At 55.7% G+C, this 461,373-nt stretch carries 410 protein-coding genes, 3 tRNA genes, 12 pseudogenes, 1 riboswitch and 1 other annotated feature (2 of these 427 running past the window's edge); of the genes and pseudogenes, 193 read left to right on the forward strand and 232 right to left on the reverse strand.

Annotation, left to right across the window (positions count from 1 at the left end):
• The 3 genes in view from MKleb_RS16865 to MKleb_RS16875 are tightly spaced (at most 15 nt apart) and all read left to right on the forward strand, a layout consistent with a single transcriptional unit that may run on beyond the window.
• Positions 1-1,645, forward strand: partial view of a formate C-acetyltransferase gene (locus tag MKleb_RS16865; RefSeq protein WP_217076017.1) — the 3' portion only. Its footprint begins 653 nt before the window's first position; 1,645 of the gene's 2,298 nt are visible here — the last part of the coding sequence; its start codon lies off the left edge, out of view; it ends in the stop codon at positions 1,643-1,645.
• On the forward strand, positions 1,611-2,486 hold the full coding sequence (locus tag MKleb_RS16870) for a [formate-C-acetyltransferase]-activating enzyme (protein ID WP_025106242.1): 876 nt from the start codon (positions 1,611-1,613) through the stop codon (positions 2,484-2,486). Before MKleb_RS16865 ends, MKleb_RS16870 begins: the two co-directional genes overlap by 35 nt.
• A gap of 15 nt (positions 2,487-2,501) precedes the next feature.
• Positions 2,502-2,843: a PTS fructose-like transporter subunit IIB gene (locus MKleb_RS16875; protein ID WP_004849743.1), complete on the forward strand. Its 342-nt coding sequence runs from the start codon at positions 2,502-2,504 to the stop codon at positions 2,841-2,843.
• Between the two features lie 710 nt (positions 2,844-3,553).
• Here MKleb_RS16875 and MKleb_RS16880 read toward each other — a convergent pair.
• Positions 3,554-4,321 carry a phytanoyl-CoA dioxygenase family protein gene (locus tag MKleb_RS16880; protein WP_004849740.1) on the reverse strand — a complete coding sequence of 256 codons (768 nt, stop codon included), beginning with the start codon at positions 4,319-4,321 and terminating at the stop codon, positions 3,554-3,556.
• 252 nt (positions 4,322-4,573) lie between these two features.
• Here MKleb_RS16880 and MKleb_RS16885 point away from each other — a divergent pair, with 252 nt between their 5' ends.
• Positions 4,574-5,407, forward strand: coding sequence for a helix-turn-helix transcriptional regulator (locus MKleb_RS16885; RefSeq protein ID WP_025106241.1), 834 nt, complete (start codon positions 4,574-4,576; stop codon positions 5,405-5,407).
• A gap of 1 nt (position 5,408) precedes the next feature.
• Here MKleb_RS16885 and MKleb_RS16890 read toward each other — a convergent pair whose 3' ends face one another.
• Positions 5,409-6,311: a GGDEF domain-containing protein gene (locus MKleb_RS16890; RefSeq protein WP_025106240.1), complete on the reverse strand. Its 903-nt coding sequence runs from the start codon at positions 6,309-6,311 to the stop codon at positions 5,409-5,411.
• Between the two features lie 1,209 nt (positions 6,312-7,520).
• Between MKleb_RS16890 and MKleb_RS29945 the strand changes: the two are divergent.
• The 4 genes and pseudogenes from MKleb_RS29945 (at position 7,521) to MKleb_RS16905 (ending at position 9,820) form a co-directional block, all read left to right on the forward strand.
• Positions 7,521-7,725 (forward strand): annotated as a pseudogene (locus tag MKleb_RS29945) (hypothetical protein).
• The gene (locus tag MKleb_RS29950; protein WP_239659190.1) at positions 7,683-7,799 is read left to right on the forward strand and encodes a helix-turn-helix domain-containing protein; all 117 of its coding nucleotides are present in this window, start codon (positions 7,683-7,685) and stop codon (positions 7,797-7,799) included. The pseudogene MKleb_RS29945 and the gene MKleb_RS29950 overlap by 43 nt, the downstream one beginning before the upstream one ends.
• A gap of 329 nt (positions 7,800-8,128) precedes the next feature.
• Positions 8,129-8,707, forward strand: a complete 579-nt coding sequence (locus MKleb_RS16900) for a hypothetical protein (RefSeq protein ID WP_025106238.1) — start codon at positions 8,129-8,131, stop codon at positions 8,705-8,707.
• Between the two features lie 48 nt (positions 8,708-8,755).
• Positions 8,756-9,820: a hypothetical protein gene (locus MKleb_RS16905; protein WP_025106237.1), complete on the forward strand. Its 1,065-nt coding sequence runs from the start codon at positions 8,756-8,758 to the stop codon at positions 9,818-9,820.
• Between the two features lie 154 nt (positions 9,821-9,974).
• Here the strand turns inward: MKleb_RS16905 and MKleb_RS16910 are convergent, their stop codons facing one another.
• Positions 9,975-10,373 carry a MerR family transcriptional regulator gene (locus MKleb_RS16910; RefSeq protein ID WP_025106236.1) on the reverse strand — a complete coding sequence of 133 codons (399 nt, stop codon included), beginning with the start codon at positions 10,371-10,373 and terminating at the stop codon, positions 9,975-9,977.
• Between the two features lie 83 nt (positions 10,374-10,456).
• Here MKleb_RS16910 and MKleb_RS16915 point away from each other — a divergent pair, with 83 nt between their 5' ends.
• Positions 10,457-10,936: a DUF2938 family protein gene (locus MKleb_RS16915; protein ID WP_077254595.1), complete on the forward strand. Its 480-nt coding sequence runs from the start codon at positions 10,457-10,459 to the stop codon at positions 10,934-10,936.
• A 70-nt stretch (positions 10,937-11,006) separates the two neighbouring features.
• Here the strand turns inward: MKleb_RS16915 and MKleb_RS16920 are convergent, their stop codons facing one another.
• Positions 11,007-11,321, reverse strand: coding sequence for a chorismate mutase (locus MKleb_RS16920; RefSeq protein ID WP_025106234.1), 315 nt, complete (start codon positions 11,319-11,321; stop codon positions 11,007-11,009).
• Between the two features lie 76 nt (positions 11,322-11,397).
• Positions 11,398-11,934, reverse strand: a complete 537-nt coding sequence (locus tag MKleb_RS16925) for a helix-turn-helix transcriptional regulator (protein ID WP_025106233.1) — start codon at positions 11,932-11,934, stop codon at positions 11,398-11,400.
• A 692-nt stretch (positions 11,935-12,626) separates the two neighbouring features.
• Between MKleb_RS16925 and MKleb_RS16930 the strand changes: the two genes are divergently transcribed.
• Both MKleb_RS16930 and MKleb_RS16935 read left to right on the forward strand, forming a co-directional pair.
• On the forward strand, positions 12,627-13,328 hold the full coding sequence (locus tag MKleb_RS16930) for an oligogalacturonate-specific porin KdgM family protein (protein ID WP_025106232.1): 702 nt from the start codon (positions 12,627-12,629) through the stop codon (positions 13,326-13,328).
• Between the two features lie 68 nt (positions 13,329-13,396).
• Positions 13,397-15,106 (forward strand): pectate lyase, encoded by a 1,710-nt coding sequence (locus MKleb_RS16935; RefSeq protein ID WP_025106231.1) that lies wholly within the window; start codon positions 13,397-13,399, stop codon positions 15,104-15,106.
• A gap of 64 nt (positions 15,107-15,170) precedes the next feature.
• Here MKleb_RS16935 and hpxK read toward each other — a convergent pair whose 3' ends face one another.
• The 7 genes from hpxK to hpxU form a co-directional block, all read right to left on the reverse strand.
• The gene (gene hpxK, locus MKleb_RS16940) at positions 15,171-16,433 is read right to left on the reverse strand and encodes an allantoate amidohydrolase (RefSeq protein WP_025106230.1); all 1,263 of its coding nucleotides are present in this window, start codon (positions 16,431-16,433) and stop codon (positions 15,171-15,173) included.
• Positions 16,430-17,671, reverse strand: a complete 1,242-nt coding sequence (locus tag MKleb_RS16945) for a pyridoxal-phosphate-dependent aminotransferase family protein (RefSeq protein ID WP_014228773.1) — start codon at positions 17,669-17,671, stop codon at positions 16,430-16,432. The genes hpxK and MKleb_RS16945 overlap by 4 nt, the downstream gene beginning before the upstream one ends.
• 10 nt (positions 17,672-17,681) lie before the next feature.
• Positions 17,682-18,422, reverse strand: coding sequence for an amino acid ABC transporter ATP-binding protein (locus MKleb_RS16950; protein WP_025106229.1), 741 nt, complete (start codon positions 18,420-18,422; stop codon positions 17,682-17,684).
• Positions 18,403-19,059: an amino acid ABC transporter permease gene (locus tag MKleb_RS16955; RefSeq protein ID WP_014228771.1), complete on the reverse strand. Its 657-nt coding sequence runs from the start codon at positions 19,057-19,059 to the stop codon at positions 18,403-18,405. The genes MKleb_RS16950 and MKleb_RS16955 overlap by 20 nt, the downstream gene beginning before the upstream one ends.
• Positions 19,059-19,724: an amino acid ABC transporter permease gene (locus tag MKleb_RS16960; RefSeq protein ID WP_014228770.1), complete on the reverse strand. Its 666-nt coding sequence runs from the start codon at positions 19,722-19,724 to the stop codon at positions 19,059-19,061. The genes MKleb_RS16955 and MKleb_RS16960 overlap by 1 nt, the downstream gene beginning before the upstream one ends.
• A 9-nt stretch (positions 19,725-19,733) precedes the next feature.
• Positions 19,734-20,519, reverse strand: coding sequence for a transporter substrate-binding domain-containing protein (locus MKleb_RS16965; protein WP_014838043.1), 786 nt, complete (start codon positions 20,517-20,519; stop codon positions 19,734-19,736).
• A 214-nt stretch (positions 20,520-20,733) separates the two neighbouring features.
• On the reverse strand, positions 20,734-21,573 hold the full coding sequence (gene hpxU / locus MKleb_RS16970) for a MurR/RpiR family transcriptional regulator HpxU (RefSeq protein ID WP_025106228.1): 840 nt from the start codon (positions 21,571-21,573) through the stop codon (positions 20,734-20,736).
• 168 nt (positions 21,574-21,741) lie between these two features.
• On the opposite strand from hpxU, the gene hpxW reads away from it, so the two are divergent.
• From hpxW to hpxZ, 4 genes are read left to right on the forward strand one after another with little or no spacing between them, the layout of a single operon-like run.
• Complete coding sequence (gene hpxW / locus MKleb_RS16975) at positions 21,742-23,325, forward strand: oxamate amidohydrolase (protein ID WP_025106227.1); 1,584 nt, start codon at positions 21,742-21,744, stop codon at positions 23,323-23,325.
• Positions 23,326-23,334: 9 nt separating this feature from the next.
• Positions 23,335-23,523, forward strand: coding sequence for an oxalurate catabolism protein HpxX (gene hpxX, locus MKleb_RS16980; protein WP_004131209.1), 189 nt, complete (start codon positions 23,335-23,337; stop codon positions 23,521-23,523).
• Entirely contained in the window at positions 23,520-24,917 is a 1,398-nt protein-coding gene (locus MKleb_RS16985) for an AtzE family amidohydrolase (protein ID WP_025106226.1), read from the forward strand. The genes hpxX and MKleb_RS16985 overlap by 4 nt, the downstream gene beginning before the upstream one ends.
• The gene (hpxZ, locus tag MKleb_RS16990) at positions 24,914-25,300 is read left to right on the forward strand and encodes an oxalurate catabolism protein HpxZ (protein WP_025106225.1); all 387 of its coding nucleotides are present in this window, start codon (positions 24,914-24,916) and stop codon (positions 25,298-25,300) included. Before MKleb_RS16985 ends, hpxZ begins: the two co-directional genes overlap by 4 nt.
• A 120-nt stretch (positions 25,301-25,420) precedes the next feature.
• On the opposite strand, the gene puuE is transcribed toward hpxZ, so the two are convergent.
• From puuE to MKleb_RS17005, 3 genes and pseudogenes are all read right to left on the reverse strand, one after another.
• Positions 25,421-26,353, reverse strand: a complete 933-nt coding sequence (gene puuE / locus MKleb_RS16995; RefSeq protein WP_025106224.1) for an allantoinase PuuE — start codon at positions 26,351-26,353, stop codon at positions 25,421-25,423.
• Positions 26,241-27,113: pseudogene (locus MKleb_RS17000) on the reverse strand (aspartate/glutamate racemase family protein); the annotation flags it as partial. The pseudogene MKleb_RS17000 and the gene puuE, both read right to left, overlap by 113 nt.
• On the reverse strand, positions 27,113-27,829 hold the full coding sequence (locus tag MKleb_RS17005) for a GntR family transcriptional regulator (RefSeq protein WP_025106223.1): 717 nt from the start codon (positions 27,827-27,829) through the stop codon (positions 27,113-27,115). The pseudogene MKleb_RS17000 and the gene MKleb_RS17005, both read right to left, overlap by 1 nt.
• A 144-nt stretch (positions 27,830-27,973) precedes the next feature.
• Between MKleb_RS17005 and MKleb_RS17010 the strand changes: the two genes are divergently transcribed.
• Positions 27,974-29,461: an NCS1 family nucleobase:cation symporter-1 gene (locus tag MKleb_RS17010; protein ID WP_217076019.1), complete on the forward strand. Its 1,488-nt coding sequence runs from the start codon at positions 27,974-27,976 to the stop codon at positions 29,459-29,461.
• A 109-nt stretch (positions 29,462-29,570) separates the two neighbouring features.
• On the forward strand, positions 29,571-30,890 hold the full coding sequence (gene guaD / locus MKleb_RS17015; RefSeq protein WP_025106222.1) for a guanine deaminase: 1,320 nt from the start codon (positions 29,571-29,573) through the stop codon (positions 30,888-30,890).
• 104 nt (positions 30,891-30,994) lie between these two features.
• On the opposite strand, the gene uraH is transcribed toward guaD, so the two are convergent.
• The 3 genes from uraH to MKleb_RS17030 are packed head-to-tail and all read right to left on the reverse strand — an operon-like array spanning position 30,995 to position 33,178.
• Entirely contained in the window at positions 30,995-31,321 is a 327-nt protein-coding gene (gene uraH, locus MKleb_RS17020; RefSeq protein ID WP_025106221.1) for a hydroxyisourate hydrolase, read from the reverse strand.
• Positions 31,318-31,818, reverse strand: coding sequence for a 2-oxo-4-hydroxy-4-carboxy-5-ureidoimidazoline decarboxylase (gene uraD, locus MKleb_RS17025; protein WP_025106220.1), 501 nt, complete (start codon positions 31,816-31,818; stop codon positions 31,318-31,320). The genes uraH and uraD overlap by 4 nt, the downstream gene beginning before the upstream one ends.
• Positions 31,796-33,178 (reverse strand): nucleobase:cation symporter-2 family protein, encoded by a 1,383-nt coding sequence (locus tag MKleb_RS17030; protein WP_014228757.1) that lies wholly within the window; start codon positions 33,176-33,178, stop codon positions 31,796-31,798. Before MKleb_RS17030 ends, uraD begins: the two co-directional genes overlap by 23 nt.
• 346 nt (positions 33,179-33,524) lie before the next feature.
• On the opposite strand from MKleb_RS17030, the gene hpxO reads away from it, so the two are divergent.
• The gene (gene hpxO / locus MKleb_RS17035) at positions 33,525-34,679 is read left to right on the forward strand and encodes an FAD-dependent urate hydroxylase HpxO (protein ID WP_025106219.1); all 1,155 of its coding nucleotides are present in this window, start codon (positions 33,525-33,527) and stop codon (positions 34,677-34,679) included.
• 877 nt (positions 34,680-35,556) lie between these two features.
• On the opposite strand, the gene hpxR is transcribed toward hpxO, so the two are convergent.
• The gene (hpxR, locus tag MKleb_RS17040) at positions 35,557-36,489 is read right to left on the reverse strand and encodes a LysR family hpxDE operon transcriptional regulator HpxR (RefSeq protein WP_025106218.1); all 933 of its coding nucleotides are present in this window, start codon (positions 36,487-36,489) and stop codon (positions 35,557-35,559) included.
• 125 nt (positions 36,490-36,614) lie between these two features.
• Between hpxR and hpxD the strand changes: the two genes are divergently transcribed.
• Together hpxD and MKleb_RS17050 are read left to right on the forward strand one after the other, a co-directional pair.
• Positions 36,615-37,652 carry a molybdenum cofactor-independent xanthine hydroxylase subunit HpxD gene (gene hpxD / locus MKleb_RS17045; RefSeq protein ID WP_014228754.1) on the forward strand — a complete coding sequence of 346 codons (1,038 nt, stop codon included), beginning with the start codon at positions 36,615-36,617 and terminating at the stop codon, positions 37,650-37,652.
• A 13-nt stretch (positions 37,653-37,665) separates the two neighbouring features.
• On the forward strand, positions 37,666-38,634 hold the full coding sequence (locus MKleb_RS17050) for a PDR/VanB family oxidoreductase (protein ID WP_025106217.1): 969 nt from the start codon (positions 37,666-37,668) through the stop codon (positions 38,632-38,634).
• A gap of 10 nt (positions 38,635-38,644) precedes the next feature.
• On the opposite strand, the gene MKleb_RS17055 is transcribed toward MKleb_RS17050, so the two are convergent.
• The 5 genes from MKleb_RS17055 to leuO all read right to left on the reverse strand — a co-directional run bounded on the left by MKleb_RS17055 (position 38,645) and on the right by leuO (position 44,487).
• Positions 38,645-39,673, reverse strand: a complete 1,029-nt coding sequence (locus tag MKleb_RS17055) for an ABC transporter ATP-binding protein (RefSeq protein WP_025106216.1) — start codon at positions 39,671-39,673, stop codon at positions 38,645-38,647.
• On the reverse strand, positions 39,674-41,248 hold the full coding sequence (locus tag MKleb_RS17060; protein WP_217076021.1) for an ABC transporter permease: 1,575 nt from the start codon (positions 41,246-41,248) through the stop codon (positions 39,674-39,676).
• Between the two features lie 23 nt (positions 41,249-41,271).
• The gene (locus MKleb_RS17065) at positions 41,272-42,288 is read right to left on the reverse strand and encodes an iron ABC transporter substrate-binding protein (RefSeq protein WP_025106214.1); all 1,017 of its coding nucleotides are present in this window, start codon (positions 42,286-42,288) and stop codon (positions 41,272-41,274) included.
• Between the two features lie 261 nt (positions 42,289-42,549).
• The gene (locus tag MKleb_RS17070) at positions 42,550-43,059 is read right to left on the reverse strand and encodes a hypothetical protein (RefSeq protein WP_392388740.1); all 510 of its coding nucleotides are present in this window, start codon (positions 43,057-43,059) and stop codon (positions 42,550-42,552) included.
• A 480-nt stretch (positions 43,060-43,539) separates the two neighbouring features.
• The gene (gene leuO / locus MKleb_RS17075; RefSeq protein ID WP_009653505.1) at positions 43,540-44,487 is read right to left on the reverse strand and encodes a transcriptional regulator LeuO; all 948 of its coding nucleotides are present in this window, start codon (positions 44,485-44,487) and stop codon (positions 43,540-43,542) included.
• Positions 44,488-45,395: 908 nt separating this feature from the next.
• Here leuO and MKleb_RS17080 point away from each other — a divergent pair.
• The 5 genes from MKleb_RS17080 to MKleb_RS17100 all read left to right on the forward strand — a co-directional run bounded on the left by MKleb_RS17080 (position 45,396) and on the right by MKleb_RS17100 (position 49,822).
• Positions 45,396-45,776, forward strand: a complete 381-nt coding sequence (locus MKleb_RS17080) for a hypothetical protein (RefSeq protein WP_014228747.1) — start codon at positions 45,396-45,398, stop codon at positions 45,774-45,776.
• Between the two features lie 46 nt (positions 45,777-45,822).
• The gene (locus MKleb_RS17085; RefSeq protein WP_025106212.1) at positions 45,823-47,847 is read left to right on the forward strand and encodes a protein-disulfide reductase DsbD family protein; all 2,025 of its coding nucleotides are present in this window, start codon (positions 45,823-45,825) and stop codon (positions 47,845-47,847) included.
• A 6-nt stretch (positions 47,848-47,853) separates the two neighbouring features.
• Positions 47,854-48,576: a DsbA family protein gene (locus MKleb_RS17090; protein WP_025106211.1), complete on the forward strand. Its 723-nt coding sequence runs from the start codon at positions 47,854-47,856 to the stop codon at positions 48,574-48,576.
• A gap of 44 nt (positions 48,577-48,620) precedes the next feature.
• A complete protein-coding gene (dsbG, locus tag MKleb_RS17095) occupies positions 48,621-49,379 on the forward strand; it encodes a thiol:disulfide interchange protein DsbG (RefSeq protein WP_025106210.1) in 759 nt (252 codons plus the stop codon).
• Positions 49,380-49,486: 107 nt separating this feature from the next.
• Positions 49,487-49,822, forward strand: a complete 336-nt coding sequence (locus tag MKleb_RS17100) for a gamma-glutamylcyclotransferase family protein (RefSeq protein ID WP_014228743.1) — start codon at positions 49,487-49,489, stop codon at positions 49,820-49,822.
• Positions 49,823-49,865: 43 nt separating this feature from the next.
• Here the strand turns inward: MKleb_RS17100 and MKleb_RS17105 are convergent, their stop codons facing one another.
• The 3 genes from MKleb_RS17105 to MKleb_RS17115 all read right to left on the reverse strand — a co-directional run bounded on the left by MKleb_RS17105 (position 49,866) and on the right by MKleb_RS17115 (position 52,265).
• The gene (locus MKleb_RS17105) at positions 49,866-50,894 is read right to left on the reverse strand and encodes an LLM class flavin-dependent oxidoreductase (RefSeq protein WP_217076023.1); all 1,029 of its coding nucleotides are present in this window, start codon (positions 50,892-50,894) and stop codon (positions 49,866-49,868) included.
• A gap of 192 nt (positions 50,895-51,086) precedes the next feature.
• Positions 51,087-51,464 carry a RidA family protein gene (locus tag MKleb_RS17110; RefSeq protein WP_025106209.1) on the reverse strand — a complete coding sequence of 126 codons (378 nt, stop codon included), beginning with the start codon at positions 51,462-51,464 and terminating at the stop codon, positions 51,087-51,089.
• Between the two features lie 579 nt (positions 51,465-52,043).
• Positions 52,044-52,265 carry a cold shock domain-containing protein gene (locus MKleb_RS17115; RefSeq protein WP_004849645.1) on the reverse strand — a complete coding sequence of 74 codons (222 nt, stop codon included), beginning with the start codon at positions 52,263-52,265 and terminating at the stop codon, positions 52,044-52,046.
• Between the two features lie 664 nt (positions 52,266-52,929).
• Between MKleb_RS17115 and cspA the strand changes: the two genes are divergently transcribed.
• On the forward strand, positions 52,930-53,142 hold the full coding sequence (gene cspA, locus MKleb_RS17120; protein WP_004849644.1) for a transcription antiterminator/RNA stability regulator CspE: 213 nt from the start codon (positions 52,930-52,932) through the stop codon (positions 53,140-53,142).
• 138 nt (positions 53,143-53,280) lie between these two features.
• On the opposite strand, the gene MKleb_RS17125 is transcribed toward cspA, so the two are convergent.
• From MKleb_RS17125 to MKleb_RS17180, 12 genes are all read right to left on the reverse strand, one after another.
• Positions 53,281-54,714 (reverse strand): anion permease, encoded by a 1,434-nt coding sequence (locus MKleb_RS17125; protein WP_025106207.1) that lies wholly within the window; start codon positions 54,712-54,714, stop codon positions 53,281-53,283.
• Between the two features lie 108 nt (positions 54,715-54,822).
• Positions 54,823-57,423 carry a bifunctional aconitate hydratase 2/2-methylisocitrate dehydratase gene (gene acnB, locus MKleb_RS17130; RefSeq protein WP_025106206.1) on the reverse strand — a complete coding sequence of 867 codons (2,601 nt, stop codon included), beginning with the start codon at positions 57,421-57,423 and terminating at the stop codon, positions 54,823-54,825.
• Positions 57,424-57,491: 68 nt separating this feature from the next.
• A complete protein-coding gene (locus MKleb_RS17135) occupies positions 57,492-58,058 on the reverse strand; it encodes an RBBP9/YdeN family alpha/beta hydrolase (protein WP_025106205.1) in 567 nt (188 codons plus the stop codon).
• A 32-nt stretch (positions 58,059-58,090) separates the two neighbouring features.
• Complete coding sequence (gene citG, locus MKleb_RS17140; protein ID WP_025106204.1) at positions 58,091-58,963, reverse strand: triphosphoribosyl-dephospho-CoA synthase CitG; 873 nt, start codon at positions 58,961-58,963, stop codon at positions 58,091-58,093.
• On the reverse strand, positions 58,938-59,486 hold the full coding sequence (gene citX / locus MKleb_RS17145) for a citrate lyase holo-[acyl-carrier protein] synthase (protein ID WP_014228731.1): 549 nt from the start codon (positions 59,484-59,486) through the stop codon (positions 58,938-58,940). The genes citG and citX overlap by 26 nt, the downstream gene beginning before the upstream one ends.
• Positions 59,483-61,003 (reverse strand): citrate lyase subunit alpha, encoded by a 1,521-nt coding sequence (gene citF / locus MKleb_RS17150; RefSeq protein WP_014228730.1) that lies wholly within the window; start codon positions 61,001-61,003, stop codon positions 59,483-59,485. The genes citX and citF overlap by 4 nt, the downstream gene beginning before the upstream one ends.
• 33 nt (positions 61,004-61,036) lie before the next feature.
• A complete protein-coding gene (citE, locus tag MKleb_RS17155; protein WP_014228729.1) occupies positions 61,037-61,912 on the reverse strand; it encodes a citrate (pro-3S)-lyase subunit beta in 876 nt (291 codons plus the stop codon).
• Complete coding sequence (gene citD / locus MKleb_RS17160) at positions 61,912-62,202, reverse strand: citrate lyase acyl carrier protein (protein WP_025106203.1); 291 nt, start codon at positions 62,200-62,202, stop codon at positions 61,912-61,914. Before citD ends, citE begins: the two co-directional genes overlap by 1 nt.
• A 24-nt stretch (positions 62,203-62,226) precedes the next feature.
• Positions 62,227-63,300, reverse strand: a complete 1,074-nt coding sequence (gene citC / locus MKleb_RS17165) for a [citrate (pro-3S)-lyase] ligase (protein WP_025106202.1) — start codon at positions 63,298-63,300, stop codon at positions 62,227-62,229.
• A gap of 21 nt (positions 63,301-63,321) precedes the next feature.
• A complete protein-coding gene (locus tag MKleb_RS17170; protein ID WP_048263141.1) occupies positions 63,322-64,224 on the reverse strand; it encodes a fumarylacetoacetate hydrolase family protein in 903 nt (300 codons plus the stop codon).
• A gap of 79 nt (positions 64,225-64,303) precedes the next feature.
• The gene (locus tag MKleb_RS17175) at positions 64,304-65,542 is read right to left on the reverse strand and encodes an MFS transporter (protein WP_004849622.1); all 1,239 of its coding nucleotides are present in this window, start codon (positions 65,540-65,542) and stop codon (positions 64,304-64,306) included.
• 94 nt (positions 65,543-65,636) lie between these two features.
• Positions 65,637-66,725, reverse strand: a complete 1,089-nt coding sequence (locus MKleb_RS17180; protein ID WP_033836551.1) for a 4-oxalomesaconate tautomerase — start codon at positions 66,723-66,725, stop codon at positions 65,637-65,639.
• A 158-nt stretch (positions 66,726-66,883) separates the two neighbouring features.
• Here MKleb_RS17180 and MKleb_RS17185 point away from each other — a divergent pair, with 158 nt between their 5' ends.
• Complete coding sequence (locus tag MKleb_RS17185) at positions 66,884-67,810, forward strand: LysR family transcriptional regulator (RefSeq protein WP_004131117.1); 927 nt, start codon at positions 66,884-66,886, stop codon at positions 67,808-67,810.
• A gap of 400 nt (positions 67,811-68,210) precedes the next feature.
• Entirely contained in the window at positions 68,211-69,035 is an 825-nt protein-coding gene (locus MKleb_RS17190) for a transporter substrate-binding domain-containing protein (protein ID WP_024359628.1), read from the forward strand.
• Between the two features lie 4 nt (positions 69,036-69,039).
• On the opposite strand, the gene MKleb_RS17195 is transcribed toward MKleb_RS17190, so the two are convergent.
• Positions 69,040-70,449 carry an MmgE/PrpD family protein gene (locus MKleb_RS17195; protein ID WP_217076025.1) on the reverse strand — a complete coding sequence of 470 codons (1,410 nt, stop codon included), beginning with the start codon at positions 70,447-70,449 and terminating at the stop codon, positions 69,040-69,042.
• 142 nt (positions 70,450-70,591) lie between these two features.
• Between MKleb_RS17195 and MKleb_RS17200 the strand changes: the two genes are divergently transcribed.
• The 5 genes from MKleb_RS17200 (at position 70,592) to MKleb_RS17220 (ending at position 74,731) form a co-directional block, all read left to right on the forward strand.
• Positions 70,592-71,263 carry an amino acid ABC transporter permease gene (locus tag MKleb_RS17200; protein WP_025106197.1) on the forward strand — a complete coding sequence of 224 codons (672 nt, stop codon included), beginning with the start codon at positions 70,592-70,594 and terminating at the stop codon, positions 71,261-71,263.
• A 13-nt stretch (positions 71,264-71,276) separates the two neighbouring features.
• Positions 71,277-71,942 (forward strand): amino acid ABC transporter permease, encoded by a 666-nt coding sequence (locus MKleb_RS17205; protein WP_014228720.1) that lies wholly within the window; start codon positions 71,277-71,279, stop codon positions 71,940-71,942.
• A 16-nt stretch (positions 71,943-71,958) separates the two neighbouring features.
• Positions 71,959-72,738: an amino acid ABC transporter ATP-binding protein gene (locus tag MKleb_RS17210; RefSeq protein WP_014228719.1), complete on the forward strand. Its 780-nt coding sequence runs from the start codon at positions 71,959-71,961 to the stop codon at positions 72,736-72,738.
• Between the two features lie 15 nt (positions 72,739-72,753).
• On the forward strand, positions 72,754-73,719 hold the full coding sequence (locus MKleb_RS17215) for an aminotransferase class IV (protein ID WP_025106196.1): 966 nt from the start codon (positions 72,754-72,756) through the stop codon (positions 73,717-73,719).
• 433 nt (positions 73,720-74,152) lie between these two features.
• Positions 74,153-74,731 (forward strand): TetR/AcrR family transcriptional regulator, encoded by a 579-nt coding sequence (locus tag MKleb_RS17220; protein WP_004849617.1) that lies wholly within the window; start codon positions 74,153-74,155, stop codon positions 74,729-74,731.
• Here the strand turns inward: MKleb_RS17220 and MKleb_RS17225 are convergent.
• Entirely contained in the window at positions 74,711-75,802 is a 1,092-nt protein-coding gene (locus tag MKleb_RS17225; protein ID WP_217076026.1) for an iron-containing redox enzyme family protein, read from the reverse strand. The two genes, MKleb_RS17220 and MKleb_RS17225, sit on opposite strands and share 21 nt — an antisense overlap.
• 212 nt (positions 75,803-76,014) lie before the next feature.
• Here MKleb_RS17225 and MKleb_RS17230 point away from each other — a divergent pair, with 212 nt between their 5' ends.
• The 4 genes and pseudogenes from MKleb_RS17230 (at position 76,015) to MKleb_RS17245 (ending at position 79,711) form a co-directional block, all read left to right on the forward strand.
• Positions 76,015-76,917, forward strand: a complete 903-nt coding sequence (locus tag MKleb_RS17230; protein WP_014228716.1) for a DMT family transporter — start codon at positions 76,015-76,017, stop codon at positions 76,915-76,917.
• A gap of 44 nt (positions 76,918-76,961) precedes the next feature.
• The gene (locus tag MKleb_RS17235) at positions 76,962-78,101 is read left to right on the forward strand and encodes an MFS transporter (protein WP_064405568.1); all 1,140 of its coding nucleotides are present in this window, start codon (positions 76,962-76,964) and stop codon (positions 78,099-78,101) included.
• Positions 78,074-79,303: an 8-amino-7-oxononanoate synthase family protein gene (locus MKleb_RS17240; protein ID WP_163586374.1), complete on the forward strand. Its 1,230-nt coding sequence runs from the start codon at positions 78,074-78,076 to the stop codon at positions 79,301-79,303. Before MKleb_RS17235 ends, MKleb_RS17240 begins: the two co-directional genes overlap by 28 nt.
• An 80-nt stretch (positions 79,304-79,383) precedes the next feature.
• Positions 79,384-79,711 (forward strand): annotated as a pseudogene (locus MKleb_RS17245) (aromatic amino acid transport family protein).
• A 191-nt stretch (positions 79,712-79,902) separates the two neighbouring features.
• Here MKleb_RS17245 and MKleb_RS17250 read toward each other — a convergent pair.
• The 5 genes from MKleb_RS17250 to MKleb_RS17270 form a co-directional block, all read right to left on the reverse strand.
• Positions 79,903-82,983 carry an efflux RND transporter permease subunit gene (locus MKleb_RS17250; RefSeq protein WP_047684557.1) on the reverse strand — a complete coding sequence of 1,027 codons (3,081 nt, stop codon included), beginning with the start codon at positions 82,981-82,983 and terminating at the stop codon, positions 79,903-79,905.
• On the reverse strand, positions 82,980-84,089 hold the full coding sequence (locus MKleb_RS17255) for an efflux RND transporter periplasmic adaptor subunit (protein ID WP_025106191.1): 1,110 nt from the start codon (positions 84,087-84,089) through the stop codon (positions 82,980-82,982). The genes MKleb_RS17250 and MKleb_RS17255 overlap by 4 nt, the downstream gene beginning before the upstream one ends.
• A gap of 75 nt (positions 84,090-84,164) precedes the next feature.
• Entirely contained in the window at positions 84,165-84,779 is a 615-nt protein-coding gene (locus MKleb_RS17260; RefSeq protein WP_025106190.1) for a TetR/AcrR family transcriptional regulator, read from the reverse strand.
• Between the two features lie 378 nt (positions 84,780-85,157).
• Positions 85,158-86,165 (reverse strand): NADP-dependent oxidoreductase, encoded by a 1,008-nt coding sequence (locus MKleb_RS17265; protein WP_148849938.1) that lies wholly within the window; start codon positions 86,163-86,165, stop codon positions 85,158-85,160.
• A 166-nt stretch (positions 86,166-86,331) separates the two neighbouring features.
• Positions 86,332-87,156 (reverse strand): oxidoreductase, encoded by an 825-nt coding sequence (locus MKleb_RS17270; protein ID WP_163586373.1) that lies wholly within the window; start codon positions 87,154-87,156, stop codon positions 86,332-86,334.
• Between the two features lie 216 nt (positions 87,157-87,372).
• Here MKleb_RS17270 and MKleb_RS17275 point away from each other — a divergent pair, with 216 nt between their 5' ends.
• Positions 87,373-87,933, forward strand: coding sequence for a TetR/AcrR family transcriptional regulator (locus MKleb_RS17275; RefSeq protein WP_014228707.1), 561 nt, complete (start codon positions 87,373-87,375; stop codon positions 87,931-87,933).
• 42 nt (positions 87,934-87,975) lie between these two features.
• Here the strand turns inward: MKleb_RS17275 and MKleb_RS17280 are convergent, their stop codons facing one another.
• Positions 87,976-88,815 carry an AraC family transcriptional regulator gene (locus tag MKleb_RS17280; RefSeq protein ID WP_025106187.1) on the reverse strand — a complete coding sequence of 280 codons (840 nt, stop codon included), beginning with the start codon at positions 88,813-88,815 and terminating at the stop codon, positions 87,976-87,978.
• On the opposite strand from MKleb_RS17280, the gene MKleb_RS17285 reads away from it, so the two are divergent.
• Positions 88,738-89,019: a hypothetical protein gene (locus MKleb_RS17285; RefSeq protein WP_162557309.1), complete on the forward strand. Its 282-nt coding sequence runs from the start codon at positions 88,738-88,740 to the stop codon at positions 89,017-89,019. The two genes, MKleb_RS17280 and MKleb_RS17285, sit on opposite strands and share 78 nt — an antisense overlap.
• Positions 89,016-90,323, forward strand: a complete 1,308-nt coding sequence (locus MKleb_RS17290) for an alpha-glucosidase/alpha-galactosidase (RefSeq protein ID WP_025106186.1) — start codon at positions 89,016-89,018, stop codon at positions 90,321-90,323. The genes MKleb_RS17285 and MKleb_RS17290 overlap by 4 nt, the downstream gene beginning before the upstream one ends.
• A gap of 184 nt (positions 90,324-90,507) precedes the next feature.
• On the opposite strand, the gene MKleb_RS17295 is transcribed toward MKleb_RS17290, so the two are convergent.
• A complete protein-coding gene (locus MKleb_RS17295; protein WP_004849595.1) occupies positions 90,508-90,870 on the reverse strand; it encodes a RamA family antibiotic efflux transcriptional regulator in 363 nt (120 codons plus the stop codon).
• A 90-nt stretch (positions 90,871-90,960) separates the two neighbouring features.
• The gene (locus tag MKleb_RS17300; RefSeq protein ID WP_025106185.1) at positions 90,961-91,551 is read right to left on the reverse strand and encodes a TetR/AcrR family transcriptional regulator C-terminal domain-containing protein; all 591 of its coding nucleotides are present in this window, start codon (positions 91,549-91,551) and stop codon (positions 90,961-90,963) included.
• A gap of 164 nt (positions 91,552-91,715) precedes the next feature.
• On the opposite strand from MKleb_RS17300, the gene MKleb_RS17305 reads away from it, so the two are divergent.
• Positions 91,716-93,152, forward strand: a complete 1,437-nt coding sequence (locus MKleb_RS17305; protein WP_025106184.1) for a DHA2 family efflux MFS transporter permease subunit — start codon at positions 91,716-91,718, stop codon at positions 93,150-93,152.
• A 164-nt stretch (positions 93,153-93,316) separates the two neighbouring features.
• On the opposite strand, the gene MKleb_RS17310 is transcribed toward MKleb_RS17305, so the two are convergent.
• Together MKleb_RS17310 and MKleb_RS17315 are read right to left on the reverse strand one after the other, a co-directional pair.
• Positions 93,317-94,102, reverse strand: coding sequence for an SDR family oxidoreductase (locus tag MKleb_RS17310; RefSeq protein ID WP_025106183.1), 786 nt, complete (start codon positions 94,100-94,102; stop codon positions 93,317-93,319).
• Between the two features lie 51 nt (positions 94,103-94,153).
• Positions 94,154-95,050 (reverse strand): GntR family transcriptional regulator, encoded by an 897-nt coding sequence (locus tag MKleb_RS17315; RefSeq protein ID WP_014838004.1) that lies wholly within the window; start codon positions 95,048-95,050, stop codon positions 94,154-94,156.
• 190 nt (positions 95,051-95,240) lie between these two features.
• Here MKleb_RS17315 and MKleb_RS17320 point away from each other — a divergent pair, with 190 nt between their 5' ends.
• From MKleb_RS17320 to MKleb_RS17350, 7 genes are read left to right on the forward strand one after another with little or no spacing between them, the layout of a single operon-like run.
• On the forward strand, positions 95,241-96,053 hold the full coding sequence (locus MKleb_RS17320) for an ABC transporter substrate-binding protein (RefSeq protein WP_025106182.1): 813 nt from the start codon (positions 95,241-95,243) through the stop codon (positions 96,051-96,053).
• Positions 96,054-96,081: 28 nt separating this feature from the next.
• Complete coding sequence (locus MKleb_RS17325) at positions 96,082-96,807, forward strand: amino acid ABC transporter permease (RefSeq protein ID WP_025106181.1); 726 nt, start codon at positions 96,082-96,084, stop codon at positions 96,805-96,807.
• The gene (locus MKleb_RS17330; RefSeq protein WP_025106180.1) at positions 96,804-97,544 is read left to right on the forward strand and encodes an amino acid ABC transporter ATP-binding protein; all 741 of its coding nucleotides are present in this window, start codon (positions 96,804-96,806) and stop codon (positions 97,542-97,544) included. The genes MKleb_RS17325 and MKleb_RS17330 overlap by 4 nt, the downstream gene beginning before the upstream one ends.
• Positions 97,545-97,557: 13 nt before the next feature.
• The gene (locus MKleb_RS17335; RefSeq protein ID WP_025106179.1) at positions 97,558-98,733 is read left to right on the forward strand and encodes a M20 family metallopeptidase; all 1,176 of its coding nucleotides are present in this window, start codon (positions 97,558-97,560) and stop codon (positions 98,731-98,733) included.
• Positions 98,730-99,830 carry a mandelate racemase/muconate lactonizing enzyme family protein gene (locus MKleb_RS17340; protein WP_025106178.1) on the forward strand — a complete coding sequence of 367 codons (1,101 nt, stop codon included), beginning with the start codon at positions 98,730-98,732 and terminating at the stop codon, positions 99,828-99,830. Before MKleb_RS17335 ends, MKleb_RS17340 begins: the two co-directional genes overlap by 4 nt.
• A complete protein-coding gene (locus MKleb_RS17345) occupies positions 99,817-100,986 on the forward strand; it encodes a M24 family metallopeptidase (protein WP_014228693.1) in 1,170 nt (389 codons plus the stop codon). The genes MKleb_RS17340 and MKleb_RS17345 overlap by 14 nt, the downstream gene beginning before the upstream one ends.
• A gap of 10 nt (positions 100,987-100,996) precedes the next feature.
• A complete protein-coding gene (locus tag MKleb_RS17350) occupies positions 100,997-101,920 on the forward strand; it encodes a dihydrodipicolinate synthase family protein (protein ID WP_025106177.1) in 924 nt (307 codons plus the stop codon).
• Here the strand turns inward: MKleb_RS17350 and MKleb_RS17355 are convergent.
• Complete coding sequence (locus MKleb_RS17355; RefSeq protein WP_217076027.1) at positions 101,904-103,001, reverse strand: glutamine amidotransferase-related protein; 1,098 nt, start codon at positions 102,999-103,001, stop codon at positions 101,904-101,906. The genes MKleb_RS17350 and MKleb_RS17355 overlap by 17 nt on opposite strands.
• A 68-nt stretch (positions 103,002-103,069) precedes the next feature.
• Here MKleb_RS17355 and MKleb_RS17360 point away from each other — a divergent pair, with 68 nt between their 5' ends.
• From MKleb_RS17360 to MKleb_RS17410, 11 genes are all read left to right on the forward strand, one after another.
• Positions 103,070-104,278 (forward strand): pyridoxal phosphate-dependent aminotransferase, encoded by a 1,209-nt coding sequence (locus MKleb_RS17360; protein WP_014837999.1) that lies wholly within the window; start codon positions 103,070-103,072, stop codon positions 104,276-104,278.
• 324 nt (positions 104,279-104,602) lie between these two features.
• Positions 104,603-105,334, forward strand: coding sequence for a GntR family transcriptional regulator (locus tag MKleb_RS17365; protein WP_014837997.1), 732 nt, complete (start codon positions 104,603-104,605; stop codon positions 105,332-105,334).
• Positions 105,331-105,768 carry a PTS sugar transporter subunit IIA gene (locus tag MKleb_RS17370; RefSeq protein ID WP_014228688.1) on the forward strand — a complete coding sequence of 146 codons (438 nt, stop codon included), beginning with the start codon at positions 105,331-105,333 and terminating at the stop codon, positions 105,766-105,768. Before MKleb_RS17365 ends, MKleb_RS17370 begins: the two co-directional genes overlap by 4 nt.
• Before the next feature lie 3 nt (positions 105,769-105,771).
• Positions 105,772-106,554, forward strand: coding sequence for a PTS mannose/fructose/sorbose/N-acetylgalactosamine transporter subunit IIC (locus MKleb_RS17375; protein ID WP_014228687.1), 783 nt, complete (start codon positions 105,772-105,774; stop codon positions 106,552-106,554).
• Positions 106,547-107,326 carry a PTS system mannose/fructose/sorbose family transporter subunit IID gene (locus tag MKleb_RS17380; protein WP_025106175.1) on the forward strand — a complete coding sequence of 260 codons (780 nt, stop codon included), beginning with the start codon at positions 106,547-106,549 and terminating at the stop codon, positions 107,324-107,326. Before MKleb_RS17375 ends, MKleb_RS17380 begins: the two co-directional genes overlap by 8 nt.
• 27 nt (positions 107,327-107,353) lie before the next feature.
• Complete coding sequence (locus MKleb_RS17385; RefSeq protein ID WP_025106174.1) at positions 107,354-107,845, forward strand: PTS sugar transporter subunit IIB; 492 nt, start codon at positions 107,354-107,356, stop codon at positions 107,843-107,845.
• A 3-nt stretch (positions 107,846-107,848) separates the two neighbouring features.
• The gene (locus MKleb_RS17390) at positions 107,849-108,553 is read left to right on the forward strand and encodes a sugar isomerase domain-containing protein (RefSeq protein WP_024359662.1); all 705 of its coding nucleotides are present in this window, start codon (positions 107,849-107,851) and stop codon (positions 108,551-108,553) included.
• A 9-nt stretch (positions 108,554-108,562) separates the two neighbouring features.
• Positions 108,563-109,729: a glycoside hydrolase family 88 protein gene (locus MKleb_RS17395; RefSeq protein ID WP_217076028.1), complete on the forward strand. Its 1,167-nt coding sequence runs from the start codon at positions 108,563-108,565 to the stop codon at positions 109,727-109,729.
• On the forward strand, positions 109,726-110,484 hold the full coding sequence (locus tag MKleb_RS17400) for an SIS domain-containing protein (RefSeq protein WP_049104718.1): 759 nt from the start codon (positions 109,726-109,728) through the stop codon (positions 110,482-110,484). The genes MKleb_RS17395 and MKleb_RS17400 overlap by 4 nt, the downstream gene beginning before the upstream one ends.
• Before the next feature lie 50 nt (positions 110,485-110,534).
• Positions 110,535-111,947: an OprD family outer membrane porin gene (locus MKleb_RS17405; RefSeq protein WP_025106171.1), complete on the forward strand. Its 1,413-nt coding sequence runs from the start codon at positions 110,535-110,537 to the stop codon at positions 111,945-111,947.
• Between the two features lie 442 nt (positions 111,948-112,389).
• Positions 112,390-113,682 carry an HAD family hydrolase gene (locus MKleb_RS17410; RefSeq protein WP_025106170.1) on the forward strand — a complete coding sequence of 431 codons (1,293 nt, stop codon included), beginning with the start codon at positions 112,390-112,392 and terminating at the stop codon, positions 113,680-113,682.
• A gap of 177 nt (positions 113,683-113,859) precedes the next feature.
• Here MKleb_RS17410 and MKleb_RS17415 read toward each other — a convergent pair.
• Positions 113,860-113,947: transfer RNA gene (locus tag MKleb_RS17415), tRNA-Ser, on the reverse strand.
• Between the two features lie 141 nt (positions 113,948-114,088).
• A complete protein-coding gene (locus MKleb_RS17420; protein ID WP_025106169.1) occupies positions 114,089-115,717 on the reverse strand; it encodes an ABC transporter substrate-binding protein in 1,629 nt (542 codons plus the stop codon).
• A gap of 267 nt (positions 115,718-115,984) precedes the next feature.
• Between MKleb_RS17420 and yccA the strand changes: the two genes are divergently transcribed.
• Together yccA and tusE are read left to right on the forward strand one after the other, a co-directional pair.
• Positions 115,985-116,644, forward strand: coding sequence for an FtsH protease modulator YccA (gene yccA, locus MKleb_RS17425; RefSeq protein ID WP_004100829.1), 660 nt, complete (start codon positions 115,985-115,987; stop codon positions 116,642-116,644).
• Between the two features lie 88 nt (positions 116,645-116,732).
• On the forward strand, positions 116,733-117,062 hold the full coding sequence (gene tusE / locus MKleb_RS17430) for a sulfurtransferase TusE (RefSeq protein ID WP_004849563.1): 330 nt from the start codon (positions 116,733-116,735) through the stop codon (positions 117,060-117,062).
• Here tusE and yccX read toward each other — a convergent pair.
• Genes yccX through MKleb_RS17445 form a run of 3 tightly spaced genes read right to left on the reverse strand, consistent with a single transcriptional unit; the run spans position 117,059 to position 118,749 of the window.
• Positions 117,059-117,340 carry an acylphosphatase gene (yccX, locus tag MKleb_RS17435; RefSeq protein ID WP_004849561.1) on the reverse strand — a complete coding sequence of 94 codons (282 nt, stop codon included), beginning with the start codon at positions 117,338-117,340 and terminating at the stop codon, positions 117,059-117,061. The genes tusE and yccX overlap by 4 nt on opposite strands.
• A 49-nt stretch (positions 117,341-117,389) precedes the next feature.
• Positions 117,390-118,178 (reverse strand): helix-turn-helix transcriptional regulator, encoded by a 789-nt coding sequence (locus MKleb_RS17440; RefSeq protein WP_014837988.1) that lies wholly within the window; start codon positions 118,176-118,178, stop codon positions 117,390-117,392.
• Positions 118,179-118,194: 16 nt separating this feature from the next.
• Positions 118,195-118,749, reverse strand: coding sequence for a YbhB/YbcL family Raf kinase inhibitor-like protein (locus tag MKleb_RS17445; RefSeq protein ID WP_014228676.1), 555 nt, complete (start codon positions 118,747-118,749; stop codon positions 118,195-118,197).
• A 191-nt stretch (positions 118,750-118,940) separates the two neighbouring features.
• On the opposite strand from MKleb_RS17445, the gene rlmI reads away from it, so the two are divergent.
• The 4 genes from rlmI (at position 118,941) to MKleb_RS17465 (ending at position 122,327) form a co-directional block, all read left to right on the forward strand.
• Entirely contained in the window at positions 118,941-120,143 is a 1,203-nt protein-coding gene (gene rlmI / locus MKleb_RS17450; protein WP_009651924.1) for a 23S rRNA (cytosine(1962)-C(5))-methyltransferase RlmI, read from the forward strand.
• Positions 120,144-120,203: 60 nt separating this feature from the next.
• A complete protein-coding gene (hspQ, locus tag MKleb_RS17455; RefSeq protein ID WP_009651933.1) occupies positions 120,204-120,521 on the forward strand; it encodes a heat shock protein HspQ in 318 nt (105 codons plus the stop codon).
• Positions 120,522-120,979: 458 nt separating this feature from the next.
• Positions 120,980-121,579, forward strand: coding sequence for a helix-turn-helix domain-containing protein (locus MKleb_RS17460; protein WP_228740744.1), 600 nt, complete (start codon positions 120,980-120,982; stop codon positions 121,577-121,579).
• A gap of 50 nt (positions 121,580-121,629) precedes the next feature.
• Positions 121,630-122,327 (forward strand): IS1 family transposase gene (locus MKleb_RS17465; protein WP_223274117.1). Its coding sequence is split into 2 segments (ribosomal slippage): positions 121,630-121,879 and positions 121,879-122,327, totalling 699 coding nucleotides; the frame shifts between segments, so codons are not numbered across the junction.
• Between the two features lie 17 nt (positions 122,328-122,344).
• Here the strand turns inward: MKleb_RS17465 and MKleb_RS17470 are convergent.
• The 8 genes and pseudogenes from MKleb_RS17470 to MKleb_RS17505 form a co-directional block, all read right to left on the reverse strand.
• Positions 122,345-122,674: pseudogene (locus tag MKleb_RS17470) on the reverse strand (transporter); the annotation flags it as partial.
• Positions 122,675-122,841: 167 nt separating this feature from the next.
• The gene (locus MKleb_RS17475; RefSeq protein ID WP_228740748.1) at positions 122,842-125,820 is read right to left on the reverse strand and encodes a type I secretion C-terminal target domain-containing protein; all 2,979 of its coding nucleotides are present in this window, start codon (positions 125,818-125,820) and stop codon (positions 122,842-122,844) included.
• Positions 125,801-126,966 (reverse strand): IS3 family transposase gene (locus tag MKleb_RS17480; RefSeq protein ID WP_217076029.1). Its coding sequence is split into 2 segments (ribosomal slippage): positions 125,801-126,711 and positions 126,711-126,966, totalling 1,167 coding nucleotides; the frame shifts between segments, so codons are not numbered across the junction. Before MKleb_RS17480 ends, MKleb_RS17475 begins: the two co-directional genes overlap by 20 nt.
• 67 nt (positions 126,967-127,033) lie before the next feature.
• On the reverse strand, positions 127,034-128,470 hold the full coding sequence (locus tag MKleb_RS17485) for a hypothetical protein (RefSeq protein WP_267460465.1): 1,437 nt from the start codon (positions 128,468-128,470) through the stop codon (positions 127,034-127,036).
• Positions 128,471-128,562: 92 nt separating this feature from the next.
• A protein-coding gene (locus MKleb_RS17490; protein WP_223274117.1) for an IS1 family transposase occupies positions 128,563-129,260 on the reverse strand; the annotation gives its coding sequence in 2 pieces (ribosomal slippage) (positions 128,563-129,011 and positions 129,011-129,260; 699 coding nt in all).
• A 55-nt stretch (positions 129,261-129,315) separates the two neighbouring features.
• Positions 129,316-130,629, reverse strand: a pseudogene (locus MKleb_RS17495) (DotA/TraY family protein); the annotation flags it as partial.
• A gap of 16 nt (positions 130,630-130,645) precedes the next feature.
• On the reverse strand, positions 130,646-131,170 hold the full coding sequence (locus MKleb_RS17500) for a hypothetical protein (RefSeq protein ID WP_217076030.1): 525 nt from the start codon (positions 131,168-131,170) through the stop codon (positions 130,646-130,648).
• 320 nt (positions 131,171-131,490) lie between these two features.
• Positions 131,491-132,255 (reverse strand): hypothetical protein, encoded by a 765-nt coding sequence (locus tag MKleb_RS17505; protein WP_217076031.1) that lies wholly within the window; start codon positions 132,253-132,255, stop codon positions 131,491-131,493.
• Between the two features lie 1,453 nt (positions 132,256-133,708).
• Here MKleb_RS17505 and MKleb_RS17510 point away from each other — a divergent pair.
• Both MKleb_RS17510 and MKleb_RS17515 read left to right on the forward strand, forming a co-directional pair.
• Positions 133,709-134,377: a DNA-binding protein gene (locus MKleb_RS17510; protein WP_217076033.1), complete on the forward strand. Its 669-nt coding sequence runs from the start codon at positions 133,709-133,711 to the stop codon at positions 134,375-134,377.
• A gap of 93 nt (positions 134,378-134,470) precedes the next feature.
• Positions 134,471-134,938 carry a DUF4756 family protein gene (locus MKleb_RS17515; RefSeq protein WP_080893861.1) on the forward strand — a complete coding sequence of 156 codons (468 nt, stop codon included), beginning with the start codon at positions 134,471-134,473 and terminating at the stop codon, positions 134,936-134,938.
• A 48-nt stretch (positions 134,939-134,986) separates the two neighbouring features.
• On the opposite strand, the gene MKleb_RS17520 is transcribed toward MKleb_RS17515, so the two are convergent.
• The 11 genes from MKleb_RS17520 to MKleb_RS17570 form a co-directional block, all read right to left on the reverse strand.
• Positions 134,987-135,223: an H-NS family histone-like protein gene (locus MKleb_RS17520; RefSeq protein ID WP_217076034.1), complete on the reverse strand. Its 237-nt coding sequence runs from the start codon at positions 135,221-135,223 to the stop codon at positions 134,987-134,989.
• Positions 135,224-135,285: 62 nt separating this feature from the next.
• Complete coding sequence (locus MKleb_RS17525) at positions 135,286-135,582, reverse strand: hypothetical protein (RefSeq protein ID WP_000032534.1); 297 nt, start codon at positions 135,580-135,582, stop codon at positions 135,286-135,288.
• Between the two features lie 70 nt (positions 135,583-135,652).
• The gene (locus MKleb_RS17530) at positions 135,653-135,889 is read right to left on the reverse strand and encodes a hypothetical protein (RefSeq protein ID WP_080893859.1); all 237 of its coding nucleotides are present in this window, start codon (positions 135,887-135,889) and stop codon (positions 135,653-135,655) included.
• A 65-nt stretch (positions 135,890-135,954) separates the two neighbouring features.
• The gene (locus MKleb_RS17535; RefSeq protein WP_000030115.1) at positions 135,955-136,272 is read right to left on the reverse strand and encodes a hypothetical protein; all 318 of its coding nucleotides are present in this window, start codon (positions 136,270-136,272) and stop codon (positions 135,955-135,957) included.
• A gap of 139 nt (positions 136,273-136,411) precedes the next feature.
• Positions 136,412-136,630, reverse strand: a complete 219-nt coding sequence (locus tag MKleb_RS17540; RefSeq protein ID WP_080893858.1) for a helix-turn-helix transcriptional regulator — start codon at positions 136,628-136,630, stop codon at positions 136,412-136,414.
• Positions 136,631-136,806: 176 nt separating this feature from the next.
• Positions 136,807-137,667 (reverse strand): DUF6387 family protein, encoded by an 861-nt coding sequence (locus tag MKleb_RS17545; protein WP_217076036.1) that lies wholly within the window; start codon positions 137,665-137,667, stop codon positions 136,807-136,809.
• A gap of 350 nt (positions 137,668-138,017) precedes the next feature.
• Entirely contained in the window at positions 138,018-138,350 is a 333-nt protein-coding gene (locus tag MKleb_RS17550) for a type II toxin-antitoxin system PemK/MazF family toxin (RefSeq protein ID WP_008804165.1), read from the reverse strand.
• The gene (locus MKleb_RS17555; protein WP_109240840.1) at positions 138,351-138,608 is read right to left on the reverse strand and encodes an AbrB/MazE/SpoVT family DNA-binding domain-containing protein; all 258 of its coding nucleotides are present in this window, start codon (positions 138,606-138,608) and stop codon (positions 138,351-138,353) included.
• A 351-nt stretch (positions 138,609-138,959) separates the two neighbouring features.
• Positions 138,960-139,166 (reverse strand): helix-turn-helix domain-containing protein, encoded by a 207-nt coding sequence (locus MKleb_RS17560; RefSeq protein WP_074177945.1) that lies wholly within the window; start codon positions 139,164-139,166, stop codon positions 138,960-138,962.
• Positions 139,167-139,230: 64 nt separating this feature from the next.
• The gene (locus MKleb_RS17565; protein WP_162557623.1) at positions 139,231-139,530 is read right to left on the reverse strand and encodes a hypothetical protein; all 300 of its coding nucleotides are present in this window, start codon (positions 139,528-139,530) and stop codon (positions 139,231-139,233) included.
• 148 nt (positions 139,531-139,678) lie between these two features.
• Positions 139,679-140,593, reverse strand: a complete 915-nt coding sequence (locus MKleb_RS17570) for a LysR family transcriptional regulator (protein ID WP_109240841.1) — start codon at positions 140,591-140,593, stop codon at positions 139,679-139,681.
• Between the two features lie 100 nt (positions 140,594-140,693).
• Between MKleb_RS17570 and MKleb_RS17575 the strand changes: the two genes are divergently transcribed.
• Positions 140,694-141,692, forward strand: coding sequence for an aldo/keto reductase (locus MKleb_RS17575; RefSeq protein ID WP_109240842.1), 999 nt, complete (start codon positions 140,694-140,696; stop codon positions 141,690-141,692).
• A gap of 37 nt (positions 141,693-141,729) precedes the next feature.
• Here MKleb_RS17575 and MKleb_RS17580 read toward each other — a convergent pair whose 3' ends face one another.
• Positions 141,730-142,656, reverse strand: coding sequence for a LysR substrate-binding domain-containing protein (locus tag MKleb_RS17580; RefSeq protein ID WP_025106068.1), 927 nt, complete (start codon positions 142,654-142,656; stop codon positions 141,730-141,732).
• Between the two features lie 179 nt (positions 142,657-142,835).
• Here MKleb_RS17580 and MKleb_RS17585 point away from each other — a divergent pair, with 179 nt between their 5' ends.
• Positions 142,836-143,441, forward strand: coding sequence for a glutathione S-transferase family protein (locus tag MKleb_RS17585; RefSeq protein WP_004852315.1), 606 nt, complete (start codon positions 142,836-142,838; stop codon positions 143,439-143,441).
• A gap of 121 nt (positions 143,442-143,562) precedes the next feature.
• On the opposite strand, the gene ldtA is transcribed toward MKleb_RS17585, so the two are convergent.
• From ldtA to nac, 3 genes are all read right to left on the reverse strand, one after another.
• Positions 143,563-144,504 (reverse strand): L,D-transpeptidase, encoded by a 942-nt coding sequence (ldtA, locus tag MKleb_RS17590; protein WP_025106067.1) that lies wholly within the window; start codon positions 144,502-144,504, stop codon positions 143,563-143,565.
• 78 nt (positions 144,505-144,582) lie between these two features.
• A complete protein-coding gene (cbl, locus tag MKleb_RS17595) occupies positions 144,583-145,533 on the reverse strand; it encodes an HTH-type transcriptional regulator Cbl (RefSeq protein ID WP_014229985.1) in 951 nt (316 codons plus the stop codon).
• Positions 145,534-145,639: 106 nt separating this feature from the next.
• Positions 145,640-146,557, reverse strand: a complete 918-nt coding sequence (nac, locus tag MKleb_RS17600) for a nitrogen assimilation transcriptional regulator NAC (protein ID WP_004852321.1) — start codon at positions 146,555-146,557, stop codon at positions 145,640-145,642.
• Between the two features lie 330 nt (positions 146,558-146,887).
• Between nac and MKleb_RS17605 the strand changes: the two genes are divergently transcribed.
• Positions 146,888-146,963: transfer RNA gene (locus MKleb_RS17605), tRNA-Asn, on the forward strand.
• A 150-nt stretch (positions 146,964-147,113) separates the two neighbouring features.
• Here the strand turns inward: MKleb_RS17605 and MKleb_RS17610 are convergent.
• The gene (locus MKleb_RS17610; protein ID WP_014229986.1) at positions 147,114-147,599 is read right to left on the reverse strand and encodes a hypothetical protein; all 486 of its coding nucleotides are present in this window, start codon (positions 147,597-147,599) and stop codon (positions 147,114-147,116) included.
• Positions 147,583-148,404, reverse strand: coding sequence for a winged helix-turn-helix domain-containing protein (locus tag MKleb_RS17615; protein WP_025106066.1), 822 nt, complete (start codon positions 148,402-148,404; stop codon positions 147,583-147,585). The genes MKleb_RS17610 and MKleb_RS17615 overlap by 17 nt, the downstream gene beginning before the upstream one ends.
• An 803-nt stretch (positions 148,405-149,207) precedes the next feature.
• Here MKleb_RS17615 and MKleb_RS17620 point away from each other — a divergent pair.
• From MKleb_RS17620 to MKleb_RS17660, 9 genes and pseudogenes are all read left to right on the forward strand, one after another.
• Positions 149,208-149,708 carry a helix-turn-helix transcriptional regulator gene (locus MKleb_RS17620; protein ID WP_009653324.1) on the forward strand — a complete coding sequence of 167 codons (501 nt, stop codon included), beginning with the start codon at positions 149,208-149,210 and terminating at the stop codon, positions 149,706-149,708.
• A gap of 39 nt (positions 149,709-149,747) precedes the next feature.
• Positions 149,748-150,287: pseudogene (fimA, locus tag MKleb_RS17625) on the forward strand (type 1 fimbrial major subunit FimA); the annotation flags it as partial.
• A 75-nt stretch (positions 150,288-150,362) separates the two neighbouring features.
• The gene (locus MKleb_RS17630; protein ID WP_014838896.1) at positions 150,363-150,902 is read left to right on the forward strand and encodes a type 1 fimbrial minor subunit FimI; all 540 of its coding nucleotides are present in this window, start codon (positions 150,363-150,365) and stop codon (positions 150,900-150,902) included.
• Positions 150,903-150,948: 46 nt separating this feature from the next.
• Positions 150,949-151,659: a fimbria/pilus periplasmic chaperone gene (locus tag MKleb_RS17635; RefSeq protein ID WP_014229991.1), complete on the forward strand. Its 711-nt coding sequence runs from the start codon at positions 150,949-150,951 to the stop codon at positions 151,657-151,659.
• A 74-nt stretch (positions 151,660-151,733) separates the two neighbouring features.
• Positions 151,734-154,361: a fimbrial biogenesis usher protein gene (locus MKleb_RS17640; RefSeq protein WP_163586146.1), complete on the forward strand. Its 2,628-nt coding sequence runs from the start codon at positions 151,734-151,736 to the stop codon at positions 154,359-154,361.
• Positions 154,362-154,371: 10 nt separating this feature from the next.
• Positions 154,372-154,899, forward strand: coding sequence for a type 1 fimbrial adaptor subunit FimF (locus MKleb_RS17645; RefSeq protein WP_163586155.1), 528 nt, complete (start codon positions 154,372-154,374; stop codon positions 154,897-154,899).
• A gap of 12 nt (positions 154,900-154,911) precedes the next feature.
• On the forward strand, positions 154,912-155,415 hold the full coding sequence (locus tag MKleb_RS17650) for a type 1 fimbrial minor subunit FimG (RefSeq protein WP_025106063.1): 504 nt from the start codon (positions 154,912-154,914) through the stop codon (positions 155,413-155,415).
• A gap of 17 nt (positions 155,416-155,432) precedes the next feature.
• Positions 155,433-156,338 carry a fimbrial protein gene (locus MKleb_RS17655; protein ID WP_163586145.1) on the forward strand — a complete coding sequence of 302 codons (906 nt, stop codon included), beginning with the start codon at positions 155,433-155,435 and terminating at the stop codon, positions 156,336-156,338.
• On the forward strand, positions 156,325-157,860 hold the full coding sequence (locus MKleb_RS17660) for an EAL domain-containing protein (protein WP_196587672.1): 1,536 nt from the start codon (positions 156,325-156,327) through the stop codon (positions 157,858-157,860). Before MKleb_RS17655 ends, MKleb_RS17660 begins: the two co-directional genes overlap by 14 nt.
• Here MKleb_RS17660 and MKleb_RS17665 read toward each other — a convergent pair.
• Positions 157,839-159,167: a 6-phospho-alpha-glucosidase gene (locus tag MKleb_RS17665; RefSeq protein ID WP_032720300.1), complete on the reverse strand. Its 1,329-nt coding sequence runs from the start codon at positions 159,165-159,167 to the stop codon at positions 157,839-157,841. The two genes, MKleb_RS17660 and MKleb_RS17665, sit on opposite strands and share 22 nt — an antisense overlap.
• 11 nt (positions 159,168-159,178) lie before the next feature.
• The gene (locus tag MKleb_RS17670; RefSeq protein WP_163586144.1) at positions 159,179-160,711 is read right to left on the reverse strand and encodes a PTS transporter subunit EIIC; all 1,533 of its coding nucleotides are present in this window, start codon (positions 160,709-160,711) and stop codon (positions 159,179-159,181) included.
• A 259-nt stretch (positions 160,712-160,970) separates the two neighbouring features.
• Here MKleb_RS17670 and MKleb_RS17675 point away from each other — a divergent pair, with 259 nt between their 5' ends.
• A complete protein-coding gene (locus MKleb_RS17675; protein ID WP_047723388.1) occupies positions 160,971-161,669 on the forward strand; it encodes a GntR family transcriptional regulator in 699 nt (232 codons plus the stop codon).
• Positions 161,670-161,761: 92 nt separating this feature from the next.
• On the opposite strand, the gene MKleb_RS17680 is transcribed toward MKleb_RS17675, so the two are convergent.
• The 4 genes from MKleb_RS17680 to MKleb_RS17695 all read right to left on the reverse strand — a co-directional run bounded on the left by MKleb_RS17680 (position 161,762) and on the right by MKleb_RS17695 (position 165,080).
• On the reverse strand, positions 161,762-162,100 hold the full coding sequence (locus tag MKleb_RS17680; RefSeq protein WP_217076759.1) for a DUF1869 domain-containing protein: 339 nt from the start codon (positions 162,098-162,100) through the stop codon (positions 161,762-161,764).
• Positions 162,101-162,108: 8 nt separating this feature from the next.
• A complete protein-coding gene (locus tag MKleb_RS17685) occupies positions 162,109-162,441 on the reverse strand; it encodes a TehB family protein (protein ID WP_004852354.1) in 333 nt (110 codons plus the stop codon).
• Positions 162,442-162,646: 205 nt separating this feature from the next.
• Entirely contained in the window at positions 162,647-164,572 is a 1,926-nt protein-coding gene (locus tag MKleb_RS17690) for a putative bifunctional diguanylate cyclase/phosphodiesterase (RefSeq protein ID WP_025106060.1), read from the reverse strand.
• Positions 164,573-164,582: 10 nt separating this feature from the next.
• Positions 164,583-165,080 carry a putative pterin-binding protein gene (locus MKleb_RS17695; protein ID WP_025106059.1) on the reverse strand — a complete coding sequence of 166 codons (498 nt, stop codon included), beginning with the start codon at positions 165,078-165,080 and terminating at the stop codon, positions 164,583-164,585.
• Positions 165,081-165,383: 303 nt separating this feature from the next.
• On the opposite strand from MKleb_RS17695, the gene shiA reads away from it, so the two are divergent.
• Both shiA and MKleb_RS17705 read left to right on the forward strand, forming a co-directional pair.
• Positions 165,384-166,709 carry a shikimate transporter gene (shiA, locus tag MKleb_RS17700; RefSeq protein WP_025106058.1) on the forward strand — a complete coding sequence of 442 codons (1,326 nt, stop codon included), beginning with the start codon at positions 165,384-165,386 and terminating at the stop codon, positions 166,707-166,709.
• Between the two features lie 18 nt (positions 166,710-166,727).
• Entirely contained in the window at positions 166,728-167,483 is a 756-nt protein-coding gene (locus MKleb_RS17705) for a lipoyl protein ligase domain-containing protein (protein WP_025106057.1), read from the forward strand.
• Here the strand turns inward: MKleb_RS17705 and MKleb_RS17710 are convergent.
• A complete protein-coding gene (locus MKleb_RS17710) occupies positions 167,452-168,369 on the reverse strand; it encodes a LysR family transcriptional regulator (protein WP_025106056.1) in 918 nt (305 codons plus the stop codon). The two genes, MKleb_RS17705 and MKleb_RS17710, sit on opposite strands and share 32 nt — an antisense overlap.
• Before the next feature lie 112 nt (positions 168,370-168,481).
• Here MKleb_RS17710 and MKleb_RS17715 point away from each other — a divergent pair, with 112 nt between their 5' ends.
• Positions 168,482-168,871 (forward strand): tautomerase family protein, encoded by a 390-nt coding sequence (locus MKleb_RS17715; RefSeq protein WP_025106055.1) that lies wholly within the window; start codon positions 168,482-168,484, stop codon positions 168,869-168,871.
• On the opposite strand, the gene MKleb_RS17720 is transcribed toward MKleb_RS17715, so the two are convergent.
• From MKleb_RS17720 to MKleb_RS17745, 6 genes are all read right to left on the reverse strand, one after another.
• A complete protein-coding gene (locus MKleb_RS17720; protein ID WP_025106054.1) occupies positions 168,868-169,872 on the reverse strand; it encodes a LacI family DNA-binding transcriptional regulator in 1,005 nt (334 codons plus the stop codon). The genes MKleb_RS17715 and MKleb_RS17720 overlap by 4 nt on opposite strands.
• Before the next feature lie 123 nt (positions 169,873-169,995).
• Positions 169,996-170,937 carry a sugar phosphate isomerase/epimerase family protein gene (locus MKleb_RS17725; RefSeq protein ID WP_014230007.1) on the reverse strand — a complete coding sequence of 314 codons (942 nt, stop codon included), beginning with the start codon at positions 170,935-170,937 and terminating at the stop codon, positions 169,996-169,998.
• Positions 170,934-171,383: a PTS sugar transporter subunit IIA gene (locus tag MKleb_RS17730; RefSeq protein ID WP_014230008.1), complete on the reverse strand. Its 450-nt coding sequence runs from the start codon at positions 171,381-171,383 to the stop codon at positions 170,934-170,936. The genes MKleb_RS17725 and MKleb_RS17730 overlap by 4 nt, the downstream gene beginning before the upstream one ends.
• A gap of 23 nt (positions 171,384-171,406) precedes the next feature.
• Positions 171,407-172,417, reverse strand: coding sequence for a Gfo/Idh/MocA family protein (locus MKleb_RS17735; protein ID WP_014230009.1), 1,011 nt, complete (start codon positions 172,415-172,417; stop codon positions 171,407-171,409).
• 21 nt (positions 172,418-172,438) lie between these two features.
• The gene (locus tag MKleb_RS17740) at positions 172,439-173,863 is read right to left on the reverse strand and encodes a sugar porter family MFS transporter (RefSeq protein WP_014230010.1); all 1,425 of its coding nucleotides are present in this window, start codon (positions 173,861-173,863) and stop codon (positions 172,439-172,441) included.
• Between the two features lie 380 nt (positions 173,864-174,243).
• Positions 174,244-174,975 (reverse strand): HPP family protein, encoded by a 732-nt coding sequence (locus MKleb_RS17745; RefSeq protein WP_025106053.1) that lies wholly within the window; start codon positions 174,973-174,975, stop codon positions 174,244-174,246.
• Between the two features lie 185 nt (positions 174,976-175,160).
• Here MKleb_RS17745 and MKleb_RS17750 point away from each other — a divergent pair, with 185 nt between their 5' ends.
• Together MKleb_RS17750 and MKleb_RS17755 are read left to right on the forward strand one after the other, a co-directional pair.
• Positions 175,161-176,270 carry an adenosylhomocysteinase gene (locus tag MKleb_RS17750; RefSeq protein WP_025106052.1) on the forward strand — a complete coding sequence of 370 codons (1,110 nt, stop codon included), beginning with the start codon at positions 175,161-175,163 and terminating at the stop codon, positions 176,268-176,270.
• A 247-nt stretch (positions 176,271-176,517) separates the two neighbouring features.
• On the forward strand, positions 176,518-177,498 hold the full coding sequence (locus MKleb_RS17755) for an IS110 family RNA-guided transposase (RefSeq protein ID WP_108703487.1): 981 nt from the start codon (positions 176,518-176,520) through the stop codon (positions 177,496-177,498).
• A gap of 432 nt (positions 177,499-177,930) precedes the next feature.
• Here MKleb_RS17755 and cobS read toward each other — a convergent pair whose 3' ends face one another.
• The 7 genes from cobS to dacD form a co-directional block, all read right to left on the reverse strand.
• Positions 177,931-178,671, reverse strand: coding sequence for an adenosylcobinamide-GDP ribazoletransferase (gene cobS / locus MKleb_RS17760; protein WP_014838908.1), 741 nt, complete (start codon positions 178,669-178,671; stop codon positions 177,931-177,933).
• Between the two features lie 70 nt (positions 178,672-178,741).
• Complete coding sequence (locus MKleb_RS17765) at positions 178,742-178,954, reverse strand: bifunctional adenosylcobinamide kinase/adenosylcobinamide-phosphate guanylyltransferase (RefSeq protein ID WP_004852374.1); 213 nt, start codon at positions 178,952-178,954, stop codon at positions 178,742-178,744.
• 193 nt (positions 178,955-179,147) lie between these two features.
• Complete coding sequence (locus MKleb_RS17770; RefSeq protein WP_004103624.1) at positions 179,148-179,483, reverse strand: DUF496 family protein; 336 nt, start codon at positions 179,481-179,483, stop codon at positions 179,148-179,150.
• 168 nt (positions 179,484-179,651) lie between these two features.
• The gene (locus MKleb_RS17775) at positions 179,652-180,710 is read right to left on the reverse strand and encodes an FUSC family protein (RefSeq protein WP_004103626.1); all 1,059 of its coding nucleotides are present in this window, start codon (positions 180,708-180,710) and stop codon (positions 179,652-179,654) included.
• 98 nt (positions 180,711-180,808) lie between these two features.
• A complete protein-coding gene (sbmC, locus tag MKleb_RS17780) occupies positions 180,809-181,282 on the reverse strand; it encodes a DNA gyrase inhibitor SbmC (protein ID WP_025107721.1) in 474 nt (157 codons plus the stop codon).
• A 126-nt stretch (positions 181,283-181,408) separates the two neighbouring features.
• A complete protein-coding gene (locus MKleb_RS17785) occupies positions 181,409-182,845 on the reverse strand; it encodes a capsule assembly Wzi family protein (RefSeq protein WP_025107722.1) in 1,437 nt (478 codons plus the stop codon).
• Positions 182,846-182,998: 153 nt separating this feature from the next.
• A complete protein-coding gene (dacD, locus tag MKleb_RS17790) occupies positions 182,999-184,165 on the reverse strand; it encodes a serine-type D-Ala-D-Ala carboxypeptidase DacD (protein ID WP_014230017.1) in 1,167 nt (388 codons plus the stop codon).
• Between the two features lie 180 nt (positions 184,166-184,345).
• Between dacD and sbcB the strand changes: the two genes are divergently transcribed.
• Positions 184,346-185,770 carry an exodeoxyribonuclease I gene (gene sbcB, locus MKleb_RS17795; protein ID WP_025107723.1) on the forward strand — a complete coding sequence of 475 codons (1,425 nt, stop codon included), beginning with the start codon at positions 184,346-184,348 and terminating at the stop codon, positions 185,768-185,770.
• Positions 185,771-185,875: 105 nt separating this feature from the next.
• On the opposite strand, the gene fusA is transcribed toward sbcB, so the two are convergent.
• Positions 185,876-187,978, reverse strand: a complete 2,103-nt coding sequence (gene fusA, locus MKleb_RS17800; RefSeq protein WP_217076037.1) for an elongation factor G — start codon at positions 187,976-187,978, stop codon at positions 185,876-185,878.
• A gap of 238 nt (positions 187,979-188,216) precedes the next feature.
• Here fusA and MKleb_RS17805 point away from each other — a divergent pair, with 238 nt between their 5' ends.
• Positions 188,217-188,528: an ArsR/SmtB family transcription factor gene (locus MKleb_RS17805; protein WP_014230020.1), complete on the forward strand. Its 312-nt coding sequence runs from the start codon at positions 188,217-188,219 to the stop codon at positions 188,526-188,528.
• An 18-nt stretch (positions 188,529-188,546) separates the two neighbouring features.
• On the opposite strand, the gene nifJ is transcribed toward MKleb_RS17805, so the two are convergent.
• Complete coding sequence (nifJ, locus tag MKleb_RS17810) at positions 188,547-192,062, reverse strand: pyruvate:ferredoxin (flavodoxin) oxidoreductase (RefSeq protein ID WP_025107725.1); 3,516 nt, start codon at positions 192,060-192,062, stop codon at positions 188,547-188,549.
• A 404-nt stretch (positions 192,063-192,466) separates the two neighbouring features.
• Here nifJ and nifH point away from each other — a divergent pair, with 404 nt between their 5' ends.
• From nifH to nifM, 14 genes are all read left to right on the forward strand, one after another.
• Positions 192,467-193,348, forward strand: a complete 882-nt coding sequence (nifH, locus tag MKleb_RS17815; RefSeq protein WP_004852391.1) for a nitrogenase iron protein — start codon at positions 192,467-192,469, stop codon at positions 193,346-193,348.
• Positions 193,349-193,364: 16 nt separating this feature from the next.
• Positions 193,365-194,813 carry a nitrogenase molybdenum-iron protein alpha chain gene (nifD, locus tag MKleb_RS17820; protein WP_014230022.1) on the forward strand — a complete coding sequence of 483 codons (1,449 nt, stop codon included), beginning with the start codon at positions 193,365-193,367 and terminating at the stop codon, positions 194,811-194,813.
• 55 nt (positions 194,814-194,868) lie between these two features.
• Entirely contained in the window at positions 194,869-196,431 is a 1,563-nt protein-coding gene (gene nifK, locus MKleb_RS17825) for a nitrogenase molybdenum-iron protein subunit beta (RefSeq protein ID WP_217076038.1), read from the forward strand.
• Positions 196,432-196,470: 39 nt separating this feature from the next.
• Positions 196,471-196,689, forward strand: a complete 219-nt coding sequence (nifT, locus tag MKleb_RS17830; RefSeq protein ID WP_163586355.1) for a putative nitrogen fixation protein NifT — start codon at positions 196,471-196,473, stop codon at positions 196,687-196,689.
• Positions 196,690-196,699: 10 nt separating this feature from the next.
• Positions 196,700-197,362, forward strand: coding sequence for a NifB/NifX family molybdenum-iron cluster-binding protein (locus MKleb_RS17835; RefSeq protein WP_025107728.1), 663 nt, complete (start codon positions 196,700-196,702; stop codon positions 197,360-197,362).
• A gap of 321 nt (positions 197,363-197,683) precedes the next feature.
• Entirely contained in the window at positions 197,684-199,057 is a 1,374-nt protein-coding gene (gene nifE / locus MKleb_RS17840; protein WP_025107729.1) for a nitrogenase iron-molybdenum cofactor biosynthesis protein NifE, read from the forward strand.
• A 10-nt stretch (positions 199,058-199,067) separates the two neighbouring features.
• Positions 199,068-200,453, forward strand: coding sequence for a nitrogenase iron-molybdenum cofactor biosynthesis protein NifN (gene nifN / locus MKleb_RS17845; RefSeq protein WP_025107730.1), 1,386 nt, complete (start codon positions 199,068-199,070; stop codon positions 200,451-200,453).
• Positions 200,440-200,910, forward strand: coding sequence for a NifB/NifX family molybdenum-iron cluster-binding protein (locus tag MKleb_RS17850; protein WP_014230028.1), 471 nt, complete (start codon positions 200,440-200,442; stop codon positions 200,908-200,910). The genes nifN and MKleb_RS17850 overlap by 14 nt, the downstream gene beginning before the upstream one ends.
• 194 nt (positions 200,911-201,104) lie before the next feature.
• Positions 201,105-201,929: a Fe-S cluster assembly protein NifU gene (nifU, locus tag MKleb_RS17855; RefSeq protein ID WP_014230029.1), complete on the forward strand. Its 825-nt coding sequence runs from the start codon at positions 201,105-201,107 to the stop codon at positions 201,927-201,929.
• A 30-nt stretch (positions 201,930-201,959) separates the two neighbouring features.
• Positions 201,960-203,162 carry a cysteine desulfurase NifS gene (gene nifS / locus MKleb_RS17860; RefSeq protein WP_025107731.1) on the forward strand — a complete coding sequence of 401 codons (1,203 nt, stop codon included), beginning with the start codon at positions 201,960-201,962 and terminating at the stop codon, positions 203,160-203,162.
• Between the two features lie 14 nt (positions 203,163-203,176).
• Positions 203,177-204,319, forward strand: a complete 1,143-nt coding sequence (gene nifV / locus MKleb_RS17865) for a homocitrate synthase (RefSeq protein ID WP_025107732.1) — start codon at positions 203,177-203,179, stop codon at positions 204,317-204,319.
• Positions 204,319-204,579: a nitrogenase-stabilizing/protective protein NifW gene (locus MKleb_RS17870; protein WP_033837158.1), complete on the forward strand. Its 261-nt coding sequence runs from the start codon at positions 204,319-204,321 to the stop codon at positions 204,577-204,579. The genes nifV and MKleb_RS17870 overlap by 1 nt, the downstream gene beginning before the upstream one ends.
• Entirely contained in the window at positions 204,576-205,022 is a 447-nt protein-coding gene (locus tag MKleb_RS17875; protein ID WP_025107734.1) for a nitrogen fixation protein NifZ, read from the forward strand. Before MKleb_RS17870 ends, MKleb_RS17875 begins: the two co-directional genes overlap by 4 nt.
• Entirely contained in the window at positions 205,019-205,819 is an 801-nt protein-coding gene (gene nifM, locus MKleb_RS17880; RefSeq protein ID WP_014230034.1) for a nitrogen fixation protein NifM, read from the forward strand. The genes MKleb_RS17875 and nifM overlap by 4 nt, the downstream gene beginning before the upstream one ends.
• Before the next feature lie 22 nt (positions 205,820-205,841).
• Here the strand turns inward: nifM and MKleb_RS17885 are convergent, their stop codons facing one another.
• On the reverse strand, positions 205,842-206,372 hold the full coding sequence (locus tag MKleb_RS17885) for a flavodoxin (protein WP_025107735.1): 531 nt from the start codon (positions 206,370-206,372) through the stop codon (positions 205,842-205,844).
• Between the two features lie 321 nt (positions 206,373-206,693).
• Between MKleb_RS17885 and nifL the strand changes: the two genes are divergently transcribed.
• From nifL to MKleb_RS17905, 4 genes are all read left to right on the forward strand, one after another.
• Positions 206,694-208,181: a nitrogen fixation negative regulator NifL gene (gene nifL / locus MKleb_RS17890; RefSeq protein WP_025107736.1), complete on the forward strand. Its 1,488-nt coding sequence runs from the start codon at positions 206,694-206,696 to the stop codon at positions 208,179-208,181.
• Positions 208,178-209,752: a nif-specific transcriptional activator NifA gene (gene nifA / locus MKleb_RS17895; protein WP_025107737.1), complete on the forward strand. Its 1,575-nt coding sequence runs from the start codon at positions 208,178-208,180 to the stop codon at positions 209,750-209,752. Before nifL ends, nifA begins: the two co-directional genes overlap by 4 nt.
• 164 nt (positions 209,753-209,916) lie before the next feature.
• Positions 209,917-211,323, forward strand: coding sequence for a nitrogenase cofactor biosynthesis protein NifB (gene nifB / locus MKleb_RS17900; RefSeq protein ID WP_014230038.1), 1,407 nt, complete (start codon positions 209,917-209,919; stop codon positions 211,321-211,323).
• Complete coding sequence (locus MKleb_RS17905) at positions 211,323-211,826, forward strand: nitrogen fixation protein NifQ (RefSeq protein ID WP_025107738.1); 504 nt, start codon at positions 211,323-211,325, stop codon at positions 211,824-211,826. The genes nifB and MKleb_RS17905 overlap by 1 nt, the downstream gene beginning before the upstream one ends.
• Positions 211,827-211,915: 89 nt before the next feature.
• Here MKleb_RS17905 and MKleb_RS17910 read toward each other — a convergent pair whose 3' ends face one another.
• The 4 genes from MKleb_RS17910 to MKleb_RS17925 form a co-directional block, all read right to left on the reverse strand.
• Positions 211,916-213,274, reverse strand: a complete 1,359-nt coding sequence (locus MKleb_RS17910) for an APC family permease (protein ID WP_014838930.1) — start codon at positions 213,272-213,274, stop codon at positions 211,916-211,918.
• A complete protein-coding gene (gene yoeI / locus MKleb_RS30325) occupies positions 213,264-213,326 on the reverse strand; it encodes a membrane protein YoeI (RefSeq protein ID WP_096335043.1) in 63 nt (20 codons plus the stop codon). The genes MKleb_RS17910 and yoeI overlap by 11 nt, the downstream gene beginning before the upstream one ends.
• A 235-nt stretch (positions 213,327-213,561) precedes the next feature.
• Entirely contained in the window at positions 213,562-214,452 is an 891-nt protein-coding gene (locus MKleb_RS17920) for a LysR family transcriptional regulator (RefSeq protein WP_014230040.1), read from the reverse strand.
• Positions 214,453-214,490: 38 nt separating this feature from the next.
• Positions 214,491-215,315, reverse strand: coding sequence for an SDR family oxidoreductase (locus MKleb_RS17925; RefSeq protein ID WP_004852412.1), 825 nt, complete (start codon positions 215,313-215,315; stop codon positions 214,491-214,493).
• Between the two features lie 175 nt (positions 215,316-215,490).
• Here MKleb_RS17925 and hisL point away from each other — a divergent pair, with 175 nt between their 5' ends.
• From hisL to hisIE, 9 genes are all read left to right on the forward strand, one after another.
• Positions 215,491-215,541, forward strand: coding sequence for a his operon leader peptide (gene hisL, locus MKleb_RS17930; RefSeq protein ID WP_009654477.1), 51 nt, complete (start codon positions 215,491-215,493; stop codon positions 215,539-215,541).
• Positions 215,517-215,639: a sequence feature (His leader region), on the forward strand. Its footprint overlaps the gene before it by 25 nt.
• Before the next feature lie 47 nt (positions 215,640-215,686).
• The gene (gene hisG, locus MKleb_RS17935; protein WP_014230042.1) at positions 215,687-216,586 is read left to right on the forward strand and encodes an ATP phosphoribosyltransferase; all 900 of its coding nucleotides are present in this window, start codon (positions 215,687-215,689) and stop codon (positions 216,584-216,586) included.
• 39 nt (positions 216,587-216,625) lie between these two features.
• The gene (gene hisD / locus MKleb_RS17940; protein ID WP_025107739.1) at positions 216,626-217,930 is read left to right on the forward strand and encodes a histidinol dehydrogenase; all 1,305 of its coding nucleotides are present in this window, start codon (positions 216,626-216,628) and stop codon (positions 217,928-217,930) included.
• A complete protein-coding gene (gene hisC / locus MKleb_RS17945) occupies positions 217,927-218,988 on the forward strand; it encodes a histidinol-phosphate transaminase (RefSeq protein WP_025107740.1) in 1,062 nt (353 codons plus the stop codon). The genes hisD and hisC overlap by 4 nt, the downstream gene beginning before the upstream one ends.
• Positions 218,985-220,052 (forward strand): bifunctional histidinol-phosphatase/imidazoleglycerol-phosphate dehydratase HisB, encoded by a 1,068-nt coding sequence (gene hisB / locus MKleb_RS17950; RefSeq protein WP_025107741.1) that lies wholly within the window; start codon positions 218,985-218,987, stop codon positions 220,050-220,052. Before hisC ends, hisB begins: the two co-directional genes overlap by 4 nt.
• Positions 220,052-220,642, forward strand: coding sequence for an imidazole glycerol phosphate synthase subunit HisH (hisH, locus tag MKleb_RS17955; RefSeq protein WP_014230046.1), 591 nt, complete (start codon positions 220,052-220,054; stop codon positions 220,640-220,642). Before hisB ends, hisH begins: the two co-directional genes overlap by 1 nt.
• A complete protein-coding gene (hisA, locus tag MKleb_RS17960; RefSeq protein ID WP_025107742.1) occupies positions 220,642-221,379 on the forward strand; it encodes a 1-(5-phosphoribosyl)-5-[(5-phosphoribosylamino)methylideneamino]imidazole-4-carboxamide isomerase in 738 nt (245 codons plus the stop codon). Before hisH ends, hisA begins: the two co-directional genes overlap by 1 nt.
• On the forward strand, positions 221,361-222,137 hold the full coding sequence (gene hisF / locus MKleb_RS17965; RefSeq protein WP_014230048.1) for an imidazole glycerol phosphate synthase subunit HisF: 777 nt from the start codon (positions 221,361-221,363) through the stop codon (positions 222,135-222,137). The genes hisA and hisF overlap by 19 nt, the downstream gene beginning before the upstream one ends.
• Positions 222,131-222,730, forward strand: a complete 600-nt coding sequence (gene hisIE, locus MKleb_RS17970) for a bifunctional phosphoribosyl-AMP cyclohydrolase/phosphoribosyl-ATP diphosphatase HisIE (RefSeq protein WP_004122447.1) — start codon at positions 222,131-222,133, stop codon at positions 222,728-222,730. The genes hisF and hisIE overlap by 7 nt, the downstream gene beginning before the upstream one ends.
• An 83-nt stretch (positions 222,731-222,813) precedes the next feature.
• On the opposite strand, the gene MKleb_RS17975 is transcribed toward hisIE, so the two are convergent.
• From MKleb_RS17975 to MKleb_RS18005, 7 genes are all read right to left on the reverse strand, one after another.
• Positions 222,814-224,133 (reverse strand): glycosyltransferase family 2 protein, encoded by a 1,320-nt coding sequence (locus tag MKleb_RS17975; RefSeq protein WP_025107743.1) that lies wholly within the window; start codon positions 224,131-224,133, stop codon positions 222,814-222,816.
• 131 nt (positions 224,134-224,264) lie between these two features.
• Entirely contained in the window at positions 224,265-225,410 is a 1,146-nt protein-coding gene (locus MKleb_RS17980; protein ID WP_025107744.1) for a glycosyltransferase family 4 protein, read from the reverse strand.
• Positions 225,411-226,304 (reverse strand): glycosyltransferase, encoded by an 894-nt coding sequence (locus MKleb_RS17985; protein WP_025107745.1) that lies wholly within the window; start codon positions 226,302-226,304, stop codon positions 225,411-225,413.
• On the reverse strand, positions 226,301-227,455 hold the full coding sequence (glf, locus tag MKleb_RS17990; protein WP_004852435.1) for a UDP-galactopyranose mutase: 1,155 nt from the start codon (positions 227,453-227,455) through the stop codon (positions 226,301-226,303). The genes MKleb_RS17985 and glf overlap by 4 nt, the downstream gene beginning before the upstream one ends.
• A gap of 18 nt (positions 227,456-227,473) precedes the next feature.
• The gene (locus tag MKleb_RS17995; RefSeq protein WP_025107746.1) at positions 227,474-229,366 is read right to left on the reverse strand and encodes a DUF4422 domain-containing protein; all 1,893 of its coding nucleotides are present in this window, start codon (positions 229,364-229,366) and stop codon (positions 227,474-227,476) included.
• A gap of 13 nt (positions 229,367-229,379) precedes the next feature.
• Positions 229,380-230,120, reverse strand: coding sequence for an ABC transporter ATP-binding protein (locus MKleb_RS18000; RefSeq protein ID WP_004852439.1), 741 nt, complete (start codon positions 230,118-230,120; stop codon positions 229,380-229,382).
• Entirely contained in the window at positions 230,120-230,887 is a 768-nt protein-coding gene (locus MKleb_RS18005) for an ABC transporter permease (RefSeq protein WP_004138730.1), read from the reverse strand. Before MKleb_RS18005 ends, MKleb_RS18000 begins: the two co-directional genes overlap by 1 nt.
• A gap of 1,303 nt (positions 230,888-232,190) precedes the next feature.
• Here MKleb_RS18005 and MKleb_RS18010 point away from each other — a divergent pair.
• Positions 232,191-233,195 (forward strand): NAD-dependent epimerase, encoded by a 1,005-nt coding sequence (locus tag MKleb_RS18010; RefSeq protein ID WP_217076039.1) that lies wholly within the window; start codon positions 232,191-232,193, stop codon positions 233,193-233,195.
• Positions 233,196-233,666: 471 nt separating this feature from the next.
• A complete protein-coding gene (locus MKleb_RS18015; RefSeq protein WP_217076040.1) occupies positions 233,667-233,789 on the forward strand; it encodes a small membrane protein in 123 nt (40 codons plus the stop codon).
• A gap of 568 nt (positions 233,790-234,357) precedes the next feature.
• On the opposite strand, the gene ugd is transcribed toward MKleb_RS18015, so the two are convergent.
• From ugd to galF, 22 genes are all read right to left on the reverse strand, one after another.
• Complete coding sequence (gene ugd, locus MKleb_RS18020; RefSeq protein ID WP_217076041.1) at positions 234,358-235,524, reverse strand: UDP-glucose 6-dehydrogenase; 1,167 nt, start codon at positions 235,522-235,524, stop codon at positions 234,358-234,360.
• Between the two features lie 173 nt (positions 235,525-235,697).
• Complete coding sequence (gene rfbC / locus MKleb_RS18025) at positions 235,698-236,252, reverse strand: dTDP-4-dehydrorhamnose 3,5-epimerase (protein WP_014230057.1); 555 nt, start codon at positions 236,250-236,252, stop codon at positions 235,698-235,700.
• A 15-nt stretch (positions 236,253-236,267) separates the two neighbouring features.
• Positions 236,268-237,158, reverse strand: coding sequence for a dTDP-4-dehydrorhamnose reductase (rfbD, locus tag MKleb_RS18030; RefSeq protein ID WP_014230058.1), 891 nt, complete (start codon positions 237,156-237,158; stop codon positions 236,268-236,270).
• A 31-nt stretch (positions 237,159-237,189) separates the two neighbouring features.
• Entirely contained in the window at positions 237,190-238,059 is an 870-nt protein-coding gene (gene rfbA / locus MKleb_RS18035; protein ID WP_004122480.1) for a glucose-1-phosphate thymidylyltransferase RfbA, read from the reverse strand.
• Between the two features lie 13 nt (positions 238,060-238,072).
• Complete coding sequence (gene rfbB / locus MKleb_RS18040) at positions 238,073-239,137, reverse strand: dTDP-glucose 4,6-dehydratase (RefSeq protein WP_025107749.1); 1,065 nt, start codon at positions 239,135-239,137, stop codon at positions 238,073-238,075.
• A 212-nt stretch (positions 239,138-239,349) separates the two neighbouring features.
• Entirely contained in the window at positions 239,350-240,756 is a 1,407-nt protein-coding gene (gene gndA / locus MKleb_RS18045; protein ID WP_025107750.1) for an NADP-dependent phosphogluconate dehydrogenase, read from the reverse strand.
• A 183-nt stretch (positions 240,757-240,939) separates the two neighbouring features.
• Complete coding sequence (locus MKleb_RS18050) at positions 240,940-241,776, reverse strand: hypothetical protein (RefSeq protein WP_217076043.1); 837 nt, start codon at positions 241,774-241,776, stop codon at positions 240,940-240,942.
• A 66-nt stretch (positions 241,777-241,842) separates the two neighbouring features.
• Complete coding sequence (locus tag MKleb_RS18055) at positions 241,843-242,850, reverse strand: glycoside hydrolase family protein (RefSeq protein ID WP_217076045.1); 1,008 nt, start codon at positions 242,848-242,850, stop codon at positions 241,843-241,845.
• Entirely contained in the window at positions 242,834-244,120 is a 1,287-nt protein-coding gene (locus MKleb_RS18060; protein WP_025107751.1) for an oligosaccharide flippase family protein, read from the reverse strand. The genes MKleb_RS18055 and MKleb_RS18060 overlap by 17 nt, the downstream gene beginning before the upstream one ends.
• The gene (locus MKleb_RS18065; protein WP_025107752.1) at positions 244,117-245,037 is read right to left on the reverse strand and encodes a glycosyltransferase family 2 protein; all 921 of its coding nucleotides are present in this window, start codon (positions 245,035-245,037) and stop codon (positions 244,117-244,119) included. The genes MKleb_RS18060 and MKleb_RS18065 overlap by 4 nt, the downstream gene beginning before the upstream one ends.
• A 22-nt stretch (positions 245,038-245,059) precedes the next feature.
• Entirely contained in the window at positions 245,060-246,235 is a 1,176-nt protein-coding gene (locus MKleb_RS18070) for an EpsG family protein (protein WP_025107753.1), read from the reverse strand.
• A 15-nt stretch (positions 246,236-246,250) separates the two neighbouring features.
• Complete coding sequence (locus tag MKleb_RS18075) at positions 246,251-247,363, reverse strand: glycosyltransferase 61 family protein (protein ID WP_025107754.1); 1,113 nt, start codon at positions 247,361-247,363, stop codon at positions 246,251-246,253.
• 1 nt (position 247,364) lies between these two features.
• Positions 247,365-248,159 (reverse strand): glycosyltransferase, encoded by a 795-nt coding sequence (locus MKleb_RS18080; RefSeq protein ID WP_025107755.1) that lies wholly within the window; start codon positions 248,157-248,159, stop codon positions 247,365-247,367.
• Between the two features lie 48 nt (positions 248,160-248,207).
• Complete coding sequence (locus tag MKleb_RS18085) at positions 248,208-249,110, reverse strand: glycosyltransferase family 2 protein (protein ID WP_051586039.1); 903 nt, start codon at positions 249,108-249,110, stop codon at positions 248,208-248,210.
• Positions 249,111-249,130: 20 nt separating this feature from the next.
• Entirely contained in the window at positions 249,131-250,219 is a 1,089-nt protein-coding gene (locus MKleb_RS18090; protein WP_025107757.1) for a glycosyltransferase, read from the reverse strand.
• A gap of 27 nt (positions 250,220-250,246) precedes the next feature.
• Complete coding sequence (wbaP, locus tag MKleb_RS18095) at positions 250,247-251,674, reverse strand: undecaprenyl-phosphate galactose phosphotransferase WbaP (protein WP_217076046.1); 1,428 nt, start codon at positions 251,672-251,674, stop codon at positions 250,247-250,249.
• Positions 251,675-251,784: 110 nt separating this feature from the next.
• Positions 251,785-253,950, reverse strand: coding sequence for a polysaccharide biosynthesis tyrosine autokinase (locus tag MKleb_RS18100; RefSeq protein ID WP_025107759.1), 2,166 nt, complete (start codon positions 253,948-253,950; stop codon positions 251,785-251,787).
• Between the two features lie 17 nt (positions 253,951-253,967).
• Positions 253,968-254,402 carry an arsenate reductase/protein-tyrosine-phosphatase family protein gene (locus MKleb_RS18105; protein WP_025107760.1) on the reverse strand — a complete coding sequence of 145 codons (435 nt, stop codon included), beginning with the start codon at positions 254,400-254,402 and terminating at the stop codon, positions 253,968-253,970.
• Entirely contained in the window at positions 254,402-255,541 is a 1,140-nt protein-coding gene (locus MKleb_RS18110; protein ID WP_025107761.1) for a polysaccharide export protein, read from the reverse strand. Before MKleb_RS18110 ends, MKleb_RS18105 begins: the two co-directional genes overlap by 1 nt.
• 130 nt (positions 255,542-255,671) lie before the next feature.
• On the reverse strand, positions 255,672-257,111 hold the full coding sequence (locus tag MKleb_RS18115) for a capsule assembly Wzi family protein (protein ID WP_025107762.1): 1,440 nt from the start codon (positions 257,109-257,111) through the stop codon (positions 255,672-255,674).
• Between the two features lie 1,001 nt (positions 257,112-258,112).
• Entirely contained in the window at positions 258,113-258,742 is a 630-nt protein-coding gene (locus tag MKleb_RS18120; protein WP_025107763.1) for a phosphatase PAP2 family protein, read from the reverse strand.
• Between the two features lie 474 nt (positions 258,743-259,216).
• Positions 259,217-260,113 carry a UTP--glucose-1-phosphate uridylyltransferase GalF gene (galF, locus tag MKleb_RS18125; protein ID WP_016946203.1) on the reverse strand — a complete coding sequence of 299 codons (897 nt, stop codon included), beginning with the start codon at positions 260,111-260,113 and terminating at the stop codon, positions 259,217-259,219.
• 977 nt (positions 260,114-261,090) lie between these two features.
• Here galF and MKleb_RS18130 point away from each other — a divergent pair.
• Entirely contained in the window at positions 261,091-262,677 is a 1,587-nt protein-coding gene (locus MKleb_RS18130) for a TerC family protein (RefSeq protein WP_025107764.1), read from the forward strand.
• 238 nt (positions 262,678-262,915) lie between these two features.
• On the opposite strand, the gene asmA is transcribed toward MKleb_RS18130, so the two are convergent.
• From asmA to alkA, 4 genes are all read right to left on the reverse strand, one after another.
• Complete coding sequence (asmA, locus tag MKleb_RS18135) at positions 262,916-264,763, reverse strand: outer membrane assembly protein AsmA (RefSeq protein WP_217076047.1); 1,848 nt, start codon at positions 264,761-264,763, stop codon at positions 262,916-262,918.
• A gap of 27 nt (positions 264,764-264,790) precedes the next feature.
• Positions 264,791-265,372 carry a dCTP deaminase gene (gene dcd / locus MKleb_RS18140; RefSeq protein WP_004852489.1) on the reverse strand — a complete coding sequence of 194 codons (582 nt, stop codon included), beginning with the start codon at positions 265,370-265,372 and terminating at the stop codon, positions 264,791-264,793.
• Between the two features lie 90 nt (positions 265,373-265,462).
• Positions 265,463-266,104 carry a uridine kinase gene (udk, locus tag MKleb_RS18145; protein WP_004122537.1) on the reverse strand — a complete coding sequence of 214 codons (642 nt, stop codon included), beginning with the start codon at positions 266,102-266,104 and terminating at the stop codon, positions 265,463-265,465.
• 114 nt (positions 266,105-266,218) lie between these two features.
• Positions 266,219-267,067, reverse strand: a complete 849-nt coding sequence (gene alkA / locus MKleb_RS18150) for a DNA-3-methyladenine glycosylase 2 (protein ID WP_025107766.1) — start codon at positions 267,065-267,067, stop codon at positions 266,219-266,221.
• A gap of 136 nt (positions 267,068-267,203) precedes the next feature.
• On the opposite strand from alkA, the gene yegD reads away from it, so the two are divergent.
• Complete coding sequence (yegD, locus tag MKleb_RS18155) at positions 267,204-268,556, forward strand: molecular chaperone (RefSeq protein ID WP_025107767.1); 1,353 nt, start codon at positions 267,204-267,206, stop codon at positions 268,554-268,556.
• Positions 268,557-268,654: 98 nt separating this feature from the next.
• Here yegD and MKleb_RS18160 read toward each other — a convergent pair whose 3' ends face one another.
• Positions 268,655-269,938, reverse strand: a complete 1,284-nt coding sequence (locus MKleb_RS18160) for a citrate synthase (protein WP_025107768.1) — start codon at positions 269,936-269,938, stop codon at positions 268,655-268,657.
• A gap of 841 nt (positions 269,939-270,779) precedes the next feature.
• On the opposite strand from MKleb_RS18160, the gene MKleb_RS18165 reads away from it, so the two are divergent.
• From MKleb_RS18165 to MKleb_RS18180, 5 genes and pseudogenes are all read left to right on the forward strand, one after another.
• Entirely contained in the window at positions 270,780-272,741 is a 1,962-nt protein-coding gene (locus MKleb_RS18165) for a sensor histidine kinase (RefSeq protein WP_224226562.1), read from the forward strand.
• On the forward strand, positions 272,738-273,436 hold the full coding sequence (locus MKleb_RS18170; protein ID WP_025107770.1) for a response regulator transcription factor: 699 nt from the start codon (positions 272,738-272,740) through the stop codon (positions 273,434-273,436). The genes MKleb_RS18165 and MKleb_RS18170 overlap by 4 nt, the downstream gene beginning before the upstream one ends.
• 366 nt (positions 273,437-273,802) lie before the next feature.
• Positions 273,803-273,877 (forward strand): annotated as a pseudogene (locus MKleb_RS29955) (small membrane protein); the annotation flags it as partial.
• Positions 273,878-273,932: 55 nt separating this feature from the next.
• A protein-coding gene (locus MKleb_RS18175; RefSeq protein WP_223274117.1) for an IS1 family transposase occupies positions 273,933-274,630 on the forward strand; the annotation gives its coding sequence in 2 pieces (ribosomal slippage) (positions 273,933-274,182 and positions 274,182-274,630; 699 coding nt in all).
• A gap of 53 nt (positions 274,631-274,683) precedes the next feature.
• Positions 274,684-274,902: pseudogene (locus MKleb_RS18180) on the forward strand (transcriptional regulator); the annotation flags it as partial.
• Positions 274,903-275,198: 296 nt separating this feature from the next.
• Here MKleb_RS18180 and MKleb_RS18185 read toward each other — a convergent pair.
• The 7 genes from MKleb_RS18185 to MKleb_RS18215 form a co-directional block, all read right to left on the reverse strand.
• Positions 275,199-276,473: a dicarboxylate/amino acid:cation symporter gene (locus MKleb_RS18185; protein WP_004852509.1), complete on the reverse strand. Its 1,275-nt coding sequence runs from the start codon at positions 276,471-276,473 to the stop codon at positions 275,199-275,201.
• 234 nt (positions 276,474-276,707) lie between these two features.
• On the reverse strand, positions 276,708-278,222 hold the full coding sequence (locus MKleb_RS18190) for an ABC transporter substrate-binding protein (RefSeq protein ID WP_025107772.1): 1,515 nt from the start codon (positions 278,220-278,222) through the stop codon (positions 276,708-276,710).
• The gene (locus MKleb_RS18195; RefSeq protein ID WP_014230084.1) at positions 278,203-279,237 is read right to left on the reverse strand and encodes an ABC transporter ATP-binding protein; all 1,035 of its coding nucleotides are present in this window, start codon (positions 279,235-279,237) and stop codon (positions 278,203-278,205) included. The genes MKleb_RS18190 and MKleb_RS18195 overlap by 20 nt, the downstream gene beginning before the upstream one ends.
• Positions 279,237-280,211 (reverse strand): ABC transporter ATP-binding protein, encoded by a 975-nt coding sequence (locus MKleb_RS18200; protein WP_014230085.1) that lies wholly within the window; start codon positions 280,209-280,211, stop codon positions 279,237-279,239. The genes MKleb_RS18195 and MKleb_RS18200 overlap by 1 nt, the downstream gene beginning before the upstream one ends.
• Entirely contained in the window at positions 280,208-281,053 is an 846-nt protein-coding gene (locus MKleb_RS18205) for an ABC transporter permease (protein ID WP_025107773.1), read from the reverse strand. The genes MKleb_RS18200 and MKleb_RS18205 overlap by 4 nt, the downstream gene beginning before the upstream one ends.
• Positions 281,050-281,988: an ABC transporter permease gene (locus MKleb_RS18210; protein WP_004852520.1), complete on the reverse strand. Its 939-nt coding sequence runs from the start codon at positions 281,986-281,988 to the stop codon at positions 281,050-281,052. The genes MKleb_RS18205 and MKleb_RS18210 overlap by 4 nt, the downstream gene beginning before the upstream one ends.
• Positions 281,988-282,887 carry a proline iminopeptidase-family hydrolase gene (locus MKleb_RS18215; protein ID WP_025107775.1) on the reverse strand — a complete coding sequence of 300 codons (900 nt, stop codon included), beginning with the start codon at positions 282,885-282,887 and terminating at the stop codon, positions 281,988-281,990. The genes MKleb_RS18210 and MKleb_RS18215 overlap by 1 nt, the downstream gene beginning before the upstream one ends.
• A 202-nt stretch (positions 282,888-283,089) precedes the next feature.
• Between MKleb_RS18215 and MKleb_RS18220 the strand changes: the two genes are divergently transcribed.
• Both MKleb_RS18220 and MKleb_RS18225 read left to right on the forward strand, forming a co-directional pair.
• Entirely contained in the window at positions 283,090-283,842 is a 753-nt protein-coding gene (locus tag MKleb_RS18220) for a helix-turn-helix transcriptional regulator (RefSeq protein ID WP_025107776.1), read from the forward strand.
• An 84-nt stretch (positions 283,843-283,926) separates the two neighbouring features.
• Positions 283,927-284,823 (forward strand): proline iminopeptidase-family hydrolase, encoded by an 897-nt coding sequence (locus MKleb_RS18225; protein ID WP_025107777.1) that lies wholly within the window; start codon positions 283,927-283,929, stop codon positions 284,821-284,823.
• 7 nt (positions 284,824-284,830) lie between these two features.
• Here MKleb_RS18225 and MKleb_RS18230 read toward each other — a convergent pair whose 3' ends face one another.
• Positions 284,831-285,949: a succinylglutamate desuccinylase/aspartoacylase family protein gene (locus MKleb_RS18230; protein WP_025107778.1), complete on the reverse strand. Its 1,119-nt coding sequence runs from the start codon at positions 285,947-285,949 to the stop codon at positions 284,831-284,833.
• 14 nt (positions 285,950-285,963) lie between these two features.
• Between MKleb_RS18230 and MKleb_RS18235 the strand changes: the two genes are divergently transcribed.
• On the forward strand, positions 285,964-286,419 hold the full coding sequence (locus MKleb_RS18235; protein WP_025107779.1) for an Lrp/AsnC family transcriptional regulator: 456 nt from the start codon (positions 285,964-285,966) through the stop codon (positions 286,417-286,419).
• On the opposite strand, the gene MKleb_RS18240 is transcribed toward MKleb_RS18235, so the two are convergent.
• The 4 genes from MKleb_RS18240 to MKleb_RS18255 all read right to left on the reverse strand — a co-directional run bounded on the left by MKleb_RS18240 (position 286,420) and on the right by MKleb_RS18255 (position 289,462).
• Positions 286,420-287,145, reverse strand: a complete 726-nt coding sequence (locus MKleb_RS18240) for an ABC transporter permease (protein WP_014230092.1) — start codon at positions 287,143-287,145, stop codon at positions 286,420-286,422.
• Positions 287,142-287,834: an ABC transporter permease gene (locus MKleb_RS18245; protein ID WP_016946939.1), complete on the reverse strand. Its 693-nt coding sequence runs from the start codon at positions 287,832-287,834 to the stop codon at positions 287,142-287,144. Before MKleb_RS18245 ends, MKleb_RS18240 begins: the two co-directional genes overlap by 4 nt.
• A gap of 64 nt (positions 287,835-287,898) precedes the next feature.
• The gene (locus tag MKleb_RS18250; protein WP_014838973.1) at positions 287,899-288,672 is read right to left on the reverse strand and encodes an ABC transporter substrate-binding protein; all 774 of its coding nucleotides are present in this window, start codon (positions 288,670-288,672) and stop codon (positions 287,899-287,901) included.
• 28 nt (positions 288,673-288,700) lie between these two features.
• Complete coding sequence (locus tag MKleb_RS18255; RefSeq protein ID WP_025107780.1) at positions 288,701-289,462, reverse strand: dimethylarginine dimethylaminohydrolase family protein; 762 nt, start codon at positions 289,460-289,462, stop codon at positions 288,701-288,703.
• Between the two features lie 383 nt (positions 289,463-289,845).
• Between MKleb_RS18255 and MKleb_RS18260 the strand changes: the two genes are divergently transcribed.
• From MKleb_RS18260 to yegS, 8 genes are all read left to right on the forward strand, one after another.
• A complete protein-coding gene (locus MKleb_RS18260; protein WP_014230096.1) occupies positions 289,846-291,099 on the forward strand; it encodes an MdtA/MuxA family multidrug efflux RND transporter periplasmic adaptor subunit in 1,254 nt (417 codons plus the stop codon).
• Positions 291,099-294,221 carry an MdtB/MuxB family multidrug efflux RND transporter permease subunit gene (locus MKleb_RS18265; protein ID WP_014838976.1) on the forward strand — a complete coding sequence of 1,041 codons (3,123 nt, stop codon included), beginning with the start codon at positions 291,099-291,101 and terminating at the stop codon, positions 294,219-294,221. Before MKleb_RS18260 ends, MKleb_RS18265 begins: the two co-directional genes overlap by 1 nt.
• Positions 294,222-297,299: a multidrug efflux RND transporter permease subunit MdtC gene (gene mdtC / locus MKleb_RS18270; RefSeq protein ID WP_016946935.1), complete on the forward strand. Its 3,078-nt coding sequence runs from the start codon at positions 294,222-294,224 to the stop codon at positions 297,297-297,299. It begins immediately after the preceding gene.
• Position 297,300: 1 nt separating this feature from the next.
• Positions 297,301-298,716 (forward strand): MFS transporter, encoded by a 1,416-nt coding sequence (locus MKleb_RS18275; RefSeq protein WP_014230099.1) that lies wholly within the window; start codon positions 297,301-297,303, stop codon positions 298,714-298,716.
• On the forward strand, positions 298,713-300,248 hold the full coding sequence (gene baeS, locus MKleb_RS18280; protein ID WP_025107781.1) for an envelope stress sensor histidine kinase BaeS: 1,536 nt from the start codon (positions 298,713-298,715) through the stop codon (positions 300,246-300,248). The genes MKleb_RS18275 and baeS overlap by 4 nt, the downstream gene beginning before the upstream one ends.
• Positions 300,245-300,967 (forward strand): envelope stress response regulator BaeR, encoded by a 723-nt coding sequence (gene baeR / locus MKleb_RS18285; protein WP_014230101.1) that lies wholly within the window; start codon positions 300,245-300,247, stop codon positions 300,965-300,967. The genes baeS and baeR overlap by 4 nt, the downstream gene beginning before the upstream one ends.
• 318 nt (positions 300,968-301,285) lie before the next feature.
• Positions 301,286-302,647 (forward strand): prephenate-dependent tRNA uridine(34) hydroxylase TrhP, encoded by a 1,362-nt coding sequence (yegQ, locus tag MKleb_RS18290; protein WP_025107782.1) that lies wholly within the window; start codon positions 301,286-301,288, stop codon positions 302,645-302,647.
• A 244-nt stretch (positions 302,648-302,891) separates the two neighbouring features.
• Complete coding sequence (gene yegS / locus MKleb_RS18295; protein ID WP_217076048.1) at positions 302,892-303,785, forward strand: lipid kinase YegS; 894 nt, start codon at positions 302,892-302,894, stop codon at positions 303,783-303,785.
• Here yegS and MKleb_RS18300 read toward each other — a convergent pair whose 3' ends face one another.
• The 12 genes from MKleb_RS18300 to dalD all read right to left on the reverse strand — a co-directional run bounded on the left by MKleb_RS18300 (position 303,786) and on the right by dalD (position 317,100).
• Entirely contained in the window at positions 303,786-304,256 is a 471-nt protein-coding gene (locus tag MKleb_RS18300) for a hypothetical protein (protein WP_014230103.1), read from the reverse strand.
• Positions 304,243-305,043 (reverse strand): winged helix-turn-helix domain-containing protein, encoded by an 801-nt coding sequence (locus tag MKleb_RS18305; RefSeq protein WP_025107783.1) that lies wholly within the window; start codon positions 305,041-305,043, stop codon positions 304,243-304,245. The genes MKleb_RS18300 and MKleb_RS18305 overlap by 14 nt, the downstream gene beginning before the upstream one ends.
• 416 nt (positions 305,044-305,459) lie before the next feature.
• Positions 305,460-306,233: an ABC transporter ATP-binding protein gene (locus tag MKleb_RS18310; protein WP_025107784.1), complete on the reverse strand. Its 774-nt coding sequence runs from the start codon at positions 306,231-306,233 to the stop codon at positions 305,460-305,462.
• A 10-nt stretch (positions 306,234-306,243) separates the two neighbouring features.
• Complete coding sequence (locus MKleb_RS18315) at positions 306,244-307,098, reverse strand: ABC transporter ATP-binding protein (RefSeq protein WP_217076049.1); 855 nt, start codon at positions 307,096-307,098, stop codon at positions 306,244-306,246.
• The gene (locus MKleb_RS18320; protein WP_217076050.1) at positions 307,070-307,975 is read right to left on the reverse strand and encodes an ABC transporter permease; all 906 of its coding nucleotides are present in this window, start codon (positions 307,973-307,975) and stop codon (positions 307,070-307,072) included. The genes MKleb_RS18315 and MKleb_RS18320 overlap by 29 nt, the downstream gene beginning before the upstream one ends.
• Entirely contained in the window at positions 307,972-309,009 is a 1,038-nt protein-coding gene (locus MKleb_RS18325; RefSeq protein WP_025107787.1) for an ABC transporter permease, read from the reverse strand. Before MKleb_RS18325 ends, MKleb_RS18320 begins: the two co-directional genes overlap by 4 nt.
• The gene (locus tag MKleb_RS18330; protein ID WP_217076051.1) at positions 309,006-310,628 is read right to left on the reverse strand and encodes an ABC transporter substrate-binding protein; all 1,623 of its coding nucleotides are present in this window, start codon (positions 310,626-310,628) and stop codon (positions 309,006-309,008) included. The genes MKleb_RS18325 and MKleb_RS18330 overlap by 4 nt, the downstream gene beginning before the upstream one ends.
• 119 nt (positions 310,629-310,747) lie before the next feature.
• Positions 310,748-311,902, reverse strand: a complete 1,155-nt coding sequence (locus MKleb_RS18335; protein WP_025107789.1) for a mandelate racemase family protein — start codon at positions 311,900-311,902, stop codon at positions 310,748-310,750.
• A gap of 299 nt (positions 311,903-312,201) precedes the next feature.
• Complete coding sequence (locus MKleb_RS18340) at positions 312,202-312,864, reverse strand: HAD family hydrolase (RefSeq protein ID WP_025107790.1); 663 nt, start codon at positions 312,862-312,864, stop codon at positions 312,202-312,204.
• Positions 312,865-312,912: 48 nt separating this feature from the next.
• Entirely contained in the window at positions 312,913-314,190 is a 1,278-nt protein-coding gene (gene dalT, locus MKleb_RS18345; RefSeq protein WP_025107791.1) for a D-arabinitol transporter, read from the reverse strand.
• Between the two features lie 69 nt (positions 314,191-314,259).
• Positions 314,260-315,723 carry a xylulokinase gene (gene xylB / locus MKleb_RS18350; RefSeq protein ID WP_025107792.1) on the reverse strand — a complete coding sequence of 488 codons (1,464 nt, stop codon included), beginning with the start codon at positions 315,721-315,723 and terminating at the stop codon, positions 314,260-314,262.
• Between the two features lie 9 nt (positions 315,724-315,732).
• The gene (gene dalD / locus MKleb_RS18355; protein ID WP_025107793.1) at positions 315,733-317,100 is read right to left on the reverse strand and encodes a D-arabinitol 4-dehydrogenase; all 1,368 of its coding nucleotides are present in this window, start codon (positions 317,098-317,100) and stop codon (positions 315,733-315,735) included.
• Positions 317,101-317,306: 206 nt separating this feature from the next.
• Between dalD and MKleb_RS18360 the strand changes: the two genes are divergently transcribed.
• Positions 317,307-318,248: a sugar-binding transcriptional regulator gene (locus MKleb_RS18360; RefSeq protein WP_014839020.1), complete on the forward strand. Its 942-nt coding sequence runs from the start codon at positions 317,307-317,309 to the stop codon at positions 318,246-318,248.
• A 14-nt stretch (positions 318,249-318,262) separates the two neighbouring features.
• On the opposite strand, the gene MKleb_RS18365 is transcribed toward MKleb_RS18360, so the two are convergent.
• Positions 318,263-319,264 (reverse strand): LacI family DNA-binding transcriptional regulator, encoded by a 1,002-nt coding sequence (locus MKleb_RS18365; RefSeq protein ID WP_025107794.1) that lies wholly within the window; start codon positions 319,262-319,264, stop codon positions 318,263-318,265.
• A 258-nt stretch (positions 319,265-319,522) separates the two neighbouring features.
• Here MKleb_RS18365 and MKleb_RS18370 point away from each other — a divergent pair, with 258 nt between their 5' ends.
• Both MKleb_RS18370 and MKleb_RS18375 read left to right on the forward strand, forming a co-directional pair.
• Positions 319,523-320,272, forward strand: coding sequence for an SDR family oxidoreductase (locus MKleb_RS18370; RefSeq protein WP_025107795.1), 750 nt, complete (start codon positions 319,523-319,525; stop codon positions 320,270-320,272).
• 30 nt (positions 320,273-320,302) lie between these two features.
• Entirely contained in the window at positions 320,303-321,910 is a 1,608-nt protein-coding gene (locus MKleb_RS18375; protein ID WP_025107796.1) for an FGGY-family carbohydrate kinase, read from the forward strand.
• A 94-nt stretch (positions 321,911-322,004) separates the two neighbouring features.
• On the opposite strand, the gene fbaB is transcribed toward MKleb_RS18375, so the two are convergent.
• From fbaB to thiM, 3 genes are all read right to left on the reverse strand, one after another.
• Positions 322,005-323,057, reverse strand: coding sequence for a class I fructose-bisphosphate aldolase (gene fbaB, locus MKleb_RS18380; RefSeq protein ID WP_217076052.1), 1,053 nt, complete (start codon positions 323,055-323,057; stop codon positions 322,005-322,007).
• A 148-nt stretch (positions 323,058-323,205) separates the two neighbouring features.
• Entirely contained in the window at positions 323,206-324,006 is an 801-nt protein-coding gene (gene thiD / locus MKleb_RS18385) for a bifunctional hydroxymethylpyrimidine kinase/phosphomethylpyrimidine kinase (RefSeq protein WP_025107798.1), read from the reverse strand.
• A complete protein-coding gene (gene thiM / locus MKleb_RS18390; protein ID WP_025107799.1) occupies positions 324,003-324,776 on the reverse strand; it encodes a hydroxyethylthiazole kinase in 774 nt (257 codons plus the stop codon). Before thiM ends, thiD begins: the two co-directional genes overlap by 4 nt.
• Before the next feature lie 34 nt (positions 324,777-324,810).
• Positions 324,811-324,907, reverse strand: a riboswitch (TPP riboswitch).
• 232 nt (positions 324,908-325,139) lie between these two features.
• Between thiM and MKleb_RS18395 the strand changes: the two genes are divergently transcribed.
• Entirely contained in the window at positions 325,140-327,116 is a 1,977-nt protein-coding gene (locus tag MKleb_RS18395) for an alkyl/aryl-sulfatase (protein WP_025107800.1), read from the forward strand.
• 57 nt (positions 327,117-327,173) lie between these two features.
• On the opposite strand, the gene MKleb_RS18400 is transcribed toward MKleb_RS18395, so the two are convergent.
• On the reverse strand, positions 327,174-328,088 hold the full coding sequence (locus tag MKleb_RS18400) for a LysR family transcriptional regulator (RefSeq protein ID WP_162557348.1): 915 nt from the start codon (positions 328,086-328,088) through the stop codon (positions 327,174-327,176).
• Between the two features lie 120 nt (positions 328,089-328,208).
• Here MKleb_RS18400 and MKleb_RS18405 point away from each other — a divergent pair, with 120 nt between their 5' ends.
• Together MKleb_RS18405 and MKleb_RS18410 are read left to right on the forward strand one after the other, a co-directional pair.
• Positions 328,209-330,020, forward strand: coding sequence for an adenine deaminase (locus MKleb_RS18405; RefSeq protein ID WP_217076054.1), 1,812 nt, complete (start codon positions 328,209-328,211; stop codon positions 330,018-330,020).
• A 2-nt stretch (positions 330,021-330,022) separates the two neighbouring features.
• Positions 330,023-331,366, forward strand: a complete 1,344-nt coding sequence (locus MKleb_RS18410; protein ID WP_025107802.1) for an NCS2 family permease — start codon at positions 330,023-330,025, stop codon at positions 331,364-331,366.
• Between the two features lie 259 nt (positions 331,367-331,625).
• Here MKleb_RS18410 and MKleb_RS18415 read toward each other — a convergent pair whose 3' ends face one another.
• Positions 331,626-332,546, reverse strand: coding sequence for a LysR family transcriptional regulator (locus tag MKleb_RS18415; RefSeq protein ID WP_014230127.1), 921 nt, complete (start codon positions 332,544-332,546; stop codon positions 331,626-331,628).
• 169 nt (positions 332,547-332,715) lie between these two features.
• Between MKleb_RS18415 and MKleb_RS18420 the strand changes: the two genes are divergently transcribed.
• Positions 332,716-333,033 carry an RcnB family protein gene (locus MKleb_RS18420; protein WP_004852605.1) on the forward strand — a complete coding sequence of 106 codons (318 nt, stop codon included), beginning with the start codon at positions 332,716-332,718 and terminating at the stop codon, positions 333,031-333,033.
• Positions 333,034-333,086: 53 nt separating this feature from the next.
• Here the strand turns inward: MKleb_RS18420 and MKleb_RS18425 are convergent, their stop codons facing one another.
• Together MKleb_RS18425 and apbC are read right to left on the reverse strand one after the other, a co-directional pair.
• Positions 333,087-333,416 carry a hypothetical protein gene (locus MKleb_RS18425; protein ID WP_163586453.1) on the reverse strand — a complete coding sequence of 110 codons (330 nt, stop codon included), beginning with the start codon at positions 333,414-333,416 and terminating at the stop codon, positions 333,087-333,089.
• 348 nt (positions 333,417-333,764) lie between these two features.
• Positions 333,765-334,874 carry an iron-sulfur cluster carrier protein ApbC gene (apbC, locus tag MKleb_RS18430; RefSeq protein ID WP_004103811.1) on the reverse strand — a complete coding sequence of 370 codons (1,110 nt, stop codon included), beginning with the start codon at positions 334,872-334,874 and terminating at the stop codon, positions 333,765-333,767.
• Between the two features lie 151 nt (positions 334,875-335,025).
• Here apbC and metG point away from each other — a divergent pair, with 151 nt between their 5' ends.
• The gene (metG, locus tag MKleb_RS18435; protein ID WP_025107804.1) at positions 335,026-337,059 is read left to right on the forward strand and encodes a methionine--tRNA ligase; all 2,034 of its coding nucleotides are present in this window, start codon (positions 335,026-335,028) and stop codon (positions 337,057-337,059) included.
• A 198-nt stretch (positions 337,060-337,257) separates the two neighbouring features.
• Positions 337,258-337,725, forward strand: coding sequence for a YehR family lipoprotein (locus MKleb_RS18440; protein WP_014230129.1), 468 nt, complete (start codon positions 337,258-337,260; stop codon positions 337,723-337,725).
• Positions 337,726-337,828: 103 nt separating this feature from the next.
• Here the strand turns inward: MKleb_RS18440 and MKleb_RS18445 are convergent, their stop codons facing one another.
• From MKleb_RS18445 to MKleb_RS18455, 3 genes are read right to left on the reverse strand one after another with little or no spacing between them, the layout of a single operon-like run.
• Entirely contained in the window at positions 337,829-338,296 is a 468-nt protein-coding gene (locus MKleb_RS18445; protein WP_004852612.1) for a YehS family protein, read from the reverse strand.
• Positions 338,297-338,349: 53 nt separating this feature from the next.
• The gene (gene btsR, locus MKleb_RS18450) at positions 338,350-339,069 is read right to left on the reverse strand and encodes a two-component system response regulator BtsR (RefSeq protein WP_004852613.1); all 720 of its coding nucleotides are present in this window, start codon (positions 339,067-339,069) and stop codon (positions 338,350-338,352) included.
• Positions 339,063-340,751: a sensor histidine kinase gene (locus MKleb_RS18455; RefSeq protein ID WP_025107805.1), complete on the reverse strand. Its 1,689-nt coding sequence runs from the start codon at positions 340,749-340,751 to the stop codon at positions 339,063-339,065. Before MKleb_RS18455 ends, btsR begins: the two co-directional genes overlap by 7 nt.
• Positions 340,752-340,961: 210 nt before the next feature.
• Between MKleb_RS18455 and MKleb_RS18460 the strand changes: the two genes are divergently transcribed.
• The 5 genes from MKleb_RS18460 to MKleb_RS18480 all read left to right on the forward strand — a co-directional run bounded on the left by MKleb_RS18460 (position 340,962) and on the right by MKleb_RS18480 (position 343,994).
• Positions 340,962-341,741 carry a MerR family transcriptional regulator gene (locus tag MKleb_RS18460; protein ID WP_108703508.1) on the forward strand — a complete coding sequence of 260 codons (780 nt, stop codon included), beginning with the start codon at positions 340,962-340,964 and terminating at the stop codon, positions 341,739-341,741.
• Between the two features lie 187 nt (positions 341,742-341,928).
• The gene (locus MKleb_RS18465; RefSeq protein ID WP_108703487.1) at positions 341,929-342,909 is read left to right on the forward strand and encodes an IS110 family RNA-guided transposase; all 981 of its coding nucleotides are present in this window, start codon (positions 341,929-341,931) and stop codon (positions 342,907-342,909) included.
• A gap of 158 nt (positions 342,910-343,067) precedes the next feature.
• Positions 343,068-343,397 carry a hypothetical protein gene (locus MKleb_RS18470; RefSeq protein ID WP_217076056.1) on the forward strand — a complete coding sequence of 110 codons (330 nt, stop codon included), beginning with the start codon at positions 343,068-343,070 and terminating at the stop codon, positions 343,395-343,397.
• A gap of 40 nt (positions 343,398-343,437) precedes the next feature.
• Positions 343,438-343,806 carry a hypothetical protein gene (locus tag MKleb_RS18475; RefSeq protein ID WP_157835616.1) on the forward strand — a complete coding sequence of 123 codons (369 nt, stop codon included), beginning with the start codon at positions 343,438-343,440 and terminating at the stop codon, positions 343,804-343,806.
• 74 nt (positions 343,807-343,880) lie between these two features.
• Complete coding sequence (locus tag MKleb_RS18480) at positions 343,881-343,994, forward strand: protein YohO (RefSeq protein ID WP_004103838.1); 114 nt, start codon at positions 343,881-343,883, stop codon at positions 343,992-343,994.
• Here the strand turns inward: MKleb_RS18480 and MKleb_RS18485 are convergent.
• From MKleb_RS18485 to bglX, 5 genes are all read right to left on the reverse strand, one after another.
• On the reverse strand, positions 343,969-344,706 hold the full coding sequence (locus MKleb_RS18485) for an ABC transporter permease (RefSeq protein WP_014230132.1): 738 nt from the start codon (positions 344,704-344,706) through the stop codon (positions 343,969-343,971). The two genes, MKleb_RS18480 and MKleb_RS18485, sit on opposite strands and share 26 nt — an antisense overlap.
• Positions 344,690-345,637, reverse strand: coding sequence for an ABC transporter ATP-binding protein (locus MKleb_RS18490; RefSeq protein ID WP_025106766.1), 948 nt, complete (start codon positions 345,635-345,637; stop codon positions 344,690-344,692). The genes MKleb_RS18485 and MKleb_RS18490 overlap by 17 nt, the downstream gene beginning before the upstream one ends.
• On the reverse strand, positions 345,630-346,787 hold the full coding sequence (locus MKleb_RS18495) for an ABC transporter permease (protein WP_025106765.1): 1,158 nt from the start codon (positions 346,785-346,787) through the stop codon (positions 345,630-345,632). The genes MKleb_RS18490 and MKleb_RS18495 overlap by 8 nt, the downstream gene beginning before the upstream one ends.
• A gap of 7 nt (positions 346,788-346,794) precedes the next feature.
• The gene (locus MKleb_RS18500; RefSeq protein WP_025106764.1) at positions 346,795-347,712 is read right to left on the reverse strand and encodes a glycine betaine ABC transporter substrate-binding protein OsmF; all 918 of its coding nucleotides are present in this window, start codon (positions 347,710-347,712) and stop codon (positions 346,795-346,797) included.
• A 166-nt stretch (positions 347,713-347,878) separates the two neighbouring features.
• Positions 347,879-350,176 carry a beta-glucosidase BglX gene (gene bglX / locus MKleb_RS18505; RefSeq protein WP_071846086.1) on the reverse strand — a complete coding sequence of 766 codons (2,298 nt, stop codon included), beginning with the start codon at positions 350,174-350,176 and terminating at the stop codon, positions 347,879-347,881.
• A 194-nt stretch (positions 350,177-350,370) separates the two neighbouring features.
• Between bglX and dld the strand changes: the two genes are divergently transcribed.
• Both dld and MKleb_RS18515 read left to right on the forward strand, forming a co-directional pair.
• Positions 350,371-352,113 carry a D-lactate dehydrogenase gene (gene dld / locus MKleb_RS18510; RefSeq protein ID WP_025106762.1) on the forward strand — a complete coding sequence of 581 codons (1,743 nt, stop codon included), beginning with the start codon at positions 350,371-350,373 and terminating at the stop codon, positions 352,111-352,113.
• A gap of 97 nt (positions 352,114-352,210) precedes the next feature.
• Positions 352,211-352,765: a GNAT family N-acetyltransferase gene (locus tag MKleb_RS18515; RefSeq protein ID WP_004138576.1), complete on the forward strand. Its 555-nt coding sequence runs from the start codon at positions 352,211-352,213 to the stop codon at positions 352,763-352,765.
• 94 nt (positions 352,766-352,859) lie between these two features.
• Here MKleb_RS18515 and pbpG read toward each other — a convergent pair whose 3' ends face one another.
• Both pbpG and MKleb_RS18525 read right to left on the reverse strand, forming a co-directional pair.
• Positions 352,860-353,807, reverse strand: coding sequence for a D-alanyl-D-alanine endopeptidase (pbpG, locus tag MKleb_RS18520; protein WP_014230138.1), 948 nt, complete (start codon positions 353,805-353,807; stop codon positions 352,860-352,862).
• A 176-nt stretch (positions 353,808-353,983) separates the two neighbouring features.
• Entirely contained in the window at positions 353,984-354,571 is a 588-nt protein-coding gene (locus MKleb_RS18525; protein ID WP_004122818.1) for a Yip1 family protein, read from the reverse strand.
• Positions 354,572-354,726: 155 nt separating this feature from the next.
• Here MKleb_RS18525 and MKleb_RS18530 point away from each other — a divergent pair, with 155 nt between their 5' ends.
• Entirely contained in the window at positions 354,727-355,296 is a 570-nt protein-coding gene (locus tag MKleb_RS18530; RefSeq protein WP_014230139.1) for a DedA family protein, read from the forward strand.
• A gap of 106 nt (positions 355,297-355,402) precedes the next feature.
• Here MKleb_RS18530 and mdtQ read toward each other — a convergent pair whose 3' ends face one another.
• Positions 355,403-356,842, reverse strand: coding sequence for a multidrug resistance outer membrane protein MdtQ (gene mdtQ, locus MKleb_RS18535; protein ID WP_025106761.1), 1,440 nt, complete (start codon positions 356,840-356,842; stop codon positions 355,403-355,405).
• A 119-nt stretch (positions 356,843-356,961) separates the two neighbouring features.
• Between mdtQ and MKleb_RS18540 the strand changes: the two genes are divergently transcribed.
• Positions 356,962-357,696 carry a class I SAM-dependent methyltransferase gene (locus tag MKleb_RS18540; RefSeq protein WP_025106760.1) on the forward strand — a complete coding sequence of 245 codons (735 nt, stop codon included), beginning with the start codon at positions 356,962-356,964 and terminating at the stop codon, positions 357,694-357,696.
• Positions 357,697-357,759: 63 nt separating this feature from the next.
• Here the strand turns inward: MKleb_RS18540 and ascB are convergent, their stop codons facing one another.
• From ascB to MKleb_RS18585, 9 genes and pseudogenes are all read right to left on the reverse strand, one after another.
• Complete coding sequence (gene ascB, locus MKleb_RS18545) at positions 357,760-359,154, reverse strand: 6-phospho-beta-glucosidase (RefSeq protein ID WP_014230142.1); 1,395 nt, start codon at positions 359,152-359,154, stop codon at positions 357,760-357,762.
• Positions 359,155-359,171: 17 nt separating this feature from the next.
• A pseudogene (gene bglF / locus MKleb_RS18550) lies at positions 359,172-361,143 on the reverse strand (PTS beta-glucoside transporter subunit IIABC).
• A gap of 53 nt (positions 361,144-361,196) precedes the next feature.
• Positions 361,197-362,030 (reverse strand): transcriptional antiterminator BglG, encoded by an 834-nt coding sequence (bglG, locus tag MKleb_RS18555; RefSeq protein ID WP_014230144.1) that lies wholly within the window; start codon positions 362,028-362,030, stop codon positions 361,197-361,199.
• Positions 362,031-362,182: 152 nt separating this feature from the next.
• Positions 362,183-363,121, reverse strand: coding sequence for a tRNA dihydrouridine(16) synthase DusC (gene dusC, locus MKleb_RS18560; protein ID WP_025106759.1), 939 nt, complete (start codon positions 363,119-363,121; stop codon positions 362,183-362,185).
• A 173-nt stretch (positions 363,122-363,294) separates the two neighbouring features.
• The gene (locus MKleb_RS18565; protein WP_217076058.1) at positions 363,295-364,488 is read right to left on the reverse strand and encodes a 3-hydroxybenzoate 6-monooxygenase; all 1,194 of its coding nucleotides are present in this window, start codon (positions 364,486-364,488) and stop codon (positions 363,295-363,297) included.
• Positions 364,489-364,496: 8 nt separating this feature from the next.
• A complete protein-coding gene (gene maiA, locus MKleb_RS18570; protein WP_025106757.1) occupies positions 364,497-365,141 on the reverse strand; it encodes a maleylacetoacetate isomerase in 645 nt (214 codons plus the stop codon).
• Positions 365,142-365,149: 8 nt separating this feature from the next.
• Entirely contained in the window at positions 365,150-365,848 is a 699-nt protein-coding gene (locus MKleb_RS18575) for a fumarylacetoacetate hydrolase family protein (protein WP_217076060.1), read from the reverse strand.
• A 23-nt stretch (positions 365,849-365,871) separates the two neighbouring features.
• The gene (gene gtdA, locus MKleb_RS18580) at positions 365,872-366,909 is read right to left on the reverse strand and encodes a gentisate 1,2-dioxygenase (RefSeq protein ID WP_025106756.1); all 1,038 of its coding nucleotides are present in this window, start codon (positions 366,907-366,909) and stop codon (positions 365,872-365,874) included.
• An 11-nt stretch (positions 366,910-366,920) separates the two neighbouring features.
• Positions 366,921-368,279 (reverse strand): 3-hydroxybenzoate transporter MhbT, encoded by a 1,359-nt coding sequence (locus MKleb_RS18585; protein ID WP_025106755.1) that lies wholly within the window; start codon positions 368,277-368,279, stop codon positions 366,921-366,923.
• Between the two features lie 126 nt (positions 368,280-368,405).
• Between MKleb_RS18585 and MKleb_RS18590 the strand changes: the two genes are divergently transcribed.
• The 5 genes from MKleb_RS18590 (at position 368,406) to sanA (ending at position 372,388) form a co-directional block, all read left to right on the forward strand.
• Positions 368,406-369,323 (forward strand): LysR family transcriptional regulator, encoded by a 918-nt coding sequence (locus MKleb_RS18590; RefSeq protein ID WP_217076061.1) that lies wholly within the window; start codon positions 368,406-368,408, stop codon positions 369,321-369,323.
• A 121-nt stretch (positions 369,324-369,444) separates the two neighbouring features.
• Positions 369,445-369,843 (forward strand): CidA/LrgA family protein, encoded by a 399-nt coding sequence (locus MKleb_RS18595; RefSeq protein ID WP_014230151.1) that lies wholly within the window; start codon positions 369,445-369,447, stop codon positions 369,841-369,843.
• Complete coding sequence (locus MKleb_RS18600) at positions 369,840-370,535, forward strand: CidB/LrgB family autolysis modulator (RefSeq protein ID WP_025106754.1); 696 nt, start codon at positions 369,840-369,842, stop codon at positions 370,533-370,535. Before MKleb_RS18595 ends, MKleb_RS18600 begins: the two co-directional genes overlap by 4 nt.
• A 127-nt stretch (positions 370,536-370,662) precedes the next feature.
• Positions 370,663-371,547 carry a cytidine deaminase gene (gene cdd / locus MKleb_RS18605; protein WP_014839055.1) on the forward strand — a complete coding sequence of 295 codons (885 nt, stop codon included), beginning with the start codon at positions 370,663-370,665 and terminating at the stop codon, positions 371,545-371,547.
• Between the two features lie 124 nt (positions 371,548-371,671).
• Positions 371,672-372,388: an outer membrane permeability protein SanA gene (gene sanA / locus MKleb_RS18610; RefSeq protein WP_025106753.1), complete on the forward strand. Its 717-nt coding sequence runs from the start codon at positions 371,672-371,674 to the stop codon at positions 372,386-372,388.
• A 191-nt stretch (positions 372,389-372,579) separates the two neighbouring features.
• Here the strand turns inward: sanA and mglC are convergent, their stop codons facing one another.
• The 6 genes and pseudogenes from mglC to folE all read right to left on the reverse strand — a co-directional run bounded on the left by mglC (position 372,580) and on the right by folE (position 377,798).
• Positions 372,580-373,590, reverse strand: a complete 1,011-nt coding sequence (mglC, locus tag MKleb_RS18615; RefSeq protein WP_004852662.1) for a galactose/methyl galactoside ABC transporter permease MglC — start codon at positions 373,588-373,590, stop codon at positions 372,580-372,582.
• A 15-nt stretch (positions 373,591-373,605) separates the two neighbouring features.
• Positions 373,606-375,125: pseudogene (mglA, locus tag MKleb_RS18620) on the reverse strand (galactose/methyl galactoside ABC transporter ATP-binding protein MglA).
• A gap of 119 nt (positions 375,126-375,244) precedes the next feature.
• A pseudogene (locus MKleb_RS18625) lies at positions 375,245-375,340 on the reverse strand (hypothetical protein); the annotation flags it as partial.
• Between the two features lie 16 nt (positions 375,341-375,356).
• A protein-coding gene (locus MKleb_RS18630) for an IS1 family transposase (RefSeq protein WP_223274117.1) occupies positions 375,357-376,054 on the reverse strand; the annotation gives its coding sequence in 2 pieces (ribosomal slippage) (positions 375,357-375,805 and positions 375,805-376,054; 699 coding nt in all).
• A gap of 55 nt (positions 376,055-376,109) precedes the next feature.
• Positions 376,110-377,114 (reverse strand): annotated as a pseudogene (gene yeiB, locus MKleb_RS18635) (DUF418 domain-containing protein YeiB); the annotation flags it as partial.
• Between the two features lie 15 nt (positions 377,115-377,129).
• Positions 377,130-377,798, reverse strand: a complete 669-nt coding sequence (folE, locus tag MKleb_RS18640; protein ID WP_004103895.1) for a GTP cyclohydrolase I FolE — start codon at positions 377,796-377,798, stop codon at positions 377,130-377,132.
• A gap of 368 nt (positions 377,799-378,166) precedes the next feature.
• Between folE and fghA the strand changes: the two genes are divergently transcribed.
• Together fghA and MKleb_RS29965 are read left to right on the forward strand one after the other, a co-directional pair.
• On the forward strand, positions 378,167-379,003 hold the full coding sequence (gene fghA, locus MKleb_RS18645; protein ID WP_064404479.1) for an S-formylglutathione hydrolase: 837 nt from the start codon (positions 378,167-378,169) through the stop codon (positions 379,001-379,003).
• 294 nt (positions 379,004-379,297) lie between these two features.
• On the forward strand, positions 379,298-379,456 hold the full coding sequence (locus tag MKleb_RS29965) for a type I toxin-antitoxin system Hok/Gef family toxin (RefSeq protein WP_025106750.1): 159 nt from the start codon (positions 379,298-379,300) through the stop codon (positions 379,454-379,456).
• A 106-nt stretch (positions 379,457-379,562) separates the two neighbouring features.
• Here MKleb_RS29965 and cirA read toward each other — a convergent pair whose 3' ends face one another.
• The 3 genes from cirA to yieE all read right to left on the reverse strand — a co-directional run bounded on the left by cirA (position 379,563) and on the right by yieE (position 384,335).
• Positions 379,563-381,536 carry a catecholate siderophore receptor CirA gene (gene cirA, locus MKleb_RS18655; RefSeq protein ID WP_014230158.1) on the reverse strand — a complete coding sequence of 658 codons (1,974 nt, stop codon included), beginning with the start codon at positions 381,534-381,536 and terminating at the stop codon, positions 379,563-379,565.
• Positions 381,537-381,839: 303 nt separating this feature from the next.
• The gene (locus tag MKleb_RS18660) at positions 381,840-383,309 is read right to left on the reverse strand and encodes an amino acid permease (protein ID WP_004852681.1); all 1,470 of its coding nucleotides are present in this window, start codon (positions 383,307-383,309) and stop codon (positions 381,840-381,842) included.
• Positions 383,310-383,468: 159 nt separating this feature from the next.
• Positions 383,469-384,335, reverse strand: a complete 867-nt coding sequence (yieE, locus tag MKleb_RS18665; RefSeq protein WP_014839059.1) for a DNA-binding transcriptional regulator YeiE — start codon at positions 384,333-384,335, stop codon at positions 383,469-383,471.
• 173 nt (positions 384,336-384,508) lie between these two features.
• Between yieE and MKleb_RS18670 the strand changes: the two genes are divergently transcribed.
• From MKleb_RS18670 to MKleb_RS18680, 3 genes are all read left to right on the forward strand, one after another.
• The gene (locus MKleb_RS18670; RefSeq protein ID WP_014230161.1) at positions 384,509-385,558 is read left to right on the forward strand and encodes a YeiH family protein; all 1,050 of its coding nucleotides are present in this window, start codon (positions 384,509-384,511) and stop codon (positions 385,556-385,558) included.
• Between the two features lie 96 nt (positions 385,559-385,654).
• Positions 385,655-386,512, forward strand: coding sequence for a deoxyribonuclease IV (gene nfo, locus MKleb_RS18675; protein WP_014230162.1), 858 nt, complete (start codon positions 385,655-385,657; stop codon positions 386,510-386,512).
• 1 nt (position 386,513) lies between these two features.
• The gene (locus tag MKleb_RS18680; RefSeq protein WP_217076062.1) at positions 386,514-387,605 is read left to right on the forward strand and encodes a sugar kinase; all 1,092 of its coding nucleotides are present in this window, start codon (positions 386,514-386,516) and stop codon (positions 387,603-387,605) included.
• A 31-nt stretch (positions 387,606-387,636) separates the two neighbouring features.
• On the opposite strand, the gene MKleb_RS18685 is transcribed toward MKleb_RS18680, so the two are convergent.
• The 6 genes from MKleb_RS18685 to fruB form a co-directional block, all read right to left on the reverse strand.
• Positions 387,637-388,887, reverse strand: a complete 1,251-nt coding sequence (locus tag MKleb_RS18685) for a NupC/NupG family nucleoside CNT transporter (RefSeq protein ID WP_049080624.1) — start codon at positions 388,885-388,887, stop codon at positions 387,637-387,639.
• Positions 388,888-388,982: 95 nt separating this feature from the next.
• Positions 388,983-389,918 (reverse strand): pseudouridine-5'-phosphate glycosidase, encoded by a 936-nt coding sequence (locus MKleb_RS18690; protein WP_004852691.1) that lies wholly within the window; start codon positions 389,916-389,918, stop codon positions 388,983-388,985.
• Positions 389,911-390,846: a pseudouridine kinase gene (locus tag MKleb_RS18695; RefSeq protein WP_025106748.1), complete on the reverse strand. Its 936-nt coding sequence runs from the start codon at positions 390,844-390,846 to the stop codon at positions 389,911-389,913. The genes MKleb_RS18690 and MKleb_RS18695 overlap by 8 nt, the downstream gene beginning before the upstream one ends.
• A gap of 324 nt (positions 390,847-391,170) precedes the next feature.
• The gene (fruA, locus tag MKleb_RS18700) at positions 391,171-392,859 is read right to left on the reverse strand and encodes a PTS fructose transporter subunit IIBC (RefSeq protein ID WP_217076063.1); all 1,689 of its coding nucleotides are present in this window, start codon (positions 392,857-392,859) and stop codon (positions 391,171-391,173) included.
• A 16-nt stretch (positions 392,860-392,875) separates the two neighbouring features.
• The gene (fruK, locus tag MKleb_RS18705) at positions 392,876-393,814 is read right to left on the reverse strand and encodes a 1-phosphofructokinase (RefSeq protein WP_004103928.1); all 939 of its coding nucleotides are present in this window, start codon (positions 393,812-393,814) and stop codon (positions 392,876-392,878) included.
• Complete coding sequence (fruB, locus tag MKleb_RS18710) at positions 393,815-394,945, reverse strand: fused PTS fructose transporter subunit IIA/HPr protein (RefSeq protein WP_025106747.1); 1,131 nt, start codon at positions 394,943-394,945, stop codon at positions 393,815-393,817.
• 331 nt (positions 394,946-395,276) lie between these two features.
• Here fruB and setB point away from each other — a divergent pair, with 331 nt between their 5' ends.
• Entirely contained in the window at positions 395,277-396,458 is a 1,182-nt protein-coding gene (gene setB / locus MKleb_RS18715; protein ID WP_025106746.1) for a sugar efflux transporter SetB, read from the forward strand.
• Between the two features lie 25 nt (positions 396,459-396,483).
• Here setB and MKleb_RS18720 read toward each other — a convergent pair whose 3' ends face one another.
• A complete protein-coding gene (locus MKleb_RS18720; protein ID WP_014230170.1) occupies positions 396,484-396,735 on the reverse strand; it encodes a YkgJ family cysteine cluster protein in 252 nt (83 codons plus the stop codon).
• A gap of 148 nt (positions 396,736-396,883) precedes the next feature.
• Between MKleb_RS18720 and yeiP the strand changes: the two genes are divergently transcribed.
• The 10 genes from yeiP (at position 396,884) to yejF (ending at position 409,394) form a co-directional block, all read left to right on the forward strand.
• Complete coding sequence (gene yeiP, locus MKleb_RS18725; protein ID WP_004122911.1) at positions 396,884-397,456, forward strand: elongation factor P-like protein YeiP; 573 nt, start codon at positions 396,884-396,886, stop codon at positions 397,454-397,456.
• A 282-nt stretch (positions 397,457-397,738) separates the two neighbouring features.
• A complete protein-coding gene (locus tag MKleb_RS18730) occupies positions 397,739-399,205 on the forward strand; it encodes a mannitol dehydrogenase family protein (RefSeq protein ID WP_025106745.1) in 1,467 nt (488 codons plus the stop codon).
• 118 nt (positions 399,206-399,323) lie between these two features.
• Positions 399,324-400,301, forward strand: coding sequence for a CobW family GTP-binding protein (locus tag MKleb_RS18735; protein ID WP_025106744.1), 978 nt, complete (start codon positions 399,324-399,326; stop codon positions 400,299-400,301).
• A 35-nt stretch (positions 400,302-400,336) separates the two neighbouring features.
• Positions 400,337-401,050, forward strand: coding sequence for a phosphatase PAP2 family protein (locus tag MKleb_RS18740; protein ID WP_025106743.1), 714 nt, complete (start codon positions 400,337-400,339; stop codon positions 401,048-401,050).
• Positions 401,051-401,476: 426 nt separating this feature from the next.
• Positions 401,477-402,046 (forward strand): bifunctional murein DD-endopeptidase/murein LD-carboxypeptidase, encoded by a 570-nt coding sequence (mepS, locus tag MKleb_RS18745; RefSeq protein WP_004122922.1) that lies wholly within the window; start codon positions 401,477-401,479, stop codon positions 402,044-402,046.
• 189 nt (positions 402,047-402,235) lie between these two features.
• The gene (locus MKleb_RS18750; protein WP_025106742.1) at positions 402,236-403,798 is read left to right on the forward strand and encodes a cyclic di-GMP phosphodiesterase; all 1,563 of its coding nucleotides are present in this window, start codon (positions 402,236-402,238) and stop codon (positions 403,796-403,798) included.
• 70 nt (positions 403,799-403,868) lie between these two features.
• Positions 403,869-405,674 (forward strand): extracellular solute-binding protein, encoded by a 1,806-nt coding sequence (locus MKleb_RS18755; RefSeq protein WP_025106741.1) that lies wholly within the window; start codon positions 403,869-403,871, stop codon positions 405,672-405,674.
• Between the two features lie 9 nt (positions 405,675-405,683).
• Entirely contained in the window at positions 405,684-406,778 is a 1,095-nt protein-coding gene (locus tag MKleb_RS18760) for a microcin C ABC transporter permease YejB (protein WP_004122930.1), read from the forward strand.
• Entirely contained in the window at positions 406,778-407,803 is a 1,026-nt protein-coding gene (locus MKleb_RS18765; protein WP_004852714.1) for an ABC transporter permease, read from the forward strand. Before MKleb_RS18760 ends, MKleb_RS18765 begins: the two co-directional genes overlap by 1 nt.
• Before the next feature lies 1 nt (position 407,804).
• Entirely contained in the window at positions 407,805-409,394 is a 1,590-nt protein-coding gene (gene yejF / locus MKleb_RS18770) for a microcin C ABC transporter ATP-binding protein YejF (RefSeq protein ID WP_025106740.1), read from the forward strand.
• Positions 409,395-409,397: 3 nt separating this feature from the next.
• Here the strand turns inward: yejF and MKleb_RS18775 are convergent, their stop codons facing one another.
• The 3 genes from MKleb_RS18775 to rsuA form a co-directional block, all read right to left on the reverse strand.
• Positions 409,398-409,742, reverse strand: a complete 345-nt coding sequence (locus tag MKleb_RS18775) for a YejG family protein (protein ID WP_004122937.1) — start codon at positions 409,740-409,742, stop codon at positions 409,398-409,400.
• Positions 409,743-410,072: 330 nt separating this feature from the next.
• A complete protein-coding gene (locus MKleb_RS18780; RefSeq protein WP_014230177.1) occupies positions 410,073-411,269 on the reverse strand; it encodes a Bcr/CflA family multidrug efflux MFS transporter in 1,197 nt (398 codons plus the stop codon).
• Entirely contained in the window at positions 411,266-411,985 is a 720-nt protein-coding gene (gene rsuA, locus MKleb_RS18785; RefSeq protein WP_025106739.1) for a 16S rRNA pseudouridine(516) synthase RsuA, read from the reverse strand. The genes MKleb_RS18780 and rsuA overlap by 4 nt, the downstream gene beginning before the upstream one ends.
• A 148-nt stretch (positions 411,986-412,133) precedes the next feature.
• On the opposite strand from rsuA, the gene MKleb_RS18790 reads away from it, so the two are divergent.
• The gene (locus MKleb_RS18790; protein ID WP_025106738.1) at positions 412,134-413,891 is read left to right on the forward strand and encodes a DEAD/DEAH box helicase; all 1,758 of its coding nucleotides are present in this window, start codon (positions 412,134-412,136) and stop codon (positions 413,889-413,891) included.
• 137 nt (positions 413,892-414,028) lie between these two features.
• Positions 414,029-414,313, forward strand: a complete 285-nt coding sequence (gene rplY / locus MKleb_RS18795) for a 50S ribosomal protein L25 (RefSeq protein WP_004103955.1) — start codon at positions 414,029-414,031, stop codon at positions 414,311-414,313.
• Positions 414,314-414,374: 61 nt separating this feature from the next.
• On the opposite strand, the gene MKleb_RS18800 is transcribed toward rplY, so the two are convergent.
• Positions 414,375-414,968 (reverse strand): NUDIX domain-containing protein, encoded by a 594-nt coding sequence (locus tag MKleb_RS18800; protein ID WP_009654037.1) that lies wholly within the window; start codon positions 414,966-414,968, stop codon positions 414,375-414,377.
• An 80-nt stretch (positions 414,969-415,048) separates the two neighbouring features.
• Between MKleb_RS18800 and MKleb_RS18805 the strand changes: the two genes are divergently transcribed.
• A complete protein-coding gene (locus MKleb_RS18805; RefSeq protein WP_217076064.1) occupies positions 415,049-415,807 on the forward strand; it encodes a DeoR/GlpR family DNA-binding transcription regulator in 759 nt (252 codons plus the stop codon).
• 49 nt (positions 415,808-415,856) lie between these two features.
• Here the strand turns inward: MKleb_RS18805 and yejK are convergent, their stop codons facing one another.
• A complete protein-coding gene (gene yejK, locus MKleb_RS18810) occupies positions 415,857-416,864 on the reverse strand; it encodes a nucleoid-associated protein YejK (protein ID WP_004122954.1) in 1,008 nt (335 codons plus the stop codon).
• A gap of 178 nt (positions 416,865-417,042) precedes the next feature.
• Here yejK and MKleb_RS18815 point away from each other — a divergent pair, with 178 nt between their 5' ends.
• The 5 genes from MKleb_RS18815 (at position 417,043) to eco (ending at position 421,253) form a co-directional block, all read left to right on the forward strand.
• Positions 417,043-417,270, forward strand: coding sequence for a YejL family protein (locus MKleb_RS18815; protein ID WP_004133900.1), 228 nt, complete (start codon positions 417,043-417,045; stop codon positions 417,268-417,270).
• Between the two features lie 19 nt (positions 417,271-417,289).
• Complete coding sequence (yejM, locus tag MKleb_RS18820) at positions 417,290-419,050, forward strand: LPS biosynthesis-modulating metalloenzyme YejM (RefSeq protein ID WP_025106736.1); 1,761 nt, start codon at positions 417,290-417,292, stop codon at positions 419,048-419,050.
• A 77-nt stretch (positions 419,051-419,127) separates the two neighbouring features.
• Positions 419,128-419,204, forward strand: a tRNA-Pro gene (locus MKleb_RS18825).
• A 178-nt stretch (positions 419,205-419,382) separates the two neighbouring features.
• Complete coding sequence (locus MKleb_RS18830; protein ID WP_217076065.1) at positions 419,383-420,489, forward strand: AI-2E family transporter; 1,107 nt, start codon at positions 419,383-419,385, stop codon at positions 420,487-420,489.
• Between the two features lie 272 nt (positions 420,490-420,761).
• Positions 420,762-421,253 carry a serine protease inhibitor ecotin gene (gene eco, locus MKleb_RS18835; RefSeq protein WP_014230206.1) on the forward strand — a complete coding sequence of 164 codons (492 nt, stop codon included), beginning with the start codon at positions 420,762-420,764 and terminating at the stop codon, positions 421,251-421,253.
• Positions 421,254-421,297: 44 nt separating this feature from the next.
• On the opposite strand, the gene mqo is transcribed toward eco, so the two are convergent.
• Positions 421,298-422,932 carry a malate dehydrogenase (quinone) gene (gene mqo, locus MKleb_RS18840; protein WP_217076067.1) on the reverse strand — a complete coding sequence of 545 codons (1,635 nt, stop codon included), beginning with the start codon at positions 422,930-422,932 and terminating at the stop codon, positions 421,298-421,300.
• Positions 422,933-423,211: 279 nt separating this feature from the next.
• On the opposite strand from mqo, the gene MKleb_RS18845 reads away from it, so the two are divergent.
• The gene (locus MKleb_RS18845) at positions 423,212-424,459 is read left to right on the forward strand and encodes a SulP family inorganic anion transporter (RefSeq protein ID WP_014230208.1); all 1,248 of its coding nucleotides are present in this window, start codon (positions 423,212-423,214) and stop codon (positions 424,457-424,459) included.
• Here MKleb_RS18845 and mgtE read toward each other — a convergent pair.
• The 6 genes from mgtE to MKleb_RS18875 all read right to left on the reverse strand — a co-directional run bounded on the left by mgtE (position 424,422) and on the right by MKleb_RS18875 (position 431,789).
• The gene (gene mgtE, locus MKleb_RS18850; RefSeq protein WP_014230209.1) at positions 424,422-425,858 is read right to left on the reverse strand and encodes a magnesium transporter; all 1,437 of its coding nucleotides are present in this window, start codon (positions 425,856-425,858) and stop codon (positions 424,422-424,424) included. The two genes, MKleb_RS18845 and mgtE, sit on opposite strands and share 38 nt — an antisense overlap.
• A 168-nt stretch (positions 425,859-426,026) precedes the next feature.
• Complete coding sequence (locus MKleb_RS18855) at positions 426,027-427,670, reverse strand: multidrug ABC transporter permease/ATP-binding protein (protein WP_025106712.1); 1,644 nt, start codon at positions 427,668-427,670, stop codon at positions 426,027-426,029.
• A gap of 76 nt (positions 427,671-427,746) precedes the next feature.
• A complete protein-coding gene (gene alkB / locus MKleb_RS18860; RefSeq protein ID WP_025106711.1) occupies positions 427,747-428,397 on the reverse strand; it encodes a DNA oxidative demethylase AlkB in 651 nt (216 codons plus the stop codon).
• Complete coding sequence (gene ada / locus MKleb_RS18865; protein WP_025106710.1) at positions 428,397-429,461, reverse strand: bifunctional DNA-binding transcriptional regulator/O6-methylguanine-DNA methyltransferase Ada; 1,065 nt, start codon at positions 429,459-429,461, stop codon at positions 428,397-428,399. Before ada ends, alkB begins: the two co-directional genes overlap by 1 nt.
• A gap of 72 nt (positions 429,462-429,533) precedes the next feature.
• The gene (gene apbE / locus MKleb_RS18870) at positions 429,534-430,586 is read right to left on the reverse strand and encodes an FAD:protein FMN transferase ApbE (protein ID WP_025106709.1); all 1,053 of its coding nucleotides are present in this window, start codon (positions 430,584-430,586) and stop codon (positions 429,534-429,536) included.
• 102 nt (positions 430,587-430,688) lie between these two features.
• The gene (locus tag MKleb_RS18875; protein WP_025106708.1) at positions 430,689-431,789 is read right to left on the reverse strand and encodes a porin OmpC; all 1,101 of its coding nucleotides are present in this window, start codon (positions 431,787-431,789) and stop codon (positions 430,689-430,691) included.
• Positions 431,790-432,560: 771 nt separating this feature from the next.
• Between MKleb_RS18875 and rcsD the strand changes: the two genes are divergently transcribed.
• Positions 432,561-435,221, forward strand: coding sequence for a phosphotransferase RcsD (gene rcsD / locus MKleb_RS18880; RefSeq protein WP_217076069.1), 2,661 nt, complete (start codon positions 432,561-432,563; stop codon positions 435,219-435,221).
• Between the two features lie 16 nt (positions 435,222-435,237).
• A complete protein-coding gene (rcsB, locus tag MKleb_RS18885) occupies positions 435,238-435,888 on the forward strand; it encodes a response regulator transcription factor RcsB (protein ID WP_004103995.1) in 651 nt (216 codons plus the stop codon).
• 44 nt (positions 435,889-435,932) lie between these two features.
• Here rcsB and rcsC read toward each other — a convergent pair whose 3' ends face one another.
• Entirely contained in the window at positions 435,933-438,779 is a 2,847-nt protein-coding gene (gene rcsC / locus MKleb_RS18890; RefSeq protein ID WP_108703513.1) for a two-component system sensor histidine kinase RcsC, read from the reverse strand.
• 130 nt (positions 438,780-438,909) lie between these two features.
• On the reverse strand, positions 438,910-441,543 hold the full coding sequence (gyrA, locus tag MKleb_RS18895; RefSeq protein WP_004852752.1) for a DNA topoisomerase (ATP-hydrolyzing) subunit A: 2,634 nt from the start codon (positions 441,541-441,543) through the stop codon (positions 438,910-438,912).
• A gap of 185 nt (positions 441,544-441,728) precedes the next feature.
• On the opposite strand from gyrA, the gene ubiG reads away from it, so the two are divergent.
• From ubiG to MKleb_RS18925, 6 genes are all read left to right on the forward strand, one after another.
• A complete protein-coding gene (gene ubiG, locus MKleb_RS18900) occupies positions 441,729-442,457 on the forward strand; it encodes a bifunctional 2-polyprenyl-6-hydroxyphenol methylase/3-demethylubiquinol 3-O-methyltransferase UbiG (RefSeq protein WP_014230217.1) in 729 nt (242 codons plus the stop codon).
• Between the two features lie 344 nt (positions 442,458-442,801).
• Positions 442,802-445,087: a class 1a ribonucleoside-diphosphate reductase subunit alpha gene (gene nrdA / locus MKleb_RS18905; protein WP_004852755.1), complete on the forward strand. Its 2,286-nt coding sequence runs from the start codon at positions 442,802-442,804 to the stop codon at positions 445,085-445,087.
• A 103-nt stretch (positions 445,088-445,190) separates the two neighbouring features.
• On the forward strand, positions 445,191-446,321 hold the full coding sequence (nrdB, locus tag MKleb_RS18910; protein WP_004852757.1) for a class Ia ribonucleoside-diphosphate reductase subunit beta: 1,131 nt from the start codon (positions 445,191-445,193) through the stop codon (positions 446,319-446,321).
• On the forward strand, positions 446,321-446,575 hold the full coding sequence (gene yfaE / locus MKleb_RS18915) for a class I ribonucleotide reductase maintenance protein YfaE (RefSeq protein ID WP_004104002.1): 255 nt from the start codon (positions 446,321-446,323) through the stop codon (positions 446,573-446,575). The genes nrdB and yfaE overlap by 1 nt, the downstream gene beginning before the upstream one ends.
• Before the next feature lie 192 nt (positions 446,576-446,767).
• Complete coding sequence (locus tag MKleb_RS18920) at positions 446,768-448,312, forward strand: GMC family oxidoreductase (RefSeq protein ID WP_025106704.1); 1,545 nt, start codon at positions 446,768-446,770, stop codon at positions 448,310-448,312.
• Positions 448,313-448,356: 44 nt separating this feature from the next.
• Entirely contained in the window at positions 448,357-449,313 is a 957-nt protein-coding gene (locus MKleb_RS18925; RefSeq protein WP_025106703.1) for a LysR family transcriptional regulator, read from the forward strand.
• Positions 449,314-449,317: 4 nt separating this feature from the next.
• Here MKleb_RS18925 and glpQ read toward each other — a convergent pair whose 3' ends face one another.
• Both glpQ and glpT read right to left on the reverse strand, forming a co-directional pair.
• Complete coding sequence (glpQ, locus tag MKleb_RS18930; protein ID WP_025106702.1) at positions 449,318-450,385, reverse strand: glycerophosphodiester phosphodiesterase; 1,068 nt, start codon at positions 450,383-450,385, stop codon at positions 449,318-449,320.
• Positions 450,386-450,394: 9 nt separating this feature from the next.
• Positions 450,395-451,741 (reverse strand): glycerol-3-phosphate transporter, encoded by a 1,347-nt coding sequence (gene glpT, locus MKleb_RS18935; RefSeq protein WP_004852762.1) that lies wholly within the window; start codon positions 451,739-451,741, stop codon positions 450,395-450,397.
• 271 nt (positions 451,742-452,012) lie between these two features.
• Here glpT and glpA point away from each other — a divergent pair, with 271 nt between their 5' ends.
• The 3 genes from glpA to glpC are packed head-to-tail and all read left to right on the forward strand — an operon-like array spanning position 452,013 to position 456,059.
• Positions 452,013-453,635 (forward strand): anaerobic glycerol-3-phosphate dehydrogenase subunit A, encoded by a 1,623-nt coding sequence (gene glpA / locus MKleb_RS18940; RefSeq protein WP_025106701.1) that lies wholly within the window; start codon positions 452,013-452,015, stop codon positions 453,633-453,635.
• Positions 453,625-454,884 carry a glycerol-3-phosphate dehydrogenase subunit GlpB gene (gene glpB, locus MKleb_RS18945; RefSeq protein ID WP_025106700.1) on the forward strand — a complete coding sequence of 420 codons (1,260 nt, stop codon included), beginning with the start codon at positions 453,625-453,627 and terminating at the stop codon, positions 454,882-454,884. Before glpA ends, glpB begins: the two co-directional genes overlap by 11 nt.
• Entirely contained in the window at positions 454,881-456,059 is a 1,179-nt protein-coding gene (gene glpC, locus MKleb_RS18950; RefSeq protein ID WP_025106699.1) for an anaerobic glycerol-3-phosphate dehydrogenase subunit GlpC, read from the forward strand. Before glpB ends, glpC begins: the two co-directional genes overlap by 4 nt.
• A 22-nt stretch (positions 456,060-456,081) precedes the next feature.
• On the opposite strand, the gene yfaU is transcribed toward glpC, so the two are convergent.
• The 5 genes from yfaU to MKleb_RS18975 all read right to left on the reverse strand — a co-directional run.
• Positions 456,082-456,885 (reverse strand): 2-keto-3-deoxy-L-rhamnonate aldolase, encoded by an 804-nt coding sequence (gene yfaU / locus MKleb_RS18955; RefSeq protein WP_025106698.1) that lies wholly within the window; start codon positions 456,883-456,885, stop codon positions 456,082-456,084.
• A 14-nt stretch (positions 456,886-456,899) separates the two neighbouring features.
• Positions 456,900-458,189, reverse strand: coding sequence for an MFS transporter (locus MKleb_RS18960; RefSeq protein WP_004852770.1), 1,290 nt, complete (start codon positions 458,187-458,189; stop codon positions 456,900-456,902).
• 52 nt (positions 458,190-458,241) lie between these two features.
• A complete protein-coding gene (rhmD, locus tag MKleb_RS18965; RefSeq protein WP_014839100.1) occupies positions 458,242-459,447 on the reverse strand; it encodes an L-rhamnonate dehydratase in 1,206 nt (401 codons plus the stop codon).
• Between the two features lie 13 nt (positions 459,448-459,460).
• Positions 459,461-460,243 (reverse strand): IclR family transcriptional regulator, encoded by a 783-nt coding sequence (locus MKleb_RS18970; RefSeq protein WP_004852774.1) that lies wholly within the window; start codon positions 460,241-460,243, stop codon positions 459,461-459,463.
• Between the two features lie 204 nt (positions 460,244-460,447).
• Positions 460,448-461,373 carry the 3' portion of a nicotinamide mononucleotide deamidase-related protein YfaY gene (locus tag MKleb_RS18975; protein WP_025106697.1) on the reverse strand. It continues 271 nt past the right edge of the window, so only the last 926 of its 1,197 coding nucleotides appear in the window; the start codon falls outside the window, past its right edge; its stop codon occupies positions 460,448-460,450.

Raw genomic sequence — 461,373 nt, forward strand, 5'->3', positions numbered from 1 at the left:
CGACGGGCAGCGGCGCAAAGAGCTGGAGACCATCGCGGACATCTCCCGCCATAACGCGGTGCACCGCCCGGAAGATTTCTGGCAGGCCTGCCAGCTCTTCTGGTATATGAACATCATTTTGCAGTATGAATCCAACGCCAGCTCCATCTCGCTGGGTCGCTTTGACCAGTACATGCTGCCGTACTATCAGGCTTCGCTGAATCGCGGCCAGGATCCGCAGTTTTTTCAGGAGCTTCTGGAGTCGCTGTGGGTGAAGTGCAACGATATTGTCCTGCTGCGCTCCACCAGCAGCGCGCGCTACTTCGCGGGCTTCCCGACCGGCTATACCGCCCTGCTCGGCGGCCTGACCGAGACTGGCCGCAGCGCGGTCAATATCCTGTCGTTTTTATCCCTCGACGCCTACCAGAACGTTCGCCTGCCGCAGCCGAATCTCGGCGTGCGGGTCAACGAGCTGGTCGATCGCCCTTTCCTGCGCAAAACCGCCGAGACCATTCGCCTCGGCACCGGCATTCCGCAAATCTTCAATGATGAAGTGGTGATCCCGGCGTTTCTCAACCGCGGCGTCTCGCTGGATGACGCGCGGGATTACTCGGTGGTTGGCTGCGTTGAGCTGTCGATCCCGGGGCGCACCTACGGCCTGCACGATATCGCCATGTTCAACCTGCTGAAGGTGATGGAAATCGTGATGCTGGAAAACGAAAGCAACCCTGACATCACCTGGGATGGGCTGATCAACCAGATCCGCGACAAGATTCGCTATTACATTAGGCTGATGGTCGAAGGCAGCAATATTTGCGGTATCGGCCACCGCGACTGGGCGCCGGTTCCCCTGCTCTCTTCCTTTATTGAGGATTGCGTGCAGCACGGCCAGGATATCACCGAAGGCGGCGCGCGCTATAACTTCTCCGGGGTCCAGGGCATCGGCATCGCTAACCTCAGCGACTCGCTGCACGCGCTTAAAGGGATGGTGTTTGAGCAAAAAAGGCTCAGCTTCGCTGAACTGATCGCGGTGCTGAAAGCCAACTTCCAGACGCCGGAAGGGGAAAAAATCCGCGCGCGCCTGATCAACCGCTTCGAGAAATACGGCAACGATATTGACGAAGTGGACAACATCAGCGCCGATCTGCTGCGATTCTACTGCAAAGAGGTAGAGCAGTACCGCAACCCGCGCGGCGGTCGCTTTACGCCGGGCTCCTATACCGTCTCTGCCCACGTGCCGCTCGGCTCGGTCGTCGGCGCCACTCCGGACGGACGCCTGGCCGGAGAGCAGCTGGCGGACGGCGGGCTCTCGCCGATGCTCGGCCAGGACGTGCAGGGGCCGACCGCGGTGCTTAAGTCGGTCAGCAAGCTGGATAACTTTCTGCTCTCCAACGGTACGCTGCTGAACGTCAAATTCACCCCGGCGACCCTTGCCGGCGACGGCGGCCTCAATAAGCTGGCCGACTTCCTGCAGGCATTCACCAGGCTGAAGCTGCAGCATATTCAGTTCAACGTGGTTAACGCCGATACGCTGCGCGAAGCCCAGCAGCGGCCGCAGGATTTTGCCGGCCTGGTGGTGCGCGTTGCGGGCTACAGCGCCTTTTTCGTCGAGCTGTCGCAGGAGATTCAGGATGACATTATCCGCCGCACCGCGCATCAGCTGTGAGGTCCTGGAAACGCGCGCCGATAAGGCGCGCATTTTTAATATCCAGCGCTACTCTTTGAATGATGGTCAGGGGATCCGCACCGTCGTGTTTTTTAAAGGCTGCCCGCATACCTGTCCCTGGTGCGCCAATCCGGAGTCGATCTCGCCGCAAATTCAGACCGTACGCCGGGAGAGCAAGTGCCTGCGCTGCTCCCGCTGCCAGCAGGACGTGGTCGAGTGCCCTTCCGGCGCGTGGCAGCAGATTGGCCGCGACGTCACCCTCGATAATCTGCTTAAAGAGGTGCTGAAGGATGAGGTCTTCTTCCGCGCCTCCGGCGGCGGCGTGACCCTGTCGGGCGGCGAAGTCCTGATGCAGGCCGAATTCGCCGCGCGCCTGCTGCGCCGCCTGCGCGAATGGGGGATCAGAACGGCGATTGAAACGGCGGGCGATACCGCCTACCGCCGCTTTTTTCCGCTGGCGCAGGCCTGCGATGAAGTACTGTTCGATCTAAAAATCATGGATGAAACGCTGGCCCGCGAGCAGCTGCGGATGAATATGCCGCGGGTGCTGGATAACTTTACCCGTCTGGTGGAAGCGCATATTCACGTGATCCCCCGGGTGCCGCTGATTCCGGGATTCACGCTTGATGAAGCGAATTTCCGCCGGATTCTGGCATTTTTGGCCCCCTTTAAGCTGCCGGAAATTCATCTTCTGCCGTTCCATCAGTACGGCGAACCCAAATATCACTTACTGGGAAAAAAATGGTCGATGTCGATGATTAAAGCCCCTGCAGAATCTGAGATTCAGCCATTCAGGACGCTGGCCGAACGGGCCGGTTTTAGCGTGACCGTCGGCGGATAACGCCAGGAGGATGCTATGGATTTCACTATCGTTGCCGTCACGGCCTGCGTCAGCGGCGTCGCTCACACCTATATGGCGGCCGAGCGGCTGGAAAAAGTCGGCCACCAGGAGAAATGGAATATCAAAATAGAAACCCAGGGCGCGCTGGGGGTGGAGAACAAAATAATGGCCGACGATATCGCCCATGCCGATGTCGTTCTGCTGGTGACGGATATTGAAATTGACGATGCCGGACGCTTTAGCGGCATCCGCACCATTAAGACCAGCATCAAAACATTTCTGCTGCAGCCGCAGCAGATTGTCGACGCGGTGAAATGCATTATGAAAAAGCCGGTGGTTTATCTTGAGATCCCGTGAGTACACCGGTGATTTTGTCGCCCGGGCAAGGCGCTTGCGCCGCGGCCCGGGGAAATAGCACCGCGCCCGCTCAGACTTCCCCCGGTCGCGCTGCGCTTACCGGGGCTACAGGTTCACCGCCGTTTGCCGTTTTGTAGCCCGGGCAAGGCGCTTGCGCCGCGGCCCGGGGAAGTAGCACTTCGCCTGCTCAGACTTCCCCCGGTCGCGCTGCGCTTACCGGGGCTACAGGTTCACCGCCGTTTGCCGTTTTGTAGTCCGGGCAAGGCGCTTGCGCCGCGGCCCGGGGAAATAACACTTCGGCCGTTTCCGGTTTCCCCCGGTCGCGCTGCGCTTACCGGGGCTACAGGTTCACCGCCGTTTGCCGTTTTGTAGCCCGGGCAAGGCGCTTGCGCCACGGCCCGGGGAAATAGCACCGCGCCTGCTCAGACTTCCCCCGGTCGCGCTGCGCTTACCGGGGCTACAGGTTCACCGCCGTTTGCCGTTTTGTAGCCCGGGCAAGGCGCTTGCGCCGCGGCCCGGGGAAATAGCACTGCGCCTGCTCAGACTTCCCCCGGTCGCGCTGCGCTTACCGGGGCTACAGGTTCACCGCCGTTTGCCGTTTTGTAGCCCGGGCAAGGCGCTTGCGCCGCGGCCCGGGGAAATAGCACCGCGCCCGCTCAGACTTCCCCCGGTCGCGCTGCGCTTACCGGGGCTACAATTCCATGCGATTTTTACGCCACCCCCAGCAGCCATTTCTGCGCGGGCGTCAGGCGGCTGGCGGTTTCCGGCGTCAGCCAGCGCTGCTGATCCTGCTGCGCGGTATCCGCCCTGTCGATATATAAACCGTGCAGCACGCGCCTTCTGCTGCCGACGCGGTTGCGCGTCCCGCCGTGCCAGGCGTGGGCGTTATAAATCATCACGCTGCCCGCCGGCGCGGCGAACACCACCTCATCAGGATGCGCCAGCTCCGGGTCATCCAGCACCGCTTCCGGCAGCTCCGGACGCAAATGGGTGCCGGGAATAATGCGCGGCGCGCCGTTTTCAGCGCTCAGATCATCGATAGCCCAGATGGTATTCACCAGATGCACTTTCGGAAAATCGTGACGCGGCTTTTTCCAGTCCGCATGCAGCGGCTGATGGCCGCCGTTGAACAACGCTTCCCGCGCGTTCAGGCTGGAGACTTTAAAATCCCCCTGAAAAACATGCCGACAGGCGGAGAGAATCAGCGGATGGGACCAGACCTTTTCCCAAATCGCGCCTTTGTTAATCAGGTTGGCGATGCGGGTTGCCGTCGCTTCCTGGTGGTGCTCGATCGCCAGATTATCGCCCTCTCTCTCGACGATGGCGTCGATAAGCGCGCGCATCGCCGCCAGCCACTCCGCGTCCACCACGTTATGCACGACGGTGTAGCCCAGGGTATCCAGCTCCTGTTTCATTGCCGGGCTCAGCGCAACGTTCGCCCCCAGCGCATCCAGATAAACCGCAGATTGTTGTTCCATATTTATATTCCTTAACTTATCGATAACACAAAACAAACTCTAATCGGCGGCGGGCGGGAATACATGAGGGCAAAACTACGAAAAACTGGACGAGCGTACGCGGCAGGGAAAAGTGTGATGGCCATCAAAATCCAGCTTTTTCCCCCTTCCTGCAGGGCAATCATTAGCCAAGCCGCCTGACACAGAACAAGCCTGCGCAGATAAAATAGATTATAATCAACAGGATAATTGCTCTCTTCTAAGGCATACGGAATGATTGACGATCTGGCGGATATTTTAAATCGTTTAGTAAATCAGAAAGATAATCTGCACGTCAGGTTCCCCGACCCGGATATCTCCGAGCCCGAGCTGGCGTTTAAGGTGCCCTTTCCACGGCTGGAAATTGTGCTTGAGGGCGAGCTTAAGGAGAGCGGGCTGCCGCTGTCGGAGACAATGCTCTCCGCCTCGCAGGTGCTCTACGTTCAGGCGGGTAAATGGACGCTGCCGGAATGGACCGCGCCGGCGTCGACGTTAAGCATTCTGTTTGGTCGCCAGAAGCTCGGGTTTTGCGTTCAGCACTGGGACGGCAAGCAGCTGCGCACGGAAAAGCAGAACGTCGCCCGCCTCGGACCGCGCGTGGGCTCCTACCTGCTGCTGTCGCTCAATGAAATCTGCCTGCAGCCGGACCCGGTTACCGCCAGGCTGGTGGTCGCGGCCCTGTTGAGCCACTGCCTTGAGCAGCTGGTCGGGCTGGAGATGCGCGTCAGCCGCAGCCGCGATCTGTTTCTGGCGGTACAGGATTATCTCGAAGAGCATCTCACCCAGCCGCTGACCCGCGAGTCGGTAGCGAAGCGTTTTCATATTACGCCCAACTACCTGTCGCATATATTCCAGAAATCCGGCTCCGTCGGTTTTAATGAGTTTCTCACCAGCGTCCGCCTGGAAAAGGCGAAAAAGCTGCTGCGCGGCTACGACCTCAAGGTCAAAGAGATCGCCCACAACTGCGGTTTTGTCGACAGCAACTATTTCTGCCGGGTGTTTAAACGCTACACCGAGCGCTCACCTTCCGAATATCGTCGCCACTGCCGCAGCGCGCAGCAGGGATAGTTCACGCGGCCCATTCAACCCGTCCGCGGCCGTTATTTTTCGCCTTATAGAGCGCGTCATCGACCTTTTTAATAAACAGGTTCTGCGGCTCGTCTTTATGGCGCAGACCGACGCCAATGCTGATCGACAGCGGGTTATCGTGGTTGATCAAGATCGCGCGGGCGTTTTGCAAAATCGACTGCGCCAGTTCATCCACTTCCTGCGCCGACAGGCCATCGACAATAATGGCAAACTCTTCTCCGCCAATCCTCGAAGGCAACACCTTATCGCTGGTAAGCTTCGCCAGCTGTTTGCCAAGGGCAAACAGCACTTCGTCCCCCACCAGATGTCCCCAGGTGTCATTAATTTTCTTGAAGTAGTCGATATCCACAATCATCAGCGCCAGCCTGCGCCCCTCCTTCTCGCGGATGGTGTCGATAAAAAAGCGACGGTTGGGCAGCTGGGTCAGCTCATCCTTGAGCGATTGCGAACGCGCGTCGACGTACAGGAGATTGATGCGCTCAATAATTTTGTAGACCCCGACCGCGCTCAGCAGCATGCCGGACAGGCGCAGCAGATCTTCGCAGTAGTACCCCATCCAGCGCGGCTGGTGGAATATTTCGTCCATCAGATCGAAAGTGCCCCCGGCAATCCACAGCAGCAGGCCGTAGCGTACCCAGTTAACCGCCACGTGGTTCATCCGCACCTTGGTCGAACTCCAGAGCATAAACAGCAGAAATAGCAGCGCCAGCAGATCGATATACATCCCTGGATTGGTCAAAATTTCGCGCCACGGCCCCAGCGGCGGCGAGACGAACGCGCACAGGCTCGATACGACGACGATCGCCAGCATTGCCGGAAGAATATGCGTTCGAGAGATAGAGGAAGAGGGTTGAATATGGATGTTTTTTTCGCGTTCGGGCATGGTCAGGTCTCATTACAGCGCGGCTTGCCGGGTTTTTAGCATAACAGCGCAGAGCGTTTGCGCGAACTGTAAAGGTGCGATGCCGGGCGACGGGCGCGGACTTCCACCTATCCCATGCTCTGTATGAGATGAAATTGTTATCGAAGCGGGTTCGCGCAAGCGCGCGAGTCTGGGAGCAGAGGGTTGCATCAGCAGGCGATGGGAGAATATTCATCAAAGCCACGCCGGGGTCAGGGATAAACTTCATAAACCGCAGGAAGCCCATCGTAAAATAAGGGTTTCCGCGCCGTTTTTGCATTTCCATACCAACTGGCTGAATCGGGATTGCCATTATTTATCTGCCACAACTATGCTGATAGTACCCGCCTCATCAGCCGTGTCCTGCCGGTTAAACGCTAAATATAAGGTGTCGTTATGGCCATTGATCCGGAGCTTTTATATATAGAAATCCTGGAGACTATTCTGATGGCGGCGCTGGATCCCCAGTTCTGGAAACCCGCGCTGCAGAAACTATCGTTACTGACAGGACATCAGTACGCGGCATTGCTTTATTATGACAAAGGTAATGCGCATCTCATGACGGATTCATTACTCTTTGATGAAAAAGTCTTTACGGCCTATCGGGATATCTTTCTGGCAATAGATCCTGCCGAAAAAATATTGACGGGGTTACCTGTAGGGCAGATGTACAGGGACAGGGAGTTTTTAGGGGATAAATTTATTGCTAACAGCGCTTATTATAATGAATTTCATCATCCTAATGATTTGAATTATCTGACCAGCGTTAAATTGTGTACCGTCAACGGTTATTCTACGTATTTATCACTGATGACGGCTAATGAAGCCAGCTATCCGCTGGCTGTACAATTTGACCTGTTCCGGCGTCTCATCCCGGCGTTAATTTCCGCCAGCCAGCTTCATGCCAGATTTGAACAACTTCGTGACACGATTAAATATCAGAGTGCCGTTATGGATAACGGTATCTACCCGGTCTGGCTGGTGGATCGCGCCGGGAAAATGCTTTACGCCAGCACCCAGGCCGAACATTACCAGCGCGCAAACCACAAAGCGATCTGGTCTGTCGGCGCTGACACCCTAAGCCTGAATACGGACAGCAAAAAACTGCGGCATGCCATTGAACAGGCCACCCGGACGGAGGCGCGTCCGCGGGCAGGATTATGCTACACCGCCGGACGGTATCCAAAACCGATTCTGGTCATCCCGTCCCCCAGCATTCCCGGTACGGCTTGCATTATCATCCCTGAACCCTTCCTCAGCGGCAGCGCGCTCATGGAACTGTTTAATGTCAAACCCGCCGAAAATGCGGTGGCAGAGCTGCTGCTCAGAGGGATGACTGCGGATGAATGCGCCATGCATCTGGGCGTCGCCATCACCACCGTCAGAACCCATCTGAGTGCGCTTTACCGAAAAACGCATACCCGCAATCAGTCCGAGCTCCTGCTCATTATCAGGGCTATTTATCGCTGATTTATTTTGCTCGCTCATTCATTTGAATGAATGTGGATGCAATGACCACCATTATACTGAACCCTATACGCGGGGCCGCGTATCATTAAACCACGTGGTTTTTGCTTGCTGCCAGCCGGTCCGGAGAGCACGTCAGCACCCGGCTTGCCTGTGGCTTTTCATAAAACCCGCTAAAGAGAGGCGGTGGAGGTCAGAAAAAAGAAATCATCTTATCGGCATAGCAAACGGGAATAAGCGAGTATCCTGTAGTCAGTAGAAATATCCGCGTATATGTCTTTATCTTCGCATGCCACATATAAATAAACTTTATATTGGTGAGGAATATACTTATGTTTTTGCTAAAAAGACACACATCAGCATCGGCAATCGTTTTGTTTTTTCTCTCTGCCGCAGTTCACGCTAATGATGTATCCTGTCAGGCTGAGCAGCCCTGCGGTGATAACATCGACAAATATTTAATTTACCTTGTATTTTTCATCGTTATTTTTGGTACCTTGCTTTCTATTTTAGTCATCCGCAAGTCGCTTCCTGAAGCGTGGTCTTTAGCCGATGCGCTTTCGGAAGACGTTGAATTATCCGCTACCGAAGAGGTTAAAACCACCACGGACGGCACTGATACCGTGACAAAGAAACCGCTTTATGACGTTGCGGGCAAACCGCTTCTGGTCAAAGAGATGAAAGCCAGTTCGAGCCGGCTCATTGCGCTAATCGGCATGCTGGTTATTTTGTTTATGTATATTGGCTTCGGCTCGTTATTGCTACTTGATTTTGGCCACAATAGAAAAATATCCAACCCTGATGCTCTGGGTGAAATCATTAAATTCCTGATAGCCGGAATGACATTATTTGCGCCTTACCTGGTAAATAAAGTTTCTTCTCTCTTTCAGGGCTTAACCTCGAGTAAATAGACCTAAGACACTATCTCAATATTCGTCACCGTCATGAAGGAGAGTTTTATGGATACTAGCAACAAGCGTATATTCATCGCGACTCGCTATCCTGTCAGCACGCAGCATGGTCGTCCACCGATAGCGTTTTTAGAACAGCTAGTCGATACTTTAAATGCTTTACCTGATGAGGTTTTTGCTGAAAATAAGCTTCATGATATCTATGCCGTAATGAAAGGGGCTCTGGGGCCCTACACCAGCCTTTTACACCGTAAAGCCGTCATGTGTGAAGTGCTTCGCGTTCAGGCGGGGTTTGAATCAGACTGGCGCTGGGATGCCGGCGTTGATTCCAAAAACGCTCGTTCACAGGCTCATATCGAAAGCGAAGAAACCGGGGCGTTTCAGGTGTCATTTGACAGTATCGGCAATGGAAAGGCGGAACTCCGTAATTTTGCCAAACAGCATGACATTGATACAGCTGAAAATTTCATTACAAAAATGAAAACAGACCACCCGCTGGCGATAGAGTATTGTGCCCGATTGTTGCGTTTCAGCACCAGCTGGTGCGGTACCATCGTAAACCCCGCGATGGTTATTTCTCACGTGCGACGTGATGCCGTGGAGGAATTCCAGACATTTGTTACGCTACATACGCCTCCTGTGATGTTTGCCGATAGCATCGCGCCGCTGAGCGACAAAGAAAAAATGCGCAACGTAGTCAATATTGCCAAAACGCCGGTTCGTTATGAAAACGTTCAGGCCGTCGCTGCGATTGAGCTTTTCAAATTAGCCCATGAGCAGTGGCCGCATGATGGTTGCGCCCTGAACCTGGCCAACCTGTTACAGGCCGGAGGGATTGCCGTTCCCGATATTACGCAGGCATTAGCGTTGGGCAACTATCTTCGTGATAAACGACAATGGGAAGTCATTTCTGTGGGTGAACAACGGCCCGGCGATGTCGGCTCCACCTGCGGTCCCGCGGCGCACCACGGTTACGATCATATTTATCTGGTTCTGGAATGCGAAGGTAACGACATAATGCTCATTGCCGATAATCAAAAACCAGTCCCTCATCAACGACTAGCCAGTGGAAATGGCAAAACACCCACAACATTCTTTTTGCGGCCAGTCTGATACCACAGGGTCAAACTTACCGCGCGCTGAATCCCACCGCGGCATCGCTTTCGGGATAACGCGGGCCGGGGAGCCCGGACCGGGATGTGCCGTCTCCGGGCCTCCCGGCGTTTCCGGCCTGCGTCGCGAAAAACCGTAGGCTCGCTCATTCTCGTTAGCTGACCAGCCTCAGCCCTCTCGCGACAATCCTTTTAAACTCTTCACAATGCCTATGCTCCGGCTGCGTGCAGCGCGCAGCGTGCTTCAGCCCGCGGCTTAACAGCCGCAGCCTGCGAATGGTGGCGTCAATCTCTTGTGCGCGCTGGTGTAGCTGCGCCCGGTCTATCGCTAACGCTGATGCGGTACCAAACATCGCGGCAAGTTCATCCAGAGAGAACCCTGCCGCCTGCCCCAGCACAATGAGCTGCAGCTTATTGAGCACATTTTCATGATACTGCCTTCGTAAACCATTACGGCCAACAGGCTGAATTAACCCCTTTTTTTCGTAATACCGCAAGGCTGAGGGGGTAACGCCTGAGAGGTCGGCAATTTGTCGGATATCCAGCGCTTTCATCGTTGACTTAAACCTCGCTTTAAGTTGCACACTGGCTACCAGCCTGTCATTGATTGGAAAAGGAGTACACCCTGGATACGATTATTGTTGTTAAAACTGTCATAACGGGTATTGGCGCGACGCTGATTATGGATTTGTGGTCATGGTGTCAAAAAGACCTCCTCAAGATACCGCCGCTGAACTATGCCCTGGTCGGTCGCTGGATATTATGGCTATCCAGAGGAAAGCTTTGCCATCGCACCATCGTCTCAACGCCGGAAATCGCTGGGGAGAGGCTTACCGGCTGGGTATTTCACTACCTGACCGGGATCGTTTTTGCTTTTGTCCCTCTGGTACTGTACGGCGCCGTCTGGCTGGATGCCCCCTCGCTTACGGGAGGCCTGCTGGCAGGCGGGTTAACGTTATTTGCGCCGTTCATAATTCTTCAGCCCGCATTGGGCTTCGGCATTGCGGCGTCGCAAACACCTCGCCCGTGGCTGGCTCGCTTGCTAAGCGTGCTCACACATCTGGCCTGGGGATTCGGGCTCTATATCGCGGCACTGGCTATCAGAGCGTGGGGATAATAGCTTAGCAGCCCGTCGGGGGTCAGAATGAGGCTAACTGACCCTTCACGCCAGGAGAATATCGTGTGGGTCACTCACCCAACACACCGTTACTTTTTTGCCGCTGTAGCTGATTATGTTTCTCAAGCTCATATTCAATGAATGCATCTATCATGGACCGATACACTTTCTCAATAATCACTTCGGGTAACCCTGCGGCAGCCGCCTTTTCGCGAACCCGATCAATAACCTGCTGCACGCGCGCGGGAGCACGAACGGCGGAGTGGTCAGTTTTGAATGCGGCAGCGGCTTTAACGCACTCAGCACGTTGAGCAATCAGGCTAACCAGTTCGCTATCAATCGAATCGATCTGGCTTCTGACATCGGCAAGGGTGGAAAACGTCATCACTTTGAACCTTTAAACTAGTACAATGGCTCAGAATAATATCTCAAATTTCGCCAGATTCCAGCCCTGCGTTTATTCAGAAAGCGCTGGTACGCATAGCCGCATAGAGGGAGCAGAGCTCCTGCAGGCTTTTGGTTCCCATGCGCTTCATCAGCCGGGTACGCTGGACGCTGACCGTGGACGGGCTGACCCCGCGGATACGGGCAATATCATCCAGAGAATGGCCGCGTAAACTGAGCCTCATGATCTGTTGCTCGGCATGGGTAAAATTAAACGTATCGGGCAGATAAGCAACGCTCTGGTTCTGAGCCGATAACAGGCCCATCACTTTTAACGCCTGACGCAGCTCTTCGACCGTCAACCTCTCTGACAAACAGAGCTTTAACAGGCCCGGAAACAGCCGGTTGATGGTCTCAAAATGGCGCTCAGAGGTGATGAAGATGGCGTAGTGCTCCGGCGGATGGCGAAAGAACAAAGTATATATCTCCTGGATATCCATCCCGCAGGTGACATACACGCAGTTGCTTAACCCCGCATCCGCGCCATCGCTCAGCTCCTGCACTATATTCTCTACGCCAGAAATAAATACACGATCCTTTCCATGAATAGTCATCTTGAAGTCCCGAGGTTACCGTCTTTTATTATCCTTCCATATGGATACTTTTCGGAGAGTGTTATGTCGTCAGTCTGGCAGATCAATACCGCCCTCATTTCCGTTTAGCTTTCGTTTAGCTTAAAGGAATCGGCAGTACTGGCTTCGGTTTAACCATTGAAACCATCTAACTACTTTTAAGTTTTAACAAACTGAGCGTTTAAAAATATAGGAATAAGATTACCGTCAATTCATAAAAAATCCTTATATTCGCAAATAAAAACGCAAAATAAACCCAAAGAAACCACTCAACACACTGATTTAAAATAATAATTAATTATTAGGATTATCTTTATAAATGACATAAAAAATATTTACCCTCTGTTTTTAATATTCAGATCTCGATCTCAAAACATCATTTCATTTTGTGTAAAAGTAATTTTCAATATAATTACGGACAGTACTAATTAGTCATCACCAGGGAATAAAGAATAATGTGTGGTGAATCCCCCTAAGCGGCGGGGTCATGCTGAATTGAGGAATGCCCTCATCGACGTTTCGTTTTTATAGACGAATCAGGAAGTCAGCGCCTGATTCACCGGGAGGCACCCGGCACCACACTACCATCTAATAATTTCATTTGTATCGTTCTGCCTGCTTTACGGCAGGTAATTTCTTGTACCTTTGGAAAATAAAAAAAGTAGAGGCACCCTATGTTTCGTTCCTTATTATTAGTCACGATCCCTTTTATCAGTATTGCTGCCCACGCGGTGACATTTGATTATCGTCATGAAACCAATGACAAAGCCGGCAATAATCATAAAGACAGACTGCTGATGTCTCACCGTTTTGCCAATGGCTTTGGCCTGTCGCTGGAAGGGAAATGGAAAGGTTCGCAGGATAAAAATAAAGCCTATGATGAAACCGTGAGTAACGGCACCGAAGTGGTAGCGAGCTATGTGCATAAAATAAATAAAACCTTCCAGATTGAGCCCGGCTTCTCTCTGGATACCAGTTCGTCCTCAAACAACTATCGTCCCTACCTGCGCGGTAAAGCGAATCTGACCGACGATGTCAGCGCCTCATTGCGCTACCGACCTTACTACAAGCGCAATTCAGGCAATATCGGCACGTCTAAAGACACCTCGGAGAACGGCTATAATCTGACCAGCGTTCTTTCCTGGAAATTCCTCAAAGATTATCAGCTCGATTATGAACTGGACTATAAAAAAGCCAATTCCGCCGGGGTTATTTTAGCGGATAACGAAAGCTATGACTGGACCCATGATTTTAAGTTGACCTATAAATTTGATAAAAACTGGTCTCCTTATATGGCCATCGGCAACGTTTCCGGCAGTAAAGCCACCGATGAACGCCAAACGCGTTATCGCGTTGGTGTGAAATACTCTTTCTGATAACTTCCTGTCAGCCAGATAATAAATAAGGGTTTTATTAAACCCTTATTTTCATTAAGAGGATAATAATGAAGATTGCAAAAATCACCCTGGCATTGGGCGCTCTGAGTCTCTTCTCACTGAGTGCTGGCGCCCAGGAGAACGCGCGCCTGAGCAGCGTAAAGCAGTTCGCTGACGTCGTGCTGGATAAAGCGGGAGATCGGTACGGCCATCACTCTCCCCTGCTGGCCAATGGCGTGGATCCTCGCACCGGCAAGCAAATGGAATGGGTCTTTCCGGACGGTAAAGTGACCGTACTGTCGAACTTCTCGGCCCAGCAAAACTTGATGCGGGTGCTGGTAGGGTTAAGCAACCTGACCGGCGAAGCAAAGTATAAGCAGCGGGTCGCGGAGAATATTCGCTACTACTTTGACCACTATCAGGACGCCAGCGGGCTACTGCTGTGGGGAGGCCATCGCTTTGTTGATTTGAAAACGCTGCAGCCTCAAGGCCCGAGCGAAAAGGAGATGGTCCATGAACTTAAGAACGCGTATCCCTATTACGACATGATGTTTGCCGTCGATGACAAGGCCACCGCGCGCTTTATCAAGGCTTTCTGGAACGCTCATGTTTACGACTGGAAAACGCTGGAAACCAGCCGTCACGGGGAGTACGGCAAGCCGATGGGCGCACTCTGGCAAAGTGATTTTGTCCAACAGCCGCCCTTTTTCGCCACCAAGGGCCTGAGCTTTCTCAATGCCGGCAACGACCTTATCTACTCCGCATCGCTGCTCTATCAATACGATGGTGACGCTGGCGCGCTGACGTGGGCGAAGCGTCTGGCCGAACAGTACGTTCTGCCGCGAGATAAGAAGACCGGGCTGGGCGTCTACCAGTTTACCCAACCGCTAAAACGCGCCGACACCACAGATGACAGCGACACGCATTCGAAATACGGCGACCGCGCGCAGCGTCAGTTTGGCCCCGAACTGGGCCCGGACGCGCTGGAGGGCAATATGCTGCTGAAGGGCCGGACCAGCACGCTCTACTCAGAAAATGCGCTGATGCAGCTTGCCCTGGCAAAATCGCTCGGCAAAAACGGTGACGATCTCAAAAAATGGACCCTTGATGGCCTCAAAGCCTTCGCGACCTACGCTTACGATGAGCAGAACAATACCTTCCGCCCGATGCTGGCCAACGGCACGGATCTCTCCGGCTATGTGTTAAAACGCGATGGCTATTATGGGAAAAAAGGCACGGTGCTCAAAGCCTATCCGGCGGGAAATGAATTTCTTCTCTCCTACGCCCGCGCCTGGACGCTTGAACCGGATCGTGCCATCTGGAAAGTCGCCCGCGGCATCGCGAAAGGCCAGGGTTTAGGCGATATCGGTGAACCCGGCGGCGCGAACCGCAGGCTGAATAGCCAAACGGAGAACCATCAGCCGTATGCGATTTTCGCGCTTATCGACCTGTGGCAGGCCACCGGGCAGCAGGACTATTTGACGCTGGCGGATCGCATCGGCGCGAACATCATCAACAAGCAGCGCCTCAACGGCTTTTTTGTCGATGACCCTGAGGCCGAATATGCCAGTATCGATAGTATTGCCCCCTATGCGCTTCTCGCCCTGGAAGCCGCCTTCCGCAACACGCCGGACGCGGTGGCGCCGTTCCTGAACGGCGCGGGATTCACCGAGGGTGCTTATCGGCTGGCTGACGGGACGGTTCGCTACTCCACGCGAGATGACGAGCTGTTCAGGCTCAGACCCGGCGAACAGCTTAAACCGAACGGCAAAAGATAAAACAGGCCCCCACCGTGGTGGGGGTTGCGCTATGCCCGGTTTACCAGAAGCGAAACGATAGCCGCTACTTCCCGGCATCCAACGCCGACACCGCGCGCGAATAGGCCGCTATCGCCAGCGCCACATCGTCGGCGGTGACCGACTCGGCGGGATGATGACTGATGCCGCCTTTGCAGCGCACAAATAGCATCGCTGACGGCCAGCGTTCGGCAATGGCGATGGCATCATGCCCGGCGCCGCTCGGCAGCGTCAACGAACGCCCCTGCACCGCCTGCACCGCCTCGCTCAATACCTGCTGCAATCCGCTATCGCAGGCGGTGGCGGCAATACGGTAAAACTCTTCGGCGCTGAACCGCAGCTGGCGACGAGAAGCAATGGCCTGCGCCTCATTCAGCAGCGTATCCAGCAGCGCATCCAGCGGCTGGTCGTGCGGCCCGCGAATATCCAGGGTCAGCGTAACGTCGCCGGGTATCACGTTAACCGCGCCGGGCGCGCAGCGCAGCGTACCCACCGTGGCGACCCGGTTTCCGCCCTGCTCGCGGGTCAGGGTCTCTACCCGCACCATCCACTCGGCGGCGGCGGCCAGCGCATCTTTCCGATGACTCATCGGCACGGTCCCGGCGTGCCCCGCCTCGCCGGTAAAGCGGCAGTTCAGGCGACGCGCGCCGTTGATCGCCTCGACCACCCCCAGCGCCAGCCCTTCCTGCTCGAGGCACGGCCCCTGCTCGATATGCAGTTCCAGGTAGGCGGCAATCTCCTCCGGGCGGCGGGCGGCAAGATGAATGCGCGCCGGATCCAGCCCCGCCAGCACCATCGCCTGCGCCACGCTGACGCCGTCGGCATCGGTCTGCGCCAGCCAGCTCTCGGGCCAGGTACCGGTTATCCCGCGGCTGCCGAGCAGCGTAATACCGAAGCGCGTCCCCTCTTCATCGCAAAAGCCGACAATCTCGATGGCCTGTTTCAGCCGCCGCCCCTGTTGATGCAGACCGTGCACCACTTCGATCGCCGCCAGGACGCCGAGCATCCCGTCGTAACGCCCGGCGTTGCGCACCGTATCAAGGTGCGACCCGAGCAGGATGGCGGGCGCTCCCTCCTGCTCTCCCTCGTAGCGGCCGCAAATATTGCCGACGCTGTCCTGCCAGACGGTCATTCCGGCCTGGGTCATCCACCGCGCCGCCCGCTGGTTGGCCTCGAGATGCTGTGGGGAGAGATAAACCCGGGTCAGGGCATCCGGCGTTTCGCTGATCGCGGCCAGCTCATCGGCGCGGGCCATCACCCGCGCCGCGGCCTGCTGCATTTCCGCCTGCTGGCGTTGTGCTGGACTCATTGGGCGCTCTCGCTGCGATAGTGATCCCACGCGGCCTGCATCGCCGCGCCCTGAGTGGTGGGGAATTTGAGATAGTTCAGCACCGACTCCAGCGCGCTGAGCGTGGTCATCACGCAGTCTTTACGCGCGTTGTACCCCATGGTGCCGATCCGCCACACTTTGCCGTGCAGCGGGCCGAACGAGGTACCGATTTCAATACCGAAATCTTCCAGCATCAGCTTGCGCGCCTGGTCGCCGTTGATACCCTGCGGGATAACGACGCCAAGCACGTTGTTCATCTTATGTTTCAGGTCGCCGAAGGTCTCCAGCCCCATCGCCTGAATGCCTTTGACCAGCGCGTCGCCGTGCAGCTTATGGCGGGCAATGCCGTTATCCAGCCCCTCCTGGAGGATCAGCCGTGCGCATTCGCGGGCGCCGAACAGCGCGGTAGTGGCCTCGGTATGGTGGTTAAGGCGTTCCGGCCCCCAGTAGTCCATCACCATGCCGAGATCGAAATAGTTGGAGTAGATCATCTCCTCGTCGCCGTCGCGGTGGGCATCGGTGCGGATCCCCTCTTCCACGCATTTGCGGCGGCGAATCGCCTCTTCCATGCGCGCGCTGAGGGTAATCGGCGAGGTGCCGGACGGGCCGCCAAGGCATTTTTGCATCCCAGCCGAGACCGCATCCAGTCCCCAGGCGTCGGTTTCCAGCGGGTTGCCGCCCAGCGAGGCGGTGGCGTCGGTGTAAAACAGGACGTCATAGCGGCGGCAGATATCCCCCAGCTCCGCCAGCGGCTGCAGCATGGTGGTCGAGGTATCGCCCTGCACCGTTAGCAGCAGACGCGGACGAATACGTTTGATGGCATCTTCCACCTGGTCCGGGGTGAACACTTCGCCCCACGGCACTTCAATGGTATGCACTTCTGCCCGGCAGCGGCGGGCGATTTCGCACAGCAGATGGCCGAAGCGGCCAAACACCGGCACCAGCACCTTGTCCCCCGGCCGAATAGCCGAAACCAGGATCGCCTCAATCCCGGCCCTTGAGGTTCCGTCCACCAGCATCGTCCAGCGGTTTTCGGTACGAAATACGCCGCGGTACAGCGCCATCACTTCGTTCATATAGTGGGTCATCGCCGGGTCGTACTGGCCGATCAGCTGGCTCGACATGGCGCGCAGCACGCGCGGGTCGGCGTTAATCGGGCCGGGCCCCATCAGCAGGCGCGACGGCGGATTGAGTTGCGGAAACTGAGTGATATCCATCTTTAAGTCCTTATTGATTGAGGCCGCGCACGGAGGAAATAAACTGCTTCAGTTCGCTGGTCTGCGGGTTGGCGAACAGCGTTTTGCTGTCGCCCTGCTCCCAGACCCGTCCCTGATGCATAAACACGACGCGGTCGCCCACTTCGCGGGCAAAATTCATTTCATGGGTCACGAGAATCAGCGTCATGCCCTCCGCCGCCAGCTGCTCCAGCACCTTAAGCACTTCGCCAACCAGTTCCGGATCCAGCGCCGAGGTGATCTCGTCACAGAGTAAAACTTTTGGCGACATCGCCAGCGCGCGGGCAATCGCCACGCGCTGCTGCTGGCCGCCGGAGAGACTCGACGGGTAGTAATCGAGCCGGTCGCCCAATCCGACCTTTTCCAGCATCCGCTGGGCCAGTTCACGGCACTCGGCGGCGCTCTTCTTCAGCACCCGACGCGGCGCCAGCATCACGTTTTCCAGCGCCGTCATATGCGGAAACAGGTTAAAACTCTGGAACACCATGCCGATAGAGCGGCTGATCTCCCGCGCCTGCGATTCGCGGTCGGTAATGGTCATCCCACCGAGCTTAATGCTGCCTTCCTGATAGCCTTCCAGGCCGTTGATGCAGCGCAGCAGCGTGCTTTTGCCCGACCCGCTGCGGCCGATAATCGAGATCACTTCGCCCATATCGATATCCAGATCGACGCCCTTGAGCACGTGGTTATCGCCGTAGTACTTCTGCATCTGATTAATGGTGATGAGAGGCATTGAATTTGTTCTCCAGATGGCGGCTGTAGCGGGACAGCGGGTAACACAGAATGAAATAGCCCAGCGCCACCAGCGCAAAGACTTTAAACGGCTGATACGTCACGTTGGTCAGCATCGTTCCCGCTTTGGTCAGCTCGACGAAGCCGATAATCGACGCCAGCGCGGTACCCTTGATCACCTGCACGGCAAACCCCACCGTCGGGGCGATGGCGATCCGCAGCGCCTGCGGGGCGACGACCCGATACAGCGTCTGGCCAAAGCTCAGCCCCAGACAGCGCGAGGCTTCCCACTGCCCTTTTGGCAGGGCGCGGATGCTGCCAAACCAGATATCGAGCAAAAAGGCGCTGGTATACAGCGTCAGCGCCAGCGACGCCGCGGTCCACGCCGAAACGTCGATGCCGAACAGCGCCACGCCGAAAAAGGCGAGAAACAGCTGCATCAGCAGCGGCGTCCCCTGAAACAGTTCGACATAGCCGCGGATCAGGCGTTTTACCTGACGCCCGCCGGTCATGCGCAGCAGCAGGAGCGGCAGCGTGACCAGCGCGCCGCCGAGAAACGCCACCAGCGACAGCAGCACCGTCCAGCGCCCGGCCAGCAGCAGATTGCGGACAATGTCCCAATCGGTAAAGGTGGTCATCATGCCTGCACCCCCAGCCATTTACGTCCCGCCGCCATCAGCAGCTGACGCATCGTTATCGACAGCGCTAAATAAATCCCCGTCGTCACCAGATAGACCTCAAAACTGAGGAAGGTGCGCGACTGAATCAGGTTAGCGGCAAAGGTCAGCTCTTCATAAGAGACCTGCGACACCACCGATGAACCGAGCATGACGATGATGCACTGGCTCACCAGCGCCGGATAAATGCGCTGCAGCGCGGGGGGCAGAATGACCTGAATAAAGGTCTGCGTCCGGGTCAGCCCCAGTACGCGCCCCGCTTCCCACTGACCTTTCGGCGTCACCTGAATCCCGGCGCGCACGATCTCGGTACTGTAGGCCCCAAGATTGACCACCATCGCCAGCAGCGCGGCCTCGCCCGCCGTCATCTTCAGCCCCAGATTCGGTAAGCCGAAGACGATAAAAAACAGCTGTACCACAAACGGCGTGTTGCGAATCAGTTCGACATACCCGCCCCAAATCCGGCTGAACCACGTGGGTCGCCCGCTGCGGATGGCGGCGCCGAAGATGCCAATCGTCAGGCCACCTATCGTCGCCAGCACCGTCAGCTGAATGGTCACCCACAGCCCCGCCAGCAGCTCCGGCCAGTGCGGCCAGAGCGCAGAAAAATGAAGTTGCTCCGTCATGCCCGGACCTTACGCGCCGAGGCTGGCAGGCAGCGGCGCTTTCAGCCACTTCTCAGACAAACCGTTCAGGGTGCCGTCTTTTACGCCCTGCTCAATCAGCGCATCCACTTTCGCCTTCAGGGCCGGTTGGTTCTTTTTCAGGCCGATAAAGCACGGCGAATCCTTCAGCATAAAGCTCGGCACCGGGGCCTTGTCAGCGTTCTGCCGGGAGATGGCCGCCACCACCAGGTTGCCGGTGGCCACATACTGCACCTGGCCAGATAAATAGGCCGACAGCGTGGTGTTGTTATCTTCGTAGCGCTTAATCTGCGCCTCTTTCGGCGCCACGCTGGTCAGCACCATATCTTCCACCGCGCCGCGGGTCACGCCCACGCTTTTACCGCTCAGCGCCGCCGGGTCTTTCAGCTCCGCGCCTTTCGGGCCAAACACGCCGAGGAAGAACGGCGCATAGGCGCGGCTAAAGTCGATCACCTTTTCGCGCTCGGCGTTTTTACCGAGGCTGGAAATCACCAGGTCCACCTTATCGGTTTGCAGATAAGGCACGCGGTTGGCGCTGGTCACCGGCACCAGCTGCAGCTTGAGCTTCATCTCTTTGGCGAGATAGCGCGCCATATCGATGTCGTAGCCCTGCGGCTGAAGGTCGGTACCCACCGAGCCAAACGGCGGGAAATCCTGCGGCACCGCAATGCGGATCGTGCCGCGCTTTTCAATATCCTGGAGCTGGTCAGCTTTCGCCGCCGGGAGGTTGGTTAACAGACAAGCGGCCCCGGCCAGTGCGATCAACAGTTTCTTCATGATGTTTACCCGTTACGTTAGCATGAAACAAAAGATTCTTTGAAGTCACTTTTGCAACTAATGTGCCAGATACAGCGCCGCGCATCGGGTTAGCCCGTCGTTTGGCTAAGCGAACGTAAAACAAGGGAAATTGAGGAATTAAGAGGGAACGACCGCGCGTTCCCCCATTATTTTAACGCACCAAAATCATGCAAAGCACCACGCTGGCGCCCCATTATCGTTGCTCCAGCTCGTCCAGCTGCTGATAAAGGGTGGCGATGTCGTGAATGCGCGGGCGGCCTTTATCGAGAATTTCGTGCAGAAAGGCGTTCGACAGCAGATTGATCAGGCTATTGACCGAGGCGTAGCTGTCGTAGGCCGATACGCTATCCAGCGGCGCGCAGAGCCGCCAGCGCGCCAGCGGAAACAGGCCGTGGGCCTGCGGCTCGCACATCAGCAGCGCCGGAATGCCGCTGCTCTGCAGCTGCTGCAGCAGCGGGCGAATAATTCGCGGGCGGCGGCGGAACGCCATCACCACCACCAGATCGTCGGCGGTTAAATCCACCAGCTCTTCGCTTAAGCTTTGTCCCGGCTGCGGCAGCACCAGCACCTGCCCGCGCGCCTGCAGGAGCTGCTGGCGCAGATGCAGCGCCGCCGGATAAGCATTGCGCATGCCGATAATCATGATACGCCGGGCGCTCACCAGCGCCTGAATCGCCTCGGCGAACTGCTGGACATCAAGGGCGTTAACCCACTGGGTCAGGTTGGCCATCTCCTGTTTATAGTGGCGCGCCAGCAGCGTGTTGCCCTGCACCGCATCGCGATTATCGGTCAGCGGCATTCCGCTCTGGCGCAGGGTGCGCAGCTCATCGCGCATATCTTTATATTTTTCATAGCCCAGGCGCTTGAACAGACGGCTGACCGTGGCTTTCGATACGCCGCTCAGCTGCGCCAGCTCGGCGCTGTTGTAGCTAATCAGGTCATCAAAATGATCGAAAATAAAATCCGCCACCCGCTGCTCCTGGGGCGATAATGACGGGTACTGCTCTTTCAGTCGTTCATCAAGCTGTTGCATAAGACCTCTGTAACTTTCGTTTCACCGCACTATACCGTTAACGTCTTTCATAATGCATGCCAGTTCGACAAAAAACGCCCATCGCCAGCAGCAATTGAAACTTTACGTTCAGACATGGAACAGCTTTTGCAACCCTCTGCGGACATTTCGCTTAATTGAGGACACCCCATGCAAAGTCATGTTGCCGCCCGCGGGATGGCGGTTGCGCCCCATCATCTGGCCAGCCAGAGCGCGCTGGCGGTTCTGCGCGGAGGCGGAAGCGCCATCGAAGCGATGGTCGCCGCCGCTGCGACCATCGCCGTAGTTTACCCGCATATGAACGGCCTCGGCGGCGATGGCTTCTGGCTTATCGTGCCCCCCGAGGGCGATCCCATCGCCATTGACGCCAGCGGCGCGGCGGGGTCGCTGGCGACGCCGCAGGCCTACGCCGGCCTCGCGCAGATCCCCCACCGCGGCCCGCAGGCGGCCCTGACCGTGGCGGGCACCGTCAGCGGCTGGGACGAAGCGCTTAAGGTTTCGCGGGAGTTAACCGGGAAATCGCTGCCGCTGACGCGTCTGCTGGAGGATGCCATCGGTTACGCCGCCGGCGGTATCCCGGTGACCGCCTCGCAGGCCAGCGCGACCGCCGATAAATTCAGCGAACTGCGCGACCAGCCCGGCTTCGCCGAAACCTTTCTGGTGGACGGCCAGCCGCCGAAGGCCGGGAGCCGCTTTTTGCAGCCGGCGCTGGCGAACACCCTGCGCCGATTAACCGAAGACGGTTTAGACAGCTTCTATCGCGGGCCGCTGGCGGAGCAGCTGGCTCGCGGTATGGCAAAGTACGGACTGCCCGTCACCCTTAGCGACCTGCGGCAGCATCGCGCTCGCCGCCCCCAGCCGCTCAGGCTGGCGCACCGGCACGGCGAACTGTGGAACCTCGCGCCGCCGACCCAGGGACTGGTTTCGCTGGCGATCCTCGGCATCACCGACAGGCTGGCGATGGCCGATGCCGACGATGCGATGACCGTCCACCGAATTGTGGAGGCGACCAAGCTGGCCTTCGGCCTGCGCGACGCGCATATCACCGATCCCCGCCACCTTGATGTCGATATCCAGAGCCTGCTGACGCCGGCGGCGCTGCAGCCGCTGGCGGAGAATATCGACGACCAGCGGGCGGCCCCGTGGGGCGCGGGCAAAGGCCCGGGCGACACCGTGTGGATGGGGGTTATCGATAAAAGCGGGCTGGCGGTCTCCTTTATACAAAGCCTGTACCACGAGTTCGGCAGCGGCGTGGTGCTGCCGGAAAGCGGCATTGTCTGGCAGAACCGCGGAGCATCGTTCAGCCTCGACCCGCGCCACCTGCTGGCGCTGGCGCCCGGCAAGCAGCCGTTTCACACCCTCAACCCCGCCGCCGCAAGGCTGAACGATGGCCGGGTGATGGTATACGGCTCCATGGGTGGCGACGGCCAGCCGCAAACTCAGGCCGCTATTTTCACCCGCTACGTCATGCAAAACGTGCCGCTACAGGAGAGCATCACCCGGCCGCGCTGGCTGCTGGGGCGCACCTGGGGGCAGACTTCCGACTCGCTCAAGCTGGAGGGCCGCTTCAGCGCCGAAAGCGTTGCCCGCCTGCGTCAGCTGGGACACGACGTTGACGTGCTGGCCGATTTTAGCGAAGCCATGGGCCACGCCGGGGCGATTGTACGCCATCCCAACGGCCTGTTTGAGGGGGCCAGCGATCCGCGCAGCAACGGCTCCGCCGCCGGATATTAGGAGCTGATGATGAACACACCGCACAACGAATGGGACGCTTACCTCACACAAATGGAACAGCTGCTGGCGCTGGAGCTGGACGATGCGCGGCGCGCAGAGCTCAGGGTGCAGTTTAGCCGCATCGCTGCCATGGCCGGGCCGCTGCTGGCCTTTCCCCTCGACGATCGCGTCGAAATCGCCGGAGTCTATAAAGCATGAAGCTACCTGAAATGACGATTCACGAAATCCAGCGCGCGCTGGCCGCCGGCGAGCTCAGCGCCAAAGAGATCGCCCGCCACACCCTGGAGAACATCGCCCGCGTTAACCCGCAGATCAACGCCTGGACCCACGTCAGCGAAAAGCGCATGCTCGCTGAGGCAGAGAATATCGATACCCTGCGGCGGGAAAAAAAGCCCCTGCCCGCGCTGGCAGGCGTTCCCTACGCGGTGAAAAATCTGTTCGATGTCGCCGGCCATACCACCCTTGCCGGGGCGCAGCTGCTGAGCGATCGCCCCGCCGCCGCCGCCGACAGCTGGGCGGTGCGCCAGCTACATAGCGCGGGCGCGCTGCTCTCCGGGATGCTGAATATGGATGCCTACGCCTACGGTTTTACCACCGAGAACAGCCACTACGGGGCGACGCGTAACCCGCACGATCTTTCGCGGATCGCAGGCGGCTCCTCGGGCGGGTCGGCGGCGGCGGTGGCCGCCGGGCTGGTGAATTTCTCGCTGGGCAGCGATACCAACGGCTCCATTCGCGTCCCGGCCTCGCTGTGCGGGATCTTCGGCCTCAAGCCGACCTTTGGCCGGTTATCGCGCTCCGGCAGCCATCCTTTCGTCGCCAGCCTCGACCATATCGGTCCGTTTGCCCGCTGCGTCAGCGACCTTTCGGCGGTCTACGATGCGCTGCAGGGTCGCGATCCGGGCGATGGTTTTCAGGCCGACAAGGCCAGCGAGCGCACGGCGAATCTGCTGTCACGCGGTCTCGAAGGCCTGCGCTGCGCCACCCTCGGCGGTTATTTTACGACATGGTGCGATAACGACGCCCGTGCGGCCGTCGCTCGCGTCGCCGGGGCGCTGGCGGCGCATGAGGCTGTGATTTTCCCGGAGGCGGAGCTGGCCCGCTCGGCGGCGTTTATTCTCAGCGCCGCCGAGGGCGGAAATCAGTACCTGCCCGCGCTGCGTAGCCAGCCCGAACGTTTTGAGCCGAACTCCCGCGAGCGCCTGCTGGCGGGCGCGATGATCCCGTCGGCCTGGTATCTTCAGGCCCAGCGCTTCCGCCGCCACGCGCAGCAGGCGTTTAAAGCCCTGTTCGCCCATGCGGATGTGCTGATTGCCCCGGCCACGCCGTGCAGCGCGACGCTCATCGGCGCGCAGACCATGGAGATTAACGGCCAGCCGCTGCCGATTCGCGCCAGCATGGGGATGCTGACCCAGCCCATCTCCTTCCTTGGCCTGCCGGTGGTCACCGTGCCGCTGCGTACGGCGAACGGTCAGCCGATTGGCCTGCAGCTGATTGCCGCGCCTTTTAATGAACAAGCCTGTCTGCGCGCGGCGCGGGCGCTGGAAGAGATGGGCATTACCGACGCCCGCCCGGTGGAGATAGCAGCATGATGACGCAAGAGCAGATTAATCGCCCGTTGGTTCTCGCCGAGGTGACGGCGGCGTTTTACCGCTATGAGGAAGCGCTGGTGAGCAACGATATCGCGGTGCTGGATGAGCTGTTCTGGCACGATAAGCGCACGGTGCGGCTGGGGGCCGGGGAAAATCTCTACGGTATCGACGAAATCCGCGCCTTTCGCGCCGCCCGCCCGGCAGCGGGTTTGCAGCGCGAGCTGCGGCACACCACCATCACCACCTTCGGCGAGGATTACGCGGTGTGCAGCACCGAATTCACCCGCGAAGGCAGCGAACGCATTGGCCGACAGCAGCAAACCTGGGTGCGCTTCCCCTGCGGCTGGCGCATCGTCGCCGCCCAGGTGAGTTTGATGAGTTAAGCCCCGCGCCTTTCCCGGTATCCCCCGGGTTGCGCTGCGCTTACCCGGGCTACCGGATTGCGGCCGTTTGCAGAGCTGTAGCCCGGGTAAGCCGCTTGCGGCGCGACCCGGGGAACGCCTTTACCCCCGGAACGGATGAACGTCGCGCCAGTGGTCGGCAATCTGCTGACGAGTGCAGACCCAAACCTGGTCGTGCTGCTGCACATAATCGAGGAAACGCTGCAGCGCGCGAAAGCGGCCCGGACGTCCCAGCAGGCGGCAGTGCATACCGATGGACATCATCTTCGGCGCGCTGGCCCCCTCTTCATACAGCACATCAAAGCTGTCTTTCAGATAGGTGTAAAACTGCTCGGCGGTATTGAACCCCTGGGCGGTGGCAAAGCGCATATCGTTGGCGTCGAGGGTATAAGGTACGATCAGGTGCGGCTTACGCGTCCCGTCGCCGCAGGCCACCTCGCTCCAGAACGGCAGATCGTCGCCATAATAGTCGCTGTCGTAATCAAAACCGCCGTGCTCCACCACCAACTGGCGGGTATGGGGACTATCGCGCCCGGTATACCAGCCGGTGGGCGATTTGCCAAACAGATCGGTTAACACCTGCACGGCTTTATGAAGATGCTCCCGCTCCTGCTCGATAGGCATATTCTGGTAGTGGATCCAGCGCCAGCCGTGGCTGACCACGTCATAGTTCGCCGACTTAATCGCCTCGACCACCTCGGGATGACGCGCCAGCGCCATGGCGACGCCAAACACGGTCAGCGGCAGTCCCCGCTGGCTGAACTCATTATGGATGCGCCAGAAACCGGCGCGGCTGCCGTACTCATACAGCGAATCCATCGACATATGCCGGTCAGGATAGCTGGCGGCGCCGATAATATCGGACAGAAACTGCTCAGAACCGGCATCGCCGTGCAGCACGTGGTTTTCCGAGCCCTCTTCGTAGTTCAGAACAAACTGCACGGCGATGCGCGCGTTGTTCGGCCACCGCGCGTGCGGCGGCTGTCCGCCGTAGCCGCGCAGATCGCGCGGGTAATCGTCTGCCAAAAATGCCATCTGCTACCTCTTCATATTAAAAGGGATTTAATGCCTGAAATTTGCCGCTCAACGCCTTGGCTTCCGGAAACCCTAAATCGCCCTGCTTGCTGGTCGACAGGCCTAACGCCACCAGCGACTCAACCATTTTGACCGCCGCGCTGACGCCATCGATCACCGGCACGCGCAGCTCGCGGGTCAGCTCCTGGGCCAGCGTCGCCATCCCGCCGCAGCCCAGCACGATAGCCCCGCAGCCGTCCTCTTTTAGCGCCTGGATACAGCGCGCTCGTACTTTCTCCTGCGCCAGACCGCTGCCGTCCTCCAGCGCCAGCACCGGTAAATCAATGGCGTGCAGGGCGGCGCAGTGGTCATGAAAACCATACTGGTGCAGCAGATGACGGGCGATGATCAGGGTGCGCGGCAGCGTGGTCACGATGGAGAAACGGGTGGCCACCAGCGTCGCCATATGCATCGCCGCTTCGGCAATCCCCACCACCGGCCCCTGCGCCAGCTCGCGCGCCGCCAGCAGCCCGGGGTCGCCAAAACAGGCGATCACGTGCCCGTCTACCCCCTGTTGACGACCGGCTTTGATCTGCTCCAGCACGCCCACGGCGGCGATGGCTTCATCAAAGTGGCCCTCTATCGACGGCACGCCCTCGCGGGGGCAGACCGCCAGAATCTCGGTTCCCGGCGCGGCAGCCGCCCGCGCGGCGGCACCGATGGTTTCCGTCATGGCCAGGCTGGTGTTGGGGTTGATGACTTGTATACAAACAGCGGCCATTACGGCTCCTTATAGCCGGCAAACAGCCGGGCAAAATCGGGCAGGGTCACGCCAGAGCGCTCAAAACAGAGGCTGGCGACAATATGTTCAAAATGGTGGCTTAAGGCGTCGCTCAGGAGCTGGAGCGCCTTGTCGCGCAGCAGCTGGACAAGCTGTTCGTGATCGTCGCAGCGGCAGCCCTGACGCCACGGCGATCCCCACGCCGCGATAACCAAGGATGAACGCTGGCTCAGGCGGGTCACCATCTCGGTGAGCACCTGATTGCCGGAGATCGCCTGCAGCTGGATATGAAACTCGGCCGAATAGCGGATCGCCGCCGGGCCGTCATAGCGTTCATGCGCCTGCTGCTCCTGACGGATAATGGCCTCCAGCGCCGCCAGGTGCGGCGGCTGGCAGCGGGTCAGCACATCCGGCAGGTTGGCCACCTCCAGCAGCGCGCGGGTACGGAAGATCGCCTGCGCCTCTTCGACCGTTGGGCTGGCGACCTGTGCACCACGTTTGGGCGTCAGGGCGACCATTTGCACAGTCGCGAGTCGTTGCAGCACTTTTCTGATCCCGGTGCGGCTTACGCCAAACACCTCCGCCAGCGCCTCCTCCGGCAGTTTGCTCCCCGGCGGCAGCTGATGCTCGACGATCGCGGTCATCAGCGCCTGATAGATGGATTCGTCTTTATCCTGCAGCTCTGGCGCGGCCTGCAGACGATGTTGGTTGCTCATTAACCACTCCGACTTTCACTTTTTGATATCGAATCGTATACATAAAATTTAATTCTTGCATACAAAATTAACTGTTTTGGCCTGATTCCTGCAACAGCCTCGGTAATCCATTTAAACGGGTGTTCATTTACAGGAGCAGGTTTCATGCCAAATCAACAAAATACGCATCAGGTTAAGGCCGCTGATCCCCACGCTGGATACAGCCCACGGCTTTGCAATGAGGATCTGGCGCCGACGCGCGACCAGAACTGGAGCTGGTACAACATCTTTTCTTTCTGGATGTCGGACGTGCACAGCATGGGAGGCTACGTGGTGGCGGCGAGCTTCTTTACCCTTGGTCTTGCGAGCTGGCAGGTGCTGCTGTGCCTGCTGGTGGGGATTTGCATCGTTCAGCTGTGCGCCAACCTGGTGGCGAAGCCCAGCCAGATGGCGGGGGTGCCCTACGCAGTCATTTGTCGTCAGGCGTTTGGCGTCTTTGGGGCCAATATTCCGGCGGTGATCCGCGGGCTTATCGCCTTCGCGTGGTACGGCATTCAGACCTATCTCGCCGCCAACGCGCTGATGCTGGTGCTGTTGAAGTTCTGGCCCTCGCTGTCGACGCTCACCGCTTCCAGCTTCCTTGGCCTGTCGCATCTGGGCTGGCTCTGCTTCGCCACCATGTGGCTGCTGCAGGCGATGGTGTTCTGGCACGGGATGAACGCCATCAAGCGCTTTATCGATATCGCCGGCCCGGCGGTCTACGTGGTAATGCTGGCGCTGGCGGGATGGATTGTATACAAGACCGGTTTTGACGGGATCTCCTTTACCCTCGCCAGCAAATCGCTGAGCGCCGGGGAGCAGACCTGGCAGATGATCACCGCCACCGTGCTGGTGGTCTCCTACTTCTCCGGCCCGCTGCTCAACTTTGGCGATTTCTCGCGCTACGGCAAAAGCATGGGCGAGATCCGCCGCGGCAACCGCTGGGGCCTGCCGTTTAACTTCCTGCTGTTCTCCATCGTGACCGTGGTGATTGTCTCCGGCACGCAGTCGCTGTTTGGCCGCATGATCACCGACCCGATTGAGACCGTGAGCCGCGTGGGTAACGACCTGGCGGTCGCCATTGGCCTGCTGACCATGATCACCGCCACCATCGGGATTAATATCGTGGCCAACTTTGTCTCCCCGGCGTTCGATTTCTCTAACTGCTCGCCGCAGAAAATCAGCTTCCGCACCGGCGGGATGATTGCCGCCGTGGGATCGATTTTGCTGACGCCGTGGAACCTGTTTAACTCGCCGGAGCTGATCCACTACACCCTCGACGTGCTGGGGGCGTTTATCGGCCCGCTGTTCGGTATCCTGATCGTGGACTTTTACATCATTAAGCGCGGCAAGGTTTCCGTTAACGACCTGTTCGACGACACGCCAAAAGGCCAGTACTGGTACCGCAACGGCTTTAACCCGAAAGCGATCGCCGCCCTGGTACCCTCCGTCGCGATTGGTCTGGTCATCAGCTTTATTCCGGCCCTGCACGAAGTGGCTAACTTTAGCTGGTTTATCGGCGTCTTCCTGAGCGGCGCGGCCTATCGCTGGATCGCCCGCGACGAGCGCGTCGGCGCCACCGCCGGCTTCAGCGCCCTCGCCCAGAAAGAGTAACCCGGCTTTCCCGCCGCGGCGTCACGTCGCGGCGGCTCTCCGCCTGCGCAAACTGGCATTAATCTTGCTCAATCAACCTATCCTTTCGCTAACCCACAGGGCAGCTATGATGTTTGACTACCATGCCGCGGTTCGCGGCGCATTTTTCGATATCGCCGGGGTTGCCGAGAGCGCCGACGATATCGCCCGCCAGGCGCGCTATCTGGAGGATGGCGTGTTGTTTCTTCGCGACGGACGCATTCAGGCGCTGCTGCCGTGGCAGGAGGGCGAACGCTTTCTGCACCCGCAGAAGGGCTATCGCGACCTGCGCGGTAAGCTACTGCTGCCGGGGTTTGTCGATGCCCACGTCCACTATCCGCAAACCGAGATGATCGGCGCATTTGGCGAGCAACTGCTGGAATGGCTCACCACTTATACCTTTCCGGTGGAGAGCCAGTTTGCCGATGCCGACTACGCCGCGGAGATCGCGCAGTTTTTTGTCAACCAGCTGCTGAGCCACGGCACCACCACCGCACTGGTTTTTTGTACGCTGCATCCGCAATCGGTGGATGCCCTGTTTAACGAAGCGCTGCGCCTGAATATGCGCCTGCTCGCCGGCAAAGTGATGATGGATCGCCACGCGCCGGACTACCTTAGCGAAAGCGCGGAGCAGAGCTACCGGCAAACCCGCGAACTGATTGAACGCTGGCACCGGCGCGGCCGCCTCGGCTATGCCATTACGCCGCGCTTCGCGCCGACCTCAACGCCGGAGCTGCTGGCCGCGGTGCGGCAGCTGCGGGAAGAGTTTCCCGATACCTGGCTGCACACCCATCTGAGCGAAAACCTCAACGAAGTGGCGTGGGTAAAAAGCCTGTGGCCGGAGCATGAGCACTATCTTGACGTCTACCATCACTATCGGCTGACCGGCGAGCGTAGCGTGTTTGCCCACGGCATTCACCTGGCGGACGCCGAGTGGCAGTGCCTGCACGAGACCGGCTCAGCGCTGGCCTTCTGCCCGACGTCAAACCTGTTTCTCGGCAGCGGGCTGTTTCGTTTACCGGCCTGCTGGCAGAACAAAGTGCGCATGGGCATCGGTAGCGATGTTGGCGCGGGCACCACGTTCAGTATGCTGCGCACCCTCGGCGAGGCGTATAAGGTCAGCCAGCTGCAAAGCTATCGCCTGCGCGCCAGCGAAGCCTTCTACCATGCGACCCTTGGCGGCGCGCGCGCGCTGCGCCTTGACGAGAAGATTGGCAATTTCCAGCCCGGCAAAGAGGCCGATTTTGTGGTTATCGACCCGGCGGTCACGCCGCTGCAAAGGTTGCGCAGCGGGCGCTGCAAAGATATCTATGAACAGCTGTTCGTGCTGATGACCCTGGGCGATGAACGTAATATCAGCGAGACGTGGGTAAACGGCGAGCGCGTGTGGGGGGATGCGGCTGCGCAGTAGTCCCTTTCCCGGAGGCGGCACGTTGTGCCTGTCCGGGCTACCAGACCACAGACAGTGCCGAACTCGTAGCCCGGACAGGCGCGCAGCGCCGCCTCCGGGGAAATTTAGCTGCCGCGATAGGTGGACCAGCCGCCGGGGGCAATTAAAAACGGTAAATGATAGTGCTCGCCGGCCGCTTCGCGGATGACGAAATCAATCTGCGCGCTCAGGTAGAGCGTCTCGCGCCCGCTGGCGGCAAACCACTCGCCGATTTCCGCGCACAACCGGTAACGCCCCGGCGCCAGCGTCCCGGCGCCGAGTTCGCCAATGCGACCGTTATCATCGGTGACGCCGCGGGCAACCAGCGCGCCTTCGCGCTCCAGCGCAATCTTTACGCCCTGCGCCGGTCGGCCGGTGGAAATATCCAGAATATGGGTGCTTAAGGTACTCATTCGCCAATCGCTCCTTCCAGTCTTAATAGGGTGATTTCGCGCAGCTGCGCTAACGCGTCCTCGACTTCTGCGCGCTCGCTGTTTTGCAGGCGACGCGACAGCGCCGCCAGGATTTCATCCCCGCTGCGCCCTTTCGCGCGAATCAAAAAGACCCGGCCAAATCGCGCTTCGTAGCGGGCGTTGCCCTCTTTCAGCGCCTGCGCCAGCGCAGCATCGCGGTCATCAACGCTTCCCTGTTCCTGACGCGAGAGCGCCGCGTGCGCCTGAGACCCGGCGGGCTTTTCGCCGATACGCGGATGGGCGCTTAGCGCCTCGGTCAGCTCCGCTTCGCCCCACGCCGCCATCAGCCGCCGGGAGGCGTTGAGTAAATCAGCGCGGCTGCGCCAGGGCCGGCCGGCGGCCAGCGCCGCAGCCCAGCCGGAGATGGCCACGCAGGGTTCCAGCACGGCGACGGCATGTTCGCCGCTCAGCTGATTAAAGTGATTCAGCGCGATCATCGGTGCTCCTTGTGGCCGCCGCCGCGGCCGGTTTCTCTTCCGGAATAATCAGATTCAGGACAATCGCCACCAGCCCGCCGCTGGTCGCCGCGGAACCGAACAGGTTACCCACGATCGGCGGGAAGTGGGTCAGAAACGCCGGAACCGCTTCAATGCCGAGACCAAAACCGAAGGCCAGGCCAACGATCAGCATATCGCGACGGGTTAGCGGTTTCTGGGTGATAATGCGGATCCCCGCCGCCACAACGCAGCCAAACATCACCATCGTCGCGCCGCCCAGCACCGGCGCCGGGATCTGGCGCAGTATCTCGCCGAACGGCGGAAACAGGCCCAGCAGAATCAAAATCACCCCGATGTAGCGGCCAACGTAGCGGCTGGCGACGCCAGTCATCTGAATCACGCCGTTGTTTTGCGCAAAGGTGGTATTGGGGAACGCGCACAGCATCGCCGCCACCATGCAGCTTATGCCATCGGCAAGAATGCCGCCTTTCAGCCGCGAACGAAAGGCCTCGTCATCTATCGACTGCTGAGAGATCAGGCAATTGGCCGTCAGATCGCCTACCGCCTCAAGAATGCAGACCAGCGACACCAGCGCAATCGGCAGAAAAATCGCGCTGTTAAACTGAAAACCAAACGGGAACAGCTGCGGTAAGCGGAACCAGACATCGCCGACGCCTTTAAGCTGGAACGATCCGCTCAGCGCCGCCGCCGCGCAGCCGACGGCAATCCCCACCACCACCGAAGAGAGACGCAGCCAGCGGTTTTTCGCACAGCTCAGCAGGACGATGGTCCCCAGCGTGCCCGCGCCGAGGGCGATATTGCTCATGCTGGCAAACGCTTTAGCCTGCTCGCCGCCGCACCAGTTAATGACGCTGACTTTAATCAGGCTAATGCCGATCAGCGCAATCACGCTGCCGGTAATCACCGGAGTAAAAATGCGCTTCAGCGGTTCAATAAAGCGGCTGACGAGACAGGGCACCAGCGCGGCAACAACGTTGACGCCAAACAGCATGGCCATAATATCCTGCGGCGTGCCGCCCTGCCCTTTTACCCACATACCGCCGGCAATGGCGACGCCGAGGAACGCAAAGCTGGTCCCCTGCATACAGATCATGCCCGCGCCGATCCCCCACAGGCGGTTGGATTGCAGGAAGGTCCCGATGCCGGAAGCCAGCAGGGACATGCTGATCAAATAGGGCAGCCACTCCCCCAGCCCCAGCGCCGCGCCGATAATCAGCGGCGGCGTAATAATGCCTACCAGCCCGGCGAGTACGTGCTGTAAGGCGCTAAAAAAAGCCGGGAGCGGCGGGATCCGCTGCTCAAGGCCGTACAGTAAGCCGCCGTTTTTTTCATCTGACATGGTCGTTTCATCCCGTTGCGAATAAGCGTGCGGGAACGGGTGCACAAAACAGGCCAAACTCGCTCACATTTGCGCAACATTTAATTTTATTCCGTTTTTTCAATCAGATAACCCATCATTTTTGCCAGGCACCCGGCGTCTGATCTCGGCAAGACAATGAAACATTAGATTCTCAATTACAAATTTAGAAATTATTGATTCATAAAAAGGCAATAAAACCCGCTCTGCGCACCAGCGTTGTGCAACCGCACGGTCGCGGGGAGACCGAATCGGCGAAATCAGCGCCTGCGCCAAAGTGGTACGCAAATTGCTCAAGCCAATAACGACGTATGTAAAGGAGAAGCAAATGAAAGCATTAATTATCGGCGGCGGAATCGGCGGCCTGAGCGCGGCGGTGGCATTAAAAAATGCCGGTATCCACTGCGAAGTCTTTGAAGCGGTGAAAGAAATCAAGCCGGTGGGCGCGGCCATCTCCATCTGGCCTAACGGCGTTAAGTGCATGAAGCATTTAGGCATGGGGGATATTATCGAGAGTTACGGCGGCCCCATGTATTTTCTGGCTTACAAGGATTATCTGCGCGGGGAGACTCTGACGCAGTTCAGCCTCGCGCCGCTGGTGGCGCGCACCGGCGGTCGTCCCTGTCCGGTTTCCCGCGCCGAGCTGCAGCGCGAGATGCTCGACTTCTGGGGGCGCGACGCCGTGCAGTTTGGTAAACGCGTCACCCGCTGCGAAGAAAACGCCGACGGGGTTCGCGTCTGGTTTACCGACGGGTCGATGGCTGAAGGCGATTTTCTGATCGCCGCCGACGGTAGCCATTCGGCGCTGCGCCCGTACGTGCTCGGCTATACCCCTGAGCGCCGCTACGCGGGCTACGTTAACTGGAACGGTCTGGTGGAAATTGATGAGGCGATTGCGCCGGGCAACCAGTGGACCACCTTCGTTGGCGAGGGGAAACGGGTGTCGCTGATGCCGGTCTCCGATGGACGGTTTTACTTTTTCTTTGATGTTCCGCTCCCGGCGGGGCTGGCCGAGGATCGCAGCACCCTGCGCGCGGATCTCAGCCGCTACTTCAGCGGCTGGTCGCCGCAGGTGCAGAAGCTGATCGCCGCCCTCGACCCGCAGACCACCAACCGCATTGAAATCCATGATATCGAGCCGTTTGAACGGCTGGTTCGCGGCAAGGTGGCGCTGCTGGGCGATGCCGGGCACAGCACCACGCCGGATATCGGCCAGGGCGGCTGCGCGGCGCTGGAGGATGCGGTGGTGCTGGGGGATCTGTTCCGCCAGAGCCGGGATATCACCAAGGTATTGCGCCAGTACGAAGCGCAGCGCTGCGACCGGGTCCGCGACCTGGTGCTGAAGGCGCGTAAACGCTGCGATGTGACCCACGGTAAAGATATGGCGCTGACGGAAGCCTGGTATCAGGAGCTGAAATCCGAAACCGGGGAGCGGATTATCAACGGTCTGTGCGAAACCATTCAGGGCGGCCCGCTGGGGTAAAGATGCTGGCATCAGCCCCCTTCCCGGCTCGCGGCGTAAACGCCTTAGCCGGGCTACCGGATCGCAGATGCCGGGGAACCTGTAGCCCGGTCAGCTCGTAGCCCGGCTAAGCGCAGCGCGAGCCGGGAAGAAGCCACGCCGATGCATCACCCCGACGCCGTCCCGGAGGCGGCGCTGCGCGCCTGTCCGGGCTACCGGATCGCAGACGTGGGTGAACCCGTAGCCCCGGTCAGCGCAGCGCCACCGGGTAAGCAGGCCGCAGAGTATTTCAGGCCGGGCCTGTTCCCGGCTCGCGGCGTAAACGCCTTAGCCGGGCTACCGGATCGTAGACGCCGGGGAACCCGTAGCCCCGGTCAGCTCGTAGCCCGGCTAAGCGCAGCGCGAGCCGGGAAGAAGCCACGCCGATGCATCACCCCGGCACCGTCCCGGAGGCGGCGCTGCGCGCCTGTCCGGGCTACCGGATCGCAGATGCCGGGGAACCTGTAGCCCGGTCAGCGCAGCGCCACCGGGTAAGCAGGCCGCAGAGTATTTCAGGCCGGGTCTGTTCCCGGCTCGCGGCGTAAACGCCTTAGCCGGGCTACCGGATCGTAGACGCCGGGCAACCCGTAGCCCCGGTCAGCGCAGCTCGTAGCCCGGCTAAGCGCAGCGCGAGCCGGGAAGAAGCCACGCCGATGCATCACCCCGACACCGTCCCGGAGGCGGCGCTGCGCGCCTGTCCGGGTAAGCAGGTCGCAGAGTATTTCAGGCCGGGTCTGTTCCCGGCTCGCGGCGTAAACGCCTTAGCCGGGCTACCGGATCGCAGACGCGGGGAACCCGTAGCCCGGTCAGCGCAGCGCCACCGGGGAAGCAGGCCGCAGAGTATTTCAGGCCGGGCATATTACGCAGACGGGGGGGAAGCCGCTGTCCCGGCCTGCATCTCCTCCATCACGGCGGTCAGCTTCTGGATCGCCATCTGCGCCGGGCGGGAGAGCTGGCGCGATGGCGCGGTGCACAGGGCCAGGGTGAGCGGTCGCAGCAGCTTGTTGCGCAGCGGGACAAACGCCAGCTGCCCGAGCTTCACCTCTTCCAGCACGTCCAGACGGCTGAGAATAGTCACGCCGCCGCCTTTAAGCACCAGCGATTTAATCAGCCGGATATCGTTGCAGCTGATACTGTTCGCCGGGAAAAAATCATAATGGCGATAGAGCATCGCGACCCGATCGTGGACGATCAGCGGCGCGCCGGGAACAATATGCCGCTCCTCGCTGAGCTCGCCTAGCGACAGCATCGCAGCCTGCGCCTGGGGGTGATCCGGACGCATCACCGCGCCCATCTCCAGTTCAGCAAAGGCCAGTACGCTCAGTCCGGCCTGGCCTTCAGGATCCAGAATCAGGCCGAAATCAAGATCCGCCTGCCGCACCTTCTGGCTGACGGTATGGCTATCCGCGACCTGCAAATTCAGCTCGAGCCACTGCCAGCTGCCGATAATCTCCGCCAGCGCGGCGGCAAAGCTCCCTTCCGCCAGCGCCTGCACCATGCCAAGGCTAACGGTGCCGCGCTTTAGCCCCTGCAGCTCATCAAACTTTTGCCGCGTCAGATGAAACTCCTTTTGCCAGCGCAGCAGATTGTCGTACAGCAGCTCTCCGGCGGTGGTCATGCGCAGCCCTTCCGGCAGGCGTTCGAACAGCGGCGTGCCGAAGGCCTCTTCCGCCTGCAAGATTTGCCGGTTGATGGCCGAGGCGGAAATATGCAGCTTTTCTGCCGCCCGCCGCAGGCTACCGCTGCGGGCGACCTCGGCAAAATAGAGGGCGAAACGTGAAAATGGGCTCATCGGTGACCTGTTCTCTTTTTTGCAACGGCTGGATGAATTCTTACTGATGGATGTCAACACCCTAATATGACAACAATAAACTCACAACAATTAAACAAATGTTTTTGTGAGCAGGAAGAGAAGCCATGAACAGACCACAACCCACCCCACCCGCCCATTGCACCTTTGAGCCGGAGGACTGGCTGCGCCTGGCGAAATGCTGGCACCCGGTCGCCCGCGCCTGCGATATCGGCCCCGCGCCGGTAAAAGCCACCCTGCTTGATGAGCAGCTGGTGATCTATCGTATTAAGGGCCAGGTGGTGGTCGCTCGCGACGTCTGTCCCCACCGCGGCGTGCCGCTGACGCTCGGCTTTCACGATGAAGAAGGGATCGTCTGCCCGTACCACGGCCTGCGCTTCGGCGAAGATGGCCGCTGTAACCGTATCCCGTCCAGCCCCGACCAGCCGGTACCGGCGAAGCTCAACCTCACCAGCTTTGCGGTTGAGGAGCGCTATGGCCTGATCTGGACCTGCCTGGCCTTCGACCCGGAGAACCCGATGCCGCTGCCGGTGATGCCGCACTGGCACGACGACGGCTTTCAGCAAATCAACTGCCCGGCCTTTGAGGTCAACGGCTTTGCGGGACGCCAGGTCGAGGGCTTTCTGGATGTCGCCCATTTCGCCTGGATCCATACCGATACTTTCGCCGACCCGGATAACCAGGTGGTGCCGAACTATAACCCGCAGGAGACGTCGTTTGGTTTTATCGCCGATTACTGGAGTTCGGTCGGCAACTATCCCGCCAGCTCCGAGTTTCGCGCGCCGGAGGGCTTCCAGTGGCTGCGTCATTTCGAGATGCATCTGCCGTTTACCGCCACCCTGACGATTCATTTTCCCGGTGAGGCCAGGCTGGTGATTATGAACGCCGCCTCGCCGGTTTCCTCGCGGATAACCCGGATGTTCGCGCCCATCGCGCGTAATTTCGATCTGCACGTGCCGGTAGAGGATGTTCACGCCTTTAATCTGCGCGTCTTTGAGGAAGATCGCCTGATGGTGGAGACCCAGCGCCCGGAGAGACTGCCGCTGGATTTAACGCTCGAAGCGCATATCCCCGCCGATCGCAGCTCCATCGCCTATCGCCGCGGACTGAAAAAAATGGGCTTCGGCGACTTTTTCCTCGTTTAAGTGGAGAGCCATCATGAGCGATGTAGTAGAGGTTATCGTTGACGGCCTCTGGCGCCAGGGCGGCCAGAACCTCGCCGTCAGGCTGGTGGCGCGGGACGGGCGACCGCTCCCCGCCTGGCAGCCCGGCGCGCATATTGATGTTCATCTGCCGTGCGGCATTATCCGCCAGTATTCGCTGACCGGCCCGGAGGACGCAGACGACGGCTACCTGATCTGCGTGGCGCTGGAGAAAGCGTCACGCGGCGGTTCGCGCTATATCCATCAGCAGCTGCGCCCCGGCCAGACGCTGTTGATTTCTCCCCCGCGCAATCTGTTTCCCTTACGGGCGGCGGAGCGGGTGACGCTGCTGGCCGCCGGTATCGGCATTACGCCGCTGTACGCAATGGCGCTAAGGCTGGAGGCGGAGGGCGTGCCGTTTACGCTGCACTATTACCTGAAAAATCGCGCCCAGGGGGCGTTTGTCCGCGAACTACAGCGGCGATTCCGCGCCGAAAGCGTGGTGATTCACAGCTCTTGCGAAGGAGACAGCGCCCGGCAGCATTTAGCCACCGCGCTGAACAAGACGCATACCGGATATCCGATTTATCTCTGCGGGCCAGAGGGATTTATGGCCGCCGCGCGCCGGGTCGCCATGGAACAGGGCTGGGCGGAAACGCTGATCCATAGCGAAGCCTTTCAGCCTGTCGCGATGCCCGCCGGCGCTGAGGAGGGAGAAACGTTTAGCGTGACGCTTGCGTCCTCGGGAGAGCGGTGGCCGGTGCCCCCGCATAAGACCATCGCCCAGGTGCTCCAGGAGAACGGCGTCGCCGTCCCCCTCTCCTGCGAGATGGGGATTTGCGGCGCCTGCCTGACGCCGGTTATCGAGGGGGTTGTCGACCACCGCGACACCGTGCAGTCGGAGGCGGAGAAATCCGCCGGCGCGCAGCAGATCGCCCTGTGCTGCTCCCGCAGCCGGTCGGCGAATCTGTGCATTGATTTATAGCCCGTCGGCGCTAGCGGGCAAAGACCCGCGCCTCGCCCACCACCTCAATGCGTACCGCCGCCCCCGGCCGCCATAACTGCCGGCTGACGGTTTTGACGATCAGCGGCTCGCCCTGGCCGGGCATCGCCAGGGTTAACGTTGACAGGTGGCCGCTAAAGTCCACATCGCGTACGGTGAGCGGCTGTCCATCCGCCGGAGAGGGGGAAATAACCAGCTGCTCGGGGCGCAGCATGACCCTTCCCTGGCCGACGGCATGCGGATCATCGATTGAAATTTCGCCAATCGCACAGCGCGCCCGCCCGCCGCGAAGCTCGGCGGGCAGCACCAGCGCATCGCCGAGAAATAGCGCGGTCTCTTCATCGACGGGACGGCTGTAGACCTCATACGGCGTGCCGACCTGGGCAAAACGTCCCTGGCGCATCACCGCGACCTGGCTGGCAAAGGAGAGCGCTTCATTCTGATCGTGAGTCACCAGAATCGACGCGACCCCGGCCTGCGCCAGTAAATCGGCGGTGGCTTTGCGCGTGGCCGCGCGCAGCCCGGTATCGAGGGCGGAAAAAGGCTCATCCAGCAGCATCAGCGCGGGCCGCTGCGCCAGCGCGCGCGCCAGGGCTACGCGCTGCTGCTGACCGCCGGAGATTTCGTGCGGCCAGTGGTTCGCCAGTTGACGGTCCAGCGACACCCTCTCCATCAGCGCCGCCACCTGCTGATATGTCTCCTGCCGGCTGCCGTCGAGGCCCCAGGCGATATTGTCCGCGACGTTCAGATGGGGGAACAGCGCGCCCTCCTGCGGCACGTAGCCCACCCCGCGCAGGTGGGCGGGAATAAATGTCCCCTGCGCAAACAGCGTGCGCCCCTGCATAACAATGCGTCCGCTATCCGGCGTTTCGAAACCCGCGAGGATCCGCAGCAGCGTGGTTTTACCGGAGCCGGAGGGGCCAACGATCGCCGTCCGGCTGCCTGCGGCCACCGTCAGATTCAGGTTTTCGAGCACCCGCGTACCGGCAAAAGATTTTGAGATTGAGGAGAGTTCAAGCATTTACAGGCCTGCGATTTTTTTCGACTGGATATAGAGAATGCCGGTCAGCGGCAGCGAAAGCAGAATCATCAGCATCGCGTAAGGCGCGGCGGCGACGTAATCAATTTCGCTGGTTAGCGCCCAGAAGCCGGTCGACAGCGTGCGGGTGCCGAGCGGAGAGAGCAGCAGCGTGGCGGTCAACTCATTGGTGATGCCGAGAAACACCAGCGCCGCCGCTGCCGCCGCGCCCGGCGCCGCCAGCCGCATGGTCACGCTCCACAGCGCCCGGCCGGGGCTGCGGCCCAAACTGCGGGCGACGTTTTCCAGCTCCACGGGGGCCTGCGCGATGCCGGCGCGCAGGTTGACCAGCGCCCGGGGCATAAACATCAGCAGCCAGGCGAGCAGCAGCGTGACCTCGGTCTGATAGATGGGGCGCGCGTAGTGAATGGTGACCGTCACCAGCGCCAGCGCCGTCACGATGCCGGGCAGAGAGCTGGTCATGTAGTTACACCCCTCCAGCAGTCGAATAAGACGCTGCGGATAGCGAACGCCCAGCCAGGCAATGGGAATAGCGCAGGCGGTGGTGAGGAGAGCGCCCACCGCGCCGAGCAGCAGCGTTTGTCGCAGGGAGAGCCAGAGGTCGGCGTTTAACCAGTTCTCCACGCCGCCCAGCCATAGCCAGCGGCAGAGCACCATCAGCGGAACGCCCAGCGCCAGCATCACCAGCGTCAGCAGCGCGAGCTGGAGAGGGATCGTCGCCAGCCGGCCCAGCGGCTGCCGCTGCTGTTCGCGCGCGGCGCCCGAACCGATGCGGGCATAGCGCGCTTTCCCCCGCGACGCCCCTTCCAGCAGCAAAATAGCCAGACAGCAGATCGCCAGCACTCCGGCCAGCATGTTCGCCGCCGGGCCGCTGAAGGTTGACTGGAACTGGTCATAGATGGCGGTGGTAAAGGTATCAAAACGCACCATCGCGAACAGGCCAAACTCCGCCAGCAGATGCAGCGCCACCAGCAGCGCGCCGCCGCATATCGCCAGCCTGAGCTGGGGCAAAACCACGCGGAAATAGATCCGCCACGGCGGCGTACCTAATGAGGCGGCAACATCTTCCAGCGTCGGGTCCAGCCGCCGCAGAACGGCGGCAACCGGCATATAGATAAACGGGTAGTAGGCCAGCAGCGAAAGAAACACCCCGGCAGAGAGGCCGTGCATTGCCGGCACCGCGCTGACCCAGGCGTAGCTTTGCACAAAGGCCGGGATCGCCAGCGGCGCTACCGCCAGCACCGACCAGAGCCGCCGCCCCGCCAGCAGCGTGCGCTCCGTCAGCCAGGCCAGGCCAACGCCCAGCGCAATGCACAGGGGTACCGTCAGCGCGATAAGCCACAGGGTATTGCTTAACAGCTCAGCGACGCGCGGGCGAAAGACCAGCGCCTGGATTGTCTCCCAGCCGGTATCGACCCCTACGGCAATAACAAAACCCGGCGGCAAAAGCGCCAGCAGAGAAAACAGAACGGCTAACGCGATCATCGGAAAAGCAGGACGCCTGCGCTCGGGCAGGCGTTGGGCTTTTTTTCCGAGCGCGAAACTCAGAGAAGACATAGCGTGTTCACTTTAACGGACGATTACAGCAGGCCAGCCTGGGTCATCAAATCAACCACTTTTTTGCTGTTCAGCGAAGACGGCTCAACCTTCGGCGCCTCTAACGCTTTCAGCGGCGTAAGCTTCGGGTTGGACGCGGCGTTGACGCCAACGGCGTATTCAAAGGCGTTATTGGTGCGCAGTTCATCCTGTCCCTGCTTGCCGGTGATCCACTTGATAAAGGCCTGAGCCTGTTCCTGATGTTTGCTGGAGGCCAGCACGCCGCCGCCGGAAATGCTGACAAAGGCGCCCGGATCCTGGTTTTTAAAGTAGTGGAGACGGGTATTTTTGCTGTTCTCGCCGGTTTTCGCCTGATCGACAAAGCGGTAGTAATGATAGATAACGCCGCCATCAATCTGACCGGCATTCACCGCTTTCATCACCGTGCTGTTGCCCTTGTAGGCCACAAAATTGGTTTTCATCGCTTTAAGCCATGCCAGGGTTTCCTGCTCGCCTTTCAGCGCCAGCATGGCGCTGACGATGGCCTGAAAATCCGCGCCGGATGGCGAAGCGGCCCAGCGCCCTTTCCACTGCGGCTGCGCCAGATCCATCAGGGATGTCGGCAGTTGCGCTTCGCTGATTTTCGCCGGGTTATAGACGAATACGGTGCTGCGGGCGGCAATGCCTATCCAGCGACCGTGCTCAGGGCGGTACTGCGGGGCGACCTGCTGAAGGGTCTCGGCCGCCAGCGGCGCAAACAGCTTCGCGTTATCCACCAGCACCATCGCCGGGGAGTTTTCGGTCAGAAAGACATCCGCCGGGGATGCCGTCCCCTCCTGCACCAGCTGATTACCCAGCTCGCTGTCGCCGCCGTTACGCAGCGTCACTTTAATTCCCGTCTCTTTGGTAAAGCCGTCAACCCAGGACTTCACCAGATTTTCATGCTGCGCGTTGTAGACCACAATCCCGTCGCTGCTGGCCGCCGCCAGCGCCTGCGGGGCAATAAACGCGGAAGAAGCCATCAATGCAGCGGAGCAATAAGACACCAGACGAAAACGCATAAACTAATCCTTAATAGAGGTGGGCGAAGAGTCACTGGCCGCCGGCCGGCAAGGATTAAATCACAGAGGAATGTGAATGATAATGCAAACAATTACCATCTAATGAAAAAAGTGAAATGTACTGAGCGCGGGCGGATAAGGGCGAGAAAAATGCTATAAAAAAATAACCGTCGCGGTGAAGATTAAAATAACCTTAAGATGACTTCATTTTTTATTACGGTTCTTTCAAAGCCCCACAGCGGGCGGGTTTTCGCCACTGTATTAGCGAAAACTCCACTGTATGCTCACCACAAAGACGGCGGGAAGAATAATTCCGCTTTCAACGCCGAAATAATTGGTAAAGTTGTACTGAAAACCATGATAAATATAGGGAGAAAAGCCGATGCCGGTGGCGTCTTTAAAATCCTTATAAGAACCATGATCGCCGCAGTGCTCGAAGGCCGAGAAAAAAAACTCGCCAACGTAGCCATAAATTCCCTTAAACACCCAGCCGTTGCCCAACGAGGCCCAGTCGCGGCGAACCCCCAGCGCAATGCAGCGATCGTCAAAGCTGTTTTTCATCGTTCCGGCCAGCAGGCTGTACGGCGAATCTTCGGAGAACCTGCGCTCAACGGAGGCAAACTGGTTGTCAAAACCTTCGGTGTACTGGCCGTGGTTGTTCGACAGATGGTAAATCCAGGAGCCGGTATTAACCGAATACAGGTTGATTTCATCCGCCTGCAGGGCCGTCGATGACATCATCAGGGCGGCGACGGCCACCGCAGGCTTCATCATTTTTCTGCGCATCAACATCATCCCCTGGTTCAGGCGTCGGCCCGGCTGGATAATAAGAGTATATACCCGTCGTCTTTCAAGTTGCTTTTTTGTTGGCTACGTTCGTTCACCCCAGTCACTTACTTGAGTAAATTCCTGGGGATTAATGAGAGGCTCCAGCTCTCACCGGCGGCCAGCCTTCGGCTGGTCAAATTCGTTCCCGACGAATTTGTCTCTCTCTTGCCGCCTCAAAGCAAATCGAAATCCATTGGGTACAGAAACCGCCGGTTGGCTCTGCCGGAGAAATGCGCGATTTTCGGTAAATAGATTTTTTAATGAAATTCTGGCGGGTTAAATTTATTAATACAGCGTATTTTATCCGGTCATCAGTGCCTGATGAACAAGAATAAAGGAGGGATCTTAATTAATTTTCAGGGCGAGAGTTGAGCGTGAATAATAAAATACCTGGCGTCTTACCAGGCATTTCTTCAGGTCTATTTAGCGCTGGCAAATTTTTATTAGCAGCTCCGCCATCCAGCGATGGCTTCTCTCCTGGCCCGCCGTTTCATGCCACGAAAGATAGCAGGTACGGCTGTCCATTTCTAAAGGCAGCGGCAGCAGCTGTAGCGCAAACTGCTCTTCAAACTCTTTCGCCAGCCATTCCGGCGCGATAGCCACCATATTGGTTTGCGACACCACGCTCAACACGCTGACCATCGCGTTACCGTGAAAAGCGACGCAGGCCCGCTGCTCTTCAGAGCTATACCAGGGATAGCTGAAGGAGGCGTAGCGATCCAGCGCGACGGTGGCGTGCTGCTCGCGATAAATATCCTCCTCGCTCAGCGGCGATGCGATACGCGGATGGTTGCGCCTGGCCACCAGCACCATTCGGTCATGGAACAGCGGGATGCTGGTAAATTCCGGATGATTGAATTTGTTGTAATCGAGTACAAATTCCACCTCCTGATAGCGCAGCTGATTTGTCACCTGCTGACTTAGCGAAGATTTAAAGGAAAGAGTGACCCTGGGAGCAATCTCGCTGATTTTGTTAAAAATAAGCGGAGTCAGGTAGTTATCCAGCGGGCTACAGACGCAAAGGTTGTAATTACGTTCGCAGTCCAGCGGGTCGAAAAGCGTATCCGGCAGCTCATTTTGCACCAGCGACAGCGCGCGACGAACTGAGCTAAACAGTTGAAAGGCGCGCTCCGTCGGTTTTATCCCGCGGCCGTTGCGGACGAACAGTTCATCCTTAAACAGCACCTTCAGGCGAGAGACCGCGCTGCTGACCGCCGGCTGAGACATGCCCAGCGTGTGCGCCGCTTTGGTTAAGCTTTGCTCCTGCATAACGGTATCAAAAATGGTTAACAGGTTAAGATCGACTTTCCGCAAGACGGGCTGCCGGACTTTCGGTTCAGAGGTTGCTTTAGATGTTGTATTTTCACTCATGTAGGGAACTCCACCAGCACATTAATCAGCGATTCTGCTTCGTAACACTGAGACCTTTCGCCAAAGGAAAAAAATGGGCAGATAAATCACCATCGGCCCCAGCAGCCATGTGTTATCGGTTTCCAGCAGCACGCTCAAATGTATGAAACTTATTATCAAAATGGTAAACAGTAAAAGAATATGAAACGTATTATGTTTTCTGGAGAAAACGGCATAGCGGTAAAGCATTCTTTTTTCCTTCGTTCACTCCTTGAACAAGGGAGAATACCATATAAAAAGTGATGAAATTTCTGAAAAATACGCGACTAAATCCTAATAAGTAGATTCACATTAAAATTATTCAGATTTGCTTAGGTAAATCTTAAACACTCCAAATTCAGATATTCCTTTGCCGGGGCAGTCGCGATAAAACCAGGCAATCACATTCCGTCGCGAGTAATAGCGAGAGAAGAGAAATTATTTCACAGGCAATAATAACGGCTATGTAGCAATAGCAGGAAAGAGATCTAAAAGGAGTGATAAAAGATGTTCAGAGGTGTGTTCAACAGAAGCGGGAGACTTTATTACCGATACCACGCAGATTCGCTAAGCAAGTGTTGGGCCGCCATCGAGGCCTCGAACCCCGTTCCCTACAACGTACGTCGTTCGCTCTTCCAGATGAGCTAATGGCGGTCAGGCGCTAAGCAGTCACGTCCGGCAGCGGCGTGCCGGTACCGCTTAGCGACGCGAATAGTAGCCGGATGCATCAACGCTGTAAATAATATAAATGTACGAAATACCTGAACGCCCGCCTTTCCGCCGCATACGCCGGCAACGTTATCCATCCAGACAAAACCTTACACGCCAGCCTCTTGTACATTGATAAGGATTGTTTATGATCCTCGGGTTCTGTCTTGTCCTGGTACCCTATGCACAATCGTCGGCTTCCTGGTAAATGGTTTTTGATACTGACCTGCCTGGTCATGGCATTCTGCCTTGTTCAGCGGGCGGCCTATCTGCACCATTTTTTGGCCGATGTCGGCGCCGGCACGCAGGCGATACCCTTCAGCGCGCAGGCCCAGCAGCCGTCTTCTGAGGAGGCTGAGCCAGGCCCCTCGCCCTGTCAGCTGAGCGCTAAATCCCTGCTCTGCGCGCAGCCGCTATTCTTTGATGGCGCCTTACCTGCCGTCATACTCTTCCTCGCCCTGCTTCAGCTGCTCACCGCAGGGCGTCCGGTGGTTTTCCGGGACGATCCCGTCCGGCCGCCCACGCTGCGAATACACCTTAAAAACTGCGTTTTCCGTGAATGAAAAAATCGTTCTTAAACGATTAATTTTTTAATTCACGGAGAAAAAAATGCTGAATATCTTCAGGGGCTTCGTCTTCCTGTTGCTGGCCTGCGCGGGCGTTGCCCACGGGGCGGACACCGGATGGCTGACATCCCCGCAAAACGACCATGCCCGGATCCGCTTCCAGGCGGAAAAAGGAAACGATCGGATCGACGGACTGCTCTCTATTGAGCTGGCCTCCGGCTGGAAAACCTACTGGCGCTCGCCGGGCGAAGGCGGCGTCGCCCCGCAAATCATCTGGAACAACGGGGAACAGGCGCGGTGGTACTGGCCTGCCCCGTCAAGATTCAAGATTTCCGGCCTGACGACCCAGGGCTACCATGACCGGGTCGCGATCCCGATGACGATCGCCGCCGCCCCCGGCGACGTGCTGGAAGGCACGCTTACGCTATCGACCTGCAGCAACGTCTGTCTGCTGACCGACTACCGGCTGCGTCTCGATTTCAATCAGCCCGCGGACGGCGATTTCCGGGGCGCCTTTGCCCGGGCCATGCGCACTGTCCCGGCAGATACCGGCGTGACCAACGATCTTGCCGCGCATCGGGTCGGGAGCCAGCTGGTCATCACCGCCACCGCGACCGGCGAATGGAAAAACCCCGGGATCTATTTTGACCCTATGGACGGGGGAATTGTGGCCGGCGATCCGGACATTCGCGCCGAGGGCAGCCACCTCAAGGTGACGGTACCGGTCACCGACGAATGGGGAGAAATACCCGCCACGCTGGCAGGAAAAGCGCTGTCGTTGGTGCTGACAAATGGTGAAAAAGCGCAGCAGATAAACCTTACGACTGGCGCGGATCTCGCCCCGGCGGCGACGGTTAGTCTCGGGAAAATAGTGCTTTTCGCGCTGCTCGGCGGCTTAATCCTTAACCTGATGCCGTGCGTATTGCCGGTGATGGGCATGAAGCTCAGCGCGGTGCTGCAGGCCGGTTCAGACCGGGGCATGGTCAGGCTGCGTTTTCTGGCCACCAGCGCGGGTATTCTGACCTCGTTTGCTCTGCTGGCGCTGATGGTGACGATACTGAAGCTCACCGGCGCATCGCTGGGCTGGGGGATCCAGTTTCAGAATCCCTGGTTTATCGGCTTAATGGTTGCCGTCACCTTTCTCTTTTCGCTGAACCTTTTCGGGGTAGTCGAGATGCTGCTTCCCTCGGCAGCCGTGAGCCGGATGGCGACCGCCGGCAGCACCGGGATGGCGGGCAGCTTCTGCGAGGGCGTTTTTGCCACCCTGCTGGCAACGCCCTGCTCGGCTCCCTTCCTGGGCACGGCCGTCGCTTTCGCGCTTGCCGCTCCGCTTCAGGAGCTGTGGCTGATTTTTCTGGTGCTCGGGCTGGGGATGGCTGCGCCGTGGCTGTTCGTCGCCCTGTTCCCGCAAACCGCCGCCCTGCTCCCCCGCCCCGGCCGCTGGATGAACACCCTGAAAATGGCGCTTGGCGTCATGATGCTGGCCTCCAGCCTCTGGCTGACGACGCTGCTCGGCCTGCACCTGGGCGAAACGGCGAGCGGCATGCTGACGCTTGCCCTCACCGTGGCGGCCCCGATCGCCTTGTTAGTCGCTCGTCCGCGAGCGACGCCAGCCTTCTGGCTGGTGATTATCGCGCTGGCGGCGTTTGCCGGTTTTCAGGTTCGCGGCCTGCTCGCTGAGGGTGCCATCGTCTCGTCGCCGGAGGCTAACGCTCAGCAAATTCGCTGGCAGCCACTCAGCGAGGCGGCCATCCAGAGCGCGCTGGCGGATGGCAAACGGGTGTTTATCGATATCTCAGCCGACTGGTGCGTCACGTGCAAAGTCAATGAACACCGGGTGTTAAATCAGCCCGCCATCATCAGCGCGTTGGCTGAGCCGGATGTCGTTGCGCTGCGCGGCGACTGGAGCAAGCCCTCTGAGCCGATCGCCCGTTTCCTGCAAAGCCGAAATCGTTACGCCATTCCCTTCAATCAGGTCTACGGTCCAGGCGTGCCGCAAGGAGAGACGCTCCCGCCGCTGCTCGATCAACAAAGCGTCCTGAACGCGCTCACTCATGCCAGAGGTTAATTAACGATGAAAACTACGCTGCTCACTTTTCTTCTTCTCTCGGCGTCGTTGACGGCGTCAGCCTCGTCGCCGCTCACGCCGGCGCAGGAGGCTCGCGTGCAGGCACTGGTCCAGGAGACGCTGCTCAGCCATCCTGAAATTTTGGTCGCCGCGGCCGATAAGCTCGATCGGCAGAATGCCCGGGCGGAACAGGAATCGCTCAAGCAGGTGCTGTCGCAGTACGGCGATTTTCTCTTTCACGACCCCCACTCACCGCGAATCGGCGCGCAAAAGCCGAAGCTGACGCTGGTGGTCTTTACGGATCATAACTGTCCGTATTGTAAAAAGTTTGACCCCTATCTGGAGAAGATTGTGGAAAAATACCCGGATGTTGCGGTGATTTTTAAGTTTCTGCCCTGGCGCTCCGAAAGCTCAATGACCGCGGCCAGGGATGCGCTCACCCTGTGGCGCACGCATCCTGAACAGTTCGCCAAATTTAATGCGATCCTGATGGCAAAAAAGGGGTATCACGACGGCGCCAGCCTTGAGCAGGCGAAAAAAAAGGCGGGCGTCATCGTGGCTAAGCCGGATGCGCAAAGCCTGGAGACGATTCAGAAAAGCTTTTCTGTCGCCGAAAAGCTCGGCATTCAGGGAACGCCGGCCACGCTAATTGGCGATGAGATGCTGTCGGGCTGGATCCCCTGGGAGCAATTTGATGCCACAATCGGCGATGCGCTGAAAAAACAGTAACCCACGTCAGGGGGAGCGTTCCCCCTGCATTGAGAGGCGATATGATGAAATATATTTTCCTGCTGGCGGCCTGGATGATACCGGGCCTGGCGCTTGCGGAGGGGGCGATTCCCCAGATAGTTAAAGACTTTGGTGAACAGCAAGGGATCAAAATTATCAAGGAGATAGACTCCCCCGGCGGCGTAAAAGGCTGGGTCGGTCAGTATCAGGATATGGGGGTGACCCTGTTTTTAACCCCGGACGGAAAGCACGTCATTTCCGGGTATCTTTATGATGATAAAGGGCAAAACCTCAGCGAGGGGTATTTTAAAGAAGCGATCTATACCCCATTAGGCCGCGAAATGTGGAAGAAGCTGAACGATGCCCGGCCGCTCAAGGAGGGCGCGGATTCGGCGGCCCGAAAAGTTATCGTCTTCGCCGATCCGTTCTGCCCTTACTGCAAGACGTTCTGGTCGGCGGCGCAGCCGTGGGTAAAAGCCGGTAAGGTCCAGTTGAATACCCTGCTGGTTGCCTTTCTCAACCCGAATAGCGGCCGATACGCCACGGCAATCCTGAATGCCAAAGATCCGGTAGCCGCCTGGCAAGAGTATGAACTCTCCGGCGGCAAAAAAGTGCCGCGCTTTGACGGCGTGACGCCGCGCGAAACCTTTAATCTTCTTCAGCATAACCAAAAGCTGATGGATGATTTGGGCGCCAGCGCGACGCCGGCCATCTATTACATGAATGAACAGAATGAACTCCAGCAGGTGGTCGGCATGCCCGACAAGAAACAGCTGCTGGAGATGTTCGGACCTGAGCCCTGATGAAGAGCGGGCGTCCTACGGGGCGCCTTGCCAACCCCGGCCAGAGCTCGTATTTTAAGACCTGCTCTGCCCGTCCGGGCCTTCAACGCTTGAGTGATTGAGGAATAATGGAACGTTTATTTGTCTACGGCACGCTGCGTCCGGGCCACTCCAATGCCCATATTATGGACAACATTGGCGGCGAGTGGCTGCCCGGCTATGTGCAGGGTCTGTTTTATGAACGCGGCTGGGGAGCGGCGGCGGATTTTCCGGGGATCGTGCTCGACAACAACGGGCCTCGGGTCGACGGCTATCTGTTCCTGTCCGCGAATCTTAGCGCCCACTGGCCAATGCTGGATGCGTTTGAAGAGGGCTACGACCGCGTTGCCGTTGACGTTACCATGGAAGACGGCCAGCGCGTGACCGCCTGGATCTATCAGCTACAGCCAAAGGTCGCAGCGTAAAACCCTTTCGCCCCGCGCCTGCGGGGCGTCGCTCAGCGCGGGTTTATGCGTCGCGCCAGCCCATTGCCGGCGCAACGTGCTTCAGTATGGACTCAATCACGTGGGCGTTATACTCCACGCCCAGCTGGTTCGGCACCGTCAGCAACAGCGTATCCGCTTCGGCAATCGCCTCGTCCTGCTTCAACTGTTCGACCAGCTTATCCGGCTCGGCGGCGTAGCTGCGGCCAAAAATGGCGCGGGTCTTCTCGTCGAGAAAACCTATCGAATCGCTCTCGTCACGGCCTGAACCGAAATACATCCGGTCGCGATCGTTCATCAGAGCGAAAATGCTGCGGCTGACCGAAACCCGCGGCGTGCGCGTATGGCCCGCTTCTGCCCATGCCTCGCGATAGGCGCGGATCTGCTTCGCCTGCTGGATATGGAACGGCTCACCGGTTTCATCGTCTTTCAGCGTCGAACTTTGCAGGTTCATCCCCAGCGTTGCCGCCCATCTTGCCGTCGTATTCGAACCGGCGCCCCACCAGATTCGCTCGCGCAGCCCTTCAGAATATGGCTCAAGCCGCAGCAGTCCCGGCGGATTGGGGAACATGGGCTGCGGGTTAGGTTTCGCAAACCCCTCTCCGCGCAGCGCGTCCAGCAGCACTTCGGTGTGGCGGCGCGCCATGTCGGACTCGTTTTCGCCCTCGCCGGGAACATAACCAAAATAGCGCCAGCCATCGATCACCTGCTCCGGCGAGCCGCGGCTGATACCCAGCTGTAAACGGCCGCCGGAGATTAAATCCGCTGCGCCCGCATCCTCGGCCATATACAGCGGGTTTTCATAGCGCATATCAATAACGCCGGTGCCGATTTCAATACGTTTGGTTTTCGCCCCGACCGCTGCCAGCAGGGGAAACGGCGAGCTGAGCTGGCGGGCGAAATGATGCACCCTGAAATAGGCGCCATCCGCGCCCAGCTCTTCGGCGGCAACGGCGAGATCGATGGATTGCAGCAGCGCGTCAGCGGCCGAGCGCGTCCCGGACTGCGGCGACGGCGTCCAGTGACCAAATGACAAAAAGCCAATCTTTTTCATGACGTGGGTGTCCTGGGTTGCAGGGAGGTCGTTGGCAGGTGGCGCATAATGAAAAACGTGTCTGCCGCGTTATGCCTCTACTTTACGCATAACCAGGTGAGAATAAATATTGTTTGTTTAACCGAATGCATCAAATAAATTGATTGAGTCTGCCCGGCGGCGCAGACCGCGGCCCGGGCAATAAACAATGGCTCACAGGCCGAATATTGCCTCAATTTCAATTTTGAGATCCGCAGAAAACAGGCGGCTGACTTCTACGAGCGAGCTGGCGGGTAGATGATCGCCGTAGTTCCGGTAAAGCACTTTGCGCAATTCGTCGATTTCATCAAAAGAAGTGATAAAGATCGTGACTTTGATAAGAGAGGAAAAATCGATGCCTTCGGCGCGGGCAACGGTTCGTATCTGCGTAAAAACCTCCTCCGCCTGTGCGCCAATACCGGCCTGCTGCGCACGGGTGCCAAACGCGGTGAGCCCTGAAATATAGAGCGTGTTCCCGTGCTTAACCGAATGAACGTAGGGCGCCTTGACCTCGCCCAGTTCAGGGTAATTTTTTCGTACCATCCGACCCATACACTCCTCCTTATTTAACAAGAAACTGACTTGCCTCACTCGTTCGGCGGTCTTGTCGTCAGCCGCTAAACAGCGGCTGTTAAGGCTAATGGCGCGCGCTTTTCATGGCATCCTGCCTGCCCGGATTGCACGGTTCTTTTGTGCCTGGAAGATAAAATTTTCCGGACGAGTCAGGCTGCGTTCCGCCGGGGCAACCATCGCGTCCCGACGCGGTCGCGCTGCCATCAGAGCCATTGCCCCCATCCGAGTTATTCCCATTCCCGCCGTCGCCGCCATTCCCGCCGTTAGCGGCATAGGCTGAGCATGCGCACAGCATGAAGAAACACACCAAAAAGCGTCTGACCATCACTATCCCCTGTCATCGGATTTAAATACTGACTGAAAGCCGATGAATTGTACGCGCTTCCAGAATCCGTTGAACGCATTTCTGCCGCATCGCCGGATAAGAAAAACCGTACGCAACGCGGCTGTCGTTGCGCTCAGGGACAGGACATGGAATAAGGGAGGAAAATCCTGGGACAGGCCGTCGTGATATCGCCAGCACGGCTTTCGCTATCGCGGGCGTAACGCTATAAATCGTTATTTATCGCACAGTATGACATGGGTGGCGGCAGGGCCTTTGTCATCTCTATGGAGTATGGCATATTCAACTTTCTGGCCTTCAAACAGGGTATTAAAATTATCACCACGCAGCGCCGAGCAATGGACCGAGATATCTTTACCGCCATCGAGAGGTGAAATGAAACCAAATCCCTTCGACTCATTATACCACTTGACCAGACCTTTAATTCTTGAGGACATACTGACTCCAGTTGCGCATCAGGTAATTGACAGAAAACGTGTCGGATTAAACGTATGGACTCAAAAGAAAGGGGGTATCAGCGATAGCGCCTGGTAATGAGAACGGGCCGGTAAAATTTTTAAGTGCATGCGTTTTTTCGGATTAATAATTTCATTAAGGCATGAATACCATTAATAAGCAAATGAAATTTTAGCCGTCCAGATACCCCGATGGGGATTAATAATGAGAAACGGCCTAAATTAATCGCGCTGCGACGGGTGATATGGCTTCACCGCCGGGTGAGCCTGTTCGGAAAAATAAAAAAACATTCTCTGCAGATTCATCCACGTCACCGCAACCAAAAATCGAGTTAACCCAATGAAATAGTGAAAGATATTATCATTACGCCATCAGCAAGTCGCTGGTGAATCACTCCCCCCTCTTCCCGTATCACTCTCCGCCCCGGCAATATCAATTGAAATAAGTCTTGCTATCCGCGGTGAAGTATGTGACTAATGATTGGTCGGTTAAGTACACAGACATAATAAAGCGGTTCAGTAAAGCAGTCCTCATCTTAAGTGTTATCCGTTGATAATTCTTCCTTTTGAGTTTCCTTATCGTTATTAATTAGATTCTGTGCGAAACCTTTTCGCCGTAAGGCTCAGATATGTTGAGGTATTATCAATGTCTAATAAAATGACTGGTTTAGTAAAATGGTTTAATGAGTCGAAAGGCTTTGGTTTCATCACCCCGGACAACGGTAGCAAAGATGTGTTTGTACATTTTTCCGCTATCCAGGGCGGCGGTTTTAAAACCCTGAATGAAGGCCAGAAAGTCGAATTCACCATTGAAGATGGCCAGAAAGGCCCTTCTGCCGGTAACGTCTTCGCCATCTAAGCTGCGCTTTATTCGCTGGCGGTAGATTTCAGCTTCGCTGCCGATGATGGACTCACGCCAGTTAAAAAACCCTGACATCACGTCGGGGTTTTTTCGTTATATCGCGAGCCGCCAGGTAATAAAAAAACAAGGCAGGCCTCAGAGTATTCCGTGCTGAATCAAAAAGCCCCACCACGGAATGCCGACAACCATATGCAGCAGAAACGTTAATAAAGCGATTATGGTCCCGGTTAACCACCAGGATTTAATATCGTTATAACCGGCGGCAAAGATAATCGGCCCGGCGGCACCGCCATAGTGCGTGATACAGCCCCCGTAAGAGTTAGAAAACAGGATGGCGAGCGCCAGCAGCGCAGGCGCCGTTCCGGTAACCAGTCCGACGGTGGCGAAGACGGGAACCATAGCCGCGACGTATGCACCGCCGGAGGCGAATAAATAGCGCACGACGATGCTTAAAAAAACAATAATCACAATGGTCGTGTTACCGGCGCCGAGGAAATCCAGATGCTCGGACATAAAGGCGGCAAGCCATTTAAAAAATCCCTCTTTGCTTAAGGTCGCACTCAGTCCAATAATGCCGCCGTACCAGATTAACGTATTCCAGCCGCCCTTATTTTGCAGCACATCATTCCAGCAAATGACATTCGTGAGCAAAGCGCCAGCCATGGCAATCACCGCAACGGAGGATTCATTCAGCCCCAGATAATGAGAAAATATCCAGCCAGAGAGTGCGGAGATAAAGACCACGATCAGCCCTTTCTCTTTCGAACTGATGGGCCCCAGGTCATTCAGGCCCGCAGTGGCTATTTTTACATTGTCTATTTCTTTTAATTGCGGGCGCACTATTTTGTAGGTGATATAAGGAATGACGGCTAACATCAATAGCCCAAGCGGTACCCCCGCCAGAGCCCACCCTACCCAGCTTATGCGGATATGAAAAATATCGGAAATTAACTGTAACGCTAAGGCATTTCCGGCAAACGCGGTCAAAAACATATAGCTGGTGGTTTTAGTCACCATATAGATATTCACCATCAGATAACGTCCGGCCTGACGCGGACTCTCTTTTGGCGTTGAACCTAACACCAGGGCAATGCTATTGATAATCGGGAATACGACGCCGCCGGCGCGTGCGGTGTTAGAGGGCGTCGCCGGTGACAGCATTAAATCCAACAGCGCCGTGACATACCCCAGCCGCAGGGTTGTCCCACCGAACTTTAAAATAAACCAGTACGCCAGACGTTTCCCTAATCCGGTGGTGACAAAAGCGGCGCTCAAAGTAAACGCGCTAAATACCAGCCATGTCGTTCCCGAGGAAAAACCGCTCAGTACATCCATTGACCTGACGGGGGAGTCATCAAATCGTGCCACCGTTAAGCACGACAAGCCTACCGCCGACAGCATGATAACCGGCTCAGGATAAGGCTTACTCACCAGACCTATAATGGATGCCAGGTAGATACCGGCCAGTATCCAGGCTTCTTTCGTTAATCCCGCGGGGGGTGGAATGATGATTGCTAATATAATAATAAAAATAAGCACCGCTATTTTTATTAGCTTTGACTTCAACATGCTTCACCTCGGCTACAATCCGTGTCATTAAAAGCAGAAGCCTCTTTCTTCTGAAGCTTCCGCTGAACAAGTGAGCTATTCACCGTTATTGCTTAATGCAGTAAAGAATTAGCCAGAGAATGTTTTAATAATATTTTTTCCATCATTCGTTGACTGATACTCTGGCAGCCGATCGAAGTTCAGGTAACGATAAATATCGTCCCTTGTTGCTTTGATTTTATCCATGTGCCAGAAATATTGTTCAACGGTCGGCATTTTCCCTATCATCGCCGCCACGGCGCTCAGCTCCGCCGATGCTAAAAAAACGTTCGCATCGGTGCCCAGACGATTCGGGAAGTTACGAGTCGATGTTGAAACAACGGAACTGCCCTGACGTACCCGCGCCTGGTTCCCCATACACAGTGAACAGCCGGCGGGTTCGATTCTGGCGCCCGTTTTTATAAACTGATTAAAGTAGCCTTCACTGGCAAGCTGACGCGCATCCATTTTCGTCGGCGGAGCCAGCCACAGCCGTACGGGTATCTCGCGGGCGTCGGCAATAATTTTACCGGCGGCGCGGAAATGGCCAATATTCGTCATGCAGGAGCCAATAAAGACCTCATCTATCGGCGTACGCGCGACTTCCGACAGCAGCCGGGCGTCATCCGGATCGTTCGGCGCACAGACGATGGGTTCGGTAATTTCCGTGAGATCGATCTCAATCACCGCGGCATATTCGGCGTTCTCATCGGCCACCAGCAGCGACGGATTCGCCAGCCACGCCTCAATTTCCGCAATTCGCCGCGCCAGCGTGTCGGCATTTTCATAACCCTGATTAATCATCCAGCGTAGCAATGTGGCATTGGAGCGCAGGTATTCCGCCACGTTCTCCTCTTCCAGACGCAGCACGCACGCCGCTGCGGAGCGTTCGGCCGAGGCGTCGGCCAGTTCAAAGGCCTGCTCCGCTTTCAGCATCCCGAGCCCTTCGATTTCCAGGATACGGCCGGAGAAAATATTGATCTTATTTTTTTTCTCCACCGTCAGTAATCCCTGCTTGCGGGCATAGAGCGGAATAGCGTGAACCAGATCGCGCAGGGTTATCCCCTGCTGCATCTCTCCCGTAAAACGGACCAGTACGGACTCCGGCATATCCAGCGGCATAATGCCCGTTGCCGCAGCAAAGGCCACCAGCCCGGAGCCCCCGGGAAAAGAGATGCCAAGCGGGAAACGGGTGTGCGAATCCGCCCCGGTCCCCACGGTATCAGGAATCAGCATACGGTTAAGCCAGGAGTGGATAATGCCATCACCCGGCTTCAGCGCCACGCCGTTTCGGCGGCTGATAAACTCGGGCAGCGTTTCATGCAGCTTCACATCAACCGGCTTGGGATAGGCCGAAGTATGGCAGAAAGACTGCATAACCAAATCAGCGGAAAAATTCAGGCAGGCCAGATCGGTAAGCTCATCGCGCGTCATTCCTCCGGTGGTATCCTGCGAACCGACGGTGGTGACTCGCGGCTCGCAGTACTGTCCTGGTCGGATCCCGGCAACGCCGCAGGCTCTCCCCACTATTTTCTGCGCCAGCGTAAAGCCGGCGGCGGAGGGTGCCGGCGCTTTCGGCCGGCGGAAAACGTCGGAGGGCGCAAGGTTCAGTGATTGCCGCGCTCTGGCCGTCAGGCTGCGGCCAATAATCAGCGGAATGCGCCCTCCGGCGCGCACTTCATCCAGCAGAACGTCCGTTTTCAGGGAAAATGAGGTGACAGGACGCTGGCTGTGGGCTTCGCAAATTTCCCCGCGATACGGATAGAGATCAATCAGCATTCCCGTGGATAGCGCGGAAACATCCATTTCAAGGGGCAGCGCGCCGGAATCTTCCAGGGTATTAAAAAAGATGGGCGCAATATTGCCGCCAAAAACAAAGCCGCCGCTTCGTTTATTCGGCACCCATGGAATATCGTTGCCAAGGTGCCATAAAATAGAGTTAGTGGCCGATTTTCGCGAAGAGCCGGTGCCGACGACATCGCCGACGTAGACCAGCGGATAGCCCTCTTTCTTTAACTGCTCTAGCTGTCGTATCGGCCCGCGGCTTCCCGGTTCATCCGGGCTGACGCCGTCGCGCGGATGACACAACATGGACAAGGCATGCAGAGGAATATCCGGACGTGACCATGCCTCGGGCGCAGGGGACAAATCATCAGTATTGGTTTCCCCCGTCACTTTGAATACTTTCAGCGTGATCTTCTCCGGCAGCGCCGGACGACGTAAAAACCATTCGGCGTCGGCCCATGACTGAATCACTTTTTGCGCCCAGGCATTTCCTTGTTTCGCCTTTTCTTCCACATCCTTAAATTTTTCAAAAATAAGCAGCGTGGCGCTTAATTGTTCCGCTGCGCTGCTGGCCCAGCGGGGATCGTCCAGTAAGTGAATGAGCGGTTGAACATTATAACCGCCCTGCATGGTGCCCAGCAGTTCAATAGCCTGCTGAGGCGCAATAATACTCGCCGGGTTTTCTTCTTTGATCTGCTGATAAAGAAAATCGGCTTTAATCTTCGCCGCCGGATCGACGCCCGGCGGCACGCGATGCGCTAACAGCTGTACAAGGGCATGTTTATCATCGCAGGTCTTGCTGGTCAGTAATGTAATTAATTCTTGCGTTTGCTCAGCGGTTAACGGCTTCGGTGGAATATTTTTTTCAGCGCGTTCGTCCACATGCTTATTATAAGCTTCTAACATATGCTCTCCGTTTCAGATGTTATTTATCTGAAGGTTGTTTATGTAATAGCGATATTCGGTTGGTAAAATTAACTTTTAATAAATTGCGGTAAGCCTTCACAAAATTCTGCTAACTGCTCCAGACCATAATTCCAATCCCCGAATCCGGACTCAGCATTAATATGCCCGGCGTCACCCAGATCGATTAACCGCCCTCCCCAGCATTGCGCCCAGTACTGCGCTCGCTTAAAGGTCATTAACGGATCGTTTCGGCTGGCAAACAGGAGGCTGGGCACCCGCAGCCTCTCGGGAAGTACCGCCTCGTCCAGTTCGAAGAGCGATGGCTCCGCAGGCGCAACCATGACGATACCCGCGATGTTCACCTTTTGCGTCTGAATCAGGCGACATGCGGCGAGCGCCCCAAAGCTGTGGCCGACCAGCACGGCCGGCCGCTGACAGGTAGCCAGCTCCCGACGGATAGCGGATACCCAGGCATCGATATCCGGCTCCAGCCAGTTCCGCTGGCTTATCCGCTTCCAAAAAGGAAAACGACGACTCCAACAGCTTTGCCAGTGATGCTCATCGCTGTCTCGCAGGCCCGGTACCAGAATAATCGTCAACTTCTCGCTGAGCTGTTCCAGACGTTGGGTAGTCATAAAGCCTTCCTCTCCACGTTCAGTACCGCCCGTCAGGCCGGGTAATGGGAAAGTACCCAGCCAACGGCAAGGAGATCCGCGCTGCCGCCAGGGCTAATATTTCTGTCAATCAACGCCTTATCCATGTGTCTCAGCGCTTTTCTGAGCTTTTCACCCGCCAGGTGTTCTATCTTCAGAACGCGTTGCGCATAGCGCTGCACATACTGCAGGCCGCTCAGCCCGCCCCGGGACACCACATTGGTATCGGGGTTGAAGGCCATCAGGGCCAGCAGCATCCTGAGCAGCGCATCCTGCTCAGATAACCCCTCCCGCCGCGCTTTCTGCCACTGCGGCAGCCCGAACTGCCTGACGGTATAAAAGCCGTTCTCAGCCTCACCTCGCGCGCCGCTAAACCCGAAGCGCTGAAAAATATGCTCGCCTTTGGTTTTAGCGAGGCCCTTTCTTTTCAGTTCCTGGCTAACCAGGCCCGCGCACATCGCGCGGGTTTCCTCGCACAGATTGCGCTGGCTAAGCATCTGGTTGCGCTTAACAAGACGCCCAGCGGCGGCGCACAGCAGGCCGAGGGAAAAAATGCCGCCTTTGTGGGTGTTTACTCCCCCCGTGGCGTTAAACATCGCCTGTTCGCAGGCCAGTCCTGTGGGCCTTATCGCCAATAGCGTCTGCGGGGCAGGCAAATCCGCCGTCGCCTTTCCCTGCGCAAAAAAGCGCGGAAACCAGGGCGAGACGGCGCGAATACTGGCCATAAACAGGGCGATGTTCATATCACGATGCGCACCATTGTTCTCGCCATCAACCAGCCCGGGCTTTGGCGTTAATCTCACTTCCCGATACATCGCCTCGGCAGCCAGCCAGGCGATGCTTTCCCGTTGCTCAGCCCGTTCAGCGTTGACCGCGAAAATAGTCATAGGCTAAATCCTCAATCACTTGCGCAAGTTCATTCTGAGAATGACGGCGCATACGGGAACATACGTGGGCAGCCTCATTGCAAATGAAGCATTTGCGCATCGGCTGTCGGATCGCGCTGCGCTTAATTAATCCGGATGTGGGACAAAAAACATCGATATCCCACAGACGCCCGAGAGGATGATGATCTTCAAGATGCGCCGTCACGTGCTTGATCATCCAGGCTGGCGCCGCTACGGACCAGAACGCTTCGGGCCCGGTGGGCTGAAAACGAACGTCGTGTCTGGAAACGCCCCAGCGATGTTTCCGCAGCAGCTGGCTGAACGCGTCCGTCGCCTCCGCCATAACCTGCCGGGCAAGCGGCGTATCTTTTACCTCTCCGGGCCAGACGAGCGTGGTGGATACCATCGGTTGTTCGAAGCGGCGCAGCCACGCCTGTTGTACACTCGCGCGCGCTTCTCTGGCTTTGAGGACTTCCTCAAGGGTGAGAGGGGCGCAGGAAGCGTTTGTTGTTTCGCCGATCATTCTTTCACCTGCCTTACCACGTCAATGACGCTGCCATCGCGATAACGCACGACGCCGACAATGCGCGAGGTAAACTCAATAGGTTTGGGCTCGCCAGAAATCACCAGCGATGTCTGATAAAGCGCTTCGATGTCAACGACCGGCAAACCGGCCGCCGTCAGCCTCTCTTTGACTTCCGGACGGGCAGGATTCACGGCAATGCCGTGGTCGGTGACGAGCACGTCAATGCTCTCTCCCGGCGTTACGCGGGTCGTGACGTGCCTGACGACGGTGGGAATGCGGCTGCGGATCAGGGGCGCGACCACGATAGTTAAATTTGCCGCCGCCGCGACATCGCAATGTCCGCCCGATGCCCCGCGCATCACGCCGTCGGAGCCGGTCAGTACGTTGACGTTAAAATCCGTATCAATTTCCAGGGCGCTTAAGATGACGATGTCTACGCGGTCGCAGCAGGCGGCTTTCGCCGCCGGGTTGGCGTAAACGCTGGTCGAGATTTCAACGTGGTGCGGATTTTTCGCCAGCGACTCCCCCGCCGCGCCATCAAAACTTTGTGTATCCAGCAGCTTAGTAATCAGCCCCTTTTCATGCAGATCGACAATGCTGCCGGTAATGCCGCCTAAGGCAAAGCTGGCGACGATATTGTGTTTCCTCATGCGGGATTCCAGGAATCGCGTACAGGCGGTGGACGCCGCGCCCGATCCCGTTTGCAGAGAAAAGCCATCGCGAAAATAACCGGAATGCTCAATGACGTCCGCAGCAGACCGCGCGATCATCAGCTCTCGCGGATTGCTGGTCACGCGCGCGGCGCCAACGCTGATTTTCGCCGGGTCGCCTACGCTGTCGATTTTGACAATATAATCAACCTGATCCTGAATAATGCTGGCCGGCATATACGGAAACGGCTCAATGCTTTCCGTCAGCAAAACCACCTTGCGGGCATATTTTGCATCGACCATCGCGTAGCCAAGCGAGCCGCATCGGGATTTGCCGCCGCTGCCGCTGGCATTGCCATATTCGTCGCAGCAGGAGACCGCCAGGAACGCGACATCAATATTAATTTCACCCTTTTCAATCAGATTGACCCTGCCGCCGTGCGAGTGGATCTGTACCGGCTCCTCCATCAGGCCGTGTGAAATCGCATCCGCTAATTCACCGCGCATCCCGGAGGTATAGATTTTGCTAATAACGCCGTGTTTAATATGCTCGATCAGCGGCGCGTTGCAGGTCATCAGGGAACTTGACGCCAGCGTCAGCCCTCGCAGGCCTTTTTCCGCCAGCCTGGCCATAACGTAGTTAATCACTTGATCACCCTCGCGGAAGGCGTGATGAAATGAAACGGTCATCCCATCGCGTAAATCGCAGCGCGATAAAACTTCATCCAGCGTGTCAAAAAGTTTGCGCTGATATTTTTGCCGGGTATCCGCAAGATAGGGCGTATGGGTATTTGCGCCGGAAAATACCTCATACTGGTGCTGGGCGCCGGATATATTATGAAGGGCTTCGGTTAATTGATTCATAGTTAAATCCTGTTGCTGGTGACTGAATGGAGATTATTGCCGGATGCCGGAGGCATTTTTACGTTCAATAACCACCCGGGCATGGTTGATGATCGGCGCGTCAATCATTTTGCCGTTCAGTGAAATCACCCCAAGTCCGCTACGCTCCCCTTCTTCGGCCGCGGCAATAACACGCTCCGCGTAATCAACTTCTTCCTGAGTGGGGGCATAGGCATTATGTAAGATCTCTATCTGCCGCGGATTAATAAGCGACTTACCGTTAAAGCCCATACGTTTAATCAAATCCACTTCTTTCAAAAAGCCGGCCTCGTCATTAATATCGGCATAGACCACGTCAAACGCATCAATACCTGCCCCGCGGGCCGCATGTAATACCGCGCAGCGCGCGTAAAACAGCTCGGTACCGTCGCCGCGTTCCGTTTGCATATCCATGACGTAATCAAACGCCGCCAGCGCAATCCCCATCAGGCGTTGAGAGGACCTGGCGATAGCGACGGCATTAATGACCCCCACCGCCGATTCAATCGCCGCCATCAGCTGCGTAGAGCCCACCGGGCGGCCGCAGCTCTCTTCAATACGCACAATTTCACGCTCAAGCTGGTAAATATCTTCCGGCGTATCGGTTTTGGGTAAACGGATAACATCGACGCCGGCGCGCACCGCCGCTTCCAGGTCTTTTAAGCCAAATGGCGTATTCAGCGGATTAATCCTGACAACGGTTTCAATATCTTTATACATAGGATGCTGTAGCGCATGGAACACCAGCAGCCGCGCGCTGTCTTTCTCTTTCAACGAGACCGCATCTTCCAGGTCAAACATGATTGAATCGGGTTTATAAATAAAGGCTGTTGAAAGCATAGCGGCGCTTGAACCCGGTAAAAAAAGCATGCTACGGCGTAATTTTTTCATCATAATTTTTCCCACACAATTTCGCTGCTGGCCGTTCCCCGTAAAATCGCCGCCTGCATTCTGGCGCGGATAACGCAGTCCAGCGCGCCCTTATCCTCAACAATAATTTGCCCCTGCGTAACGTTTAATGCGGAAAGTGTTTCATTGACCACTGCCGTAATCTGCTCACCAAATTGTTTGTACACTTCGCTGTTGATAGTAATATCGAGCCTATCATCGTAGGGGCTGACTTTGACAACCAGGTCGCTGGATTCCAGCGTCCCGGCGATTGCCGCATGTAATATTTTCATATAAATATCCTGAACAATGATATATTAAGCATCAACCATATCCAAATCGGGCTGCTTAGATTGATTCGCTGATAACCATTTATATAAATAAGGTATCGTAGTTGCAGGCACCATACTTTTAACGGTGTGCATATCTTCGTGACTTAACAATTTCCTGACCGCAGAGGCGGAGATGGGAAGATTATTCATATCGGTCATCCGCTGAATCTCATTCACCTTGATACTGGCGGCAGGTATTGTCATCTCATCCTCCAGCCAGTGATGCATTGCGTCATTATATTGCGCGGTCACCTTACAGAAGGGTTCAGTACCAACAAAGCGCTGATTAATATTTAAAGCCGGTGCAATGTAACGGCGGAACATAAGCAAATCGATTGCGGCATACACCTCGTTAATAATTTGTTTTTCTTTGAGAAAGTAACCGGGGAATGTTCCTCGAGAAATAATATATTTTGAGCCAGGATGGACCGTAATATTAGGCAGATGCCGTGACCCCTCCTGAACCATGGCAAACCGTTGCCGAAAGGAAAACGTGGACAGATCTTCCTCAACGACAAAGACATGCAGCCAGTCGCACGCTTTTGCAGCCTGCTCAATCAGATACTGGTGCCCTAACGTAAAGGGATTTGCATTCATCACAATCCCGCCGATATTTCCGGCCATCACCAAATGCTGGCCCCGCAGTTGGCGGCAGTAGCGATGGATGCCAACCGGCGAATTCTCCATCAGCGTCGCCCTGTTATCGAGGGTGACCAAAGGATAAAATCCGCATCCCTGGAACGACCGCACATTATCCGGACACGTCAGGAGAAAAAGCTGATGTTCGCCGTTCTGAACAGCCTGCAGCTCCGCTTCATGAATGATCTTCAGGCCTAGCGCCGTCCCGCGCCACTCTCTGGCAACCGCAATGCATTTTAATGTATTCCCCGCAAGCCCGGCGCAGGCAACCAGCTGCCGCTGGCAGCGCGCGACAACAAATTGCTCAATGTCGCCGTCGATGCCTAATCCATTGTTCTTCAGAAAGAGAATAATTTCGTCTCTGAAGGTACCGTTGCTAGTTTCCACTTTCTCGAATTCTAGCGTTTGGTCGGTGTACATCTTGTTTCTCCTACCCATACCTTAATGAGCGTCAAATAATCTTGTCTGAGCCCGCGGAGACGACGACATCTGCAATTCGTGCTGCGGTTTTGATTCGACAATCGTATTCATGAGATGCCCAATATTTTCAATTACCACCTCGACCCGATCGCCTTCGTGCATAAAGAGTGGGGGCGTTCTTTTTTTACCGACGCCGCCAGGGGAGCCGGTAATAATGACATCGCCGGCGCTGAGCGCCGTAAAAGTACTGATATAGCTAATCAGATCGGCAACTTTATGGATCATACTGCTCGTCGAATCATTCTGAACCATAATGCCGTTCAAATAGGTTTGAATAGACAAGCGGTGGGGATCGGGTATTTCATCAACGGTTGTCAGGCAGGGACCAAACGCGCCGGTCTGCCGCCAGTTTTTCCCGGCGGTAAACCAGGCATGCTGCCAGTCGCGCACCGATCCATCCATATAGCAGCTATAGCCTGCAACATGGCTCAGGGCAGCGTCAGTATCGATATTCATACCCGGTTTGCCAATAATAACGGCCAGCTCACCTTCATAATCAAATTCATTGGATAGCGCGGGTTTTAATATCGGCGTTGCATGACCGGTTTGCGAGTCAGGAAAACGAATAAAGAGGGTCGGCGCATCGCTGGTTTCAGAAAACTCTTTTCTTTTTTCCGCATAGTTCATACCGACGCAGAAAATTTTCCCTGGATTTTCAATGACCGGTAAAAAAGTAATATCAGCCATCATGACATCGACCGGATAATTAACATATTGGCCGGCGATATCAATAGCACCCCACTGCAGTAAGTCCTTCAGCGTACGATATTGATGACCAATCTTGCTACCCAGGTCAATAATGCCTGTATCCGTCAATATTCCATAACTCTTACGACCATGATGAACATAGCTTGCTAATTTCATGATGACACCTTACTAACATTGAATTTCTTTACTCACGCCACTGGAGATGACGTGAGTCATTCACTTCGCCACGAAGGGTTTAAGACTCAACCGGAACCATGGCTTTTGTTTCGCTGGAAGACAAATACGTTGCAACCACCGCCCCCACGGCCAGTAGCGCAATAATGAATCCCGTCATCCCCTGCCAGCCCATAGAGTGGAAAACAAAGCCGTTCACGAAACCAATCACTGAGCCGCCCATGTAGTAGAAGAACAGATACAGCGCGACGGCCTGGCCACGTGCATGCGTTGCATTTTTACTTACCCAGCTTAAGCCAATGGAGTGACAACCAAAGAAACAACCGGTAAAAATGACCGCGCCGATAATAAAGGTGACGACGTTAGACGTTAAAGTCAGCAGCATTCCCAGCGCCATCATCACAAACAGCGCGCGCAGGACTCTCATACTGCCGTATTTTGCGGAAAGTCGTCCCGCCTGAGGGGCGGTGAAAAAGCTTAAGGCAAAGCTAAAGGAGAGCAGGCCCGCATTCGCCGGAGAAATATGAAAGGGTTCGCCTTTCAGGAAGAAAGCCAGGTAGTTATAGAGAGAGGTGAATACCCCAAAGATGATGAAGCTAATCACAAAGGCTAACGCCAGCTTTTTATTTTTAAAGTGAGATGCCGCGCCTTTCACCACGCGAAGAACGTTGAGGTTTTGCGTTGGCTTAAAGTTCTGAGACGCCGGGAGTAAAAAGTAAACCAGCAAAGCCACCAAAATCAGGCTGATCGCAAAACCATAGAAAATGGTATTTATTGAGATATGGTCGATCAGCTGGCTGGCCACAATGCGCCCGGACATCCCTCCCATCGAGTTACCAAAAACGAAGTATCCGGTGACCACCCCCGCCACCACCGGCGCGACCTCCTCGCTGATATAGGCGGTTGCGGCAGCAGCGATACCGCTGAGCGCCAGGCCAATAACCGCACGCAGGGCCACCAGCATCGCCCATGATTCGACCAGAGGACAGAGCATCGTCAGCAGTCCGCCAAGTAGCAGCGAAACGATAATTAATTTTTTTCTGCCGTAATGATCGGACAGCGTTCCGGTGAATAATAAACCGATAGCCAGAAGCGCCGTTTCTGCGGAGAGAATGATACTCACCTGACTCACCGGCACATCATATTCGACGGCGAGAACGGGTAACAGAGGTTGAATAAAAAAGAGTGAGGCTAATTCTGCAAGGCCGGATAGCGCCAGGGCCAGGATGATCCGAATATAATTACTGACCTTGACGGGAGCAGAATTAAGCTGATTATCTTTCGTATGGGTTATAGCCATAAAATCCTCGACATTATTTTTTTAGGTACAGAGTTATGTAGCAACTACACGCGAGAGGACATCAGTATTGCACCGCATTAATGATATAAAATATTTATAATTCCTCCGCTAAAACATATTCCGGGACGCAAACCGTGCCTTCAAATAATTTACGGGAGGTTCTAATCACTGCGGCACGCGTTTTCTCAATATCATCTCCCTCTTTGAGTAAAGATACGGAAATTTTTCCGCTCGGATGTTCAATATTAATAATATTGGTATACGGCGTCCTCGGCTGGTCGGCCACAATGTGATGGGCCACCGATCCTTCAATTATCGTGGCCGTGGATATGCCGATAGAGCCCGTAATAGCCAGTGATTTATGGCAGGTATGAGGCATAAAATAACGAACTCTGATGGTCCCGCCTGCGCCGGGCGCGCTCAGCAGAACCGGTTTAGGGATCACTTTATCGGCGACATCGCCCAGCCCCATTTTCGCACCTGCCTTGCGCCGGATCGTTTCCAGCTTATTCATAAACGCGCGATCGGCATCGAGGTCGGCCGGTGATTCGTCTCCCGTTTTGCCCATCCGCTCTGCCCTAATCAGCACCATCGGCATCGCCATATCAATGCAGGTGACTTCCACATCATCAATCACATCGACGATGTTACCGGTTGGCAGCAGCTTTCCCGTCTTGCATCCGGCGGAGTTAAGGAAAGTCAGGCCAATCGGCGCAGCGCAGCCGGGAACGCCATCAATGTGCGTATCGCCTTCATAGTTGACATAAAAATTCGGCGTTTGTACTTCCGCATCAACCAGCGTACCGGTATTCAGGTTGCGGATCCGCACTGTCGTCACCGGACTTTGCGCCTTAACCAGGCCTTTTTCAATCGCGAAGGGCCCTACGGCACAGAGCATATTACCGCAGTTAGGCGTGGTATCGACGCGGCGCTCGTTGACCATCACCTGAACAAATAAATAGTCGACGTCAGCATCCGGACTGTCCGAGGGGCTAACAATCGCGACTTTACTGGTTTGGGGGCTGCCGCCGCCAATACCATCAATTTCAAGTTCGTGACCCGCGCCCATTAAGCCCAGCAGCACAGCATCGCGTTCTTCAATTTTTGTCGGTAAATCACTGGCCAGAAGCACCGGGCCTTTCGAAGTACCGCCACGCATCAGTACACAAGGAATCTTTAACATTATGTTTCTCGTTTCACGCATTGATAAGAGCAATGTCAGGATTCCACAGACGAATACATAATTCTAATGCCAATAAAACCATCGATTAATACGTTTTGCGTATAAATAGCGGTTAGGTTAGTGTGTTTGCATCGCGATAAAGTCTGGAGTGAAATCTCATGCTGCACGATCTTCAAGGTATACAAGCGTTTGTTAAAATTGCAGAAATTGGATGTTTCACAAGAGCATCACATTTTCTTCACACATCCCAACCGGCGTTAACCCGCCGGATTAAAAAACTTGAAGAGCAGCTGGGAGCTACGCTATTTGAACGGACAACCAGAAACATTAAACTCACGGCTGTAGGCAGAGAGTTTTTACCTAAGGCAAAGAATTTAATAGATTTTTATGAAAGCTCGATCCTGAGTATTAAAGAAATGGCCACCCATCAAAGCGGCGTTGTCACCCTGTCCTGTCTCCCCACCGCGGCGTTCTATTTCCTCCCTTCGGTCATCAGGGACTATAACAATCACTACCCCAATATCCGTATCCGCATCCTCGAGCATAGCGCCAGCGATTGTCTTGAAGCCGTCTTAAACGGTGACGCAGATTTCGGCATAAACATGATAAACATCACACATCCCAATATCGATTTCTCGCCGCTGGTCAATGAACCTTTCGTATTAGCCTGCCGACGGGACCACGAACTGGCGCAGAAATCGCTGATCTTGTGGGAAGACCTGGCCAACTTCAGGCTTATTGGCGTTAGACGTTCAAGCGGTAACCGCTCGCTGATCGATCAAGCGCTGGAGAATATGGACTGGAAGCCCAACTGGTTCTATGAAGTCAGGCATCTGTCGACGTCGCTGGGTATGGTAGAGGCAGGGCTTGGCGTGGCGGTGGTTCCCAGTCTGGCCATGCCGACCGATGAGCATCACATTCTTGTCAGCCGTCCGCTCGTTGAGCCGGTTATTCGCCGCACGCTCGGTCTCGTGCTGCGCAGAGAAACGGCGCTGAGCCCTGCAGCGGAAAAGTTCAGAGAGATGCTATTACAACTCTGGTCACAGGATACAAGCAGCCCGTGGATAGGGAAATTTACCCGGTAGAGCCGCTTTTATCTTCGGCACTCTAGCGCCTGACGCTGCGTGAGGGACGCGGCGATATCATTTTCAGGCCGGGGACGCGCTCGTCTGGCAATTATTGTCGCTCTTTTATAAGCCTGGCTGTCAGAAGTGATATTTTTAACGTCCCGGCAAACTATGACTCCCACCAGATCGGAATTTTTATATTCGGCGACGGAAATAAAGCACCTTAGAACAATAGCGCATTAAGTTATGAATAATATGTGCAACGCGCCGTAATTTAAGCGAAACCGGTTAGGTATCAGCAAATAACATTCGGGCATGAGTTAAACCAAAAAATAATAATGCACTGATAACAAACTCCGTTATCGTGTTCGCGTAATACGTTGTTTTTCAGAAATGACTTTCTCATCAGGGTAAAAATATGCCAACAAAAATTCATAAATTGCTGTTGTCGCTGGCGATCGCCGCCGCGCCTTTTTTCAGCCATGCCGAAGAGTCCACCTGGGATCATATTAAGCAATCGGGCGAACTGCGCATCGGCGTCGCGCAGGGAGAACCGTGGTATTTCAAAGATCCAGCCACCGGTCAGTGGAACGGCATTGGCTATAACGTGGGTAAAGTACTGGCAAAAGATTTAGGCGTAAAACTGGTGCCGGTGGAGACCACCTGGGGAAATGCGGTCGCCGCGCTGCAGGCCGGGCAGATTGATACCATGCTGGTGCTGGACCCCACCGATGAACGCCGCAAAGCCGCCGACTTTTCCGACCAGCCTTTCCTCTGGTATGCGCAGGGGGTCCTGATCCGCGACGGCGTGAAGGCCGAGAGCTGGGAAGATCTCAATCGCCCGGATATTAAGATTGGCGTCACGCTCGGCAGCAGCCCGGACCTGATACTGACCAAAAAATTACCCAAAGTGCAGCTGGTGCGCTTTACCAATATGGATGAAGGCGTCGCAGCCTTCTACGCCGGACGCGTCGACGCCCTCTCGTACGTCCACCCGGCGCTGGCTCTGCAGCAGGCAAAAGTGCACAAAGGCAACCTGATTCTGCCAAAACCGATTATTGCCATCAGCACCGGCGGCGCGCTGCGCAAAGAGAGCGATCCCCGCTTCCGCAACTTTCTGAATGAAGAGTTTGCCAAAATTTACCAGTCGGGACAGAGCAAACAGTTTTATGAAGACGCCCTTAAGCTACGCGGTGTGGATATCAGCAAAGTGCCCTCGGTGATTAAAGAAGAGTGGAAATAAGCGACTACTCTCCTGGCGCGGACAGAAGCGGCGAGATTGCCGCGCCAATGTCCGCGCAGCGTTCCATATCCAGCAGAGCGTCAATCAGCCGCGCTGCCCGCGGCGCGCTGAGGCGTGATGATAGGTTGGCCACGCATTTATCCACGATCCGCTGTTCCGGCAGCGGATTTTCTGCACACCCCGGCGGGAAGTCGATACGCTCTCCGGCGATCGTCCTTCCCTTTACCACAATGTCCACGCGCGCGGCGGGACGGCGATGCTGCAGCATCAGCTGTTCAAAGGTCTCATCGGCGATGATTTCAACCCGGTCAGCGAAGGCAAGGAGTGGCGCCGCGCCGCGCGTCCGATCGCTGCTCCACTGATGACGCGCGATTTTAAACGCCAGGCAGGCTATCGCCAGCGGCAGACTGAACTGCGCATCGGTATTGCTGACGGGACGCGCGTCGGCGAAAAAACGCGCCAGGGTAGAACTACCGTAAACGCGAATCCGCTCAATCGACTCTGGCGACGGAATACGGTCCAGCAGACGCTCAAACGACGCCAGCGCCGTATGCATCCAGCGGCATACCGGATAGTCTTTGAAACTGGCGTGCCTGAGCTGCCAGTGCGTCGCCAGATGCTCCGTCAGCCGTTCTGGCTGAAAACGGTCGGAGCCTGACATCCGCCAGAATCCCTGTTCACCATCGAGTATCTCGCGCGGCCCCACTATCCCCGCGAGGTGTAGCTCCACCGCGCGTACGCCGGCCTCTGTCGCCGGCGCGTTGTAATCCTTAAACGAAACCAGTGGACGCGCCTGCCAGTTGTATTTATGCAACGTGGGCAAAGGGGTTAACGAGGCGGCCAGTCCCAGGCTATTTTCCAGCCCCGCGGCATCGCAACCGCGCAGTAAACCATACGCCACCGCCGCCCCCAGCGATTCGTGCTGGCACACGCCGTACACTTGTTGAAACCGTTCAGGACTCGGCTGCTGAGAGATAATCACGCGGCTGTTGATTTCCCAGGCCGCCACCAGAGAGGTCAGCAACGCCCCGCCGCTGACCGGCCCGCCCTGGCCCACCGCGGCCAGCGCCCCGGCCACCAGCGTGGCGCCGGGATGCCCCATCCCCCGCCCGGCGACTTCAAAACCATCGTCATAATCCAGCGCGTTTATCGCAGCGGCGTTGAGGAACGCGGCGCCGCTGGCGGAGAGCGGAGTTCCACCGTCGAGCACCGCGCTTTTGCCGGTCGCGTACTGGCTACGAATAACCCGCGCGCTTTTCCGCAGCACGCTGTCTTCGCAGCCGGCAACGCCGCAGCCCAGGCTATCAATAAAATGCAGAGCGATCCTGGCTTTCACCGACGCCGATATCGCAGACGGGGTGAGTTCGCCGGCAAAACGCGCCAGCGTAGCGGTTAAGGAATCAGAGTTTGGCATTGCTTTCTCGCGTAAATATTTATAACCAAAAGAGATAATAGCAATGGTTTTTATTATTTAATTATCACATTTCGCTACTGCTAAGATGATGTCGTTCTAAAACCATCACCATCGTTTTGCGTTTTTCAGGGGTTCCAGAACTATGTCGTATCAATGGGATTTTGCCGCCATCTGGCCATATCGCATGCTGTTGCTGGAGGGGCTGTGGGGTACCATTCAGATCGGCGTCACCAGTATTTTATTCGGCATGCTGGCCGGCATTGCGCTGGCGTTGATGAAGGCCTCGCCGCTAACGTTCTTCCGTCTTCCGGCGCTGATACTGATCGGCTTTTATCGTAATACTCCCGCTATCGTCCACTTCTTCTGGATCTACTACGCTCTGCCAGTCGTCAGCCCGCTGACGCTCTCGCCGTTTGCTGCCGCGGTACTGGCGCTCTCCGCCCAGTCGGCCGCGTTTTATGCCGAAGTTTACCGCGGCGGCATCCAGTCGATCGGCGCCGGACAATGGGAAGGCGCGAAGGCGTTGGGCATGTCGCGCGCCACCGCGCTCCGCCGGGTCATTTTCCCTCAGGCGCTGCGCAGAATGATTCCTCCTTTCCTTGAGCGTTCTTTCGAACTGCTCAAATCCACCGCCCTTGCTTCGTCTCTGGCGTACAGCGAGCTGCTGTATCAGGCGATGCAAATCAACAGTCAGACTTACCGGCCCCTGGAAGTGTATTCGCTTATTGCGGTGATGTACTTCACCCTGCTGCTGATTATCAGCCAGGGCAGCCAGCTGCTTGAACGACGCCTTGCCGTCTCCGACTCACGTTAACGAGAGAACAACCATGCATTATCAGTGGGACTTTTCCCTTGTCTGGCAAAACTTGCCGGTACTGCTGAAGGGACTGGGCGTTACGCTGGAGCTATGGCTGCTGGCGGGAATTGTCGGCACGCTGATCGGGCTTGCCGTTGGCGTCGTCCGTGCCCGCGGGCCGCGCTATTTTTATCCCCTTACCAGCGCCTTTGTCGAGGTGTTCCGCAATACGCCGGTGCTTATCCAGCTCATCTGGTTCTACTATGCCTTTCCGGTGCTGGTGGGCATTCAGTTTTCCACTTTTGGCGCCGCCGCGCTGGCGTTAACCCTGTACACCGCCGCCTACAGCACCGAGATTTTTCGCGCCGGGCTACAGTCCATCGAACGCGGGCAGTGGGAAGGGGCAAAAGCCTTAGGCATGCCGCCGGGCGTGATGCTGCGGCGTATTATCCTGCCGCAGGTATTTCGCCGTATGTTGCCAGCCCTGACAAACCGCATGATTGAACTGGCGAAGGTGACCTCCCTCGCCTCGATTCTCACGGTTAACGAACTGATGTATCAGGGCAGGCTGCTAAGCAGTACCTGGTATCGCCCGGTGGAGATTTTCACCGTCGTCGCCCTGCTCTATTTTGTGCTGATCTGGCCCGGAAGTTACCTGGCGGCACGTCTGGAGCGCCGCTACCGTCCACATCCTTAATATGATGAGAAAGGCCATGTCAGAGAAAAAAGTCGTCATGCGGATACGCGCCCTGCACAAACGCTTTGGTGCGCAAAGCGTGTTACAGGGCATCGATTTAGATATCTATGCCGGTGAGAAAATCGCCATCATTGGCGGCAGCGGCTCGGGTAAGAGCACCCTGCTGCGCTGTCTGAACTTTATGGAAATACCCAGCGCTGGCACCGTAGAACTGGACGGCGTTACCCTCGGTAAAATCGACAGCCGCGGTCAGCGGCGCTATAGCGAAAAACAGCTGAGCGATGTTCGCCAGCGCGTGGGGATGGTGTTTCAGCAATTTAATCTCTTCCCGCATCTGACGGTGCTGCAAAATGTCAGCGAAGCCCTGATATCGGTGAAAAAGATGCGTCGCGAAGAGGCGATGCGCATTGCCCACGCGCAGCTGGAAAAAGTGGGGCTCGGCCATAAGCACCAGGCCTGGCCCGGCAGCCTGTCCGGCGGTCAACAGCAGCGCGTCGCTATTGCTCGCGCCCTGGCAATGGCGCCAGAGATAATATTATTCGATGAGCCCACCTCGTCCCTCGACCCTGAACTCGTGGGGGAAGTGCTGCATACCATCCGTGAACTGGCAGATGAGGGGCGGACGCTGCTGCTGGTCACTCATGAGCTGGGCTTTGCCTGGCATTTCGCCGATCGGGTGATTTTTATCGAAAACGGCGTGATTCATGAAATGGGCACCCCGGAAGAGGTGCTGCGCCATCCGCGCCAACCGCGCACCCAGGCCTTCCTTTCCCGTTTCGCTGAACGGGCATTTTAACCGCAAGGAAACATGATGAGTTTAGCTCTCTCCGCTCAAAGCAGTCAGGCGTACCTGCAGGATACGCGCAACGACAATGTGCAGGTGTACGTCAACGGCGAATTCGTTCACCGCGATCGCGCCACGGTTTCCGTTTTCGATTCCGGCTACGTCTGCGGCGACGGGGTCTGGGAGGGGCTGCGGCTGGTGAACGGCAAGCTGATCGCCCTTCAGGCGCATCTCGATCGCCTGTTTGCCGGGGCGGCCGCTATCCAGCTCAATATCGGCCATAGTCGTGAGGAGCTAACCGATATTATGTACAGCACGCTGAAGATCAACGGTATGACGGACGGCGCCTATCTGCGGCTCATGATCACCCGCGGCAAAAAGCGCACGCCAAATCAGGACCCGCGCTTTATCCTCGGCGGCGCCACTATCGTCTGCGTGGCGGAATATAAGGTTGTGGATGAACAGGCCAAACGGCGCGGCCTTGCCCTGTTCACCTCGACCTATCGTACCAGCGCGCCGGATGTTTTCGATTTGCGTCTTAATTCCCACAGCCGCCTGAATTTGATCCAGGCGCTATTGCAGGCGCTGGACGCCGGCGCAGATGAAGCGCTGATGCTGGACCCTCATGGGTTTGTCGCCAGCTGCAATTCCACCAACTTTTTTATCGTACGCCAGGGCGAGCTGTGGACCTCAAACGGCCTGTACTGCTTTAACGGTATTACCCGCCACACTATCTTGTCACTGGCGCGCCAGCAGGGCCTCGGCGTGCAGGAAAGATCCTTTACTCTTGCCGAAGCCTTCACTGCGGACGAAGCTTTTGTCACCGGAACGCTGGCAGGTATTACCCCGGTAAACAGGCTCGACGGCAGGCGCTTCGACCTCAACGAAAATCCGGTGACCCGACGTATCAGCGGCTGGTATCAGGACTATTTACAGCAGGCGGAGTCGCCGCCCGCCGACCATCGCCGGACGAAAAAAAACCCGCAGAGATAGCGCGGGTTGATTCAAATGCAAATCCATTGACTGCAAATAACATCACAATAACCAGGCGTTATTTTATGATGTGCATCACAAAAACATCACCCCCTGTTCGGGGGGGATGCTGACTTCTCCCGGGCCTCTCTTTATCCTCCCCGCGCGCAGCGTGGAGGGCTAAGGGCATAACGTGACGGCCCAGCGCAGCCCTGATTCGCGTAGCGCAAAGATCGCCTGAGGGATTTTTGCTTTTTTTGCAGCCGGATGTAAGAATCGACAACAATTTTTATGGGTCAACGCGTTCACTGATGCCGCTCACCGCAGGGGCTGGGATATCGGCCATCGGGATGACATTGCGCATACGTCGTTGCAGCGTGCCGCCCGCCATATCAAATGAATGACTGCTCGCTACCAGAAACCCTCTGTATTACTTCATTCCACGGGAAACAGTATGAAGCCAAAACAAGCGGAAATTATCCGCCAGTCAATGTCTCTGTTTAACAAAGAGGGATATCAGTCGCCGAGTATTGACCGGATATCGGAGAATGCGGGCATCTCCAAAATGACCTTCTACCGCTACTATGCGGATAAAGAGGCGCTCATTCTTGATATTTTACAGCAGAAAGAGAGTGAGTTTATGCAGGCGCTGCAGGAGATTACCGCCGATAAACCTTCGGGCCGCGAGAAGCTGTTTGCCGTCTTCGAATATTACAATAACTGGTTCACCTGTGAGGATTTCCACGGCTGCATGTTCACCCGCGCCCTGTTTGAATATGGAACCTCGTCTTCCGCTATCCGGGCGACATGCTCACGGTTTAAATCGCGCCTCTACCAGTTTTTCCGCGACATTCTTACCCTGCTGTTAAAACCGGAACCTGCGGAACGGGTGGCGATGATGATGCTCATGCTGATTGACGGCGCCATTGCCGCTCAGCAGGCGGAGTCCTCGGAATGCCGGGAGATCCCTCCCGGAATAACGGCCTGGAGCGCGGCAAAAGCGCTTATTTATTCAGAGGGCGGCACCCTCTGACTCGCGTTCAACAACGGTACGTAACGCCTCCAGCAGACAATCGTAGTAATCGCAGCAGGTCTGAAGACGCAGCGCTGCGCCAACGTAGACCTCCTCCAGCGCAGCCGGGTTTTTATTGCCGATCGGAACGATAACGTTATTCAGCCACCCATCGGCGTGACCGATATCAACCTCGATATGTTCCGCGTAATAATGCACGTCGCGATCCGTAAGGCCAATGCGACGGCACCCGGTCACGAGCTTCTGGTACTGCGGCGGGTCCAGCAGTTCCGTCATCGCCATCACGCCGAGCGATTTGTAGTAATGCTGACGGTTAACGCCGCCCAGCATGAACGCGTTATACCCGGCGAGCCCCTGCCAGTCATACAGATGGGCGAAATGGTTTTCAGGTAGCGCAATATCTCTGCGCTTCAGCAAATCCTTATACAAATTAACGTGCGTAAACTCCTGGCTGCCCTGGCCTATTTCATCCCAAAGGTTCTGGGCAATTTCTGCACGCGTTTCTGGCAGAGAGCCGACCAGCCCCATCGCGACCAGATCGAAAAACAGCAAATTGAGCGCGCTATCGCTTTTGAAGAAATAGTCTATTTGCGTAGCAGAGGCGGAAGAGGAGAGGAAATCAAAGAGGGGATGGTGCGAAGCCGGATGTTTCTGACATAAATGACTGAGTTCCTCAACGATATTCCCGGCGTCAAGCGCGGGTATCGGGAAACTGAAACGTTTTTTTTCCACCCGGAGCCATTCTGATTCGATGTAGCTTCTGATCCCGCAGAGTAATGGATGAAACTGGTTTTTTGCCGCCGCCGATAGCGGCTCCGCCAGCCACGCCTGGTAGAGTTTAAACAGCGCGCTGTGGGCACGTTTTTTCGCTTGCGGATCGTTGGCGGTAAAAGCCTTAGTACAGGTATTTTCGGTCAGGTACCAGGCTCTGTCCGCCAGTAGCGGATTGGCCGTCAGTTTCAGTGAAAGCGCGTTGCTGTGAAGAAGCTGGTCAATCATGTCATCCAGAGAGAGCCTGGCCATTGCGGAATGTTGTTCGTTCCCGGTGAAACCATTTTCTGTCTTACGCATTGATTTATCCCTGTTTAATGCATGGTTTGTATACGTTATCGTACAGACAAATATGCTGCAATCAGATTTTTTGCACACAGGTAACTAATTTTTAAACACATGATTTAAAATAAAAAAATAATAAAATCCCCCAATAACCATAAAATTTAATTGATATATTAAAAAAATAAAGTTACCATTTAGTACAGTTCTAAGCGATGCAAGGAATGAGCATGCCTTACCTGTTACTCACGCTGGCGGCCCTGTTTTGGGGAGGGAATTATGTCGTAGGGCATATTCTCGTTCAGGGCGCGGATCCGATTCTCATGACCGAAGCGAGATGGGCGTTGACCGCACTACTGCTGGTATTGCTGTATCAGCGTCAAATCCGCGACAGTCGGCCGTTGTTCCGCCAGAATGGCGCAACGCTGCTGGTTCTAACGCTGTGTGGACAGGTGAGCTTTCCCTTAACCCTCTATATTGGTCTGCAGTCGACGTCTGCGCTGAACGCGGCGATTTACATGTCTGCGACCCCCTGTATGGTGCTGATGATTAATCGCCTGATCTTCCATGACCGGGTATCGGCGCGGAACTGGTGGGGCGTGATCTTTAGTACCGCAGGGGTGCTGCTGCTCCTGCTGCATGGCAACCTGAGCAACGCAGAGGGGCTAAAAGGGTTTAGCCAGGGCGATCTGTGGGCAATGGGCTCGGCGCTAAGCTGGGCAGTATACTGCTCGCTGTTGCGTAACAAAGATCGTCGTATCCCCGCCAATGCTTTCGTCGCCGTCAGTTCGCTTCTTGGCGCCCTTATTCTGCTTCCGGTGGTGATTTTCTGGCTGTGGCTGCACCCCGCCACCTCATTCGCCGCCTACCACGATATCGCTTTCCTTACTGGACTGGCGTATCTGGTGATTTTCCCCTCATGGCTGGCCTACCTGTTCTGGAATAAAGGCATCGCGGCTATTGGCGCGACTCGCGGTGAGATTTATACCCATATTATTCCGCTTTCCGGCGGCATATTAAGCATTGTGTTTTTACATACCCAGCCGCATCTCTATCATTTACTGAGCTCGCTGTTAATTTTGACCGGAATCGCGATTTGCTCATTCGCTAAAAAAGCAGCGGCGTATTCATAAATAATAATCTAACGTTTTAACCCATATTCACCGAAGAGTTTAATATGCTCAGGATATACTTATACCTTATTCTCGCCGCATCGGTTTCCGCGCTGGCGACAGATATGATCGTGCCCGCGCTGCCCCTATTACAAAAAGCGTTTAATACCGATTATTCGGCTATTCAGTTAACCATTAGTGGTTTTCTGGTGATATACGCGGCGAGCCAGTTATTATCAGGATTTCTTGGCGAAAAGTTGGGTAAATTACGCGTACTGACGGCCAGCTTTTTGCTTTTCCTCGCGGGCAGCCTCCTCTGTTTTATGTCCGATAGTTTAATGATGCTGTTGGCCGGCAGGGCATTACAGGCCCTGGGCGCCGGCGCCGGGCCGGTCCTGTCTAAAGCTATCGCTAAAGAGACGTTCTCCCCGCTAACGCTCAAGCGCGCGCTTTCCGATATTTCTTCCGCCAGCGCGGTGGTTCCTCTTATTGCGCCGCTGGCCGGCGCCGCACTCCTCGGCTATCTGAGCTGGAATTGGATATTCCTGGTTATGGCCCTGTTTAGCGTCGTCACCCTTGTGCTCTCTCCGCGTCGCCTTGAGCAGCATGATGCGGTCGCGGCGCCCTCCTCTTCCGGGTTTATCACCCCGGCATTTATTCAGGGAACGCTGCTGGTTTCGCTGATTCTGAGTTCGCTGTTTTGCTATATCTCGCTGTCGCCGGCCATTTTTATGCAGCAGCTGGGGCTAAGCACCATGCACTACTCGTTGCTCTTTTCTGCTTCCGTATTATTTTTTATTATTGGCAATCAGATCGCCAAATTCGAGCGAATAATTAACCCGTGGATTTTATTTATCCTGAATGCGCTGGCGGTTACCCCATTTATTATCGGCAGCCACTCACTACTATTATGTATCGCCGGATCGATGGTTTTTAACCTCACCCTTGGCGCCTATTACCCGAGCGCGAATTTTATCGCGCTGCAAATCAAAGGCAGCAAAACAGGTATTGCGGCGTCCGTCACCGGATTTATTCAAACGGTGAGCGCCGGCGCCATCAGCTATTTCGCCGTAAAACTAACGGATACCGGTATGGGGTTTGACAGAACCCTCGGTGCAAGCACGTTAACGCTGGCAATTCTGTCTCTTCTGGTAGTCACGACAATGAAGGTAACGCAATGGAAAACTGGCAAAAAAGGAAAATAGACAGGTCGCTAAAATATCAGACCCGGGTATTCTCTGAACATATTAATGAACTGGTCGCGGTAAAAAGGGACGGTAAGGTCATCACCCTCGAAGATGGCAGAAAAATGGTGGAATTTGTCTCATGCTCTTATCTTGGGCTAGAGACTCACCCGGCGCTGAAAAAAGCGGTTGTCGACGCCATTGAGCGTTTTGGCGTGCAGGTTTCTGTCGCCAGAACGCGGGTAAAAGTCGATCTGTTCCCGCAGTTGGAAGCACGACTGAACGACATCATGCATGGGGCTCATACTCTGACGTTTAACGCCGTGACCCCTTGCCATATCGCGGTGCTGCCGCTGCTGGCATCCGGGACGCTGCCGCATTTTACGTTCAGCAAAAAACCCTACTTTATTATGGAGAAGACCGCGCACGCGACGTTGCAGATCAACCGCGGGCTTTTACAGCAGTTTGGGGAAGTCGTCAGAATTGATTTTCAGGATAAGGCGCGGATTGAAGAGGCTTTTCGCTATGCGGCCAGCCAGGGTTTAACGCCGATCTCGGTATCCGACAGCGTAGGCTCAATGGGCGGCGTCGCCCCCGTCGCGCATATTGTCCGCCTGGCGCATCAGTATGACGGCTACGCGTATATAGACGATGCGCACGGCACCTCTATCTACGGAGAGTACGGTTCCGGATACGTTATGTCATGCCTCGGCCATCGGCTTGACGAGCGTATTATTATCGCCGGCTCGCTGTCTAAAGCCTTTGGCTCACACGGCGGATTTATCGCCTGTCGCGACGCTGAGACTATCAATTTTATTAAGACCTACGGCACAACCTACGCCTTTGGTGGGCCGCCTTCATTGCCTGGAATTGCCGCCTGCGTAGCCGCCGCCGATCTCCACCTGGACGGCACCGTCGCTGCCCGCCAGGAGAAGCTTCAGAACGTCATTCGCTATTTTGATGAAGTTTTCGGCAAGATCGACATCGTTAACCGGGGTACGACGATGCCGATTCGGGGGATCCTGATTGGTAACGAAGATCTCGCCATCACGATGTGCAAAAAACTGCACGATCGCGGCTTCGCGACGACCGTGGCGATGTATCCAACCGTTGAAGAAGGGCACGCCATTCTGCGCTGCGCATTGTCGGCGCTCCACGAGAGCGGGCAAATCGACGACTTCCATAAAAACTTCAAAGAATCATTGGCTGAAGCCACGAAATAAATAGCTGCTGCCGGCCTGCTTCGGCAGGCCGCCTACGGATGCTGGTCTCTTTTGGATGTATTGCCGTTTTAGCCTTACTGATGTCAGCCTCAATCGGTTTGAGTGATTATCTCGAGGATATGCTGAACAAAATTAACCGCCGGGGCTCACGCCCGCTGGCCATATTTTTGACCTATTTTCCTGCCGCGCTGGCCTGTATTTGCCCCGCAAGGATTTTTGTCTGCCCTGGCCTTCGCCGGCATCTCGCTGGTGCTGTGGAGTATATTATTGCCGCCTTATTTACTCATTAAGGCCAGGCGTTCCGCACTGCCGGCGGTATATTTTTTCCCGGCCAGTAACTTCATCCTGAAAAGGATTATTGCCGTTGGAGCCATACTCTGGCTAGTGATGATTTACGCTTTTCTTTAATAAAAAAGAACCGGGATAACCCGGATATTCAAAAACTCCCGGTTTTCCCAATCTGACAGCCGCACAATACACCATGGGGCCCAATATTCATCGCTATATTCAGGCGTGATGAAAAGCGCCGCGGACTGCGGCGCTTTTCTCTGCTTTCGGACGGTCACGCCAGGCGTTCGTTGAGCAGGCAGGCGAGCGCCTTAATGTTGTTCAGCATGGCGCCGGGCTTCAGGACGGATCCTGAACCAGATCGCATACATGGCGGGCAAGAACACCAGCGTCATGACGGTTCCCCCCAACGTCCCGCCAATCAGGGTATAGGCGAGCGTCCCCCAGAACACCGAATGGGTCAGAGGAATGAACGCCAGAACGGCGGCCATGGCCGTCAGTAAGACGGGCCTGGCTCTCTGCACCGTCGCTTCGATGACCGCATGGTACGGATCGAGACCTTCTTTCTCATTATGGTGAATCTGCCCGATAAGAATCAGCGTATTACGCATCAGAATGCCCGAAAGCGCAATCAGCCCGACGAGGGCGTTGATACCAAATGGCTGATTGAAAAGCAGCAGCGCGGGAACCACGCCGACAAGCCCGAGCGGAGCGGTAAGAAATACCATAACCATGGCCGACATTGAGCGCACCTGCACAATGATGATCAGCAGCGTCAGGGCGATCATGATGGGGAACAGCGGCGCCATCGCCCGGGTGGCTTTAGCCGATTCCTCAATCGACCCCGCCATTTCGATGCGGTACCCTGGCGGAAGCGAGTCCACAATCGGCTGCAGCTGTTTCATGATGGAGGCGGAAACGTCCGGCGGCTGAAGATTGTCGGCAATATCCCCCCGCACGGTAATCGTGGGCGTTCTGTCGCGGCGACGCAGTAAAGGATCTTCCATTCTGACCTCCACCTTCCCGATTTGCGCGAGCGGGATGCGCTGGCCCGCATTGCCGACCAGGCTAAACCCCTCAATTTTGGCCGGATCCAGACGTATATCCCCCGCGGCGCGCCCCGTCACCTGCACCGAGCGAATATCTTCCCGCACGGCGGTGATGGGAATGCCCGATAGCAGGAACTGGAGCTGCTGAGCAACGGCATTGGACGTTAAGCCGGTTGCCTGTAGACGGTCCTGATCGAGGGTGAAATGCAGTGTCGGCACGCGCGATCCCCAGTCGGTGTTGACGGTCCTCATCATCGGGCTTGCCTGCAGCACGCCCTTAACCCGGTCCGCGATGTCGCGCAGCGTATCGGTATCCGGCCCCATCACTCGCCAGGCGACCGGGAAAGGGGAATACGGGCCAAACACCAGCTGCGTCACGCGAACGCGTGCTTCAGGCGCCAGTCCGCTGGCCACGGCTTGCCGCAGCCGCAATTTGAGCGCATCGCGTGATGCCTGGCTGTCCGTCAATATCACTATTTTGGCAAACGACGGGTCGGGGAGTTCGGGGGCCATCGCCAGGTAAAAACGCGGTGAACCCTGGCCAATGTAGGCGGTAACTATCCTGGCTTCTGGCTGTTTTTCCAACCAGTCCTCTATTTTTGCCGTTGCCGCGCTGGTCTGCTCAATCGAGGTACCATAGGGCATCTGCACTTCAACGAGCACTTCCGGGCGGTCAGAGGTGGGGAAAAACTGTTTTTTCACCAGCCCCATCCCCATGACCGCCAGCGCGAAAAGCGCGATAACGGAACCGGCCACCAGCCATTTCCTGGCGATAACCCGGGTCAGCAGGCGGCGAAAGCGGTTATAGCGCGGCGTGTCATAGATGGCGGTATGCCCCCCTTCTACCTTTGCGATATCCGGCAGCATTTTCACCCCCAGATAAGGGGTGAAAACAACGGCGACCAGCCATGAAGCAATCAGGGCGAGGCCGACAATCCAGAACATATTGCTGGTGTATTCCCCGGCGGTGGACTGGGCGAAACCATTCGGCATAAAGCCGATAGCCGTGACCAGGGTACCGGCCAGCATGGGCGCGGCGGTATGGCTCCAGGCGTAGGCGGAGGCTTTGATTCTGTCGTAGCCCTCCTCCATTTTCACCACCATCATTTCGATGGCGATTATCGCGTCGTCAACCAGTAAGCCCAGCGCAAGAATCAGGGAGCCCAGCGTCACGCGGTCAAAGTTGATACCGGCGGCCTCCATCACCACAAAAACAACCGCCAGCGTCAGGGGAACCGCCGCCGCGACCACGACCCCCACGCGCCACCCCATGCTGACAAAACAGACCACCATCACCACGAGCAGGGCGACGAAGAATTTGATCATAAACTCATCGACTGCGGCGCTGATATTCACGGACTGATCGGTGACTTTCGTCAGGGTCATCCCCAGCGGCATACTGGCATTGATTTTTGCCGTTTCGGCATCCAGCGCTTTACCCAACGCCAGCCCATTCCAGCCTTCACGCATCACGATCCCCAGCAGCAGCGCAGGTTCATGTTGGTTGCGAATCTGCAAAGTGGGCGGATCTTCATAACCGCGTTCTACCGTTGCCACATCGGACAGCTTGAGCGTTTTACCCTGAGCAATAAATGGCGTATCGCGGATCTTCTGCAATTCATCGAAAGCGCCATCGAGGCGGATAAAGATCTGCGCGCCGCGCGTTTCAATTGAACCTGCCGCGGTTAATGCGTTCTGGTTATTCAGCGCATTGAAAATATCCTGCGGCGAGAGCCCCATGGTAGCCAGACGCTCATGGGAGAAGGAGATATAAATCCGTTCGGCCTGTTCGCCGATAATATTGACTTTCTTGACCCCCGGGACGTGCAGGAGCTGCTGGCGTAACGTTTCGGCATCGCGGACCAGCAGGCGCTGCGGTTCTCCTTTCGCTTTCAGCGCAAACAGGGCGAAAGTGACGTCGGCAAATTCATCATTTATCATCGGCCCCGTCACGCCGGCGGGGAGGTTTCTGCTTTCATCGCCAAGCTTCTTCCGCGCCTGGTAGAACTCTTCCTGCACCTGTGATGGCGGCGTATTGTCCTGGAGTGAGAGCGTGATAAAGGCCATGCCGGGCCGGGTATAGGTTTCCGTGCGGTCATACCATTTGAGCTCCTGCAGGCGTTTTTCCAGCGGCTCAGCCACCTGATCCTGCATCTCCTGCGCGGTCGCGCCGGGCCAGACGGTGATAACCGTCATTTGCTTAACCGTAAAGGGGGGATCCTCCGCTCGCCCGAGGCCAAAAAAGGCGTAAATACCGGCGATGGTCACCAGAATAATCAAAAACAGCGTGACCGAGCGCTCGCGCACCGCAAGCGCTGACAGGTTAAAGCGGCCCTGGCTCATGGTTTATCCCCCGTCCGGGCCGTATCCGGTTGCCCGGCCAGGCGGACAGCCTCACCCTCGTGCAGAAGATGCGCCCCTAGCGCAACGATCTTCTCACCGGGCTTCACCTCGCCCGTTACCTGCGCCTCCTCCTCGCCCACGCTCAGCACCTTGACGGGCTGCCATGCGACCCTGGCTGGCTGCGCGGAGATCCGCCAGACGCCCGGTCCCTTGCCCGCATCATAAAGCGCGGCCAGCGGCACCTGCATGACCTGGCTTTCCCCACTTTGTTTTTTGATGTGCAGCGTTACTGTCGCCCCCAGCGGCGCGTTGGCTAACGGGCCTTCCAGCACGTACCGCGCCTCAAAGGTACGGGTGGTGGCATCGGCGGCATCGGAAAGCAGGCGCAGTTTTGCGGCGACGGGCTGCGTTTCGTCGCCATAGCGCGTCGCCAGCGCTTCGCTGCCGATGGCGGGGCGCAGCGTCTCCGGCAGCTGTACCAACGCCTCTCGCTGCCCCGCTCTGGCCAGCCGGATCACCGCCTGCCCGGCACTGACAACCTGACCGGGTTCGGCAAGCGTCTCCATCACCACGCCGTCAGAGTCGGCCAGCAGCACGGCATAGCCCGTGGCATTTTGCGCCACGTTTGCCTGCGCCTGGGCTGCGCTGAGATCCGCTTTCGCGGAATCTGCCGCCGCTTTGATCTGGTCATACTCCGAGGCGGAGACTGCGCCAGCGCCAACGAGGCCACGGTAGCGCGCCTCATCGCTGATGGCTTTTCGCGCCCGCGCCCTGGCGGCGTCAACGGCCTGTTGCTGAGCCACGGCCTGCAGCTTCAGGTCGGCGGGATCCAGCCGCATCAGCGGCTGACCGCGCTTAACGGTCTGGCCAGTATCAACAAAGCGTTCAAGGATCTTACCCTGCACTCTAAAACCAAGATCGCTTTGCGTTCTTGCCACCACCACGCCGGTATAGGTGCGAGAGGTATCGTGCGCGAGTTCTACGGATGCGGATCTGACGAGCGGCGGCTGGGTGCGCGGATCGTCACTCGAGGCGTTATCACCGCAGGCCACGAGGGCCAACGGCAGAAGACAAGCGGCAAAGCGGGCTGAATGAAGCCTGAGCATGGGAAACCCTTAATCAAATAACAGGATGGTTTCCGCATTCTCAGACTAGTGACCAATAAAGTCAATGGTCACAAATCAGGGGGCCAGGCTTCTTAAAATCAGCGACGAGAGAAGAACCGCCGCCGTTGGGGCCGTTTCGAGATTAAACTGCAGTTGAACAGGATTGATGAAGGGGCACATCACCATATATATCGCATAAGTGGCTTCATCAAGGGGGGTTTTCCTTTCGAACTCCCCGGCCTGCCTGCCTTCGACAAGAATGCTCTCAATCAGCTTTAACAGCCGTTCCGCATACCTTTCTGTTGAAGGCCACTTCTCCCGCGAGGCGACGGCGGCAATATCGTAAAGTTTACGATCGTGAAAAAAGAGTTCGCTCCCCGCTTCGGTGAGCGCCCGGAAGAGGCGGCGTAATTTTTCGCTGGCTGACGGCGCGTCAGCCACCGCTGAGAGTACCGCGGCCATGATCATTTCCAGGCGGTTAGCGCAGATCACTTCGCCGATAGCCTGTTTGGATTCGAAAAACTTATAGATATAAGATTTTGAAAAACCGATAGATTTAGCCAGCTCCGCCACGGTGGTTTTTTCATAGCCGTAATGCCCGAAATGCTCAAAGGCAGCGTCGACGATTTGCTCCCGGACGCTGTGATCGAGCGGGCCGCGTGATGGTGGGACGTTCATATTCTTAGTCATTTTTTCAGCTTAGCGTGATGCGCCTTGATTGACAACAAGTGACCATTTTAGAATTAAGTCACGATTTCGACTTGTTTCAGGATCGCGCAATATCATCCTCACAGGTGACGGCACCTGCCCGGAGCGTCCGCGTCAGGCGACATACGCTGTTGGGCCAGATTCGGATGCTCCCCGAGCAAAATTGTATCAGACAAAATCCTTTGCCAACAAAAGCATCGGCTCACCTATGACAGCTTATCTCAATGATGGAAGTGAACGCTACGGCGTGACGCCCGCTTTTCCCTGCGGGCTAAGGCCGTCCTCAGGGCGCTCCCGATGGAGAGTAAGGACGACGGATTTAAACGAAAGTGTTTTTGTTGAAGCGGAAAACCGCTGCGGTTATGACCCAGACACCCTAACGACCACCTTTCCCTTAGCATGGCCCCGGGCAAGATAGTCCAGCGCCTCCTTTGTTTCGGCAAAGGGAAACACCTTGTCGATCGCAGGCCCGATCTGCCCGGATTCGATGAGTTGGCTAATTTGCGCGAGCTGCTCGCCATCGGGGCGGACAAATAAAAACGAATAGCTAAGACCCCGCACTCGTGTAAGACGCAGGATCTTTCGGCTCATCAGCGCAAAGATAAAACGCAAAAAGAAATTTAACCCCCGGTCACGGGCGAACGCGGCATCCAATGGTCCGGTGAGGGAAACAATCTTGCCACCAGGCTTGAGTATTTTAACGGCTTTTTCAATCGAATCTCCCCGGAGAGTGCCGAGTACAATATCGTAGCCGCTCAGCACGTTTTCAAACGCCTGCTTTTTGTAGTCAACCACCTCATCTGCGCCAAGACGACTCATCCACGCAAGGTTGCCTGAACTTGTGGTCGTTCCCACCTTTGCGCCAAGATGCTTTGCCAGCTGGATCGCGAAACTGCCTATTCCCCCGGACCCCGCCGGGATGAACACCTTCTGCCCTGGCTGCAGTCCGGCTCTCTCTGTCAGCGCCTGCCAGGCGGTGAGACTCACCATCGGGAGCGACGCTGCCTGTTCGAAATCCAGGTTTGCGGGTTTCATGGCAGCGAGATTTTCAGGTACTCGCGCAAATTCGGCAAGAGAACCGGTTCCCCTGTCGAAAATACTGGCGAAGATTTCATCGCCTGGCTTAAAACGCGTCACGCGGCTTCCCGTTGCCACAACCACCCCGGACAAGTCGCTGCCCAGCGTTGCGGGAAGTTTAAAAGACAAAATCGGTTTGAACAGGCCGCCAGGAATCACGTTATCAATGGGATTCAGGCCAACGGCGTAAACTTTAACCAGAAGTTCATCAGCCGCGGGGGTGGGATAATCGACGTCATCAAATCCCAGCGCCGGGGATTTACCGTAGCGTTTAAACGTGAAGGCTTTCATGGTGCTGGTTTCCTGGTATTTGTCCTGATATGTTTTCTGGCGCCGCTATTGCCGAGTAAAAAAGCGGTTCCCAGTAACGGCTCGATAAATACGGCAAACAGAATTTGCCCGTTAGCATATCCTTCACGCCGCTCGACGATGCCTGACGCGGCCAGTCGCGAAAATGTCATGATGACTCTCTCGCATCAAGCTGAAGGCTGTTGCGCACGACCTTATCCAGGATTTTTGCAGGCGCGAATCGGAGAATGAAATTCAATTTACCGGCCAGCGATCCTGCCGTGTAGCGGATCTTGGGCCGTAGAGCCTGGGCCGCTTTAACCACCACCTTAGCCACAACCTCCGGACTTTCCGCTTCGGCCATTGCCTTACTGACCACTTTCGTCAGCTTAGCCCGGATAAGGTCATACTCTTCCAGCTTTGCATCCGCTTCTCTGTTATTGGCTTCAAACTGCGTTTTTATGTAGGCAGGTTCGATCACGGAAACCCTGATGCCCTGGGTGCGCAGTTCATGGTCGAGTGCTCCCGTGTACCCTTCGACCGCATGCTTGCTGGCCGCATAAAGCGCGACATACGGCAACGGCACGACCCCGAGAATCGAACCGATATTGATGATGCGCCCGCTGCCCTGATGGCGCATATGAGGGAGCACAGCCCGCGTCAGCCTGACGATGCCCAAAAAGTTGGTATCGAAAATGCTCCAGGCCTGTTCAATAGAGCTTTCTTCCGCGGCGGCAGGCGCGACCCCAAAGCCCGCATTATTGACCAGAAGATCGATCCGCCCCTCCAGGCGCAGCAGATCGTCAATAGCGGCCCTGACCGAAGCATCGTCAGTCACATCAAGCGTCAGCAGCGGAAAGCGGTGTGTACCCGCCTGAGAGCCACGCCGGCTGGTGCCATAAACCTTATAACCCGCCGCTAAAAGTTGATGAGCCGTCGCTTCGCCGATGCCTGAAGAAGCGCCTGTCACCAGAGCCACACGTTTATTGTTCATTCTGAGTACGCTCTCAAGATGTTGTTCAGGTTAGCAAGCGTTATCGTTCCAGGTTCGTAGGGGTGAAATAAGGGGGAATTCGTCATGTTTCTTCCTCTGCTGGGTAGCGGGTAAAGGCGCAGGATTAATGATGATGATCATCATCTATAAAGTCAACTGGTTTGATTATGATCATCATCAATGTATACTTAGCCTTTGTTTTGAGGGGGGTAAGCCATGAAAGTGTCAAAAGAGCAGGTTCGCGAAAACAGGATGCGAATCGTTGAAACGGCTTCAGAACTTTTTCGTGAGCGCGGTTACGACGGCGTAGGCGTAGCGGAGCTGATGTCAGCGGCTGGCTTAACCCACGGAGGGTTTTACAAACACTTTGGTTCCAAGGCCGATTTATTATCGGAGGCGATGCATTGCGGCTTTACGCGTTCGGCAGAACGTACGGCCGATGTGAGCCGGAAAACGTTTGTGGAGTATTACCTCTCCCGCCAACATCGTGATGACATGGCAAAGGGGTGTGTGATGTCGGCTCTGGGTAGTGACGCCGCGCGTCAATCTGAAGCCATTAAGGCAACCTTTGCGGCTGGCATTGAAGCTCAGCTGGCCACCTTAGCAAATGAGAAAGCCGCGGAAGGCCTTACGCGTGCCGACCTGATCGATACGATTGCGCATCTTGTCGGCGCGCTGGTCCTTTCCCGCGCCTGTCCTGATAGCTCCTCTCTGGCAGATGAAATTCTGGATGTTTGTCGATCGCGCATTCTCAATCAGGATACGCCCGCAAAATAGCGATCGCGCAGAGTCACCGCCGATGAGAATAAGCGCTGAACGTCATCTCAGCGCCTGCTGTTCAGAAAGGTATTTTTGCCGCCATTTAGCCGGAGATACGCCGTACAGCTTCCTGAAGGCTTTAGAAAAATGCAGCTGATTTTCATAGCCAACGGAAATGCCCACGACTTTAATCGCCGTAGCGCTGTTTTTCAGCAGGCTCACTGCGATATTCATACGAAAATTAAGCAAGTATTCCCTGGGGCCGATACCGTAGGCGCCTTTGAACAATCGGCAGAGGTAGCTGCGATTGATATTGCAATAGGCGGCCAGGCTATCAACCGTCAGATGTTCGTGGTAGCGATTTTCAATTTTTTTGATCGCCCTTTGCAGATGCCGGGTTTTGTCATCAGGGAGGGAAGCCTTTTCGCCGGGCGTATTGCTGATTAGCGAAGAAAAGAAGAGATAGCACAATCCCTGCACCTTCAGCGGATGCTCATCGCCATGTTCGACAATTTGCCGCAGGTAGCCAGAGGCGCTGGAGTCGTCTTTATTCAGGTTGGGGCGATAAACCGGAGATTGCCGGCTAAGATGACACTCCTCGAAAATTCTGGCGGCAATCAGCCCATCGACCTCAAGCCACATATAATGCCACGGATCCCTATTATCAGCGCAGTAGGTTGTCACCTCATGGGGATGGATCAGAAACCCCTCCCCGGCGCCGACAGGAAAAGCGCCAAACTCACTGTAAAATGTGCCGGTTCCACTTATCACATAATGAAATAGGTAATGCTGGCGGACTGCGGGGCCAAAGCGGTGTCCCTTATGACAATTCTCCTCGCCGTACTGGTACAAATTCAATTCGATATTGTCGGTATGATTAAGGGTAAAAGTCTTGTGCATCAGTCGCGCTCTCTCTTTTTCACCCACGTTATCAGAGATGCCTGCAGTAAAGTCACCGCGTTTCAGCCAGATTCGGAGCTGGCTCACACTTTCATAGCGACATCATTTTTCGCCATACCAATATCACATTTAGCCATATTTCCTGTTCATGCCGCAGCGTACATTCTGCCTGGTGAAAACAGCGGGAACGGAGAAATACCATGATTAAAGTGACATTTATGGGCGCAGGCAGCACCATTTTCGCCAGGAACGTACTCGGCGACATTATGACGACGCCGGCGTTGAAAGAGGTGGAGATTGCGCTGTACGACATCGACAGCGCCCGTCTCAATGAATCCCTCGCCATGTTGAATAATATCAACCGCAATACCAATGCGGGCAGAGCGAAGATCGCCGCCTACCTTGGCGTTGAGAACCGCCGCGCGGCGTTGAAAAACGCCAATTACGTGGTGAATGCTATTCAGGTTGGCGGCTACGATCCGTGTACCATCACCGATTTCACGATCGCGAAAAAATATGGTCTTCAGCAAACTATTGCCGATACCCTGGGCATTGGCGGTATCTTCCGCGCGCTGCGCACCCTACCCGTGCTGTTTGATTTCGCACGGGATATTGAAGCCGTGTGCCCGGACGCCTGGCTGCTGAACTACACCAATCCGATGGCCACGATAACCGGCGCCATGCTGCGCCATACGGAAGTAAAAACGGTAGGACTGTGCCACAGCGTTCAGGTGTGTGCTGAAACGCTGTTGAAAAGCGTGGATATGCCAACCGACGACGTGCAATTTCATATCGCGGGTATTAATCACATGGCCTGGCTGCTGGACATTCGCCGTCACGGCGAGGATTTGTACCCGGAAATCAAGCGCCGGGCCAGCGCCCTGCAGGGCAAGCATGATGATATGGTGCGCCATGAAATCATGAAAACTTTCGGCTATTACGTCACCGAATCGTCAGAGCACAACGCCGAATATATGCCTTACTGGATCAAACGCAGCTACCCGGAGCTGATTGAACGCTTCAATATCCCGCTGGATGAATATCCGCGCCGGTGTATTGAACAGATTGACCAATGGCAGCAGCAGAAAGTGTCGCTGACCCATGACACCAGCCTGACCCACAGCCGTACCCATGAATACGCGTCTTACATCATCGAAGCGATGGAAACCGATCGGCCTTACAAAATTGGCGGTAACGTGCTCAACACCGGTTTGATTACCAACTTACCTTCCGAGGCCTGCGTCGAAGTCCCTTGCCTGGTCGATGGCCAGGGCGTCACGCCGTGCTACGTCGGCAATTTGCCGGAGCAGCTGGCAGCGCTGAACCGGACCAACATAAATACTCAGCTGTTGACCATCGAAGCGGCGGTGACGCGCAAACGCGAAGCCATCTACCATGCCGCCCTGCTCGACCCGCATACTTCCGCAGAGCTGTCGATCGATGACATCCGCAAACTGTGCGACGAACTTATTGAAGCACACGGCAGTTGGCTTCCCGCCTACCATTAATCGCTCTGCTGACCAGCAACCTCCTGATAACTCACCAGGCGCGGCGTTTTCCGCGCCGTTCCCCATGTTTACTCAAAGAACAGGAGGTTTTGTCTTTTCGGCGCTGTCTGTTTTTCTATTTTTTGATAAATCTCTTCGCATCGATTTATCTGCGGCGGCTTTGCGAGGGCTATCGGAAAGGAGATTAAGATTCAGCCTTACCCGGTACGTAACAGGCTGTTTTGTTTTTCTTGCGATATTCACCGGGCGGCAAATGAAAATGACGCGTAAATAATCGGGTGAATGTTTGCTGCGAGTCATAGCCGTAGCGCAAACCAATACTGTAAATATTCTCATCGGTCTCGCGTAAATCGCGGGCCGCTGAGTCCAGTTTTTTATTACGGATATAGCGCCCGAGGCTCTCGCCTCTATATTGCAAGAACAAACGCTGCAGGTACCATTTGGAATACCCTGAATAACGGGCTATCTGTTCTATACGCAGTGGTTTATGTAAGTTATTGTCGATCCAGTCAATGATGACGGCTATCACTGTTTCGGAAATAAACATGTCGCCTCCCCTTCTGAATGCTGCCGGTTTTATCAAGATAGTTTTTGCGTAAGGTATGCACATCATGTTGTCACCGGCACAGCGTTAAGCTCAGGGCACTAATAACCCTTTCATTATCAACGACAGACCGAATTCGAACGCAGTATCCGGATGGGGATAAACCAGCGATTCGATAGAGGGACTTCCTGGCGATGTCTTTGATAAAATTTGCTTACCATCACCGCCCGAGCGGGACTGCTCCTCTAATACGCATCCCAGGGTGTATTCACTCAGAGTGAGTAATATCATTGCGGCGTCGGCCTCAGTGAAACCGACGCGCGCAAGATACGCCACCTTGGGACGAAACGTATCCCCTCCCACCCGGGCCGGTGATGTCCCGGCATGTAACAGGGCGCCGTCCCGATGGGCGAGCAGAGCGCGCCGGAAACTACGGGCGTTATCCGCCAGCCAGTTTGCCCATTCAGCAATGTCTTCGGGGACAGGCAGGGAATGGTGTTTGGCTAAAACCGCGGAAGCCATTTCTTCAAGTAAACTGGCCTTGTTCTTGAAATGCCAGTACAACGTCGCTGATTCCACCCCCAGTTTTTGTGCCAGCTTACGGGTCGTAATCGCTTCCAGGCCGACCTCATCTAATAATGCTAATGCTGCCTCAATCACCTGATCTCGCTGGATTTTCGCCATGATATTCCCCCTTTATTGATGCATCAAACCGGCCAGTGGTCTGTGAAGCGCCATTTTGTCTGAACTCAGCGCCTGACGGAATCTTTAATGCAAATAAATCTATCATTGATAGGTTTATTGATCAATGATAGATTTCTTCGCTCATCGTCCTTAGGGGGCTTTTTATGAATATCAATCAAGACAAGCGGGTCAAGGAAACGACCCATCCACGACCGATAAACGCCATACCTCCGACGCTGTGGATGCAGGCGGCCATCATTACCCTGGGGGCGTTTGCAACGATGCTCTCATCAACGATGCTGAGCGCGGCGCTGCCCGCGATGGCCGCCGGCCTTGGCGTGACGGACACGGCAATACAATGGATAGCAACGGCGTATCTTATGGCCCTTGCGGCAGGCGTTCCGCTTAGCGCATGGGCGGCCAGGCGGTTTGGCGCTACGCAGCTTTGGCTCTATGGCCTTATTTTATTTGCGATTTTTTCGGCAGTTTGCGCCCTTTCCCCGCGTTTTGAGGTGCTGCTTGCCGCAAGAGTTATGCAAGGCCTGGCAGGGGGATTACTCGTACCGGCAGGGCAAACGATCCTTGGTCTGGTCGTCGGACGCGAACGTCTGGGGCGGGTGATTGGCACGATTGGCGTGGCGATCGTCATTGCTCCCTTGCTGGGAACATCGCTGGGCGCGGTCCTGCTTGAAATCTGCGGATGGCGAGGGTTATTTTGGATCACGGTGCCGTTCTGTCTGTGCGCCTGTCTTGCCGGATGGAAGCTGCTTCCCCGTCCAACAATAAAAACTGACAGGCCCCTCTCCCTGGACTGGCTGGGACTGGCGCTGGTCTTCTGCAGCCTGCCGATGCTGATGGAAGGCATGAAAGAGCTCAGCCTGAATAGTGGTAAATATGGCTGGAACGTCATCATGCTCAGCGTGGGCGCCCTGTTCACCTGCTTGTTTATTTATCGCTCTTTGCGCATTGAGTCCCCCTTACTGCATCTCGAGCTTTTCAAGCATCGGGGTTTCACTTTATCTGCCGTATTGATGGCTATCGGCGGCGCGGTGAATTTTGGCGGTCAGTTCCTGCTTCCTTTATATTTCCGCGACGTTTGCCATGTAACGCTTGCTGAAGTGGGCCTGCTTCTCACCCCTCAGTTAATCGGCTCGGCGATAGGATTTCCGGTGGCCGGCTACTTCGCTGATAAGCTGGGGCCACGAACGGTGCTTATCATTGGCGGTTTGCTCGCGGCATTTGCCACATTGCCACTGACAATGATTGATGCGGGAAGTCGCTATACGCTTGTGGGGGGCGCAATAGCGGTCAGAGGGTTCGGTTTAGCCCTGGCAACTGTGCCCGCGATGGCTGCGGGCCTGGCTATGGCTGGCAGCCGTCACGTCGCTGATGCCGCACCTGTTCTGAATATCCTCCAGCGCGTTGGGGCGATGGCGGGCGCGGCGCTGGTGACCGCCTGCTACGTCAGATTTGCCCATACCCGGGGGAGCTTAGCCGCGTTTCACCACGCCGGGTGGCTACTTACCGGCGGGGCCGTACTGCTCGCGCTTTGCGCATTATTTATGGTGAACCATTCCACTTTAACAACGCCGGAAGAATAAACCCGTTATACAGAAAATGAATCGCTGTCAGACCCGATCCCAATGCCTGCTGGTTAAATTTGCAGTAATGGATTTCGTTGCCTGCAAAATAAACAATTCGGAGCGGCTGATAGGCAGTCATGCCAGCCCGATGCGAACCGGCTGGCATGGCGCACTCTCGCTGGCTAAATCGCGCCGATCAATCCCCCATCAACCCGAATCACCGCGCCGGTAATGTAGCTGGCAGGCTGGCTTGCCAGAAACGCAGCGACGGCGCCGTACTCCTGCGGTTCGCCATAGCGCCCGGCCGGAATGCTCTGACGACTCTTTTCGGCGACCGCTTCCGCACTGCTGTTTTCCCGTTGCGCCTTGAGAGCATCCAGCTGACTGACGCGGTCGGTCGCGATGCGCCCTGGCACCATCACATTCACCGTCACGCCGTCGCCTGCCACTTCGCTGGCGAGGGTTTTCGACCAGCCGAGCAGGCTCATGCGCAGCGCGTTCGACAGGGCGAGACCGGGAATGGGGGTTATCACGCCGGATGAAGTGGTGGTAATAATGCGTCCCCAGCCGCGGCTGCGCATGCCGGGCAGGAGTTTATCGGTGAGCTGAATCAACGAGGCGACCATGACTGAAAACTGCTGTTGCCAGACTGCGCCATCCGTCCCCTGCGCCGGTGCGGGCGGCGGACCACCGGAGTTGTTAACCAGAATATCGATATCGCCCCACCGCTCGCGGATATCGGCAATCACTCGATCAAACTGCTCCGGGGCGGCGAGATCCAACCGCCAGGCGCGGGCAGTACCGCCCAATAAGGTGATACGTTCCACCGTTTGCGCCAGTTTTTCCGCGCTGCGGCCGGTGACCGCCACCTTCACCCCTTCCTGCGCCAGGGACAGGGCAATAGCCTGTCCCAGACCACTGCCGGCACCGCAGACCAGCGCCACACGTTGTTGTATCTGAAAATCCATAAGTGCTCCTGATTGTATTTTCAGAAGCAATATGTGCAAGAGCGATGCCAGTTATGCGCGGGCGTTTTTAACATTGACCTGGTCAAAGGCGTATTGCAGATGCGTTCTCATCAACTCTGCCGCCAGTTCCGGCTTGTTCTCTCGCAGAGCATCGATGATGGCAACATGCTCTTCACACCACGCTTTTACGCGGCGCTTATTGTGATAGCTGCCAAACTCCAGCAGACGGCGCAGCCGGTTTTGTTGCTGAATGGCCTGTAACACGAACAGGTTGCCGCTGGCTTCTGCCAGCAGCTCGTGAAACTCAGCGTCGGTTTCGAAAATCTCTTTTGCCGGCACCTGCGTAATGTCCGGGTGGGTGATGAGCCGCAGATGCCGGGCGCGCAGGCGTTTAAGCATCTGTCTGTCCACATGCAGGCCGGGCGTCAGCAGCGCCGTCGGTTCAATCATCAGGCGAAAACCGTAGCTGTTGCGCAGGGCGACATCGGAGTTGAGGGTTTGCAGGAAGCGCCAGCCGTGCCCCGCGTTACGGGCAATCAGGCCGTCCTCCGATAGCTTGACCAGCGTACGGGTCAGCACGCCGCGATCGACATCATAGCGCTGGCTGATTTCGGTCTGGGTAAACGATTCCGGCAGCGCACCCGCAATACGATCGTGTACCAGCTGCTCGTACAGCTTCTGGTCATTGCTCTTGGACTGCTCAATCTCCAGCAGCTCCAGCTCATTGCTGCGTTTAAGTAGGAAAAAGCCCTGATTCGGACGCGCTTCAACCGCCCCCATTCGGGTCAACTCTTTTAGCCCGGCGCGCACCGGCGTACGCGACACGCCCAGCGCATCGGCAAGATGTTGCTCCCGTAAATGATGACCTGGATCGAATTTTGCTTCGGATATCAGGTCGAGTATTTGCCGGGCAATCCGGCGACTGCTCGCAGTGGAGTCAGGCTGCATGGAGAACGGTTCCCTGAAATGCATTGTTGTGATCGATATATACAATATCACGGGCAACAAAACGCAGCAAAACAAAGCAAGGACTGCACGATTAGCGTGCAATACGCACCAGGATGAGACATTTTTTCACACGCTTGATTGTATTTATTGACTCAATAAATTCAATTTAAATCTTAACCAGGAGACGACTATGTCCAGCAATTCTTTACTGTTTCGCCGCGTGCGTACCTTGATGTTCGCACTGACCGCACTTCCGCTGGTAAGCCATGCTGCGGTGGAAACCATCGCCCCGGGCAAGCTGACCTACGGCACGGCGGCGACGTTTATGCCTTTTGAGTTCGTGAAAGAGGGCAAGCTCACCGGCTTCGATATCGACCTGATTAACGCGCTAAGCAAAGAGATCCAACTGGCGCCTGCGCCGATGCCGATGGAGTTCAAAGGGCTTATCCCAGCGCTGCAGGGGAAACGTCTCGATATCATCAACTCCGCCATGTACGTCAACCCGACCCGTGCCGCGCAGGTCGACTTCGTGCCATATCTGAAAATCGGCAGCCGCGTGGTGGTGAGCAAAGGTAACCCGGCAAAAATCACCGGACGCGACCTGAGCCTCTGCGGCAAAAACATCGCCGTGACGCTCGGCGGGATCGAAGAGAGCCAGGCCCGGGCAGACAACCAGCGCTGCCTGGACGCCAAAAAACCGGCCATTAACGTCATGACCTTCCCCGCCGCCACCGACTCCGCCGTCGCCGTCGCCCAGGGCCGCGCCGATGCCGAGTTCCTCTCCACGCCGGGGACCGTCGCCCTGTTAACCGAAAAAGCGGGCATGTTTGCCGCGGTTGGTGACGAATTCGAAGCGGATACCCATATCGCGTTTGCCGTGCGTAAAGGCGACACCGAAACCCGGGCCCTGCTGGAGAAAGGTCTCCAGGGTCTCGTCAAAAATGGCACCTATAAGCAATTGATTGAGAAATGGAACTTCCCTGACTCCGTTGCCCTTTTCTAAGCCGTTTTGCCATTAACCGGAGAAAGCTATGTCGATCGAACTAATGTGGCAGTACTTCCTCTCACCCGAGTTTGTTCAGGGTGCGTGGATGACGCTACTGATTACCCTCTGCTCACTGTTGTGTGGCGTGGTGCTGGGCCTGGTGTTGGCGCTGTTGCAGGAAGCGCCGTTTCGCGCCGGGAGAGGGCTGGCCTTTTTCTACCTGTGGCTGTTTCGCGGGACGCCAGTGCTGTTCCAGATAATCTTTGTCTACAACGTGCTGCCAGGCTTCGGCTTACGCTTCTCCGCGTTTACCTGTGCAGTGCTGGCGCTTTCGCTTAATGAAGGCGCCTACATGGCGGAAATTCTGCGCTCTGGCCTGCAGGCCGTAAAAAGCGGCCAGCGCACCGCCGGCATGGCGCTCGGGATGACCCACGGGCAGATCATGCGAAAAATCGTGCTGCCTCAGGCCGCACGCATCGTTCTGCCGCCGATGGGTAACCAGATGATCAGCATGCTGAAATCGAGCGCGCTGGTGTCGGTTATCGCCGTTCAGGAGCTGCTGCTGGTCGCCAACCAGACCGCCAGCGCCAGCTTCCGCTACTTCGAAGCGCTTTGCGCCGCCGGTCTCTATTACCTGCTGCTCACCAGCCTGTTCATGATCTTCCAGTCGTGGCTTGAAAGCGTACTGGATCCCAAACAGCGGCGCAGCAAGAGCCAGAAGCGACTGACCCGCCTGTTTAAATTACCGAAAATCGCCCGGGAGGAACCATGAGCGAGAAACCGCTGCTGGAGATGATCGGCATTGATAAGACTTTTGGTCGCCAGACCGTGCTCAAGAACTGCTCACTTGAGGTGCAGCGCGGGGAAACCGTGGTGCTGATTGGGCCATCGGGCTCGGGAAAATCCACCCTGCTACGCTGCGTCAACATGCTCTCACCTGCCGACAGCGGCGACATCTTTTTCGCCAGCCAGCACATCAGCCGGGGCGAAGTGCCGGTGCACAAACTGCGCCAGCGTATTGGCATGGTGTTCCAGAACTACGAGCTGTTCTCGCACCTGACGGCGGCGGAAAACATCATGCTGGCCCCAATGACGGTGCTGGGGATGAACCGCATTGATGCCCGCACGCTGGCGGACAACCTGCTGGCGAAGGTGCGCATCAACGAACGCGCGGACCACTTTCCGGACGAGCTCTCCGGCGGCCAGCAGCAGCGCGTGGCGATTGCCCGTGCCCTGGCGATGAAGCCCGAGCTGATGCTCTACGACGAACCCACCTCAGCTCTCGACCCGGAGATGATCCGCGAAGTGCTGGAAGTGATGGCAGAGCTCAGCGCGGAAGGGATGACCAGCATGGTGGTGACCCACGAGATGGGCTTCGCCCGGCGGGCCGCCAACAACATTCTTTTTATGGAAGACGGCGAAATTATCGATCGCGCCAGCACCGGTGATTTCTTCGCCGGCCACGTCAGCGAGCGCGCGCAGCGCTTCCTGACGCAAATATTACATTAATTATGGAGTTCCTATGTCCAGTTACCAGGTTGACAGCGCACGAATGAAAAAGGATTTAGCGACGCTGGTTGCCATCAATACGGAAAATCCGCCGGGCCATGAGCGTGAAGCCGCCGAATGTCTGGAAGGCTGGCTGCTGACCGCCGGGTTCGATCTCTCCTTTAGCGAATACGCGCCGGGGCGGACCAACGTTATCGCCGTCCTGCACAATGGACCGGGACCGTGCTTCGCCTTCAACACCCATATCGACACCGTTCCGGCGGGCAGCGGCTGGGCGAGCGATCCCTTCACCCTCAGCGAACGCGATGGCCGCCTGTACGGGCGCGGCGCCTGCGATGCCAAAGGCCCGCTGGTGGCGATGGTTGAAGCCCTGCGTCTACTGGCCGCCAACCGTCAGCGCTGGTCCGGCACCTTGATGGGCGTGTTCACCGCCGATGAAGAGGTCGCCAGCGAAGGGGCGAAATTTTACGTACGCGACACCCCGCCGGCGATTGATTTCGCGGTGATTGGCGAGCCGACATCGAATGCGACCTTCTCGGCTCACAAAGGCAGCTTGCGTCCTCGCGTGCGGGTAAAAGGCGTCACCGCGCACTCCGGCACGCCGGAGCTGGGGGTTAACGCCATTTACCAGTCCGCGCGCCTTTTAGGGCTGATCGAAGAGGCCCACCACCAGCAGGTGCGTTGCCGCTGCCACGATCTGGTCGGCAATGCCAGCCTGACGGTGACCCGCATCAACGGCGGCCATGCGGACAACGTGGTGCCAGACAGCTGCGAGCTGCTGCTCGATCGCCGCATGGTACCGGGGGAAGACGAAGAGGTTGTTAAAGCCGAACTGCAACAGCTGCTCGACCACGCGTACGCGCAGGCAAACGTGGAAGCGGAAATTATCGCCTGGCAGCCCACCACCGGCGGCGCGACGCAAACCGACAGCAGCGAAGCCATTGTCGAGCAAAGCCTTGCCGCCTGCCGCCGTCACGGACAGAGCGAACCCGGCCCGTTTGGTTTTCAGGGCGGCTGCGACCTGGTGCATTTCTGTTCGCTGGGCGCAAAGGGCGTGGTGATTGGCCCCGGCTCGCTGGCCGTGGCCCACAAGCCCGATGAATTCGTCCCCGTCGATGAATTTATCGCCGCGGCAGATATCTATCTCGATATTGCGCTCGCCATGCTGCCGCCGGCGTCCGATTTATGAAAGCGCAGCTCTTTCGGGGAGACCTGCATTACGCCGGCGTGACGCTGCATACCGCCGCCTCCGGCCCGGTGACGGCGCTCGACACCCTCTGGTTGCGCCTGGAAGACCGTGGCGTGACGGGGATTGGCGAAGTGCGTCTCAACATTCGCTACCTGCACGGCTACCGCGAAGAGCAGGTGCTGAACAACCTGCTTCAGCGCCTCAACGGTTGGGACTGGCGCCAGGAGCCCGCGGCGCAACTTGCCGCGCTGCACGAGGAGGACCGCACGCTGCTGCCGCCGTCGCGCATGGCGCTGGATATGGCGTTGCACGATTTAATGGCGCGTCAGAACGGGGTCAGCGTCGCCGCCTGGCTGGGGGCGCCAGCTGGCCTGCCCGCCTGGCACACCAATCAGACGCTGTTCTGGGGCAGCGAAGCAGAGATGCTGGCGCAGGCGCAGCGCTATGTCGATCGCGGTTTTACCCAGCTGAAGTTACGCACGGGGATAGCGGATTTCGCCACCGACCTGGCCCGCCTGCAAAAGCTGAGGCTGCGGTTTGGTCAGCAGATTTCGCTGGCGATTGACGTGAACGGCCAGTGGTCGCTGGCGCAGGCTCACGCGGCGTTCCCTTATCTGCGCGAGCTGAATCTCAGCTATATCGAACAGCCGTTAAGCCCGGCAAACGATAGCCAGCTTGCTGAACTGTACGGCTACGGCATCCCGATCATGCTCGACGAAAGCCTCAACAGCGAGTCGGCCATCACCCGGCTTATCGCCGCCAAAGGTGCGCTGTGGGGGCATCTCAAGCTGGTGAAACTGGGGGGGCTTGCTCCGACGCTTGCCGCCGCCGTCCGTCTGCGACTCGCCGACGTGCCGTTCATGATTGGCCAGATGAATGAAGGCCATGCCGCCACCGCCGCCGCGCTCCAGCTGTGCCGCGTGGTGCAACCGGCATTCGCCGAACTGTATGGCGCCGATGGATTAACCGACGATCCCGTCAGCGGGCTGGAATACCGCAATGGCATGGTCGCCGTTAACGACTCTCCCGGTCTGGGCGTGCAGTTCGATGCCGCGCGGGCCAACTTACTCCAGGAGTTTAATGATGCAAGATGTTAACAATGTGATTCAGGGCAGCGAGTCCGCCTTTCGCGCCGACGAATATGCGCAGCGCATTCAGCGTACCCGCGAACGCTTAAGCCGCGCGGGCGTGGACGTGATGATCGTGACCGGCCCGGAAAACATTTTCTGGCTTACCGGTCAGCAAACGCCGGGCTATTACACCTTTCAGGCGCTGCTGCTGCCGGTAGAAGGGGATCCGGTCTTTGTGATTCGCCAGCTCGAATACTTTAACTTTATCGCCAACACCTTTATTTCAGACGCCGCCATCTACCAGGATGGCGATAACCCGGTGGATTTCCTGGTAGGCATGCTGCAACAGCGCGGCTGGCTCAACAAACGCATTGGGCTGGACAAACGCGGCTGGTTCCTGCCGATTGCCGTCTATGAAGCCCTGCAGGCGAAGCTCGGCACCATCGCCGATACCGCGGGCGTCATCGAACCGCTGCGCGCGGTGAAATCGGCGGCGGAGGTGGAAAAAATCGCCCTCGCGGCGCGCTATGTGGATGCGGGCATGCGCGCCGGGATGGCGGCGATTGGCAGCGGCGCGGACGAAAACGCGCTGGTCTCCGCGATGATGGGGGCCGCTATTGCCGCCGGTTCCGAGTATGTCGGCATGGAACCGCTGGTTTCTACCGGCCCACGCAGCGGCGTGCCGCACGGCACGTGGCGACGTCGGGTGATGCAGGATAACGACCCGGTCTTTCTGGAGATGTCCGCCGCCCACGATCGCTACCACGCCGCGATGATGCGCTCCGCCTGGCTGGGCCGCCCGCCCGCTATCGCCATCGAAATGGAAAAAGTTTGTCAGGAAGCCCTGCAGGCCGCCCTCGACGCCATTCGTCCGGGCGCCACCTGCGAAGCGCCGCACCTGGCCTGCCAGAAGGTGATCGACCGCGCCGGATTCACCGAAAATTTCAAAAAACGCACCGGTTACTCCATCGGTATCGCCTTCGCGCCGGACTGGGGCGAAGGCGGCATTCTCAGTCTGTACAGCGGCGTCACCACCGAGCTGCAGCCTGGCATGACCTTCCACATCCCGCCGGCCCTGCGTATCTACGGTCAATTCACCGTCGGCGTCAGCGAAACCGTGGTGGTGACTGAAACCGGATATCGCCAGCTGGGTTCCCTGGCTCGCCCATTAACGCTGCTGTAAGGAAAGAAAGATGAAAGATATCAACGAGTGCCGTGAACGCCTGCGCGGCATTTTCAACATCACCGTCACCCCGTTCACCGCCAGCGGCGCGATCGACTTCCCGGCGCTGCGTGAAAATATCGAACGCGTGATTGATCTGGGCTATGACGGCCTGCTGATTGGCGGCACCTACGGTGAGTTTCCGGTAATGACCGTCGAAGAACGCCGAGAGCTGTTTCATGAGGTGATGGGCTGCGTGGACGATCGCGTGGCGGTGATGCTGTGCAGCGCCAGTTCCGACCCGCGCGACGCCCGCGAGCTGACCCTGCTGGCAAGCGAGCTGGGCGGGCTGCCGATGGTCACCGCCCCCTTTGTTAGCGAAATCACTGACGAACAGATCGTCAGCTACTTCAATGAGATGGCGCCGTTATCCAAAACCGGCATTCTGGTGTACAACGCGCCGGGCATCGGCATCACCCTCTCCCCGGCGCTGCTGGAACGGCTGGCAGAGATCCCGAACGTGGTCGGCATCAAACAGGGCGATCTCAACCCAACCGCCATCGATCAGATTGCCAACCGCCTGCGCGGGCGTCTGCGTTTGTTCTGCGCCTCCGATCTGGCTTTCCTCGGGCCGATGATGGCCGGGTTTGACGGCATCAGCACGACCAACAGCGGCGCGCTGCCGGAGCTGATCGTCAATACCTTCCGCGCAGTGGAACGGGGCGACGCCGCCACCGCCCGCGATTTGCATCAGCTGTGGTACGCGTATCGAGCGCTGGCGCGCAAACACGGTCAGCCGCAGCTGGTGAAAGCGGCGATGGCGCTGCGCGGCTTTAACGGCGGCACCGTACGCGCACCGTTAAAACCGATCGGCGACGCGGCGCTGGCAGAGCTGACCCGCGTAATGCAGGAGCTTGCCAGCGACCCTCGCAGCGGGGTTACGCTGGCGCGTTAAGCGCCGCCTGTAGGAACGCGACGAACAGCGGATGGGGCGCATCCGGGCGGGACATCAGTTCCGGATGCCCCTGAACCCCGTGCCAGAACGGCAGCTCAGGCTGGGAAACGGCTTCCACGATACCGTCGCTTTGCGCGCTCACGCTGACCCCGCCGGGAGACAGCGCCGGCAATAACTCGGGGTTAAAGCAGTAGCGATGGTTATAGTGCATTTCGCGGATATCGCCGGGGATAAGCCCGGAGGAAAAAGGGAATACGCCGCAGCGATGACGGCCATCGGCAAAGGGAACAAAGCTGTGCAGGGCTTCATCGGGGGCGACTTCCGCGGGAATGGCCGATTCGAAACCCGGGCTACGGCGCACGGCTGCGGTCATCATGCTCTGCATTCCCAGGCACAGCCCCAGCGTTGGCTGCCCGCGGGCCAGGGTCTCTTCCGCCACGCGGATTTGTCCGTTGACCGCCACCATCGAGGAACCGCCTGGCAGCACCACGCCCTGGAAGGCCTGAAGCTCGTGTAATCCCGTGGACAGGCTGACCGGCGCAAAGAAATGGACCTCCAGGTTCAGCCCCAGCGACGCCGCGGCATCGCCCAGCGAGCCGAGCGTGGCGGGATAGACCAGACGGTGGTCCGCCTCGCGGCCAATCAGCGCGATGCGCAAGGACCCGCCAGCAGACGACGACTCGCCGCTATCCCAGCGGCCGTAGCGGTCGGCGGTGAGATCTAACAGCGTGTGTTGCCCATCGCTGAGCGTCAGGCGGTGGCGGCTGTCGTCGCTGTAAAGCCGCTGGCCCGGCAGGTCGGCGATAAGCGGCGCCTGCGAGGACGCCAGCACAATGACGGCGTCTGATGACGGCAGGCGGGCGATATCGCGCACCTCTTCACGCAGCGTATCGCTGCGCCAGAGGCCGCTGGTCACGCAGTACCCTGCACGAATGACGTGCTGGTGGCTATCGGGTACATCCCCGGCGAAGTCGGGGCGAAGGCTCCAGAGGGGCAACCCAAGACGATTGGCCCACAGGCTGGCGGTGATACCGTAGCGGGCGGGCGCGGAGCTGTTATCGAGAATAAAGATCGGTGACACGGCGAGTTTCCTGCTGATGTTGGGTACCTAATTGTATTAATTGAATCATTAGATACAAAAGAGGATTTATGAATAACAGTCAAATCGCCCGTCGTATGCAATCCGTACGGCCTTCTCCGACCGCGGCCATTTCTGACCAGGTACGGGTACTGGAAGCCGCAGGCAAGCAGGTTATCAACCTGGGCGAAGGGGAACTGGATTTTGCTACCCCACCCCATATTAGCTATGCGGGCATTGAAGCTATCGTGCATCACCAGACTAAGTATACCGCCGTTTCCGGCACCGCAGCGCTCAAGGCGGCCATTGCCGCCAAGTTCGCTCGCGACAATCAGCTGCGCTACCGTCCGGAAGAGATCATCGCCGGGAGCGGCGCCAAACAGCTTATTTTCAACGCCTTTCTGGCAACCCTGGACGCCGGGCAGCAGGTGATTATTCCCGCGCCCTACTGGGTCTCTTACCCGGATATGGTCTCTCTGGCCGACGGCGAACCGGTGATTGTGCCCTGCGATGAACAACACGGCTGGAAGCTGACGCCGGAACAACTGGCCGCCGCCCTCACCCCGTCAACGCGCTGGTTGATCCTCAATTCGCCGGGCAACCCGACCGGGGCGATTTACAGCGAACGGGAGCTGCGCGCGCTGGCAGACGTGCTGGCGGACTACCCGCAGGTGCTGGTGATGGCCGACGACATTTACGAGCCGCTGCGTTACGACAATACCCCGTTCACCACGTTTGCTCAGGCCGCGCCGCAGCTGGTTTCGCGTACGCTGACGGTGAACGGCGTGTCCAAAAGCCACGCCATGACCGGCTGGCGTCTGGGCTATGCGGGCGGGCCGCAGTGGCTCATTGCCGCCATGCAGATCCTGCAATCACAAAGCACCTCCAACCCCAGCGCGATTTCGCAGGCTGCGGCGGTCGCTGCCCTTAACCATTCGGCGGACTTCTTAGACGGCTGGCTGCACACGCTGGATAAACGCCGTCAGCAGGTGCTGGGGATGATTGCCGCCACCGAGGGCCTGAGCGCTGGCATCCCCCAGGGCGCATTCTATGTGTTTGCCAACTGCCAGCGGCTCATTGGGCGAGTGACGCCCACCGGCGAAACCCTCCGCGACGACAGCGGACTGGCGAACTGGCTGTTAGAACACACTCAGGTGGCCGTGTTACACGGGTCCGCGTTCGGCATGCCGGGGTATTTACGTATTGCCTACGCGGTGGAAGATGGGCTGCTGACGCAGGCCTGTCAGCGGATTGCCGAAGCCTGCGCGCAGCTGCGTTAGGGCACGCAAGCACCACAATGGCGCCCTGTAAAAAGAAAACCCCGCGCGATGTACTGGCCGGGGTTGTTGAATGCGGGCGCTCCGTTTTCTCAGCTCGCCAGCGCAATAGCGCGGCAATCAGTTTGCGTTCACGCCCGGCCGCTGCGGCAAAAATTCCTCGCCCCTGCCCCCTCCGTCGGGGCGAAATTGCGAAATGCATCACAGTCCAGGAAATAACTTAACAGGTTAACCGGTTAAGTTGAGTTGAGAGGTTGATCGGACAATCGGGTACGGGTATCGTAAGCCTACGAAATAAAATAAATGTAAACAGAAACTGGCGAAACAATGAAAGCAACGGCACAGTCAACGAAATACCAGGTGATAAAGGCAGCACTGTTAGATGAAATAAGAAACGGTACTTTTAAACCCGGGGAAAAATTCTACAGTGAGTCGGAATTAAAAGAGCGTTACTCCGTCAGTTCCGCCACGGTTATTCGCGCTATTCACGAAATGGTGAATGAAGGCTACCTGATTCGCTATCAGGGTAAAGGCACTTTTGTTTCGAAAGCCAAACGAAATGAGAACATTATTTTCTCAGAATCAGATAACGATTTAAAAGGCATGCAGTCGGTTAAAGTTATCGCCTGTGAACTGGAAAACGATCCGTGTATTAAAGAAAAACTCGGGTTAAATGATGATGAAAGATATTATCGTATTGCGCGCTTAAAGTTTGATAATAACAAACCTTATGCATTACAGATTTCGCATATTCCGGCCCGCTACTTCGCCAGTCAATTGACGATTAAGAATTCGGCACTCAGCTCTATTTATGAGGCTTTTAAGGTTAACAATGGTCTTGATATGTACACCATGCCCTATCGGCAGACCATCTGCGCCCTGACCGATGCTGCGCCAGAAGTCCTGCAGCACCTTGAGCTCACGGCTCACCAGCCCGTTATCATGATGAAACGCTACACCCACGACGAGCAAGGTCAGGTGATTGAATATATTGAGACCTGGAAACGGTTAGAATCATTTTATATTGAAATAAGAACGCCAGATAAGGGGGCAGGATGAACCAATTATTATTAATCTCACATGGGGGTTTCGCCAGCGGTGCCAGACAGGCCACAGAATTAATACTCGGAGCGCAGCCAAACCTTCATGTAGTTGAACTGGATGGTGAGAAAGGGATAGCAGTATTTAAACAGGAACTTCTCGATAAAATCACCATCCTTAGCGCAGCAAAATCCAAAATTATTATCCTCTCTGATTTAAAAAGTGGTTCGCCGTATAACTCCGCAATGGAGATTATTGTCACTAACAACCTATGGAATAATATCACCCTGCTCTCTGGGATGAATTTAAACTTAATTCTGGAAATGGCCATGGCAATTGATGAAAGTCACTCGCCAGCCTCGCTGAATGAAATAATAACTACGGCGCGTGATGGTATTTACCATTTACAGCAGGCAGCGCTTGCCGCCCACACAGACGACGGAGACGAGTAAAAAATGGAGCACATTGCGGTCTGGCAGATAGCGTTACTGACGCTTTATTCAGGGCTGGCGATATACGACGGCAACAACACGACGCTTGGGTTAGTGAAACCGAGCATGGCGGGCTTCTTTGCCGGTCTCATTATGGGCGATATGACCACCGGGCTTATCGTCGGCGGCACCCTGAACCTGCTGGTACTGGGCGTGGGCAACTTCGGCGGCGCGTCGATCCCGGACTACATGACCGGTGCGGTGCTGGGTACCACTTTCGCGATCATCAGCGGCCAGGGCGCGGCGTTTGGCGCCACCATTGCGGTGCCGATTGGTCTCTTAATGGTACAGCTGGATATCCTCGCCCGCTTCAGCAACACCTTTATCCATCATAAGGCCGACAGGCTGATTGAAGAGGGTCAGGTGAAGGCGGCGGCCAGGATGAACCTGCTGGGCCAGGTGCCTATTTCGCTCTCGCGTATGCTGCCGGTGCTGTTGGCGCTGATCCTCGGGGCAACCTTTGTTAATGACGTCGTGACCTGGATCCCCGCGTCCATCATGAACGGTCTTAAAGTCGCCGGTGGCCTACTGCCTGCGCTGGGTATCTCCATCCTGCTGCGCTATTTACCGATTAAGAAGAACATCTCGTTTCTGATTCTGGGCTTTTTCCTGGCGGCCTATCTGAAAGTGCCGGTGCTGGGCGCCGCGCTGCTGGGTCTGGCAATTGCGCTTTACGTCTTCAACTCAGAAAAACAGGTAACGCAAACTACCGAATCCCCGGCAAATGGAGCAATGGGCGATGAATAAAGTACTAAAACGCGTGTTCTGGCGCTGGTTCCTGTTCGGTCAGTCTGGCTGGAACTACGAAAAAATGCAGGGTCTGGGCTATCTGTACAGCATCTATCCGTTCCTTGAGAAAAAGTACGCAAAACCCGAAGAGCAGAAGGACGCGGCAAAGGTACACAGCCAGTTCTTTAACACCAACAACACCATGGCGCCGGGGATCCTCGGGGTGAACATCGCCCTGGAAGAGCAAGCCGGGCTTGCGGGCAAAGATGCGGTTGCCGGGATCAAAACCGGTCTGATGGGGCCGCTGGCGGGCATCGGAGATACGCTGTTCTTTGTTATTCCGACCACCATTATCGGTTCTGTCGCTTCGTACCTCGCGCTGCAGGGCAACCCGGTGGGGCTTGTTCTCTGGCTACTGTTCGCCCTGGTTCGCATGCTGTTTATGCGCTTTAGCATCAGCAAAGGGTATCAGGAAGGGGTCAACCTGCTGGGGTCTTTGACCAATAGCCTCAACAAAATTACCCGCGCAGCCAATATTCTCGGGCTGACGGTTATCGGGGCGCTTATCCCCTCGGTGGTGAAGGCGAATCTTAATTTCGAATTCAGCTACGGCGAAGTGTCGCTCAAGCTGCAGAGCATTGCCGACCAGATTATGCCCGGGCTTATTCCGCTGCTGGTTGTGGGGTTCACCTGGTGGCTGCTGGGGCTCAAAAAGATGAACTCGACTCGGGTCATTTTTGTCCTGATTGCTTTAGGTATTATCGGCTACAACCTGAATATTCTCGGTTAAGTAACACATTGATTTAAGGAATTTATCATGAAAGGTATTGTGCATATTCGTGTCGATGACCGGCTGATCCACGGCCAGGTGGCCACCCGCTGGGTAAGCCACTTCAACGCCAACCGTATTATGGTGATTGACGACGCCGTAGCTGCAAACGAGGTAGAGAAAATGCTGCTGCGCAGTGCAGCCCCGGAAGGCTGCAACACCTCTATTCTCTCTTTTGAGAAAGCCAGCGCCAATATCCTCGCCGGCAACTACGACGGTCAGCGCGTACTGATCCTGCTGAAGACCCCGGAGCTGGCGCTGAAGCTAATGAACGCCGGGATTGCCCTCCCACAGCTCAATATCGGCAATATGTCCAACAAAGACGATCGCCGCCAGATCAAACGCTCGGTCAGCGTCAACGATGCTGAGATCGCGGCCATCAACGCGCTGCTGGAAAAAGGCGTGGCGGTGACGGCGCAGATGACGCCGGAAGAGCCGAACGCCTGTATCACCACGTTTTTAAAAGCCGATAAGGGATAAGGGATGTCACCACATCAGCAGCAGTATTATCAGCATGTTTTAGCGACGCTGAATCAGGTGTTTCTTACTCAGAGCGCTGAAGTTGAGCAGGCGGCGGCGCTGTTTGCCGAGTGCGTCAAAGCCAACGGCATTATTCACGGCTTTGGATCCGGCCACTCGTTTGCCGCGGCGGTTGAGCTGGCCGGTCGTGCGGGCGGCCTGGTCAATACCAAAGCCATTGACCAGTTCTATGGGCCAACCGGCTGGTTTGATTCGCTGAAAGGGATTGGCGACATCTTCTCCGGGCTGCTCGATCTGCGCGAGTCAGACTGCTTTGTGATTATCTCCAACTCCGGCACTAAACCGCTGCACGTTGAGCTGGCACGCAAGGTCAAAGAGAGGGGGCTGAAGCTGGTGGTTATCACCCGCTACGCCGGCGAGTCGACGCCAACGAGCGAGAGCATTCGCGACTATGCCGATGTCATTCTCGATAACGGCTGCCCGTCCGGTGACTGCACGCTAAGTATGGATAACGGCAACATCATGACCGGTCCGGTGTCCTCGCTGTCTGCGGCCTTCATCATCAATAACGTGGTGATCCGCTGCATCGAGATGCTGCTGGAACAAGGTATCGCGCCGCCGGTGATGCGCAGCATCAATCTGCCCGGCGGTAAAGAATACAACGACATGCTGATGAGTCAGTACAAAGAGCGCGTATTCACGCTGTAGGGAAAAATCATGAAAGAGAGTCTGTCGAATCGCCTCACACCGCTGCCCTTTCCTGCCCTCACGCCCGACGCCTGTCGGGATGAGCTGACGGCGTGCGCGCGACGCATCGCGCGTAACATGGGTCTGTACGGCGAGAAATTCCCCTCAGCCTGCACGATCCATTCTCGCTACGTTCTGAAAGAGAATAACGACTGGACCAACGGATTCTGGACCGGGATGCAGGCAATGGCCTGGGAGTTCAGCGGCGATCGCGCCTACCTGGACGGCGTTGAACGCAATGTGGCGAGTTTTAAAGCCCGCCTGGCGGCGCACCACGTCCTCGATCACCACGATATCGGCTTCCTTTATAGCCTGTCGGCAGTCGCGTACTGGAAACTGACGGAGCGCGAAGCGCTAACCCCGCTTATTCTGGCGGCGGCCGATCTGCTGGTAAACCGTTTTCACCACAGCGCCGGTTTTATCCAGGCCTGGGGGACGCTTAACGACCCGCAGGAGTACCGGCTTATTATCGATTCATTGATTAACCTTCCCCTGCTCCACGTGGCGGCAAAGATCAGCGGTGAATCACGTTATCGGGAAGTGGCTGAACGCCACTATGCGGCGGTCATCAACAACATTTTTCGCGAAGACGGCTCCACTTTCCATACCTTCTATTTTGACCAGACAAGCGGTGCGCCTTCGCACGGGAAAACCTTTCAGGGCTACAGCGATAACTCCTGCTGGGCCCGCGGCCAGGCGTGGGCCATTCTCGGCATCCCGCTTCACTGGTCGGCTACCGGCGAAACCGACCACTACGAACGCTGGCAGCAGGCCTGCGAGTATTTCTTCCGCTACCTGCCGGAGGACGGCGTTCCCGCCTGGGATCTGCTGCTGGCTGCAGATCCGGACGCCCCGAAAGACAGCTCCGCGCTGGCGATTGCGGTCTGCGGCCTGCTGGAAGCGCATAAGCACTTTCCGGATGCCGGTTACCAGAAACTGGCGCGTCAATGTCTGCTGGCATTAACGCGCGGCGCGTCTGCCCGCGATGATGATGTCTGCGAAGGCTTACTTAAACATGGTGTTTACGCCTATGCCCTCGGTAAAGGCATCGATGAATGTAATCTCTGGGGAGATTACTTCTATATGGAAGCGTTATACCGAGTCTACCAACCACAATGGTCAGGATACTGGTTATGACAATGATTCAGAGCTATTTAGATATCGTCCAGAAAAAACTTAACGACATTACTCAACAGCAAAGCCATAAAATCACTTCCACCGCCGTGGAACTGGCAAAAATCATTAACCAGGGAGGTGTAATTTATATTTTCGGCTGCGGCCACTCACATATTTTCGCTGAAGATGTATTTTATCGTGCCGGAGGAATCGCCCCGGTTCGGCCAATATTTATCGAACCTTTAATGTTACATCAGGGGGCGGCGGCCTCATCATATTATGAAAAACAGAATGACTATATTGCTGAGCACCTGGAGAGATTCTCGATCACCAGTAAAGATGCGCTGATTGTTATCTCAACTTCCGGGATTAACCCCGCTCCGGTCGATGCAGCACTCTGGGCAAAACAGCACGGGGCATTTACCCTGGCGCTGACCAGCTTTCTGTATGCCGAGACCCAGCCGTCGAAGCACAAGGCTGGCCTTAAGCTGCGGGACTGCGTGGATGTCGCCATTGATAACCAGGTACCAATCGGTGATGCGGTGCTTTCCCTTACGGAGCATGCAACGCCGTTCGCGCCGGTTTCCTCAATGACCGGGCTGTTTATTATGCACACCCTGTTCGCGGAAATCATAGCGAACCTGGGGAGTGAAAATAAATCTCTGCCGGTATTTTTGAGCGGTAACATTGCGAATTCCGTACAACATAATGAATATCTCCTCGAAAAATACGGTGCGCAAATCCCGGAGCTCATAAATAACACGAGTTTTAAATAAGCAGTACATCCCCTCGCCCTATAATACATGGTTTTATAAGGTATATAATAATGACAAGTCATAGACTCAGAGTTTCTCTGTGTACACCGCTGTTTCTTTTTATTGCCGCAGATGCCTTTGCGGAAGAAGAGACGGATTATGAAGCGCCTTCTCAGTTTGAGAAAGCGTTTTATGATGAAGGCAAATTAAATCTCAATACCTCACTATATATTCGTCATCGTGCTGTAAAAGACCCCGCGACCGGTAAATACGGACTGGGTCCAGCCGGGATCCAGAACCAGACCGGTAACGTGGCAATTAGCTATATTTCAGGCTATTACCAGGACGTTATTGGCTTTGATTTCTGGGGCAACGCCAACATTAAGCTCGGGCATACCGTCGGTCAGTCGGAGATCCTTTACTACGACTACGATTGCGGCGAGCCGGGCAAGTTCAGCCCGTGCGAGAAGTCCTACATGAGCGTGTCGGTTGCCGCACTCAAGCTCAACCTTGGCGATGCAGGCACCAACTTCAAGCTGGCCGCGGGCTATACCCCCATTAACTCCGGTACCGTAAAAAGCAGCTGGGGCCTCAACCCTCACGCTTTTCGCGGGTTTGACAGTGCCCTGACCCTCGACAAACTGAGGCTGACCTACGCCTGGGCCGACCGCTTCAAGAACGACTGGAGCCGTGATTTTAAACCGATGACTACGGCCTGGCACCAGAACAACGCCGCCGGACTCGATGACAACGGCAAAACCATTAAAGCCGGTGCAATCATCGATTACATTCACACGGTGGGCGCAGTCTATAACTTTGGCAATACCGTGCTTGACGTGGGCTATGGCGAAGGTAAAGGCTACCGTCGCAACTGGCAGGCACAGGTAGAGCGTCACGATACGTTGACAAAGGATGTCTCCCTGCAGAGTAAGCTCTTCTACCAGGGTGCGCGCTACATTGAAGATCTGTCGAAAATTAAAGATCCTGCAACGGAATATTATGTGGGGGTTGGTTTTAACCTGAGCCACGACAACACCGTGTGGTCCCTTGGCTATAGTCAGAACTACGCCCCGAACACCGGAGATTACAACTTCCGCTTAACCCCGTGGGCGAACTCCGATAAGCGTGATTATCAGCCGACGCTGTCGCAGCTGGAAGACTTTAACGTTTCCGGCGCCCGCGCGGTTCGTTTTGGCGTGAGTTATAACTTTGCCGATCTTAATCTACCGGAGTTAACCCTGGGCGGTGCCGGAACCTACGGCTGGCACGTGGTTAGCGATGTCAGTAAAACTGGTTCGGCGAGAAAGTACGACGGGAGCATGGTGTCGTTCGATCTTTCCGCTCGCTATCAGGTGGCGGACGGCATGGCGAAAGGCCTCTCCTTTACCCTGCTCCCGGCGCTCTTCCGGGCGACAGACAGCAACTATAAAACCGATCGTAACGACGTGAAGTTTATTGTCGGCTACAGCATCAATATCTTCTGAGCCCGCCCCCCTCAACTGCGCATGAGGGGGGACTTTGCGAAGGGAACCGCACCTGTCAGCTTCAAACGGCCAGAGCGGGTTACTCAACCGAATGGCATACTGAATAGCGGCACATAAGAAAAAACCCCGAGCGATTAAATAGCTCGGGGTTTGTATGACAGGCTTGCACGATGTTGAAGAAAGCAAAAGAACCATCAGGACTAGCCGTAGATAGATAAGTGACATTAAAATAACACTCGGAGATAGTTCGAACTGTTTTGGGCCTGCTACCTTGTCATACTAAACATTTCTCTGTAGATAATTCTGGCTTACTTCCTCACCATTTTCATATATTCATAAAATATGATAACCATCACATTCATGATCAGGGTGCCAATTTTTGATATAGCTGGCTTTTACTTTTTGCTACAGATGGTAATGCACCCTAAAAAAGGAATTAATCATGAAAATGACAATAATATATGCACTACTATCCGTATTTTTTGGAGTATATGGAACAACGGCCAGTGCCAGTAACACAAATCAAGTGTCACAAAATTTAGAAACTGCGATTCCCCAACAAAAGCAAATAGTTATCGGTAATTGGGACGAATTCAACTCAAGAAAAATTGACAGACTCATTCAAGAAGCAAAGCAGAAGCCAGCGCATTCTTTATATGCTGTTTTTGATTTTGACAACACAACAGCTTTTCTGGATATCGAAGAGGCAACGCTTATCTATCAACTAGAAAACCTTAAATTTTCGATGAAACCTGAGATATTGAAAGAGATAATTTACAAAGATATACCGCCTTCAAACTTTAACTCGGATTATAATAATAAAAATCATCAACCGGTTAATATAAACCTCATTGGTCAAGACATTATTGTTAGCTACACATGGCTATACAATAATTACAGCCGATTTGCGGGTAATAAAACGCTTGATGAAATTAAAAAAAATTCCAATTATATGAATTTTATAGTGAAAATGAGATATGTATATGATGCAATCGGTGGGTCATTCGACCATGAGGTATCTTATCCATGGGTGACGTATCTTTTTTCTGGCATGTCCAAAAAAGAAGTAGCTGATTTAGTGCACGATACTATTGAGTGGCAAAATAACCAGCCTATCGGAAAGGTGACATGGGTAAGCCCAGCAGATATGGCAGGCCGAGCTGGTATCGTATCAGTAACATGGAAAAATGGATTCAGGCTGATCCCAGAAATGCAGACATTATATAAAAACCTACAGCAGGCAGGTGTTGATGTTTATGTCATTTCCGCTTCTGCTTTAGATGTGATAAAAAGCATCGTTACTACAGAAAAATATGGTTTTTCTGTTCCTGAGTCTCATGTCTATGCAATGCATCCCTTATATGATAAAGAAGGTAGATTGACTCACAGCCTCGATCCATACTATCCCCAGACGCAAGGTAAAGGTAAAACCGAAACCATAAAGAAATTTATACAACAACATTACAAAAATACAGGACCAATATTAGTTGCTGGCGATAGCGAAGGAGATCAAAACATGATGTCCGACTTTAATGACACAAAGTTAGTTCTTATTATTAACCGGCTACGCTCATCTGACACCATTATCGGTGAGCTATCAGCTAAAGCCGTTCGTGACTATAATAAAGATGATGCAAAAATATTATTACAAGGAAGAGATGAAAATAAAGGGGAGTTTTTACCATCACAAAGTAGCATATTGATGGGCACTAATAACAAAGTATCTTTACCATAGGTATCGACTTACAGTAATGCCTCTTACCTGAAAAGGGGGCATTGCTACTGAAAGGATATTTATTGAGCAAAGGACGGACTTTAGATGTAAAAAAGCCCGTCTAAACGGGCTTTTTGTACTACTTTATGCACTATAAAATCAAAACCATTCTTCAAGTTATTGATTTTATTTAGAATTTGGCGGAAGCGTAGAGATTCGAACTCTAGAACCCTTTCGGGTCGCCGGTTTTCAAGACCGGTGCCTTCAACCGCTCGGCCACGCTTCCAATGAGGCGCACTATAAACACCTCTGTTCAGGCTGTAAAGCACCAATTTATTCAACTGCCTTAAAATTAAACAAAAACGCGTTATTCGTCTGAAATTCAGGCAGTTTGCGCAGATTTTCAGCGCAAGCCGCCCTCTTCGCGTTAATGTTTTTTGATGTACATATCTTTGGTGTAGTAATACCCCAGCTTATCCGACATAAATCCCCCTACCCATGGCTTGACCAGATGGGTGCGCACGTAGTGATAGACCGGAATGGCCGGGACATCCTGACCTAACAGATCCTCCGCCTGCTGGTAGAACTTGCCCCGTGCCGTCGTGTCAGAGGCTTTTGCCGCATTGCGCAGCGCCTCATCGTAGGCCGGGTTGCTGTACTGGCTGGTATTTTCACTGTCGCCGGTGCGGAAGTTATTGAGAAACGTCGCGGCGTCGTCATAGTCGGCTATCCACGCGTAGCGCACGGCGTCAAAATTATGCGTATGCATGGCGTCGAGCATGGTCTTCCACTCCTGGTTTTGCAGCTTCGCCTCAACGCCAAGGTTCTTTTTCCACATTGAGCTGGCGGCGATGGCAATTCGCTGGTGAGATTCGGACGTGTTATAGAGCAGATTAAAGACCAGCGGATGGGTCTCATTATACCCGGCTTCGCTCAATAGCTTTTTCGCCTCGGCGATACGCTTCTCGCGCGGCCAGCTGGCGTACTCGGGATTGTGCAGCTTCACCCCGCCGATGTCAGGCTGGCTGATAAGCCAGGCCGGACGCTGCCCCTGCCCCAGCACCTTCTCCGCGATAATATCTTTATCGAGGGCCATATTCAGCGTCCGCCGTACGCGCGGGTCGTTAAACGGCGGCCGGGTGGTGTTGAATTCGTAATAATAGGTGGCCAGCTGCGGCGAAACATTCAGCTGATCGCCCATGGTTTTTTTGAGCTGGGCAAACTGATTAATCGGTACCGTAAACACAATATCGATCTCTCCCGCCTTATAGCGGTTGACGTCGGCGGTTTCAGAGCTTATCGGCAGGTACGTCACCTTATTGATGACCGTATGCGCGTTATCCCAGTAGCGCGGATTGCGCTCGGCCACAATGCGCTCATTCACCACCCACTGCGACAGCTTATAGGGCCCGCTGGTTACGATATGCTCCGGTTTGGTCCATTTGTCGCCGTAGCGCGATATCAGCACTTTATCGAGCGGAACCAAAGACGGGTGCGCCAGCATCGCCAAAAACGCCGCATTCGGCTGAGTTAAGGTGACCTCAAGGGTGGCATCATCTATCGCTTTGACGCCCAGCGTCTCGGGCGCTTTTTGCCCCTGCGCGATCTCCGCCCCGTTGACGATATGCATATTGCCGGGATAGCTCGCGTAAGGCGACGCCGTTAGCGGCGACACCAGACGCTGCCAGCTCCAGACAATATCCTGCGCCGTGATCGCCGTACCGTCGGACCAGGTCACACCGGGACGCAGGTGGAACGTCCAGACGGTGTTGTCCTTATTCTCCCACTTCTCCGCCAGCCGGGGCTCAATCTCTCCTGCTGGCGATACGCTGACCAGCCCTTCAAAAAGATCGCTGATAATGTTGTTTTCAACGTCGCTTTCCACTTTATGCGGATCCAGCGACGACGGTTCGCTGCCGTTATTTCTGACCAGTTCTTGCTTTTCGGCCAACGCCGTTCCCGGCGGTACCTGAGCGGCCAGCGCCGGGATGACCATGGAGAACAGACCGACGGCCACCAGTACGCGTGTGATGTGATTATATTTTTGTGTTTTCATATCCCTTGCCTTTGTTACGCTTCGTGAGTACCCTCTCCAGAGTTAGTCGCAGAATGGCTATAACGCAATATTTTTCAGTGAGTTATCAGATTTCGATCTGACTCCGGAAGGCGAACAAATAAAAATGCCACTTATTCTTTTTTTCCTGGAATAATGTGCTGCATTCAGCCCGCTGACTTTGAGTAAAGATGGGTAAAAGCATTAGGGCTTAGGCCCTGTTTTTTTTATGCTTCGTTATTAATTACATCTGTCATAAGAGAGTGACTCATGGATCGTATAATTACATCGTCGCGAGACCGTTCATCGCTACTTAGCACGCACAAAGTTCTGCGGAACACCTATTTCCTGCTTAGCCTGACGCTGGCATTTTCCGCTATTACGGCGACGGCCAGCACGGTGCTGATGCTGCCTTCTCCGGGTCTGATTCTGACGCTGGTCGGTATGTACGGCCTGATGTTCCTGACCTATAAAACCGCGAATAAGCCAACGGGTATCATTTCCGCGTTCGCCTTTACCGGTTTTCTGGGCTACATCCTGGGGCCAATGCTTAACGCCTACCTGTCTGCGGGTATGGGCGATCTGATTGGCCTGGCGCTGGGCGGTACCGCGCTGGTGTTCTTCTGCTGCTCGGCCTACGTGCTGACCACCCGTAAAGATATGTCCTTCCTCGGCGGAATGCTGATGGCGGGCGTGGTGGTCGTGCTTATCGGTATGGTTGCCAACATTTTCCTGCAGCTGCCGGCTCTGCATCTGGCGATTAGCGCGGTGTTTATCCTGATCTCTTCAGGCGCCATTCTGTTTGAGACCAGCAACATCATCCGCGGCGGTGAAACCAACTACATCCGCGCGACCGTTAGCCTGTACGTCTCGCTGTACAACATCTTCGTCAGCCTGCTGAGCATCCTTGGCTTCGCCAGCAGAGACTAATCCTCTCCCCGTCTGTACTCAGGCCCCGCTTATGCGGGGCCTTATTTTTTGCTACACTGCCGCCATTTTCAGCGGTATGTGAAGAATCATGTTTATCTTTGAAGGCAATGAAATAGAGACCGATAGCGAAGGCTATCTGAAGGACACAACCCTGTGGAACGAAGCGATGGCGGCCGTTATCGCTGAGCAGGAGGGCATCAGCCTGTCCGTTGAGCATTGGGAAGTGGTGCGCTTTGTGCGCGACTTTTATCTGGAATTTAACACCTCACCGGCGATTCGTATGCTGGTGAAGGCCATGGCGAACAAGTTTGGCGAAGAGAAAGGCAACAGCCGCTACCTCTACCGCCTGTTCCCGAAAGGCCCGGCTAAGCAGGCGACAAAAATCGCCGGACTGCCTAAACCGGTTAAATGCATCTAATACAAAATGGCGAATTTCTGCCACTCTCTGGTGGGCTGATGGGGCTCGGTCAGAACCCTGTCCACCCGCGCGCTGCGCGGCCCACCGGCCTTCAGCCAGGCAATAAGTTTCTCCACCTGGTCCGGTTCTCCGCAGGCCAGAACCTCCACGCCGCCGTCGTCGAGATTGCGCGCGTATCCCGTTAATCCAAGCTGCAGCGCCTCGCGCTGGGTCGAATAGCGAAACCCGACGCCCTGAACGGAGCCGTATACCCACGCCATCGTGCAAACCGTTGCCATGCTCCCCCCTTTTCGGCCAATGACTCAATACAGAGGATAGCAAATTCCGTCAACGTACATGCTTAGGTAATAATCCATAGTGCTGACGAAAACGGGCGCTAAAGCGCGAGCCTGACAGGTAGCCGCTGCTTTGCGCAATGTCGCCAATGGGTCGCGACGTCGACTGTAATTGCCCCAGCGCGTAGGCCATACGGACCTCTTCCACGATCTGGCGGAAGCTCCGGGACTCCTGCTGCAAACGACGGCGCAGCGTCGATTCGCCAAGAAAGAGCATTTTAGCCACTTTCGCCACGCTCCACGCTTCGGCAGGCGACAGCATAATAATTTGCCTGACCTGACCGGTTATGTCCTCGCGCCGCTCGTTGAGCAGCGGCCCGGCGTAGCCAGCCTGATACAGCGCCAGCAGCAATCCCATCGCCTGATGGTGCTGCAGCTCGGCGCTGAGCCCCTCCCGTACCGCCCGCAGGACGCTTTGCCACATAAACGACATTTCCGGCGCCAGCGGCGCGCAAAGCGACGTCAGACGACCGGTCTGCGGCTCGCTCATATAGCGATGCTTAAAATCCGCCAGCAGTTCCGGCGTGAGAGAGAGCAGGTCGGAGCAAAACAGCCCGTTTTCCGGCTGATTAATCACCTCGAGCTCAACCTCGGCGGGCAAAATAATCAGCTGCTGCGGCGTTGCCAGCATCTCGCTGGCGCCCTGCACAATGACCTTACTGCCGCGGTTTACCCGGCAGATCGCGGGCGAGAACAGCGTGACGCGGTGCAGTTTGCATAAACGACGGGTAGTGATTTCCGCCGCCGTTAACGCGTTATGGTGAAAATGGATGTTCCGCATCATGCCGCCCTTTTTATTATCTTCCGGCCAGCGCCGTTAACTGCGCGCTGGCGATAGCGTGGCTGTGTAACATAAATCCGACTAACGCCCCGCTGGCCTCGCCATCAATGGGCAACGTCGGGGTATCAAGCGCCCATACCGTAAAGCGGTAGCGATGCGGTTTATCTCCGGCGGGCGGACACGCGCCGCCAAAACCCGCATAGCCAAAGTCATTGCGCCCCTGTATCGCCCCGGCGGGCAGTTTAGCGTTATTTTTGTCTCCGGCGCCAGCGGCTAAGCCAGTCACCTGTTGGGCAATATTCACCACCGTCCAGTGCCACCAGCCGCTCCCGGTCGGCGCATCCGGATCGTAAGCGGTCACCGCGAAACTGCGGGTACCCGCCGGAGCATTTTTCCAGGCGATCTGCGGTGAGATATTGCCGCCGGTGCAGCCAAAACCGCCAAACCAGTGCGTCTGCGCCAGCGTCTGGCCGTCGCGCATATCCGCGCTGCTGACGCTAAACGGCGCGGCAATCACCGTCCCGCTCATAATAACCATCATCGCGGCTGCGACCTTCAATCCTGTTTTCATCGTATTTTCCTCCGTAAGGTGAGGAAATACTGTAAGATCCCGGCATGTTTTTTATTGTGCCAAAGCGCCTGCGTTTTGTGCCGAAACGCTCACTTGTCGATACCGGTGGAATGGTGCTTGCCTCAGCCACATGTGCTAATCTACGCGCCATTTTTTCGGTGCCGACATTCCCGTTGCTTAAAGGTAGCCCCATGACAGACTCCATTTTCCCCCGCTTAGTGTTAACCAAAGGACGCGAGAAATCCCTGCTGCGTCGCCATCCTTGGATCTTCTCCGGCGCCGTCGCCCGGATGGAAGGTAAAGCCCGTTCAGGTGAGACCATCGATATCGTTGATTCGCAGGGAAAATGGCTGGCCCGCGGCGCCTATTCGCCGTCTTCACAGATCCGCGCCCGCGTCTGGAGCTTCGATCGCAATGAAGCCATTGATAACGCCTTTTTCGAACGTCGCCTGCAGCAGGCGCAAACCTGGCGCGAGTGGCTGGCGGCCCGCGACGGGCTCGATAGCTATCGCCTGATAGCCGGTGAGTCCGACGGCCTGCCGGGCGTGACCATCGATCGTTTTGGCGACTTTTTTGTACTGCAGCTGCTGAGCGCCGGTGCCGAATACCAGCGGGCGTCGATTGTCAGCGCGCTGCAAACGCTGTTTCCGAACTGCGCTATCTACGATCGTAGCGACGTCGCGGTGCGTAAAAAAGAGGGGCTGGAGCTGGCGCAGGGGCCGGTTGTCGGCGAACTGCCGCCTGCCCTGCTGCCGATTACCGAGCACGGTATGCAGCTGCTGGTAGATATTCAGGGCGGCCACAAAACCGGCTATTACCTTGACCAGCGCGACAGCCGCCTGGCGACCCGTCGCTACGTCGCCGATAAGCGCGTGCTGAACTGCTTCTCCTATACCGGCGGTTTTGCCATCTCCGCGCTGATGGGCGGCTGCCGTCAGGTTGTCAGCGTTGACACCTCGCAGGAGGCGCTGGACGTCGCAAAGCAGAACGTTGAGCTGAACAAGCTGGATCTGTCTAAAGCGGAGTTCATCCGCGACGACGTCTTCAAGCTGCTGCGGAAATATCGCGACGCCGGCGAAAAGTTTGACGTGATTGTGATGGATCCACCGAAGTTTGTTGAAAACAAAAGCCAGCTGATGGGCGCCTGCCGCGGCTATAAGGACATCAACATGCTGGCGATTCAGCTCCTGAATCCCGGCGGCGTCCTGCTGACCTTCTCCTGCTCCGGCCTGATGACCACCGATTTATTTCAGAAAATCATTGCCGATGCCGCCCTGGATGCCGGACGTGATGTACAATTTATAGAACAGTTCCGCCAGGCTGCCGACCACCCGGTGATAGCAACCTACCCCGAAGGACTGTATCTGAAAGGGTTTGCTTGCCGCATCATGTAACTTGAAAAGTGGAGAATCGGCCCGCATATAGCAGGTAATCATGTCTCCCAGGAGGTGCTTATGATAGCCAGCAAATTCGGTATCGGCCAACAAGTTCGCCACACGCTTTTGGGCTACCTGGGCGTGATCGTCGATGTCGATCCCGAGTACTCGCTCACGGAGCCGGAAGAGGATGAAATCGCCGCTAACGACGAACTGCGCCTTGCGCCCTGGTATCATGTGGTGATGGAAGACGATGATGGCCAGCCGATTCACACTTATCTCGCAGAAGCGCAGCTGAGCAGCGAGCCCAGCGACGAACATCCTGAACAGCCGTCGCTGGACGAACTGGCCAGAACCATTCGCCAGCAGCTGCAGGCGCCGCGATTGCGCAACTAGTCATTTGTGGGTTTTACGCCTGGATACCGCCAGGTTTAAAACCCCGTTGGCTATTTTCATCTCCTCCTTGCCGCCGCGCATGCGGCAAACAGGATAAAAAATAAACGCCGCGCTTTTTTAGTTAATAAACACATATACCTACCTGACTCACTCCGCTTATCACCGCGTTAAAAAATCAAAAACGAAGCGAGAAATTCCTCACGCGCAATAACATGACTTTTTGCGCAAAAAGACCAGCCGCAAAAAAAGATCTACCTGGCTTAAAAAAACAATAAAAAAAATCAATTTATATTGACTAATATGAATTACAGGTTTTAGATTACAAATCGTAATTTATAGCAGGAAAATAATCCTGGCAATGTTCGATAAGTTGCTAACAGAAAGCATATTATTGATTATTAGACGCGTACAATATCCATTCAATAATATTTTCAACTCATTGTTTTAAAAGGGTAACAATGAAGAGGAATAATCACTCGCTGCTCCGCGATGAAATTTTAAGCAAAGTCGTGAAACCCACCGATCATATTGAAAAATTGATTGAGATAATCGCTAAAGAGCATACGCCCCGCACCATTAGCAAAAAACGCAACATCAGCCTGACGCGGAATGGTGAAAGACAGTGCCTCATTTTATTCGACGGGAGCGTGGCGTTAAACCGCATAAGCGATGGGATGATCCTTAATGCTGAAAGCGCACCGTTTATTTTTGGCGCCAGCTGCCAGTTGGCATATACCCGCCATCTGTATGTTAAAACGAAAGAAACATCGCGCTTACTTTTGATTCCACAACGTTTTTTTCATGAGCAGGTCGTCAAATATCATCTCTGGCAATCGCTGGCGATGCTGCAGGATTATAGTTCGGCCAAAGTCTATGCCCATTGCATGACGATATCACAACTCTCCGCATACGAAATTATACGTACCCATCTGCTCGAACTTATTGATGAACCAAATGCAATTAAGAATAACATCACTGCTGTGAATTATATTATGGACCACTCTTTTTTGTCCCGCAGCGGCATCATGCGGGTATTATCGAAGCTGAAGAGTGGGTAATGGTGCCAACTTACTGATTTAGTGTATGATGGTGTTTTTGAGGTGCTCCAGTGGCTTCTGTTTCTATCAGCTGTCCCTCCTGTTCAGCTACTGAAGGCGTGGTGCGTAACGGTAAAAGCACTGCCGGACATCAGCGCTATCTCTGCTCTCACTGCCGTAAAACATGGCAGCTACAGTTCACTTACACCGCCTCTCAGCCCGGTACACACCAGAAAATTATTGATATGGCCATGAATGGCGTCGGATGTCGCGCCAGTGCACGCATTATGGGCGTTGGCCTCAACACGATTTTACGACACTTAAAAAACTCAGGCCGCAGTCGGTAAACTCACGCATACAACCGGGCAGTGACGTCATTGTTTGCGCGGAAATGGACGAACAGTGGGGTTACGTCGGCGCTAAATCACGCCAGCGCTGGTTGTTTTACGCGTATGACAGGATACGGAGGACGGTTGTGGCGCACGTATTCGGTGAACGCACGTTGGCCACGCTGGAGCGTCTTCTTGGCCTGCTGTCGGCCTTTGAGGTCGTGGTATGGATGACGGATGGCTGGCCGCTTTATGAATCACGCCTGAAGGGAGAACTGCACGTTATCAGCAAGCGATATACGCAGCGCATTGAGCGGCATAACCTGAATCTGAGGCAGCATCTGGCAAGGCTGGGCAGGAAGTCACTGTCGTTCTCAAAATCGGTGGAGCTGCATGACAAAGTCATCGGGCATTATCTGAACATAAAACACTATCAGTAAGTTGGAGTCATTACCCTAATTTGCGGGTAATATTTGGCTTTCGCCACGTCAACTTTCTGCGCCATTTCCTGGAGTTTGCTGACCTCCTGGGTAATCGCCGGATGCCAGTTGACCGCATTTTTTACCGCTTTTTTAATATCCAGCGGGCCGGATATTCGGGTCTGGCTATTAATAATCTCTTCATTGTACCCCGCGACCTGTTGGCTATCGGTTAAACGCTGGCTGCTAATATCATTCGGCATTAAGTATGAATTTTCCGCATGACCTGAAAACGGCGGATTCAAAGCAATAAAGAGAGCGGTATAGCCGCAGGTTATGACATTCCTTTTTTGTTTAAATAGACGCATCAAATTTACCCTTCAGAATTCACGCACTGAAAAAACGGATATAATAATTTCCGCATCATTATTTTTATTAAATAACGGTCTGCTATCTCCCGGATCGCTGCCCGATTCATTCCTCCGCAATAAATAATCTGGACGGCACTTCCGTGTGCCGTTCGCTATAACGCCGATTAGTTGGAGTTATTTGTATCAAGCAGCTCGTTGAGCGAATTGATATGCACCCCTTCCAGCGTAATTAAGGTTGTTGATTGATGGTCACCGGCCCCGCCGTCGCGGTCGATGGATACCACCGTGTTATTGCCAACGTAGCTCAGGGTCACATAGTTGCCCAAACTGCTGCTGTTCCCATCCCAGTCAACCAGCAGCGCCGACACATCGATATGATCCCCTTGCGCAACCGAGAAATCCTTCCAGGTATCGCTGCCGTTGCCGCCGGTATTGTCATCGGCCAGCAGGTTGTAAACCACCGTGTCGGCCCCGATACCCAGGGTGAAGGTATCGTCATAAGCGGTGCTGTGGATATCGTCGCCGTTCACGCTGCCGGTAATCTGCGGATGCAGATCGATGGTCAGCGTCGCCGCGGAAGAAACGCCATTACTGTCGTTTACCGTGTAGGCGAAGACCTCCTTGTGCGTGATTGTCGACACATCCATCCCTGCCTTCAGACTGTAGGTATAAGAACCATTATTCGCCATCGTCAGGGTGCCATAGTCACCGTAAATTGTGACGCTGCTTCCGGTTACTGCGCTACCGTTGCTGGTGGTGATACTGCCATTACTGTTGAAGGTCCAGGATTCGGCACTGCCAGAGGAAGTATGTCCGGCGACGGTGTATGAGGCATACAGCACGCCATGGAAATCTTCCGTACCGCCCGAGTTGTTTCCGTTCTGGATATTCCCGCTGACGTTGGTTCCTGCCACCGTATAATGCGTTGCGGTATCGAACGTTGTACCGGTGATAGAAGCTCCAACCGTATAATTCGGCGCTGGCGTTAAGAAAGAATCCAGAGTGGCGGTGGCTTTCGAAGCCAGGACCATCTCGTAATTTCCTTCGCTCAATGCCACACCCGTTAGCGTTAGCGTATCCGTAGCGCTAGCTGTTGCGCCGATAATCGTGGTCAGATTTTCTGTCGGTACCCCCTGCCACACCAGAACCTTACTGCCGTCGCCGAGCACATGATAAATACTGACCGTGCTGTCAATCCTGACGGTATTGACCACCGAGCCACTTGCGGTGTAGTTCACATTCACCGAGAGGGTATCCATTTCGCGATCGGCCCCCACGCTAAAGCTAATCGACTTACTCGCTGATACTCCGCCCGTTGTCGACTTACCGCTTGTGTTCAGCCCCGCGGTGTCAATCGCCGGAACATTCACCGTTGCCAGCGCCGTTGCCACGTTCAGCGCAACGACATCATTCACCGCCAGCGAAGCCGGGCTGTCGATATCGATCGTCAGCGTCGTGCTCGCCGTGTGGCCCAGACTGTCGGTTATGGTGTAGGTAAAGACCTCCGATTGGCCGACGCTATTCACTCCGCCGTACGGCTGATAGGTATAGCTACCGTCGCTATGGATGGTCAGCGATCCCCAGGCACCGGCTATCGTCGTTCCGCTGCTGGTGACCGATACCGGATCGGCGTCGGTCACCGAGGTGGCGGTGACGCTCGTCACCTTAATATTTACCCCGGTGTCCGCCACATCGCCGTCGCCATCGCTTTGCAGGACGTTCCCCGTCAGGCTGTCGGTGTGATAGCCCTCAGAGTCGGTGACCGACACGTTGACAAAGGTGCCCAGGTTCAGGTCCAGCAGCGCGCCCAACAGACCGCCGGTATTCGGTGAAGAGACCACCGCCGTGTACGACCCTGAAGGTAACATTGAGGACCAGCCGCCGCCGCTATAGCCCAGGCTGAGACCCAGTCCATTAACATTAATGTTGACGGCGTTGGTCAGAACCTGCACCACTTCGCCGGTCGCCTTATCGACGATAGAGAGATCCGCCGTAAAGGACGATGCGCCACCCAGCAGGCTCAGCAACGTGCTCAGGGCCGCGCCCAGGCTCAGGCCGGTGGTCCCAGAGACAGCGAGCAGCACTTTTTCGTTTGCCCCCGCGGCGACGTCAAAGTCAAAACTATTGCCGTTGAGTAAGCCAACGTTGACGGAACCAAGTAACGAGACGCCGACAAGTTGGCCAACGGTACCGCTTTCTCCGTTGAGGGTATCGAACGTCGCGGTCAGATCCGTTTCCTGAGCATCCGGATTGGCCTGCGCCGGTTCGATGTTGCCGCCGATATTAATCGTCAGGTTAGTCGTCGAGGTATTGCCCGCTTCATCGGTAATGGTATAGCTAAAGACATCCGATTGACCGATAGCGGCCCCGCCTTTGGTCAACTGGTAGCTATAGCTGCCATCAGAGTGAATCGTCAGTACCCCATAAGCCCCGGTGATATTGACGCCAGCGCTGGTCACGTTAACCGGGGTCGATCCGTCGACGGAGTCCGATACCGCGCTGGTGACCGAGATGCCCTGACCGCTATCCTGCATATCGCCGCTGGCTGTGGTATCCAGCACGTTACCTTCAATGGCGCCGACGCTGTAGCCAACGGAATCCGTCACGTCCACGTTGACGAAGCTTGCCACCTGGGCCGCCGCCAGCGCGTTGATCAACGATACCAGGGGGCCGTTACTTTCCGGCGCAGAGATAACCATGGTGTAGTCGCCCGCCGGCAGATTGGCGAAGGAGACCGTGCCGTTATAGGAGAGCCCGCCAAGCAGGCTCGCCGAGATAGAGACGCTGTTTTCCGCAATCGCCACGACTTCGCCGGTGGCCGTATTCACCACCGACAGATCGGCCGTCAGGGTATTTCCTGCTCCCAGCAGGTTGACGATAGTGGTCAGCAATCCGCTCGCCGTCAGCAGCGAGTTGCCGTTCACCGATACCGTCATATCCTCAACGGTTCCGGAACCCACGCTAAAGCGCAGATTATTGCCCGACAGCAGCGAGACATCGACGGTGCTGAGTAACGTCAGGCCAACCAGTTGACCGCTGGTACCGCTGACGTTGTTCAGGTTACCTTCCAGCGCGACAACGTCCGGGCTGTTGCTATCGGGGATGGCCTCGATATTGTAGTGGTCAACTAATTTTGGCCACACGACCTGACTGTTCGTGGAACAGCCGCTCTGATTCATTTGGCGTTAACCCACCGTTATACCAGTGGGGCCGGATGGCACTGTAATAGCCCGTGATGTAGCGGATTATCGCGCTCTGAGCTTCTTTGAAGCTGTTATAGCCCTTCGTCGGCACCCATTCGGTCTTCAGGCTCCGGAAGAACCGTTCCATAGGGGCATTATCCCAGCAGTTACCGCGTCGACTCATGCTCTGCTTTATTCGACAGCGCCACAGAGCCTGCCGGTACTGGCGGCTGGTATAGTGACTGCCCTGGTCACTGTGGAACATCACTCCTGTTGGCTTCCCCCGATGCTCCCAGGCCATCTGCAACGCTTTGACCGTGAGGGCCGAGTCCGGCGACGTCGACATCGCCCAGCCCACAGGTTTACGGGCGAACAGATCCAGCACGGCGGCCAGATAAGCCCAGCATTTTCCCGTCCAGATATAGGTCACATCGCCGCACCAGATCTGATCCGGCGCTGTTACCGCGAACTGCCGGTCGAGATGGTTAGGTATTTCAACGTGTTCGTTCCCGCCGCGTTTGTATTTATGCGCCGGGGCCTGACAACTGGCGATATCCAGCTCTTTCATCAGCTTACCTGCAAGCCATCGCCCGAGTCTGACGCCCCGGCCGCTGACCATCGTGGCGATACTTCTCGCGCCAGCAGAGCCACCACTGGCATTCCAGACTTCACTGACGAGACTCCGTTTGACGGCCCGCTCAGCGTCAGAATCCCTGCCATTTTTACGAATGTAACGATAACTGCTTCGGTGAACACCGAACAGCCGGCACAATGGCGCTACCGGGTAGTGCGCCCTCAGACTGTCGATTATCGTGAACTTTTCAGGGAGTCCGACATCAAGAGCGCGGTAGCCTTTTTTAGGATTTCATTTTCCATTTCAAGGCGTTGTATTTGTTTTCTCATTTCCCTGAGTTCCGTCTGCTCAGGCGTCAGAGGCAGCCCCGGGGGCGTTTTCCCCTGGCGCTCCATACGTAACGATTTAACCCAGCGGTTGATGGCGGAGAGGCTGACGTTCATCGCTTTAGCCGCTTCACCGTGAGTGTAGTTCTGATCAAGAACCAGTTTTGCCGCTTCGGCTTTAAATTCAGCAGTAAATATTTTGCTCATTGGTTCACCTGTAAGATGTTGAGGTGAGCATATCACCTCTACTCAGGTGGCCAAATTCAGTGTGCCACTACATATCGCTGTCGGAATCCGAGTCGCTGTCAGAGTCCGAGTCACTGTCAGAGTCAGAATCGGAATCACTGTCAGAATCGGAATCGCTGTCCGAATCAGAATCGCTGTCGGAGTCCGAGTCGCTGTCGGAGTCGCTATCAGAATCCGAATCGCTGTCTGAATCCGAGTCAGAGTCACTGTCAGAATCTGAGTCGCTGTCAGAATCCGAGTCGCTGTCAGAATCCGAGTCGCTGTCGGAATCGGAGTCGCTGTCGGAATCGGAGTCGCTGTCTGAGTCCGAATCACTGTCGGAGTCAGAGTCGCTGTCGGAATCCGAATCACTGTCGGAGTCGGAGTCGCTGTCGGAGTCCGAGTCGCTGTCGGAGTCGGAATCACTGTCAGAGTCCGAGTCGCTGTCGGAGTCGGAATCACTGTCAGAGTCCGAATCGCTGTCGGAATCCGAGTCACTGTCAGAATCTGAGTCACTGTCGGAGTCAGAGTCACTGTCAGAATCTGAGTCACTGTCGGAGTCAGAGTCGCTGTCGGAATCCGAATCACTGTCGGAGTCGGAATCACTGTCAGAATCGGAGTCGCTGTCGGAATCCGAGTCACTGTCAGAATCCGAGTCACTGTCAGAATCCGAGTCACTGTCAGAATCCGAGTCACTGTCAGAATCCGAGTCACTGTCAGAATCCGAGTCACTGTCAGAATCCGAATCACTGTCGGAGTCAGAGTCGCTGTCCGAATCGGAATCACTGTCGGAGTCGGAATCAGCATCGCTATCCGTATCATCGGCCAGGCCAATATTAATGGTCAGCGTCGTCGTTGCCGTATCGCCATCCGCATCCGTAATGGTGTAGGTAAAGACCTCCGTTTGACCGACAGAGTCAGCGTCTCCGGTCGCGTGATAGGTGTAAGAACCATCGGCATAGATCACCAGCGTACCGTAGGCGCCCTCAACGATCGTCCCCCCCGAGCTAACCGGTTCCGCCGTTGCCCCCGGAACCGAGGTCGCAATGATGCTGGTCACAGTAATATCCGTACCGGTATCGCCAACGTCCCCACCCGCGTCCGTCTGCAGTACGTTACCGCTGATAATCGCGGACTCGTATCCTACGGAGTCGGTTACCGCCACATCCACCGCGGTCGCTACGCTGAGATTCGCCAGGAAATTCACCAGCGTCGGCAGCAGCCCGGTATTCGTTGGCGACGAAATCACTACCGTATAGTTCCCCTCCGGCAGGTCGCTGAAGCTGGCGCTACCGCTGTAATCCAGGCTGACGCCTCCCGCTGTAATAGTCACCGCATTCGACGCCAGCGCAACCACTTCTCCGGTCACCGTATTCACCACCGCGAGATCGGCCTGGAAGGTATTCGTTCCACCCAGCAGCAGCAGTAGCGTATTAATCAGCGCCGCCGAGCTCAGCGTGGTGCCGCCGGAAATATCCAGTGCCACATCCTGAGTCGTTCCACTCGCGACAGTAAAGTCAAAGTTATTACCGCTAAGCAGCGAAACATCGACCACGCCAAGCAGGTAATGACTCCAACTTACTGATAGTGTTTTATGTTCAGATAATGCCCGATGACTTTGTCATGCAGCTCCACCGATTTTGAGAACGACAGTGACTTCCTGCCCAGCCTTGCCAGATGCTGCCTCAGATTCAGGTTATGCCGCTCAATGCGCTGCGTATATCGCTTGCTGATAACGTGCAGTTCTCCCTTCAGGCGTGATTCATAAAGCGGCCAGCCATCCGTCATCCATACCACGACCTCAAAGGCCGACAGCAGGCCAAGAAGACGCTCCAGCGTGGCCAACGTGCGTTCACCGAATACGTGCGCCACAACCGTCCTCCGTATCCTGTCATACGCGTAAAACAACCAGCGCTGGCGTGATTTAGCGCCGACGTAACCCCACTGTTCGTCCATTTCCGCGCAAACAATGACGTCACTGCCCGGTTGTATGCGTGAGTTTACCGACTGCGGCCTGAGTTTTTTAAGTGTCGTAAAATCGTGTTGAGGCCAACGCCCATAATGCGTGCACTGGCGCGACATCCGACGCCATTCATGGCCATATCAATAATTTTCTGGTGTGTACCGGGCTGAGAGGCGGTGTAAGTGAACTGTAGCTGCCATGTTTTACGGCAGTGAGAGCAGAGATAGCGCTGATGTCCGGCAGTGCTTTTACCGTTACGCACCACGCCTTCAGTAGCTGAACAGGAGGGACAGCTGATAGAAACAGAAGCCACTGGAGCACCTCAAAAACACCATCATACACTAAATCAGTAAGTTGGCACCATTACCAGGACCTGCGCCACTTTTACCACTGGTATTGGCTTCTGTTCGGCTTTGCGCATCAATACCATTCGCATATCTTGAAGCTGTCGTCGATTTCGCCATATCCTGAGCTACTTTTGCCATAATTGCGTTCAGACTGTTATCGAATATATCGCCGTATTCCATTGTCGCTTGCCCAGCTACAGGAAGATTATGAGCTGCTCCATTAATCGCATCCTGCACACGGATCAGTTTCATACTCCATGCGCCAGCCATAAACCATCCGTCTTTCTGGACATTCTCTTTGAAATCATCCCACTGGTCGCCAGTGGAGAAAACTGTTCGTACTGCAGTATCAATAATGGATACATATGAGGCTGTTGCGCTGTTTATTCCGGTCTGAATATCAATATTATTATCGGCCACATACTGTTCAGCCAGCGTTTTCATACTGTTATCAAGACCGATGAATGCGGCATTGTGTGCCTCAATAACATCTGAAATATTCGTCTTTATATCCTGTGGCATATAAGCCATATACATGCCGCCAGCAGCAATGGTAGCCTGAGCTTTAGCCTGTTCATCATAAGAAGCTTTGGCCTTGGGGTCTGTAAGCGTGATGCTTCCACATGCAGCCTTGGATACCAGTAAATTTTTATTCATATCATTACCGGCATTGCTGGCCCCATAACTGTATGTGTATAAATAGGCACCTTTCTCCGGCGTCATTTCAAACGCAGGCGTGACGTGCGGGAAGGGATCGGCTGCTGCTGATTTCTTCCATAATTCACCCGCCTTCAACATACAGACGTTATTGATAAACGCAGTTTTCGCTATACGGTCAAGTTCCTGATAAGACGCTGATGTTGTGATAACTGCTCCATCTGAGGGGTTAGAGGCGTAAGTATTCCAGACGGTATCCGCCAGACCTACTCCCTGATTAATCATCCACAGCACCATAACCTGAGCGGCACAGAAACCACCTGCTGCCGGGAGTATCATTGCCGTGCCTAATGCAGTTCTTACGGGCAACCACATGGAAGACCATTTCTTACCCAGCATTTCTCCGTCATGTGCCGTTGACATGGTTCCGGCAATCAGCGTGTAGGCAGCTAAAATACCACCAATCAGCAAAACGGCGCTGTTAAGGATTGTCATTGTGCTGGCTAAGGGACTTTCCGCTAAATTGTCCGGGAATAAGATATCCAGAAACCACAGCTTTGATTTGTCTGTCTCCGGGACGGTAAATAAATCTGCGGCATAAGCTGACTGAGTTAATAACAGGCAAGCTAATATTACTAATAATATCGATACTTCTTTTTTCTTTATATTTATCATCATTACATTCCTTTGCCTCTTACTTCATTGAATTACTGATGCTGCTCCAGACATCGTTTCCGTTGACTGTTGCTCCCGATCCTGATGAAGAGCCAGTTCCTGTAGAAACACTTCCATTTGCGATATTCCCAATCACGGGCATATCAATAGAAATGCTTTCGGATATACTTCCGGTCAGTTGACTTACTTTTTCCCTCGCAATCGAACAGGCTTTACTTATTGCTGCTTCCTTCGTTTTTTTAATTATTGAATCCACAGATGGCAGGCTGATGCCGAGGTTACCCACAGGCCAAGCGTCCGTACAACCAATCGTCTCAAGTGACTGATTGATGTTATCCATGAAATTCTTCGCTACCGGCTCTAACTGAGCCGCATCCTGCTTCATGGCGTTATATTGCGCTTGTTTTAATGATGAGCTGACATCCGGGCTACAGACTGCTGCGTTAGCCGTGGTTGCTGAAATTAATATTGTTGCGGGAAGGATTATTTTAAAAATGCGTACACAGACATTTGTTCGCCATTTCTTTTTATTAAGTTTTTTCATTTGATACTCCTTTGATTTATTACATTTTATTCACCATATTTTCTTCTTCTGATTAAATAAAAATACAATGCCTTATTAATATATATTAAATAAAATAGAATTAATCAAGAGAACGATAATTTAATTTGACAATGACTTTATTTTTGATTACTGTTTAAAAGTAAATAAATGATTACTCCGAAAAATTTATTACAATACTCTGAAGAGGCCAGTTTATCTGGCTTCTTTTAATTTAATAAGGCTTTAACCTTCCACATCCCAACATTTAAAATATAAATATATGTGTATAAAAAGTCCAGAGAAGTCGCGTTAATGGATCACTAAATATTATCCCAATCTAACGGTTCTTCTGGTGGCACAAGACTTGTGTTCTCTACAGAAGGGATTCCATTTATACTTTCACTCTTCGCTAACCCTTGAGACTTTTTAGCCTGCAATCTTGCGATTAACAAATCTATATCTTCTTGGTTATTAACTTCTTGCATAACTGCTTCAATTGACCTGTTTTTATCTTTAAGTTTGCTATTGCCGCCGCCATTGACAACTGTGCTTTCGGGTTGTTCTTCCATTGCTTCTTTCTTTTTTATAATCTCTGAAACAAAGCGAGCACGATCACCATTGAAGACAATAGCAGGGTTTATGAAATACCAGTTTTTCTCATTGGTTTTAGCAATAATACGTTTCTCGATGAGTTCTTTGATCCCTCTGTAAAAGATAGATTCAGACAAGACAAAGTGATCTATCTTTTCCGCAAGAGACATTGCTTTTTTACAGCTCAGGTAGAAATGATCTTTGCCTATCGCATCCTGATATATTCGTAAAAATATGAAAAACACTTTGTATGCTGTTTTCGTGAGATCAAAGTATGCTTTTATCTGAGAGGTATAGAGTTTAATGAACTCTTCTTTATCGACCTCTTGCGTATGCACGATATTGGCGAAGTAGCTTTTACCTGTATCTTTCTTTTCGATAAGTTCTGTGCCTCTTGAAACAGTTAGATTTTTCTTTCTTGTTTCAATCTTTATTTCTGTCTCAAAGCAAAAAGGGTTTAAGCCTAAATCTAAATCAACTTCTATTTCATTCATCACGTTATTACCTCTTATCATTTTATCTTTAATTAAATACCATGCACAAAATAGATATCAAGTTTTTTGCATATTTTTTTGCGAAAATATTTTAGAAATCGCAAGTATTCCAGTGACTAGAATTTAAAACACAGTCATTTTTAGTTTATAAAATGACATAGAAACTGACTACAGAGTCAGGAAAGCTCACCGTGCAGTCAGGAATACTGACCACAGAGTCAGGAGCACTGACCATACAGTCAGTCACGTATTTTCGTCATAAGTCTTATACCGCAAGGGCTACAGGCCGATTTTTTCTTAATTTAATTTTGCAAGAAGTAAGAGATAATACTTAAGAGGATTAAAAGAAACCGGGCGATTTTTATGATCGCCACACAGGGTTGCAACATTAAAAATGATAAGGTACTTATGAGTGAAATTTATATTTTTATTGTAAAGCATTCCTCTCTGTTTGATTAAAATCCTTTTTTGATAATATCCACCATCTATGAGCTGAAGCTCATGTGCTGACGCACGGCTACGCCCTGACTCTGACATTAATATATTTTTTCTTGATAAAGTAGTTCAATATTTCTAGTAAAGGCGTAAAAGATCGGTTTTAGATCGTTTTATCATTCAGTTATAAAAAAATGATCCTATTTTTGAACATAGCATTACCGTGATAAAATATAAAATTCTCTCTAGATCGTATAGGAAAACTATATTTATAAAAGCAGCACTTAGTGATTGTTCAAGACAATCACATTGCTGGAGCAGGGTTCATGCCTGTTAGTGATGGATTTATCCAAAAAAGATCGCGTCGAAGACGCACATAAAGTAAAAGGCAAATTAATTAATCTCTCACAATAAAAGCAGCGATTCGTGATTGTAGAAAACAATCACTCCGCTGTAATAACAGAATAAGAAAAATAAACAGATTACACCATGGGTGCCATTTTCATAAGGAACAAATAAACTTCATCGCAAAACGTTTCTGGACAGATCAATTAAGAAATATTTCAATACAATTCATCCTTCATTGCTGAAAACCTCCAACGCCATTCATAAAACAGCAGGTGCCATTCAACAGGCACACATTCCCTTTTACTATATTAAAATTATTACTATATTACAGCTGTTATTTCTCATATAAAACAATATATTACAGAAAAAAGGTTATAGGTTCCTATAACTATGGTTATCGATATCTATAACTCGGATTATAGTTTACTATAACCATAGTTAGCAAAAACTATAACTATAGTTCCGCACTAAAACTATTATTCAATAACTGGCGGACACTCCACTCTAAGTAAACTTACTCCAGCCAGAAAGTAATAAGCTTTTTATCCATCATACTCAATGGATAGCTTTCCACTATTTTATAACTTTTTCCACTGATTTTTGACTTTGTTATTGACGATAGTGTTTAATCTGTTATGTATTAATAAAAAACAATAAAAGGAAAAATACAATGACACAGATCGATTTTAACGCCCTCAGTGATTTATCACCCTTCCAGCTAACACAGTATATTGATGACCATCATTTCACCAGTGAACAAAAGGTGTTAATATTTGAGTATTATCACAGCACACATAAAGATACGACCAACATCTATTCAAGAAAGGAAAATATTAAATCTATAAAGAAAGATGTTGATTATGTTCATATGTTTACGAAAAACTTCCAGCAACTCGCAGAACTTGATATTTCAAAGAATGAACTGAAAGTTATCGCAAGGATATTAAATATCATGGAGTTTGGAAACTGCTTTCATATCTCACAGGCAAAACTATGCCGCGACTTGGACATTAAAAAGTCAAACATGTCTCTTGTCTTTAAAAAACTCAAAAAGAAAGGGATTATCATTGATAAAGATGGAGATCTATTTATGAACTCTAACATATTCCTCAAAGGACAAGCTCATTCTATAAATGCCAAACAACGACCTAATGTCAAAAAAGCACAGGGATTTGTTGTTGATGATAAAGAAAGATTTGATAACGTTTATACTTTCAGATCAGAAACTGATGAAAGTAATGATATGGACAGCAATAGTGAACCATCTATGAATAATGGGGATTTGAAACTACAGCGCCCTGATGAGACTCCTGAATACTTATTTGAACAAGCAGAATAGCCATAGACATTATTTAAACGCCATGCTGTAATTTGACACTTACACTATATCTCGTAATATAAATATATTCACTATTTTATTTACGAGGTATATATGAGGAAAGTAAAATTAGACAACGATGATTTAATTCAGTATCTGAACACCATCAAAGCATTAAAAAAATATCCAACGATGTCTGAATACAGGGAGGAATATCGCAGGATAAGAACCGATGGTTCACCGTTGAGTGAAGCCAAGAAATTTAAATCGGCGCATACCGAACTTCTGAGATTAGACAGGAAGAAAAAATCGTTGCTCGAGAAATTTATTGAAGAACTCAACCCTGTCAGTCACGCATCAGCCCTTGCGTCAAGAAAGCTTGAAAAAGTACAGGAGTCCATTATCTACCGAAAGTCATTACTTGAGAAAAGCCCTGATGAACTCGTCGCTCTGGTCATAAAACAGCGCACAGAAGCTGCTATTGAGTTCCAGCGTTCTGTTGAGCAAAGTCTTGAGCAACTTTCAGATATATCTTCTGATTTTAATGCATCAGCAACAAAGCGCCGAAAATTTTCTATCTAGAATAAAACTACCATACTGGCAGTTTATTACCAATATGGTGGTTTTATTTTATAACTCATGTGATGATACACGATCACGCTCCATTTTCTTAAGCAACCGTTGTAATCTTTCTGCCCTTAGCTTTTGTGCCTTCTTCTCACCAATCTCCTGATAGTATTCTTCCCGACGCTCCGCAACAACTTTGCGGAACTTCTTCAAAAACTGTTCCAGTGTTTTGATGTCGGTAGTAGCAGCTTCTGATTGGATTTTTTTATACATATACATTACATGAAATTCATCAATCATTTTTGGCTCCTGTTTTTATTTACTGTTTTTTAGTTAGCCCCTTGCGGGGCAACTTTTAGAACTCATTTCCTGAATCGTTCTGAATGGCACACCAACACAACAGCAATCTGCTCGAAGTTAACTTCATTAATACTCCCACTATCACCTTCTTGGGTTGTAAATCTCTCAAAGTTATTCTGAATATGGTCAATGATGTTCATAATAAATGGACTCATGAAATCAGGATCATCAAGATAGTCATTAGCGTCTCCATCTCCATTCACTTCCTGAAAAAGCTTCCAGCTTGCCTCCAATGATCTTATAGCAAGATCAAGGAACAGCTGTGTAGACTTATTTGTTACTACAGTTTCTTTAGACATAATTAATCCTCATTTTTACATATTTGTTTGACTTATTTTATTTAGCCCCGGAATAGGGATAAAGAGATAACTACTTTTTATAAACCAGATTAATGTTCACTGATCCGTATCTTAAATCCATTTCACTGACAAGCTCGTTATTAACATACCTGTTCAGTGCGTCTGTAAGGTTTTCATCATCCATTACTTCCTCTGCTGAATACCCACATAGCGCAATGAACGTACTGACGCTTGCTTGGATGGTGCAGAATATTTCAGGCGTTTGCTCACATAGCAGACTTACTGATATTGCAATATTATCATTCATTTAAATGTTCCTTTATTGAGTTGATTATTAGCCCCTTGCGGGGCCATATATTGACCACATGACCATTAGTTTGAGTTAAAAATAACGTTGTGCATATGTCTCAGATTCACTTTGACCTCATCGAATAAAACATCTCTGAGAGAGCCTGAGCTTTTACACTCCTTAAGAAACTTATTAAATCCTTCCTTACTATTTTCTATTACCTTGTCAAAAACATCATCCATATATATTCTGTCTTCAACCATTTTAACAAATCTATCGCCCATGTATTCCTGCATATTACTGATATAAAGCTCATAGCAATAAAATGACTTCACAAGGAATAATCTGGTAGATTCATTGTAAACTTTGATTTCGTGGACTTCTGTTATTGCTTTGCTCATTTTTATTTCCTTCTTTATTTTTAAGTGAACGTCCCCCTACAGAAATCTGTATGATTTTGGTAAGGGATATTATTTACAACAGTTTTATTTTCTTATGTTTACATAAAACCTCCTTAGATCATTATATGGATAATATTTGTTAAACTGCTTGTTTTCGTGATGCCTGAATAGCTCGTTCAATCCACGCATCCACCTCACTTTCAATAAAGGCGATTGCTCTTACACCTGTTTTTATCTGTGAGGGAAAGCAGCCCGCTTTAATAAGCTCATATATCCATGTTTTCCCGAATCCAGTTCTGTTCATTACCTCAGGTAAACGAATAAGCTTGGGATGTTTATCTGTTTTGATTTGAACCATATTTATCTCCTGTGTTGTTCGATGAGATAATTGTATGGGTTTTTCTTGTGATTTAAGAGGGACGTTCGAGAAGAAGTTTTTTACGCAGATTTTTGGAATGGGGAAAAATAGGGTATGTTCAGCCTTAGTGAATATAGGCGATATTTACATTGCGCAAAACACCGCCTTTTGGAAGATCAGTCCTGATCGGATTGCTCATCCTTACCAAGTTCCTCTCTGATCAGATCTCGAATATTCCAGTGTCTTCTGTCGTCGTATCTATATGTAAAATCGACAAAAGAGCGATAGTGAGCAAGGTTTGTCAGATACTTAACTGCCAGAGGATGATCTGTTGATTTCACCTTATCTACATCACGGATACCGTCTTTAAACTCATCAGGGTATAAAAAGCTGGTCAGTTGTGGCATACCAATCCTGACCTCTTCATCCTGCGCCCAGAACAGCAGGTCCATGATTGGGATAATGTTGTAATCGAGTATTTTTTTAAGGTTGCTGACCCCAAAGCGAAAATCTCTGGCTGGAGGCTCAGGAGCCTGAAGCTGCTGTTTCCACTCAGGAACCATGACTTTCAGGTGATTGATGATTTCTTCGGATGACGTTTCTGCCAGATTAATTTGAACCAGCATCAGCCCTTCGTTGTTTACCCCGGCTTCCTTCAGATAGTGCGAGACTTCCATATGTGGTAGGGGTTTTCCTTCCGGGTTTACGTATTTATCGAAAGCAGCAACATAACCCGCCACCTCCCACAGCCCTTGGTGTGTGACAGGCTTGATGGCATAGCTGGAAGACAGTCTTTTTTCTGGCCCCCCGAAAACATCACCAAACACGACCTTGCCTTCAATCAGCTCTTCGTAATATTTCTGATGCCTGCGAAGATTTTCAGGAGACAACTCAGCCCGGTTTTGTTCCATACGATAGGCGACAATCCTGTTTTCTATCTCTTGGAAAAGCTGTTCCACTGTCAAATTTTGCAGGACGCTGTAATTTTCAATGTTGAACCATTCATTAACAGCGCTCGCGATCTCTGCTTTGGTCATGAGATATCCTTCTGGCTTTACTTATCTCTTTGATATGTTATGAGTAAACATATCGGATTTGGTGGCAGTAATCTATTCAATAGAGCAGGGAAAGCAGCGGAACAACCAGTCCAAATTTCAAGATAGTTCAGTGAAGTTCAGCAAAGTGTGTTGTCATAACCAATTGAATATAATTGACATTATATCGATACGAGATTAAAAATGTTGGTAAATATGATGGTAAAAAATCATATCACTTCAACAAAACCACTAATAACAGGAGATATAGATGAAGTTCGAGTCCAGTCAGAGGAGCCACATTTAAAAAGCCTGCTTTCGAGCAGGCTTTTTGCTTTTTTGCGTCGCTGACGTTAACTGAGAATCGCATCCAGCCTGGCAAGCACTTCATTGACAACGGCGTCAGGTATGCGTTCCAGACGCTTGCCGTTCCGGGCCGCCATATCGATAGTTCTGGGCTGGTCGCAGCGAATAACGCCTGTTGTTTTGGTCCCCGCCTCTTCCAGTGAAACCGTGAAGCCTGCTGTACGTGCAAAGTTTCCGCCGCTGGTGACGGGAACCACGACCGGTAGCCGGGTCAGCTTGTTAAACGATGCCTTCGATACGATAAGTACCGGACGTTTTCCACTTTGCTCGTGGCCAGCAATCGGATCCAGTGAAACAAGCCAGATTTCCCCTCTGTCCATTTACAGGATCTCCTTGCCTACCGCAGGCGCATCAACCCATTCCCGCTCCTCTTCGTTCATTTCAGCGTGCGGATCGCACTGCGCCAGCAGCTCCTCCAGCGAATAATGAGGTCGTTTCTGGGGTTCGATAATCAGGCATCCATTGTTAATGGTCATGCCGACTTCGCTGTCCGTAGATAGCTCCAGCGTTTTAAGCACGGCGGGAGGAACCGCCAGCATGATGGATCCGCCGACCTTTTTCAGGCGAGTGGTATACATAGAGCACCTCCGAATATTATATTTTAATATAACATCCATGTCAGGATATGCACAATTATTCATCAGGTTCATGGTGATTTCCTTTTCGTAATAAAGCGTGAAGAAAGCCGTTATCCATCGAAGGACAGAGCCAGCAGTTTTCATAGTCAACGTTGCCGGTAAAACGACAACCATCCAGATACATCAGGCGCTTCTTTCAGGTCATGAAGCCTTTCGTGCAGGCGGGAGCTAGCTTAGTTCGTGGTAAGAAAGTCGATAATAGAAAACTGTTTTTGCGGTTCAAAGGATTATGACGGATCGGATAAACAAAATGCGGCGCAGCTTCCGTATCGGGGCTGCGCCGGAAGGACATCAGCGATAGCGCGAAGGCCAGATGCTCTTAGGCGCAACATCTAACGCTTCAGCAATCAATCTTTCGCCTTTGGGCCAGCGGTGGGTAAGCGTACTAGCCAGCATTGAGGACACCAGGACCTGCCTGTCGCAAAAGCGCTGACAGTAAAGTGCCCCGTTTTTCAGCCCACCTATGATGTCGACAGGATGCCGGTCAGACTGCATCATACTTTGAGCTATACCGCGTCAATAAACTTCACTCTTCAGGTAGTACATCGCCAGCGCGGGGCTTTCATTTTTGTTGTGAGCTCATCAAAAAACGGCTGAAAATTGAGGAGACTAAAACACCATTAATGATTTTGAGGCGAAAGCTTGGGGCGTTCCTTTTGTTTCTGCCCGCAACCCTGAAGACAAAGCCAGGGACGAAGATCTCATCGTTATGGCAATTCGTCATATACTGAATGACAAAGCGGGTGCCGACCAAACTGGGTTCAAAAACGCCAGGCATATCGCCGCCATTTTCGTCAGCGATACCAACCCCGGCGGCTACCGGGAGGATCGGGGCTATAACGGGTTTAGCGGTATTTTGCACCCGTGCAGCCCCGGAACCGGGCAGCGTTAATGGCGCGGGATGGCGACCGGACGATAAAGCCGCAGAAGCGTCAGGCGTACAGACAATACAAAAGAGCGTGATAAAATCAGTTTTTCATCCCGTCTATTTTCACCCGCCGTTTCACATGCTATTGCTGCAGGATATTTTTATTCATCGACATCATCCATGTTATAAATGTTCTCAGGGGGACCGGGATATGTTTGCGGCTCGGATAGTAAATATTAAAATGATCGGCAGGATAACGATAATCAGACAGTAAGCGGACAAGCCCGCCTTCGTTAATTTTATCCTGAACCAGATTCTCATATACAAAGGCAATACCTAATCCGGATTCCGCAGCCTGTATCATCGCCGCATCGGAATCCATCACCAGATCGCCCTTCACAGCCACTTCCGTTATAACGCCCGTAGCGCTAATAAACTCCCAGCGGTACAGATCCCCACCTGGAAAGCAACGATTAATGCATCTGAAATTAACGAGATCTTTTGGTGAAGAGGGTGCGCCGCATTTTTTTATAAAATCCGCACTCGCCACTGGAATAAGAGATAGCGGCTCTCCAAAGGGTATGGCAATCATATCTTTAGGCACATCTTGCGTATAGCGTATACCCGCATCAAATCCTGAATCTATAATATTGACTTTTCTGTCCGTGGTGAATAACTCAAGTTTAATATCCGGATACTCATTTTTGAACGGTGCGAAGTAACGTTGAAAGAAGAGATCCAGCACAATGCGTGGCAAATTTAGTCTCACCACCCCTTCCGGCTTTGCTCTGTGCTCATTAAGGTTATCAATCACCCGCCTGTAGTCATTGAGCACAGGAGTAACGTCATTCAGAAACTCCTGGCCGATAGCGGTCAGAGAAAGACTGCGCGTAGAACGATTTAAAAGCCTCGCGCCCAGTTTCTCTTCCAGATTATTTATGGCAATAGTTAACGTTGGTGGAGAAATATTCAACTCTTTTGCTGCCTGACGAAAACTTCCATGCTTCACAATAAGAATAAGCATTTCTACATGTTGCAATTCGGGAATATTTTTCATTGTTAACATCCGTAAAATACTGCATTAGAAAGAGATTAATTGTTGTGAGTGGAAAAGGGAAGTATATATTTCAGCACATTGTACGAGTGAGGAAAATAAAATGGAAACACGTTATCTGGGAAAGAATAAATTTCAGGTGTCGGCATTAGGTCTGGGTTGTATGGGAATGAGTTTTGCCTATGGCGGAGCCGAAGAGTCGCAGGCAATTAACACCATTCACGCTGCGGTTGATTTGGGCGTCACCTTCCTTGATACCGCAGAAGTTTATGGCCCATTTGAGAATGAAGTGCTGATCGGAAAAGCAATCAAAGGCGTTCGCGATAAGGTACAGATTGCGACCAAATTTGGTTTCCGCATTCTTCCTGGCGGTCAGGGGCTTGAGCGTATGGCCGGCGTTGACAGCCGTCCTGAACATATCCGCGAAGCGGTAGAAGGCTCCCTAAAACGTCTCAACGTCGAGACTATTGATCTCCTTTATCAGCACCGCGTTGATCCCACCGTCCCCGTTGAAGACGTAGTGGGAACAATGGCAGATCTGGTCAAGGAAGGGAAAATTCTCCATATCGGACTTTCCGAGGTCTCTGCCAATACTTTACGCCGGGCCTGTGTAGTTCATCCGATCGCCGCCGTTCAGACTGAATATTCTCTCTGGACCCGCGAGCCGGAAGAAAACATTCTTAAAACTTGCCGCGAATTAGGGGTAGGATTTGTGCCCTATAGCCCGCTGGGTCGTGGATTCTTAACCGGCAAAATCACCGATCGGTCCGGCTTCGCCGAGGATGATTTTCGGCGCAATCTTCCTCGCTTCCAGCACGATGCCATGCGGAAAAACCAGCAGCTACTCAGCCAGCTGCGGGATGTGGCCGATAAATATCGCTCTACCCTGGCCCAGCTCGCTCTCGCGTGGGTGATGAGTAAAGGCGATGATATCGTCCCCATTCCCGGCGCGCGCCAAATCGCGCATTTGCAGGATAATGCCGGCGCAGCCAGCCTGGCTATTTCCGATGTGGATATTAAACTCATCGATCGCATCTTTACCCCTGACAATATTCACGGATTAAGATATACCCAGGGTGATTTTCATTTAATCGATAAGTAACATCCTGCTATAAATTCTCCCGCCTTTCCGGCGGGAGCTAAGATTTACCGTCTCGCGCACATCTCTCCTCCACCGCGCCAGTTTGCTGGCGCCACGCGGTAACCTCCTCATCAAGCCAGGCCTTAAATAGAACGGCTTCGTTTTTCTGCTCTGCGCCCTGCGATGAAACCAGCCAGTAAGGCCACGGATAAGGGGCGGTGAAAGACGTAAGCTGTACCAGCTCACCTCTGGAGAGCGCATCCTGAACTAAAGAGCGGCGTTCCAGCGCGATACCTTTACCGAGCCGGACGGCCTCCAGCACCAGGTTTGAGTCGTTGATGCACAAACCGCCTGGCACAATCTCTCTTTCAAGCCCCGCGTTGATACACCATGCTTTCCACGACTCCATGGAAAAGATAATGTTGCTCTTCGCTATCTCTGACGGCGTACGGGGGAGCACGCCGCCGTTATAGGTTGGCGCGGCCACAACGATAAGCTGATCGGAGAAAAGGTAATGGCTCTCCGTTCCTTCCCAGTCGCCTTTTCCCATGCGTATAGCCAAATCCGCCCCTTCCTGCTGCATGCTGGTTATCGCCAGGCTCGCCTGTATTCGCAGCGAGATATGGGGGTATTTCTCCCGAAATCGTTCCAGGCGAGGCAACAACCAGTGGCAGCCGAACGAGGGCACCATCGCCAGGGTCAGCTCCTGCCTGCGTGGGTTGACCTGCACCAGCCGGGTGGCATCAGCAATATGGTGCAAAGCCTCGCGGACCTGTAAGGCATAGAGCCGCCCTTCTTCATTAATCTGCACGCCGCGGCCGTGACGGATAAACAGCTTGAGGCCGACCATCTCCTCCAGCACTTTAATCTGCTGGCTGATGGCTGAATGCGTAACGTGTAGCTCTTTCGCCGCCAGCGTCACGCTGCCAAGACGCGCCACGGCTTCAAAACTACGTAAACTCGCAATAGGGGGAAAATCCGCCATGTTACCGCTCCCACAACCTGACGCGTAAAACGTGACCCACAATCTGTCAGTAATACTAACCCAACCCGTAAGATACTGAAGATATTCGCCATGACGAATTTACTGTACTGTTTCTTCACCGCCGGCAATGAAGCATTAACCCCAGCCTATTTCACCAGCACAGGAAAACAGGAATCATGATGAAGCTTATTGGCATGATGGATTCGCCTTATGTAAGGCGTGTGGCGATTTCCCTTGAACTCTACGGCGTCGAGTTTGCAAGTCACCCGCTGTCCGTATTCAGCAGCTTTGAAGCCTTTTCCAGGATAAACCCTGCGGTCAAAGCGCCGACGCTGGTGCTGGATAACGGAATTCGCCTGATGGATTCGTCGCTGATACTCTCTTATTTTGAAGCCCAGGCCGCCCCGGGGCGCAAGCTGCTGCCGGTCGCGCCGGACGCGCTGGCAAGCGATCTGCAAACGCTGGGCTTTATTCTCGCCGCGGGTGAAAAGGCGGTACAAAATGTCTATGAACACAATCTGCGCCCGGCGGAAAAGCAGCATAATCCGTGGATAGCGCGCATCACGACTCAGCTGCTGGCTGCCTGCAGGGAGTGGAACAGGCTGCTGGAGGAGCGTCCGGCGGCCGCGGTTCCCGATCAGGTGGCCGTAACGAGTACGGTTATCTGGACCTTTATTCAGTCAACGATCCCTCACGTGGTTCATGCGGGAGACTTTAATCATATCCGGTCCGTTGCTGAATTATTTGAAACCCATAGCGCCTTTAAAAAACATCCCTTTAGCTAAAGCATCAGCTCAATGCGATGAAGCTAAACCCTGAACGTGAATCGCCACGGCAACCGATAGCGCCCGGCAACCACGGGCGCGTTATCCTGATGGAAGAAATCGCCTGGCGTGAGGGAAAGGGTTAAAAACCGCTACCGGCGTGCAGTGCTGCACGACCAATCTCCACCGGCATCCCTGAACGGCGTTCAAGCGCCTGCTCCGCGTGATTCACATCCACCCCCTCGCCCTTCACAAAGGCCTGAATCGCCGGCGTGATGGGGAGCGGCACCTTCCGGTCCGATTCATACTCCGCGCGGTTACGCGACAACGGTTCGTGAACTTCAACCCAGAGGCTGCCGTCCGGCTCGGCGGTATACTTCACCGGCTGGTCGATGATTTGCACGCGCGTCCCGACCGGAACGGTATCAAACAGGTATTTGATGTCGTCGTTACGCAGGCGGATGCAGCCCTGGCTCACGCGCAGGCCAATGCCGAAATTGGCGTTGGTGCCGTGGATCGCGTAGAGCCTGCCGATGTAAATCGCGTACAGGCCCATGGGATTATCCGGCCCTGCGGGCACAAACGCGGGCAGGCTTTCGCCACGGCTGGCGTATTCACGACGGGTATTGGCGGTGGGCGTCCAGGTCGGCGCCTCCTGCTTACGCTCCACGGCGGTGACCCAGTTACGCGGGGTTTCGCGTCCTGCCTGGCCAATGCCAATCGGCAGAACGTCAACCGTTGTGCCATCGGGCGGATAGTAGTAGAGACGCATTTCGGCCACGTTGATCACGATCCCGTTGCGAACCGTGGCGGGCAGGATAAGCTGCTGCGGGACCACCAGCGTGGAGCCCGACTTCGGCAGGTACACGTCGACGCCGGGGTTGGCCTCAAGCATATTACTCAGGCCCTGACCGTACTGAGCGGCGAAGGCCTCCAGCGGCTGGGTATTGTGTTGCGGAATGGTGATGGTCAGCGGGCTGCCCACCAGGCGGCTTCCTTCCGGCGGCAACGGATAGCTCACCGCCAGAGCGCTCTGGCTGGTGAGGATCATAATAAGAGAACAAAGCAGTTTCACACGCCGCACAATTTCCCTTCCTTTGTGGCGATAATCGTGAATGAATTATAGCTTCGTTTACTCTTTCATATCCGATTTATCATCCTGCTAAATCTGATAATCGATTGCGGCCTCTTCCGGCTCCATCGCCTGACGTTTAATTTCCTCCAGCGACAGCCCCGCGTTACACAGTTCAATAAAGCGCCAGACGTAATTTCGCTGCAGCTGACCGCGCTTCAGGCCCAGCCAGACGGTATTGGCATCGAACAGATGGCGGGTATCGAGACGCGTAAAGGTATCAGATTCCCGCGCGTCGCCTGACTGCTCCGCCACCAGCCCTACGCCCAGCCCCAGCTCGACGTAGGTTTTGATAACGTCGGAGTCCTGAGCGCTTAATACGATATCCGGCATCAGCCCTTTACGGTTAAAGGCTTCGTCAATACGTGAACGCCCGGTAATCCCCTGGCGATAGGTAATAAGCGGCCAGCGGGCGATGGCATCGAGGGTTAACGGCGTCACCTGGGTCAGCGGGTGATCTTTGGGGACCAGCAGGCTGTGGTGCCAGCGGAACCAGGGGAAAGCCACCAGCGTCGGGTCGTTGCTCAAGCGCTCGCTGGCGATGCCGATATCCGCGCCGCCGTTGTGCAGCAGCGCTTCAATTTCCTGCGGCGTCCCCTGAACTAATTCAAGACGCACGTCGGAAAAGAGTTCGCGGAAGGCTTTGATCACCGGCGGCAGGCTATAGCGCGCCTGGGTGTGGGTGGTGGCGATGGTTAAGACGCCGGACGCATCGTTGGTAAACAGGTCCGCCAGGCGACGAACGTTGCTGGCTTCATTCAGAATACGCTCGGCAATCGACAGCAACGCTTTGCCCGGCTCCGTCATCCCCAGCAGGCGTTTGCCGCGGCGGATAAAAATCTCGATCCCCAGCTCTTCTTCCAGTTCACGAATATGACGGCTGACGCCCGATTGCGATGTATAGAGCATATTGGCGACTTCCGTCAGGTTGTAATCCTGACGGGCCGCTTCACGAATAATTTTGAGTTGCTGGAAGTTCACCCTTTCCTCCGGGCTATCAGACATAACATATGCACTATTGTTAAAGTCTGTTGTCCCTGCTAACAAATAATAAAAACCAGCAACTTATTCCATTCAGGAATATAGCCTAACTGACTAACAATAATTCACGGTTTTCCAGCGACGGACGGCTCACCAGCGACATTAAAATTTCCTTAACCGCCTGCGCCTGCGGCGACAGACTGCCGCGTGCCGACATATTGACCGACAGCGACAGGCTCATTGACGGCGTGCTGATGCGCGCCATCCAGCCATTCGCCGCGCTGCACAGCGAACGGGCGGCGGACTCAGGCAGAACGGTGACGCCCATGCCGCTGGCAATAGCCGCCGTCAGGGTGGTAATGGATTCAATTTCGCCGATAATTTTTGCCGACAGTCGACGCAGAGTGAAGGCTTCGGTGACCCTTGCGCGAACGGCGCTGTAATCACGCGGCAGGAACAGATTCATTTCCGCAACCGCCGTCAAATCCACGCTCTGCCCCGGGCAATCCCGGGTTCCGACCAGGTAGAGATCTTCCTTCAGCAGCGGCTGACTGACGATCCCGGCGACCGGGGAACGTTCATAGAGCACGGCCATATCCAGCTGACCGTCGATAAGCTTATCGTTGAGGATCGTTCCGCTGCTTTCCTGCAGATAGACCATAACTTCCGGCAGCTCGTTACGCACCGTTTGCAGCAGCGGCATGGTAATGGCCGAAGCCGCCGTGCCCGGAGCCAGCCCAATTGACACCTGGCCGCTTAGCGTCTGACCGACGTTGTTAACCGCCAGCTGCGCCTGCTCGCACTGGCGCAGGATAGTCCGGGCGTGGGTGTAAAGGATCTTGCCCGCTTCGGTCGGCGTCACGCCGCGCTTGGTGCGGATCAACAGCTGCTGGTCCAGCTCGCCTTCCAGGGTCGCAACCTGCTGGCTCAGCGCCGGTTGTGCGATGTGCAAGACTTCAGCGGCCTGGGTCAGACTGCCGATATCGACGATTTTCACAAAATACTTCAGTCGTCTTAAGTTCATTTTGCCTCCTGTAAGGAACACCAGTACCAACACTGGCCGTTTAGATGCAGAAGGTTTTGCAATTTGCTTGCCAGCTTTTTTGCAGGGACGCAAATGCCGCTGCAGGCCGCGTAATAAGGGATACTGATAGCAAACCGCGATTTTGTTGCCCGGTAAGCGGATTGCGGTATGCCCCATTAGGGGTATAAATGCACCGCAACGGTGCACCCGGCGGCGCGATGCCGTAAAAACAGGCACTCTGCTGAAATTGTCAGCAAACGAACAAGTTAAGGTGATTCAGGCTTTGACAAGGGGAATGGTCATCGTTAATATGCGCCCCGTTCACACGATTCCTCTGTAGTTCAGTCGGTAGAACGGCGGACTGTTAATCCGTATGTCACTGGTTCGAGTCCAGTCAGAGGAGCCAAATTTAAGAAGCCTGCTTTCGAGCGGGCTTTTTGCTTTCTTACTCTCTCATTTCAGCCAGATCGTCTTCTTTAGTAACCCCCCGCACGCGTTCTGCAACCGCCTCACTCCTCTGGCTGTAACAGAGGAAAAACCCCATAACTTATTAATATCAATTGTTTACGCAAATAAACGAGGGTGAGTACAGGCTGCGGACGATCCAGCCATTTTTCATCTTTTGTATCTTAATATAGCGTCCCGAGTCCGGATCGGGGCTAAAAAAGACTTTTTGCATCATTCCCTCGATCATATTGTCGGCTTTCCGCTTCGAGATGGTCGTTTGGGTTAAGTGGTAAATGTTATTAGCTTTCTTTGCATAGATGAAATGATACGATCTTTCGACATTGTACTTGACGTTATCGACTATCACTTTTCCGGAAACGTCAAAATAACCGCTGTTATTTCCCCGCATCAGCAAGAAAGTTTTAAAGTTTGCATCAAAGCCAAATGAGCCCGATTCAATTCGCAAATTTGCGGAACAATCAAAATCGTTTTGCTGATGAAAATGATTTATCAGCCAGCCGCAAACAAAAACAGCAAATAAAATTGACAATAGAACATAAACGCTTTTTACCTTAACGTTATTCAGGAATTTCATAATCAGGCCTATAGTAGTTCTCACATGAATACAGCGCACCTGGTTTTATTTTTGAGTAGATACAGTGGGCCAAAAAAATCCTTCCCTCATTGGCTTTTAATACAGATTCCGAAATATTAAAGTAAAAAACGCTGTTGCCTAAGCACACCATTTTCTGCTTTGCGATCAGCTGGCGGACCAGAACCATCATCTTTTGCTGTTGCTCATTCGGTATGGCGTTAAAAGTTCTGACCGGGCAAGAATCAATGCTTCCCAGATAATAGCCTTCATCCTGGCCGGCCGCAAAAATCAGGCGATATCGGTCGGCACTCACGCTCCAGAAAAGGATAACCAACACAAATAGCGCAAGCAGCGCATAGCCAGACTTTTTTGCCCATCCCGCAGAAAATTTACGTGTTCCCTTATGTGTACAGCCGCTGCTGCTTAACGCAATAGCTTCCGCATCGTTTTCATTACGTATGACGGGGGCTGAATTATCCACCCTCTCAATCAGTATGCTCGCGGACACCATAAACCCAACCCGGGGCACGGTAACGATAATCTCCTCGACACAGCCCATATTCCTGAAGATGGCTCTCAGGTCAGAAATATATTTATTGAGGCTATGGCTAGAGGTCCGCAGCCCATGCGCATCCCAGACTTTTTCAAGTATCTCGTTCCTGTAAACCACATGCTCCCTGTGGTCTAAAAGGAACTTAAGCAGGCGGCTTGTGGTGGCTGTCAGCGTGACGCATGAGTCTTCATCGAGCCATATCAGCCCGTCATCGCTCCTGAAATGGATCGTTCCTTGAATTTTGTAGATCATAAACCAGCCTTACAAATAATCCTCAGTCGCACACAATCCGCACATCAGGCACATGCGCAGTATTTTATACTGATAATAACCTTAACTTTATTGTAAATTGAACTTTAACACCTAAAAACCAATAAAAGAGAATACATATAACTAAAAAAAAACACAATGCTATTATTGCCTTCATCGAAACACACGGCGTAACCAGGCCCATCTGAGCTAACCTTGCGCCTGAAACAATATAGACCACCAGAACATCATTCGGGATGTATGAGCTGAACGCGTCCTGAAGCTGTGAGAACCGAGGAGATAAATGATGATTAAATAATACCATCACGCAATTAACTACCTGATACATGAAATGACCAGGGATGATATTTTCACCGCCTGAATTAGCGTCCTGAAGACAGCGTAAAAGCGAGAATCCGGACACCTCTATAGGGATATACAAAGGCAGATAAAAAGAAATCTGATTGGCTAAAGATAAAGATGTCAGACGTTTATCAAGGAATGTTCCCTAAGAAAATTCCAATACAAAGAGTGTGCCTATTGTTTAGAGCTTAATGATAACTCAACCCTATCATTTTTAATTTACAAAAACCTAAAAAAAAACAAATTATAAACCTTTAACGCCATTTACAATGAAAATCACAAACAAAACACCCACAAAATGATAACTTTGTAGTGGTTACATCTTTTAGAGCCTCAGCTGCATGCCTCATTGAGACGGGTGATGTTAGATTACTCTCAATTCGCTGAATGGTTTTATTAACGATGAGTTAAAGGTCAACCCAAGGATGAGATCGCGTTCAGATATGAATCTATCAACTAATATTTTATCTAAGGATAAATATTTCACTCTGGGCCTGATTGAACTGCTTGGAGTAGAGTTTATTGACAATTTCTTTTTGATTATAGATTTGGACTCTAACGACCTTTCGGGTTCGGAGTGGATTTATTTTTCAAATAAAAACATTGTTGCCTTCGCATCCAGCGACTTAGCTTTTTATAAGTCCGAGCTATTTGAAAAAATAACCGTACTGGACAAAAAAAGTAATACCAGAAGCATCCTGAATTTCTTTTTAAAGAAAGAAACCTCAGGAAATTATCATACAAAGTACCGGCTAAGCCTGCGTGAAAAGCAGATGTTAAGCATGTTAAGCAGAGGGGAAAGCAACCAGGAGATCGCAGAAGAGTTTGGCGTGAAACTTAAGACTATTTATACGCACCGCCGCAACCTGATGAATAAATTAGGTTGTAAAAACAGGATTACGTTTCAAAAGTTATTTTTCAACAATAAATGTTTTTTTAAGTGAAGCATAGCTTCAGGATTATTCATAAACAGGAGTTTTATCATGAACAAATTAGCACTTATCGTTATTTCAGCACTGTCCCTGAGTTCTGCTGCGGCTCTGGCCGATACCGTTACGGTGAACGGCGGTACGGTGCATTTTAAAGGGGAAGTGGTTAACGCGGCCTGCGCGGTTGATGCTGGTTCTATCGACCAGACCGTTCAGTTAGGCCAGGTTCGTTCTGCAAAGCTGGCGACCGCAGGCAACACCAGCACGGCTGTCGGCTTCAATATCCAGCTGAATGATTGTGATACCACCGTCGCCACCAAAGCCTCCGTCGCGTTTACCGGCACGGCGATTGACAGCGCCAACCCAACGGTACTGGCCCTGCAGAACTCCGCCGCGGGCGGCGCGACTAACGTCGGCGTACAGATCCTTGACCGTACCGGTACCCCGCTGGCGCTGGATGGCGCCGCATTCGGCGCGCAAACCACGCTGAACGATGGCACCAACGTTATCCCGTTCCAGGCTCGCTACTACGCGACTGCCGCAGCCACTGCCGGTACCGCTAACGCTGACGCCACCTTTAAAGTGCAGTACGAGTATTTTTTTCATCAGGCAGGGAAGCGCGTCGGGCCAGGACGGCCCGTTATCCGAATAAGAGTAAGGGTGATAACGATGCAAAGAATGAAGTCTGGTCTGTTGATTTTATTGCTCCCACCGCTGGCGCTGGCAGGAAACCAGTGGGACACCATGCTGCCCGGCGGGAACATGCGCTTTCAGGGGATAGTCATTGCCGAGTCCTGTCGCGTTGAAGCGGGCGACCGGCAGATGACGGTCAAGATGGGGCAAATCAGCAGCAATCGGTTTCATTCGGCCGGGGAGGACACCAATCCCGTTCCCTTCGATATTCACCTGCAGGAGTGCAGTACCGCCGTGAGCCAGCGCGTTGGCGTGGCGTTTCACGGCGTCGCCGATGGTAAAAATCCGGACGTCCTCTCGGTTGGCGAGGGTCCGGGGATCGCGACCGGCATTGGCGTTGCCCTGTTTGATAAAACCGGCAGTCAGATCCCGCTCAATGCGCCCGCAGGGGCATGGACGCAGCTGCACACGGGGCCAACGACGCTGCATTTTGTCGCCAAATATCGTTCCACCGGGAATCAGGTCACCGGAGGAGCGGCAAATGCTCAGGCCTGGTTCTCCCTGACCTACCAGTAATCAGCGCCGGTAACAGGAATTCACCGTGAGAAAGAAAGAGATAAGCATGAAAAATAGACGGGCTACCACGCGCGGGATGCGCGGTTTACTGGCAGGACTCCTGCTGCTCTCTACCGCCGGTTTTACCGCTCAGGCGCAGGCCGGCGTGGCGCTGGGCGCGACCCGCGTGATTTATCCGGCCGGGCAAAAACAGGCTCAGCTGGCGGTGACCAATAACGACGACAGCACCTATCTGATCCAGTCATGGGTAGAGAACGCCGATGGCGCGAAAGACGGGAGCTTTGTCATTACCCCGCCGCTGTTCGCCATGCAGGGGAAGAAAGAGAATACTCTGCGCATCCTCGATGCCACCAACGGCCGGCTGCCGCAGGACCGGGAAACGCTGTTCTGGATGAACGTCAAAGCAATTCCATCGATGGATAAATCAAAGCTCAGCGAAAACACGCTACAGCTGGCGATTATCAGCCGTATCAAGCTTTATTACCGCCCGGCCAAACTGGCGCTACCGCCGGATCAGGCCGCGGAAAAGCTGAAGTTCCGCCGCAGCGGAAGCTCACTCACGCTGATTAACCCAACCCCTTATTACCAGACGGTCACCGAGCTCAACGCCGGAACCCGGGTGCTGAAAAATGCGCTGGTCCCGCCGATGGGCGAAGCCAGCGTCAGTTTACCGTCCGATGCAGGTCGCGAGATTACATACCGGACGATTAACGACTACGGCGCACTCACCCCGCGTATGAAAGGCGTCATGCAGTAACTGACCGGGGAGCAGCGCTCTCCCCCTGAACGAAAAAAATAACGATGGCCGGGCGACTTTGGACCGGAGGGACTATGTCACATCTGAAATATGGACTCGACCACTTGGGCTCCCGGCGAATGACTCCAGGATCTGCTCGCGTATTCGCGCAGATCCCTCTTGCCCTTTTACTTTCCTCACCGGCTTTTTACGCGCAGGCGGAGCTCTATTTCAACCCACGCTTTCTGGCGGACGATCCCGCCGCCGTGGCGGATCTGTCCGGTTTTGAAAAGGGCCAGGAGCTGCCGCCGGGTACCTATCGCGCGGATATCTACCTGAATGACGGGTATATGACCACCCGCGATATCACCTTTAATGCCGCTGAAAAGGGCCACGGACTGGCCCCCTGCCTGACCCGCGGACAGCTGGCCAGCATGGGCGTGAATACCGCGGCCATTGCCGGAATCGACGTGCTGGCGGCGGATGCCTGCGTACCGCTAACCGAGATGATCAAAGACGCCACCACCCGCTTTGATGCCGGGCAGCAGCGGCTGTATCTGACCGTGCCCCAGGCGTTTATGGGCAACCGCGCCCGCGGCTATATTCCGCCTGAGCTCTGGGACCACGGAATTAACGCCGGGCTACTGAACTACAACTTCACCGGCAACAACGTGCACAACGACGTCGGCGGCAGCAGCAACTACGCGTACCTGAACCTGCAGAGCGGGCTGAACCTCGGCGCCTGGCGCCTGCGCGACAACACCACATGGAGCTACAGCAGCAGCGGCAGTTCGACGACCAATGAAAACAAATGGCAGCATATCAACTCGTGGCTTGAGCGTGATATTACGCTACTGCGCTCGCGCCTCACGCTGGGCGATAGCTACACCAACGGCGACGTCTTTGACGGCATTAACTTCCGCGGCGCGCAGCTAGCTTCCGACGACAATATGCTGCCGGACAGCCAGAAGGGGTTCGCCCCGGTCATTCACGGGATTGCCCGGGGCACGGCTCAGGTATCGGTCAAACAGAACGGCTATGAGATCTACCAGAGCACGGTGCCGCCCGGCCCGTTTACCATCAACGATCTCTACGCCGCAGGCAACGGCGGCGACCTGCAGGTGACCATCAAAGAGGCCGACGGCAGCAGCCAGGTGTTCACCGTCCCCTACTCGTCCGTTCCGGTGCTCCAGCGCGAGGGCCATACCCGCTATGCCGTTACCGCCGGTGAGTACCGCAGCGGCAGCAATCAGCAGGAGAAACCGAAGTTCTTCCAGGGCACCCTGCTGCACGGCCTTCCGGCGGGCTGGACGCTGTACGGCGGCACCCAGCTGGCGGACCGCTACCGCGCCTTTAACCTCGGCGTGGGGAAAAACATGGGTGACCTGGGCGCGCTGTCGCTGGATATCACCCAGGCCAACGCCACCCTGCCCGATGACAGCGAGCATCAGGGGCAGTCGGTGCGTTTCCTCTATAACAAGTCGCTGACGGATACCGGCACCAATATTCAGCTGGTGGGCTACCGCTACTCGACGCGCGGCTACTTCAGCTTCGCCGATACCACCTACAGCCGGATGAGCGGCTACAACGTCGAGACCCAGGACGGGGTGATTGAAGTGAAGCCTAAATTCACCGACTACTACAACCTCGCTTACAACAAGCGCGGCAAAGTGCAGCTTAGCGTCACCCAGCAGCTGGGGCGCACCGCCACGCTCTACCTGAGCGGCAGCCACCAGACCTACTGGGGCACCGGCAAGGCCGATCAGCAGCTCCAGGCAGGACTCAACGCCGCCATCGACGATATCAACTGGACGCTCAGCTACAGCCTGACCAAAAACGCCTGGCAGCAGGGGCGCGACCAGATGCTGGCGGTCAACGTCAATATTCCGTTCAGCCACTGGCTGCGTTCCGACAGCAAATCGGCCTGGCGCCACGCCAGCGCCAGCTACAGCATGTCCAACGATCTGAACGGCAGAACCACCAGCCTCGCCGGGCTGTACGGCACGCTGCTGGAGGGCAACAACCTGAGCTACAGCATGCAGACCGGCCACGCCGGCGGCGGTGAGGGCAACAGCGGAGGCACCGGCTACGCGGCGCTGAACTACCGCGGCGGCTACGGCAACGCCAACGTCGGCTACAGCCGCAGCGACGGCATCAAACAGCTGTACTACGGCCTGAGCGGCGGCGTGCTGGCCCACGCCGACGGCGTCACCCTGAGCCAGCCGATGAACGACACGGTGGTGCTGATCAAAGCCCCCGGCGCAGACAACGTCAAAGTGGAAAACCAGACCGGGGTTCAGACCGACTGGCGCGGCTACGCCGTGCTGCCCTACGCCACCGAATACCGGGAAAACCGGGTGGCGCTGGACACCAACAGCCTGGCCGATAACGTCGACCTGGACGATGCGGTAGCCAGCGTGGTGCCGACCCACGGCGCCATTGTCCGCGCGGAATTTAAGGCCCACGTCGGGCTCAAGCTGCTGATGTCGCTCATCTACAACGGTAAGCCGGTTCCCTTCGGCGCGCTGGTGACTTCTGACGGCAGCCAGGCCAGCAGCATCGTCGCCGATAACGGCCAGGTCTACCTGAGCGGGATGCCGCTGGCGGGCAAAGTGCGGGCGAAATGGGGCGAAGGTCCGAACGCCAGCTGCGAGGCTGACTACAGCCTGCCGCCGGAAAAACAGAACCAGATGCTGATCCCGCTGTCCGCCGAGTGCCGCTAAGGAGACCATGATGAGAAAAACCCTGTATCTGCTGAGCGCCCTCGTATCGCTGGCGGTCAACAACGCCGGCGCGGCGGACAGCACCATCACCATCAGCGGCTACGTTCGGGATAACGCCTGCGCCGTGGCGGGTGAGTCGAAAGATTTTACCGTCGACCTGATGGATAACGCCGCGAAGCAGTTCCATGCGGTTGGGGCAACCACGCCGCTGGTGCCGTTTCGTATCGTGCTGTCGCCCTGCGGCAGCTCGGTTACCGCGGTGAAGGTCGGCTTTGTTGGCGTTGCCGACAGCATCAATACCGACCTGCTACAGCTCGACAGCGGCGCCTCAGCGGCGGCGGGGATGGGCGTGCAGATCCTTGACGCGCAGCAGACGGCGCTGCCGCTCAATGCCGCATCGTCAGCGATCCCCTGGACCACGCTGACCCCCGGCCAGACCAACACGCTGAACTTTTACGCCCGGCTGATGGCCACCCGGGTACCGGTGACCGCCGGACACGTTAATGCAACCGCAACATTCACGCTTGAATTTCAGTAACCGGAGGCGCTGATGAACCCGACCTATTCCGGATGGCTGCTGGCCGCGATGCTGGCGGCGTCCTCCCCGACGCTACAGGCCGCCGACGTCACCATTACCGTTAACGGCAAAGTGGTGGCCAAACCTTGTACCGTTTCCACCGTTAACGCCACCGTCGATCTCGGCGATCTCTATACCTTTAGCCTGGTCTCCGCCGGCGCCGCTTCGCCCTGGCACAGCGTGGCGCTCACCCTGAGCAACTGCCCGGTCGGCACGTCGCGGGTCACCGCCAGCTTCAGCGGTACGGCGGACGCCACCGGCTATTACAAGAACCAGGGTACCGCCGGCAACATCCAGCTTGAGCTGCAGGATGAGGGCGGCACCACGCTGAACACCGGCGCGAGAAAAGAGGTACAGGTCGACGACGCCACCCAGTCCGCCAGCTTCCCGCTACAGGTCAGAGCGCTGACGGTCAACGGCGGTGCGACGCAAGGAACTATTCAGGCGGTGATTAACGTCACCTATACCTACGCCTGAGCCAGGAGAACAGAGTAATGAAAAAGATAATCACCCTGCTGTTAACGCTGCTGCTGGCGGGCTGGTCGCTTAACGCCTGGTCGTTCGCCTGTAAAACCGCCGCCGGGGTGACAATCCCCATCGGCGGCGGATCGGCGAATGTTTACGTGAACCTCGCGCCGGCGGTCAGCGTCGGGCAGAACCTGGTGGTGGATCTCTCGACGCAGATTTTCTGTCATAACGATTTTCCGGAAACCATGATCGACTACGTAACGCTGCAGCGCGGCTCGGCCTACGGCGGCGTGCTGTCGAGCTTTTCCGGCACCGTCAGGTATAACGGTACCAGCTACCCGTTTCCAACCACCAGCGAAACGGCGCGTATGACCTATAGCTCCATTGTTGATAGCCCCTGGCCTACCGTCCTCTATCTGACGCCCGTCAGTAGCGCAGGCGGCGTCGCCATTTCCGCCGGGTCGTTGATCGCGGTCCTGATCCTGCGTCAGACCAACAACAAGGATAACGACGACTTCCAGTTCGTGTGGAACATTTACGCCAACAACAACGTCGTGGTGCCAACCGGCGGCTGCGACGTTTCTGCTCGCGATGTGACGGTGACGCTGCCGGAATATCCCGCATCCGCCGCCATTCCGCTGACGGTTTACTGCGCGCAAAACCAGAATCTCGGCTATTACCTCTCCGGCACCACGGAGAACGCGGGCAACTCGATATTTACCAATACCGCCTCAGCGTCCCCTGCCCAGGGGGTGGGCATTCAACTGACGCGTAACGGCAGCGTCGTTCCCGCTAACAGCACGGTGTCGCTAGGCAACGTGGGCACCTCGGCGGTCAGCCTCGGATTAACCGCCAACTACGCGCGCACCAGCGGGCAGGTGACCGCGGGTAACGTGCAGTCGATTATCGGAGTGACTTTTGTTTACGAATAATCTCCCGCCCCCCGGCGGCGGGCAGCCGCTCGTCGCTATCCTGTCGCCCTGTTCGCTGGCTGCCGAGGGGCTGAGGGGGATAATAGCGAAGGGAGGAGCCCGGCCCGTCGTGCTGCCCCCGGAGGCGCCGCCCCTGCCTGCCGGCGTTCGCCGCGTGGTGGTGTTTCTCCCGGAAGGCCCCGCCGGGCTACTGGCAACCCTGAAGCGGGCCGCCGCGCTGCTGGCGCGGTCCACCACGCCGCTGCCCATGCTGTTCCTGAGCCGCAGCCCAGCAAGCTGGCTGTGGCCCACCCTGGTGCATCAGGTCGCAGACCGGCGTTTGCTTACCGCCGTACGGGCCGCCGCTTCCGATTTGCCGGTCCCCTGCCTGGCGGCGCTGCTGCGCGACGCCGTGCTCGAAGAATACCCCTCTCTTGAGCAGCTGGCAGAGGATGAAACGCGAGCCCTCGGCAAGCGCCCCGCCGGGATCACCCGGCCGGAGCTGGACGCTATCCTCGGTTTACTCTGCGGCTACCGCGCCAGCGCTCAGGCTCAACGCCGCGGCATCAGCCACAAGACGCTCTACAATCAAAGAACCGCAGGATTAAAAAAAATGGTGGAACACCACCCTGAAATGGCCGCCCGCTTTCCCGGCAGCCAGATAAGAGACCAGAAAAGCGAGAGCATCGCCGCCCTTTCCGCTTTCGAGCGTGAACTTGTCCATGCGATCCACAGCCGCCATATTTTTCCGGTATTTCAGCCCATTACCGATGAACACCATCAGATAAAGGGAATGGAGATCCTCTCCCGCTGGAACCGAAACGGCAGCGTGCTGGCTGCCGGCGATTTTTTACCGCAAATACGCTCGGAATATGCCTGGCTGGTGCTCACCGCGTTTGTCCTTCAGGAAGCGGTGCAGAATATTAATCAGCATTCCGGCGAGTGTTATTTCGCCGTGAATATTCCCGCCGCCGTCGCCGGCAACGAGAACCTGCTTCGCATGATGGAAACCGCGCGCCAGCAGCTGCGTCAGCCGCACAGGTCGCAGAGGCTGGTGCTGGAGTTTGCTGAAAATACCGACCTCAACGGTCACGGCAAAATCGCCGAAAATATCGCCCGCCTGCAAAAGCGCGGCTTCCCTATCATGCTGGATGATTGCTTCTCGCAAAGCAGCGTGATGTTTCCGGTGCGCACGATGAGATTCAGCGCTTACAAGCTGGATATGAGCATCGTCAACGATATGCAGCGCGATCCGCACGCGCTGGCGCTGATCAGAAGCCTTATCTTCTACTGCCAGCTGACCGGCAGCCGCTGTATTGCCGAAGGCGTAGATAGCCTGGAGAAATTCAACAAACTGCAGGCGCTGGGAGTCGACCGCTTTCAGGGCAACTACCTCTCGGCGCCGGTAGGCAGGGAGAACGTGGCGGAGCTTCTTCACCCGCTTTCGGGCGAGGCGGAGCATCGCGCCGGCATCGCGATACCGGTAACGCCCGATGGGAAACATCGGGCATTGGCGACACCTCAGCGCAGCTCCGGCCAGTAGCCACGGTTGGCGACGATCAGTTCATCAAGGATAGCTTTTGCGACCGAAGCGCTGGGTACCGTTTTGGACAGGGTCATCGCCTGCCAGAGCTTCTGATAGCTTCCTTCAACCCAGGCGTCGACCACCAGTTTTTCAACCGCCACCTGCTGCTCCATCATCCCCTTTTGAAACAGCGGGATCTTACCCATCGCCAGCGGCTCGGGGCCATTAACGCCCACCAGGCAAGGCACTTCAACCATCGCGGTATCGTCAAAATTCGCGATAGCGCCGTTGTTTTCCACAATCAGCAGCATTCTCTCCTGGGTGTTAAAGGCAATGGCGCAGGCGAGGTCGACAATAAAGGTCGCATGCGCCCCGGCATGGAAATGCGCCTCTTTGGCACTTTGCCGGGCGACGATCGCTCTGGCCATATCAAACACCTCCTTCTCTCTCCCCGCCATCACTTCATTGGCGCGAGTAAAGTCAGGGTCTGAATGGGCAACCTCATAGTCGGCATAAAAATAGTACTTCAGATAAGTATTGGGTAACGTATCGGTATCCAGCGCAAAAACGTCCTTCACCTTTTTGAAGGTCTCAATCCAGCTCGGCGCTTTATGCTGAAAATCCTCTTTCGGACTGCAATAGCCCAGCTCGGCAACGTGGTTTTTTAACGCCGGCATTAAATCGTTGCCGGCCTTATCGGTAATGCTGGTCCACCAGCCGAAATGGTTGAGGCCAAAATAACGGACGTTCATCTCTTTACGCGATTTCAGCCCGAGAATATCGGCGAATAACCCTTCAATAGCCACCGGCATATCGCAGATATTAATAATTTTGGCCGTCGGGCGTAGTCGACGCGTGGCCTCGGCAACGATCGCCGCCGGATTGGAATAGTTGAGCATCCACGCGCCCGGCGAATACGTTTCCATGTAGTCAACCAGTTCAAGGACGCCGGCGATAGAGCGCATACCATAAGCGATACCGCCCGGGCCGCAGGTTTCCTGGCCAATCACGCCATATTTAAGCGGAATTTTCTCGTCTTTCTCACGCATCTCATAGAGGCCGACGCGAATATGTGCCATCACGAAATCGACGCCCGTAAAGGCTTCCTGCGGGTCGGTGGTGAAGCTAAAAGCAACGTGCGGATAATGTTCAGCCACCAGAATCGCACAGGCTTCGCCAATCACGCGCTGGCGATCGTGATGATTATCATAGAGACGAATTTCGCTTAACGGAAACCTGTCCATATTTTCCAGCAGCATCATAACAATCCCTGGGGTATACGTACTGCCGCCGCCGGCTATGGTTACAACGAATTTATTTTTCATCTTCCACCTCATTATTCATGTACATCTAAATAGCGATTCACGGCATTACGGATTTTATTAACCCCTAAACCATAAATAACCTGAACGTGATTGCCTTTGATAATGACGCTGGTACCGCCGCTGGTCTTCAGAATGTGTTCCTGAATTAATGCGGGGTCCCGCACGTCAACCCGAAGCCGCGTAAAACAGTTCTCGACCGAACAGACATTTTCTTTGCCGCCAAGGCCCAGAATGACCTGCTCGCCGGAAGCCCTGTCAGGCGCGCTTACGCTTGCCGGTTGGTTAGCCCCCTCCCCCTGCTGATCCTGGCCCGGCGTACGCATTTTGAAACGCAGAATCAGAAACTTACCGATATAAAACATCGTCGCGGTTTCCATTAGCCCCAGCGCGACAAACACAGGCCAGCGCGTGAGGTGCGCTCCCGCCGGAATGTTGTAAACAATAAAATCGATAATGCCGTTGGTGGCGCAGACCCGCACATCCAGCAGCCACGCCAGCATCTGGAAAAAACCGTCCAGTAATGAATAAACCAGCCATAGCAACGGTGCGGTAAAGATAAATAAGAACTCAAAAGGTTCGGTGATCCCCACCAGGAATGAAGTCACAATCAAAGGAATCAGCGTGATTTTCAACTTTTGCTTATTTTCCGGCCTGGCGGTTGTATAAAAGGCCAGGGCCATTCCGGCGGTACCGAAAATTTTCACCATACCGTAGGTGAGAAATCGCGCCGAGTCGCTTAACGGCCCAGCGCTATGGGCAATTTCAGCGAGGAAAATCGGTTTTGCCCCCACCACCGTCTGGCCATCAATCAACAGCTGTCCGCCAATGGAGGTAAAGACAAAGGGTGACCAAATCAGGTGGTGTAGCCCGGTCGGGATAAGAAAACGATTGAGAAAACCGTACAGAAAAACGCCGGCGGCACCGAAGGTTTTCATCACCCCGGTCAGCGCCGATATGCCATGTTCAACAATCGGCCAGACGTACACCGTGGCGATGGCAAACACGCCGACCAGCGGGATCATTACGATCAGAACCAGCTTGCTGTTGCCATAAATTGAGAATGCGCCGCGAAACTCGATATCGACAAAGCGGTTATGAATGAAAGCCACCGCGCAGCCCAGAATGATGCCAAGAAACACGCCCATATCAATGACCTGGAAGCCAAAAATAAAGGTTTGCCCGCTGCCGTAAAGCTGCGCGTTGCTGCTGCCGGCGGCCAGGCGCTGCGTCAGGGTTAGCCAACTATTATTCGCCGCCAGGTACATAAACCAGGTCATTGCGGCAACAAAAGCCGCTTCCGCTTTTCGGGTTTTTGCCAGCCCGCCGGCCAGCCCGAGGCAAAAGAAGAAGCCAAGATTGTTCATGATGGCCCAGAGCATGCTGGAAACGTATTTCCCCAGCAGATAAAGCGAGCTCTCCTCCGCGACCCAAATTTTATTGGTTGTCATACTAAACAACGCAATCAGCAGACCAATAACCGGCAGATACAAAACCGGCCCAATCATGGCCTTCGAAAAATCCTGTAATTTTTTTACCCCGATCATCCTCACCCCCTGTCCCGCACATCGGCCGTCAGCGCCCGATACATGCGTTTCAGCCTATGCGCCGGCAGACATAATTCAGAGCGGTGAAATCGTCATCTGTGATGAAAGTCATATCTCTCTCGCGGCAACAGATATATAAGTAAAAGCAGATAAATAGATGACATAGACAAAACAACGCCCCACAATGATAAAAATACGTTAATTATTAAAAAGATAAAATTATAATCCGCTGACAGAACACACCACGAGAAATCTATAAGTGATATATAAAACAATCGCAGACAGGCTAAAAAATCGCATCAATAGCGATGAATTCGAGGTGGGAGATGCGCTACCGAGTGAAAAAGCGCTGGCCGGGGAGCTGCAGGTCTCCGTCATGACCCTGCGTAAGGCGCTCACGCTGCTGGAAAGTGAGAAGCTGATCGTCAAACGCCACGGCAGCGGTTCATACGTGGCGCGTAAGAGCAATTATCGCGGCGGGGAACTTGACGGCTTCAACTACCAGATGCACATCGGCGGCGTCACCAACTATCGCAATAAGGTCATTGAGTTCACGATGATCGATGCGCCTTTGGCTATCGCACAACAGTTGAAAATTGAGCCGGGAGAGAAGGTCTATTACGTCAGACGCATTCGGATGATTGACGACGCGCCTATTCTGATTGAGAACAGCTATATACCGGTGGCGATTTTTCCCTGGCTAAGCGTTGGAAATCTGGAGAGATCGAAATTTAACTATTTCAAGAAAGAGTGCAATATCACCATCCTGGAGAGCCACCGCAGCTATACCCCGGTTCTGGCCACCCGGGAGCAAGCAGAGCTCTTACAGGTTCCACAAAACAGCCTGCTGCTACGGGTGCAGTCGATCAGCTATGCCCATAACAATACCATTGTTGATTTATCCGATATTTACCAGAATACCAACAAATACAATGTTAAACATATTACGCGCCGCTAAATACCGCGGGATACGGCTGACGCAGGCCACCGAGAACCGTCCAGCGTCAGCTGACGATAGACGGCAGCTGACGATTCTGCGTCGGCAAACGACTACCAGCCGCAGACGTTAGTCTCTTCGTCGGACTCGTAGCCGCGGACAATATTAATCAGATCTTTTACCGCATCGGCCGCCGTCTGCGGATCCTGCAGCTCAGCCAGAGAAGCAAACTCGCTATCGACCGAGACGCCGTTATTATTGTTGGTCACCGTCAATATAAATCCCTTTCCTCCGGCGTTTTCCACCGACAGCGTGGAAATAAGCTCAGCCACGGCCTGGGTGGCGATATCAGGGGCATACAGGGCCATCGGCTTAAGATACACTTTTTCTTTTTTATCTTTATTATTCCCGTTGATCGCCGCTAACGAATAGCCTGTATTTTCACTGTTCATCATATTACCTATCCCTCAATCAGAATGTCAGGGTCAACGTAAAAATCGACGTTAAAAACGGTATCCTCGGTTAACGCCTCGATGCGGTGCCACTTTTCGGGCGGAAAAACGCCAAATTCACCTTCGGCAATGGTCAGGGTTTCCACCGGTTCCGCGCTGGTTTCATCGGCATATCCGAGATAGCGTATCGCCCCTCGCATCACCGACAGACGCGGATAGACGCCCTGCCGGGTACCGGCATCCAGATGCCGCTTCCAGATTGAGGCCGGCGCCGTCCGCTTCGTCCACAGCGGCGTGCTCCGGGTATGCACATAGTGGGTAGGAATAATGATTCGCTGCATGATTTCGCCTCTCTTAACGCACCACATATACGGTCGAAAATGGGAAAATATGTTGCATATGATATACCCCTTTTAATCATTGCGGGTATTATTTTTTACCGATACGTTTTCCTACCCCTTATTGTACTCATTAGGGATTAGATCTATTCAAAAATAAATATGGGCGATTTTAGATAAACTAAAACCGCCCATATTAAAAGGCAAATTACTTATTTTCAGGTGAACTGAGCGGTCCCGGTTTACCGATTAAATACCCCTGTACCAGGTCACAGCCTAATTTGCGTAAGGACTCCAGCTGCTCTTCTGTTTCGACACCTTCGGCCACGATGCGCATATGCAGACTTTTACCCATGCTGATAATCAGCCGCACGATATCGAGGTCATCTTTCTGATCGGGAATGTTAATCACAAAAGAGCGGTCGATTTTTATCTTATCGAACGGGAAATAGCTTAGCCGCGATAGCGAAGAATAGCCGGTGCCAAAATCATCAATGGAGATCTGCACCCCGAGCTCGCGCAGCTGGCTCAGGATCTCGAGAGAACGGGTATTTTCGTTAAAGACGTCAGACTCGGTAATTTCCAAATCCAGCCGATACGGATCCAGCCCGGTTGTTCTTAAGATGGTTACCACGGTATCGGTCAGTGAACTGTTCATTAACTGAACCGGCGACACGTTAACCGACACTTTGAGCGGCGACGACCAGCTGGCGGCCGCTTCGCAGGCGGTTCGCAGCACCCACTCGCCCAGCTGATTAATCAGGCCAATCTTTTCCGCTACCGGAATAAATTCGGTCGGCGGGACGCTGCCGCGCAGCGGATGAAACCAACGCACCAGCGCTTCGTAGCCGTAGATTTCACCGTTCATGGTGTCGGCTATCGGCTGGTAATAAACCCTGAACTCACCTTTGTTCAGCGCCTGCATCAGGTCATCTTCAAAGGATTTATTCTCCTGCTGGCGCTGAAGCAGTCCGGGACGGAATACCTGAACGTTGCCGGAACCCTCTTTTTTCGCTTCATACAGCGCCAGGTCGGCGCATTTGTATAAATAGTCGGTACGGCTTTCCCCGTCAGAGATCACAATCCCGATACAGGCGCCAATCTGGATCAGCGAGTCGTAAATCTGATACGGCTGGCTGATCTTTTCCCGGATCACCTTCGCCCGCTCCAGCGCCATCTCTTCGGTTAAATCATGGGAAACCAGGGCAAACTCGTCCCCTCCCAGCCGGTAGAGCGTTTCTGACGTTTTGCGAAAAAAGGAGAGACGGCTGGCCAAATCCTGCAGCAGCTTATCCCCGGCATCGTGACCCTGGGTATCGTTGACGTCCTTGAAATTATCCAGGTCAAACAGCATCACGACCGCCGAGCCGTTATAGGGCCGCACCTGATTGACGACCTCCTGCAGACGTTGCCAGAAAGAGAGACGGTTGGGCATCCCGGTCAGCGAATCATGATAGGCATCGTACTGCAGACGGCGGTTCTGCACCTGAAGCTTTTCTTTTGAGGCCTGCAGGTCGGTCGCCAGTAATTTCATCCGCACGTGGGCGCGACGCAGGGTGTTATTCTGCTTCAGCATCAACAGCCCGAGCGTGATACAGAGAACAATCAGCAGAATGGAAATCGCCGAATAGATGTAATAGAGATTTTGTATTTTATCGTGGGTCAGATTAACCAGATTAAAATCCTGGGCGAGCGAGGTGGACGCGAGTGAGGTCAACGGCCCGTCCAGGGTACTCATCTCCTGCAGCATCAGCTTCAGCTGCGCTGTCGTCATGGTGTCCAGCTGCTTATCCAGCCGGTCCAGAAGATCAATCAGGCTGTTAACTATTGCCTTACGGTGAGGATCTTTGCCGATAAACTTTCCCAAATCACCCTGCTGCAGCAGCGCAATCTGGCTCATCATAATTTCCAGACGCAGGCGCACCTCATCGTGGTCGCTTCCCTTCACCCCCAGCCCCATCGCGCTGAGTCGCGCCTCGAGGCGCATGTACTCGGAGACTATCTGGGAAACGGACCACGAATCAGTATAACGGGTTAATTTTTGCAGCTCACTTTGCCGCTCATGCACCAGATAAGTTATGTAACCGGTCACAATGAAGAGCGACAAAATAATGGCAGTGAGTATTCGATTCAAGATCAAACCCTTACTCAATTATAATCTTCGAAACCTGCCATGCCGAACGGGAATAATAAATCTGATTCTGCAATTCCGGGCTACTGTCGTAAGGATAAACAATAAATAAGGGCCCTTTATCACGAATGCGCATATATTCGCCGTTCATTTTTAAAGCCAAAATTACCGGAAATTTATGAAAGTCGTCCAGGGGGACAATCGTGGTGTAATCGTTGAGCGCCAGCACCCGGGCTGACTTGCCTTTGGCGCCGACTAAATCCATGAGTTTACTAAGGGAAATGCCGTCAAAGCGGACCTTGCCCGAATACCATGGCGTGGTCGTCACCAGCGTTTCCATCCCCAGCTTTTCTAATGCGGCGAGATCAAAAACGGCGGTATCGCCCTCATTCGTATTAGCAATCAGGCCGGAAATAGTTAAAACGGGTTTGCCGACAGGCGCTGGCAGTTTTTCTGCAAAAGCGGAAGGCGAAACCATGACACAAAATAAAGCTGCAAAAATTAAACGCATTTAACTCACCCTTCCGAAATTGGAGACTTGTTAATTGTAAACCATTTAAGTCATTTCTTAAAAGGTGTCCCCGTTGGGTTCAAAAATTAAAATTAAAAACAATAAGCGAAGTCCTAAGCTCGCATTCTGAACGGGCTACAAGGGCGTTCATCCCCCGGCGAAGCAAACGCTTTATGCCTTTAAACGCCCAGAGCAGGTAAAAATCTTTTCACATGCCCTTCTGCGCGGTAGTCTCAGGACAGGCGCGAATTCGGAAAGCGTCTCATTCCAATAATTAAAAACTCAGCAACAGACAGGACAGGTATGGACTCAACGTTAATTTCTCAGCGCCCCGGCAAGGAGGCATGTTCACTCAACCGCGCCCGCAGAGCGGCCTGGGGCAGCTTCGCCGGGGCCGTGGTCGACTGGTACGACTTTCTTCTCTATGGCATCACCGCCGCGCTGGTATTTAACCGGGAATTTTTCCCGCAAATCAGCCCGGCAATGGGCACCCTCGCCGCCTTTGCCACCTTCGGCGTCGGCTTCCTCTTCCGCCCGCTGGGCGGCATTATCTTCGGCCATTTCGGCGATCGCCTCGGGCGCAAACGCATGCTGATGCTGACGGTATGGATGATGGGGATCGCCACCGCCTGTATCGGTCTGCTGCCCTCCTTCAGCCAGATTGGCTGGTGGGCGCCGGTTCTGCTGGTCCTGCTGCGCGCCGTCCAGGGCTTTGCGGTGGGCGGCGAATGGGGCGGCGCGGCTCTGCTGGCGGTAGAGAGCGCGCCGAAAAATAAGAAGGCGTTCTACAGCAGCGGCGTGCAGGTGGGCTACGGTGTCGGATTGCTGCTCTCTACAGGGCTGGTGTCGCTGATAAGCTCCTGCACCACCGATGAACAGTTCCTCAGCTGGGGCTGGCGTCTGCCGTTCCTGTTTAGCGTCGTGCTGGTGCTGGCGGCGCTCTGGATCCGCAACGGCATGGCGGAATCCGCCGAATTTGAACAGCAGCAGCGCGAACAGCAGCTGCAGCCGAAGAAAAAGCGGCTGCCGGTCGTGGAAGCGCTGTTCCGCCATCCGGGCGCGTTCTTAATGATTATCGGCCTGCGCCTGTGCGAGCTGCTGACGATGTATATCGTCACCGCCTTCGCGCTTAACTATTCCACGCAGAATCTCGGCCTGCCGCGCGAGCTGTTTCTGAATATTGGCCTGCTTGTCGGCGCCATCAGCTGCCTGACGATCCCCTGCTTCGCCTGGCTGGCGGACCGCTTTGGCCGTCGCCGCGTCTATATCACCGGGGCGCTGATCGGCACCCTCAGCGGCTTCCCGTTCTTTATGGCGCTCGAAAGCCAGTCATACTTCTGGATCCTGTTTTTCGCGCTTATGCTGGCAAATATTGCGCACGATATGGTGGTTTGCGTTCAGCAGCCGATGTTTACCGAAATGTTTGGCGCCAGCTATCGCTACAGCGGGGCCGGCGTGGGGTATCAGGTTGCCAGCGTTGTCGGCGGCGGTTTTACGCCGTTTATCGCCGCCGCCCTGGTCACTTTATCCGGCGGCGCCTGGCATAGCGTCGCTATCTACTTGACCGCAGGCTGCCTGCTCTCCGCCCTTACGGCGATGCTGATGAAACCCAGCCGCCATGGCGAATAGCGTCGATAAGGAGAAATCATGATTCAGGAACCCTGCTGGCCGCTGCGCTTTAGCCACCAGCAGCTACCGGTTGGTTACTTTGCCGATCCCACCCTTGCCGAGCAGCCGCTGTTTGCCCGGGCGCTCGACGGTGAGGCGGTGGCTCAGCTCTGGCAGGCCCCGCAGGGGTTTGTGGTGCCGGGAAGCTACCGGAAATTTGCCGAACTCCCTGCGGTGAGCGAGCAGTTCGCCGGCCAGGGATGGCCGGTCTGGCAGCGCCGCTCCGGCGGCGGGCTGGTGCCGCAGGGGCCGGGAATTGTCAATCTCAGCCTGGCCTGGCCGGTCTATCACTCGCTGGGCGAAGCCGCAGAGCCGATTTATCTTTTCCTCTGCGGCCTGTTGCAGCGTACGCTGGCGACCTTTGGCGTGGCCAGCCACTGCCGGGCGGTTAGCGGTTCATTTTGCGATGGTCGCTATAATCTGGCCTGCGGCGAGGGCGAGGAGGTGCGAAAAATAGCCGGCACGGCCCAGTACTGGCGACCGATGGCGGAAAGTCGAGGCCATGTGGTTCTCGCGCACGCGGTGGTATTGCTGGATGCCGACCTGGCGGCGGCTCACCGGGCGGCCAATGATTTCGAAGCCCGGCTTGGCAGCGGGCGGGAATACCGCGCCGATAAAACCGTGACCCTGGCGGAGCTGGTTTCAGAAGGCGCCGATTTGCTGCCCCGCTTTCGCGAGGCGCTGGCGCAGCAGCTGGAAAATATCAGCTGGAGGTCGCCTTCAGATAGCGGCTAAACGTCTCTACCGCCCGCGATACGCGCGGCGTGTAGGGGCGAATGACGTACAGACTTTCCGCAAACGCATCCACCGGCCGCCATCCCGGCAGCAGCTCCTGAACCAGCCCGCGGCCAATCGCCTCCCTGGCGCTAAAATCCGGCAGTAAGGCAACGCCCAGCCCCGCCAGCACCGCGTCGCGCAGGGATTCGCTGTTATTGGTGGCAAACGGCCCCTGCACCTTTACGCTCACCCGCTCGTCGTCGCGCTCAAAGGTCCAGTGCGGGCTTTGCGGCCCGCGCGGGTAGGTGAGGCATTGATGCTGACGCAACGCGTCAGGCGAATCGGGGCGGCCAAAGCGGCGAATATAGTCCGCCGAGGCGACCACCAGGGTAGCCGTACGGCACAGCGGCCAGGCCACATGGGTCTCCGGCAGCAGCTCGCGGCGACAGTGGCGAATAGCAAGGTCGAACCCCTCGCTGGCGAGCGACACCAGTCGGTCGGTCACCTCCAGCTGGAGATGAAGCTGCGGATGCTGGTGCAGAAAAGGGGTGATGGCCGGGACCAGCTGCTGACGTGAAAATGCGACCGGCGCGGTCAGGCGCAGCGTACCGCGCAGGGGGCCGCCTTCCTCGTCGCAGGTGCCGGTAAAGATCTCGCGAATCTGCCCAAACGGCTCGTTCAGCTCCGCCACCAGCCGCAGACCATCTTCGCTTAAGGTCACGCTGCGGGTGGTTCGGTGCACCAGCGTTTTACCGGTAACCCGCTCCAGCTCGCTGATTTTCTGGCTGATGGCGGATTTGCTGACCGCCAGCTTTTCCGCGGCGCGGGTATAGCTTTTTTGCTCCTCCAGCACCGTAAGCCAGTACAGGTGGGTCCAGTAAATTTCCGGGCGGATCTCGCGCATAGTAATTGTTCACAGATAAAAACAATGAGTTCAAATATAGCGGTTTTTGCCGGCTTCAGCACGGGTTAGCATCTCTATCACTGAGGTAATCCGACAATAAGGACCATCTGCTATGCCATTACTGACGTTTGATATCATTGAAGGACGCAGCGAAAGCGAGATCAAAACCCTGCTGGATGCGGCACATCGCGCCGTGGTGCAGGCGTTCAAGGTGCCAGAGCGCGATCGCTACCAGATTGTTCACGAAAACAAAGCTCATCATATGATTATTGAAGATACCGGGCTGGGGCTGACGCGAAGCCGGGAGGTGGTGGTGGTGAGGGTATATACCAGCCCGCGCAGCGAAGAACAGAAGCAGCTTTTTTATGCCACCCTGCAGGCTGAGCTCCGGGAGCACTGCGGGCTGAGCGGCGATGACCTGATGATCTCGGTAATCAGCAACCATAAAGGGGACTGGAGTTTTGGCTGCGGCGTGGCGCAGTACATCACCGGCGAACTTTAGCCCTGGCGGCGATGGGACTGGCGCACGATGGGTTCCCCGGTGCGCCAGATCGCCGACGGCCCTTCAGTTACATCGATGAGCCGATTCAACGCCTCTTCCACCAGCCGCTCGCGCCGCTGATCGTAGGTAGTAAGCTGCCATTCCGGCGCCGCCGCCTCATCGATATTATCGAAACCGACAATACCCATCGTTAAATCGCGCTCGCGCAGCGCCTGAAGCGCGCCTATCGCCAGAATATCGTTTTCACAGAACAGGGCATCCACTCTTTCGCCTACGGACGTCGCGTCCAGATAGTCGCTCATCGCCGCATATCCCCGGGTACGTAAATACTGTCCGGCAACCAGCAGAGTATCAAGCCGGCAACCTGCCTGCTCCAGCGCCGCTTCGTATCCTTCCATCCTCATTAAATGGTGCGAGGCGGTATCCGGCCCTTTCATATAGCCAAAAGTGCGATGCCCCTGCGCCAGCAGCAGTTCGGCAAGCTGTTTTCCGGCAATCCAGCCGTCAATATTGACCACCTGGATTTCCGGATGATCGGTATTACGGCCAATCTGCACCAGCGGAACGCGATGAATTTCAGTGGCAATCGCGATGAGTTCCGGCGTCAGGACCGTGGCCATAAACAAGATACCATCAACCTGGAGCTGGTAAGCCAGCGCCATCGCCGTGCGGGTGTTTTCTTCGTCGGTAACGTTAATCACCAGCGCCATGTAGCCGCGATTCTGCAGCTGGCGGGTCACTTCGTTAAGCAGTAGCACCATATTGGGATTGCGCAGCTCGTCTACCGCCACGCCGATAATATGCGTTTTCTTTTGCGTCAGGCTACGCGCCAGTAAATTTGGTCGATATCCCAGAATATTAGCGGCTTTCATCACCTCTTCCCGGGTTTTGGGCTGGATAGAAGCCCCGGGGGTAAATGCCCGGGAAACCGTCCATTTGGAGACGCCAGCCAGTAACGCAACGTCGCTGGCGGTCGCTTTTTGTCGTTTAGGGGCGCTCATACTCGGTTTTAACGTTCCTGATAAAAAACATCCAATAGAACGTAAAATACAGCAAGATAAAATCCGCTCAACAAAAAACGCGCCGCGTTCTCCCGCCCCCCGGAGGGAAAACGCGGCCCGTTGTCACTGACTTAATGTGGCGTTGAGGGCATCAATAGACGTCCGTAGCCCTGCTTCAACGCTCATCGTCAGGTCCTCCATCTCCAGCGACACATAACCGTTATATCCGGTCATGCGCAGCACCGAGAAGAACTCTTTCCACCACTTCAAATCCTGTCCACAGCCAACCGCCACGTAGTTCCAGGTGCGGGTTTTGGTCTGCGTAACCGGCTGGTATTCCAGTAAGCCGTCGACATCCGCCAGCCCGCGTTCAATACGCGCGTCTTTGCCGTGGACGTGATAAATCACCCCTTCAAGCTTACGGGCTGCGGCAATCGGGTCTGCCCCCATGGCGATCAGATGCGACGGATCGAGATTCATGCCGATGATGTCGCCAACCGCCTCACGCAGGCGCAGCAGCGTGCTCGGGTTGTAAACCAGCTGGCTGGGGAATTCCTCGAGGGCAATCTGTTCGATGCCGTATTCAGCCGCATGGCGGGTAAAAGCCTGCCACCAGGGAATAGCAACCTCGTTCCACTGGTAATCGATCACGCCTGGCATATAGTCCGGCCAGGAAACCGTCGAGGTGATCCAGTTAGGGATTTTATCGTCCGGCCCGCCGCCCGGCAGGCCGCTCATCATGACTATCTTTTTCACTCCCAGCTTCGCCGCCAGCTCGACGGTACGGTAGCTGCTGGCGGTGTGCTTCTCGCCAAGGGCGCCGGGGGCCAGCGGGTTACCCGAACAGTTCAGCGCGACGATCTCCATTCCGCGCTTTTCCAGCTCGCCGCGAAACGCCGCCAGCGCTGCCGGAGAAGCCAGCAGTTCTTCAGTTTTAACATGCGGACAAGGCGACCAGCCGCCTGCGGTCATCTCCACGCCCTCAATGCCGTACTGCTTGACGCGATCGAGCATTTCCGGGAACGCCAGGCCGGCGAGAACATCGGTACAGAGTGCCAGTTTCATATTCTATCCTTCTTAAATGAGTGTCCTTCGAGGATCTGCATAAACGCGTCTTTGCTGTCGGCGCTGGCCAGCAGCGTGGTTTTCACTTCGTCATCAAGCAGGTCTGCCAGATCCGCTATAACATCAATGTGTTCATTGTTTTTTGCCGCCACGGCAACCACAAGGAAGGCCACTTTACCCTCCCCCCAGCCCACGCCATCCGGAAACTGAAGCAGCTGGAAACCGGTTTGCCGCACCAGATCAATGCCCTCCTTGCTGCAGTGGGGCATGGCGACCCCCGCCCCGAGCCAGGTAGAGAGCGCCTTTTCGCGCTCCACCATTGATTCAAAAAAACCCTCGCTGACGTAGCCGCTGGCCTGCAGGGAATCCGCGGCAATACGCAGCGCCTTTTTCTTTGAATTCGCCCGACAGCCAATAAAAATATCTTCTGGTTTCAGAGTTAACATGCGCCTCTCCCTTCGTTAATGGGTCAGCGGTAGAGCGCCGGACACTCCGGCAGAGAGACGGCGTGCTTTTCGCCATCCTTCAGCGACGCCAGGCCGGCATCGCATACCATCGCCACGACAAATCCGTCCCACGATGATGGCCCGCTCATCTCCGCCCCCAGGTTTACCCGGTCAACGAAATTCTGCACCTCGCGATCGTAGGCGGTGGCGAAACGTTCCATACAGGTTTTGGGGATAGCGCGGCTATAACCCTGCGCCGAACGGACGGTGGTAAGTGCCTGTTCGGTCAACGCGCTGATGGCATTTTCGCCAATCACTTCACAGCGAATGTCGTAGCCGTAATCGCAGTTAACAAACAGCTCATCATCAATACGTACGCCGGATTCAGTTTCAAAAATCACAATCAACGGATCCTGCAGATGCGCGCAGGCTCTGCGCGTTTTCTTCTGCGGTTTATCGACGCGCACCGAAACGATATTTTCGTTAAGCAGATAGCGGATAATATCGATTTCATGGGTCGCCGAATCGTTAATCGCCATCTCCAGGGTGTAGCTCTCCGGCACGGAGGCGTTGCGATGGGCGCAGTGGATGAGCAATATTTCCCCCAGTTCACCGCTATCCAGAGTGGCTTTTAGCTGGTTGTACCCCGGGTCGAAACGGCGCATAAAGCCCAGCTGCAGCATACGTTTGCCGTAGGCTACTTCAGCATCAATAATCGCTTTGGCTTCATTGGCGGTCGGGGTGAGCGGCTTTTCGCAAAACACCGGTTTACCTGCTTTAATGGCCGCCAGAATTTGTTCTTTATGTACCGGGCCAATAGAGCAAATAAAGATCGCATCCACGTCGTCTGATTGAATCATCTCGACTGCATCGTAATAGGGCTGAGCGCCATATTCGCGGGCAATAGCGTCGGTCACATTACGATTGATATCGCAGACGGCGCTGACCCTGGCGTTCTGGATAACCGTCTGGAAACGCTGGAGATGGTCGCGCCCAATCATACCCAAACCAATTAAACCGATATTAACTGTCATATATTCCTCCACGTTGCTAAATCAGAATCTGAATTTTTGTTCAATTTGTTCGAGGGTTAACCCGCGGGTTTCCGGCAGGAACTTCACCAGCAGAATCAGCATTATGACGTTGGTAGCCGCGAAGAAGCCGAAGGTCATTCCACCGCCGTAGCTGTTGAGTAAAATCGGGAAAATAGACTGAATGATGAAGTCAAATATCCATAAACCGAATACCGCAAAACCCATTCCCAGACCGCGCATCCGCAGCGGGTAGATTTCCGCGAGCATCAGCCAGAATACCGGTGCGATCCAACCCTGCATAAAGGTCAGGAACACCAGCATCAGGGCGAGAATGATGTAGCTGGCACCGGTAAAGTTGGCGTGCAAGCCGCTGACGCCATCGACGGTTTCCATATGGAAGAAGAGCTTGAACGAGAGGCCAATCAACACCAGGCTAAGGGTGACGCCGATCTGTCCGGTAAAGAACATTTTCCGTCGGGAATGCCTGCCAATTAACAGCATCCCCAGTAGCGTGGCCAGAATAGAGACGACGCCATTAGCCACGGCGCCGGTCACCGCCGCCGCATCGCCAAGTCCGGTGGCTTTCAGCACCGTCGGCGCGTAGTACATAATGGTATTCACGCCGGTTACGCGCGTTGCCAGCACAATCATCAGGCCGATCAAAATCAGCTGCAGTACCCATTTTCTCTTCAGCTCGTCAACAAATCGGCCATGGTTGATGCCAATCTGGCTCACCTGCTGGATATCGCGGATCTCCTGCTCCACCTCTTCGGGCCGACGAATCGTTTTCAGCACCGCAACCGCTTTGTCTATTTGCCCCTTACGCACGAAGAAGCGCGGAGACTCCGGCATTACCAGCATACCAATCCACAGCAGCGCGCCGGGCAGCGCCGGAATGGCCAGCATCAGCCGCCAGTTGTGCGACATGTCGGGATAGAAATTGACAATGGAAGCGTTGACGGAGTAAGCGAGAAACTGCCCGGTGACGATCATCAGTTCGTTGACCGTCACCAGCCGTTCACGCTGCGCGGGTCGCGCCAGTTCTGAAATATAAATCGGCACCGTCACTGACGCACACCCAACCGCCAGGCCAAGAATAAAGCGGGCGATTATCATCGACGACATATCCCAGGCGACGGCGGTACCGAGGGCGCCAAAGATAAAAATCACCGCCACCCACAGAATATTTTTCCGCCGTCCCTGTCGGTCGGACAGCCAGCCGCCGCCGACAGAGCCGATTGCCGCGCCGAATAATAAAAACGATGTCACCAGCCCTTCCTGCAGAGGAGTGAGGCCAAGATCGTTTTTCATGAAAATCAGCGCGCCGGAAATAACCCCGGTGTCGTAGCCAAAGCACAGTCCACCGATGGTTGAGACGAGGGTTATTAATCTGATTTTCTTATCATTATCTGTTTTACGACTTTCAGTTATCACATGATCGGTCATTTTGTTGTCCTGTCAGGGATGAGCGTTCTATCGTTTTGTTTTTATGAATAAAAAGATCACATTGCCGAACCAGATACGGCAGGTTCTGGCATCAGGAATACATTTGCACCTTTTTGCACCCGGGTGCATTATTTAACAACTTGTTATACTCCGCCGGATTAAAAAATCCATAAAAAGTTATTTTGAAATATTCATTTCGTTAAGGGCGTCAACTTTTTGCTCATTGAATGGCCAATTTTGTCGATCGCAGTCACGATCCGCAGAGCTTGTTGCTTTCGGGGGGAGAAAAATGCCTGGTTCAGGCTAATGGCCGGGGAGGAAGGCAATAAAAAGGGGAACCCGTGGGTTAATCCGCGTTCCCCAGAGAGCCGAAAAGCTCATCAGGATCGCCGGGCGCCGGCGATACGCTGTCTGGCTTTTTGTTCAATATTTTCCAGCAGCTCCTGCACGTCGTCTTCATCGATATCGAGAAACTGGCCGTCCAGCAGGGCCGCGTGAATATCATCGCGGGTCACCGACAGGCCCAGCGGTACGGCTTTGGCCTTTACCTCTTCTGCGGCCAGCGGGTGCGGGTAGCGTCGTCCCACCAGGTTGTTGAAGACGATGGCCAGCAGCGCCAGCATCAGGGAATTGAGCAATACCGGCGTCAGAACAAAGTGGTAGCCTTCACTCTGCACCCCCGCCCCACCGAGGATCGCCGTTAACGCCACCGCCCCACCCGGCGGATGCAGGCAGCGCAGGAAATACATACCGGCGATCGCCAGCCCCGCCGCCACGCCGCAGGCCAGCGCCAGGTTCGGGATCGCCATTCCCACGGTCACGCCAATCAGCGCCGAGAGCGCGTTGCCGCCGACAATCGACCACGGCTGGGCCAGCGGACTGCTCGGGACGCCAAACAGCAGCACTGCCGATGCGCCCATTGGCGCGATAAACCAGATATTGACCTCGCCTAACAGCCAGTGGCTGAACATGCTGGTCACCGTCAGTCCCGTCCCGGCGCCGAGAGAGGCCAGAACAATATGTTTTCTGGCAACCGGCAGGGCGTGCGGCTTGAGGCGACCGAGGAAAATGCGGATCCGCGAAAAGAGCGATCCGGGTAAAACGCTTAACATCGTGTAGCTCGCTTACGTCATAATAAGAACTTATGTTTCATTTTCTTTTTTTAACCTTATTTTAACAACCATGTCTTTGTCGTGGCTTTTCGTCATTCATTTTGTGAATGTAAAAACGGCGCGCGCTACGTTAAAATCCCCTCACCTCTGGGTATCAGCATTCTATGGATTGAAGGTCAAACACGTTGAATAACAAGATAAAATTAGAGAAAGAGATCGCATGGGCCAGTCAGAATATGCCGCGCACCCTGCGTCAGGTCGCCGCCCTGCCGGATCTCAGCCAGGTGCGTCTCGCCTGCTGTATGCACCTCGATATGAAAATGATCCCCCTGGTACAGGGAATTCTGGAGAAAGGGGCGAAGGTTTTTCTTACCACCTGTAACCCAACGACGGTGCAGGATGACGTGGTCGCCTGGCTGGTGGAGCGCGGCGCGGAAGCCTGCGCCTGGCGGGATATGAGCGACGCCGACTGGCAGCAATCCTGGGAAAAAGCGATTGCCTGGCAGCCGACGCATCTATGCGAAATGGGCGCGGATATTACCACCCTACTGCATCAGCGCGGGGAGTTTGGCAATATCGTCGCGGGCCTTGAGGCGACCGGCTCTGGCGTTAGCCGCCTGGGCGATATTCACCCCGGCTACCCGATTTTTAACTGGGATGATTTGCCGGTAAAAGAGGGACTGCACAACCGTCATATGGTCGGCCTGACCGCCTGGCACACCTTTTTCCAGACGACCCACCTGACCCTGCATGAGAAAAAAGTGCTGGTCATCGGCTATGGTCTGGTTGGCCAGGGCGTAGCGGCGGCGGCGAAGGCCTTCGGCGGCCAGGTAATGGTAGCGGAAATCGACCCGGCGCGGAGACTACAGGCGGCCTACGATGGCTGGCACGTCGTTGAATTACAGGAGGCGATTGCCTCCGCGGACGTGGTGGCCACGGCGACCGGCGGTAAAAAAGTCGTTAACCGCCAGGCGCTGGATAAGTCCAAAGACGGGGTGTTTATTCTCAACGTGGGTCACGTGGCGGAAGAGATTGACTGTGAGTACCTGCGCCAGTTCCGTCATGAAGAGGTCATGCCCTATATCAACGCTTACCGGATGGGCGATAAAACCGTTTATCTGATGGCGAACGGTTCAATGCTCAACCTGACCGCGGGCTTTGGCGATAGCCTGAACGCCTTTGATGTGACCCTGGCGGTAATGGCCAGCGGCATTCAGCATATCGTGACCGACGGCATGACGGCGCCGGCAGATGTTTACCTCCTGCCGCAGAGCGTATGGCAAAAAGCGCTGTAAGCACGTGCGCTGAATAATTTTCCCGGAGGCGGCGCGCTGCGCCTGTCCGGGCTTGTATGATTACTCCGTCAGAAAGAACCGGCCAGTTCTCTCTGATGGCGGTCCGGATGCCGTGTCCGGGCTTAGGCTTTCGCGCCTGTTCCGTAGATCCTTTGCACCGGACCGCCGTTCTTTCTCATGTGATAAACCGGACAGTATCATGGACCGGCTTTCACCGGTAACCCGTATTTGCAAGGTTGGTTTCACTATGGAAAATGAACTCCACTTCATCGGTATTGATGTCGCCAAAGCTAAACTGGATGTCGATATTCTTCGCCCTGATGGCCGGCATCGCTGTAAAAAATTTGACAATACCCTCTCCGGACACGAAGCGCTGGTCCGCTGGCTTCGCGGCCATGACGTGAACCGTGCCCATGTCTGCATGGAGTCCACCAGCACCTACATGGAAGACGCGGCCGCGCATCTGAGTGATGCCGGGTATACCGTGTCCATCATCAACCCCGCCCTCAGTAAAGCTTTCGCACAGAGTGAGGGGTTGCGCAGTAAAACTGACAAAGTGGACGCCCGTATGCTGGCTCACTTCTGCCGGGAAAAACGCCCGTCAGCCTGGGAGGCCCCTCATCCGACAGAGCGGGCACTGAAAGCCCTGGTGTTAAGGCATCAGGCGCTGACAGAGATGCAGACGCAGGAGAAAAACCGGCGGGAAACCGCGCCGGAGGTTCAGCTGGCCAGCATTGACATCCTGCTGGGATGTCTGAGCGCGGAGCTGGCGCGTATCGAAAAACAGATAAAAGACCTGACGGATAACGACCCGGATATGAAACGACGGCGGAAGCTGCTGAACAGTATCCCGGGCATCGGGGAGAAAACAGCGGCTGTTCTGCTGGCGTATACGGGCCTGAGGCTGAAGTTCGGTACAGCGCGGCAGTTCGCGGCGTATGCAGGACTGACGCCGGTGCAGCATGAGTCGGGCAGCAGCGTGATGCGGGCGAGCCGGATGAGCAAAGCGGGGCCGGTTCAACTGCGCAAGGCGTTATACATGCCAGCGTTATCGGCGCTGTACCATACGGCGTGGGGAAAAGCGTTCAGGAAAAGGCTGGAAGAGAGCGGAAAGGGGGCAAAAGTCATCATAGGGGCGATGATGCGAAAGCTGGCGCAGGTGGCTTATGGAGTACTGAAGTCAGGAAAGGCGTTCGATGCCTCACAGCATGAGCTGTTGATAGCGTAACAACGTTCCCTGAGAAAAAACGACAGCACCAGAGAGTGCTGTCGTTGGTGTGCCTGTCATCCGGGAGCCGGAGAAAGTATCGGCAACTAAAAATGGTTGCAGGCGTTCACAGTATCTACCGACCTGCAGACGGCGGTGAACCCGTAGCCCGGCTAAGCGCAGCGCCACCGGGAAGAAACCGCACCGATACATTAATCCCGGCACATTCCCCGGGTTGCGGCGCTGCGCGCCTTACCCGGGCTACCGGTCCGCAGACGGCTGTAACCCCGTAGCCCGGCTAAGCGCAGCGCGAGCCGGGGAGAAACCACGCCAATCCGTCACTCCGACACATTCCCCGCAGGCGGCGCGCTGCGCCTTGCCCGGGCACCGGACCGCAGACAGCGGTGGACTGGTAGCCCGGTCAGCGCAGCGCCACCGGGAAGAAAGCAACTCCTACAGCAGGGCCAGCAGAAATATGACTTCGCCCAGCTCAATCGCCGCGCCTAATGTGTCACCGGTTTGCCCGCCCAGAGTACGCTTCAGCGCCTGACCCAGCGCCCAAACCAGCACCAGAGTGATAAGCGCCGCCCGCAGACCGTTGACCCCGAGCAGCAGCGTCGCCAGCGCCAGCGCGATCCCCATGGTAATCAGCATCTGCCGCAGCGTGATTTTGCCGATAAACAAGTTGCCCAGCCCCTCTTCCCGGGCGTAGCGCTGGCGATACATCAGCAGCACCGCCATACCGCGGCCGACGGCGCAGGCGGCAGCCAGCGCGGCAAGCGCCGACGTGCCGCGCAGCGCCACTTCGCTGACCACCAGCACTTTGGCAACCAGCACAAAAATCAGCGCCAGCCCGCCGTGAGTGCCCAGCCGACTGTCGCGCATGATTTCCAGCATCCGCTCGCGGCGGCGGGCGGAAAAGATGCCATCGCAGGTATCCGCCAGCCCATCAAGATGGAACCCGCCGGTCAACAGCGCCAGCGCCAGCACGCCGAGCAGCGCGGCGAGCGGGCCGCCGCACCACGGCTGCAGCAGCATCACAACGGCGCCAGCAATCGCCCCCAGCAGCAGCCCCACCAGGGGGAATGTGATGATACTACGTTGATATTGTTCAATTTCCAGCCCCTGGGATAAACGCGCCGGGACCGGCAGGCGGCTGATAAATGATAATGCGGCAAAAAAAGACTTAATCATTGAGTGATGACTCCTGTCGATAAACCCCGCGGCAGCGGTTATTCACGCCCGCCACCGACCGTGACCAGACTTATCCGCGCGGCTGCCGCGCGGAGAAAGCCTGCCCGCGTTCTTCCAGCCGCCAGTGGGCCAGCCGGGTATCACGGTGGTGTTGAATGCGCGCGGCCATTTGGTTGTCGGAGAGCCGGGAGGTAGCGATGAAGATCGCCGAAACGAAAGAGTTGAGTAAAGATTCGGCGTCACGGCGTTGGCCGCTAAGCGCGTCGCCGGTCATCAGTATCATCGCGGCGGCACCTGTTGCAGGGACAGCATGAGATAAACCCTTCCGATATCAATATGTTTACGGCGGAAGTATACCAAATTCCTGGGTAAAGGTTCAGCGTCGCGCGGGCGGTTTTGCTAAGGAACTGTGAGGTCACGCAAGAGGAAGAAGAGAAACTCCGGCAGCGAGCGCCGCCGGAGCGCATTAACGGGGCTTACTCGGCAGATTTATCTTCGACTTTCGCTTCGCCCATCGCTTTCAGCTTTTTAGAGATATCGCGACGTTCTTTGGAGATCTCGGCGTTTTTGATGATGTAATCGTCAACGCGATCTTCGTAATCGCTCTTCATGCTGGCGATGATGCCCTGAATAGCTTCAACGCTCATGCCCGGCTTGATGTAGTCGCTCAGGTTGTCCAGCAGCAGTACGCGCTTCTGGTTATCACGGATCTTTTTCTCAACGTCCTGAATTTCACGCTGCAGTTTGTTCTTACGACGGTACAGGCGAACAAACTCCAGTACGTCCTGGAAAGAAGGCTTAGTTGTTTCCATTTTTATACCCCTAATATTTGAGATTCGGATTCGCTAAAGCGACTGCTACATAGGGCTAACATAACTGTTAGCAGCCGCTGATGACAATGTTTTTTCCTTTGCCGTTATCATAACCCTAAACGCTGCTGAATCGAAGCAAGCGATGGAAAAACCACGTGAGTCTGGTCTTTATTTACGCAACGCACGGCAGATTAAATGCGACAGCAGTTCGAGCTGGCGCGCCAGCTCGATAGTTAACCAGACATAACCGTGAATGGGCGTTTCGGAGAAATTGTCGTCCTGCTGCTCTTTGATGAGCTGGCGCAGTTCGGCCACGATTTCGTTGAGCTTTTCATTGTTGGCAAGAATCGGCTGCGGATTGCCCTCATACAATGCGTGGGCGATAGTCAGCAGCGTTTGCTGGGTCATCTGCTGGGTTTCGCGCAGCGTATGGGCGTTAAGCATCACGAAATGGCCGGGACGCGACGCCCAGTAGGCGTTGATTTGCAGCTCCAGCATACACACCAGGTTACGGCTGACGGTCTGGATCGCCTCAAAGATGGCCTTCTGGATATGCGTCTCTTTGCTGGCAGGGGTAATTAATCCGCGCATTTTCACCACGTCGTTAAGCACCTTCTGCATATGCTTTTCCAGACGCGGACGCTCAACGAGGTTCGGCGAGAAGCCCGCCTGATACAGACGGTTGAAGGCGGTGACGTAGCTGGCCATCTGGATACGCCAGTGCAGAAAGGCCCGCTGCGGCCAGATACCGGTAAACAGCATCGCCAGCAGGGAGCCGAAGATAACGTCGCCGCTTCGCCACAGCGCGGTGGTCATGTCGCCCGGCGGCGCGCCGACCACTACCGCCAGGGTGATGCCGATCAGCAGCGCCTGGTAGGGCTTTTTGCCCAGCGCCAGCCAGCCGCAGAGGAACATCGCCACCGCGCACCACAGCAGCATAATGGGCAGAGAGATAAGCTCCAGCTTGAGCGCCACCAGCCCGAGCGCCGAGCCGAGGATCGTGCCGCCGATACGTTCAAACGCGCGCGGTACGACGTTTCCCCAGAAGGAGATAGGCCCCATCACCACCACCAGGGTGATGAGGGGCCAGGTGCCTTCAGGAACGTTAAGCAGGCGCACCAGCACAAAGGTGAGCACAAAGGCCAATGCTATTCGCACGCCATGGACGATGCGGTAATGGCGATACAGCCGAATTTCAAATGGCTTAAGTGATTTATCCGCGCGCACAACCTACTCCGACACAACGAAAAGGCCAATTGTAACTGCTTTTTCGCCGCAAGCATCACGCGAATGTAATAAACCTTGTCAAACGAAGGGACAATGTTCTACTTCACCGCCGGCTCGACCGCGATATACATATCAATATCCCAGTAGCCGTCCTGGTTACCATCGTTAAGATAGACTTCAAAACAGGGCTTCATCGCCATCTGATGGGTTTTGCTTTCCATCAGGCTCTCGAAGAACTGGTACCACGGCGTCGCAAAGTCAAAATTCTCGACTCTGGCACGGGCAACCGCATAATCCCCGCCGGCGATTTCGGTCATCATCACGCCTTCGCTACCCTCAGGAATCTGGTAGTCATCCGCCACCGTGACGGCGGTGTCGCAGCGCAGCTTTTCCGCCGGGACTTCGTCCGGGTTGTCGTAGTAAACGGCCACCCACTCCTGCGCCGGCACCTGGCTGTTATCGACCCACATCATCAGCTGTTCAAACCCCTGTTTTACCGTCTGCTCCCAGGGACCGACCAGATGAAAACCAGCAATTTTCTTCTTGCCTACGGATTTAACGTTATAGTCCATGCTGCCTCCACTGTTGATAAAATACTGTATGTATATACACATAAATTAGCAGTACTATCACCCACTGTATGTGCGGCAATTCACAAATCCGCGCGGCAAGAAGATGAAAAAATCGCCGCCATACGGTTATAAACTGAACGGTAGCTCAACGCCGATGCTGGCCCCAACATCGTCGCTGGCGCTGTGGTTAGCGTCGGTGTACCACAGGGAGGTATTCAGGCGTACCGTTGGCATAACATCGCCGCTCCAGCCCAGCTGTACGCCCTTCAGCGTATCGGCGCGCGGGAAGGCTTTATTGATTCGCTGGTTTTTTGGATTGACCTCAGCGTAGACCAGCCGCGCGCTCCAGCGCTGATTCTCTTCGGTTACCAGCTCCACCTTACTGGCATATAAACGCCCGTCGCCGCCCATCGCATCGCCCAGCGGATAGCCCTGCTGGTAGTAGCCGTCTTTATAGATAAAGTGGTTATAGATGTAGTTAGTACGGCCCATGTTCGAGCGGGTATCGTGGGCTTCCAGATACCAGTTAACCGCATTGCTGTTCCACTGGTGATGCCCTTCCACGCCGCCAAGATAGAGGTGCGCCGAGGGTAAATATCCGGCTTCGTCCTCGCCGATCATCTGGCCGTAAATGCTCACCGGCCAGCCGAGGGTGGGCGCCAGCTTCAGCTTGAAATCAAAACCGGCCAGCTGGTTGCCGGGATCGTCGGCCGAGTCGCCGGTGTTATCATTGCCGGTGAGGCCGTCCCAGAAGCTGCTGAATGAGGAAGGCCGCCCTTCGCCGCCCCACTGCATAACGCGCGAGGCTCCCAGCTCCAGCGAGGTGAGCGGTGAAAAAGTCAGGCGACCACCGAAGATTTTGGTATGCGGTACGGCTGCGTACTGGTTCATCTGGCTGGCGGAAAGCTGGTACTGCCAGGGGCCAATCCAGCTTAGCCATGAGGTTTCCGGCGCCCGCTGTTCGGCGCGCTGCAGCAGAAAACCGGTCATGGGACGCGCGGCATCGGAGCGGATCAGGCTACCTTCATAGCCCGGCCCCCACCACTGGGGGATTTGCCCGAACGCCAGCCACTGGTTCCACAGCTTAACCGCGCCGTATGCGCCGTTGGCGTTCACGCTCGAACCGTTACTGATGCGCTTGTCGCCTTCAACATTGCCCTGCAGGTGCAGATCCCACCATTCGCCGCTGTTGTTCAGGGCGAGAGAAAGCGACTGGTCGGCGGGGTAAGACTGGGCGAACCCCTGCGGCGTGCCCGGCTTATCAGTGGAGCTGTAGCCGGTAACGCGCACGTCAGCTTTCAGCGCGCTTAATCGCTGATTTACCCGACCCAGTACCACCCGCTCTGCGGACGTTGTCGGATGGGCATTGGCCAGCGCGCGCTTAATCTCCTCTTCGCTCAGAGGCCAGGTCGACAGGCTCAACGAGAGGGTTCCACGGTCGGATAACCAGGCTAAATCATTGCGGAATTCGTTATCGGCCAGAACGAGGCCGGAGGCAAAACTCGAAGTGCTAAAAACGGTGAACAGTCCCAGAGAAAGCGCACTACGCGCAAAGTATTTCATCTTCCCAGCTCCATTTATGGCGCACAAGCGCCAGGCTTTTTCCTGAAGGGTGACCGGGTAAGGTAATGGAGTGAAAGTAAACGAAGCGCCAACCGAAGCGGCATAATAATCAAACAGCTACGAGATGCCGCTCCGGGCGGAGCGGCGGAGAAGTTACAGTTTTTGATGCAGATAATCGCTAAAGCGCGACAGCACGCCGCCCTTGCCAACGCTTTCCAGCGTCACCAGCGGCCAGTGGGCCACCACTTTATCACCATCGTAAAGGGAGATTTCGCCAACCCGCTGGTGGGCGGCGATCGGCGCTTCCAGCACTTTGTTATCCAGCACGTATTTGGCCTTAATGCGCGAGACTTCCGACTTCGGCAGCGCTAACCAGAAGTCCTGATCGGTCCCCAGCTTAATCTGCTCTTTATCGCCATACCAGATTCGCTCAACGCCGACCTGCTTGCCGTCCTGCAGGACCTGGACGGTATCGAAGTTTTGCTGGCCCCAGTGCAGCAGCTTCGCCGCCTGCTGTTCACGCCCTTTCGGGCTGTCGGCCCCCATCACCACCGCAATCAGCCGGCGCTGGCCGTCCACCGCGGAGGCAATCAGGTTGAAGCCGGCGCCTGAGGTGTGGCCGGTCTTCAGACCATCGACGTTCATGGTCTTATCCCACAGCAGCCCGTTGCGGTTCTGCTGGGTAATGCCGTTCCAGGTCAGGCTCTTCTGGCTGTACATATGGTAGACGTCCGGCTCGCCGTGAATAATCGCCCGCGAGAGCACCGCCAGATCGTAGGCCGAACTGTGCTGACCCGGCGCGTCCAGACCGTGGACGGTTTCAAAATGGGTATCCTGCAAATGCAGTTTTTCCACGTAGCTGTTCATCAGCGCGACGAACTGCGGCTGGCCGCCAGCGACGTAGTCCGCCAGCGCCACGCAGGCATCGTTGCCGGAGTCAACGATCAGCCCGCGGCTTAAATCGCGTACGCTGACCCGATCGCCGGGCTTAAGGAACATCAGCGAAGAACCATTAAAGACCGGGTTACCCTGCGCCCAGGCGTCTTTTCCGACGGTGACGATGTCGTCAAAGGTGATGCGGTGGCTGTCGATAGCGCGATCGACCACGTAGCCGGTCATGAGTTTGGTCAGGCTGGCGGGATTGCGCTGCTGATGCTCGTTACCGGCGGTCAGGATCTGGCCGGTGGTGTAATCCATCAGCACCCAGGAACCGGCCTGAATAGAAGGAGGCGTCACGTTGACGGGAAAATCATTGGCGGCAAATGCGCAGGAAACGCTCGCAGCGAGCAAAGATACAGCAATAAAAAAACGGCCTTTCAACGGCATATCCTCTAAATTGACAGATTCGCCGTCCTTTTTACGGAACTTCTCGTTTCAAATCAGGGTTTAATTGCAAGAAAATATGACATCGCCGACGCGGGACAAAGGGGATACCCTTCTGATGGCCCGGCAAATCGTTTACCATGAAGGCTGCTCGCCACCAGGAATAATGAACAGATTATGCAAGATAGCGCCAGCCAGCCCGGATTTTTATTTCACGATTACGAGACCTTCGGCACCAGTCCCTCGCTCGACCGACCGTCGCAGTTTGCCGCCATTCGCACCGATGAAGACCTGAATATCGTCGGCGAACCCGAAGTCTTCTACTGCAGGCTCGCCGATGACTATCTGCCGCAGCCGCAGGCGGTCATGGTCACCGGGATAACGCCGCAGGAGGCGAACGCCAAGGGCGACAACGAAGCCGCTTTCGCCCGCCGCGTTCACGATCTATTCACGGTGCCGAAAACCTGCATCGTCGGCTATAACAACGTGCGCTTCGATGACGAAGTGACGCGCAACATTCTCTATCGTAATTTTTACGATCCCTACGCCTGGAGCTGGCAGCACGACAACTCCCGCTGGGATCTGCTGGACGTGATGCGCGCCTGCTATGCGCTGCGCCCCGAAGGGATCAACTGGCCGGAAAATGAAGAGGGCTTACCGAGCTTCCGGCTGGAGCATCTGACCGTCGCTAACGGCATCGAACACAGCAACGCCCACGACGCGATGGCCGACGTTTACGCCACCATCGCCATGGCGAAACTGGTGAAAACCCAGCAGCCGCGCCTGTTCGATTATCTTTACGCCCACCGCAACAAGCGTAAGCTGGCGACGCTGATTGACGTGCCGCAAATCAAACCGCTGGTGCATGTTTCCGGCATGTTCGGCGCGGCGCGCGGCAATACCAGCCTGGTCGCCCCGCTGGCGTGGCACCCGGACAACCGTAACGCGGTGATTATGGTCGACCTGGCCGGAGACATCGCCCCCCTGCTGGAGCTCGATGCCGACACCCTGCGCGAGCGGCTGTATACGCCGAAAAGCGAGCTGGGCGATCTGGCTGCGGTGCCGATCAAGCTGGTCCACCTGAATAAATGCCCGGTGCTGGCGCAGCAAAACACCCTGCGTCCGCAGGATGCCGACCGGCTGGGCATCAATATCCAGCGCTGTCTGGAGAACGCCCAGCTGCTGCGGGCCAATCCGCAGGTACGCGAGAAAGCGGTGGCGATTTTTGCCGAAGCGGAGCCGTTTGTGCCGTCCGATAACGTCGATACGCAGCTGTATAACGGCTTTTTCAGCGATGCCGACCGTGCGGCGATGAAAATCGTACTCGAAACCGAGCCGCGCAACCTGCCGGCGCTGGATATTACCTTCGCCGATAAGCGTATCGAGCGCCTGCTGTTCAACTATCGCGCGCGCAACTATCCCGGCACGCTGGATGAAGCCGAGCAGCAGCGTTGGTTAGAGCACCGTCGCCAGGTCTTTACGCCTGAGTTTTTGCAGGCCTACGCCGATGAGCTGCAGACGCTGTACCAGCAGTATGCGGACGATAAAGAGAAGCTGGCGCAGCTGAAGGCGCTGTGGCAGTACGCGCAGGATATTGTTTGATTGGCAGAAATTCCCGGGTTGCGGCTAACGCCTTACCCGGGCTACAAACGATGGCAGGACTCGTAGCCCGGGTAAGACGCCTCGCGTCGCACCCGGGAACGTTGCTTAGCCTTTGGCGCGGCTGGCGATAATCGCCTCAGCCACGTTGCGCGGGGCTTCCGCGTAGTGGTGGAACTCCATGCTGTAGGTCGCCCGGCCCTGGGACATTGAACGCAGCGTGGTGGAATAGCCAAACATCTCGGCCAGCGGCACGTCGGCGCGGATAATCTGGCTGCCGAACCGCTCCTCCATCCCCTGCACCATTCCGCGACGGGAAGAGAGATCGCCCATAATATTCCCGGCGTACTCTTCCGGGGTCTCCACTTCCACGTGCATCACCGGTTCAAGAATAACCGGGTCGGCCCTGCGCGCCCCTTCCTTGAAGCCAAATATCGCCGCCATCCGGAAAGCCATCTCCGACGAGTCGACGTCGTGATACGAACCAAACGTCAGGGTCGCCTTGATATCCACCACCGGATAGCCCGCCAGCACGCCGGTGCCCATCGCTTCGCGCAGCCCTTTTTCCACTGAAGGGATGTACTCGCGCGGCACCACGCCGCCTTTGGTCGCGTCCTCAAACACGAAACCGCTTCCCGGCTCCAGCGGTTCAAGGGTCAGCACCACGTGACCGTACTGCCCTTTACCGCCGGACTGGCGGACAAATTTGCCTTCCACCTCTTTGACCGTTTTGCGGATCGTCTCGCGATAGGTCACCTGCGGACGCCCGATATTCGCCTCGACGCCAAACTCACGCTTCATGCGGTCGACGATAATCTCCAGATGCAGTTCGCCCATCCCGGAAACGATCGTCTGGCCGGACTCCTCGTCAGTATGCAGACGAAACGACGGATCTTCCGCCGCCAGCCGCTGCAGGGCGATACCCATTTTCTCCTGATCGGCTTTGGTTTTCGGTTCAATCGCCAGCGAAATCACCGGCTCCGGAAACTCCATCCGTTCGAGGGTAATCACCGCATCCGGGTCGCACAGCGTGTCGCCGGTGGTGACATCCTTCAGGCCGACGCAGGCGGCAATGTCCCCGGCGTGCAGTTCGTCCACCTCATGGCGATCGTTGGCCTGCATCAGCACGATGCGTCCGATGCGCTCTTTCTTACCTTTCACCGGATTCCACACCGCATCGCCTTTTTTCAGCGTCCCGGAATAGACGCGGATAAAGGTCAGCTGTCCAACGTAGGGGTCGGTCATCAGCTTGAAGGCCAGCGCCGAGAACGGCTCGTCGTCGCCCGGATGACGTTCAGCGGGCCGCCCTTTCTCATCCACGCCCTGAATCGCCGGGATATCCAGCGGCGACGGCATCAGCTCAACCACCGCATCGAGCATCCGCTGCACGCCTTTGTTTTTAAACGCGCTGCCGCACAGCACCGCCTGGATTTCCCCCTTCACCGTGCGCTGGCGCAGACCGGCGACGATCTCCGCCTCGTCCAGTTCACCGGTTTCGAGATATTTGTCCATCAGTTCGTCGCTGGCTTCCGCCGCCGCCGAGACCATATTCTCCCGCCACAGACGGGCGGTTTCCACGAGGTCGTCAGGCACCGGCGCATAGCTGAAGGTCATCCCCTGGGTGGCGTCATCCCACAAAATGGCGCGCATTTTGATGAGATCCACCACCCCGGTGAAGTGCTCTTCGGCGCCAACCGGGATCGCAATCGGCACCGGATTGGCCTTCAGGCGATCGATCATCATCTGCACCACGCGGAAAAAGTCCGCGCCGGGGCGGTCCATCTTGTTGACGAAGGCCAGCCGCGGAACGTGGTATTTATTCGCCTGCCGCCAGACGGTTTCCGACTGCGGCTGCACGCCGCCGACGGAGTCGTAAACCATCACCGCGCCATCCAGGACGCGCATGGAGCGTTCCACTTCGATGGTGAAATCCACGTGCCCGGGGGTATCGATGATGTTAATCCGGTGCGGCTCGAAGCTGCGGTCCATGCCGGGCCAGAAGCAGCTCACCGCCGCGGAGGTAATGGTGATCCCGCGCTCCTGCTCCTGCGCCATCCAGTCGGTGGTTGCCGCGCCATCGTGTACTTCCCCCAGCTTGTGGCTCATCCCGGTATAAAACAGGATGCGCTCGGTGGTGGTGGTTTTGCCGGCATCGATATGCGCGGAGATACCGATGTTGCGATAACGTTCGAGGGGGATGGGTCGGGGCATGATGCGTCCTTAGTCATTGTGACTGTTAACAGGCGGCCGGAATTGGCCGCCGTTCATATAACGGCATCTATCATAGTACAACTGTACGAGTATATTCGAACTATTTTTGCTATCGTTACTATTGGTGAAGCTGCGACGACCCGCGTGGCTTTAGAAAAGCAGTTTCGGTATATTACCGGCCAGCCGCCGATACGGGCTGCTGCTCACGGAGCTGCGCCGCCGCCGACACAGGAATATTATGATCGCCAATCACCCCGAACGTGAACAAATTCGCCTCGAAAATGTCCTTTTCGCTCTCGGCAACCCGCTGCGGCTTGAGATTATCCGTATCCTTGCCGACGGCAGCGAGCAGAGCTGTAACGCCCTGCGTCATGAAGATGTGGCGAAGTCGACCATGACCCACCACTGGCGCGTCCTGCGCGACAGCGGTGTGATCTGGCAGCGGCCTCAGGGGCGGGAGAATTTGATTTCGCTGCGCCGGGAAGATTTAGACGCGCGCTTTCCCGGCCTGCTGGATACGCTGCTTAAGGTCATGCAGCACGATAGCTAAAGGCCTGCGCGCCGGCCCCTACTCCTCACCGGCCAGCCGCCGATACTGAGCAAAGCGGGCGCGCGCATCCTCCTCGGTTCTGCTAAAAAGCGCATCCGCGAGATGCGGCGTCGTTTTGTGCAGCGAGGCGTAGCGCACTTCGCCAAGCAAAAAGTCGCGGAAGCTCTCCTCCGGCTCTTCGGAATCGAGCATAAACGGCGTCTTGCCCTCCGCTTCCCGCTGCGGATGATAGCGCCACAGGTGCCAGTATCCCGCCTCAACCGCCCGTTTCGCCTCGCGCTGGCTGCAGCGCATACCGGCTTTCAGCCCGTGGTTAATGCAGGCGGCGTAGGCAATCACCAGCGACGGTCCCGGCCAGGCTTCAGCCTCGGCGATCGCGCGCAGCGTCTGATCTTTATCGGCGCCCATGGCGACCTGGGCCACGTACACATTGCCGTAGCTCATCGCCATCATGCCAAGATCTTTTTTCCGCGTGCGTTTGCCCTGCGCGGCAAACTTCGCGATGGCCGCCACCGGGGTCGATTTAGACGACTGCCCGCCGGTATTGGAGTAAACCTCGGTATCAAACACCAGAATATTCACGTCTTCCCCGCTCGCCAGCACGTGATCGAGACCGCCGAAGCCGATATCGTAGGCCCAGCCGTCGCCGCCGAAAATCCACTGCGACCGGCGCACAAAATAGTCGCGGTTCTGCCATAGCTGCTCCAGCAGCGGCACGCCCTCTTTTTCCGCCGCCAGCCGTTCGCTGAGCCGGTCCGCGCGCTCGCGGGTACCCTCGCCTTCATCCTGCTTCGCCAGCCACTGGCGCATCGCGTCGCTAAGTTCGTCGCTGACCGGCAGCGCCAGCGCGGCGGTCATATCATCGGCGATTTGTTGACGCACCGCCTGGCCGCCGAGCATCATGCCGAGGCCAAACTCCGCGTTATCCTCAAACAGCGAGTTCGCCCATGCCGGGCCATGGCCGCGGTGGTTGGTGGTATAGGGAATCGACGGCGCGCTGGCTCCCCAGATTGAAGAGCAGCCGGTGGCGTTAGCGATCAGCATCCGGTCGCCAAACAGCTGGGTTATCAGGCGGGCATAAGGAGTTTCGCCGCATCCCGCGCAGGCGCCGGAAAACTCCAGCAGCGGGGTTTCAAACTGGCTACCTTTGACCGTCGTCTTCCGGAACGGATTGCTCTTCGGCGTCAGCGCCAGCGCATAGTCCCAGACCGGCGCCATCTGGCGCTGGCTATCAAGAGACTGCATTTTTAACGCCTTGCCGCGCGAAGGACAGATATCCACACAGTTGCCGCAGCCGGAGCAATCCAGCGGCGAAATAGCCAGATGGTAGTGGTACGCCTTCGCTCCCTGAGCGGGTTTGCTCAACAGCCCGGCCGGCGCGGCGTCCTGCTCTTCGCCGTTGAGCAGCGCCGGGCGGATCGCCGCGTGGGGGCAGATAAAGGCGCACTGGTTACACTGCGTGCAGCCCTCCGGCTGCCAGACCGGCACTTCCAGCGCGATCCCGCGTTTCTCCCAGGCGGCGGTGCCCGAGGGAAAGGTGCCGTCTTCCATGCCGACAAACGCGCTTACCGGCAACTGGTCGCCGCACTGGCGGTTCATCGGCTGCAGAATATCGCGGATGAAATCCGGCATCATGGCTGAAGCCTGCGCCACGGGCTCATCCAGCGTCGCCCAGTGCGCCGGAATGGTCACCTGATGCAGCGAGGCCATGCCCAGCTCGATCGCCCGCTGGTTCATCTCGATCACCGCCGCCCCTTTGCTGCCGTAGCTTTTTTCAACCGCCTGCTTGAGGTAATCCGCCGCGGTCTGCGGGTCGATAATCGCCGCCAGCTTAAAGAACGCCGCCTGCATCAGCATATTAAAGCGCCCGCCCAGCCCGAGCTCGCGGGCGATATCCACGGCGTTCAGGGTATAAAAATGGATATTTTCCCGCGCCAGATAGCGTTTAAAGCCGACCGGCAGATGCTGTTCCAGCTCCGCATCGGACCAGCTGCAGTTGAGTAAAAAGGTCCCGCCCGGCTTTAACCCATCCAGCAGGTCATAGCGCTCCACGTAGGACTGCTGCGAACAGGAGATAAAATCGGCCCGATGGATCAGGTAGGGCGAATTGATCGGCCGGTCGCCGAAGCGCAAATGCGAAACGGTAATGCCGCCGGATTTTTTCGAGTCATAGGAAAAGTAGGCCTGCGCGTAGAGCGGCGTTTTGTCGCCGATGATTTTAATCGCGCTTTTATTGGCCCCAACGGTGCCGTCCGAGCCCATGCCCCAAAATTTACAGGCGGTGATGCCATCATGCGAGACCGCCAGCGTCTGCTGGCGCGGAGGCAGCGAGGTAAAGGTGACATCATCGACAATGCCGAGGGTAAAGCCGTCCATCGGCAGCGGTTTATTGAGGTTGTCAAAGACCGCCGCGATATCGTTAGGCAGAACGTCCTTACCGCCAAGCGCGTAGCGGCCGCCGACAATCAGCGGCGCATCGTCGTGGTGGTAGAAGGCGTTTTTCACATCCAGGCACAGCGGTTCGGCCTGAGCGCCGGGCTCTTTGGTGCGGTCAAGCACGGCAATCCGCTGTACGGTTTTCGGCAGCTGAGCGAAAAAGTGGGCCAGCGAAAAAGGGCGAAACAGATGCACGCTGAGCAGCCCGACCTTCTCTCCCGCCGCGTTCAGCGTATCCACCACTTCCTGAACGGTGTCGCAGACCGACCCCATGGCGATAATCACCCGTTCGGCATCCGCCGCGCCGGTGTAGTTAAACAGATGGTACTCCCGGCCGGTGAGCGCGCTGATTTGCGCCATATAGCTTTCGACAATATCGGGCAGCGCCTGATAAAAACGGTTACCCGCCTCTCTTTCCTGGAAGTAGATATCCGGGTTTTGCGCCGTTCCGCGGATGACCGGATGATCCGGATGCAGCGCGTTACGGCGGAAGCTGTCGAGCGCGGCCCGGTCCAGCAGCGTCGCCAGCTGGTCATATTCCAGCACCTCGATTTTTTGAATTTCGTGCGAGGTGCGGAAACCATCGAAGAAGTTAACAAACGGGATGCGTCCCTTAATCGCCGCCAGATGCGCCACCGCCGACAAATCCATCACCTGCTGCACGTTGTTCTCCGCCAGCATCGCGCAGCCGGTCTGGCGAACCGCCATCACGTCCTGGTGATCGCCAAAAATATTCAGCGAATTGGTCGCCAGCGCCCGGGCGCTGACGTGAAAGACGCCCGGCAGCAGTTCACCGGCGATTTTGTACATGTTGGGGATCATCAGCAGCAGCCCCTGGGAGGCCGTATAGGTGGTGGTGAGCGCCCCGGCCTGCAGCGCGCCGTGTACCGCGCCTGCCGCGCCGGCTTCCGACTGCATCTCCATTAAGCGCACCGGCTGGCCAAAAAGGTTCTTTTTCCCCTGCGCCGCCCACTCGTCGACATTTTCCGCCATCGGCGTGGAAGGGGTAATGGGGTAAATCGCCGCGACCTCGGTAAAGGCATAAGAGATCCAGGCCGCCGCGGCGTTGCCATCCATTGTTTTCATTTTTCCGGACATTGTTCAATCCTCGAAGGTGAGAGGCATCTTCGCCGCCTCAAATAAGCGGCAAACCCAGTTGTTGCCTCAAGCACAGCCTGTGCCAGCTCGCGGATGACCGAAGAGTTAGCGCGAATTCAACGCGTTATGAAGATAAAGGCAACGCAGCGCGCCGAGAGATTGCGTGGAACAAGACACAGGGGACGACAAGCTGTTGAACAGACGACAAACCGCCACAATGGCCCCGGCAGGCGGAATTGTTCTGTTTCCCACATTTGGTGGCCTTATTGTGCCGTTTTGTTTTACGCCCTGCGCGGCAATGAATTAATAAATTCATAAAAATCAGATAAATAAATAAAAAGGCACGGCTGGTATGTTCCCTGCACTTCTCTGCTGGCAAACACTCAACCACAGGAGAAGTCACCATGACCATGCGTCAATGCGCTATTTACGGTAAAGGCGGTATCGGCAAATCCACCACCACGCAGAACCTCGTCGCCGCGCTGGCGGAGATGGGTAAGAAAGTGATGATCGTCGGCTGCGATCCGAAGGCGGACTCCACCCGCCTGATCCTGCACGCTAAAGCACAGAACACCATTATGGAGATGGCCGCGGAAGTCGGCTCGGTCGAGGATCTCGAGCTCGAAGACGTGCTGCAAATTGGCTACGGCGACGTGCGCTGCGCGGAATCCGGCGGCCCGGAGCCAGGCGTAGGCTGCGCGGGGCGCGGCGTGATCACGGCGATCAACTTTCTTGAAGAAGAAGGCGCCTACGAGGACGATCTCGATTTTGTCTTCTATGACGTGCTCGGCGACGTGGTCTGCGGCGGCTTCGCCATGCCTATCCGCGAAAACAAAGCCCAGGAGATCTACATCGTCTGCTCCGGCGAAATGATGGCGATGTACGCCGCCAACAATATCTCCAAAGGGATCGTTAAATACGCTAAATCCGGCAAGGTGCGCCTCGGCGGCCTGATCTGTAACTCACGCCAGACCGACCGTGAAGACGAACTGATCATGGCCCTGGCGGAAAAGCTCGGGACCCAGATGATCCACTTTGTCCCCCGCGACAATATCGTGCAGCGCGCGGAGATCCGCCGAATGACGGTTATCGAGTACGACCCCGCCTGCCAGCAGGCCAACGAATACCGCACCCTGGCGCAGAAGATCGTCAACAACACCATGAAAGTGGTGCCGACACCCTGCACCATGGATGAGCTGGAGTCGCTGCTGATGGAGTTCGGCATCATGGAAGAAGAAGACACCAGCATCATTGGTAAAACCGCCGCCGAAGAAAGCGCGGCCTGAGCACAGGACAATAATGATGACCAACGCAACGGGCGAACGTAATCTGGCGCTGATCCAGGAAGTCCTGGAGGTGTTCCCGGAAACCGCGCGAAAAGAGCGCAGAAAGCACATGATGGTCAGCGATCCGCAAATGGAGAGCGTCGGCAAGTGCATTATCTCTAACCGCAAATCACAACCCGGCGTGATGACCGTGCGCGGCTGCGCCTACGCCGGCTCGAAAGGGGTGGTATTCGGGCCAATCAAGGATATGGCCCACATCTCGCACGGGCCGGTCGGCTGCGGCCAGTATTCCCGCGCCGGACGACGCAACTACTACACCGGGGTCAGCGGCGTCGATAGCTTCGGCACGCTGAACTTCACCTCTGATTTTCAGGAGCGCGACATCGTCTTCGGCGGCGATAAAAAGCTCAGCAAGCTGATTGAAGAGATGGAGCTGCTGTTCCCGCTCACCAAAGGGATCACCATACAGTCGGAATGCCCGGTGGGGCTGATCGGCGATGATATCAGCGCGGTGGCCAACGCCAGCAGCAAAGCGCTGGATAAACCGGTGATCCCGGTACGCTGCGAAGGCTTTCGCGGCGTGTCGCAGTCGCTGGGGCACCATATCGCCAACGACGTGGTGCGCGACTGGATCCTCAACAATCGCGAAGGACAGCCGTTTGAAACCACCCCTTACGATGTGGCGATCATCGGCGACTACAACATCGGCGGCGACGCCTGGGCCTCGCGCATCCTGCTGGAAGAGATGGGGCTACGGGTGGTCGCGCAGTGGTCCGGCGACGGCACGCTGGTGGAGATGGAGAACACCCCATTCGTCAAGCTGAACCTGGTTCACTGCTACCGTTCGATGAACTATATCGCCCGCCATATGGAGGAGAAACATCAGATTCCGTGGATGGAGTACAACTTCTTCGGGCCGACCAAAATCGCCGAATCGCTGCGCAAAATCGCCGACCAGTTTGACGATACCATTCGCGCGAACGCCGAAGCGGTGATCGCCCGGTATGAGGGGCAGATGGCGGCGATTATCGCCAAATATCGCCCGCGCCTGGAGGGGCGTAAGGTGCTGCTCTATATGGGCGGCCTGCGGCCACGCCACGTCATCGGCGCCTACGAGGATCTCGGCATGGAGATCATCGCCGCCGGGTACGAGTTTGCCCATAACGATGACTACGACCGCACCCTGCCGGATCTCAAAGAGGGCACGCTGCTGTTCGATGACGCCAGCAGCTATGAGCTGGAAGCGTTCGTTAAGGCGCTGAAGCCCGACCTTATCGGCTCCGGCATCAAGGAAAAATATATCTTCCAGAAAATGGGCGTGCCGTTCCGCCAGATGCACTCGTGGGACTATTCCGGCCCGTACCACGGCTACGATGGTTTCGCCATTTTCGCCCGCGATATGGATATGACCCTGAACAACCCGGCGTGGAACGAACTCACCGCGCCGTGGCTGAAGTCTGCGTGATTGCCCACTCACTGTCCCGTCTGTTCACCGATTTGTGGCGCGGGAGGAGAACACCATGAGCCAAACGATTGATAAAATTAATAGCTGCTATCCGCTATTCGAACAGGATGAATACCAGGAGCTGTTCCGCAATAAGCGGCAGCTGGAGGAAGCGCACGATGCCCAGCGCGTGCAGGAGGTCTTTGCCTGGACCACCACCGCCGAGTATGAAGCGCTGAATTTCCAGCGCGAGGCGCTGACCGTTGACCCGGCGAAAGCCTGCCAGCCGCTTGGCGCGGTGCTTTGCTCGCTGGGATTTGCCAATACCCTGCCGTACGTCCACGGCTCCCAGGGGTGCGTGGCCTACTTTCGCACCTATTTTAACCGCCATTTCAAAGAGCCGATCGCCTGCGTCTCCGACTCGATGACCGAAGACGCGGCGGTCTTCGGCGGCAACAACAACATGAATCTGGGTCTGCAGAACGCCAGCGCCCTGTACAAGCCGGAGATCATCGCGGTTTCCACCACCTGCATGGCGGAAGTCATCGGCGATGACCTGCAGGCGTTTATCGCCAACGCCAAAAAAGATGGCTTCGTCGATAGCAGCATCGCCGTGCCCCATGCCCATACGCCAAGCTTTATCGGCAGCCACGTCACCGGCTGGGACAACATGTTTGAAGGCTTCGCCAAAACCTTCACTGCGGACTACCAGGGGCAACCGGGCAAACTGCAGAAGCTCAATCTGGTGACCGGCTTTGAAACCTATCTCGGCAACTTCCGCGTATTAAAGCGGATGATGGAACAGATGGCGGTGCCGTGCAGCCTGCTCTCCGATCCGTCAGAAGTTCTCGACACGCCCGCCGACGGCCATTATCGGATGTATTCCGGCGGCACCACGCAGCAGGAGATGAAAGAGGCCCCTGACGCCATCGATACGCTGCTTCTGCAGCCGTGGCAGCTGCTGAAGAGCAAAAAAGTGGTGCAGGAGATGTGGAACCAGCCCGCCACCGAGGTCGCGATTCCGCTGGGGCTGGCCGCTACCGATGAACTGCTGATGACCGTCAGCCAGCTTAGCGGCAAGCCGATCGCCGACGCCCTCACCCTTGAGCGCGGCCGGCTGGTTGACATGATGCTCGATTCCCACACCTGGCTGCACGGCAAGAAATTTGGCCTGTACGGCGACCCGGACTTCGTGATGGGCCTCACCCGCTTCCTGCTGGAGCTGGGCTGCGAGCCGACGGTGATCCTGAGCCATAACGCCAACAAACGCTGGCAAAAAGCGATGAAGAAAATGCTTGATGCCTCGCCGTACGGGCGCGACAGCGAAGTGTTTATCAACTGCGATTTGTGGCACTTCCGTTCGCTGATGTTCACCCGTCAGCCGGACTTTATGATCGGCAACTCCTACGGCAAGTTTATCCAGCGCGATACCCTGGCGAAGGGCAAAGCCTTTGAAGTACCGCTTATCCGCCTCGGCTTTCCGCTGTTCGACCGCCACCATCTGCACCGCCAGACAACCTGGGGTTATGAAGGGGCGATGAACATTGTGACGACGCTGGTAAACGCCGTACTGGAGAAACTGGATAGCGATACCAGCCAGCTGGGCAAAACCGAATACAGTTTCGATCTCGTCCGTTAACCATCAGGCGCCCCGCGTCATGCGGGGCCAGGAGGGAGTATGCCCATCGTGATTTTCCGTCAGCGCGGCGCGGACCTGTACGCCTATATCGCGAAACAGGATCTGGAGGCGCGAGTGCTCCAGATTGAGCATAACGACGCTGAACGCTGGGGCGGCGCGATTTCGCTGGAAGGGGGACGCCGCTACTACGTCAATCCGCAGCCGGGGCGCCCCACCTTTCCGATAAGCCTGCGCGCGACGCGCGGCGCGTTGATATAAGGAGCTGGAGATGTCCGACAACGATACCCTTTTCTGGCGCATGCTGGCGCTGTTTCAGTCCCTGCCGGACCTGCAGCCGGCGCAAATTGTCGACTGGCTGGCGCAGGAGTGCGGCGAGACGCTGACCCCGGCGCGGCTGGCGACCCTGACCCAGCCGCAGCTGGCCGCCAGCTTTCCCTCCGCGACGGCGGTGATGTCCCCCGCTCGCTGGTCGCGGGTGATGGCGAGCCTGCAGGGCGCGCTGCCCGCCCATTTACGCATCGTTCACCCTGCCCAGCGAACGCCGCAGCTGCTGGCGGCGTTTTGCTCCCAGGATGGCCTGATGATTAACGGCCATTTCGGTCAGGGGCGGCTGTTTTTTATCTACGCGTTCGATGAGCAAGGCGGCTGGCTGCACGATCTGCGCCGCTACCCCTCCGCGCCCACCCAGCAGGAAGCCAGCGAAGTGCGCGCCCGGCTGATTGAAGACTGCCAGCTGCTGTTTTGTCAGGAGATCGGCGGGCCCGCCGCCGCCCGGCTGATCCGCCACCGGATCCACCCGATGAAAGCGCAGCCCGGGACGACGATTCAGGCGCAGTGCGAGGCGATCAATACGCTGCTGGCCGGCCGTTTGCCACCGTGGCTGGCGAAGCGGCTTAACCGGGATAACCCTCTGGAAGAACGCGTTTTTTAATCCCTGTTTTGTGCTTGTTGCCCGCTGACCCCGCGGGCTTTTTTTTGCGTATGGACGCGTTCCCCACGTTACGGTCAGGGGAATATTCCGTTCACGGTTGTTCCGGGCTTCTTGATGCGCCTAACCCCCTCGCTGCCAGCCTTCCAGCAACAAATAGCCATGCCAGTGCGATAGGACATAAAGCATTACTTACCGCCATCCCTTGTCCGATTGTTGGCTTTGTCGCAAAGCCAACAACCCTTTTTCTTTAAATATCAAGGCGCCGCTTATGGAGCGCGAATTGCATCTTCCCCCTCATCCCCCACCGTCAACGAGGTCACTATGAAGGGAAATGAAATTCTGGCGCTGCTGGATGAACCGGCCTGTGAACACAACCATAAACAAAAATCCGGCTGCAGCGCGCCCAAACCCGGCGCCACCGCCGGCGGCTGCGCGTTCGACGGCGCGCAGATAACCCTGCTGCCCATTGCCGACGTGGCGCATCTGGTCCATGGCCCCATCGGCTGCGCCGGAAGCTCCTGGGATAACCGCGGCAGCGCCAGCTCCGGCCCCACCCTGAATCGGCTCGGGTTCACCACCGATCTCAACGAACAGGACGTGATTATGGGCCGCGGCGAACGTCGCCTGTTTCACGCCGTTCGCCATATCGTCACCCGTTATCATCCGGCGGCGGTCTTTATCTACAACACCTGCGTACCGGCCATGGAGGGCGATGACCTGGAAGCGGTATGCCAGGCCGCGCAGACCGCCACCGGCGTACCGGTTATCGCCATTGACGCGGCCGGTTTTTACGGCAGTAAAAATCTCGGTAACCGGCTGGCCGGCGAGGTCATGGTGAAACGGGTCATCGGTCAGCGCGAGCCCGCGCCCTGGCCGGAGAGCACGCCCTTTGCCCCGGAGCAGCGTCACGATATTGGCCTGATTGGCGAATTCAATATTGCCGGCGAGTTCTGGCATATTCAGCCGCTGCTCGACGAGCTGGGGATCCGCGTGCTCGGCAGCCTCTCCGGCGATGGCCGTTTCGCCGAGATCCAGACCATGCACCGGGCGCAGGCCAATATGCTGGTCTGCTCGCGGGCGCTAATTAACGTCGCCAGAGCGCTGGAGCAGCGCTACGGCACGCCGTGGTTCGAAGGCAGCTTCTACGGGATCCGCGCCACCTCCGACGCCCTGCGCCAGCTGGCGGCGCTGCTGGGCGATGACGACCTTAGCCAGCGCACCGAAGCGCTGATTGCGCGGGAGGAACAGGCGGCGGAACTGGCGCTACAACCGTGGCGCGAACGGCTGCGCGGCCGCAAAGCGCTGCTCTATACCGGCGGGGTGAAATCCTGGTCGGTGGTCTCGGCGCTTCAGGATTTGGGCATGACCGTGGTGGCAACCGGCACGCGTAAATCCACCGAAGAGGATAAACAGCGGATCCGCGAGCTGATGGGTGAAGAGGCGGTAATGCTGGAAGAAGGCAACGCCCGCACGCTGCTGGATGTGGTCTATCGCTATCAGGCCGACCTGATGATTGCCGGCGGACGCAATATGTACACCGCCTATAAAGCCAGGCTGCCGTTTCTCGATATCAATCAGGAGCGCGAACACGCCTTCGCCGGCTACAAGGGGATCGTCACCCTCGCCCGCCAGCTATGTCAGACCATCGACAGTCCCATCTGGCCGCAAACCCATGCCCGCGCCCCGTGGCACTAAGGAGTACACCATGGCAGACATTTTCCGCACCGATAAACCGCTGGCGGTCAGCCCGATCAAGACCGGCCAGCCGCTCGGCGCAATCCTCGCCAGCCTCGGGATTGAACACAGTATCCCTCTGGTCCACGGCGCGCAGGGATGCAGCGCCTTCGCCAAAGTCTTTTTTATTCAACACTTCCACGACCCGGTTCCCCTGCAGTCGACGGCGATGGACCCCACCTCGACGATTATGGGCGCGGACGGCAATATTTTCACCGCCCTGGATACCCTCTGCCAGCGCAACGCGCCGCAGGCTATCGTGCTGCTCAGCACCGGGCTGTCTGAGGCTCAGGGCAGCGACATTTCCCGCGTGGTTCGCCAGTTTCGCGAAGAGTATCCCCGGCACAAGAGCGTGGCGATATTAACCGTTAACACGCCGGATTTTTATGGTTCCATGGAAAACGGCTTCAGCGCGGTGCTCGAGAGCGTCATTGAGCAGTGGGTTGCGCCGACGCCGCGCCCCGCTCAGCGCAATCGCCGGGTCAACCTGCTGGTCAGCCACCTCTGCTCGCCGGGCGATATCGAGTGGCTGCGCCGATGCGTCGAAGCCTTTGGTCTGCAGCCGATAATCCTGCCGGACCTTGCGCAATCGATGGATGGGCACCTGGCGCAAGGCGATTTCTCGCCGCTGACCCAGGGCGGGACGCCGCTGCGCCAGATAGAACAGATGGGACAAAGCCTGTGCAGCTTCGCCATTGGCGTCTCCCTCCACCGCGCGTCATCGCTGCTGGCCCCGCGCTGCCGGGGCGAGGTTATCGCCCTGCCGCACCTGATGACCCTCGATCGCTGCGACGCCTTTATTCATCAACTGGCGAAAATTTCCGGACGCGCCGTTCCCCCGTGGCTGGAGCGCCAGCGCGGTCAGCTGCAGGATGCGATGATCGACTGTCATATGTGGCTTCAGGGCCAGCGCATGGCGATAGCGGCGGAAGGCGATCTGCTGGCGGCGTGGTGTGATTTCGCCAACAGTCAGGGGATGCAGCCCGGCCCGCTGGTGGCTCCTACCGGCCATCCCAGCCTGCGCCAGCTGCCGGTGGAACGCGTGGTGCCGGGAGATCTGGAGGATCTGCAAACGCTGCTGTGCGCCCAACCCGCCGACCTGCTGGTGGCCAACTCCCACGCCTGCGACCTGGCGGAGCAGTTTGCGCTGCCGCTGGTGCGCGCGGGTTTTCCGATCTTTGACAAGCTCGGTGAATTCCGCCGGGTGCGTCAGGGATACAGCGGAATGCGCGATACGCTGTTCGAGCTGGCAAACCTGATGCGCGAGCGCCATCACCACCTCGCCCGCTACCGATCGCCGCTTCGCCAGAACACCGAATCTTCACTCTCCACAGGAGGCGCCTATGCCGCCGATTAACCGTCAGTTTGATATGGTCCACTCCGATGAGTGGTCTATGAAGGTCGCCTTCGCCAGTTCCGACTATCGTCATGTCGATCAGCATTTTGGCGCCACGCCGCGGCTGGTGGTATACGGCGTCAAGGCGGATCGGGTCACCCTGATCCGGGTGGTTGATTTCTCCGTTGAGAACGGCCACCAGACGGAGAAGATCGCCAGGCGGATCCACGCCCTTGAGGATTGCGTCACGCTGTTCTGCGTGGCGATTGGCGACGCGGTTTTTCGTCAGCTGCTGCAGGTCGGCGTCCGCGCCGAACGCGTTCCCGCCGACACTACCATCGTCGGCTTACTGCAGGAGATCCAGCTTTACTGGTACGACAAAGGGCAGCGCAAAAATGCGCGCCAGCGCGACCCGGAGCGCTTTACCCGTCTGCTGCAGGAACAGGAGTGGCATGAGGAACCGGACCCGCGCCGCTAGCCGTGTCGTTTGTGTGACAAAGCCCACAAAACATCCCGACACTGTCGGGCGCATCTTGTCAGGGCAAAATATAACAAATTGAAAATATTGCATTTTATTCTCTGGTATCGCATTTGCTAGTTCGTTAACGCCACCGCACTCCTGCGGTGAACCGCGCCCCGGCGTTTTCCGTCATCATCCCTGGAGCTGACAGCATGTGGAATTACTCCGAGAAAGTGAAAGACCATTTTTTTAATCCCCGCAACGCGCGCGTGGTGGACAACGCCAACGCGGTAGGCGATGTGGGGTCATTAAGCTGCGGCGACGCGCTGCGCCTGATGCTGCGCGTTGACCCGCAAAGCGAAATTATCCAGGAAGCGGGCTTCCAGACCTTCGGCTGCGGCAGCGCCATCGCCTCCTCCTCCGCGCTGACGGAGCTGATTATCGGCCATACCCTGGCCGAAGCCGGGCAGATAACCAATCAGCAGATTGCCGATTATCTCGACGGGCTACCGCCGGAGAAAATGCACTGCTCGGTGATGGGCCAGGAGGCCCTGCGCGCGGCCATCGCCAACTTTCGCGGCGAAAGCCTGGAGGAAGAGCATGAGGAGGGCAAGCTGATCTGCAAATGCTTCGGCGTCGATGAAGGACACATTCGCCGCGCGGTGCAGAACAACGGCCTGACCACCCTTGAAGAGGTGATCAACTACACCAAAGCGGGCGGCGGCTGCACCGCCTGCCACGAAAAAATCGAGCTGGCGCTGGCGGAGATCCTCGCGCAGCCGCCGCAGACGCCGCCCGCCGCGGCCAGCGGCAAAGATCCGCACTGGCAGAGCGTCGTCGAGACCATCGCTGAACTGCGCCCGCATATTCAGGCCGACGGCGGCGATATGTCGCTGCTCAGCGTCGCCAACCACCAGGTGACCGTCAGCCTCTCCGGCAGCTGTAGCGGCTGCATGATGACCGATATGACCCTGGCCTGGCTGCAGCAAAAACTGATGGAACGTACCGGCTGTTATATGGAAGTGGTGGCGGCCTGAGCCGCGGTTAACTGACCCAAGGGGGACAAGATGAAACAGGTTTATCTCGATAACAACGCCACCACCCGTCTGGACCCGATGGTTCTGGAAGCGATGATGCCCTTTTTGACCGACTTTTACGGCAACCCCTCGTCGATACACGATTTTGGCCTACCGGCCCAGGCGGCTCTGGAGCGCGCGCATCAACAGACCGCGGCGCTGCTGGGCGCGGAGTATCCCAGCGAGATCATCTTTACCTCCTGCGCCACCGAAGCTACCGCCACCGCCATCGCCTCGGCCATCGCCCTGCTGCCGGAGCGGCGCGAAATTATCACCAGCGCGGTCGAACATCCGGCGACGCTGGCGGCCTGCGAGCACCTGGAGCGCCAGGGCTACCAGATCCATCGCATCGCGGTGGATAGCGAGGGAGCGCTGGACATGGCGCAGTTCCGCGCCGCGCTCAGCCCGCGCGTCGCGCTGGTCAGCGCCATGTGGGCGAATAACGAAACCGGGGTGCTTTTCCCGATCGCCGAAATGGCGGAGCTGGCCCATGAACAAGGGGCGCTGTTTCACTGCGATGCGGTACAGGTGGTGGGCAAAATGCCGATTGCCGTGGGCGAGACCCGCATCGACATGCTCTCCTGCTCGGCGCATAAGTTTCACGGACCAAAAGGCGTAGGCTGTCTCTATCTGCGCCGGGGAACGCGCTTTCGCCCGCTGCTGCGCGGCGGTCATCAGGAGTACGGTCGGCGCGCCGGGACGGAAAATATCTGCGGAATCGTCGGCATGGGCGCGGCCTGCGAGCTGGCGAATATTCATCTGCCGGGAATGGCGCATATCGGCCAGCTGCGCGACAGGCTGGAGCATCGCCTGCTGGCCAGCGTGCCGTCGGTCATGGTGATGGGCGGTAGCCAGCCGCGGGTGCCCGGCACGGCGAATCTGGCCTTTGAGTTTATTGAGGGTGAGGCCATTCTGCTGCTGCTCAACCAGGCCGGGATCGCCGCCTCCAGCGGCAGCGCCTGCACGTCAGGCTCGCTGGAACCCTCCCACGTGATGCGGGCGATGAATATCCCCTATACCGCCGCCCACGGCACCATCCGCTTTTCCCTCTCGCGCTACACCCGGGAGAAAGAGATCGATTACGTCGTCACCGCGCTGCCGCCGATTATCGACCGGCTGCGCGCGCTGTCGCCCTACTGGCACAACGGCAAGCCGCGCCCGGCGGACGCCGTCTTCACGCCGGTTTACGGCTAAGGCGGAGGTGGCTGATGGGACGCGTGCTGATTAACGATACCACCCTGCGCGACGGCGAACAGAGCCCCGGCGTCGCCTTTCGCACCAGCGAAAAGGTCGCCATTGCCGAGGCGCTTTATGCCGCAGGGATTACGGCGATGGAGGTCGGCACCCCGGCGATGGGGGACGAGGAGATCGCGCGGATCCAGCTGGTGCGTCGTCAGCTGCCCGACGCGACGCTGATGACCTGGTGCCGGATGAACGCGCTGGAAATCCGCCAGAGCGCCGATCTGGGCGTTGACTGGGTGGATATTTCGATTCCGGCTTCAGATAAGCTGCGGCAGTACAAACTGCGCGAGCCGCTAACGGTGCTGCTGGAGCGGCTGGCGATGTTTATCCGCCTTGCGCATACGCTCGGTCTGCAGGTATGCATCGGCTGCGAGGACGCCTCGCGCGCCGGGGGCCAGGCCCTGCGCGCTATCGCCGAGGTCGCGCAGCAGTGCGGCGCCGCCCGCCTGCGCTATGCCGATACGGTCGGCCTGCTCGACCCCCTCTCCACCGCGGCGCAAATCTCGGCCCTGCGCGAAGTCTGGGCCGGGGAAATCGAAATGCACGCCCACAACGACCTGGGTATGGCCACCGCCAATACGCTGGCGGCGGTAAGCGCCGGGGCCACCAGCGTGAATACGACGATCCTCGGCCTCGGCGAGCGGGCGGGCAACGCGGCGCTGGAAACCGTCGCGCTGGGCCTGGAGCGCTGCCTCGGCGTGGAGACCGGCGTGCATTTTCCGGCGCTGCCCGCGCTCTGTCAGAGGGTCGCCGAAGCCGCCCAGCGCGCCATCGACCCGCAGCAGCCGCTGGTCGGCGAGCTGGTGTTTACCCATGAATCAGGGGTCCACGTGGCGGCGCTGCTGCGCGACAGCGAGAGCTATCAGTCGATCGCCCCTTCCCTGATGGGCCGCAGCTACCGGCTGGTGCTGGGTAAACACTCCGGGCGTCAGGCGGTCAACGGCGTATTTGACCAGATGGGCTATCACCTTAACGCCGCGCAAATTAACCAGCTGCTGCCCGCCATCCGCCGCTTCGCCGAGAACTGGAAGCGCAGCCCGAAAGATTATGAGCTGGTGGCTATCTACGACGAGCTGTGCGGTGAATCCGCCCTGCGGGCGAGGGGGTAATGATGGAGTGGTTTTATCAAATTCCCGGCGTGGACGAACTTCGCTCCGCCGAATCCTTTTTCCAGTTTTTCTCCGTCCCCTACCAGCCCGAGCTGCTTGGCCGCTGCAGCCTGCCGGTGCTGGCAACCTTTCACCGCAAACTGCGCGCCGAGGTGCCGCTGCAAAACCAGCTGGAGGAAAACGCCCGCGCTCACTGGCTGCTGGCGCGACGACTGCTCGCGGAGAGCTATCAGCAACAGTTTCAGGAGAGCGGAACATGAGACCGAAATTCACCTTTAGCGAAGAGGTCCGCGTCGTACGCGCGATTCGTAACGACGGCACCGTGGCGGGCTTCGCCCCCGGCGCGCTGCTGGTCAGGCGCGGCAGCACCGGCTTTGTCCGCGACTGGGGCGTTTTTTTGCAGGATCAGATTATCTACCAGATCCACTTTCCGGAGAGCGATCGGATCATCGGCTGCCGCGAACAGGAGCTGATCCCCATCACCCAGCCGTGGCTGGCCGGAAACTTGCAATATGGGGATAGCGTGACCTGCCAGATGGCGCTTGCGGTCAACGGCGATGTGGTCGTGAGCGCCGGCCAGCGGGGACGCATCGAGGCGACCGATCGCGGAGAGACCGGCGACAGCTACACCGTGGACTTTAGCGGCCGCTGGTTCAGGGTTCCGGCGCGGGCCATCACCCTTATAGAGGAGAGAGAAGAATGAACGCATGGCAACGTTTTGCCCGGCAGCGGCTGGCGCGCAGCCGCTGGAATAGCGACCCCACGGCCCTGGAGCCGGCCGATACGCCGGCTTTTGAACAGGCCTGGCAACGTCAGTGCCGCATGGAGCAGGCGATCGTCGCGCGGGTCCCGGAAAGCGATATTCCGGCGGCGCTGCTGGAGAATATCGCCGCCTCCCTTGCCGTCTGGCTCGACGAGGGGGAATTTACGCCGCCGGAGCGCGCAGCCATCGTGCTGCATCACGCCCGACTGGAGGTCGGCTTTACCGATATCGCCCGCCAGGCACCGCAGCCGGATCTCTCCACGGTACAGGCCTGGTATCTGCGCCACCAGACGCAGTTTATGCGCCCGGAGCAGCGTCTGACCCGCCACCTGCTGCTGACGGTCGATGGCGACCGCGAAGCCGTACATCAGCGGATCCTCGGCCTGTATCGGCAAATCAACGCCTCCCGGGACGCGTTTGCTCCGCTGGCTCGCCGCCATTCCCACTGCCCAAGCGCCCTGGAAGAGGGCCGTCTGGGCTGGATTAGCCGCGGGCTGCTCTATCCCCAGCTCGAGACCGCGCTGTTTTCACTGGCGGAAAACGCCCTGAGCCTCCCCGTCGCCAGCGAGCTGGGGTGGCATCTTTTATGGTGTGAAGCAATTCGTCCCGCCGCGCCCATGGAGCCGCAGCAGGCGCTGGAGAGTGCGCGCGATTATCTTTGGCAGCAGAGCCAGCAGCGCCATCAGCGCCAGTGGCTGGAACAAACGATCTCCCGTCAGCCGGGCCTGTGCGGGTAGCCTCGCGGCTACCCGTTAACGCCTACAGCACCGCGCGTTTAATCTCCTCAAGCCAGCTCGCCAGACGCGCTTCGGTCTGGTCGAACTGGTTATCCTGATCCAGTACCAGCCCAATAAAGCGTTCGCCCTCCAGCGCCGCAGAGGCGCTGAATTCATAGCCCTCATTTGGCCAGCTGCCGATTATCTGCGCGCCGCGCGCGCGCAGAGCGTCGTACAGCGGACGCATCCCGCTAACGAAGTTGTCCGGGTAGCCTTTCTGGTCGCCGAGGCCGAACAGAGCCACGGTTTTCCCGCTCAGGCTGGCGTCGTCGAGGCCGCTGATGAATTCGCTCCATGATTCGCCTTCGCATCCGGCCTCAAGCCCCGGCAGCTGGCCGTCGCCGAGCGTCGGCGTGCCCAGCAGCAGCACCGGATAGGCCATAAAGTCGTCCAGCGTCGTGCGGTTAATGTTGACCGGGGCATCCGCCAGCTCGCCCAGCTGTTTGTGGATCATTTTCGCGATTTTGCGGGTTTTACCGGTATCGGTGCCAAAGAAAATACCAATGTTCGCCATATTGCGCTCCTGTCGGAAAGGGGGATTGAAAACACGCGTTCTCGCAGAGGTATTGCGAAGGCTGTGCCAGGTTTCTTTGCACTATCGCGGCTCACCCCTGCCCCAAAACGATCGCTTCCGCGCCCGCCCGCCGCCCGCAGCGGGGCCGGCGGGCCGCTTAAAATGAAAAAAGCGCTGGGTTTTCCCCTACCGGATCAATGTTTCTGCTTATCTCGCCGATAAGGGCGCACGCTTTGCATGGTTATCGAAATTCGACAAACGCCGCGGCGTTCTCGTCACGGTGTCGGACAAATTGTCATAACTGCGACACAGGAGTTTGCGATGACCCTGAATATGATGCTCGATAACGCCGTACCCGAGGCGATTGCCGGTGCGCTGACTCAACAACATCCGGGGCTATTTTTTACGATGGTCGAACAGGCATCGGTAGCCATTTCCCTCACCGACGCCCGGGCGAATATTATCTACGCCAACCCGGCGTTTTGCCGCCAGAGCGGATATTCGCTGGCGCAACTGCTCAATCAAAACCCGCGCCTGCTGGCCAGCAGCCAGACGCCGCGAGAAATCTACCAGCAGATGTGGCAAACCCTGCTTCAGCGCCAGCCGTGGCGCGGCCAGCTGATTAATCAGCGCCGCGACGGCGGCCTGTATCTGGTGGATATCGACATCACGCCGGTGCTGAATCCCCAGGGCGAGCTGGAGCATTATCTGGCGATGCAGCGGGATATCAGCGTCAGCTATACCCTGGAACAGCGCCTGCGCAATCATATGACGCTGATGGAGGCGGTGCTCAACAACATCCCCGCCGCCGTGGTCGTGGTGGATGAGCAGGATCGGGTGGTGATGGATAATCTCGCCTACAAAACGTACTGCGCGGACTGCGGCGGAAAAGAGCTGCTGGTCGAGCTCCAGATTTCACCGCGCAAAATGGGGCCCGGCGCGGAGCAAATCCTGCCGGTGGTGGTTCGCGGCGCGGTGCGCTGGCTGTCGGTGACCTGCTGGGGGCTGCCCGGCGTAAGCGAAGAGGCCAGCCGCTATTTTGTCGACAGCGCCCCGGCGCGCACGCTGGTGGTGATCGCCGACTGCACCCAGCAGCGCCAGCAGCAGGAGCAGGGCCGTCTCGACCGTCTGAAGCAGCAGATGACCGCCGGAAAGCTGCTGGCCGCCATTCGCGAGTCGCTGGACGCGGCGCTGATTCAGCTTAATTGCCCGATCAATATGCTGGCGGCGGCCCGTCGGCTGAACGGCGAAGGCAGCGGCAACGTGGCGCTGGACGCGGCGTGGCGCGAAGGCGAAGAGGCCATGGCGCGACTGCAGCGCTGCCGCCCTTCTCTCGAACTGGAAAGCAGCGCCGTCTGGCCGCTTCAGCCCTTCTTTGACGACCTGTACGCCCTCTACCGCACCCGCTTTGACGACCGCGCGCGGCTGCGGGTTGACATGGCATCGCCGCATCTCGTCGGCTTCGGCCAGCGTACCCAAATGCTGGCCTGCTTAAGTTTATGGCTCGATCGGACGCTGGCCCTCGCCGCTGAACTGCCCTCCGTACCGCTGGAGATCGAGCTTTATGCCGAAGAGGACGAGGGCTGGCTCTCGCTGTATCTCAACGACAATGTACCGCTGCTGCAGGTGCGCTACGCCCACTCCCCCGATGCTTTAAACTCTCCCGGCAAAGGGATGGAGCTGCGGCTGATCCAAACGCTGGTCGCCTACCACCGCGGCGCGATTGAACTGGCTTCGCGCCCGCAGGGAGGCACCAGCCTCGTTCTGCGATTCCCGCTCTTTGATACCCTGACCGGAGGTGAGCAATGATCCATAAATCCGATTCGGACACCACCGTCAGGCGCTTCGATCTCTCCCAACAGTTTACCGCCATGCAGCGGATAAGCGTGGTGCTGAGCCGCGCTACCGAAGCGAGCAAAACCCTGCAGGAGGTGCTGAGCGTTTTACATAACGATGCGTTTATGCAGCACGGGATGATTTGCCTGTACGACAGCCAGCAGGAGATCCTGAGCATCGAAGCGCTGCAGCAAACGGAAAACCAGACGCTGCCCGGCAGTACGCAAATTCGCTACCGGCCGGGGGAAGGATTGGTCGGTACCGTGCTGGCGCAGGGCCAGTCGCTGGTGCTGCCGCGCGTCGCCGATGACCAGCGCTTTCTCGATCGTCTGAGCCTGTACGACTACGACCTGCCGTTTATCGCCGTTCCGCTGATGGGCCCCCATTCCCGGCCCATCGGCGTACTGGCGGCGCAGCCGATGGCGCGTCAGGAAGAGCGGCTACCCGCCTGCACGCGCTTTCTCGAAACCGTCGCCAATCTGGTGGCCCAGACGATTCGCCTGATGATTCTGCCGACCTCCGCCGCGCAGCCGCCGCAGCAGAGCCCCCGAGTTGAGCGCACGCGCGCCTGTACCCCTTCGCGCGGTTTCGGCCTGGAGAATATGGTCGGCAAAAGCCCGGCGATGCGGCAGATTATGGACATTATCCGTCAGGTCTCCCGCTGGGATACCACGGTGCTGGTGCGCGGCGAGAGCGGCACCGGGAAAGAGCTGATCGCCAACGCCATTCATCATAATTCCCCGCGCGCCGGCGCCGCATTCGTCAAATTTAACTGCGCGGCGCTGCCGGACAATCTGCTGGAGAGCGAGCTGTTCGGCCATGAGAAAGGCGCGTTCACCGGCGCGGTGCGCCAGCGGAAAGGCCGCTTTGAGCTGGCGGACGGCGGCACCCTATTCCTGGATGAAATCGGTGAAAGCAGCGCCTCGTTTCAGGCCAAGCTGCTGCGAATTCTGCAAGAAGGAGAGATGGAGCGCGTCGGCGGCGATGAAACCCTGCGCGTCAACGTACGCATCATCGCGGCGACCAACCGCCATCTGGAAGAGGAGGTGCGGCTGGGGCATTTCCGTGAAGACCTTTACTACCGCCTGAACGTAATGCCTATCGCGCTGCCGCCGCTGCGCGAGCGCCAGGAGGATATCGCTGAACTGGCGCATTTTCTGGTACGTAAAATCGCCCACGGCCAGGGGCGAACGCTGCGCATCAGCGATGGGGCAATTCGCCTGCTGATGGAGTACAGCTGGCCGGGAAACGTCCGCGAACTGGAAAACTGTCTCGAACGTTCAGCGGTGATGTCGGAAAGCGGCCTGATCGACCGGGACGTGATTCTGTTCAACCATCGCGATAACCCGCCGAAAGCGCTGCCCAACGGCGGCCAGACGGAAGACGGCTGGCTCGACAACAGCCTCGACGAGCGCCAGCGGCTGATTGCCGCCCTGGAGAAAGCGGGCTGGGTGCAGGCCAAAGCGGCGCGGCTGCTCGGGATGACGCCGCGTCAGGTGGCGTATCGCATTCAGATCATGGATATCACCATGCCGCGGCTGTGAAGCGTTATGTGAGATTCAGGACATTGTCGCCAGCGCGGCGGAATTACGACAATTTTACCTGGCCGGCAGTCAGTTAAAGCGATTATTTTTCATAGCGTTGCAAAAACCCCCTCTGGTATAGCATTTGCAGCAGGAAGGTATCGCCCAACCACGAAGGTATGACCATGACTTCCTGCTCCTCTTTTTCTGGCGGCCCAGCCTGCCGCCCGGCGGATGACAGCGCCCTGACGCCGCTTGTGGCCGATAAAGCTGCCGCGCACCCCTGCTACTCTCGTAATGGGCATCACCGTTTTGCGCGGATGCATCTGCCCGTCGCGCCCGCCTGCAATTTGCAGTGCAATTACTGTAATCGCAAATTCGATTGCAGCAATGAGTCCCGCCCCGGCGTATCGTCAACGCTGCTGACGCCTGAACAGGCGGTCGTCAAAGTGCGTCAGGTCGCACAGGCGATCCCGCAGCTTTCGGTGGTCGGCATCGCCGGCCCCGGCGATCCGCTCGCCAATATCGCCCGCACCTTCCGTACCCTGGAGCTGATCCGTGAACAGCTGCCGGACCTGAAGTTATGCCTGTCGACCAACGGGCTGATGCTGCCCGACGCGGTGGACCGCCTGCTGGACGTCGGGGTTGACCACGTTACGGTCACCATTAATACCCTCGACGCGGAGATTGCCGCGCAAATCTACGCCTGGCTATGGCTGGACGGCGAGCGCTACAGCGGACGCGAAGCGGGAGAGATTCTGATTGCTCGTCAGCTGGAGGGCGTGCGCAGGCTGACCGCCCAGGGCGTGCTGGTGAAAATAAATTCGGTGCTGATCCCCGGCATCAACGATAGCGGCATGGCCGACGTGAGCCGCGCGCTGCGGGCTAGCGGCGCATTTATCCATAATATTATGCCGCTGATCGCCAGGCCGGAGCACGGGACGGTGTTTGGCCTCAACGGCCAGCCGGAGCCGGACGCAGAGACGCTCGCCGCCACCCGCAGCCGGTGCGGAGAAGTGATGCCGCAGATGACCCACTGCCACCAGTGCCGCGCCGACGCCATCGGGATGCTTGGCGAAGACCGCAGCCAGCAGTTTACCCAGCTTCCGGCCCCGGAGAGCCTCCCGGCCTGGCTGCCAATCCTCCACCAGCGCGCGCAGCTGCACGCCAGCATTGCGACCCGCGGCGAATCTGAAGCCGATGACGCCTGCCTGGTCGCCGTGGCGTCAAGCCGCGGGGACGTGATTGATTGCCACTTTGGCCACACCGACCGGTTCTCTATCTACAGCCTCTCGGCCGCCGGCATGGTGCTGGTCAACGAACGGTTTACGCCTAAATATTGTCAGGGGCGCGAAGAGTGCGAGCCGCAGGATAACGCGGCCCGGTTCGCAGCGATCCTCGAACTGCTGGCGGACGTTAAAGCCGTATTCTGCGTGCGTATCGGCCATACGCCGTGGCAAATGCTGGAACAGGAAGGCATTGAACCGTGCGTTGACGGCGCATGGCGGCCGGTCTCCGAAGTGCTGCCCGCGTGGTGGCAGCAGCGCCGGGGGAGCTGGCCTGCCGCGCTGCCGCATAAGGGGGTCGCCTGATGCCGCCGCTCGACTGGCTGCGGCGCTTATGGCTGCTGTACCACGCGGGGAAAGGCAGCTTTCCGCTGCGCATGGGGCTTAGCCCGCGCGACTGGCAGGCGCTGCGGCGACGCCTGGGCGAGGCGGAGACGCCGCTGGACGGCGAGGCGCTAACCCGCCGCCGCCTGATGAGCGAACTCAACGCTACCCGCGAGGAGGAGCGCCAGCAGCTGGGCGCGTGGCTGGCGGGCTGGATGCAGCAGGAGGCCGGGCCGATGGCGCAGATTATCGCCGAGGTTTCGCTGGCGTTTAACCATCTCTGGCAGGATCTGGGCCTTGCGTCGCGCGCTGAACTGCGCCTGCTGATGATCGACTGCTTTCCGCAGCTGGTGGTGATGAACGAACACAATATGCGCTGGAAAAAGTTCTTTTACCGTCAGCGCTGTTTGCTCCAGCAGGGGGAAGTTATCTGCCGGTCGCCAAGCTGCGACGAGTGCCGGGAGCGCAGCGTCTGTTTTGAGTAGCGGTTACCCGGGCTCCTGCCCGGCCTGCGGAACGCCAGAAACAAAAAAGCCGGAGGTCTCCCTCCGGCTTTTCACATCACCAAACGCGATCAGGCAACGTCTTCGTACTGCGGTACCGGGTTGCGGAAGCTTTTGGTCACGCAGGCCAGGTAGACCAGACCAATACCGCCCCAGATCAGGCCGAGAATCATGGAGCTCTCTTCCAGATTGATCCACAGTGCGCCAACGGTCAGCGCGCCGCACACCGGCAGAACCAGATAGTTGAAGTGGTCTTTCAGCGTTTTGTTGCGCTTTTCACGGATCCAGAACTGGGAGATCACCGACAGGTTAACGAAGGTGAACGCCACCAGCGCACCGAAGTTAATCAGCGCCGTCGCCGTGACGAGGTCGAATTTAATCGCCAGCAGCGCAATTGCGCCAACCAGCAGTACGTTCCACGCCGGAGTCCGCCATTTCGGATGCACGTAGCCGAAGAAGCGCGTCGGAAACACGCCGTCGCGGCCCATCACGTACATCAGACGGGAAACGCCCGCGTGCGCGGCCATGCCGGACGCCAGTACGGTGACGCTGGAGAAAATCAGCACGCCCCACTGGAAGGTTTTGCCCGCCACGTACAGCATGATTTCAGGCTGCGATGCGTCCGGATCCTTAAAGCGCGAGATATCCGGGAAGTACAGCTGCAGGAAGTAGGAAGCGCCGATAAAGATCAGGCCGCCAATCAGCGCGGTCAGGAAGATAGCCTTCGGGATCACACGCTCTGCGTCTTTGGTCTCTTCAGACAGCGAAGAGATACCGTCGAAGCCGAGGAACGAGAAGCACAGGATGGTCGCGCCGGTAATCATCGGCACCACGTGCGCGCCTTCAGACCAGAACGGACGGGTGCTGGTCAGCGTGCCCGCGCCTTCGCCGTGCATAACGCCGTAGATAATCAGGCCAACAATCACCGCCACGATGCCCATCTGCAGGATAACGATCAGGGTGTTGAAGTTCGCCACGGTCTTGATGCTGCGCAGGTTGGAGATGGTCATAAAGGCCACCAGCGCGACAACGAAGATCCACGATGGAATAGAAGGCACCAGCGCTTCAAAGTAAATTTTCGCCAGCAGAATGTTGATCATCGGCATGAACAGGTAGTCCAGCAGCGATGACCAGCCAACCATAAAGCCAACGGCCGGGCTAATGGACTTCTGCGCGTAGGTATAAGCGGAACCCGCCGACGGGAAACGGCGAACCAGTTTACCGTAGCTCAGCGCCGTGAAAAGAATGGCGATCAGCGCGAAAGCGTAAGCCGTCGCAACGTGACCATCAGTCAATCCAGAGACGATACCAAACGTATCGAACAGCGTCATCGGCTGCATATAGGCCAGGCCCATCATGACAACCGGAATCAACGTAAGCGTTTTACGTAATTCCACGCGAGAGGTTTTTGGAGTAGCGTTATGCGACATAGTTATCCCCTTTTACGGTGAACGCCAGCGCGTAAGCAAAAAATTGCCCCATTTCTTTGTATTCCTCAGCGACAACCACTGTCGGTTTTTAGTAAATATCTATCCGGTACGAAGCCCGGCCTCTTGGTATTGAATGATGTGTCTTTCAACCAAAAAAATAACCGACACTTTAAAAAAGCGTCGGCCAGTTTCTGATTTTCAGGACGCGTATTTTGCAACAACTACTGGCACGATGACAAGATGTTACAAGGCTTAATAATTACGGCGATTCTCTAACAGATTAATATTCATACGATTTTAGTATTATAGACCTGATGGATAGCACTATTTGCTAATATCTCCTTTCGCCACCACTCGCCCGCCTGGCCGCAAATATCTTCATTCCAGCCTATCCACGCGCGATTGACCGGTTCAGGCACCGTCGTTTTTAATATTTGTAGCTCGCCGCGGGCGATGAAAGGCTGTACCTGAAATAGCGGCAAATAGCCCCATCCCAGTCCGGCGCACAGCAGCGTCAGCCGGGCGGAAAGATCGAATACCGCCAGGCTATCCTGAGCGTCAATCTGCGGCCACGCGCCGTCGGCCACAATCGCCCGATGACGGCGCAACGTCCGCCAGCCCAGCGGGCCGGCAATCTGCGCAAGCGGATGCCGGGGCGCAACAACAAACGCCTGCGCCACCTCTCCCAGCAGAACAGAGCCGCAGCCGCTGAGCGCCGGCGGGTCGCCCAGCACGCCGAGCAGAAGATCCGCCCGCCCTTCCATCAGCATCTGCCAGTTTGCGCCCGGGGTATCGCGGCGGAATTCAAGGCGGGTAGCGTGATGCTGGTGATAGAACGCCGCGATCGCGGGAGCCAGCAGCGGGAACGGAAAGGTGGCGTCGACGTTGAGTATCAGCGCATTTTCCCAGCCCTGCTGCAGCCTGACGGCCTGCTTTTCCAGTTCACGGGCGGTGTGCAGCACGTCGCGCCCCTTTTCCAGCAGCATCTGCCCGGTACGGGTAAAGCGCGCCCGGTGGCCGCTGCGGTCAAGCAGTTGAATATTGAGATCGCTTTCCAGCTTATGAATGGTGTAGCTCAGCGCCGACGGCGTTTTATAGAGCTTCGCCGAGGCGGCGGCAAAACTGCCCTCTTTGTCGAGGGCATCAAGAATGACGAGCACATCCAGCAGTGGTTTCATCGCTACCCCCTTACGGTACGCGATTCACCGCTGGCGCATTACTCCATCGGCATGACCAGCGGGTCGGGGTACTGGTACTCAAACCCCAGTTCGTTGCAAATACGGCTGCCATCTACGATCTTACCGCTACCGTTCTCCGGGTTATCAGAGAATACGGGGACGGGAAGCCCAAGCTCGCGGGCCATCTGCGGATAAAAGACGCCGCGCGCGGGATGCTTAGGCGCACATATATTATAGATGCGCCCGCCTTTCGGAGCCTGCAGTAACAGTTCGATCGCGGCAATCACATCCTGAAGATGCACCAGATTGACGCCGTGCTGGCCGTCCGGCGCGGATTTTCCGGCAAAAAAGCGCCCCGGATGACGGGACGGCCCCACCAGCCCGGCGAGGCGCAGAATGTCCACCGAGGTGCCGGGAAGGTTATGCAGCCAGTCCTCCAGCTCTTTCAGCACCCGCCCGCTGGCGGTTTGCGGGTTGCGGGGCGAGTTCTCTTTCAGCGTGCCGCTGGCGTTGCCGTAAACCGACGTTGAGCTGGTGAATATGATGCGCGGCACGTGATGCGCCAGCGCGGTATCGACGATCTCCTGTACCGCCTGAAGATAAAAGTCCTCTCCCGGTCCGGTTCGCCGCGCCGGTAAGGTAATGACCAGCGCGTCAACGTTCATTAAGGCATCCAGATCTTCGGTGTCGCAGACCAGCTGCGGCTCCAGACGCAGCGGATAGCCGTCGATGCCGCACATCCGCGCCGCCTCGACGCCATCCTGCGTGGTCTTACTGCCGGTCACCTGCCATCCCCGCGACATCAACGACAGCGCAAGCGGCATACCCAGCCATCCTAAACCTACAATTGCGACCTTTTTCATCCCCTTGCTCCTGAATTTTCGCTGTGCTGACTTAAGGCTACGCCAGCCGGCGGCAGCTGACAATTTCTTAGGTCAATATGAAATCAATTAATGATAGAAAAAAGCCCTTGCTTTATGCGAGTGAAGTGGTTTAGGTTAAAAGGCATCAAATGCATAGTCATTCACAGAGAATTTTATGAACAGCGTTCAATTTAAAAACCACCATCATCACCATCATCCTGACTAGTCTTTCAGGCGATGTGTGCTGGAAGACGTTTGGATCTTCCAGTGGTGCATGAACGCAAAGAGAGCCCCCGGAAGATTCACTTCCGGGGGCTTTTTTTTGGACCGAATTCGGACAGATTCAGACAGGGTTACAGAGGAAAATAAGAATGTTAGACAACAGCCGTTTACGCATAGCTATTCAGAAATCAGGGCGTTTAAGCGAAGATTCACGCGAATTACTCAGCCGCTGCGGCATCAAAGTGAATCTGCACACCCAGCGCCTGATCGCGCTGGCGGAAAATATGCCCATCGATATTCTGCGCGTGCGTGATGACGATATTCCGGGCCTTATCATGGACGGCGTGGTCGATTTGGGGATTATCGGCGAAAACGTGCTGGAGGAAGAGCTGCTGAGCCGCCGCGCTCAGGGCGAAGACCCGCGCTACTTCACCCTGCGCCGTCTCGACTTCGGCGGCTGCCGCCTGTCGCTGGCGACCCCGGCGGATGAACCCTGGGACGGCCCGGCAGCGCTGGACGGCAAACGCATCGCCACCTCCTACCCGCACCTGCTGAAGCGCTACCTTGACCAGAAAGGGATCTCGTTCAAATCCTGCCTGCTGAACGGCTCGGTTGAAGTGGCCCCGCGCGCCGGTCTGGCCGACGCGATTTGCGACCTGGTATCAACCGGCGCGACTCTCGAAGCAAACGGCCTGCGCGAAGTGGAAGTGATGTTCCGCTCCAAAGCCTGCCTGATCCAGCGCGACGGCGAGATGGCCGATAGCAAACAGCAGTTGATCGACCGCCTGCTGACCCGTATTCAGGGGGTGATTCAGGCCCGCGAATCAAAATACATCATGATGCACGCGCCGACCGAGCGCCTGGAAGAAGTGGTCGCCCTGCTGCCCGGCGCCGAGCGCCCGACCATTCTGCCGCTGGCCGGCGACAAGCAGCGCGTGGCGATGCACATGGTGAGCAGCGAAACCCTGTTCTGGGAAACCATGGAAAAACTGAAAGCGCTGGGCGCCAGCTCCATTCTGGTCCTGCCGATTGAGAAGATGATGGAGTAAACCGGCGGGTCGGTCACGGGATAAACAGGGGAAACAACCATGAGCTTCAACACAATTATCGACTGGAACGGCTGTAGCGCAGAACAACAGCAACAGCTCTTAACGCGCCCGGCCATTTCCGCCTCCGAGAGCATCAGCAAGACGGTGTCGGAGATCCTGAATAACGTTAAAGACAACGGCGATGCGGCCCTGCGCGAATACGGCGCGAAGTTCGATAAAACCGACGTCAAGGCGCTGAAGGTCAGCGACGAAGAGATTGCCGCCGCCGGCGCGCGCCTGAGCGACGAGCTCAAGCAGGCGATGGCCGTGGCGGTCAAAAATATCGAAACCTTCCACAACGCGCAGCGGCTGCAGGCCGTCGATGTGGAAACCCTGCCGGGCGTACGCTGCCAGCAGGTGACCCGCCCTATCGCCTCCGTCGGTTTATATATTCCCGGCGGCTCGGCGCCGCTGTTCTCCACGGTGCTGATGCTCGCCACGCCGGCGCGCATCGCGGGCTGCCAGCAGGTGGTGCTGTGCTCGCCGCCGCCGATTGCCGATGAAATCCTCTATGCCGCCCAGCTGTGTGGCGTGCGCAATATCTTTAACGTCGGCGGCGCGCAGGCGATTGCCGCCCTGGCGTTCGGCACCGAATCGGTAGCGAAGGTCGATAAAATCTTTGGCCCGGGCAACGCCTTCGTGACCGAAGCCAAGCGCCAGGTCAGCCAGCGTCTTGACGGTGCGGCTATCGATATGCCCGCCGGGCCGTCGGAAGTGCTGGTGATCGCCGACAGCGGCGCCACTCCGGATTTCGTCGCCTCTGACCTGCTTTCCCAGGCGGAGCACGGCCCAGATTCGCAGGTGATCCTGCTGACGCCGGATAGCGAGATGGCCACCCGCGTCGCGCAAGCCGTTGAGCGCCAGCTGGCCGCGCTGTCCCGTGCGGAAACGGCCCGCGGGGCGCTCTCCGCCAGCCGCATCATCGTGGCGCGCGATATCGCCCAGTGCGTGAAGATTTCCAACCAGTACGGTCCGGAGCACCTGATTATTCAGACCCGCAACGCCCGCGAACTGGTCGACGGCATTACCAGCGCCGGTTCGGTATTTCTCGGCGACTGGTCGCCGGAGTCCGCCGGCGATTACGCCTCCGGCACCAACCATGTGCTGCCGACCTACGGCTACACCGCCACCTGCTCCAGCCTCGGCCTGGCGGATTTTCAGAAACGCATGACCGTGCAGGAGCTGTCGCGCGACGGGTTTGCCGCCCTCGCCTCAACGATTGAGATTCTGGCCGCCGCCGAGCGTCTTGACGCCCACAAAAACGCCGTTACGCTGCGCGTCGCAGCCCTTAAGGAGCAAGCATGAGCATCGAAGATTTAGCCCGCGCCAACGTCCGCGCGCTGACGCCGTATCAATCTGCTCGCCGTCTGGGCGGTAAAGGCGACGTCTGGCTGAACGCCAACGAATTCCCGACCGCGGTCTCGTTTCAGCTGACCGAGCAGACGATGAACCGCTATCCGGAACCGCAGCCGAAAGCGGTCATTGAACGCTACGCGCAGTATGCGGGCGTCAAGCCGGAGCAGGTGCTGGTCAGCCGCGGCGCCGATGAAGGCATTGAACTGCTGATCCGCGCCTTCTGCGAGCCGGGCCAGGACGCGGTGCTCTACTGCCCGCCGACCTACGGCATGTACAGCGTCAGCGCCGAAACCATCGGCGTGACCTGCCGTACGGTGCCCACCCTCGCCGACTGGCAGCTGGATCTGCCGGGTATCGCGGCCAATCTTGACGGCGTGAAAGTGGTGTTCGTCTGCAGCCCGAATAACCCGACCGGGCAGATTATCAACCCGAAAGATTTTCGCACCCTGCTGGAGATGGCGCGCGGTAAAGCCATCGTGGTCGCGGATGAAGCCTATATTGAGTTCTGCCCGCAGGCCACGCTGGCGACCTGGCTCAACGAGTATCCGCACCTGGTGATTCTGCGTACCCTCTCCAAGGCCTTCGCCCTGGCCGGACTGCGCTGCGGCTTTACCCTCGCCAACGCCGAGGTGATTAACGTGCTGATGAAGGTTATCGCACCTTATCCGCTCTCGACGCCGGTCGCCGACATCGCCGCCCAGGCGCTCAGCGCGGAAGGCATTGCCGCCATGCGGGCGCGCGTGGCGCAGATCCTCGCCGAACGCGATTATCTGGTCAGCCAGCTGCGCAGCATTGCCTGCGTTGAAGAGGTGTTCGATTCCGAGAGCAACTACGTTCTGGCGCGGATCACCGCCTCCAGCGCGGTATTTAAATCTTTGTGGGATCAGGGCATTATCTTACGTGACCAGAATAAACAACCTTCATTAAGCGGCTGTTTGCGTATCACTATCGGTACCCGTGCAGAGAGCCAGCGCGTCATTGACGCTTTGACTGCGGAGAATGTATGACCCAGAAGTTTCTCTTTATTGACCGTGACGGTACGCTGATTTCCGAGCCACCGGTTGATTTTCAGGTAGACCGCTTCGATAAGCTGGCGTTTGAGCCGCAGGTGATCCCGGCCCTGCTGAAGCTGCAGCAGGAAGGGTACAGGCTGGTGATGATCACCAATCAGGACGGGCTGGGAACCGCCAGCCTGCCGCAGGACGAGTTCGACGGCCCGCACAACCTGATGATGCAGATTTTCGCCTCGCAGGGCGTCAACTTTGACGAGGTGCTGATTTGTCCGCATCTCCCGGCGGATAACTGCGACTGCCGCAAGCCGAAAACCAAACTGGTGCTGCCGTGGCTGGAGCAAGGGGTGATGGACACCGCCAACAGCTACGTGATTGGCGACCGCGCGACCGATATCCAGCTGGCGGATAACATGGGCATTACCGGCCTGCGCTATGACCGCGAAAAGCTGGACTGGCCAACCATTTGCGAACAGCTAACCCGCCGCGACCGCTACGCCCACGTTGAGCGCATCACCAAAGAGACCCAGGTGGATGTGAAAGTGTGGCTGGACCGCGAAGGCGGCAGCAAAATCTCCACCGGCGTCGGCTTCTTCGATCATATGCTTGACCAAATCGCCACCCACGGCGGCTTCCGCCTGGAGATTAACGTCGGCGGCGATCTTTATATCGACGATCACCACACCGTGGAAGATACCGGGCTCGCGCTGGGCGAAGCGCTGAAGCTGGCCCTCGGCGACAAACGCGGTATTGGCCGTTTCGGCTTTGTGCTGCCGATGGACGAATGCCTGGCCCGCTGCGCGCTGGATATCTCCGGCCGTCCGCACCTCGAATACAAAGCCGACTTTACCTATCAGCGCGTTGGCGATCTGAGCACCGAGATGGTGGAACACTTCTTCCGCTCGCTCTCCTATACCATGGCGGTCACTCTGCACCTGAAAACCAAGGGCAAAAACGACCACCACCGCGTAGAGAGCCTGTTTAAGGCCTTCGGCCGCACGCTACGTCAGGCGATTCGCGTCCAGGGCGACACGCTGCCGTCTTCGAAAGGGGTACTCTGATGAACGTGGTGATCCTCGATACCGGCTGCGCCAACCTCAATTCGGTGAAATCCGCGGTGAGCCGCCACGGCTACGAGCCGCAGGTCAGCCGCGACCCGGATGTGGTGCTGCGCGCCGATAAACTGTTTCTGCCGGGAGTGGGCACGGCTCAGGCGGCGATGGACCAGCTGCGCGAGCGCGATTTGATCGAGCTGATTAAAGCCTGTACCCAGCCGGTGCTGGGCATTTGCCTCGGCATGCAGCTGCTGGGAAAACGCAGCGAGGAGAATAACGGCGTTGACCTGCTGGGCATTATCGACCAGGACGTGCCGAAAATGACCGACCACGGCCTGCCGCTGCCGCATATGGGCTGGAACCGGGTATACGCCAAAGCCGGCGATCGTCTGTTTCGCGGCATTGAAGACGGGGCGTATTTTTACTTCGTCCACAGCTACGCGATGCCGGTCAACGTCAATACCATCGCCCAGTGCAGCTACGGCGAGGCCTTCACCGCGGCGGTGCAGAAAGATAACTTCTTTGGCGTCCAGTTCCACCCTGAACGCTCCGGCAGCGCCGGGGCGCAGCTGCTGAAAAACTTCCTGGAGATGTGATGATCATTCCTGCTTTAGATTTAATTGACGGCACGGTCGTCCGTCTCCATCAGGGCGATTACGCTCAGCAGCGCGACTACGGTAACGACCCGCTGCCGCGCCTGCAATCCTATGCCGCTCAGGGGGCCGAAGTGCTGCACCTGGTCGACCTGACCGGGGCGAAAGATCCGGCGAAACGCCAGATCCCGCTGCTGAAAACGCTGGTTGCCGGCGTGAACGTGCCGGTGCAGGTTGGCGGCGGCGTGCGGACGGAAGAAGACGTGGCCGCCCTGCTTGATGCAGGCGTGGCGCGCGTGGTGGTGGGTTCGACGGCGGTGAAGTCGCCGGAAGTGGTGAAAGGCTGGTTTACGCGTTTTGGCCCGCAGCATCTGGTGCTGGCGCTTGACGTGCGGATTGACGCGGAAGGCAGCAAGCAGGTGGCAGTCAGCGGCTGGCAGGAGAACTCCGGCGTAACCCTGGAGGAGCTGGTGGAGAGCTATCAGTCCGTCGGCCTGCAGCACGTGCTGTGTACCGATATTTCCCGCGACGGGACGCTGGCCGGGTCTAACGTCTCGCTGTATGAAGAAGTTTGCGCCCGCTATCCGCAGGTCGCGTTTCAGTCTTCCGGCGGCATTGGCGATCTGCATGATATCGCCGCGCTGCGCGGAACCGGAGTGCGCGGGGTGATTGTCGGCCGGGCGCTGCTGGAAGGTAAATTTAACGTAACGGAGGCCATTCAATGCTGGCAAAACGGATAATCCCCTGTCTCGACGTTCGCGACGGCCAGGTAGTGAAAGGCGTGCAGTTCCGTAATCACGAAATCATCGGTGATATCGTCCCGCTGGCAAAACGCTATGCCGACGAAGGCGCGGATGAGCTGGTGTTCTACGATATCACCGCCTCCAGCGACGGCCGCGTGGTGGACAAAAGCTGGGTGTCGCGGGTCGCGGAAGTGATCGACATTCCGTTCTGCGTCGCCGGCGGCATTAAGTCGCTGGACGATGCGGCGCAAATTCTCTCCTTCGGCGCGGATAAAATCTCCATCAACTCCCCTGCCCTGGCGGATCCGACGCTGATTACCCGCCTGGCCGACCGTTTCGGCGTGCAGTGTATTGTGGTGGGCATCGATACCTGGTTTGACGCCGCGAGCGGTAAGTATCACGTCAACCAGTATACCGGCGATGAGAGCCGGACGCGGGTGACACAGTGGGAAACCCTGGACTGGGTGCAGGAAGTGCAAAAGCGCGGGGCCGGCGAGATCGTCCTCAATATGATGAACCAGGACGGCGTGCGTAACGGCTACGATCTGGCGCAGTTAAGCAAGGTCCGCGCCGTGTGCCACGTGCCGCTGATTGCGTCCGGCGGCGCGGGCACCATGGAGCACTTCCTGGAAGCCTTCCGCGACGCTAACGTCGACGGCGCGCTGGCCGCCTCGGTGTTCCACAAGCAAATTATCAACATTGGTGAACTGAAAACGTACCTGGCAGCACAGGGCGTGGAGATTAGGGTATGTTAAGTGAACAGCTGGATTGGCAAAAAACAGACGGTCTGATGCCGGTCATCGTGCAGCACGCCGTTTCTGGTGAAGTGCTGATGCTGGGCTATATGAATCAGGATGCGCTGGCGAAAACCGAAGAGACCGGCAAGGTGACCTTTTATTCGCGGACCAAACAGCGTCTGTGGACCAAGGGGGAAACGTCGGGCAATTTCCTCAACGTGGTGAGCATCACCCCGGATTGCGATAACGATACCCTGCTGGCGCTGGTTAATCCGATTGGCCCAACCTGCCATAAAGGCACCTCAAGCTGCTTTGGCGAAACCGGCCATCAGTGGCTGTTCTTATATCAGCTGGAGCAGCTGCTGGCGGAACGCAAACACGCCGATCCGGAAAGCTCCTATACCGCGAAGCTGTACGCCAGCGGCACCAAACGTATTGCGCAGAAGGTGGGGGAAGAAGGCGTTGAGACCGCGCTGGCCGCGACGGTGCATGACCAGTTCGAACTGAAGAATGAAGCGTCGGATTTGATGTATCACCTGCTGGTGCTGCTGCAGGATCAGGGGCTGAATTTGACGGATGTGGTGGAAAACCTGCGGAGCAGGCATAAGTAAGTGATCAAAGGGAGGCGGCATGACGCCTCCCTTGCAATATCAACATCGCCAGCGCGCTGGTTGATATCACCGGTTTATCATCGTCATGACTTTTTTCGGGCGGTTATTTCTTTAACTAGCCTCAATGGTTTCGTCATTTTCCATGACAAAGATGAAACCAAATCTGTATAGCGCTGAGTCAGTTCATGGTACGCATTTTCAATGCTGAGCAATTTCTGTTGTTGAGTTTGATACTCTTCCTCTAAGCGCGTATTCCGCTGTTCAAGCTCGTGGATAATGGTGGTTTTATCGCTAACCTGCGCCTTCAGAACATCAATTTCACTTCGCTGAGATACCGTCGACTGTTTAAGAAAAGTCATTTCTTCCTGCAGCGTTGAGTTCAACATTTGTGCATGTTCAAGCTCGCGTAACGCTCTGTCTTTCAGTGAAAAAATATACTCTTCCGCTGACTGATTAACGATCCGGCCATACGCAGCTTTGATAAAGTCATCATAAAAGTCATCACAGTCGATTTCTAAAGATAAGATGAACGACTTTACTTCATTAAACAACGGGTTAAACGTACCGCCAGAAATCGTATTGAGATGCCACTCAAGAAAAACAACGGCGTAATTATTAAAATCACGACTTCTGGACGCCAGTAAATCACGATCTTGCATAAACAAACGTAGCGAAGTTAATGCCTGCAGCGCGCAGTGCCACGAATTTTCTCTGGTGGAGGAAAGCGACTCAGCGCGGTGGATAGTATGAGAGATTAAGATCTCATCAACCAGAGAGATGCGATTTGCTAACAGCATGAAACAACTCACAAAGTACAGGTCGTTTGTGGTTCTCAGCGGTTGAAACTCCAGGCCCATTGCCAGGATAGCCTCGCGTCTGAAAAGCTTATCCCATGGCCACCATATAAAGGCTCTGAAAAAATCGTCAGCAATTTCCCGTGAAGAGAAGACCTCTTTTTCAGGCAGTAAATCCTCACGCGCCGACAAAGGCATGGGAGAACGGGTATTGGTTTGCAAATCGACTGACTGGCACCGGCAGATAACAACATCCGTTTGCAGGGCCGTAGCCCGGTCGGACATTCTCTTTAACATCTCTTTATCGGCGTAATCGTCATCGTCGAGGAAAATGATGTATTCGCCGGTCGCTACTCGTAAGCCAATATTTCGCGATTCGCCGCCACCGACGTTGCTCGGGTTGGTGATAACCCGGACTCGCGAATCTTCACTGGCTATTTTAGTGACAATATCCAGCGTATTATCCGTTGAGCTATCGTTAACAAGGATAATCTCAATCTCTTTTAAAGACTGGGCTAACACCGTAGTAAGCGTCTCAGCAATATACTCCGCGGCGTTATGGACAGGGATAATAACGGATACAATAACGTTACTTGATTCATCAGACATTCAATCACCTTCAAAATAAGTGGCACGCAATCATTAAACTCATCATGCGTTTGCTGAGCAGTTACATAGCTTAAAATGCAACCGCTTCGGAGGTGTTTGATTTACATGAAGCTGTAATCTCTTGCGTTACATCATCCCTGAACCACATCATGATAAGTCTTTAAGGTCTTGCTAATGATCATACCGCTAGAAAACTTATCCTGAACGCGTTGCCGTCCTTTAATACCCATCTCTACTCGTGCTTTGGGATTGGCTAACAAGAATTCAAGCTTATCGGCCAGCTCCTGCGGAGAGTTACTTTTCACGATAATGCCGTTATCGTTATTAATGATCAGGCTATCGCAGCCGCCAACATCGTAGGCAATGCAGGCCCGGCCAACCGAGGAAGCCTCAAGCAGTATACGCGGCACGCCTTCGGAATAGATCGAAGGTAATGCCACGATGTTCGACTCCTCGATCAAGTCGCAGACGTTAGAGCTGTGACCCAACCAGTTAATCAGACCTTCTTTATGCCATTGCTGGATCACCGCAAGGGATATAGCATCCTTATCGTTTTCAACGAGTATCCCGGCGACGTTTAGCGTAAAATGAATATTTCTTGCTTCGAGGATTTTCTTGGCTTCAATTAAATCCCCGAGCCCTTTACTCCAGAGCATTCTGCTGGCAAACAGCACAACCGGAACGTCACGCTCCTGCTCCAGAGAATATTTATAGATCTCCGGATTGATACCCGCGCCATCGATGACAATAGTCTGCTGATAGTCAATCCCGACAAAACCCGCCAGTTTTTTACGATCTTTATCGTGCTCAAACATAAATATACTGCGCTTATTACTGGCAATATATTTGTAGGCCATGATGGTGATATTGCGCAATAGCTTAAGCAACCCCGTGTCACCTGAAAATACACGGCCCAGACCGACAAAACTCACGATGACGGGACGGTTGTTTGTCCTGGACAGGAGCCCACCGATCAGACAGGGTTTAATAGTGATACAGTGTAAAAGATCGGGATTAATTTCTTTAATGAGCTTTCGGGAGGCAAAAAAGGCCCGAAAGAAAGTTAATGCATTAAATGATTGAGCATCAAGTGGAACATTATGACACTTAAAACCGAATGTTTTAAATTTATTCAGCACTTTACCGTCGACAAAATGACTGATGATGTGAATCTCATAACCAGCATCTCGGGCGGCGATCGCACGATCAATCCAGTGCAAATCAAAATACCAATCCGAGTTTATGAAATAACACAGTTTTTTCATTGCTATATCCACTTAATGATTCTTACCGCTGATTCCTTTTACACCATGGATAATTCCACGACGCAAGTATTTAAAATATAACAATTTATTGCGTTGCCATGGCAATATTGATACATATTTAATCAACCGTAAAAGGATTGAGAGACGGCTAAAAATGGCAACTCGCGGAAAAATTCTCTTCGCCAAAATAAGATTTCGACAAAGATAATAAACCTTCCATTCGGGAACAATACATTTCCCCTGGATACTCACATCGTGGGTAAAGATGACCTCGGGAGAATAGCGAATAGCTTCGCCATCTAATGTCAGCAGATAGCCAAAATAGAGATCGTCAAAATATAAAAATAACTCGTCGTGAATACTGTGGAGACGCTTTTGCAGCACATCTCGTTGAATAATCATACCGACAAAGGAAACCGTCTGTACCGCACACGCCCGGGAAACCGACGGAAGAAACTCCGCAGGATTTCTGATGTAGCGTAATGTGTCCATAAACGACGACGGAACTTTGGCAAAAGGCATGTTCATCGGACAGGGTTGCCCCTGAAGATCCTTGACCAAAGCGGTGAACACCCGACAGTTAGCCTTTTCTAGCTGGGCAAATTTTTCCAGCGCATCGCTCTCGGGCCAGGCGTCATCATCGTAAAAGAAAACCCAGTCGCTATCGACGTTGTCGCATAAATATTGACTCCCGGCCTTAAAGCCACCCGCGCCACCGCTGTTGGATGGCAGATTAAGGACAATCACTCGCGGGTCGCTAAGGGTGGCTAACCAGGCCTGGGTTCCATCCGTGGACCCGTTATTGACAACAACGATCGCTGTAAAATTTAATTTCACCGTGTTGGCAATAGTCAGCTTTAACTTCTCTAAACGATTATACGTGACTATTAATGCGGAGCAATTCATCGCACAGAAACCGTAAATACTGGCATAGACTCATTACTGCTAAGGGAGGACAAGTACTTATCGGCTGTATTTAATGCTTCAGCGATAGTGACATCCATATCCAGATATCGATAGGTTCCAAGGCGGCCAACAAACGTCATATTCTTTTCATTTTCCGCGAGGGACAAATATTTATCGAGTAAAGCCATCTCCCCCATCTGACGAATCGGATAATAAGGGATATCCTTTTCACCACATTCGCGGCTGTATTCCTTGTAACAGACCGATCCCTCATGGGATTCCCAGGGCGAAAAGTACTTATGTTCAGTGATACGGGTATAAGGAACATCCAGCGAGCAGTAATTCATTACCGCGCAGCCCTGATAATCGCCCTGCCAGGTGAATTTTTCAAAATCCAGAGTACGATAGCCCAGGCGACCATATTGATAGGAATAAAAAGCATCCAGCGGCCCGCTATAGAACACGTGATCGTACTGTTCTCTCTCTTCAGCGTTAAACGATTGCTGAAGTTCGATGGTAATGTTTTCATGATTGGCGATTGACTCAATCATTTTCGTATAACCCAGTTTCGGCATGCCCTGAAATCTGTGGTTAAAGTAATTATCATCGTAGTTAAAACGAACCGGCAGACGCTTAAGAATCGACGCCGGAAGCTGCGAGGGCTCCATCCCCCACTGCTTGATGGTATAGCCCTTGAAGAACGCCTCATAGAGCTCTTTGCCGATAAAACGCAGAGCCTGTTCTTCAAAGGTCTTCGGTTCCAGGATCGAACTGTCCCCTTTTTCGGCAATCAGCGCCCGGGCCTCATCTGGCGAACAGGTCTTCGCAAAAAACTGGTTGATGGTATGCAGGTTGATCGGCAGAGAGAACACCTGGCCATTAACCGTTGCTTTGACACGGTTCACATACGGCATCATTTCAGCGTGCTGAGTCACATAGTTCCACACTGTTTCATTATCGGTGTGAAAGATATGCGGGCCATAAACGTGAACCATAACGTCAGTTTGCGGATCGCGCGCATCATAGGAGTTACCGCCTATGTGGTCACGCTGGTCAATAATTCTGATGTGATGACCTTGTTCAGCGAGCTGGCGTGCGATAACCACACCGGAAAAACCCGCTCCGACGATGAGAATATTTTTACTGTTCATAATATAACTCCAGCAGCCTTAACCAAGAATTGAGCGTCTAACTTTATAGTAGTATTTTGTTATCGTGTTTCGCCTCGGTGAACCGACAGGAGCATATTTATTAAGGAAAGGCATCAACGCTTTTTTGATCTTAGTCTGAAGCAGAACTGGCGTTTGCCCTGCAGTTTGCGCAGGACTTGATGAATTTACCGGAGATAACTGACGGAAATAGGTCTCTTTTTCCCATGGCGTATTGATGACGTTTTCCAGGAAATCGTCATAAAAGTCAACCTTGTCCGTATTCCATGGTTTATTCTCCCCGGCATAGTGAATCATATTCGGGTTCTTTCTGGCTTTTAAAAAGCGCATATATGTTGCGAACTGGAGATTGGGGAAAAAGTCATCCGTATTGCCATTACCGTGATAGACATTCCACTCCAGCGGTAAAAACTCAACCCGGCCATAGAAGACTTTGTTCATGATGTCCTGGTCGAGGAACCAGTACTTCTTCTCTTTGAGCGTCTTAATCAGCGCTGAGAAGGTATCTTCCTGCACCATCTGGGCAACGTTAAAAACGATAATTCCCGCCTGGAAATACTCATCCGGATTGGTCATTTTAAGCGTTTTTTGCAGATACTCGCCGGCGGGCATCACGCCATCTGCCGACTCCGACATCGCACCAAACTTGACGAAGCCTTCCATCACGATATCTTTAACGGCGGCAACAAGGTTTGTGCCGAGGTCGACATTAAGCAAAGTCGCAAGATCGGCCTTCACCACAGTATCGGAATCGATAAAAATGACCTTCTCATATTCACGGAAAAGCTGCGGAATAAACAAGCGAGCATAGGTTGATGCGCTAAAGTGCGCGCGGGTATGTACGCCATTCAATTCAGTAAAGGCATTCACATCAAAAAATCGAAGTGAAAAGTTTGTATGGGCCGAGACCAGTTTTAGTAAGCGCTGCTTGTTAAGGTTACTCACCTTGTTTTCCAGCACAACAATATCGTAATGGGTGTTTTTATCAGAATGGCGAACAATGGAGTTGATTAAGGCTCCACCGCTGATGGCATAGTTGTCATCAAAACTGATGACTATCGGCGCAGCGTGAGGAAAAACCAGTTCCAGCTTGCCGTTGAATGTCTCATTCGTCACGAAAGTGCGCTGAAGTTCTTTAACTTTCAGGGCCCGGTCTTGCTGCTGCTTAATAATATAAATGTTAAAAAGACGCTCAGCGATATGTCCAATAACACGCTTTTCTTGCGCATTATAATTATTCATAGAGATGCGGCTTTCAAGATTAGTCAAAATCGCGAAGAGCCATTCTGAATAATCTACGAACATATCTTTGTGCATCACAAACATGTTCGTGTAATAGCCATCTGTGGCATTGTTAAACTGCTGAATAGCCGCTTTATAATCCGGATAAAGCTCTTCGACAACCTCCAGGGCAGCCAGATAGTCCTTTATATGTAAAAACTCACCTTTCTCATAATGATCGAGGTTATTTTTACTGCCGGCAGAGGTCACAGACCACTTCTTTGGTAACAGCAGGTCAAACCCTGAAATACAATCCTGGATTGCCGTGTCGGTTAAACCAAACTGTTTTTCATACTCTGCATCAATAACGGGTGAATTAACAACGCCCCAATTATCTTCGGGAAAGCTCTGCTCTGAGGAAAAGTTCAGATGTCGGCGATAATGCATAAAGCCGACATAATCAGAAAGAGATTCATTTTTCCAAACCCAATAATGTGCTGTTAACTCACAGTAAAAGGGGTTTTTAAAAGAAATATTATCACCTGTATCATCGCCAATACAGCCGATATCATTATAGGAGTTGGCTTTACCCACATGTAATGGTTTGATAATCGATGCATTAAGGAATGCGCTCGGCTTATGATGACAGGTATAGATCTTAATACTATTCATTTAATTACCAGATTTAGGCCATTGCTTGTTTATAAAGTTCGATGATTCTTTCAGCAGAACCGATTTCCCGCAGACGGTGATTTTCGATCCAGACAACCCGATCGCATATCTTTTCCACATCACTCATGTTGTGGCTAACAAACAATATTGTCACGCCACGATTTTTGAACTCTTTAATCGTCTTGATACATTTGGCCTGAAAAGAAATATCGCCGACGGCAAGCACTTCATCGATAATCAAAATATCAGGCTCAACTTGACTGATAACAGAAAAACCAAGCTTCGCTAGCATACCGCTAGAATAGACGCGGATCGGCTCATCGATAAATTCTCCTAATTCGGAAAATTCAATGATGCGCTCCATTCGCTGCTGCACCTCTTTACGGCGTAACCCAAGAAGTGTGGCATTAAGAAAAATGTTCTCGCGCCCCGTCAATTCTGGATGAAAGCCGCCGCCCAGCTCAAGCATTGAAGCGACTCGCCCACGCGTGGTGACCGATCCTTTTGTGGGTTTTATCACGCCGGCAACCAGCCCCAAAGATGTGCTTTTACCTGCGCCATTTCGCCCGATGAGCGCAACGGCCTCTCCTTTACCGACCGTAAAAGAAACATCCTGAATAGCAAGATATTTGCGGCCCTTCAGTAATTGAAATGCTCTTTTGGGATGAAATATTAAATCTTTAATACCTGAGCCAATATGATGGTAAAGTGGATACTCTTTTGTCACATTATTAAAATCAATTACTGGTTCCATCACAAGATCTCTGCAAAGCGATATTTTAATTTATTAAAAATACTCAGACCGATAACCGTCAGCACTATACCCGTCAAATATAATACTGAAATATGCTCATAGTTTAAAACCCCATCCATAAATAAGTTGCGCCAGCTTAAAATCATACTCGCCAGAGGGTTATAGTCAATAACCCAGCTATATTTTGCCGGAATCATATCGGATGCGTATAAAATGGGCGTACAGTAGAACATTAACATAATACCGAGAGTCACAAATCTTTCCAGATCTCTAAAAAATAGATTCAACGTTGAAAAGATTATGGATATGCCAAAGGTGAATATCACCTGCCCGATAGCAATGAGCGGTATTCCCCACAGCCACGAAAGCGAAGGACGCATACCGTATACAAAAAGAAAAGCGACGATGACAGGAATGGTACACAAGAAGTGTAACCCTTCCATCATGACATTACTGAGCGGGATAACTGAGCGCGGAAATACAGTTTTTTTAATAATTTGCGCATTAGCAATAAATGAAAAAAGTGAATTTGTTGCTGAGCTTGCAAACCACTGCCAGGGAAACAGCCCCGTTATTAGAAAAAGGGTATAATTAGGTATCTGAACACGCATGATCAGTTTGAAAATAAAATAGTAGATCATCGCAAAAAGCAAAGGATTGGCAATTGACCATAAATAACCAAACACGCTACTTTTATACCGTACCTTTAGATCTTTATTAGTGATAACAACAAGCAGGTCAAATAAATACCCTAGATTATACTTCATTTTTATACTCATAAATTATTCTACGAAATTTTAAGCATTTTGTTATGCACTTTAGATTTCGCGTTGTAGCTGACTAAACCCCCGTCAGCTGCGATAGCTCTAAAGCCCGAACTTATAGATTGCCGGTAGATACCGTGACTTGAGCATACGAGCTGAAAACCTAAGCACATAGATTAAAGCAAGATTTTCCCGAGTTTTGTCTCCGCTTTAATACATTGGCAGCAGCCGACCATTGTAGATCTTGCATACCGAACTTGGACAAGTGAGATGCTGACCTGGAGATGACCAGTTAATGTGCTGTTTCATGGCAAACAGTAAAAACTGCTATTTTACAGTCAGATACCCCCTCCCCTTAATGTTATGAGATAGCTTTAAATCACGCTACCGCCCTTGGCTGTCGCAACCAAACTGCGTAATGATTCATCTATCTTGTCTGTCAAACCTCCAGCGCCGGTTATCACAACCACAGTACACTGGCTCAACGCCGTCCTGACGTTAAACAGCGGCTGTCGAAAAAGTGGCCGCCCGTGACACCGGGTGTTGCTCGCTTGAAAACGATAAAGATTCAAGCAGGGGCACACTCTCGCTGTTTGCTTTCGCCTCATCCATCAGGAATTTCTCAATTCGCTCTTCTGACAAGCCTGTTTTTCATGCGTTACAGGGCTCTGTCTCCGTTATCTGCCCATTCATCTTCTGATGAATCAGCGCAAACTGTGCTCCAATATTGATTGAAATGACGCCAACAATCAGTTTAGTGTCATATTTAATGCTGCGCACAGGATAGCTGATTAAGCTGACAACACAATGGTCATGCAAATGAGCAGCAGCATTATAGCGCTGGTCTATAGGAATAAAAATGAAAATACGTTGCCAATCAATTCATATTGCAAATGATTCAGGGGGTAAACATAATTTAAACAAAATACAGCAACTAAAATAACCATTTGATTTTAAAAGGAAAACCTTAAAAAGCCGCCTTCAATGTGAAATAATTGTAAACTCAAACATAAAATCAATTTTAATCTGCGTTATTTCTCCGGGGCATAAACCGTTCTGGCAGCACAGGGAATCCTGAGTACACGATCAAGCCATACGCAATCATTATCTTGCTAATCATAAAGCACGGATAATGAATTTCATTCAAACTACAGAACGCCAGTACTTCTCGGTACTATCCGGACGCCAGCGCTTCCCCAGCGAACACATGAACATAATCAGCAACGGTAAAGCAGGTGATCCACGCGGCAAGCCAGTGTAAAATCAACGAATAGATAGCGGGACACAGTCACCCCAGAGGATGAATATGAAATTTTTAGTAACTGGAGCCGCAGGATTCATCGGCTTTCATACCTGCAAGCGCCTTCTGGAGGCGGGTCATGAGGTTGTCGGCCTCGACAACATGAACGACTATTATGACGTCAATCTTAAGCAGGCCCGTCTGGATTTACTGCAATCTCCACTGTTCAGTTTTCACAAAATCGATCTCGCGGATCGTGAAGGTATTGCCCGGCTTTTTGCTAACGAGAAATTTAACCGAGTGATCCATCTCGCCGCGCAGGCAGGGGTCCGCTACTCCCTGGAAAACCCGTTCGCTTACGCTGATGCTAACCTGATTGGTTATCTGAACATTCTTGAAGGCTGCAGACACAACAACGTTGAGCATTTGCTCTATGCCTCATCCAGTTCGGTCTATGGCCTGAACCGTAAAATGCCGTTCTCTACGGAGGATTCGGTTGATCATCCGGTTTCGCTGTATGCCGCCACCAAGAAAGCGAATGAACTGATGGGGCATACCTACTCGCATCTTTATGGCATTCCAACCACCGGACTGAGATTCTTCACCGTCTATGGCCCGTGGGGCCGTCCGGATATGGCGCTGTTCAAGTTTACGAAAGCCATGCTGGAAGGTAAGAGTATTGATGTCTACAACTACGGCAAGATGAAGCGCGACTTCACCTACATTGACGATATCGTTGAGGCGGTTGTCAGGATGCAGGACATTATCCCGCAGCCTAATCCGGAATGGACCGTTGAAACGGGTTCACCAGCGGATAGCTCGGCGCCATACCGGGTGTATAACATCGGGAATAGCTCACCGGTTGAGCTCATGGATTACATCACTGCTCTGGAAGAGGCTCTGGGGATGGTGGCGGAGAAAAATATGATGCCAATACAGCCCGGCGATGTGCTGGAAACCAGCGCAGATACCAGGCCACTGTATGATGTGGTGGGATTCAGGCCACAAACGACGGTTAGCCAGGGGGTGAAGAACTTCGTTGACTGGTATAAAGCCTATTACAAGGCGTAGTCATATCAGGCATTGTGGATTTAGCCGCAGCAGAACGCTACTGCGGCTTTTTTATATCGGAAATGGTCATTGGATAAACTTATCCATCCAGCTGCGAGTTGAGAGACGCCATTTATTCATGGCCTGCCGCTGAAACCACACAATACCTAAACGCAGATTTAACACGAAGCAAACAAAACCTTCAACAAACTCTCATCTAAGCCACTTCCATTACCCTCACTGAAGAGCATTACCTTATAAAGCAAACAATCCCCAGCTCATCAGTCTGCCAGCAAAGTCGGCCACAGCGCTATTGTTCAACGTAACGGCAATGAAAAAGTTTTTTCCACTTTTCTCAAAAAAAAACCACAAATACCATATAGGAATTTTCTTAAATTCAGGCTATGTTAAGCAGGCAATGGCATGCTTTTGCAGAGATATTAGTTCGCAGGCAAATGGATTTATAACATTCCTTTCATTCTGGTACGCATTATGGCAAACATAATTTTCTTAGCAGTTGCTGCCATCCTGTTGATTGTTTCAGTCTATGTTCTGATTTCTTATATCAAAGATCAGAAAAAGACCAAGCTGACTTTTAACAAACGAAAGTGGTGAAAAGAAAACTTAATATAATTATAATACAGGCATAGGAAATAATAATATAAGAATAAAACACTGCCAGCGGTGGGGATACGCATAGTCTTTACAGCTGGCATTGGATATCTTTTTAAAATAAAAATGTCATATTAAACTGATACTATATCCTTAGCATCAGCACGCTCTTCTCATGGCCATGAATGGCTTGCGTTTGCTATGCCTGCGCCCTTCCCTTGAAAGATCCCGCCCTTCCCCGTTTAAATATCAATCAGCGCCGCAACGCAGTACGGCTGAGAACCCGGGATCCAGAAACAACAAAAGCCTGCAAGCAGGCTCTGTTTTACCTTCCGGCGCTTATCTCCAGCGTCTACATCACAGTGACGGTAGCTCTTCACAAGGTAAATTTAACATATCCGACCTCAATGATTGGGACAAGATGATCGATTGAAGAATTTAAGCTAGGTCACGTTTTTTAGGGAGTTGGGCCGGCGAAGAGGAGCAATACGATTTGTCAGGCGAATAGCTGAACCCTTCAGGAGAGAGGAAAATTCTGGCCGACAGCGCATCTCCCGGCCAGAGGGGGGATTTAGTCACTACCGAACAAATCGCGGGTATACACTTTGTCAGCGACATCCGACAGCTCTTCAGCCATTCGGTTTGAGACAATCACGTCAGCTTCTTGTTTGAACGCGTCGAAATCGCGAACCACGCGGGAATTGAAGAACTCATCTTCCTGCATAACCGGTTCGTAGATAATGACCGGGATACCTTTGGCCTTGATACGCTTCATGATGCCCTGAATTGAGGAAGCGCGGAAGTTATCGGAGCCACTCTTCATGATCAGGCGATAGATTCCAACGACTTTAGGCTTGCGCGCCAGGATGGAGTCAGCGATAAAATCTTTACGCGTGCGGTTAGCATCGACGATGGCACCGATGATGTTATTCGGCACAGATTCGTAGTTTGCCAGCAGCTGCTTGGTATCTTTCGGCAGGCAGTAGCCGCCGTAGCCAAAGGATGGATTGTTATAGTGATTACCGATTCGCGGATCGAGACACACGCCTTCGATGATCTGTTTACTGTTCAGACCCTGGCTTTCAGCATAGCTGTCCAGTTCATTAAAGTAGGCTACGCGCAGCGCCAGGTAGGTATTGGCGAATAACTTAATCGCCTCAGCTTCGGTGGAGTCAGTAAACAGCGTCGGGATATCCTGCTTAATCGCGCCTTCTTTCAGCAGATTAGCAAAACGCTCCGCGCGTTCTGAACGTTCACCAATGACGATACGAGACGGGTGCAGGTTGTCGTAAAGCGCGCGGCCTTCACGCAGAAATTCAGGAGAGAAAATGACGTTATCAATGCCCAGGCGCTCTTTAATATCACGCGTAAAGCCAACGGGAATAGTGGATTTAATAATCATTACCGCGTCTGGGTTAATCTCGTTGACATCACGAATAACGGCTTCAACGGTCGAAGTATTGAAGTAGTTCGTTTTCGGATCGTAGTCAGTCGGCGTAGCGATAATGACATAATCTGCATCACGATAGGCATCATGCTTGTCAGTTGTCGCGCGAAAATTCAACGGTTTTTCCGCCAGATATTCCTGGATCTCCTTATCGACAATCGGAGAAATCTTTTGGTTAATCATATCAACTTTGGATTGAATGATATCCAGCGCCACCACTTCGTGGTTTTGCGCAATCAGGATGCCATTCGATAAACCAACATAACCGGTACCGGAAATAGTAATTTTCATTCGATCACACTTTAATCAGTTAACTGGACGGCGGCGGATGGCCGCAAATTAAGCAAAACTGTTGATGTTTCTACTCTCAGGAACAATGTAAGTCAAGCAAGACACCAAAGGTCTCTGAAATACTGTATAGGCCTATAAAGGGCCTATACAGTAAATGAAGCTATATTTTATGCTTATTTATATACTTCAGCTGTCTTTAAGGTATGAGCCTGCAAATCCTTATCAGATAAAGAGAGCGTACAGTCTGCAATCTCCGGCCACTGGATATTAATCTCCGGATCGTTCCAGATAATGCTCCGCTCAGACTGCGGCGCATAATAGTTCGTGGCCTTGTACACAAACTGCACCGTTTCGCTCAACGCCATGAAGCCATGGGCAAACCCTTCCGGAATCCACAGCTGACGCTTGTTTTCCGCGCTCAGTACCGCCCCCACCCATTTACCAAACGTTGGCGATGAACGGCGGATATCGACCGCCACATCAAACACCTCGCCTTCAATGCAGCGAACCAGTTTGCCCTGGGCATGCGGGTCAAGCTGGTAGTGCAGCCCGCGCAGCACGCCCTTCTGCGACTGAGAGTGGTTATCCTGAACAAACTCCACTTTCCGCCCTACTGCTTCATCAAATACTTTACTGCTGAAGCTCTCAAAGAAAAAACCGCGCGCATCGCCGAAAACACGAGGCTCAAAAATCAGCACTTCAGGGATATCTGTCTTAATAATATTCATAATATTTCTGCCCGTTTACTTGCCCAGAACTTCTGTTACCACGCGCGCCACGCCCTGGCGCCAGTCCGGCAGCGTCACGCCAAATACACGCTGGAATTTCTCATTCGACAGCCGTGAGTTCAGCGGACGTTTTGCCGGCGTTGGGTAGGCCGTGGTGGGGATACCGCTTACTGCTTTGATTGCCAGCTCTGCGCCGTGCGACCGCGCCACCTCAAAAACAAATTCCGCGTACTCCGCCCAGCTGGTTTCCCCGCTGGCCACCAGATGATAGGTCCCGGCTACAGCACGGTTGCGCTGTTCTTCACGAATGGCGATTGCCGTACAGTCCGCCAGCAGCTCTGCGCCGGTTGGCGCACCGTGCTGATCGTTAATAATCGACAGCGCCTCTTTCTCACCTGCCAGACGCAGCATCGTTTTAGCGAAGTTTGCCCCGCGGGTGGCATATACCCAACTGGTACGGAAAATAAGATGGCGCGGATTCGCCTGCTCCAGCGCGATTTCCCCGGCTCGTTTGGTTTCGCCGTACACGTTCAGCGGCCCGGTCGCCTCATCTTCCAGACGATAGTGGCTTCCCTGGCCGTCAAACACATAGTCCGTTGAGTAGTGCACCATCAGCGCTCCCAGCTTCGCTGACTCTTCTGCCAGCACCGCCACGCCCCGGTCGTTCAGCAGATCGGAAAGCTCGCGCTCGCTTTCCGCTTTGTCCACCGCCGTATGGGCAGCCGCGTTCACCACTACATCCGGTTTTACCGTACGGACCGTCTGCGCGATCCCTTCCAGGTTGGTCAGATCACCGCACAGCGTTTTATCAAAAAAGTCCACGGCAACCACTTCGCCCAGCGTGGACAACGCACGCTGCAGTTCCCAGCCCACCTGACCATTTTTGCCAATCAGTAAAATTTTCATACGTTAATATCCCAATGATGACCGGCAGCCATTAATGCTCATTCAGCAGACGTTTCAGGTAAGCACCGTACTCGGTTTTCTTCAACCGTTCGGCCTGTACCGCCACCCCTTCCGCGCTCAGCCACTGCTTGCGATAAGCAATTTCTTCCAGGCAGGCTACTTTCATCCCCTGACGCTTCTCGATGGTATGGATAAACTGAGAGGCCTCAATCAGACTGTCGTGGGTTCCCGTATCCAGCCAGGCAAAACCACGGCCCAGGAGTTCAACCTGCAGGTCACCCCGATCCAGATACATCTGGTTCAGCGTGGTGATCTCAAGCTCCCCTCGCGCGGAGGGTTTAACTTCCTTCGCCATTGCCACCACATCGGTGTCATAAAAATAGAGTCCGGTCACCGCCCAGTCAGATTTCGGCTTCAGCGGCTTCTCTTCAATCGACAGCGCTTTAAAGTTCTCATCAAACTCCACCACACCGAAACGTTCCGGATCGAGAACCTGGTAGCCGAATACCGTAGCTCCGGATGTTTTGCTGGCCGCCGCATCCAGTTTCCGGCCAAAGCTCTGACCAAAATAGATGTTATCGCCCAGGACTAATGCACAGGCATCATTACCGATAAACTTCTCGCCGATGATAAAGGCCTGCGCCAGACCGTCCGGCGACGGCTGAATCGCATAGCTGAAATTCACCCCAAACTGAGAACCGTCACCCAGCAGACGCTGAAATGCGGGCATATCCTCCGGCGTGGTGATAATCAGGATATCCTTGATTCCCGCCAGCATCAGAACAGAAACCGGGTAGTAAATCATCGGCTTGTCATAAATGGGCAGTAGCTGCTTGGAAACGCCCTGGGTGATCGGATATAAACGCGTGCCGGAGCCGCCGGCCAGTACAATACCTTTCATGCTTCTTTCCTTTTTAGTTGTTCAGGCCAAGACGTTCACCGGCATAAGAGCCATCCAGCACGCGCTGCCACCAGGTCGTGTTGTTCAGGTACCAGTGGACCGTTTTTTCAATTCCGCTTTCAAATGTCTCTTCCGGCACCCAGCCCAGATCGCGCTGAATTTTTGCCGCATCAATGGCATAACGCAGGTCATGGCCCGGACGGTCTTTCACAAACGTAATCAGATCGGCAAACTGGTTGATATTGCCCGGCTTCTGTTCAACCACTTTATCGAGAATGGCGCAAATGGTGCGCACGACATCAATGTTTTTACGCTCGTTATGGCCACCGATGTTGTACGTTTCACCACTGCGGCCTTCCGTCGCCACTTTGTATAGCGCCCGGGCGTGATCTTCTACGTACAGCCAGTCGCGGATCTGTTCTCCGTTGCCGTAGACGGGCAGCGGTTTGCCAGCGAGGGCATTGAGGATGGTCAGCGGAATAAGTTTTTCCGGGAAGTGATACGGGCCGTAGTTGTTGGAGCAGTTGGTCACCACCACCGGCAGGCCATAGGTGCGGTTCCAGGCGCGGACAAGATGGTCGCTGCCGGCCTTGGAGGCAGAGTACGGGCTGCTTGGCGCGTACGGAGTCTCTTCGGTGAACAGATCATCGGTACCGTGCAGGTCGCCGTAGACTTCATCGGTCGAAATATGGTGGAAGCGGAAAGTCTGCTTCTGCGCCGTATCGAGAGCTGACCAGTACTGGCGGGCCGCTTCCAGCAGGGTGAAAGTTCCAATCAGGTTGGTCTGAATAAAGGCAGCAGGCCCATCGATAGAGCGGTCCACGTGGCTCTCTGCGGCCAGGTGCATCACAATATCCGGACGGAAATCGCTGAACTGCTCTGCCACAGATTTGGCATCAGTGATATCTGTCTGAGAAAACGAGTAACGTTTATTTCCGGCAACCGGCGCCAGGGACTCAAGGTTACCAGCGTAGGTGAGGCAATCTATTACGCGTACTTCGTCGGAAGTATTTTCAATGATATGACGAACGACTGCAGAACCAATAAAACCTGCACCACCAGTGACAAGGATCTTCATATTTAACTTACCTTTTATTACCAGAGCCTAATAAAATTCGAAATATATTCCTCAGGATATGAATATCATATTAAATGATTTCCTTTAGAAAAACATTCGCAAATTACGTTTTTAAAAAATTAGGATAAGGGAGTACTAATTACAGGAGAGGAATTCTATTTGTGGAAAATTTATGCCCGGGTTAATACCCCGGGCAAATGACACTATAAAGTTTATTCCATCCACTCAGTGTGGAACACACCCTCTTTATCGGTGCGCTTATAGGTATGCGCGCCGAAATAGTCACGCTGCGCCTGAATCAGGTTAGCAGGCAAGACTGCGGAACGATAGCTATCGTAGTAGGCAATGGCAGCAGAGAATGTCGGAACCGGAATACCATTCTGAACAGCATATGCGACAACATCGCGCAGGGCTTGCTGATAATCATCGGCGATCTGCTTGAAGTATGGCGCCAGCAGCAGGTTGGCAATGCCGGCATTCTGCTCATAGGCATCAGTAATCTTTTGCAGGAACTGAGCACGAATGATACAGCCGGCACGGAAGATTTTCGCGATCTCACCGTAGTTCAGATCCCAATGGTATTCATCAGAAGCCGCGCGCAGTTGGGAGAAACCTTGAGCGTAAGAGACGATTTTGCCCAGATACAGAGCACGGCGAACTTTCTCGACGAACTCCGCTTTATCGCCTGCACTCTTAGCCTGCGGTCCAGTAAGAACTTTCGACGCTGCCACACGCTGATCTTTCAGAGAAGAGATGTAGCGAGCGAATACAGATTCAGTGATAAGTGACAGCGGTTCACCGAGGTCAAGAGAACTCTGGCTGGTCCATTTACCGGTACCTTTGTTTGCCGCCTCATCGAGGATCACGTCGACCAGGTATTTACCCTCTTCATCTTTTTTGGTGAAGATGTCTTTAGTGATGTCAATGAGATAGCTGCTAAGTTCACCTTCATTCCATTCGGTAAAGGTTTGCGCCAGCTCTTCATTAGAGAGTGCCAGACCGCCTTTCAGTAAAGCGTAGGCTTCTGCAATAAGCTGCATATCACCGTATTCAATACCGTTGTGAACCATTTTGACATAATGACCAGCGCCATCGGCACCGATATAGGTTACGCACGGCTCACCGTCTTCAGCGACAGCAGCAATCTGCTTGAGAATTGGAGCAACCAGTTCATAAGCTTCTTTCTGACCGCCAGGCATGATCGAAGGACCTTTAAGGGCCCCTTCTTCACCGCCGGACACGCCGGTTCCGATAAAGTTAAAACCTTCAGCAGAAAGCTCACGATTACGACGAATCGTATCCTGGAAGAAAGTGTTACCACCATCGATAATGATGTCACCCTTGTCCAGGTAAGGCTTCAGAGAGTTGATGGCACTATCAGTGCCTGCACCCGCCTTCACCATTAACAGGATACGGCGTGGAGTTTCGAGCGACTCAACAAACTCTTGCACTGTATAATGTGGGACCAGCTTCTTGCCCGGATTCTCGGCAATCACTTCTTCGGTCTTTTCACGGGAGCGGTTGAAAACGGAGACGGTATAACCACGGCTCTCGATGTTGAGCGCAAGGTTACGCCCCATCACTGCCATACCGACAACCCCGATCTGTTGCTTGGACATTACATACTCCTGTCAGGTGTGGTCACTGCGAATTTTTCCAGTGAAATACATGAACAATAGTAACTTAAAGATAAGTTAGCGTACATATCAAGATATTATAATAAGTAGATTTACATTCAGAGAAACAAAATTGGATTAAAGACAAAAACCCAATAAAACAATAACTTACATCAAGTTAAGTAACTAACAACGTGGATGTTTACCTCTTAAATAAATCTTTAAAGCAAAAAGTGCATGATGAAATCGTAAATGTTTTATCTCACGAGCAATTACCTTCATCATAGTGTAAATATCTATCCATAAACTTTTAGAGTAAAACTTTGCCGATAAAACAACATCAATTAATCTCTCAACATGTCTCTCTTCAGATATAAAACCTTCATTTCTAGATAATGAATGTTCTAACATACCATTAATGATTATATTTATGGTCTCGCCATTATTAGATAAGAACTGTAAACGTCTAAAGAAACTAAAATCTACACCGTACAAAGCAAATCTTTCGTCGAAGGGGCTAAGCTTATAAATACAAAACTTATTAACTAACGTTCTATATATAACCAAGCCAGATCCGATAGAAAACAAGGTTTCAAATGAAAGATCAACGTTTTTAAATTTATCACAGGGTAACCCATTGACTAAAGGATAGTAAGGTGAATTTTTTTCTTTAATAATAGGGACTATTAAGTCTACTTGCGTATTGCTAATACCATTAAAATAAAAATCACTTAAAATAGTATCATCATCGAGAATAACAAACCTATCTGCTTCAGGATTATTAATTATAGCGCTATTATAAATCATGCTTAATGGTTTATTATTTACATCATTTACTATTTTAACGGAAATGAACTTATTTTCTAACGTCCGAAAAATAAAATTATTCGCATCAACATTATGTGGCCCATTGTTATATATAATAAGGTCAGCATCAGTGTACTTACAGGAGCAAATACTGACTAATGTTTTAGACTGAACTAATTCTTTGTTGTAAAGAACAACGGTGATTAACGTTTTCATTTTTTAAAAACACCAAATAAGTTATCTATTATGTATGAATTATAATAGTATGAGTTAATATAATTTCTAATGGAAAAATCTTTCATTTATCTTTTTATTTAAATTATGATAATATAACCCAAAATTCATTTCTCCATTTGTATAAGAATTACCATCATTAATTAAGTCATACCACCAAACACCTTTAATATAACTATATTTTCGTGAGTTACTTATAAACTGCTGAGCGTACAAGCCTATCATTTCTGGAGTGAATTTATATCTATAAAATGTTGGCACTCCTACCTCAGTTATATAAATTGGTATATCCAGAGAAGTACCCAAGGCATTTTTTATGTTAGCATTAAGTTTAACAATATCAGAAACATCCCTTTCTGCATCTAGGAATTTATTATTCGAGAAATTATAGAAATGTAATGATAATCCATCAATGTAATTCATTATACCTAGTTTTATCAGGTACATGCCCCATTTAAGATCAGAATCTTTATGCGGATTAAAAGAGCCAGCTATTATCTTTACATTTGGATCGATTGCTTTCATACGTTCAGAACATGATTTAACTAATTCAACATACTGAAGCGCGGATGTAAAGCTTTTAGCTTGCTTTTGGTTATTTGGATCAATCGACCATTCATTCCAAATTTCGAAAATAGGTTGCTTATTATAAAAATGTTTAACTGTCCATGCGGCAAAATTACAAAAACCGCTTACTGTCTCCGGAATAATCGGTTTTGTTCCACTATAAATGGGATTTGAATATCCTAAAATAATTAGTGGTTTGATTTTTTTATCCCCTAGGTAATTTATTGTTGATTCATCATTAGATTGGGGAACTGTATATATACCTTTTTTTCTTTCAATATTAGACCAATGATAATCGGTTCTAAAAGAATTGAAATGGTATATATTTAACAATGAAAACATCTTATCTTCAGGGAAATTCCATTCGTTTGGATGTATTCCCACGCCTAATAGAAAAGATGAATTATTAGTATCATGAACCTCATTCGCGGCGTTAGAAAAAAAAGGTAAAAAAAACATAGCAAAAGCTATTTTATTTCTTTTCATCATTCGACCCTACATGGACTAATAATTTTCTTCTTATAAAACTCACAAAAATAATAAGTAAAGCCAGTTCAACTATTATCAAAGCCAAGTTAATACCAACCAATCCGAAATATTTTAGCATTGGATAAAGCATAACAGCATATAGAACAAGCCCTAGAAGATACCCTTTTTTAAGGAAATAACTTAACCCAAGAGGAATTATAGTCAAGTTAACGGCAATAATAGACAACGATATGATAAACTGAGTGATGATCATTAGCCTTATTAACAAATGCACTTTGGCTATCAGATCTGAAGAAAACCCTCTTGCAAAAAAATTTTCTAAGAAAAAAAACCCAAGAAATTCGTTAAACAATAAAGCAGAAATACTAATGAAACAATAAAAACAGAATACTTTCTTAATCGTCTGTTGGTACTTAACTATATTTTTTGATTGCAAGAAACCACAAATCTGACTAAAAAATGCCTGTACAATTGGAGAATAAAACTGTCTCAGTACGTTAACTAATTTATCAGCAAGACTATAAATCCCCAAAGCTGAGTCGCCAAAAAAGAATTTCACCAGCAATGGATTGAAATATGTAAACCCTAGCGTTATAAATGAAGCAGAGAAATTATCAAAGCTGTCCTTGAATAAGACTTTTATATTGTCTTTTTTTATATAAACAATGCGCAATCTTATTGGAGTAAAAAAACAAATAAAAAACTGAATAATAACACCTGATATAACAGGTGGCATTAGCTGTAATAAACAAGCAATATAAAAATCTTGCTTACCGCTTACGCAAATATAAATAATAGCCGTACAGACCAATCTTGTAATTAGTGAAACAAATGCAATGACTGAATTCTTCGCTAGCCCTTGAAAAAGCCAACCAGAAAGAAAAATTGAGCTTGATGATGTAAGACATCCTAATAGCAATAAAGTTTTATCAATAGGATCTGAATAAAGGAATGAAATTATGATAGAAAAAAACATTACTATAAAAAAAACGAATGTTTTAATAAGTTGCACATTCGAATAAATTGCGCTTAGACCTTCATTACTATCACAACTATCACTAATTCTCTTTGCTCCTGAAAAATTAAATCCAAAATCAACTATGAATATAGCAATCAGCGCTACCGCCTGCGAAAAACTTAATTTCCCAAATAACTCGACACCAAGCGAATTAGTTAAAATGGGTAAAGATAAAAAAGGCAAAAGCATATTACTTATCTGCAGAATATATAAATACATAACCTCTTTATGTATTTTTCCATCTAATTTCATAAGAACAACCACGCAAGGAGTGAAACAATAAAATAATCACCTGTTTTACTAGTTGAGAAAAAATACAATCTGTTTAAAATACCCATTTTTCTTAGCTTCATCAAATCATCAGTATCATTTAACTCCTTTCTACTGTTTGCAAATTTTAATAAATGATGTCTAAATACCCTACCTCGCTTTGCCAAACCAAAAAAATAAACAGATGTTCGAATTTCCTTAAATATTCTATTTTTTTCATCAATTCCTGGAACACCTATTGTATTCTGACTATGCTGCCTGTACTTAATCAAAGGAATATCAACATATGATATTATTCCAAATGCAGCAGTTATAAGAGATATCCACCAGTCATGCATTCTGATTTCTGGTGGCATAGGAAGAAGTAATTCCTTAAGCTTACTATTAAACATCATTGCACAACCCGGGATATGATTTGTTAATATAAAGTCTTGCAATTTATTACTAAAAGGACTTTTAAGTGACTTTTTATAAAATGAACCATAAATTATATTAAGCTGAGCATCAACTATTTCTAAATCAGAAAAAACCAAACAAGGGCGAATTTCCCCATTATTACTTTCAGTCCTTTTAATCTCCGCTAACAAAGTAGAAAGCTTATTTTTGACCCAAAAATCATCTTGATCACATAATGCAATATAATTCTCTTCACAATAAGAAATAACCCTTTGAAAATTTTCACATGCTCCGAGGCCTCCCTCCATCTCATGAATTACTATTTTGTTGTACGTTTTATAAAGTTCATGCTGTTTGATAACTTGAACAGTATCATCAGTTGAGCCATCATCGCATACATGAACAATAAAATTTTGATAATCTTGCTCTAAAATAGAGTTAAGCATCTCATTAATGTACATAGCGCCGTTGTAAGTAGCTAAAGCAATACCAATTTGTTCCACTATAAATCTCCTTGTAGTCTGCTTATCTATAGCAGTATGTCAAAACGTCAGTGCTGAATTTGTTTTTATAAACAATATTACATTTTTCTTGTATGTTTTTTTCTATAACGTATTGATTGTCAGTAAAAACATTTAACACGTTAAATGTTGATTCAAATGCAGCCTGGCTCCAAAGAGTTGAACTCGATACAACAAAAATCCCTAAATGAATAAGGGTTTTTTTTATATAAAATATTTTATTATTGGTACGTGCTGCCATATAATTATCTAAGCCAATTGCAACTGAAGGTACGAAATAATAACCAAAGCGAAGTAAAAATGGAGATGATTTAGTAAGCATCAAAAAATAAAATGAAAATGTTGATTTTAATATGGAACTATCTTTACTTTGAATATAACAACGCCAGGTAAGAATCATCATTGAAAAATATAATATTGTATATTTGGAAACAACCAGCATTATAAAAAAGGAAAATAAGCCATCATTGTATTGTTCAAATGATTTTCGGTATGCATACACCTTATCACCAACATAAGGTATAAAAGAAATAATATTAGGGTTAAGGTAGATTGATATGATGACTACCATCGCTAATGATAATAAAATTATATTCCTTTTAAAAGAATTTATATTTTTAGGATTTAAGACAATATAAAGTATACTAAATATTGCGCTAACATGGAAGAAAGAGGCCGCAATGATGTACCAAAAGTAACTTTTCTTCAAATTAAAATCATCATCAAACTTAAGTCCCATAAGCAATACAGATATTGCCACGCCCTGCCTAAGTTGCACTGAATACATAAAATAGGAATAGAAAGAGAAAAGACAAAAAAACACAAAGGCAGAACTTTTAAATCTCCTACAGAACAAAAACAATATGGTGTAATTAAAAATAGAAATTAATGACATAAACTGCCCAAATGTTATTCCTAAAGCATTAGAAGTTTTCATTAAAAAATAAAAACCCGGCTCAACAATTGGAGTTAATTCACTATCAAGATTATTATACCATAAATAATAATTTATCCAGTCATACCCATAACCATATGTCGTAATAAAGTATAACGAAATAGCAAAAGAAGAAATTATAAAAAAGACTTTCTTATTATATAAAGAGCAAATCATCAACAATAAAGATGCTAATAAGAATACCATACACCCTCTCAATAATAATTTAATGATAATTACAAACATCACTTATCATTTAAATTATCGAAAATAGGCCAAGATTTTTTTGACAAGGTTCTTGGCTTTATTTGTACCATAACAGTATAGTGCAAATTTTAATTTACGGATACTCAAACCGAACCGAAAATAATCTAAATTATCAAATACAGCATCGTTCATATTCCGAGAGTGTAGATATTCTTTTAATTGATTTGTAGCAGTCAATATAAAAGGCCCATCACCTAAGCTAACAGCCCATTTTTTATAAAAACCCTCGAATATATCAATATAATCTACTTTACTAACATTGAATATTTTTTGAAAATCAAAGAGATTTTCATGAGGTAACATAGTCTTATTCAATACAATAACTCTAATTGTTTTAATTCTGCTAAAACATATATTTAGAGGCAGTGTTCCATTCATACAAACAATCTCGGAAGCTCTATTCCACAATTTAACTTGATCTTCTAGTACGAGTTTCTCTGGAGAGATAGGTTTATAATTATTTGCAAGAAATATATTTTCAATTAGTTCACCTCCAATTTCCTTCCCATTTGCATGTTTGTAATTATTCCTTGATAAGTAAATCTTTTCTCCGTATCCAATAGACTGTTTTGAATCCGGGCAGGCCAATGCATTGTTAACAACACGATCAAATATTCTTACATAGCATTCAGAATAAGTATTATCATTTTTAGAATATTCAGGAATAACTACACTTTTGAATTTTGTTGGTTTTGTAACTAGAATTAAATCCTCTTCCGAAACCCCGAGCAACTCCATAAATCTGAGATAGTTACCATGCATTTTCTTCCCAGATTTACTTACATACGCTATTTTTTTTCCTTTATTCTCATTTAGTAAAAACCACATTCTTGAGATATTATCAACTATAAAATGGCCCCAATGCTCAGTAAATATCCCAAACCAGATAACGTCAAAATCGAAAACACTTTCACATTCGAAATTATAAATACCTCCGAAACTAGCCCAATACGAATAAAAGCCAGATTCATCAACAAAAGTATTATTACATGATATAACCCCTCCAAGCCCCCATATATTCTTCCCTTTCTTAAATGGTAATATGACAGCATTTTTATACGTCGTTACCTCAAGCTCTTTTTTTGATATTGATATTATCGTTCTCACATTATTTACCGATAAATTTTCTAATAGTCATGGTAATATTCCTGTTGACAAGTAGCAACAACACACTCCTGATAACTCCATAATATGGGAACAGCCCATGTTTACAAAATGTAAAATTATCCAGTATTATTTTCAATCTATTGTATACTTGAATTTTTCTTTTCTGTGAGGATATACTTTTTTCATCAACCTCATAAACTAATAAAGGCCGCCCAATATTGGCCACTTTTCCCACCTTCATCAATCTAAAGAACAGATCATAGTCCTCACATGCAATATATTTCTTGCGATACCCACCAACAACCTTCAACGCTGATGATCTCATTATCACTGAGGGATGAATAAACATATTATTTAAATACATTTGTTTTCTTATAGTATTATCTTCAATAGGAACTTTTCTTATAAATAAAACTTCGCCATTTTTATTGACAAACTCAGCCCAAGTTCCAATAAGTACCAAGTCAGTGTGTTTATCCATGATTTCAACTTGAGAGATAAAACGTTCTGGTCCAGATACATCACCAACATCAAGGCGAGCAATATATTCGTAGTCATCTATAATTGAGTTCACACCATAATTTAAGGCTTCCTCAATTCCAACATTTTTCTCTAATCTTAAAACTTTAATATTATCAAACCCATCGCAATAATCCTTGATTTTATTTGTAACAGGTATATAGCTTCCATCATCAACAATAATTGTATGTATATATTTAGGAATACTCAAGATTGTTTTCTTTAGATCATCATACTCAGAATTATATGAAGGAATTAATACGCAAACTTTTTCCATTTCGCCTCTCGCGCAATAATAATAAAATTAATAGGAGATAAAATATTATCAACTTCGAGAAGTTTTTAGCAAAAAAATACTAGCTACTCTCTTCGCTACTTTTGAAAAATCATGGATATCTCTTACCATTGTAAGAGCATGTATAATATATTTAATTGCAGCTTTATTATTTCCATCATTTCTATGTAAGCGAGCATTAGTCAAATAAACTGATAAAAAATATTTTCGCCTTTGCTTAGAATTTAGATAATTTAGACATTTATTTTCTTCAATACATCGAATAGCGTAGCCTTTCTTAAAGTTTTTTTCAGAAGTAATTCCGGTACCATTGTGGAATGTATGTTGAAATAATTCTTCATGTAAGACACCAACTCGAAATCCACTTCGCAGTACTTTCAACATCAATATATGATCTTGGAACCTCGGAGAGTCAGTAAACAGACCTACTCTATCTAAAACATTCCGTTTAAAAAAAAACATTGGAGTAAAAGCACTGCCGTTAATAATAAAATCCCCTAACATACCAACTCTAGCAATACCATATCCTTTTTTTTGCTTTATAACATCATCAACAAACATATCACATACTGAGACATCTAATTTTTCTGAATTAAGATGCTCAATTTGTCGCGATACTTTATTTTTAAAATAGAAATCATCATCATCCAGAAAAGTCACATACTCACCAGAGCTATATGTTATTCCCTGATTCCTAGCCACACTGCCGCCGACGTTTACCCCTGTAGCTAATACTTTAACTCTAGCATCACTTGAAAACTTTTTAAGTGCTATATTTGTTTCATCGAAATATACACTATCCGCTGCGTTATCATTTATTACTATAATCTCAATATTTTTATAATCTTGGTTCAATGTACTTTCTACTGCTCTTATCAGAAAATCTGGACGACCATAGCTTGGAATTATGATAGATACCATCTCATTAATCATAATAGTTCCTTGATATTGATTTAGATATAAATAAATCTTGTTTTCTTTGCCATTATGCTTGCGTTATAGTTTTTTTCGAATTTAATTCTGGCGTTATTTTTCAAAGCAGTTATATCTTTGGATTGAAGAGAAAGTATTATTTCAGCTAAAGATATATAGTTTTCCGTATCAAATAAGAACCCATTTATATTATCATCTATTATTTCTGGAAAAGAAGTGTTTTTGCTTGCAATTACTGGCACTCCATACATAAAAGCCTCAATTGGCACCATTGCAAACCCTTCCCATCTTGATGGCATAATTAATATATCACTTGACTTATAGAATTCACCAATTTCATCATTACTTTTCCAACCCAAGAATTCGACACCATCTATTTGTGGTAATTCGCCATTAGATTTTTCCCCAATGAAATCACCGATAATCCTGAATAAAACATTAGAGTTTTTTTCTCTTATTTTCTCAATAGCTTTAATCAATATATCAAACCCTTTTTGATAATCAAAACGGCCGACAAACAAAACTTCTAATACCCCATCCTTCCTTACATGAAATTCTTTGTTGGGATTTTTATCACTTACCCCGTTATAAATTACTTCTAGCTTTGATTCATTCATACCATATAATACAGCTTGTTGTTTTTCATACTGACTGACGCATACTATTTTATCTGTCATTACCTGTAACAAACGCTCAATTAAAATATAAACATTCTTTTTAATCTTATTTGTTTGCATAAGAAATGAAAATGCATGAGGGCAATAAACAATTTTGCATCGATAAGGATATATACTCATAATTACCCTACATACAAGCCCAGCAAATGAACTATGAAGATGAACAACATCCGGCTTAAATTCTTTTAACACTCTTATGAATTCTTTGCCTAACTCAACAAAGGAGTTAATGTTTCGACCTGACTTCCTATAATGAAATAATACTACTTTTTTATTATTTGAAGCATGGTCCTGTTCCATTTCATAATCATTTGCAGGCAGTAAACAAATCACTTCATCGATAGTATTATCTTCAACTTGAGAATTAACCAACTCGTTAATTACTGTAATAACACCACCTTTGTTTACTTCGCTGACATGAAATACTTTCATTTTATTTCTCATCTAAATCACAAAAATTTAATAAGCTCCATCTTTCTTTAGAACTACACTTGTAGTTTTAAAGAGAATAGCAATATCATTCCACATTGACCAATTTTTCACATACCAGGCATCCAAATAAACTCGGGTTTCATAATCAACATCACTTCGGCCACTTACCTGCCAAAGACCGGTCATTCCCGGTTTACTCAACAAGTAATAATCTACCTCTTCATTATATCGTTCAAGTTCTGCGGTAATAATTGGTCTTGGCCCGACTAAACTCATTTCACCTTTTAATACATTAAATAACTGGGGCAACTCATCAAGACTGGTGCGTCGCAAGAAGCCACCTATTTTTGTAATTCTAGGATCATTTTTAAGTTTAAATGTAGCATCCCATTCTTGTTTTGCTGCAGCATCGTTGGCTAGTAAATTTTCAAGAACTTCTTTTGAATTAATAACCATTGATCGGAACTTTAAACATTTAAATGGCTTTCCATCTTTACCGATCCGTTCATGACCATAGATGGCTGGACCACCATCTTTTTTAACTTTTATACTGATATAAAGTAATATAGGAGACAACGCAATGATAATTGTGATAGCTCCTGCCAAATCAAATATTCGCTTTAATATCCGTGAAGACCACTTAGCAAGATTTTGTTGCACACGAAAGATCATAACTTCATGACTAAATATAAATGACATATCGGTACTATCTAGCGGCATTCCTCGTAAAGTAGGAATGACAGAGACATAACGAAAGCCTTTAATCATAAAATTACGTAACCAAGTATTACGCATTTCGCTTTGATTTGATTCAACAGCAACAATAAATTGTGTTTTTTTATCAATCGTTGCTAACCAGTCTATATCATTAGGTGACACATTAATACCATCAACATTCTCACCAGCAGTTCTACCTCCCTCACTGGCAATAAAACCCACTATATTTAAGCCAAGGTTCCGCTCGCTGCTTATCGCTTTATAAGCTTCATATGCATTTTCTCCACTACCGATAATCCAAGTGTCGCGTTGCCAGTAACCAAGGGTATTCAGAATACGCTTAGCCACCATACGGGAAACAGGAACAAGGATCATAACGAATAGCCAGGTCAGCATCCAAAGGGAGCGGGAATATGTCCATGTTGTAAATGCAATAACGGCAATTTCAATAACTGCAAATATCACTAATGTTCTTAGAATTTCTTTTAATTCAAACCAGAAAGTTTTCCGATAGAAGTAATGACGCAACCGCATCGCGTACCAACCTACACAGCAGAATGCTAATAACCAATGCAAGGCAATCCAACCTTCACTTTGAGCAATATTAATTGTATATTGATACTGGTTGGCTGTAATTGGTATCATGGCCATGGCTAAATAGATAGGGATAATGAAACTGATAAAATCAGATAAGGCTAGCGTCGTACTAACTAAAAAATTCCTGCCGAGGAGTGTCATGATTCCCTCTCAATATATGTAATCTTCTATAAGCAGTAGAATTCAAGCAAAGGTTAGAAGCTTATTAGTAATAAAACAAGCCAGATCACAAACAATCCGGCTTATATTTTTTATTTATCGTCTGTATAAGAATATCCATAGTGGCTATAGCCATAACCATAATAACTACTGGCTTTTTTTACTACGCCATTTAAGATACAACCTTTTACCATGACACCACTTTGTTCAAAACGTTTGAAGCCAACTTCAATTTCCTTAGTTGTATTCTGCTCAAATCTAGCAATCAGCAATGTCGATCCTGCATAATGTCCAATAATGGCAGCATCTGTTACAGCTAATATCGGTGGTGTATCAAGGATGACAATATCATAATTCTGACTTGCCCAAGTAATCAGTTCACCCAATCGGCGATGCATCAATAATTCAGCTGGATTGGGTGGAACTATTCCTCGAGATATGTAATCAAAACCCGCTATTGGAACGGATTTTATTGCTTTTTTTATCTCGACCTTTCCTGAAAGAATATCAGAAACGCCATTCTCGTTATTTAACTTAAATAATTTATGTGTATAACCTTTTCGCATATCCATATCAATGAACAGGACCCTCTGTCCAGTCTGAGATATTATCGCTGCAAGGTTGGAACTTACAAATGTTTTCCCGGCATTTGGGCTTGCTCCGGAAATCATCAGAACATTGTTTCGCGCCTCCATCATCGCAAAATGCAGACTAGTACGTAATCCACGGATAGCCTCGATTGCCAAATCCGCTGGATTTTCCACTGCCAAGAAGCTTTCGTATTCATACTCTGTTTTTTTCTTCACTCTAAAAGTCTGAATACTTTTTTTCGCAAATGTTTCCGAAACGGGGATGCTGGCATAAACACTTATACCCAGCTCTTCTAATTGTTCGGGGCTTTCAATTCCTCGCCGCAGGAACACTCGTAACAATACCAGTCCAATAGATACCACTCCCCCCAAAATAATACCAACCAATAAAATAATTACCTTTTTCGGTTTTACTGGTTTAGGTTGAGCTACAGCATTATCGATAATTCGAACATTACCAATAGCACTGGATTTAGCTATATTTAACTCCTGCTGACGGTTTAAAAGTTGCATATAAACAGCTTGTCCTGAATCAACATCACGACTTAACTGTAATATATCCTGCTGCGTTTTAGGCATGCCTGAAACGCGTTGATTGAGCTTTGCCTTCTCGTCCTGCAAAGTCTTTCGCTTCTCCATCAATGCCTTGTAAGTTGGGTGCTCCTTCGTATACAACTGCGAAATTTCAGATTCTCGAAATGTCAATTCATTTAACTGATTATCGACATTCACTATCTGTTCAAGGACCGATTTAGCCTCTAAAGAAAGGTCGACTGAATCTTTCTGTCGACGATATTGGTTTAATTTATCTTCAGCAACATCTAATTCATTTCTTACCTTAGGTAACTGTTCGTTAAGGAACTCAAGGCTTTTAGCATCTTGCGCCGCCTGACGGGCAACGTTTTGTGCTAAGTAATTACTACTGATGCTATTAAGTATTTTCTCCAGCAATAAGGGATCCGGGCCGGTTAATGATAGACCTAACATTCCTGTATCTTTACCTTGGTCGGCTACTGCTAGCGACTCTTGCAAATCTGTAATCGCCTTCAGTTTACTCACATAAGAAACAATGAATGTTGAGCCTGGCTCTGCGTTGATATTATCAACTTTGAGAGCAATACCGTTGCTATCCAGTAGGACACCAACCTCTCCTGACATTTGTACATCGTTGAAAGTCACGCTGTAATGGGTCTTATCCTTTACTATTAGCTTCAACTCAGGAATATCCAACTCGCTGTCTGAGGGTAAATAGAGCCTGCTAACTGTCAAACTACCCTGCTGTTTGCCAGTTAATCGCGCCCACCCTTTCCCAACCAAAGGAAAATAGTCTTGTTCTACCCGTGCCTGCAAGTTGAGATCGTCAACAGTTTTACCCAAAATCATACGCGATTGTAATAACGCTATTTCTGGCGCAGACTGCGGTTGGCTATCAGGTAACATCTGACTCAAACTATTAAGTAGAGCATTTCCCTGTTTCTGCTCTACTTGTAATAGTGAATCAGCCTGATAAAAAGGAGTAGCTAATAAAGCATATAAAAGTGCAATAAGTGTAAATAACGAGGTAACGGAAATAATAAGCTTTCGATGATCGATAAGCTCACCGATCAGACGCCCTAAGTCGATTTCATCCGCCTCTTTCTCAGCGGCTCTGTTTTTAATTGATGACATGCAATGATTCCTGATAATTATGCGCCCAATTTTTCGACCCAGCGTATGCCAGCCAGTTCAATTAACTGATATACCGATTCAAACGCTTCATCGCTTTTTCGGTAAGGATCGGGGATTTCCTTTTGATTTAGCCATTGACCGAACAACATCGTTTTTCCTCTGACTTCGGGCGCCATCCGTCCAATCTGCTCCATATGTGATTTTTCCATCACCAAAATAAGATCGTACTGCCGACCTAATGCTGAAGTAAACTGGCGACCTTTATGCCCTATCAATGAAAGACCATGCCTTTCAGCAATCCTTATTGCGCTATCATCCGCACTATGACCTACCAAAGCGCCAGTACCCGCTGAATCTATTTTTTTATTAGGTAATGCTTGCCGTAAAAAACGTTCACCTATCGGTGAACGGCAGATATTACCTGTACATACCACTAAAATTGAATCAAACATTAATTCGACCATGTATTAATATAACGAACGGTTTCAGTCATATCATGAACACCTGTGATCGTTGGGACGAGCTGTGAAATCACTCTATTCCATCGAACAAGTGGAGCAGCAGTAACATAAACGATATCATACGGCTGTAGCTGGAATTCCGTACCCAACACCATCGCTGACGCATCCTGTGCATTAAGTTGGTAGATATTGGCAATTTTTCCTTGTTTATCTCCCTTCAACTGACGGATGACAAAAACGCCAGTCGCATCACTGAATGCTTGCGACATCCCTTCTGCATTTCCTAGCGCTTCAGCAAGGGTCATACCGCTTCGGTCCATTTTGAGAGTACTCTGTTTACCCACCTCGCCCATTACAAAGACTTTCAAATCGTCATTACGCGGGACAAAAAGAATATCACCAGGATAAAGTAAGCGATTTTGGGTTAAATCCCCCTTTTGCATTAAGGCATACAGTGAGATTTTAATATCCTTACCGTTATGTGTTAGCACTACGTTTCGCCAGTCTGCATCCGCAGCTAACCCACCTGCTGCGTTGACGGCATCCATTACGGTGAGAGGAATATTGGTAATTGGTTGTTGACCTGATTTGGAAACTTCTCCGGTGACATAAGCTTTCTGAGAACGAAATGCCGCGATGCTCACATCCACCTGTGGGCTTTCAATATAGGTGGTCAAGCGGCCAGTAATATCCTGTCGCACCTGGCTTAAGGTTTTACCCGCCACCTGTACTTTACCAATATAAGGGTAGAAAATGGTGCCATCAGAATTAACCCAGTTGCCAGTGTCACTTGCGCTACGATATTGACCCGCAGGGGTTGTCAACTCAGGATGATCCCATACAGTAACCATAAGTACATCGCCAACCCCAATGCGATACTCATAGCTTTTTAACAGACTATCCAGTTGAGGATTCGAACGAGCAATGACGGGTTCAGGGCGAAGTTGATCTATCAGACCCGGCGTCATGGGATAAACATTAACCAGTTTATCCAGATCGTAATCGCTATCAGGCAGCTCAACCACATTCTTACGAAGGCTATTCAACCCCTGGCCCGGGATGATTGTACAACCCGATAAAAACCCTATAGCTAATGCCAATGCCGAAAATCTAACAATTTTTTTCTTCATAATGTCACATCATCAGTAAACTAAAAGTATCTCATTCCCAAACTACCGCGCGTTTTTTAGCTCTTCACAGACTGCTGAAACCAGCGGCCACATACCAGCCTGCTGACATCCTAAAGTTGCTGTAGCCAGGCTATAAATTAAATGGTATTTCAATCCCTGCGCTGGCACCAACGTCGTCGCTATCACTGTTATCAGCACCGGTGTACCAGAGGGAAGTATTTAAACGCACTGATTTATACACATCCCCGCTCCAGCCCAACTGCACTCCTTTCAGTGTATCCGATTGTGGGAAGGCTTTATTAATCGACTGGCTTTTTGGATTGACCTTGGCATAGGCCAGACGTGCGCTCCAGCGCTGGTTATCTTCTGTCACCAATTCAACCTTGCCGGCATACAACTGACCATCACCGCCCATAGCGTCACCCAACGGATAACCCTGCTGATAGTAACCATCCTTATAAATATGGTGGGTATAGCTGTAATTGGTCCCATTCATATTTGTACGCGTATCATGCGCTTCTAAATACCAGTTTACGGCATCTTTGCCCCAACCATGATGCCCCTCGACTCCACCAAGGTACATATTTGCCGATGGAAGATAGCCAGCCTCATCTTCACCAATCATCTGCCCATAGACGCTAACCGGCCAGCCAAGCGTAGGCTCTAGCCTCAACTTAAAGTCAAAACCAGCGAGCTGGTTGCCTGGTTCATTGGGATCGTTTGCAGTTGTATTATCTTTACCCGTAAAACCATCCCAGAAGCTGCTAAACGACTCCGGTCTCCCCTCCCCGCCCCACTGCATAATGCGCGATGCGCCCAGTTCAAGGGACTGGAAAGGAGAAAACGTCAGACGCCCGCCGATAATTTTGGTATGCGGTACGGCGGTATATTGATTCATCTGGCTGGCGGAAATCTGATACTGCCACGGGCCAATCCAGCGCAGCCACCAGGTTTCCGGTGCGGCCTGTTCAGCACGCTGCATTAAAACGCCGGTCATTGGCCGCATCGCATCACCGCGGATCAGGCTGCCTTCATAACCCGGCCCCCACCACTGCGGCATCTGACCAAATGAGAGCCACTGGTTCCAGAACTTAACCGCGCCATAGGCGCCGTTAGCATTAAAACGTGAACCGTTGCTGATGCGTTCGTCACCTTCAACGTTGCCCTGCAGGTGCACATCCCACCATTCGCCGCTGTTATTAAAGGCTAATGATAAAGAGCTATCCGCAGGCTGATTCTGACCAAAGCCCTGCGGCGTTCCGGGCTTATCCGTTGAGGTATAGCCGCTCACCCGAAAATCCGCTTTTAAAGAGTCGAGGCGCTGGTTGATTCGCGCCAGAACAACCTGTTCGGAAGAGTAAGAGGGTTTTGCCTTCTTAAGGGCCCGGTTAATCTCTTCCTGGCTCAGCGGCCAGGTCGACAGGCTGAGATGAATAACGCCACGATCGGAGAGCCACGCCAGATCGTTGCGCAGTTCGTTGTCATTCATCACTAACCCGGAGGCATAGGCAAGTGAGCTGGCAGAAGTAAGCAGCCCTAATGCGAGTGCGATTCGCGCAATTTTTATCATTGTACAAGATCCATTTAAAGCCCCGTTTTCGCAAGCTGGCGCGACAAGGGGAACACTGATAGATGCAGCGCCCTCTGACGCCAACCTTTGCTATGTTTGGTCTACAGATATTGGCCCGAGAAAACGAAAGCATGCCGATCGGAACGCCCTGCTAAAGCTCGTTTTCTACTCACAGGCTACCTGCAGTACACAATGTATGCGAAATTGTTATTGAAGGCTATTCCATCGCACCTCATACCCGCAGTTTATCAGCCCGCCTCAAGATGAATACGTCCTGATTTGATGACAACTCGCTAGTATATACAGGTTGCGAAGAGAATCACCTGCATCGAGTCCACTTTAGGAATTTCTGTCGCATAAAATGAGATGTGATATAGAGAAAAGGCCTGGTCGCAGGTACGCTACCGCCCTTGGCTTAACAGCTACCAATGCACTGTACTTCTTTCCCTGTAAATTCGATCGTAGATTCCGATAAATCGGCGATTAATCCATCAAAGCAAACAATTTCGCGGCCATAAGTTTACGAGATTCTACCCTCAATTGGGAGCGTAATCTCACATTATCAGTTACGTTGCCAGCGCCACGAACCAATTGCCGATAACGCTATTGTTTTCTGCTCTTCACGTAAAAACGGAACCAGTACAAAGCAACTGAATAGTCTCAACTTTATGATTTTATTGCTTTTTTCACCACAAAAAGTGTGTTGACTTAGCTTCAAGTTAATTATAGTTAGTCAACTACAAAAATTGATAGTAAAAAGAAGTATGCCACGCTGTTGTTATCATTAATAAATTCGATATTTAGCCAGAAAACTTATTTAGGAAACATCCTGGCTGATTATCATTGCGCTAATTATTGCGCAGAATGACCCATCACAAATTTATTTCATGGATATGAAATATCGCCGCTACTGACACTTTCATCATAAATTTCATATTGCATACAATGTGAACACGACATGATTCTTTCTGAATCCTTCATCTTTTCCACGTTTGTCTGAATCAGTAAAATCGCTTATGCAGATCGGCTCGGGTAAAAGGTTTTTCCAGTGGGCCAATCTTCACCGCAATCTCGTTCAGCAAAGATTGGGTCGGCGCCTTCGCCCCCGTATTCAGCAGAAGCGCCGGGATAATCACCATGCTCGCCAGACTGCCAAAGGATAACCGCGCTGTATGAGTGGCGCGAACGCGTGACTGTTGCAGCAGAAAAATTGCGCTGCCTGCGGCTCCCAGCAGTAAGCCGGCAATGACTTCAGAAGTTGAATGTGCGTGGACCATCAGTCGGGAGTAGCCAACCAGTCCGGCCAGAGCATAACCCACTATGACAGCAGTAAAACGAAGAGCTGGTGTAGCACGCGCGCACAGCAGCCATAAGAGGATTGGCCAGAAAGCTGAAGATAATGCGGTGTGCCCGCTAAAGCCAGTGAAGTCCAGCTCGCGAATCCCAATACCCCAACCCATAAATGCCAGTTTTGATGCGCAGACAATTGCGCCGGTTATGCCAAACAGCAGCGCCCAGTGCCAGGCCAGCTGCTTTGAATCTTTTCGCAGAAAAAGCACGATAAACAATACTGCCGCACTGGGTAACAGTACGGTGCTATCGCCAAAAAAAGTGACAACCTGCCAGTTCATTTATCTTTCATCCTTTGACGATCTCTCCAGTTCGCAACGCCTTTCCCGCGACATTTGTGTGGGCATATGCAATTCTTAAGTTCACATTAATATGCACACGCTACCGTTGTTTAATGCGCAAACATGATCTCAGTCAAGTTTTATTTTCATGTTACGCCTTGACTAAGGGCCGCTTACTTAAGAAAAATCTTAGTAAGTAATTATCAGCAAAGAGTAAATTTTGCTTGTCTGACCATTTCATCATGCTACGTCTTATTCGACTACCAGAAGTCTCCGAACATTTGCTGCGTTCAAAAGCGATACACTATAACAATTAAATCAGCTAACTCATTGTATTTATAGGGACATTAACCAGTTCTACGCGCAGTATCTGATATTGTGAATCTGACGTTGTGAACGGCCTCGAATCCTCTTTTCGTCATCAGATAATTCGGACCGTTCACTCTCACGCGCTAATAACCACTGACGCGAAAACTACGCCAGTAGCTTCTTAATACTCTCGCGGAATTTTGCCCCTTCTTTATGGTTACGCAGCCCGTAGCTGACAAAAGCCTGCATATAGCCCATTTTTTTGCCGCAGTCATAGCTGTCGCCAGTCATTAACATCGCATCGACCGACTGTTTTTTCGCCAGCTCAGCGATCGCATCGGTTAACTGAATACGTCCCCAGGCGCCCGGTTCGGTACGCTCCAGTTCAGCCCAGACATCGGCAGAAAGCACATAGCGCCCTACCGCCATCAGGTCGGAATCCAGGGTTTGCGGTTCATCAGGTTTTTCGATGAACTCAACGATTCGGGCAACCTGCCCCGCCGATTCCAGAGCGTCCTTAGTCTGGATAACGGAATACTCGGAGAGATCGCCTTCCATCCGTTTGGCCAGTACCTGGCTACGACCCGTTTCATTGAACCGCGCCACCATCGCGGCAAGGTTATAGCGCAGAGGGTCGGCGCTGGCGTCGTCCAGAATGATATCCGGGAGCACCACCACAAACGGGTTATCGCCAATCAGCGGGCGCGCGCAAAGAATGGAGTGACCTAAGCCCAGCTGCTGGCCCTGACGCACGTTCATGATCGTTACGCCAGGAGGACAGATAGCCTGCACTTCCGCCAGAAGCTGACGTTTTACGCGCTGTTCAAGCAATGCTTCCAGTTCGTAGGAGGTGTCGAAATGGTTTTCTACGGCATTCTTGGATGAATGCGTCACCAGCACGATTTCCTTGATACCCGCAGCTACAATTTCATCAACAATGTATTGCACCATTGGCTTGTCGACGATCGGCAACATCTCTTTCGGAATGGCCTTGGTGGCGGGCAACATATGCATCCCTAATCCTGCTACCGGTATAACTGCTTTCAAACTCACCATTTTCATATCCACCCGTATGGTTATAAACCTTTTGATCCTGTCAGTTTGTATGTATCACTGGCATTTATCAGTGATGATACACGCTTGATACCTGCCATTCTGTCCGTCAAATTCTGAAATTACACGCTGAATTTAAGAATACACGCAAAGTCTACATACCAATAGACAGTTTTAAGAAAATTCTTATACGCATACTTTCTAAAGAATTTCCATTTAATTACAATGAGTTACTCACCAGCAGCACCTTATTTTATTCATAAGGTAGCGTAATGACGCTCATCGCTTCTCCATCATTTCTCTTTTAATACCTTGTAATCTTTCATCATGAATTGACACAGAACAAGTGACTGCAAAAAAATAAAAATCCAGCCCAAATAATCAATTATATTGATAATAAAATTATTTAACGTACAAAAGCGCCTGAATTGCAGCCAATTACCCGTCACGCTTGACTTCACGGTCAGCAATGATATTGCTGAAAAAAACGACGGGCAGTCCGCTGACTTAAACCCTCTTCGCTGCTGTTTTTACCGCTCGCCATCACATATAACGCTCATTACATCGTCCTGCAAAAATTGATCTACGGCAAGCCACGACATTAAGTAGTATAAAAATCCAAATTCAAGAAAATCGTTGATATATACATCAAATCTATTGATTGACTCTCGCGTTATCTAAGTAACGTATCCGCCTTCTGCTGCAGAGCAGCATGGTCCTTCACCGCTCGGGTGACACCTGGCTTAACAATCGAGCGTACCGTCTCCACCCGTATCGCTGAAATTTCGCGCGTTAATTAATAAGTACCATCCCATAAGCGCATTGTGGAAAGGTTATATCCTGCACAACTGACTCTTTTATTTGCTGGTTTATTGGGAAGCGGGTTCGGGGCTGAGCTAATTAACAGCAGAAAATATTGCATTTTATCTATAGCTTATCCATGATCGATTCATGGCACTCTTAGGTTGTAAAGGTTTTAACTGAATATGGAATGGATTGCCGACCCCTCGATTTGGGCCGGGCTCATTACGCTTGTCGTTATTGAGCTGGTACTCGGTATTGATAATCTGGTTTTTATTGCCATTCTCGCGGAAAAACTTCCCCCCGCGCAGCGAGACCGGGCCCGCGTCACCGGTCTGTTACTCGCAATGGTGATGCGCCTCCTGCTGCTGGCTTCGATCTCCTGGCTGGTCACGCTAACCAAACCGCTCATGACCTGGCACGATCTGAGCTTTAGCGCCCGCGATCTGATTATGCTGTTTGGCGGATTATTCCTCCTCTTCAAAGCCACCGTTGAACTTAACGAACGGCTGGAAGGGAAAGATAGCGATAACCCAACCCAGCGCAAAGGCGCCAGGTTCTGGGGGGTGGTAGCGCAAATCGTGGTGCTTGATGCCATCTTCTCTCTCGACTCGGTGATAACCGCGGTCGGCATGGTTGACCACCTGGCGGTCATGATGGCTGCGGTGATTATTGCCATTAGCCTGATGCTGATGGCCAGTAAAGCCCTCACCCGCTTTGTTAACAGCCATCCAACCATCGTTATTCTCTGTCTGAGCTTCCTGCTGATGATCGGCTTTAGCCTGATTGCCGAAGGCTTTGGTTTCCCTATTCCTAAAGGCTACCTGTACGCGGCTATCGGCTTCTCGGTCATGATTGAATCCTTCAACCAGCTGGCGATTTTTAACCGCCATCGCTTTCTCTCGGCCAACCTGACGCTACGCCAGCGAACCACCGAAGCGGTGATGAATCTGTTGAGCGGGCGCAAAGACAGTAGCGAGCTGGATAGCGAGACCGCCTCGCTGGTTGCCGATCGCGACGATAACCCACTCTTCAATCCGCAAGAGCGGCGGATGATTGAGCGGGTACTGAATCTCAATCAGCGTACCGTCAGCAGCATCATGACCTCGCGTCATGACATTGAACATATTGATCTCAGCGCGCCGGAAGAGGAGATTCGCGCCTTACTCGACAAAAATCAGCATACCCGCCTCGTGGTGACCGGCGGCGATGATGACGAGGATATGCTTGGCGTCGTGCACGTGATCGATCTTCTGCAGCAATCATTACGCCATGAACCGCTCAATCTGCAGGTTCTGATTCGTCAGCCGCTGGTGTTCCCGGAAACGCTGCCGCTGCTTCCTGCGCTGGAGCAGTTCCGCAGAGCCAGAACCCACTTCGCCTTTGTGGCCGATGAATTTGGGTCCGTAGAGGGGATTGTGACGCTCAGCGACGTCATGGAGACCATCGCCGGAAATCTGCCTAATGAAGCAGAAGAGATCGATGCCCGTCACGATATTCACAAAAACGGCGACGGGAGCTGGACGGTCAACGGGCATATGCCGCTGGAAGACCTTGTCCAGTCCGTTCCTCTGCCGCTGGATGAGAAACGTGAATACCATACGGTTGCCGGTCTGCTGATGGAGTACCTGCAGCATGTGCCGCAGGAAGGTGAAGAAGTGAAACTTGACGGCTACGTGCTGCGCACGCTGCAGGTGGACAGCCATCGGGTACAAAAAGTACTGATAGTGCCGCCGGCGCAGGATGAACATGAACTGGATTATGAAGTGTGATGCTCTCTTCGATGAAGCATCAAAAGCCGGACGCAGGCGGTTAACCGATTTTTAAGGGTTTGCTAATCTTTCTGCCGGGTAGTGGCTATCGCCTTACCCGGCAGAAAAAAGCCACACGCTCAATACATCCCTCTTTAGCCGTAGGCCCGCGCAGGCGAAGCGCCGCCGGCAATTCCAGAGGAATGCGCATTGCTGGCAATCTTAGCACGATGCGCTTCTTCTGCTTTTCCTGGCTAACTTACAGTTTGTCGAGCAGCTTCTTCACATCCTTGCCGTCCTGGGTGTTTTTATTGCGTTCAGCCCATTCGCTGAGCCGTTTCCTGGCTTCATCCTGCAGCTGCTTGCGGAGTATCTGGTCAACCTGCAGGCTGTAGCTCAGCGTCTGCCAGTTACCATAAATTCGCAAAGGGATCGCCGTCTGCTTGAGCCTGTCGATGAGCTTACTTTCGCCCTTCCAGCCGCCCAGTACCCGGACGTTGAAGAGCATATCACAATCTTCTTTCAGCAGGTTGAGCTCACCCTGACCGGTCAGCGCCATCATGTCAGATTGGCCCTGCATATGCGTCAAGGTGACCAGCCCATTATTCAGCGCAAACTCGGTGCTGACAGAATCCAGTCGGGTCGCATTGTCGTAATTTTCCTGCGCCTGAACGTTGGTGCTGCGCTCGACGGCCTGCTGTACCAGCTGCTGGAAGTTGAGCCCTTCAGTGCGCGTATCAGTGAGCTGCGTTACCGCCTGCCCCTGCCAGCTGCGGCGGAACTCGTCGGCATCAATCTTACCGCCGGAGAACTCGCCGGTCAGCGAGAGCTTGCCGGTGAGGTTTATCGAATAATTAAACGCTTTCAGAATCGAGCCGATCTCGACGTTGTCGAGTTGCGGCTGGAAAGAGGCATGTGGCGTTGCGCCCCGCGCGTCGAGCGAGCCGGGGAGCGAGAGTCGTCCACCGTCCAGGCTCCCCTGCATCTGATGAATCGTCAGCAGCCCCTGCTGGTTGCTGATTTCACTTTTCACCTGGGTAAAGTGCATTCCCCGCCACTGCAGCTGGTCAGCCGTCAGGTTCAGCCGGGCGTTAAAACCGCGCAGGGCGTTGTAATCCTGCTGAATATCGTTATCCGCAATAACCGGGCGCAGCTGCCTGTTCTGGCTTTGCCCCTGCTGGTTAACGCTATTATCGCCAGAGGCGGAGGCATGAGAAAGCAGGCTATCGAGGTTGAGCGTGCCCGCCTGAAGGTTCAGCGTCCAGTCAGGCTGGTCGCCCAGCACGACGCTGCCGTTGCCGGCAATGGTGCTGCCGTTAGCCGTTAAGTTCAGCCCATCGAAGCTGAGCTTTTTCGCATCCTCGACCCAACTGGCCTGCATGCTGTCCTGGCCGCTAATCCCTTCGGGGGGAAGCTCCGCGCCGCGAAGCTGCCAGTTCAGTTGTGAAATATCCGCCCTCAGAGAATGAGGATAATCACCGCCCTGCACCTGGGCGGAGAAGGAAAGCGCCAGATCGCGCTGATCGCGGTTCACCCGACCAGAGAAATCGACCGTGGCGCGATGGCTGCTGTCCTGCTCCATCTGCAAACGGATATCGCGCACCGTAACCTGCTCGCCATCTTCATGCTGAAAAAAGAGCACGCTATCGGCAATCTGTAGCTTCTGGACATCATACGACCAGCCGCGATCCTCCGGCACCTGAGGCAGCGTATTGTCGTGCGGGACGACCGGAGCCCCCTTGCTACGCACGGCTTCGGTTTTGGAGGTCAGCTGGATCACCGCGCCCTTCAACATCACCTGCTTGACCTGCAGCTGATGGGAGATCAGCGGCAGCAGCCCGACGTCAAGGCGCATATTATCCGCGCGAATAACGGGTTCTTCAGCGCCCGGCGCGGTCAGGGTCATGCGGCCCGAGAGAATGCTGAGCTGCGGCCAGACGTGCCAGCGCAGCGGCCCATTGAGCTCGAGCTGATAGCCGCTACGATCCGCCACCTCTTTAACCATATAGGCGCGAAAATCGTTGGGGTTGACCAGCAATACCAGCGCGGTAAGACCGGCGACAACTACCGCCAGTAAGATCATCAGCGTGGTCAGAATTCGTCTCATGGCATCCTCAGCAAACCGCTAAAATTATCAATCCTTGTCGATTCGACTCGCTACCGCGCCCTGCTGGTCGCGATATTTCGCATCTTCGCGGCGATTATAAGGCCGCATCGCCGGCCCGGATAACGGCTCAAAACTTAACGCCCCGATCAGCATCCCCGGACGCAGCGCCAGCGGCAGCTTACCCGAATTATAGAATTCCAGTACGATGCAGCCGGACCAGCCCGGATCGATGCGGTGCGCGGTGACGTGCACCATCAGGCCCAGACGCGCCAGCGAAGAACGGCCATCCAGCCAGCCGACGAGATCCGGCGGCAGGGTGACCGATTCAAAGGTCACCGCCAGCGCCAGCTCGCCCGGATGCAGGAAGAACGCTTCACCATCCGGCAGAACAATCTCTTCGCTCATCACGCGATCCAGGGCCGCGCTGACTTCCGCTTTAGGCCCGCTCAGGTCAATGAAGCCCGCCGTGTGCCCGCGGAAAGTCCGAAACTTATTTCCCAGCCGAACATCGACCGTCGCGCCGTTAATGCGCTCAACGGGCGGGCGCGGGTTAATGGCCAGACGCCCCTCATCCAACCAGGCTTCTATATCTCGGTCGCACAGACGCATGAACGTTCTCCTTTAAGGCATTGCGCCCCTACGCCTTCCGGGGATAAGGGCAAATTGGCTTCTCTTTGCACGTTACACAATTCGTTCGTGTTATTCAAAGAACTGACTGATTTTGGCCTTCAATATATCGATGGCGATACGGTTCTTACCGCCGCGAGGCACGATAATATCGGCATACTGTTTGGAAGGGTCGATAAACTGCAGGAACATCGGGCGCACCGTTTTCTGGTACTGCGCCATTACCGAATCCATCGAACGCCCACGCTCGTTAACGTCTCGCTTGATGCGCCGCATCAGGCAGATATCCAGCGGGGTGTCGACAAAAATGGAGAAGCTGAGTTCGTTGCGCAGGCGGGCGTCGGTCAGCAGCAGAATCCCTTCGAGAATGATGACTTTCTTCGGTTCAATATGAATGGTTTCCGGCATACGGGTATGCTCAACGTAGCTATACACCGGCAACTCTATCGGCTGGCCGCTTCTCAGCATCTGCAAATGCTGAAACAGCAGACTATGATCCATGGAGCTTGGGTGGTCATAGTTGGTTTTTACACGCTCTTCCATCGACAGATGACCTTGATCCTTGTAATAGCTGTCTTCCGGAATAACGCCGATATGTTCATCGCCGACCTGTTCACGTAATTCACGATATAGCGTACTGGCGATAAGGCTTTTGCCCGAAGCCGATGCGCCGGCGATGCCTATAATGACGCACTGATGAGACGTATCAGTCATAAATTTTTGCGACCTGATTAACCTGGGAATGTAGGAAGGGTGGCGGTTGACCGCCAAACGCCGCAATTATAGGGATTTCAGCGCGTCGATACCAGTGCTAAGCGCCTCCCGGGTCTATTCCTCCTCCGGCGACCAGCCTTGCGTATACCAGATATGCAGTAAAGCGTACGAGCGCCAGGGGTGCCAGCGGCTGGCATAGCGCGCAATCCGCGCCGGCGTCATGCCGGGAAAACGCTGTTTAATCAGATAATCATCCGCCAGGAAGATATCCGGCGCCTGCCAGCCGCGCAGCGCGAAATAGTTCGCCGTCCAGCGGCCTATCCCGGGCAGCGTCTGCAGCTGCTTTATTCCGGCGTCGATATTCTCCGGCGCGAAGAGGGGGAGATCGCCGCGGATAGCCGCCTGCGCCAGGTGGATCAGCGCCTCCGCGCGCCGCAGGGGCATGCCCAGCGCCTTTAGCGCCAGCGGATCGGCCTGCGCCAGCCGCTGCGCGCTCGGGAAGAGATAAAAGCCCGGCGCGTCGGTCAACGGTTCCCCGAAGGCGGCCACCACTTTCCCGGTGAGCTTTGCCGCCATGGCCACGCTCACCAGCTGGCCGAGCACCGCACGTACCGCTTGTTCAAACGCATCCAGGGAGCCCGGCAGACGAAGCCCCGGCCTTGGCAGCGCAAGGCTTCCCAGCGTCAGGGCAATCTGCTGCGGGTCGCAGGACAAATCAAATAAGCGCGCAACCCGCGCCAGGCACGCCTCCGCGACCGGCTGCAGCCCGGCGGAAAGCGTCACCCGCATGCCCTGCGCGGCGTCATCCGGCGTCACCGTGATGAGTCCGGCGTGGCCATTCAGGGCGAAGCTGCGGCAATAGCTGTCGCCGGCAAAAGTTTCAATTCCCTGCACCGTACGCGCGCCAAGAAAATGAAACATCCATTGCCAGTCGTAGGGGGAATGCCAGGGTAGCAGCGTCATCATTTCTCCTTTTTTAGCGCTTCAATCATAGCGGCTCCGCGCCGCCTGCGCCTTGCTTTTAAATTCCAGTTGTCGCAGTGCCGTCAATCCGCTAAAGTCGCCCCCCTTCTTCACCGGCATGGGGATTTTGCAGGCTATGTTTATTGGTTTTGACTACGGTACCGCTAACTGTTCAGTGGCGGTGATGCGCGACAATACGCCGCAGCTGCTGACGCTGGAAAACGGCAGTTCACTACTGCCATCAATGCTTTGCGCGCCGACCCGCGAAGCGGTCAGCGAGTGGCTCTACCGCCACCACGACGTCCCGCCCAACGGTGATGAAAACCAGGCGCTGCTGCGTCGCGCGATAAGCTTCAACCGCGAGGAAGATATCGACGTACTCGGCAACAGCGTGCAGTTTGGTCTCGCTTCGCTGCATCAGTACGTTGAAGATCCGCAAGAAGTCTACTTTGTAAAGTCGCCGAAATCGTTTCTCGGCGCCAGCGGGCTTAAGCCGCAGCAGGTAGCGCTGTTTGAAGACTTAGTGTGCGCCATGATGCTGCATATCAAACTCCAGGCGCAAACGCAGCTAACGGATACCATCGACCAGGCGGTTATCGGCCGCCCGATTAACTTCCAGGGGCTGGGCGGCGATGATGCCAACGCCCAGGCGCAGGGCATTCTCGAACGTGCGGCAAAGCGCGCGGGCTTTCGCGACGTCGTGTTTCAGTTTGAGCCGGTCGCCGCCGGTCTGGATTTCGAAGCGACGCTGAGCGAAGAAAAACGCGTGCTGGTCGTCGATATCGGCGGCGGTACCACCGACTGTTCGCTGCTGTTGATGGGGCCGCAGTGGCGAGAAAAAGCCGATCGCCAGCAAAGCCTGCTCGGCCACAGCGGCTGCCGCGTCGGCGGTAACGACCTGGATATCGCCCTGGCCTTTAAATGCCTGATGCCGCTGCTGGGGATGGGCGGCGATACCGAAAAAGGCATCGCGCTGCCGATTCTGCCGTGGTGGAATGCGGTGGCCATTAACGACGTGCCGGCGCAGACCGACTTTTACAGCGCCGCCAACGGTCGCCTGCTTAACGATTTGCTGCGCAGCGCCCGCGATAGCGAAAAAGTCGCGCTGCTGCTGAAGGTCTGGCGTCAGCGCCTGAGCTATCGCCTGGTGCGCAGCGCAGAAGAGAGCAAAATCGCCCTTTCCGCGCAGCCGAGCGTCACCGCCGGGCTACCGTTTATTAGCGACGAGCTGGCGACAGCCATCAGCCAGCAGGGTCTGGAAGCTGCGCTGGATCAGCCGCTGGCCCGGATCATGGAGCAGGTTCAGCTGGCGCTGGATAACAGTAATGAAAAACCGGACGTAATTTACCTGACCGGCGGCAGCGCTCGCTCGCCGTTGATTAAAAAAGCGCTGGCGGCACACCTGCCGGGTATTCCGGTTGCCGGAGGCGATGATTTTGGCTCGGTTACCGCCGGGCTGGCCCGCTGGGCGCAGGTGATGTTTCGCTAAACATCCGCTGCGTTCCCGCACCACAGAACGCAGTGAATTTGTAGCCCGGCTCAGCGCAGCGCGAGCCGGGCTAAATCTTCCCGATTGCCCCCCTGTTGTCACCCTTCACGCCGCGAAACGTAATCCCGCCGCTTTTCGCCGGTATAAATCTGCCGGGGACGATAAATATTCAGCGGCGCTTCGTGCATTTCGTTCCAGTGCGCCACCCAGCCAAGCGTTCTGCCTACGGCGGTAATCGCCACAAACATCGATGAAGGCAGCCCCATCGCTTTAAGGATCACCGCGGTGTAGAAATCCACGCTCGGCGACAGGCCATTTTCAACAAAGTAGGGGTCGGTCAGCGCCACCTCTTCAAGAGCCATCGCCACCTGTAGCGGCATATCGGACATCCCCAGTTCCTTCAGCACCCGGTGACAGGTTTCGCGCAAAATAGCGGCGCGCGGATCAAGATGACGGTAGCGAGAGTTACCGAATCCCAGACGACGAAACGCCTGCGGATCGCGTTTCGCTTTGCTCAGGAACGCCGGAATTTGGTCGACGGTGTTGATCTCCTCCAGCATCCGCATACTGGCTTCGTTCGCCCCGCCGTGGGCCGGTCCCCATAAAGAAGCGAGCCCGGCGGCAATGCAGGCAAAAAGATTCGCCCCGGAGGAGCCCGCCGCCCGGACGGTGGTCGTCGATGCGCACTGGCCGTGGTCGGCGTGCAGCACCAGGATCTGGTTCATCGCCTGCTCAATCACCGGATTCAGCTGATACGGCTCCGCGGGGATAGCAAACAGCATATGCAGGAAATTCCCCGCGTAGGAAAGATCGTTGCGCGGATACTGCGCCGGTTGCTCAATAGAAAACTTATAGCTCATCGCCGCCAGCGTCGGCATTTTCGACAGCAGGCGGGTGGCGGCCAGCGCGCGGTGCTCGGGATTTTCAACGTCCAGCACATCGTGATAGAACGCCGCCAGCGTGCCCACCAGAGCGCACATTAAGGCCATCGGATGCGAGTCGCGCCGAAAGCTGCTGCACATGCGGCCAATCTGCTCGTGTACCAGGCTATGGCGGGTAATCGTGTTTTTGAACGCCTGATAGCTGGCTTCGTCAGGCGCATCGCCCCGCAGCAGAATCCAGGCTACCTCAAGGAAGTCGCACTGGCGAGCCAGCTGATCGACCGGATAGCCGCGGTGCAGCAAAACGCTGTTTTCGGTATCAATCCAGGAGATGGCCGACGTACAGCCTGCGGTGTTAGCAAAACCGGGGTCGAAACTGCATATACCTGCGGACGCCAGCGGACGAATATCCATGCCGGGATAGCCCTGCGTCCCTGAGACCGTACTCAACGGAATGGACTGTTGTTCATCCAAAGACAGCGTTAGCGATTTCGTCGTCATCCTGTCAGGTCTCCTTGCACAACGAGTGAATGATTTACCTGGTCATTTCTCCAGGCGGAATAACCAACATAACCACAGTCGTCCGCGGATTCTTTGATGTAAATAACCAAAACATTGATAAAGGACCGCTATTACGGGTGGGGAAGAAACAGAAAATCGCCCTTTCAACCGCATAAAATACGCTTACCCCGAAATTACCCTCGTCTAAATTCTACTATCACGCCTTAGAATACTGATTTTATTTCATTGCAGGTCAATATATAACCATTTTATTTTTTTGCCCGCATAAATCCGCTACTCGCACGCGGTGCCATGGACTGCCGGTGTCAGTTTTTTATCACACGCTCGTCGGCGGTCTTTTATGAGGGTCTGTGCGACCGGTCATCCCATCAGCCGCGGCGGATTCATCGCCAAATGCGCCTCGCTCGCCGCAGATATTGTCCGTTATCGTTATTTCAGCGTAAATTAAACTTGAATATAACCCGCTGCTTTTATATGCGCTGATTAAATAATCTAATGCCAATTTTATATAGCTATCGCGTCAATTTATGGCATAACATCATAAACTCGTATGCTGTGCCTGAAATTTCAGGTTGCTTATTATGCACCTCCCTCCTACGTTAACGTTGATTGAGAATCTTCTTACAGCAGGTCTGGCCAGTTACCCGGCGTGCAGATAACGCTGGAATAATATCTGTGGCACCAGCAGAATGCTGCGTTGCCCGGCCCTGGACGTTTATTTCCCGAATGCGGAGGGGTACCTGTGCCTGCGGCAGCGTTCCTCTGCGTTTATACCGTCTGATTGATTAATCCATGCCACAAGGGGGCGTGATTGAATCGTTTGTGCGCTTTTTATGATCTTATTCGCAGGAGCCGCAGCGCGCATTTCTGGGCATGGTGCGGCGTCATTATCGCCCTGCAGATAGGGGCGCCAGCCCGCGCGGAGGTCCGCCAGTTGGGTATTGATATTCCGGTCTACTGGTACGCCGACGCCAGCGACACGCTGACCCTCAACGCCTTTCTTTCGCTCCCTGAAGAGGCGCTAAAAACGGCGCCGCTTATCCCGTCGTTCGGCTACTCGACAAAGGCCTACTGGCTACGTACTTCGCTCCCGGCGGCCTTATTTGCTGACGAACAGCGCTGGCTGCAGCTCGGTCCGTCGTTTGTCGATCGTTTGACCGTGTTTTATCGCCCCTACGGCAGCGATAGTCCATGGCGACAGAAAGAGTTTGGCGACCATGCGTCTGCCCGGGATAACGATCTCGACTACCGCGAAAGCGTACTGATTTTGCCGCCCCCGCCGACGGCGGCTGGCTACGAGATGGTATTCCGTCTCCAGAGCAGCAGCACCCTGATTCTGCTGGCGACGCTCTCCTCGCCGCAGGAGTTCGTGCGTTCGGCCACGCTCGATACCGCTTTCTGGAGCTTCTATTTTGGCCTGGCGGTAATTGCCAGCGGCATCGCCCTGTGGCTTGCCATCGCGCTGCGTCGGCGCCTGCTGTGGGGGATCTGCCTGTTCTCGCTAAACTATCCGCTCGTCGCGGCCCTGCATGGCTACCCGGAGTGGTTATTTGGCAGCGCCCTGCTGCCGGTTCAGGATTATATGATCAGCTGCCTGTCGCTGGTGAGCTACGCCACCGCGCTGTGGCTGCATAGCGAAGTTTTCGATCTCAAGAAAAATATGCCGCGGCTGCATCAACTGTTGCTGGCGGCGATCGGTTTAAACATCGTTCTGCAAATCAGTATTCCGCTGGGCTTTTACGGCCTGGCGATGCAGATAGAGGCCGGGATATTTTTTATCGCCGCCCCTATTCTGTTGATCACGTCATGGATGCTGTGGCGGCGCAAAGCGATTGATATCAATACGCTGCTGCTGGGGCTGCTGCCGCCGATATACGTCGTCTCCGCCGGGCTGGCGCTGCTCTCTATCCACGGCGTCATTCCGTTTCATAATGGGGTCTATTCCACCTGGCAGTACGCGCTGATTATTCATATCGTTACCGTCCTGATCATCGCCGTACTGCGGGTGCGGGCGGAAAACCGGACTCTGGTGCGCAAGCAGCAGCTGGCGCGAGAGCTACAGATTGAACGCGAGGCCAGCTTCCACCAGCGCCAGTTTATGGGAATGGTGGCGCATGAGTTCAGAACGCCGCTGGCGATCCTCCAGGCCGCGCTGGAAAACCTGCGCCTGTGCCCCGCAACGGTGACGCAGAGCTCGCGCCTCGACCGCATGCAGCGGGCGACAACCCGTCTGGTACAGCTTACCGATAATTGCCTGGCCGACGCCCGGCTCTCCTCGAGGGACCTGCACGCCGACAGGCAGGATGCAGCGTTGCTGCCGGTGATCTATATGGCCGCGACGGTCGTGGATCTTTCGCTTAACCATTATCTGGATGTCACCCTTGAGGGGCAAACTGTAGGTCCGGACTCCCCTTCACCGGTGCTGTTTATTGATAGCGGGCTACTGTGTATCGCCATCGCCAACCTGCTCGACAACTCGGTGAAATATGCCGCCTCCGGGGAGATAAGCATCGAGATTTATCTGCAGGAAAAACACGTGGAATTACGCATTGGCGATCGCGGTCCCGGCATCCCGCCTGAACAGGTCGAGCATATTTTCGAGCGCTATCGGCGCGGCGAAACGGATACCGCAACGCCGGCCGGGACCGGGCTTGGCCTGTATGTCGCCCGACAAATCATCCAGGCTCACGGCGGGGACCTGTGGCTGGCAGAGAACACGTCGGCCGGATGCAAATTTGCGCTCACGCTCCCGGTTAACGGACAGCAGAAGGACAAATCATGACATTACGCGTCGCAATCATCGAAGATAGCGCTGATTTACTCGACGAGCTGCTGGCTTTTCTGCGCCATCGCGGCTTCGATGCCTGGGGCGTGCGCAGCGCCGAAGCCTTCTGGCGGCAGCTGCATCGCGATCCGGTTGATATTGTGCTTATCGATATTGGCTTGCCGGGTGAGGACGGCTTTAGCGTGCTGGACTATTTGCACGAAATTGGCCAGTTCGGCCTGGTGGTGGTGACCGCCAGAGGGCATGAGCAGGATCGGCTCCAGGCCTTAAACGCCGGCGCCGATCTCTATCTCATCAAGCCGGTCAACTTTTCCGACCTCGCGGAGAGTATTCAGGCGCTTGGCTCCCGGCTTCGCCAGCAAAAACCGACGGAACGTATCAACCCGGCGCTATCAGCAGAGCGGCCAGCGCCGTCTCACTGGGTACTCCAGAACGAGCACCTTGTGGCGCCGTCTGGGCTGGCCCTGCCGCTCACGCAGCAAGAGTATCGGCTGCTGGAAGTGTTAATGCGTAACCGCAATGAGGTGTGCAGCAAGGTTGACCTGCACACCTCTCTGTTTACCGATGAAGGCGAACCGGAACTGCACCGAATCGACGTCGTGATCAGCCGCCTGCGCCACAAGGCCCGCCTTCATGGTATCACCCTGCCGATTCGCGCGATTTTTGGCAAAGGGCTGGCGTTTCTCTCCTGACCTTTCCCCGGCCGGCAGCAGCAGCGCTGCCGGTCTGTATCCCTCCATCCGCGCGGCGTCATTGCGAAGTTGTTTTCAGTTTTGCTGCTCTTGTTAATTTTTTTCAGTTTTTGAGAGGAATGAGAGAAATGAGACTGACAGCACATTAAGAATTTTCTTACATTGACATGGCGTCGTGAGCACACCGGCCCAAAGCGTCCCTGAGCAAACCGACTATTGCTGATCCAGCGATAGCTGAATTCAGGACGCTTGCCGTGCGCTTTTCGGCCGCGTATCGCGAGCACGGTTTAAAGAAGAGTATAAAAATATTCCCGTGCCGGCGAGGTACATTTTTAACACCTAAAATTAAGTTAAAGGATATCTATCATGGCCATGCAAACATGGTTAGCCTTATTGCTGTGCATATTTTGCCTTTGCGTGTCTGTTTACAGCCTTGTTTCCGGTAATGGTGCCAACTTACTGATTTAGTGTATGATGGTGTTTTTGAGGTGCTCCAGTGGCTTCTGTTTCTATCAGCTGTCCCTCCTGTTCAGCTACTGAAGGCGTGGTGCGTAACGGTAAAAGCACTGCCGGACATCAGCGCTATCTCTGCTCTCACTGCCGTAAAACATGGCAGCTACAGTTCACTTACACCGCCTCTCAGCCCGGTACACACCAGAAAATTATTGATATGGCCATGAATGGCGTCGGATGTCGCGCCAGTGCACGCATTATGGGCGTTGGCCTCAACACGATTTTACGACACTTAAAAAACTCAGGCCGCAGTCGGTAAACTCACGCATACAACCGGGCAGTGACGTCATTGTTTGCGCGGAAATGGACGAACAGTGGGGTTACGTCGGCGCTAAATCACGCCAGCGCTGGTTGTTTTACGCGTATGACAGGATACGGAGGACGGTTGTGGCGCACGTATTCGGTGAACGCACGTTGGCCACGCTGGAGCGTCTTCTTGGCCTGCTGTCGGCCTTTGAGGTCGTGGTATGGATGACGGATGGCTGGCCGCTTTATGAATCACGCCTGAAGGGAGAACTGCACGTTATCAGCAAGCGATATACGCAGCGCATTGAGCGGCATAACCTGAATCTGAGGCAGCATCTGGCAAGGCTGGGCAGGAAGTCACTGTCGTTCTCAAAATCGGTGGAGCTGCATGACAAAGTCATCGGGCATTATCTGAACATAAAACACTATCAGTAAGTTGGAGTCATTACCGTGAACTGCTTCCTCTGGCGCAGAGGATCGACTCGCCGCTAATTTGCACAAACTGCCCGCATAAGATGTTGTCCAAATCGCAGGTAGCCGTCGCCACCGGCATTATTCATGGCTTTGATATCGGTAAAATTTCTGCTCTCAACAAAGTCACCCCCAAAACCATCACCTGGCACAAAAGCAAAATTATGGAAAAATACAGCCTTAATAACAATTATGACTTTTTCCAGTTTATTAACTTATTAAAAGAACGCTGGTAAACGCGCGCACGCGCCATCGACGATCGGATTATGTACCGTAAAATTAAGAATTTGCTGGCTTGCGAGGAACGGGATTCCGAAAAAGATCGGTAAAATGAAAAACATCTACTCAGGCGTTACGGGCAGCGGGTAACATGACCCGGTTCCCTGGTATGAAAATACCGGAGCGTATTTTTATACAATAAAAAATGCCTCTACCAGGGAATCTGTTACTTCGTCACATTGCCCCTGGCGTGCCTGTCAGGGGCCTCTTTTTCTGCGCAAAAAGCGACCCCGTCAGAGAGGCCGCCCGACGATCAGGCTTGCGCCTGCTGAGGCGCGACTTCAGCCTCGGGTACCTCATTCTGCGACAGACCTTCATTTTTTGACAGCATCGCCGTCGCAATCCCGTTACCCAGCACGTTAATCGCTGAACGCCCCATATCGAGGAAATGGTCAATCCCCATCAGCAGTAAAATACCCGCCACCGGAATATTGAAGCTCGGGATGGTCGCCGCCAGCACCACCAGCGCCGAACGCGGCACCCCGGCAATCCCTTTCGAAGCCAGCATCAGCGTCAGCATCATCACGGTAATCTCGCTAAAGCTCAGCTGAATATTATAAGCCTGGGCGATAAACATGGCGGCAAAAGAGCAGTACACCATTGAACCGACCAGATTAAAGGAGTAGCCAATTGGCAGCACAAACGACGCGATATTACGCGAGCAGCCAAATTCCACCAGACGCTCCAGGGTCTTCGGATAGGCCGCCTCGGAGCTGCTGGTCGTGAACGCCACCAGCACCGGATCTTTGAGCATGTTCAGCAGGCGAAAAACCTCTTTTTTGAGCACCATATACCCCACCGCCAGCAGCACCGCGCTGGTCAGCAGAATCGCGACATAGTATCCGCCGATAAACGAGGCGTAATTAAGCAGGATCCCCAGCCCCTGCGAGGCGATAACCGAAGAGATCGCGGCGAAAATCGCCAGCGGCGCGACGTACATCACGTACCCGGTCACCTTCAGCATAATATGGGAAACCACGTTCAGCGCCGCCACCAGCGGGGCGTTGAATTTCTCCCCCAGCGATGCCCCGGCAATACCGAAGAACATCGAGAACACCACGATTTGCAGAATCTCGTTGTTGGACATCGCCTCGGTAATGCTGGTGGGGATGGTATGGGTCAGAAAGCCTTTCAGGCTCATCCCGCTCACCGCCAGCCCGGTATCCACGGACTCTTTCGGGATCGCCAGGTTCAAACCGGCGCCGGGATGCTCGAGGGTAACAATCACCAGCCCGACCAGAATGGAGAGAATGGACGAGGTAATAAACCACACCATGGCTTTACCGCCGACCCGCCCAATGGTCGCCGTTTCACCCAGCCGCATAATCCCCACCGTCAGGGTACTGAACACTAACGGCGCAATGACCATCTTAATCAGGCGCAGAAACACGTCGGTAAGCAGCGTAATGTTTTCTGACCATGCGGTAATGGTCGTTTGCCCGGCGTAAGCGTGGATGGCCGCGCCGGAGAGGATCCCCAACAGCATGAAGATGACGATGAACAGCGTGAGTTTGTTTGCACTTGCCACAAAAATTAACCCCTGATTTATTTAACGTGTTGTTTTTTAATGTATATATGTTTTATTTATTGGAATACATTAAACATTCACCACATAAATTGAATAAAAGCAGGCGGGGTTACAACTCTTTTTTAGTTTTTATAGTAAAAGTTAATGTGCTCGTTGATATGCATCAAACCGTGTCGCGCCGCCGGTAAGATGAAAAAGGCGCCGGCGTCAGAGGACAACCGGCGCAAAGAGGCATTAGTGTTTTACGGTATCCTCCAGGAAGAAACGTCCCAGCGGATTCTGATAAAAACCGTCGATATTTTTGCGGCTGACGTTGCGGTACGGGCTGTAATACAGATCGACCCAGTTCACGTCGGCCTTGGCCATTTTTTGCAGGTCGATATACATCTGCTCGCGCTTTTTACTGTCCATTTCAACGCGCGCTGCGGCCACCAGCGCTTTAACCTGGTCGTTATGATAGCGGGTCATATAGTTCATATTGGCATCGTGACCCAGCACGAAGGTGGTTTTCTGATCGGGGTCGAGAATATCGTTGGTCCAGTACATCACCGATATATCGTACTCCCCGGCCACCAGCATATCCCAGCTCTGGCTCGGGTCGACTTTTTGCAAATTCACCGTCACCCCGGCTTTTGCCAGCTGCTGTTGTAGCAAAATGGCAATTTGCTCATCGACTTCATCCCCGGCATTGACCACATAGTTCAGCTTCAGGTCGGCAGCGCCCGCCGCTTTCAGCATCGCTTTGGCCTTTTGCGGATCGTATGGCCGGCGAAGATTATCCTGATAGTGGTAAAGCGCTCCGGCGGGAATATAGGAATTGGCCACCTGACCGTAGCCAAAGGTCACGGTTTTCACAATCGCGTCTTTATCAATCGCGAAGTCCAGCGCCTGACGGACTTCCACCTTGCCCAGCGCGCCGTGAGAATGATTGATCAGCAGATGGTCCTCGCGAGTAGAAGGATCCAGCTCCACCTTCAGATTGGCATCCTTTTGTAACGATGCAATGCGCGAGAAAGGCACGGTCAGCGCAGCGTCAAGTTCGCCGGCCTGCACTTTCAGCATGCGGGTATTGTCGTCCGGAATGGTTAACCACTCCACGCCATCCAGGCTGACGTTTTTCGCCTGCCAGAAGTTCGGGTTCTTCACCAGTACGATCTTTTCTCCGCGCAGCCACTCTTTCACGCTAAACGCGCCGGAGCCCACGGGCTTTTCGGCAAACGCCTCTTCGCCTTCCGCCTTCATCGCCTGCTGGGAAATCACCGAAGCGTTCGGCAGCGCCAGCTGCGATAAGAACGGCGCTGAAGGCGATTTCAGCGTCACCACCAGCGTGCGCGGGTCCGTGGCTTCCGCTTTGGCAATAATGCTATAGGAATCCCGCCACAGCGAGCCTTCATCATCGCGGATACGGATCAGGCTAAACGCCGCATCGCTGGCGGTCAGCGGCGTACCGTCCGAGAACCGGGTTTCGCGAATTTTGAAGGTATAGACTTTGCCATCCGGGGAAATCGTCCAGCTCTCGGCCACGCCCGGCTCCAGCTTCGTCCCGCTTTTATCCACCCGCACCAGCGGGTCAAAGACGTTGGAAAAGACCCAGTTATCCGCATTTTGCGCCGATTTTATCGGGTCAAACGTGGTACTGTCCTCCCGGCGGCCAATGGTCAATACGCCGGCCGCCTGAGCTATTTCACTCACCACGCTGAGCGCCAGAAAAACGCTCGCCGCCAGTAACTTAATCTGCCTGTGCTTCATCAAAAGATCCCCCAGTTAAAGGAAAAACGGTCTCATCGCCCGCGAGGTTGAGCACGCAGGCATAAGCGCGATCGGCAATCTGCCGGGTTGGTGGTGGTGCGCCGGTGCGGCACTGCACCTGCGCATAAGGGCAGCGCGGATGAAATGCACAGCCTTGTGGAACGGCTACGGGACTGGGCGGCTCGCCCCCCAGCAAATTTTTCGGCAGCGGTTTATCCGGGTCGATTTCCGGGATCGCCGAGACCAGCGCGGCGGTATAGGGATGCAGCGGTCGAGTGAAGACCGCTTCTGCCGGCCCCTCTTCCACAATTCTCCCGAGATACATCACCGCAACGCGATCGCAGAGTCGCCGCACAATCGCCAGATCGTGGGCGATAAACAGAATCGCCAGCCCCATCTTTTCCCGCAGATCCATCAGCAGGTTGACGATCTGTCCTTGAATAGAGACGTCCAGCGCCGCGACGCACTCATCGGCCACGATCAGCCGCGGCTCCATGGCCAGCGCTCTGGCAATACCGACGCGCTGGCACTGGCCGCCGCTTAGCTGAGACGGTTTCGCGCTGGCCTGCTGCGGACGCAGGCCGACCAGGGTGAGCAGTTCCGCAACCCGCAGCGCTTCCTGCCCGCGCGGGACTTTCTGATGCACGCGCAGCACCTCGGAGATGCTTTCTCCTACGGTCTGCCTGGGATTCAACGAGGCATAGGGATCCTGGAAAATCATCGCGCTTTGCTGGCGCAGACGGGCAATATCGCTGGTTAAGCCATGGGTAATGCGCTGTCCGGCGAACCGCACCTCGCCATCGGCAACCCGTTCAAGCTGTAACAGCGCTCGGCCAAGCGTGCTCTTACCGCTGCCGGATTCGCCGACAAGGCCCAGCGTCTCGCCAGGAAAGATCTGCATCGTGACCCGGTTTACCGCGTGTACGACCCGCTTCGGCCGCCAAAGGCCGCCGGAAACCGGGAAGGTGACGCAAAGATTATCGGCCTCAAGCAGCGGCCAGCGAGCGTTAACCATTATCCCTCCTGCCGTGCTGGCAAAATGTGATGGCAGGCCACCGCGTGGCTATGGCAATCCTGCCCGTAACGCAGCAATGGCTGGCTCTGACACGCCTCATCAGCGCGGCGGCAGCGCGGGTGAAAGCGACACCCTGATGGGAAGTGGTCGGCGCTGGGCGGCTGGCCGTCGATGATCGTCAACCTCCCCTGCCCGCCTTCGCTGGCCGGCTGACAATCAATGAGCCCGCGGGTATAGGGATGCAGGGGCCCGCCAAGCACTTCGCGTTTGCCGCCCACTTCACACAGCCTGCCGCCGTACATCACCGCAATCCGGTCGCAGGTTTGCGCCACCACCCCGAGATCGTGGGTGATCATAATGACCGCCAGCCCCAGCTCGGCGCGCAGATCGCTGAGCAGGCGCAGAATCTGCATCTGCACGGTGACATCCAGCGCGGTGGTCGGTTCGTCGGCAATCAGCAGCCGGGGTTCCGGCGCGAGGGCAACGGCGATCATCGCCCGCTGGCGCATGCCGCCGGAAAATTCGTGCGGATAGCTATTGAGCCGATTCTGCGGGTCCGGGATACCGACCTGGCGCAGCAAGGCCAGCGCATCCTCCCGCGCCTGACGGCGGTTTGCCGCAAAGTGAAGGCGGCGACTTTCTGCAATCTGTTCTCCAATGGTCATCACCGGATTGAGATGGCTGGTCGGGTTCTGGAAAATCATACCGATTTCCCGGCCGCGCACCGCCGACATTTGCCCTTCGCTGAGGGACAAGATATCCCGGCCGTCCAGCAGAACCTCACCGCCGGTAATCCGCAGTCCGGCCCCCGGCAGCAGGCGCATCAGCGCCCGGCAGGTCACGGTTTTTCCCGACCCGCTTTCGCCAACCAGCCCAAGCATCTCCCCGGCTTCAAGCGTTAACGAGACGTTATCCACCAGCGCGACATCCTCGCCGCGCATGACCGTCAGCTGATTTACCTTCAGCAAGCTCATACGCGTTCCCCTAGCTTATCGCCCAGCCCATCGGCCAGCAGGCTGAAGCCCATCGCCAGCAGCACGATGGCAAGCCCCGGAAAGGTGGTTATCCACCATGCGGTAGTGATAAAGCTCTGCCCTTCGGCCACCATAATCCCCCATTCGGCGGTAGGAGGCTGCACGCCGAGCCCGAGATAGCTCACCGAGGCCCCGTTCAGCAGCACCAGAACGCAGTCGGACATCGAAAAAATGATGGCTCCGGTTAGCGCATTGGGCAGCAGATGGCGGAACAAAATCCGCAGATGGCCGTAGCCCAGACTGCGGGCCGCCAGAATAAAATCGCGCTGTTTCAGCGTCAGTACCTGAGCGCGTACCAGCCGGGCGTAGGAGACCCAGCCCACCATCGCCATCGCCATATAAAAGCTGCTCAGCCCCGGCCCGAGGATGGCGATAATCGCCAGCATCAGCACCAGAAACGGAAAGGCCAGCACGATATCAATAACCCGCATCACCAGCGCATCGGCCACGCCGCCGATATAGCCCGCCAGCGCCCCCAGGGTGGTGCCGAGCATAAAGGGGAACAGGACCCCCAGCAGGCAGATTTGCAGATCGACCCGCGCCCCCCACAGCACGCGGGAAAAAACGTCGCGGCCAAAGTTGTCGGTACCGAAGAGATGCGCGCCGCCCGGCGGCAGCAGGCTGGAAGAGGCGTCCTGGGCAATCGGATCGAACGGCGCTATCCACGGCGCCAGACAGGCGACCAGTAGCCATAGTCCGACTATCGCCAGCCCGGCGAAGAGCGCCTGCTGACGCGGGATCGCCCGCTGACGCAGGCGGAAAAAGGTCGCTATCGCCTTCATAGTTTTATCCTTGGGTCGAGGGCCACGGTCAGAATATCCGCCAGCAGGCTGACCGCCACGGTGGCAAGGGCAAAGACCATTACCACGCCCTGCACCACCATGTAGTCGCGGCTAAAAATCGCCTTAACCAGCAGCTGTCCGAGGCCGGGGATAGCAAACACGCTTTCAATCACCACCGTACTGCCTATAAGCCAGCCAATATTCACCGCCAGCAGATTGATGGTCGGCACCAGCGAGTTCGGCAGCACGTGCCGCCAGAAGATACGTCTTTCCTGCTGCCCGCGCGCCCGGGCCGCCACCACATAGTCGCTATTCATCTCCATCAGCAGGCTGGCGCGCAGGTTGCGAATCAATACCGCCGACAGCGCCAGCGCCACGGTCAGGCACGGCAGAACCATATGGTGCAGCTGGTCTAAAAAATCGCTGCCGTAGCCGGAGACCGGAAACCAGCCAAGCACGATACTGAACAGCAGAATCAGCATGATGCCGAGCCAGAATGCCGGGAATCCGAGCCCGGCGGTCGTAAACAGACGAATCAACCGATCGGCGAGACGCCCGCGCTGGCGTGCGGCTATCGCCGCCAGCGGCACCGTCAACGCTACCGCCAGCAGAACGCTGCCGAGCACCAGCCACAGCGTCGGTTCCAGCCGCGAGGCAATCAGCTTCAGGGTATCCACCCGGTATACAATCGACTTCCCCAGCTCGCCCTGCAGCAGGTTGCGCAGAAAATAGCCGTACTGAACCCACAGCGGTTCATCAAGGGCAAACTGCGCGCGAATGCGGGCCAGCGCCGCCGGCGTGCTGCGCACCCCCAGCAGAATACGCGCCGGATCGCCGGGGATCGCGCGCACCATCATGAAGGTGATCAGGCTGATACCCAGCAGAACCGGCAGCAGCTGTAGCGGGCGAAAAAGCAGAAAGCGGTAACGATGCATTAACAGCCTCCCGCGTCGCGCTGGCGCGCCAGAAAATCGAGCAGCACCGGGTAGTAAGCCTGCGGCTCTTCGTAAAACGGCATGTGGCTGCTGTTGGCAAAAATGGCTATTTCAGCGTTCGCCAGCCCCTGCTTCATTTTCAGGGCGCAGGCGGGCGTCAGTTCATCGTGCTGGCCGCTGGTGATCAAACAGGGCACACGGATTGACGCCAGCTCAGCGCTGCGGTTCCAGTTTTTTAAATTACCGGTATAGAGGAATTCGTTCGGCCCCTGCATGGTGATATACGGGCCCATATTCCAGTCCCCAAGCGAGCGGATAACCGGCTCTGGCCAGACGTCAAGGCGGCACACGTGACGGTAATTCAGCAGCGTAATCGCCGCCTGATAGGCCGGATGGTCTAGCCAGCCGAGCGCTTCGTAGCGCTGCATCATCGCGACGGTTTCTGGCCCCAGCGCCCCGCGCATCTGGTTCAGCTCCTGCACCAGATGCGGCATATCGGCGACGGTGTTTTCCAGAATCAGCGAGCGAATTGCGCCAGGATGGTGCAATGCCACTTCAATCGCCAGCCATCCGCCCCACGAGTGACCAAGCAGATGCACCTGACCAAGGCCCAAAGTCCGGCGGACGGTCTCCACTTCACGCACATAGCGCGCCATCGTCCACAGGCTGGCGTCATCCGGCCGGTCGGACTTTCCGGTCCCCAACTGGTCAAAGGCGATCACCCGATAGCCGTGCTGTTTCAGACAAGCGTGGGCTTCACGCAGATAGTCGCAGGGCAGCCCCGGTCCGCCGTTGAGGCAGAGAATGGTCTCATCGCCGTCGCCAAACTGATAGGCCACGACGTTATAGCCTTCCACCGCAATGTTATGGCACCGGTCGGGCGCTATTTCGCTCCACATGGTCTATTCCTCATCGTCGATGGTAAGAGGGTTGGGGTCTGTCTTAACGCTAACGGCAACCCCGGACGCTGAACAGTTAGCAAAAATACTAGTTTTGCGCCGCGCCGGAACGGCACCGGAATTGCATATCTTTGGGCCAGCTACTGACGGATTTGCACAAATCGTGCCCGTCGCAGGTCTCGTTTTAGGTGAAGGGGGTTATATGCGACTGGAGTTTGACCACCCCGGCAGCGCGCGGGCGGCCAGCCTGGATGACGCATTCAGCGGGCTTTTTCAGCACACCCGGAGGTTGGGATTTGAGGCGGTGATTTACGATTACACGCCGGTTCCGTGTTCTCTGGAAGGAGAACTGATTACGCCCTCGCTGCTGAAAACGTTCAACGTGCCGGAAGATATGCGCCAGCTATGGTGCGAGCGCGGATATTACCAGGTGGATCCGGTACAGCACTGCGCGCTCGAGAGCTGCGCGCCTTTTGTCTGGTCCTATCAACGGCCGGACAGCAGCATGCTGCGCGGGAGGCTGGACAATCATCCCACCGCGGTCACCGACTATATGCGCGAACACAATATGCCCTGCGGCGCGACGGTTCCCCTGCATCTCCCCAACGGAGGGTTCGTGACCCTCACCGGCATCCATACCGGCCAGCGTCAGGAGCGGGAAATCAGCGCCACCCTGGCGCAGCTGATGCTGCTTGCCTGGCAGTTTCAGGAGTCCGCCTTCCCGCTGTTCGACAGCACTATGCTCACCTGCCGTCACGTCAAGCTGAGCAACCGCGAGCGCGAATGTCTGGCGTGGTCCGCCGAGGGGCTTACCGCCAAAGAGATCGCTCGCAAGCTGCATCGCTCGGTGGCGACGGTGACGCTGCATCTCAATACCGCGGCCAAAAAGCTGGGCGCCAGCAACCGCGTGCAGGCGGTGGTCCGCGCCCTGCACTACCGTCTGCTCGACAGCTAAGAACTAGCATTTTTGCTAGTGTTCAGCCGCGGTTGCCAGCCTTTACCCTGAAAGCCGGTCCACTTAGCAGGGTAAAGATGATTCATGTATACCATCCGCGAAGGTTACGCCCCGTTTCGGCACTATCAAACCTGGTTTCGCGTTTGCGGCGATATCGATAGCGGACTCACGCCGCTGGTCGTCGCCCACGGCGGGCCGGGGTGCACGCATGATTACGTCGATGCGTTCCGCGATATCGCCCTCAGCGGGCGAGCGGTGATCCACTACGATCAGTTAGGCAACGGGCGTTCAACCCATTTACCGCAGCAGCCCGCCGACTTCTGGCAACCGGCGCTGTTTCTTGACGAACTGGCTAACCTGCTGCTGCATCTCAATATTGCCGATAATTACGCCCTGCTCGGCCAATCTTGGGGAGGTATGCTCGGCGCGGAGCACGCCGTGACGCAGCCAAAGGGGTTAAAGGCGCTGATTATCGCCAACTCCCCGGCATCGATGGCGCTGTGGCTGCAGGGGGCGGCAAAGCTGCGGGCGCAGCTGCCCGCCGACGTCCAGCAGACGCTGCTGGACCATGAGGCGGCAGGAACGCTGGACAGCGCGGAATATAAGACGGCAAGCGCTGTATTTTATCAACGCCACGTCTGTCGGCTCGATCCCTGGCCGGCGGAAGTGCGGCGCACCTTCGACGCCATGGATGCCGACCCGACGGTTTATCACGCCATGAATGGCCCCACCGAATTCCACGTTATCGGCAGCATGAAAGCGTGGACGATTATCGACCGCCTCGCGCGCATTACGGTTCCGGTTCTGCTGCTTTCCGGGCGCTACGATGAAGCCACGCCGGAAGTGGTACAACCCTTTATGGACCATATCTCCGGCGCCGAGTGGGTCATTTTTGAAGCCTCGAGCCATATGCCGCACGTCGAAGAGCGCGAGCTGTGCATGAAGACGGTGAACGACTTTTTAGGCCGAGCGATACCATAAAAGCTGCTTACAGCGCCAGGCCGCCTCCGCCGCTGAAGGGCCGCTCGCCGGCGATTTTCATCACTTCAGCCCCTAAAGTGACAAACGGCGCCCGACAGCTGGCATAAATCAGGCCGCCCGATGTCGGCCGCACCGCTTTGACCATATCGGTCAGCGGATCGATGATTTCCGCGACGACATCGTCGGCGCTGACCCACTCGCCGGGATGTTTTAGCAGCACCAGGATGCCGGTCGCCGGCGCGGTGACAATCTCCCCGGCGGCAAACGGCAGCATCACCGTTTCCTGCTGCGGAACCTCGGGCCTGGCGCCCGCCAGCACGCCGCGGTACTGCAGGTAACGGTAAATACGTTCGGCGTCGTCGCAGGCGGTGGCGTGATTCACCTCCTGCTGGCCGCGCAGCTCGACGGTCACCGCCATGCAGCCGGGCTGCTGCTGGCGCCACGACGGATTCCTCGCGCAAAGACGCTGCCACGGCAGGCCGCAGGCTTCATCAAACGAGTTGCCCCCGCTCTCCTGCGACAGCAGCACGGCGCCAATACCGAGGAAAGCCGCCAGAACTTTCGCCTCGCGTTGCCAGGCCGGGTCGGCGTAAAGGTGCAAAATCGCCTGGTCATCGCAGTGCAGATCGAGCACCAGATCGGCATCGCAGGCGAGGCTCAGCAGATGGTGGCGCAGGGCCTGCGCCTCGCTCACGGCGGGAAGCGCCGCCAGCGCCTCCCGCATCGCCGCGCGCACCCGCTGCAGATACTCGGGGCGCGTACCGGGCAAATCCGCCGGTAAACCGGCCTGCGCCAGCGCCGCCAGATCGGGAAAACCGCGGTTAAAATTGCGCCCGCTCGCCAGATCGAAACGGCCAATACCGCTGCTGAGCAGCACCTGGGCCAGCCCCGGCGGGTTGGCTACCGGCACAAGAATGATTTCGCCGCGCAGTTCGCCGCGCCGTTCCGCCTGGCTGAGTAATCTTTTAAGATAATGCAGAACCAGCATGCCCGGGATTTCATCGGCGTGCAGCCCCGCCTGCAGATAGACCTTCTCTCCCGTGCCGGGCGCGCCGAAATGAAAATGGCTTAATTGCCGCTGCCCACCGAGTGCATGTTCAGGTAATGTATAGTGTTTAATTTTCATTGGACGTCCTGGTTGTGGAAAAGAAAGCCCGGCTTGACCGTATCGATCATAAGATCCTTGAAATTCTGCGCCGGGATGGCCGCATTTCTTATCAGAAGCTCTCGGAGCAGGTAAACCTCACCGCCCGTCCGTGCCTGGAACGGGTGCGCGGCCTCGAGCGCGACGGCATTATTCGCGGCTACAGCGCCATTGTAGAACTGCCCGAGCCGGAGCACGCGTTTGTGGTACAGGCGCAAATCGCGCTGGCCGACCACGGGCGCTCGCAGCCGGTGTTTGAACAGGAGATGCGCCAGACGCCCGAAGTGCTGGACTGCTGGCTGGTCAGCGGCAGCTTCGACTTTCTGGTACGCATCGGCTGCCGCAGCATGGCGCACTACTGCCAGCTGGCGGATAGCTGGCTGACCAGTAAAAAGTTTCACGTCGATAAAATCGTCACCCTGACCGAACTGCAGGCCATTAAGCGCTCCTGACTAGCCGCGCCGGATAAACGCCAGCCAGCGCCGCTCGGCGCGGGAAAAGGCGAAAATCAGCATAAAGGTGCAGAGCAGATACAACGCCGCGGCCATCAGAAACGGAATAAACGGCGAATAGGTCATGGCGTAGAACGCGCGGGCCACGCCGGTAATATCCAGCAGGGTGACGGTGCTGGCCAGCGACGTGGCGTGCAGTAAAAAAACCATTTCATTATTCAGCGCCGGGATCCCGCGTCTGAGCGTCGCGGGCAGCACCAGACGACGAATAATCTGCCATTTCCCCATCCCGTAGGCCTCCCCGGCGACCCACTCCTGGCGCGGAAAGGTCACCATCATCCCCGCCAGCAGCTCCGCGACGTACGCGGCAGTGTTGAGGACCAGCGCCAGCGTGGCGCAGAAGGTCGCATCGCGGAACAACAGCCAGAACGGCTGGTCGTTCATCCAGCCCGTCTGCACGATATCGAACTGCGACAGGCCGTAGTAAATCAGCATCAGCTGGAGATAGAGCGGCGTGCTGCGGAAAAAATACGTAAAACCACGGATGGGCAGCGCCAGCGCGCGCGGTCCATACACCTGCCCCACCGCCATCGCTATCGCCAGCGCCATCCCGGGAACGATGGAGAGCAAAAACAGCTCCGCCGTGACCGCCAGCCCGCTGGCGGCGCCGTTGCCGTCGCTCCACAAAAAGCTCGGGATCGCATCGAGAAAGGTTTGCAGATTCATAAGGCCGTCCCCGCCGTGGACGAGCGCAGCGCGTAACGCTTCGCCAGGCGGCTGAAAAGCCAGCTGGAGAGCGCGGTAATCACCATGTAAATCAGCGAGACCAGAAAATAGAAGAGGAACGGCTTTTGCGTGGCGCGCCCGGCCTGTTCGGCCAGCCATACCATATCCTCAAGGCCCAGGATCGACACCAGCGCCGATGCTTTCATCAGCCCCAGCCAGTTGTTGTTGATGCCCGGGATCGCGAAGCTCAGCATCTGCGGCAGCATCACCCGGCGGAACACCGTCCACGGCCGCATCCCGTAGGCCTGCGCGGCTTCGGTTTGCCCGCGATCGACGGTCAGAAAGGCGCCGCGAAAGGTCTCGGTGTAATAGGCGCCGAAAACAAAGCCGATCGCCAGCACGCCGGAGATAAAGGTATTGAAGCGCACCGGCCCGAGCCCCACCAGACCCAGCAGCAGGTTCACCAGCATCTCGCCGCCGAAAAACAGCAGCAGCATAATCACCAGCTCCGGGATACCGCGTACCAGCGTGGTGTAGGCGGTGGAAAACAGGCGCAGCCACGGCGGGCCGAAGAGCTTAATTAGCGAGTTAATCAGCCCCAGCAGCAGAGCGACCAGTAATGAAGAGAGCATCACGCACAGCGAAAGCGCCGCGCCGCGTAACAACAGGGGTAAATAGTCTGCGACCATATTCAGCCTTCCGCGGAGGTCGTAAAGGGGCGCAGGCCATCACCCGCGCCCGCATCTTCACGACTTATTTGCCATAAATATCAAAGCTAAAGTATTTTTTCTGGATCGCGTCGTAGGTGCCGTCGGCGCGGATTGCCTTAATGGCGCCGTTCAGCGCATCGCGCAGCGCCGGGTTGTCTTTATTCACCGCAATCCCCACGTCGGAGGAGATGCCGCCGTCCTGGATAACCGGACCGGCAAAGGCGAATTTCTGCCCGCGCGGGGTATCAATAAAGCCGGTCGCCGCCTGGATATTATCCTGCAACGCGGCGTCGATTCGCCCGGAGAGCAGGTCGAGGTAGACGTTATCCTGGTTAGCGTAACCGACAATTTTCACGCCATGATTGGCCCAGTTGGCCTTCGCAAACGCTTCATGTGTGGAGCCAGTCTGGACGCCTACGGTTTTGCCTTTCAGGCTGGCGACGTCAGGCAACAGCGGGCTGCCTTTGCGCGCCACCAGCTGCGCCGCGCTGCGGTAGTAGCGGTCGGTGAAATCCACTTCCTTTTTACGCTCATCGGTAATATTGAGCGAAGCGATAATGGCATCAAACTTATGCGCGTTGAGGGCGGCGATCATGCTTTCGAACGGCTGCTTCACGAAAACGCATTTGGCTTTTAGCTGGGTGCACAACGCATTGGCGATATCAATATCAAAGCCGGTAATTTCACCGCTGGGCGCCAGCACGTCAAACGGCGGATAGCCGCCATCGACGCCAAAGCTGATGGTGTCAAACTGCTGGGCGGCCAGCGGCGCGCTGAGCGCCATGCAGGCCAGTAGTGCGGCAAGGCGTATTTTCATTTCGATCTCCCCGGTGTTGGCGCGGTGATTAAAAACGCAGTGAGAGGCAGGTCAGGCCGCCATCCATTTTCTTAAATTCGCTGGTGTCGAGCTGCACGATAGGCATTCCCAGCTTGCTGATTTCGCCCAGGGTATAGGGGTAGCCCTGCGGCGTAATTAAGGTACCGTTGATCCACAGCGTATTTCCGGCGTAGGCCTCCTCTTCCGGGATCACGATGCTGTTGAAGCCGCTAAACGCCGGATGGTTAACGTAGCCTTCCGTCAGCAGCAGCGTATTGCGGCCCACATAGTTGACGATCGATTTCAGATGCAGACCGGCGCTCACTTCAATCGCCGCGACCTGATAGCCGTGCGGCTCAACGGCGGCGGCAAACTCGCGGATCCCCTGCTCATCGGTGCGCGCCGTCAGGCCGATAAAAAACTGCTTATCCACTAACAGCACGTCGCCGCCGTCCATATGCCCGCGCTCGCTCATCCGCGCCAGCGGACGGAACCCCGCCAGCACCGGCGCAATGGTATCGACCTCGCCCTGACGGCTCGGCGCGCCCGGATGGGTAATCACCGCCAGTTCAGGCATCACCACCGCGGTATCTTCAACAAAGTGCGCATCAGGATAATCCGCCGCCGCGGGCAGTACGGTGACCTTCAGGCCAAGCTGCAGCAGGGTTTCTACATAGACGAGAAACTGGCGGGTGGTGGCGGCGATATCCGGCGCGCCCAGCCGGGCGGTAGTTTGTCCTGCGCCGCAGGTGGCGGCCGGGAGACGGGCGATAGCTTGGGTAAAATGCATAAAGAACCCTCTGGTAGTAGTCGCATTGCTTAAGGCAAAATCGTGAGTGAATTTGATTATCAAACAGATGCCGCCGCCAATCAGGCTGAATCACTTTCCGGGGCCGCTTATTCACGCTGTATATCAGTTCAGATTCGACGTATTCCGCTGTGCCCCTTAAGAAACAGCGGATGACGGGCAATAACTAACCGGATTCATCGTCCGGCTAAGCAAAATCGTTAAGCGAATTTTACGCCTAACTATTCACCGTAACCGGCTCTGCGAAAAGCGTTTTTTACAGACATATCTGGACAGTCTTTTCATAATTCCTCCATTTTTAAGCAGCGTTCGCTGGCTAAACTAGTATCATTCCGTGAAACGTTTCAGGATGAGATAGCAAATTAATGAAAGGTAGCAATAAAAGCCGTTGGGCTGCGGTGCTGGTGGTCGCGATCGTCGCGGGCGCCGCGTACTGGTTCTGGCAGGGTCGCGAAGCGGCAAACAGCGGCGCGCCGACGGCATCAGGCGCGCGTCAGCAGGGGCCCGGAGGCGGACGCCCCGGTCGTTTTGGCGCCGCCCTCGCGCCGGTACAGGCGGCCACCGCCACCAGCGAAGCGGTACCGCGCTACCTTTCCGGCCTCGGCACCGTGACGGCGGCGAATACCGTCACCGTCCGCAGCCGCGTCGACGGCCAGCTGCTGGCCATCCACTTTACCGAAGGCCAGCAGGTCAAAGCGGGCGATCTGCTCGCGGAAATCGACCCCAGCCAGTTTAAAGTCGCCCTCGCCCAGGCCGAAGGCCAGCTGGCGAAAGATCGGGCCACCCTGGCCAACGCCCGTCGCGATCTGGCGCGCTACCAGCAGCTGGTCAAAACCAATCTGGTTTCCCGGCAGGAACTGGACACCCAGCAGTCGCTGGTCAGCGAAACCCAGGGTACGATCAAAGCGGACGAAGCCGCCGTCGCCAGCGCCCAGCTGCAGCTGGACTGGAGCCGCATCACCGCGCCAATCGACGGCCGGGTCGGCTTAAAACAGGTGGATATCGGCAACCAGATCGCCAGCGGCGACACCACCGGGATTGTGGTACTGACGCAAACCCACCCGATCGACGTGGTCTTTACGCTGCCGGAAAACCAAATCGCCACGGTGGTACAGGCGCAGAAGGCGGGGAAAAAGCTGGCTGTCGAAGCCTGGGACCGCACCAATAAACAGAAAATCAGCGAAGGCTCACTGCTGAGCCTCGATAACCAGATTGACGCCACCACCGGCACCATCAAGCTGAAAGCGCGCTTTACTAACCTGGACGATGCCCTGTTCCCGAATCAGTTCGTCAACGCCCGTATGCTGGTCGATACCGAGCAGAACGCGGTGGTGATCCCAACCGCCGCGCTGCAAATGGGTAACGAAGGCCATTTCGTCTGGGTACTGAACGATGAGAACAAGGTCAGCAAGCATACCGTCACGCCGGGTATTCAGGACAGCCTGAAAGTGGTGATCAACGCCGGGCTTTCCGCCGGCGATCGCGTCGTAACCGACGGTATCGACCGTCTGACCGAAGGCGCGAAGGTTGAGGTGGTGGAAGCCCACGATGCGGCTACCGCCGCCGAGCCGGAAAAAGCCACCAGCCGCGAGTACGGTAAAAAAGGAGCGCGCTCCTGATGCAAGTGTTACCGCCGAGCAGCACGGGTGGCCCTTCCCGTCTGTTTATCATGCGCCCGGTCGCCACGACGCTGTTAATGGTGGCCATTATGCTGGCCGGGATTATCGGCTATCGTTTCCTGCCGGTTTCGGCGCTGCCGGAAGTGGACTACCCGACGATTCAGGTGGTAACCCTCTATCCCGGCGCCAGCCCGGACGTGATGACCTCGTCGGTGACCGCCCCGCTGGAGCGCCAGTTTGGCCAGATGTCCGGCCTCAAGCAGATGTCTTCCCAGAGCTCCGGCGGCGCGTCGGTGGTGACGCTCCAGTTCCAGCTCACGCTGCCGCTGGACGTCGCGGAGCAGGAAGTGCAGGCGGCCATCAACGCCGCCACCAACCTGCTGCCCTCGGACCTGCCTAACCCGCCGGTCTACAGTAAGGTGAACCCCGCCGATCCGCCGATTATGACCCTCGCGGTCACCTCTTCCGCCGTGCCGATGACCCAGGTCGAGGATATGGTGGAGACCCGCGTGGCGCAGAAAATCTCCCAGGTTTCCGGCGTCGGGCTGGTCACCCTCGCGGGCGGCCAGCGCCCGGCGGTACGCGTCAAGCTCAACGCCCAGGCCATCGCCGCCCTCGGGCTGACCAGCGAAACGGTGCGCACCGCGATAACCAGCGCCAACGTCAACTCGGCGAAGGGGAGTCTTGACGGCCCGTCGCGGGCGGTGACCCTCTCCGCCAACGATCAGATGCAGTCGGCGGAAGATTACCGCCGGCTGATTATCGCTTATCAGAACGGCGCGCCGATTCGCCTCGGCGACGTCGCCACCGTGGAACAGGGCGCGGAAAACAGCTGGCTCGGGGCATGGGCGAACAATCAGCGGGCGATCGTCATGAACGTTCAGCGCCAGCCGGGGGCCAACATTATCTCGACCGCCGACAGCATCCGCCAGATGCTGCCGCAGCTCACCGAAAGCCTGCCGAAATCGGTTAAAGTACAGGTGCTTTCCGACCGCACCACCAATATCCGCGCCTCGGTCAGCGATACCCAGTTCGAGCTGATGCTGGCCATCGCCCTGGTGGTAATGATTATCTACGTCTTTCTGCGCAACGTCCCGGCGACGATTATTCCCGGCATCGCCGTACCGCTATCGCTGGTCGGCACCTTTGCGGTGATGGTGTTTCTCGATTTTTCAATTAACAACCTGACGCTGATGGCCCTGACCATCGCCACCGGCTTTGTGGTCGATGACGCCATCGTGGTGATTGAAAACATCTCGCGCTATATCGAGAAAGGCGAAAAGCCGCTGGCCGCCGCCCTGAAAGGGGCCGGAGAGATTGGCTTTACCATTATCTCGCTGACCTTCTCGCTGATTGCGGTGCTGATCCCGCTGCTGTTTATGGGCGATATCGTGGGCCGTCTGTTCCGCGAGTTCGCCATTACCCTGGCGGTGGCGATCCTGATTTCCGCGGTGGTGTCGCTGACCCTGACGCCGATGATGTGCGCCCGCATGCTGAGCCACGAGTCGCTGCGCAAGCAGAACCGCTTCTCGCGCGCCAGCGAGCGTTTCTTTGAGCGGGTAATTGCCGTCTATGGCCGCTGGCTGAGCCGGGTGCTGAATCATCCGTGGCTGACCCTGAGCGTGGCCCTCGGCACCCTGGTGCTGTCGATTATGCTGTGGGTGTTTATTCCAAAAGGCTTTTTCCCGATTCAGGACAACGGCATTATCCAGGGGACGCTGCAGGCGCCGCAGTCGGCGTCGTTCGCCAATATGGCCGAGCGCCAGCAGCAGGTGTCGGCGGCGATACTTAACGATCCGGCGGTGGAAAGCCTTACCTCCTACGTGGGCGTCGACGGTACCAACCCAGCGCTCAACAGCGCCCGCCTGCAAATCAACCTTAAGCCGCTGGACGAGCGCGACGATCGCGTGCAGACGGTGATCGGCCGCCTGCAGAACGCGGTGAGCGGCATTCCCGGGATTGAGCTTTACCTCCAGCCGACGCAGGATCTGACCATTGACACCACCGTCAGCCGCACCCAGTACCAGTTCACGCTGCAGGCCAACTCGCTGGACGCGCTCAGCAACTGGGTCCCGCAACTGCTGGCCCGGCTGCAGGCGCTGCCGCAGCTCTCCGACGTCAGCAGCGACTGGCAGGATAAGGGCCTGGCGGCGTATATCAACGTTGATCGCGATAGCGCCAGCCGTCTCGGCATCAGCATGGCGGACGTCGATAACGCGCTGTATAACGCCTTCGGTCAGCGCTTAATCTCCACCATTTATACCCAGGCGAATCAGTACCGCGTGGTGCTGGAGCATGATACCCAGGCCACGCCGGGGCTGGCGGCGCTGGATAATATTCGTCTGACCAGCAGCGACGGCGGGATTGTGCCGCTGAAATCCATCGCCAGCGTCGAGGAGCGCTTTGCCCCGCTATCCATAAACCATCTCGATCAGTTCCCGGTTACCACCATCTCGTTTAACGTGCCGGACAACTATTCGCTGGGCGATGCGGTTGAAGCGATTCTTGGCGCCGAACAGGCGCTGGCGTTCCCGAGCGATATCCGTACCCAGTTCCAGGGCAGCTCGCTGGCCTTCCAGTCGGCGCTTGGCAGCACCGTCTGGCTGGTGGTTGCCGCGGTGGTGGCGATGTATATCGTCCTCGGGGTACTGTATGAAAGCTTTATTCATCCGATAACGATTCTCTCCACCCTGCCGACGGCGGGCGTCGGCGCGCTGCTGGCGCTATGGCTGGCGGGGAGCGAACTGGACGTTATCGCGATTATCGGCATCATTCTGCTGATCGGCATCGTCAAGAAAAACGCCATCATGATGATCGACTTCGCGCTGGCCGCCGAACGCGAGCAGGGCATGCCGCCGCGCGAGGCGATCTACCAGGCCTGCCTGCTGCGCTTCCGCCCGATCCTGATGACCACCCTCGCCGCCCTGCTGGGCGCGCTGCCGCTGATGCTCAGTACCGGCGTCGGCGCGGAGCTGCGGCGTCCGCTGGGGATTGGCATGGTCGGCGGTCTGATGCTCAGCCAGGTGCTGACGCTGTTCACGACTCCGGTTATCTATCTGCTGTTCGACCGGCTGTCGCTGTATATGAAGAGCCGGTTCCCGCGGCGTGAGGAGGAGGCGTAGGTGAAGTTTTTCGCCCTCTTCATTTACCGTCCGGTGGCGACGATTCTGATTTCGCTCGCCATTACCCTGTGCGGCATCCTCGGTTTCCGCCTGCTGCCGGTGGCGCCGCTGCCGCAGGTGGATTTCCCGGTCATCATGATCAGCGCCTCGCTGCCCGGCGCGTCGCCGGAGACCATGGCCTCTTCGGTGGCGACGCCGCTGGAGCGCTCTTTGGGGCGGATTGCCGGGGTCAATGAGATGACCTCCTCCAGCTCGCTCGGCAGTACGCGCATCATTCTTGAGTTCAACTTTGACCGCGATATCAACGGCGCGGCCCGCGACGTGCAGGCGGCGATTAACGCCGCGCAAAGCCTGCTGCCGAGCGGCATGCCGAGCCGTCCGACCTACCGCAAAGCCAACCCGTCAGACGCGCCGATCATGATCCTCACCCTCACCTCGGATACCTGGTCCCAGGGTGAACTGTACGACTTCGCCTCTACCCAGCTGGCGCAGACCATTGCCCAGATTGACGGCGTCGGCGACGTGGACGTCGGCGGCAGTTCGCTGCCCGCGGTGCGCGTCGACCTCAACCCGCAGGCGCTGTTTAACCAGGGCGTATCGCTGGACGCGGTGCGCACCGCCATCAGCAACGCCAACGTACGTAAACCGCAGGGGGCGCTGGAAGATGCCACCCACCGCTGGCAGGTGGCGACCAACGACGAGCTGAAGACCGCCGCCGAATACCAGCCGCTGATTGTGCACTATAACAACGGCGCGGCGGTGCGCCTCGGCGACGTCGCCAACGTCACCGATTCGGTGCAGGACGTGCGCAACGCCGGGATGACTAACGCCAAACCGGCGATTTTGCTGATGATCCGCAAGCTGCCGGAAGCCAATATCATCGAGACGGTGGACAGCATTCGCGCCCGCCTGCCGGAGCTGCAGCGCACCATCCCGGCCTCTGTCGATCTGCAAATCGCCCAGGACCGCTCGCCGACCATCCGCGCCTCGCTGGAGGAAGTGGAGCAAACGCTGGTCATCTCGGTGGCGCTGGTGATCCTCGTGGTCTTCCTCTTCCTCCGCTCGGGGCGCGCGACGCTGATCCCGGCGGTGGCGGTTCCGGTTTCGCTGATCGGCACCTTTGCCGCCATGTACCTGTGCGGCTTCAGCCTTAACAACCTGTCGCTGATGGCGCTGACTATCGCTACCGGCTTCGTGGTCGATGACGCCATCGTGGTGCTGGAAAATATTTCCCGCCATCTGGAAGCCGGCATGAAGCCGCTGCAGGCGGCGCTGCAGGGGAGCCGGGAAGTCGGTTTTACCGTGCTGTCGATGAGCCTGTCGCTGGTGGCAGTGTTCCTGCCGCTGCTGCTGATGGGCGGCCTGCCGGGAAGGCTGCTGCGCGAATTCGCCGTTACCCTGTCGGTGGCGATTGGCATTTCGCTGGCGGTCTCTCTGACCCTGACGCCGATGATGTGCGGCTGGCTGCTGAAAAGCGGCAAGCCCCACGAGCCGACGCGCAAGCGCGGGGTTGGCCGCCTGCTGGTGGCGATTCAGGGCGGATACGGCAAATCGCTGAAGTGGGTGCTGAAGCACAGCCGCTTAACCGGCCTGGTGCTGCTTGGCACCATCGCGCTGAGCGTCTGGCTCTATATCTCGATTCCCAAAACCTTCTTCCCGGAGCAGGACACCGGGGTGCTGATGGGCGGTATCCAGGCGGACCAGAGCATCTCGTTCCAGGCGATGCGCGGCAAGCTGGAGGACTTTATGAAGATCATTCGTGAAGATCCGGCGGTGGACAACGTCACCGGTTTTACCGGCGGCTCGCGGGTCAACAGCGGAATGATGTTTATCACCCTCAAGTCGCGCGATGAGCGCCATGAAACGGCGCAGCAGATTATCGATCGGCTGCGGAAGAAGCTGGCCAAAGAGCCGGGGGCCAACCTGTTCCTGATGGCGGTACAGGATATCCGCGTCGGCGGCCGTCAGGCCAACGCCAGCTACCAGTATACGCTGCTGTCGGACGACCTTGCGGCGCTGCGGGAATGGGAGCCGAAAATCCGCAAAACGCTGGCGGCGCTGCCGGAGCTGGCGGACGTCAACTCCGACAGCCAGAATAACGGCGCGGAGATGGATCTGATCTACGATCGCGATACCATGTCGCGGCTCGGCATCAGCGTGCAGGACGCCAACAATCTGCTGAACAACGCCTTCGGTCAGCGGCAGATCTCAACCATCTACCAGCCGCTGAACCAGTATAAAGTGGTGATGCAGGTCGACCCGGTCTACACCCAGGACGTCAGCGCCCTCGATAAGATGTTTGTGATCAACAGCGAAGACAAGCCGATTCCGCTCTCCTATTTCGCCAAATGGCAGCCGGCTAACGCGCCGCTGTCGGTGAACCACCAGGGGCTGTCGGCGGCGTCGACCATCTCCTTTAACCTGCCTACCGGCAAGTCTCTGTCGGAAGCCAGCGACGCCATCAACCGGGCGATGACCCAGATTGGCGTGCCGTCCAGCGTCCGCGGGTCCTTCGCCGGGACCGCGCAGGTGTTCCAGGAGACCATGAACTCGCAGGTGATCCTGATTCTGGCAGCCATCGCCACGGTCTACATCGTGCTGGGGATCCTCTATGAGAGCTACGTTCATCCGCTGACCATTCTGTCGACCATTCCGTCCGCGGGCGTCGGCGCGCTGCTGGCGCTGGAGCTTTTCGATGCCCCGTTCAGCCTAATCGCGCTTATCGGGATTATGCTATTAATTGGCATCGTGAAGAAAAACGCCATCATGATGGTCGATTTCGCCCTTGAGGCGCAGCGCAACGGCAACCTGCCGCCGGAAGAGGCGATCTTCCAGGCCTGTCTGCTGCGCTTCCGGCCGATAATGATGACCACCCTGGCGGCGCTGTTCGGCGCGCTGCCGCTGGTTATCTCCGGCGGCGATGGCTCCGAGCTGCGCCAGCCGCTGGGGATTACCATTGTCGGCGGCCTGGTGATGAGTCAGCTGTTGACCCTGTACACCACGCCGGTGGTCTATCTGTTCTTCGACCGTCTGCGGCTGCGTTTTTCGCGAAAAGTCCCTCAACCGGTAAGCGAATAACATGACAGATCTTCCCTCCAGCGTGCGCTGGCAGCTGTGGATAGTGGCCTTCGGCTTTTTTATGCAGGCGCTGGATACCACTATCGTTAACACCGCCCTCCCCTCCATGGCGCAGAGCCTCGGGGAGAGCCCGCTGCATATGCATATGGTTATTGTCTCCTATGTGCTGACGGTGGCGGTGATGCTGCCCGCCAGCGGCTGGCTGGCGGATCGGGTCGGGGTGCGGAATATCTTTTTTAGCGCCATCGTGCTGTTTACCGCCGGCTCCCTGTTCTGCGCGCAGGCCGCCACGCTCGATCAGCTGATACTCGCCCGCGTGCTGCAGGGCGTCGGCGGCGCGATGATGGTGCCGGTTGGCCGCCTGACGGTGATGAAAATCGTCCCGCGCAGTCAATACATGGCGGCGATGACCTTCGTCACCCTGCCCGGCCAGGTGGGTCCGCTGCTCGGCCCGGCGCTCGGCGGGATGCTGGTGGAGTACGCCTCCTGGCACTGGATCTTCCTGATCAACATTCCGGTCGGCATCGTCGGCGCCATCGCCACGCTGTGCCTGATGCCCAACTACACCCTGCAAACCCGGCGCTTTGATATCTTCGGCTTTATTCTGCTGGCCGCCGGCATGGCGACGCTGACCCTGGCGCTCGACGGTAAAAAAGGGCTCGGGCTCTCCCCCCTGTGGCTGACGGCGCTGGTGGCCATCGGCGCGGCGTCAATGCTGTGCTATCTGTGGCACGCGCGCGGCAACCGCAACGCGCTGTTTAGCCTGAAGCTGTTTACCAACCGCACCTTTTCTCTCGGCCTTGGCGGCAGCTTCGCCGGGCGTATCGGCAGCGGCATGCTGCCGTTTATGACGCCGGTGTTTTTACAGATCGGCCTCGGCTTTACGCCGTTCCACGCCGGGCTGATGATGATCCCGATGGTGCTCGGCAGCATGGGGATGAAGCGCATTGTGGTCCAGGTGGTCAACCGCTTCGGCTATCGCCGGGTACTGGTGACCTCGACGATTGGCCTCGCGCTGGTCAGCCTGCTGTTTATGGCCGTTGCGCTCGCGGGCTGGTACTGGCTGCTGCCGGTAGTGCTGTTCCTGCAGGGGATGATTAACTCCAGCCGCTTTTCTTCAATGAATACGCTGACCCTGAAAGATCTGCCCGACGATCTGGCCAGCAGCGGCAACAGCTTGCTGTCGATGGTCATGCAGCTGTCGATGAGTATCGGCGTCACTATCGCCGGGATGCTGCTCGGTCTCTACGGCCAGCAGCATATCAGCGCCGATGCGGCGATCGCTCATCAGGTCTTTCTCTATACCTACTTAAGCATGGCGGTGATTATCGCGCTGCCGGCGCTGCTTTTTTCCCGCGTACCGGATGACACCACGACCAATACCGTGATTCGTCGCCGTAAAAGGAGTGAGTCTTGAAGTTCTGGCGTCCCGGCATTACCGGCAAGCTGTTTATCGCGATCCTCGCCACCTGCATCGTGCTGCTGATCAGTATGCACTGGGCGGTGCGTATCAGCTTTGAACGCGGCTTTATTGACTATATCAAGCGCGGCAACGAACAGCGCCTGACCATGCTCGGCGATGCCCTGAGCGAGCAGTATGCCCAGCACGGCAGCTGGACGTTCCTGCGCAACAACGACCGCTTTATTTTCCAGCTGCTGAAAACCTTTGAACGCGACAACGATGACCGCTCGCCGCCGGGCCGCGGTATGGGCCACGGTCCGATGGATGAGCCGCACGGTGGCCCCGGCCCGGAAGAGATGCCGCCGGACGCCGCGCCGGACCGGCCGCTCGACGGTCCACGCGGCGATCGTGGCGACCGCGGTCCCGGCCCCGATATGCCTCCGCACGGCTGGCGCACCATGTTCTGGGTGGTCGATCAAAAAGGACGCGTACTGGTGGGCCCGCGCGAACGCGTGCCGAAGGACGGTACCCGGCGCAGTATTATGGTCAACGGCGTTGAGGTTGGCGCGGTCATCGCCTCGCCGGTTGAACGCCTGACGCGCAACACCGATATCAACTTTGACCGCCAGCAGAAACGTACCAGCTGGCTGATTGTCGCCCTCGCCACGCTGCTGGCGGCGCTGGCCACCTTCCCACTGGCGCGCGGCCTGCTCGCGCCGGTTAAACGCCTGGTTGAGGGGACGCACCGTCTGGCGGCCGGCGATTTCTCCACCCGCGTCGCCGCCACCAGCAGCGATGAGCTGGGGCGTCTGGCCAAAGATTTTAACCAGCTGGCCAGCACTCTGGAACGCAACCAGCAGATGCGCCGGGACCTGATGGCCGATATTTCCCACGAGCTGCGCACGCCGCTGGCGGTGCTGCGCGGCGAGCTGGAGGCGATTCAGGATGGGATCCGCAAATTTACCCCGGACTCCATCGCCTCCCTGCAGGCGGAAGTCGCCACCCTCACCAAACTGGTCGATGACTTACACCAGCTGTCGATGTCCGATGAAGGCGCCCTCTCCTACCAGAAAACCTCGGTGGATATCATCAATCTGCTGGAGGTCGCCGCCGGCGCGTTTCGCGAGCGCTTCGCCAGCCGCGGGCTGTCGATCGGCGTTTCGCTGCCGGAAAGCGCAACGATTTTCGGTGACCGGGATCGCCTGATGCAGCTGTTTAATAACCTGCTGGAAAACAGCCTGCGCTATACCGATAGCGGCGGCGGCCTGCAGATTAGCGCCAGCCAGAGCGGGGATATGCTGGTTCTCGATTTTGCCGATAGCGCCCCCGGCGTCACCGATGAACAGCTGGAGCGGTTGGTTGAGCGTTTTTATCGTACTGAGGGGTCGCGCAATCGTGCCAGCGGCGGCTCTGGTTTAGGGCTGGCGATTTGCCTTAACATTGTCGCGGCCCACGGTGGCACTTTGCGTGCCGGCCATTCGCCTTTGGGCGGGGTTAGCATTAAAGTAGAACTACCTCTGGAACGTAATTTATCGAGAGACGTATGACTGAATTACCTGTTGATGAAAACACGCCACGCATTCTTATCGTGGAAGATGAGCCCAAGCTGGGTCAGCTGCTGATCGATTATCTTCAGGCGGCGGGCTATGCGCCGACGCTGATTAATCACGGCGATCGGGTTCTCCCGTACGTTCGCCAGACGCCGCCGCATCTGATCCTGCTGGATCTGATGCTGCCCGGTACCGACGGCCTGACCCTGTGCCGGGAAATCCGCCGTTTCTCTGAGGTTCCGGTGGTAATGGTCACCGCCAAAATCGAGGAGATCGACCGCCTGCTGGGGTTAGAAATCGGCGCCGATGACTATATCTGTAAGCCCTACAGCCCGCGTGAGGTGGTGGCCCGCGTGAAGACCATTCTTCGCCGCTGCAAACCGCAGCGCGATCTGCAGGCGCTGGATGCGGAAAGCCCGCTGATTGTCGACGAAGGTCGTTTTCAGGCTTCCTGGCGCGACAAGCTGCTGGACCTCACGCCCGCCGAGTTCCGCCTGCTGAAAACCCTCTCCCAGGAACCGGGTAAAGTCTTCTCGCGCGAACAACTGTTGAATCATCTATACGATGATTACCGCGTGGTGACCGACCGAACGATCGATAGCCATATCAAAAACCTGCGGCGTAAGCTGGAGTCGCTGGACGCCGAGCAGTCGTTTATTCGCGCCGTTTACGGCGTAGGGTACCGCTGGGAAGCCGACGCCTGCCGGCTGGCATAGTTAGCCCCTGCCCGACTTTTCCCCGGCTCGCGCTGCGCTTAGCCGGGCTACTGGCTCACCGCCGTCTGCGGGCCGGGTAGCCCGGACAGGCGCGTCAAGCGCCGCCTCCGGGGAAAAAGCAGCGGCTGAAACCGGCAGATAGCGGCCGCTTGATGCATACCCGGAACTGATTTGCCGTCCGCTTATCGCCAAAGATACCCGACTGATATTTACTCCCCTCCCCCACGGCGCTACAATGCCCGCCCTTAATGTGGGGGCACTCCCCAACTCGCCGTACCGGGTGCGGCGAATCTGACCTGTCATCAGAACGAGAAAATCATGTTTAAACCGGAACTCCTTTCCCCGGCGGGAACGCTGAAAAATATGCGTTACGCTTTCGCTTATGGCGCAGATGCCGTTTACGCGGGCCAACCGCGCTACTCCCTGCGCGTGCGTAATAACGAATTCAATCACGAAAATCTGCAGCTCGGCATCAACGAAGCCCACGCGCTGGGTAAAAAATTCTATGTGGTGGTCAACATTGCCCCGCATAACGCCAAGCTAAAAACGTTTATTCGCGATCTGAAGCCGGTGGTGGAAATGGGGCCGGACGCGCTGATCATGTCCGACCCGGGGTTGATCATGCTGGTGCGCGAAAATTTCCCGCATATGGATATTCACCTGTCGGTACAGGCCAACGCCGTCAACTGGGCGACGGTCAAGTTCTGGCAGCAAATGGGACTCACCCGCGTTATTCTCTCCCGCGAGCTGTCGCTGGATGAAATCGCCGAAATTCGCAGCCAGGTGCCGGAAATGGAGATCGAAATTTTCGTCCACGGCGCGCTGTGCATGGCCTACTCCGGCCGCTGCCTGCTCTCTGGCTATATCAACAAACGCGACCCAAACCAGGGGACCTGCACCAACGCCTGCCGCTGGGAGTATAACGTGCAGGAAGGTAAAGAAGACGACGTCGGTAATATCGTGCATAAGCACGAACCGATCCCGGTGCAGAACGTCGAGCCGACGCTGGGCATCGGCGCGCCGACTGACCAGGTGTTTATGATTGAAGAGGCCAAACGTCCGGGCGAATACATGACCGCTTTCGAAGACGAACACGGCACCTACATCATGAACTCGAAAGATCTGCGCGCGATTGCCCACGTTGAGCGCCTGACCCAGATGGGCGTCCACTCGCTGAAAATCGAAGGCCGCACCAAATCACATTACTATTGCGCCCGTACCGCTCAGGTCTACCGCAAGGCCATTGACGATGCTGCCGCTGGCAAACCGTTCGACACCTCCCTGCTGGATACCCTGGAAAACCTCGCGCACCGTGGCTATACCGAAGGCTTCCTGCGTCGCCACACGCACGATGACTACCAGAACTACGAGCACGGCTACTCCGTTTCCGAACGCCAGCAGTTTGTCGGCGAATTTACCGGCGAGCGCAACGGCCAGCTGGCGGCGGTGGCAGTGAAAAACAAATTTTCCGTCGGCGACAGCCTTGAGCTGATGACCCCGCAGGGCAACGTTAACTTTACCCTCGAGCATATGGAAAACGGCAAAGGCGAACGCATGCCGGTGGCGCCGGGCGATGGCCACACAGTATGGTTGCCTGTTCCGGAAGATATGGCGCTGCAGTATGCGCTGCTGATGCGTAATTTTACTGGTCAGACGACCCGAAACCCGCACAGTAACTAGTTAATTTGGGTTATTTTTTCACGATGTAAAGATATTAGAAACGGATCACATACCGGTTCGTTCAAAGCAGATATCATCCATTTCGCTGAAAAACATAACCCATAAATGCTAGCTGTACCAGGAACCACCTCCTTAGCCTGCGTAATCTCCCTTACGCGGGCTTATTTTTTTATCACTCTCCCGGCCTTCCCTTTCCGCATGCGGTACACTTTATGCATCATTGAGCAACAAAGGTCCCCTGATAATGTCCACGTTTCCAGCCAGCTTACTGATTCTGAATGGTAAAGGCGCCAATGAACCGTCCCTGCGAGAGGCGGTTAAACTGTTACGCGACGAAGGTATCGATATTCACGTCCGCGTCACCTGGGAAAAGGGCGATGCCGTTCGGTTTATCGATGAAGCCCTGACGCTGAACGTCGAAACGGTGATTGCCGGCGGCGGCGATGGCACCATCAATGAGGTGGCGACGGCGCTGGTGGAGCGCGACGGCAATCTGGCGCTGGGGATTTTACCGCTGGGCACGGCGAACGACTTCGCCACCAGCGTCGGCATCCCCCAGGATCTGGCCAGCGCCCTGAAGCTGGCCATCGTTGGCCGCGATGTGGCGATAGATGTTGCACGGGTTAACGATAAGACCGGTTTTATTAATATGGCCACCGGCGGTTTCGGCACCCGAATCACGACCGAAACCCCGGAGAAGCTCAAGGCCGCGCTGGGCGGCGTCTCATATTTAATCCACGGCCTGATGCGCATGGATACGCTTAAGCCGGACCGCTGGGAAATCCGCGGCGAGAACTTTCACTGGCATGGCGACGCGCTGGTCATCTGCATCGGCAACGGGCGCCAGGCCGGCGGCGGCCAGCAGCTGTGCCCGGAAGCGTTAATCAACGACGGCCTGCTGCATCTGCGCATTTTCACCGGCGAAGAGCTAATCCCCGCGCTGTTCAGCACCCTGGCCAATCCGGAAACCTCGCCGAATATTATCGACGGCGTCTCATCGTGGTTCGAGATCACCGCTCCCCACGAGATGACGTTTAATCTCGATGGTGAACCGCTAACCGGCAAAACCTTCCGTATGGAGCTGTTACCGGCCGCGCTACGCTGCCGGCTGCCGCCGGACTGCCCGCTGCTACGTTAATCAGGTTTCGCAAAGCAAAGACGGCGCCCGGCTGGTATACAGCAGCCGGGTACGTTCGTTGAGCCGCTGGATGTTAAGGTAAAACGGCACCTGCGGCTGGAGGAAAAACGCTGGCAGGATACGCTTTACATGCTCTTCCTGCTCGGTCTCGCCGATGCTGGCTGAGACGGTTTCCGAACGCAGGAAGTAGTGCTGGCCGTCGCGGGTAAAGCTAAACCAGATGTTCTGATTAATGGTAAACGCAGCGCCCTGCGGCGGCGTAATTTCCCCCCGGACCATCGCCAGCCCGCGGCTGCTATCAAATACGTAGCGTAAGGAAATATCGCCCTGGTAGCCTGCGTTAATTAGCCGCATCTCGCCGCTGCACTGGAAATGATTGCGCTGCCAGTATTGCCAGGATTTTATCATTATTCCGCTAAGCACCCCGATAAATACGATAGCGATTAACCATTTAATTTCACGCGGGCGCATTGGCTACCTCCTTAATGTAATATTTGGTGAGGCATTGATTATCACGCCATTGACTAAATGGCTGACGGCAGCGAATCACCGACACCCGCGCTTGCCCGGGATAAAGCGTCAAATAAATCCACGAGTATTCTTCACATTCAAATTTGCTGCGCTTGATAAAATTGACATGACGAACGTGATCAACCACATCATTATTGGCAAAGAAATGACATTGTTGCGAAAGTTTAGCAATTATGGGCGAATAAGTTTGCAAATAAGAGTCGAATTCTGTTTGCCACGCAACAAAACCGCCGACCAGACAGCTCAGCAGCGCCGCAAGCCCCCATAACAGAGAGCATCGCGGCCTTAACCGCTTTTTTTCAGGCACACTCGCAGCCGCGACCTCCTCGTACACGGGCCCGTCTACGGGCACCTGTGGCTCCGGCGCCTTCTCCATCTCGCACGGCTGAGACTCCGTCACCGATATTGTCGCATCCAGCCTGACGCCAACCCTCGGCAGCGTAATAATAATATCGCCCTCCATGCCCAGCTCTTTAAATGCCCGGCGCAGCAGAGAAATATTCTGGTAGAAACCGTTGCTGGTTACCTGGGAGCCATGCTTTATCCACACTTCCTCGAAAAAGGTTTCGCGGGCAACGGTTTTGCCATCCTGCTGAATAAGCAGCAATAAACAACGGCTGGCCGGCATATTTAATGAAACCGTTTTCGTCTCGTCAGCAATGAGTATTAGAGCACCACGTTGAGGAATAAATGTAATTATTCCATTAATCGTATATGTTTTTTCCATCCTGTTCCCTGAGAATAGTAATCAAGTGGATAAGCGGCATGGGTACCCTACTCTAAATACGGTAATCCTTTATGACGCAGCTGATAACTTAAGATTATTCGCAGGCGAGTTTACTCTATTACTCAGCGGATCTGGAGGCGTAATACGCAGTTTTTCCTTGCAATTAGCAAGGTTTAAATGAATTTACAGCATGGAATATTTTGAGATTTGAAGCGAATCTGGTTATTTATTTCAAAGTGAATAATAAACACAAGTTATGATTCCACATATTTTCACTCATACAACAGATACTTTCATTTTAGATCTAAACACCACTTTTACATTAATAGACGATATTTATAACTATTAATACATATCATTTCAAAGTTTTATCCAAAAACAGGGCGCAGTGCCCGCGAGACAATGCGCCATATCGCTTAGTATGCCGCCACCTCGCGCGCCATTTCGCGCGTATATTGCCGGCTGGCGTTTACCAGCATCTGCGTATAGGCCGTTTGCGCCTCGCCGTTGACCAGCGCATCGACCGTCAGGGTTTCAAGGATTTTCCCGTACTGCATTACCGCCACCTTCTGGCATAAATGGGCAATGACGCCCAAATCGTGGGTCACCATCAGGTAAGTGAGTTTAGCCTCCCGCTGCAATTCCGCCAGCAGGTTGAGGATCTCGGCCTGCACCGACACATCCAGCGCCGACGTCGGCTCATCCAGCAGCAGCACCTGCGGCTCAAGGATCAGCGCTCTGGCAATCGCCACGCGCTGCCGCTGGCCACCGGAAAGCTGATGCGGATAGCGTTCGCGAAACGCACGATTGAGGCCCACTTTGTCCAGCAGCGCATGAATCCGCCGGTCGCGATCGTGAATGCGATGAATCTGCAGCGGCTCTTCAAGGATATCGCCAATGGTGTGACGGGGATGCAGCGATCCGTACGGGTCCTGAAATACCATCTGCACCTGACGGCAGCGCTCGCGGCTAATCTCATGCCCTAAGCGCTGCCCGTCTATGGTTAACTCCCCCTGCCAGTGGGTAAACAGCCCCGCCAGGCACTTCAGCACCGTGGTTTTGCCGGAGCCGGACTCCCCCACCAGACCGTAGATCTCGCCGGGCTTAACGTGGAAATTAACGTCGTACAGCACCTGGTTACGCTTCTCCCCTTCGCCAAACGCGAGGTTGAGACGTTGAACTTCAATCATCATCCACTCCTTATTCCGTTAACCAGCTGGCCTGGAGCTGCAGCACCGGCAGTATCGGGCGACGATGCTGCATATCCGGCAGCGAGTTAATCAGCCCCTGAGTATAGGGATGGCGGGCGTTATCGAGATCGCAGGCGGCAATAGACTCCACCACCCGTCCGGCGTACATCACCAGCACGCGGTCGCAAAAGCTGCGCACCAGGTTGATGTCGTGGCTAATAAAAATCAGCCCCAGCCCGCGCGACTGAACCAGATCATCCAGCAGGCCCAGTACCTGCAGGCGCACCGACACGTCCAGCGCGGAGGTCGGCTCATCGGCAATCACCAGCTCCGGGTCGGTAATCAGCATCATGGCAATCATGATGCGCTGCCCCTGTCCGCCGGATATCTCATGCGGATAAAGCTGATAAACGCGCTCCGGCTGGCGAATACGCACCACCTCCAGCATCTCCAGCGCCTTTGCCTTCGCCTCATCTTTGCGTCCCGGATGATGGGTCAGCCAGGCCTCGGCGATTTGCTTACCGACGCAGACCACCGGATTAAGCGAATATTTCGGGTCCTGCATAATCATGGAGATACGTTTGCCGCGCATCTGCGCTTCAGTAAGATGCAGCAGATCGAGGTTGGCAAACTGCATCCGGCTGGCGCTGACGCGGGCCTTTTTCGGATGCAGCTGCAGCAGGGCGCGCCCAACGGTGGATTTACCTGAACCGGACTCGCCGACAATGGCCAGCTTTTCGCGCCCCAGTTGGAAGGAGACACCGCGCACGGCATGGGTCACCGCGCTGCCGTTAACAAAGTCGACGCACAGATCGCGCACGTCGAGCAGCGGAGCATTATTCGCTGCGAGGATCGAGGATGTCACGTAGGCCATCTCCTAAGAAGTTAAACGCTAAGCTGTTGATCAGAATCGCCAGCCCCGGAATCGTAACCACCCACCAGCACTCCATCATGTAAGTGCGCCCGCTGGAGATCATCGCCCCCCACTCCGGCTCCGGCGGCTGCGCGCCGAGCCCGAGAAAGCCGAGACCGGCCGCGGTCAGAATGATCCCGGCCATATTCATGGTGATGCGGATAATGACCGAGGGCAGACACAGCGGCACGATATGGCGCCAGAGGACGCGGGCCGATGAAGCGCCCTGCAGACGCACGGCGGAGATAAAATCGGCCTGGCGCAGAGAGAGCGTTTCGGCGCGCGCCAGGCGCGCTATCGGCGGCCAGGCGGTAAGCGTGATGGCGATAACCACGTGCTCCAGCCCCGGCCCTAAGGCGGCGACAAACGCCAGCGCCAGAACCAGACTCGGGAAGGAGATGAAAATATCGGTGACGCGCATCAGCACCATATCGACCTTACCGCCAAAATAGCCGGCGCTGACGCCGAGCAGCAGCCCGAGCGGACCGACGGTCACCGAGACCAGCAGCACGATATAGAGCGTGATGCGCGAGCCGTACACCAGGCGGCTAAAGATATCCCGGCCAAACTCATCGGTGCCGAACCAGTGCTGCGCGTTGGGCGCGACCAGCGCGCTGTTGAGGTCCTGTACCAGCGGGTTATACGGCGCAATCAGCGGCGCGAAAATCGCCACCACCAGCAGCAGAAAGATAATTCCGCCGCCGATGGCCGTTAGCGGGTTGCGCGCCATTTTGCCGATAAACCCGACGGCCCGCGCCGCCGCGCGTTGCAGCCGCTGACGGCCTTCACCCGTGCCGCTCGAAAGCGGCGAATCCAGAGAAACGGTCATGATTTTGTCCTCGGGTCAAAGAATTGATACAGCATGTCGGAGAGCAGGTTGAGCATCACGAAGATCGCCCCCACCAGCAGCACGCAGCCCATTACCGCATTCATATCGCCCAGCAGCAGGCTACCGGTGAGGTAGGAGCCGAAACCCGGCCACGAGAAGACGGTTTCAATCAGCACCGCGCCTTCCAGCAGCGCGCCGTAGGCCAGCGCCACCACCGTCAGCAGCTGTACGAGGATATTGCGAAACGCATGGTTCCAGATGACCTGACGCTCGGTCAGCCCCTTCACCCGCGCGGTAATAATGAACTCCTGCGACAGCTGGGCCAGCATAAAGCTGCGGGTCATGCGGCTGATGTAGGCCAGCGAGTGAAAGCCGAGCAGCGAGGCGGGCAGAATCAGGTGATTAATTGCGTTCCAGAAGACCTGACCGTTGCCCGCCAGCAGCGCATCAACGGTCATCAGCCCCGTGCGGCGCGGCACCATACCGTCCAGGCCAAGGTCCACCCGTCCGGCGCCGCCCACCCAGCCGAGCCAGGCGTAGAAGACTAAAAACCCCATCATCCCGACCCAGAAAATCGGCGTCGAGTAGCCCGCCAGGCTGATAATGCGCACGACATAATCGGAGACGCTATTGCGCCGCGCCGCCGCCAGCACGCCCAGCGGAATACCGAGGCCCGCGCCGACGAGAATCGCCATCGTCGCCAGCTCCATGGTGGCCGGGAAGACGCGGATAATGTCGTCCACCACCGGTTTCCCGGTCAGCAGCGCGTTGCCCAGATCGCCGTGCAGCAGGTTGACGAAATAGATGCCAAACTGGGTGGTCAGCGATTTATCAAACCCCAGCTGATGGTAAACCTGCTGGTAGGTACTCTGGTCAGCGTCCGGGCCAACAATCGCCAGCACCGGGTCGATGGGCATGACGCGGCCAATAGTGAAGGTCAACAGCAGCAGGCCGAACAGTGTAATCACCACCTGCAGCAGCCGTTTTGATAAGCGCCGGCCGCGTGAGCCGGGCGCAAGGATTGCGATACTCATCCTTTCTCTCCTTCGCGGACTTTATCGACGTCACGCAGAAAAGTGGTGGCAGAGGGGTGCGGCTGATACTGCCGCACCTCGTTACGCACCACCACGGAATCGACCACCTGCGAAAGCGGAATGAGGGCCGGGACCAGCTGGTCGTAGCGCGTCTGGATGGCCTGGTAGTCGGCCACCTGTTTTTGCACATCGCGTTCCAGCAGGGCGCGGTCAATCATCGCGTTGAGCTGCGGGTCGTAAAAGCCGGTGCGCCAGCCCTGGAAGTTGGTCAGGCGCGCCTCATCGCTGTTATCCGGGTTATAGACCAGCGCGCGCAGGCTGGAGTGCGGGTGCGGCTCCATTCCGCTGCCGCCGCGTCCTACCAGCAGGTCAAATTTACGCTCGCGCATCGCGCCGTAGATCTGGTTACCGGTGCCGGTGATAATTTTGGCGTTAATCCCCGCCTGCATCAGCGTCGACTGCACGGCGATAGCAATGTTCAGGAACGGCTGATCGGAGAGGACCCGCAGCGTGGTATCAAAGCCGTTGGGATAGCCTGCTTCCGCCAGCAGCTTTTTCGCCCGCGCCACGTCCAGCTTATAGCCCGGGTCGGGCAGCGTTGACGGCATGCCCGCCTTAATCGGCCGCTGGTGCAGCACCCCGTAGCCCGGCATCAGCGCTTTATTGATGCCCTGGTAGTCAATCAGATAGCGCACCGCTTCGCGCACTTTCGGATGGGCGAAGTGCGCCTCTTTCATGCTCATCGCCACGTAGTACATGGTGCCGCGCTGCACCGCATCGACGGTCAGCCGGGGGTCGCTGCGCAGGGCGTTGATGTCGGAAACCGCCATATTGTTGGCAATATCGAGGTCGCCTTTTTCGATCATCAGGCGCAGGGTTTGCGACTCCTGGAAATGGCGCAGCACCACGCGGCTCATTTTCGCCTCGCCGCGCCAGTAGTCAGGATTGCGCTTCATGCGCAGCACATCTTTCGCCTGCCAGGTTTCCAGCGTGAACGGCCCGGAGCCGGCTTCATGGGTGGTCAGCCAGCGGTTACCCCAGTCGTTATCCTGCTGGTGGCTTTGCACCGTTTTGCTGTCGAGCACCCCGAGGTTGCCCAGCGCCGCCAGCGAGTAAATCACCAGCTGCGGATCGTTATCTTTGGGTAACTCGATTTGCACCGTGAAGCGGTCCGGCGCGCTGACCTGGCCGTCGATGTTTTTCTGACTGAAGCCGTAGGATTTCCATACCGAGGCCTGCGCCAGGTTGAGGTGCAGGATGCGCCGCATCGACCACACCACGTCGGCGGCGGTCAGCGGATTGCCGGAGTGAAATTTCACGTCGTCGCGCAGATGAAAGGTCAGGGTTTTGCCGTCGGGGCTGATATCCCAGGATTTCGCCAGCGCGGGCTTAACGTTGGTGAGCTGCTCAGGGTCAAGCTCCACCAGCGAGTCGTAGAGGTTGACCACGATCCCCACCACTTCATTACCGGTCATCGCCGCCGGGTCCAGGGTGAGCAGGTTATTCATATTCATACCGATGATGAGCTGGTCGGGCGGCGTTTTCGCCATCGCCGCCCCGCTCCCCATCGACACGGCGAGCGCGAGCAAGCACGCTGCCAGTCGGGAGGTTTTTTTCATATCTCTGTTTGCCTGTACTGTAGGGTACATGTTGCCGGATGACGGCATTTTCGCCTTATCCGGTCTACCGGGCCGCAGACCCGATAAGCGCAGCGCCATCGGGCATTTATTTTTTTGAATCAGTCGTGGCTAACGGTATTGGCTTCGATATACGCAAAATTAATGTCTTCGCCGAGGCCCGGACGTTGTGACAGATGCACAAAGCCCTGGTCATCCATCGGGTCAACAATGCTATTGAGATAAGCCGCCGGTTCATCGTAGTCGAGGAACGGATGCAGCAGGCCGCGCTCGTACCAGCGGCAGTTGCGGATCGCCCCGACCACCGCCAGGCTTGCCGCGCCGTTGCCGTGGACTTCGCAATCCATGCCGAAAGATTCCGCCAGCGCCGCGACCTTCATGGTCGGGGTAATACCGCCCACGCCGTTAGCGCCGGCGCGCAGAATGTCGCAGGCTCCGGCTTTCACCCATTCGGCGCGCATGCGGTGCTTACCGCCGAAGCTCTCCGGCCCGACGATGGGGATCGACAGGTTTTCCGCCAGCCACGCGTAGGAGGACATCGAATCCTCCTCCATCGGCTCTTCAAACCAGGCGAAGTTGAGTTTTTCCAGCTCTTTGCCGATCCACAGCGCCTCGGCGCGGCTGTACCAGTGATAGCCGTCAATCATCAGGTCAATATCCGGCCCCACCGCTTCGCGCACCGCCGCGCAGGCTTTAATGTCCATTTTGGGATTGGGCGCAAAAGAGATTGGCGGCATCCAGGTGTGCAGCTTGATGGCCTTGTAGCCGCGGGCGACCAGCTTTTCGGCAAAGGCGGCATACTCCTCCGGGGTCGACAGACCGCCCGGCAGATCGTCGCCGCACATCGTACTGCCGTAGGCCGGGACGGTGTCGCGATAGCCGCCGAGCAGCTTGTAAACCGGCATCTTGAGGCTGCGGCCTATCAGGTCCCACAGCGCCTGTTCAATAAACGACAGCGCGCGCTCGGTCAGCTGGTGAGCGCTGCCGCGCTGCCAGTGGTTAAGATCCTGCCAGATACGCTCGCGGTTAAACGGGTCCTGCCCCACCAGCACCTTGCGGAAAAAGGTATTCACCACGAACGGGCGCACCACTTCCGGAGGCGCAAACGAAAAGCCCTGCGCGCCATCATCGGCGGTGATGGTCAGCATCGCCATTTTGGCCATGCTTTCAGCCCCCGGATGGGAGTGCCCGGCGCTGTCGGAAACCCGACGCGTGGGATACTGGAAAACGGTGACATTTACAGATTCAATTTTCATGCTCGGTCCTTATCACGGCCAAATCCGATCGATAGAAGCAAATCGGCAAAGTGGTTTCACATTATTGAAAAGATGTTTCAATATCTAATCTAAGCACAATTACGCAGCAGTGCCTCGGACAAACACCGCTAAGCAAGGCAATAAATTTGGGCATTGGCACAATAAGGCGTGACTGTTTTCACAAAAGATAAGCGAAATGTGAGGCGGATCGGCATGGTGAAAAAGGGGGGCGTGAGCGCAGAAAAGAGAGTAACCGACCGTGTACATCCCGGGATTTTCTGCGCTCACGAAAGGGTGAGTTATTCGACCGCCTCCGCCTCGGCGGTAAGGGCTTCCAGCAGTTCAGGCAGCGCCCGATAGCGCCCAGCGGCGCCCTGAAAACGCGCGTGCTGGCTATCTTCGGCAATCACTATCGTGGCAATCCCCGCCGCCCGGGCGGCGCTAAAGCCGTTGAAGCTGTCTTCGATCACCAGGCACCGGCTGGCGTCGAGATTCAGCTTATCCAACGTCGTCAGATACACCGCCGGATGCGGCTTGCCCTGCGCTTCATCGTCCGCGCTGCAAATCACATCAAAATAGTGCCAGAGCGAGAGCTTGTTCAGCACGGCGGCGATAACCTGCCGGGACGAGGAGGTGGCGAGGGCAATTTTATAACCGGTATGGCGAAAATAGCGTAACGCCTCATGCACGCCGCGCATCGGCTCGCCTTCGGCAGCGATCAGGCCGGTAATACGCTGCAATATCGCGGCCTCAAGCCGCTGCGGGGCAAGCTCAAGCTGGCAATAGCGGCACCAGGTGCGGGCAATATCGTCGAGGCGTTTGCCTTTGGTCAGGGTTTCGCACTCCTCGACGCTCGCCGCTGCCCCCCACTGCGCGAGGGCGTCGATTTGCGCCTGCCGCCACAGGGCTTCGGAATCAATAATTACGCCATCCATGTCAAAAATCACTGCCTGAATACTCATCATCCACCTCATTAAGGCCGGCATGCCTGGCATGCCGGCCGCATCACCTTAAGAGAACTCCACCTGCTCGCTGGCCGGCGCTTCCTTGTGGGTAAAACCCGGCTGCTCCACGCGAATAAACGCACAGAGGAAAAAAGCCGCCACGTACAGCGCGGTATAGGCGATCACCACCCCGATGGTGCTGAAGAACGGGAGCAAAATCACCGCAATGGCCGGCGCGAGAAAGTTCGACATCCCCGCCGACAGGTTATATACCGAAATGGCCGCGCCTTTGTGCTTCGGCTCCAGCGCCGGGAAAACGGCCGCCAGCGGTACGAACGCGGCGACAAAGATCCCCAGAGCGATAGCCGGAAGCAGCGCCATCGCGAAGTTATGTCCGAAGTGCTGCGGAATGTAATAAAACGCCAGGCTGGAGAGCGCCATGCCGATGCAGCCGAACCAGCGCACCACCTTCATCCAGCCCAGTTTTTCGCCCAGAATGCCCCACAGCACGTTCGAAAAAATGGTGGTGAAGAAGAAGACCGCCCACACCTGCAGCCATTCCGAGGTAGTAAAGCCCAGCTCATCGACGAACATCATCGGCATAATCACCGCAAAGCCGAACAGCGACAGGGTGTTGATAATTCGCACCATGCTCGACAGCAGAATATTGCGGTTGGTATAGAGCAGCGTCGCCGCGCGGCCCAGTTCGGCAAACTTCTCGCGGGTGGTCAGGTTCTGCATATGGTGCGGCGTTTTAATATGGCGCAGGGAAGCCAGCGCAATGATGCCGCCGGTGACGCAGAAAGCCAGCGCCAGCCACAAGGTCCCCAGCTCGCCGATATGCGGGATGGTAAAGCTCGGAATATAGCTGCCGAACACGCCGATGCCGATCGAGTAAACTGCCCAGAACCAGCCGATCGCCGAGCTGGCGTTATCGCTTTTCACGTTGTGGATAATGGCGACGATAAACGAGTAAAGGAACAGCGGATACGCGAAGCCGCGGATGCCGTAGAAAACCAGGATCAGGGCATAGTTCGCGTGACCGAGGCCGAAAACGAGGAACAGCACGTGGAACACGCACCACAGCACGAAGCCAATCATCATGGTCTTCAGCGGCGTGATGATTTCCGCCACCACGCCGGAGATCCACGCCGACAGCGCGGCGGCCAGGCCGTAGAGGGTAAAGGCGAACGATGCCTGCGCCGGGGAGAACCCGAGCTCTTTGATGTAGTGCGACAGGAATGCCAGTTCAAAACCGTCGCCGGTCATAAATACGGCAATGGCGATGTATCCCCAGAGCAGGTTCAGGGGTAAACCGAGCCACTGTTTATTATTGATGGACATAATGACCTCGTTTTTAGGGTACAGGAGGCCGCTCCGGTCAGTTCACCGGAGCGGTTATGGTGATAAAAATTAATGCTGCCGATAGTTCAGATCGTTTAAATACAGGGCCTTAAACTGCGCATAGCGCCGCATCAGGGTTTGATGGCGTACCGGGTCCGCGCGCCAGGTCTGCCAGATCTCCGGTTTTTCACAGACTTCGGTAATCGGTTTGCCCGCCGCCAGGCAGGCCAGCCGCGCCGCGCCCAGCGCGCCGCCGGTCTCACCGCCTTTGTGGGTCACCACCGGCATATCGAGGATATCGGCCAACAGCTGCGCCCAGAACGGGCTGCGGGCGCCGCCGCCAACCAGCGAACATTGTTCGATCTGCGTACCGCTCTCTTTCAGTACCTGCAGACCGTCGCTGATGCCGAAGCTCACCCCTTCCAGCACCGCGTAGCCGAGCTGGGCGCGCAGGCTGGAGTGGGTCATGCCCCAGAACATGCCGCGCGCGTCAGGATCGTTGTGTGGCGTACGTTCGCCGGAGAGATAGGGTAAGAAGAACGGCGCGTGGGACTTCTCCTCTTCGCTAAGTTCGGCAATCTCCTCCAGCAGCGCCACTTCCGTGGTGCCGGTCAGGCGGCAGAACCACTGCAAACAGCTGGCGGCGCTGAGCATCACGCTCATCTGATGCCACAGATTCGGCAGCACGTGACAAAACGCATGGACCGCCGACTGCGGAGCCGGACGATAGGCGTCGGTCACCACAAACAGCACCCCGGAGGTGCCAAGCGAAATGAACGCATCCCCGGGCGAAACCGCGCCGACGCCTATGGCGCTGACCGCGTTATCGCCGCCGCCTCCGGCTACCGCTACCGAGGCGTTCAGCCCCCAGCGTTCGGCCACCTGCGGGTCAAGGGTGGCGGAGACCTCGCAGCCTTCAACCAAGGTCGGCATCTGGCTGCGCGCCAGGCCGCATTTATCCAGCAGAGCGTCGGACCAGTCGCGCTTCGCCACGTCCAGCCACAGCGTCCCGGCGGCGTCGGACATATCGGAGACTTTTTTACCGGTCATCCGGTAGCGCAGATAATCCTTCGGCAGCAGCACCGTGGCGGTGCGCTGAAAGTTTTCCGGCTCATGGCGACGCACCCACAGCAGCTTCGGCGCGGTAAAGCCGGGCATCGCCAGGTTTCCCGCCACCTGATGCAGCTCCGGCGCCATCTCTTCCAGCTCCGCGCACTCCGCGGCGCAGCGGGTGTCGTTCCACAGGATTGCCGGGCGAATCACCTCCCCCTCGGCATCCAGCAGAACCGCGCCGTGCATCTGCCCGGAAAGGCCAATGGCCTTAATGGCCGGCCAGTGCTGGGCGCATTTTTCCCGCAGCGTGGTCATCAGATACTCCGTCGCCTCCCACCATGACTGCGGCGACTGTTCTGACCAGTGCGGATGGGGCCGCTGAATGCTCAGCGGCGCGCTATGGCTGGCGATAACCTCATTGTTCTCATCAATGACCAGCGCTTTGACTTCCGATGTGCCGAGATCGATACCCAGATACATAGCCACCTCTTAGTTAATCAGCGTATAAACGGCCGCCACTTTTTCGCGCATCAGCGCGAGGAAATCGGCGTTTTCGGCCAGTTCGCCAAACAGCGCTTTATCGCGGGCGTACAGGGCCAGCGGATCGTTGGCTTCAAACATCTGATGTACCCCCTCGGCGTCGAGGATGCCGTCCTGGTACTCATACGGCAGGGTGCCCTTGTGCCACTGCTCCATAAAGACGAAGAACAGCGCGGGCAGCATGGCGGTGGCTTGCGGGCGAACGCCGCGCTGGTAGCACTCCTGCAGGGTTGGGGCGATCATCGCCGGAATTTTCGAGAAGCCATCGGCGGCGACGCGCTGGTTGGTGTCCTGGATATATGGGTTGGTAAAGCGTTTGAGCACCACGTCGCGATAGGCCGGCAGGTCAATGCCGTTATCGCCGAGGCATGGGATCACATCTTCCGTAACGTAGCGGTCGGCAATGGCGTAGATGAAATCTGTGAGCGTGCTTTCATGAATGTACTGCTGGCCAATTAACGTTCCCGCCCACGCAATGCAGCTGTGCGACGAGTTCAGAATGCGAATTTTCGCCTCTTCGTAAGGAATCACCGACGCCACCATCTCAACCCCGACCGCTTCCAGGTTCGGGCGTTCATCGCGGAAGTTGTTTTCCACCACCCACTGGATAAAGGTCTCGCCCATCACCGGCGCTTTATCGTCAATGCCGGTCTGCGCTTTGATGCGCGCGGGCAGGTCCGCCGCCGGGCGCGGGGTGATGCGGTCGACCATGGTGTTCGGACAGGTGGTGTTGGCGGCCATCCAGTCAATCACCACCTGCTTGCCGGTTAGCTGCAGGAACTCAACCATACCGTCGTGGAAGCGTTCGCCGTTATGGCGCACGTTATCGCAGTTCAGCAGAGTCAGCGGCCCGGCGTTGTCCGCCATACGCTTTTCCAGAATCCGCGCGATAGTGCCGTAAATCGTTTTGCACTCCCCTGCCAGATCGGCCTGCAAATCAGGGTTGCTGGTTTCCAGCTTATGGCGGGTATTCAGGTAGTAGCCACCTTCCGTCACGGTGAAGGCGATGACTTTGGTCTGCGGGTTTGCCCCTTCGTTAATCAGCGGCTGCAGCCCGGCCTGCCACGGCAGCAGTTTCTGAATGGAGGTGATCTCTTCATATTCACGTTCCCCTTCCGGGCTGACGGTTTCCAGCACGTAGCGCCCGCCCTGCGCCGCCAGCGCCTGAACCACCTGTTCGGCGTCGTTGCGGATATTCCCCGCCGCGATGTGCCAGCGTTTATCTCCGGAAGCGATCAGACGATGCAGATACCACGCCTGATGCGCGCGATGAAAAGAACCCAGACCAATGTGAAGCCATGTGAATTGATTGTTCATGTTCCGCTCTCCTTGAGTTGATGGCCTCACTGTAAATGATCAATTGACCAAAATAAGAGCCACGGATCACAAAAGAACAATTACCCAATAAAATTACAAATGACCATAAGAGAGCAAAAGCTTGCCAGTTTTCCCGACCACGGCGAGAATGCGGGTATTCGCCGGGCGAAATTATCGCCGCGGCCCGACACTTAGGGCAGGAAAGCATGAGCAAAGAAGATGATATCCGGCTGGATCAAAAGGTCCGCGCCGCGTGGATGTACTACATCGCCGGGCAGAATCAGAGCGAGATCGCCAGCCAGCTTGGCACGTCGCGGCCGGTGGTACAGCGGCTGATCGCCGCCGCGAAAGAAGAAGGGATTGTGTCGATTAGCCTGCACCACCCGGTAGCGAACTGCCTCGACTATGCGCAGCTGCTGCAGGAGAAGTACCGGCTTATCGAGTGCAATATCGTCCCCGCCTTTAACGAAGAAAGTACCCTGGATAGCGTCTCCTTCGGCTGCTATCAGCTGATGGCCCGCTATCTGCAGGATGATAAAGAGAAAATCATCGGCCTGGGTTCCGGCCTGACCCTGAAAAAAGCGCTGCAGCGCATCGACTTCGACAGTCTGAACACCCGCTGCGTCGCCCTGATCAGCGCCATGGACGCCGACGGCCAATGTAACTATTACGATGACGTCCCGCTGCTGCTGACCAGCAAAATTAAGGCCAAATACTATCAGTGGCCCGCGCCGCGCTACGCGCAGACCCAGGACGAGTACGACATGTGGTGTACCAGCCGGCTGTTTCGCAGCGTTTCCGCCGTCGCCCGCCGGGCGGACGTTATTTTTGTCGGCATTGGGCCATTAGGTACCCAAAGCCCCATCTTCAAAGATGGCTTTATCAATCAGGCGCAGATGGATGAGCTGACCGCACGCGGCGGCATCGGCGAGATCATGGGACGCTTTATCGATGCCGAAGGTGGCGTGGTGGAGAGCGAAATCAACAGAATGATCACCAGCTACGATATCCGCCAGAACCAGTGCCCGCGCATCGCGGTGGCATGCGGCGAGTACAAACGTCCGGCGATTCTGGCGGCGCTTAAAGGCGGCTGGATCAACGGCCTGGTGACCGACGAGCACACCGCCCGCTGGCTGCTGACGCGCTAACGGCGGCAGCCGGATCAGCGGCTGCTCATCAACAGCGGCGGGATTTCAATCCGCTGCTGCCCGGCCTCGCCGGCGTCAATAATCGTGAACACCGCTTCCAGCATCGCCGGCACGTCCTGCTGCACCATGTCGATATCGTGCCCCAGCAGATAGACAAACGGGTCCCAGTCGAAGCAGCCCATCGGCGGCTGCTCGCTGCCGGTAAGTCCCGCCTGCGACAGCCAACGCACCACCCCTTCCAGCGATATTGTCGAGTTGACAAATAGCCCCGGCAATGGGGTCTTCGCGGTAGCAAACCGCTCCTGCAGGCAGGCCTCAACTTTGCCTTTTGAATAGCCGGGCGCCAGGATATTTTCCTGCGGCACGACCAGCCCCTGCTCCCGATGCGCATCGTGGAAGCCGCGTAAACGCTCGCGGGTGTTATGGTCGCTGCTGCGCCCGCCGATAAAGGTCAGCGGCGCCAGCGCTCCCCGGCGGCGAGCGCTGTTGGCGAGGATTTTGTGGGTCAGCGCCTTCGCGCCGCCGTAGTTATCCGATATCACCGACGGGGCGACAGAGCCCGGCAGGTCGAGATTGACCGTGGGCACGCCTGCCTGCTGGCACAGGGCGGTAATTTTGTCCGGATTGGTTGCCCCGGTGGCCACCACCCAGTCAACCTGCCAGGAGAGCATCGCTTTTACCGCTTCGATCTCCAGCTCCGGCCTCCGGCGCGTACAGGTGATAATCGGCAGCAGGCCGCGCTCGCGGGCCATCTCCTCAAAGCGCTCCGCCACCGAACCGAAATAGCGGTTATCGTATTTGGGGATAATCATACCGATGACGCGCGATTTTTTGCTGCGCAGCATGCTGGCCTGGCGGTTAATCGCATAGCCCTGCTCCTCGGCAATCCGCGTCACCTTTTCGGCAAGCTTCGCGCTGATGCGGCGCTTTTTCCAGTTGCCGTTGAGGATAGCGCTCACCGCGCTCGCCGAAACGCCGGACAGTTCCGCCAGGTCGTAAATCGTGATTTTCTTCATTTTCCCAACTTGCGTCACAAAATCATTTCGCTGTTAATTTCCCCACTTGCTCAATCGATGAAGCTAGCGCAACATGAGCTTCATCGATTGAGCTTCCATTTTACTTCCCGAAGTATTAACGCATTCAGCGTGAATACGCCAGCGAACATCAAAAAAATGACGCTCATATTCAATACCTTAACAAGTTTTCGTCTCCAGCGTCGAACGCGATGCCCTCGCGTTCGATAGTTCCAACCAGACTCTGTAAAGGATTATAAAATGAACCACTCTGTCTCCTCTATGAATACTTCCCTTAGCGGTAAAGTCGCCGCCATTACCGGCGCGGCGTCCGGTATCGGCCTCGAATGCGCCAGAACCCTGCTGGGCGCTGGCGCAAAAGTGGTGCTTATCGACCGTGAAGGCGAGAAGCTCAACAAACTTGTCGCCGAACTCGGCGAAAACGCCTTCGCCCTGCAGGTTGACCTGATGCAGGCGGATCAGGTCGATAATATTCTGCAGGGTATTTTGCAGCTTACCGGGCGTCTCGATATTTTCCACGCCAACGCCGGATCTTACATCGGCGGGCCGGTGGCCGAGGGCGATCCGGACGTCTGGGACCGCGTGCTGCACCTCAATACCAACGCCGCCTTCCGCTGCGTGCGTAGCGTCCTGCCGCATCTTATCGCGCAAAAGTCCGGGGACATTATCTTCACCAGCTCTATCGCGGGGGTGGTGCCGGTGATCTGGGAGCCTATCTATACCGCGTCGAAATTTGCCGTCCAGGCGTTTGTTCATACTACCCGCCGCCAGGTTTCGCAGTACGGCGTGCGCGTCGGCGCCGTGCTGCCGGGCCCGGTAGTCACCGCCCTGCTGGACGACTGGCCGAAAGCCAAAATGGACGAAGCGCTGGCCAACGGCAGCCTGATGCAGCCGATTGAGGTGGCCGAGTCGGTGCTGTTTATGGTGACGCGCTCGAAAAACGTCACCGTGCGCGACATTGTGATCCTGCCGAACAGCGTGGATCTCTGACCGTTCAACCAGACTGTGTGAGAGGATGTTATGCAAATCGATACGCAACATATTATTGGCGTCGATGTCGGTTCGGGCAGCGTTCGCGCCGGGGTGTTCAATCTGCGGGGCGAGCTTCTCGCCCACGCGACCCGGGAAATTACCCTGTTTCGCAGCGCCGGAAGCGTGGTCGAACAGTCGAGCCGCGAGATCTGGCAGGCGGTGTGCTACTGCATTAAAACGGCGGTGGCCAGCGCCGGGGTCGCGCCGTCATCGATTGCCGGAATCGGCTTCGATGCCACCTGCTCGCTGGTGGTGATTGGCGATAACGACGCCCCGCTGGCGGTCGGGCCTTCGGAAGATGCGGAGCGCAACATTATCGTCTGGATGGATCACCGCGCCACCGGGCAGGCGGAAAAGATCAACGCCACGGGCCACGCGGTGCTGCAGTACGTCGGCGGTAAAATCTCGCCGGAGATGGAAACGCCGAAAATTCTCTGGCTGAAGGAGAACCGCCCGCACATTTATCAGCAGGCGCGCCACTTCTTCGACCTCGCCGATTATCTCACCTGGCGCTCAACCGGCGATTTAGCCCGCTCGGTCTGTACCGTGACCTGTAAATGGACCTACCTGGCGCATGAACAACGCTGGGATGCCAGCTACTTCCGCCAGATTGGCCTCGAAGAGCTGGCGGATGAAGATTTTGTCCGCATCGGCCAGCGGATTGTCGATCCGGGAACCCCCTGCGGCGACGGCCTTTGCGCCACGGCGGCAGAGGAGATGGGCCTGCCGGTCGGTACTCCGGTGGCGGTCGGGATGATCGATGCCCACGCGGGCGGTATCGGCACCGTCGGCGTGCTTAACGGCGCGGTTAACAATATGGCCTACGTCTTCGGCACCTCCTCCTGCACCATGACCACCACTCAGGAAGCGGTGTTCGTGCCCGGCGTCTGGGGGCCATATTACTCGGCGATGGTGCCGGGGTTCTGGCTGAGCGAAGGCGGGCAGAGCGCGGCCGGAGCGGCCATCGACCAGCTGCTGAGCTTCCATCCCGCCGCCGCCGAGGCTAAGGCGCTGGCCAGGGCGCGCGGCGTCCCGCTGCCGGTTTATCTTGCCGATAGCGTGCTGGCGAAAGTGGAGCGTCCTTCTGCCGCGGTCACACTCGCCGCCGGGCTGCACGTGGTGCCTGAATTTTTAGGTAATCGGGCGCCGCTGGCCGACCCGCACGCGAAAGCGATTATCGCCGGGCTGGGGATGGAGCGGGATCTGGACAACCTGATGGCGCTCTACGTCGCCGGATTGTGCGGCATCGGCTACGGCCTGCGGCAGATTATTGACGCCCAGAAGGCGTGCGGCATCCACAGCGAGCATATCGTCATCAGCGGCGGAGCCGGGCAGCATCCGCTGGTGCGCCAGCTGCTGGCTGACGCCTGCGGAGTGAGCGTGGTGAGTACCGAATCCAGCGAACCGGTGCTGTTAGGTTCGGCGATTCTCGGCGCGGTGGCCGGCCAGATCGCCCCGTCCCTGCCGGAAGCGATGAAGCAGTTTACCCGGGTGGATAAAACCTACCGCTGCGTTGCCCAGTATAGCGCCGATCATCAGCGGCGCTATGAAGCGTATAAAACGCTACAGCACACGGCGCGGCTGATTCGCGAGTAAGCAAGATCCCGGGCTGCGGCGTAAACGCCCTACCCGGGCTACCAGACCGCACGAAACCGTAGCCCGGCCAGGCGTAGCGCCGCCACGCGAATGCTTAAGCGATGGTGACTTTGCCGTCCAGATAGACATCCTGCACGGCATTGATCAGCTTCACGCCGTCGGCCATCGATTTTTTAAACGCCTTACGGCCCAGAATCAGCCCCATGCCGCCCGCGCGCTTATTGATAACCGCGGTGCGCACGGCATCGGAGAGATCGGTTTCCCCGCCCGCGGCGCCGCCGGAGTTAATCAGCCCGGCGCGGCCCATATAGCAGTTCGCCAGCTGGTAACGCACCAGATCGATCGGATTATCGCTGGTGAGCTTGCTGTAAACCCGGTCATCGGTATAGCCGAAGTTCACCGCTTTATAGCCGCCGTTATTTTCCGCCATTTTTTGCTTCACGATATCCGCGCCGATGGTCGCCGCCAGATGGTTAGCCTGGCCGATTAAGTCAGCGGAAACGTGGTAGTCGACGCCATCTTTCTTAAACGCCGAATTACGCAGATAGGCCCACAGCACGGTCACCAGGCCCAGTTCGTGCGCGCGCTCAAACGCAGCGGAGATTTCTTCGATTTGACGACGAGACTGTTCGGAACCGAAATAGATCGTCGCCCCGACCGCCACAGCCCCCATATTGAACGCCTGCTCAACGCTGGCGTACAGCGTCTGATCGTATTCGGTCGGGTAGCTCAGCGTTTCGTTATGGTTCAGCTTGACCAGGAAGGGGATGCGGTGCGCATAGCGGCGCGACACCGAGGCCAGCACGCCATAGGTGGAGGCCACGCAGTTACAACCGGCCTCAATGGCCAGTTCGACGATATTTTTCGGATCAAAGTACAGCGGGTTGGCGGCAAAAGAGGCGCCAGCAGAATGCTCTACGCCCTGGTCGACCGGCAGGATCGACAGATAGCCGGTTCCCCCCAGGCGGCCGGTGTTATACAGGGTTTGCATATTACGCAGCACCGCCGGCGGACGGTTGTTATCAACCATCACCCGATCGACGTAATCCGACCCCGGCAAATAGAGCTGGTCGGCTGGAATCGTCATACAGCGGTGCTGTAAAAGCGTGTCGGCATCTTTGCCAAGCAACTGCGTAATATCAGTCATAGCGATCTCCCGTAAGTGCCGGTCGAAACCGGCATGCGTTTTCCCAACCCAATTATTTTGGGCAGGTTAAGCCTGGTACCGACTCAGCAGATTTTCCAGCCGGGAGCCTATTTTTTCAGCATAGTCTGCTGACACGTTGTCTTGCCGTTTACCACCAGGCGTGGAAATGGTGTACCGGGCCGATCCCGTGCCCCACTTCCAGCGAATCCGCCTGCGCCAGCGCCGCCGAGAGCCAGCCCTTGGCTTCCGCCACGGTTCGCCCCCAATCCTCATAACGCGGACGCAGGGCCGCCAGCGCCGCTGACAGCGTACAGCCGGTACCGTGGGTGTTTTTGGTCTGGACTCTCGGCGCGGTAAAGCGCTGCTCCCCATCGCGGGTAAAGAGCCAGTCCGGGCTTTCCGCATCATCCAGATGGCCGCCTTTCATTAATACCGCTCCGCAGCCCATGCCCAGCAGCGCTCTGCCCTGCTCCAGCATCTCCTGTTCCGTTCTGGCATGCGGCGCAGCCAGCAGCGCCGCCGCCTCCGGCAGGTTCGGGGTGATCAGCGAGACCTGCGGCAGCAGGCGCTGGCGCAGCGTCTCTACCGCCGAGGCTGAGAGCAGCGGATCGCCGCTTTTCGCCAGCATGACGGTATCCAGCACCACATTTTTAATCTGATAACGCGCCAGCCGTTCCGCCACCGCCTCGACGATATCGGTTTCCGCCAGCATCCCGATTTTGGTGGTATCGATGCGCACATCGCTGAAAACGGAATCGAGCTGTGCGGCGACAAAATCAGGCTCTATCCGGTACACCGACTGGACGCCGCGGGTGTTTTGCGCCACCAGCGCGGTGATGACCGAGCAGCCGTAAGCGCCCAGCGCCGAGAAGGTTTTGAGATCCGCCTGGATCCCCGCGCCGCCGCTCGGGTCGGTGCCGGCGATGGTTAGCGCATTAATTCGTTTCACAGATCGCCTCCCGCATAGAGCGCATCGAGGAAGGCGGGAGTAAAGCTGCCGGGGCCGCCCTGCAGCGCCGCTTTTCCCCCCGCAAGCTTCATCAGACCGCAGGCCGCGGCCACGTTCTCCAGCCGATCGCCGGGCATCGCCGCAGCGGCGGCAACCACCGCCGACAGCGCGCAGCCGGTGCCGACCACCCGGGTCATCAGCGGATCGCCGCCGGTGACCATGCGAATGCGCTGGCCGTCGGTGACGTAATCAACCTCCCCGGTCACCGCGACCACGGTATTCAGCTGGCGGGCTAACGCCTGGGCTGCGGGCAGCGCTGCGGCGGCGGTATCGGTCGTATCGACGCCGCGCCCGCCGCCGCTCATTCCGGCCAGGGCCATAATTTCCGACGCATTACCGCGAACGGCGGCAGGCTGCAGCGCCAGCAGCTCCCGGCAAAATTCTGTCCGTAAGGTCAGCACGCCGACCGCCACCGGGTCCAGCGCCCACGGCTTACCCGCCTGCTGCGCGCTGCGCGCCGCCGCACGCATCGCCGCCGCGCGTTCAACCGTCAGCGTACCGACATTAATCAGCAGCGCATCGGCAATGGCGGCAAACTGGCTGGCTTCGTCCGGGTCGATAACCATCGCCGGGGATGCGCCAATCGCTAACAGGACGTTGGCGGTAAAGGTCTGCACCACGTCGTTGGTCATGCAGTGAACAAGAGGAGAATGGCGGTGAAAAAGGTGCCGCAGATGGGCAATATGCGCGGGGTTCAGCAGGTCAGACATCGTTTGCTCCCGCCAGGCGATGAAGAAGCGACGACCCTGCGGTCTCTGACTTCCCTACGCTGGCATTATCCAGATCAGGTGGTACGGGTTTTTCTCAGCCTTCACAAGGAAGGGCACCCCGAGTCATTGAGAGATAAAAACGTTCTCAGCGGGCAGGTTACGGTAAGTCGCGGGACAACGCAAGCCGGCCCGGCGTAGGTATACAAGCGCAAGGCAATTCAAAATTAACAATAAGCAATCAAATAATTAACAAAACAAACACTTTTGCAGATACGTGTTTATAGTTTAGGAGGCGTTACAGGATGTAACCCGACGTCATATCGAAATTAACGAGTGAATCAGCGTAAAACCATGAGGATTCCGATGAAATTAACACCGATTATGAAAAGTCTGGCTCTGGCAGGAATTATCTCGACTCTCCCTGTGACCAGCTGGGCCGAAACGTCGCCGAAAGAAGCCGCTGCGGCGACCAAACAGGCAAACGACGCGCTGTATAAACAGCTCCCCTTCTCCGACAACACCGACTTTACCAACGCGCATAAAGGTTTTATTGCCGCGCTTCCTACGGAAGTGATTAAAGGTGAACAGGGCAACGTTATCTGGAACCCGCAGCAGTACGCCTTTATCAAAGAGAGGGAAAAGGCGCCGGATACGGTCAACCCCAGCCTCTGGCGTCAATCCCAGCTCATCAATATCAGCGGCCTGTTTGAAGTGACCGAAGGCGTGTACCAGATCCGCAACCTCGATCTCTCCAATATGACCATCATTGAAGGTAAAGAGGGCATCACGGTTGTGGATCCGCTGGTATCAGCGGAGACCGCAAAGGTCGGAATGGATCTGTATTACAAAAATCGCGGCAATAAGCCGGTCGTTGCGGTGATCTACACCCACAGCCACGTTGACCATTACGGCGGCGTGCGCGGCGTGGTCGATGAAGCCGATGTCAAATCCGGCAAAGTCAAAATCTACGCACCTTCCGGTTTTATGGAAGCTGCCGTTGCTGAAAATATTATGGCCGGTAACGTGATGAGCCGTCGCGCCAGCTATATGTACGGCAACCTGCTCAAACCGGATGCCACCGGCCAGGTTGGCGCAGGTCTCGGCACCACGACCTCTGCCGGCACCGTCACGCTGATCGCTCCCACCAATATCATCGAGAAAGATGGTCAGAAAGAGACCATCGACGGCCTGACCTACGATTTTATGCTGGCGCCGGGCTCGGAAGCACCGTCGGAAATGCTGTGGTATATCGAAGAGAAGAAGCTCATTGAATCCGCCGAAGATGTCACCCATACCCTGCATAACACCTACTCGCTGCGCGGGGCGAAAATTCGTGAACCGCTGCCGTGGTCGAAATATATCAACGCCGCCATTGTGCGCTGGGGCGACAAGGCTGAAATCATTATGGCCCAGCACCACTGGCCGACCTGGGGTAATGAGAACGTGGTTAACCTGCTGAAGAGCCAGCGCGACCTGTATCGGTACATTAATGACCAGACTCTGCGCATGGCCAACGAGGGCCTGACCCGCGATGAGATCGCCGCCAAATTCAAGCTGCCGGACAGCCTGGCCAATACCTGGGCCAACCGCGGCTACTACGGCTCCGTCAGCCATGACGTGAAGGCTACCTACGTCCTCTATCTCGGCTGGTTCGACGGCAACCCGGCTACGCTGGACGAGCTGCCGCCGGAAGAAGCGGCGAAGAAGTTCGTTGATTATATGGGCGGCGCCGACGCTATCCTCAAGAAAGCCAAAGAAGATTACAACCAGGGCAACTATCGCTGGGTAGCTCAGGTAGTCAGCAAAATTGTCTTCGCCGATCCCGGTAATCTGGAGGCGCGCAATCTGGAAGCTGATGCCCTGGAGCAGCTGGGCTATCAGGCGGAATCAGGACCGTGGCGTAATTTCTACCTGACCGGCGCGCAGGAGCTACGCAACGGCGTCGTGAAAGGCCCGACGCCGAATACCGCCAGCCCGGATACCGTGCGGGCCATGACCCCGGAAATGTTTTTCGACTATCTTGCGGTCCACATCAACGGCGAAAAAGCCGGAACCGCCAAAGCGGTATTCAATATCGACCTTGGTAACGATGGCGGTAAATATAAGCTAGAGCTGGAAAACGGCGTGCTCAACCACACCGCCGATGCCGAAGCCAAAGACGCCGACGCTACCATCGCGCTGGATCGCGCCACGCTGAACAAAATCATCCTGAAAGAGGAAACGCTAAAACAGGCGGAGGATAAGGGTGAAGTCAAAGTGACCGGCGACGGCGCGAAGCTGGACGAGATGCTGGGCTATATGGATAAATTTGAGTTCTGGTTCAATATCGTGACGCCGTAAATAAGCTCCCGCGGCGGCCAGCTGCGGGGTTCCCCTCCCGGAGTCGACGCGCGCCGGTCAGCGCAGCGAACTTAGTAATAATGCGAAACATTCCTCAATCAGCGGCGGCAAAGGCTGCGGCCCGCGCATCAGCGCCACGGTTCGCGTCAGCGCGGGCTGCTGAAGCTGCGCCACCTTTAACGCCGGATCCTGAAGGTGGATAGTATAAAGCTCAGGCAGAATCGCCACCGCCAGCCGGGAACGCACCAGGCCGTAAAGCGTTTCAATATAGTCAACCTGATAACGCGTATTCAGCGTGAGGCGATGGCTCTCCGCCAGCGCGCCGACCAGACGCTGAATATTGCCCTTTGAGAACACCGCGATATCGCGCCCCGCGAGCAGCTTCCACGGCAGATGCGGCTGCCCGGCCAGCGGATCGTCGCAGTGCAGCACCGCCACAAACGGATCGTCGCGCAGAGGATAAACCTGCAGCTCAGGCGGTAACGAACTGTCTATTGCGCCAACGGCAAAATCTATCTTTCCCGACTGCAGCTCGCAAAACAGGGCGTCGTTGGTCTGATCGTGAAACTCCACCCTCAGGCGCGGAAACGCCTGGGCCAGCGTTTGCGGCAGCAGCGGAAACAGCAGCGAGCTCACCGAGGGCACCAGCCCGATACGCACTGTACCGTCGCCGCCGGCCTCGACTATCTGCTGCATATCCTGAAACGCCAGCTGCGCCACGCTCAGCACCCGCCGGGCGTGGGGCAAAATCGCCGCCCCCAGCTCGGTTAAGGTCACCGCCGAGGCGGTACGGTTGACCAGCTTGCCGCCGAGCACCGTCTCGATTTGCCGCAGCGCGCTGCTTAGCGCCGGCTGGCTGATAGCCAGCCGGTTAGCGGTGTCGGTGAAGTGGCGTAGCTGGGCCAGGGTCACAAAGTACTGGATCTGCTTAAGGGAGAGCGCGGGCAGACGCTGCCAGGGTTCAGTCATCATGTTTTCATCAATGGTGAGCATGCAGAATAACCCGAGGTTATCGGGCGATAAATTTATTCATCTGGGCAAACGTTTGCTCTGCCCCTAGAGTATCCCCATTATCCTTGTGCCGGAGTTGTTATGTCCAGCAGTGCTGAAACCCGCCGCCGCGCCGTGCAGGCCGCACGCGGCGAATCCCCGTTCGATCTCTTATTAACCGACGCGCAGATTGTCGATATGGCCACCGGAGAGATCCGCGAGGCCGACGTCGGGATCGTCGGCGAAACCATCGCCAGCGTGCACCCGCGCGGCAGCCGCTCCGATGCCCACGAACGCCGCTCGCTGGCGGGATATTTCCTGTCGCCGGGGCTGATGGACACGCACGTCCACCTTGAAAGCTCCCACCTGCCGCCTGAACGCTATGCCGAAATCGTCCTGGCTCAGGGCACCACGTCGGTATTCTGGGACCCGCACGAGCTGACCAACGTGCTGGGCGTCGAAGGCGTGCGCTACGCCGTCGCCGCCAGCCGCCATCTGCCGCTGCAGGTGATGGTCGCGGCGCCGTCCAGCGTGCCGTCGACGCCGGGACTGGAGATGTCCGGCGCCGATTTTGCCGGCGCGGAGATGGAAACCATGCTGGCCTGGCCGGAAGTTTGCGGCGTCGCCGAAGTGATGGATATGCACGGCGTGCTGCACGGCAGCGAGCGGATGCAGGAGATTATCCAGGCCGGTCTCAACAGCGGCAAGCTGATCGAAGGCCACGCCCGCGGTTTGCGCGGCGCGGATCTGCAGGCCTACCTTGCCGCCGGGGTCACCTCCGATCACGAGCTCACCTCGGCGGACGATGCGCTGGAAAAACTGCGCGCCGGGCTGACTATCGAAATTCGCGGCTCGCACCCTTACCTGCTGCCGGATATCGTTACCGCGCTGAAAACGCTGCCGCATCTCTCCTCGCAAATCACCGTCTGCACCGACGATGTGCCGCCGGATATGCTGCTGGAAAAAGGCGGCATTATCGCCCTGCTCAACCTGCTGATTGAGCACGGACTGCCGGCCACCGACGTCCTGCGCTTCGCCACCTTAAACGCGGCGATCCGTCTGCAGCGTAACGATCTGGGGCTGATTGCCGCCGGACGCCGCGCCGATCTGGTGGTTTTTGATTCATTAGAAAAGCTCGACGCGCGGGAGGTGTACGTCGCCGGGAAGCTGATTGCCCGCGAGGGCGCCCTGCTTGAGTCGATTCCGCCGGCGGCGGGTATTACCCCGCCGCGCGATACCCTGCAGATGCCGCCGCTCAGCCCTGACGATTTTATCCTCCGCGTCGGCGCGATTCGCCACGGCGTCGCCCGCCTGCGGCATATTCGCGGCGCGCGCTTTACCCAGTGGGGAGAGGTTGAGGTGCAGGTCCGCGATGGCCGGGTGCAAATCCCGGACGGGTTTAGCCTGATTTGGGTTAAGCACCGCCACGGTCGTCACCAGGCGACGCCGCAAATTGCGCTGCTGGAAGGCTGGGGCGAGCTGCGCGGCGCCATCGCCACCAGCTACTCCCACGATTCCCACAACCTGGTGGTGCTCGGCCGCGATGCCGACGAGATGGCGCTGGCGGCAAACCGCCTGATCGCCTCCGGCGGCGGTATGGCGCTGTCTCAGCAGGGAAAAATCCTTGCCCACGTGGCGATGCCGATTGCCGGAATGCTTTCCGACTTGCCTGCTCCGGAGCTGGCCAGACAGTTCCGCCAGCTTCGCGACCTGAGCGCGGAGGTCGCCGACTGGGAGCCGCCCTATCGCGTATTTAAGGCTATCGAAGGCACCTGCCTTGCCTGTAACGCCGGGCCGCATTTGACCGATTTAGGTTTGACCGACGGCAGCACCCGCCAGATCGTCGAGCCGCTGATAGACTGCCGGGAAATCCCGGAACACACAGAACACAACAATAATCATCAGGGAGCCTGAGCATGGCCGACAATACCCTTCATTCATCCACGCAAGGAAGCTGGCTGGAGCGCCGTTTTGCCTTGTGTTCCCGCGGCAGCACGCTGCGCACCGAATGCCTCGCGGGCATCACCGGCTTTCTTGCCGCCGCCTACCTGCTGGTGGTTATCCCCGGCCTGCTGGCGGTTGGCGGGATGGATAAAGGCGCGGCAACCACCGGCACGATTCTGGTGTTCGTCGGCGGCACGCTGCTGATGGCGTTTTATGCCAACCTGCCGTTTATCGTCGGGCCGGGCATCGGCGGCTCGGTGCTGGTCGGCGTCACGCTGGCAGGCAGCGAAGGCATTGGCTGGCAGATTGGTCTTGGGATCGCCTGCTGGTCGGGGATTCTGTTTTTCCTGCTAACCAGGTTCGGCCTGCGTGAAGTGGTGACCCGTTCGGTGCCGCAGTCGATCAAGCTCGGCCTGACGGCCTCCATTGGGCTGTTTGTCGCGGTGCTGGGTTTCCGTAACGCCGGGCTGGTGCTGGCTAATGCCAAAACCAACGCCCTGATGCTCGGCGATTTTCTCTCACCGGGGGCGCTGGTGGCGCTCTGCGGGCTGTTTCTGGCCATTGCCCTGCAGGCGAGAAAAATCCCCGGCTCAATTCTGTGGGCGATTCTCTTTGCCACCCTGGTCGGCATTCCGATGGGCGTCACCAGACTCCCGGGCAGCTTTATCGATATGCCGCATTCGCTGACGCCGGTGCTGGGGCAAATCGATATGCTGGGCGCGCTGAATATCGCCTTCCTGCCGTTCCTGTTCGTCTTTTTCGCCTCAGAGTTCTTTTCCACGATGGGCACCACGCTGGCGGTAGGCGGCGAAGCGGGTCTGCTGGATGAGGAAGGCAATATGCCGCATATCAATCGCCCGTTTATGGTTGACTCGATCGCCGCGGCCGTTGGCCCCTGGCTGGGCATTCCGGCGGCGACCGCGCTGATTGAATCCTCAGCGGCAGCGGAAGCCGGCGGTAAAACCGGGCTGACCGCGCTGTCGGCGGCGGTGATGTTCCTCCTGATGCTGCTGTTTACCCCGGTGGCGCTGATGATTCCGAAAGAGGCGACCGCGCCTGCGCTGATCCTCATTGGCCTGAATATGTTCAGCGGCCTGCGCAAAGTGGACCTGGCAAACTTCACCGACGGCCTGCCGGTGCTGATGATGGTGATGATTACGCTGATTGCCAATAGCTTCGGGACCGGGATTGCCGGCGGGCTGCTGTTTTATGTGGTGATTAAAACGATTGCCGGCAAATGGCGGGAAATCCCCATCGGGCTGTGGATCCTTGCGATTCCGCTGGTCTACTACTTTGCCACGCTGGTGAAGCATTAAGCTTCGCACCGATCGTTCTCCCGGAGGCGGCGCTGGCGCGCCTGTCCGGGCTACCAATCCGTAGCCCGGCTAAGCGCAGCGCGAACCGGGAAAAAGCCGCGCCGATGCATCACCCCTACACCGTCCCGGAGGCGGCGCTGGCGCGCCTGTCCGGGCTACCGGCCCGCAGATTGCTGTGAACCCGTAGCCCGGCTAAGCGCAGCGCGAGCCGGGAACAAGCCACGCCGATGCATAACCCGGCACCATTCCCGAGTCGGCGCTAGCGGCCCGCAGAGGGCGCGCGGGAATGAACCGCTTCGCACGCCTCTTTCACCGCCTCATACAGCAACCGTACCGCAGGCGAAAGCTGCTTGCGGTGCGGGCAAATCATATTCAGCGGCACCACGTCGCCCTGATACTCCGGCAACAGCACCTGGAGCCGCCCTTCACGGATATCATCCCCGACGTCGAGTTCAGATTTGAACGCGATCCCCTCCCCGGCAACCGCCAGGCGGCGAATCACCTCCGCATCATCGCTCACGATAGTGCCGGCAACCTGCACGTAATGGACCTTCCCGTCCAGGCTCAGCGGCCAGCGATCGAACGCCCTGCCGCGCAGCACGTAGGTCAGCGCATTGTGCCGGGCCAAATCTTCCAGCGTCTTCGGTTCGCCGTGTTCGGCTATCCAGCCGGGCGAGGCCACCAGCATCCGGCGGTTCTCCGGCGCGACGGGTAGGGAAATAAACGAGGCATCGTCGTTATCGCCGTAGCGAAACGCCACGTCTACCGGATCTTTAAATACGTCGGTCCGATGATCGGAAAACAGTATCCGCAGGCGCAGCGCGGGATGGCGCTGGCGAAAAGCGCGAAACACGCGCAGAAGCAAGTTGCGCCCCAGGTCGGACGGCACGGCAATTTGTAACGTACCGCGTACTTCGTCATCCGGCGTGCTGATTTTTTGCAGCCCCGCGTGCAGCGTATCAAGCATCTGCGTGGCATAGGGCAGCCAGGTTTCGCCTTCCGGCGTCAGGCGTAAACTCCGCGTAGAACGGGCAAAAAGACGAATATTCAGCGTCGTTTCCAGACGCTTGATCGCCGCGCTCACCTGCGCGGGCTGCAGCCCGGCCTCTCGCGCCGCATCGCTGAAGCTGCTTAACGCCGCAGCGCGGACAAACAATGCCAGATCTTCCAGCCGGAACATACACACTCCTCACCCCGGATTATTCTCAAAACAGGCGCGCGCCGATGAAAAACGGCGCTGCATCACCGTTTGCTTACACTTTTACCCAAACCAACGCTTGCCAATCCCTTGACGTATCAGGAATCATACGAGGCTGCGATTTTGTGTCCAGGATAATAATGGGGAAATTATGCGTAAAACAAAAATGATGCTTCTGGGCGTACTGTTGGCCTGCGCCAGCGGCGCGTGGGCGGCGACCGGCGAAGGTATACAGAAATATGAGCTGGATGGGGTCACCGCGGACTTCAAACAATTTCACATCGGCGATACCGTCCCGCCGCTGTACCTGACGCCAGAATACAACATCAAGCAGTGGCAGCAGCGCAATTTGCCTGCGCCGGATGCCGGGACCCGCTGGACCTACATGGGCGGAAGCTACGTGCTGATTACCGAAACCGAGGGGAAAATCCTCAAAATTTATGATGGCGAGATTTTCTACCATCGCTAAAAGCTGAACGCCAGCGCGCTCTCCCTGCCGCTGGCGTTTTTTGTGGCAAAATGCTATTCGTTAAAGCGGTTCTGTTTGTGCATAAATTCCTCGACGGCAATATATGAAGCAACCTGCTCATAGAGCATTAAAATACTTAATATCAGATCGCCGCCGCTACGCAGTAAATCATCCGGGGCCGTACGACTCTTGTCATCCGATAAAAAAATAATCTGTTCAAAAATATCACTGTACTCACCATAAGCGCCAATCGGAATCTCAGCTATCGGGAGATGCTCCTGGCAATAACGCAACGCGTCTGCTGCTTTCTCCGGCAGCGAGCGCGTATGCATAAAAATAACCAGTAGTTCTCGTAACTTAACGATTAGAGCAATATTATTCATCATGCACTCCGGAAATGTGTACGGCTATACTTTCCTTCCATCGTTTTTATATACGTATTACTGATAACATCCACGTTTCGCCAAATAAAAAGCCAAAATTAAATCTCATCACGGCGAATTAAAATCGTTACTTCTTTGCTATTAAAGCTCGCACAACCGCCAGAGGAAAACAATGTTAGCAATATGTTTTATTGATTAATCTCAATATCGCTAAATGTGAATAAAAATAAATAATATTTAACAGCGATATTATTCGCGCGGTGATTATCTCCTCGGTAGAAAACCGGGACGGAAAAAATAAAAAACCGCACGGCGAAAAGCGCCGGGCGGCTCAGGATAGTGAGGAGATTAGACCGCGCGGAAGGCTATCTCTCCGGGGATGACTTCCCCCTGCCAGTACAGCTGCGCCGCGACGCGGTCGGCCAGCTGGCGGTAGGTCTCGGTAAACTCGCTTTCCGGACGCGCAACCACCGTCGGCGTCCCTTTGTCGAGGTCTTCGCGCAGAGTGATATGCAGCGGCAGCTGGCCCAGCAGCTGGGTATGATATTTCTCCGCCAGCTTCTGCGCGCCGCCGGTACCGAAAATCGGCTCGTGGTGTCCGCAGTTGCTGCAGATATGCATGCTCATGTTTTCCACGATACCCAGCACCGGTACCTCGACTTTTTCAAACATCACGATGCCTTTTTTGGCGTCGATCAGGGCAATATCCTGCGGCGTGGTGACGACGACCGCGCCGGTGACCGGAATGTTTTGCGCCAGCGTCAGCTGAATATCACCGGTGCCCGGCGGCATATCCAGTACCAGATAATCGAGATCCGGCCACAGCGTTTCCTGCAGCATCTGCATCAGCGCCTTGCTGGCCATCGGGCCGCGCCACACCATGGCGTTGTCGTCGGTCACCAGATAACCGATGGAGTTGGTAGCGAGACCGAATTTCATAATCGGCGCCATATGGGTGCCGTCCGGCGAAGTCGGACGCTGATCTTCCGCGCCGAGCATGGTCGGAATCGACGGCCCGTAAATATCGGCATCCAGAATGCCGACTTTCGCCCCTTCCGCCGCCAGCGCCAGTGCGAGGTTGACCGCCGTCGACGATTTACCCACCCCGCCCTTGCCGGAGCTGATGGCGATAATGTTTTTCACGCCGTTGATGCCCGGCTGATTTTTTACCCGCTGAAGCGTGGCGATGCTGTGCGTCAGCTTCCAGTCAATGGCTTTGGCGCCGGTAATGCGCAGCAGCTCGGCGCTGCACTGCTCCTTCAGCGCTTCAAACGCGCTGTTCCAGACGAACGGCATCTGAATTTCAATGTGCACGGTCTCGTCCAGCCAGGCGACGTGATGCAGCGCCTTCAGCGTAGTGAGGTTATGTTTCAGGGTTGGGTGCTGGAAATTAGCCAGGGTCCCGGCGACCATCGCGCGCAGACGCTCGGGGGATTTGGCCTGGGATTGCGAACTCATCCCGACTCCTTTGTTATTGTGAGTTGAATCTTGTGCGTTAAGTTTACCTTAAAGGGAATAATTCCCCCACCATAAGCTTTGGGCTTACCAAATTATTGCCTTTGCGGTAACATCAAAACCCCTTTTTACAATAGAAGATGTAATGCCCACTATGACTCAAGTCGCGAAGAAAATTCTGGTAACGTGCGCGCTGCCGTACGCAAACGGCTCAATCCACCTCGGCCACATGCTGGAGCACATCCAGGCTGATGTCTGGGTCCGTTACCAGCGAATGCGCGGCCACGAAGTCAACTTCATCTGCGCCGACGACGCCCACGGCACCCCGATCATGCTGAAAGCGCAGCAGCTCGGAATTACTCCGGAGCAGATGATTGGCGAAATGAGTCAGGAGCATCAGACCGATTTTGCTGGCTTCGACATCAGCTACGACAACTACCACTCCACGCACAGCGATGAAAACCGCGAGCTGTCGGAGCTCATCTACACGCGCCTGAAAGAGAACGGTTTTATCAAAAACCGCACCATCTCTCAGCTTTACGATCCGGAAAAAGGCATGTTCCTGCCGGACCGCTTTGTGAAAGGCACCTGTCCAAAGTGTAAATCACCGGATCAGTACGGCGATAACTGCGAAGTGTGCGGCGCGACCTACAGCCCGACCGAGCTTATCGAGCCGAAATCGGTGGTATCCGGCGCGACGCCGGTGATGCGCGAGTCCGAGCACTTCTTCTTCGACCTGCCGTCGTTCAGCGAAATGCTGCAGGCGTGGACCCGCAGCGGCGCGCTGCAGGAGCAGGTGGCGAATAAAATGCAGGAGTGGTTCGAGTCCGGCCTGCAGCAGTGGGATATCTCCCGCGATGCCCCGTACTTCGGCTTCGAAATCCCGAACGCGCCGGGTAAATACTTCTACGTCTGGCTGGATGCGCCGATCGGCTACATGGGCTCCTTTAAGAACCTGTGCGACAAGCGCGGCGACGCCACCAGCTTCGACGAGTACTGGAAGAAAGACTCTACCGCCGAGCTGTACCACTTTATCGGCAAAGACATCGTTTACTTCCACAGCCTGTTCTGGCCGGCGATGCTGGAAGGCAGCGGCTTCCGCAAACCGACCAACCTGTTCGTTCACGGCTACGTGACGGTCAACGGCGCCAAGATGTCCAAGTCGCGCGGTACCTTTATTAAGGCCAGCACCTGGCTGAATCATTTTGACGCCGACAGCCTGCGCTACTACTACACCGCCAAGCTCTCGTCACGTATCGATGATATCGACCTGAACCTGGAAGACTTCGTGCAGCGCGTCAACGCCGATATCGTCAACAAGGTGGTTAACCTTGCCTCGCGTAACGCCGGTTTCATCAACAAGCGTTTCGACGGCATGCTGTCCGCCGAGCTGGCCGATCCTCAGCTGTATAAAACCTTCACCGATGCGGCAGCAAGCATTGGCGATGCGTGGGACAGCCGCGAGTTCGGGAAAGCCATCCGCGAAATCATGGCGCTGGCCGACGTGGCAAACCGCTACGTTGACGAGCAGGCGCCGTGGGTGGTCGCCAAACAGGAAGGCCGCGACGCCGATCTGCAGGCCATCTGCACCATGGGCCTGAATATGTTCCGCGTGCTGATGACCTGGCTGAAGCCGGTTCTGCCGCAGTTGGCCGCCCGCGCCGAAGCGTTCCTCAACGGCGAACTGAGCTGGGATGCTATCCAGCAGCCGCTGCTCGGTCACAAGGTTAACGCCTTTAAAGCGCTGTATAACCGCATCGAAATGAAGCAGGTTGAGGCGCTGGTCGAAGCGTCGAAAGAAGAAGTGAAGGCGCTGTCAGCGCCGGTCACCGGTCCGCTGGCGGACGATCCGATTCAGGAAACTATCACCTTTGACGATTTCGCCAAAGTGGATATGCGCATCGCGCTGATTGAAAACGCCGAGTTCGTCGACGGTTCCGATAAGCTGCTGCGCCTGACGCTGGATCTCGGCGGCGAGAAGCGTAACGTCTTCTCCGGCATCCGCTCCGCCTACCCTGATCCGCAGGCGCTGATTGGCCGCCTGACAGTGATGGTCGCTAACCTGGCGCCGCGCAAAATGCGCTTCGGCATCTCTGAAGGCATGGTGATGGCCGCAGGTCCTGGCGGGAAAGATATCTTCCTGCTCAGCCCGGACAGCGGGGCTCAGCCGGGCCAGCAGGTCAAGTAAGGCTGTATAAAGCGCTGCTCCGGCAGCGCTTTTTTTTGAGCGCCACGATATTGTCGACGACATCGCCCGCCGGGTGCTGGCGCAGAAAGAAGAAAACGCTGGCATAAGCGCGAAACGGCGACTTCCGAGGATACGCCCGGCACCATCGCCCAATGCTGTATACAATTAGAGATGATGATTGATTAACAAGGAATGATAATGAAATTTAACCGCAGGATGACCGCCGCTCTGGGCGCCACGCTATTGATGGCCGCGCTTGTCGGCTGCGATAACAACAAAGATGAGGTCAAAACGTTTAACAACACGATCAACGGCGTTGATCTGACCTACATCTATCACTACAAAGGCGATGTCGTCACCCGCCAGGACGCTGAGAATACTATCCCCTATCAATCACTCGGGGTAAGTAACGAAGAGCAGGCGCGCAAGGTCATCGACCCTATCGGCGCGGCCTACAGCAAAATCAAAGGCGTTACCCACAGCGTCGACTATAAAGAGAACGTCGCGCAGGAACACCTCTCCATCGACTTTAATCAGGCTAAAATCAGCGAGCTGTGTCACTTGCCGGGGGCCAGTTTTTCCGACTGTTCACAAAAGTTCATTTCGCTGAGCGAGTCGGAGAAATTGCTGAAATCGCAGGGTTTTAAAGAAGTGAAACAGCCCTGACTGGTGCGGACTACTCCCGGCTTGCGCTGCGCTGAGCCGGGCTACGGAGCCGCGCATTCAGTAGCCCGGCTCAGGCGTTTACGCCGCAAGCCGGGGAGGCATATCAGGATTTCGCGTGTTCGCGCTCGGTCAGTCCGCGCAAAAAGTAGCGCAGGAACTGGTCGCCGCATTCGCGGAAGTTTTTATGATCCGGGGCGCGCATCATGGCGGTGATTTCCGGCATGGAGACGCGGAATTTCTGCTGGGTGAGGATAGCGAGAATATCATCCGTCTTCAGGGAGAAGGCAATACGCAGCTTTTTCAGCACGATGTTATTATTCACCCGGCGTTCGACCGCCAGCGGCGGCGCCGACGCATCTTTACCGCGTTTGTCGTAAATCAGGCCGTTGAGGAAATTCGACAGCACGATATCCGGGCAGCGCACAAACCCCTCTTCGTCTTCTTTTTTCAGCCAGGGAACCAACTGTTCCGCGCTGACCGGCGCATCCGCCAGGGCAAAAATACGAACCAGGCCGCTGTTATTGGTTTTCAGGGTGTAGCGCAGGCTACGGAGAATATCGTTACTGATCATATTGCCTTCATGATGAAAAAATCTGCCGCTAAGTCTATCACGATTCCGCCGTTTTACAGCCCAATCGCCTCTTTCAGGCTCTTCAGGTAGCGGCGGCTGACCGGCACCGTTTGGCCAGCGCGCATCAGCAGCTCCGCCTGGCCGTTCTCCTCAAAGCGGATCTCCTTGAGATGGGACATGTTAACCAGATACTGCCGATGGCAGCGCAGCAGCGGCGTTCGGCTCTCGAGCGTGCGCAGGGTGAGCTCGGTAAAGCCCTCTTTCCCTTCGCGGTCGGTCACGTAAATCCCGCTCATCCGGCTGCTGACGAAGGCCACGTCTTCCATCTGCAGTAGCCAGATCCGGCTGTGTCCGGTGCAGGGAATATATTTTAGCGCCTGCTGGGTATCGTCGAGCACGGTCATATCCTGCAGGCTGCGCTCCTGGCGCAGGCGAAACAGCGTTTTTTCCAGCCGGGCGGACTCAATCGGCTTCAGTAAATAATCAAACGCGTGCTCTTCAAAGGCCTTCACCGCGTACTCGTCAAACGCGGTAAGGAAGACGATATAGGGCCGATGCTGCGGATCGAGCATGCCGACCATCTCCAGACCGCTGATGCGCGGCATCTGGATATCCAGAAACAGCACGTCCGGGCGCAGCTTATGTACCGCGCCAATCGCCTCGACGGCATTCCCGCATTCGCCAACGATCTCAATATCAGGCTGGGTCTCCAGCAAAATACGCAGGTTTTCACGCGCCAGCGGCTCGTCGTCGACAATTAATACTTTTAACATGCGCTTTCCTCCAGAGGCAGTCTCAGCGTGACGCGGGTAAAACGTTCCGGCTCGCAGGTTACGGTGATCCCGCAGTCAGTGCCAAAGCGCGCCCGCAGTCTGCGGTCGACCAGGTTCATGCCCAGCCCGCTGGCGCTGGGTTTGTCCTGATACAGCCCGGCATTATCTTCAATATCCAGCTGCAGCCAGCGCTCTTGCTGACTGGCGCGGATGGTGATTTCGCCCACCCCAAGGTGCTGCGAAGTCCCGTGTTTAATCGCGTTTTCGACGATTGGCTGCAGGGTAAACGCCGGTAGCTGATGCTGCCCCAGCGCCTCGGGCACCAGCATATGAATCTGCAAATTGGTCTGAAAACGCGCTTTCTCAATCTGCAAATAGGCGTTCACATGTTCAATCTCATCGGCCAGGGTCACGATTTCCGCTGGCCGCTTCAGGTTTTTGCGGAAAAAGGTCGACAGGTACTGCACCAGCTGCCCGGCCTGGTCGCTATCGCGGCGAATCACCGCTTTTAGCGTATTCAGCGCGTTGAACAGGAAGTGCGGATTCACCTGGGCGTGCAGCAGCTTGATTTCCGACTGCGTCAGCAGCGCCTTTTGCCGCTCATACTGTCCGGCCAGGATCTGCGCCGACAGCAGCTGCGCAATTCCCTCCCCCAGCGTGCGGTTGATGGAGCTAAACAGGCGGTTTTTCGCTTCATAGAGTTTAATGGTACCGATGACCCGCTGATTTTCGCCGCGCAGCGGGATAACCAGCGTCGAGCCCAGCTTGCAGTTCGGATGAATCGAGCAGCGGTAAGGCACCTCGTTGCCGTCGGCGTAAACGACTTCGCCGGTATCGATCGCCTTTTGGGTATAGAGCGAAGAGATGGGTTTGCCCGGGAGGTGGTGATCGTCGCCGATCCCGGTAAACGCCAGCAGCTTGTCGCGATCGGTTATCGCCACCGCGCCGATATCCAGCTCCTGGATCAGCACCTGCGCGACCTTCATGCTGTTCTCTTCGTTGAACCCCTGGCGCAGGATCCCCTCCGTCGAAGCGGCGACCTTCAGCGCCGTAGCCGAAAAGGCCGAGGTGTATTTTTCAAACATCGCTCGCTTATCCAGCAGGATGCGCATAAATAGCGCCGCCCCGACGGTGTTGGTGACCATCATGGGCGCGGCGATGCTTTGTACCAGATGCAGGGCATCTTCGAACGGGCGAGCGATAAGCAGAATAATCAGCATCTGCACCATCTCGGCGAAAAAGGTGATCGCGCCGGCGGTGAGCGGGCTGAAGACTTTGTCCGGCCGCCCGCGTTTGACCAGAATACTGTGTACCAGCCCGCCGAGTAGCCCTTCTACGATGGTTGATACCATACAGCTCAGCGCGGTCATGCCGCCCAGCGAGTAGCGGTGAAGCCCGCCGGTCAGCCCCACCAGGCCGCCAACCACCGGCCCGCCCAGCAGGCCCCCCATCACCGCGCCGATGGCGCGCGTATTGGCGATCGAGTCTTCGATATGCAGCCCGAAGTAGGTACCGAGGATGCAGAAAATGGAGAAGGTTACGTAGCACAGGAGCTTATGCGGCAGCCGGACGGTGACCTGCATTAACGGGATGAACAGCCGCGTTTTGCTCATCAGCCACGCAATGACCAAAAACACGCACATCTGCTGAAGCAGCAGCAACACCAGATCAAACTCGTACATACCCGCAGACCACACTTCATTTGAAAGCGCGTAACATACACTGCTTGCTTATAACTTTCTTTGAAGCAATACATGAAAATGATAATTCATGTTCAGGATCACATTTCTTCGCGTCTCGCCGGCTCAAATCTGTACAAAAAACAGACAAAAATTCCCGCTTCGGCAAACAGCTTCTACAGTTAATGGAGGAGAACACAGCGGGAGGAGAAAATGGCGCTTTATACAATCGGCGAAGTGGCCCAGCTTTGCGATATCAATCCCGTGACGTTACGCGCCTGGCAGCGGCGCTACGGATTACTGAAACCCCAGCGTACCGACGGCGGCCACCGCCTGTTCAACGAATATGAGATAGACCGGATTCGCGAAATTAAACGCTGGATTGACTCCGGCGTGCAGGTGGGGAAAGTGAAAACGCTGCTGATGGATAATGAGCAGGAGGTGGCCGACGGCTGGCGCAAGCAGCAGGAAATTTTGCTCGGTTATCTGCAAAACGGTAGCTATCATCGCCTGCGTATGTGGCTTAAGGAGCGCAACCACAGCGAGTCAGCGCAAATTCTGGTGAAGAATCTGATTAATCCATTACGCCAGCGCCTGCTTAGCCCGCAGCCCACGCTGCTGGCGCTGCGGGGCATCCTTGATGGTATTCTGATTAATCATATCGCCCGCACTCTTTCATCCACGGCAAAATATCCCGGCAGCCATGCGCTGATTATCGGCTGGAATGTGAATGATATCACCCGGCTATGGCTGGAGGGCTGGATAGCCAGCGAACAGGGCTGGCGGGTGGACATTCTCGCCCATTCGCTGAACCAGCTCCGACCGGAGCTTTTCCCGGAGAGTACGCTGATGGTCTGGTGTGGAGAAGCGCCCTGTAGCGCCCAGGTCAATCAAATGCGCCTCTGGGAGCAGCAGGGCCAGATTATCTGGCTGAATCACGCCACCGCCACGTCTCCCGGAGGCGGCGCTGCGCGCCTGTCCGGGCTTGTATGATTACTCCGTCAGAAAGAACCGGCCAGTTCTCTCTGATGGCGGTCCGGATGCCGTGTCCGGGCTTAGGCTTTCGCGCCTGTTCCGTAGATCCTTTGCACCGGACCGCCGTTCTTTCTCATGTGATAAACCGGACAGTATCATGGACCGGCTTTCACCGGTAACCCGTATTTGCAAGGTTGGTTTCACTATGGAAAATGAACTCCACTTCATCGGTATTGATGTCGCCAAAGCTAAACTGGATGTCGATATTCTTCGCCCTGATGGCCGGCATCGCTGTAAAAAATTTGACAATACCCTCTCCGGACACGAAGCGCTGGTCCGCTGGCTTCGCGGCCATGACGTGAACCGTGCCCATGTCTGCATGGAGTCCACCAGCACCTACATGGAAGACGCGGCCGCGCATCTGAGTGATGCCGGGTATACCGTGTCCATCATCAACCCCGCCCTCAGTAAAGCTTTCGCACAGAGTGAGGGGTTGCGCAGTAAAACTGACAAAGTGGACGCCCGTATGCTGGCTCACTTCTGCCGGGAAAAACGCCCGTCAGCCTGGGAGGCCCCTCATCCGACAGAGCGGGCACTGAAAGCCCTGGTGTTAAGGCATCAGGCGCTGACAGAGATGCAGACGCAGGAGAAAAACCGGCGAGAAACCGCGCCGGAGGTTCAGCTGGCCAGCATTGACATCCTGCTGGGATGTCTGAGCGCGGAGCTGGCGCGTATCGAAAAACAGATAAAAGACCTGACGGATAACGACCCGGATATGAAACGACGGCGGAAGCTGCTGAACAGTATCCCGGGCATCGGGGAGAAAACAGCGGCTGTTCTGCTGGCGTATACGGGCCTGAGGCTGAAGTTCGGTACAGCGCGGCAGTTCGCGGCGTATGCAGGACTGACGCCGGTGCAGCATGAGTCGGGCAGCAGCGTGATGCGGGCGAGCCGGATGAGCAAAGCGGGGCCGGTTCAACTGCGCAAGGCGTTATACATGCCAGCGTTATCGGCGCTGTACCATACGGCGTGGGGAAAAGCGTTCAGGAAAAGGCTGGAAGAGAGCGGAAAGGGGGCAAAAGTCATCATAGGGGCGATGATGCGAAAGCTGGCGCAGGTGGCTTATGGAGTACTGAAGTCAGGAAAGGCGTTCGATGCCTCACAGCATGAGCTGTTGATAGCGTAACAACGTTCCCTGAGAAAAAACGACAGCACCAGAGAGTGCTGTCGTTGGTGTGCCTGTCATCCGGGAGCCGGAGAAAGTATCGGCAACTAAAAATGGTTGCAGGCGTTCACAGTATCTACGGGTTATCTGCAATCTGTGGCCGGGTAGAAACCGCAGCAATGCCACATCGCGGCACATTCCCCGGGTTGCGGCGTAAACGCCTTACCCGGGCTACCGGCCCGCAGACGGTGATGAACCGCAGCCCGGCTAAGCGCAGCGCAAGCCGGGTAGAAACCGCAGCAATGCCACGTCGCGGCACATTCCCCGGGTTGCGGCGTAAACGCCTTACCCGGGCTACCGGCCCGCAGACGGTGATGAACCGTAGCCCGGCTAAGCGCAGCGCAAGCCGGGTAGAAACCGCAGCAATGCCACATCGCGGCACATTCCCCGGGTTGCGGCGTAAACGCCTTACCCGGGCTACCGGCCCGCAGACGGTGATGAACCTGTAGCCCGGCTAAGCGCAGCGCAAGCCGGGTAGAAACCGCAGCAATGCCACATCGCGGCACATTCCCCGGGTTGCGGCGTAAACGCCTTACCCGGGCTACCGGCCCGCAGACGGTGATGAACCGTAGCCCGGCTAAGCGCAGCGCAAGCCGGGTAGAAACCGCAGCAATGCCACGTCGCGGCACATTCCCCGGGTTGCAGCGTAAACGCCTTACCCGGGCTACCGGCCCGCAGACGGTGATGAACCGTAGCCCGGCTAAGCGCAGCGCAAGCCGGGTAGAAGCCGCAGCAATGCTACGTCGCGGCACATTCCCCGGGTTGCGGCGTAAACGCCTTACCCGGGCTACCGGCCCGCAGACGGTGATGAACCGTAGCCCGGCTAAGCGCAGCGCAAGCCGGGGGTGGTTGTCGTAGCTAAAAAGCAATTAATGTTTTATTAACACCTGCGCTTCACCGTATAATCCCTGCGTTAACATCAGGAGCCTATTATGAAGCCAGCGAAAATTGCGGTGATTACCCTGTTCTTATTTATGGCCATCAGCGGCATCGGCGGCGTGATGCTGGCCGGTTATTCATTTATTGTTCGCGGTGGTGTCGGCTGATTCGCCGGTTCAGCCGTTCAAATCCCCGATCGACGATAATCGCCGCCAGCGCCACCAGCAGCGCCCCCTGAATCACATAAGCGGTATTAAATCCGCTGAGGCCGATAACAATCGGCGTGCCGAGCGTATTCGCGCCGACGGTTGAAGCAATGGTCGCCGTACCGATATTGACGATGGTCGAGGTACGAATTCCGGCCAGCATCACCGGCGCCGCCAGCGGCAGCTCAACTTTTATCAGCCTCTGCCAGCCGGTCATCCCCATTCCCTGAGCGATAGCTAACACACCGGACGGTACCGCCCCAATCCCGGCCAGCGTGCCCTGCAAAACCGGTAAGATGCCGTACAGCACCAGCGCAATAAGCGCGGGCTGCCAGCCAAACCCCATCACCGGAACCGCAATCGCCAGCACCGCGACCGGCGGAAACGTCTGCCCCATTGCGGCAATCGTCTCCACCAGCGGGCGAAACTCATGCCCCGCCGGACGGGTGACCGCAATCCCGGCGACGACGCCCACCACCGTAGCCGCGAGGCTGGAGAGCGCCACCAGCCAAAAGTGCGCCAGGGTAAGAGAAACAAAACTCTCCTGCTGATAAACCGGACGCGGCAGTTCGGGAAACAGCGCGCTGAACAGCGGCGCGCTGTAGGGCAACGCCAGCAGCAGCGCGATAAACATGGCGCTGAGCCACAGCAGCGGATCACGCAGCACCTTCACGCCGGGCCTCCTCGCGCAGCAGGTCGGCAAAATGCAGCGTCCCGCAGGCCTCTCCCTGCTCATCGACCACCGGCAGCACCTCGCGGCGATGAGCAACGAACTGCGACAGCGCCTCGCGCAGGGTCATCGTCACGTTCAACGCGTCCCCCGCCAGGCGCTCATCGCGGCGCAGATAATCACTCACGCCGCGTAGCGACAGCAGGCGCACGCCCAGTTCGCTACGGCCAAAGAACGTCTCCACAAACGCATTTTTTGGCTCAAGCAGCATCTGCATCGGCTCGCCCTGCTGTACCACTTCGCCGCCGTCCATCAACACCAGATGGTCCGCCAGCCGCAGCGCCTCATCGATATCGTGAGTCACCAGCACAATAGTGCGTCCCAGCAGGCGATGAATGCGGATCATCTCCTGCTGCAAGGCTTCGCGCGTCACCGGATCGAGCGCGCCGAAGGGTTCATCCATCAGCAGCACTTCCGGGTTGGCGGCCAGCGCGCGCGCCACGCCGACGCGCTGCTGCTGGCCGCCGGAAAGCTGATGCGGGTAGCGTTCGCGCAGGCCCGGCTCCAGCCCCAGCAAGGCCATCAGCTCATCGACCCGCGCCTGGGTCTTCTGCCGCGACCACTTTTGCAGCTGCGGGACGGTGGCAATGTTCTGCGCCACCGTCCAGTGGGGGAACAGGCCGATGGACTGGATGGCGTAGCCCATTCTGCGGCGCAGTTCGAGCACCGGCTGCTGGCGAATATCCTGCCCGGCGAAACGGATCGTCCCGCTGTCGTGCTCCACCAGGCGATTAATCATCTTCAGCGTGGTCGACTTCCCCGAGCCGGAGGTGCCAATCAGCACCGAAAATGCCCCCTCGCGCAGATGCAGATTGAGGTTTTTCACCGCAGGCTCTCCGGCAAAGGCTTTATTGACGCCGTCGAACTCAATCACGGGCCTCTCCTTTCAGTAATGCGCCCCACAGCGCGAATAACGCATCCACCACCACCGCCAGCGCGATGGTCGGGATAACCCCCAGCAGCACCAGATCCAGCGCGCTGCTGAGCAGCCCCTGGAAAACCAGCGCGCCGAAGCCGCCCGCGCCAATCAGGGCCGCCACCACCGCCATACCCACGGTTTGTACGCTGACCACCCGCAGGCTGCGCAACAACACCGGCAACGCCAGCGGTAGCTGTACCTGACGAAAGCGCTGCACGCCGCTCATCCCCATCGCCGTCGCGCTCTCCAGCGCTTCGCGCGGCACCTGCTGAAGGCCGATCGTCACCCCGCGTACCAGCGGCAATAGCGCATACAGCACCAGCGCAATCAGCGCCGGCGTGATGCCGGTGCCGGAAACGCCGAGCTGCGCCAGCGACGGAAACTGGCGCGCCAGCCCGGCCAGCGGCGCGATAAGCAGGCCAAAAAGCGCGACGGAGGGAACGGTCTGAATCACGTTGAGAACGGCAAAAACCGGCGATTGCCAGCGGGGGTAGCGCCAGAGCCAGACGCCAACGGGTAAGCCAATCAGCAGCCCCGGCAGCAGGGTCCCCAACAGCAGCGTCACATGCTGGGACAGCGCATCGTCAAACACCTCGCGGCGATTGAAATACTCTTTCAGCAAAGAGAGGCCATCGAGCGCGCCGAGCCCCAGCAGCAGCGCGGGCAGCAGCCAGACCTGCGCGTTCAGCAGCCAGCGCCACAGGGCTCGGGTCGTCAGGCGACGAACGGCATCGCTGGCGATAAGCAGGCACAGCGCCAGCGCCAGCCACAGGCCGCTTCCCGGCGAGGTGCGGGCCAGCGGAGAACCGCTCTGAGCCAGCTGTACCGCCGCACTGCCGGCTCCCCACAGCAATAAAGGCAGCAGCAGATCCGCCAGCAGGAAGATAACCAGCAGCGGGAGACGCCCGGGACGCCAGCTCAGCAGCGCTATCAGCAGCCCTGCCGCCCCCTGTACGCCCGCCAGCCACGGCCAGACCTGCCATAGCCAGCGCCCTTCGCCGGATAACAGCCGGTTAGGCGCATAGTTAATAAACGGCAGCGCCATCGCCAGCAGCAGGAGGAATGCCAGCAGCAGCGCAACCCGGTTACAGCAACGAGTGGTCACGCGCGCCCTACTTCAGCAGCCCTTTCTGTTGCAGATAGTCGGCGGCGACTTTCTTCGCATCCAGGCCCTCAACCGCAATACTGGCGTTCAGCTTTTGCAGCGTCTTTTCATCCAGGCTGGCGAAGACCGGCTGTAGCCAGTCGGCTATCTGCGGATACGCTTTTAACACCGCTTCACGTACGACCGGCGTGGGCGCATAAATCGGCTGCACGCCCTTCGGGTCGCTCAGGGTTTGCAGACCCAGCGCGGCGACCGGGCCATCGGTACCGTAGGCCATCGCCGCATTCACGCCGGAGGTTTGCTGCGCCGCCGCTTTGATGGTGACCGCCGTATCGCCGCCCGCCAGCGACAGCAGCTGATTTTGCCTGAGCGTGAAGTCGTAGGCTTTTTCAAACGCCGGCAGCGCGTCCGGCCGTTCAATAAATTCCGCCGAGGCGGCCAGCTTAAAGTCACCGCCCTTTTTCAGATAGCCGGCAAGGTCGCTTAATGAGGCGAGGTGGTTTTTCTCCGCCAGATCCTGACGGACGGCGATAGTCCAGGTGTTGTTGGCCGGAGCCGGGGTAAGCCAGACGAGCTTATTCTTTTCCGCGTCCAGCTTTTTGACTTTTTCGTATCCCTGCTGCGCGTTTTTCCACGCCGGGTCGTTCTCCTCTTTGAAGAAGAACGCGCCGTTGCCGGTATATTCCGGGTAAATGTCCAGTTCTCCGGCGGTTATCGCCCCGCGCACCACCGGGGTGGTGCCGAGCTGGATTTTATTGACGGTTTTCACCCCGTGGCTTTCCAGAACCTGCAAAATAATATTGCCGAGCAGCGCCCCTTCGGTGTCAATTTTTGAGCCGACCTTAACCGGCTCCGCCGCCTGCAGCGGCAGGCTTATCAGGGCCGCCAGCGCCAGCGTGCCGGACCACATACTTGCCTTAATCATCCTCGCGTCCCTCTTTAATTTGCGCTCCATTAACAGGAGCTTAAGCAAAAAGCGTAGTTCATTTGGGGCGGAGCGGAAAAAGAAAAGGCCGATAAATCGGCCTTTGGGGTAAGGAATGCCTGTTCCCGGGTGGCGGCCGCAGCCTCACCCGGGCGACAAATCACCATTACAGCAGTTCAAACTCGCTCTGCTTCACGCGGGCGGAGTCGACGCCGATAAAGACGTTGAATTTACCCGGCTCGGCGTCGTACTTCATCTGCTGGTTCCAGAACTTCAGCGCTTCAACGTCAATCGGGAAGCTGACGGTTTGCGTCTCGCCCGGCTTGAGGGTCACCTTTTTAAAGCCGCGCAGCATTTTCACCGGACGGCTCATGGAGGCGGTAACGTCCTGCAGATAAAGCTGAATCACCGTCGCCCCTTCGCGCTTGCCGGTATTGGTTACCTGCACGCTGGCGGTCACGCTGCCGTCGCGCTGCAGGGTCGGCGCCGACATTTTCACGTCGGAAACGCTAAAGGTGGTGTAGCTCAGGCCGTAGCCAAACGGATAGAGCGGGCCGTTGGCTTCATCAAAGTAGCGCGAGGTGTACTTGTTTGGCTTATCCGCATTGTACGGGCGACCGGTGTTGAGATGGCTGTAGTAGGTCGGGATCTGCCCGACCGAGCGCGGGAAGGACATGGGCAGCTTGCCAGACGGGTTGTAGTCGCCGAACAGCACATCGGCAATGGCGTTGCCGCCTTCGGTACCGGCAAACCAGGTTTCGAGGATCGCATCAGCCTGCTGATCCTCTTTCACCAGCGCCAGCGGACGACCGTTCATCAGCACCAGCACCAGCGGTTTACCGGTCGCTTTCAGCGCGCTAATCAGGGCGCGCTGGCTCGGCGGCAGGGTGATGTCAGTGCGGCTGGAGGCTTCGTGGGCCATGCCCTGCGCCTCGCCCACCACGGCAACCACCACGTCGGACTGCTTCGCCGCCGCCACGGCTTCGTCAATCATCTCCTGCGGCGAGCGCGAGTCAACCTGCACCGCTTTCTCGTACAGATTGAGGAAGTCGACGATGCCTTTATCGTCAGTGACGTTAGCGCCTTTGGCATAGATGATCTTACCTTTGTCGCCCAGCGCATTCTGCAAACCGGTCAGCACGGTGACCGACTGATCGGCCACGCCCGCCGCCGACCAGCTGCCCATCATGTCGCGCTTGCTGTCGGCCAGCGCGCCGATTACCGCGATAGTGCCCGATTTTTTCAACGGCAGCGTATCGAGGCGGTTTTTCAGCAGCACCAGGCTTTCGCGCGCCACTTCGCGCGCTTCTTTGCGATGCAGGCGGCTTTCGGCGTTGGTATCCTGCGGATCGGAATCTTTCGGCCCCAGGTGGCTATACGGGTCGTTAAACAGGCCCATATCATATTTCACGTTCAGCACGTGGCGGGTCGCGTCATCAAGCTCCGCCATCGTCACCTTACCGGACTTCACCAGTCCCGGCAGATACTTGCTGTAGTACTCGTCGCTCATGCTCATATTGATGCCGGACTTCAGCGCCACGCGCACCGCGTCTTCCGGGTCCGACGCCACGCCGTGTTTGATCAGCTCTTTGATAGCGCCATGGTCGGAGACGGTGATGCCTTTAAAGCCCCACTGGTCGCGCAGCACGTCCTTAAGCAGCCAGGCGTCGGAGGTCGCCGGGGTACCGTTGAGCGAGTTGAGCGCCACCATAACCGCGCCGCTGCCCGCATCCAGCCCCGCTTTGTAGGGCGGCATATAGTCGTTGAACAGGCGCTGCGGGCTCATATCAACGGTGTTGTACTCTTTGCCGCCTTCGACCGCGCCGTAAGCGGCAAAGTGCTTGACGCTGGTCATCACCGAGTAGCGATCTGCCGGGCTTTTCCCCTGCATCGACTCCACCATCGCCCTGCCCATCTCGGTGGTCAGGTAGGTATCTTCCCCGAACCCTTCCGAAGCGCGGCCCCAGCGCGGATCGCGGGAGACGTCGACCATCGGCGCCCAGGTCATGTTCAGGCCATCATCGGCCGCTTCGTAAGCCGACACCCGCCCGACGGTGTTCACCGCGTCGAGGTTAAAAGAGGAGGCCAGGCCAAGGCTAATCGGAAAGACGGTACGCTGGCCGTGGAGCACGTCATAGGCGAAAAAGAGCGGGATTTTCAGGCGGCTGAGTTCCATCACCTGATCCTGCATAATGCGGATATCATGGCGGGTCACGGTGTTAAAAATCGCCCCCACCTGGCCTTCTTTGATCATCTCGCGGATGGCCTCTTTCGGGTTATCCGGGCCGACGCTAATTAAGCGCAGCTGACCGATTTTTTCATCCACCGTCATTTTCGTCAGCAGTTCCGTCACAAACGCATCCCGCGCCTGCGGCGTTAGGGGATGATTGCCGAACAATTCATCCGCCAGCGCCGGTTGCAGCGCCAGGCTCACAGCGACGCCTACAGTACAAAGCCATTTCATTTTTATCCCTCATTGTTCCAGTCGACCAGATCGGCGAAAAGATAGCAAAAATCGAAGTCTGCCATAAACATAAACGAGACGCCTGAATAAAGCGCGCGTTGTTCTCTGATTTTTAGAAACATTGATGCATCAAATTGTCATACAAAGCGCTATTCTTATTTTTGATAATTTTGTACCACCACAAGGAGTGGAACATGTCATCTGCAACAACCTATAACAACGCTTTTCTGGCTGAACTCGCCCGTCTGGTCGGCTCGTCCCATCTGCTCACCGACCCGGCTAAAACCCAGCGCTACCGTAAAGGCTTTCGCTCCGGCCAGGGCGACGCGCTGGCGGTGGTCTTTCCCGGTACCCTGCTGGAGCTGTGGCGCGTGCTGAACGCCTGCGTCAACGCCGATAAAATCATTCTGATGCAGGCGGCCAACACCGGCCTGACCGAAGGCTCAACGCCGAACGGTAACGATTATGACCGCGATATCGTCATTATCAGCACCCTGCGCCTGGATAAACTGCATCTGCTGGATAAAGGCGAGCAGGTGCTGGCTTATCCCGGCACGACGCTCTATTCGCTGGAAAAAGCGCTGAAGCCGCTGGGTCGCGAACCGCACTCGGTCATTGGTTCATCCTGCATCGGGGCATCGGTGGTCGGCGGGATCTGCAACAACTCCGGCGGCTCGCTGGTACAGCGCGGCCCGGCGTATACCGAAATGTCGCTGTACGCGCAAATTGATGAAAACGGCAAGCTGACGCTGGTGAACCACCTCGGCATTGACCTCGGCACCACGCCGGAGCAAATCCTCAGCCGCCTCGACGACGAACGGGTTAAAGATGAAGATGTGCGCCACGATGGCCGCCACGCCCACGATCATGATTACGTCACCCGCGTGCGCGACGTGAATGCCGATACCCCGGCGCGCTACAACGCCGACCCGGACCGCCTGTTTGAATCCTCGGGCTGTGCCGGCAAGCTGGCGGTGTTCGCCGTGCGCCTCGATACCTTCCCGGCGGAAAAACGCCAGCAGGTGTTCTACATCGGCACCAACCGCCCGGACGTGCTGACCGAAATTCGCCGCCATATTCTCGCCGAGTTCAACCATCTGCCGGTGGCGGGCGAGTATATGCACCGCGATATTTACGATATCGCCGAGCAGTACGGGAAAGACACCTTCCTGATGATCGACAAGCTCGGCACCGATAAAATGCCGTTCTTCTTTACCATGAAGGGCCGCACCGACGCGATGCTGGAGAAAGTGTCGCTGTTTAAGCCGCACTTCACCGACCGCTTTATGCAAAAGCTGGGTCACGTCTTCCCGTCGCATCTGCCGGAGCGAATGAAAACCTGGCGCGATAAATACGAACACCATCTGCTGCTGAAAATGGCGGGCGACGGCATCGAAGAGGCTCAGGCCTGGCTCGGGGAATATTTCCAGAATGCCGAAGGGGATTTCTTCGTCTGCACCGCAGAAGAAGGCAGCAAAGCCTTCCTGCACCGCTTTGCCGCCGCGGGTGCGGCGATCCGCTACCAGGCGGTTCACGCCGATGAGGTGGAAGATATTCTGGCGCTGGACATCGCCCTGCGCCGTAACGACACCGAATGGTTTGAGCATCTTCCCGCCGATATCGATAGCCAGCTGGTGCATAAGCTCTATTACGGCCACTTTATGTGCCACGTTTTCCATCAGGATTACATCGTGAAAAAAGGCGTCGATGCCCACGAACTGAAAGAGAAAATGCTGGCGCTGCTGAAGGAGCGGGGCGCCCAATATCCGGCCGAGCATAACGTCGGCCATCTGTATGAAGCGCCGGAAAGCTTAAAACGCTTCTATCGCGAAAACGATCCCACCAACAGCATGAACCCGGGGATTGGCAAAACCAGTAAGCAAAAATACTGGGGCGAAGCGCAGGATAAACCGACGAGCGCGACCGAACCGCAATAATCCGCACGGGGGACTGTTCAGCCGCGGGGCTTCTGTATTACGCTGCACGCCGGAGAAATTTCCTCTCCGGCAAACCCGTTTAAGGAATTAACCCATCATGTCCGCAGTGGATAAGCTACACGACGCTGACTTAGAGATCCGCGAAGCGCTGCCCGATGACGCCCACGCTATCGCCGCGCTGTACGTCTGGCACGTGCTCAATGGACGCGCCTCTTTTGAAGAGATCCCGCCAACCGTGGATGAGATGCGCAAGCGAATCAAAACCGTGCGCGATAGCGGGCTGCCGTGGCTGGTTGCCCTGTGGCGCGGCACCATCGTCGGCTACTGCTACGCCACCTTTTACCGCCCGCGTCCGGCCTACCGCTACACCCTGGAAGAGTCGATTTACGTTGAGGCGGGAATGGGGGGACGCGGTATCGGCAGCGCCCTGCTCTCCCGGTTAATTGAGAAATGCGAACAGGGACCGTGGCGACAAATGCTGGCGATTATCGGCGACGGCCACAGTAACGCCGGGTCGATTGCGATTCATAAAAAGTTCGGTTTTAGCGTGGCGGGTCAGCTGCGCAGCGTCGGCTATAAGATGGGCGACTGGCGGGATACCTTGATTATGCAGCGCCCGCTCGGCGATGGCGACTGGACGCTGCCGGAGTAACCCCCCGGCTCGCGCTGCGCTTAGCCGGGCTACGGTACAGCGCGGTTCGGTAGCCCGGATAAGGCGTTTACGCCGTAATCCGGGGAAATGGGGGTTAATCGTTCTGCGCGGTCTGCGCGCCGCCTTTCAGCATCGCATCGGCCATCTGCGCTTCACGCTGCTTTTTATAGCTGAGCGCGGAAGCCGGAACCGGCATCACTTTTCCCGTTTCAATCCACGTTCTCAGGCGGCTGGCGTCGGCGAAGTGAGTATATTTGCCAAACGCATCCATCACCACCAGCGCCACCGGGCGCTGATTAATCACCGTACGCATAATCAGGCAGTGGCCCGCCGCGTTAGTAAAGCCGGTTTTGGTCAGCTGAATATTCCAGTTATCGCGGTAGACCAGATGGTTGGTATTGCGGAACGGCAGCGTATACGCCGGATGGGCGAATGTCGCCATATCTTCTTTGGTGGTGCTCAGCTGGCCAATCAGCGGATACTGCTCGCTGGCGATCAGCAGCTTAGTCAGATCGCGGGCGGTAGAGACGTTATGAATCGACAGACCGGTGGGCTCAACGTAGCGGGTGCGGGTCATCCCCAGCGCCTGCGCCTTGGCGTTCATCGCGCGGATAAAGGCGTCATAGCCGCCCGGATAATGGTGCGCCAGGCTGGCGGCGGCGCGGTTTTCCGACGACATCAGCGCCAGCAGCAGCATATTGCGGCGGCTGATTTGGCTGTTCAGGCGCACCCGTGAATAGATCCCTTTCATTTCAGGCGTCTGGCTGATATCAACGGTCAGCATCTCATCAAGGGGCAGATGGGCATCAAGCACCACCATCGCGGTCATCACCTTGGTGATCGACGCCATCGGGCGAACCAGGTCCGGCTGGCTGGCATAGATGATTTTTTTGCTGGCAAGGTCGACGATCATCGCACTGCCGGAAGCGATATCCGGCTGGGAGGCGGTCACCGCCGTGGAGGTTTTAGCCAACGCCTGGGGCGCAAAAGGCACAGCCAGCAGCAACGTCAGGCTGAGCAAAGAAACTCGAAATTTGGTCATCGTGAACATTCTGAAAAGTATTTTTGCACGTTATGAACGTACGCCGCGGCGCTGGGGTGATGACGCCGCTGGCAAAAATCATCATACCTTGTCAGAACGCGAGCTGGCTAATAAGAATCGTGAACAAATGCTGCATTGCCGACATAAAAATCTATTTATGCCGGCAATGAGTTAAATCAGAAGAGCCGATATCCGTATCCCCAGAGAATAACGGTGATCGCCAGCAGCACTTCCAGCACCAGCACCCCTATCGCCAGAGTCGAGCTGGCGAAGCTCAACCCCTCTTCTTTGTTAATCCCCAGGAACGTGGGAATACCGAGATACAGCAGATAGCCGGTGTAAAGCAGCGCGACGGTCCCGACCAGCGCGCACAGCCACACCAGCGGATAGAGCGCCACGAGCCCGCTGAGGAAAAGCGGCGTGGCGACATAGCCGGCGAAAACCATACAGCGCTTAAGGGAAGGCCGCTGCGGATAGCTTCGCGCCATCCACCAGATAACCCGCCCCATCACCGCAACCCCGGCGAGCATCACGGCGTAAAACAGCACCGCCAGGGCCAGCCCGGTCATCAGCGACAGTTTTACCACCGTGCCGTCGCCGAAGTTCCAGCCCAGCTGCGTGGTGCCGATAAAGGCGCAGATAACCGGAACCGCCGCCATGACCAGCACATGGTGCGTATAGTGATGCGAAACGGTTTCGTTTTCGCTTTTAATAACGCTCATCTCTTGATTAGGATGAGAGAAGAGCCCCCAGACATGGTTCATAGCGTCCCCCTTGTCACGGCGTGGTACAGCACTGATCCAAGTATAATTCACCTTGTAGATTATTTTGTGTACAGCGAGAAAAATGCGCTTCCCCCGCATTTTTATCATCAGGGTGTATGATTAAGGGACTGACGTTTTATGGAGTTAATCTTTATATGGATATCAATAACCTGATTTCCCAGTACGGCTACGCGGCGCTGGTCATTGGCAGCGTGGCGGAAGGCGAAACCATCACGCTGCTCGGCGGCGTGGCGGCACATCAGGGATTATTGAAGTTCTGGCTGGTGGTTATCTCGGTCGCCCTCGGGGGGATGATTGGCGATCAGCTGCTTTATTTACTCGGCAGGCGCTTTGGCGGACGGATTCTGCGGCGATTCGCACGCCAGAAAAAGCGGATCCAAAAGGCCCAGCGGATGATCCAGCGTCGCCCCTACCTGTTTGTCATCGGCACCCGCTTTATGTACGGCTTTCGGGTTATCGGCCCGCTGCTGATTGGCGCCAGCCGCCTGCCGCCGAAGGTGTTTCTGCCGCTGAATATTGTCGGCGCGATTATCTGGGCGTTAATTTTTACCACGCTCGGCTATCTCGGCGGGGAAGCGATTGGCCCGTGGCTGCATCATCTGGATGCGCATCTGAAGCACTGGATCTGGCTGATTCTGGCGGTGGTGCTGGTGGTTGCGGCGCACTGGTGGCTAAAGCGCCGCGAGGCAAAGAAGAAAGAGTGACGAGAGTTCCCGGATGGCGGCGTAAACGCCTTATCCGGGCTACAGACTCCACGGACCGCATGGGCCTGTAGCCCGGCTAAGCGCAGCGCGAGCCGGGGAAACAGAACTACTTCGTCGCCTGATGATACCCGCCGCCCAGCGCGGAGGTCAGCTGGATGCTGGCATCAAGCCACTGGCCGTGCAGGCGCAGCGCGGTGACGCGCTCCTGCAGCGCCGGCAGCTTCGCCAGGCTGACGCGCGAGCCGGAAATAATCCCGGCGTTCATCCGCGCCTGCGCCAGCGCGACCATCCGCTGAGCATCTTTTTCAACCTGCTGCTGCTGCTGATTTTTCGCCATCAGCGTTTCCATCTGGCTGGCGGTTTTCGCCACCTGATTAACCGCATCGACCACCGCTTTGTTGTACTTCGCTATCGACAGGGCATTTTGCGCGCTGGCGATATCCAGATTCGCGTTCAGGCGGCCGCTATCAAAGATCGGCAGGGTCAGCCCGGCGGTGACGCCCATCTGCTGGGCAGAGTGGCGGAACAGATCGCTAAGATGCAGGGCATCCTGCTGCAGGAAGGCCATCAGGTTGATATCCGGATAAAACGCGGCTTTCGCGGCATCAACTTCGCTTAATGAAGCCTCGATATACCAGTGCGCGACCTGCAGGTCCGGGCGTCGCGCCAGCAGCTCATAGCCCAGCTGGTTAGGCATTTGCGCGCTGACGGCGGGTAAATCCGCCGGATGAAGATTCAGCGCCTGGCTCTGGCTGTTGGTCAGCGCCATCAGCCGCGCTTCAATCTCCTTCATATTGCCCGCCACGTCGGCGAGCTGCTGATCGGTTTTACTGACGTTAATATCGTTCTCCGCCCCTTCGGCCGAGTTGGTGATCCCGCGTTGATACAGCGCAGTATCCACGGTAACGACATTATTCTGTTCGCGCTTCACCTGCGTCAGCACGTTTTTAATGGCCGCTTCGGTCTGCCACTGCCAGTAAAGGCGGGCGACGCTGCCGGCCAGCAGTTCGCGGGTCTGGGCTTCTTCGGCAACCTGAGCTTTGACTTCACCGATGCGCGCTTTAAGCAGCGCGCGGTTTTTACCCCACAGGTCCAGATCCCATCCGGCGGTCAGTCCGAAGGTACCGTTGGTGTACCACGGCCCGGTATTGCCGTCGGTATCGGTGGCAAACGGCCCCATCAGCCCCTCGGAGGACATTTTCTGCCGTTCAATATCGGCGGAAAAATCCAGGTTCGGTCCCAGGCTGGATTGCGACATCCGCGCCTGCGCTTCCGCCAGCCTGATGCGCTGTTCGGCAATCTGCATGTCCGGCGCATTGGCTAAGGCACGCTGAATCAGGCTATTGAGCTGAGGGTCATGGTAATCCTGCCACCAGTTGCTCTGCGGCCAGCCGTTTTTCACGGCGGCGGGCAGTTCCGTTGCGACGTGGGATGCCGGGGTTTGCTGCTGGAGCGGCTTGCCAGTATCGTGCGATGGCGCGCAGCCCGCCAGCGCGATAACCAGTGGCAGGCCAGCCAACGCACGTTTGCTCAAAGTCAGGTTCATGAAATCGGTCAGATGATTAAATAAGGTCGGGTATATTAAGCTACTTGCATCCTTGCCGTTTAGTAAAGCGTGTGCCGTAACTATTAGCAGACTAAAAATAAACTTCTCATGGAGTGACAATGAGTCAGAACATCTATGACGATCCCGCTTTTTTTGCCGGATACGCCACCCTCGACCGTTCAGTCAAAGGGCTGGAAGGCGCGCCCGAGTGGCCGACCCTTCAGCAAATGCTTCCGCCGTTATCCGGTTTACGCGTCGTCGATCTTGGCTGCGGCTACGGCTGGTTTTGCCGCTGGGCCCGCGACCAGGGCGCCGCGCAGGTGGACGGGCTGGATCTCTCCAGCCGAATGCTGGAGCGCGCCCGCGAAATGACGGAGGGCGAAGGTATCCGCTATCGCTGCGAAGATCTTCAGACGCTTACCCTGCCCGCCGATAGCTGCGAGCTGGTCTATAGCTCGCTGGCGCTGCACTATCTGCCCGACGTGGCGCCGCTGTTCGCCACCGTTTACCGGGCGCTGACGCCCGGCGGTACGCTGCTGTTCTCCGCCGAGCATCCCATCTATACCGCCCCGCCGCGTCAGGGCTGGCAGGAAGATGAGAACGGGCAGAAAAGTTGGCCGGTGAGCCACTACCAGCAGGAGGGCGAGCGCATCAGCAACTGGTTTGCCGACGGGGTGAAAAAGCAGCACCGCAAGCTGTCCAGCTGGATAAACCAGCTGATCGCCGCCGGTTTTATCATCGAGCATCTGGATGAGTGGGGACCGACGGCGGAGCAGATTGCCGCTCAGCCGGCGCTGGATGAAGAAAAAGAGCGGCCGATGATTTTTCTCCTGCGCGCGCGCAAGCCGGCGTAATACGCAAAAAGGCCCGGAAGTTATCCGGGCCATAAGGCTGATGTTAGCTTCGTGCTCAGGGCATTACTCTTTTAAGCTGCCGCCGTTGGTGGCGATTACCTCTTTATACCACCAGAAGCTTTTCTTGCGGCTGCGCGCCAGGGTGCCGTTGCCTTCATCGTCGCGATCGACGTAGATAAAGCCATAGCGTTTGGACATCTCCGCCTTCGACGCGCTCACCAGGTCGATAGGTCCCCAGCTGGTGTAGCCCATCAGCTCAACGCCGTCCTCTATTGCCTCACGAGCCTGCACCAGATGGTCGTTAAGGTAGCTGATCCGGTAATCGTCGTTGATGCTGCCGTCGGCTTCCACCTTATCCTTAGCGCCCAGGCCGTTTTCCACGATAAACAGCGGCTTCTGATAGCGATCCCACAGCACGTTCAGCAGCGTGCGCAGGCCGAGGGGGTCAATCTGCCAGCCCCACTCCGAGCTTGCCAGGTGCGGGTTCGGCACCATGCTGAGAATATTGCCGCGCGATTTTTTGTTCAGCTCTTCGTCGGCGGTCACGCAGCCGGTCATATAGTAGCTGAAGGAGATAAAATCAACGGTCTCTTTCAGGGCTTCGCGATCGGCATCGGCGATCTCAAGGCTAATGCCGTTGTCGCGGAAATAGCGCAGCATATAGCCCGGGTAAGCGCCGCGGCACTGGACATCGCCAAAGAACTGCCAGCTGCGGTTCTGCTGCAGGGTTTCAAAAATATCGTCCGGTTTGCAGCTCAGCGGATACATCAGGCCGCCGAGCAGCATGTTGCCGATTTTGCCCTCAGGCACGATGTCATGGCAGGCCTTAGCCGCCAGCGCGCTCGCCACCAGCTGATGGTGAATAGCCTGGTAGACTTCAGCTTTGCTGCTGTCGGCCGGCAGACCGACGCCGGTCATCGGCGCGTGCAGGGACATATTGATTTCATTAAAGGTCAGCCACAGTTTGACCTTCGCCTGGTAGCGCGCAAACACCGTACGGGCGTAGCGTTCGAAGAAGCCAATGACTTTGCGATTGCCCCAGCCGCCGTAGTTTTTCACCAGCGCCCACGGCATCTCATAGTGGGACAGGGTCACCAGCGGAGTAATATTGTGCTTCGCCATTTCATCAAACAGCTTATCGTAAAAGGCCAGCCCGGCTTCGTTTGGCTGCGCCTCATCGCCCTCAGGGAAAATACGCGCCCAGGCAATGGATACGCGCAGGCAGTTAAAGCCCATCTCGGCAAAGAGGCTGATATCCTCCGGATAACGATGGTAAAAATCGATGGCAACATCTTTTATGCCGCTATCGCCAGGCACGCGTTCTACGACGTCGCCAAATACGCCGCGCGGCTGGACGTCAGAAGTGGTTAATCCCTTCCCGTCTTCCAGATAAGCGCCTTCAACCTGGTTTGCCGCGGTCGCGCCGCCCCATAAAAACGCCTGTGGGAATGTCTTCATTCATCTCTCTCCTGTGATTAACGGCTTACGGACAACAGCGGCTGACCGGCATCCACCGCGCTGGCGGATACGATGTCGAGAGCACGAAAATCGTCGCTGTTGCTGATAATAATGGGCGTCGCCAGATCGTAACCGGCGTTCAGAATCGCCTGACGGTCAAACTCCAGCAGCAGATCGCCCGCTTTGATTTTGTCGCCCTCTTTAACGTGGGCGGTGAACGGTGCGCCATCGAGCTTGACGGTGTCGATGCCCACGTGGATGAGCAGCTCGATTCCGCTATCGCTCAGCAGACCGATGGCATGTTTCGTCTGAAAAATCGAGGCGACCTCGCCCGAGAACGGCGCAATAACTTTGCCCACTGAGGGGATAATCGCTACGCCCTGGCCAAGTAAACCGCTGGCGAAGGTACTATCGGGAACCTGATCCAGCGCCAGTACGCTGCCGGTCATCGGCGCCAGGATGTCGTTTTCCGAGGCCGGAGCCACCACAACGGCCGCCTGTTCAGCGGTGCTGCGCGGCAGCCCGGCGACTAACGTGAGCGCGCAGGCGATAATTAAAGCGGCAACCGTCCCCAGCGCGCCGCCCCACACCGTGGCGTCAATGCCCTGCGGCGGGATCATCTGCGCCAGGGTGAAAATATTACCGAAACCGAAAGAATAGACGTGGCTGTCGCTAAAGCCGACAATCGCGCCGCCGATGGCGCCAGCGACGCAGCCGAAGATAAACGGACGGCGGAGCGGCAGATTCAGCCCATAAATCGCCGGCTCGGTCACGCCGAAGATCCCCGCGGATACCGCCGAGCCCGCCAGCACTTTTTGCCGCGCATCGCGGGTGCGCAGGAAAATCCCCAGCGCGGCGCCAACCTGCCCCATCACCGCCGGCAGCAGCATCGGCATCATTGAATCATGGCCAAGCACGGCAAGGTTGTTAATCATTAACGGTATCAGGCCCCAGTGCAGCCCAAAGATGACGCACACCTGCCACAGCGCCCCCATCGCCGCGCCGGCAAGCCAGGGCGCAACCTGATAGATAAGCTGATAGCCGTTGGCCAGCTGCTGGCTCAGCCAGGTCGCAACCGGGCCGATAATCAGAAACGTGAGCGGGACGACCACGGCCAGGCAAATCGCCGGGGTAAAGAAGTTCTTCATCGACGAGGGCAGTATCGCGTTGCTGCGCCGCTCAATCCAGCAGCTCACCCATGAGGCGAGGATAATCGGGATGACCGATGAACTGTAATTGATAAAGGTCACAGGAATCCCAAGGAAATACTCCGTCGCGGCGTCAGGCACCATACTGGCTTCAAAAGATTGAATCATCAGCGGGTGGGTTAACGCGCCGCCGATCACCATGGTAATAAAGGCGTTGCCGCCAAATTTCTTACCGGCGGTATAGCCGAGAAACAGCGGGAAAAAGAAGAACAGCGCATCGCTGGCGGCAAACCAGATTTTGTAGGTTGCCTGCTGCGTCGTTAACCAGCCGCAAACCACCGCCAGCGCCAGCAGCCCTTTGAGGATCCCCGAGGCCGCCAGGACGCCGATAAACGGGGTGAAAATACCGGAAACCACGTCGATAAGCTGGCCGATAATCGACACTTTTTCGCCTTTCACCGCCACCGGCTCGCTGTCATCCGTCAGTCCGGCTTCGCTGCGCACCGCCAGCCAGACATCGTGCACGTGGTTACCGATGACCACCTGAAACTGGCCGCCGCTTTCCACCACCATGATGACGCCAGGATTCGCCTTCAGTCCTTCGGCATCCGCCTTCTTGCTATCTTTGAGCTTAAAACGCAGCCGCGTTGCGCAGTGAACCAGACTCACAATATTCTCTTTGCCACCAACCCGGCTGAGAATATCCTGCGCGAGTGCTTTATATTCCATGCTGTTTTTCCTTACTTCCGCTGCCCGCAGGCATCGTTAACTGAGTATTAAAAATAAAAAAACCCGAGAACAACGCCGTGTAGGCGTTGCGCTCAGGTTTTGCCTGCGTAATGCAGTAACAATCCAGTTGTAGCGCGGGAGCTATGCGCCAGGCCCGATCGGCGCTTAGCGTCCCTCTTTTCTCACCCGCTCAATATGAATGGCGAGAAACATAATTTCTTCCGTCGTCAGCGGCCGCTGGTAGCTCTTTTGCAGGTGCCGCGCGACGGTTTCCGCACACTTCCACGCTTTAGGGTAGTTATCCTTTACCGCGCTGTGCAGCGTCACATCATCATCTTCGACCACCGTTCGCGTCAGCATACGCTGGGCGAAAAACTTGAGATGGGTGACAAAGCGCTGGTAGCTCAGCGACTCTTCGTCGTAGTTCAGCGTCAGCTGATACTTCACCAGCTGCAGGATCTCCTGCATGACCCGGGTGACGTGCATCACTTCCGGCATTTCGCTGTTGAGCTGCGCCGTGACCAGATGCAGGGCGATAAAACCCGCTTCATCTTCGGCCAGTTCAACCCCGAGCCGTTTGGCGATAATCGCCCGCGCTTCCTGCCCTAACTCAAATTCCTTCGGATACAGCCGCTTTATTTCCCACAGCAGCACATTACGAATAGCGATGCCCTTCTTCTGCCGCTCAATCGCAAAGTGGCAGTGGTCGGTCAGGGTAATGTACAAACTATCCTGTAACTTACCGAGACGACCGCGCGCCAGATCGATGATCCGATCGCAGGTCGTCATCACTTCTAATGGTATCTGACTGAGTAATTCACCTAAACGGCCAACCAGTTCATCGCTCTGCAGCGCGAAGACCTTTTCAATTTTACTTTCATCAAGAGAGTCACCAACGCGTTTCTGAAAGGCAAGTCCTCGGCCCATGACCACCTGTTCGCGCTGCTGCTCATCAACAACCACCACTACATTATTATTAAGTACTTTGGCGATTTGCATATGAACCCCAAAAACAAAAAAACCTGACCCCGACGGATGCCAGGAAATCAGGTTTTGCCTGCCGGAGCAGTAACAATCGGTAGTGAGTATTTCACTGTCCGCCGGGTAATCTCAATGGGACAAGCTAAAAAATGTGATGCCGGTCAGATAGTTTAGCTACGCCAGTCGTTAATCGTGCGCGCTATGCTGGTTGAATCCTGTAGGGTGCGTACCGCGCTGAACAGGTCAGCCGCTTCCAGATACTCTTTACGCAAATAGCTCAGCCACTGTTTTATCCGCGCGACGTGATAAAGGCCGGTGTCGCCCTGCTTTTCCAGACGGGTGTATTTTTGCAGCAGTTCGACCACCTGCGGCCAGGGCATACGCGGTTCGTTATATTTTATCACCCGGCTCAGGTTTGGAACGTTCAGCGCGCCGCGGCCAATCATCACCGCATCGCAGCCGGTCGCGGCCAGGCAATCCTGGGCGCTTTGCCAGTCCCAGATTTCACCGTTGGCCACCACCGGGATAGTCAGGCGCTGACGGATTTCGCCGATAGCCTGCCAGTCAATGCGCTCCGCTTTATAGCCATCCTCTTTGGTGCGGCCGTGAACCACCAGCTCGCTGGCGCCCGCCTGCTGGACCGCATCGGCAATTTCAAACCGCCGCTCGCCGCTGTCCCAGCCAAGCCGAACTTTTACCGTGACCGGCAGATGGCCGGGAACCGCCTCGCGCATCGCTTTGGCGCCGCGATAGATAAGCTCGGGATCTTTGAGCAGCGTCGCCCCGCCGCCGCTGCCGTTCACCAGTTTTGACGGGCAGCCGCAGTTAAGGTCAACGCCCCAGGAACCGAGTTCGACCGCGCGAGCGGCGTTTTCCGCCAGCCACTGCGGATACTGCCCGAGCAGCTGTACGCGCACGCGGGTGCCGGACGGCGTCCGGCTGTTGTTATGCAGTTCCGGACACAGTCTGTAGAACGATTTTACCGGCAGGAGCTGATCCACCACGCGCAAGAATTCGGTGATGCAGAGATCGTAATCATTCACTTCGGTCAGCAGCTCGCGCACCAGCGAATCGAGCACGCCTTCCATCGGCGCCAGTAATACACGCATATTGTTTTTTCATTGCCCGGAAAAAAGAGGCGCTATGTTAGCGCCTCTGGATGCGGGTTGAAAGGGGCCAAGATCGGTTTTCCCGGCGGCGGCGCTGCTGCTTCCCGCCTTGCGCTGCGCTTAGCCGGGCTACAAGGTCACCTCTGTCTGCGCCCCGGGAAATGCACAACCGCTTAACGTGGTTCCAGGCAGTTATCCTCTTTCCAGCCGTACAGCCACTCGATGCCGCGATAAAACTCGCTCTGGGTCTTGCCTTTCCACAGCAGGTTGCGTACCTGGCGCTCAACGCCGGCGGCGTGATAGACCCGCCCCATTTCACGCGTCGACCAGACGATCCGCGCGGTACGCGGAATACGTACCGACTCATACAGCGCGAAAGCGCGGGCGGCGTCGCCGTCGCACTGCGCCAGGGCTTTACCCAGCGTCACCGCGTCTTCCAGCGCCATACAGGCCCCCTGGGCCATATAGTGCGCCACCGGGTGAGCGGCATCGCCAACCAGCGTGATGCGGTCGTTGCCCCATTTCTCTACCGGCTCGCGGTCGGCGGTGGACCAGCGCCGCCAGGAGGTCGGCTTATCCAGCATCTGCCGGGGACGCGGGTGAATGCCTTTAAAGTAGGAGAGCACCTCTTCTTTACTGCCGTCGCGCACGCCCCACTCTTCTTTCTCCCGGCTGTGGAAGGTCACCACCAGATTGTACTGCTTGCCGCCGCGCAGCGGATAATGCACCAGGTGGCAGTGCGGACCCGCCCACAGCACCGGCGCGTTAATGCGCAAATCGTCCGGCATATCGGCGGCGTCGACCACCGCGCGATAGACTACATGGCCGGTCACCCGCGGCGAATCGCCCAGCAGGCTCTGGCGTACCACCGACTTACCGCCGTCGCAGCCGATCAGGATATCCGCCGTCCAGCTGTTGCCTTTGTCATCGAAAACCGTCACGTCATCGGTGGTCTGGCGGATATCCACCACCTGGGTCGAGGTGCGATACTCCACGGCCGGATGGGTCAGCGCCGCTTCCCAAACGGTGGCGTGGATGTCTACCCGGTGGATCACCGCATACGGCCCGCCAAAATGGTCGCGGAACGCCTGTCCGGTCTCAATATGCACCACCTCTTCGCCGCTTACCGCATCCATCATGGTGATATGGTCGGTAAATACCGCCCGCTGGCGGGCGACTTCGCCGACGCCGAGGCTGTCCAGCGCCGAGAACGCGTTAGGGCCAAGCTGGATCCCGGCGCCGATTTCGCCGATTTCATGCGCCTTTTCCAGCAGCATCACTTTGATGCCCTGGCGCGCCAGAGAGAGCGCCGTGGCCGCTCCGCCAATACCGCCGCCGACAATAATTGCTCGCATCACTTTTGCCATGTTGCCTCCTAAGCCGGGATCTTATCTTGTTGGTTTTCCGGCGCGGCGGCGATAAACGCCGGTAGCCGGGTGCAGGCGTCATAGACCGCCTGGCAGCGCGGATAGTGGCTGAGATCGCAGCCCATTCTCAGCGCGTTGGCCCACTGCGGTACCAGACAGCAGTCTGCCAGGGTGGGCGCATCGCCCACGCAAAAAGCGCCGGATTTCGCGTGGCGCAATAGCTGCTCGACGGCGCTGAATCCCTGCTGGATCCAGTGTGCATACCAGCGCTTTTTCTCCTCTTCGCTTACCTTCAGTTCGTCGCTGAGGTAGCGTAAAACGCGCATGTTGTTTATTGGATGAATATCGCAGGCGATGGCGTAAACAATCTCCAGGACCCGCATCCGCGCGCTGTCCTCCTGGGGCAGCAGCAGCGGCTGCGGATAGTGCCGATCCAGCCAGTCGGCAATCGCCAGCGACTGGCCGAGAGATTCACCATCATCAGTAATCAACGTTGGCACCAGGCCAACCGGATTCAGCCGCCGGTACTCCAGCGCGTTCTGCTGACCGATGCGAATATTGACGCCCACGCTCTGGTAGTCGATGCCTTTCAGCGCCAGCGCGATGCGCACGCGGTAGGAGGCTGAGCTATTGAAAAAACTGTACAGCTTCATCATTCACCTCACACCACGCGCACGGCGATTGGCGTCAGTCCATCTACGTTGCCGGTGATGACATCGCCTTTCACCACCGCGCCGACGCCTTCCGGCGTGCCGGTGAAAATCAGATCGCCGGGCTGCAGCTCAAAGAAGCCGGAAAGATAGCTGATGGTCTCATTGACCGACCAGATCAGGTGGCGAATATCGCTGCGCTGATGATCTTCCCCGTTTACCTGCAGCCAAATTCCGGCCTGGTTCACGTCCGCCGTATCCGCTTTATGCAGCGGCGCAATCGGCGCGGAAAGGTCAAAAGCTTTGCCAATCTCCCACGGACGGCCCATCTGGCGCATCTCCATCTGGCGATCGCGGCGGGTCATATCCAGCCCCGTGGCATAGCCCCAGATATACTCATGGGCCTGCTCCAGCGGGATATCGCTTCCCCGCTTGCCAATCGCCACCACCAGTTCAATTTCGTAGTGATAGTTGTCGGTTTGCGTCGGATACGGTAACTCCAGCGTCTCTCCCGCAGCGACGGGCACCACCGCATCGGCTGGCTTACAGAAGAAAAACGGCGGTTCGCGATCCGGGTCAAAGTCCATTTCACGCGCGTGAGCGGCGTAGTTGCGGCCCACGCAGTAAACGCGGCGCACCGGGAACTGCTCATCGCTGCCGACAACCGGAACGCTAATCGGGGCCTGGGGTGCAAAAACGTATTGAGTCATGATGGATTCCTTATTCTTCATTTTTAATAACGCGCTTCGCGGAACAGGCCGAGCGCTTCCTGCACGGGACGGTCCGAAAAGCTGAATAACACGGTATCTTCGGCAGAGTTAAAAGAGACGGCGTGCCAGGTCGGCACCACGAAGATATCTTTTGCCTGGAAGGCGAAGGTCTGTTCGCCAATGGTGACCTGGCCGCTACCTTCCACCACGTGATAGATAGTGCTGTCGGTGGTTTTCGCCGCGCGTGAGGTAAACCCTTTCGGTAACAGCTGCAGGAAGGCGCCCATCGACGGCATCGGATAGCCGCCGGTAACCGGGTTAACGTAGCGCATTTTATAGCCGTCCCACTCGTCGGCATCGCCCATACGCGTCAGGTCGTGCAGCGCTTCGCGGCTGCGGTCGTAGCGATAGTTAAAGATGGGCGAAGAGTTACCGACCTGATGGCGCAGCGGCAGCATATTGGCGGCGTAGCGCGGCAGGTAGTCTCCCTCTTTGCGGGTCACCGGCTGCTGATCTTCCGGGTAATCCTCAGCAAAAGCGCAGCCCAGATAGTTCACCAGCGGCAGGTCGAGACCGTCGAGCCAGACCACCGGCTCATTGCCGGGGTTGCCGTGATCGTGCCAGCGCCACTGCGGCGTCAGAATAAAGTCACCGGCGCGCATGGCGGTGCGTTCGCCATCGACGGCGGTAAATGCCCCTTCACCTTCAACCACAAAGCGCAGCGCCGACTGGTTATGACGGTGGCTCGGCGCCACTTCGCCGGGCATAATCAGCTGTAATCCGGCGTACAGCGAGGAGGTAATCGATGACTGTCCGCGCAGCGCCGGGTTCTCCAGCACCAGCACGCGGCGTATCGCCTCTTTCGCGCCAATCAGCTCGCCGCTTTTCATCAGCAGCGGGCGAATCTCCTGATAATTCCAGTAGGCCGGGGCGCAGGTGGCATTCGGCGTTTTCGGCACCAGGTGGTGCAGGGATTCCCAGAGCGGCGTCAGGTTTTGTCCGGAAATATGCTGATAGTACTGCTGACGGTCTTTATTGATTTCCATTGAAGATTGAGTCATGAGCGTTCTCCTTATTTATTCACGATGCCAGCAGAAGGCAACGCGGCAGGTACAGATGTTGGGTTGCGGACGGCAAGCGTCAGCAGGACAAGCATCACGGCGCTAACGACGGCCGGTACTGCGATAACAAAAAACAGGGTGTCAAAAGAGAAATTCATCGCCATCATCACGCCGCCGGAGAGCGAGCCGACGATGGCGCCGCAGCGGCCGACCGCGTTTGACCAGCTCACCCCGGTCGCGCGGCTTTGGGTGGGATACAGCGTAGCGGTTAGCGCATTCAGCCCCACCTGCGAGCCGCTGATGCCAATCCCGGTGCCGAAAATCGCCAGCGCCATCAGCCACAGGCCGTTCTCGCTCAGGCCAATCATGACGATACAGACCGCCCCCAGGCCGTAGCTCAGCGCCAGCACCCGATAGGGATTGAAGCGATCCATCAGCACGCCGAGCAGCAGCGCGCCAAAGGTGCCGCCAATCTGGAAGGCGGCGGTGACCCACGAAGCGTGCTGTAAATCAATCCCGCGGTGGTTAAGCAGCGTCGGCATCCAGCTGGAGAGCAGATAGATAATCAGCAGGCTCATAAAGAACACCACCCATAGCATTAAGGTGATGGCCAGCTGGCGACCGGTGAACAGCTGGCTGATGCTGCCCTTCGCCCCTGCGGCAGGCTCATCAAGCCAGAAATGGGTATCGGTATAGCGTTCGCCGGTTATGGCACTAACGTTTTTGGCAATCACCGCCTGCGGGAGCTGGCGACGGATCTGCCAGCGCGGAGATTCGGGAAGCAGCGGTATCAGCGCCACCGCCAGCAGCAGCGGCAAAACGCCGCCCAGTACCAGAATACCGTGCCAGCCAATCAGCGGGACCAGCTGCGCGCTGACCACGCCGCCGAAGGCCGAGCCGAGGGTGAATCCACAAAACATCAGGGTCACCAGCGCCCCGCGCCGCCGGGCGGGCAGATATTCCGAGGTCATGGTAATGGTATTAGGCATCGCGCCGCCGAGGCCGAGACCGGTCAGAAAACGCAGGAACACCAGCATCTGTAGATCGGGGGCAAACGCGGAAAGCAGGCTGAACAGGCCGAACAGCGCGACGCAGAACTCAATCACCCGCTTACGGCCAAAGCGGTCGGAGAGCGGACCGCAGAGCAGCGCCCCGGCGGTCAGGCCCAGCAAGCCTGCGCCAAATAGCGGTGCGAGGTCACCGGCGGTTAATTGCCAGTGGCTGCGGATATCCGGCGCAATAAAACCAATCGCGGCGGTATCGAAGCCATCAAGCATCACCACCAGGAAACAGCAGATAATCACGCGCCACTGCCGGGCGCCGACCGGCGCAGCGTTGAGTAGTTTTTGTAGTTCAAGTCGTTGAGTCATGATTATGCCTCAGAGCAGGTAGGGGTAGATGTTGTATTTATTTCTTTTATGTTGCGAGTTTGTAACTGTGGCAATGAAATGTACAATGGTATTTCGGGCATAGACATAACCTGGAGGTTATCGCTGATGGCAGACTGGACGCAGAAACTGAAGCTGCACCATTTACAAATGCTGGTGGCGCTGGGGGAGCAAGGCAATCTCACGCAGGTGGCGAAAATGATGAACATTACTCAGCCCGCGCTCTCCAAATGGCTCAGCCAGTTTGAAGACGAAGTCGGCATGGTTTTGTTCGAACGCCACAGCAAAGGTCTGCGCCCGACCGAAGACGGAAAGCTGCTGCTTCAGCACGCCCAGCGGCTGATTAACGATATGTCGCGTTCGCAGTATGAAATCGAGCGTTTTAAACAGGGAGGACAGGTGGGCAGCCTGATGATCGGCTGTTCGCCGGTGGCGACCGACTGCGTCTCACAGGCGATCCTCGAACTGCTGAAAGAGATGCCGACCCTGCACCTGAATATCGAAGAGAAAGTGATGACGCCGCTGCTTAACGACCTGCTCGCCGGGGTGGTGGATGTCGTCGTCGGGCGCGTCGGCGGGCGGGCGCTGGAGCTGCCGCTGAGCTACCGGGTGCTCTACACCGAACCGGTCTGCTTTGTCGCCCGCCCCGATCACCCGCTGGCCCAGAAATCGCGATTAAGCTGGGCCGACCTCTCTCCGTGGCGCTGGATCGTCTGGCCCACCGGCACGCCAATTCGCCTGAGCATCGACAACGCGCTGGTGGATAACGGCGTGATGCTGCCGGAAAACACCATTGAGTCCGCCTCGATGAACGTCACCAGCAATCTGCTGCAGAGCAGCGATATGGTCTCGATTCTCTCACTGCGCCTGGCGCAGCGCTACGCGGCCCAGCACCAGCTGGCGATTCTTAATTTGCCGCGCATTGAACAAAAAGGTAGCGTTGGGGTGTTCTGGCGAAAAAGTGAAGCGCCGTCGCTGGCGCTGAGCCGATTTCTCCATTGCCTGTCCCTGCAATCTTCACTCTGACCGTCGCCCGGTCCGGTGTTCACGGTCTCTATCGCAGGTATGCGCAGAATTCATGATGTGATCGGTAGCACATTTTTGGCTTTAATTGTATGATGAATGCGGTTCATCAAGGGTTATTACCATGAGTAAATCACTGATTATTATCTGGCAGTATCTGCGCGCTTTCGTGCTCATCTACGCCTGCCTGTATGCGGGCATTTTTCTCTCTTCGCTCCTGCCGATCGCGATTCCCGGCAGCATTATTGGCATGTTGATTCTGTTTTTTCTGCTGGCGCTGCAAATCTTGCCTGCACAGTGGGTCAACCCCGGCTGCAACATCCTGATTCGCTATATGGCGCTGCTGTTTGTACCTATTGGCGTCGGCGTCATGCAGTACTGGGATTTACTGCGCGCGCAGTTTGGCCCGGTGGTGGTCTCCTGCGCGATAAGCACGCTGGTGGTCTTTTTAGTGGTCAGCTGGAGTTCACACCTGGTTCACGGTGAGCGCAAAGTGGTTGGGCAAAAAGGAAGTGAAAAATGATCCATGAAATCTGGTGGTCGCTGCCGTTAACCCTGGCCGTCTTTTTCCTTGCCCGCAGGCTGGCGGCGCGGTTTAAATTTCCGCTTCTCAACCCGCTGCTGGTCGCGATGGTGGTGCTGATACCTTTTCTGCTGATTACCGGCATCTCCTACGAGCGCTATTTCCAGGGCAGCAAAATTCTTAACGACCTGCTGCAGCCGGCGGTGGTGGCGTTGGCCTTTCCTTTGTATGAGCAGCTGCACCAAATCCGCGCCCGCTGGAAGTCAATCATCACCATCTGCTTTATCGGCAGCGTGGTGGCGATGGTCACCGGCACTACCGTTGCCCTGATGATGGGCGCAACCCCGCAGATTGCCGCCTCTATTTTGCCGAAATCGGTAACGACGCCGATCGCCATGGCGGTGAGCAGCAGCATTGGCGGGATCCCGGCGATCAGCGCGGTCTGCGTTATTTTCGTCGGCATTCTCGGCGCGGTCTTTGGCCACACCCTGCTGAATGTGATGCGCATCCGCACCAAGGCCTCGCGCGGGCTGTCGATGGGTACCGCATCCCACGCCCTGGGGACCGCCCGCTGCGCTGAGCTCGACTATCAGGAAGGGGCGTTCAGCTCGCTGGCGCTGGTGCTTTGCGGGATTATTACCTCGCTGGTCGCGCCGTTTTTGTTTCCGCTCATTTTAGCGGTGGTGGGTTAAATGTGATTTGAATCACATTTTTAAATGCAACACAGATTAGTTGCAATGACAATGAGATGTTTATCACATATACAGGTTGTAACCACCCGTACACTAGATTTCCATTACATTGTTATGAGGCAACGCCATGCACCCACGTTTTCAAGCTGTTCTTCCCCAACTGGCGGCGGACCTGCAAGCGGCCATCGCCCCGATGCTGGCCGACCCGCATTTCCCGGCCCTGCTGAATGCAGACCAGGTGGCAGCGCTGCAAAGCGCGACGGGGCTGGATGAAGACGCGCTGGCCTTTGCTTTGCTGCCGCTGGCGGCGGCCTGCGCGCGGGCCGATCTGTCGCATTTTAACGTCGGCGCGATTGCCCGCGGCATCAGCGGTACCTGGTACTTCGGCGGCAATATGGAATTTCTCGGCGCCACCATGCAGCAAACCGTGCACGCCGAACAAAGCGCCATCAGCCACGCCTGGCTGCGCGGCGAAAAATCCCTGCGGGCGATTACCGTGAACTACACCCCCTGCGGCCACTGTCGTCAGTTTATGAACGAATTGAACAGCGGCCTGTCGCTGCGCATCCACCTCCCCGGGCGCGAAGCGCATTCGCTGCAGCACTATTTGCCGGACGCTTTCGGCCCGAAAGATCTGGACATAAAAACCCTGCTGATGGATGAGCAGGACCACGGCTTCCCGCTCAGCGGCGACGCGCTGGCTCAGGCGGCGATTCAGGCGGCCAACCGTTGCCATATGCCTTACAGCAACTCACCATCCGGCGTTGCGCTGGAGCTGAAAGACGGTACTCTTTTCACCGGTAGCTATGCCGAAAATGCCGCCTTTAACCCGACGCTGCCCCCGCTGCAGGGTGCGCTGAATCTGCTGAGCCTCAACGGATACGATTACCCGGATATCCAGCGCGCGATCCTGGCCGAGAAGGCCGATGCGGCGCTTATCCAGTGGGACGCCACCGCGGCGACGCTGAAGGCGCTGGGCTGCCATAATATCGATCGCGTACTGTTAGGTTAGTCACATTCTGCGGGCCAGACGGCCCGCGCTGTTGAAAATCCCCGCAATTAAACGACGGTTTCTTGCGCTTGCCCGACGGGTAAAGTAGCCTGAAGCTTCCTTCGTCCACTATTGAGCCAGGTCCATGTTAAAGCGTGTGTTATACAGCCTGTTAGTCCTGTTCGGCTTGCTGCTGTTAACCGTGTTGGGACTCGACCGCTGGATGAGCTGGAAAACCTCTCCCTATATTTACGATGAGCTACAGGACCTGCCCTACCGCCAGGTCGGCGTCGTGCTCGGTACCGCCAAGTACTACCGTACCGGGGTTATCAACCAATATTATCGTTACCGGATTCAGGGCGCGCTGAACGCCTACAACAGCGGCAAGGTGAACTATCTGCTGCTCAGCGGCGATAACGCGCTGCAAAGCTATAACGAGCCGATGACCATGCGCCGCGATTTGATTAAAGCCGGCGTCGATCCGGCGGATATTGTGCTGGACTATGCGGGTTTCCGTACGCTCGATTCGATTGTCCGCACCCGTAAGGTCTTCGATACTAACGACTTTATTATTATTACCCAACGCTTCCACTGCGAGCGCGCGCTGTTTATTGCCCTGCATATGGGGATTCAGGCGCAGTGCTACGCGGTGCCGTCGCCGAAGGATATGTGGAGCGTTCGCCTGCGCGAGTTCGGCGCCCGCTTCGGCGCGCTGGCGGATCTCTATATTTTTAAACGCGAACCGCGCTTTTTAGGCCCGCTGATCCCGATTCCCGCGACGCAGGAAGTTCCAGACGGCGCACAGTCCTATCCGGCGGTCACGCCGCAGCAGCTGCTGGAGCTGCAGAAAAAAGAGAAGTAAAGCCTCCATAAAGTGAGCGTGATAACTGGCGTCTTATCGAGCGGGAATACTTTTCTGATTACGCGAGTGAGTATCGGGATACTGAGGATAGATACCCTGAATAATTCGAGTGGCAGGAAGGCGGCAAATTATCATCCAGAAAATGCAAAAGGCAGACGCCTGAACTGACGCCTGCCTTCATTCACTAATCGTTACTTCTTCCGCGCATACTTCAGCGAATCCAGCGCCACGGCGAAGATGATAATCGCCCCTTTGATGATGTACTGCCAGTACGGGTTCACGCCGATATAGGTCAGACCGTAGTTGATGACGGTGAAGATTATCACCCCGGTCACCACGCCAAATACGGTACCGACGCCGCCGCTGAACGATACGCCGCCGACCACGCAGGCGGCAATCGCATCCAGTTCATACATAAAGCCAAGGTTGTTGGTCGCCGAACCGATACGTCCGGCTTCCAGCAGCCCGCCGAACGCGTAGAACACGCCGGAGAGCGCATAAATCATCAGCAGGTTCAGGGCGACGTTGACCCCGGAGACCTTCGCCGCTTCCGGGTTACCGCCGATAGCAAAAATGTTTTTACCAAAGCGGGTCTTGTTCCACAGGATCCATACGAAGAACACGGCAATCAGCGCATAGAAGGTGATATACGACAGGCGGAATGAGCCCAGCGCGATAAACCCCTGGGCAAACTGCGAGAAGTGGCTATCGAAGCCGGAAATCGGCGACGCGCCAACAAAGTCGTAATACAGGGAGTTGATACCGTAAACGATGATCATCGTGCCGAGGGTGGTGATAAACGGCGTCACGTTCAGGTAAGCGATGATAATACCGTTGATAAGACCAATGACCGCGCCGATCGCACACACCAGCAGGATAACCAGCGGGATCGGCATCGTAGCCATCTCCGGGAACACCTTATTGGCATTGTCCACCGCCTGCAGCATCGTGGCGGCGATAACCGCCGCCAGGCCGACCTGGCGTCCGGCTGAAAGGTCGGTTCCCTGGGTGACAATAAGTCCGGCCACGCCGAGAGCGATAATAATACGCACCGAAGACTGGGTCAGAATATTACTTAAGTTCAGCAAACTTAAGAAAGTCGGATCCTGGAAAATAATAATGGCCAGCAATACTAAAAGAACCACGTAAATCCCACCTTCTTTCAAATAGGTGAGAAAACTCTTTTTATTTAACGCACTCATGAGGAGCCCCTGATCTTAAAGGTGCAACGACGCAAGACGGAGAATTTCGTTTTGCGTGGTGGTTTTAGTCTCAACAATTCCGGCAACAAGACCATTGCTCATTACCAGAATACGGTCAGTAATACCCAGCAGCTCCGGCATCTCGGAGGAAATAATAATGATTCCTTTGTCTTTTTTTGCCAGCTCGGCGATCAGCTGGTAAATTTCGAACTTCGCCCCAACGTCAATGCCGCGCGTGGGTTCATCGAGCATCAGAATTTCCGGCTGGGTCAATAGCCAGCGACCGATAATCACTTTTTGTTGGTTACCACCGGACAACGAACCAATTTGCGTGTGCTGCCCCGGGGTTTTCACGCGCATCGAATCAATCACCCATTGGGTATCGCTTTTCATGCGTGAATTATCCAGCAATCCGACCTTATTCTTGTATTTCTTAATATTGGAGATCAGCGAGTTAAAACCGATATCCAGGTAGGCATAAATTCCCGTCGAACGGCGCTCTTCGGTCACCAGCGCAAAGCCATGGTTGATGGCTTCATTGGCATTATGGTTATTAATCTTCTTACCGTGCAGCTTGATCGTCCCGCCGGCCTTCTCGCGAATACCAAATAACGTCTCCACGATATCGGTACGTTTCGCGCCAACCAGTCCGGCAATCCCCAGGATTTCGCCTTTGTGCAGATCGAAAGAGACATCGCGAATCGATGGCTGGCGCAGTGAGGTTAAATTGCGCACCTCAAGAATTACCTCACCCGGCTTATTCTCCTTGTTCGGGAAGCGCTGATTGAGGGAGCGGCCCACCATCATCGCGATGATCTTATCCATATCCAGCCCTTCCAGCGGCTGGGTGGCAATCCACTGGCCGTCGCGCAGGATGGTAATTTCATCGCACAGCTGGAAGATCTCTTCCATTTTGTGGGAAATATAGACTATGCCGCAGCCGCGCTCTTTCAGCTTGCGGATAATTTTAAACAGATGGTTGACCTCTTTTTCGGTTAACGAAGAAGTCGGCTCATCCATAATCACAATTTTGGCGTTATAGGAAAATCCTTCGCAATTTCAATCATCTGCATTTGCGATACCGATAGCGTTCCGACGCGAGCGCGCGGGTCGATATCAATATCCAGCTCATCGAAAATCGCTTTGGTATCACGATACATTTTGTCCTGATCGACAAACATGCCTTTGGTGGGATAACGCCCCAGCCACATGTTGTCCATTACCGAACGTTGCAATACCAGGTTTAATTCCTGATGAACCATTGAAATACCGTTTTCCAGGGCTTCTTTTGCCGAATGGAAATCGATCTCTTGTCCCTGAAAAAGAATACTGCCGGAATCTTTTTGATAGATTCCAAATAGGCATTTTAATAATGTAGATTTGCCCGCGCCGTTCTCCCCCATTAACGCGTGAATAGAGTGGGGACGAACCTTGAGGTTCACATTATCGAGAGCCTTGACGCCAGGAAACGATTTGTTGATGTTACTCATTTCCAACAAATATTCGCCTGACCGTTCGCTATTATTGCTGACCATAGTTATACCTGGCTGCGTGCGTGCATACCCCAGCCGACGCATTAACGACGAGCCGGGACGAGTTCTGTATCAGGAATAATCGGGCGTACAAGCGCGTACGCCCGCAGCTTATTAAGCGATTACTTACCGATAAATTCGCTCAGATTATCTTTATCAACGCCAACGTACGGTACGCGGACAATCTTATTATCAATTTTCCATTGAGTACCGGCAGCCGGTAATGACTCCAACTTACTGATAGTGTTTTATGTTCAGATAATGCCCGATGACTTTGTCATGCAGCTCCACCGATTTTGAGAACGACAGTGACTTCCTGCCCAGCCTTGCCAGATGCTGCCTCAGATTCAGGTTATGCCGCTCAATGCGCTGCGTATATCGCTTGCTGATAACGTGCAGTTCTCCCTTCAGGCGTGATTCATAAAGCGGCCAGCCATCCGTCATCCATACCACGACCTCAAAGGCCGACAGCAGGCCAAGAAGACGCTCCAGCGTGGCCAACGTGCGTTCACCGAATACGTGCGCCACAACCGTCCTCCGTATCCTGTCATACGCGTAAAACAACCAGCGCTGGCGTGATTTAGCGCCGACGTAACCCCACTGTTCGTCCATTTCCGCGCAAACAATGACGTCACTGCCCGGTTGTATGCGTGAGTTTACCGACTGCGGCCTGAGTTTTTTAAGTGTCGTAAAATCGTGTTGAGGCCAACGCCCATAATGCGTGCACTGGCGCGACATCCGACGCCATTCATGGCCATATCAATAATTTTCTGGTGTGTACCGGGCTGAGAGGCGGTGTAAGTGAACTGTAGCTGCCATGTTTTACGGCAGTGAGAGCAGAGATAGCGCTGATGTCCGGCAGTGCTTTTACCGTTACGCACCACGCCTTCAGTAGCTGAACAGGAGGGACAGCTGATAGAAACAGAAGCCACTGGAGCACCTCAAAAACACCATCATACACTAAATCAGTAAGTTGGCACCATTACCTAAGCGGTCATACTTCATAAACAGGCCGAAGCGGTAGAACAGGGTAGTGCAAATCAGGGTCTGCAGCAGATAGTTGGTTAGCGCCATGCGCCCGACGCAGGCAATCGCCCCCACCAGACGACTCTGACACAGCTGCGGCCAGAAGCCCCAGGCCAGCGCCGCGTAGCCGATGGTTTGCAGCGGCGCGCCCAGCTCCCGCGGCGCCTGTAGCAAAAATGCGCACCAGCGGTAGTCCCAGCCAAGATGCCACTGGGCAATAATCGAGGGCAAGTTGACCGCCATTCCGGCCGCAATCAGCAGCACGCCGGTACGCCGATAGTGGTGAAGGCTGAACTGCCCTTTGAGCCAGCCGCTGCGCATCAGCGCGGCGCCCATCAGCATCATACCGGCCAGCTGCCAGCCGTACTGCGCGCCCAGCGCCAGCAGGTTATCCGACAGCATATCCGCACGATTGCTCACCGCTTCAAAGCCGCCTTTTAGCTTCCAGTACTGCTCGTACTGCAAATTTGCCGCGTCCGGCAGCCACGAACGATTGGGCGTATTGCCGGAAATCAATCCCAGCAACAGCAGTACCGCCACGCCGATAACGTACAGCACCACGCCGGTATTAAACAGCGATTTGACATCGTGCGCGTCGCGCACCATTCGCCAGCCCACCAGCCCGACCAGCGCATAGGCCAGCAGAATATCGCCGTCCCAGAAAAACAGTCCGTGAATAAAGCCAAGCAGCGCCAGCAGCGTCAGGCGCGACTGGATCCAGCGCTTGCCGCGCGGCAGCAGAAGCTGAAGTCCGGCGCCAAACAGCAGGGCGAAGAGGGTCAGGAATTTGACCTGCGCCAGCAGATCGAGAATCGCCCAGGTCCAGGCGTCGCTGGCGGAAATGTTCCCGGACCACGCCGGGTTGAGGTAAGCAGCCTTCGGTAAACCGAAGGCGCTGATATTCAGTAGCAGGATACCGAGGATGGCGACGCCGCGGACAAAGTCCAGCGTGACATTTCTCTCCATGTACCCTGCTCCGTTTTAGTTGTGGTGACGTACGGCGCGCAGGAACTCCTGGCGGGTATTCTGGCTGGATTTAAACAGGCCGCCCAGCGACGTGGTGGTGGTGGCGCTGGTGGCATCGCGAATGCCGCGCGCTTTCACGCAGTAGTGCACCGCATCGATGGAAACCGCGACGTTGCTGGTCCCCAGCAGCGTTTGCAGCGCGGTGAGGATCTGCTGCGTCAGCCGCTCCTGCACCTGCGGACGCTGGGAGAAGAACTGCACGATACGGTTAATTTTCGACAGGCCAATCACCGAATCTTTCGGGATATAGGCCACCGTGGCTTTGCCGTCAATGGTCACAAAATGGTGTTCACAGGTGCTGGTCAGGGTGATATCGCGCACGGTCACCATTTCATCAACCTGCATCTTATTTTCGATGACGGTGATTTTGGGGAACCGGGCGTAGTCCAGTCCGGAGAAGATCTCATCGACGTACATTTTGGCGATGCGATGCGGGGTCTCCATCAGGCTGTCATCACTTAGATCAAGGTTTAACAGCTGCATAATCTCGGTCATGTGTCCGGCGATCAGACGCTTGCGAGTTTCATTATCAATTTCTTGTACTGGCGGACGCAGCGGCGTCTCCAGCCCACGAGCGACCAGCGCTTCATGAACGAGTATGGCTTCTTTACTCAGTGATGACATTTTTGTTCTCCTGCAGGTGTGGCGCTCTTTGCTCTTCTGAGGGCAAAGTTTGTATTCATTGTGCGTGAGGTGACGCACAGAATCCAGTAGCCGCATCGATAATTGTTGAAATTGGCGTCACCTCTCGTTCCACGCCGCCAGACCAGCGCACTACGATGCGTCACGCAACGCCCTGCTCACCTTGCCGCAACCAAGCCAATCGCCGACCCATAGCGCGACGCCTGCCGCTGCGGCAAGGTCAGCATGTTGGTTAAAAGTTGCATTAATGATGCAATACGTTCCGAAAAGGAGGAAGTGAAAGTTACTCACGAGGGCATGAAATATCTGTATTATGGAAAATTACGCCTGAGACACTTAAGGAGCCCTGCATGGAACTGCTCGAAGAGCACCGCTGTTTTGAAGGTCGGCAGCAACGCTGGCGGCACGACTCCGCAACGCTGAACTGCGCAATGACCTTCAGCATCTTTTTACCTCCCGCCGCCGCTGACGCGCCGCCGCCGGTTCTCTACTGGCTCTCCGGCCTGACCTGCAACGATGAAAACTTCACCACCAAAGCGGGCGCTCAGCGCGTCGCCGCCGAACTGGGCATTGCGCTGGTGATGCCGGACACCAGTCCGCGCGGTGATAACGTTGCCGACGATAGCGCTTACGATCTGGGGAAAGGCGCGGGCTTTTATCTCAATGCCACCCAGGCGCCGTGGTCCGCGCATTTCCGCATGTACGATTACCTTCGCGACGAGCTGCCGCAGCTGATTGTCCGCGAGTTTAATCTCAGCGACCGCTGCGCCATCAGCGGGCATTCCATGGGCGGCCACGGCGCGCTGGTGATGGCGCTGAAGAATCCGGGCCGCTTCGTCAGCGTTTCCGCGTTCGCGCCTATCGTTAACCCGACCCAGGTTCCCTGGGGCAAAAAAGCGTTTACCGCCTATCTGGGAGCGGATGAAGCGGCCTGGCAGGCCTGGGACAGCTGCGCGTTAATGCAGGCCAGCAGCGAGTCAGATGCGATTCCAACCCTGATTGACCAGGGCGATAGCGATACATTCCTCGCCGAACAGCTGCAGCCGGCGGTGCTGGCGGAAACCGCGCGTCAGAAAAGCTGGCCGTTAACCCTGCGTATTCAGCCCGGTTACGATCACAGCTACTACTTTATCGCCTCATTTATTGAGGACCACCTGCGCTTCCATGCCCGGCACCTCTTCTCCTGATCCTTTCAATGCGTCGTGAAGCACCTTCCCGGCGCATTGATACGCAAAATGCCTCATCATCCAATAGTCATAAAAACTAATATATACAGAGAGATAGTGTATTTTCCGTCGTCGGGGGGTATGATTTTTGGCGGCGCTTGAGGCTTTCGCCTCAGAGCAGGATTGAGTTTTACCGTTGTGCTGAGGCAGAAAGAAGAAAGCCCCGAAGGTAATGTAATCACCCACGAGGCTGTCCCGATGCCTAGACAACATCAGGTTAGTCTCTTACCCGCCGTAAGGCAAGGAGAACAAACCATGAAGGTACCGCCCAACGTCCCGATCTGGTGTCTGCTCATCGTGTGTATCACGCTATTAGCGTTCACCCTGATGGTAAGAAAATCGCTTTGCGAAATTCGCTACCGCGATACGAACAGGGAGGTAGCTGCTTTTATGGCTTACGAATCCGGTAAGTAGCCACCTGGAGCGGTGGGTTCGCCCACCGCTTTTCCGTCTGGCTTCACCCTGAGCGCCTTTAGCGAGGGCTGGCAGGGAAATCTGCCAGCCCTCTTTTATCGCCCGGTTAGAAGCGGTAATCGACGGCCATAAAGTAGCGGCGGCCTTCTTCCGTATAGCTATAGTCGTCGCGGCTCAGATCCTTATCGCCCACGTTGAGTACCCCGGAGCGCAGCTTGACGTTTTTGGTGACGTTCCAGGCCGCGCCGATATCAAACATGGTGTAGCCGCCGGGCGTTTTGCCCGTCGCGCTGACCGAACGCTGTTCGCCGGTATAGTTGGCGGTGACGTAGAAGGACCAGTCGTCCAGCGGTTTCCAGTCGAGGGTACCGTTAGCGGTATGGAACGGCAGCGTTTGTAGCGGTTTATCGCCGCCGTTACTCAGGTCGCGACCATCGTTGTAGGTGTAGTTTACCGTCAGCTTCCATTCGTCGCCGAACGGCACCTTCAATTCAGTTTCTACCCCTTTGATACGCGCCTTATTGACGTTGAAGTAGCGGAATACCGGCACGCGCTTACCGTTCACCGTTTTCCAGCCGACAAAATTCGGGTAGCCCGGCGCTTCGCTGGCGCTGGAAGTACGCAGGATATCGATCATATCGTCAACGTTATTCTGGAAGGTGGTGACGCTTCCTTCCACGCCTTCAAGCCAGCCCTCTTCGCCGCGATAGTAAAGACCCAGTTCGAAGCTTTCGCTGGTTTCCGGTTTCAGATCCGGGTTACCGATAATGCTGCACGAGCCGCGGCAGGAGTTGGTGGTCCAGTCCGGGTTCAGCTGCAGCAGGGATGGCGCTTTAAATGCCGTCGCCCAGCCGCCCTTCACGGTCACGGTATCGGTGGCGTTATACACCAGATAAGCACGCGGGCTCCAGTGATCGCCATAGGTCTGGTGATCGTCCATACGGATGCCGGTGGTTAAGGCCAGAGGTTCGATTATCCGCCATTCATCTTCGAGGAACAGCGCGTACTGGCTGGCGGAAGTAGATTTACCGCCGCTGCTCAGGTTGACCGGATCTTTCAGCTTATCGTGACGCCATTCGCCACCGAAGGTCAGCAGCTGGTTGATCATGCCCAGCGGCAGGACGTATTTGCCGTCCACCGAGTTACTCTCAGATGTGATCGTTCCGGCCTGGCCCGGATTTTTATTATCCACTTTCTCGCCGTAGAATTTCAGCTCGCTATTGCCGACATCCCAGCGGCCGTTGTGGCTCAGGGAGTAGTTCTGGCGCTCAAGGCGGTTGCGGTCAAGAGAGTCGGAATCCCGATCCTGGCGATCGAACCCGTAGCCAGCGGTGATGTCCTGATTATCAGTGGGCGTCCAGGCGAATTCGACGTTGCCGTCGCGGCTGGTGAAGCCTTCAATACGCGGCGTTTCGCCAGCTGCGTTGCTGGAAGCCTGCTGATCGTCCTTGGCACGCTTTGCCAGGCTGCCGTAGGCTTTCATCCCCAGCACGCCGTCAATCAGCGGGCCGCTGGTAAAGAACTGACCATTGTACGTATCGCCGCGATCGCGGTGTTCCTGAATGGTGGTATCCGCGCTGAGGGTGCCCGTCCACTGCTGACCGACTTTTTTGGTAATGATATTGACCACGCCGCCGAGGGCGTCGGAACCATAGAGGGAAGACATCGGCCCGCGCACCACTTCGATACGCTCAATGGCATCAACCGGGATCCAGTTGAGGTCAAAATCGTTGTGGCGGAAAACGGCGTTGCGCGAGTTAACGCGTTTGCCGTCAACGAGGATCAGCGTATAGCCGCTGCTGAGGCCGCGAATGCTCACCCCTTTGCGGTTATCCCCTTCGTTGGTGAGCTGCACGCCCGGCACTTCCCGCAGTACATCCTTCAGGTTTTGTACCGGTCTACGCTGCAGATCCTGTTGGGTGATAACGCTAATACTGGCGGGCGCATCTTTGACGCTCTGTTCAGTTGCCGCAGCGGTGACGACCAGCGTTTCTTCGTTAACGTCGGCGAGCGCCGGAAACGCCAGGGATACGACGGACGCGCATAATCCGGCCCGGACAAAAGGGTTTAGCCTGAACATTCCATATCTCCATGAGGTGTACAACAAAACAAACAAAAAAGGTCCTGCTCACAGGTACTGTCGGCATAGCGCTCTAACGGCGTATGCGCGCAATTTTTTACAGTAGATGTGGCTGGTCGCCCCTTGTCAGTCTGACCCTCTGCAAGATACGGGGATTGGCTTCATCCTGAATTTGGTGGAAATGATAAAGATAATGATTACAATTATCAATAAAATTATGAATAACTGTATCAACATGTAAGAATCGCAGACATAAAAAAACCCTCTCGATGAGAGGGTTTTATCTTACGGCGTCAGCTGACCTTAGCTTTTAAAACGCTCCGGGAACTTCATTTCGCTGTAGCGCACAAAACGCGTTCCTTTCGCCAGCTTGTAACCGAACCAGATCACCAGGAACAGCGGAATGCCGATATAGGTTGCCGCCACGCCGCCCCAGTCGATGGTATCTTTGAGGAACGCTTCGTAATTCTGGCCCAGGGTAATGATCAGGCACAGCACGAAAGCGAAGATCGGCCCCAGCGGGAAAAAGCCGGAACGATACGGCAGATCGTTGAGATCGTTCCCCTGCAGCACGTAGCCGCGACGGAAGCGATAGTGACTAATGGCAATCCCCAGCCAGGCGATAAAGCCGGTCATGCCGGAGGTATTCAGCAGCCACAGGTAAACGGTCTGATTACCGAACATCGAGCTCAGGAAGCACAGCCCTGCAATCACCGTGGTGGCATACAGCGCATTACGCGGCACGCCGCCTTTGGACAGCTTAGAGAAAATACGCGGCGCTTTGCCATCGCAGGCCAGGGTGTAGAGCATGCGGGTGGACGCGTACATCCCGGAGTTACCCGCCGACAGTACCGCCGTCAGAATAACCGCGTTCATAATCGCCGCCGCCGACAGCAGCCCCGCGTGCTGGAAGACCAGCGTGAACGGGCTGACGGAAATATCTTTCACGTCGTTACGCAGCAGGCTCGGGTCGGTATACGGAATAATCAGGCTGATAATCAGGATGGCGAACACATAGAACAGCAGGATACGCCAGAACACCTGCCGCACGGCGCGCGGAATGTTCTTCTCCGGGTTTTCCGACTCGCCGGCCGCGATGCCGATAAGCTCGGTTCCCTGGAACGAGAAGCCGACAATCATCGCCACGCCAATCATCGCCGCAAAGCCGCCGGCAAACGGCGCATCGTCGACAACCCAGTTGCTCCAGCCCGCAGGCTGTGCGCCTTTAAAGATGCCAAAGATCATCATCACGCCGACAATAATAAAGATGATGACGGTGGCCACTTTGATCAGCGAGAACCAGTATTCCGCTTCACCAAAGCCTTTTACCGAGATCCAGTTCAGCAGGAACATGATGCCGAGGAACAGCGCGCTCCAGACCCAGCCGGGTGCATCGGGGAACCAGTAGGTCATCACCAGCTGAGCGGCAACGAGGTCAACGGCGATGGTCACCGCCCAGTTGTACCAGTAGTTCCAGCCCAGCGCGAAGCCAAAGCCTTCCTCAACGTAATTCTGCCCGTAGGTGGCAAAAGAGCCGGACACCGGCATAAACGCCGCCAGCTCGCCGAGGCTGGTCATCAGGAAATAAACCATCAGGCCGATGAGAATATAAGAGAGCAGCGCCCCACCCGGGCCCGCCTGAGAAATCGTTGCGCCAGAGGCAACAAAAAGACCTGTACCTATGGAACCGCCAATCGCGATCATGGTCAAGTGGCGCGCCTTCAGTTCACGACGTAAACCGGGCGCTTCTGTGGTTTTAGTATCCGAAACCATGTGAAAATGCTATCCATCCAAAAAACGAGGCGAGATTGTAGCAGAGTGTCTGTGATCCATCCGATACAATTGCAAAGTTATAAGAGAGCTTCATGATCGAGCATGGATTATTAGTAAAGCATGAAATCCCGAAAACGCCAGCGCGCGTGGCGTCCGCTTTTACACGTCGCAATAATGCAGAAACCGCTGTAATGCCTTGGAAATATGCTTCTGCCGGTGATGAATGCGCCACAAGGTGCGGGTTAAGCGCGGCAGCGGAATCGTCAGCTCCACCAGCGATCCAACTTCAAGCTGCTCCGCCACCACGCGTCGCGACAGGCAGCTAATGCCCAGACCGTGGCGCACCGCGTGCTTGATGGCTTCCGAGTTGCCCAGCTCCATCCCAAGATGAAACGCCGGTAAATGCGAGAGTAATAAATAGTCGACGATTTCCCGGGTCCCGGAGCCGTGCTCGCGTAAAATCCACGGCGCTTCCGCCAGCCGTTGCAGCGTCACCTCCCCTGCCAGCAGCGGCGAATCCGGCGCGGCAAAGACCACCAGCTCATCTTCCAGCCAGGGTTCGGCGATAATATCCGCGGCGTGACAGGGACCTTCAATCAGCCCGATATCCACGCGCAGATCGGCCACCGCATTGATCACGTCCTGGCTATTGCCCACGCTCAGCTCCAGGGGTAAATCCGGCAGATCGCGTCGATAGCGCGCAATGATTTCCGGCAGAATATAGTTGCCGATGGTGCTGCTGGCGTAGACGCGGATCGCGCCGTTGTCGCCGCGAAACAGCTGCTCTATCTCCAGCGCCCGCTCCAGCAGCGCCAGCGCCCGCGGATAAAGCAGCCTGCCGTGCTCGTTGACCACCAGCCTTTTCCCTACGCGGTCAAAGAGCTGCACCCCCAGTTGCCCTTCCAGTTCGGTCAGCGCCGCGCTAACCGCCGACTGGGAAAGCGCCAGCATTTGCGACGCCTGAGTGGTCGATCCGCTTTTTAAAACCTCAGCAAAAACTTCCAGCTGACGTAGCGTGATATGCATATTTTTTCCTGCCTTTATAGACGACTCGCGTTCCGCGGCGTGAGGCTGAGGCCCATCGTTCTCAAACCGCGAAACCGCGTTTTTACCACTTATTTCGATTAATTATAAATATATAATCAATTTTATATTTAAACCAGCGAGTCGTATGCTTTTCCCAGACAAAGGAGAAGGTTATGACAGCACTCACTTTACCGACTAAACATCGCCCATTGCGGCACTTTGCACCTGGACTGGCGCTCACCGCCCTGCTCACCGGCGCAGCGCTGTGGGCCGGTAGCTTTCCGGCTATCGCCGGCGCGGGCTTCAGCGCCCTCACGCTGGCCATTTTATTCGGCATGGTCATCGGTAACACGGTTTACCCGAAAATCTGGCAGCCCTGCGACGGCGGCGTGATTTTTGCCAAGCAGCACCTGCTGCGCCTCGGCATCATCTTATACGGCTTTCGCCTGACGTTCGCCCAGATTGCCGACGTCGGCGTCGGCGGTATCGTGATTGACGTTCTGACGCTTTCCAGCACCTTTTTGATCGCCTGTTTTCTTGGGCAAAAGGTTTTCGGCCTCGATAAACATACCAGCTGGCTGATTGGCGCCGGCAGCAGCATCTGCGGCGCGGCAGCGGTACTGGCGACGGAACCGGTCGTCAAAGCGGAGGCCAGCAAAGTCACGGTCGCCGTCGCCACGGTGGTGATTTTCGGTACCATTGCCATCTTCCTGTACCCGGCGATTTATCCCTTCCTGGCGCACTGGTTCACGCCGGAAGCCTACGGCATTTATATGGGTTCGACGATGCATGAGGTTGCTCAGGTTGTCGCGGCAGGCCACGCGGTGGGTCCGGACGCGGAAAACGCGGCGGTGATTGCAAAAATGCTGCGCGTGATGATGCTGGCTCCGTTCCTGCTGTTCCTCGCCGCGCGCGTGAAGCAATTAGCCCCGGCAAACGGCGGTGAGAAAAGTAAAATCACCATTCCGTGGTTTGCGATCCTGTTTATTCTGGTGGCGGTGTTTAACTCCTTCCACCTGCTGCCGAAAGCGGTTGTCGATATGCTGGTCACGCTGGATACCGTACTGCTGGCGATGGCGATGGCCGCCCTCGGCCTGACCACCCACGTCAGCGCGCTGAAAAAAGCCGGCGCCAAACCGCTGCTGATGGCGCTGATGCTCTTCGTCTGGCTGATTGTCGGCGGCGGCGCGATTAACCTGGCCATTCATAGCCTGATGGCCTGAAGCCCCTCGCTACTCAGGTTGTATTAAGGATGATGTAACTCTCCGGCTAAGCCGCTATCATTACCCTCCCCCCAGCGGCTTAACTGGAGTTTTTTTATGAAATATATTGGAGCGCACGTCAGCGCCTCCGGCGGTGTAGCCAACGCCGCCATTCGCGCAGCCGAAATCGGCGCGACCGCATTTGCCCTCTTTACCAAAAACCAGCGCCAGTGGCGCGCCGCCCCTCTGAGCGACGAAACCATTGCTGAATTCAAAGCCGCCTGCGAAAAGTACCAGTTCGGCCCAGGGCAAATTCTGCCGCACGACAGCTATCTGATAAACCTCGGTCATCCGGTTGAGGACGCGCTGGAAAAATCCCGCGATGCCTTTATTGATGAACTCTCCCGCTGCCAGCAGCTCGGCCTGACGCTGCTGAATTTCCATCCGGGTAGCCATCTGCAGCAAATCCCGGAAGACGAATGTCTGGCGCGTATCGCCGAATCGATCAATATCGCGCTGGCAAAAACCGAAGGCGTCACGGCGGTCATTGAAAACACTGCCGGCCAGGGCAGTAACCTGGGCTTTAAGTTTGAGCATCTGGCGGCCATCATCGACGGTGTGGAAGATAAATCACGCGTCGGCGTGTGCATTGATACCTGTCACGCCTTCGCCGCCGGCTACGACCTGCGCAGCGCCGAAGAGTGCGAAAAAACCTTCGCTGATTTCGACCGAATTGTGGGCTTCCAGTATCTGCGCGGTATGCACCTGAACGATGCGAAAAGCGCGTTCGCCAGCCGCGTTGACCGTCACCACAGCTTGGGTGAAGGCAATATTGGCCATGATGCTTTCCGCTGGATTATGCAGGACCGCCGCTTTGACGGTATCCCGCTCATTCTGGAAACGATCAATCCTGATATCTGGGCGGAAGAGATCGCCTGGCTGCGGGCGCAGCAAACGGAAGAGGCCACGGTCTGATATGAACGACAGGGAAAAGCAGATCCTCAAAATTTTGCGGCGCAATCCGCTAATTCAGCAGCATGAGATTGCCGATATTCTGCAGATTAGCCGCTCCCGCGTGGCCGCGCATATTATGGACCTCACGCGTAAGGGGGCCATCAAGGGCAAAGGCTACATCCTTACCGAGCAGGAGTACTGCGTCTCGCTGGGCGCGGTGAATATGGATATCCGCGGAATTGCCGATATTCATTATCCTCAACCGGTCTCCAAACCGGGGAATATCCAGTGCTCCGCCGGCGGCGTGGCGCGGAACATCGCGCATAACCTGGCGCTGCTGGGCCGCGATGTGCATTTGATTTCCGCCGTCGGCAGCGACTTTTACGGCGAAACGCTGCTGGAGCAAACCCGCCAGGCGGGCGTTAACGTGCAGAGCTGTATCCGCCTGCACGGCCATAACACCGCCACCTACCTCTCCATCGCTAACCCGCAGGAAGAGACGGTGCTGGCGATTAACGATACGCATATTTTACAGTCGCTCACGCCCCAGCTGCTGAATCAGTACCGGGATCTGCTGACGCATGCCGGCGTCGTTCTGGTCGATTGTAATTTGACGGAGCAGTCGCTGGAGTGGGTATTTACCCTGGCTAACGGCATTCCGGTATTTGTTGATACCGTGTCCGAGTTTAAAGCGCACCGCATTCGCCCATGGCTGGGGAAGATCCACACCCTCAAACCCACGCTGCGCGAACTCCAGATCCTCTGGGGACAGGCTATCGAAAACGACGCGGATCGCGATCGGGCGCTAGCATGGCTGCACGAAAGGGGAACTCAGCGGGTGGTGATTTGCTCGGAAGACGACGCTGTTTTCTGTAGCGAAGCAGGGGGTGAACGCTTCCGGATGAGTCTGCCGGACCATACGACGATAGACAGCTTCGGCGCCGACGATGCGCTAATGGCAGGGCTACTTTATAGCTATCTCGACGGTAGCGACTTTAAAGAGAGCGTCGCTTTCGCCATGGCCTGCACCGCCATCACCCGCGCCAGCGACGGTATCAACAACCCCTCGTTGTCCGTTGATAACGCGCTCAATTTACTTCCCGGCGTGGCGTAGCGCGCACCGCAGGCGCGGTGCGCGCAGCCTGTTATGCCAGGCCAATAAAGAACCCGGCAATGGTGGCGCTCATCAGGTTAGAGAGCGTGGCCGCCGCCAGGGCGCGCAGCCCAAGCTGGGCAATCTCCGGCGCACGCTGCGGTGAAATGGCCGAAAACGCCCCGACAACCACGCCGATCGAGCCAAAGTTGGCGAAACCGCACAGCGCGAACGAGATGATCGCAACGGTTTTCACGTCCAGATTGCCGCCGGCTTGCAGATAGGGAGAAAAGTTGAGGTAGGCGACGAATTCGTTTATCGCCAGCTTTTGGCCAATCAGGCTGCCCGCCAGCGTCGCATCGCTCCAGTCAACGCCCATAATCCATGCCAGCGGCGCGAGCAGGAAGCCGAAAATTCCCTCCAGCGTTGCGTGACCGTAGCCAAACCAGCCGCCAATGCCGCCGATAATACCGTTCAGCAGAGCAATAATCGCCACAAACGCCATCACTACCGTTGCCACCCCGGCGGCAATTTTCAGGCCGGTCATTGCCCCTGACGCCGCCGCCTCGATAACGCTTTTCGGCGGCGTCTCGGTGAAGGAGAGATTGTCGAAAGTGACCTGGGATGCTTCGGTTGCCGGACTCAGCATACGGGCAAACAGAATCCCGCCGGGGATAGCCATAAGCGAAGCGGCCAGCAGATAATCAATCGGCACGCCCATACCGGCATAGCCGATCATCATCGACCCGGCGATCGACGCCATCCCGCTGCAAATCGCGGTAAAAAGCTCATTGCGGTTGAGCTTGTTGATAAACGGTTTGACGATCGCCGGGATCTCATTTTGCCCAAGAAAAATGGTGGTCACGGCGACAAAAGACTCAATTTTGCTGATATTCAGCGCCTTCTGGAAGATGCCGCCGAGAATCCGGATCAGCAGCCCCATCACGCCGAGGTAGTAAAGCAGGCTTATCAGCGCGGTGACAAAAATGATGGCGGGCAGCACGCGGAAGGCGAAGATAAAGCCGGCGCCGTCAAACAGCACGTCCATCTTCGGGCCGACCAGTGAACCAAAAATAAACGCGCTTCCGGCGTCGCTATAGGACATGACTTTATGTACCCCAAGCGCGGCCTGCTCGACCAGCCACTTGCCCGGCGGAAAGTAGAGCATCACCCCGCCAATGACGATTTGCAGCAGCAGCGCCGCCCCTACCGTTCTGACGCTGATGCGTTTTTTATTGACTGACAGCACAAAGGCAATGGCCAGCAACACCACCATCCCCAGAAGACTTCTCATGATGTCCATAATGATATCCTTACCTGGTGGAAAACCCGGCGTGGGCCAGGCTTTCGGTATCGTTGATATCGGGGCGGGCAACCGCAAACGGCCCGCAACTGTCGTCAGGCTACCTGCTGATACTCTTTGGCAATCTCGCAGGCCAGAATGGCGTTGTTGAAGACCAGCTGAATATTGGATTTCAGGCTGTCTCCGCCGGTCAGCTCCGCTACGCGGGCCAGCAGGAACGGCGTACTCGCTTTCCCCACCACGCCCTGCTCTTCCGCCTCCTTCACCGCCCGGTTGATGGCGGCGTTGATTTTCTCTTCCGGCATCGCGAACGCTTCAGGAATGGGGTTCGCCACCACCATGCCGCCATTCAGACCCGACTGCCATTTCACCGCCATCGCTTTGGCGATCTCTTTGGCGCTATTGAGGCGAATGCTGACGTCAAACGGGCTGGTTCGGCAGAAGAATGCCGGCAGCGCAGAGGTTTGATAACCAATAAGCGGAACGCCAAACGTTTCTAAATATTCGGTCGTTAAACCGAGATCGAGAATAGATTTTGCACCGGCGCAGACGACGGTGACGTTGGTATTTGCCAGCTCCTGCAAATCGGCGGAAATATCAAACGTGTGCTCGGCTCCGCGATGTACACCGCCAATACCGCCGGTAGCGAAGACTTTAATCCCGGCCATTGCGGCAATAATCATGGTGGACGCCACGGTGGTCGCGCCATTTAATCCCGCGGCGACAACAAAGGGTAAATCACGACGACTAACTTTGGCGACGTTATGCCCTTCGCGACCCAGCAGTTCAATTTCTTCACGGCTTAAGCCAACTTTCATGACGCCATGAATAATCGCAATGGTTGCCGGCACCGCCCCCTGGCGACGAATAGTTTCTTCTACTTCCAGCGCCGTTTGCGCATTTTCCGGAAATGGCATGCCGTGAGAAATAATGGTCGATTCCAGCGCCACTACTGGCTGATTATTTTTCAACGCCTGCTGAACTTCCGCAGAAACCTGTAATAATTCAGAGGAAATATTTAATTCAGACATATTCTTTCTCCACTACCTTTTTTACGTTGGCGTAAGATAATTCAGGGTTATTGGTGAATTCCGATGAGAGCGCCAGAGAAGAGCATCCCTGAGCAAACTTCACCGCTTGCGAAAATGAACAGCCGTCGAGCCAGCAGCAGGCAAGGCCGGCCATCATGGCGTCACCGGCGCCGGTGACGTTAACGACCTGAGTTTTCAGCGGCGCTGACCAGCCGCGTTCGCCCTCTTTCTCACTGTAGTAAACCCCGTCGCCGCCCATGCTCAGCACCAGGCGCTTCAGGCCACGCTGATGAAACCAGTCGGCAACGCGCGCGACGTCATCCGTGCCGGACAGCGCGATGCCGCTCAGCGTTTCAGCTTCAATTCGGTTCGGTTTCAGGGTGTGAATACGCCCCAGATGCTGGCTGATTTTCACGCACTTCCAGGCTGAAACCGGATCGACAAAAACGGGCGTTGCGCCGCTATTTTCCATCAGCCAGGCGAGAGCGGCCTCGCTGATATTGCAATCAACGACAATCACCGCGGCATTGCGGATAAAATCATGATGCTGTCTTAAAAACGCTGGCGTAATATGTTCAGTGATGCTCATATCATTAATCGCCACCAGCATTTCACCGGTATTATCAAGCAGCGATAAATAGCTTGAAGTACCTTCCCCCTGGATAACCTGACATTTATCGACGTGAACCCCGGACTGGGCCGTTTGTTTTAATAGAGAGTGGCCATAAAAATCGTCACCGACAACCGATAATAGCCACGCTGTTTTATTTAACAAGGCAATGTTTTGCGCAATGTTTCGCCCTACGCCGCCGGGAGTATATTTTATTTTCCCGGGGTTAGAATCCGCATAGTTCAACGATACATTGGAATAACCAGCAACATCCATATTTGCCGATCCAATAATTACAACGTAATCATTTTCAGGCATAAAAATACCCTCCAGCATAAAAAATGCTATGGCAGTGGAATTATTGAATATCAATAAATAAGCATACTCCCATTCATTACCCCTCAATAAACATATGTTTGAATGTGAACATGTGTTTATGTTAAGCGCAATGTTTTTAAAGTAAAGAGGTCAGCAAGAGGGATTTCATATGAACATGAACAAAATCACAAAAAATGACCCGTATGGTTTTTAAACAGTTTAAAAATGCGAAGGAGAGCACATACGGCAGGATGAGCGGGAGGAGATGAGGCATAAAAAAAGGGCAGAGAAGACTCTGCCCTTGAGAACGATTTAATAGGTCGATCAGGCTGCTTTTTCGACTACCTGAACTTCAGGACGTTTCAGCACCGCGTAGGAGAGCCCTGCGACCAGCGTACCGACGACAATCGCCATCAGATAACCGAGTACCGGCGTAATCGCGCCAGGAATCAGCAGGACGAACAGACCGCCGTGCGGCGCCATCAGCTTAGCACCGACCGCCATGGACATCGCGCCGGTGACCGCGCCGCCAACGATACAGCAGGGCAGGACGCGCATCGGGTCGCGAGCAGCGAACGGAATCGCGCCTTCGGTGATAAAGCACAGGCCGAGAACCAGTGCGGCCTTACCGCCTTCCTGCTGCGCTTTGTCGAACTTGTTACGCGCAACCAGCGTCGCCAGACCCAGCGCCAGCGGTGGAACCATACCCGCCGCCATAATGGCCGCCATCGGCGCATAGGTTTGGGTACTCAGAAGACCAACACCAAAGGCGTAGGCCGCTTTGTTCACCGGACCGCCCATGTCGGTACACATCATACCGCCGAGGATCGCACCGAGCAGAACCGCGTTCGCCGTGCCCATGGTTTGCAGCCAGTGGGTCAACGCTTCGAGGATCCCGGCAACGGGCTTACCAATCAGGTAAATCATCGCCAGACCTACGATCAGGCTGGAAACCAGTGGAATGATCAGGATTGGCTTCAGCGCCTCCATACTTTGCGGCAGTTTCAGCTTCGTACTGATCGCTTTCGCCACGTAACCGGCAAGGAAACCAGCGATGATACCGCCGATAAAGCCGGACCCGGTGCTTACCGCCAGCATACCGCCGATAAGACCCGGCGTCAGGCCCGGACGGTCAGCGATGGAGAAGGCGATAAAGCCCGCCAGTACCGGCACCATCAGCGCGAAGGCTGAGCCCCCACCGATTTGCATCAGCGCGGCGGCCAGGGTGTCTTTCACTTCAAAGGCTTTAATACCAAAAGCGAAGGAGAGCGCGATACACAGACCGCCCGCCACCACCATCGGCAGCATGTACGACACGCCGGTCAGCAGGTGGCGATAGGCGCCAGCGGACTCTTTTTTGCCTTCCGCCGCGGCCTGGGATTTACCCGCAGGCTGATACGGTTTCGCTTCAACAACGGCTTTATCCAGCTCCTGAGCGGTTTTCTTCAGCGCCAGACCAGTGGTGGTGCGATACATCGGCTTACCGGCGAATTTCGCCAGATCCACTTCGATATCGGCAGCCACCACCACCAGATCCGCCTGTTCAACTTCTTCCGAGGTGATTGCATTGCCCGCGCCCACGGAGCCGCGCGTTTCAACTTTCACCCACCAGCCGCGTTTTTTGGCTTCGGTTTCAATCGCTTCCGCCGCCATAAAGGTGTGCGCCACCCCGGTCGGACAGGCGGTGACCGCTACGATGCGTTTCGGACCGTTGGTCGCTGCGGGTACAGCGGCAGCGGCCGGGGCGCTGTAAGGCGTTGCATGGCTTTTGGCCTCACCGAGGAACAGCTCCGGGTGCGCTACGGCGCGGTTAATATCGCCGAGATAGACCTTTTTGCCGTTCAGCGCGCTGTCGGCCGGCAGCGCCGTGCCCAGCACAATCGCCAGCTCAGCATCGTTCGGGTTATCAATCAGTTCGAGTTGCGCTTTTTGCGCCGCAGTGCTTAACAGGGTCTTCGCCATATAGGCGCGAGCCTGTCCAAGCCCGGCATCAATAATCAGCAGCGTTTTCATTATGCCTCTCCTGCTGTTAATTAAAGGGTTGTAAGTCGACGCGCGCCATCATTGCGGCCAACTGGGTACGATCGGTAATACCGACATTGCTCTGACTCACCGCCAGCGCGGCAACTGCCGTTGCCAGGCGCAGCGTATGTTCGCTGGACTCACGCATCAGCAGGCCATAAATCAGGCCGCCAACCATGGAGTCACCGGCGCCAACGGTGCTTACCACTTCAACGGAAGGCGGCTTGGCAATCCACTCTCCGGATGCGTTAACCCACAGAGCGCCTTCTTCGCCAAGGGAGATAACCACGTGGGCAATTCCCTGCTCACGCAGCGCATGAGCGGCTTCAATCACATCTTTCATTTCAGGCAGCTTGCGGCCCGCCCAGATTTCCAGCTCGCGGCGGTTAGGTTTAACCAGCCACGGCGCCGCTTTCAGACCGGCAACCAGCGCTTCGCGGCTGCTGTCAAAAATGATGCACGGGCACTGGCTACGCAGACGGGTCATCCAGTCAGTGAACGCTTCCGGGCTGACGCCAGACGGCAGGCTACCGCTCACGCAAACCATATCGAACTGGCCCAGCCAGCTCAGGGAATCGTTAACAAAACGCTCCCAGTCGCCCGGCGTGACTTCAAAGCCGGAGAAGTTGAAATCGGTGACTTCGCCGTCTTTCTCCGTCAGCTTGACGTTGATACGGGTACGGCCCTGAACAACCTGAAAACGGTTAGCAATGCCCAGCTCGCTGAACAGCTGCTGAAAACCATCCTGATTGTCTTTACCGAGGAAACCGCCAACGGTGACGTCGATACCGAGATCTTTCAGCACTTTTGCAACGTTGATCCCCTTCCCTGCGGCGTGCAAACCGGTAGTGCGAACAAGGTTAACCTCACCGCGTTCAATTTCCGGGGTAAAACCCACCAGGTCATAGGCCGGGTTTAAAGTAATCGTTGCGACACGTCTGCTCATTTATGCGCCCTCCCCAAGGCCTGCGGCGATCGCTTCGCCAATCGCATCCAGCGCCTGCTGCGCATCTTCACCCTGCGCGGTAAAGCGCAAGCGGTGACCTTTTTTCACGCCCAGCGCCACGACCTTCATCAGGCTGCGGCCGTTGGCCGGCTTGCCCGAACCATCAAGGTTGGTGACGGTAATGTCGCTGGAGAATTGTTTAATAGTATTAACCAGCATCGTGCCGGGACGCGCGTGCAGCCCGTGCTCGTTGCGGATAACGTATTCCGCGCTGAGAACATCTTCCGCAATCGCGTCGTCGCTGGTCAGCAGCGCCAGCAGCGTGGCACCATCAGCCTTCAGCAAACGGTCAGCTTTTTTGTCGAGCAGCAAATTGCTCAGGCGATTAAGCACCGCAGTTGGCTGGTCATCGGCCATCGCGACGGTGATCAGCAGAGAAACCGGCTGCTCATCGCTGGTAAAGGCGCTGGCCGCGCGGCTGACGGCAACGGCGCTGCGCAGGTTGCCTTCGGTGCTGTCGTTCAGCCAGATGCCCTGACCGAGGTGCAGCGGTTTATCATTAATCGTACGGCTAACAAAGGAAGCATCGACGGCGCCGGCTTCTTTCAGCCGAGCGGCGTTCAGCGCCTGCAGGGTCAGCAGGTCGCTGGCGACAACGTCCAGGGTCAGCGTCTCATTATCCAGCTTCAGCGCTTCGCTCTGCTTTTCACCCATCAACAGGGCGCGCAGCTCTTCAGCGGTCGTCGCGGACTTAAGCTGTTCAGCAACGGAGTCGTCGCTCAGCACGTGGGTCAGCTGACGCAGCAGCCCCAGGTGTTCATCCGAGCTGGCGGCAATACCGATGGCGACGTAGGCGGTTTGCCCTTCGCCCCAGGTCACGCCCTGCGGGAACTGATACACCTGAACGCCGGTTTTCAGTACCTGATCGCGGGTGTCGGTGGTACCGTGCGGAATCGCAATACCGTTGCCAAGGAAAGTGGAGGTTTGCTGCTCGCGAGCCAGCATCCCGTTGATGTAGCCGTCTGCCACGTTGCCCGCGCTGACCAGCGCGGAGGCAACCTGACGAATAGCCTCTTCTTTATTACCGGCCTGCTGACCGGGATGAATATCCTGCACAGATAACTGGAACATGGTTCTCCTCTCCTGCTGAATTGAATCGTTTCAGCTACTTTGAGAAAAAATGCGTCATCTACCTGCCGGAGAATCTCCCGATGACGCTGAAACGTTTCAAGAAGTCTGTACCTTTATTAGCCGCCAGGCAAGAAAAGTTCGTTTTCTGATAACAGAAGTTAGAGATACAGCACACTTTTGCTGAAGCGGGAGCGTCGAGGCCGGGAAAACTTCAGCTTTCTGCTGAAGTTTGATTTTGAAACGTCTTTTTGATTTATTCGTGCCCTGGTACTGTTCATTTTCTGAGTGACGGCGTAAACTCCGCGACTCCTGAAAACCGATGAACGCCGACATGCAAAACAGTAGCGCCGCCCTGCCACGACGCGGGTTTGATTTCACCTCTTCCGCCTTTCTGATCGTCGCCTTCCTGACGGGTATCGCCGGGGCACTCCAGACGCCAACGCTGAGCCTGTTTCTGACGAACGAGGTTCACGTACGACCGGCGATGGTCGGCTTCTTTTTTACCGGTAGCGCGGTGATCGGCATTCTGGTGAGCCAGTTCCTCGCCGGGCGTTCGGATCGCAAAGGCGACCGCAAGCGGCTGATCGTCTTCTGCTGCCTGATGGGCGTGCTGGCCTGCATGCTCTTCGCCTGGAACCGTAACTACTTTATTTTGCTGTTCATCGGGGTATTTCTCAGCAGCTTCGGCTCCACCGCCAACCCGCAGATGTTTGCCCTCGCCCGCGAGCATGCGGACAAAACAGGCCGCGAGGCGGTCATGTTTAGCTCGATTCTGCGCGCTCAGGTATCGTTGGCATGGGTTATCGGACCGCCGCTGGCCTACGCGCTGGCCATGGGTTTTGGCTTTACGGTGATGTATCTCAGCGCGGCAGTTGCCTTTGTGGTCTGCGGCGCGATGGTCTGGTTTTTTCTTCCCAGCATGCGTAAAGAGCCGAAGATCGCTACGGGCCATCTTGAAGCGCCGCGCACCAACCGCCGCGACGCGCTGCTGCTGTTTATCATCTGTACGCTGATGTGGGGAATCAACAGCCTGTACATCATTAATATGCCGCTGTTTATCATCAATGAACTGCATTTACCGGAGAAGCTGGCCGGGGTCATGATGGGCACCGCCGCCGGGCTGGAAATCCCGACCATGCTGATTGCGGGCTACTACGCCAAACGCTTCGGCAAACGTTTCCTGATGCGCATCTCAGCGGTGGCCGGCGTGCTGTTTTACGTTGGCATGCTAACCGTCCATACCCCCGGACTGCTGCTGGCCCTGCAGGCGCTGAACGCCATTTTTATCGGTATCCTGGCCGGTATCGGCATGCTCTATTTCCAGGACCTGATGCCCGGACAGGCGGGTGCGGCCACCACGCTTTATACCAATACCACGCGCGTTGGCTGGATTATCGCCGGTTCGCTGGCGGGGGTCGTTGCGGAAGTCTGGAGCTATCACGCCGTATTCTGGATTGCGCTGGTGATGGGGGTCATCACTCAGGCCTGCCTGTGGCGTATTAAAGACGTTTAAGGGTATCCCGCGCGGGCTTGCACCGTCACGAAGTGCTCAGCTCAAGATGAAGCAGCCAGGTCATGGCGTCTTCGCGATTGGTGGCGCACATTTCCGCTTCCGGCTTCAGGCTGGCGCACACTTTCGGCCTTAACGGCGAGCCAAAAATAGCGCAGAGATTATTTTGCGATAGCTGCACGCAGCGGGTGTTTGCCGGCTTGCCTTGCGGCATGCCCGGGATAGGGCTGGAGATAGAAGGAGCGATACAGCAAGCTCCGCATTCAGGGCGGCATTCCATAATCGACTCTTCCGATAACGCTTTTAGCAGCCCAGCCTAAACGTTTTACCTGAAGATAGCAAAACCGACGAATTCCACTTGCCTGAAAGGCCCGGCGCGAGTAGTTTTACGCGATATTTTCGACCCTTTAAGTGACAGGATTACCGCAATGCCAAGAGCGAATGAAATTAAAAAAGGTATGGTGCTGAATTACAACGGCAAACTGCTGATTGTTAAAAATATTGATATTCAGTCACCCAGCGCCCGCGGCGCAGCGACGCTGTACAAAATGCGTTTCTCCGATGTACGCACCGGCCTGAAAGTGGAAGAACGCTTCAAAGGCGACGACATCGTCGATACCGTCACCCTGACCCGCCGCTTCGTTGACTTCTCCTATATCGATGGCAACGAATACGTCTTTATGGATAAAGAAGATTACACCCCGTATATCTTCACCAAAGAGCAGATCGAAGAAGAGCTGCTGTTTATGCCGGAAGGCGGCATGCCGGATATGCAGGTTCTGACCTGGGACGGCCAGCTGCTGGCGCTGGAACTGCCGCAGACCGTGGATCTCGAAATCGTTGAGACGGCGCCGGGTATCAAAGGCGCATCCGCAAGCGCCCGTAACAAACCGGCGACGCTGAGCACCGGCCTTGTTGTTCAGGTGCCTGAATACCTGAGCGCGGGAGAGCGTATCCGCATCCATATCGAAGAGAGCCGCTACATGGGCCGCGCGGACTAAACTCCGCGTTTGCAACATCCAGGAGGGCAGCCAGCGGCTGTCCTTTTTATTAGCCCCTTATCCGCAATCTCCCCTCCGCCAAAAGCTGTTATACCAAAAATAGCGAAGTTACCGCTAATCTCACCGGCTCTCTCCGCATACTTTGCGGCCTGACCGTTTACCGCGACAGAATTGCATGATCAAGCTCACATTAAGCGGATAAATAAGGCTCACCAATTTAATTTGTTGTCATATATCTTTACACTGGCCATGTTAATTATTGGTTAATCAGGTGTGTTAAGAATGACAACCATTGCGACAGCCACGCTGCCGGAAGGCGTACAGCTTCCTCGATACGATCGCAGTCAGCTGCGTTCGCGTATTGTGCATTTCGGTTTTGGCGCGTTTCATCGCGCGCACCAGGCCCTTCTCACCGATCGGGTGCTCAACGCCAGCGGCGGAGACTGGGGGATTTGTGAGATTAGCCTGTTCAGCGGCGATCGGCTGATGAGCCAGCTTCGCCAGCAGGACCACCTGTTTACCGTGCTGGAAAAAGGCGCCGAGGGCAATCAGCCGATTATTGTCGGCGCCGTTCATGAGTGTCTGAATGCGAAACTGGATTCGCTGGCCGCCATTATTGAGAAATTTTGCGAACCGCAGGTCGCCATTGTCTCTCTGACCATCACCGAGAAGGGCTACTGCATCGATCCGGCCAGCGGCCAGCTGGATATGACGCAACCGCGCATTATTCACGATCTGCAAAATCCGACGCTGCCGCAATCGGTTCCCGGCATTCTGGTGGAAGCGCTGGCGCGCCGCCGACAGCGCGGGCTACCGCCGTTTACCGTCCTCTCCTGCGACAATATTCCCGATAATGGACATGTGGTAAAAAACGCCGTGCTGGGAATGGCCGAAAAACGGGACCCCGAGCTGGCGCAGTGGATCGCCGAACACATCAGCTTTCCCGGTACCATGGTTGACCGCATCGTGCCCGCCGCCACCGATGAGTCGCTGGCAGAAATTAGCGCGACGCTAGGCGTGGAAGACCCCTGCGCAATCAGCTGCGAACCCTTTATCCAGTGGGTCATTGAAGATAACTTTGTTGCCGGTCGCCCGGATTGGGAAACCGCGGGCGTCCAGATGACCGATGACGTTTTACCGTGGGAACAAATGAAGCTACGGATGCTCAACGGTAGCCACTCGTTTCTCGCCTGGCTTGGCTATCTGGCTGGCCATGCGCACATTAGCGACTGCATGCAGGATCCGATTTTCCGCAGCGCCGCCTACCGCCTGATGCTTGACGAACAGGCGCCGACCTTATCCATTCAGGGCGTTGACCTGACGGCGTACGCTGACAGCCTGATCGAGCGCTTCAGCAACCCGGCACTGAAGCATCGCACCTGGCAAATCGCCATGGACGGTAGCCAGAAGCTGCCGCAACGTATGCTTGAGGGTATTCGCGTCCATCTCGCTCGGGGCAGCCGCTGGCCGCTGCTGGCGCTCGGCGTGGCCGGCTGGATGCGCTACGTCAGCGGTATTGACGATGCCGGAAATGCGATTGATATTCGCGATCCGCTGGCCGATAAGATGCAGAAACGGGTTTCTGCCAGCGATGAACACCAGCGCGTGGCGGCCCTGCTCACGCTTGAAGAGATCTTCGGCCGCGACCTGCCGCAGAACCCGCAGTTTGTCGCGCATATCACCGCCGCATGGCATCAGCTCGCCGCTTTTGGCGCACGTCAGGCGATTGCCGGCACGCTGAACGCTTAACAATTTCTGCCTTTTAGCGGACAGATCCCCCTTCTGTCCGCGGTAAGACTTCTCTTTTCCCCTTTTTTTCGTCAGGATAGCGTAACTGTTACAACATTACATTTATCCTGGAGAAAAAGTGACCAAAACCAATTTGATCACGGGGTTTCTCGGCAGCGGCAAGACGACGTCGATTCTGCATCTGCTGGCCCATAAGCCCGCGGATGAAAAATGGGCCGTGCTGGTCAACGAGTTTGGTGAAGTGGGCATTGACGGCGCGCTGCTGGCGGAAAGCGGCGCGCTGCTCAAAGAGATCCCCGGCGGCTGCATGTGCTGCGTGAACGGTCTGCCGATGCAGGTCGGGCTCAACACCCTGCTGCGCCAGGGCAAACCCGATCGCCTGCTGATTGAACCCACCGGGCTTGGCCATCCTAAACAGATCCTCGATATGCTGACCGCCGCAATATACGAGCCGTGGATCGACCTGCGCGCCACCTTATGCGTGCTGGATCCGCGCCAGCTGCTGGACGAAAAAATAGTGACCAATGACAACTTTCGCGACCAGCTGGCCGCCGCTGACGTCATTATCAGTAATAAAGCCGACCGCGCAACGGAGGAAAGCCAACGCGCATTCGCCGCCTGGTGGCAGACCTATGCCGGCGATCGGCGGTTCGTCAGCGCCACGCGGGGGAATATCGACCCGGCACTGCTTGATTTGCCGCGCCGCAATCTTGCGCCGCTTCCCGCCAGCCCTGAACACGCGCACGGCCACGGGCGGAAACAGGGCCTTGCGGCATTGAGCCTCCCTGCCCATCAGCGCTGGCGTCGCAGCCTCAATAGCGGCCAGGGCTATCACGCCTGCGGCTGGATTTTTGACGCCGAAACCGTTTTCGACACCGTGGCCCTGCTCGAATGGGCGCGTCTGGCGCCGGTCGGGCGCGTGAAAGGGGTGATGCGCATCGCGGAAGGAGTGGTACGCATCAACCGCCAGCAGCGCGATCTGCATATTGAGACGCAGAACGTTCCTCCCCCCGATAGCCGTATCGAGCTGATTGCCGATACCGAGACGGACTGGAACGCACTGCAGGCCTCCTTGTTGAGGATTCGTTTAAGTTAAGACGGCTATGGTTGCCGTCGTTTACCCAACACACGATAGTTATGATTAAAAATCGAATTCCCCTAATCCTGCTGCTGAACGCGGCGGGTGTTGCGCTTTTTTGTTCATGGTACCTTCCCGTTAACCATGGTTTCTGGAATCCGCTGGACTCGGCGATCTTCTATTTCTTTAACCACCTGGTTGGCGTGAGCACCGCTTACACCTGGCTGCTGGCGATTATCAACAACCGCGCATTTGATGCCTGCTCGCTACTGGCGATGGGCAGCCTGATGCTAAGCTTCTGGTTTAAAGAGCAGAGCGCCGGACGCCGCCGGGTGATTATCATCGGCCTGGCGATGCTGCTGGCCGCCGTCATCATCAATCAGCTTGCCCAGCACCTGATGCCGGTTAAGCGCGCCAGCCCTTCGCTCTCTTTTACCGATATCACCAAAGTGAGCGATGTGATCTCCTTCCCCACTAAAGATGCGTCTAAAGATAGCTTTCCAGGCGATCACGGTATGATGCTGCTGATTTTTGCATCATTTATGTGGCGCTATTTCGGTCGCCGGGCGTTTGCCATCGCGCTGGTCATATTCGTAGTGTTCGCTTTTCCACGCGTAATGATTGGCGCTCACTGGTTTACCGATATTGCCGTCGGCTCATTAACGGCGGTACTCATTGGCGCCCCCTGGGTATTGATGACCCCGCTGAGTGATAATGTCATTGCGTTATTTGAGCGTTATCTTCCGGGTAGAAAAACTAAAAATTAAATCTATCTTTACAATTAATTAATATCATTCATAAGGGATCGTTCTGGGTCCCTTTTTTTGTCCGCGCGTTTTTTCTCATCCGGCATCATCTTCCCGTCATAGTAATCATGTTAGAAATGAGTAAATTGCGTATTTTTTACCCATTGCTGTCGCTATTTTGCCCTTTGCCGATGATTCACTTTTTGTCGCAAAAATACTTATAAGAAAATGCGTAAAACCGCTCGCCATCCCCCGGTTGATCGGGTAACCTCAATCTCGTTTTGCCTCGTCAGCGACATCAATTCAGAGAATGAATAAATTTGTGCGTCAGTCCACAGTTTTATGCTTACGGAATTGTCTCATTGCGACCAGGTAATTAGGCTCTAACACGTTTGGCATTTTTTATAACGACATTGTCGTTAAGGACAACAAGGGATAACACACAGCATGGTCAAATCTCAGCCGATTTTGAGATATATCTTGCGGGTCGCCCCCGCGATTGCAGTTGCGGTTCTGCTTTCCGCGTGTAGTTCAAATAGTACCGCCAGGAATATGCATTCTGAGACGCTTGCTGTGGGTAGTGGCGATTTATCATCACTGCAAGCCTCTCAGGATGAATTTGAAACGATGGTCCGCAACCTGGACGTTAAGTCCCGCTTGATGGATCAATATGCCAGCTGGAAGGGCGTGCGTTACCGCCTCGGCGGCAGCACCCGTAAAGGCATCGATTGTTCCGCCTTTGTGCAACGGACTTTCCGTGAACAGTTTGGCCTGGAACTGCCGCGCTCGACTTCAGAGCAGCAGGATTCCGGAAAATCGATCAGCCGCGCGCAGCTGCGCACCGGTGATTTAGTTCTGTTCCGTGCAGGTTCCACGGGCCGCCATGTAGGGATCTACATCGGCAACAATCAGTTTGTTCATGCTTCCACCAGCAGCGGTGTGACGATTTCAAGCATGGATGAGCCGTACTGGAAAAAGCGCTATAACGAAGCGCGACGCGTTCTGAGCCGTTCGTAATCGTCTTCTGCCGTTGGTTAATCCCTTGGCCAACGAAAGAAATAAAAAAACACTGCCGAGGCGGTGTTTTTTTTTGCTCGCCAGCCAGGAAACTTCGTAAAATAAGCGATGTCTTTAAGCAGGGATAGAAAAAGCGATTTCTATCAGCCCCCTGGCGCAAATCAACAATACGGACTGACTATATAGCCTATGCCTACCCGTCATCTCGCTCCCCGGCGAAAAATCTGGCTGACCAGCATATGTGTTGGAATAGCCGTCGCCCTGCTGGCCGGTAGCATCCAGTTTATGGTGATTTATCACAACCGTGCGGAGCGTTTCGACGCCATTATTCACAACGTTCATACGTATCTGCAGGACTACTTTCACGATTTGAATCAGACGATTCAGGGCATGCAGCCGCTGGTCGATCAACCCTGTGAAAACGTTGCCTCAGGCTTAACCGCCCATGCGGCATTCAGCCCGAACGTCCGCGCCATCCTGCTGGTCAAAAATGGCCTTGCGTTTTGCTCCTCCGCCACAGGCGCTATGAACACGCCCTTAACCCAGCTCATTCCGCAGCTTAATCTTACTCAAGCGGTCGATATGGCGATTCTGCCCGGGACGCCAATGATGCCGAAAAGCGCCGCGCTGGCGCTGTGGGTCCGCAGCCCACACGGCGGGAAAGACGGTATTTTTGTCTCGATTAATGCCAACCTGACGCCCTATATTCTCTACTCAGCCCGACAGAATGATTTCAGCGGCCTGGCGCTGGCCATTAAGGACACCGCCATTTCCACCTTCAGCAACCAACTTATCGACCCGCAGACGCTGCTCTCGCCGCCCATTCGCCAGACGCAAATCGACGGCCTGCCGCTGAAGGTTTATCTCTACGCGAACAGCTGGCTGGCGGAGAATACGCAGTTTGCTCTGCTGCTGGGCGTCGTGTGCGGGCTGCTGGCCGGGCTTTTAAGCTACTACATCCTGACGATTAAATCGGACCCGCGCAAAGAGCTGCTGCTGGCGATCAAAAACGATCAGTTCTATGTGGTTTATCAACCGGTGGTGAGGTCAGAGACGCTGCGCATCAGCGGCGTTGAGGTACTGATGCGCTGGCGACATCCCATGGCCGGCGAGATCCCTCCCGATGTGTTTATCAACCTTGCTGAAACCCAGCAGATCATTATTCCGCTCACCCGCCATCTGTTAAAACTGATTGCGCAGGATGCGCCTGTTCTGCAAACGCTCCTGCCCGCAGGGAGCAAGCTGGGGATAAATATCTCCCCCCTTCATCTGCACGCAGGCAGCTTTCAGCAAGACCTTCAGCATTTCGCCGCCGCCATGCCGGCCGGCCATTTTAGCGTGGTGCTGGAGATCACCGAGCGCGCGATGATCGATAAGAATCGCTCCTTAGGGAACTTCGACTGGCTGCACGAACAGGGCTTTGAAATTGCGATTGATGATTTTGGTACCGGTCATAGCGCGCTAATCTATCTGGAGCGCTATAACTTTGATTACCTGAAGATAGACCGCGGCTTCGTGCAGGCTATCGGCACTGAGACCGTCACCTCACCGGTGCTTGATGCCGTTATCACCCTGAGCCGCCGCCTGAAGCTCACCACGGTCGCTGAAGGGGTGGAAACGCAGGAACAAGCGGAATGGCTGCGCGACCACGGGGTAAACTATTTACAGGGCTACTGGTTAAGCCGGCCGCTGACGCTGGACGCGCTGATCGCCGCCCATGATGAACCGGCGAAATATTTCACAAGCCGCTAAGGGTCCTTTATTATTTGCTATCAAAGGTCAGGCCGCTTCAGGTCTGACATTGGAGGGCGTCATCCTGGTTATTTTTGCACGCATCAGCCTGATCCTGCTGACCTTATTTAGCCTGCAGAGCCAGGCGCAAACGATTAAAGAGAGCGACAGGTTCGCTATTATCGGCGAACCGAAATACGCCGCGGGCTTTGACCATTACGATTATGCCAACCCCGCCGCGCCTAAAGGCGGGGCGATTACCCTCGCGGCCATCGGTACTTTTGATAATTTCAATCGCTACGCCATGCGCGGCAACCCCGGTATCCGTACCGAAAGCTTATACGACACGCTATTCACCACCTCTGATGATGAGCCCGGCAGCTACTATCCGCTGATCGCCGAGCATACGCGCTATGCCGATGATTTTTCATGGATGGAGATCGCGCTCAATCCCCGCGCCCGCTATCACGATGGCAGCCCCGTCACCGCCAGCGATGTCGCGTTTACCTTCCAGAAGTTTATGACCGAAGGGGTGCCGCAGTTTCGCCTCTATTATAAAGGCACCACCGTAAAAGCCATCGCTCCGCTCACCGTACGCATTGATTTAGCCAAACCGGGCAAAGAGAACATGCTTAGCCTGATGACGCTACCGGTGATGCCGGAAAAATTCTGGAAAAACCATAAACTCAGCGACCCGCTATCCGCCCCACCGCTGGCCAGCGGCCCGTATCGCATCACCGCCTGGCGCATGGGCCAGTACATTACCTACTCGCGGGTTAAGGACTACTGGGCCGCCGACTTACCGGTCAACCGCGGGCGCTGGAATTTCGATACGCTGCGCTACGACTATTACCTGGACGACAACGTCGCTTTCGAAGCCTTTAAGGCCGGCGCCGTCGACCGTCGCGAAGAGAACGTTGCCAAGAACTGGGCTACCCGCTACGTCGGGCGCAATTTTACCCACGGCTATATCGTTAAAGATGAATACACCAACACCTCGGCGCAGAATACGCAGTGGCTGGCCTTTAACATTCAGCGCCCGGTATTTTCCGACCGCCGGGTACGCGAAGCCATTACCCTCGCCTTTGATTTTGAATGGATGAATAAGGCGCTGTTTTATCACTCCTACAGCCGCGCCAACAGCTTCTTTCAGAATACCGAATACGCGGCGCGCGATTATCCGGATGCCGACGAGCTGGCGCTGTTAACGCCGCTGAAAAAAGAGATCCCGGCCGAAGTTTTCACGCAGATATACCGCCCCCCGGTTTCCAGCGGCGATGGTTTCGAACGCGCAAACTTGCTTAAGGCGGATGCCATCCTTAACCAGGCGGGATGGATAGTGAAAAACCAGAGGCGGGTTAATGCGAAGAGCGGCAAACCGTTACGCTTTGAGCTGCTGCTTCCTTCCGGCAGCAGCGATCGCTGGGTCCTGCCCTTCCAGCACAACCTCCAGCGGCTCGGCATCGTCATGGATATTCGCCAGGTCGACAACTCCCAGTATAGTAACCGCAAGCGCAGCCGGGATTACGACATGATGCCCAACGTCTGGCGCGCCACGCCCTGGCCCGGCACCGACCTGCAAGTCTCCTGGGACTCCGAATATATTAACTCCAGCTATAACGCCTCAGGGGTACAAAGCCCGGCCGTCGACCGGCTCATCGCGCAGATTATTCGCTGGCAGGGTAATAAAGAAAAGCTGCTGCCGCTGGGCCGGGCTCTCGACCGCGTGCTGACCTGGAACTATTACATGCTGCCGATGTGGTATATGGCGCAGGACCGAACCGCATACTGGGACAAATTCTCCTTCCCGCAGACCCGCGCGGTCTACTCCTCCGGTTTCGAAAACTGGTGGTACGACGCAAGCAAAGCGGCCAGACTCCCCGCGGATAGACGCTAAGGAATTAAGATGGGTGCATATCTGCTCCGCCGACTACTGCTCATCATCCCCACCCTGTGGGCGATTATCACCATTAACTTTTTTATTGTGCAGATCGCGCCCGGCGGTCCGGTCGATCAGGCGATCGCGGCGATTGAGTTCGGCGACCGCGGCGGCTTGCCCGGCGCCGGAGATGGCGGCATGGCCGCCAGCCATGCGCGTACCGGGGTCAGCAACATCAGCGATGGGCACTATCGCGGCGGGCGCGGGCTGGACCCGGAGGTGATTGCCGAGATAACCCACCGCTACGGCTTTGATAAGCCGCTGCACGAGCGTTATTTTAAAATGCTCGGTGATTATCTGCGCTTTGATTTTGGCGATAGCCTGTTTCGCAGCTCATCGGTACTGCAGCTGATTAAAGACAGCCTGCCGGTCTCAATCACCCTGGGCCTGTGGAGTACGCTCATCATCTACCTGGTGTCGATTCCGTTGGGGATCCGTAAAGCGGTCAGCAACGGCAGCCATTTTGACGTCTGGAGCAGTACGCTGATTATTATCGGCTATGCCATCCCGGCGTTCCTGTTTGCCATTTTGCTGATCGTTATCTTTGCCGGCGGCAGCTATTTCGATCTCTTTCCGCTGCGCGGGCTGGTGTCAGCCAACTTCGACAGCCTGCCCTGGTACCAAAAAATCCTCGACTATCTCTGGCATATCACCCTACCGGTGCTGGCAACGGTGATCGGCGGTTTTGCCGCCCTCACGATGCTGACCAAAAACAGCTTTCTTGATGAAATCCGCAAGCAGTACGTGGTTACCGCACGCGCCAAGGGCGTCAGCGAAAAGCAGATCCTTTGGGGCCACGTGTTTCGCAACGCGATGCTGCTGGTGATTGCCGGTTTCCCGGCCACCTTTATCAGTATGTTTTTTACCGGCTCGCTGCTGATTGAGGTGATGTTCTCGCTAAACGGACTGGGGCTGCTGGGCTATGAGGCCACCGTATCTCGCGATTACCCGGTCATGTTCGGCACGCTGTATATTTTTACCCTGATTGGCCTGCTGCTGAATATCATCAGCGATATCAGCTATACGCTGGTCGATCCGCGAATCGATTTTGAGGGCCGCTAATGTCATTTTTTAGTCCCGTCAATCAGGCCCGCTGGGCGCGTTTTCGCCACAACCGCCGCGGCTACTGGTCGCTATGGCTCTTTTTAGCGCTTTTCGCCTGTAGCCTGTGCGCAGAGCTTATTGCTAACGATAAGCCGCTGCTGGTCCAGTACCGCGGCAGCTTCTACGTTCCGCTCCTGAAAAACTACAGTGAGACCACCTTCGGCGGCAGCTTTGCCACCGCCGCCGACTATCAGGACCCGTGGCTGCAAAAACGGCTGGCGGATAACGGCTGGGCCCTGTGGGCGCCGGTTCGTTTCGGCGCGACGACCATTAATTTCGCCACCGACGCGCCCTTCCCTTCGCCGCCGTCAGGACAGAACTGGCTGGGCACCGATGCCAACGGCGGGGACGTGCTGGCGCGTATTCTGTACGGCACGCGCATTTCCATTCTCTTTGGACTGCTGCTGACCTTCTTCTCCAGCGTACTGGGGGTGATGGCCGGCGCCGTTCAGGGGTATTACGGCGGGAAGATTGACCTCTGGGGGCAGCGGTTTATCGAAGTCTGGTCGGGAATGCCGACGCTGTTTCTGATTATCCTGCTCTCAAGCGTTGTACAGGCCAACTTCTGGTGGCTGCTGGCCATTACCGTGCTGTTCGGCTGGATGACGCTGGTCGGCGTGGTCCGGGCTGAGTTCCTGCGCACCCGTAACTATGATTATATCCGCGCCGCGCAGGCGCTCGGCGTCAGCGATCGCGCCATTATTCTGCGCCATATGCTGCCTAACGCCATGGTCGCCACCCTGACCTTCCTGCCGTTCATTCTGTGCAGTTCGATAACCACCCTGACCTCGCTCGATTTCCTCGGTTTTGGCCTGCCGCTGGGCTCCCCTTCGCTGGGCGAACTGCTGTTGCAGGGTAAAAACAACCTGCAGGCGCCCTGGCTGGGCATCGCCGCTTTTCTGTCGGTGGCGGTCCTGCTGACGTTATTGATTTTTATTGGTGAAGCGGTTCGCGACGCCTTTGACCCAAGCAAGGCGGTGTAGCATGACGCAACCTTTGTTAGATATCGATAACCTCTCCATCGCCTTTCGCCAGCAGGGTGAGACTACCCCCGTCGTCAGCGAACTGTCGCTGCAGATTGCCGTCGGCGAGACCCTGGCGCTGGTCGGCGAGTCCGGCTCCGGGAAGAGCGTGACCGCGCTATCGGTGCTGCGGCTACTCCCGTCGCCGCCGGTCAGCTATCCTGCCGGCGACATCCGTTTTCACGGCCAGTCGCTGCTGCACGCGGATGAACGCACCCTGCGCGGCGTGCGCGGTAACCGCATTGCGATGATCTTTCAGGAGCCGATGGTTTCGCTTAATCCACTGCATACTCTGGAAAAACAGCTGTACGAAGTGCTCTCTTTGCATCGCGGGATGCGCAAAGAAGCGGCGCGCGGGGAAATCCTCGACTGCCTCGATCGCGTCGGCATCCGCAACGCGCCCCGGCGGCTGGCCGACTATCCCCATCAGCTTTCCGGCGGCGAGCGCCAGCGGGTGATGATCGCCATGGCGCTGTTAACCCGCCCGGAGCTGCTTATCGCCGACGAACCCACCACCGCGCTGGACGTGTCGGTGCAGGCGCAAATCCTCACGCTGCTGCGGGAGCTGAAGCAAGAGTTGAATATGGGGCTGCTGTTTATCACCCATAATCTGAGCATCGTTCGTCAGCTCGCCGACCGCGTCGCGGTGATGCAGAACGGCCGCTGCGTGGAACAAAACGGCTGCCGGGCGCTGTTTTCCGCCCCCGAACACCCTTATACCCGCCGCCTGCTGGATAGCGAGCCGTCGGGCGATCCCGTCCCGCTCGCACCCGATGCCCCGGTGTTGCTGCGGGCGGAAAATTTGACTATCGCCTTCCCGATACGTAAAGGTCTGCTGCGGCGAGTTGTCGATCATAACCGGGTCGTTAACGGCCTCAGCTTTCATTTGCGCGCGGGAGAAACGCTGGGGCTGGTCGGCGAGTCCGGATCGGGCAAAAGCACCACCGGGCTGGCGCTTCTGCGTCTGATTCATTCCGATGGCGCGATCGCCTTTGACGGTGAGGCGCTTCAGGGACGCAATCGCCGGCAGATGCTGCCGCTGCGTCGTCGCATGCAGGTGGTCTTTCAGGATCCTAACTCATCGCTAAACCCGCGGCTCAACGTGCTGCAAATTATCGAAGAGGGATTGCGCGTCCATCAACCGTCGCTCACGCCGGCCGAACGGGAGCAGGCGGTGATTCAGGTGATGCAGGAGGTCGGCCTCGATCCGCACTCACGGCATCGCTACCCTGCCGCCTTCTCCGGCGGCCAGCGTCAGCGCATCGCGATCGCCAGGGCGCTGGTCGTCAAACCGCAGCTTATCGTGCTGGATGAGCCCACCTCATCGCTGGATAAAACCGTGCAGGCGCAAATCCTCGCGCTGCTGAAGGCGTTACAGCAAAAGCATCAGCTGGCCTATATTTTTATCAGCCATGATTTACGCGTCGTGCGGGCGCTGTGTCATCAGGTAATGGTGCTGCGGCAGGGAGAAGTCGTCGAGCAGGGTGAGTGCGAGCGCGTATTTACCGCTCCGCAGCAGGAGTATACCCGTCAGCTGCTGGCGTTGAGCTGACGGTCAGAAGGGGTTGTTGCCGGAGAAGGGTTCTGCAATCGCCACGCCGAAATTTTTCAGGCGACAGGTTGCGGCAAATTCGTCCTGACGGTTAACAAACAGGCACGGTTCCCCTTCGCATTCAACGACAGAGCTATCGACCTCGATGTCGCTAAGCGCCTGGCTGAGCTTATGCATGACCGGCCACGCGCTTTCGCCATCGGGGCTGAGTAATTTCAACGCCACGAGGCTGTTTTCGCTCTGGGCGCCGTTTTGCGGAATCGGTTCAACTCTTGAACCTGCAAAACCGGCCAGCCAGCGATAGCTCTGCGGCAGACGGTGTACGATAGAGAGTTGCAGTGTATTCACGTGTTTACCCCGGAAGCAAAATACTTCACAATAATTTTACATCAATACTAACACATTATTGACAACCAGTCCTCTTCCTGCACAGAAAACGCTTACACCAGTGGCATAGCCGTGTTATTGGTTTGTAATGTAAAAGTTTATAATTGCGCAGATGGAACATCTTCGGGCTATATGTACCCGTTTCTGTGATCTAAAACAACTTTTTTATCGCAATCATGCGACTTTTTGAACGATTTGATTTTACATAAAATAAACAAATCGCTGAACAGAGAAGCCAGATTTGGTTGACATGCATCAAAAAAAGGGGCGATATCGCCCCCTGAAAGTCGCTTAGCGCGCGGCTTTGCGCCGTCGGCTGGCGTAGAGGTAAAAGAGGATGGAGCTGCTGGCGCAGAAGGCGATAGAAATCAGCATTGGCCAGGCGGTGGTAAACGTCGCCATCGACAGCAGCGCACCGACAATGGCGCCAATCCCGAAACGGAACGTCCCTGCCAGCGAGGAAGCGGTCCCGGCCATATGCGGAAACTCATCGAGAATCACCGCCATCGCGTTAGAGGAGACCATCGAAACGCAGCCGATGAACGCCGCCACGCCAAACACCAGCGCCCAGAACCCCACGCCAAACAGCGCGCACACGACCATCCACGCCGCCATCGCAAACTGGATCCATAGCCCGGCGCGGAACATGTTCAGCGCCCCAACCCGCCGCACAAAGCGGCTGTTGATCATGGTCATGACAAACAGGAAGACGACGTTCAGCGCAAAATAGTAGCCAAAATGCTGCGGTGAAACGTGGTTGATATTGATATAGACAAACGGGCCGGCGCTCAGAAACGAGAACATCCCGGCGAAGCTGAAACCGCTTGCCAGCATATAGCTCAGCACCCGCTTGTGGCGAAACAGCGTCGCGAAGTTGCCGAGCGTAGTGCGAATATGAAATTTCTGCCGGCGTTCCGGCGGCAGGGTCTCGCTAATAAAGAAGGCGATCATCGCCGAGGCTAATAGCGCCGCCACCGCGAGGATCCAGAAGATCGCATGCCAGCTAAACCACACCAGCACCGCTCCGCCGACCATCGGCGCCACCAGCGGCGCGACGGTGGTCACCAGCATGACGAACGACATCATCCGCGAGAACTCTTCCTTGGGATAGATATCGCGCATCAGGGCGTTAATCACCACGCTCGCCGCCGCGGCCGCCAGGCCGTGGAAAAAGCGCATGGTGATCAGCATATCGATAGTCTGCGACAGCGCGCAGGCCACCGCCGCCGCGGCAAAAACCAGCGTACCGCCCAGTATCACCGGTTTACGCCCCATGCTGTCCGCCATTGGGCCATATAAAAGCTGGCCTAGGGCAAAGCCCAGAATATAGGTACTGAGCGTCATCTGCGCGCTGCCGTCCGGCACATTAAACTGCGCCGCAATCACCGGCAGCGCCGGAAGATACATATCAATCGACAGCGGCATTAACATGGCCAGCAGGCCAAGAATAAACACAATCCCTAATGAAGAATTCTGCTTTGCCGTCACGTTTTACTCCGCGCATGTTGGCCGCCAACGCTGGCAATTTCTTCTGCCGTCAGCGGACGATATTCACCCGGCGCCAGCGACGCATCAAGCGCGATATCGCCAATACGTTCGCGATGCAGGCCAACCACATGATTCCCCACCGCGGCAAACATCCGCTTCACCTGATGGTAGCGCCCTTCGCTAATGGTCAGGCGGACTTCGGTCGGCGTCACCACTTCCAGCACCGCCGGTTTGGTCAGGTCTTTCTCATTATGCAGCTGAACGCCTTTGGCAAACTGCTCGGCGGTGGACTCATCCACCGGATTTTCCAGCGTCACCAGATAGGTTTTTTCGCAATGGTGGCGCGGGGAAGTAATGCGGTGCGACCACTGGCCATCGTCGGTCATCAATACCAGTCCGGTGGTATCGATATCCAGACGCCCCGCGGCATGCAGCTTATGCGCCACCGGCTCGTCGAGGAAATAAAGGACCGTCGGATGATCCGGATCGTCGGTGGAACAAACGTAACCCTGCGGCTTGTTGAGCATAAAGTAGCGCGGGCCGGTCTGCTGAACCAGCGTATTGCCGTCATACTCGACGTCATGCTCCGGCAGAAGCTTGAAGGAGGAGTCTTTTACAATGTCGCCGTCCACGGTAACGCGGCTGCCGCGGATTTCACGCCCGGCAATAGCCCGGCTAACGCCAAGTTGCTGAGCGATAAACTTATCAAGTCGCATGAGATTTTTTTAGCCTGTACAAGTGCTGGAGCGGGCAACGCGCCCGAAAAAGAAGAATTTCATGGGGTAGTATAACGGGCTATTAACACCACTCAAGGGAAAAGATTCGTGGCATACTATTCGCGAGTTAATTAACCGCCATAAATTCATGACATTTACATTACGTCCCTACCAAAAAGAGGCGGTCGACGCGACGCTCGCCTGGTTTCGCCGCCATCATGAACCTGCTGCGATTGTGCTGCCGACAGGCGCAGGTAAAAGCCTGGTTATCGCCGAACTTGCGCGCCTGGCGCGCGGTCGCGTGCTGGTGCTGGCGCACGTTAAAGAGCTGGTGGCGCAGAACCACGCCAAGTATTGCGCGCTCGGCCTGGAAGCGGATATTTTCGCCGCGGGCCTCAAGCGTAAAGAGAGCCACGGTAAAGTGGTCTTTGGCAGCGTGCAGTCGGTCGCCCGCAACCTCGACCAGTTTCAGGGCGAGTTTTCGCTGCTGATCGTCGACGAGTGCCACCGCATCAGCGACGATGATGACAGCCAGTATCAGCAGATTATCAGCCACCTTCAGCAGGTCAATCCGCACCTGCGCCTGCTGGGGCTGACTGCGACGCCTTTTCGCCTCGGTAAGGGGTGGATTTACCAGTTCCACTACCACGGCATGGTGCGCGGTGATGAAAACGCGCTGTTTCGCGACTGCATCTACGAGCTGACGCTGCGCTATATGATTAAGAACGGCTACCTGACGCCGCCGGAGCGGCTGGATATGCCGGTGATTCAATATGACTTCAGCCGCCTGCAGGCGCAAAGTAACGGCCTGTTCAGCGAGGCTGATTTAAACCACGAACTGAAAAAACAGCAGCGCGTCACGCCGCATATCGTCAGCCAAATCGTTGAATTCGCCCAAACGCGCAAAGGGGTGATGATTTTCGCCGCCACCGTTGAACACGCCCGCGAAGTGACCGGGTTGCTTCCGCAGGGCGAAGCGGCCTTAATCACCGGTGAAACGCCGGGGCCGGAGCGCGATCGCATCATCGACGCGTTTAAAGCTCAGCAGTACCGCTATCTGGTTAACGTCGCGGTACTGACGACCGGCTTTGATGCGCCGCATGTCGATCTGATCGCCATCCTGCGCCCGACCGAGTCGGTGAGCCTTTACCAACAGATCGTCGGCCGCGGCCTGCGCCTGGCGCCGGGTAAAACGGACTGCCTGATTCTCGATTACGCCGGTAATCCGCACGACCTTTACGCGCCTGAAGTGGGAACGCCGAAGGGGAAAAGCGACAACGTGCCGGTCCAGGTTTTTTGCCCGGCATGCGGTTTCGCCAATACGTTTTGGGGGAAAACCACCGCCGACGGCACGCTGATTGAACACTTTGGCCGCCGCTGCCAGGGCTGGTTTGAGGATGACGAAGGCCATCGCGAGCAGTGTGATTTTCGTTTTCGCTTTAAAAACTGCCCGCAGTGTAACGCGGAAAACGATATCGCCGCCCGCCGCTGCCGCGAGTGCGATACCATACTGGTCGACCCCGACGACATGCTGAAAGCCGCGCTGAAGCTTAAAGATGCGTTGGTGCTGCGCTGTAGTGGAATGGATCTGCAGCACGGCGCGGATGATAAAGGCGCCTGGCTAAAAATCACCTATTACGATGAAGATGGCGCGGATGTTAGTGAGCGCTTCCGACTGCATACGCCCGCCCAGCGCACCGCCTTTGAGCAGCTCTTTATCCGCCCGCATACCCGAACGCCGGGCGTACCGCTGCGCTGGATAACGCCCGCCGATATCCTCGCCCAGCAGGCGCTTCTGCGCCATCCGGACTTTGTCGTGGCGCGCATGAAGGGGCAATACTGGCAGGTGCGGGAGAAAGTATTTGATTATCAGGGCCGATTCCGCCGGGCCAACGAACTACGCTAATCGCCCTCACGTCTGAGGTTTTGGTTGCTGCAAACACCTATGGCGGCTATAATGCCGCCCGCTTTTGCATTCGCAAAGCAGATAATCTGCCTGCTGCTGGGTCGCCTGTAGCAGGATTTATATATAGAGAGACATCAATGTTTACTATCAACGCAGAAGTACGTAAAGAGCAGGGTAAGGGTGCGAGCCGCCGCCTGCGTGCAGCTAACAAATTCCCGGCCATCATCTATGGCGGCGAAGCTGCGCCAGTAGCAATCGAACTGGATCACGACAAAGTGTGGAACATGCAGACCAACGCTGAGTTCTACAACGAAGTTCTGACCATCGTTGTTGATGGCAAAGAAGAGAAAGTTAAAGCTCAGGCTGTTCAGCGTCACCCGTTCAAGCCGAAGCTGTCCCACATCGACTTCGTTCGCGCTTAATCGCTCGCTGAAAGTTGTATGGCAAACGCCCCGCTCCGCAAGGTTCGGGGCGTTTTGTTTATCAGCCGAGTAGCGTTGACCTGTTCAGCGCCAGATGCTGCAACAGCATAATTGTTTTCGCATCGACGATTTCCCCTTCGCGAATAGCCTGCAGCGCTTTTTCCAGCGGCCACTCCAGCACCTCGATGTCTTCCCCTTCCGTCGCCAGGCCGCCACCGTCGCCGCGCCGATCGTCGGCAGAGTATTCGGCAATGAAAAAGTAAAGCTTCTCCGTCACCGAACCGGGGCTCATGTAAGCGGTGAATACCGGCTCTATGCGCGTGACGCGAAAACCGGTCTCCTCTTCGGCTTCGGCAACGATGCGCGCCTCCGGAGAAGCGTTATCCAGCAGTCCGGCGGCAGCTTCGATCAAAAAGCCATCATGGCCGTTAATCCACACCGGAAAGCGAAACTGGCGAACCAGCACTACCGTTTGCTTTTCACGATTGTAGAGCAGGATCACCGCGCCGTTGCCGCGGTCGTAAGCTTCCCGGCTCTGCTCCTGCCAGCGTCCGTCCCGGCGCAATAGTTCAAAAGTATATTTCTTGAGCGTGTACCAGTTATCCGATAAAAGCGTTTCGCGGATATGGCGAACGCGCGGTGCGTCAGCGTGCATGTTTTTCCCCTTTTAGGTGACAGCGAGCAACATAACATGCATAATCGTGCACAAACAAGATCACTCATGAAGGTATTTTGATGCTCGCCAGCCAGAGAAAACAGCAGATTTTGCAGATCCTCGCCGAGGAAAAACAGGTGATGTCCGGGGATCTCAGCCAGCGCTTTAGCGTATCAGAAGACTCCATTCGCCGGGATCTGCGGGAGCTGGCCGCGGAAGGCAAGCTGCAGCGCGTCCACGGCGGCGCGCTGCCGGTTTCCGAAGCCATCGCGCCTATTGAAACAAGAAAGAACGTGCAAATCGCCTCAAAGCAGAGCATTGCCCAGCGCGCGGTTGAGCTCATTCAGCCCGGTCAGGTGGTGATTGTCGACGGCGGCACCACCACCGGGGAGATGATGCACCTGCTGCCGGATAACCTCGCGTGTACCGTGGTCACCCATAGCCCGGGGATTGCCGTCGCGCTGGTGGAAAAACCGCTCATCGAGGTGATTTTGATCGGCGGCCGGTTGTTTAAGCATTCCGTCGTCAGCGTCGGGTCTGCGGCCCTCGAGAGTATTTCCCGTATCAACGCCGATCTGTTTTTTATGGGCGTCACCGGCGTTCACCCCCGGGCGGGATTCACCACCGGTGACTATGAAGAAGCGGGCATTAAACGCGCGCTGGCGGCGCGGGCTGCCGAAACGGTGGTGATGGCGTCACAAGAAAAGCTTAACTCCGCGTCGGCCTTTGCCATCGGCGAGCTGGGGGCAGCCAGTACGCTGATCGTGGATACGATCCTGGACGAGGCGCTGCGACAGCAGCTAACCCTGGCGGGGGTAGAAATCCTCTACGCCCTGTAATACGGGTTCAGGCAAAAAAAATCCCGACTCGACGTCGGGATTTTGCGCATTAATTTCCGCCAGAAGTACGGCGCTGTAGCTGATCGCGCAGGTTCGGCGGCGTGCCTTTAATGGTTAAGGTATCCGTAGCCGGATCCCAGAACACCCGCTCGCCCAGCAGCATAGCGTCAAAATTAATGGTTAACCCGCCGCCGCTGCCGGCAAACTTGGTTAACTGACGCAGCGTGCTGCGATCCGCCGGGAAGCTCTCTTCCAGCTCGTAGCCTTGTTCGGCGGTAAATTCCTGAAAGGTCTTCTCGCTGACGCCCGCCAGCTCTTTCGACAGCGACTCCAGCTCGATTTCCTCACCGGCCTGCAGCTGCTCGTTGCAGTAGCTGTATACCTGCTGGCGAACGTTTTGACGTTCAGATTTATCCAGCTGCGCATCGGCGGCGAAATCATCCAGCGCCTGCAGCAGGCCGCGGTTCTGCGCTTTGGCGTTCAGCCCTTCGCTGGCGCCGAGGAAATCCATAAAGAAATCCGCCACCTTGCGCCCTACCCGCCCCTTCAGGAAGGTCAGATAGCGCGTTGACTCCGGGTTGGTTTCCCACTCGGTTAAATCAATACGCGCGACGATATCCGCGTGATTGATGTCCAGATAATGGGTGGAGCTGATATCCAGCTCTTCGTTGACGCGCATGCTGCTTAGGTTGTTCAGCACCGCCACCATCAGATATTCCACCGCCAGATAACGATACTGGCAAAACAGCACAATACCGCCTTCTGCAAAGGGATATTTTGCCAGTTCGTCGCGCAGGCGCCCGGTAGCGGCGCGGCTAAACGGCAGGAACGCTTCTTCGCCCTTACGCTGCCCGCGCAGCGCCTGCGCCAGCTCGCTCTCTTCATTAAACAGGCCGTAGGCTTTATTTTTTGCGCTGTAGACACGATGCAGTTCGGCCATCATCTCGACAACCGTCGCCGTCGGCTCCAGCAACGATTCGCGCAGCACCAGCTCCAGATTTTGTTCATCACGTTTGATTAACTGATGCAGGGCAATCTGGTCGATATCCAGACTCATGTTAAACTCTCCTTTTAGACCGGGCGGTATTCAACCACCGCGGGGGCAACGACGCAACCGCCGCGTGACTCTTTGCGAGCGAAGCCGCGCGCTTTTGCGTCGTGGCGAAAAAATGCGGAAAAAAAGCTGCTGCTACGGTAATATGTTGCCCTTTCACGAACAAACAGATTTTGAGTTTATGCCGCAATTATCCCGCTATAGCGATGAACACGTCGAACAGCTGCTCAGCGAGCTGACGAGCGTTCTGGAAACACATAAAGCGCCCGTTGACCTTTCACTGATGGTTCTGGGCAATATGGTGACTAACCTGATCAACAGTAGCGTCGCGCCGGCGCAGCGTCAGGCCATCGCCCGTTCTTTTGCCCAGGCGCTGCAGTCATCTATCAACGACGATCCAGCGCACTAAGGATAACGAACAACAGTATATGGTGACTCTTCGTCAGCCCTACCGAGAAAAAGTCTCCCAGATGGTCAGCTGGGGGCACTGGTTCGCCCTTTTCAACATGTTGTTGGCTATGGTGCTCGGCAGTCGCTATCTGTTTGTCGCCGACTGGCCAACGACGCTTGCCGGACGCCTCTTTTCGTACGTCAGCCTCGTTGGTCACTTCAGCTTCCTGGTCTTTACCAGCTACGTGCTGATTCTTTTCCCGCTGACTTTTATCGTCGTCTCTCAGCGCTTAATGCGCTTTATCTCGGTTGTTCTGGCGACCGTGGGCATGACGCTGCTGCTAATCGACAGCGAGGTTTTCACCCGTTTCCACCTGCATCTTAATCCCTTTGTCTGGGAACTGGTTATCAACCCCGACCAGAACGAGATGGCGCGCGACTGGCAGCTGATGTTTATCAGCGTACCGATCATTTTCCTCCTGGAAATGCTCTTCGCGACCTGGAGCTGGCAGAAGCTGCGCAGCCTGACGCGTCGCCGCCACTACGCCCGACCCGTTGCCTGGTTCTTCTTTATCTCCTTTATCAGTAGCCATCTGGTCTATATCTGGGCGGATGCCAACTTCTATCGTCCGATCACCATGCAGCGGGCCAACCTGCCGCTCTCCTATCCGATGACGGCGCGCCGTTTCCTGGAAAAACATGGCCTGCTCGACGCGCAGGACTACCAGCGCCGTCTGGTGGAACAAGGCGCGCCAGAAGCCGTCTCGGTGCAATATCCGCTGAGCGATCTGCGTTATCGCGATCTCGGTACCGGTTATAACGTGCTGCTGATTACCGTTGATAACCTTAATTATTCGCGCTTTGAGAAAAACATGCCGGCGCTGGCCGGGTTCGCGAAAGACAACGTGAACTTTACCCAGCACATGAGCTCCGGCAACACCGCTGACAGCGGCATGTTTGGCCTGTTCTACGGTATTTCCCCGAGCTATATGGACGGCGTTCTGTCTGCGCGTATCCCCGCGGCCCTGATTACGTCGCTGAATCAGCAGGGTTATCAGCTGGGCCTGTTCTCATCAGATGGCTTTAGCAGCCCGCTCTACCGTCAGGCGCTGCTGTCAGATTTCTCACTGCCCGTCGCGAAAGCGCAAAGCGACGAGCAGACGGCAAACCAGTGGATTAACTGGCTGGACCGCTACGCCCAGGATGAAAACCGCTGGTTCTCGTGGGTTTCTCTCAACGGCACTACCTTTGACGACGGGCAGCAGCAAAACTTCGTCCGCCGCTACGGTAACGCCGCGGGCGCGGTCGATACGCAAATTGGCCGCGTGCTGAACGCGCTGCGGGAAGCGGGCAAGCTGGACAATACGGTGGTTATCGTGACCGCGGGCCGTGGAATGCCGCTGAACCCGCAGCATGAGCAGTTTGGCTGGTCGCGCGAGCAGCTGCAGGTTCCCTTAGTGATCCATTGGCCGGGCACGCCGGCTCAGGAGATCGCGACGCTGACCGATAATAAAGACGTGATGACGACGCTGATGCAGCGTTTGCTCCACGTCTCTACCCCGGCCAACGAGTATTCGCAAGGTGAGGATCTGTTTAGCGCCGCCCGCCGTCGTGCCTGGGTCACCGCGGCCAATAGCGATACGCTGGCCATTACCACGCCGAAATTCACGGTTGTGCTTAATCACAACGGCACTTACAGAACGTGGAACAGCGACGGCGAGAAAATTAACGATCAAAAACCGCAGCTCAGCTTGCTGCTGCAGGTGCTGACCGATGAAAAACGCTTTATCGCTAACTGATTGATTATTTATAAATCAATCAGTCATTTCCCGGCTTGCATTCGCTTGGGGAACGGGTAATATTGTTCCCCACGAATCGGCACGTAGCGCAGCCTGGTAGCGCACCGTCATGGGGTGTCGGGGGTCGGAGGTTCAAATCCTCTCGTGCCGACCAAATTATTCACCGATTAAATCGGTAACCCCTTAAGAACCCGCACTCTCACAGAGTTTGCGGGTTTTTTAATGTCATATTTCCACCCTGTTCTAAGCGAAACGCTACCGCGACTCTGATTGTAAATCCCGGAAAAACTTCTATTATTTGACTGTACACGTCATTTTTCTGAAGGATTTACATGAGAGTTAATGGACTTACGAAAGGATTTTTCATCCCGATCGTGCTGATCGTCACCCTTGCTTTTTTCGACGTTCTCTCCCCCTATTATTCAGCCATTTTATGGGCGGCCATTCTGGCGGTGATCTTCCACCCGGTGAAGAACAAACTGCGCGATCGGCTCGGCGAGCGTAACGGCCTGGCGGCGTTTCTGACGATAGTGATTATCTGTCTGATCGTGTTTACCCCGCTGGCGATCATCCTCTCGTCGCTGGCCTTCGAGCTCAACGTGGTTTACACCAAACTGCAGCATAACGATACCCAGTTCCCGACCGTGGTAGCCAGCCTGTTTGCTCACCTGCCGGAATGGGCAAGGAGCTTCCTCTCTGAGCATAATCTTGATAGCGCGGAACAGATTCAGCGGCAGCTTTCGGACGTTGCGCTTAAAGGAGGCCAGTACCTGGCCGGTAGCGCATTCCTGATTGGTAAAGGCACGTTCGGTTTTACCATCAGCTTCGGCATCATGCTTTATCTGCTGTTTTTCCTGCTAAAAGATGGCCCGTACCTGGTCAGGCTGATCCTGGAATCCCTGCCGCTATCAAATCACGTGAAGCAGCATCTTTTCGCCAAATTTGCCGCCGTCGCCAGGGCGACGGTCAAAGGCACCGTGGCGGTCGCGCTCGCCCAGGGCGCGCTTGGGGGACTGGCGTTCTGGATCGTGGGCATTGATGGCAGCATCCTGTGGGGCGCGCTGATGGCGTTTCTGTCGCTGATCCCGGCGGTGGGTTCGGCGATTATCTGGGTGCCTGCGGCGATCTATCTCTTCGCGACCGGCCAGCTCTGGCAGGGCGCGTTTATCGTCGGTTTCTTTGTGATCATCGTAGGACTGGTTGATAACATTCTGCGACCTTTGCTGGTTGGTAAAGATACCAAAATGCCGGACTACCTGATCCTGATCACCACGATCGGCGGAATGGAAATCTACGGCATCAACGGCTTTGTTATCGGCCCGCTGATCGCCGCCCTGTTTATCGCCTGCTGGAACCTGCTGTCCGGACGCGATCACGCCGGAAACATCGATGAACTTGATGAGGATTTCTTAGAAGAGGGTAAAAATCACGAGGAGTAGCGGCCGGTATTGCACAACTTTACAGGCATAGAGCGGCATTCCTGTCAGGCAATGACCGGCACCTTAGCGGCTCTGTAATTAGTAAAACATCGCGGGGGCAGCGAGGTCAGGGGGGATACCCCTTGCTCAACCGCGATGAAATCCCCTACTCCTGCACCAATAAGCAGAATTTATAACTGGTATCTGTGAAAATTTTGGTAAACGCCACTGCCCATCAACGTAACAAATGCTAACATTATGCTGTTTATGATTGATAACAAAGGATTACCCACGTGAAAAAAATCACTACGTTTGCTGCCTCCCTGCTGGCCGTTGCCTGCATGTCCACCAGCGCCGCTGCAGCTGAGCAGCCGCTGGAGAAAATCGCCCCGTTTCCAAAGGCGGAACAAGGGATGAAGCGTCAGGTGATTCAGCTGCCGCAGCAGCAGGATGAATCCGCATTGAAAGTCGAGCTGATGATTGGCCAGACGCTGGAAGTCGACTGCAACCGCCACCGCCTTGGCGGCCAGCTGGAAAGCAAAACCCTGGAAGGCTGGGGCTACGACTACTACGTATTTGATAAAGTGACGTCACCCGTCTCAACCATGATGGCCTGCCCGGATGGTAAAAAAGAGAAGCAGTTTGTGATGGCTGGCCTGGGCGATGCGGGCATGCTGCGCTATAACAGCAAGCTGCCGATCGTGGTTTATACCCCGGCGAATATCGACGTGAAATATCGTATCTGGAGAGCGGACGAAACCATCGGCGTAGCCGTTGAGCGTTAATGCCTGAAGAGTGAATCCGGCGGCCTGCGCCGCCGGAGAAGCGCTTACAGCGCGATGTCAGCGATAGGTTTCCCTTCCGGCAGCGGCTTCAGCGTCGCCTGCGGAACGTTATCAGCCTCGGTAAGCGGCTCATAGCGCAGTTCCAGCACTTCGCTGGTCCACGCCAGCGCCTTTTCAATTTCCGCTGCGTTGCCATCCAGACGCGTACCGTAGCTCGGGATAATCGCTTTCAGTTTCGCCTGCCACTCCGCTGAGTTGATCTTCTCTTTGAACACTTTCTCCATCAGCTGCAGCATGATTGGCGCCGCGGTGGAAGCACCCGGCGAGGCGCCCAACAGCGCGGCTACCGTGCCTTCATCATCGCTGACAACTTCGGTTCCCAGGCGCAGAACGCCGCCCTTCTTCGCGTCGCGCTTGATAATCTGCACGCGCTGGCCGGCCTGCCATAAGCGCCAGTCTTCTTTGCGCGCTTCCGGATAGTACTCGCACAGCGCCGCGTGACGATCTTTGTCCTTTTGCAGCGCCTGGCTAATCAGGTATTTTACCAGATCGAAGTTATCCAGTCCGACGTTGAGCATCGGCATGATATTCGACGTGTTGGTGGAGGCCAGCAGATCCCAAAGCGAACCGTTTTTCAGGAAGCGGGTTGAGAAGGTCGCGAACGGCCCAAACAGCACCACGCGTTTGCCGTCGATAATACGGGTGTCGATGTGCGGAACCGACATCGGCGGCGCGCCCACTTCCGCCTGGCCGTAGACTTTAGCCAGATGGTGAGTCACCACTTCCGGGTTCTCACAAACCAGGAACTGACCGCCGACCGGAAAGCCCGCGTACTCCTTCGCCTGCGGAATACCGGTTTCCTGCAGCAGGGTCAGCGCGGCGCCGCCGGCGCCAATAAAGATAAATTTAGCCCTGATAACCCGTTTCTGGTGGCGATTGTTCGCATCCGCCAGCGTTACGCTCCAGCTCTTGTCGGCGTTGCGCTTAAAGCGACGGACCACGGTACCCAGCTGAAGCGAGAAATTATCATGGGTTTGCAGTCCGGCGATCAGCTGACGGGTAATTTCACCGTAGTTCACGTCGGTGCCGACTTCCGAGCGGGTCGCAGCCACCTTCTGCTGCGGATCGCGCCCTTCCATCACCAGCGGAGCCCACTCTTTAATTTGTTGATGATCTTCAGAGTAGCGGATACCGCGGAACAGCTCGCTTTGTTGTAATGCCGCATAGCGGGCGCGCAGGAAGTTAACGTTGTCTTCGCCCCACACGAAGCTCATGTGCGGCACGCTGTTAATAAAGGATTTAGGCTTTTTCAGAATGCCCCGGGTCACCTGGTGGGCCCAGAACTGACGAGAAATCTGGAAAGATTCGTTGATATCAACCGCTTTATCGATATTGATACCGTTAGCGGTTTGCGGCGTATAGTTCAATTCCATCAGCGCCGCGTGGCCGGTGCCCGCGTTGTTCCATCCGTTCGAGCTCTCTTCCGCGACGCTGGACATCTGCTCGACCATGGTAATAGACCAGTCCGGCTCCAGTTCCTGCAGCCAGGTTCCCAACGTGGCGCTCATGATGCCGCCGCCAATCAACAATACATCCGTCTCTTGCTCATGGCGGGTGTTGGTCCGAGTGTTATTGGAACCAACCGCCTGTGAGCTGGGTACGGCCATCTTTTTCTTCATCGGATTTGAGCCTTACTTTACTCGCTTTTTTATTTAGCGCAGGTGAAACGATTCTCGGCTTCAAAGGTAACACTGAAGAAAAAAAATTTAAATATTGTTTAAATTTTAAGTTGAGTTTTGAGATCTGTTATAAAAATGTTTAATAAATGTGTATCACAAATCACATTTTGTACTGGTGTCAGCGATGCATCCGCGCTATTATCCTCGGTTTTGTGACCGACCGCACGTAAGCAGCGACCGATCCCGGCCAAAATTTTTTAAATTCTGCGAACTTTTTTTATGCCCCCAGTTTCCGATTCCGCTACCTCTGGTCACGCTGGCGCATTAGGCCAGATACTGCGCTCGCCCGCGCTGCTGACGCGTGAAACGCTGGCAGGCGTGCTCACCGCGCTGGCCCTGATCCCCGAAGTCATCTCCTTCTCCGTCATCGCTGGCGTTGACCCGAAAGTTAGCCTGATTGCCTCCGTGGTATTGTGCCTGGCGATGTCGGTCCTCGGCGGCCGGCCGGCGATGGTCACCGCGGCCGCCGGCTCGGTGGCGCTGGTTATCGGGCCCATGGTGCACCAATACGGCGTCGGCTACATTCTGCCGGCGGTCGTGCTGGCAGGCGTTATTCAAATTTTGTTTGGCCTATGCGGCATGGCGCGCCTGATGCGCTTTATCCCACAGCCGGTGATGACCGGTTTTGTTAACGCGCTGGGTATTCTCATCTTTTTTGCTCAGGTACCGCATTTCTGGAGCAAGCAGCCGCTGATTATCGGCCTGTTCGTATTGACGCTGCTGATTGTCCTGTGGGCGCCGCGCTTTATTAAAGCGATCCCTTCTCCGCTGATTGCTATCGTTCTGCTGACGCTGTTTACCGTTTTCAGCGGCCAGCTGCTGCCGACCGTCGGCGATGAGGGCTCCATGAGCGGCGGACTGCCGGGGTTAACCAGCCTGATGGTGCCCCTCGACTTAACCACGCTGCGCATCATCTGGCCCTGCGCGCTGAGCATCGCTTTTGTCGGCCTGATGGAGTCGCTTTTGACGGCGAAGCTGGTCGATGATTTGACCCATACCCCTTCCAGTAAGGCGCGCGAGAGCGCCGGTCTGGGCGTCGCCAACATTCTCGCCGGGTTTTACGGCGGCATCGCCGGGTGTGCGATGATCGGTCAGACCATCGTTAACGTTGAAATGGGCAAAGCGCGCAGCCGCGTCTCGACCGTTGCCGCAGGCCTGGTACTGCTATTGCTGGTAACCGCGTTAAGCGAAGTGATGGCGAGAATCCCGATGGCCGTGCTCGCCGGCGTGATGGTGATAGTGGCGGTAAAAACTTTTAGCTGGCACAGCATTCGTCCGGCGGAGCTGGCGCGCAATCCGTGGCCGGAAACGCTGGTGATGCTGGTGACCGTCGGCGCGACCGTCGGCACCAGCAATCTGGCAATCGGCGTTCTGGCAGGCCTGCTCTCAATGGCCCTGATCCCTCGCCGTCTGCGCACTCAAGCGCAGGCTACATCAGAAAAAGCGTCGCCAGCCCAAGAAAAATAAAGAATCCCCCGGTGTCGGTAATAGCGGTAATCATCACGCTGGAGCCGACCGCCGGGTCGCGTCCCAGCTTGACCATCACCATCGGGATAATCACCCCCATCATCGCCGCCATCAGCAGGTTGAGCATCATCGCCAGCGTCATTACGCCGCCCAGCTGCGGATCGTCGTACAGCCACCAGGTGATCGCCCCCATAATCCCGCCCCAGACGATCCCATTGATCAGCGCGACGCCCATCTCACGCAGGATCAGGAACGAAAAGCTTCCCGGCTGAATATGCTGTAACGCCATCGCCCGCACGATCATGGTGATCGTCTGGTTGCCGGTGTTACCGCCGATTCCGGCGACAATCGGCATCAGCGAGGCCAGCGCCACCAGTTGCGAAATGGTGTGCTCGAAACCATCGATAACGCGGGAGGCGATAAAGGCGGTGCACAGATTGACCGCCAGCCAGGCCCAGCGGGTCTTCACCGCTTTGCTCACCGGGGCAAACACATCGTCATCGTTGCTCAGGCCGCCCATCCGGCGTAGATCGTTATCCGTCTCCTCATAGACCACGTCAACGATCTCATCGATGGTTAAACGCCCCATCAGCTTGCCGTCGGCATCAATCACCGCCGCGCTGAGTAAGTCATCACGTTCAAAGGTACGCGCGACTTTTTCCGCGTCCTCGTGCGGCTGGAAGGTCACCGGATCGCCTTCCATCACTTCCCCCACCCGCTTCTGCGCATCGTTCAGCAGAATGGTTTGCAGCTCGAGTTCGCCGAGCAGCAGCTTATTGCGGGTGGTCACAAACAGTTTGTCGGTGTTCTCCGGCATTTTCCCTAGTCGCCGCAGATAGCGCTGTACCGCCGCGAGAGTGGCTTCCGGACGAACGGTAATGACCTCAAACTCCATGATCGCGCCGACGGTATTGTCGGCGTAGCGCATCATCTGGCGAATACGCGCGCGCTTATCCGCGGGCAGCGTGGCCAGCAAACGTCCGGTCAGATCGCGCGGCAGGTGCTGCAGCAGGTAGACCTGTTCATCAATATCGAGATTTTGCAGCGCGAACAGCAGGTCGTGATCGCTCATCTCCTCGATGAGGTCGCCCCAGACGCTTTCCGATGCCTCCAGCAGCACTTCACCGCGCTTATCGTCAGCGACCAGCCGCCAGAGCGCGTTGCGCGCATCGTAAGGCAGCGCTTCGAGCGCATCGGCAAGGTCCGGAGGCGGCAGGTGGGAAACCAGCATCTCCACTTCCGCCAGATCGTCGGCAAGCGTGCTGTCATCGTAACGTTCAGCGAGGGTTAATTTACCCAGCAGCGAGGATGTGACGGCTTTATCGGTGCTCAGGAGCCAAATGAGGCGGGCGCGCTCTTCGTCACGCAATCTGGCGCTTTTTTTATGCAAAACGGACATCGGTCAGGCAATCCTTGTAAAAATATCTGTCAGACCAGCAGGCCGGAAGCCTTAAGCATAGCGCGAGGAGGCGGAAATAATAACCGCTATGAATTCAGTCGACGGAAAAAACAGCAGCCTGCGGGAAGCCCGGAGGTCGGCTGGCGCCTCCGGGACGGCGTAAAGCGATCAGGCGGTACGGGCGACCGCGTCGCGGGTCGCCAGCTCGCGCTCATTTCCGGTCAGCTCAGACAGCTGGCCGCCGCGCATTTCCAGCAGCCTGTCGGCGTGCTGAAAGTAGTGATCGTCATGGCTTATAGCAAAGAGGGTTTTACCCATCTCCTTCATCAGCGGCAGCAGCACCTGATAGAACTCACGGCGGAAATGGGGGTCCTGATCCGCCGCCCATTCATCCAGCATGATGATATCTCTATCTTCCGCTAACGCCAGCAGCAGCGCCACGCGCTTTTTCTGCCCTTTTGACAGCTTCAGGTCGAGGATTTTGCCATCGTCGAGCCGTAGCTTATGGTTCATCTGCAGATAACCCAGCCACTTCTCCACCAGCGCCGGGTCAGCCGCCTTCCCTTCCGGCCCCAGCAGTCTGTCAAACAGCCAGACGTCGGTAAACACCGCCGAGAACAGCTTGCGATAATCTTCCGGCTTATCCGCCGCCATCGGCTGCCCGTCGACCAGGATCTGCCCGGAAAGAGGCTGGTACAAACCGGTCAACAGCATAGCCAGCGTCGATTTCCCGCTACCGTTACCGCCGATGAGAAAGACCAGTTCGCCGCGCTTGAGGGTCATGTTGATCGGCCCGACCGCAAAGCTGTTGTCAGGATAATGGAAGGTGATGTCGCGCAGCTCGAGCGTCTGCCAGTGGGGATGCGCCTGCGGCTGCGGGAACTCAGCGCGGTACGGCGCGAGCGAAAACTTATTCAGCTTGTTGAATGCCACCTGCGCGCTGAGCAGAGTGGGCAGCGCGCCTACCGCCGAGAGCAGCGGCGTGCGCAGGAATAATAGGGTCAACGAGTAGGTCGCCGCCACCGCCGTATCGGCCCAGCCCAGGCTGTTGGCCATCCAGAAGACCAGGCCAATCGCGCCCAGCATCATAATATTCGACCAGTTGACCGCGCTCAGATGAAAGGTATCGGCGCGAACAATATGGTGCCGGTATTCTCGCGCATCCGGCAGATAGAGCTGATTAAACACATATTCGGCGCGCTCGCGGTTGAGAGTGAGCTCTTTGCGACCTTCGAGCACCGTCTGGTAGTCGTGATACAGCTTATCTTCGCTTTCGCGCAGCGACGCCATATGCTTATAAACCCGCGATACCAGCATAAATCCGCCCCAGATGGTCAACGCCAGCCACAGGGCGGTAACCAGCATCATTTTTCCTGACAGCCAGGCCAGATAAGCGGCGGAGCCAAAGGTCAGAATAATCCCCTGCACCAGCTCCGGCAGGCGTACGAAGGCAATGGTGATATTACGGATATCGCTGGTTAGCCCGGCCAGCAGCGACGCGCTGCCGATTTTCTCGATCTTCTCGATTTGCGTATCCAGAATGCGCTTAATAAATTCGCCGCGTAGGCGGTAAACGAAATGGTGGCCGAGCGTGGTCAGCGCCAGCTGCGAGCCGAGGGTGACCGCCATCAACAGCAATAGCAGCCCGAGAAACTCCGGCAGGACCGTCAGGGAGGTATCGACAAGGGTTATCAGGCGCAGGTTAATGAAGGCGATAAGCCCAATACCCAGCGCCGCGCTCAGCAGGCTCAGGGCAATGACGGAGATAAACGGCCAGCGATACTGGCGCCAGACAAGAAGAAGAAGTTCCATAACGCGTAATCCGGGCAAGCAAAAACAGCCAGCAGTTTAAACTGCTCGACGATGACAGCAAGAATAATTCTTATTTTTATTCTTTATTACCCGCCAGGCGGAAAGTGAGATTGTAACGACAGCCGCCGGTAGCCGGATGGATGCCCTCTTTCAGCGGTTGAATACCGTGGTAAAACAGCCGCGATTCGCCGCCCCAGACCACCACGTCGCCGTGCTCCAGCAGCACCCGCTGCAGCGGATCGTTACGCCGCAGGCTGCCAAACTGAAATATCGCCGGAAGCCCCAGAGAGACGGAGACAATCGGCGCTCGCAGGTTTTGCTCGTCTTTATCCTGATGCAGCGACAGCTTCGTTCCCGGCTGATAGCGGTTGATAAGACACGCATCCGGGGTAAAGCGCGCATAGCCGCTCGCTGCCGCCGCTTCTGCGGCCAGTTCGCGGAAAAGCGGCGGCATCTGCGGCCAGCGCTTGCCCGTCAGCGGATCGTCGGCAGCATAAAGATAGCCGTGCTGATTGGTGGTCCAGCCCAGCTCGCCGCAGTTGGTCATCGCCACCGACATCGTATAGCCGCCGGGGGTAACCATCTGGCGAAAAGGCGAACGACAGGCAATCTCGCTGATTGCCTGCAAAAGCGCCGGCGCGCGCTCTCGGGCGTAGCGGCGCAAAATTATCGCCCCCGGAGCCAGCGGCTCCTGCCAGGGCGGTGTATCGGCAAAAAGATCGAGCATTATTTCTCCTCGGATGACGCTTCTCGCGCCAGCAGCAGCGCCTTGCGCGCCGTCCCCCAACGATAGCCGGATAGCGCCCCATCCTCGCGAACGACCCGATGACAGGGAATAACCAGCGCCAGTTTATTCGCAGCGCAGGCGCTTGCCACCGCCCTCACCGCGCGGGGGCGGCCAATACTTTGCGCCACCTGGCGATAGCTGCGGGTCTCCCCCGCCGGGATCTGACGCAGCGCCTGCCAGACCTGAAGCTGAAACGCCGTGCCGCGCAGATCCAACGGCAGGGAAAACGGCTGCCGGTGGTCATCAAGATGGGAAAATACCTGCGCCACCCGCTGACGAAAAATCTCGTCGCCCGGATGCAGCCGCGCATTGGGGAACAGGCTGGCTAATTCCGCATAGAGCAAGGCGTCGTCCTCTCCGGGCAGCACGGCGCACACGCCCCGCTCACTCTCAGCCACCAGACAGCGTCCCAGCGGACCGTCGCCGCATACCCAGGTAATATCGATATCCCCCCCGCCGCGGCGAAACTGGCGGCCGGTCATTCCCAGCGCGGCGTCAGCCTGCTGGTAGTAGCTGCTACTATCCGGAAAACCGGCAGAGAGCGCCGCATCGGTAATTTTCTCCCCCTGCCCCAGCGCTTCGCGTAAACGGCGAGCGCGCCACGCCTGTTGCCAGGCTTTAGGGGTCATTCCGGTGACGGATTTAAAGAGGCGGTGAAAATGAAAGGGGCTGACCGCAAGCTGGCGTGCCAGCGCTTCCAGCGTTATCGGCGTCTCCTGCTCCAGCAGACGGCACGCGGCAGCCACTTTCTCTACCTTCTGCTGCTGCGGATCGGTTTTTTCCGGCTGGCAACGTTTGCACGGACGAAAGCCTGCCGCCTGCGCGCTTGCCACATCAGGATAAAAGCGAACATTTTCCCGCAGCGCGCGGCGCGAGCGGCAGGAGGGGCGGCAGCAGACGCCGGTGGTCAGCACGGCAAAGACAAACTGACCATCGGCGCTGGCATCGCGTTCGCATACCGCCTGCCAGCGGCGCTCATCGGTATCAATCATTATCGTTTTCATCACGGACTCCTGCTGTAAGTGTATCTTCAGTGTGGGCCGAAGTCCGTCATCAAAAACCCGAAATCTTGCGCTTTAATTTTTCTCGCCAACGAGGAAAGTGCGGAACTGCGGCGACATCCAGGTTTTAAACCCGTCCCCCTCTTTGATAATCATATAGACCGCCAGCCCCTGTTCGCGTACCACGTCCCGCGCTTTTTCCGGCCCCAGCACCATCAGCCCGGTGTCCCAGCCGTCGGCTTCCAGCGCCGTCGGGGCGATAACGGTCACCGAAACCAGTTTATGATCGATAGGCCGCCCGGTTTGCGGATCGATAACGTGCGAGATGCGCTTACCGTCCAGCTCATAGTAGTTGCGATAGCTGCCGGAGGTGCTGATGCCGTGGCCGTTGATATCAACGATCGCCTGTACCGCGTTTTCGCGATCGGTTGGCTTCTGGATCGCCACCCGCCACGGCTGCCCTTCCGCATTCATTCCCCGGCTCGCCAGCGCGCCGCCCACCGAGACCAGGTAGCGCGAGATCCCCTCCTGCTCCATCAGGCGCGCCAGATGATCGGCGGCGTAGCCTTCACCTACGGTAGAGAGATCGACAAACAGATCCGGAATATCTTTTTGCAGAAACTGCTTGCCGGCCTGGTTGATCACCGTCAGATGCTGTAATCCGCTGCGCGCTTTTGCCGCGGCAATCTGCTGCGCATCCGGCGTTTTGACCGGCTGTTTATCCGGGCCAAAGCCCCATAAATTGACCAGCGGCCCGACGGTGATATCCATGGCGCCATGGGTTTTTGCGCCAATGCGCAGCGACATCGTCACGATATCCGCCATCGCCTCGCTGACCGGCCACGGCGAGGTACCCGGCGAATGGTTAAAGCGCATCAGCGCTGAATCGTTCTTCCAGGTAGAAAGCAGACGATCGTCGGCATCCAGCTGAGCCTGAACTTTCTGGCGCAGCGCCTCGGCCTTCGCCTCATCAACGTTGATGACGCTAACCCGCCAGAATGTGCCCATGGTTTTACCCTCCAGCACGGTGGCGGCGGATTTTGGCGTCTGGGGAGTGGTGGCTGAATCACAGCCTGAAAGTAATACGCAGGCGCCGAACAGGGCGGCGCGGAAAAAAGTGATATCCATAAAATTGGCTTCCTCTGGCTAAGGCGCAAAGAGTACACCAGCAAGGTTAAACCGGGCATAAAAAAAGGCGCCATCGGCGCCTTTTTTCAAACTTCAGCTTGCTTAGAACTGGTAAACCAGGCCCAGAGCAACGATGTCGTCGGTAGAAACACCGGCGTTACGAGTGAAGCTGTTGTCGTCCAGCAGGTTGATTTTGTAGTCAACGTAGGTGGACATGTTTTTGTTGAAGTAGTAGGTAGCGCCTACATCAACATATTTCAGGATATCCTGGTCGCCGTAGCCTTCCAGATCCTTACCTTTGGACTGCAGGTAAGCCACGGACGGACGCAGACCGAAGTCGAACTGGTACTGAGCAACCACTTCGAAGTTCTGCGCTTTGTTAGCAAAGCCCAGGGAACCGGCGCGAGTTGCGTTGTAGGTCTGGGTGTACTGAGTCGCCAGGTAGATGTTGTTGGCGTCATATTTCAGACCACCGGTATAGGTTTCAGCGTTGTCGCCGCGGCCCAGAGCCAGCTGGCTGTTCTGATCGCCATTACGTTTGGAGTGAGAGTACGCGAAACCAGCGCTGATACCGTCGTAGATATCATAGGTCAGGGAGGTGCCGTAACCGTCGCCGTTCTGTTTCAGAGGGCCACGACCGTTGTTGGTCGGGGAAGTACCTTCACCGCTTACGCTGCCGTTTTTACCCTGATACTGCAGAGCAAAGTTCAGGCCGTCAACCAGACCGAAGAAGTCAGAGTTACGGTAGGTTGCCACGCCGTTAGCGCGAGACTGCAGGAAGTTGTCAGAACCGTAGGTGTCGCCGCCGAATTCCGGCAGAACGTCAGTCCAGGAAGTTACGTCGTAGACAACGCCGTAGTTACGACCGTAGTCGAAAGAACCCGCGTCGCCGAATTTCAGACCAGCAAATGCCAGACGAGTCCACGCCTGATCGCTGGAGCTCTCGGTGTTGTTTGCCTGAACGTTGTATTCCCACTGGCCGTAACCGGTCAGCTGGTCGTTGATCTGAGTTTCGCCTTTGATGCCCAGACGCATGTAGGTCTGGTCGCCATCGGAAGATTTGTCGTCAGAGAAATAGTGCAGACCGTCGATTTTACCGTACAGGTCTAATTTGTTGCCATCTTTGTTATAGACTTCAGCCGCATTCGCTGCGCCTGCTACCAGCAGTGCCGGTACCAGGAGGGACAGTACTTTAACTTTCATGTTATTAACCCTCTGTTTGTTATATGCCTTTTATTATTGCCACTGCTTACTGATTACCCTTCTAATCAGTCGGCTGTTTCATTGTGCTGCAAAACGAGGAATAATCCAACAAGAATATGATACTAAAACTTCTAAGATGTTTCAAAATACCCACAAGATGTTTCAATTTGTAAATATGAGGGAACTTTTTTTCGGCCCTAAATGGGTAGCGAAATAAGCACTAATAATCAAAAAATACAAATTTTTAATCCCTGTCAATGAGTTACACGGTTACATATCTATAGCACTGAATGGTAAAACAAAACTCTCGTCTGCGACTAAAATTACCCTCGCTATCATCATTAACTTTATTTATTACCGTCATTCAGTTCTGAATGTCTGTTTACCCCTATTTCAACCGGATGCCTCGCATCCGGTTTTTTTTACCCTTCTTTACACATCTTTAATTATTCCATGCTACCGGCGAAAAAAATAACGGTTATTAATCAAACAGCTTGCGAATAAACTCAAAGCTGTTTATATAATTTCTTGTTATTTAGTGCTATTTCCGTTAGTCAATCCGTAAGTAATTGTACAAAATCACTCGGGCCGTACATCTTTGCTCGCCGCGCGGGTTTGGGATAAGTCTCAAGGCAAAAAAGTCGTTGTATAGTATTCAGATGTATGGATTTTGGGCGTTAACCTTTATACTGTTCATAGCATCTGCGCTGCCCCCGGTTAACTTGGTGCAACAGTCCGTTTACACATACTGATGAGTCGTACTCTCACACGATGACCCCGAAAAAATTTTCCCTGATACCCGGCAACATTACCCGCTTCTTTATTCTCATGGTCATCGTCCTGCTGGCGACGATGGGGGTCATGATCCAAAGCGCCGTTAACACCTGGCTAAAAGATAAAAGCTATCAGGTTGTCGATGTCAGCTACGACTTACATAAACGCATTGATACCTGGCGCTACGCCACCTGGCAAATTTATGACAATATTGCCGCGACCTCGTCCAGTTCAGCCGCAGAAACAGGGTTACAAGAGACGCGTTTAAAGCAGGACGTTTACTACCTTGAGAAACCCCGGCGCAAAACTGAAGCGCTGATTTTTGGCTCTCATGACAGCTCAACGCTGGAAATGACGCAAAAAATCTCCAACTATCTCGATATCCTGTGGGGCGCCGAAACCATTCCCTGGTCGATGTATTACCTTAACGGCCTGGATAACAGCCTGATTCTGGTTTCAACGCTGCCGTTAAAAGATCTCTCCTCCAGCTTCAAAGAGTCGACCATCAGCAGCGTCGTTGAATCACGACGGGCAGAAATGCTGCTGCAGGCCAACACGTTAGATGAACGCGAGACGTTTTCGTCGCTGCGCCACCTCGCCTGGCAAAACGGCTACTACTTCACCTTACGCACCACCTTTAACCAGCCCGGCCACCTGGCGACCGTTGTGGCCTTCGATCTGCCCATTAACGATCTCATCCCTCCCAGTATGTCGCTGGAGAGTTTCCGCCTGGAGCCCGATCCGTCGCAGAACGTCAGCGCCAATCCGGATAAAGAAACCGCCGACATCGTCAGCATTAACTTTAACGGCCCGCAGATTGAAATTATCACCACAATTAATACCACCGGTATGCGCCTGGTCTGGATGGTGCCCTTTAGCGAGCTGATTCTGGAGTCCTTGCAGAGTATTTTACTGCCGCTGCTGCTGAACATTGGCCTGCTGGCGCTGGCGCTGTTCGGATTTACCACCTTCCGTCACTACAGCGGCCGTAAAAGCATCGTGGGAACGGCCGTTTCCTCGGCCGCCAATAGTGAATTACGCGCCCAGCGCGCCATTCACGAAGAGATTGTTTCTCTGCTGCCGCTGGGGCTGCTGGTGCACGATCAGGACGCTAACCGGACGGTGATCAGCAATCCGATTGCCGATCATCTGCTGCCGCATCTGAATCTGCAAAACATCATCAACATGGCCGATCAGCACCAGGGCGTGATTCAGGCGACGGTGAACAATGAACTGTATGAAATCCGTCAGTTCCGCAGCCAGGTGTCGCCGCGCACGCAAATCTTTATTATTCGCGATCAGGACCGCGAGGTGCTGGTGAATAAGAAACTCAAGCAGGCCCAGCGCCTGTATGAGAAAAACCAGCAGGGCCGTACGGCGTTTATGCAGCATATCGGCACGGCGCTGAAACAGCCGGCGCAAACGCTGGCGGAAGAAGCCGCGGCGCTCGGCATGGCCGAAAGCCGCAGGCTGGCCCAGCATGCCGATGAACTGGTACAGCTGGTTGATGAAATAGAGCTGGCAAATCTGCTGGAGAGCGATAGCTGGAAGAGCGTTCAGGACCTGTTCTCAATTCAGGAATTGATCGATGAAGTGGTACCTGAAGTCCTGCCCATCATCAAACGCAAAGGTCTGCAGCTGCTGATTAACAACGCGCTACCGGCCAATGAGCAGCGCTACGGCGATCGCGACGCCCTGCGCCGCACCCTTTTACTGCTGATTCAGTACTCGGTGACCACCACGTCTATTGGCAAAATAACCCTGGAAGTCAGTAAAGATGAATCCGCGGACGATCGTCTGACCTTCCGTATTCTGGATACCGGCAACGGCGTTTCGGCGAACGAAATCGATAATATGCACTTTCCGTTCCTCAACGATACGCAGGCAGACCTTTACGGCAAAGCCAACGCCCTCACCTTCTGGCTCTGCGATCGCCTGACGCGCAAGCTCGGCGGACAGCTCAATATCAAAGCGCGCGAATCGCTGGGTACCCGCTACTCCCTGCATCTAAAAATGGCCGCCAGCGCGGAGGAGAGTGATTCGGGTGAACATCTGCTGGATGAAGTGGTGATTATGCTTGATGTGACCGCCAATGAAGTCCGCCGTATCGTGACCCGTCAGCTGGAGAGTTGGGGAGCTACCTGCATCACCCCGGATGACAGAATCACAAGTCAACAATATGATCTCTTTTTAACGGATAATCCGTCTAATCTTACTGCTTCGGGCTTGCTTTTAAGCGATGATGAAGCCCGGGTTCATACGATTGGTCCTGGTCAGCTCCGCGTAAACTTTAATATCAGCGCTGCGCTGCAGGAAGCTATCCTGCAATTGATTGAGCAGCAGCTTGCTGAGGAAGAGGAGCAGCCATCCTCTCCCGGGAACGAAAGTAACGCCGAACTGCATGCCAGCGGCTATTACACGCTGTTTGCTGACACGGTACCAGATGATGTTAAGAGGCTGTATAATGAACTGGCGACGGGCGATTTCGCCGCGCTGGCGCAAACCGCCCACCGCCTCAAAGGGGCATTTGCTATGCTAAATCTGGTACCCGGCAAGCAGTTATGTGAAACGCTTGAGCATCTGATTCGTGAAAAAGATGCGCAAGGCATAGAAAAATATATCAGCGACATTGACGTTTACGTCAAGAGCTTGCTGTAGCAAGGTAGCCTAATACATGAACAATATGAACGTAATTATTGCCGATGACCATCCGATCGTACTGTTCGGTATTCGTAAGTCACTTGAACAAATTGAGTGGGTGAACGTTGTTGGCGAGTTTGAAGACTCCACCGCATTAATCAACAATCTGCCTAAACTGGACGCACACGTCCTGATTACCGATTTATCGATGCCCGGTGATAAATACGGCGATGGCATTACGCTTATTAAATACATCAAGCGTCATTTCCCGGACCTGTCAATCATTGTACTGACAATGAACAACAACCCGGCGATCCTGAGCGCGGTTCTGGATCTGGACATCGAAGGGATCGTCCTGAAACAGGGTGCGCCGACCGATCTGCCTAAGGCGCTCGCCGCGCTGCAAAAAGGCAAAAAATTCACCCCGGAAAGCGTTTCGCGCCTGCTGGAAAAAATCAGCGCCGGCGGTTACGGTGACAAACGTTTGTCGCCCAAAGAGAGTGAAGTGCTGCGTCTGTTCGCCGAAGGCTTCCTGGTCACCGAGATAGCCAAAAAGCTCAACCGCAGTATCAAAACCATCAGTAGCCAGAAAAAATCGGCGATGATGAAACTCGGCGTGGAAAACGATATCGCCCTGCTCAACTACCTCTCTTCCGTTTCCCTGAGCTCAACGGACAAAGACTAACGTCTCTCTTCCCGGATAGCGCGGCGCTATCCGGGAAACGTCTTTTATTCCCTGCCCTTACGTACCCGCGCGGCGTAGACCGTCAGCGTCTGCTTGATAATATCCAGAGTGACCGGTTTTGAAAGGCAGCTGTCCATACCGGACTCCAGGCAGCGCTGCTTCTCCTCCGCCAGCGCGTTGGCGGTCACCCCAATAACCGGCAGCGTAAGCCCTAGCTGGCGAATGCGCTGGGTCAGGCGATAACCATCCATATTCGGCATGTTGACGTCGCTGAGCACGATATCAATATGCTGCTTGCTCAGGACATTCAGCGCATCGACCCCGTCATTTGCCGTCACGCACTGATAGCCCAGCGATCCCAGCTGATCGGCCAGCAGACGTCGGTTAATCGGATGATCGTCCACCACCAGGATCATCATGTCATCATTGCTGGCGGTTTGCGCATCCGCCGCGGATAGCGCAGGGCCGTTTTCCGTACTGGCCATGGCAATATGGAAGATGCGGGCCAGCAGCGGCAGCAGCTCGTGCGGCGTGGCCACGCTATGCAGCCACTCGCCGGGCGCCCGCTCCTGTGGAATACCGATATGCCGACGAGAGAAGATCACCATCGCGCCGCCGTCCCAGGCGTCATGCGTCTCGCTATCGGTCAACAGAATATCCTCCGCGCCCGGCGCTTGCCCGTCAAAATGACGGACCGGAATACCGTGGTATTTGAGCAACTGCTCGACGAACAGCGCCAGCGAGCTGTTATCAATCGCCAGCCAGCAGCATTTTTCCGCCAGGCCATCAATATTCGGCGACGGCATATTTTGTACGCCATAAAGCGGGATACGAATAGTGAAGCGGCTGCCCATACCTGGCTCGGTTTCAACGGCAATATCGCCATCCATCATGCTGATAAGCTTTTCACAAATCGCCAGACCGAGTCCGGTCCCCTGGAAATTACGCTGCACGCCGGTCCCCACCTGGAAGAACGGGTCAAACAGGCGTACGACCTCTTTCGCCGGGATCCCTTCCCCGGTATCGCGCACGCTGATGCGCAGATAATCCTCCGCCCGCTCTACGTGCAGGATAATGCAGCCGGTATCGGTAAACTTAATCGCGTTACTCAGCAGGTTTGAAATAACCTGCTGCAGGCGCATCGGATCGCCGGACATCAGCTGCGGTACGTCAGGTTCAATAAAGCAGTACAGCCCGAGATGTTTCCGCACCACCAGCGGCAGATAGTTGGCGGAAATATGGTTCATGACCTCGCGCGGCGAAAACTCCCGCGGCTCAATTTTGAGCTGTTCGGACTCAATTTTCGAGAAATCGAGGATGTCGCTAATAATTTTCAGCAGCAGGCTGGAAGAGTTGTTCATCGCCGTCACCAGACGATCGACGCCCTTCGGTAGCTCTTTGGTCTGCAATAAATCGAGGTTACCGATAATCCCGTACAGCGGCGTTCGCAGTTCGTGGCTGACGGTGGCAAGGAACATCGATTTCGACTGGCTGGCCTGCTCGGCGGCCTGGGCCATCTCCTGCAGCGACTCCTCCATTTTGACGCGCGCCGAGACATCCACCAGCACGCAAATCGCCACGTTCTCGTTACGGTAGCGCGAGTGGACAAAGCTGATTTGCAAATTGGTATTGTTGCTGGTCAGCACATCGACAAAGTTCACCTGCTGGCCGCAGATAATTTGCGTCAGCCGCTGCCGATCCTCATGGGTTAGCATATTGAGATAGTTATGCGCCAGCTCGTTACTCAGGATATTGGTGCCGTCGATCGTACGTAAAATACAGATCCCCACCGGCGCGGAGGCAACGATTTTTCGGTTGAACTGCTCGTGCTCTTCGAGGCGCTGGGCGTCGTTTTCAGCCGGAATAAAAATCCGCCGTTCATACATGCGGGCAAGCGCAAAAAGGAGGCCGCCGGTAAGCAGATTGAGCACCACGGCGTTCAGTATCAGCATCCGGATGCGTTCCAGCACCTGATCCACCGGCACCGAATAGACAATGCTCAACGATGACGGCGGCAAGCTTTTTTTCATCGCCAGCTCGCGAAAACCGGCGGTATAGCCGAACCACAGACGCTCCTGCATCCACTTCGCATCCGGTTTAATATTGCTGTCCGACCCGGCAAGCGAGATCAGCGTCTGTCCGTTATCGTCGAGAATCGTCACGTTCATCGGCAGACTGCCTGGGGTAAAGAAGCTTTCCATGCGGATGGTTTGCTCTACGCCGAGCATGGCCTGCAGGCGGTTCGCCACATAGATTGGGGTCAGCGCATAGAAATAGCCAACGCCCGGACGCACGCCCTGGCTTATCCAGAACAGATTGTTACCGCGCTCGTTTTGCGGCGCGTCGCGATACTGCTCAATGCGCTGATGCAGCACTTTTAACGCCTGGTCCCGCTCCAGCGGAATATCGCGCAGGCCGAAGTTGGCCATACACAGATTGTCGCTGCCAATCATAAAAATACGATTGAGGTCGTAGGCCGTTGAGAAATTGTCGCGCCAGTAGCGCATAAACCACGCCAGTGACTGCAGCGAGTTACGCCAGGTCGTACTCATCAGCGCGCAGTCGGAATCCGGGTAGAGCGGTTCAAAATTAGGGATCGTAATATCGCCGCGCTGCACCGGCGTATCGCCGCCTTCGCTGCCGTCCATCGGCCGGTTGCCGGCAACGTATTTCAGCTCTTTGATCACATCGGCCGTACGCTGTATGTAGCGCTGCGCCTGATCGGCATTGAGGTTAAATTCCTGGCGAATTTCCGATTCGCGATCGTGCAACGCATTGACGATGTAAAACACCGAAACAAAAGCGACCAGCACCCACAGCAGTATCGCCAGCGCTCTGAACAGATAGCGTGAAACCTTTAACGTGTTATGGAAAGAAGCTAGATATTTCAATGTGGCGATGCTCGGCCGTCAGGGGCTCAACAGAATGGCGTTAAGGTAACGATAAAACACCGGTCCCGCAACGGGAAAACAAAAAGGGCCGGGGAGAACCCCGACCCTTTCAGACAATTACCGCAGAGGATTACTCTTCGTCTTCGGCGATGTCATCGTCAGTATCCGCTTCCGGCGCGATATCTTCGTCGCCTTCCGCCGCGCTGCCGTCGATGGCATCCAGCTCTTCGTCATCAACCGGCTCAGCCACGCGCTGCAGGCCGACCACGTTTTCATCTTCCGCAGTACGAATCAGGATCACGCCCTGAGTGTTACGACCGACAATGCTCACTTCAGATACGCGGGTTCGTACCAGCGTGCCCGCGTCGGTGATCATCATAATCTGGTCGCAGTCATCAACCTGCACCGCGCCCACAACGGAACCGTTGCGTTCGGTCACTTTGATTGAGATAACGCCCTGGGTCGCACGCGACTTAGTGGGATACTCTTCAGCTGCGGTACGTTTACCGTAGCCATTCTGCGTGACGGTCAGGATGGCACCTTCACCGCGCGGAACGATCAGAGAAACCACTTTGTCCTCGCCGGCCAGCTTGATGCCGCGCACGCCGGTGGCGGTACGGCCCATCGCGCGGACGGCGTCCTCTTTAAAGCGCACCACTTTACCGGCGGCGGAGAACAGCATGACTTCGTCCTGACCGGAGGTCAGATCGACGCCAATCAGCTCGTCGCCTTCGTTGAGGTTAACCGCGATAATACCGGCGGAACGCGGACGGCTGAATTCAGTCAGCGCCGTTTTCTTCACGGTACCGCTGGCGGTCGCCATAAATACGTTCACGCCCTCTTCATATTCGCGGACCGGCAGGATCGCGGTAATACGCTCGTTGGCTTCCAGCGGCAGCAGGTTGACGATCGGACGGCCGCGCGCGCCGCGGCTCGCTTCCGGCAGCTGATAAACCTTCATCCAGTAGAGACGACCGCGGCTGGAGAAGCAGAGGATCGTATCGTGGGTGTTGGCCACCAGCAGGCGGTCGATAAAGTCTTCTTCTTTGATACGCGCCGCAGATTTACCTTTACCGCCACGACGCTGGGCTTCGTAGTCGGTCAGCGGCTGATACTTCACGTAGCCCTGATGCGAAAGGGTCACGACAACATCTTCCTGGTTGATCAGGTCTTCAATGTTGATATCCGCGCTGTTCGCGGTGATCTCGGTACGACGCGCGTCGCCGAACTGTTCACGGACCAGCTCCAGCTCTTCGCGGATAACTTCCATCAGGCGATCGGCGCTGCCCAGAATGTGCAGCAGTTCCGCGATCTGTTCCAGCAGCTCTTTGTATTCATCGAGCAGTTTTTCATGCTCAAGGCCGGTCAGCTTCTGCAAACGCAGATCCAGAATCGCCTGCGCCTGCTGTTCGGTCAGGTAGTACTGGCCGTCGCGTACGCCGAACTCGGGCTCCAGCCATTCCGGACGGGCGGCGTCATCGCCTGCACGTTCCAGCATCGCGGAAACGTTGCCCAGATCCCATGAACGGGCGATTAAGGCGGCCTTCGCTTCCGCCGGGGTCGGCGCGCGGCGAATCAGTTCGATAATCGGATCGATGTTGGCCAGGGCAATCGCCAGCGCTTCGAGGATGTGCGCGCGATCGCGGGCTTTACGCAGTTCAAAAATCGTACGACGGGTCACCACTTCGCGGCGATGGCGCACGAACGCGGCAATAATTTCTTTCAGGTTCATGATCTTCGGCTGACCATGGTGCAGGGCAACCATGTTGATACCGAAGGAGACCTGGAGCTGGGTCTGCGAATAGAGGTTGTTCAGCACCACCTCACCCACCGCATCGCGCTTCACTTCAATCACGATGCGCATACCGTCTTTATCGGACTCGTCGCGCAGCGCGCTGATGCCTTCGACGCGTTTGTCTTTGACCAGCTCGGCGATTTTCTCAATCAGGCGCGCTTTGTTCACCTGATACGGAATTTCATGCACGATGATGGTTTCGCGGCCGGTTTTCGCGTCAGCTTCCACTTCCGCGCGCGCGCGAATGTACACTTTACCGCGACCGGTACGATAGGCCTCTTCAATACCGCGGCGACCGTTGATGATCGCGGCGGTCGGGAAGTCCGGACCTGGGATGTGTTCCATCAGCCCTTCAATGCTGATGTCTTCATTTTCAACGTAGGCCAGACAACCGTTGATCACTTCGGTGAGGTTGTGCGGCGGAATATTCGTCGCCATACCTACCGCAATACCTGACGAACCGTTGACTAACAGGTTCGGGATTTTAGTCGGCATAACGTCAGGGATCTTTTCCGTGCCGTCATAGTTATCGACGAAATCCACCGTCTCTTTTTCGAGGTCGGCCATCAGCTCATGGGCGATCTTCGACATACGGATTTCCGTATAACGCATCGCTGCGGCGGAGTCGCCGTCGACCGAACCAAAGTTACCCTGGCCATCTACCAGCATATAGCGCAGGGAGAATGGCTGCGCCATACGTACAATGGTGTCGTACACGGCAGTATCACCATGAGGGTGGTATTTACCGATTACGTCACCAACGACACGGGCAGATTTTTTATAGGCTTTGTTCCAGTCATTGCCCAATACGTTCATGGCGTATAGTACGCGACGGTGTACCGGCTTCAGGCCATCTCGGACATCCGGCAGCGCACGGCCAACAATGACCGACATCGCATAATCCAGATAGGAGCTCTTCAGCTCTTCCTCAATGTTGACCGGTGTAATTTCTCTCGCAAGGTCGCTCATCTAACCGCTATCCCTCTACTGTATCCCGGATTCAAAGGTCGCAAATTATAACACAGCCGCGGTGATACGGGTAAACCTATACCCAATGATTTTCGCGCGGCGAAAGGCGACAGGGATAGACGGTTTATTCATCCCTGAGGCCTGATATACTCGCGGGTCTGAACTGAACAGGAGTAAAAGCGCCCATGAATGCCGAAAAACCGTCGGTGGCCCACAATGTTGATCATAATGAAATCGCTAAATTTGAAGCCGTCGCCTCGCGCTGGTGGGATTTAGAGGGCGAATTCAAGCCGTTACATCGCATCAATCCTCTACGCCTCGGCTATATCGCGGAGCGCTCCGGCGGCCTGTTTGGCAAAAAAGTACTTGATGTCGGCTGCGGCGGCGGCATCCTGGCGGAAAGCATGGCCCGGGAAGGTGCAGCGGTGACCGGTCTGGATATGGGCTTCGAACCGCTACAGGTGGCGAAACTGCACGCCCTGGAGAGCGGGATTCAGGTCGAATATGTCCAGGAAACCGTTGAAGAGCACGCGGCGAAGCATGCCGGAGAGTACGACGTCGTTACCTGCATGGAGATGCTGGAGCACGTCCCGGATCCGCAGTCGGTCGTCCACGCCTGCGCGCGGCTGGTCAAACCTGGCGGTCAGGTGTTCTTCTCAACCATTAACCGCAACGGTAAAGCGTGGCTGATGGCGGTCGTCGGCGCCGAATACATCATGAAAATGGTGCCGAAGGGAACCCACGACGTGAAGAAATTCATCAAGCCCGCGGAGCTGATCGGCTGGGTAGATGAGACAATTCTGAAAGAGCAGCATATTACCGGTCTTCATTACAATCCGTTGACCAATACCTTCAAGCTGGCGCCAGGGGTGGATGTTAACTATATGTTGCATACAACGGCGAAAAAAGCATAACGTCAGCTGTATTTCCTATGATGATTGCGCGGCATCAAGCCGCGTGATTTTTTCTTCCGATGAAGAAATCAGCACTCGATCAAATTTTCATTTTTTTTTCTGATTTATTGACATCTTCTCCAGGCCTTATGTGGCGTGGACTTGGCGATTATTACCCTTCCGCAACCTCAATTTAACGTCAAAATCAACTCTTGTACTCAAAAGAATCCTTACTAGAATACTCACCATATAGCGTTTCTTTTATCGACCACCCCCTACATATAGTATTTATCCACAGAGTTAGTCACAACGGCGTTCTGTGGATAAGTGGGGGATATTTTCTTTCACGGACAGGTATAATCCACATGAATCAGAGTCTGCTGGTGACAAAGCGTGACGGTAGCACCGAGCGCATCAATCTCGATAAAATCCACCGCGTGCTGGATTGGGCGGCAGAAGGGCTGAATAACGTATCCATCTCCCAGGTAGAACTGCGTTCCCACATTCAGTTCTATGACGGCATCAAAACCGCCGACATTCACGAAACCATTATCAAAGCCGCCGCGGACCTTATCTCCCGCGAGGCGCCAGATTACCAGTATCTCGCCGCCCGTCTGGCGATTTTCCACCTGCGTAAAAAAGCCTACGGCCAGTTTGAGCCGCCAGCGCTGTTCGACCACGTGTCGAAAATGGTGAAAAACGGCAAATACGATACTCATCTGCTGGAAGACTACACGGAAGAAGAGTTCAAGCAGATGGACTCGTTCATCGAGCACGATCGCGATATGACCTTCTCCTACGCTGCGGTTAAGCAGCTCGAAGGCAAATATCTGGTGCAGAACCGCGTCACCGGTGAGATCTATGAAAGCGCCCAGTTCCTGTACATTCTGGTTGCCGCCTGCCTGTTCTCCAACTACCCGCGCGAGACGCGTCTGGACTACATCAAGCGTTTCTATGATGCGGTGTCGACGTTCAAAATCTCGCTGCCGACGCCGATTATGTCCGGCGTGCGTACCCCGACCCGTCAGTTCAGCTCCTGCGTGCTGATCGAGTGCGGCGACAGCCTGGACTCTATTAACGCCACTTCCAGCGCCATTGTGAAATACGTCTCTCAGCGCGCCGGTATCGGCATCAACGCCGGCCGCATCCGCGCGCTGGGTAGCCCGATTCGCGGCGGTGAAGCTTTCCATACCGGCTGTATCCCGTTCTATAAGCACTTCCAGACGGCGGTGAAATCCTGCTCCCAGGGCGGCGTCCGCGGCGGTGCGGCGACCCTCTTCTACCCGATGTGGCATCTGGAAGTCGAAAGCCTGCTGGTGCTGAAAAACAACCGCGGTACCGACGCCAACCGCGTTCGTCACATGGACTACGGCGTACAGATCAACAAGCTGATGTACACCCGTCTGCTGAAAGGCGGCGATATCACCCTGTTCAGCCCGTCCGACGTCCCGGGCCTGTACGATGCGTTCTTCGCCGACCAGGACGAGTTCGAGCGCCTGTACACCCAATACGAGCAGGACGACAGCATCCGCAAGCAGCGCATTAAAGCGGTAGAACTGTTCTCGCTGATGATGCAGGAGCGCGCCTCCACCGGCCGTATCTACATCCAGAACGTGGACCACTGCAACACCCACAGCCCGTTTGACCCGGTTGTCGCGCCGGTGCGCCAGTCCAACCTGTGCCTGGAAATCGCCCTGCCAACCAAGCCGCTGGAAGATGTGAACGACGAAAACGGTGAAATTGCGCTGTGTACCCTGTCCGCTTTCAACCTCGGCGTTATCGATAGCCTTGATGAGCTGGAAGAGCTGGCGGTGCTGGCCGTTCGCGCGCTGGATGCCCTGCTGGATTACCAGGACTACCCGATCCCGGCGGCCAAACGCGGCGCGATGGGCCGTCGTACGCTGGGTATTGGGGTGATTAACTTTGCCTACTATCTGGCGAAACACGGTAAACGCTACTCTGACGGCAGCGCTAACAACCTGACGCATAAAACGTTCGAAGCGATTCAGTACTACCTGCTGAAAGCCTCTAACGAGCTGGCTATCGAGCAAGGCGCGTGCCCGTGGTTTAACGAAACCACCTATGCGAAAGGCATTCTGCCGATCGATACCTACAAAAAAGACCTGGACGCTATCGTCAGCGAATCCCTGCATTACGACTGGGAGCAGCTTCGCGAGTCGATCAAAACGCACGGTCTGCGTAACTCCACGCTCTCCGCGCTGATGCCGTCCGAGACCTCTTCGCAGATCTCCAACGCCACCAACGGCATTGAGCCGCCGCGCGGTCACGTCAGCATCAAAGCGTCGAAAGACGGTATCCTGCGCCAGGTGGTGCCGGATTACGAAAAACTGCAGAACGGCTACGAGCTGCTGTGGGAAATGCCGAACAACGACGGTTACTTGCAGCTGGTCGGTATTATGCAGAAGTTTATCGACCAGTCGATTTCTGCTAACACCAACTACGATCCGACGCGCTTCCCGTCTGGCAAAGTGCCGATGCAGCAGTTGCTGAAAGACTTGCTCAATGCCTATAAGTTCGGCGTCAAAACGCTGTACTATCACAACACGCGCGATGGCGCGGAAGATGCCCAGGATGACCTGGCGCCGTCCATCCAGGACGACGGCTGCGAAAGCGGCGCATGTAAGATTTGATAATATTGCCCGGCGGCGCGTTGCCTGCCGGGCCTACGGTCTAATGTAGGTCGGGTTAGCGAAGCGCCGCCCGGCGTATAATTCCAGGACAGGATCCCCACTCATGGCATACACCACCTTTTCACAGACGAAAAATGACCAGCTCAAAGAGCCGATGTTCTTCGGTCAGCCGGTGAACGTCGCCCGCTACGATCAGCAAAAATATGACATCTTCGAAAAGCTGATTGAAAAGCAGCTCTCCTTCTTCTGGCGTCCGGAAGAAGTTGACGTTTCCCGCGACCGTATCGACTATCAGGCGCTGCCGGAACACGAAAAACACATTTTTATCAGCAACCTGAAATATCAGACGCTGCTGGACTCCATCCAGGGCCGCAGCCCGAACGTCGCCCTGCTGCCGCTGATTTCAATTCCGGAGCTGGAAACCTGGGTGGAAACCTGGGCGTTCTCGGAGACCATCCATTCGCGCTCCTACACCCATATCATCCGCAATATCGTTAACGATCCGGCGATGGTATTTGACGATATCGTCACCAACGAGCAGATTCAGAAACGTGCGGAAGGCATTTCCAGCTATTACGATGAATTGATCGAGCTGACCAGCTACTGGCATCTGCTGGGCGAAGGCACCCACAGCGTGAACGGTAAAACCATTACCGTGAACCTGCGCGAGCTGAAAAAGAAACTCTACCTGTGCCTGATGAGCGTGAACGCGCTGGAAGCCATCCGTTTTTACGTCAGCTTCGCCTGCTCTTTCGCCTTTGCCGAGCGCAAGCTGATGGAAGGTAACGCCAAGATTATCCGTCTGATCGCCCGCGACGAAGCGCTGCACCTGACCGGCACTCAGCACATGCTGAACCTGCTGCGTTCCGGCGTCGACGATCCGGAGATGGCTTCAATCGCCGAAGAGTGCAAACAGGCGTGCTACGACCTGTTCGTGCAGGCGGCGCAGCAGGAAAAAGAGTGGGCGGATTATCTGTTCCGCGACGGTTCGATGATCGGCCTGAACAAAGATATTCTCTGCCAGTACGTTGAGTACATTACCAACATCCGCATGCAGGCGGTGGGTCTCGATCTGCCGTTCCAGACCCGCTCCAACCCGATCCCGTGGATCAACACCTGGCTGGTGTCCGATAACGTGCAGGTCGCGCCGCAGGAAGTGGAAGTCAGTTCTTACCTCGTCGGACAGATCGATTCCGAAGTCGACGCCGACGATCTGAGCAACTTCCAGCTCTGATGAAACGCATTTTTTTGAAGATTTCTGACACTCGCCTTGAGTGTCAGGATGAACATCCCTCCCTGCTGGCGGCTCTGGAATCGCACAATATCGACGTGGAGTATCAGTGCCGCGAAGGCTACTGCGGCTCCTGCCGTCTACGGCTGGTTTCGGGCCAGGTTGACTGGCTCACCGAACCGCTGGCGTTTGTCCAGCCGGGAGAGATTCTGCCCTGCTGCTGCCGGGCAAAAGGCGATATCGAAATTGAGATGTAAGCCAGTCTGAAACGCATTCCCATTCTTTACAGGGTTCGTTTTTTACGAACCCTGGGTTCGTCTTCCTTTCCCTGTTCACCTCCCCCCACTCCGCCTACTCTACCTGTATAAGCCACCGGATAAGGCCATCAGCAATGGTCGCAGCAACGCTGGCTGATGCTCTGCGTCACGACATTCATGAGGAGAGAAAAAATGGCTTCCGTCAAACAGGAAAACTGCGCCAACGGACTGAAAAAAGCATACGACGTCATCGTGGTCGGCGGGGGTTCTGCGGGTGCAGTACTCGCCGCACGTCTGAGCGAGAACCCCGATTGCCAGGTAGCGCTGCTGGAAGGCGGCCCCGTTTTTGCCCCTGATGCCTGGCCGGACGAGCTGGCGCAAAGCCACTCTGTTGGTGGCGGCGATTACGTCTGGGAGCGCGGGGTAGCAACGGGAACCGATCACACGGCCGGTCACCTGCGGGCAAAAGTACTTGGCGGCGGGTCAACGATCAATGCCGGCGCGTTTGTTCGCGCCCCCAAATCTGATTTTGACCGTTGGGTCAAGCGCGGCCTGAGCGACTGGTCGTTCGATAAGGTCTTACCCTGGTTCAAACGACTTGAAAACGCCGACTATGGCGACGATCGCTGGCATGGTCGCCACGGCCCGGTTCCGGTGCGGTTACCGGCGCTGGAAACGCTCAGCCCGGCAAGCCAGGCGTTTTATCATGCTTGCCGCGCTCACGGCTTCGCCGCCGTTGACGATATCAACGGCGCGCAGCAGCACGGCGTCGCGGTCTACCCGGTCAATGTTGTCAACGGCATCCGGCAAAATACCGCCATGGTCTACCTGACGGCAGACGTTCGCGCGCGCAAGAATCTGTCGATTGTCGGCATGACGGTCGTGGATAAAGCGTTGATTGAAGGTTCGCGCGTGAACGGCGTACAGCTGGCGGACGGAACACAGATCGCTACCGACAACGTATTCCTGTGCGCCGGCGCGGCCGGTACGCCAGCGATTCTGTTGCGCTCCGGCATTGGCCCTGCGGACGATTTACGCCATCTCGAGATCACGGTGAAACAGGATCTCCCCGTTGGGCGCAACTTGCAGGAACAACCCGTGAACGGGATCATGCTGGCAACGTCCGCTGAGCATGCCAGTTATCCCCCTATAGGCACAACGCTCTGGACGCAATCTTCGCTGGCGGCAGCCAACGAACTGGATCTCTATATCAGCAATAACCACTTCGTCGATCCTGAACTATTTCCACATGGTGCGGGTTTCCAGCTCTTTTTCACCGTGGCGCGCCCCTTTGCCCGCGGGCGTCTGACTTTGGCGAGCCGCAACCCGCTGCTCGGCCCCCGTATCGATCTCAATTTACTGGGCGACGAGCGCGACGTCACGCGAATGGTCGAAGCGGTGAAATTATCCCGGGCGCTGGTGCAGGAAGGTCCGCTACAGGCGCTGGTGATTGGCGAAGTCCCGATGGTAAAAGGCGGTACACTGGCAGAAACTGACCAGCAGATAGCAGAAGAACAGCGTAAGACGGTGAAAAGTAACCTGCACCTCAGCGCGACCGCGCCGATGGGGAACGAAAGCGATCCCATCGCCGTCGTGGACGCCTGCGGGAAAGTTTTCGGTATTGCCGGGCTGTTTGTCGTCGATGCCTCGCTGTTCCCGGACGTTCCCTCTCAGGCGACCAATCCGGATGCGATCATGGCGGCAGAATATCTCGCCAGCCGTTTTTCTGGCGCATAGAACGAGGCATAGTCAACCGCAAGACCCGAAAAAGGAGCGCCTGTGTGAACAAGTTCGTGGAGATGAGCACGTTTGTTTCGGTTGTTGAGTCTCTGAGCTTTGTCGGCGCGGCGGCAAAATTGGGGACATCAAAATCGGTAGTCAGCCAGCGCGTCAAGATGCTGGAGAAACGGCTTGGCGCCAGCTTACTGGAGCGCGGGCCACGGCTTAGCCTCACGGAGGCGGGCCTGCTATTTTATCAGGAGTGCGTGCGGCTGCTTGACGAAGTCACGCTGGCAGAAGAGGCGGTGGCCCCGTCACGCAGCGAGCTTCGGGGCGGGCTGCGGATTGCCACCTCGCATACGTTTATGACCACTCATTTATCGACGATTCTGGCCGGTTTTATCCGCGACCATCCGGGGTTGTCTCTCGATATCGCGACGGAGGATCGGCAGATCAATATGCACCAGCCCGACTTTGATATCGCCATCCGCCTCGGTCTCGTCCCGGACTCAACGCTCATCGCCCGAACGCTGGCGCGCAACCTGACCTGGCTCTGCGCCAGCCCGGACTATCTGTCGCAACGGGGCACGCCTTTGCATCCTGTTGAACTGGAGCAGCACGACGGGCTGCTATATACCCATCGCGCGCCGGGCGGCTGCTGGCAGTTGCTGCATAACGGGCAGCGTCAGACCTGGCGGGTCAAAAATCGTCTGCGTTCGGATAACGCCTTCAGCCTGCTGGAGGCCGCCAGAATGGGGCTTGGGATTGTGGTCATGCCGCTATTTTTAGGCGCTGAAGCGATAATGCGGGGAGAGCTAAAAATTGTTTTACCCGACTGGCAGCCGGAGGGTGGCAACATTGTGGCGCTGTATCGCCAGACGCGTCGCGCCTCGCCAGTGATTCAGGCGCTGGTCAACGAGGTTGCGGAAAAGCTGGGGCCAGAGCCAGAGTGGGAAAAACAGTTACGACTGGCCGGGCTGCTGCCCCTCTGGAACAGGGGCGCAAGCGCCCCTGATTAATGGCTTAGTTTTTATTGAGGAACTTCACCGCCTTATCCGGGAAATCCGTAAACAACCCGTCCACGTCCGCCTGGTTATACAGAACGTCGTAAAGCTGATTCACGTCCGCTGCATACGCTGGCAGCTGATCCGCGCGGACCGTATACGGATGCACCTGCAGCTTGCTGGCATGGGCTTCTTTCACCATCGCCGTCAGCTTCACGTGACCCGGCGTCGAGCCTTCCGCCACCAGCATATGGTAGTCCGGGCCAATGCCGTCAGCGTACTGCGCGATCTGCGCCATCGCCCCCGGTTTGAACATCCAGTCATAGCTGTAGTTCACCCACTTGCCGTCGGCCTGCCGCTGCTGGGTCTCATTCCAGTCGGTATAGGCGATAAGCTGCACCAGATTGAGATCCATCCCCATTTTCGGCTCCAGCTCCTGTTTGATGCGCTTGAGCTCGTTGGCGTCAAAGCACTGCAGATAAACCTTATCCTGCTTGCCGGTATAGCCATATTTCTTCAGCACGTTCAGCGTGCTGGCGGCAATGTCCTTGCCTTCCTGATGGTGGAACCACGGCGCTTTGATCTCCGGGTAGATGCCGATGTTTTTGCCGGTCGAATGGTTCAGCCCCTGCACAAACTCAATCTCCTCTTCAAAGGTATGAATACGGAAATCAGATTTACCCATCGGGAAACGGCCCGGATAAGTTTGCACGTTCTTGCCATCTTTCGGCTCAAACCCTTCGGTAAACTTCAGCGACTTTATCTCGGCGAGGGTAAAGTCGATGGCGTAGAAGCGGCCATCTTGACGCGCCCGCTGCGGGAAACGCTGGGCCACGTCGGTCACCCGATCCAGATAGTGGTCATGCAGCACCACCAGCCGGTCGTCTTTCGTCATCACCAGGTCTTGCTCGAGGTAGTCCGCCCCCTGCGCGTAGGCCATCGCTTTCGCCGGCAGGGTATGTTCCGGCAGATAGCCGCTGGCGCCGCGGTGGGCGATAACGATTTTCTCCCCCGCGACGGCGCTGAAAGAGAGCGCCGTCGCGGCCAGCAGCATTCCGCTCATCAGGGTGGTTAATGTGCTTTTCATCGCCGCTCCTTAAGCTTGTTTCATCTGTTGGTGATGGCGTCGTTCACCCAGCATCACGATAATCAGCAGCAGGACCGCCAGCACGCTGCCGCCGATCATCACCATAAAGCCGCCGTCCCAGCCGAAGAAATCGACGGTATAGCCAACGATGGCGCTCGCGGCCACGGAGCCGCCGAGATAGCCAAACAGGCCGGTGAAGCCCGCGGCGGTGCCGGCGGCTTTTTTCGGCGCCAGCTCCAGCGCATGCAGGCCAATCAGCATCACCGGACCGTAAATCAGGAAGCCGATGATGATCATACAGGCCATATCCACGCCCGGGTTACCCGGCGGGTTCAGCCAGTAGACGACGGTGGCGATGGTGACCAGGGTCATAAAGAAGACGCCGGTCGCGCCGCGGTTGCCTTTAAACACTTTATCCGACATCCAGCCGCACAGCAGGGTGCCCGGGATCCCCGCGTATTCGTAAAGAAAGTAGGCCCAGGACGATTTATCCAGCGCGAAGTGCTTAACCTCTTTCAGGTAGGTCGGCGACCAGTCAAGAATGCCGTAGCGCAGCAGATAAACAAACACGTTGGCGACGGCGATGTACCACAGCAGCTTGTTCGGCAGGATGTACTGCATAAAGATCTGCTTTGCGGTCAGCTCTTCTTCGTGCTTCTCGCTGTAGTCGTCAGGATAATCGTTTTTGTACTCTTCGATCGGCGGCAGGCCGCAGGACTGCGGAGTATCGCGCATCATCGCGAAGGCGAAAATCGCCAGCAGGATCGCGCCGAAAGCCGGCATATACAGCGCCGCGTGCCAGTCGTTAAACCACGCCATCCCCAGCAGAAACAGCAGCGGCGGGATCCCGCCGCCGACGTTGTGCGCGCAGTTCCATACCGAAACAATACCGCCGCGCTCTTTCTGCGACCACCAGTGCACCATCGTACGTCCGCACGGCGGCCAGCCCATTCCCTGGAACCAGCCGCACAGGAACAGCAGGACGAACATCACCATAATGCTGGAGGTCGCCCAGGGGACGAAGCCCATCACCAGCATCACCAGCGCGGCAAGGATCAGGCCTGCCGGTAAAAAAATGCGCGGATTCGAACGGTCAGAAACCGAGCCCATGATGAATTTCGAAAATCCGTAGGCGATAGAGATACCGGAAAGCGCAAAGCCGAGATCGCCGCGGGAGAACCCCTGCTCGATAAGATAGGGCATCGCCAAAGCAAAGTTCTTACGAACCAAATAGTAAGCGGCATATCCGAAGAAGATACCGATAAAGATCTGCCAGCGTAATCGACGATATAGCGGATCGATTTCCGCCGTTGGCAAACGCGCTTTATGCGCTGCGGGTTTAAATATACTTAACATATCAGCCTCCGTGGCCATTGCTGTTCTTCTGACGTCGTCGCAAAAAAACGTAATTTATTCACTGACTTCTGATTTGGTCGCGATAGTAGGCAAAGCGTAAATCTAATACTGTGAAATGTCGCACACTTTGTTACAGAAATATGACAGAACTTTCCAATATGCGCATAAAGTCACAACAAACGCTCGAATTACGCGCAAATATGCTCGAAATCAAACATTAAACGCGGTCGATATGGCTAAATGATGTAAAACGAACACAGAGGACAGGGAGATGGCCGATAGTCGTGAATATGACGTCATTATTATTGGCGGCGGCGCCACCGGCGCCGGGATCGCGCGCGACTGCGCGCTGCGCGGGCTGAAGCCGGCGCTGGTTGAGCGCTACGATATCGCCACCGGGGCGACCGGCCGCAACCACGGCCTGCTGCACAGCGGCGCGCGCTATGCGGTAACCGATAGCGAATCGGCGCGGGAGTGTATCAGCGAAAACCGCATCTTACGCCGCATCGCCCGGCACTGCATTGAGCCCACCAGCGGCCTGTTTATTACCTTGCCGGAAGACGATCCGGCGTATCAGCACACCTTTATCACCGCCTGCCAGCAGGCGGGTATTGAGGCCCAGCCTCTGACGCCCGCCGAGGCGCTGCGCATTGAGCCTGCGGTTAACCCGGCGCTGCTCGGCGCGGTGCAGGTCCCCGACGGCACCGTCGATCCTTTCCGCCTCACCGCCGCAAATATGCTCGATGCCCGCGAACATGGCGCCGCTATCCTCACCGGCTGCGAAGTCACCGGCCTGCTGCGTCAGGGCGATCGCGTCCATGGCGTCACGATCTACAACCATCAGCTCCGTGAATCGCGCACGCTGCGCGCGCAGGTGGTGGTCAACGCCGCCGGGATCTGGGGGCAGCGCATCGCAGAGTATGCCGACCTGCGCATCTCGATGTTTCCGGCAAAAGGATCGCTGTTAATCCTCGACCACCGCATTAACCGTCAGGTTATCAACCGCTGCCGCAAACCGGCTGACGCCGATATCCTGGTGCCCGGCGATACTATTTCGCTGATTGGCACCACTTCGATGCATATTCCCTATGACGAAATTGACGACAACCGGGTAACGGCCGAGGAGGTCGAAACGCTGCTGCGCGAAGGGGAAAAGCTGGCGCCGATCATGGGGCGGACGCGGGTACTGCGCGCCTACTCCGGCATACGTCCGCTGGTCGCCAGCGATGACGATCCCAGCGGGCGCAGCGTCAGTCGCGGTATTGTGCTGCTCGACCACGCCCGGCGCGACGGACTGGAGGGCTTTATCACCATCACCGGCGGTAAGCTGATGACCTATCGTCTGATGGCGGAGTGGGCCACGGATGCGCTCTGCCGCAAGCTCGGAAATACCGTCCCCTGTACGACCGCCGATACGCCGCTGCCGGGCTCGCAGGAGCCGGCGGAAGCCACGCTACGCAAAATCATCTCTTTACCTGCGTCGCTGCGCGGGTCGGCCATCTATCGCCACGGCGATCGCACCCCGGCCTGGCTTGGCGATAGCCGCCAGCACCGCAGCCTGGTCTGCGAATGCGAGGCGGTGACCGCCGGCGAGGTTCAGTACGCGGTCGAAAACCTGGCGGTGAAAAACCTGCTCGACCTGCGCCGCCGCACCCGCGTCGGCATGGGAACCTGTCAGGGCGAACTGTGCGCCTGCCGCGCCGCCGGGCTGCTCGCGCGTTTTAACGTCACCACTTCCGCGCGATCCCTTACCCAGCTGTCTCAATTTTTGAACGAACGCTGGAAAGGCGTCCAGCCGGTGGCCTGGGGGGACGCGCTGCGCGAAAGCGAGTTCACCCGCTGGGTCTATCTCGGCCTGTGCGGATTACAAAAGGAGCATCAGGATGAAGTTTGATTGCGCCATCATCGGCGGCGGCCTCGCCGGACTGCTCTGCGGGCTGGCGCTCAACCAGCGCGGCCTGCGCAGCGTGATTATCAGCCGCGGCCAAAGCGCCCTGCACTTCTCTTCCGCCTCGCTGGATTTACTTACCACGCTGCCGAATGGCGACACCGTCACCGATGTCGCTCACGGCATCGGCCAGCTGGCCCGCCAGCTTCCCGAACATCCCTATGCCAGGCTCGGCGCCGAACGGGTGATGGATTACGCCCGCCAGAGTCAGGCGCTGTTTGCCGACTGCGGTATCGCCATGCAGGGCGACGCCAGCCAGCCGCATCTGCGCGTGACGCCGCTGGGAACCTTACGCGCGGCCTGGCTATCGCCGCAGGAAATCGCCACCGCGCCGCTGCCCGCCAGCGGCGTCGGCGTAGTCGGCATCAGCGGATTCGGCGACTTCCAGCCGCATCTTGCCGCCGCCTCTTTGAACCAGCACGGCGTGACCGCCGAAGCCCATGAGATAGATTTACCCCTCCTCGATGTGCTGCGCGATAGCCCATCCGAATTTCGTGCCGCCAATATTGCCCGCCGGCTGGACGATGAAGCGCACTGGCCGGCCCTGCTGGCGGCGCTGCGCCCGCTGGCGCAGCGGCATAATTTACTGATTATGCCCGCCTGCTTTGGCCTCGCCGACGATCGCCTGTACCAGTGGCTGCAGCAGCGCCTGCCCTGCCCGCTGCGCCTGCTGCCTACGTTGCCGCCGTCGGTGCCGGGGATGCGCCTGCACGCCCAGCTGCAGCGGCAATTTATCCGCAGCGGCGGGACCTGGCTGACCGGGGATGAAGTCATCGATATCAGCCACTGCAACGGTAGCGTTAACGCGATCTGGACGCACAATCACGGCGATATCCCGCTGCGCCCGCGCTTCGCGGTGCTGGCCAGCGGCAGCTTTTTCAGCAACGGGCTGGTCGCCGAGCGCAGCGGCGTGCGCGAGCCGATCCTCGGCCTTGACCTGCAGCAGACGCTGCCGCGCGAGCGCTGGTATCAGCAGGACTTTTTTGCCTCTCAGCCCTGGCAGCGTTTCGGCCTGAAAACCGATGCGGATCTGCGCCCGCAGCTTCAGGGGCAGACGCTGGAGAATCTATTCGCCGTAGGCGCGATCCTCGGCGGTTTTGACGCCATCGCGCTGGGATGCGGCGGCGGCGTTTGCGCGGTGACCGCGCTGCATGCCGCTGGGTTAATCGGCGAGCTTGCCGGAGGTGAATCATGAACGACACGCGCTTTGAACACTGTATAAAATGCACCGTTTGCACCACCGCCTGCCCGGTCAGCCGGGTTAATCCGCGCTATCCGGGGCCAAAACAGGCCGGGCCGGACGGCGAACGCCTGCGTCTGAAAGACGGCGCGCTCTACGACGAGGCATTGAAATACTGCATCAACTGTAAACGCTGCGAAGTTGCCTGCCCTTCGGACGTCAAAATTGGCGATATTATCCAGCGAGCGCGCATGGAGTACGGTCGGCAGAAGCCCACGCTGCGCGATGCTATCCTCAGCCATACCGACCTGATGGGCGCCCTCTCCACGCCCTTTGCCCCGCTGGTGAACGCCGCCACCGGGCTGAGGCCGGTACGCCGAATCCTTGATGCCGCGCTTAAAATCGACCACCGCCGCACGCTGCCGAAATATGGCTTTGGTACCTTTCGCCGCGCATATCGTCAGCTGGCCGCCCGGCAGGGGCAGTACGCCGAACAGGTGGCGTTTTTTCACGGCTGCTATGTGAACTACAACAATCCGCAGCTGGGCAAAGATCTTATCCGGGTGCTGAACGCCATGGGCATCGGGGTGCAGTTATTGAGCAAAGAGAAATGCTGCGGCGTACCGCTGATTGCCAACGGTTTTTTTGCGAAAGCGCGCAAGCAGGCGCTGAGCAACGTCATCGCGATGCGGGAAAATAGTCTGCCCATTATTGCGACTTCATCGACCTGCACCTTTACGCTGCGCGATGAATATCCGCATCTCCTTGATATCGATAATCACGATATCCGCGACCGGATTGAGCTGGCGACTCGCTGGCTATGGCGTCAGCTGGATAATGGGCGGCCTCTGAAGCTAAAAACGCTGCCGCTGAAGGTGGTCTATCACACGCCCTGCCATATGGAAAAAATGGGCTGGTCGCTGTATACCCTTGAGCTATTGCGGCTGATCCCCGGCTTGCAGCTGGAGGTACTCGACTCGCAATGCTGCGGTATTGCCGGCACATACGGCTTCAAGGCGGAGAACTACGACTCATCGCAGGCGATGGGCGCGCCGCTGTTCCGGCAAATTGAGGAGAGCGGCGCGGATCTGGTGGTGACCGACTGCGAAACCTGCAAATGGCAGATAGAGATGTCCACCAGCAAACGCTGCGAACACCCCATCACCCTGCTGGCACAGGCGCTGGCCTGACGCCAGCGCCAGCACCGGGGGGCTAGTAGCTCCCCTTTCCCTCCGCCTGTTCGGCTATCGGCTTGAACATCGCCAGCCGTTTATCCAGCGCGCTGGTGTAAAGGTTGGTATCGACGCCAACGGCAACAAAATTCGCCCCCCACGCCAGCGCTTTGTGCGCCATCTCCGGATCGACGGCAAGGAATCCGGCCGCCTTACCCGCCGCGCGAATGCGGCGGATGCTCTGTTCAATGACCCGCTGCACTTCAGGATGACCGGCGTTATCCGGGTAGCCCAGCGAGGCTGACAGGTCCGCCGGGCCGATAAACACGCCGTCAATGCCCTCCACTTCAAGGATCGCATCCAGATTATCGAGGGCCGTTTTACTCTCTACCTGAATCAACAGGCACAGCTCATCGTTGGCCTGCGCCATATAGTTTTCGACCCGTCCCCAGCGCGCGGCGCGGGCCACTCCGGCCCCCACCCCGCGGGTACCCAGCGGCGGGTAGCGGGTAGCCGAGACAATCTCCCGCGCCTGTTCGGCGGTATCGACCATGGGGATCAGCAGCGTTCTGGCGCCGATATCCAGCACCTGTTTAATCAGGCTGCGATTGCCCTCTACCGGGCGAATGACCGGCTGGCTGGCGTAGGGCGCAATGGCCTGCAGCTGATGATAAAGATCCTGGATGGTATTGGGCGCATGTTCGCCGTCAATCAGCAGCCAGTCGTAACCCGAGGTGGCGGCAATCTCAGCCATATAAGAAGAGGTCGAGCTCAGCCACAGGCCAATTTGCGCTTCCCCTTGTAATAATCCCGCTTTAAATGGGTTCGATAAAATTGCGTTCATAGTTCTCCCTTACATTAATGCTGTACGCTGCCAGCCTGCGGCACGGCGCGGTTCACGCGCAGTGAAAAGATAATAACCACCCCGACAATCGCCACGCAGGCGAGCGTCACTAATCCGGCAGAATCACTGGCGAACATGGTTTCAGCCTGGACGCGGATAATGGGCGCCAGAAACCCGCCGATAGCGCCGAACAGGTTCACAAAGCCGATGCCAGCGGCCAGCGCCGTACCGGACAACAGCTGCGTCGGCATGGTCCAGAAGACCGGCTGCACGGCAATGACGCCGACGGCGGCAACGCACAGCGCGATAATCGCCAGCACCGGCGACACCAGCCCGGAGACCGCAATGCCAATTGCCGCCGCCAGCAGGGTGAATGCCGCCACATTACGCCGCTCGCCGGTGCGGTCGGAGTAGCGCGGAATCAGCCAGGTACCGAACAGCGCCGCCACCCACGGGATCGCGGTCACCACCGACGCCACGAACCCCACCTTGGTGCCGAGCAGCGCGGCAACCTGGGTTGGCAGGAAGAAGATCAGGCCGTAAACCGCCACCTGAATGGTGAGATAGATAATCGCCAGCTGCCAGACGCGGCCGTTGCGCAGCGCATCGGACAAACGCGAGGTCACCTTTTTCTGCTCTTCGCTGGCCAGCTCGCTGATTAACGCCTGTTTTTCGGCAGCGCTCAGGAAGCGCGCCTTTTGCGGCGTATCGTCGAGCCAGAAGAAGGTGAAGAACCCCGCGCCGACCGCCAGCAGCCCCTCAATGATAAACATCCAGAACCAGCCGGGATGCCCCATAAAACCATGCATTTCCAGCAGCGCGCCGGAGAGCGGCGACCCGAGGGTCAGCGCCAGCGGCGCGCCCATATAAAACAGCCCCATAATGCTGGCGCGGTTCTGCTGCGGAAACCACTGGGACGTCAGGTAGATCATGCCCGGGAAAAAACCCGCTTCCGCGGCGCCCAGCAGGGTGCGCACCAGTAGAAACTTCGCTTCGGTATCCGCCCACGCCATCGCCGCGGAGAGAAGCCCCCACAGCAAGGTGGTGCAGCCGATCCACTTTCTTGCGCCGAATTTGCGCATCAGCAGGTTAGCGGGCACCCCGAGAAAGGCGTACACCACAAAGAAAATCCCTGCCCCCAGCGCATAGGCTTCGTTGCTCAGACCGGTATCCAACTGGTAGGTCTCTTTGGCAAAGCCGATATTCGAACGGTCAAGAAACGCCAGCACGTACAGCGCCAGCATAAAGGGGATCAAACGGGCGCGGTTTTTCTTCACCACGCTCTCAAGCAAGGCGTTGCTCATCGTAATATCCTCAACAATAGGCCGCACATCTGCGCTGTGCGGCACGACGGGATCAGTGGCTATAAGGACGTTTCAGGTTGCAGTCGCGGTTCAGCTCAACGCCGAAGCCCGGTTTATCCAGAACGGTTTTATGAATGCGCCCGTTCACCGGTACCGGCTCATCAACCAGAATCGGGTCAAACTGCGGACGCATCGTTGAGCAGTCCGGGCTGGTCATCAGGAATTCGCTGAACGGCGTGTTGGTAAAGGTAATAACCGCATGATGCGAATAGACCGACGAGCCGTGCGGCACCACCAGCTGGCCGCGCGATTTGGCGATCGCCGCAATCTCCACCAGCGTGGTCAGGCCGCCGCACCAGCCCACGTCAGGCTGCATAATATCGATGCCGGTTTCCGACAGCGTGCGGAAGGATTGCAGCGTACCGTGGTGCTCGCCGCTGGTGACCATCATGCCGGCAGGGGCATTGCGTTTAAGCTCGCGATAGCCTTCATACTGCTGCGGCGGCAGGCACTCTTCGATCCACTTAAGGTTAGAGGGCGCGCAGGCGTGGGCCAGTTTAGTGGCGTAGTTAACGTCCTGACTCATCCAGCAGTCCAGCATCAGCCAGAAGTCCGGGCCGCACTTTTCGCGCATATCGGCCACCATCGCGGCATCTTTGCGGATCCCCGCGTCGCCATCGTGCGGCCCCCAGTGGGTCGGCATTTTGCCGCCAATAAAGCCCATCTCTTTCGCCAGGTCCGGACGCGCCCCGGTGGCGTAGAACTGAATTTCATCGCGCACCGCGCCGCCCAGCAGTTTGTAAACCGGCAGCCCAACCACTTTGCCGAACAGATCCCACAGCGCCAGGTCGACGCAGGAAATCGTATTCATCACCAGGCCGCCGGACCCGGAGTAGTACAGGGTGGCGTTGAGCATCTGGTCATGGATCAGTTTGATATCGCTGACGCACTTGCCTTCGATAAAGCGGTTGAGGTGTTTTTCCACGATAAAGCAGCCCATCTCGCCCGCGGTCGATACCGCAAAGCCGGTCTGGCCGTTTTCGGCTTCGACCTCAACGATCAGCGTGCCGAGAACGTTGATGCCAAACGACTGGCGGGACTGTTCATACTGTTTATATTTGCTCATCGGCGTGGCGATATGATCGTCAATCCAGTGATTTGCCCCCTGGTCATGATAATCGCCGCCGCCAGCGCCTTTCTCTGCGGTAGCACCGCCGATAAACCAGGCGCGGACGTGTTTAATTTTCGGTAGGGTCATGATCTTCTCCTTATTATGAGGCTTGTTGTTCGAAGGGGCTCTTCCACCCCAGCAGACGGGAAATATCTTTGGCGCAGGCAATCGCCCTACCGGCGAGGTAATCGCGATTGTCTTCATTGATTTGCAGACGGGTACCCACCACGGAAATGGCGGCGGTCAATTCGTTATTGGCATTAAAAACCGGCGCCGCCACGCAGCGAACGTCGGGATAGTCTTCGCCGTTATCGAAGCTCCAGCCGCGGGCGCGAATACGGCCCAGTTCATCACGAAGCTGTTGGGCGCTGGTGATGGTGGTTGGCGTCGCACGCTCCCACTGCAGCTCGCTGATAATCGACTCCTGAACCCGCTCGGGCTGCCAGGCCAGCAGGCATTTACCAATGCCGGAACGATATAACGACAGGCTCTTACCTTCGTGCGAACGCACGCTGATGGTGGCCGGGGATTCAATCTTCAGAATGTAGTAGGCGTTGCCGCTGTCGATGATGCCCAGGTGGCAGAGCAGCCCGCACTGATCCATCAGCTGCGTCAGGCGCGGGCGCGCCAGTTCGCGCAGGTCCATTTTGCTCAGCGCCTGCCCGGCCAGCTCAACCAGCTTGGTCCACAGGCAGTAGTTATCCTGATTATCCATGCTGAGGAAGCGCTGTTTTTTCAGCTCTCCCAGCAGCAGATAGGCGGTGCTTTTCGGAATACCCAGTTCGTCAATAATGGTCGCCGCGCTGCAGGGGCCGATGCGGGCGATCAGATTGAGAATATCAATGGCGCGGGTCAGCGCCGGGACTTTGCTTGATTCCAACATACTGGACTCCAATCCTGAATACTGGAATCAGTGTTGCGGTTGTCGGGCGTGTAAATTGTGAGCGACTTCAAATGACGACGCTATTCCAGCCGGGTGGACGTTCAGAGGGAGAAAAATGCGAGATAGTGCACAGAATATTTTAAAGCAAGTACAACAGGCTGGACTCATCGCGCGCCGGGAGGGGCTCCCGACGCGGAGGTGGATTTACGCTGAGAGAGATTCGACGACGTTAATCCAGCCGTGTTCACCGGCCACCGCCTGGCCGTTCAGCCAGCGGCGCAGCATGTTGAGGGCCATCATCGCGCACACTTCCTGACGCACCTGGAGGCTGTGGCGGTTGGTGGTGAATTTCACCCGCAGCGCGTAGGTGCCGTCCGGCGTGGAAAGCGCAAAGTTCAGGTGATCGCTCTCCTGACCACTCACCGCCAGCGCCAGGCCGGCAAAGTGTTTTTCGCGCCGTTCCGCCGCCCAGCGCGCAGACTGCGCCAGGGTCTCCTCCTGCGCCGGAATGACTTCGCTGGCCAACAGCGGAGCGTTGACGCGAGAAAGCTGTAGCGCCAGCAGACCACCGGTAAACTGCTCGCTCAGCGTCAGGCTTAGCTGACGCTGCTGCAGGCGACGGGCGATCTGCGCAGGCAGGCCTTCGGTACCTTCGAAAATCATGCTCTCTCCGGCCACCTTCTGCACTTCCGGCCACAGCGCCAGCATCGCCTCGCGCTGTTCGGCAGGCCCGGTCAGCTTCAGTTCGATAATCGGCATCGAGGAGCGATAGCCCATCACGACGCCCGGCGGCAGCTGCAGATGGTCGAGGCTCTGCGCCAGTTCGCTTTCGGAACGGCCGAAGGTGGTCAGGCGCAAACACAGCGGCGCAGCGGATAGCGGGAAACGTTCGCGCAGGCGCGGTAAGATTTCCTGTTCAACCATCACCTTAAATTCGGAAGGCACGCCGGGAGTAAAAAACATCAGGCAGCGGTTTAGCTGCACGGCAAAACCGCATGCGGTCCCGACCGGGTTGTTGATCATCTCGGCGCTTTGCGGAATTTCCGCCTGTTTACGATTGCTGGCGGCCATGGGTCTTCCGCGCTCGGCAAAGAAACGGGTCATGGTTTCCAGCCAATCTTCGTGCAGAA

This window comes from Klebsiella sp. PL-2018 (genome assembly GCF_019048985.1).
Lineage (GTDB): Bacteria > Pseudomonadota > Gammaproteobacteria > Enterobacterales > Enterobacteriaceae > Klebsiella > Klebsiella michiganensis.

Bases quoted from the DNA above. Each gene is read 5' to 3' on its own strand.
- MKleb_RS16870 (WP_025106242.1), top strand. From the start codon at position 1,611: ATGACATTATCCGCCGCACCGCGCATCAGCTGTGAGGTCCTGGAAACG.
- MKleb_RS16875 (WP_004849743.1), top strand. From the start codon at position 2,502: ATGGATTTCACTATCGTTGCCGTCACGGCCTGCGTCAGCGGCGTCGCT.
- MKleb_RS16880 (WP_004849740.1), bottom strand. From the start codon at position 4,321: ATGGAACAACAATCTGCGGTTTATCTGGATGCGCTGGGGGCGAACGTT.
- MKleb_RS16885 (WP_025106241.1), top strand. From the start codon at position 4,574: ATGATTGACGATCTGGCGGATATTTTAAATCGTTTAGTAAATCAGAAA.
- MKleb_RS16890 (WP_025106240.1), bottom strand. From the start codon at position 6,311: ATGCCCGAACGCGAAAAAAACATCCATATTCAACCCTCTTCCTCTATC.
- MKleb_RS29950 (WP_239659190.1), top strand. From the start codon at position 7,683: ATGCATCTGGGCGTCGCCATCACCACCGTCAGAACCCATCTGAGTGCG.
- MKleb_RS16900 (WP_025106238.1), top strand. From the start codon at position 8,129: ATGTTTTTGCTAAAAAGACACACATCAGCATCGGCAATCGTTTTGTTT.
- MKleb_RS16905 (WP_025106237.1), top strand. From the start codon at position 8,756: ATGGATACTAGCAACAAGCGTATATTCATCGCGACTCGCTATCCTGTC.
- MKleb_RS16910 (WP_025106236.1), bottom strand. From the start codon at position 10,373: ATGAAAGCGCTGGATATCCGACAAATTGCCGACCTCTCAGGCGTTACC.
- MKleb_RS16920 (WP_025106234.1), bottom strand. From the start codon at position 11,321: ATGACGTTTTCCACCCTTGCCGATGTCAGAAGCCAGATCGATTCGATT.
- MKleb_RS16925 (WP_025106233.1), bottom strand. From the start codon at position 11,934: ATGACTATTCATGGAAAGGATCGTGTATTTATTTCTGGCGTAGAGAAT.
- MKleb_RS16930 (WP_025106232.1), top strand. From the start codon at position 12,627: ATGTTTCGTTCCTTATTATTAGTCACGATCCCTTTTATCAGTATTGCT.
- MKleb_RS16935 (WP_025106231.1), top strand. From the start codon at position 13,397: ATGAAGATTGCAAAAATCACCCTGGCATTGGGCGCTCTGAGTCTCTTC.
- hpxK (WP_025106230.1), bottom strand. From the start codon at position 16,433: ATGAGTCCAGCACAACGCCAGCAGGCGGAAATGCAGCAGGCCGCGGCG.
- MKleb_RS16945 (WP_014228773.1), bottom strand. From the start codon at position 17,671: ATGGATATCACTCAGTTTCCGCAACTCAATCCGCCGTCGCGCCTGCTG.
- MKleb_RS16950 (WP_025106229.1), bottom strand. From the start codon at position 18,422: ATGCCTCTCATCACCATTAATCAGATGCAGAAGTACTACGGCGATAAC.
- MKleb_RS16955 (WP_014228771.1), bottom strand. From the start codon at position 19,059: ATGACCACCTTTACCGATTGGGACATTGTCCGCAATCTGCTGCTGGCC.
- MKleb_RS16960 (WP_014228770.1), bottom strand. From the start codon at position 19,724: ATGACGGAGCAACTTCATTTTTCTGCGCTCTGGCCGCACTGGCCGGAG.
- MKleb_RS16965 (WP_014838043.1), bottom strand. From the start codon at position 20,519: ATGAAGAAACTGTTGATCGCACTGGCCGGGGCCGCTTGTCTGTTAACC.
- hpxU (WP_025106228.1), bottom strand. From the start codon at position 21,573: ATGCAACAGCTTGATGAACGACTGAAAGAGCAGTACCCGTCATTATCG.
- hpxW (WP_025106227.1), top strand. From the start codon at position 21,742: ATGCAAAGTCATGTTGCCGCCCGCGGGATGGCGGTTGCGCCCCATCAT.
- hpxX (WP_004131209.1), top strand. From the start codon at position 23,335: ATGAACACACCGCACAACGAATGGGACGCTTACCTCACACAAATGGAA.
- MKleb_RS16985 (WP_025106226.1), top strand. From the start codon at position 23,520: ATGAAGCTACCTGAAATGACGATTCACGAAATCCAGCGCGCGCTGGCC.
- hpxZ (WP_025106225.1), top strand. From the start codon at position 24,914: ATGATGACGCAAGAGCAGATTAATCGCCCGTTGGTTCTCGCCGAGGTG.
- puuE (WP_025106224.1), bottom strand. From the start codon at position 26,353: ATGGCATTTTTGGCAGACGATTACCCGCGCGATCTGCGCGGCTACGGC.
- MKleb_RS17005 (WP_025106223.1), bottom strand. From the start codon at position 27,829: ATGAGCAACCAACATCGTCTGCAGGCCGCGCCAGAGCTGCAGGATAAA.
- MKleb_RS17010 (WP_217076019.1), top strand. From the start codon at position 27,974: ATGCCAAATCAACAAAATACGCATCAGGTTAAGGCCGCTGATCCCCAC.
- guaD (WP_025106222.1), top strand. From the start codon at position 29,571: ATGTTTGACTACCATGCCGCGGTTCGCGGCGCATTTTTCGATATCGCC.
- uraH (WP_025106221.1), bottom strand. From the start codon at position 31,321: ATGAGTACCTTAAGCACCCATATTCTGGATATTTCCACCGGCCGACCG.
- uraD (WP_025106220.1), bottom strand. From the start codon at position 31,818: ATGATCGCGCTGAATCACTTTAATCAGCTGAGCGGCGAACATGCCGTC.
- MKleb_RS17030 (WP_014228757.1), bottom strand. From the start codon at position 33,178: ATGTCAGATGAAAAAAACGGCGGCTTACTGTACGGCCTTGAGCAGCGG.
- hpxO (WP_025106219.1), top strand. From the start codon at position 33,525: ATGAAAGCATTAATTATCGGCGGCGGAATCGGCGGCCTGAGCGCGGCG.
- hpxR (WP_025106218.1), bottom strand. From the start codon at position 36,489: ATGAGCCCATTTTCACGTTTCGCCCTCTATTTTGCCGAGGTCGCCCGC.
- hpxD (WP_014228754.1), top strand. From the start codon at position 36,615: ATGAACAGACCACAACCCACCCCACCCGCCCATTGCACCTTTGAGCCG.
- MKleb_RS17050 (WP_025106217.1), top strand. From the start codon at position 37,666: ATGAGCGATGTAGTAGAGGTTATCGTTGACGGCCTCTGGCGCCAGGGC.
- MKleb_RS17055 (WP_025106216.1), bottom strand. From the start codon at position 39,673: ATGCTTGAACTCTCCTCAATCTCAAAATCTTTTGCCGGTACGCGGGTG.
- MKleb_RS17060 (WP_217076021.1), bottom strand. From the start codon at position 41,248: ATGTCTTCTCTGAGTTTCGCGCTCGGAAAAAAAGCCCAACGCCTGCCC.
- MKleb_RS17065 (WP_025106214.1), bottom strand. From the start codon at position 42,288: ATGCGTTTTCGTCTGGTGTCTTATTGCTCCGCTGCATTGATGGCTTCT.
- MKleb_RS17070 (WP_392388740.1), bottom strand. From the start codon at position 43,059: ATGAAGCCTGCGGTGGCCGTCGCCGCCCTGATGATGTCATCGACGGCC.
- leuO (WP_009653505.1), bottom strand. From the start codon at position 44,487: ATGAGTGAAAATACAACATCTAAAGCAACCTCTGAACCGAAAGTCCGG.
- MKleb_RS17080 (WP_014228747.1), top strand. From the start codon at position 45,396: ATGCACAATCGTCGGCTTCCTGGTAAATGGTTTTTGATACTGACCTGC.
- MKleb_RS17085 (WP_025106212.1), top strand. From the start codon at position 45,823: ATGCTGAATATCTTCAGGGGCTTCGTCTTCCTGTTGCTGGCCTGCGCG.
- MKleb_RS17090 (WP_025106211.1), top strand. From the start codon at position 47,854: ATGAAAACTACGCTGCTCACTTTTCTTCTTCTCTCGGCGTCGTTGACG.
- dsbG (WP_025106210.1), top strand. From the start codon at position 48,621: ATGAAATATATTTTCCTGCTGGCGGCCTGGATGATACCGGGCCTGGCG.
- MKleb_RS17100 (WP_014228743.1), top strand. From the start codon at position 49,487: ATGGAACGTTTATTTGTCTACGGCACGCTGCGTCCGGGCCACTCCAAT.
- MKleb_RS17105 (WP_217076023.1), bottom strand. From the start codon at position 50,894: ATGAAAAAGATTGGCTTTTTGTCATTTGGTCACTGGACGCCGTCGCCG.
- MKleb_RS17110 (WP_025106209.1), bottom strand. From the start codon at position 51,464: ATGGGTCGGATGGTACGAAAAAATTACCCTGAACTGGGCGAGGTCAAG.
- MKleb_RS17115 (WP_004849645.1), bottom strand. From the start codon at position 52,265: ATGTCCTCAAGAATTAAAGGTCTGGTCAAGTGGTATAATGAGTCGAAG.
- cspA (WP_004849644.1), top strand. From the start codon at position 52,930: ATGTCTAATAAAATGACTGGTTTAGTAAAATGGTTTAATGAGTCGAAA.
- MKleb_RS17125 (WP_025106207.1), bottom strand. From the start codon at position 54,714: ATGTTGAAGTCAAAGCTAATAAAAATAGCGGTGCTTATTTTTATTATT.
- acnB (WP_025106206.1), bottom strand. From the start codon at position 57,423: ATGTTAGAAGCTTATAATAAGCATGTGGACGAACGCGCTGAAAAAAAT.
- MKleb_RS17135 (WP_025106205.1), bottom strand. From the start codon at position 58,058: ATGACTACCCAACGTCTGGAACAGCTCAGCGAGAAGTTGACGATTATT.
- citG (WP_025106204.1), bottom strand. From the start codon at position 58,963: ATGACTATTTTCGCGGTCAACGCTGAACGGGCTGAGCAACGGGAAAGC.
- citX (WP_014228731.1), bottom strand. From the start codon at position 59,486: ATGATCGGCGAAACAACAAACGCTTCCTGCGCCCCTCTCACCCTTGAG.
- citF (WP_014228730.1), bottom strand. From the start codon at position 61,003: ATGAATCAATTAACCGAAGCCCTTCATAATATATCCGGCGCCCAGCAC.
- citE (WP_014228729.1), bottom strand. From the start codon at position 61,912: ATGAAAAAATTACGCCGTAGCATGCTTTTTTTACCGGGTTCAAGCGCC.
- citD (WP_025106203.1), bottom strand. From the start codon at position 62,202: ATGAAAATATTACATGCGGCAATCGCCGGGACGCTGGAATCCAGCGAC.
- citC (WP_025106202.1), bottom strand. From the start codon at position 63,300: ATGTACACCGACCAAACGCTAGAATTCGAGAAAGTGGAAACTAGCAAC.
- MKleb_RS17170 (WP_048263141.1), bottom strand. From the start codon at position 64,224: ATGAAATTAGCAAGCTATGTTCATCATGGTCGTAAGAGTTATGGAATA.
- MKleb_RS17175 (WP_004849622.1), bottom strand. From the start codon at position 65,542: ATGGCTATAACCCATACGAAAGATAATCAGCTTAATTCTGCTCCCGTC.
- MKleb_RS17180 (WP_033836551.1), bottom strand. From the start codon at position 66,725: ATGTTAAAGATTCCTTGTGTACTGATGCGTGGCGGTACTTCGAAAGGC.
- MKleb_RS17185 (WP_004131117.1), top strand. From the start codon at position 66,884: ATGCTGCACGATCTTCAAGGTATACAAGCGTTTGTTAAAATTGCAGAA.
- MKleb_RS17190 (WP_024359628.1), top strand. From the start codon at position 68,211: ATGCCAACAAAAATTCATAAATTGCTGTTGTCGCTGGCGATCGCCGCC.
- MKleb_RS17195 (WP_217076025.1), bottom strand. From the start codon at position 70,449: ATGCCAAACTCTGATTCCTTAACCGCTACGCTGGCGCGTTTTGCCGGC.
- MKleb_RS17200 (WP_025106197.1), top strand. From the start codon at position 70,592: ATGTCGTATCAATGGGATTTTGCCGCCATCTGGCCATATCGCATGCTG.
- MKleb_RS17205 (WP_014228720.1), top strand. From the start codon at position 71,277: ATGCATTATCAGTGGGACTTTTCCCTTGTCTGGCAAAACTTGCCGGTA.
- MKleb_RS17210 (WP_014228719.1), top strand. From the start codon at position 71,959: ATGTCAGAGAAAAAAGTCGTCATGCGGATACGCGCCCTGCACAAACGC.
- MKleb_RS17215 (WP_025106196.1), top strand. From the start codon at position 72,754: ATGAGTTTAGCTCTCTCCGCTCAAAGCAGTCAGGCGTACCTGCAGGAT.
- MKleb_RS17220 (WP_004849617.1), top strand. From the start codon at position 74,153: ATGAAGCCAAAACAAGCGGAAATTATCCGCCAGTCAATGTCTCTGTTT.
- MKleb_RS17225 (WP_217076026.1), bottom strand. From the start codon at position 75,802: ATGCGTAAGACAGAAAATGGTTTCACCGGGAACGAACAACATTCCGCA.
- MKleb_RS17230 (WP_014228716.1), top strand. From the start codon at position 76,015: ATGCCTTACCTGTTACTCACGCTGGCGGCCCTGTTTTGGGGAGGGAAT.
- MKleb_RS17235 (WP_064405568.1), top strand. From the start codon at position 76,962: ATGCTCAGGATATACTTATACCTTATTCTCGCCGCATCGGTTTCCGCG.
- MKleb_RS17240 (WP_163586374.1), top strand. From the start codon at position 78,074: ATGGAAAACTGGCAAAAAAGGAAAATAGACAGGTCGCTAAAATATCAG.
- MKleb_RS17250 (WP_047684557.1), bottom strand. From the start codon at position 82,983: ATGAGCCAGGGCCGCTTTAACCTGTCAGCGCTTGCGGTGCGCGAGCGC.
- MKleb_RS17255 (WP_025106191.1), bottom strand. From the start codon at position 84,089: ATGCTCAGGCTTCATTCAGCCCGCTTTGCCGCTTGTCTTCTGCCGTTG.
- MKleb_RS17260 (WP_025106190.1), bottom strand. From the start codon at position 84,779: ATGACTAAGAATATGAACGTCCCACCATCACGCGGCCCGCTCGATCAC.
- MKleb_RS17265 (WP_148849938.1), bottom strand. From the start codon at position 86,165: ATGAAAGCCTTCACGTTTAAACGCTACGGTAAATCCCCGGCGCTGGGA.
- MKleb_RS17270 (WP_163586373.1), bottom strand. From the start codon at position 87,156: ATGAACAATAAACGTGTGGCTCTGGTGACAGGCGCTTCTTCAGGCATC.
- MKleb_RS17275 (WP_014228707.1), top strand. From the start codon at position 87,373: ATGAAAGTGTCAAAAGAGCAGGTTCGCGAAAACAGGATGCGAATCGTT.
- MKleb_RS17285 (WP_162557309.1), top strand. From the start codon at position 88,738: ATGACAATTCTCCTCGCCGTACTGGTACAAATTCAATTCGATATTGTC.
- MKleb_RS17280 (WP_025106187.1), bottom strand. From the start codon at position 88,815: ATGCACAAGACTTTTACCCTTAATCATACCGACAATATCGAATTGAAT.
- MKleb_RS17290 (WP_025106186.1), top strand. From the start codon at position 89,016: ATGATTAAAGTGACATTTATGGGCGCAGGCAGCACCATTTTCGCCAGG.
- MKleb_RS17295 (WP_004849595.1), bottom strand. From the start codon at position 90,870: ATGTTTATTTCCGAAACAGTGATAGCCGTCATCATTGACTGGATCGAC.
- MKleb_RS17300 (WP_025106185.1), bottom strand. From the start codon at position 91,551: ATGGCGAAAATCCAGCGAGATCAGGTGATTGAGGCAGCATTAGCATTA.
- MKleb_RS17305 (WP_025106184.1), top strand. From the start codon at position 91,716: ATGAATATCAATCAAGACAAGCGGGTCAAGGAAACGACCCATCCACGA.
- MKleb_RS17310 (WP_025106183.1), bottom strand. From the start codon at position 94,102: ATGGATTTTCAGATACAACAACGTGTGGCGCTGGTCTGCGGTGCCGGC.
- MKleb_RS17315 (WP_014838004.1), bottom strand. From the start codon at position 95,050: ATGCAGCCTGACTCCACTGCGAGCAGTCGCCGGATTGCCCGGCAAATA.
- MKleb_RS17320 (WP_025106182.1), top strand. From the start codon at position 95,241: ATGTCCAGCAATTCTTTACTGTTTCGCCGCGTGCGTACCTTGATGTTC.
- MKleb_RS17325 (WP_025106181.1), top strand. From the start codon at position 96,082: ATGTCGATCGAACTAATGTGGCAGTACTTCCTCTCACCCGAGTTTGTT.
- MKleb_RS17330 (WP_025106180.1), top strand. From the start codon at position 96,804: ATGAGCGAGAAACCGCTGCTGGAGATGATCGGCATTGATAAGACTTTT.
- MKleb_RS17335 (WP_025106179.1), top strand. From the start codon at position 97,558: ATGTCCAGTTACCAGGTTGACAGCGCACGAATGAAAAAGGATTTAGCG.
- MKleb_RS17340 (WP_025106178.1), top strand. From the start codon at position 98,730: ATGAAAGCGCAGCTCTTTCGGGGAGACCTGCATTACGCCGGCGTGACG.
- MKleb_RS17345 (WP_014228693.1), top strand. From the start codon at position 99,817: ATGCAAGATGTTAACAATGTGATTCAGGGCAGCGAGTCCGCCTTTCGC.
- MKleb_RS17350 (WP_025106177.1), top strand. From the start codon at position 100,997: ATGAAAGATATCAACGAGTGCCGTGAACGCCTGCGCGGCATTTTCAAC.
- MKleb_RS17360 (WP_014837999.1), top strand. From the start codon at position 103,070: ATGAATAACAGTCAAATCGCCCGTCGTATGCAATCCGTACGGCCTTCT.
- MKleb_RS17365 (WP_014837997.1), top strand. From the start codon at position 104,603: ATGAAAGCAACGGCACAGTCAACGAAATACCAGGTGATAAAGGCAGCA.
- MKleb_RS17370 (WP_014228688.1), top strand. From the start codon at position 105,331: ATGAACCAATTATTATTAATCTCACATGGGGGTTTCGCCAGCGGTGCC.
- MKleb_RS17375 (WP_014228687.1), top strand. From the start codon at position 105,772: ATGGAGCACATTGCGGTCTGGCAGATAGCGTTACTGACGCTTTATTCA.
- MKleb_RS17380 (WP_025106175.1), top strand. From the start codon at position 106,547: ATGAATAAAGTACTAAAACGCGTGTTCTGGCGCTGGTTCCTGTTCGGT.
- MKleb_RS17385 (WP_025106174.1), top strand. From the start codon at position 107,354: ATGAAAGGTATTGTGCATATTCGTGTCGATGACCGGCTGATCCACGGC.
- MKleb_RS17390 (WP_024359662.1), top strand. From the start codon at position 107,849: ATGTCACCACATCAGCAGCAGTATTATCAGCATGTTTTAGCGACGCTG.
- MKleb_RS17395 (WP_217076028.1), top strand. From the start codon at position 108,563: ATGAAAGAGAGTCTGTCGAATCGCCTCACACCGCTGCCCTTTCCTGCC.
- MKleb_RS17400 (WP_049104718.1), top strand. From the start codon at position 109,726: ATGACAATGATTCAGAGCTATTTAGATATCGTCCAGAAAAAACTTAAC.
- MKleb_RS17405 (WP_025106171.1), top strand. From the start codon at position 110,535: ATGACAAGTCATAGACTCAGAGTTTCTCTGTGTACACCGCTGTTTCTT.
- MKleb_RS17410 (WP_025106170.1), top strand. From the start codon at position 112,390: ATGAAAATGACAATAATATATGCACTACTATCCGTATTTTTTGGAGTA.
- MKleb_RS17420 (WP_025106169.1), bottom strand. From the start codon at position 115,717: ATGAAAACACAAAAATATAATCACATCACACGCGTACTGGTGGCCGTC.
- yccA (WP_004100829.1), top strand. From the start codon at position 115,985: ATGGATCGTATAATTACATCGTCGCGAGACCGTTCATCGCTACTTAGC.
- tusE (WP_004849563.1), top strand. From the start codon at position 116,733: ATGTTTATCTTTGAAGGCAATGAAATAGAGACCGATAGCGAAGGCTAT.
- yccX (WP_004849561.1), bottom strand. From the start codon at position 117,340: ATGGCAACGGTTTGCACGATGGCGTGGGTATACGGCTCCGTTCAGGGC.
- MKleb_RS17440 (WP_014837988.1), bottom strand. From the start codon at position 118,178: ATGCGGAACATCCATTTTCACCATAACGCGTTAACGGCGGCGGAAATC.
- MKleb_RS17445 (WP_014228676.1), bottom strand. From the start codon at position 118,749: ATGAAAACAGGATTGAAGGTCGCAGCCGCGATGATGGTTATTATGAGC.
- rlmI (WP_009651924.1), top strand. From the start codon at position 118,941: ATGACAGACTCCATTTTCCCCCGCTTAGTGTTAACCAAAGGACGCGAG.
- hspQ (WP_009651933.1), top strand. From the start codon at position 120,204: ATGATAGCCAGCAAATTCGGTATCGGCCAACAAGTTCGCCACACGCTT.
- MKleb_RS17460 (WP_228740744.1), top strand. From the start codon at position 120,980: ATGAAGAGGAATAATCACTCGCTGCTCCGCGATGAAATTTTAAGCAAA.
- MKleb_RS17500 (WP_217076030.1), bottom strand. From the start codon at position 131,170: ATGAAAAAACTTAATAAAAAGAAATGGCGAACAAATGTCTGTGTACGC.
- MKleb_RS17505 (WP_217076031.1), bottom strand. From the start codon at position 132,255: ATGAATGAAATAGAAGTTGATTTAGATTTAGGCTTAAACCCTTTTTGC.
- MKleb_RS17510 (WP_217076033.1), top strand. From the start codon at position 133,709: ATGACACAGATCGATTTTAACGCCCTCAGTGATTTATCACCCTTCCAG.
- MKleb_RS17515 (WP_080893861.1), top strand. From the start codon at position 134,471: ATGAGGAAAGTAAAATTAGACAACGATGATTTAATTCAGTATCTGAAC.
- MKleb_RS17520 (WP_217076034.1), bottom strand. From the start codon at position 135,223: ATGATTGATGAATTTCATGTAATGTATATGTATAAAAAAATCCAATCA.
- MKleb_RS17525 (WP_000032534.1), bottom strand. From the start codon at position 135,582: ATGTCTAAAGAAACTGTAGTAACAAATAAGTCTACACAGCTGTTCCTT.
- MKleb_RS17530 (WP_080893859.1), bottom strand. From the start codon at position 135,889: ATGAATGATAATATTGCAATATCAGTAAGTCTGCTATGTGAGCAAACG.
- MKleb_RS17535 (WP_000030115.1), bottom strand. From the start codon at position 136,272: ATGAGCAAAGCAATAACAGAAGTCCACGAAATCAAAGTTTACAATGAA.
- MKleb_RS17540 (WP_080893858.1), bottom strand. From the start codon at position 136,630: ATGGTTCAAATCAAAACAGATAAACATCCCAAGCTTATTCGTTTACCT.
- MKleb_RS17545 (WP_217076036.1), bottom strand. From the start codon at position 137,667: ATGACCAAAGCAGAGATCGCGAGCGCTGTTAATGAATGGTTCAACATT.
- MKleb_RS17550 (WP_008804165.1), bottom strand. From the start codon at position 138,350: ATGGACAGAGGGGAAATCTGGCTTGTTTCACTGGATCCGATTGCTGGC.
- MKleb_RS17555 (WP_109240840.1), bottom strand. From the start codon at position 138,608: ATGTATACCACTCGCCTGAAAAAGGTCGGCGGATCCATCATGCTGGCG.
- MKleb_RS17560 (WP_074177945.1), bottom strand. From the start codon at position 139,166: ATGATGCAGTCTGACCGGCATCCTGTCGACATCATAGGTGGGCTGAAA.
- MKleb_RS17570 (WP_109240841.1), bottom strand. From the start codon at position 140,593: ATGAAAAATATTCCCGAATTGCAACATGTAGAAATGCTTATTCTTATT.
- MKleb_RS17575 (WP_109240842.1), top strand. From the start codon at position 140,694: ATGGAAACACGTTATCTGGGAAAGAATAAATTTCAGGTGTCGGCATTA.
- MKleb_RS17580 (WP_025106068.1), bottom strand. From the start codon at position 142,656: ATGGCGGATTTTCCCCCTATTGCGAGTTTACGTAGTTTTGAAGCCGTG.
- MKleb_RS17585 (WP_004852315.1), top strand. From the start codon at position 142,836: ATGAAGCTTATTGGCATGATGGATTCGCCTTATGTAAGGCGTGTGGCG.
- nac (WP_004852321.1), bottom strand. From the start codon at position 146,557: ATGAACTTAAGACGACTGAAGTATTTTGTGAAAATCGTCGATATCGGC.
- MKleb_RS17610 (WP_014229986.1), bottom strand. From the start codon at position 147,599: ATGAAATTCCTGAATAACGTTAAGGTAAAAAGCGTTTATGTTCTATTG.
- MKleb_RS17615 (WP_025106066.1), bottom strand. From the start codon at position 148,404: ATGATCTACAAAATTCAAGGAACGATCCATTTCAGGAGCGATGACGGG.
- MKleb_RS17620 (WP_009653324.1), top strand. From the start codon at position 149,208: ATGAATCTATCAACTAATATTTTATCTAAGGATAAATATTTCACTCTG.
- MKleb_RS17630 (WP_014838896.1), top strand. From the start codon at position 150,363: ATGCAAAGAATGAAGTCTGGTCTGTTGATTTTATTGCTCCCACCGCTG.
- MKleb_RS17635 (WP_014229991.1), top strand. From the start codon at position 150,949: ATGAAAAATAGACGGGCTACCACGCGCGGGATGCGCGGTTTACTGGCA.
- MKleb_RS17640 (WP_163586146.1), top strand. From the start codon at position 151,734: ATGTCACATCTGAAATATGGACTCGACCACTTGGGCTCCCGGCGAATG.
- MKleb_RS17645 (WP_163586155.1), top strand. From the start codon at position 154,372: ATGAGAAAAACCCTGTATCTGCTGAGCGCCCTCGTATCGCTGGCGGTC.
- MKleb_RS17650 (WP_025106063.1), top strand. From the start codon at position 154,912: ATGAACCCGACCTATTCCGGATGGCTGCTGGCCGCGATGCTGGCGGCG.
- MKleb_RS17655 (WP_163586145.1), top strand. From the start codon at position 155,433: ATGAAAAAGATAATCACCCTGCTGTTAACGCTGCTGCTGGCGGGCTGG.
- MKleb_RS17665 (WP_032720300.1), bottom strand. From the start codon at position 159,167: ATGAAAAATAAATTCGTTGTAACCATAGCCGGCGGCGGCAGTACGTAT.
- MKleb_RS17670 (WP_163586144.1), bottom strand. From the start codon at position 160,711: ATGATCGGGGTAAAAAAATTACAGGATTTTTCGAAGGCCATGATTGGG.
- MKleb_RS17680 (WP_217076759.1), bottom strand. From the start codon at position 162,100: ATGAACAGTGAAAATACAGGCTATTCGTTAGCGGCGATCAACGGGAAT.
- MKleb_RS17685 (WP_004852354.1), bottom strand. From the start codon at position 162,441: ATGCAGCGAATCATTATTCCTACCCACTATGTGCATACCCGGAGCACG.
- MKleb_RS17695 (WP_025106059.1), bottom strand. From the start codon at position 165,080: ATGCGTTTAATTTTTGCAGCTTTATTTTGTGTCATGGTTTCGCCTTCC.
- shiA (WP_025106058.1), top strand. From the start codon at position 165,384: ATGGACTCAACGTTAATTTCTCAGCGCCCCGGCAAGGAGGCATGTTCA.
- MKleb_RS17705 (WP_025106057.1), top strand. From the start codon at position 166,728: ATGATTCAGGAACCCTGCTGGCCGCTGCGCTTTAGCCACCAGCAGCTA.
- MKleb_RS17710 (WP_025106056.1), bottom strand. From the start codon at position 168,369: ATGCGCGAGATCCGCCCGGAAATTTACTGGACCCACCTGTACTGGCTT.
- MKleb_RS17715 (WP_025106055.1), top strand. From the start codon at position 168,482: ATGCCATTACTGACGTTTGATATCATTGAAGGACGCAGCGAAAGCGAG.
- MKleb_RS17720 (WP_025106054.1), bottom strand. From the start codon at position 169,872: ATGAGCGCCCCTAAACGACAAAAAGCGACCGCCAGCGACGTTGCGTTA.
- MKleb_RS17725 (WP_014230007.1), bottom strand. From the start codon at position 170,937: ATGAAACTGGCACTCTGTACCGATGTTCTCGCCGGCCTGGCGTTCCCG.
- MKleb_RS17730 (WP_014230008.1), bottom strand. From the start codon at position 171,383: ATGTTAACTCTGAAACCAGAAGATATTTTTATTGGCTGTCGGGCGAAT.
- MKleb_RS17735 (WP_014230009.1), bottom strand. From the start codon at position 172,417: ATGACAGTTAATATCGGTTTAATTGGTTTGGGTATGATTGGGCGCGAC.
- MKleb_RS17740 (WP_014230010.1), bottom strand. From the start codon at position 173,863: ATGACCGATCATGTGATAACTGAAAGTCGTAAAACAGATAATGATAAG.
- MKleb_RS17745 (WP_025106053.1), bottom strand. From the start codon at position 174,975: ATGTTAAGCGTTTTACCCGGATCGCTCTTTTCGCGGATCCGCATTTTC.
- MKleb_RS17755 (WP_108703487.1), top strand. From the start codon at position 176,518: ATGGAAAATGAACTCCACTTCATCGGTATTGATGTCGCCAAAGCTAAA.
- cobS (WP_014838908.1), bottom strand. From the start codon at position 178,671: ATGATTAAGTCTTTTTTTGCCGCATTATCATTTATCAGCCGCCTGCCG.
- MKleb_RS17765 (WP_004852374.1), bottom strand. From the start codon at position 178,954: ATGATACTGATGACCGGCGACGCGCTTAGCGGCCAACGCCGTGACGCC.
- MKleb_RS17770 (WP_004103624.1), bottom strand. From the start codon at position 179,483: ATGGAAACAACTAAGCCTTCTTTCCAGGACGTACTGGAGTTTGTTCGC.
- sbmC (WP_025107721.1), bottom strand. From the start codon at position 181,282: ATGGACTATAACGTTAAATCCGTAGGCAAGAAGAAAATTGCTGGTTTT.
- MKleb_RS17785 (WP_025107722.1), bottom strand. From the start codon at position 182,845: ATGAAATACTTTGCGCGTAGTGCGCTTTCTCTGGGACTGTTCACCGTT.
- sbcB (WP_025107723.1), top strand. From the start codon at position 184,346: ATGCAAGATAGCGCCAGCCAGCCCGGATTTTTATTTCACGATTACGAG.
- fusA (WP_217076037.1), bottom strand. From the start codon at position 187,978: ATGCCCCGACCCATCCCCCTCGAACGTTATCGCAACATCGGTATCTCC.
- MKleb_RS17805 (WP_014230020.1), top strand. From the start codon at position 188,217: ATGATCGCCAATCACCCCGAACGTGAACAAATTCGCCTCGAAAATGTC.
- nifJ (WP_025107725.1), bottom strand. From the start codon at position 192,062: ATGTCCGGAAAAATGAAAACAATGGATGGCAACGCCGCGGCGGCCTGG.
- nifH (WP_004852391.1), top strand. From the start codon at position 192,467: ATGACCATGCGTCAATGCGCTATTTACGGTAAAGGCGGTATCGGCAAA.
- nifD (WP_014230022.1), top strand. From the start codon at position 193,365: ATGACCAACGCAACGGGCGAACGTAATCTGGCGCTGATCCAGGAAGTC.
- nifK (WP_217076038.1), top strand. From the start codon at position 194,869: ATGAGCCAAACGATTGATAAAATTAATAGCTGCTATCCGCTATTCGAA.
- nifT (WP_163586355.1), top strand. From the start codon at position 196,471: ATGCCCATCGTGATTTTCCGTCAGCGCGGCGCGGACCTGTACGCCTAT.
- MKleb_RS17835 (WP_025107728.1), top strand. From the start codon at position 196,700: ATGTCCGACAACGATACCCTTTTCTGGCGCATGCTGGCGCTGTTTCAG.
- nifE (WP_025107729.1), top strand. From the start codon at position 197,684: ATGAAGGGAAATGAAATTCTGGCGCTGCTGGATGAACCGGCCTGTGAA.
- nifN (WP_025107730.1), top strand. From the start codon at position 199,068: ATGGCAGACATTTTCCGCACCGATAAACCGCTGGCGGTCAGCCCGATC.
- MKleb_RS17850 (WP_014230028.1), top strand. From the start codon at position 200,440: ATGCCGCCGATTAACCGTCAGTTTGATATGGTCCACTCCGATGAGTGG.
- nifU (WP_014230029.1), top strand. From the start codon at position 201,105: ATGTGGAATTACTCCGAGAAAGTGAAAGACCATTTTTTTAATCCCCGC.
- nifS (WP_025107731.1), top strand. From the start codon at position 201,960: ATGAAACAGGTTTATCTCGATAACAACGCCACCACCCGTCTGGACCCG.
- nifV (WP_025107732.1), top strand. From the start codon at position 203,177: ATGGGACGCGTGCTGATTAACGATACCACCCTGCGCGACGGCGAACAG.
- MKleb_RS17870 (WP_033837158.1), top strand. From the start codon at position 204,319: ATGATGGAGTGGTTTTATCAAATTCCCGGCGTGGACGAACTTCGCTCC.
- MKleb_RS17875 (WP_025107734.1), top strand. From the start codon at position 204,576: ATGAGACCGAAATTCACCTTTAGCGAAGAGGTCCGCGTCGTACGCGCG.
- nifM (WP_014230034.1), top strand. From the start codon at position 205,019: ATGAACGCATGGCAACGTTTTGCCCGGCAGCGGCTGGCGCGCAGCCGC.
- MKleb_RS17885 (WP_025107735.1), bottom strand. From the start codon at position 206,372: ATGGCGAACATTGGTATTTTCTTTGGCACCGATACCGGTAAAACCCGC.
- nifL (WP_025107736.1), top strand. From the start codon at position 206,694: ATGACCCTGAATATGATGCTCGATAACGCCGTACCCGAGGCGATTGCC.
- nifA (WP_025107737.1), top strand. From the start codon at position 208,178: ATGATCCATAAATCCGATTCGGACACCACCGTCAGGCGCTTCGATCTC.
- nifB (WP_014230038.1), top strand. From the start codon at position 209,917: ATGACTTCCTGCTCCTCTTTTTCTGGCGGCCCAGCCTGCCGCCCGGCG.
- MKleb_RS17905 (WP_025107738.1), top strand. From the start codon at position 211,323: ATGCCGCCGCTCGACTGGCTGCGGCGCTTATGGCTGCTGTACCACGCG.
- MKleb_RS17910 (WP_014838930.1), bottom strand. From the start codon at position 213,274: ATGTCGCATAACGCTACTCCAAAAACCTCTCGCGTGGAATTACGTAAA.
- MKleb_RS17920 (WP_014230040.1), bottom strand. From the start codon at position 214,452: ATGAAACCACTGCTGGATGTGCTCGTCATTCTTGATGCCCTCGACAAA.
- MKleb_RS17925 (WP_004852412.1), bottom strand. From the start codon at position 215,315: ATGAAAAAGGTCGCAATTGTAGGTTTAGGATGGCTGGGTATGCCGCTT.
- hisG (WP_014230042.1), top strand. From the start codon at position 215,687: ATGTTAGACAACAGCCGTTTACGCATAGCTATTCAGAAATCAGGGCGT.
- hisD (WP_025107739.1), top strand. From the start codon at position 216,626: ATGAGCTTCAACACAATTATCGACTGGAACGGCTGTAGCGCAGAACAA.
- hisC (WP_025107740.1), top strand. From the start codon at position 217,927: ATGAGCATCGAAGATTTAGCCCGCGCCAACGTCCGCGCGCTGACGCCG.
- hisB (WP_025107741.1), top strand. From the start codon at position 218,985: ATGACCCAGAAGTTTCTCTTTATTGACCGTGACGGTACGCTGATTTCC.
- hisH (WP_014230046.1), top strand. From the start codon at position 220,052: ATGAACGTGGTGATCCTCGATACCGGCTGCGCCAACCTCAATTCGGTG.
- hisA (WP_025107742.1), top strand. From the start codon at position 220,642: ATGATCATTCCTGCTTTAGATTTAATTGACGGCACGGTCGTCCGTCTC.
- hisF (WP_014230048.1), top strand. From the start codon at position 221,361: ATGCTGGCAAAACGGATAATCCCCTGTCTCGACGTTCGCGACGGCCAG.
- hisIE (WP_004122447.1), top strand. From the start codon at position 222,131: ATGTTAAGTGAACAGCTGGATTGGCAAAAAACAGACGGTCTGATGCCG.
- MKleb_RS17975 (WP_025107743.1), bottom strand. From the start codon at position 224,133: ATGTCTGATGAATCAAGTAACGTTATTGTATCCGTTATTATCCCTGTC.
- MKleb_RS17985 (WP_025107745.1), bottom strand. From the start codon at position 226,304: ATGAATTGCTCCGCATTAATAGTCACGTATAATCGTTTAGAGAAGTTA.
- glf (WP_004852435.1), bottom strand. From the start codon at position 227,455: ATGAACAGTAAAAATATTCTCATCGTCGGAGCGGGTTTTTCCGGTGTG.
- MKleb_RS17995 (WP_025107746.1), bottom strand. From the start codon at position 229,366: ATGAATAGTATTAAGATCTATACCTGTCATCATAAGCCGAGCGCATTC.
- MKleb_RS18000 (WP_004852439.1), bottom strand. From the start codon at position 230,120: ATGGAACCAGTAATTGATTTTAATAATGTGACAAAAGAGTATCCACTT.
- MKleb_RS18005 (WP_004138730.1), bottom strand. From the start codon at position 230,887: ATGAAGTATAATCTAGGGTATTTATTTGACCTGCTTGTTGTTATCACT.
- MKleb_RS18010 (WP_217076039.1), top strand. From the start codon at position 232,191: ATGAAATTTTTAGTAACTGGAGCCGCAGGATTCATCGGCTTTCATACC.
- MKleb_RS18015 (WP_217076040.1), top strand. From the start codon at position 233,667: ATGGCAAACATAATTTTCTTAGCAGTTGCTGCCATCCTGTTGATTGTT.
- ugd (WP_217076041.1), bottom strand. From the start codon at position 235,524: ATGAAAATTACTATTTCCGGTACCGGTTATGTTGGTTTATCGAATGGC.
- rfbC (WP_014230057.1), bottom strand. From the start codon at position 236,252: ATGAATATTATTAAGACAGATATCCCTGAAGTGCTGATTTTTGAGCCT.
- rfbD (WP_014230058.1), bottom strand. From the start codon at position 237,158: ATGAAAATTTTACTGATTGGCAAAAATGGTCAGGTGGGCTGGGAACTG.
- rfbA (WP_004122480.1), bottom strand. From the start codon at position 238,059: ATGAAAGGTATTGTACTGGCCGGCGGCTCCGGCACGCGTTTATATCCG.
- rfbB (WP_025107749.1), bottom strand. From the start codon at position 239,137: ATGAAGATCCTTGTCACTGGTGGTGCAGGTTTTATTGGTTCTGCAGTC.
- gndA (WP_025107750.1), bottom strand. From the start codon at position 240,756: ATGTCCAAGCAACAGATCGGGGTTGTCGGTATGGCAGTGATGGGGCGT.
- MKleb_RS18050 (WP_217076043.1), bottom strand. From the start codon at position 241,776: ATGAAAACGTTAATCACCGTTGTTCTTTACAACAAAGAATTAGTTCAG.
- MKleb_RS18055 (WP_217076045.1), bottom strand. From the start codon at position 242,850: ATGATGAAAAGAAATAAAATAGCTTTTGCTATGTTTTTTTTACCTTTT.
- MKleb_RS18060 (WP_025107751.1), bottom strand. From the start codon at position 244,120: ATGAAATTAGATGGAAAAATACATAAAGAGGTTATGTATTTATATATT.
- MKleb_RS18070 (WP_025107753.1), bottom strand. From the start codon at position 246,235: ATGTTTGTAATTATCATTAAATTATTATTGAGAGGGTGTATGGTATTC.
- MKleb_RS18080 (WP_025107755.1), bottom strand. From the start codon at position 248,159: ATGGAAAAAGTTTGCGTATTAATTCCTTCATATAATTCTGAGTATGAT.
- MKleb_RS18085 (WP_051586039.1), bottom strand. From the start codon at position 249,110: ATGATTAATGAGATGGTATCTATCATAATTCCAAGCTATGGTCGTCCA.
- MKleb_RS18090 (WP_025107757.1), bottom strand. From the start codon at position 250,219: ATGAAAGTATTTCATGTCAGCGAAGTAAACAAAGGTGGTGTTATTACA.
- wbaP (WP_217076046.1), bottom strand. From the start codon at position 251,674: ATGACACTCCTCGGCAGGAATTTTTTAGTTAGTACGACGCTAGCCTTA.
- MKleb_RS18100 (WP_025107759.1), bottom strand. From the start codon at position 253,950: ATGTCATCAATTAAAAACAGAGCCGCTGAGAAAGAGGCGGATGAAATC.
- MKleb_RS18105 (WP_025107760.1), bottom strand. From the start codon at position 254,402: ATGTTTGATTCAATTTTAGTGGTATGTACAGGTAATATCTGCCGTTCA.
- MKleb_RS18110 (WP_025107761.1), bottom strand. From the start codon at position 255,541: ATGAAGAAAAAAATTGTTAGATTTTCGGCATTGGCATTAGCTATAGGG.
- MKleb_RS18115 (WP_025107762.1), bottom strand. From the start codon at position 257,111: ATGATAAAAATTGCGCGAATCGCACTCGCATTAGGGCTGCTTACTTCT.
- MKleb_RS18120 (WP_025107763.1), bottom strand. From the start codon at position 258,742: ATGAACTGGCAGGTTGTCACTTTTTTTGGCGATAGCACCGTACTGTTA.
- galF (WP_016946203.1), bottom strand. From the start codon at position 260,113: ATGAAAATGGTGAGTTTGAAAGCAGTTATACCGGTAGCAGGATTAGGG.
- MKleb_RS18130 (WP_025107764.1), top strand. From the start codon at position 261,091: ATGGAATGGATTGCCGACCCCTCGATTTGGGCCGGGCTCATTACGCTT.
- asmA (WP_217076047.1), bottom strand. From the start codon at position 264,763: ATGAGACGAATTCTGACCACGCTGATGATCTTACTGGCGGTAGTTGTC.
- dcd (WP_004852489.1), bottom strand. From the start codon at position 265,372: ATGCGTCTGTGCGACCGAGATATAGAAGCCTGGTTGGATGAGGGGCGT.
- udk (WP_004122537.1), bottom strand. From the start codon at position 266,104: ATGACTGATACGTCTCATCAGTGCGTCATTATAGGCATCGCCGGCGCA.
- alkA (WP_025107766.1), bottom strand. From the start codon at position 267,067: ATGACGCTGCTACCCTGGCATTCCCCCTACGACTGGCAATGGATGTTT.
- yegD (WP_025107767.1), top strand. From the start codon at position 267,204: ATGTTTATTGGTTTTGACTACGGTACCGCTAACTGTTCAGTGGCGGTG.
- MKleb_RS18160 (WP_025107768.1), bottom strand. From the start codon at position 269,938: ATGACGACGAAATCGCTAACGCTGTCTTTGGATGAACAACAGTCCATT.
- MKleb_RS18170 (WP_025107770.1), top strand. From the start codon at position 272,738: ATGACATTACGCGTCGCAATCATCGAAGATAGCGCTGATTTACTCGAC.
- MKleb_RS18190 (WP_025107772.1), bottom strand. From the start codon at position 278,222: ATGAAGCACAGGCAGATTAAGTTACTGGCGGCGAGCGTTTTTCTGGCG.
- MKleb_RS18195 (WP_014230084.1), bottom strand. From the start codon at position 279,237: ATGGTTAACGCTCGCTGGCCGCTGCTTGAGGCCGATAATCTTTGCGTC.
- MKleb_RS18200 (WP_014230085.1), bottom strand. From the start codon at position 280,211: ATGAGCTTGCTGAAGGTAAATCAGCTGACGGTCATGCGCGGCGAGGAT.
- MKleb_RS18205 (WP_025107773.1), bottom strand. From the start codon at position 281,053: ATGAAGGCGATAGCGACCTTTTTCCGCCTGCGTCAGCGGGCGATCCCG.
- MKleb_RS18210 (WP_004852520.1), bottom strand. From the start codon at position 281,988: ATGCATCGTTACCGCTTTCTGCTTTTTCGCCCGCTACAGCTGCTGCCG.
- MKleb_RS18215 (WP_025107775.1), bottom strand. From the start codon at position 282,887: ATGTGGAGCGAAATAGCGCCCGACCGGTGCCATAACATTGCGGTGGAA.
- MKleb_RS18220 (WP_025107776.1), top strand. From the start codon at position 283,090: ATGCGACTGGAGTTTGACCACCCCGGCAGCGCGCGGGCGGCCAGCCTG.
- MKleb_RS18225 (WP_025107777.1), top strand. From the start codon at position 283,927: ATGTATACCATCCGCGAAGGTTACGCCCCGTTTCGGCACTATCAAACC.
- MKleb_RS18230 (WP_025107778.1), bottom strand. From the start codon at position 285,949: ATGAAAATTAAACACTATACATTACCTGAACATGCACTCGGTGGGCAG.
- MKleb_RS18240 (WP_014230092.1), bottom strand. From the start codon at position 287,145: ATGAATCTGCAAACCTTTCTCGATGCGATCCCGAGCTTTTTGTGGAGC.
- MKleb_RS18245 (WP_016946939.1), bottom strand. From the start codon at position 287,834: ATGGTCGCAGACTATTTACCCCTGTTGTTACGCGGCGCGGCGCTTTCG.
- MKleb_RS18250 (WP_014838973.1), bottom strand. From the start codon at position 288,672: ATGAAAATACGCCTTGCCGCACTACTGGCCTGCATGGCGCTCAGCGCG.
- MKleb_RS18255 (WP_025107780.1), bottom strand. From the start codon at position 289,462: ATGCATTTTACCCAAGCTATCGCCCGTCTCCCGGCCGCCACCTGCGGC.
- MKleb_RS18260 (WP_014230096.1), top strand. From the start codon at position 289,846: ATGAAAGGTAGCAATAAAAGCCGTTGGGCTGCGGTGCTGGTGGTCGCG.
- MKleb_RS18265 (WP_014838976.1), top strand. From the start codon at position 291,099: ATGCAAGTGTTACCGCCGAGCAGCACGGGTGGCCCTTCCCGTCTGTTT.
- MKleb_RS18275 (WP_014230099.1), top strand. From the start codon at position 297,301: ATGACAGATCTTCCCTCCAGCGTGCGCTGGCAGCTGTGGATAGTGGCC.
- baeR (WP_014230101.1), top strand. From the start codon at position 300,245: ATGACTGAATTACCTGTTGATGAAAACACGCCACGCATTCTTATCGTG.
- yegQ (WP_025107782.1), top strand. From the start codon at position 301,286: ATGTTTAAACCGGAACTCCTTTCCCCGGCGGGAACGCTGAAAAATATG.
- yegS (WP_217076048.1), top strand. From the start codon at position 302,892: ATGTCCACGTTTCCAGCCAGCTTACTGATTCTGAATGGTAAAGGCGCC.
- MKleb_RS18300 (WP_014230103.1), bottom strand. From the start codon at position 304,256: ATGCGCCCGCGTGAAATTAAATGGTTAATCGCTATCGTATTTATCGGG.
- MKleb_RS18305 (WP_025107783.1), bottom strand. From the start codon at position 305,043: ATGGAAAAAACATATACGATTAATGGAATAATTACATTTATTCCTCAA.
- MKleb_RS18310 (WP_025107784.1), bottom strand. From the start codon at position 306,233: ATGATTGAAGTTCAACGTCTCAACCTCGCGTTTGGCGAAGGGGAGAAG.
- MKleb_RS18320 (WP_217076050.1), bottom strand. From the start codon at position 307,975: ATGACCGTTTCTCTGGATTCGCCGCTTTCGAGCGGCACGGGTGAAGGC.
- MKleb_RS18325 (WP_025107787.1), bottom strand. From the start codon at position 309,009: ATGAGTATCGCAATCCTTGCGCCCGGCTCACGCGGCCGGCGCTTATCA.
- MKleb_RS18330 (WP_217076051.1), bottom strand. From the start codon at position 310,628: ATGAAAAAAACCTCCCGACTGGCAGCGTGCTTGCTCGCGCTCGCCGTG.
- MKleb_RS18335 (WP_025107789.1), bottom strand. From the start codon at position 311,902: ATGAAAATTGAATCTGTAAATGTCACCGTTTTCCAGTATCCCACGCGT.
- MKleb_RS18340 (WP_025107790.1), bottom strand. From the start codon at position 312,864: ATGAGTATTCAGGCAGTGATTTTTGACATGGATGGCGTAATTATTGAT.
- dalT (WP_025107791.1), bottom strand. From the start codon at position 314,190: ATGTCCATCAATAATAAACAGTGGCTCGGTTTACCCCTGAACCTGCTC.
- xylB (WP_025107792.1), bottom strand. From the start codon at position 315,723: ATGTATCTGGGTATCGATCTCGGCACATCGGAAGTCAAAGCGCTGGTC.
- dalD (WP_025107793.1), bottom strand. From the start codon at position 317,100: ATGAACAATCAATTCACATGGCTTCACATTGGTCTGGGTTCTTTTCAT.
- MKleb_RS18360 (WP_014839020.1), top strand. From the start codon at position 317,307: ATGAGCAAAGAAGATGATATCCGGCTGGATCAAAAGGTCCGCGCCGCG.
- MKleb_RS18365 (WP_025107794.1), bottom strand. From the start codon at position 319,264: ATGAAGAAAATCACGATTTACGACCTGGCGGAACTGTCCGGCGTTTCG.
- MKleb_RS18370 (WP_025107795.1), top strand. From the start codon at position 319,523: ATGAACCACTCTGTCTCCTCTATGAATACTTCCCTTAGCGGTAAAGTC.
- MKleb_RS18375 (WP_025107796.1), top strand. From the start codon at position 320,303: ATGCAAATCGATACGCAACATATTATTGGCGTCGATGTCGGTTCGGGC.
- fbaB (WP_217076052.1), bottom strand. From the start codon at position 323,057: ATGACTGATATTACGCAGTTGCTTGGCAAAGATGCCGACACGCTTTTA.
- thiM (WP_025107799.1), bottom strand. From the start codon at position 324,776: ATGTCTGACCTGCTGAACCCCGCGCATATTGCCCATCTGCGGCACCTT.
- MKleb_RS18395 (WP_025107800.1), top strand. From the start codon at position 325,140: ATGAAATTAACACCGATTATGAAAAGTCTGGCTCTGGCAGGAATTATC.
- MKleb_RS18400 (WP_162557348.1), bottom strand. From the start codon at position 328,088: ATGATGACTGAACCCTGGCAGCGTCTGCCCGCGCTCTCCCTTAAGCAG.
- MKleb_RS18405 (WP_217076054.1), top strand. From the start codon at position 328,209: ATGTCCAGCAGTGCTGAAACCCGCCGCCGCGCCGTGCAGGCCGCACGC.
- MKleb_RS18410 (WP_025107802.1), top strand. From the start codon at position 330,023: ATGGCCGACAATACCCTTCATTCATCCACGCAAGGAAGCTGGCTGGAG.
- MKleb_RS18415 (WP_014230127.1), bottom strand. From the start codon at position 332,546: ATGTTCCGGCTGGAAGATCTGGCATTGTTTGTCCGCGCTGCGGCGTTA.
- MKleb_RS18420 (WP_004852605.1), top strand. From the start codon at position 332,716: ATGCGTAAAACAAAAATGATGCTTCTGGGCGTACTGTTGGCCTGCGCC.
- MKleb_RS18425 (WP_163586453.1), bottom strand. From the start codon at position 333,416: ATGAATAATATTGCTCTAATCGTTAAGTTACGAGAACTACTGGTTATT.
- apbC (WP_004103811.1), bottom strand. From the start codon at position 334,874: ATGAGTTCGCAATCCCAGGCCAAATCCCCCGAGCGTCTGCGCGCGATG.
- metG (WP_025107804.1), top strand. From the start codon at position 335,026: ATGACTCAAGTCGCGAAGAAAATTCTGGTAACGTGCGCGCTGCCGTAC.
- MKleb_RS18440 (WP_014230129.1), top strand. From the start codon at position 337,258: ATGAAATTTAACCGCAGGATGACCGCCGCTCTGGGCGCCACGCTATTG.
- MKleb_RS18445 (WP_004852612.1), bottom strand. From the start codon at position 338,296: ATGATCAGTAACGATATTCTCCGTAGCCTGCGCTACACCCTGAAAACC.
- btsR (WP_004852613.1), bottom strand. From the start codon at position 339,069: ATGTTAAAAGTATTAATTGTCGACGACGAGCCGCTGGCGCGTGAAAAC.
- MKleb_RS18455 (WP_025107805.1), bottom strand. From the start codon at position 340,751: ATGTACGAGTTTGATCTGGTGTTGCTGCTGCTTCAGCAGATGTGCGTG.
- MKleb_RS18460 (WP_108703508.1), top strand. From the start codon at position 340,962: ATGGCGCTTTATACAATCGGCGAAGTGGCCCAGCTTTGCGATATCAAT.
- MKleb_RS18465 (WP_108703487.1), top strand. From the start codon at position 341,929: ATGGAAAATGAACTCCACTTCATCGGTATTGATGTCGCCAAAGCTAAA.
- MKleb_RS18470 (WP_217076056.1), top strand. From the start codon at position 343,068: ATGCCACATCGCGGCACATTCCCCGGGTTGCGGCGTAAACGCCTTACC.
- MKleb_RS18475 (WP_157835616.1), top strand. From the start codon at position 343,438: ATGCCACATCGCGGCACATTCCCCGGGTTGCGGCGTAAACGCCTTACC.
- MKleb_RS18480 (WP_004103838.1), top strand. From the start codon at position 343,881: ATGAAGCCAGCGAAAATTGCGGTGATTACCCTGTTCTTATTTATGGCC.
- MKleb_RS18500 (WP_025106764.1), bottom strand. From the start codon at position 347,712: ATGATTAAGGCAAGTATGTGGTCCGGCACGCTGGCGCTGGCGGCCCTG.
- bglX (WP_071846086.1), bottom strand. From the start codon at position 350,176: ATGAAATGGCTTTGTACTGTAGGCGTCGCTGTGAGCCTGGCGCTGCAA.
- dld (WP_025106762.1), top strand. From the start codon at position 350,371: ATGTCATCTGCAACAACCTATAACAACGCTTTTCTGGCTGAACTCGCC.
- MKleb_RS18515 (WP_004138576.1), top strand. From the start codon at position 352,211: ATGTCCGCAGTGGATAAGCTACACGACGCTGACTTAGAGATCCGCGAA.
- pbpG (WP_014230138.1), bottom strand. From the start codon at position 353,807: ATGACCAAATTTCGAGTTTCTTTGCTCAGCCTGACGTTGCTGCTGGCT.
- MKleb_RS18525 (WP_004122818.1), bottom strand. From the start codon at position 354,571: ATGAACCATGTCTGGGGGCTCTTCTCTCATCCTAATCAAGAGATGAGC.
- MKleb_RS18530 (WP_014230139.1), top strand. From the start codon at position 354,727: ATGGATATCAATAACCTGATTTCCCAGTACGGCTACGCGGCGCTGGTC.
- mdtQ (WP_025106761.1), bottom strand. From the start codon at position 356,842: ATGAACCTGACTTTGAGCAAACGTGCGTTGGCTGGCCTGCCACTGGTT.
- MKleb_RS18540 (WP_025106760.1), top strand. From the start codon at position 356,962: ATGAGTCAGAACATCTATGACGATCCCGCTTTTTTTGCCGGATACGCC.
- ascB (WP_014230142.1), bottom strand. From the start codon at position 359,154: ATGAAGACATTCCCACAGGCGTTTTTATGGGGCGGCGCGACCGCGGCA.
- bglG (WP_014230144.1), bottom strand. From the start codon at position 362,030: ATGCAAATCGCCAAAGTACTTAATAATAATGTAGTGGTGGTTGTTGAT.
- dusC (WP_025106759.1), bottom strand. From the start codon at position 363,121: ATGCGTGTATTACTGGCGCCGATGGAAGGCGTGCTCGATTCGCTGGTG.
- MKleb_RS18565 (WP_217076058.1), bottom strand. From the start codon at position 364,488: ATGGCAAAAGTGATGCGAGCAATTATTGTCGGCGGCGGTATTGGCGGA.
- maiA (WP_025106757.1), bottom strand. From the start codon at position 365,141: ATGAAGCTGTACAGTTTTTTCAATAGCTCAGCCTCCTACCGCGTGCGC.
- MKleb_RS18575 (WP_217076060.1), bottom strand. From the start codon at position 365,848: ATGACTCAATACGTTTTTGCACCCCAGGCCCCGATTAGCGTTCCGGTT.
- gtdA (WP_025106756.1), bottom strand. From the start codon at position 366,909: ATGACTCAATCTTCAATGGAAATCAATAAAGACCGTCAGCAGTACTAT.
- MKleb_RS18585 (WP_025106755.1), bottom strand. From the start codon at position 368,279: ATGACTCAACGACTTGAACTACAAAAACTACTCAACGCTGCGCCGGTC.
- MKleb_RS18590 (WP_217076061.1), top strand. From the start codon at position 368,406: ATGGCAGACTGGACGCAGAAACTGAAGCTGCACCATTTACAAATGCTG.
- MKleb_RS18595 (WP_014230151.1), top strand. From the start codon at position 369,445: ATGAGTAAATCACTGATTATTATCTGGCAGTATCTGCGCGCTTTCGTG.
- MKleb_RS18600 (WP_025106754.1), top strand. From the start codon at position 369,840: ATGATCCATGAAATCTGGTGGTCGCTGCCGTTAACCCTGGCCGTCTTT.
- cdd (WP_014839055.1), top strand. From the start codon at position 370,663: ATGCACCCACGTTTTCAAGCTGTTCTTCCCCAACTGGCGGCGGACCTG.
- sanA (WP_025106753.1), top strand. From the start codon at position 371,672: ATGTTAAAGCGTGTGTTATACAGCCTGTTAGTCCTGTTCGGCTTGCTG.
- mglC (WP_004852662.1), bottom strand. From the start codon at position 373,590: ATGAGTGCGTTAAATAAAAAGAGTTTTCTCACCTATTTGAAAGAAGGT.
- folE (WP_004103895.1), bottom strand. From the start codon at position 377,798: ATGTCATCACTGAGTAAAGAAGCCATACTCGTTCATGAAGCGCTGGTC.
- fghA (WP_064404479.1), top strand. From the start codon at position 378,167: ATGGAACTGCTCGAAGAGCACCGCTGTTTTGAAGGTCGGCAGCAACGC.
- MKleb_RS29965 (WP_025106750.1), top strand. From the start codon at position 379,298: ATGAAGGTACCGCCCAACGTCCCGATCTGGTGTCTGCTCATCGTGTGT.
- cirA (WP_014230158.1), bottom strand. From the start codon at position 381,536: ATGTTCAGGCTAAACCCTTTTGTCCGGGCCGGATTATGCGCGTCCGTC.
- MKleb_RS18660 (WP_004852681.1), bottom strand. From the start codon at position 383,309: ATGGTTTCGGATACTAAAACCACAGAAGCGCCCGGTTTACGTCGTGAA.
- yieE (WP_014839059.1), bottom strand. From the start codon at position 384,335: ATGCATATCACGCTACGTCAGCTGGAAGTTTTTGCTGAGGTTTTAAAA.
- MKleb_RS18670 (WP_014230161.1), top strand. From the start codon at position 384,509: ATGACAGCACTCACTTTACCGACTAAACATCGCCCATTGCGGCACTTT.
- nfo (WP_014230162.1), top strand. From the start codon at position 385,655: ATGAAATATATTGGAGCGCACGTCAGCGCCTCCGGCGGTGTAGCCAAC.
- MKleb_RS18680 (WP_217076062.1), top strand. From the start codon at position 386,514: ATGAACGACAGGGAAAAGCAGATCCTCAAAATTTTGCGGCGCAATCCG.
- MKleb_RS18685 (WP_049080624.1), bottom strand. From the start codon at position 388,887: ATGGACATCATGAGAAGTCTTCTGGGGATGGTGGTGTTGCTGGCCATT.
- MKleb_RS18690 (WP_004852691.1), bottom strand. From the start codon at position 389,918: ATGTCTGAATTAAATATTTCCTCTGAATTATTACAGGTTTCTGCGGAA.
- MKleb_RS18695 (WP_025106748.1), bottom strand. From the start codon at position 390,846: ATGCCTGAAAATGATTACGTTGTAATTATTGGATCGGCAAATATGGAT.
- fruA (WP_217076063.1), bottom strand. From the start codon at position 392,859: ATGAAAACGCTGCTGATTATTGATGCCGGGCTTGGACAGGCTCGCGCC.
- fruK (WP_004103928.1), bottom strand. From the start codon at position 393,814: ATGAGCAGACGTGTCGCAACGATTACTTTAAACCCGGCCTATGACCTG.
- fruB (WP_025106747.1), bottom strand. From the start codon at position 394,945: ATGTTCCAGTTATCTGTGCAGGATATTCATCCCGGTCAGCAGGCCGGT.
- setB (WP_025106746.1), top strand. From the start codon at position 395,277: ATGCAAAACAGTAGCGCCGCCCTGCCACGACGCGGGTTTGATTTCACC.
- MKleb_RS18720 (WP_014230170.1), bottom strand. From the start codon at position 396,735: ATGGAATGCCGCCCTGAATGCGGAGCTTGCTGTATCGCTCCTTCTATC.
- yeiP (WP_004122911.1), top strand. From the start codon at position 396,884: ATGCCAAGAGCGAATGAAATTAAAAAAGGTATGGTGCTGAATTACAAC.
- MKleb_RS18730 (WP_025106745.1), top strand. From the start codon at position 397,739: ATGACAACCATTGCGACAGCCACGCTGCCGGAAGGCGTACAGCTTCCT.
- mepS (WP_004122922.1), top strand. From the start codon at position 401,477: ATGGTCAAATCTCAGCCGATTTTGAGATATATCTTGCGGGTCGCCCCC.
- MKleb_RS18750 (WP_025106742.1), top strand. From the start codon at position 402,236: ATGCCTACCCGTCATCTCGCTCCCCGGCGAAAAATCTGGCTGACCAGC.
- MKleb_RS18760 (WP_004122930.1), top strand. From the start codon at position 405,684: ATGGGTGCATATCTGCTCCGCCGACTACTGCTCATCATCCCCACCCTG.
- MKleb_RS18765 (WP_004852714.1), top strand. From the start codon at position 406,778: ATGTCATTTTTTAGTCCCGTCAATCAGGCCCGCTGGGCGCGTTTTCGC.
- yejF (WP_025106740.1), top strand. From the start codon at position 407,805: ATGACGCAACCTTTGTTAGATATCGATAACCTCTCCATCGCCTTTCGC.
- rsuA (WP_025106739.1), bottom strand. From the start codon at position 411,985: ATGCGACTTGATAAGTTTATCGCTCAGCAACTTGGCGTTAGCCGGGCT.
- MKleb_RS18790 (WP_025106738.1), top strand. From the start codon at position 412,134: ATGACATTTACATTACGTCCCTACCAAAAAGAGGCGGTCGACGCGACG.
- rplY (WP_004103955.1), top strand. From the start codon at position 414,029: ATGTTTACTATCAACGCAGAAGTACGTAAAGAGCAGGGTAAGGGTGCG.
- MKleb_RS18800 (WP_009654037.1), bottom strand. From the start codon at position 414,968: ATGCACGCTGACGCACCGCGCGTTCGCCATATCCGCGAAACGCTTTTA.
- MKleb_RS18805 (WP_217076064.1), top strand. From the start codon at position 415,049: ATGCTCGCCAGCCAGAGAAAACAGCAGATTTTGCAGATCCTCGCCGAG.
- yejK (WP_004122954.1), bottom strand. From the start codon at position 416,864: ATGAGTCTGGATATCGACCAGATTGCCCTGCATCAGTTAATCAAACGT.
- MKleb_RS18815 (WP_004133900.1), top strand. From the start codon at position 417,043: ATGCCGCAATTATCCCGCTATAGCGATGAACACGTCGAACAGCTGCTC.
- yejM (WP_025106736.1), top strand. From the start codon at position 417,290: ATGGTGACTCTTCGTCAGCCCTACCGAGAAAAAGTCTCCCAGATGGTC.
- MKleb_RS18830 (WP_217076065.1), top strand. From the start codon at position 419,383: ATGAGAGTTAATGGACTTACGAAAGGATTTTTCATCCCGATCGTGCTG.
- mqo (WP_217076067.1), bottom strand. From the start codon at position 422,932: ATGAAGAAAAAGATGGCCGTACCCAGCTCACAGGCGGTTGGTTCCAAT.
- MKleb_RS18845 (WP_014230208.1), top strand. From the start codon at position 423,212: ATGCCCCCAGTTTCCGATTCCGCTACCTCTGGTCACGCTGGCGCATTA.
- mgtE (WP_014230209.1), bottom strand. From the start codon at position 425,858: ATGTCCGTTTTGCATAAAAAAAGCGCCAGATTGCGTGACGAAGAGCGC.
- MKleb_RS18855 (WP_025106712.1), bottom strand. From the start codon at position 427,670: ATGGAACTTCTTCTTCTTGTCTGGCGCCAGTATCGCTGGCCGTTTATC.
- alkB (WP_025106711.1), bottom strand. From the start codon at position 428,397: ATGCTCGATCTTTTTGCCGATACACCGCCCTGGCAGGAGCCGCTGGCT.
- ada (WP_025106710.1), bottom strand. From the start codon at position 429,461: ATGAAAACGATAATGATTGATACCGATGAGCGCCGCTGGCAGGCGGTA.
- apbE (WP_025106709.1), bottom strand. From the start codon at position 430,586: ATGGATATCACTTTTTTCCGCGCCGCCCTGTTCGGCGCCTGCGTATTA.
- MKleb_RS18875 (WP_025106708.1), bottom strand. From the start codon at position 431,789: ATGAAAGTTAAAGTACTGTCCCTCCTGGTACCGGCACTGCTGGTAGCA.
- rcsD (WP_217076069.1), top strand. From the start codon at position 432,561: ATGACCCCGAAAAAATTTTCCCTGATACCCGGCAACATTACCCGCTTC.
- rcsB (WP_004103995.1), top strand. From the start codon at position 435,238: ATGAACAATATGAACGTAATTATTGCCGATGACCATCCGATCGTACTG.
- gyrA (WP_004852752.1), bottom strand. From the start codon at position 441,543: ATGAGCGACCTTGCGAGAGAAATTACACCGGTCAACATTGAGGAAGAG.
- ubiG (WP_014230217.1), top strand. From the start codon at position 441,729: ATGAATGCCGAAAAACCGTCGGTGGCCCACAATGTTGATCATAATGAA.
- nrdA (WP_004852755.1), top strand. From the start codon at position 442,802: ATGAATCAGAGTCTGCTGGTGACAAAGCGTGACGGTAGCACCGAGCGC.
- nrdB (WP_004852757.1), top strand. From the start codon at position 445,191: ATGGCATACACCACCTTTTCACAGACGAAAAATGACCAGCTCAAAGAG.
- yfaE (WP_004104002.1), top strand. From the start codon at position 446,321: ATGAAACGCATTTTTTTGAAGATTTCTGACACTCGCCTTGAGTGTCAG.
- MKleb_RS18920 (WP_025106704.1), top strand. From the start codon at position 446,768: ATGGCTTCCGTCAAACAGGAAAACTGCGCCAACGGACTGAAAAAAGCA.
- glpQ (WP_025106702.1), bottom strand. From the start codon at position 450,385: ATGAAAAGCACATTAACCACCCTGATGAGCGGAATGCTGCTGGCCGCG.
- glpT (WP_004852762.1), bottom strand. From the start codon at position 451,741: ATGTTAAGTATATTTAAACCCGCAGCGCATAAAGCGCGTTTGCCAACG.
- glpA (WP_025106701.1), top strand. From the start codon at position 452,013: ATGGCCGATAGTCGTGAATATGACGTCATTATTATTGGCGGCGGCGCC.
- glpB (WP_025106700.1), top strand. From the start codon at position 453,625: ATGAAGTTTGATTGCGCCATCATCGGCGGCGGCCTCGCCGGACTGCTC.
- glpC (WP_025106699.1), top strand. From the start codon at position 454,881: ATGAACGACACGCGCTTTGAACACTGTATAAAATGCACCGTTTGCACC.
- yfaU (WP_025106698.1), bottom strand. From the start codon at position 456,885: ATGAACGCAATTTTATCGAACCCATTTAAAGCGGGATTATTACAAGGG.
- MKleb_RS18960 (WP_004852770.1), bottom strand. From the start codon at position 458,189: ATGAGCAACGCCTTGCTTGAGAGCGTGGTGAAGAAAAACCGCGCCCGT.
- rhmD (WP_014839100.1), bottom strand. From the start codon at position 459,447: ATGACCCTACCGAAAATTAAACACGTCCGCGCCTGGTTTATCGGCGGT.
- MKleb_RS18970 (WP_004852774.1), bottom strand. From the start codon at position 460,243: ATGTTGGAATCAAGCAAAGTCCCGGCGCTGACCCGCGCCATTGATATT.